Origin of the sequence: Citrobacter sp. Cf118, from assembly GCF_030334095.1 — a bacterium.
In the GTDB taxonomy this organism is placed as follows: Bacteria; Pseudomonadota; Gammaproteobacteria; order Enterobacterales; family Enterobacteriaceae; genus Citrobacter; species Citrobacter freundii.
The window spans coordinates 1656-463028 of the sequence record NZ_JAOWES010000087.1 but is presented as its reverse complement, the minus strand read 5'-3'; the positions used below and the strand labels follow the sequence as shown (position 1 = coordinate 463028).

Here is a 461373-nt window from a genome sequence, read left to right as displayed (position 1 = left end):
CCGCTTGAGGGGTTAACCAATAGCCAGTTTGTCAGTCATGTCGCTGAGATAACGTCAGCCCAGTGTGAAGCGTTAGCACCGGCAATTGATGCCATACAACTGGTATTTGTCGACGGGCAATTCTCTCCAACGCTGAGCGACAGAGCGGAAGGTAGTGGTTTTGACATTACCATTGACGATGCGCGCCAGATGCTGCCAGCGGCTATCCAACCGGAAGTGTTTCTGCACCTGACCGAAAGCCTGTCGCGTAGCGTCACTCACATTCAGGTGAAGCGTAACCAGCGCCCAGCGAAACCGCTGCTGCTGCTGCACATTACCCAGGGGCTGGCGGGCGATGAGGTGAACACGGCGCACTATCGCCACCATCTGGAGCTGGCGGAAGGCGCAGAAGCCACCGTTATTGAACACTATGTCAGCCTCAGCGAGCTTCGCCATTTCACCGGCGCACGTTTAACCATGAATGTCGCGGCGAATGCGCATTTGCGCCACATCAAACTGGCGTTTGAGAACTCACAGAGCCACCATTTCGCGCATAATGACATTCAATTGGGGGCGGATGCTACGGCTGCCAGCCACAGTTTTTTACTCGGTGATGCGGTGCTGCGTCATAACACCAGCACCCAGCTTAACGGCGAAAACACGACGCTTCGGCTTAACAGCCTGGCAATGCCGGTGAAAAATGAAGTCTGCGATACCCGCACCTGGCTTGAGCATAACAAAGGATATTGCAACAGCCGCCAGCTGCATAAAACGATCGTCAGCGATAAGGGGCGGGCGGTATTCAATGGCCTGATCAACGTCGCTCAGCACGCTATTAAAACCGATGGCCAGATGACCAATAATAATTTGCTGCTCGGTAAACTGGCGGAAGTGGATACCAAGCCGCAGCTTGAAATCTATGCCGACGACGTGAAATGCAGTCACGGGGCGACGGTAGGGCGGATCGACGACGAGCAGATGTTCTATTTGCGTTCGCGCGGGATCGGCCAGCAAGATGCCCAACAAATGATTCTCTATGCGTTTGCCGCTGAGCTAACGGAAGCCCTGGGCGAGGAAACGCTGAAACAACAGGTACTGGCACGGATCGCCCAACGCTTGCCGGGAGGCGTAGCATGACATTTCCCATTGAAAAAGTGCGGGCCGATTTTCCGGTTCTGACGCGTGAAGTGAATGGTTTACCGTTGGCGTATCTGGATAGCGCGGCCAGCGCGCAAAAGCCGAACCAGGTGATTGATGCCGAAGCCGAGTTCTACCGTCACGGCTATGCGGCGGTCCACCGCGGTATCCATACGCTGAGCGCTCAGGCTACGGAAAAAATGGAGAATGTGCGCAAGCTCGCTTCGCTGTTTATTAACGCCCGCTCCGCCGAAGAGCTGGTGTTTGTTCGCGGTACGACGGAGGGCATCAACCTGGTGGCGAACAGCTGGGGCAGCAGCAATGTGCGGGCGGGCGATAACATTATCATCAGCGAAATGGAGCACCATGCCAATATTGTGCCCTGGCAGATGCTGTGTGCTCGCGTAGGTGCAGAACTGCGCGTTATCCCGCTCAATGACGATGGTACGTTGCAGCTGGAAACGCTGCCGACGCTGTTTGACGATCGCACGAAGCTGTTGGCGATTACCCACGTATCTAACGTGCTGGGCACGGAAAACCCGTTGGGTGAGATGATCGCGCTGGCGCATCAATACGGTGCGAAAGTGCTGGTGGATGGCGCGCAGGCGGTGATGCATCATCAGGTGGATGTGCAGGCGCTGGATTGCGATTTTTATGTTTTCTCCGGGCATAAACTTTACGGGCCAACCGGTATTGGCATTCTGTATGCCAGAGAGTCGCTGCTGCAGGAGATGCCGCCGTGGGAAGGCGGTGGTTCAATGATTGCGACGGTGAGTTTGAGTCAGGGAACGACGTGGGCCAAAGCGCCCTGGCGGTTTGAAGCCGGAACGCCAAACACCGGCGGCATTATCGGACTCGGCGCGGCTATTGAATATATTTCAGCGCTGGGGCTGACTGAAATCAGCGAATATGAACAGTTCATGATGCGCTATGCGTTGGAACAGCTGGCGGATGTGCCGGATTTAACAATCTACGGACCGGATAACCGTCTGGGTGTGATTGCGTTTAACCTCGGCAAGCATCACGCCTATGACGTCGGGAGTTTTCTTGATAACTATGGCATCGCCGTGCGGACGGGGCATCACTGCGCAATGCCGCTGATGGCCTATTATAACGTTCCCGCGATGTGCCGGGCGTCGATTGCAATGTATAACACCCATGAAGAAGTGGATCGCCTGGTAACGGGCCTCAAGCGTATTCACCATTTACTGGGCTAACAGGGAGGCGTTATGGCTGCGCTACCGGATAAAGAAAAGTTGTTGCGTAATTTTCTGCGTTGCGCTAATTGGGAAGAGAAATACCTGTACATTATTGAACTGGGTCAGCGTTTGCCGGAACTAAACGACGACTTACGCTGCCCGGAAAATAGCATTCAGGGATGCCAAAGCCAGGTATGGATTGTTATGCGTCAGAATGGTGAAGGGATTATTGAATTACAGGGCGACAGTGATGCGGCAATTGTGAAAGGGCTTATTGCCGTGGTATTCATTTTGTATGATCGCATGACGGCCCAGGATATTGTGAATTTTGATGTGCGCCCGTGGTTTGAAAAAATGGCGCTCGCACAGCATCTCACACCGTCTCGTTCACAAGGGCTGGAGGCGATGATTCGGGCTATTCGCGCCAAAGCCGCAACTCTTAGCTAAACTGATAAAACACGTCAACTTTCAGACCGACTTGAAAGCGTTCGTGTAAGGCAACGCAGTGACTCGTAGGCCGGATCGGGCGCTCGCCGCCGTCCGGCAAGAACGCCAGGGGGGTGAGTGAGTATGAAACGCGCGTCTGTTATTACGTTAATGCTAATCGGCGCCTACAGCGCTATTCAGGCCGCATGGGCGGTCGATTATCCTTTGCCCCAGGCGAACAGCCGCCTTGTTGGGCAAAACCAAACCTACACCGTGCAGGAAGGCGATAAAAACCTACAGGCGATAGCCCGTAAGTTTGATACCGCTGCAATGCTGATCCTTGAAGCCAACAATACTATTGCCCCCGTACCTAAACCCGGAACGCTGATCACTATTCCCTCACAATTACTGCTACCGGATGCACCACGCGAAGGCATTATTGTGAATCTGGCGGAATTGCGTCTGTATTACTTCCCGCCGGGAGAGAATATTGTTCAGGTATTCCCGATTGGTATCGGTTTGCAGGGGCTGGAAACGCCGGTAATGGAAACCCGGGTTGGGCAGAAAATCCCGAATCCAACCTGGACCCCTACACCAGGCATCCGTAAACGCTCTCTGGAGCGCGGCATCACATTACCGCCTGTTGTACCTGCCGGACCAAATAACCCGTTAGGACGCTTTGCACTGCGTCTGGCGCATGGAAACGGTGAATATCTGATTCATGGCACCAGCGCGCCGGACAGCGTGGGCCTGCGAGTGAGTTCTGGGTGTATTCGCATGAACGCGCCGGATATCAAAGCGTTGTTTGCTCAAGTCCGCACAGGCACGCCGGTCAGGGTGATTAATGAGCCGATAAAATATTCGATAGAGCCGAACGGCATGAGGTATGTCGAAGTGCATCGACCGCTGTCGCCTGAAGAGGAACAAAACGTCCAGACCATGCCGTATGTGTTACCAGCCGGCTTTACCCAGTTTAAAGACAATAAAGCGGTGGATAACAGTCTGGTGGAAAGGGCGTTGTATCGTCGTGCAGGTTATCCGGTCACCGTCACTGCCGGGCAAGCATCGGTCGCGAGCAATGGGCCAGAAGTGAAGTCTGCGCAAAATGGTGTGCCGGGAGAAGATGCTGAGGTGCGCGCTACGCAATAACAGGGAAGGGGAATTCAGAGCAAAAAAAATGGCGCACAATGTGCGCCATTTTTATTACACAGATACTATTACTTGCGGTATTTAGTAGCTGCGTTGTCCAGACGCTGGTTAGCGCGAGCTGCGTCATCTTTAGCAGCCTGAACGTCGGAACGCATTGCGTTCACGTCGTTGCTCAGCTGGTCAACTTTAGCGTTCAGAGTCTGAACGTCAGAAGACAGCTGATCGATTTTAGCGTTGCTGGAGCAACCTGCCAGCAGAGTAGAACCCAGGATTACCGCGCCCAGTACCAGTTTAGTACGATTCATTATTAATACCCTCTAGATTGAGTTAATCTCCATGTAGCGTTACAAGTATTACACAAAGTTTTTTATGTTGAGAATATTTTTTTGATGGGAATGCACTTATTTTTGATCGTTCGCTCAAAGAAGCATCGAATTGTGCAAAAACGGCTAAAAAACCGAGTGAAAACAGAAAGCTTCCATCGGATTCATCTTAGATAATCACGGATTAGATAGTGAAATCCGATTTGATTTTTTATTAATTGTGGCTATCGATTAAATAAAAAAAGCGCCACCAGGGCGCTTTTTTAAGCAAATTAATTCGCGATGGAATTATTACAGCACGTGAACGGATGCGGTGTTGGTGGTGCCGCTCGGAACCAGTGCACCAGAAACCATAACCACAACGTCACCTTTCTGAGCCAGACCGCTTTCCAGAGCGACTTCTTTACCCAGGCGATAGAAATCATCGGTAGAGCTGATTTCTTTAACCACCTGTGCAACAACGCCTTTGCTCAGCACCAGCTGACGCGCGGTAGTTTCGTTGGTGGTCAGCGCCAGGATGGTAGCATCCGGGAAGTATTTACGTACTGCACGAGCAGATTTACCACCCTGGGTTGCGACGACGATCAGCGGCGCGTCCAGTTTTTCAGCAGTTTCAACCGCGCCACGGCAAACGGCTTCGGTGATGCGCAGTTTGCGGCTGTCGTTGTTGAAGTCCAGACGGCTGGTCATCACACGGTCAGTACGCTCACAGATGGTCGCCATGATGGTAACGGCTTCCAGCGGGTATTTACCTTTTGCTGACTCGCCAGACAGCATTACTGCGTCGGTACCGTCGAGGATGGCGTTCGCTACGTCACCGGCTTCTGCACGGGTCGGACGCGGGTTTTTGATCATGGAATCCAGCATCTGGGTCGCAGTGATAACGACTTTACGTGCGCGGATACATTTTTCGATGATCATTTTCTGCGCGAAAATAACTTCTTCAACCGGGATCTCAACGCCCATATCGCCACGCGCAACCATGATGCCGTCAGACGCTTCGAGGATTTCGTCGAAGTTGTTCAGGCCTTCCTGGTTTTCGATTTTGGAGATGATCTGGATGTTTTCGCCGCCGTGCGCTTTCAGGTGCTCACGGATTTCAACGACGTCAGAACGTTTACGGATAAAGGACGCTGCAACGAAGTCAACGCCTTGCTCGCAACCGAAGATCAGGTCTTGTTTGTCTTTTTCAGCCAGTGCTGGCAGTGCGATGGAAACGCCCGGCAGGTTAACACCTTTGTTTTCGCCCAGGTCGCCGTTGTTCAGCACTTTACAGATAACTTTGTTACCTTCGATGGCGGTAACTTCCATGCCGATCAGACCATCGTCAACCAGAACGGTGTTGCCGACGGACAGATCTTTCGTGAAGCCTTCATAAGTAACAGCAACGATTTCGTTGTTGCCTACGACAGATTTGTCGGTGGTGAAGGTGAAGGTCTGGCCTGCTTTCAGGGAAACGTCGTTACCGCCTTCCAGTTTGATGGTACGGATTTCCGGACCTTTGGTGTCGAGCAGGATTGCTGCTTTCTTGCCGGTTTTGCTCATGACGTTGCGCAAATTCTTGATGCGCTGACCGTGTTCTGCATAGTCGCCGTGAGAGAAGTTCAGACGCATGACGTTCATGCCCGCGTCCAGCATTTTGGTTAACATCTCTTCGGATTCGGTTTTCGGACCGATGGTGCAAACAATTTTCGTCTTTTTCATGACAGTCTTAGTCTTTAAGTTGAGAAGGATATGGAAATCTGGCTCCCGCCGCGCACGGACGGGAAGCTAAACCTGAGTTACGAAAGTTGTGATGCCTCGCTCTAAGGATAGGTGACATCGAAAGAGCGTGCAGAGGAATGTGTGCTTGTGTTTCAGCCCAACGGGATGGTGATTTTTGTAGTCGTTGAGTTTTACAGGTCAATGTGCTGAAACCATTCAAGAGACAATTGGCGCGCATTATACGCTGAAAATTATCAAAAAGGAAAATGGAAACAGCGTTTCAAAACACTTCTGTGCACTTTTACAAAGAATGAGCATTAAATTGTTTCGGGTTGGTTAACAAAACACCGCCCAACTTCAGACGGTGTTGCGCAACAAGAAAAAAATAACGTGTTGCAAACTCAGCATTAAGCCTTAGTCGAGCAGCTTTCGCCCCTCAAGATCGATATGGATGTCCTGCTTATGCGCTTTCCGATACCACAGAACCGCCAGACCGATTACAGACCAGATAACCCCGAGCGTCAGCGCGTGAATGTTCATATTCATACAGACATAACCAATGACGACCATCCCCAGCACAGGAGAAATCACATGAGGGACAAAACGACGATGCTCTTTCATCTTTACGTTGTAGAGCACGAAGACACTCAGGTTCACCATAAAGAATGCGAAAAGCGCACCGAAGTTGACAAGGGTGGATATGGATTCAATTTTCCCGGAAAACAAGTAACTAAGGAATAGTGTCACAGCCCCGGTGAACAGAATTGCATAGTCAGGTGTTTTTCTTTTACTGTGCACATGCGCCAGAAATGTGGGTAACATTTTATCTCGCCCCATAGAGAACAGGACGCGCGATACGGCGGTTTGCGCCGTAATGATATTCCCGACTGCGCAAACGAACGCTACGATGATAGAAAATGCAACTTTAAGCCAGATGCCGCCAACATCGCCTGCAATCGTGAAAAAGGCCTCGTTAGTTTCTGTACCTTCCGCAAAACTGTCGATTTTACCCGTAGCGAATGCGGCAAAGGTCACCACAATAATAAACAGCACGGTGGCCAGGATAAGGGCGAGAAGGGTTGCCTTACTGACTGCTTTCCCGCCGCCTTCGCTTTCTTCACTTAGGGTACTAATGGCATCAAATCCGAGGAAGTTGAGCGCCGCAACAGAGATCGCGGTAGCAATTAAGCCAGGCGTAAACCACTGAGAATCAAAAAAAGGTTTGAAAGAAAATGACACGTGGCTGCTATCAAGCATCAGCAGTCGCAAAATCAGCACCACAAAAATGGCCAGAATACCGAGTTGAATAAAGACCAGCAGTTTGTCGAATTTAGCCGTTTGTTGTATTCCCAAATAATTTATGCCCGTTCCGATAGCCACATAAATTAACGGCCATACCCAAATCGGTATTTGCGGAAGTATTGCATGAACAGCAACACCGCCCAGGACGGCAACCAGCGTAGGGAATAACAGATAATCCAGCAACAAAATCCATCCGGTGAGAAAACCCACAGCGGGGTTGATGCACACGCCTGCATAGGTATAAGCCGACCCGGAGGATGAGATGTGCTTTGATAATGTTGAATAGCTGTGGGCGGTAAAAAACATCGCGATAGCGCCAATAATATACACGAGCGCGACCATGCCATGAGATAAATTATATACGACGCCATAGAGAGAAACCGGCGCGATCGGCACCATAAATACCAGCCCGTACAGCACCAAATCTGTGAGAGATAACTTTTTTATTTTACTCATAGTAAACACCTCAATTCGTGTTAATCAAGGCCTCGTAAAAACTCACGGACAGCAGTGAGGCAAGGCTCGGTATTTTCTTCATGTGGGTTATGGCTGCTGTCAGGAATCGTGACACCCCGACAGTGGGTTATATGGGTAATAAGCGGTTGAACGACCTGTGATGTCGCCTGATCATACTCACCATGAAGGACTAATCCTGGGCATCGAATCTTGTGCAATGAACGGGTGATGTCCCACTGCGCCAGCAAGCCATTCACCGCAAGTTCATTCGCGCCCCATAGCACATGGTAGGCGGTGGGATCGGCGGCAAATTGCGCATCAGAACGCTGAATATGCAGCGGTTCTTGCGCCAGGGAATAAACATGTTTTTTGTAGTAGGCAATAAGTTGTTCAGGCGGATGCTGATAGATTTTTGCCTGCATAATGGCATCGTCTGACATTGCATCAGCGCCAGTCGTGAGTTCTTTAAACAATCGCAGTACTTCGCTTTGCCAAAGTGGGATGCTGGCGGGAGCGCTGGCATATATCACACCACTTAACCCTTCCGGTTGCGTGCAGGCGTGCTCTGCTGCCAGCATACCTCCCCAGGAATGTCCGAGTAATGAATATCGCTGACCAATATTCAGATGACTGATTAATTGGCGAAGTTGCTGAAGATAACGTTCTATTGTCCAGAATGAGGCATCCGCCAGCGGAAAATGCGTCGAACGACCACAGCCATATTGATCGTAAAATATCACCATGCGTCCATCATCAGACAGCTCATGATAATTTAATAGATAATCAAAACCGCCTGATGGACCGCCGTGTAAGATAATTAATGGCATTAATTGAGATGCCGGGTCGCCATAAATACGATAGCTGGTTAATATGCTATCGCAAAACATTTCACCATATTTGTAGTGACTTTGCATATTTTTAACCGATACGGAAGAAAAAGGGCAGGTGATTCAATAATCACCTGCAGATTGGCATTTATTTTTTAATTGCTTGCAGAACGTTACACCAGAATGACTTGTAATGTTCCCATTGCATAAATTGCGGACTTCCCCAGTGCGGTGCGCAATCACTGGCAAAACAGCCGACTTTGCCTTTATTGTACTCACCGAGAACTAATAGTGGGTCGTCATTTATTTTGACCAACGTGATGCTGTTTACCTTGGCACGCAATTTGTTATAACCGAGCAAGGGGGGCCACTGTGTCAGGTCTTGCGTAATGACATGCTGTTCCTCCGTGTTGATTGGGCAGCATCCTTCCGGAATTTCAACGCGATCATCATGCTCCAGCATTTCGACAGGCAAAACTTCGGCCAGCAGGGTGTTTTTATAATTTGCTTTCGCTTCAATGCCGGTGAAGGAAAGGTATCCACCAATCATTAACAGACCGCCGCCATTTGAGACATATTCTTTAATCAGCGCTAACGCATTCGGGATGATATTCATCTGATAAAAAGTTTTGTTTTGCAACAAAAAGGTATTACTGCCTATATCGCTAATCACGATAGCATCGTATATATCAAGTTCCTCTACCGTCTGCGGGAAGCGGGTTTGTACAATATGCGCAGGCATGTAGTCGATAGTGATATTTTGCTGGCGCAGACAGGATAATAGATAGTCAGCGCCTTCTTCGTATTTACTGGATGTGAAGCTGTCATATCCCTTAGAATGAATCATATGAATATGCCATGACTCACCGATAAATAAAATTTTCATACTGAGATCCTATTATTTGATATTAATAATATCATGCGATTGAGTGCGCATCCGGTGTAGTACCAGCTCATGCTGCGGCATGCTCGATGCGCCTTCTTGTTCAACTGCCAGTGAAGCAAAGGCAGAGGCATACTGAATGGCTGATACAAGGTCTGATTTACGGGCAAGTGAGGCGGCCAGTGCGCCATTAAATGCATCACCCGCGCCCGCAGCATCTTTGACGACGGCACTCCAGGCTGGGATAAACAAAGTACGGTGGCGTTCGCACAGTAATGATCCTTGTGCGCCGAGAGTGATAATGACCTTCTCAACGCCTGATTGCAGAATGATATTCCCTGCTTTTTTGGCATCATCAATATTTAAGATTGTAATACCCGATAAAAATGATGCTTCTGTTTCATTAGGTGTTAAAATATCTATTGAAGGTAATAAACGACTAACATTTTTGGTGTAAGGTGCCGGATTCAAAATAATTGTCTTGTTTGCTAATTTACCTAAGCGAACAAATTCTTCAATAGCATCGATATTAGTCTCCAGTTGCATTAGCAAAACGTTAGCTTCAGATATATGACCCTGCTGTTCATTAATTTCGTGCCTGGTTAGCATCATATTGGCACCAGGATAGATAGCAATGATATTATCACCATCCTGCTCTGAAACATAAATTAATGCACTTCCGGTGGGTGCATCATCAGTCTGATAAGCACAATATGAATTTATACCAGATTGGATAATATGATTGAGGGCAAAAGAGCTAAACTGATCTTTACCTACTTTAAAAATAAAGTGGACGTCGGTGCCAGCATTATTTGCGGCCAATGCCTGGTTAGCACCTTTACCTCCTGGATAAAAACCGAACTGGCTTGCGAGGATTGATTCACCGCTTTGCGGAAGCCAGGGGACGGTAGCCGATACATCAATATTAAATGAACCTAAAATACAAACTTTTCCCGACATTTTCGTGCCTTCTCTATGTAATCGAAAATCTTTGTTTGCCGGAGTTGAAATTGTGCCGGAGATATCAATTTTATTTTCTGTTATCAACTTGCTTAATGCCTGGCGGTTAACAATACCACCACCGTAACAACGCAAAAGCATACCTGTTTTCTGAAAATAACAAAGATCTGAACGAATAGTCTCCTGGCTAACATTAAAAAGAACGGCGAGTTTGCTCACGCTGACACTATGATCTTTGATGAGCAAGTTAAGAATAGATGTACGCCTTTCTTCTTTAAACATTAAAGCCTCCGTGTATTTTGCTGAATTGTATTTATAGTAATGTTGCCATGTGGTGAAATGAATCACAGATCATGCTGTAAACCGGAAGCAAAACCAAATTATTGAGAATAATAAAAAGTGGATTACACGTTCTTTATTTTTATATGTTTACAATTAATGGACGATATCTTGTGAGCGCAGTCATATATTAGTTTTGCAACTTCCTATATCTCATTTAAAAGATGCAGGCTTGCTCGATTCAGTTATAAATTGATATGGGGTGAGACAAAAAAAACAGTGAACAAAAATGTCAGGAGTTTTTCCATCATCGTCGCTGGGATAGAGCGGATATTTGTTCAGTGTTCGCGACATATATATCTAAATGTTATATCAAATACTTTTTAATTCATTTTAAAAGACAATTCCGCTGATTACACTCGTTTGGACATCCATACTGCTAAACAGCCAAAAGCGATAGCAGAAGAACAATAAGCAGCAGCGGATACCCAAACGACATGATTGTCCTGAAAAATATTTCGAAAGTGTTTACGCCAGGCAGGCTTGCCATCACCGCTGTCGATAACGTCAACCTGACGGTTGAACAGGGACAGATTTACGGCATTATTGGTTACAGCGGGGCAGGTAAAAGCACCTTAATTCGTTTGCTCAATGGGCTGGAAAAACCGACTTCCGGCAGCGTGATGATTAACGGCCACGATATCTCTGCCGCCCGTGGGGAATCGTTACGCCAGGCACGACTGAAAATCAGCATGGTGTTTCAACACTTCAATTTGCTGTGGTCACGGACCGTTAGCGAAAATATTGCTTTCTCTATGCAAATCGCTGGCGCGTCCAAAACGTCCATCAAACAGCGGGTTGCTGAACTGATTACGCTGGTTGGGCTGAGCGGTCGTGAAAATGCGTATCCGTCCCAGCTCAGCGGCGGGCAAAAACAGCGTGTAGGAATTGCCCGCGCGCTGGCGAACAATCCGGATGTCCTGCTGTGTGACGAAGCCACCTCGGCGCTGGATCCGCAAACTACCGATCAGATCCTCGATTTACTCCTCGATATTAACCGTCGCTTCAAATTGACCATTGTGCTGATCACTCATGAAATGCACGTGGTACGCAAAATCTGCGATCGCGTGGCGGTAATGGAAAATGGCAAAGTTGTTGAGGAAGGCGACGTACTCAGCGTCTTTACCCATCCACAGCAGCCGATCACCCAACAGTTCGTTCGTCAGGTGAGCCAGTACACCGAGGAAGACGAGTTTAATCCGCAGCTGGCAAGTGAGCTTGGCGGCGTAGTTATCAAGCTTACGTTTACCGGGCAACGCACGCACCGGCCTGTGGTTGGCGAGTTGACCCTGCGCTATGGCCTGCCATTCAATATCTTGCACGGCAAAATGACGCAAACTGCACACGGTGTGTTTGGTCAACTTTGGGTGCACGTGGTGGCCTCTGAGGAACAATTGAACAATATTTTGGCCGACCTGCGCCAGAGCGACATTGAAGGCGAGGTGATTCAACATGGCTGAAGAACTGTTTCCCCATCTGAAGTGGGAGCAACTGTTAGCGGCAACCCAGGAAACGCTGTATATGACAGCCCTTTCGGGTGCTGCGACCTTTATTCTGGGCATCGCGCTTGGTCTGGCATTGTTCCTGACCGCGCGCGGCGGATTGTTCCCCAACCGAGCGGTATATAGCGCTATTTCGCTGGTGGTGAATATCTTTCGTTCAATCCCATTCATCATTTTGATCGTGCTGCTGATCCCGTTTACCAAAGCGATGGTAGGCACCATTCTCGGCGCCAATGCCGCGTTGCCTGCGCTGATCGTCGGTGCTGCGCCGTTTTATGCTCGTCTGGTCGAAATCGCTCTGCGTGAAGTGGATAAAGGCGTTATTGAAGCGACACGTTCGATGGGCGCACGGCTGAGCACGCTTATTTTTCGGGTTTTACTGCCGGAATCCTCTCCTGCTCTGGTGTCCGGGATCACCGTGACGCTAATTGCGCTGGTTAGCTACAGCGCGATGGCAGGGGTAATTGGTGCCGGTGGTTTAGGGAATCTGGCCTATCTGGAAGGATTCCAGCGCAACCACAGCGACGTCACGCTGGTGGCGACGGTGACGATTTTGCTCATTGTCTTCATCATCCAGCTTTGCGGCGATGTGATCACCTCTCTGTTAGATAAACGCTAATAAAATACGGAAACCATTATCATGAAAAAATCACTGACGTTACTCGCCGCAGCAACCTTAAGCGCCCTGAGCTTTGCCTCCTGGGCAGACACTCTGACCGTTGGTGCGTCTAACGTGCCGCACGCGGAGATCCTTGAACAGGCCAAACCGATTCTGGCGAAAAAGGGGATCGATCTGGAGATTAAACCGTTCCAGGATTACATTCTGCCGAACACCGCGCTGGCTGGTCGTGAGATTGACGCTAACTACTTCCAGCATATTCCGTACCTGAACAGTGTGATTAAAGATCATGCGGGCGATAAAACGTATGACTTCGTCAGCGCCGGAGCAATTCACATTGAGCCAATTGGTATCTATTCGAAAAAAGTGAAATCGCTGAAAGATCTACCGGAAGGCGGCAAAGTCATCATGCGCGATGCGGTATCTGAGGAAGGCCGTATTCTGTCGATCTTCGAAAAAGAGGGTGTTATTAAGCTGAAGCCGGGCGTGGATAAAGTAACCGCGCGCATTAGCGATATCGTCGAAAACCCGAAAAAGCTGAAGTTCCTGCCAAACGTGGAAGCCGCGCTGTTACCGCAGATGTATAACAACGACGAAGGCGATGCGGTGGTGATTAACGCCAACTACGCCATCGACGCCGGGCTGGATCCGGTGAAAGATCCGATTGCCGTTGAAAGCGGTGAAAACAACCCGTACGCCAACATCATTACCGTGCATCGTGGCGACGAGAAGAAGAAGGATATCGTCGCATTGGTCGATGTCCTGCACTCCAAAGAAATCCAGGACTGGATCCGTACTAAATATAAAGGCGCGGTGATCCCGGTTAATAACTGATCCGCTTTTTGCTGAGTGGCGGCAGTGCCTTATCCGGCCTACGACGTCTTGTAGGCCGGGTAAAACGCGTTCACGCAGAACTACACTCGCTCAATTCTCGCTGGCAACCCCTGACGCACCGACGCACCCGACACCCAGTCAAGCCAGGTATTGGCAACCTGCCGGGTAGGATCCGCAAAGCCCAAATCATTGAGATTAATCCCTGACTTTATCTGTGCATCAAATGCCATTGGCTTGCCGTCGAGCGTATGCTGAGCTGCGCCCATCTCTTTATGCCCGTAACCGTGTTCAATGGCGATGACACCCGGCATGACGCCATGCAGCAGACTTATCTGCGCTTGCGCCTGACCGCCAGGGGTGGTGATACGCACGATATCGCCGTGTGCTAAACCATACCGCTGACCATCCTGCGGATTGAGCGCCACCAGATTAACCGGTTTCAGATGATGAAGGCGCGGGATAACCGCCGTGGCGCTGGACATGGTATTGGATTTAAAGGAAATCAGTTTCAACGGCCACTCTTGTTCCGGGAACAACTCCTCGACCGCACGTCCATCTGACAGACGTGAAGGATACCAGGCCGGGCAGCCGCTGTAGCGCTCGCCGGTAATTGCATGACGGTGCGCGGCGACGTTCGCATTCCAGATTTGGAGCGGTTTTTCCCAGGCATTGCCGACGCGGTTATCAACTCGCCCGCTGATGTCCGGCGCAAAGCGCCCGCCGCGGGAGTAGATAAACGCAACTCGGCTGATTTCATCGGGTTTCAGCGTTTGGGTCATCACAGGCATGATCCGCTGTACTCCGGTCAGCGCTATGTCTTCCGGCTGTGCCTCTGCAAGCGGGGCTTTGCCCATAAACGCAATATTGGCGGCGAGGCGCAGGTAGTAATCTTCCGCACGATTCAACGGATAGTGATTACCTTGCGGATCGGTAATCGCATTGTCGCCGAATCCGGGTAGCCCAATGCGCTTTGCCACTGCGATACAGAAAGATTCCATCGAGGCCGGTTGACCGTCAGCCGTGAGGCTGGTCGCAGGTCTGACGACAGGCCAACGCGCGGTGGTGGCTTTGCTGGCCACGCCTGCCCACGGAGCGCTAAATCCCCAGCTTTCGAAGTTGTGGGTATCCGGCACGATGTAATCTGCCAGCGCCGTGGTTTCGTTCATAAAGGCGTCAATCGCGATAAACAGCGGCAAACGAGCAGGATCCTTGAGCTTTTCTTCCGCCACGGCGCGCAACCCTGCAATGCCGTAGAACGGATTGGTCATGTTTGAGATCCAGGCTTTCAGCGGATAAGGGTAACCTTCAAGCGCCGAGACGAGGAGTTCGGTAAGCTGACCTGCGACAAACGGATACCACGGGGCCTTAGCCGGGAAGGGGGATTGTCCGGCAGCTACCTTATTGCGGTACTCTTCGGAAGACTCATAAGCGGTTTTACTGCGCGCGATGCTTAACCCTTTCGGTTTTACCTTCCCGGCGAAGCTGTCCATGTTGTATCGCGGACCGTCGGTGGCACCATTGAATTTGCCGCCACCAACAAACACACCGCCTTCAAGACTGAGGTTGCCAATCAGCGCATTGAGCATCATTACCGACCAGGCGTTATAAAATCCATTGCCTGCCATCATTCCGCCGTGCGTAATTACTGCCGCTTTACGTCCGTGGCGGGTGAATGCGTCGGCCAGAGCGCCAATGTCTGCTTCTGACACACCACACTGCTGGCTGTACTGCGTTAGCGACAGTTTCTCTGCGGACTCTCGCAGACACTGGAAGCTGCTTTTTACCGTTACCGTCTGCCCGTCAGCCAGCGTCACCTCGCGGGTAACAAACAGTTGCGCAAGCGGGCAACTGTTGGCGGCGACAATCTCACCGGCCTCGTTGACGACCACCGGCTCCTGGGCGGCGTTTGTGCTCAGATGGGCGAGGGTCAGGTGTTGTCCGGCAAGTGTTGGAATTTCATCGGTAATCACAAGATGAGTGGCGTTAGTCCAGCTTTTTTCTCCTGCCTGCTGCATGGCCTGCACGCCGGGAATGGCGAGATAATCAGCGTTATAGCGTTGTTTATCGATAATCCAGCTTATCATCCCCATCGCCAGCGCGGAGTCGCTTCCCGGTCGTACGGGCTGCCAGTGGCCGCGATCGTCAGCCAGCACCGTGGTTAATGGCAGGGCGGGCGCTACCACAACATAGCGGAAGTCGTCACGTAAACGGGCGCTGGCCAACTGGCGGGCCTGGCGCTTAAACGGGTTGCCGGATTGCGCCGGAGAGGTGCCCATAAACAGCGCGAATTCGACGTTATCCCAGTCTGGTTTCACGTGGGTATTTTTATCCAGATCGCCCATTAACGCACCGGAACCGGCCCGATAGGCCAGACCGCAGTAAGCGCCATGAGCACCGAAATTTTTACTGCCGAAACTGTTCAGTGCGAAGCGACGTAGAAAGGTATCACGTCCTTCATCGCTGGTATTAGTGACCAGCAGTTGATTGGATTTTGGGCCAAAGCCGGGATGTTTCGCATCAAGCGGTGTAGCGGGATCGTGGATGGCTCTCAGACCATCAACGTGGCCTTCACCAAACAGATCTCCGCCTTCCACCACCTCTTTGATCAGCTGTTCGAAGCTGATGCGCTGCCATTTTCCCTCACCGCGCTTACCGACGCGCTTCATGGGCTCCAGAATACGTAACGGGCTGTACAGACCTTCGAGTAAAGTTGCACCACGGGCGCAGGCGGTGGAACGTGCGTCAAGACCTGACTCCCCGGCCAACTGTTCCATTGCCGTGGTAAAGGGGACGGAGGCGTCTATATGGTGCTCGTGCGACAACGGATGATAAGGGTTGCCCGCAATGCGCAGCACCTTGCCTTGCTCAGTGTCAACGCGAACCCGCACGCCACACTGCGTCCAGCAACCAAAACACTGTGTCATGGAGATCACCTGCTGCGGGTTTTGCTGCCAGTGCGGCCGGGCGTTGGCTTCAGGGATGAGCGCGTTTGCAAAGATGCGGTCACGGGTAATTTTGCCCGAGGTTCCATCCAGCAAACCGTCTATCGCGCGCTTTGCCACATCCCGATAACTCAGGCCAAAAGTCACCATGCCACCTACGGCAAGGCCCACTTTAAGCCACTGACGACGGGTTAAATTAGCCATGTTGCATTCTCCTTGCGATCGCGTTCAGGGCTTCACGAACAATAATAATCAGTGCTATCCACAGGCCGAAGGTACCCACAATGGCCAGCCAGCCATCGGTGCCGCTGGGCAGGGTGTAGGGATTAAACTGCGCGTTAAATTTCGGTACGGTCTGCACCTGGATGAGTAACGTCCAGCGCATTAGCCAGCACAGCGCCATGGCGCTAAAAGCGAGTAATATGCGCAGCGGCAGCGACAAGGGGTAACGTACAACCAACCCGCAAAGAACAAGTGAAACAAGCCATAACGCAACCCAACCGATAGCGTAGTGTTGTGCTGAAGAAGCCACATCCAGCCATTGGCGGATAGCCGAACCGGAAAGCGTATTACCGCTCGCCCAGATCAACACCACGATAGCCAGTGTGATCAACGTGACCATTTGCCCCCACGCTAGCTTACGCGGCAGTACGCCTTTGCTATTTGTCGTGGCAATAAGCAGGGCAAGAAACGTTTGCAGCGCGCTGAGGAACATCGCAACCGGAAAGGCGTAACTGAACCAGATGGGCCGCGCCTGCACCACCGACACTTCACGGCCGGTGTAAACCAGCAATCCGATGGCGGACAGTGCGCTACCAAGTGCTAACCATTTTGTGACGTTGTAACTTTTTAGCGTTAGCCGTTTAACGTGCTGCGCCAGAAACCACAGACCTAAAAAACCGGTAAACAGCGGTAAGAACAGTGCGCCCCACGGCATCCAGGACCAAGGCGTCGGATACGCATAGAAATGCCAGACGCGGGCGGTTTGGTGTAGATCAGCGGTCAGCGCCAGCGGTGCGGTAATCGCGCAGGTCAGGGCGATTAACAGCGTCAGATTCTCCAGATCTGCCGTTTCTTTTTTGCGCCAGTGGAGAACGCAGGCAAACAGTGCGGCGCAGGCGGCAATGCCGATGAAAAAGAAATATTGTACGGCCCAGGGTAACCAGCTTACGTCCTGGGGATGGGCCAGAACCTCGTCGATAATTAGTGAATGGTTCATTTAAACCTCCTGCCAGAGAGCGGGTTGAGCACGTCCAATCAATGGGGTGACAAATGCCTCATCCAGTCCCAGATAGAACACGTGAGGAGACGTACCGCTTTCCGGCTTCAGGACTTTGATGGTGTCATGGTGTTCATGCAGCATTTGTGAAATGCGGCTGTGTGGATCTTTAATATCACCAATGATGCGCGCGCCGCCGACGCAGGATTCTACACAGGCCGGAAGCAGCCCCGCTTCGAGGCGGTGAACGCAGAAGGTACATTTATCGGCGGTTTGCGTTTCATGGTTGATGAATCGCGCATCATAAGGGCAGGCCTGCACGCAATAGGCGCAGCCAACGCAGCGTGTGTTGTCGACCACTACGATGCCGTCTTCGCGTTGGAAAGTGGCCTGTACCGGGCAAACGGGCACGCAAGGGGGATTATCACAATGGTTGCACAGTCGTGGCAGCAGGACGTTGGTGACGCTTTGCTGACCTTCAATCTGTACTTGATACTGGTTGACGAGGGTACGAAATTCGCCCTGTGGCGTCTGATTTTCAATGGCGCAACTGACGGTACAGGCCTGGCAGCCAATACAGCGTCGCAGGTCAACCAGCATGGCGTAGCGATGCTGTTGTGAGCCTTCATGGCGTTCAGGCGAAAAGGGAAATTTCGCCTGAGCCAGCGGAACCAGTGATGCGCCAGCGGTCAGGACGCCAAGTTGCTGGAGAAACTGCCGTTTACTGCTGTCCATATTTTCTCCCGTCACGATGCAACAACGAAACATTGGTCACGCCGTTGATTTGCGTGTGATGAATAAAGAATCTCAATGATTTACAGTGTAAAAATCGTGACGGGGTATACTCTATTGTGGTTAACCACATACCCGGCTTGTTGTTGATCTAAAACAACATAATTGACAGGGATAATTGAGTGGGACGCAACGTAGTAAGATGTCTGACGGTGCTGGCGTCGCTGTGGATGCTAAGCGGCGCGGTCAGGGCGCAGACATGGAACATTGGCGTTTTGGCGATGCGTGGGGAAGTCTCCACACGTAATCACTGGCAGCCGCTGGAAACATTGTTGAATCAGCAAATCCCCGGCGAACAGTTTCATATTCAACCTCTGGATCTGCACCAGATGCAGGAGGCGGTGAATCGTGGAACGGTGCAGTTTGTTGTCACTAATCCGGCGCAGTTTGTTCAGCTAAACAGCCGTTCTGCGCTGCGCTGGCTGGCGTCGCTACGCTCCACCCGTGGTGGGAAAGCCACCAGTAACGTGATCGGCAGCGCGATCCTCGTCAGACGCGACAGCGGGATAACCTCCCCACACGATCTAATCGGCAAAACGGTTGGCGCCATTGATGCTCAGGCGTTTGGCGGCTATTTGCTGGGATATAAAGCGCTCAGTGATGCCGGTCTGCGCCCTGAACGCGATTTACGTCTGACGTTTACCGGATTTCCCGCCGATGCCTTACTCTATTTATTACGTGAAAAAGCCGTGCAGGCGGTGATCGTGCCGGTGTGCCTGCTGGAAAAAATGGATGAAGAAGGCCTCATTCGTAAAACCGATTTTATGACCGTGTTGAACCATCCGACCTCAATTCCCTGTCTGACCAGTACACCGCTCTATCCTGACTGGTCATTTGCCGCACTACCTGCAGTGAGTGACGAGCTGGCCGATCGCGTCACGCGGGTGCTGTTCAATGCACCGCAAAACGCGACATTTCGCTGGGGAGCGCCCGCCTCGACCCGCGAGGTGGAAGCGTTGTTGCGCGATGTCCGCCAGCATCCGCAGCAGCGTCAGCTGTGGCTGGATGTCAAAAGCTGGTTTATTCAACATCGGCTGGCGATGGGAGCGGCGGCCATCGTGCTGTTGTTGCTGACGCTCAACTACATCTGGGTAATGCTGTTGGTTCGCCGACGCGGCAGGCAGCTAGAGCGGAACAACGTGTTGTTGCACAAACAGGAACAGGCGCTGGAGACTGCCCGACAAATGAGCGTGCTGGGGGAGATGACCTCCGGTTTTGCCCATGAGCTCAATCAGCCGTTGTCAGCTATCCGCCATTATGCCCAAGGCTGTCTGATTCGCCTGCGCGGTCAGGATGAACAGCATCCGTTGCTGCCCGCGCTTGAGCACATCGACACCCAGGCACAAAGGGGGGCCGATACGCTGCGCAATCTCCGGCAGTGGGTCAGCCAGGCACAGGGCAATCCGGTACTTCCCGATGACTGGCAAGCCATCAACGTTCACGATGCTATCCATCACGTCTGGCAATTACTGCGCATGCCCCAGCAATTCCCGGCGGTAACGCTGCACACACAGGTCAGCAAGGCGTTAACATTGACGCTGCCAAGCGTTCTTCTTGAGCAGGTGCTGGCCAATCTGGTACTCAATGCCGCCCAGGCAGGGGCTACCACAGTATGGTTTAGCGCCCTGCATAAGGATGGTGGTGTGAGTATTCAGGTGCAGGATAATGCCGGAGGCATTGACGAGACTCAGTTGTACCAAGCTTTTCAGCCGTTTATGACCACTCGCAAAGAAGGCATGGGACTAGGACTGGTCATTTGTCAGCGACTGGTGCGCTACGCAAACGGAGATATTGAGATCAACAATCAGCAGGCCCCGGACGGAAAAGCGGGGGCGAGAGTGACATTATATTTTAAACCAAATCGGGAAGGAGGCCGTAGTGGCGATAATTCATCTGCTGGATGACGACATTGCCGTCACCCAGGCCTGTGCGTTTTTATTGGAAAGTCTGGGATATGACGTGTCTTGCTGGGAGCAAGGTGAGAAATTCCTCGCTGAGGCAAATCTGCACCAGGTGGGTGTACTGCTGCTGGATATGCGTATGCCGGTACTGGATGGGCACGCTGTGCATGAAATCATGCGTCAGAAAGCAAGCACGCTGGCGGTGGTCTTTCTCACCGGGCATGGCGATGTGCCGATGGCGGTTGAGCAAATGAAACGTGGCGCGGTCGATTTTTTGCAAAAACCGGTGTCAGCCGTGCCGCTTCAGGCAGCATTAGAACATGCCTTGCAGGTCTCGGCAGCGGCGTTCTCGCGACAAGAGATCATCTGCTGCTATCAACAACTTACGCCAAAAGAACGGGAACTGGCGCATCTGGTAGCAAAAGGATTAATGAATCGGGAAATTGCTGATGCCATGAATATTGCCGTACGTACGGTTGAAGTGCATCGGGCGCGGGTGATGGAAAAAATGCAGGCGGGAAGTCTTGCTGAGCTTGTAAATCGACTTCAGAGAGTTCAGTAGAATGATGACATTTCTTTGATTTTCATTGAATTTTGTCTAAATCCTCAGAGTGATATATGCTGTTGGTTTGAGTTAATGACGAGCGGGCAAAAATGGGAAATCAGACGAAAGACGACGAGTTGTACCGTGAAATGTGCAGAGTAGTCGGTAAAGTAGTGCTGGAAATGCGCGATCTGGGACAAGAGCCTAAGCATATCGTCATTGCGGGAGTACTGAGAACCACCCTTGCTAACCAGCGTGTGAAGCGCAGTGAGTTAGAAAAACAGGCTATTGAGACCGTAATTAAAGCATTGGCCGGATAATCCGCAAAAAGAGGGCGGTAGTTTCTCTCGCCGTCCTCTTATTCTCATTACGTTAATCTATCAATAATTATAATTTAGTGTTGCAATTAACGCTATCCAACTCGCTATATATTTAATTGTATACCGGATGATATATAAAAATATATATGAGAGTGGAGTCACAAATATTTGCAAGACATATGAAGTGCTATTTCAATTTATCTTAATGATAATAAATCTCACTCCGCATTAATTATATCCCTTCCGTTTTTTAATTGATGACGATCAAGACTAAGCATGCTGAATAACCACATTATTTCTGTTCCTAACCCTAAAGGATTAGATTCATTCAGTTTAACCACCGTCATTTATGCGATCAGGTTAGGGCAAAAATTTACGTGTTGTTGGCAACTTTAACCGCCCGATATGGCTTGAGCTGTGCTGGTTTAAATTAGCCTGAAGGTGTTGCTACCACAGCATTTGCGAAGAGGATGCGAAATAAATGAACCAGGTTGATCGTCCATTTTTAGATTGTGGTTTAACGCGACTAGAATTTCTGCGGATATCAGGAAAAGGACTGGCGGGATTAACGATTGCTCCCGCGCTGTTATCCCTTTTTGGTTGTAAGCAGGAAGATGTCGATAGTGGGACTGTTGGGCTTATCAATACGCCTAAAGGGGTTCTGGTGACCCAGCGAGCTCGCTGTACGGGCTGTCACCGCTGCGAAATTTCCTGTACCAATTATAACGATGGTGCGGTGGGTACCTTCTTTTCCCGGATAAAAATCCATCGCAATTTCTTCTTTGGCGATGATGGTGTCGGGTCCGGTGGTGGGCTGTATGGCGATTTAAACTATACCGCTGATACCTGCCGGCAATGCAAAGATCCGCAGTGTATGAAGGTTTGCCCAATAGGTGCAATTACCTGGAAACAGGAAGACGGTTGTATTGCGGTGGACCACAAACGCTGTATTGGCTGTAGCGCGTGTACCACAGCCTGCCCGTGGATGATGGCGACCGTAAATACCGAAACGAAAAAGTCCTCAAAATGTGTGTTATGCGGGGAATGCGCCAATGCTTGTCCGACTGGGGCATTAAAAATTATCGAGTGGAAAGATATTACTGTTTGATAGATAGCAGGCATACCTGATTCGCGCCATTAATTGCCAAAAATACCGCAGTTTTGGATAAAAAAGCTGCCTGAAGAATGGCGGGTATATCTATTAAACCTTCTTGCAAAGGAAAACATGATGGCTAATGGTTGGACAGGTACTATTTTACGGGTCAATCTCACCACGGGTAATATCACCCTTGAAGATTCCAGTAAATTTAAAAAATTTGTCGGTGGGATGGGCTTTGGTTATAAAATTATGTACGACGAAGTCCCGCCAGGCACCATGCCTTTTGATGAAGGGAATAAGTTGGTTTTTGCCACCGGACCATTAACAGGTTCTGGCGCTCCCTGTAGCTCCCGCGTCAATATCACCTCCTTATCGACATTTACAAAAGGCAATTTAGTCGTGGATGCCCATATGGGGGGATTCTTTGCCGCGCAAATGAAATTCGCCGGTTACGACGCCATTATTATTGAAGGCAAGTCCGCATCACCGGTCTGGATCAACATTAAAGACGATAAGGTTAGCATCGAAAAAGCCGATTTCCTGTGGGGTAAGGGGACGCGCGCCACAACTGAAGAAATTTGTCGCATCACCAGCCCGGAAACCTGCGTCGCCGCGATAGGCCAGGCAGGGGAAAATCTGGTGCCGCTCTCCTGCATGATCAACAGTCGCAACCACAGCGGCGGAGCTGGTACCGGCGCAGTAATGGGCTCGAAAAACCTGAAGGCTATTGCGGTAGAAGGGACCAAAGGCGTCAATATTGCCGATCGCAAAGAGATGAAACGGCTCAATGACTACATGATGACCGAGCTCATCGGCGCTAACAACAATCATGTTGTGCCTAGCACCCCGCAGGCCTGGGCAGAATACTCTTCGCCAAACTCGCGCTGGACAGCCCGTAAGGGACTGTTCTGGGGCGCAGCAGAAGGCGGACCAATCGAAACCGGGGAAATCCCGCCGGGCAACCAAAATACGGTAGGTTTCCGTACCTATAAATCGGTGTTCGATCTGGGGCCAGCCGCAGAAAAATACACGGTCAAAATGAGCGGCTGTCATTCATGCCCTATTCGTTGTATGTCACAGCTCAATGTTCCGCGGGTGAAAGATTTTGGCGTGCCGAGTACCGGCGGCAACACTTGCGTGGCGAACTTTGTACACACCACCATTTTCCCCAATGGCCCGAAAGATTTTGACGATAAAGACGATGGGCGCGTGGTGGGAAACCTGATTGGTCTGAACCTGTTTGACGATTACGGTATCTGGTGTAACTACGGCCAGTTGCACCGTGATTTTACTTATTGCTATTCGAAAGGCGTCTTTAAGCGCGTACTGCCGGCTGAAGAGTATGCGGAGATCCGCTGGGATCAGTTGGAAGCGGGTGATCCTAATTTTATTAAAGACTTCTACTATCGGTTGGCGCATCGCGTGGGGGAACTCAGTCACCTTGCGGACGGCTCGTATGCCATTGCTGAACGCTGGGATTTGGGCGAAGAGTACTGGGGTTATGCCAAAAATAAACTGTGGTCGCCGTTCGGTTTTCCTGTTCACCATGCGAACGAGGCTTCAGCGCAGGTGGGGGCGATCACTAACTGTATGTTTAACCGTGACTGCATGGCGCACACCCATATCAACTTCATCGGTTCCGGTTTGCCGTTGAAATTGCAGCGCGAAGTGGCGGGCGAGCTGTTTGGTTCACAGGATGCCTACGATGAAACCAAAAACTACACCCCGATCAATGCAGCCAAGATCAAATATGCCAAATGGACGCTGCTGAAAGTCTGTCTGCATAACGCGGTTACGTTGTGTAACTGGGTTTGGCCGATGACGGTTTCACCACTCAAGAGCCGTAACTATCGCGGAGACTTGGATCTGGAAGCGAAGTTCTTCCAGGCTGTCACCGGTGATGAAACCACGCAGGCGAGTCTGGATCTGGCCGCTGAACGCATCTTTACTTTGCATCGTGCTTATACGGTCAAACTGATGCAAACCCAGGATATGCGCAATGAGCACGATCTCATCTGCTCCTGGGTATTCGATAAAGATCCGAAGATCCCGGTCTTCACTGAAGGAACCGACAAGATGGACAGGGAGGATATGCGTCAGTCATTGACGATGTTCTATCAGGAAATGGGCTGGGATCCAGAGCTGGGTTGCCCAACGCGTGAAACCCTGAACCGACTCGGACTTGAAGACGTGGCAGCTGATTTGGCGGCGCAAGATCTGTTGCCAGCGTAAGGAACGTGAGATGACTAACGTGAGCAACGTTCTGGCACCCGTAGAGGCGCTTCCTGACGAGGTTGATAGTCAAAAGAGACACTGGCTACAGGCCTTTCACTCGCCGGTAGAACAGGTGACTGCGCCGCAGGTTCAGGATCCTGCCAGCCCGGAGTCGATTGTGGCAGATTTTATCCGCCAGCATTCGGCATCCGGGCAATTGGTGGGGCGCAGCGTGTTTCTGCAGCCACCTTATTCGGTCCCTGAAACCGATCTATCCGCGCTGCTGGATGCGCTGTGTCAGGACGCAATTAACGCGGATATCACCCGCGTGCAGGGCGCGGAAGATGTCTATTTCTACTCAACGCAAACCATGACGGCAAACTACGCCGACATGTGTGTGCAGGTGGTGGAAAACGACATCTGCCGTGCGATTGCCGAGGCGGTACGCTTCGACGGCCGCACGTATCCTCGCCCCTATAAGGTCGCCATGTTGACGCAACCGCCGTATAGCTTTGAATCTCAGCAGATTACAGCGGCGCTAACGGCTATGGAAACGCATCCCGATTACGCAGATATACGTACTGTGGAATCGTCAAATGCGGAACCTTATCTGTTTAGCGAACGTTTTATGAGTTATGGCAAAGCGTACGGCCTGTGTGAATGGCTTGAGGTTGAGCAGTATCAGAACCCCTGAATTATTCAGGTTGATGTCATGGAACGTGTGGACGACCACTGTCACAGTTTAGAGGATAACCCGATGTCCTTCACCCGACGAAAATTTGTCATTGGCATGGGGACGGTGATTTTTTTCACCGGCCCAGGTCAAAATCTGTTAGCGAGTACCAGGAGCCCTAAAGCCGTTCGTTACGTCATGATTCACGACGAATCACTGTGTAACGGATGTAATATCTGCGCGCGGGCCTGCAGGAAAACCAACCATGTTCCTGCCCAGGGCAGCCGTTTGTCGATAGCGCATATTCCAGTTTCAGACAACGACAACGAAACGCTGTATCACTACTTTCGTCAATCCTGCCAGCATTGTGATGATGCGCCTTGTATTGAGGTGTGTCCGACTGGTGCCTCCTGGCGAGATGAGAACGGTATTGTGCGAGTAGATACGTCTTCCTGTATCGGCTGCAGTTACTGTATTGGTGCGTGTCCTTATCAGGTTCGTTATCTCAACCCGCATACCAAAGTGGCGGATAAATGCGACTTTTGCGCTGAATCACGCCTGGCGAAAGGTTTTCCACCGATCTGTGTTAACGCTTGCCCGGAACATGCGCTGATTTTTGGCCGTGAAGATAGCCCGGAAATTCAGACCTGGTTGCGAGAAAACAAGTATTACGAATATCAACTTGCAGGCGCCGGGAAACCCCATCTGTATCGTCGGTTCGGTCAACATTTGATTAAAAAGGAAAATGTATGAACGCGTCGCAAAATGCCGAACAGTTTCACGCCCAGCTTGCGCAGTATGTTCCCCTGTTTTCACCGGACTACTGGCCCGTGTGGTTAGTCGTTGCCGGGTTAATGCTGGTGGGAATGTGGCTGGTGCTGGCGCTTCACGCCATGCTGCGCTTTCGGGCGGCACATAAAACGTCGGCAGGGCACGGTGAGAAGGTCTATTTATATTCGAAGGCTGTTCGTTTGTGGCACTGGTCAAATGCGCTGCTGTTTTTGCTACTTCTGGTCAGTGGCCTGGTCAATCACTTCTCTGCCGTCAGCGCACCGGTAATGAAAAGCCTGCTTACCGTTCATGAGGTTTGCGGCTTTTTGCTACTTGCCTGCTGGGTTGGTTTTGTGCTGATCAACCTGATTGGCGGCAACGGACATCACTATATTATTCAACGTCAGGGCTGGATCGCTCGCGCGCAAAGACAAACACGTTTTTACCTGTTTGGCATTATGCAGGGCGAGTCACATCCATTCCCGGCATCGCCGCGTTCTAAATTCAATCCGCTACAGCAGGCGGCCTACGTTGGCGTGATGTATGGGTTGCTGCCACTACTGCTGATTTCTGGGTTGTTATCGCTTTACCCGACGGTCGTCGGAGATCTGTTTCCTGGTGTGCGTTACTGGCTGCTTCAGGCGCACTTTGCGCTGGCAATTGTCAGTCTGTTTTTCATTTTTGGGCATCTTTATCTTTGCACTACGGGCCGCACGCCGGGCGAAACCTTCAAGTGTATGGTGGATGGCTACCACCGGCATTAAGCGATGATGATTACACGAAGTGACTTACGGGCCTGGCGTGTTGGGCCCGTCATGTATCGCTGGTTTCTACGCGCGTTTCCCGCAGGAGGAAGCTATGCCGATGTTCATCGCGCGCTCCAGCGGGAAGGGTATACCGATTGGGCAAATAGCCTGGTGGAATATGGCTGGTCGAAATGGCGGGAAGAGGCGAGTTTTGCTCAGCAGGATATTGACGCAATGGGGAATATTTCCTGTGAGCAAGCCGCGGAGGAAACCAGTCGTCCGTTGGCGAGTGCGGAAGATTATGCCCGATTTAGCAGTGCGGGTGACAACGTTAAAATTGCCAGCACCGGGTATGCCGCACAGATCGCCAGTGCCGGTTACAGCGTACGGATTGGCAGTGTAGGCTATAACACGCATATCGGCAGTTCAGGCGATCGTGGGCGAATAGCGATTGCGGGAAATTCGGCGCGTATCAGCAGTGTGGGCGACGGAACGCGTATCGCCAGTACCGGCATGCGCGTACGCATCAGTTCGCTTGGTGACCGAAACCGGATTGCCAGTAGCGGTGATTTAACCCAGGTAGCCTGTTTTGGCGCAGAGACGAAAATCGCTAACTGCGCGGACAATATCCACATTATTGCCAGCGGAAAGAACGCCGTTGTTGCCAGTACCGGTGCTGTAGATTCGATAACGCTCGGTCCCGGCGGATGTGCGGCGCTGGCTTATCACGATGGCGAGAGAATGCGTTTTGCGCTTGCCGTTGAAGGGGAAAAAAACATTCGGGCGGGCGTGAAATATCGGCTCAACGAAGACCATCAGTTTGTGGAATGTTGAGCCGAGAGGTCATTTTAGTGCGAAGCGGCGCTGGGTGATTTTCTCCAGGCTAAAGCACAGCAGGTAATAGACCAGTCCGGTAAAGATAAAAATGGCTGCCGGGTAGATTTGCACCCGGCTGTTAACCTGACCGGCAACCGTTGTGAGTTCCGGTACGTTAACGATAAATGCCAGTGACGTGTCCTTCAGTAGCCCAATGAAAATCCCCGTCAACGACGGCAGTACGTTACGCAGCACCTGCGGCAGCAAGATAAGCCACAGGGCCTGATCCGGGCGAAACCCCTGAACGACTGCCGCTTCATATTGCCCACCAGGCAGTGCGCTAATTCCAGCATACACCGAGTGCATCACCGAAGCGGCGGTGAACCATGCCAGCGCCAGCGTCACGGTAACGGCACCGGGCAGATCGCTTCCGGTCAGCATGGGTAGCAAATACCACATCCAGAAAATCACAAAGATGAGCGGAATGCCGCGAATAAATTCCGCCCAGATAAACAACCCGTTGCGAACCGCGCCTGGAAATCGCCAGGCGCAGCAGGCAAGAACGATCCCGCCAGGCAGCGCCAGCAAAGCCGCACCGATAGCCATCAGCAAAGTGAGCAGTACACCGCCGGGTTGCCCCTCAGCTACACGTCCCCACAGGAGATAGTCAAGATTGTCGGTAATGACTGAAATATTAGCGATCATGCAGTATGCTCCTGACGCTGAAGATGCGCATTCTTACCTTTGACGATTTACCCGCCGCCGGCCGCGGCCCAAGACGCGTAAGCAACATACCCAGCACGATGCCGGTAAACAGATAGAGTGCGGTGCCAACGGCAAAGGCTTCCAGCGCGTGCGCGTTGTAGCTCTCAATTTGCCGTACCTGGTAGGTGAGCTCAGCAAATCCAATACCGCTGGCAAGCGAGGAAAGCTTCATCAGGTTGAGATATTGCCCAACAATGGGTTGCCAGGCGTTAGCCAGTCCCTGAGGCAGCAGAATGTGACGAAATATCGCCCAGGATGAAAACCCCTGCGCCACGGCAGCCTCGCGTTGTCCGGCAGAAACTGCCTGTAAACCTGAGGCGATCTCTTCGACCAAAAATGCTGAGGTAAATACGCCCAGTCCCCATGCTGAACAGATAAACTCCGGCGTTAACCACCAGACATCACCCGGCAGAATTGACCATGGATGATCAGCATTGATGAAGCTAATGACGTCACGGGGAAGCCAGTTCCATGCGGCAAAATACCAGAACATCAGTTGCACCAGTAAAGGTGTATTGCGAAACACCGAGACCCACACCCCGACCATCGTTTTAGCGAGACGATTGCCCGTCAGTCGCAGGCTGAGCAGTGAGATGGCAATGAGCGTGGCGAGCACGATACCTGCCAGCGTCACCCAAAGCGTGGTAAGAAAACCAGAAATTATCCATTGCAGGGGTTGCCCGCTCAGCACTCCCTGCCAGTCCATTGCATGCATTATGATGATGACTCCTGGTGTAACGGGTCGAGCACTTTTTTCAGGAAACGCTGGGTTCTCGGGTGCTGCGGTTGGACGAAAAAATCCTCCGGCGGGGCCACTTCAAGAATATCGCCACCATCGATGAAAACCACACGATCGGCAATCTCGCGGGCGAAATGCATTTCGTGGGTCACGACGATCATGGTGATACCGCTATGGGCGAGATTTTTCATCACCTGCAATACCTCGCCGATCATCTCCGGATCCAGCGCGGAGGTAGGCTCATCAAACAGAATAATTTGCGGTGATGAAGCCAGTGCGCGGGCGATGGCCACGCGCTGCTGCTGTCCACCGGACAACTGTGCGGCATAGGCATTGGCTTTTTCCGCCAGTCCCACCTTTTCCAGCAACTCAAGTGCCCGACGATCTGCTTCCGTCTTATTCCAGCCGTGAACATATTCCAGCGCCAGCGCGATGTTTTGCAGTGCAGTCAGATGCGAATAGAGATTGAATTGCTGAAATACGAAACCGATACGGCTGCGTAGCTGGCGTAATGCCGCCCCGCGCAACTGGCTAATTGGTTTACCATCAATGAAGATTTCGCCATCGCTGAGCGACTCCAACTGGTTGATAAGACGTATAAGAGTGGACTTTCCAGAACCGGAAGGTCCCAGAATGGTCACCACTTCACCGGGCTCAACTGCTAGGTTGACGCCGTTAAATACAGTTTGAGCGCCATACTCTTTAACCACATTGCGTAGTTCGACGCTCGCCTGACGCAAATGGGTAAAATCCGCAGCCGAAGCTGCGGATCGATGAAAAAGGGCTGAGAGCATATTATTTGGCTTCTATTTTAAAGGCGCGGGCTTGTGGATTTTTGGTTTCAGGACCAAACCAGACATCATAAATTTTGGCCGCCTGCCCGGTAGATTCCAGCTTCAAAAGTTCATCGTTGACGGCTTTTAACAACGCTGGCTCACCTTTTTTCACCCCCACGCCAATCTCTTCTTTGCTCAACAGGTCCGGTAGAATTTTGAAATCTGCTTTATCCGGCGCACCGCCTAATAAACCGGCCAGAATCGTACTGTCCTGGGTGATGGCCTGAACATTGCCGTTGCGCAGTGCGGTTAACGCCAGCGGGATATCGTCATAGGCCAGTACGCGCGACTGCGGGAAGCGCTGATGCAGTGCCTGTTCACCAGTAGTGCCTTTTACCGCGCCAATGCGTGCTTTGCTGTATTGATCGAGCTTATCCGGAGATTTTGCTGGCACAAGGAACTGCTGGCCGGTAACAAAATAGGGGACGGAGAAATCTATTACCTGCGACCGCTCAGGCGTGATCGTGATATCCGCAACGATTAAATCGGCTTTACCAGATTGTAATAACGGAATTCGGTTTGCCGGATTGGTCGCCACCAGTTCCAGTTTTACACCAAGAGATTTAGCCAGCGCTTCGGCAAAATCGACGTCGTAGCCGACAATCTTATGCGTTTTGGCATCGATGGAGCCAAACGGTGGGTTCGCGTCAAATGTTGCGACTTTTACTACGCCTGCGGCTTTGATATCGGCCAGTTGGTCAGCCTGAGCCTGCGAGACGGTAAGTCCAGAGGCCAACAGCACGCCGAATGCCAGCAGTGTTTTTTTAGCGCGGTAAGTTTTCGTAGCCATCATTGTATGAAATCCCTGTAGTTTTTGGTTTGCGCTTTTTACGCTCCCATAACTTACGGTTGGGACAAAATAAGAAAAAATTCTTATCTATATACAAAATGTTATTAGTGAAGGATGTGTTAATAGCGGGTGAAAATAATGCATGAGTGAAAGGTAAAATAGTGCATAAGCCTGATAATAATTTGCATTTTGTTTATGTGTGAGGGCACTCTTGAATAAGATTGAGCTGTGCTAATGTACAGAAGGTTTACTGGAATACCCTCCAGACCTGTACCATATGTCACAACAGGTTTGGATTGGGGATAAGCATGCTGCGTAATAATTTTAACGATCTCTATTATCTCATTATCGTAGCGCGCGAGCGTAGTTTTACCCGGGCAGCGGCAAAACTTGGGGTTTCGCAATCCGCGCTAAGCCATGCGATTCGCGGGCTTGAAGAACGGCTGGATGTACGGCTTCTCACCCGCACCACGCGCAGCGTTGCGCCGACCGCAGCCCGAGAACGGCTTATTCCAGCCGAAAACAGCATACTGCTGCCTTTGCGCAACTGATTGAGGCCTTACGGTATACGGGCTGAAGTGGGGGGGGTAACAGGCAATAAAAAACCGGCATTGCGCCGGTTTGGAAATCAAATTTTGCAGGCGTCGCCGCAGTCATTATCAGCATTAATTTCCTGCGCTTTCTTGTCTGCATCTTCCAGACGTTCAGCGTTACGCTCTTGCGCTTCTTCCAGTCCATCAAAGACCAGATTATCGAGATCAATTTCCATCATTCACCTGCTCAGGTTCGGCGTTTAACATCACGTTATTATATTGCAAAAATGTTGCTTAACAGCAGCGATTCTTGCTACTTAGCATCGTCCCTAAATCAGTTGCGTATATTTTTCCGGCAGCGTGGCCCACAAATGGCGGTTTGCCGCGCTAAGTATAATATCGCGCATGCATTCACGCGCCGTAACGCCCTGGCGTAGGCGTATTGCTTCCAGTAACAGGCGATGCTGCTCAACGGCGTGTTCTGTTTCCCGCACTGATGACTCCTGCGTCTGTTTAAACGACAGCGTCATGGCTGCTGAAAGTGCGTTGCCAATCGACATCAAAAATGGGTTATGACAGGACTTGAGTAGTGCTGTGTGAAAGGCTAGATCGCCTTCCTCGAATAGCGCAATCTGATCCTGCTGCTGTCCGCGTAACATCAGGGTCCAGGCTTCTTCAATGGCAGCTAAATCGCGGGCTGTCGCGTTGGCGGCGGCCAGAAAGGCGGCGTTAGGCTCAAACATCAGGCGCGTGACCACCAGTTGCTCGGCGACATCAGGTGAAATACCCACTTCCTCCATCCAGCCCAGCACGTCGGTATCCAAAAAACTCCAGAGTTCGCGCGGATTGACCGTACTGCGCCGCTTAGCCTGGATAGACAGCAAACCTTTTGCTGACAGGACATGCAGCGCGTTTCGTACAGAGGTCCGAGATGCCGAATATTGCACGGCAAGCTCATTTTCGCCGGGGAGCATCTCCCCATCGCTCAGGGTTCCGCGGATGATTTTCATCGCCAGATCGCGGGTGATCGTTTCAGAGATGGTGGCCAGGGAGGTCGTCATAGTCAGCCTTGAAAATTTGAGAGTTCCTCATTGTACGCACAAAACAAAGCGTTACGAATACAAAACAACAATTCTTGTCTTTTTAGATAGTGAAATAAAACGTTTTGTTTCACTTCACGATCGCGCTCACAGATCGCCCGGGTAAAATTAATTACATTCTTGTCATACAAGATTTGATAATTGAGGTTACAAGATGAAAGGGGAGTGGATCGCAATCGACTGGGGAACGTCGAATTTCCGCGCATGGTTAATGGCAGGAGATGATGTGCTGGACAAACGCAATGCCAGCTACGGCCTTCTCCATGTCGAGCCGGGGCAGTTTGATGCGACGTTAAAAATGTTACTTGGTGAGTGGATTGCTGAGGGAACGCCAATGGTTGCAATGGCTGGGATGGTGGGTTCGCAGCAGGGCTGGTATCAAGTTGACTATTGTTCGGTACCCGCCAGTGCCGATAGCCTGCTTGCGCACAGTAAAAGTTTCACGACTTCTTGGGGCAGCAAAGCATGGATTATTCCTGGATTGCGTAAATCCCCCCGTGGTGGCATGCCTGATGTAATGCGCGGTGAAGAGGTTCAGCTAGTGGGACTGTCTTTACTCGAAGGCATCGATAATTTCCAGGCGATTCTACCCGGCACACACAGTAAACACGCCCGGATGCAGCAGAGACAGATCGTTGATTTTTCGACTTATATGACCGGCGAGCTTTTTCAGGTGATGATTTCGCACTCGCTGCTTGGCCGTGGCCTTCCTGATGCGGCGGCTGATGACAGCGCATTTTTACTCGGGGTGGAAGCATCCCGACGCCACGCGGCGCTAAGCCAACTCCTTTTTTCTACCCGAACGTTGCGTCTATCGGGTGAATTATCTGCTGAATCAGTCAGTGACTATCTCTCCGGTTTGCTGATCGGATTGGAGTTTTCCACTGACAACATCAGTCCTGTCTGGCTGGTGGGAAGTGCGGCATTAACTCGCCGCTATCAGATGGCTGCCAACGCATTTGGTATTCAGACACGCTGCGTCGAGGGCGATCGCTGTTTTATCGCCGGAATGCAGTCTCTTCAACAACGTCTAACAGAGAAACGCTATGGATAGTTTTGACTTTGCCACGATGTGGCAGAAAACGCCGCTTCCGATGATCGCGATTTTACGCGGTCTGAGGCCAGGGGAAGCAGCGGAAATTGGTGATGTATTGCTGGAGGCGGGCTTTACCTGGCTGGAAGTACCGCTAAATTCACCGCGCGCGTTGGATTCAATCTCGCTGCTACGCGAACGCGTCGGCATGCGTGCTATCGTCGGAGCGGGTACGGTACTGACGACAGAGCAGGTTGATAGCGTCGTCGATGCGGGCGGGCAGGTAATTATCTCGCCAAATATGAATCCCTCAGTGATCCGGCGCAGCAGAGATCGAGGGGCTATCAGTTTACCGGGCGTCGCCACGCCGAGCGAAGCGTTTACTGCCCTGGAAGCTGGGGCCAGCGGTCTGAAATTTTATCCTGCGGAAATGATCTCCCCGGACATACTGCAGGCTATGTGCGTGGTATTGCCGCCTCACGTAGTTTGCATGCCGGTCGGTGGTGTTTCTGCCGAGGCACAACAACTACAAAGATGGTGCGAGGCGGGAGCGAAAGGTTTTGGTTGTGGCGGCGGTTTATACCGCGCGGGCACAGAGTGCGAACAGGTTCGGCATAACGCGTTGGCCTATGCTCAGGCATGGCAACAGGTTAATAGCAGAGCGCAGCGCCAATAACAACTTAAGAGGCTGAAAGATGAATACGCGTACCCTCGATATTGAAAATAAAAATGCGGTTTATCGTAAAGTGACCCGACGGCTGATCCCGTTTTTAATCCTGTGTTATTTTTTCGCATATCTCGATCGTGTAAACGTAGGCTTCGCCAAACTCCACATGCAGGATGCGCTTAATCTTAGCGATACAGTGTATGGAATTGGCGCAGGTATCTTTTTTATCGGTTACTTTATTTTTGAAGTACCAAGCAACTTGTTGATGCAGCGTTTTGGTCCCCGTTTCTGGATTGCGCGCATCATGGCCAGTTGGGCAGTGTTGTCGGCACTGACGATGTTCGTTACCACGCCAACACAGTTCTACGTTGTGCGTTTTTTACTTGGTGTAGCAGAGGCCGGTTTCTTCCCTGGTATTGTTTACTATTTAACCCTGTGGTTTCCCTCATGGCGTTCGGCGCGCACGCTCGGGCTGTTTATTCTGGTGACGCCGCTATCCACAATTATCGGTAGTCCGCTCTCAGGCCTGATCCTGAAAATGTTTGAAGGTGTCGGCCATCTGCATAACTGGCAGTGGTTATTCCTGGTAGAGGCAATCCCTTCATTCCTGTTGGCCTTCGTGGTGCTGCGTTATCTTGATAACGACGTGAAATCGGCGAAGTGGTTATCTGATGATGAAAAAGCGTTGATTGAGCAAGATCTGCAAAAAGATCAGCTTGATAAAGTCGCCGCTAACGCGGGAATGCCGCAGCATAGTTTGTCCGCCATGTTCCGTAATCGCTTCGTCTGGCTGCTGGCGCTGATTTTCTTCAGTTTCAACATTGGCTATTACGGTATTAATTTCTGGCTTCCGTCGATTATCAAAAGCTCTGGCGTACAGGATGATTTTGCTATCGGTCTGCTGGCAGCGGTGCCCTATATCTTCGGTGCGGTCTGCATGTTGTGGAATAGCCGTCACTCCGATCTGAAACAAGAACGCCGCTGGCACATTGCGATTCCGGCGATAGTCGGGGCCATTGGTCTGACGTTCAGCGCGCTAAATGAAGGCTCCACGTTCTGGATGATGGCATGGATTTGCGTAGCCATGTCCGGCACGTTATCGCTGATTCCCACCTATATAAGCCTGCCAGGTACATTGCTTTCCGGTACGGCAGCGGCGGCAGGTATCGCGTTAGTGAACTCTATTGGCAATCTGGCTGGCTTCTTTGGCCCAACCGTTCTTGGCTGGCTGAAAGACACTACCGGCAGCACCAGCAGCGGACTGTATATTCTGGCGGGATTTCTGGTGCTTTGCGCACCGCTTATTTTCCTCATTCCGGCACGATTGATTAACCCTCGCGATCGTCAAGCCACGAAACCGGCAGAAAACAACGTATTAACGAAAAGAGGTCATATATGAGCAGTTGTGGCAGCGGGTGTGCAGGTTGCGGTGGCGAACACTTCAATCCGATCCTCAGTGGTGATGACGGTGCTTTAAAGCGCGCCTTGTATAAATCGATGGGTCATACGGACGAGCAGTTGCGTCGTCCCGTAATTGCTGTAGTGAATAGCTATACCAATGCGACGGCAGGACACGCCAATTTGAATGAACTGACCGCACATGTGTTAAAAGGCATTGATGAAGCAGGCGGAGTGGGGATGGTGTTTGGCACCATTGCCCCTTGCGATGGAATTGCCGAAGGACACCTGGGTATGCGCTATATTCTGGCGGCGCGCGAAATCATCGCCAGTTCGATCGAAGTAATGATGCGGGCCCACCGCTTCGATGGCATGGTGTTGCTGGGATCGTGCGACAAAATTGTCCCCGCTATGCTGATGGCTGCTGCGCGCCTTGATATTCCTGCTATTTTGGTGAACGGTGGGCCAATGTATCCCGCCGAATACAAAGGTAAACACTGGGACGGCAATATCGTCACCGAAGCAATTGGCTGGAAACGTCGCGGTGAAATTGATGAGGCCGAGTTCCGTCATATTGAAGATATTGCCGAACCGGGGCACGGCTCCTGCACTATGTACGGTACCGCCAATACGATGTGCTGTATTGCGGAAGTGCTGGGTATGAGCTTGCCTGGTAGTAGTATGCTGCCCGCAATTTCACGCGAACGCCGCGAGTGCGCCTTTGCGACAGGAATGACCGCGGTGGATCTGGTAAAGCGCGGTGTGAATGCGCGACAAATTATTACACGCGAATCAATCCGCAATGCGATGGCCTATCTGTTGGCGACAGGCGGCTCCACCAACGCCATTCTCCATCTGCAGGCTATTTATTATGAAGCCGAGCTGGGTCATCTGCCGCTGGCTGAATTTGATGAGCTGAGTCATCAGGTGCCACTGGTTGCTTCGCTCTATCCGGCATCTGAATACGATATGATCGATTTTTGGGAGGCAGGGGGTGTTGCGGCAGTTGAAAAAGAGATCGCTAATTTACTGGATCTCAATTGCCTGACGGTTAACGGACAGAAAAAAGGGGAATGGCTAATGAATGTTCCCTCTACTCGGCGCCCGGAAGTTATCCATACTCTGGCCATTCCGGTACGTAATGAGTCGGGAGTTGCTGTGCTACACGGCAACCTGTCACCGATGGGATGTGTAGTGAAACCCGCTGCTGTTCCGGACCATTTAATGGTCTTTACCGGGCCTGCGGTGGTGTTCAACAGCGAAGATGAGGCCGTTGAGTCCATTCTCTCCGGTGATATTCAGCCGGGTAGTGTATTGGTTCTGCGCTATGAAGGACCAAAGGGCGGACCGGGTATGCCGGAGATGTACAAACCGATGAAATTCCTTGAAGGAATGAATCTCTCTGACTCCTGTGCGTTGATCACCGATGGGCGTTTTTCCGGTTCGAACCGCGGGTTGTTCGTGGGACATATTTCTCCAGAAGCCAGCGACGGCGGGGTACTGGCATTGGTGGAAACGGGTGACTCAATCAGTATTGATATTCCGCAGCGTACATTAACGTTGAATGTAGCGGATGCTGTGCTGGATGAGCGTCAAAAAAGCTGTCATCTGGTGCATAAAGAGGTACCTCGTGGATTCTTGCGACTTTATCGTCGTTGGGCGCTACCGGCGGCGCAAGGCGCGGTACTGGCGGACAGAGAGGATTTGTCATGACAACGGTTACAAAGATTCAGGGCGTTAATCCCATTGTAGCAATGCCGTTTACGCCACAGGGTGAAGTCGATTTTACGAGTTTTCGCCGTCTGCTGGCCCACCTTTCGGACGTGGGTGTTAACGGACTGACGCTGTTTGGTATTGCCAGTGAGTTTCCAAAGCTCGACGACAGCGAACGGTTGCAGTTGGCGGAAATTTTTATTGCTGAATTAGCGAATAAAAGAGTATTTCGTACGCTGTCGGTCACTGACCACAGCACCGATCTGGCTGTTCGCCGTGCGCGGCGGTATCAGAGTATGGGAGCCGACGCACTGATGCTGCTTCCACCGTTCTTCCTTCAGCCGTCGCTTGCCAGCGTACAGGCGCATATCGCGGCAGTGCTGGAGGCTGTGACCATTCCTGTAATGGTGCAGTACGCGCCGGGAGAAACCGGATTTCCGGTCACCGCAGCTCAACTTGCTGAGATGGCTAAACGCTATCCACATGCAGTGTTTAAGATTGAATGCAATCCACCAGTGGATTACACCCGTGAGTTTCTGCAGCAGGCACCAGAGGCCCATGTGCTAAACGGTTATGCCGGTTTGTATATGCTTCAGATGCTTGAGATAGGGGGCAAAGGTGTAATGCCTGGCTGCTCATTTAGCGAAATTTATGTGCGAATTTATCGTTACTGGCTGTCAGGGGAGCATCAACAGGCGGCGCAATTACATGAGGCACTATTACCGTACATTCAGCGCTGGATGCAGCACTGTGAGTATATTATCCAGGTTGAAAAGACAATATTACAACGACGCGGGATTATCGCTGATGATTATTGCCGAAAGCCGGGTTGGTCATTAACGAATGACGATGTAAACCACATCGATAACTTCATTTCACAGTTCAATTTATCGGCATGAGTAATACGAAATAGAGGTATGAGCAAAACGTTTTAACCATATGCTATGCACCGGATCTAAAATCTTGATCCGGTGCAACTGTACTATGCCTAAAAGCATCATTTCTGTGTCTTCACCACCTCTCACATCAAATCCAATTGTTAAATATATGTTTCTGTTTTATCGCAAGCTCCAGATTTTGTAGCAATGTGATGCGCGATCATTTTTAACAAATCTGCGACAAAATCACTATACATATAACTTAATATCTTTTATACATTAATTGTTCAACCCTGCGACTATTCCACAAAAGAGAAAGCTATATGGAACAGACACCTGATAAGAAAAACGATAATTTTCAAAAAGATGGCAAAGAACAGTTCAATAGATCGATCGGTTTAATTTCAAACTTCGCGTTGGGTTTTACCTACCTGTCGCCGCTTACCGCCGTCTATTCGCTGTTTGCGCTGGCCGTAACGCTGGCGGGGCCGCCTGCAGTATGGTGGATTTTAATCGTCGCATGCGGGCAACTTTTGGTGGCGCTGGTGTTTGGTGAGGTCGCTTCCCAGTATCCGATAACCGGCGGACTTTACCCTTGGGCCAGAAGGTTGTGGGGCAAGAAATATGCGTGGATCGCCGCCTGGATCTACCTGTGGGCACTGGTGGTCACCATTACGTCGATCGCGGAATATACATCAACGTTTGTTGAATCACTCTTCCACTATGGTCAGACTCCAGCCACGATGTTGGTGACTTCCGTTCTGCTGCTGCTGTTGATGATGGCGGTTAATATGTCCGGGACTAAAAATCTGGCCCGGGTGGCGAAAATTGGTTTCTGGTGTGAAATTGTCAGCGTGATCGCGCTGGGGATTTATCTGCTGATTTTCCACCGTTCGCAGCCGTTCTCTGTAATTTTTGACTCGATGGGTGTGCTGGCTCATGACGGCAGCTATTCCACCGCATTTATGTCTGCTGCGCTGATGGGACTGTTTATGTTCTTTGGCTTTGAGGCCTGCGGTAACGTTGCGGAAGAGGTGCAGAATCCCAGTAAAAAGATCCCAGTGGCGATGATTTTAAGCATCGTATTCGGCGCGATTTCCGCCATTATTTCTGTTATGGGTTATCTGCTGGCTTCACCGAATCTGGTCAGCATCGTGAATGGCAAAACGTCCGATCCGATCCCGGCAATCCTTAATGAAGCGCTGGGCGAAACCGGCGCGACTGTCTTTATCGTCGTCGCGATTATCGCCATGTTGTCGTGCATTTTGTCTCTCCAGGCTGCGTTAAGCCGTCTTATCTTTTCTTTCTCCCGCGACAGAATGCTGCCGGGAAGTGAATGGATGGCCAAAATCTCTAAAAATGGTGTTCCGGATAATGCCATGGTCGTCAGTTGCCTTCTGCCAGTGATCATCTGTGTTTGGGTTTATTTCCAGCCAGATAACCTGTCACGTATCACCGCGTTTGCTGTTATCGGGATTTACATCTCGTTCCAGATGGTTGTGCTTGCCGCGCTGCGTCAGCGCCTGAAAGGCTGGAAACCGGCGGGGGAGTGGACCATTGGCGGTTGGGGGGTAATCGTGAATGTGCTGGCGTTAGCTTACGGATTGTGCGGGATCTGGTTACTGGCGCAACCGGCAGACAGCAGCGACTTCATTGACCGTTGGACGGTCCTGTTCGGCCTGGCGATTGTCGTTGGCTCGGGACTTATTTATATGTTCCTGACCCGTCCGTTTGGTCGTTCAGCGGCGCCGGAAAACGACGCCATTGCGTACGCCAGTAAGCTCAATATGGGGCAGGATAACTAAAAACTAAGGGCCTTCGGGCCCTTAGTTTTGATAGTGATAAAGGATAAAATAGTCGCTCTGATACACCACGGTACTATTTGCAGGTGACAGCAATTCACCCACGCGAAAACGTGGCCAACTGGAGAAAATGATCCTGTTTTCCAGATTGGTCAGAATCACATAATCAGGATGAGCGCAGGAGAGCAGTTCGGCTTCTATCTGACTGACCAGCAAATCGACCGCGGCAACACCGAGAAACTGGTCGTTGCAGTAGACCGGGACGGCTGACGTTAGGGTATAGGAGATATTGCAAATATAGTCGACGTAGGGACCGTGGATATAGGCTTTGCCAGCCGGAGGAGAATGCTTAAACCACTCAAAGGTTCTGAAATCCAGTCGTTGTTGCGTGGCCTGATCCAAATCCAGATGCGCCTGGCTCAAACCATTATCTTTCTTATACCACCACTCCAGCAACCAGTACTCTTTTGTGTTTGCGGTGCTCTCAATATGGCTGGCGAATCCCGCCCCTGAACAGTAATGGTTGTCACTGAGCGTGCGCTTGATGTGCTGTTGAACGGTGGATCTTACTGATGGGTCGAGAACGACCTCGGCTGAGGCCTTTTGTACCCCTGAAATCGCCTCATGGATGCTCCTCGCTAGCGCAACGGTAGAATCTACGGTAGAAACAGTAATGTCATCAATTTTACGGATTAATGCGCTTAGGGATGTCGAAGAGCTCATTGTCTGTCCTGCCTTCACTGATTGTCAGTTCGAGTTATATTTCAGCTTTTTTTCAATAAGGTAGTAGGTAAACGTGTCGATGATCCGTGTGGCAAACTGTACTGACTCTGCCTCGTTGTGAGCAGCCAGTGCATCGGCCAGCGCTGAATAAAGCGCGATAATTTCCGCATGAATACTGTCTGTGCGATAAAGTATCGCCACAAGTGATGCCCATTCAGCCTGAACTTGCAGCTCCTGATTGGCCAGTCGCGCTGAATGCGAACTGGCAGCAATCGCCAGCAGACAACGCATATCGGCCTGGGTCATCAGCTCAGGTGAGTTTGCCTTTCTGAGTACCTCGACAAACTCGCGAAATTTGGCGATATCCGCACCGGTCATCCGTCGGGAAGCCAGCCTCGCGCTATGGCTAATAATGGCGCAATGCATTTCACCCAGATCAGACAGATAATCCGTACTGATCGCTTTGAACGGGTGTAGGGCGCTATTTTTGCCATCGATATTTTCGCAGACGAAGCTCCCGCCATTACGACCGCGAACCGTATGGATAAGATTATTAGCCCGAAGCGTGTTTAGCGCTTCTCTGATAGTGATATGTGAGACACCCATCATTTTTGCCAAATCAGTTTCGTTGGGAAGCTGTTCTTTTGGCTCCAGCAACCCCGTGATAATGGCATTTGAAAGGCGCTGGACTATCTGGTCTGAACGACTGACCTGCCCGATAGGCGCAAATATGACCGCGTGAGTAATCATAATCTTTTCTGTACTCAATTCCCTGAAACAACGACCATTTTTAACACATGCCCGTCGGGCAAGGAAGGTAAGAATGGCCGAGTTATTTTACATGCCTGGGCGCAACGTCACTGCACAAGCGGATGTGTGTCCCGATAACCTCATGATGAGCTGAGCATAACGCGTCAGCTGGCAATGAAAAGCCTTACCTTACAAATGTGAAAATTAAGTTAAAAATGCGAGGCTTATCATAGTGTCAATGTTGCGCATTTGAAAAAATTTTACAATATATATATTACATAAGATTATTTATGTATTAATTGGCAGGAGACAAGCATGAAAACCCTGAAGCATTTTATTAATGGGCACTATGTAGCAGGCAGCAGCGAAGATAGCTTCGAACTGGTGAGTCCGGTTGACGGTGAAACATACGCAATTTCTCCTAACGCTAACGAGGCGGAGGTAGAGCAAGCCTACTCAGCAGCGGAAGCGGCGTTTAGCATCTGGAGAAAATCGACGCCAGCACAGCGGCAAAAGGCGTTATTGCTGCTGGCCGATGAGATTGAACGCAACGTTGAGTGGCTGGTAACCGCGCAAAGTCAGGAAACCGGTCAGCTTCGCCATTTTATTGAGAAAGAGGAGATTGCGGCATCCTGCGATGCCATCCGCTTTTTTGCTGGCGCGGCGCGCTGTCTTGAAGGGAAGGCGGCCGGAGAATATTCCGCCGGGTTTACATCGACCATCCGTCGTGAACCGCTGGGTATCGTTGGGCAAGTTACGCCGTGGAACTACCCGTTCATGATGGCGGTGTGGAAGATTGCACCAGCGCTGGCGGCAGGCAACACGGTCGTGTTAAAGCCAAGCGACACCACACCAGTTAGTACGCTGCTGTTGGCTGAACTGGCCGCACCGTTGTTTCCGAGGGGGGCGTTTAACGTTGTGCTGGGCAAAGCCTGCACCGGTTCGCTGGTGGTTTCAAATCCGAAGGCTTCACTGGTTTCGATTACCGGTTCGGTCCGCGCGGGTTTGCAGGTTGCGGCTTCGGCGGCGGCAAACCTGACCAGAGCACACCTGGAATTGGGTGGAAAAGCGCCTGCAGTCGTGTTCGCCGATGCGGATATGGACAAGGCGATAGCGACAATCACTACGGCAGGCTTTTTTAATGCCGGGCAGGATTGCACAGCGGCTACGCGGATCCTGGTAGAGCAATCCATCTATGCTGAGTTTCTGGAAAAACTGATCCAGAAAACAAAAAGTATCAAATTTGGGCCGCCAGAAGATCAGAATGCGCTGTACGGCGCATTGAATAGCCGGAATCAACTGGAGCAGGTGAAAGGTTTTATTGAGCGTTTATCGGCACATGCAAAAATTGAAACCGGTGGGCGCGCCGGGCCAGGTCCGGGCTTCTATTTTGAGCCGACGATTGTCTCCGGATTGCATCAAAATGATGAAGCTATTCAGCATGAAGTATTTGGTCCGGTAATGACCATTCAGTCGTTTTCTACTGACGAAGAGGCACTACACAAAGCGAATGATGTGGAGTATGGTCTTGCCGCCAGCGTCTGGACCCGTAACCATGGTCGCGCGCAGCGCTTCAGCATTGACCTCGATTTTGGCACGGTGTGGATTAACAATCACATTCCTCTGTGTGCCGAAATGCCGCACGGCGGGTTCAAAAAATCGGGTTATGGCAAAGATCTCTCATCCTATTCACTCGAAGAATATACTCGGGTGAAACATATCATGTGTGACATTTCTGAATAGAGAGGATTACGATGAAAACAGTAAAAATTGCGGTGCTTTCATTAGTGATGCTTTCGGGCTATAGCCTGGCAGAAAGCACATCGCTGAATACCGTGAAAGAGTATATGGCGGCGTGGAATGCGCATGATGCTTCGCGAGCCGCTCAATATCTTGCGGATGATGCGGTTTATTATGATGCCGCCGCGGGTGAACCGGTAAACGGGAGAGAAAAAGCGGAAAAAGAGGTTATCGGCGCTTTTATTAAGGCGGTGCCAGATCTGAACTGGAAAATGGTTGGCAAACCCGTCTACGACGAAGACACCGTGGCATTCCGTTGGGAATTTTCAGGCAAAAATAGTGGTGAATGGGCAGGGAGTCCGCCGACAAATAATTCGATCAAATTTGAAGGCGTAAGCTATATTCATGTTAAAGCAGGAAAAATCACCTGGCAGGGTGATTATTATGATTCTAAAAAACTGGATGAAGAGTTAAAGCCAGTGAAGTAGTCGGTTGTGCCCCTTTATAACTAAGAAGGGGTATTTCTCTTATTTTTGTCGTATTAAAGGCAGTGTGTAGCAATAAGGAAAAAAGTTAATGGCAATTACCAGACGTGATTTTCTCAACGGCGTCGCGGTGACTATTGCGGCGGGACTTACCCCGCTGGAGTGGGTCAGGGCGACAGGAAAGGGAAACGCATTTATAGATGGAAATTATTATCCTCCTGCGCTGACAGGGCTGCGGGGTAATCATCCTGGATCATTTGAAATGGCGCATGCGCTAGGCCGCGAGCAGAAGCATTTTGAATTAAACGCTCTGCCCGTCGAGGAAGAGTACGATCTGGTGATTGTTGGGGGCGGGATTAGCGGGTTAGCTGCCGGTTGTTTTTGGCGTCAAGTTGCCGGGCAAAATAGCCGGATCCTGATCCTCGATAACCATGACGATTTTGGCGGACACGCCAAACGTAATGAATTTACCAGCTCGGGCAAGAAATTACTCGGTTATGGCGGCAGCGAAGCATTCCAGTCACCCGCGCATAATTTCAGCCCTGAAGTACAAAAACTGATGGAAACCGTGGGCGTCAGCGTCACGCGGTTAAAAGAGAGTTTTGACGTAAACTTCTACCCCGACTGGCAGCTCAGTCGCGGGGTTTTTTTCGACAAGAAGAATTTTGGCGTAACAAAAATCGTCAGCGGCGATCCGGGCCGCGCGGTATCTGATGATATTCCGCCGGACAGGCTCAATGGCCGTAAAATTGAAGACTTTATCAATGATTTTCCGCTAGGTGAGAACGACAGAAAAGCGCTGATCGATCTGCACGTGCGCCCTGGCGATTACCTTCCGGGTATGACGGTCGATGAGAAAATGGAATGGCTTGATACCCACAGCTACAGTGAATTTTTAGCAACAAAAGTGGGTTTGAGCAAAATGGCGCTGCTCTATTTTCAGCAGCGTTCCAATGACTTCTTTGCCATCGGCATTGAAGGCATCTCCTGCAGCGATGCCAGGGCGTGCGCCTTACCCGGCATGGAAGGGATGGGGTTACCGCCGTTGGACGGAGAGTCGCTGGCCGACCTCGAAGAGCCGTATGTTTACCATTTCCCGGACGGTAACGCCGGTCTGGCCCGACTGTTAGTCAGGTATATGCTGCCGGATGCGCTACCGGGTAACACGATGGAAGACTCTGTTCTCGCCAGATTGCATTATGAAAAGCTGGATCTACCAGAAAACACCACGCGCCTGCGCCTGAACAGTACAGTGATTAATGCGGCCAACGTGCAGGATGGCGTTGTGGTGACCTATCTGCGTGACGGTAAAATGCACCGTGTGCGCGGTAAGAACACCATCATGGCAGGCTATAACATGATGATCCCGTATCTGGTGCCTGAGATGCCGGAACAGCAGCAGGCGGATCTCAAACTGAACGTCAAGGCTCCGCTGGTGTACACCAACGTGGTGGTCAAAAACTGGCAGGCGTTCAAACAGCTTGGCGTACATGAATTTTATTCTCCAGCGGCACCTTACAGCCGGGTTAAGCTCGACTATCCGGTCAGTATTGGTGGGTATCAGCATCCGGCCTCCCCGGACGATCCGATGGTCATTCACATGGTCTATGTGCCGACCTATCCGGGCAGTAACCTATCGGCCAGAGAGCAGTTTCGCCTGGGACGAGCCTATTTGCTGGGGACCACTTTTGCGGCGCATGAGGAGATGATTCGCTCCCAGTTGCAGGAGATGTTTGGCTCAACAGGCTTTGATAATCAACGCGATATCTCCGCCATTACCGTTAACCGCTGGGCGCATGGCTATGCGTACTACGCCAATTCACTGTTCGATGATATGGATAAAATGCCAGAAATTATCGAGCGGGCGCGTCAGCCAGTCGGTCGCATTGCCATCGCTAACTCCGATTCTGACTGGAGTGCTTATGCTCACACGGCAATCGATCAGGCATGGCGTGCGGTTAATGAACTCAAGGATATGGGGTGATCTATGCGTAACGTAACCATTCTCGCCGCCTGTTTATTTACCGCTTCGGTAAGCGCTGCTGAATCTAACGGTGAATACATCGCGCGAATTTCAGACTGCGTCGCCTGTCATACCGCTGAAGGTGGTGCGGCGATGGCGGGGGGCAAAAAATTTCCTACTCCGGTGGGGGATATTTATTCGACCAACATTACCCCGGACAAGGCACAGGGTATTGGTAATTACTCATACGAGGATTTTGAAAAGGCGGTACGCCAGGGAATTGCCAAAGACGGTCACCCGCTCTATCCGGCCATGCCTTATCCCTCTTATGCAAAACTTTCTGACGAGGATGTTCAGGCGCTGTATCGCTATTTTATGCATGATGTCACACCGTCTGCGCAACCCAATAAAGAGAATGCCATTCCGTGGCTACTCTCCGCCCGCTGGCCACTGCATATCTGGAACTGGCTGTTTACCGACGCGCCAGCGACGACAGTAGATAGCGCGAAACCAGATGACAACACAGCTCTGATAAAACGGGGCGCTTATCTGGTGGAAGGTCCCGGACACTGCGGTTCATGCCATACACCGAGAGGTATGGCGATGAATGAAAAAGCTTATACCCATGCTGATGCCGAGTACCTGAGTGGCGCGATGATTGACGGCTGGTATGCACCTTCGCTGCGGGGCAGCGGAATGTCTGAGCAGGCGTTAAAATCGCTGTTGCTGACCGGTAAGAGCAAGCATGCTGCGGTTTCAGGTTCGATGGCTGAAGTCGTCACGCAGAGTACACAGTATCTGACCGACGAAGATGCCACGGCGATCGCCCAATATCTGCTGAGTCTGAAAAGCGCGAAGCCTGAAACGGTGCGTGCTGCTGCGACTACAGCATCCTGGTCGAATTCACCTGAGGCGGGCAAAGTGACCTATAACCGTTACTGTTCAACTTGTCACGGTCTGGAAGGGAAAGGTACGGATGATAACGCACCTTCTTTGGTCAACAATCCGCTGGTCATGGTTGATGATCCGACGCCGCTGTTCAGAGTGATTGCCCACGGCGCAGAAACACCGACAACGCGTGGCAGCGTCTCCTTTAAGATGCCCGCCTACGGAGGCATGTTAAGTGACAACGAAATGCGCGACGTGATTAATTACGTGCGTAAGACCTGGGGTGAAGGGAATGGCGAAGTAAGCCATGAAGATCTGGCTGGGATTAAAAAAGCATCACATTAAACAGTATGCCGGATAAGGTGCTTGCACCACCATCCGGCAGCGCTTACACGGTGTTTGCCCTGATAATATCCGCGAGTCGGGTAAACGCCGCCGCCATTTCATGCTCTTCAATACTTGCAAACCCCAGCAACAGGCCGCTGCGTTTCTCTTCATTCACGTAGTAGCGTGACAGCGGGCGCACCAACAACCCTTGCGCATTCGCCTGTTGGGCAATGACCGCGTCATCGCTCCCTGCGGGTAACTGTAAGATCATATGCAGCCCGGCGTTGCTGCTGAAGGAACCAAGATAATGCTCACCAAGCTGGCGGCTGATAAGCTCTACCAGCATCTGGCGACGACGACTGTATAGTTGGCGTATTTTCCGAATGTGTGCTGCGTAATAACCCTCGCGAATAAACTCCGCCAGCGCGGCCTGAATCAACAGATGTCCACCACGATAGAGGTCGTTATGAACCTTTTTCAGCGGAGCGGCTAACGATTTAGGTAGCACGACATACCCGAGTCGCAGTGCGGGATAGAGTGTCTTACTGAATGTCCCGATGTAGATGACCGGTGTCTCTTCTTCCAGCCCCTGCAAAGAGGGGATCGGCTGGCCGGAAAAGCGGAACTCACTGTCGTAATCATCTTCCACTATCCAACTTCGCGTTTCACGTGCGCGAAAGATAAGTTGCCGGCGGCGACTGAGGCTCATCACCGAACCGAGAGGGTATTGATGTGACGGTGTCACAAAAATCAGTTTTGGCGGTGTTTCGCCTGAATCTGGTGGGATCATACCTTGTTCATCAACCGGGATAGCCGAAAAATTTACCGCATTGATCCGCAGAATATTTTTGATTCCCCAGTAGCCCGGCTCCTCAATCCAGGCGTAATCGCCCGGGTTGCATAACGTTCGGGTCACCAGATCCAGCGCCTGGTGAATACCTTCGGTAATCAGAATTTGCTCCGGCGAACACCGCACGCCGCGAGCGGTGCGCAGATAGTCCGCCAGCGCTTCTTTCAGCTCATTCACACCGCCTGCGGCATCGTAAGTGAGAAACTCCGGGCGCAATCGTCTTGCCAGCCTGTCCTGAATTTTTTTGAGCACCCGGTGCGGGAAATGCTCTACATCAGGTACGCCTGGAATAAACGCGCCCCACTGACGGGGACTGGCGCTGGCATTACCTAACAGCTCAAGGCAGCGGGCAGATAAGCGGGTGTGATCCTCCAGAGCGTCAGCAACAGGTTCTTTATTGGGACGCAGGTTGAGATTGTCCAGCACGCTGTCAGTGACAAATGTGCCGCTACTGGTACGCGCAGAAATATAACCTTCGGCCTGCAACTGTTCGTAAACCCGCAGGACGGTATTGCGCGATAGCGTCAGCTCTCCTGCCAGATCACGTGACGGAGGCATTCGGGTAGCCGGTTTCAGGCTACCTTCGAGGATGCAACTACAAATGGCGGCATACAGGCGGCGATGTAGTTTTTCGTCAGTCTGCTGACTAAATGCCTGCTTGATCACATCTCCGGCAAGTGAACGCATTTGGATCCTTAAAATAAAACGATTTGGCTCTCGATTAAAGTACCAGACGGCGTCTAAATTTAAAGGGTAATTCAACCGAAATGTATTAATGGACAAGGTGTAGAGAATGAACAATAAAAACCTGCAACAACGTCGTCTGGATGCCACCCCGCGTGGCGTGGGTGTTATGTGTGATTTTTATGCCCAGTCGGCAGAAAACAGCACGATTACCGATATCGAAGGCAATCAGTACATTGATTTTGCCGCCGGGATTGCCGTGCTGAACACCGGACACCGCCATCCTCGCCTGGTGCAGGCAGTCGAAGCGCAACTTCAGGCTTTTACCCATACGGCTTATCAGATTGTCCCGTACGAAAGCTATGTGTCTTTGGCTGAGAAAATCAACAACGTCGCGCCAATCGATGGCAAGCGTAAAACCACATTCTTCACCACCGGGGCTGAAGCGGTAGAAAACGCGGTGAAAATTGCACGCGCACATACCGGGCGTCCTGGCGTTATCGCATTTGGCGGTGGTTTTCATGGTCGTACTTACATGACGATGGCGTTAACCGGCAAGGTGGCACCCTATAAAAAAGGTTTCGGTCCGTTCCCTGGTTCTGTTTACCATGCTCCGTATCCTTCTGAATTACAGGGTATTTCCACGGCGGATTCCCTAAAAGCGATTGAGCGTCTGTTTAAAGCCGATATCGATCCAACCCAGGTTGCGGCGATTATCTTCGAACCCGTCCAGGGCGAAGGGGGCTTCGTGGTGGCACCGCCGGAATTTGTGGCTGCCATCCGCCGTATTTGCGACGAGCATGGCATCGTGATGATTGCCGATGAAGTACAAAGCGGGTTTGCCCGTACGGGCCAGCTGTTTGCGATGGATCATTACGCCGATAAAGCAGACCTGATGACCATGGCGAAAAGCCTCGCGGGCGGCATGCCACTGTCTGGCGTTGTGGGCAAAGCCGAAATCATGGATGCACCTGCGCCGGGTGGTCTGGGTGGAACTTACGCCGGGAACCCGCTGTCGATCGCGGCGGCCCATGCAGTACTGGACATTATTCATGATGAACAGCTGTGCCAGCGTGCGGCGGCCCTCGGCGAACAGCTGCGCGCCGCTTTGACAGATGCGCAAGCAGGGTGTCCTGAACTGGCCGAAGTGCGTGGTTTAGGTTCTATGATTGCTGCTGAATTCTGTGATCCAGCGACAGGGGAACCCAACGCTTCCGCCGCACAACGCGTGCAGAAGAAAGCCCTTGAGCAAGGACTGCTGCTGCTGACCTGCGGTCAGTATGGCAACGTTATTCGTTTCCTTTACCCGCTGACAATTCCGCAGGATCAGTTCGCCAAAGCGCTTCAGATCATCAAAGCGGCAACCAAATAATTCGTTAGTTGTCCTTTACCTAAAGCCGACGGTCGTCATTACCGTCGGCTTTTTTGTTGCAGTAAATTTACCAATCACACCTCGTTATATATTTACATATATATCGATTAGATCTATCCTATTCATCATACAAATATAATAACTGTACTCTTCAAGAGAAGGTGCTTGCGTTAGCAGCCTCCAGTCTTTCTATCTAACGAATTGAATTAACGAATGTTAAATAACAAAATTACCCCAGTGGCCTCTGGGTTGTTGACCTTTGCCTGTCTTTCCACCGTCGTAACGGCTCATGCTGAAGATACCGTCATCGTTTCGGCGCCCGCCACGTCACAATCCTCGTTATCGGAACATGAACCTCCTGCGAGCGAAAAAAAAGCAACGTTAGGTAGCCTCGGCGAGCGAGATCTGATAGACGTTCCCTGGTCGGTGCAGACGCTGTCGAAAAAAGTGCTGGATCAGCAACAAATCAAAGATGTGAAAGACGCCTATCGCTACCTACCGTCCGTTCAGGGTGACGGCGTCCGCCCGCAAACCCGGGGCATGCAGGGGAGTGTGGTACAAAACCATATGATTGATGGCCTGAACGCCGTCTCCACGACTGAATATTCGACCGAACAGTTCCAGAACATTGAAGTGTTGAACGGCATCGCCGGGTCGCTGTATGGCCCCGCCAATCCAGCAGGGATGTTTAATCTGGTGTCCAAACGACCCGTCGATACGCCGTTACACCGCGTCACCGTGGGGCAAGGTACAGGGTCGGGTACGCTGACGTCGATGGATTTCAGTGGCCCAATCGATGCGGGAGACCGGGTGAAATATCGTCTCAACTTGCTAAATGATGAGGGCCATAGCTACACCACCGATAGCCATGTCCGTCGACAGTACGCTGGCTTGGGGCTGGACTTTCAACTGACAGATCAAACGGTGCTGGAGAGTAATTTCAGCTATTACCATTATTACGAAAAAGGTATGCCGGGGAGTTTTGCTCTGGCGAAAGGCGTTCACTTCCCCGCGGCATTTGATCCTACGGACAGTAAGTATGGTCAGTCTTATGCGGGTCATGATGACGAAACAACCACCGTCGATATGCATATTAAGCATGATTTTGACGGCAACTGGATGCTGGATCTGGGGGCGCTGCACCAGGTTGCAGACCGAGAATCGACGGCAGTGACCAATACTCTGACGAATAACCAAGGAGATTACACCACCACAACCGCCAATTCGGCGGCCAGTCGCTTTACCATCAACAGCTATTTAGCGAACCTGACTGGTAGCGTTGATACTGGCTGGCTGACGCAGGACATTGCTACCGGAATGCGTGGATTTGTGTGGAAAAACTATAATCCAAGAAACGGTGGCACTTTCACTCTGGGGCATTCTTCTCTCAATCAACATCCCGACTATCCACGACCACCGTATCCAGATTTTAACGATCGCTATCATTCGGCGACCACCACTCAGCATGCATTTTTGCTAAGCGATACGCTGCATTTTTCCCCGCAGTGGAGCTTGCTGCTTTCCGGCAGCGAGAACCTGTTTACCGTCAGTAACTACAACAAAGCTGGGCATGAAAGCAGCCGTCAGAAAGACAATGGCATGAGCGGTTCCACCAGCCTGATGTATAAACCGGTGGAGAACGTCACGCTGTATACCACCTGGGCGGACAGTTTGCAGCAGGGCGATACCGCACCCGCCGGGGCGCGCAATGCCGGGCAGGTGTTAGATCCCTACCGAAGTCGTCAGATCGAAGTGGGCGCAAAATATGCGCCTGTAAAAGACCTGCTGCTTACCGCTGCGCTGTTTGAAGCCAAACGCCCCTTTGCCTATACCAACGACAACGGCGATTTTGCTCAGGACGGTACGCAAAAAAACCGTGGGCTGGAGCTGATGGCTGATGGGCATATTACTCATAATTTACGCGTGTTAGGCGGCGGAGCCTGGCTAGATCCAACGCTTCATAATACCGCGGCCAGCAATGCGGATGGTAAGCAAGTTGTTGGTTTGCCGCGTTTCGCCTCGAATATTCTCGCGATCTACACCATCGAACGGGTTTCGGGACTGGATGTCGACACGAACGTGCATTACGTCGGACGTCGGGCTACCGATAATGCCAATGACAGTTGGGTCGGGAGTTACACCACGGTGGACATCGGCACGCGTTATGCCACCAGACTGTGGAACACGCCAACCACTTTCCGGTTTGATATCACCAATCTCACCGACCGTCACTATTGGACCAATATTGTTCCGGGCGCATTGACCGGCTACACGGGCGCAGGGGCTGCCAGCGCTCAACTTGGTGCACCGCGTCAGGCTCAGGTTTCTGTTCAGGTTGATTTTTAGGGGTTGCTCATGAAAACGTGCCACACATGGCTGCTTTGTGTGTGGCTGGCGTTTCCTGCCCTGGCAACGCGCCAGGTTGTGGATGATGCTGGTCACACAGTTACCGTTCCCACACATGTTGAACGTATTGCGGATGGCTGGTTTGCCCATCATTCGGTGCTGATGACGCTGGGCGCAGGTCGTAACATTGTTGTGACGGTCAACCATGAGGATAACCAGCCATGGATGTTCAAAATCAACCCTTCCCTGAGGCAAGCCTTACAGATACGAGGAACATCATTTAATACTGAGGATTTGTTGGCTCGGCACGTCGATGTGGTGTTCGTGGCAAAAGGAAAAGGGGATGCTCAAAGTTACAGTCAGGCGGGCATCCCGGCCCTTGAAATGGCATTTACTGACTATGCTTCGATGGAAAAATCGGTCACTACAACCGCAGAGGTTCTGGGGACGGGGCAGGCTCGCGCCCGGGCGACGGCTTACAATCAGTATCTCAACCGTGTACTCGCGGATGTGCAGGCTAAAACGGCGAAGTTGTCGGCAGATCAGCGCCCTCGGGTACTTCATATTCAGTCGCTGAATCCGCTTAAAGTTGATGGCAGGAACACGTTGATCGATACCTGGATTACGCTGACGGGGGGACGGAATGCGGCAGGTGAAGTGGACGGCAACATGAAGGAGGTGTCGCCCGAAAGGGTGCTCTACTGGCAACCGCAGGTCATTATTCTCGGTGCGGGTTGCGGTGATATCGCCAGTTCGCCATATGCGGCATTGTTCAAAGAACTTGACGCGGTTAAGCAGGGTAATGTCTGGCGCAATCCGGCGGGCGTGTTCCCCTGGGATCGTTACGGCACTGAAAGCGCGCTACAGCTGCAATGGGCTGCATCAAAACTGCATCCTACGCTGTTTAGCGGCCTGGATATGGTCAGCGTGACGCGCGATTTTTATCGCCAGTTCTTCGATTATTCGCTCACTCCAGCGCAGGCGATGCGAATTTTAAACGCGTTACCTCCACAGGAGTAACACTTGCGTGTAAAGACAGGCGAGATAAGGATCGCACGCCATTTTTACCCCTCTTAAATGTGGGGCTTGGTGCGTTGCATGATGATAATGGGTTGCCAGTCATCACGTTATATAATTTAATGCATATCGTTTTTACTCCTCTATTCAGATGGTATCCCATGTTAACTTTCCGCTCTTTTGTGCTGGTATGCGCCAGCATGTTGTTTGCGTTTTCTGCTCAGGCCGACCGTACGATCACCGATCAGCTTGGTCGTCAGGTCACGATTCCTGACCATGTGGACAAAGTGGTCGTGCTGCAACACCAGACGTTGAATATTCTGGTCCAGCTCAATGCGCAGCAGGACATTGTTGGCGTGATGTCGAGCTGGAAAAAACAGCTCGGGCCTGAATTTGCGCGCTTTATGCCGACGATTACTACATTGCCGACACCGGGCGATCTCACCAGCGTGAACATTGAAAGCCTGCTGGCAATTCATCCACAGGTGGTGTTTGTCGCCAACTATGCGCCCGCGGAGATGATCCAGCAGATTCAGAACGCCGGTATTCCGGTCGTTGCTATCTCATTGCGCAAAGATGCCGACGGGCAACAGAATAAAATGAACCCGACTATGGCCGATGAAGAGCAGGTCTACAACGAAGGGTTAAAGCAGGGTATTCGCCTGATTGCGGATGTCGTGGGGCGCAAACCGCAGGCTGAAACGTTAATCGACTACGTTTTTGCGGCACGAGCAAAATTCAATGCGCCGGTTGCAAACATCCCGGATGCGCAAAAAGTCCGTATTTATATGGCTAACCCCGACCTGATGACTTACGGCTCCGGGAAGTACACCGGACTGATGATGCAGCACGCGGGGGGATTAAACGTGGCGGCTGCCAGTGTGAAAGGGGCCCGTCAGGTTGCGCTGGAGCAGGTATTAGCGTGGAACCCGCAGGTGATTTTTGTCCAGGATCGCTATCCGCAGGTGGTAACTCAGATCCAAAACGATCCGAACTGGCAGGGGATTGATGCGGTGAAAAATCATCGTGTCTGGTTGATGCCTGAATACGCCAAAGCCTGGGGCTATCCGATGCCAGAGGCGTTGGCGATCGGTGAACTGTGGATGGCCAAAAAACTGTATCCGGATGCCTATAAAGATGTGGACGTTGATGCGCAGGCGCAAGATTACTATCAGCGTTTTTATCGTGTGAACTGGCAGTCTGATGCAGCTAAGTAACCGTTTTTTGCCCCAGCAACCGCTCTTAATCGTTGTGGTCCTGTTGCTGGGCGTCAGTTCGCTATGCCTCGGACAATATCCGCTGTCGTTAAGCGAGGTGTTTTACCACCTGACGCACTATAGCGACGCTGAGGAAATAGCCAGCCAGGTGATCTGGACGGTCAGATTACCGCGTATTCTGATGGCGCTGCTGGCGGGGGGCGCGTTGGGGTTATGCGGGACGACGTTGCAAGGAGTATTTCATAATCCGCTGGTCGACCCGCATATTATCGGTGTGACGTCGGGGGCAGCCTTTGGCGGAACGCTGGCCATCCTGCTCGGTCTTTCGCCCTTGCTGATGATGGGGTCAACGTTTTTCTTCGGTCTGACGGCATTGATCCTGGTGTATGCCATTGCTGCGTTACAGGGGCTGGAGAATACGCTGGTGTTGATCCTGTCAGGTATCATTTTGAGCGGCTTTTTTGCCGCGCTGGTGAGCCTGATCCAATATCAGGCTGATACTGAAGAGACGTTACCTAATATTGTGTTCTGGCTGCTGGGGAGCTTCGCGACGGCCAACTGGCATAAAGTACTGCTATTGGCGGTTCCAGTCGGTATCGCCGCGACGGTTTTGTTCCAGCTACGCTGGCGGATAAACCTGTTATCGCTCAATGACAAAGATGCCAGAGCACTGGGGGTGGCGGTGGTTCCTCTGCGACGCAGCGTTTTGGTGTGCTGCGCATTTTTGGTCGCCGCTCAGGTGGCAGTCAGCGGCAGTATTGCCTGGGTTGGGTTGGTTATTCCGCATCTGGCGCGTTTGCTGGTGGGCGTTGATCATCGTCGTCTACTGCCGTGTGCCTTCTGGTTGGGGGGCGGTTTTATGATTGTGGTGGATGATATTGCCCGCACTCTGATGCACGCGGAGATACCGCTGGGGATCATCACCGCATTGTTCGGTGCGCCGTTGTTTGCTTTCTTGCTCATTCGTACCAGCCGTCGGGAGAATTCATGATACCTGCCGCACTGCGCGTAAATCAGCTTTCTTATGGGTATCGCGCGCCGCTATTTGAGCCGCTAACGTTCTGTTGCCAGAAAGGTGATATCTGGGCCGTGCTTGGACGTAACGGTCTGGGTAAAAGTACGCTGCTTGATACGCTAACCGGCACGCTGCCTGCTTTAGGCGGGAGTATTGAAAATAACGGTGGGATAGGAATTGTGGCACAGCATAGCCATCTACCGTTTCCTTATACGGTCAGCGATGTGGTGCTGATGGGGCGAGCACAGCACGTGAAGCTTTTTGCGCAACCCAGCCAGCAGGATCAACAAAGAGCAATGCAGGCATTAGAGCAGTTGAGTATTGCGCATCTTGCCTCCATCTCATTTGGCTCACTTTCTGGCGGGCAGCAACAGTTAGTGATGATTGCCCGGGCTCTGGTGACTGAGTGTCAAACGTTGTTACTTGATGAACCGTGTTCCGCGCTGGATCTCGCCAATCAGCAGGTGGTGCTCCAGCTCATCAGCGATTTGGCCCATCAACAGAGATGCAGCATTCTCTTTTCGACCCACGATCCGCTTCACGCGTTGCAGGTTGCTTCCCATACTTTGCTGCTACTCCCTGAAGGTAAATGGCGGGCAGGGCCAACGGACAGCATTGTGACCGAAGAGAATCTGTTTCTGGCCTATGGCTTACCGCTGCGAAAACTTAGCGTGGAGAATCACCCTACGCCGTTTATCGCACCGTTGTTTTCTATTCGGCGTTAAGCGGTAAGAATCCTGCGGCGGTAAGGAACGCCTGACCGCTGCGGGAAAGTATGAATTCAACCAGCGCCATGACTTCTTTGGATGCATCAAGCACCGCCAGTTGGTATTCGCAAAAAATATTGTGCTCGTCCGGAATAGCCACGTAATGTACGTCGGTCATCGCGTGCAGCGCGTGTGCGTAATGCGCGTAACCGATAAACAGATCGGCCAGCCCCTGGCGCAGGATCCAGGCGCTCGCCAGTTCTCCTTGCGGGATTTTAACCGTATCACGGCCACCAACCAGTGGGATAGCGCGCGCCCGAAGTTGCTGCCCGAGTCCTGGTTCCAGTACATCCATATTGTCGAAAAATGCCCAGGTATAGTCTCCGGAAGGGTCGCAGCCGGGCGTTGATGTCCCTGGTCGCAGCGTTGGGTCGCGGAGTAAATCCAGCCAGGTTCCGATTCGGTTGCTGACAAGGCTCAGTTTGTTCCAGCAAAAGGTGTGCGTTGAGACGGCTTTATTACGTACCAGCAGGTTTTGCGGATGTTCCCGGTTGGCGGAGGCAAAGAGCGCACACGGTTCACCCGCTTCAATACGCTCGCGCAGTAAACCGGCCGGACCATATTCAATCTTGACGTCTATTCCACTCATGCGCGTGAACTGGCTTATCAGCGGGGTACATGCTGGGCGTAAACTGCCCGCGGCGAACAGGAGAATGGAAGAGGGCATGGTATCCGGGCTCTGATGAAAGACATTATACGAAGAAGATGAATGATACGCGTTGAGCATGGAATTTAGAATGATTTAACGCATTGCTATTGTAGCAACGTAGGAAATGATAAAACTGAAGATAAACGATAGTTTTGAGGGGAAATAGCACCAAATCGAAGAGATGATTTGGTGCGTCCGAGTGGACTCGAACCACCGACCCCCACCATGTCAAGGTGGTGCTCTAACCAACTGAGCTACGGACGCAAGATGGTGCGTTCAATTGGACTCGAACCAACGACCCCCACCATGTCAAGGTGGTGCTCTAACCAACTGAGCTATGAACGCAACGTTGTAGGTGACAACGGGGACGAATATTAGCGGCACAGACCGAATGAGGCAAGAGGGAAATGGCATTTTTCTTCCTGATCTCACGCGATTGCAGAGTAATTAAGCAAGTTGATTATATTTTGTTGATTTTGCAGCGTGTTTTTTATTCATGCAGCAGGCAGGGGCATAATGGGAACGGTTTGAATGACATGAGCACTCAGTCTTTTAGCGTTGCAAGGATCGTGGCTTCTATTTTCTCTTGAGTCGTGTAGGGAGCAAAACGCTTAAGCGGCTTACCGTCGCGCCCGATCAGGAATTTAGTGAAGTTCCACTTGATCCACCCAGCACGCCGGGTAATTCATCTTTCAGGAAACGAAACACCGGATGCGTCCTAGCGCCGTTGACGTCCACTTTCTCAAACATCGGGAAGCTCACACCGTAGTCGATGTGACAGGTTTGTGCGATTTCATCGGCTCCACCAGGTTCCTGTTTACCGAACTGGTTGCAGGGGAAACCCAGCACCACCAGACCCTGTGCGGCGTACTTCTTATCGAGCACTTCGAGGCCTGCTATTGTGGCGTGAATCCACAATGACTGGCGGTATTAACCACCAGCACCAGTTTGCCAGCGTAATCGGCCATCGAGATGGGTTGGCCATTGAGACTGGTGGCAGTAAGTTGATGAAAGGTGGTCATACCGGAATCCTCAATTAAGTTCACATTACTCATATTGCCTGCGGGTTATAGGCTTCGCTTAGTGACTTTTTATTATGGTAGCAACCGTAAGATTAATAAAATGACTAAGTTGAGAGGAATTGCTCCGCCATCAAACTCACATTTAATCTGCCGTGGCAGAGTTAAAAAATCCACGCCAGGCGTGGATTTTAAGAGGGCGTGGGAAGCAGGAGTTAGCGCTCGTTTTTTGCCATTAACAGCGCCAGGTCGACGAGCCGATTGGAGAATCCCCATTCGTTATCGTACCAGGCGAGAATTTTGACCATATTGCCACCAATTACCAACGTTGACAGGCCGTCGATAATGGATGAACGCGGGTCACCCTGGTAGTCGCTTGAAACGAGCGGTTCATCGCTATAGCCCAGGATCCCTTTCAGCGGCCCCGTCGCGGCGGCGTTACGAAATGCATTATTGACTTCTTCTTCCGTTACATCCCGCTCAAGCGTGACGGTCAGGTCGACAATTGACACTACCGGAACTGGTACGCGCAGCGAATAACCGGTTAAGCGACCATCCAGCTCAGGGATGACTTTGCCAAGTGCCTTAGCAGCACCGCTTGAGTAGGGCACTATCGACAATGCAGCGGCGCGGGCGCCACGAAGATCTTTTTCCGGTTGGTCGTGCAGCGCCTGGCTGTTGGTGTAGGCATGGGTGGTGTTCATCAGACCATGCTTAATACCGAAATGTTGGTGCAAAACCTGCGCGGCAGGTGCCAGACCGTTGGTGGTGCAACTACCGTTGCTGACGACAAAGTGTTTATCCGCCGAGTAGAGATGATCGTTAACGCCCATCACGATGGTTAAATCATCGTTTTTACCTGGAGCAGAGATAATTACGCGCTTTGCGCCACCGCTGTGGATATGTACTGCCGCCTTGTCTCGTTCAGTGAAGAAGCCGGTTGCTTCAATGACAATATCGACTTCACGTTGACGCCAGGGGATTTTGGCTGGGTCGCGTTCGCTAAAAACAGTAATGGAATTACCGTTAACGACCAGTTGCCCCTCACTGGCGGCGACGTCGGCATCGAGTTTACCCAGCAGCGAATCGTATTTCAGCAGGTGCGCCAATGTTTTACTGTCAGTCAGATCGTTGATTGCCACAATCTGAATATCCGAGTTACCCAGTGCAGCACGCAGTACGTTACGTCCGATACGGCCAAAACCGTTAATACCGACCTTTACCATGATCAACTCCTTATCTGTTGTCTCTGGCATAAATTTAGGCCGATCACTGCTTGGCGTAAACGACAAAAGAGGATCACTTTAGGCCATTTTACGACAATGAAAACGCTGGCGATATTCGCCCGGGGTCAGGTGAAGCTGTTTTTCGAATAGTCGTCGCAGGTTGATGCTGCTGCCGAATCCCGTTTGTTCGGCAATACGCTCCAGCGTCTCGTTGGTCTGCTCCAGACGCTGCCGGGCGGCGGCCAGACGAGCTTCAGCTACATAGCGCGCCGGTGAAGCTCCTGTTTCCCGGGTAAACACGCGGGTGAAGTTACGTGGACTCATGGCGACTTTTTCCGCCAGTTTATCCACGCTGAGGTCGGCGGTGAGGTTCTCAAGCAGCCAGACCAGCAGATCGTTAATCGGGCCCAGAGTACTGGTATGCTGAAGGTTGTAGCGGCTAAACTGCAGCTGGCCCCCAGGACGGCGCAGGTACATGACGAAGTCTTGAGCGACGTCGCGCGCCAGACTGAAACCATAATCCTCTTCAACCAGCGCTAGCGTTAGATCAAAGCCGGAGCTCACGCCACCCGATGTCCAGATGTGTTCGTCCTGAATATAAAGCGGACCGCTTTCGACGCGCACCTGAGGGAATTCTGCCTGCATGGTTTCAAGTAGTTTCCAGTGGGTGGTGGCTCGTCTGCCGTCCAGCAGCCCGGTTTGTGCCAGCAGCATCGCACCGCCGCAAATGGATGCAATGCGGCGGGCATGGGGAGCGGCAAGGCGCAGCCAGTCAACCACAGCAATTCCTTCCTGCGGATTTTGACCTCTGCCAGTGATAATGATGGTATCGAGAGGTTCGCGAGGATCTATCTCATGCAGGCGATGATCTGCCAGTAGGTTCAGGCCGGACTGACCATGGATCACCTGATGTGGTTGCGTTGTGGCTAACTGAACCTGATAACAGGTTTCCGTAGCGCTTTTGGGATGCAGGCGGTTGGCCTGCATCATGATGTCGGCAATACCGGCGGATTCAAACAGCATGCCGCCATCGGGAACAATGATGAGTATCTTCTTCATGTCCTGAAAAGTAGTCTTTTTACAAAATAAGTCAACAGACATGTGTTGCGGGATACTATTCTTGTCCCAATATTACAAATAAATCAGGCTGATTGTGGCCTCGCCCTGTAACTCAGTCTCATCCTGTAAGCTCAGGCCATCGGAGGCAATGGCGGCAGAGATCCTGAGGGGGATTGTCAACTGACGAATTGCCACGGGATTATTTTTCGCATCCACCGGAGTCAGTCTCATGATGCCTGAAATCAGTGTTAGTGCTGTCCCGGCTGATTGCCACATGCTCCGTTCTTGTTCCCCCGTCTGATACCCCCATGACGCGATATCGCCTTCCACGGCGCTCTCCCCGGCTAATGCGGTTATCAGGTAACCACCAATCGGTTTTTGACCTGAGGTAACACCCAGTCCAAAGAGGGTGTCAGATGAATGCCGACCAGATGTCTTATCATCGTGAGAGTCAATTATCAGGTTACGGACCCGGGTTTCCGCTTTTTCATCATTGACCATCCATGCCACCTGTCGCAGGCTCTCGCACTGTATATGCAAGCCGATAACACGTGGCGTCAACAGATAGGGAGATGAAGAACGGATCGATGAGAGACTCAGCGTACCGTAATCCACAGTGCCGCCATTATCCAGCGATACCCGGCATGCGGCCGGGATCATTTCAGCTGAAAAGCTCACATCCACCGTATTTTCCGCATACGCCTTCGTAATCAACAGGCAAAATATCCCCCCGGCACAACAAAGCCACCGATGTATCCGGCTTTTAATAAGCGAAATCAGGCGCATCTTTCCTGTAACACTTGACTGGTGGTATATAACACGCTGAAAAATTTCCTTGAACCAAAATGAAATCATCGAGTTATTCTCTCTCTGGTACGGTCATACGTAATGACAATGTTGACGCCTGCTGATCTGAAACCTGAAAGCTGCGGGCCTGTACACGGGGAATAACCGTAAGCAGGAAAGTGGCCGACATCCCGTTCACGGGCTGATGATGCTGCTGGAGCTCAACTGTGTCTCCGTTGAGAACAGCAACAGGGGTCTGCGACCGTGATTCAGACGATTTATTAAGCTCGTGGTGAACAACGAACTGGCTGCTCTTATTATCGACAAACGCTTCACTGAACATCACCGTTGCCCGTCCCTCCTCACCGAAACTGAAGTCGAGTCCTCGACGGTCATTGTCATCAAACCGGATATGTATGGGTTGAGGAACATCACACCGCACCTGTACCTGTACCTGGCGGGCGGGCAACTGCTGCCATTGTACCTGCCCGGTGGGCTCAGTATCCTGAAACCGGACTTTGCCGTATTCGTGGCGCAACTGGCTGGCAATAATATTGCACTGCGCTTGAACGACCGGACTGACAATAAAATAGATGCCGCAACATAATGATATTAAACGAATCATTCGCATACTCCCGTTAACTCTTCATATAAACCATCCTGAGGTGGTGTTGGGGGCAGGGAATACTGTAGCTGGCACATGGGGCTACCGTTGTCATCCCCCACAAAGAACGACTCACCGGGCTGCAGGTTGCTAAAGAAAACCAGGCCTTTTTCCAGAGAATTCGTCACGTACTGCCCATCGCTGTCTACGATCCCTTTTCCTTTAGACAGAAGCTTTCCGTTAGTACGTCTGACTGTCATGAGTACCCTGCGGGTGTCTGATACCCTGAATTGTGTGAATGCGACGGCTCCTCGCGAAACGGTAAGCTCCGCGGCACCATTGGTTAAGTCGACATGTCTGGGCAACGTTTTAACATCAATATTGAGACGAGAGGGCTGCCACGGTGTTAAGCCGGGAACCAGCGCTTTGCCGCGATAATCAGTCCAGACGGGGCCCTGCGGGGTAGATACTTTGATCCCGGAAAGCGGAGAATTTAATGAAAGGGCGCCGTATGATTCCTGAATCGCATAAGGTGAAAAAAGTATCCCTTCCTGATTAACGGAAATCCCACCGCTTAGCGAACCGCCATACCCCCAATAATTGGCGGTCTGGCTGGCATACCCACTCATCTGGGCATAATGCAAATTCTGCCCAAAACTGCCGCTGATGGTATTTTGGGCATTTTGCCAGTCCCGTCCTGCCGATAGCGAATATGACATATCGTCCCATTGTCCGCTGGTCTGAACATCGTTATAAGTCCGGGAGCCCTGTCGACGAAGGGACAGATTTACGCGATCGTGTCCCAGAGGCAGCCCAAGTCGGATATAAAAGACATCATCGTCACGTTGCGTACTCGTCCGGGAGCCAGAAACACGTTGCCATGTGGCCGAAAGGTTAATCTGACCATGTCCAGCCCTGCGCCAGTTTTTTGACCATGAGGCATACCATGATTTCGGTGTGGCGGCATGGTCACGCGCGGAGGAGGTCGAGTAACTCAGCGAAAACAGACCTAAATGTTCATGAGCCCAGTTACCTCCCACATTGTAGTAACTGTTCGCTGTGGAAGTCGTATGATTTACAGCGTCGCTGAGCTCACGAAATCCCGCAGATGTTGTGGTCCAGGCCGCCTGAATACTGGCGGAAGGGTTAAGCTGGTAGCGGAGACTGAGGCTTTCCTTGCTGCCCGCATGATGCGTGTACTGTTCCTGTGCCATCGTGGTTTGCAGCGACAGTGACCATGCCGGTATCGGAATAAAACTCAGGGATGCCGCCGCGGATTGATACTGTGCTGAGGCCAGAGCGCTACCGCTTAGCGTTGCCTGTCGGGAAATCCGCATTCCCTGACTTCCGGTAATGAGCCAGGGGGCCGATTCATCGCTGGCAACTGTCTCGCGCACTTTACCGAGTGCCACAGAACCATAAAGGGGAGCGTCGGCCGGAGTTTGTAAGGCCGTGACAGGTACTGAAAACGTTGTTAACTGACCATCCTGTTCCGTCACTTTCACATCCAGCGGAAACTGCGTGCTGAGCATGGAAATGTTATCTAATGAAAACGGTCCTTCAGGAACCTGTGTTGCCTCGATTAACTGTCCGTTTTGATAAACCTCAACACGAGCCTGCGCGGAACGCGCTATTCCCTGAACAGAAACGCCGCTACGAGCAGGACGCAGTGCACTATCAGGAAACAGTTGAAGCCCCGTTAATCCAGGAATGGCGAGTAGCGTCTGACGAGCGTATATCTCTCCTGCCTGAAAAGTCTGTTGTAGCGACTGAAACGTCTTCTGGACATAAGTATATAGTCGCTGAGAACGACGTGTTCCGTCACTGTACGATACCGTATGACGACTGCGAAGCAGCCAGTCATTCAGATTCAGTCCTGATTCAAATAGTCCCAGTTGATAAGTTTCGTGCTTTCCGGACTGAACTGTGGTTGACGACTGCAGATTATAATTAAGCAGCCCCGATGTGCCTCCCTGAATAATATCCTTGCGTAATAAGATGCTTTCTGGCGTCAGCGCAGATGTCGGAACTGTAAAACTAATCTGATTTTTATACGGGTCTGCCGTTAACTGTGCTGCGGGATAAAGCGTCTGATAATCCAGACATCCTTGATTAAACTCATACGCAAGTCCGAGATTTCGGGATGTTTCAGGAGTTATACAGGGTTCGCCCTGCGCATTAAATCGCGTCATAAGCTGACGTTTATTGCGCCCGTTAATCACCCAACTAACAGGATATTCGCCTGGTGAAAAACGTGCGGCGTGAGAAAAATAATGACTCAGACCAGCATCCAGTCCACGGTTTTTTAATCTTCCGTCATCAAATAGTAAAGGTTCGGCGGATAACATCATACTGTAACTACCAAGTAGACCGAGAAATAAATAATATGCATACCTGTGAACAGGCAATGTTCTGATTAAATTAAAGGGCATTTATTAACCTTATAGCTATCCTTCCAGGAGCTCGGATATAAATCGTTCTGATGCGAAATAGGTTTTTATAATAAATATTCAGCGTTGAAACCTGACATCCGGTCTGGCGCTAAGGTTTCTTTCAATTTAGCGAAGCAATAAACTCCGACACCTGAACACCGTAACGGCTGACTGGAACAAAACGTACTTCGTTATCAGCCGTAAGCGAGGATGCTGATGATAAGGTTATATGCTGGCCCGGCAGTAAATACGTTCTCCCGAGGTCAAATTGTGTCTTCGACGGTAGTGTGACAAACTGCTGGGCCAGGCGGACGACATAGGGGCCTGGATTAGTAACTTTCAGCTGATTGCCTTCTTTATGCCATGTAAGTAACGTCCAGGGATCTTTTCGTTCCGGTAATCCTTCTGGATGAATAAGTACGGGTAAATTCTGACGTATGGTAATACCAATTTTGTTACTACCGGGGATTTTTGGGGGGATACCTTCGAAAATGACACGTTTAAGATGCTCAGTAATTAGCGGCTTTTCCGTTTTAAGAATAAATCGAACTTGCTGAGTCTTACCTCCTTCAACCCGGACTACCGGCTGAGTCGGCAGGAGTTTAATCGTGTCATCCTCACCGTCAACATTAATGACCTGTGTGTAAAGCAGGGAAGGGATATTGTCCGTATTGGTGACATTCATGCTGCCTCCGCTTTCCTTTGCCTGGATCAGTAAAAGGGAACTGTCAGGCTGCATTCCGGTGGCCATACTAACCTGTGGGACGCATATCAGGAAAAGTGAAAGAATGAAAAGAACTTTCCAGAAGAAAAATGGCTGACGCATTGTAGTTATTCCAGTATATTTACCGGGCCATTAGAACATGGCCCGGTAATAAACAGAGTCGATAAAATTGATTTTATCGTATTAATTTACGGGATATTATTAAAGATAAACCAGAGAAATCGTTGCCTCACCGTCGAGATTCGTTTCATCCGTAATCTTAAGGTCTTCCCCTTTGCGAAGAACTCCTTTAATAGATAATGGAACTTTCAATTCAGAGAAAGCTGCCGGGGTTAATGTATCAGGATTACCTAAGGTGTGTAACCTGGCCGCAACATCCACGCCGTTTACGGTGCTGCCAGAGGCCGTGCGTGACCAGTCGTCGCTGGTAATTTTTTTACTGATAAACACCAGATTGTCAGTGCTACCCGAATAAGTCATATCAGGGAACCAGTTAATAACAGTATATGCCCCCAGTGTTGTTTCACCGTCGTTCGTAAGCCCCAGACCAAATTGATTGCTGCTTGCGGGTATATCGCTGCCATCAACGGTGGCATTTTTAATCACACCATTATAAAGAGAATCTCTACGTTCATCATGAAGGGTATACGCAACAAGTCGTTCGGAATTGCATTTAATACCCATATTAATACGTTTTTCCGGCAGTTGATTGTCTTCAGTTGCAGACAGGTTCGTCATTAACATTGTTCCGTAGTCAACAATACCGGCGTTATCCAGATTGACGGCGCATGCGCCCGGCACTAATTTTCCGGTGACTTTAAGCGTGGCCGTGTCTCCACCTGCCGCAAGGACTGAGCCGGAAATAAAAGTAAGCGATAAAGCAACCAGTAGTTTATTTAATTTCATTTAAGTAATATTCCTAATTATGGATTTAAAAATACAACGCCTGTGCAGCGCCATGTTCACTTTATTCAAGTAAACATGGCGATGCGGAGCATGACTTTCTTCACGTAGCAGGTTTTAGATATTCACACCCGGTAAAAATTAGAGAAATACAAAAGCAATATGTTGTATTTAGTTTCTCTTGAAGAATATTGTCCAGTAGATGCTGTTTTTAAAAAATCAAGCTCGTTAATTAATGGTCTTAGTCATTGAATTGTTTTGGATAATGTTTCTGGCCTTGCTAAATACCTGTGAATCCTCATAGAAAACTTCACTGACAAGATGACTCAGTCTTATGTTAAAAACGTTCAGAATTCGCAGAATAAACTCTAACGTAAAAGCGCACTGCCCCCGTTCAAACCGTGATACATGCTGCTGACATATATTTAACTCAACAGCTAACTCTTCTGCGCTCATATTCATTTTTTGTCGGTTGCTACGAACGAATCGACCGATTCTGGCGTTAACGTTAGATATATTGTATTTCAAGTGCATTAGCGACTCCGTTTACTATTTGTTTATGTTTATTTATTTGTTGACATATATTTCGGCCATAAAAGTATTGCAAACATCCTTTACTCTTAAAACAAGTTAATATAGATCGGTCAGTAAATCATCAATAGAATAAAGCTATCAAAACAGGTTAAACGATTGTTTCAATAAATTAAATGAATTTGAGGTTTGGTTGTATCTTCATGAAAAATAAAGATAATATATGATAACGATCTACTTATCTCACAGTCATGAATACACTAATAGTTTCACGCGCAATCATAATTACTATTATTTGGTTACTCCGTGAAATATATAGTTACACGTTACACCAATAAGGAGTAAATTACAGATGTGTTCTATAAATATCAGCGGGTATCTGGTGCTGAAAATTAGAAATAAAGCCTGTAATGACCATTGTCAGGTCTCAACAATAATATTGATGATTAAAGGGGACTCATAATTTATAGTTCAGAGTAAAAATTGCGGTGATATCTGCCCGTTGCCTGAATTCACTCACACCCACAGCACGATATACTATCCGAAAAGCTTTACGAATGTTTTGTAATGACGCCTTGCGGTTCCATGTCCATATCGCGTGATGCGTAAGGATATCCATTGTTGGCTCCAGTGTACCGCGCCTGAGTGGACACAGGACGGGCTGCTTTTCCGCTTCTTTCCGGATCGTGCCGTTGATTTCATCCCCCACAGATCCCCCGCAGTTGGTCGGAGTCCGTGGCCTTTCCGACACAGTATTGCCGGCGACAAAAGCGATGAATGGCTACAACCCACCTGCAATGAGATGAAATGTGTCCTAAAAACAGACGCACTGATGAACGCATTACGAACTTAGCGCGGTATCAGACCTTGGGGCAGTTCAACTTAGCCATCTACACTTGCTTTGTACTAAGATGCTTATCTAATAGATGCTTTAAGAAATCGTCTCAGGATCATGATGGATTTATCACTATGACTAGAACAGAAAGGCTTCTCGAATTACTACAGATATTAAGGGCACAAAGATATCCGATCACTGCATCCACACTCTCAGAAAGATTAGGGATAAGTGTGCGTTCCCTTTACAGAGATATAAAAACGCTACAGCATCAAGGGGTATGCATTGAAGGTGGTGCTGGAATTGGTTATATCGTTAAATCTGATTTTCATTTGCCACCCTTAAACCTGTCTCATGAAGAAGTCAATGCTATTACGCTTGGATTGAATTGGGTCTCTCATAATACGGACCATGATTTCAAAATTATCGCTAAGAATGCACTTGCCAAAATACATACCGTCATTTCCGGTGAGTTGAAAAATCTTATTGAAAGTCAATCCTATCTGATTGGTCCTTCAGAAAAAAATGAGATGTTTTTTGAAGATATTCGCAATGCTATTAAAAAGCGAAAGAGAATCAAAATAAAGTATTGTGATAAGAAAGACTCTTACTCTTCTCGAGTCATATGGCCCATTGGGTTGGTATACATGGAGTCATGTTGGCTTTTGGTTGCATGGTGTGAGATGAGAAATGATTTTCGCCACTTTAGGACTGACAAAATTAAGGAAATTGAGCAACTGGATTCCTTTTATAGTGAAAGCAGGGCGGTTTTATTGAAAAAATGGAGAGTAAAAGAAGGGATTAGCGAGGAGAAAGAGTACTGACAAAAACTGTCACAGCTCATTTGTATACTAACCCAGATGAAAGGTTCAATTCTACATCTTTGGGGGGAGTATGAATTTCCAAAATAAAATTGCTGTGATAACAGGAAGCACTACAGGAATAGGTGAGGCCGTCGCAAAGCAATTACACATACATGGTGCTAAGGTCATTATTGTCGCCCGTTCGTCAGAGCAGGCTAAACAAAAAGCGAAACAATTATCTTCACAGGGTCAACAAGCGATGGGGATCGGATGTGATGTATCACAGCCCGAACAAGTACGACAAATGATCGATGAGGTTATCGAACGCTTCGGCAGACTTGATTATGCTGTAAATAATGCAGGCTTAACAGGTGATCATGGTAAAAACATAACAGAGCAAACAGTTGAGAACTGGGATAAGGTTATTGCCACCTCATTGAGCGGAGTTTTTTACTGCCTAAAATATGAAATACCTCAGATGATGAAGTTTGGTGGCTCAATAGTGAATTTATCTGCCGTAAATGGCCTGGTTGGCATTCCTGGATTAGCGCCTTACACCGTGGCTAAGCATGGTATAATTGGTTTAACCCAAACCGCAGCGCTAGAATTTGCATGTCAAGGAATTCGAGTAAATGCAGTCGCTCCTGGTTATGTCCAGACCCCGCGAATGAGTGCACTTCCTGAAAATATCGTACATAGCTTCGCCAATAGCCACCCTATGAAAAGGATGGCAAAAATGCAAGAAATAGCAGACTTCATCTTGTTTTTGCTATCAGACAAATCCGCATTCTGTACCGGAGGAGTTTATCCAATTGATGGTGGATATTTAGCCGAGTAAATTTCTCTAACGTTTTAAACTATAAGCATTACCTAACCAAAGCGGTAGGTTCAATAGGAGCGTTATAATATATTTAATGCTCCTATTATAGGGGTAATGATAACAGCATCTCCAGTTTGAACTAATATGAGAATAAATGATCGACTTTCCATTGGTTTAACTCACATTGAAAAACGGGCATCTTTGTCTGTAGATACAGATGAAATGCTTCCTTTTGCCACTCGTTGAGTAGCATAGTCTCTTCGGCGACAATCCATGCCTTTTCTCAGAGGGGCCATCGCCTGAAATGAGGTTTTGATTTCGAAATAAAACATTAGTGCATTTTGCTGATAAAACGTGGGGAAGATTCTGAAAGCTCCCGGCGAAGGTAACTCGTTGGGAGCTGTCTTTATTTATTGGGCCGACTGTAATGGGTCGAGTTCAGAACACCGGCAAACCCAGCCCTTGCTTCACTTCTCTTAATGTCTGCTGCGTGATCTCGTGCGCCTGTTCGCTGCCTTTTTTGAGCATTGCCATCAGCATGCCTTTATCCTGAATGTAGGTTGCCCGCAGCTCGCGCATTGGGGCGATGAGTTCCTGCAAGCATACCTCCAGCTCGTTTTTGCATGTCCGGTCACCCAGTCCACCCCGTTGGTAATGCGCTTTCATTTCCGCCACTTTTGCTTTATCCGGATGAAAAGCGTCGAGGTAAATGAATACCATATTGCTGTCGATTTGCCCCGGGTCGGATACTTTCAGATGATTGGGGTCGGTGTACATTGCACTGACCGCGTGATGAATGGTTTCTTCGCTGGCTGACAGGAGCAATGTGTTACCAAGCGATTTTGACATTTTGGCATTCCCGTCGATCCCTGGTAGGCGGCTGGTTTCACTCAGCAGCGCTTTGCAGTGCGATAAGACGGGGGCCGGTAACAGGCTATTCATCTTGTGCACGATTTCATTAGTCTGATCAATCATTGGCAACTGATCGTCGCCGACGGGAACCACTTCGGCTTTGAAGGCCGTAATATCTGCCGCCTGACTGATGGGATAAACCAGAAAACCAACCGGTAACGAGCGGGCAAACCCTTTCTGCGCAATTTCGTTTTTAACCGTAGGATTACGCTCTACGCGAGCCACGGTGACGATATTCATATAAAGCGCGGTCAGTTCCGCAAGGGCAGGCAGGGCCGATTGCAAACAAATAGTGGTCAGTGAAGGATCTATTCCTGCAGCAAGATAGTCGGCAAGTACCTCGGGAATATTGTTGCGGATCTTTTGCGGTGTGCTGCCGTTATCGGTTAGCCCTTGCAGGTCAGCCACCAATATAAACTGCTGATAATCATGTTGCAGCGCGGCGCGCTGGCGCAATGACCCCACATAATGGCCAAGATGCAGCGGGCCGGTGGGACGATCGCCAGTGAGGATGATGGTTTTATTGTTCATGTAAGACTCCTTAGTCATAAAACCGAAAGGGGTCTCTAAATGCAAATAACCGCCTTTCGGCGGTTATCTAAAAATGGGAGAAACACATTCTGACCGCCTTTAAGAAGGCAGCCACCACAAGTTGTAATTAAAAGCGGTGATATCGTGTTTTGTGTTCATTGAATTAACATATCACCGCCTGGCGTTGAGGTAAAGCCATGTTCAGCTCGCTTCCAGCATGCCAAAGCTCACGATGCGCGAACGTCCCAGCTCTTTAGCGCGATACAGTGCCACGTCTGCAGCACGCAGCAGGTTGTCGCTCTGGGCGTGCTGCGGATAGCTGGCTACGCCAATAGAGACATCGACGTGACCAATTTCAGAGACGCCAAAGCGCAGCGACAGTTCGCGTACGCCGTTATAAATATCCGTCGCAAGGCGGTTGGCGTCCTGTTCATCCGTATTGGCCAGCAGCACCAGAAACTCCTCACCGCCATAGCGGAAGGCCATGCCGCTGTCGTGAACCACGCGCTGAATGGTGGCGGCGATACTTTTTATCACGCTGTCTCCCGCCTCGTGACCAAAGCGATCGTTAATATTTTTAAAATGGTCAATATCGATCATCAGGCAACTGATCGGCTCCTTGTTGCGTACGGCCTGGCTCATCTGAGTGCGTAAGGTATCTTCCAGATGATGACGGTTGCGTAGACCAGTTAGCGGATCGTAGAGCGCTTTCTCCAGCAGGGCGTCACGCAGACGTTGGTTGGCTAATGCGAGGCCGAGTGCTTCTGCCATTAGCTCCAGATACGCACGAGAGGGGGCGGAATCATCGCTAAGGTTCTGGAATGAGAGCAGACCGATGGCTTCTCCCTGGGCAATCAGTGGAACGCACAGGGTATGCTGCTGGCATGAATCCGGCAGATGGTAGCAGGCGATATCGGGTTCACCTTGTACCGGAGGGTGGCTCTGGCCGCGGCGCACAGCCCAGCATTCGTCTGGGTGGAACGCATCCGCTTTACCCTGCGGTGAGAGCCATTGTGCAACGCAGCGCATTTGCCAGGGTTCCCGGTCCAGTATGTAAAGCCGCCCGGCAATACCTGGGGCAATATTCGGTGCAAACAGTTCCGCCACATTGATGACATCGGCAAAATTCTCGCAGCCCTGCAGACGCTGCGTCATACGTGCCAGCAGATCGCGGATTGCCCAGTCGGCATCTCGCTCCTTCTCCAGTCTCTGACGAGCCAGACCGTTCTCGCGGAATATCCGGATCGCCTGTGCCATGTCGCCTATTTCGTCTATCTGGTTAAAGCTGGGCGTCTCAACGGCATAATCCTGCGATGCGAGACGGTTTACGACATCGCTCAAACGCACGACGGGTCGCAGGACACGACGCTTTAAAATGAAACCGAGAACGAATAAAAACAGCAGCGCTGTCAGACCGACCATCACTTCAGAGGCCGTCCGCAGCATGCGGGATGACTGGGTTGCATCTTCAATCGTGTTGCGTACGCGGCTATCGAGTAACTGGCGGAAATGATCTATCCGGTCCTGGGCTCGCTCCAGTTCCTGTTCATAGGCTTTCCCGTACAGCAGGGCGATGGCCTGCGACTCTTCTCCACGCGCGACGCTGGCAAGCGCCTCGGCCTGCTCATCCTGCAGAGCATCCGCAATCCGCAGCCCTTCATGCAATAGCGCCAGCTCTTCATCCGTTGCACCAAGGTCTTTGAGCTTCGAAAGACGATGCTCAACGGCTTTCAGCGACGCTTCTTTCTGACGGTAGGCGTTGAGCACCTCAGGATCTTTTGCAATAACATAGTCGCGCGCCAGGTCGGACAGCGACCAGGCATCGAGTTCGACTTCTTCGGTTAGTTGATCGAACTGATAACGCTGTTCTACCACCTGGCGTTCTGTGTTATCGGCGCTGGATGCCATCAGCATGACAACGCCTGAAGCGATGGTCAGACATACCGTCGCGCTATAGGCCCAGTTGGTGATTGTGGCTATTCGCACTGATTAGTTCCTTCTGCGACGATTAATGAATACGCATGATTGAAATTATAGGAAACGTATGATTTTGCGTGAAAATAAAAAAGGCGGTCCTGAAACCGCCTTCTGTTATCGTCCTGCAATCAAAAATCTGGAGGATTTTTTCCTTCTTCCATAAAGGCTTCGTCGATTCCTTCCACGTTACCTTCATGGTCACGCCCGGAAAACAAGTTCCAGCAGGTTATGAAAAGTGCAGCAACCAGGGGGCCAATCACAAAGCCGTTAATACCGTAGATCTCCATGCCGCCGAGAGTGGTAATCAAAATCAGATAGTCCGGCATTTTGGTGTCTTTACCTACCAGCAGCGGGCGCAGGATATTGTCCACCAGCCCAACGATGATCACAAAGAAGCCAACGATAAACAGCCCTTGCCATAGCTGATGGGTGGCGAACAGAAATATTGCTGCTGGTACCCAGACGATCGCTGAACCGACGGCGGGCACGAGGGAGAGAAACGCCATCAACGCGCCCCACAGAACGCTACCATCGATATCTACAATCGCAAACGCGATGCCGCCAAGAATACCCTGAACCAAAGCGACGACCGCCGTGCCCTTGACAGTTGCCCGCGTCACGCCGACGAATTTTGCAAACAGGTGCTGTTTGGCAAAATCAGAAAGCGGTAATGAGTCCAGAATCTGGCGCACCAGGTACGGTCCGTCCTTCAGTAAGAAGAACAGTAGATACAGCATGATGCCAAAGCTAATAGCAAAGCCGAATGTTCCTTTACCAATCAGGAACGCGCTGCCGGCGAGGTATTGTCCACCCTGCAGCACGACATCGGACAGTTTTTTCTGGATCTGCGCGACATCATCCAGATTGTGTTCTGCCAGAAAACCTCTGGCCCAGTCAGGAAGATACGAAAGAACAGAAGCGACGACCTCCGGGAACTGCGTGTCATTCTGTTGCAGCTTGGTGTACACCACGTTCAGTTCAATGGCCAGCGATGACAGGATTACCATCAGCGGGATAAAGACAATCAGACAGATAATGACGATGGTAATAAACGATGCCAGTCCGTTGCGGTCGCCAAGCGCGCTGCGCAGTCTGTTTTTTACCGGGTTAAAGATAGTCGTTAATATCGCGGCCCACAAAATGGCGGAAAAGTAGGGGGACAGCACATCGAAGAATGCCCAGGTCACGAGGGCAAGTATGAAAATGAAGAAACCTTTAGTCAGTCCGTTAAATCGCATTAGTGAACCCTGTAATGAAAAGCAGTCCAGACTATAGAACCGTTCAGAGGATTTACCAACTTTAGCTGAAGATTGCCGCTTATTTTGGCTAATACGGTGACTTACTGAAGATAAAAATCAATGAATATCCACAGTATTAATGTGATATTCGAATGACAGCAACCATTAGATTTTTAGTGCATCAAAGATGACGGTATCTATTTTTTCTGGAGTGGTGAAGGGGGCAAAACGCTTAAGCGGTTTTCCGTCGCGACCGACCAGAAATTTAGTGAAGTTCCACTTGATCCTCCCACCCAGTATGCCGGGTAATTCATCTTTCAGGTAACGAAATACTGGGTGTGTAGCGGCACCGTTAACCTCCACTTTCTCAAACATTGGAAAACTCACGCCGTAGTTGACGTAGCAGGTCTGCGCGATTTCGTCGACCCCACCGGGTTCCTGCTTACCAAACTGGTTGCAGGGGAAACCAAGCACCACCAGGCCCTGTGTGTCGTATTTCTTATACAGTGCTTCAAGGCCCGCATATTGTGGCGTAAAGCCACAATGGCTGGCGGTATTAACCACCAGTACCAGTTTGCCTGCATAGTCGGCCATTGAAATAAGCTGACCATTCAGGCTGGTGGCGGTAAGTTGATGAAAAGTGAACATTTTTTAAACATCAGGTCAGGGTGAGTTTAGCGTCGACATTGCCACTCAGCGCGTTACGGGCAGTTGAAGCCTGATAGAAAATCTTCATGGCATCGTTTTTCTGTTGTTTATTGGCACAACTTGACCATTTCTGATTTCCTCATTGACACAAGGTTGAGGTTTACCAAACAGATATCCTTGGGCGAAATCGCAGCCCAGCGCCTGAAGGCTTTTTAGTTGCTCCTGAGTTTCAACACCTTCAGCAACAGCCTTCATATTGAGTGATTTCGCCATGCCCGTGATCAGTTTGATGATATTAAGCGCATCTTCATGTGTGGATATTGAATGCACAAAAGACTTGTCTATTTTAATTTTATCGAAGGCAAGCTTGCTCAGGCGCGAAAGAGAAGAATATCCGGTACCAAAATCATCGATGGAGATTTTTACGCCCAGGGCTCTGAGTTTATTAAGCGTATTCATCGGCGTCGTACTCTCAGTGAAGAGAGAGGACTCTGTTACTTCCAGTTCAAGACGATCGGCTGGGAGTCCAGTTTCTTTCAGAATAGACAGTACGATACCGACAAAGGCTTTGCTGCTTAGCTGGACAGGAGAGACATTTACTGAAATTTTAGCAGGAACCGCCCAACAAGCCGCTTCCCTGCAGGCAATTTCAAGCACTGCTTTCCCCATCTCATTAATCATTCCGGTTTTTTCAGCAACAGGAATAAAGCTATCCGGCGACAGGAGGCCCTTCAGAGGATGGAGCCAACGAATTAGGGCTTCATAGCTATAAATTTCCTGGCTGAAGGAGTCAACAATGGGCTGGTAATAAACCACGAATTCTTTGTTCACTATTGCCAATGCCATATCATGCTCAAGCGTTCTGCTTTCTTGTAGCTTTTCTAACATTCGTTGTCGGAAGACTTTTATCTTACCTGAGCCTTCACCTTTGGCTTCATAAAGGGCCAGATCGGCAAATTTATAAAGATAGTCGGAACGACGTTCAGTGTCTGAGATAACAATGCCAACACAGGTGGTTATGTTGATAATCGTGTTATAAATAGTGTAGGGCTGGCTGATAAATTCACATATTTTCTGGGCCCGCGAAACGGCGTGGCTTTCTGTCAGGCCACTTGAGAGAAACGCAAATTCATCTCCACCCAGGCGATACAGCGTATCCGAAGTAAGGCTCATTGAAACCAGTCGGTCTGATATCTGGCGTAGCAACATATCACCGGCATCATGACCATACGTATCATTTACCTCTTTGAATCGATCTAAATCAAACAACATCACAGTCACAGAATCGTGATTTTTTTCAGCTATCTCAATTGTTTTATTTAAATCGCTCCAGAATAGTTGACGATTATTCATCTCGGTAAGAGAGTCATGGTAGACGTCATATTCCAGTTTAGCATTCTGGATTTGCAGCTTTTCTTTAGATTTCTGCAGTTCTTCGGCAAGACTCTTGACTTGCAGGTGCGCCCGCAGAATATTTCTGTTTTGATAGAAAATGAGCACTCCCAGAATCGCACTCAGTATTATCAGCAGCACCGAGGTTGCTGAGTAAATATAGTACAGCGTTTGAATTTTTTGGTTGGCGTTATTGATCGAGTTAACATCTTTGTTTAACGCGCCAGATGAAAGACGCCCCAGTGGCACATCCAGAGTATGCATTTTTTTCAGATAAGCCTGGAGTGCTGAACGGTTCATTTTCTCTAGATTAACATCCAGAAAACTAAGGGTGTTTTCAAGTTTTACCGCCAGCTCACGGTGGGCTATATTGCTTTCTATGTAGCGCCCCAGGTCGCCTTCTTTTATTAAATCACTCTGGCTGAGCATAATGTCGAGGCGCATGCGTACATCATCGAGATTCATCGTGTCATCGATAGTGTAAAGACCCAGCAATGACTCGAATCGGTAATATTGTGATACCAGCTGAGCAGCAGACCAGGAATCGGTGTAGTGAGTCAGTTTCTGTAACTCTTGTTGCCGTTCATGCACGAGGAAAGAGATATATCCGGTAGATATAAAAAGAAAAAAGATGATGCCAGCCAGTATTCTGTTCATGATGTTCCTCTGAACGTTTACTCAATATCCATACTACTGACCTGCCATGCAGACCTTGAATAATAAATCTGATTATTCAGTTCCGGCATGCTGTCATAGGGGTACACAATGAATAAAGGACCTTTATCACGGATGCGCATATATTTTCCGTTGATTTTTAACGCAAGGATGGCATTGTATTTTTTGAAATCACTGAGAGGGATTACGGTGGTGTAGTCATTGAGCGCAGTGACCTTTACAACCGAGCCGCTCGCGCCGACGTAATCCATGAGCTTTTGTAGTGGAATACCCGTAAAAGTAGTGCGTCCATTATACCAGGGGGAGGTGGTCTGGAAACTGACCATGCCCAGCTTCTCAAGGCTGGCGGTATCAAAAACGGCTTTCCCGTCTGCATTTGTATTTTCAATATTACCGGACAGCGTCAAAAGAACTGTACCGGAAGGCTGGGGAAGTTCACCCGCCCAGAGCTGGGTGGTGAGCACAAAGCTTACTAACATGACGATTAACCGCATTCTTACCTCACCAATCAGCCGGATGTAAAAGAATTATAATTTAGATATCACTCTATTTATATATATTGCATAGGTATTATTGACGCAATAAAATCAACTTTATTTTTATCCCTATAAATCAATGGGTTAGATTTTGTTTGTTTTATTATGATGTTTAATCAATGCTGATGGTGTTATTTGAGGAAAACGTAATCTCATTATGTATGTACAAAAATAAATCATTTATTGACTCAGTGCCAATAAATACCTACGAAAATAAAGGTTTATTTTTTTCCCAGTGGCGGGCGTTGTTTACTGGTTGATGGCTATATAGGATACGAAGCGGACCAAAGTATAGCGGGAGCGCTTCGTGTCGGTAATCAAGAACAGACTTTTTATACTGCGGCTGGTGCGGTTCAACAGAACCCGTTTATTCACCCGCCTGAACTGACTGGCGGGCATACAGGTAGGCGGTGGCCCTCGATACGCCCAGATGCTGCGCCACCGTATCCATAGATTTGCGTACGTTCAGCAAACCGTCCTGGCGTAATTGTTGAATCAGCAGCTTACGGTCTTGAGGTTTAAGGGCTCGGGCCGTCGTAGCGCGTTTAGCGGCAAAGTCATCAATACGCTGGCGGATGACTTCGTTACTGCCGGGATCGATATGTTCCTTAATGGGGGAGTTTTCGGTTTCAGTAAAACGCGCAAGAGCACTCTGCATACCACGAAACAGCGTCATATCTACATTCAGACAGAGAGCTGCTACGTATCTGCCTTCTTCGTCCTTGATGCCAATTGAGGTACTTTTCACCGGGCGACCATCGGCAAACTGATTACTGTAGTTCGCAATGATGCTGGGAAAGTCAGGCGATGCGATTCTCGCCAGACCAAGCTCGGTTGCTGGCTGGCCGGGTTGACGTCCGGACAGATTGTTATGGATGGATAAAATGGCATGTTCAGGATTTTTGAGGTCATGAACCACCACTTCGCAAAACGGAGAGAAGGTCTCACTCAATCCCCTGGCGATAGTATCAATTTGGCTGAGAAGCGAGTTATTGTCGGTTTTTGGCATGCCAGTCTCCTGCGGTGATGCCTGTTGCCATGATTGCGAGCAGTTTACAGTGACCTGGGATCGTTTTTCCAGACGGCAATGTACAGACAGTAACATTAGGGTATCTGCATGACAGATACCCTGTTTATCATCCGGCCAGAAATTCACTGTAGCGGCTGATATCCACGTTTCCACCGCTGATGATAATGCCGACTTTCTTGCCGCGAAGTTCAGCTTTGCGCGCTCTGGCGGCAGCAAAACCCAGACACCCGGTCGGTTCTACGACGATTTTCATGCGTTCAGCGATAAATTTCATTGAGGTGATTAATTCAGCGTCTGAAACCGTCAGAATATCGTTCACGTTTTGCTGGATAATCTGAAACGTATAGTTCCCGAGATGTTGGGTCTGAGCACCGTCAGCAATGGTTTTGGGCGTATCGATATGAACAATTTTTCCGCTACGAAACGACTGTTGACCATCGTTACCCGCCTCAGGTTCAACACCATAGACGATGCAGTCAGGAGACAGATGTCTGGCCGCCAGAGCGGATCCTGAGAGCAGGCCGCCACCACCCAGACAAACGAAAAGGGCGTCTAACTGACCCACTTCTTCAATCAGCTCTTTTGTGGCGGTGCCCTGGCCTGCAATCACGTGCGGATGGTCGTAAGGGGGGATCAGCGTTAACCCCTGTTTCTCTGCCAGGTCCCGACCAATTTTTTCACGATCTTCAGTATAGCGATCGTAAGTTACCACCTTTCCGCCATAGCCTTTTGTTGCTGCAACTTTAGCTACCGGAGCATCATGCGGCATGATAATTGTTGCTGGAATCCCCAATAATTTTGCCGACAGTGCAATGGCCTGCGCATGGTTACCGGAAGAAAACGTCACGACGCCCGCAGCGCGTTGTTGCGGTGTGAACTGGCGTAGCGCATTCATAGCGCCGCGAAATTTGAAGGCGCCCATTCTCTGGAAGTTTTCGCACTTAAAGAAGACTTCCGCGCCAAATTCTTCATTAACCGTTCGGGATGTCATCACCGGCGTTTTGTTAGCATAATCTGCGATGCGCTTTGCCGCAGCGGCAACATCGTTATAATCAGGCAGTGTCATTTCAGTCATTGTTGTTCACCTGTGTGTTGTTAAATGTCACGCTTGCGGGGCCAACGCCATAGCTTCAACTTCCAGCGCAAAACCATAATGAAGTTCCGCAACACCGGCTACTGCACGGGATGGACGGAAATCACCGATCCACTCCCCATAGATTTTGTTAAACGTCGGCCACTGATTCATATCCGTCACATATACGCGAACTGACACCAGATGCTGGCGGGAAACTCCAGCACCCGCCAGACAAGCATCAATATTCTGTAGCACCAGCCGGGTTTGATCTTCAAAAGAGGCATCCGCTTTTTTCTCGCCGTCGAAAGTGACCGGCAATTGCCCGGAAACGAAGACGAAACCGCCAGCCGTTGTACTGTGCGAGTAATGACCTGCTGGCGGGAAGCTTCCAGCAGATGAGTTCAGTGTAATGTCCGCGGACATAATAAACCTCCTGTAGCTGATGATTCATTTTGTATAGAATAATACTATTTGTATTATTTTATACGCCTTTATGCCACTTTCGGCTAGAGATAATTTTCGCGGGTGATGATTTTGTGAACTATTGCAAATGTGGCTAACGTAAATAGCTAACCTGGGTAGGAATGAAGAGGGGAAGGCAGGGAGTGAAGAAACGCCCCGGGCGGGGCGTCTAAGGCAAATACTAGCCGATGTGACCGTGGTTAATTTTACTTAATGGTTCATTGATATCGAAGATTTTGAACGTCACGTCTTCCACACCCAGGTGCTTCAGACGGGCGGTATGCTTTTTGATATAGGCCTGAGCGGTGTCTTCGTCCTGGAACAGGTAGATGCCACCCGCTTCGTGATTTGCTTCGTTCTCGGTCCAGATTTTCCAGATGAACCCCGGCTCCTGGTTGATTGATTCGGCCAGTTCAACGAGCTGATTCGACATCTCAGCCCCAAACGGACCATGAAAATCAAAGTGTATCTGCACGAGTTTGCTCGACATAAATCCTCCATGGATTGGTTATTTCGGGTAAGGCTGCTAGCGCAGCAGCACTTTACCGGTCAGATAAGTTATTGCCTGCCCACTGATATAAACACGCGTTCCTGCTAACTGACAGCGTAAATCCCCGCCGCGTTCAGAGACCTGGCGCGCCAGCATCTGTGTTTTATTCAGTTTTGCAGCCCAGTAAGGGATCAGCATGCTATGTGCCGAGCCTGTGACCGGGTCTTCCGCGACGGCTTCACCTGGGCAGAAGAAACGGCTGACAAAATCGTATTCCCCGTCACCCGGCGCGGTGATGCACACCATTTTCCCCAGCGGAAGCATGGCGTGGATGTTTGGGCGAACAGCCTCAACCTGCTGTTGATTTTCCAACACCACCATGTAATCGCGTGCCACGCGCATCTCTTTGTATTCGGTGATGCCTAATGTTTCCAGCAGTAAAGCGGGCGGCATGGCAGATTCGCTTTGCCAGGCTGGAAAATCGAGCGTCAGCCATTCACCGCTGCGCGTGACCGTCAGCGGTCCAACAAAGCGGGTAGCAAAATGGATTTTTGTATCCGGGTAATCCAGATGTTCAAAGATGACATGCGCGGCGGCAAGCGTGGCATGCCCACACAGATTGATTTCACCCTGAGTGGTAAACCAACGCAGCTCAAAACCATTCTCATTGGCGACAAAAAAAGCGGTTTCTGACTGATTATGCTGCTGCGCCATCTTTAATAATGTTTCATCGGGCAACCAGTCCGTGAGCGGACAGACTGCTGCGGCATTACCGCCAAACGTCGTGGTGGTAAAGGCATCTACCATATAGAAATCGATTTGTTGCACGGTGTAACCCTCTCATCGTACTCGGGATAACCCACACTCTATCATGCCTGTACGACTCAAATTCGCCAGTCTGGTGAAAATTGGATATGATCTACTCCCACATTTCATTCTGGCCGCACATGTCTACGATCCTCGATACTTTTATTGCCCCGCCTTGCCATGACGAGATAGAGACCCTCTATCGGGACGAGCATCTGGTGCTAATCAATAAACCCAGCGGGTTGCTTAGCTTGTCGGGCAAAAATCCGCAGAATCTCGATTCGGTACATCACCGGCTGGTACAGATTTACCCCGGTTGCACGCTGGTACATCGGCTTGATTTCGGCACTTCTGGACTGATGGTGGTCGCCCGTAACAAGGCTATCAACGCTGCGCTTTGCCAGCAGTTCAGCCAGCGTACGGTCACTAAGGTGTACAGCGCGCTGTTATGCGGGCATCTGGAAAACGACGAGGGAGTTATCGATGCAGCTATTGCCAAAGACCCAGCGCTGTTTCCATTAATGTCAATTTGTGCTCTCAACGGCAAACCCGCACGCTCGCGCTATCAGGTTGTCGAGCGCTTTTATCATCGTCAGGAAAAAGGGGCATTGCTCCCCTTGACGCGGGTACAACTAATGCCTGAAACCGGGCGGACCCACCAACTGCGGATCCACTGTCAGCTGTTAGGACATCCGATTTTAGGCTGTGATTTGTATGGCGGGCGTCTGCTGCCTGGCACTGAAAGGGTGCCGCGACTGATGCTGCATGCCAGTGAACTGCATTTCAGGCATCCCATTAGTGAAGCGTGGATGAACGCCCAAAACGCCAGTCCGTTCTGAGGATGTAAAAAAAGCCGCCAGACGGCGGCTATTTAGGCATTATCGTGCAGCTCGTTGCAATATAACCGCTGACGGCTGGCGTTGCAGAAAGCGCATCCGCAGCATCATCAGCACCGCCGCAGAGGTCAGGCCGATAATAAAGCCCATCCAGAATCCTGCTGGCCCCATTCGGTCAACTACCAGATCGGTCAGCGCCAGAATATAACCGCTCGGCAGACCCAGCACCCAGTAGGCGGTAAAGGTTATAAAGAAAATGGAACGCGTATCTTTATAACCACGCAGGATCCCGCTGCCAATAACCTGGATAGAGTCCGATATTTGATACACCGCGGCCAGTAACATGAGCTGCGCGGCCAGGGTGACGACTTCCGGATTATTGTTGTAGAGCAGGGCAATATGCTCGCGGAATGTCACGGTGAAAAGCGCCGTTACGACCGCCATGCAGACACCGACACCCAGACCCGTTCTGGCTGCAGTTTGTGCATCCAGCGTGGAGCCCTGGCCCAGACGATAACCGACACGAATGGTGACGGCAGCAGCCAGAGACATCGGCAGGACGAACATTAACGAACTGAAGTTCAGTGCGATCTGGTGTCCGGCCACGTCGACAATCCCCAGCGGGGAAACCAGCAGAGCGACCACTGCAAACAGCGTTACCTCGAAAAATAACGCCAGCGCGATAGGTAAACCCAGTTGCACCAGACGCTTCATTACTGCGGTGTCAGGTTTCTGGAAACCACGCTCATTACGGATATCGCGCATTGAGCGCGCACGTTTGATGTAAGAGAGCATGGCGATAAACATCACCCAGTAAACAGCCGCCGTAGCCACGCCGCAGCCTACGCCACCCAGTTCCGGCATGCCTAAATGTCCATAAATGAAAACGTAGTTAACCGGAATGTTCACCAGCAGGCCGAGAAAACCCATCACCATCGCTGGTTTAGTTTTGGCTAATCCTTCGCACTGGTTACGGGCTACCTGGAAGAACAAATACCCCGGTGCGCCCCACAGCAAAGCACGCAGGTAGCCAACGGCTTTATCCGCCAGCGCCGGGTCAATGTTATGCATGGAGCGAATAATGTACCCTGCGTTCCATAGCACAACCATAATCAGCACGGAGACGCTGCCCGCCAGCCAGAATCCCTGACGTATTTGATGGGCGATACGGTCGCGGCGTCCGGAACCATTGAGTTGCGCAATTACCGGCGTCAATGCCAGCAGTAGTCCGTGACCAAACAGAATGGCCGGCAGCCAAATGGACGTACCAATGGCGACGGCCGCCATATCCGTGGCACTGTATCCGCCCGCCATGACGGTATCAACGAATCCCATTGCGGTTTGAGCGATTTGCGCAAGAATCACCGGAATTGCCAGAGCTAATAACTGACGCGCTTCACTTACATACTTTTGCACGTGTACACCACTATATTGTTGTTATTTGAGAGACTAAAAAAGCCGCCTTATCTGGCAGCAAGGAGAAAATGCAGGGGAAATTTCAGTCTATTGTAGCGAGGAATACGTAATTCTCCAGTGAAAAAACAGGCGCTGGTGGCGCATTGCTGGCAACCTGAATTTCCACCTGCTATTGTGCTGTGCAGAGATGTCTTAATTGAGTTCAGGAGTAGGAAGTATGTTTACGGGTATTGTGCAGGGCACCGCAAAATTGGTGTCCATTGATGAAAAACCAAATTTTCGTACGCATGTTGTGGAGTTGCCTGAATATATGCTGGATGCGCTGGAGACCGGCGCATCGGTTGCCCACAATGGGTGCTGCCTGACGGTCACCGAAATTAACGGGAACCAGATAAGCTTTGACCTGATGAAAGAAACGCTGCGTATCACCAATCTGGGCGAACTGAAGGTCGGTGATTTGGTTAACGTTGAGCGTGCGGCAAAATTCAGTGATGAGATTGGCGGACATTTAATGTCGGGCCATATTATGACCACTGCCGAAGTGTCGAAAATTCTGACCTCGGAGAATAACCGTCAGGTGTGGTTTAAAGTCCAGGACCCGTCGCTGATGAAATATATCCTGTACAAAGGATTTATTGGTATTGACGGTATCAGTCTGACGGTCGGTGAAGTGACGCCGACGCGTTTCTGTGTGCACTTGATCCCGGAAACGCTGGAGCGTACGACGCTTGGCAAGAAAAAGCTGGGCGCAAGGGTTAATATCGAAATCGATCCCCAAACGCAGGCGGTGGTTGATACTGTTGAGCGTGTGCTGGCGGCGCGTGAAAGCGCCATCAGCAACATAACGGGAGAAGCGGGAGCCTAAGCCTGAGAGTTAAGCCCTCGTTGATACGGGGGCGATAACGATTAACGGGGAACGCGCAGGCCGTGTTCAACGCCGCGAGAAAAAACCACCTGCCATAACTGAATATCGCGAGCTCGAAACGCTCCGGCACAAGCGTTCAGATAATAGCTGAACATCCGTTTGAAACGTTCGGTATAGTTATCGGCGATTTCAGGCCAGGAGTTAATGAAACGTTCGTGCCAGGCCATCAGCGTCGTGTCGTAATCCGCGCCAAAATTATGCCAGTCTTCCATTACAAAATGTGGCTCGCTGGCGTTGGCAATCTGGCGAACTGATGGTAAACAGCCGTTCGGGAAGATATATTTATTTATCCACGGATCAACATTATTGTCGGTCTTTTTGGAGCCGATGCTATGCAGTAAAAAGAGACCATCCGGTTTTAAATTGCGATCGACCACGTCAAAATAGGTGGCGTAGTTTTTCGGCCCTACATGCTCAAACATGCCGACGGAAACAATACGATCGAATTTGTCATTCAGGTCACGATAATCCTGCAGCAAAATTGTGACATCAAGCCCCGCACACCGTGACTGCGCCATTTTCTGCTGTTCTGCCGAAATGGTTACACCCACCACGCTGACGCCATATTCTGATGCCATAAACTGGGATAAGCCGCCCCAGCCGCAGCCTATATCGAGCACCCGCATCCCTGGCTTCAATTGCAATTTTTCAGCAATCATTTTTAGCTTCGCCTGCTGGGCAGATTCCAGGGTATCGGCATCTTTCCAGTAGGCGCAGGAATACTGCATATAGGGGTCCAGCATGCGAGTAAAGAGATCGTTGCCTAAATCGTAATGTTCTTTGCCGACAACCCATGCACGCTTTTTGGTCTGCAAATTGAACAAGCGAGCAGCGGCAATTCGTAACGTATCTTTGAAGTGGCGGGGGAGTTGGTTTTCAAGACCGGCGCGTAGGACTTTACTAAAAAACATGTCCAGCCGGTCGCATTCCCACCAGCCATCCATATAACTTTCACCCAACCCTAACGATCCTTCCTGCAATACACGTTTGAAAAAATCGGGGTTCTTTACGCGAATATCCGCCGGTGCCTGGCCATTAATGGTAATGCCTGCACGGCTCAATAATTCATTGGTGATGCGGTACCAGTCATCATCCGGTACTCTGACGTCTTCTATACACGATGAACTCATAGCTTCTCCATCACTGGTCGGTGATCAGAACCTTAAAACAGCGTAGACGCTTTTTTGGGCTTTGTGAGAAATCTCACGGAATTAATCCGTGAATCTATAATCCGACGTAGAACAGAGGAAGGGAGGAACCCTTGCCGAAAAGACCATCCGTGGGAATACGGGAACATTCTTGTTCCCGCTAACACATAAAAATTATCGTTTTTTTAACATCCGGAAATCAGTATAGGCCTGAACTTTTGACGATTCAACCGATAATTCTTAGCGGGCTAATTAATTGCCCGCGACAATTATTAGTGAGACTCTCCATGGGCAATTTGCGCGCGGTCATCTGTTTGCGGGGCGTCAGTTTTCTGCGATTGCATTTTGTAACCTACAGCAGCCAGCAATACCGTGGTCAGCATAACGCTGGTAGTGGTGAGCAGCGGGGTAGCAATCAACCAGGAAACGACAAGGCTTGCCAGGAAGCATAAACCCAGTTGCAGCGTATTCTGCAATGCGGCAGCGCGTCCAGTGGCCTGTGGGAAAGGGCGTAATGCCTGCGCGACAACGATAGGGTAGATTGCGCCGTTCGCAATCGCCATAACGCAGAATGGGATCAGGATTTCAGCCAATGCGACATGATGAATAAAGCCGGTCGCCCAGGTGCCTACAACGCTGAAGGCATACAGAATGAGTAACCAGGGCAGCAGCTGACGACCCTGCCATTTTTGCAGCGCAGCACGACAGCCGTAACCACCGATTAAAAAGGCGATAGTTTGCGGAACATAGCTCAGACCAATTACCGCTGGGCTATAACCCATTTCGCTAAGGATGAACGGGGAACCCGTCAGCCATGCAAAAAAGCTCGCGGAACAGGCGGCATAAATCAGCACGTTTCCACGGTAAGTTTTCGAGCGCAGCAAGGTGGTGAAAGTCAGTTTATCCTGGCTGTCATCGCGTGCTTTAGCTGTAGGCTTTAAACGCAGCGCCGGAAGCATCAGAATCAGAGTAATGGCGAATAGGGTGGCAAAAATGGCCTGCCAGGAAAAATGTACCAGGATCCAACTACCTAATAACGGGGCGAGGGCAGGTGATAACCCGACCAGCGGCATAATGGTGGCAAAGATGCGGTTTACTTTTTGTGAAGGATAATAGTCGGTAACCAGCGCTTGCCAGATAACCGATGCTGCACAGACGCCAACGGCCTGAACAAATCGCAGTACCAGCAGGCCTGTGGCGTTTTCAACCCACAGCATGCCCAGACTGCCCAGTGCGAAAATAGATAAACCCAGCAGCAAAATAGGCTTGCGACCATAGTGGTCAGAGAGCGGTCCCCACAGCAGTTGTGCGACGGCAAAACCGGCTAAGAACAAGCTCAGGCTAGCGCTGACGGCAGATGCGGGCGTTTGCAGATCGGACTGAATTGCGGCGAAGGCGGGCAGATACATATCTGTTGCCAGAAAGCCGAGCACGCTAAGGCCCGCCAGCCAGACTAAAAACCCTTTCCCAGGTTGCATCATTATTTCTCTTTTTTTAGCAGTAGAACAATGCCGCTGAGTGTAGTGAGTGTAATTCACGCTGTGAAACGCTAATATTTGCTTACTGATTTCAAAATTTTTGCAGGCAGAATATGTGGTCGGAATATTCACTTGAAGTGGTTGATGCGGTTGCGCGTAACGGTAGCTTTAGTTCAGCCGCACAGGAGCTACACCGTGTACCTTCGGCGGTAAGCTACACTGTGCGCCAACTGGAAGAGTGGCTGGCGGTACCACTTTTTGAGCGACGCCATCGGGATGTGGAATTAACGCCTGCCGGGGCATGGTTTTTAAAAGAAGGTCGCTCTGTTATCAAAAAAATGCAGATCACGCGCCAGCAATGCCAGCAAATTGCCAACGGCTGGCGCGGGCAGCTGGCGATCGCAGTCGATAACATTGTCCGCCCGGATCGTACCCGACAGATGATCGTGGATTTCTACCGTCACTTTGATGATGTGGAGTTGTTAGTTTTTCAGGAAGTGTTTAACGGCGTATGGGACGCGCTGTCCGATGGACGCGTGGAGCTGGCCATCGGCGCCACACAGGCGATTCCGGTAGGGGGGCGCTATACCTTCCGCGATATGGGAATGCTGAGCTGGAGCTGCGTGGTAGCCAGCCATCATCCACTGGCGTCAATGCCCGGACCGCTAAGTGATGATACGTTGCGCAACTGGCCGTCACTGGTACGCGAAGATACCTCCCGTACGTTGCCAAAGCGTATTACCTGGCTGCTGGATAACCAAAAGCGCGTCGTGGTGCCTGACTGGGAATCATCCGCTACCTGCTTATCAGCAGGGCTGTGTGTTGGCATGGTGCCGACGCATTTTGCCAAGCCGTGGATCGATAGCGGCAAGTGGGTTGCGCTGCAACTGGAGAACCCCTTTCCTGATGCTGCATGCTGTCTGACATGGCAGCAGAACGATACGTCACCGGTATTGAGTTGGCTGCTGGACTATTTAGGGGATAGTGAAACGTTGAACAAGGAATGGCTGCGGGAGCCAGATGAGACTCCCGCACAACAGGCTTAACGGCGGTAATCTCGGAACGGACCGTCGGCAACGGAGCGACGCTCAACCAGACGTGGATGCACCTCGATAGACTGTGACTCTTCACGTTTATTCACGATACGGTCTAACAGCATGTTGAAGGCCGTTTCACCTAGTGAATCCTTCGGCTGGTGAATGGTCGTTAAGGCCGGCGTGAAGAAGCGGGCGTTGCGCACGTTGTCGTAGCCGATGAGTGAGACATCCTGTGGTACGCGCAGACCCATTTCGTCAGCGGCGCACAGCGCACCCATCGCCATAATATCGCCACCGCAGAATACAGCGGTCGGACGATGCGACTGCGACAGAATTTGCTGCATGGCGCGATAGCCGGACTCAGGCTCGAAATCGCCCTGGACAATCCAGTTATCAGGCACTTTAATCAGCGCTTCTTCCATCGCTTTCATAAAGCCCGCCAGACGCCCGGCCCCGGTGTTACGTTCCATTGGACCTGGGATCACGCCAATTTCACGATGACCGCGTTCTACCAGATACCGACCCGCCATGTAACCGCCTTCGAAGGCGTTATCAATGACCGTATCGGTAAAGTCGGCTTTAGCTTCGCCCCAGTCCATGACGACCATCGGAATGTGGCGATACTCTTCGAGCATCGAAAGCAGCGACTCCGGATACTCAGAACACATCACCAGCAGACCATCAACGCGCTTTTGCGCCATCATCGACAGATAGGCCTGCTGCTTTTCGAGACTGTTCCATGCGTTACCCAGAATCAGCGTATAGCCTTTCTGGAAACAGTTTTTCTCCACGGCTTCGATAATTTCTGCGAAATAGGCCGCTTCGCTGCTGGTCGCCAGCAAGCCAATAGACTTGGTGTGATTCACCTTCAGGCTGCGGGCAACTGCACTCGGAGAATAGTGCAGTTCTTTGATCGCTGCCCAGACAGCATTACGCGTTTCTTCCGCGACAAAGCGCGTCTTGTTAATTACGTGTGATACGGTTGTAGTGGAAACGTTTGCTCGCTTCGCTACATCTTTAATTGTTGCCATTACATCTCACTCCAGACCATATCCTAAGCTCCTGAGAATACTCCAGGTAAACGTTTGCCTTTACACACCCTTAGCGCAACGTAAGGGTTGCGGCACGCCGGGAAAACGACACGGAACGTCAGGAAGGGGTCAATGGCCGGTACGCTAATCAAGTAAGCGTGGAATTTTGTCTGATCTTAACGAAAAGGGGAAGAGTTAAAAGCAGTTATCAATATAAATCGTGAGAGATTTTTGCTTTCAAGTGTGTAAAAATGCGCAATATCACTTTTTGTGTGGGAATAAAAAGGAGAAAACTTGATGAGCACCGATCTGAAATTTTCGTTAGTGACTACCATTATTGTTCTGGGTTTGATCGTCGCGGGTGGCCTGACCGCAGCGCTGCATTGATTTCCCCCGAGGGAGTTAGCTCTCCCTCACTCTTTCCGCTCGTCTATCTCTTCTATTGTTTGCGAATTAGCAAAAGTCTTTTGCAATTTTGTTAACTTTATTAATTTTGCGATCAATGTCATGCTTTTGACTCTTATTTTATGTCGCGCCACGGCTCGACGTTACGGAGTCGCAATATGAAACTCAATTATCCTTTACTGGCGCTGGCGATCGGAGCGTTTGGCATTGGCACCACCGAATTTTCGCCAATGGGATTATTGCCCGTCATAGCCAAAGGTGTGGATGTCTCGATTCCGGCGGCTGGCATGCTGATCAGCGCCTATGCGGTAGGTGTGATGGTAGGTGCACCGCTGATGACATTGCTGCTGTCTCATCGCGCGCGACGTAATGCTTTGATATTCCTGATGGCGATTTTCACGCTGGGTAATGTGCTTTCTGCTATCTCGCCGGATTACACCACGCTAATGCTATCGCGTATTTTGACCAGTCTTAACCATGGCGCCTTTTTTGGTCTCGGTTCAGTGGTTGCTGCCAGTGTTGTACCCAAACATAAGCAGGCCAGCGCCGTAGCAACGATGTTTATGGGGTTAACCATCGCCAATATTGGCGGCGTTCCGGCGGCGACATGGCTTGGTGAAACCATCGGTTGGCGCATGTCATTTATGGCCACTGCGGGTCTGGGCGTCATTGCTATGGTCAGCCTGTTCTTCTCCTTACCCAAGGGTGGAGCCGGAGAGCGCCCGGATGTTCGCAGCGAACTGGCGGTACTTATGCGCCCACAGGTGTTGTCGGCGTTACTGACTACCGTACTGGGTGCTGGGGCGATGTTCACGCTTTATACCTACATCTCGCCAGTTCTGCATACTATCACTCATGCCACTCCGGCATTTGTTACCGGGATGCTGGTGTTGATAGGCATTGGTTTCTCGATCGGTAACTACTTTGGTGGCAAGTTTGCTGACCGTTCAGTCAACGGTACGTTGAAAAGCTTTTTACTGCTGCTGATGGTTATTATGCTGGCCATTCCTTTCCTTGCGCGTAATGAGCTGGGTGCGGCAATCAGTATGGTGGTCTGGGGCGCGGCGACGTTCGCGGTCGTTCCACCGTTGCAGATGCGTGTGATGCGCGTTGCCAGTGAAGCGCCTGGATTATCATCGTCAGTCAATATTGGCGCGTTTAATCTGGGGAACGCTCTGGGTGCAGCGGCCGGTGGGGCGGTGATATCAGGCGGCCTGGGCTACAGTTTTGTGCCAGTGATGGGGGCGATTGTGGCGGGTCTTGCGCTGCTGCTGGTGTTTATTTCCGCAAGAAGACAGCCAGAAGAGGCTTTCACGACCGCGAATTAATGCAAAAACGCAGAAGGAAGCCCTTCTGCGTTATCTTTTTATGGTGCGAAGTTCTTCGCAACAAATTCCCAGTTCACCAGCGCCCAGAAATGTTCCAGGTAGCCAGGACGGGCATTGCGATAGTCGATGTAGTAGGCGTGTTCCCATACGTCAACGGTCATCAGCGGCGTCGCGTCGGTGGTCAGCGGAGTACCTGCGTTGGAGGTGGAGACGATAGCCAGTTTGCCATCAGTTCCTTTAACCAGCCAGGTCCAGCCAGAACCGAAGTTTTTGATAGCGGCATCGGTGAACTGCGCTTTGAAATCTGCAAAGCTGCCAAAGGAGGCGGCAATTGCATCGGCCAGTTTACCGGTTGGTTCGCCACCTGCGTTTGGTGCCAGGCAGTTCCAGTAGAACGTGTGGTTCCATACTTGTGCTGCGTTATTGAATACACCGCCTTCAGAGCTACGAACGATCTCTTCCAGTGATTTGCCTTCAAACGCCGTGCCTTTAATCAGATTGTTCAGATTGGTCACGTAGGTTTGATGGTGTTTGCCATAGTGATATTCCAGCGTTTCGGCAGAAATGTGCGGTGCCAGAGCATCTTTGGCATACGGTAATGCAGGTAATTCAAACGACATTGCTTCTCTCCTTATTCTTTATATTGAGTACACACAATAGCCTCATTGTGAGTAAGGATAGGGTAGCAAATTGAAAGGTTATGCAAAAGAAGAACTTACCCTACAGTGTGTTCTGTAGGGTAAGTTTTTAGCGAATTGTTTTTGGCGTCATTACCCGACGAGCGCCCACATAGTGGCGCTGCCAGTAATCTTCGCTCAGAGAGGTGATTTGAATTTCCTGCCCGCTACGCGGTGACTGAATAAACTTACCGTTTCCGACGTAGACGCCGACGTGATCGGCCGTTCCGCGACCCTGGGTACGAAAGAAGACCAGATCGCCATTTTTCAGTTCGCCACGTTCAATCGGTGCGGCATCACGCAGATGATACATTTCGTTCGCGGTACGCGGAATGCGGAACTTCACCAGATCTTTATAGGCGTAATAAACCAGACCGCTGCAGTCAAACCCGGTTCTTGGCGAGGAACCGCCCCAACGATAAGGTTTACCGATTTGGTTCATCAAAGTGGACATAGCGGTTTTAGTCGCTTTCTGCACTTTCACTTTATGGGCGTCAGCAAGCGTAGTTGGTGCAGTGGTTTTCACCTTCACGCAGCGTGGTTTATGACCTTTGCGCGGTGTGCATTTTTCAGTCCAGGTAACAGCTGCGGTTTGTGCTACGGCAGTTTTACCACGACGATTTGCAGTTTTAGTCGACTTTGCCGGAGTGGCAGTGCGTTTTTTAGAAGAGGAAGCGGTTTTGGTGCTGGTTTTACTGGTGGTTTTTGTCGCCGTTTTCTTGCTGGTCTTTGTTGTTTTTTGGCTGGTTGTTGCGCTTTTCTTTTTATCTACCGTTTTGATGGTGTGAGAATTGGTAGGTGTCGTCCTGGCTTGCTTGGAAGCATGAGCCATAGGCGTAAAGGGCAGTGTAGTAAAAAGTAAAGCACAGAGCGTGATCGAGATTCGGTTTATCCGCGCCACTGAGCAGTCCTCTGGTAAGGCAGGTCTATCGTGCCTGCGTGTGATTTTCAAAACTTGACGATTCTAATCTATAGAAAGAGGGAAAGTTAATAGCTTTTTTTGTTTAAAACTATGTTTCGTAACCGACCGCAAAAAAAAACATCAATTAACGTTGGAGTTGGTGAACAGATAATCAAAACCACATGTTTGAAGGGGATAAATGAGATTATGAATGCAACTTTTAGCGTCAGGGGATAAAATAATAACGCGTAATGAAAATGTTATTTTCCGTTGCCTGTCTGACCCGTTACAATGTCAGACTACTGCCGTAAAAGAAGTTTAAGGAAGCAAGATAATGAGCACCACTATCGAAAAAATCCAGCGCCAGATCGCTGAAAACCCGATTCTCCTGTACATGAAAGGTTCTCCTAAACTGCCAAGCTGCGGTTTCTCCGCTCAGGCTGTGCAGGCGCTGTCAGCCTGTGGTGAACGCTTTGCTTACGTTGATATTCTGCAGAACCCGGATATTCGCGCCGAACTGCCGAAATACGCGAACTGGCCAACTTTCCCACAACTGTGGGTTGATGGTGAGCTGGTTGGCGGTTGTGACATTTTGATCGAAATGTACCAGCGCGGTGAGTTGCAGCAGCTGATTAAAGAAACAGCTGCGAAATACAAAACCGAAGAGCCGGACGCTGAGTAATATCAGCAGAAGTAAAAAAGCGACCTGAAATGGTCGCTTTTTTTATGTCGCCGTTACGCTTCTTCAGGCACGGGAAGAGGCCAACCACCGAGACGTTTCCAGCGGTTAACGATTTCGCAAAACAGCACGGCCGTACGTTCGGTGTCATACAGTGCCGAGTGTGCCTGATTCCCGTCAAACTCCATTCCCGCCGCCAGGCACGCTTTTGACAACACCGTTTGCCCCAATGACAGACCGCTTAATGCCGCTGTATCAAAGGTGACAAATGGATGAAACGGATTCCGTTTCAGCGAGGCGCGTTCTGCTGCTGCCATCATGAAACTGTGGTCGAACGTAGCGTTATGCGCCACCATGATTGCCCGATTGCAGCCGCTGTCTTTAATGCCTTTACGCACCATTTTGAAGATGGCATGCAGGGCGTCATATTCGCTGACCGCGCCGCGTAGCGGATTGTTCGGATCAATACCGTTAAAGGCGAGCGCCTCCGGCTGCAGATTCGCGCCTTCAAACGGCTCTACGTGGAAATGCAACGTCGTGTCCGGCATCAGCCAGCCTTGTTCATCCATTTTCAGTGTGATGGCTGCAATCTCAAGCAGCGCATCGGTTTTGGCATTGAACCCTGCGGTTTCGACATCAATGACGACAGGATAAAAACCACGAAAACGGTCACACAGACCGGAAAGTTGAGCGTTATCGGACATCTGGGTCTCTTAATACGGGAAAATTGCAGCGCGTATTATGGCAAAATGATGAGTATAAAACTACGGGCACAGACGATCTGCGCCCGAGGGGGAAGTTAGTCGCCCAGGCCGCGCCCGGCGTCTTTCTCTTCGATCAGCTCAATTTTATAGCCGTCCGGATCTTCAACGAACGCAATCACTGTGGTGCCGCCTTTTACCGGACCCGCTTCACGCGTTACGTTACCGCCATTCTGGCGAATACGTTCACAGGCTTCAGCCGCGTTGTCTACGCTCAGGGCGATATGGCCATAGGCAGTACCCAGCTCATACTTGTCGACACCCCAGTTATAGGTCAGTTCGATTACGGCTTCACTGGTTTCAGGACCGTAGCCGACAAAAGCCAGAGAGTACTTGTATTCAGGGTTTTCGCTGGTACGCAGCAGCTTCATGCCCAGCACGTTGGTATAAAACTCGATGGAACGCTGCAGGTCACCCACGCGCAGCATGGTATGGAGTAAACGCATCTTTTTCCCCTTCGAAAATGGCTAATACATTCAAAATGTTGTTTTAGTATAGCGGCGTTGTTACGCCGCTATCAATGGCAGAACGGAGATTGTGACGTTAGAGGGTAGGATAGTCGGTGTAACCTTCCGCGCCGCCGCCGTAGAAGCTCTCGGCACGTTGCGGATTCAGTTCCGCTTTGCGTTGCAGACGCGCCACCAGATCCGGGTTAGCAATATAGGCGCGACCAAAAGCAACGGCGTCGATCAGACCTTTCTCGATCAGCGCTTCTGCCTTTTCAGGGGTGTAGGCACCAGCACCAATGATAGGACCGTGGAAGCGCGCGCGAACTTTTTCGCGGAACGCATCGGAATACGGCTCACCACCGGCCCAATCCGGCTCAGACATGTGCAGGTAAGCGATTCCACGCTTGCCCAATTGTTCAATCAGATACAGCGCATCGGCTTCTTCGTTCGGACCGTTGTCAACGTTCTGGAATGAGCCAATCGGGGAGACGCGAATACCAATACGATCGGCACCCCATTCTTTAATACCGGCATCAACCACTTCCAGCACAAGACGCGCACGATTTTCGACGCTACCGCCGTATTGATCGGTACGCTGATTAGAGGTTGGCGACAGGAACTGGTGCAGCAGGTAGCCGTGGGCAGAGTGCAGTTCAACCATGTCGAAACCCGCTTCGCGCGCGTTGGCTATCGCCTGACGGAAGTCATTAACGATGCCCGGAATCTCTTCGGTTTCCAGCGCACGTGGCATTGAGGTATCGGCACGCGTTGCCAGACCGTTTTCATCGCGCAGCGAGGTGCGGGTTCCAGCACTAATCGCGGAAGGTGCAACTGGAGCTTGACCATTTGGTTGCAGACTCGCGTGAGAGATGCGTCCGGTGTGCCACAACTGGACAGCAATATGACCTTGCTCAGCGTGTACGGCAGCGGTGATTTTCTTCCATGCGGCAATTTGCGCTTCGCTGTGTAAGCCGGGTGCTCCGGCATAGCCTTTCGCCTGTGCGGAAATCTGCGTCGCTTCGCTGATAATAAGACCCGCGCTGGCGCGTTGACGGTAATACTCGGCCATCAGCGGAGTAGGGATGTCGCCAGGCTCAATACTGCGCAGACGCGTCAGTGGCGCCATGAATACGCGGTTTGCTGCCGTAATGGCACCCACTTTCAGTGGGGAAAACAGTTTTTCAGATGACATGTGGTACTCCTGAATAGACCGGTCGTCTAGTAATAAAGGAAATAAAAACGCCTGTTAAACGGCAGGCGTTGTGATGATGTTTTTAACGTGCGCCAGCGCATTTTCCAGCGGAGTAGCGCTACGAGAAATCTTGGCCTGCAGGTTGGCGCCAAGCCACAGCGCATACAGTACTTGCGCCTGCTGTAACGGCTCGCCAACAAAGGACAGACAATGGCTGGCCTGACCTTTCTCCAGTGCCTGCGCTAACAGCACAATAATGTGCCGCGCGCCTTTATCCATCGCTGTGCGCATATCTTCTGACAGATCGCACACTTCGGCAGACAGTTTTACAGTTAAACAGCCGCTAATAATGCCGTGCTGGCTAAACTGGTTCAGGGTTTCCTGATAGTAGGCCAGAATGCGGTCGCGGTAGTTTCCCGCACCCGTATCAAAGTGCGTAGCCAGTCGCTGATGATAGGCCGCATAGTGGCGTTCCAGCATCGCGACACCGAACGCTTCTTTAGAGCGAAAATAATGATAAAACGAACCTTTGGGCACTTCAGCGGTTTTCAGTAGTTCGCTTAAACCCATGCCGGTGAAGCCGCGCTGCATACAAAGCAGTTCGCCAGTCGCCAGCAGATGTTCGCGTGTATCGTGTTCAGTGATTTTGTTCATGAAAAGGAGTGTAATAGACCAGTCGGTCTAATGCAATAGCGCTTGCGAGAAATTCAGTTAACGTCTTCAATAAGTATATCAATCTTACTAAAGGAGGGGATGTGGCCGAACAGCTGGAGTTTTTCCCCGTCCAGAGCCCATGCCGTGGAATATGTCAGTCTGACGAACGCGGATTTTGCCGTGGCTGTTTTCGCAGTCGGGATGAACGTTTTAACTGGCAAAAGATGAGCGATGCCCAAAAGCAGGAAGTGCTACGGCTTTGTCGTCAGCGCCTGATGCGTAAATTACGAGCGAACAAAGCCAACCCTTCGGAAGAACCGCAACAACCTTCACTCTTTTAAAAGCGTAATTGCGTATACTCGAGGCACATTCACTTAAAAGGAAGCTGCTATGGTTCAGCGTATTACTATTGCGCCGCAAGGCCCGGAATTTTCTCGCTTTGTGATGGGGTACTGGCGCCTGATGGACTGGAATATGTCCGCGCGCCAGCTAGTCAGCTTTATTGAAGAGCATCTGGATCTGGGCGTGACCACCGTCGATCACGCAGATATCTACGGTGGATACCAGTGTGAAGCGGCGTTTGGTGAGGCAATGAAACTGGCTCCGCATTTGCGTGAAAAAATGCAGATTGTGACCAAATGCGGGATCGCGACGACGGCGCGCGCAGAAAATGCGCTGGGCCATTACATCACCGACAGCGCGCATATTATTGCCAGTGCGGAAGAATCGCTGAAGTTGCTGGCGACCGATCATATTGATCTGTTGCTCATCCACCGTCCCGATCCGCTTATGGATGCTGACGATGTCGCCGACGCTTTCAAAAAATTGCACCACAGTGGCAAAGTGCGTCACTTTGGTGTCTCTAATTTCACCCCGGCACAGTTCTCATTGTTGCAATCGCGTCTGCCGTTTACGCTGGCGACCAACCAGGTTGAAATCTCTCCGGTACATCAGCCGCTCCTGCTGGATGGCACTTTAGATCAACTGCAGCAGTTGCGTATTCGTCCAATGGCCTGGTCCTGCCTCGGCGGCGGTCGCTTGTTTAATGACGATGCGTTCCAGCCATTACGAAATGAACTTGCCGCGATCGCAGAAGAGTTAAACGCGCAGTCTATTGAGCAGGTGGTGTACGCCTGGATTTTACGTTTGCCGTCTCAGCCGCTGCCGATTATTGGCTCAGGAAAAATAGAGCGCGTACGCGCCGCCATTGAGTCTGAGACGCTGAACATGTCTCGCCAGCAATGGTTCCGCATTCGTAAAGCTGCACTGGGTTACGACGTACCTTAATCGTGTTTTTGGTGCATCACCGTTCAAAATTGTGTCACTGGTTTACACTTAACAATCAGACACCTTTTGGACGGAGGTCTTATGAAGCGTTTGAGTTTGGCCATCATCACTCTACTCGCCTGTGCAGGTGCGCAGGCTGCCATTGAAGAAAAAGTGACGATGAATCTGGTCACGTCGCAAGGCGTTGGCCAGGCGATTGGTACGGTCACTATTGCTGAAACCGCAAAGGGGCTGGAGTTTTCGCCCGATCTGAAAGCGTTGCCGCCGGGAGAACATGGTTTCCATGTGCATATGAACGGCAGCTGCCAACCGGCGATTAAAGAAGGGAAAGCCTCAGCCGCGGAATCGGCTGGAGGCCATTATGATCCGCACCAAACCGGCAAACACGAAGGCCCGGAAGGCGCAGGTCATATGGGTGACCTGCCGCTGCTGGTGGTGAATAACGACGGAAACGCCACAACACCGATCATTGCGCCGCGCCTCAAAACGCTCGATGAGGTTAAAGGCAAAGCGCTGATGATCCATGTGGGCGGCGATAATATGTCCGATCAACCGAAACCGCTTGGCGGTGGCGGAGCGCGCTACGCCTGTGGTGTTATCAAATAATCAACTACTGAGAGTGCCCGGCGGTGGCGCCTGTTCGAGTTGTGAAAGCGAGCAGTGTAGCCGCCAGACCAATGCCGATAACTCCTGTGCAGCAGGTTGATGATGGTGGGCAAGCGTATCGCAGATGCGTTGTAGCTCACTCAGCGTGGCATTCAGTGGTCGTTGCTGGACGCCACGTTCGCTCATTACATCGCGCAGCAGAGAGATACACACGTCCCTGACGCGAGCCAGCGGATCCGAACGCGCCTCCCAGGTGCGCAGTTGCCACACCACGTGCGAGCAGTTCAGCAATACGACCCCCCAACGTAATAACCAGCGTCGCGCCAGCGCGTCCTGACTGCTGCTGAGCTGGCTGACGTGATGATAGGTCAGCGATTCAAATTCGTTTTCACTGAGTGATGGGTGTCGGCTGAGCTGATCGACAAAATCCCGGCGCAGGGCGCGAATATGACGGCGACTTTTCCGGGCATCCGATCCGGGCCGCAGAATGGCGAAGGCCAGCCATGACAGCGCCACACCAGTGATTTTCGCCATATTGTCATTCAGGAAATCAGCAAAATCATATACCGGCGGATTGGTCACCGCGATAAACGAACCCATAAATACAATCAGTTGCCCCCAAAGACCTGCCAGGGCTGGCATTTGCAGCTTCAACAGTTGCATGGTGGCGAGTAGCGGGAAGAGAAAAAGAATGAATTGCCAGAGGTCGGAAATTTGGACCATTAGGCCAAACTTAACCACAAAGCTAAACAGCGACAGCAGAACCAGTGTGCGCATCAGCAAAGAAAGCGACTTGAACGGCGTGGCAACGGCGGAATACAGCACGCTGCTGATGGCGGCGAGCGTGAGTGCGCCAGAGCCTGATTCCCATTGTGCGCCAATGCTCCATGCGCCGATAAGCATCAAAGTGCAGAACGTACGTAACCCGCTCCAGATAGCTTCCGCATTATCGGTATGACGGGCAAGCCCCGGCGTGCGGACGATATTAATACGCTCGGCGGTAACGCCATTTTCCAGTAAATGCAGATAATGACTGCTGCGCAGATAGAGCCGACAAAAATAACGCAGTCGTTGCCAGAAGGCGACGTGTCGATAGTCGCGTGCATCGACGGGTCGCAGTGGGGCAATAATACGTGCAACGGTGTAGCTATTAGCATTGGATTTTATCAGTTCGCTGAGCAACTGTTCGATAATTTCCCGGGTATTGGACGGGGGATTAGGCCAGTTCAGCAGCATCCTGCGCAGACTGGAAATCACACTGGTCATCCTTAACTGCTGATGCAACAGCGAATTGAGCAAAGCATTTTGTCGGCGAAAACGGTAGTGGCTCCAGAACGCCTGAATACGCAGCAGGTTCATGGTAAGAATCTGACCGATAACACCTTCATGGGCTGTGCGAATGGCGTCCGTGGTTTCTGGTTGCCAGAGTAGGCTGGCATGTTCCAGTAAACGTGAATGCATGTTTTTCAATGCAGTCAGTAACGTGATGCCATCGGAGGTGCTGGGCAGGATCATCATCATCACACCGCCACACAAGATACCGACGATGACTTCACACACGCGTGCCTGCGCGATATCCCATAACTGCGTAATTTCCACGGTATTGACCATGGGAAACGCAATGATCGCCGCCGTATAACCCGCCAGTTGAAAGGCGTAGGCAACGTTATTGGTGAAATGCGCACAGGCCCAGGTACAAAAACCGATCCACACCGACATGCTCAGCAAGAATAACCACGGCTCATTAAGGGTATGACCGGCAATAATCAATGCGGCGGTGGCACCCAGTAAGCTACCTGCCACGCGACCCAGACTTTTGCTGATAACCCCGCCAACGGTGGGAAAACTGACCACCGCCGCTGAGGTCATCGCCCAATAGGGTTCGTCCAGATTCAGATAATAAGCAAAAGTTAACGCCAGACACATCGCAATGGTGTTACGCAGCGCATAACGCCACTGTGCCGCCGTGGCTTTAAACCACGGCAAATTGCCAGGTGTCAGGCGAGGTAGTTTCATTTACGCTGGCCGATGGATACACTGCAGGTTGTACCTGATACCAGCGTGACATCCCGCGGCAGGGCGTCGAATTCGATGCGTACCGGGATACGCTGCGCCAGACGCACCCACGGCACGTTGGGCTTGATATCTGGAATCAGGCCGGAATCACTTTCCACACTTTGATCATAGATAGCACGACCAATACTGGAAACGTGACCCTGTAACTTTATATTGCCGCTGTAGAGCGTGATGAGGGCAGGTGCACCTTCGCGAATGTGGCGCAACTTAGTTTCTTCAAAATACCCCATCACATAAAAAGAGTGACTGTCGACGAGAGCAAACAGAGGCTTCCCGGTTGAAGCGTAGTCTCCGGTACGGGTTGAAAGATTGGTGACCCAGCCCGCTACGGGGGCTTTGACCACCGTTTGCGTCAATTGCCACTGTGCCTGGCGCAGACTGGCCTCTGCTGCTTCAACACTCGCCTGCATGGCTTTCACGTTGAGATTTGCGGTATCCAGATCCTCGGCTGAGATGTAATTTTGCGATAAATGACGGCGGCGGTTGGCTTCGTTACTGGCTTTCGCCAGGTCAGACTGCGCTTTTGCAAGTTGCGCTTGCGCATTCAGTTCAGCAATGTGAAATGGCGTCTTGTCGATAATAAAAAGGACATCGCCTTTATTCACAAACTGGTTATCTTTTATATAGAGTTCGCTAATGCTACCTGACACCTGTGGCGTAATGCTGACCTGCTCAGCTCGCACTTTGCCATCACGTGTCCAGGGCGATTGCATATAGTAATTCCACATCCACCACCCGGCGAAAACTGCGATTGCAGCGACTATAATAGTGGAGAAGTATTTAACGGTTTTAAGCGACATAATCACCACGCTATCAGCATAACAAAGGCCAGACATACGCAAAGCGTAAAGAGTGACAGATCCATTAACAAGGGATGCCAGATTTCGCCAGAGTAAATCCAGTCGCGCAGTAGGCGATGAACAACCAGCCAGAGAATAAATCCTGCTACAATCGCCTTGAAAACAGGAGGGAAGTAGATAGATGCGCCGATCATTAAATCTTGTAGGGGCAATCCTGTTGCATTAAACATAAACTTCACGGGCAAAATCCTTGGCGGAAGAGAGCATTGCTATAGGTTTAGCAAAAAAGAGACAATGAGTCTCCGTAACGCATAATGTCTGAAAAAATGTCAGCCGGTAAGCAAATTTGGCAATACATTTGTTTTGGGAATACAAATGCTGCACACTATTCTAAAATCAGTACAATAACTTAGCAAGCTAATTATAAGGAGATGAAATTGGAATCGCCATTAGGTTCTGATCTGGCACGGTTGGTGCGCATTTGGCGTGCTCTGATTGACCATCGCCTGAAACCTCTGGAGTTGACGCAGACGCATTGGGTTACGCTGCACAACATTCATCAGTTGCCGCCGGATCAATCGCAGATTCAGTTGGCTAAAGCGATTGGCATCGAGCAGCCTTCGTTGGTACGTACGCTTGACCAGTTAGAGGAAAAGGGACTCATTTCACGACAGACTTGCGCCAGCGATCGCCGGGCAAAGAGAATTAAACTGACAGAAAAAGCAGAGCCGCTGATCGCTGATATGGAAGCGGTTATCAACAAGACGCGTGGAGAAATTTTGGAAGGGATTTCAGCTGAGGAAATTGATCTGCTGATTAAACTGGTCGCCAGGCTGGAACACAATATTATTGAGCTGCAGTCACAGGGCTGAAGCAAAAAATGACGTGTGGCCAGGGTCTGACCACACGTGAATTTGATTAGCGTGGAGACACGGTAACCTGGCTGCCGTTGTTAGCCATAACAACGCGCTGGCCGGCTGAAAACTTGGTCGCACCCTGTTTCTGAACCACCATGATGGTATTACCATCATCCTTACGGATTTCCAGTTCCACACCCTGGGTTTTATTCATCGCACCTTGTACGCCTTGACCCGCTACGCCACCGGCAACTGCGCCTGCAGCCGTCGCTAATGAACGACCCGTACCACCGCCGACGGTGTTACCGAGGAACCCGCCGAGTACCGCACCACCAATAGCACCAATCACGTTTGCGTCATCGCCACCCTGGATTTGCACCGGACGAACATGAACAATCGTACCGTAGGTAACGTTCTGAACTTGTTTCGCTTCGGATGCGGTATACACGTCACCTGAAAGGCTATCATTGTTAACGCAACCCGCTAAAGATACGCCCATTAATGAAACAATCAGCACACGTTTAATCATTTACAAATCTCCTTTGTCACCACGAAACGCTAATAAAGCACCCTTCATGGTTAAATTATATGGCATTTGTGAGCCTAAGGTCACATGTTCTACTGGAACAATATGAAAATCTTAACCGAAATCGGATCAACCGAGTATAAACGAATCATTCATGTAATTGATGTAATTAAACGATCATTGTAATGATTAGCCACCAAAAATCATTAAGCAAGCATGGCATTAGTCGACACTTTATGGTTGAGTGTCAAGGCTAATTTGCTTAAAAGGATGACCTATGAAATCGGGCCGTTTTATCGGTGTAATGTCTGGAACCAGCCTTGATGGCGTCGATGTTGTGCTGGCGACAATAGATGAAACGATGGTTGCGCAGCAGGCGAGTCTGACCTGGCCCATCCCCATTCATGTTAAACAAGCGATTCTGGATATCTGCCAGGGGCAGCAGCTTACACTTTCTCAGTTTGGTCAGTTGGACGCACAACTCGGTTATTTATTTGCTGAGGCAGTGAATGCGTTATTGGCGCAAGAAAAATTGAAACCGCAGGATATCGTTGCGATTGGTTGCCACGGGCAAACCGTGTGGCATGAACCTAACGGTGCTGCGCCACACACGCTGCAAATTGGCGATAACAACCAGATTGTTGCGCGTACAGGGATAACCGTAGTCGGCGATTTTCGTCGACGTGATATCGCCCTTGGCGGGCAGGGTGCTCCGCTCGTTCCCGCGTTTCATCAGGCACTGCTGGCACATCCAACGGAACGGCGGATGGTGTTAAACATCGGCGGGATTGCCAATCTGTCTCTGCTTATTCCGCAACAACCCGTTCGCGGATACGACACCGGGCCGGGCAATATGCTGATGGATGCCTGGATCTGGCGGCAATGCGGTCAACCTTACGACAAAGATGCGCAGTGGGCCATTTCGGGAAGGGTTATCCTGCCGTTACTGCAAAATATGCTTAACGACCCTTATTTCTCCGCGCCTGCGCCGAAAAGCACTGGTCGTGAGTATTTCAATTATGGCTGGATAGAACGTCATCTGGTGCAGTTCCCGGGGATTAGTCCACGGGATGTGCAGGCGACGCTTGCCGAACTGACCGCGGTGACCATTTCAGAGCAGGTCTTGCTAAGTGGCGGCTGTGAACGGCTCATGGTCTGCGGTGGAGGAAGCCGTAATCCGCTGCTGATGATGCGTCTGGCGGCACTATTGCCGGGAACAGAGGTCACCTCAACGGATGAAGCCGGGATCAGCGGCGATGATATGGAAGCGTTAGCCTTTGCCTGGCTGGCGTGGCGGACACTGGCCGGATTACCTGGAAATCTGCCTTCCGTGACTGGCGCATCAGAGCCGAGCGTTTTAGGGGCTATTTATCCTGCTAATCCACGAACTCAGAGTTAACTGAAATTATTCAGCACTGTATGCCGGTAAACTAGGGATATTAGGGAGGGTTCCATTACCCTCCGGGACCAGGAAAGTCTTCAGGATATGGCTATGAAAAAACTATTGTTAGTGTGTCTGCCGGTACTGCTTAGCGGGTGTAGCGTATACAACCAATTTGTTGAGCGTATGCAAACGGATACGCTCGAATACCGCTGCGACGAAAAACCGCTTACCGTCAAGCTGAACAATACCCGCCAGACGGCAAGCTTTGTTTATGATAATCAGCTATTGAACCTCAAACAGGGCGTGTCGGCATCAGGTGCGCGCTATACCGATGGGATCTACGTTTTCTGGTCTAAAGGCGACGAGGCAACGGTCTATAAACGAGACAGAATTGTGCTAAATAACTGTCAGTTACAGAACCCGAAGCGTTGAGATTTTCACCTGGGCGGCGCACAATAGCGTCACCCACTGACAATCCGTAGCCCAACATCATGTCTGATAACGACGAATTGCAGCAAATCGCGCATCTGCGCCGTGAATACACGAAAGGCGGTCTTCGCCGCCGCGATCTTCCCGCCGAACCCCTTGCGCTGTTTGAGCGCTGGCTGGGGCAAGCCTGTGACGCCAAACTGGCCGATCCCACCGCGATGGTCGTTGCGACCGTCGATGAAAATGGCCAGCCGTATCAGCGTATCGTGTTACTCAAACATTATGATGACAAAGGGCTGGTGTTCTATACCAACCTTGGCAGCCGTAAGGCGCATCAGATCGAGAAAAATCCACGCATCAGCCTTTTATTTCCCTGGCATACGCTGGAACGGCAGGTGATGGTGATCGGCAAGGCTGAGCGTCTCTCCACGTTAGAAGTAGTGAAATACTTCCACAGTCGCCCACGCGATAGCCAGATTGGCGCCTGGGTCTCTAAGCAATCCAGCCGGATCTCAGCTCGTGGTATTCTTGAAAGTAAATTTCTCGAGTTGAAGCAGAAGTTTCAGCAAGGAGAAGTTCCGCTGCCAAGTTTCTGGGGCGGCTTTCGCGTGAGTATTGAGCAAATGGAGTTCTGGCAAGGTGGTGAAAACCGCTTACACGATCGTTTTTTATACCAACGCGAAGATAACGCGTGGAAAATTGATCGCCTGGCCCCCTAAAGATGCAAATTTCTTGTTTTAAGCGCTGGTGCTGATCAATCCGGCGCTTTATTCTATGTTTCTTTCGCATCAGGCGAAAAGTCGTGTACCGGCAAAGGTGCAGTCGTTTTATACATGGAGATTTTGATGGCAAGCAGTAACTTGATTAAACAATTGCAAGAGCGGGGGCTGGTGGCCCAGGTGACGGACGAGGAAGCGTTAGCAGAGCGACTGGCGCAAGGCCCGATCGCGCTCTATTGCGGCTTCGATCCTACCGCTGACAGCTTGCATTTGGGGCATCTGGTTCCATTGTTATGCCTGAAACGCTTCCAGCAGGCAGGCCATAAGCCTGTCGCACTGGTAGGTGGCGCAACCGGTCTGATTGGTGACCCGAGCTTTAAAGCCGCCGAGCGTAAACTGAATACCGAAGACACTGTGCAGGAGTGGGTGGATAAAATCCGCAAACAGGTTGCACCGTTCCTCGATTTCGACTGTGGCGACAACTCGGCGATTGCTGCGAACAACTACGACTGGTTTGGCGGTATGAACGTACTGACTTTCCTGCGTGATATCGGCAAACACTTCTCCGTTAACCAGATGATCAACAAAGAAGCGGTTAAGCAGCGTCTGAACCGTGACGATCAGGGGATCTCCTTTACCGAGTTTTCTTACAACCTGCTGCAGGGTTATGACTTTGCCTGCCTGAATAAGCTGCACGGCGTGGCACTGCAGATTGGTGGTTCTGACCAGTGGGGTAACATTACTTCGGGTATCGATTTGACCCGTCGTCTGCACCAGAATCAGGTGTTTGGTCTGACCGTACCACTGATTACTAAAGCTGATGGCACCAAATTCGGTAAGACGGAAGGCGGCGCAGTGTGGCTGGATCCGAAGAAAACCAGTCCGTACAAATTCTACCAGTTCTGGATCAACACCGCCGATGCGGACGTTTATCGCTTCCTGAAATTCTTCACTTTCATGGATATTGAAGAGATCAATGCGCTGGAAGAAGAAGATAAAAACAGCGGTAAAGCGCCGCGTGCCCAGTATGTTCTGGCCGAACAGGTTACGCGTCTGGTTCACGGTGAAGAAGGTCTGGTCGCGGCAAAACGCATTACCGAAAGCTTGTTCAATGGCAATCTCAGCGATTTGAGTGAAGCAGATTTCGAACAGTTGGCGCAGGATGGCGTGCCGATGATCGAGATGGACAAAGGTGCCGATTTGATGCAGGCGCTGGTAGACTCCGAGCTGCAACCTTCTCGCGGTCAGGCCCGTAAGACCATTGCGTCTAACGCGGTGACCATCAACGGTGAGAAGCAGTCCGATCCGGAATATTTCTTCCAGGAGAGTGATATCCTGTTCGGGCGCTATACCTTACTGCGCCGTGGCAAGAAGAACTATTGTCTGATTTGCTGGAAGTAAGATTGCGTTAGCAGGGGCGTGGGAAACTACGCCCCTTTATTTTTTCAGGGTTGTGGTAAGTAAAATGAAGAATATCCTCGCCATCCAGTCCCACGTTGTTTTTGGCCATGCGGGCAACAGTGCAGCAGAATTTCCGATGCGTCGTCTTGGCGCAAACGTCTGGCCGTTGAATACCGTCCAGTTTTCAAACCACACGCAGTATGGCAAATGGACCGGTTGTGTTATGCCGCCGAGCCACCTGACTGAAATTGTCCAGGGCATTGCTGATATTGATAAACTCCAGACCTGTGACGCAGTACTGAGCGGCTATCTTGGCTCAGCTGAACAGGGCGAGCATATTCTGGGTATTGTACGTAAAGTAAAAGCGGCCAACCCGCAGGCAAAATACTTTTGCGATCCGGTGATGGGACACCCTGAAAAGGGATGTATCGTAGCTCCGGGTGTGGCGGAATTTCATGTTCGTCATGCGCTTCCAGCTAGTGACATTATTGCCCCGAATTTGGTTGAGCTCGAAATTCTGTGTGAGCATGCGGTGAACAATGTTGATGAGGCTGTTGCGGCGGCGCGTGAACTGATCGCTCAGGGACCCGAAATTGTACTGGTGAAGCATCTGGCACGCGCAGGTATTAGCACCGACCGTTTCGAGATGCTGTTGGTCACCGCTGAACAGGCGTGGCATATCAGTCGCCCGCTGGTCGATTTTGGCGCACGTCAACCGGTTGGTGTGGGTGATGTTACCAGTGGCTTGTTGCTGGTGAAACTGTTGCAGGGCGCGTCTTTACAGCAGGCGCTTGAGCATGTGACTGCGGCAGTGTACGAAGTGATGATCGCCACTAAAGAGATGCACGAGTATGAGCTGCAGGTGGTGGCCGCGCAGGATCGCATCGCGAAGCCTGAGCACTACTTCAGCGCAACGCAGCTGTAATCAATGCCCGATGGCGTTCACGCTTATCGGGCATATTTTTAGCTGTAGGCCGGGCAAGCGCAAGCACCACCCGGCAACAACAATTAATTTAACCCTTCTGCTTTAAGCGCCGCGGCAACCGCCGGGCGTTCAGCCATGCGCGCCATATACGCGTCAATATGGCTTAATCCTGCCATATTCAGCTTAACCGCATAGGCCCAACGCAGTACGGTAAACAGGTAGGCATCGGCGATGCTGAAGCGCGGGCCGCAGATCCATTGGTTATCTTTTAGCGAGTCGTTCACATACTGCATTTTTTTCTCCAGCAGCGCGCGAACGGTTGGCTTGAAGTCTTCCGGCGTATCGGGACGGAAAAGTGGCGTAAAGCCTTTATGCAATTCTGTCGCAATGTAGTTAAGCCATTCGATGGTTTTGTAACGGGAGAGGCTGCTGGTAGGGGCAAGGAGCTGACGGTCTGGCACGCTGTCCGCCAGGTATTGCATGATGGCGACACCTTCGGTAAGTAGCGTACCGTCATCCAGCAGCAGTGCGGGAACTTGCCCTTTTGGGTTTACCGCGAAAAAATCATCGCCATTTTCCAGACGTTTCTTCATCAGATCAACACCATCCAGCGTGAAATCTTTACCGCTCTCACGAAGTGTGATGTGGGAAGCAAGAGAACAAGCGCCCGGTTTGTAGAACAGTTTCATCGGTAACTCCTTTTGGCTGAGGTATATCGTATGGTAGTGCTACCTCATGCAAAAAAAAAGCCGCTAACAACAGTTAGCGGCCTGAAAATGAGTTTCCCTGAGAATTACGCTGTCGCGGCCTTAGCGGCTTTCTCATCGGCTTCGTCATCCTGAGTCATACGGTTCAGTTTCGGAGCCGTCAGCAGCATCAGAACAGCGATAACAGCCGTCGCAACACCAATCTGCAGGAACACACGACCGTAGACTTCAAGGGACATCAGCGGGTCAGTCACATTCTCTGGTACAGCCATCATGTTAGCGACGTAGCCACCGATGATGTTTGCACCGGCAGTGGTCAGGAACCAGCTACCCATGATGAAGCCCATCAGGCGTTGCGGAACCAGCTGTGCCACCATTGCCAGACCCAGACCGGAGATCATCAGCTCACCGATACTTTGCAGGCCATAGCAGATAATCAGCCAGTTAACGGAAACGATGCCCGCATCGGTAGCGAATTTCGCGCCCAGCGGCAGGATCAGGAATGCACCGGAACACAGCACCATACCAATCGCAAACTTGGTCGGCATCGGCAGGGTATCGCCCATCTTGTTATAGATAGCGGCGAGGATTGGGCTACCAATGATGATCCAGAAGGGGTTCAGCGCCTGGTACTGTTCAGGTTCGAAAGCAATGCCAAGAATAGAGTGCTCAACGTTACGAATCGCAAAGAAGTTCAGTGAGGTCGGCATCTGGCTGTACAGCACGAAGAAGATAATCGCTTCCAGCATCAGAATGAAGGCGACGATCATTTTACGACGTGCAGCGCCTTTCATGGTGAAGGCTTCTTTACCGAAGATAAACACGATACCGATAGCAATTACACCCAGAACCATACGTGCGATCTGCTGGTTGTGAAGCAGCCAGGTCGCAATCGCGATCAGAACCACAACGCCAACGATAGTCAGCAGCAGGTTACGGAAGTTGATTGGTTCAAAGTCAGGTTTAGAACCGTATTGTTTAACCCAGCGCTGACAGAATGCGAAGTTAACAACGGTAATCAGCATACCCACGACGCTCAGCGCGAACGCAGTGCTCCAGCCGTAACGCGCAGCTAACCATGGCGTTGCCAGCATAGAGAAGAATGAACCGATGTTGACGGACATGTAGTACATGGTAAATGCACCATCAAGACGCGGGTCATCTTTGGCATAGCAGGTAGAGAGCAGGGAGGATGGGTTTGCTTTAAACAGGCCGTTACCGACCGCGATAGCCGCCATGCCCATATAAACGATACCCGCATCGTGACCGGACCATGCTACCAACGCATAACCGATGGCCAGGACAACGGCACCCAGCATAATGACACGTTTTGTTCCCAGAACTTTATCACCTAACCAGCCGCCAATGGCAACCAGACCGTACACCAGGGCGCTAAAGGACGAGAAAAGGGTGATGGAATCCGCTTCTGACATACCCAGCTGTTTAACCAGGTAGACGGCCATAATCCCTTGCAGGCCGTAATAACCAAAACGTTCCCACAGCTCAATAGAGAAAATGAGATAGAACGCTTTTGGTTGTTTGAAGGCGTTTAAACTTACGCTTTCTGTTGGTTTATTGTTTGCAGTAGACACTTTTACCTCTTTTTTTACATCCCATATCAACGGGGGTGTTCAGGTACGTGATGAGTCAAGTTCATCCGTCCGATTGTTATAGTGGGAGGGGAAACGGCAAGTAATGTTCACTATCTTGACCATTCAGACAAGTGGTTTGTAATAATCTGTTACATATATCATGGCTGGTGAAATCGTCGGGGCTGCGAAATGTTATCTAGCGTTAAATTTCTTCATTTGTAAAATGGCAGATTTTTACACTGTTTAATCACCGCTAAAACAGCAATGTGGCGATATGTTCTGCTAATTAAGGTTGAATCCAGTGATATAGGCCATTATCTGAAAAATAGGCAGTGTAATGTTTTGTTTATAAACTGTGCAGTTAGGTCATCTAATTGTCACCTTAACTAAAAAATAAAAACTTATTAACATTGTGTTGGCTGGATGATCTGGATCACGTATAGATAGAAATTTCTTTTGCTAAAAAAACGATTAACCTGCTCAGGTGTTAATTAACAAGAATATTGCATTAGATTTGAGCAATTGAATGGCATCATTGTCGGGAAAAGAAACATTGGGGAGTGCATAACTAAACGTTATGTATGGGGCAAAGAGGATGCCCCGGCAGCATTAGATATCGACTTTCTCTTTGAATTCGCAGAGATCTTCGATGATACAGGAACCACAACGTGGCTTTCTGGCGATGCAGGTGTAGCGGCCATGAAGAATCAACCAGTGGTGGCAATCGACTTTAAATTCACTGGGTACGACTTTCAGTAGCTTCTCTTCTACCTGCTCGACGTTTTTACCTGGGGCGAATTGTGTCCGGTTACATACCCGGAAAATGTGGGTATCTACGGCAATAGTGGGCCAGCCAAAGGCGGTATTTAACACCACATTTGCTGTCTTTCGCCCAACGCCGGGGAGAGCTTCTAACGCAGCACGGTCTTCAGGCACTTCACCATTATGTTGTTCCAGCAGAATGCGGCAGGTTTTAATTACGTTTTCCGCTTTGCTGTTAAACAAACCGATTGTCTTGATGTAGGACTTAACACCTTCAACTCCGAGCTCCAGCATCGCAGCAGGCGTATTGGCGACGGGGTATAGTTTAGCCGTCGCTTTATTGACGCTGACATCGGTGGCCTGAGCGGATAGCAAGACCGAAATCAGCAGTTCAAACGGCGATGTAAAATTAAGCTCGGTTGTCGGATGCGGGTTGTTATCCCGCAGGCGAGTCAGTATTTCCAGACGTTTTGCTTTGTTCATGAGACATTCCCTGTTTCACCAGCCGGACTATCTGCGACAGCCGCTTCGGCACGACGTTTCTTCATTCTCTCATCAATCAGATACTTAACTGCCAGCATCAAGCCCAGACCAATAAACGCGCCTGGTGGCAGCATGGCCAGCAGAAACGGCGTATCAGTATGGAAGATCTCAACGCGCAATACTTTGGCCCAGCTACCCAACAAACCGTCTGCGCCATCAAACAGTGTACCGTTACCAATTATTTCACGCAGCGAGCCCAGAACAAACATGGCGCCGGTCGCCCCCATACCGATGGAAAAACCATCGAGTGCGGATAATGCAGGGCCTTTTTTGGCGGCGAAGGCTTCTGCGCGGCCAACCACAATACAGTTGGTCACAATCAGCGGGATAAAGATGCCCAGAGACTGATACAGGCCAAAGGCATAGGCATTGATCAGCATCTGCACCGCACTCACCACGGAGGCGATGATCATGACATAAATTGGAATACGGATTTCAGGCGGAGTCCAGCGACGAAGGGCCGAAATCGTAAGGTTGGTCAGCGTCAGAACGAGCGTCGTCGCGAGCCCCAGTCCCAGCGCGTTAGTGGCGGTAGAGGTAACAGCCAACAGCGGACACATCCCGAGTAGCTGCACAAGCGCGGAGTTATTTTTCCATAACCCCTGGACTATAACGTCTTTAATTTCGCTCATGGTTTATTCTCCACAGGCGCTAAGTTGAGGAAGCTGCGCGGGTAGCGTCTGCGCATACAAACCGGCGCGTTTTACTGCGTTCACTACCGCCCGCGGCGTAATGGTTGCACCAGTAAACTGGTCAAAGTCGCCGCCGTCTTTTTTCACAGCCCAGTGGGCATCGTTACCCGTAGCGATCGTTTTGCCGCTAAAGTGGGTGATCCAGTCGGACAGTCGCAGTTCGATTTTATCGCCCAGTCCCGGGGTTTCATGATGTTCGGTTACCCGCGTACCCAACACGGTACCCGTAAAATCGACACCGACCAGCAGTTGAATCGCCCCGGAATACCCATCTGGCGCCGTAGCTTCAAGAATTGCTGCAACGGGACGGTCGTCCTGGCGGGCAATATACACGCGGTGAGTACCTTTGCCCAATGCCTGCGCATTGACCAGATAACAGCTCTCAGACAAGTTATTATTGTAGCGATCGCCAGGTAGCACCTGATCGAACAGTGCTTTTTGCTGCAGCGCGGCCTGTTCATCAATGGTGGACTTGGTTAATTGATTGATTGCCGCGGTTAATCCCGTTGAACCAGCAGCAAACAGTGCCAGCGTAATACCGTGTTTACGAATCGTTTTCAGCATTGGGAGTCCTTAGCGATGTCCGTACACGCGAGGGCGGGTATAATAATCAATCAGGGGAACCGTGATATTTGCCAGTAATACAGAAAAGGCTACACCGTCAGGATAACCGCCAAAACTGCGAATCAACCATACTAACAACCCCGCAAGTGCGCCAAAAATCAGGCGGCCGCGGTTAGTTGTCGAGGCCGTAACGGGGTCGGTAAGAATAAAAAATGCACCCAGCATGGTTGCGCCGGAAAGCAGGTGTAACTGAGGAGACGCGAGTGACTCAGGTGAGAACAACCATCCCAGAGTGGCGCAAACGGCGAGCGACAGCAGGAAGCTAACCGGGATATGCCAGCGAATCGCCCCCTGCCATAACAGAACGATACCACCCGCCAGCCAGGCAAGATTAACCCACTGCCAGCCCGCGCCTGCCAGCACACCGCTGTAAATCGGGTATTGCATCACCTGTTCAACGGTATGCCCGGCATGCAGTGATGTCTTAAAGGTATCGAGAGGCGTTGCCTGGCTGATACCATCAATGCCCATACGCAGTGTATTCATATCCCCACCGCTGACGGTATGGCCGCTAAGGATAACGTTCAGCGCGTCAAAGAACCCAGGCACTGTAGCCGCAATTTCGTGCGGCGGCAGCCAACTGGTCATCTGTACTGGAAATGAGATTAGCAGCACGACGTAACCAATCATGGCAGGGTTAAACGGGTTCTGACCGAGACCGCCATACAGCTGTTTCGCAATGATAACCGCGAATACCGTGCCCAATACCACCATCCACCAGGGGGCGAGCGGGGGAATACTCACGGCCAGCAGCAACCCGGTGAGTAACGCAGAGTTGTCTTTTAAAATCGGCACAATGGGTTGTTTACGCAGTTTAAGCACGCCCGCTTCGGCGGCGATAGCGCTGATGGCGGCCAGAACTATCTGGAACAACGTACCCCAGCCGAAGAACCACAGCTGTGCGGCGATCCCCGGCAATGCCGCAAGTAACACCAACATCATGATACGTGATGTCTGGCGCTGGTTATGGGTATAAGGGGAGCTTGCTATTCTGAATACCATTTATTCCTCGTTAACAACCTGCTGCTGTGCGGCTTTCTTTGCCTGAGCGCGTGCGATAGCGGCCGCGACGGCGGCTTTACGTGGATCAACCGGCTCGGCTGTTTCCGTTACCACTTGCTGCTCGAGCTTGCGGGCCTTGGCGCGGGCAATGGCCGCTTCCACGGCGGCTTTACGTGGATCAACCGGCTCGGCTGTTTCCGTTACCACTTGCTGCTCGAGCTTGCGGGCCTTGGCGCGGGCAATGGCCGCTTCTACGGCGGCTTTACGCGGATCAACCGATTCGGCTGTTTCCGGTACCGCCTGCTGCTCGAGCTTGCGGGCTTTGGCGCGGGCGATGGCCGCTTCCACGGCGGCTTTGCGTGGATCAACCGGCTCGGCTGTTTCCGGTACAGCCTGCTGTTCGAGCTTGCGGGCTTTGGCGCGAGCAATTGCCGCTTCGACGGCAGCTTTACGCGGATCTGTACCCGTGCTGCTGCCTTCACTTTGCGGCGAATTTTCCTTACGGGAAGCACGAGCTTGCGCCTTACGCGCCTCGCGTGCGGCAATCACTGCGCTATTGTCAGGTTTTTCACCTGCCTGAATTACTACCGGCTGCAGCGCCTGAGCCTGTTTTTCTTTTACGCGAGCCAGCGCGGCGGCAATGGCATCATGGTCTTTGGCCGCCGGTTGAGCAGCGGCGCTCTTATGGCGTTCAAGACGCGCTGCTTTTTCACGTTCAAGGCGCGCCTGTCGGGCTTCAAACCGTGCTTTCGCTTCAGCGGCTCGTTTTTCTTCCTGGCTAATGGCGTAAATCTCGGCTTTTTCCTGGCGGAAATACTGCACCAACGGAATATTGCTTGGGCATACCCAGGCGCAGGCACCGCATTCAATGCAGTCGGCGATATTGTGGGCCGTTGCTTTGTCGTGCTGTTGCCCTTTACTGAACCAATAAAGCTGTTGTGGCAGGAGATCCGCCGGACAGGCATCGGCGCATGCGCTACAGCGAATGCAGCCTTTCTCTTCCGGCGTTTCACCCATTTCACTGGCAGAGGGGGCCAGAAGACAGTTGGTAATCTTCACCACCGGGACTTCCAGCCATGGCAACGTAAACCCCATCAGCGGTCCGCCCATAATCACCATCTGGTCGGCGGAAGGGCAGAAGCCCGCGTCGTTGAGCAGATGACGAACCGGCGTGCCCAAACGCGCCCAGACGTTGCCAGGACGGCTGACGGCCTCACCGGTAAGCGTCACGACACGTTCGGTGATCGGCTCACCGTCAATTACTGCACGTTTAATTGCATAGGCGGTTCCGACGTTTTGCATCAATACGCCGATATCTGAGGAGCGTCCACCGTGGGGAACCTGCTTGCCAGTCAGGATTTGTGTTAACTGTTTAGCCCCGCCGGAAGGGTACTTAGTGGGGATCACGCGCAAACTGATGTCGTGTGAATCAGCCAGCACCGCGCGCAGCATAGATATTGCCTGCGGCTTGTTATCTTCTATGCCGAGGAGGATCTCGCGTGGCTGAAGAATGTGCGCCAGGATGCGGATCCCTTCGACGACCTGCGCCGCACAGTCCTGCATCAGGCGGTCATCTGCTGTAATGTACGGCTCGCATTCAGCGGCGTTAATGATCAGCGTTTCAATTTTATCTCCGCCGCCCTGCAGTTTAACGCCGGTGGGAAAACCTGCGCCACCCAGCCCGGCGACGCCGAACTGATGAATACGCGCAATCAGCTCTTCCCGGCTGTGGGAGCGGTAATCGGTCCAGCCGTCTCGCTCAATCCAGCGGTCTTCGCCATCGGCGTCTATGATAACGCTCAACTCAGCCAGTGCCGAAGGATGTGCGGTGGAGTGCTGGGCAATGGCAACCACGGTACCTGATGTTGGCGCATGGACTGGAAGCATTTTGCCACGCCCGCGGGTTAATGCCTGACCACGCAGCACGGTGTCACCCACGTTTACGCACAGTTCACCCTCCGCACCAATATGTTGTTTCAGCGGAATAACAAAACGCGGTGCCAGCGGAACCTGTCGCAACGGTGTTCCGTTTGACTGGGTTTTCATTTCTGGTGGATGAATGCCACCATCAAAGTCCCAGATTTTATTTTTTCTGAATGCAGAGAATAACTTAAACATGTTGTTCCACGGGAATGATGCGCACAGGGATGGTGTTTAAATCCCATTTCCAGCTATCGGGTGTCTCGGCTACCGGGCGTAATTCAATGCATTGCGTCGGGCACGGGTCAACACACAGGTTGCACCCAGTGCAGAGATCGCTCATTACCGTGTGCATGGCGCGGGTCGCGCCCACGATCGCATCGACCGGGCAGGCCTGAATACACTTAGTGCACCCGATACAGTTATTTTCATCAATGACCGCCAGCATACGCACCGGCGTAACGTCTTGTTCATCACCATCAATAGGCTGCGGATCGACGTTCAGCAGGGCGGCAATTTTTAACATCACCGCTTCGCCACCGGGGGCGCAACGGTTAATTTTTTCACCCTGAGAGCCGATCGCTTCAGCGTAAGGATGACAGCCCGGATAGCCGCACTGCCCACACTGGCTTTGCGGGAGAATTTCATCAATTTTCTCCACGACCGGATCATCTTCAACGGCAAAACGTCGTGAGGCGTACCCCAAAATAGCGCCGAACGCCAGACCCAGTACACTCACTGCGGCAACGGCAATCCAGATAGCATTCATTACAACTTCACCAAACCACTAAAGCCCATAAAGGCCAATGACATTAAACCAGCGGTAATCAGCGCAATCGCATTCCCGCGAAACGGCGCTGGGACGTCCGCCACGGCGAGGCGTTCGCGGATCGCGGCGAACAGTACCATCACCAGTGAGAAGCCGACGGCGGCGGAAAAACCGTATAGCGCCGACTGTAAAAAGTTATGGCCGAGGTTGATGTTCAGCAGCGCCACACCTAACACTGCGCAGTTAGTCGTGATCAGCGGTAGGAAGATCCCCAGCAGGCGGTACAGCGCAGGGCTGGTTTTGCGCACAACCATTTCGGTAAACTGCACGACGACGGCGATAACCAGAATAAAAGCCAGCGTGCGCAGATAGATGAGATTGAGCGGGATTAGGATCCAGGTATCAATCAGCCATGCGCAGATGGATGCCAGTGTCATGACAAACGTCGTGGCAAGGCCCATACCCATTGCGGTTTCCAGTTTTTTGGAAACGCCCATAAACGGGCAGAGGCCCAGAAACTTGACCAGTACAAAGTTATTGACCAGTACAGTTCCGACAAACAGCAGCAGGTAATCAGTCATTTTTCGGCCTGAAATAAAAAAGCCGCCTATTATCTGACAATCTACAACAGGCGACAACAGGTTAACTGTAGGGTTATTACGGGTTCACAAACGTCGATTTAACGCGCTGCGATCGCTTGAAGTAGGGCACCAACAGTGCTGCGGCCAGTAATGGGAACAGCAGTTGGCGCACGGCAAAAGCGTCTGGGACGGGTGAAAATGCAAACGCTTTAATCGCCAGCAACACGGAGATCAGCAGCCACAGAATGTAATGCTTGGGCACACAGGCTCTGCGTTTGAAAAACGCAATTGTCAGCCACAGTGTGTAATACCACATGGCGATCGCGGTAACAAAGGAGACGCCCCATAACAGCAAATTTGCTGTACTTTGCTCACCCAGCGTTTTGAAGGTTTGCGGTGTTGCCAGCGCAGTGACATAAAGTAATAACGCCAGCGAAGCGCTCAACAACGCGACTAACAGCCAGGCCAGTGGCCCAAGTAGCCAGCCTCCGATACGTTGTGCCGGTGTGGTAGTCATCTCTTCTCCAGTTTTACGCGCGCAATCAATCATGCCATTCATTTTGGGGCAATTATTATAAAGCTTTTAACGTTGAGCGCTACTTTCTTCTCTATTGCACGTAATGCCAGACTGATTTAGGTACCTGACCAACATCAAACAGACGGCCTCCGGATATAAGCTCCGCACGGCGATGGTCTGCGGCACGGTACATATTGATCATGTCGCTATCGTCGGTGAGCGTGTAGTTTAAATGGTCGAAAAGTTTTTCCAGACTTTCGAGTGAGCTGATTTTGCGGAATTTTAATAAGTAATCCTGAACAGTCATAAATGCAGATCCATATTAATAAAATAATACCAACGGAGTAGAAAATATAAAAATAAACAACGTGCACAGGTAAAAGCGCATTTACGTGCAAATGTAAGAAGAGTGTTCATACCTGTGAAAAAGCAGGCGCTATGCGCGTCTTCGGCAAGGGTAACGCGCATAGCGATCGCTGGCAATATGCAGCGGAACGGGATGCGGCATAATTCACTTTTTTTGACAGAAAGCGATCTTTTACCGGCAAACCCTGCAACTACCAATGTTAATTGCCGGGCAATAAAAGGTTGCGGATGCTTATTTCTTCTGCACTGCCGCAACGGGCTCTGGTGGCTGGTAATTGTCAATATGATTGGCAACACCCAGCAGGATCACGGAGACGGCGAGAACAATCCAACCTGTTAATTCAATAAGACGATTCATTACTGATGACATTTGCTTTGATTTATCCATAAACACAGGCTGCAAATGTTACTAATCTCTCATTAATACAGCAAGATGGTTGGGAACGATTTCTCCCTCTTTTTCGCTGCAAGTTAAGCATAAGTGGCATATGTTTGACTTAAGTTAAAAACAACCTTTGTAGCGCGAAGGTTATTAAACTATTGAGACGTTGCAAGGTATGGTGTGAAATAGGTCAGTCCTGAATTGAGAGGCAATAACATGAGTGACAACATCCGCGTTGGGCTAATTGGCTATGGTTATGCCAGTAAAACCTTCCATGCCCCCCTGATTGTGGGCACGCCGGGCCTGGAACTGGCTGCAGTTTCCAGTAGTGATGAAGCAAAAGTGAAGGCAGACTGGCCTACGGTGGCGGTTGTTGCTGAGCCTAAGCATCTTTTTAACGATCCAAATATCGACCTGATTGTGATCCCCACGCCTAATGACACACACTTTCCATTAGCGAAAGCTGCGCTGGAAGCGGGCAAACATGTGATTGTTGATAAGCCTTTTACTGTGACACTGTCACAAGCTCGTGAGCTGGATACGCTGGCGCGCAGCCTCGGGCGCGTGCTGTCTGTGTTCCATAACCGTCGCTGGGACAGTGATTTTCTGACGCTGAAAGCTCTGCTGGCGGATGGTGTTTTGGGAGAGGTGGCGTATTTCGAATCCCATTTCGATCGTTTCCGCCCGCAGGTTCGTGACCGTTGGCGTGAACAGGGCGGTCCGGGAAGCGGTATCTGGTACGATTTAGCACCGCATCTTTTGGATCAGGCGATTAATCTGTTTGGTTTGCCCGTCAGCCTGACGGTAGACCTGGCCCAGTTGCGTCCGGGCGCGCAGGCGACGGATTACTTCCATGCCATCCTGACGTATCCGCAGCGTCGTGTGATCCTGCATGGCACCATGCTCGCTGCCGCAGAATCGGCCCGTTATATTGTGCACGGATCGCGTGGCAGCTATGTGAAATATGGTCTTGACCCGCAGGAAGAGCGCCTGAAAAATGGCGAGCGACTGCCACAGGAAGACTGGGGTTATGATATGCGCGATGGCGTTTTGACGCGAATAGAAGGCGAAGAGCAGGTTGAAGAAACCTGGCTTACTGTACCAGGCAACTATCCGGCGTACTATGCTGGCATTCGTGATGCGCTAAACGGTAACGGTGAAAACCCGGTACCGGCGAGACAGGCTATCCAAATTATGGAGCTGATTGAGCTGGGTATCGAATCTGCGAAACATCGTTCGACGCTGTGCCTTGCTTGATTGGACTAATGCCGGATGGAGATGCTCAGGCATTTTATCCGGCCTACAATGAAAACCAACGTAGGCCGGATAAGCGTTAGCGCCATTCAGCACTTTACCCGTTACGCTGCGCCGACTTTTTCGCGCAAGGCTCGTTTTTCTTCGTTACTCAGGAATGCCATTTCCAGACCGTTGATTTGCGCCTGGCGGATCTGTTCGCGCGTTAGGCCTGCAGCTGGTGCGGCAATGGTGTACTCGTGAATAATATCCACACCCTGAACAGCCGGGTCGTCCGTATTCAAACTGGCAATAACGCCATGCTCAAGGAACGTTTTCAGCGGATGGTTCGCTAGTGAGGCAACGGTGCTGGTCTGAATGTTTGATGTCAGGCAGGATTCGATGCCGATACGATGCTCGGCGAGGTAATCCATCAACGCACGATCTTCAACGGCTTTAACGCCGTGACCAATACGCTCAGCGCCCAGCTCTTTAATGGCCTGCCAGATGCTTTCTGGTCCCGCGGCTTCGCCCGCATGCACGGTAATATGCCAGCCGGCGTCGCGTGCCTGGTTGAAATGGGACAGGAACAGACTGCCAGGGAATCCCAGTTCGTCACCGGCTAGATCCAGTGCCGTAATATGATCTCGGTGGGCTAACAGCGCATCCAGTTCCTGCAGACAGGCGGCTTCGCCAAAAGTACGGCTCATAATGCCAATTAAGCGTGCTTCGACGCCAAAGGTCTTGCAGCCCTCGCGCACGCCTGCGATGACGGCTTCAACCACACCTGCCACCGGGAGTTGATGCGCCATCGCCATATAGCCTGGTGAAAAACGTAATTCTACATAGTGCAGACCGTTACGTGCTGCATCCTCAATATTTTCAAATGCCACGCGGCGACAGGCATCCAGCGAGGCCAGTACCTTCACGCCCCAGTCGAGCTTGGATAAAAAACTCACTAAATCTGGCTCAGTGGATGTCACTTGCACATGAGGGATCAGCGTTTCCAACGTTTGTGCCGGGAGCGTTAAATTGAACTGACGACCCAGATCCAGAATCGTTTGGGCACGGATGTTACCATCAAGGTGGCGATGGACGTCGGTCAAGGGGAGGGAAGTATCAATCATGGTCGCACTCGTGTATTTAGGTAAAGTGCGTCGTATTATAAGAAAAAATCGGGATAAAAATCTATGTTGCGCAATGAATAATTTCATTGCGCAAACTTTATTAGCGTACAGAACGTATGCCGTTAATCAACCCCTGAACGCCTTTTTCAAGTTTGGAGCTTGGACATCCGGCATTCAGGCGCACAAAACCGCGTCCTTCTTCGCCGTATGTGTATCCGGGCATGATGGCGACTTTCTGCTGGTGGATGAGCGCTTCCTGCAATGCGTGGTCATCAATGTTGAGCGGACGCAGGTCAATCCATGCCAGATAGGTGGATTGCGGAACCTGCCAGTTCAGTTCGGGGAATGCGGCATTAAGCTCGCGGGCGACGTAATGCAAATTGCTGGTAAGGTAATCCCGCAGCGCATCAAGCCAGCTTGCTCCCTGATGATAGGCGGCAATATGTGCGCTCAGCGCGAGCACTGCTGGTGAGGAAAGACCATCGCGACCTTTTAATGCGCTGAGATAATCGTTACGGCTTTGAGCGTCTTCAATAATTCCGTAAGCCCCGGTCAGTGCCGGAATATTAAAACTTTTTGAGCCGGAAGTGAGCAGCGCCCAGCTGTCACGCGCGACATTACTCCACGGGATATGTGGGTGATCCCCCCATACCATATCCATATGGATCTCATCGGAAATAACTTTTACACCATGGCGCTGACACAGTTCTGCCATGGTTTCCAGCTCATCACGCGTCCACACTTTGCCCGTCGGATTTTGTGGGCTACAGAGCAGAAGAATTTTGCTCTCTGGACGAGACAGGGCATTCTCCAGCGCGGCCATGTCGCAGTACCAACCGTCAGTGCGTTTTTCCAGTTCGACAGCGCGCACCACGCGCTGATTACCTTCAATTGCTTTGTAAAACGCGTCGTACGCCGGCGTATGAATCACCACCGCATCACCCGCAGAAGACCACTGGCGGATCAGCTCCGATACCATATAGATGACCGAGGGGCCATAAACCAGCGACTGAGGATCGATTTGGGTATTATGACGCGATAGAAACCAGTGACTAATCGCCGCAAGAAATTCATCATTTTTCCAGCGACTGTAACCCAACACGCCATGTGACAGGCGCTGAGTCAGCGCCTCCAGAATACAGGGTGCGGTGGCAAAATCCATATCGGAGATGGTGAACGGCAGCAGGTCGGCTGAACCAAAACGGTCGGCAACGTAATCCCACTGAGTACACCAGGTACCATGCCTGTCCACAACCTTTGAAAAATCAAACATATCATTGTCCTTAAGCTTGTACGGTGTTCATCAGAACTGCGATCTCGTCTTTCACTGACTGGACCTGTGGGCCAATAACGACCTGAAGATTATGCTGATTGAGTTGCACTACGCCAATGGCGCGATTGTCCTTCAGTGCCTGTACATTCACAAGAGACATATCCTTCACTGACAAACGCAGACGGGTAATGCAGTTATCCAGGCTGACGATGTTTTCCGCACCGCCAAGTGCCGCCAGAATGGCAGGGACGTTGTAACCGGATTTACCCGGCGCTCCAGCCATTACTTTTTCGATATTGCTGGCAATTTCGACGTCCCGACCCGGTGTCTTCAAATTGAAGCGTGTGATGGCGAAACGGAAGATGACGTAGTACACCGCGAACCAGATCGCCGCTACAACAGGGACCAGATACCACTTGGTAGAGAGTCCATGCAGGATACCGAACACCACGAAGTCAATCAGGTTACCGTCGGTGTTACCGATGGTGACGCCAAGCACTGCCATCACAGTGAAGCCAAGACCGGTCAGCAGGGCGTGGATCACATACAGAACTGGGGCAACGAACAGGAATAAGAACTCAAGGGGCTCGGTGGTACCGCCGATCACACAGGCAATAAGACCGGAAATTAATAACCCTTTAATTTTATGACGATTTTCAGGGCGAGCACAGTGGTACATTGCGAGCGCTGCCCCCGGTAAACCACCGAGGAACGCAGGCATTTTGCCCTGCGACAGGAAGCGGGTTGCGCTTTCAGAGAAACCTTGTGTTGTCGGGCAGCTCAGTTGGGCCTGGAAAATAGTCAGTGCGCCGCTCACGCTGTGACCGCAGACTTCTTGCGTGCCGCCAGCCTCGGTGAAGCGAATGAGCGCCACCAGAATATGATGCAGACCAAACGGCAGCAGCAGACGTTCACCGGTACCAAACAGCATTGGGCCAAATTCTCCCGCGCTGTTGATGATGTGGCCGAGCCCGGTAATGCCCATGGCGAAAACCGGCCAGATCAGGGGAATAACCAGCCCGACCAGCCCCATCACCACCGAGGAGATGATAGGCACAAAGCGGGTGCCGCCGAAGAAAGCCAGCGCATCCGGCAGACGAATGTTGTGGAAACGTTCATGCAGCATCCAGACGATGATCCCGGCAATAACAGCACCGAGGATCCCAGTATCGATCGACTGGATCCCCAGGATATTCTGCACGTTGTTGGCCTTCAGGATCGCGGCATCCGTGGTAGGTAAGATACCTTTCGCGGTTAACCAGAAGTTGACGGCAAGGTTCATGACCGCATAACCAACAAAACCGGCAAATGCCGCTACACCTTTGTTCTCGCGAGCAAGGCCGAGAGGTATGGCAATACAGAACATCACCGGTAAGAAACTAAACGCAAATGAGCCTACTTTGCTCATCCAGGTAAAGATGGCCTGCAGTACCGGATTACCCAATGCCGGGATCAGTGTTAAGACATCATGGCTGCTTAACGAGCTGCCGATCCCCAACATGATCCCGCAAAATGAAAGTAGCGCTACGGGGAGCATAAAAGTTTTGCCCAACTGCTGGAAAAATTCCCATAACGTTATTTTTGGTGTGGTTCTCGTCGTCATCAAACGACTCCTCGTAAAAGCTAGCTGACTAATGATGGCGAGAAGATAAAACGTTTTACCTAATTTTAGTGCGGTATAAATCACATTATCGAACGATAATAGGGCGTATAAATATAAGTGATTGATAAAACGTTTTATCCGTCACGTTATCAGGGAGTTTTCCGTTTTTATGGCTATAGCCAAAAAAATAACCATCCATGATGTTGCGCTGGCCGCGGGCGTTTCGGTCAGTACTGTCTCATTGGTGCTTAGTGGAAAAGGTCGTATTTCATCCGCGACAGGCGAACGCGTGAATGCCGCTATTGAGCAACTCGGATTTGTGCGTAATCGCCAGGCATCGGCGCTGCGTGGCGGGCAGAGCGGGGTAATTGGTTTGATTGTGCGCGATCTTTCTACGCCGTTTTACGCCGAGTTGACGGCGGGTCTGACGGAAGCATTAGAAACGCAGGGGCGCATGGTCTTTTTATTACATGGTGGCAAAGATGGCGAACAGCTCGCGCAGCGTTTCGCTATGTTGCTAAATCAAGGGGTTGATGGTGTGGTGATCGCCGGGGCTGCCGGCAGTAGCGACGACCTACAACAACTGGCCGCCGATAAGGGGATACCGGTGGTGTTTGCGTCTCGGGCAAGCTACCTGGATGATGTCGACACCGTCAGACCTGACAACATGCAGGCTTCGCAATTGCTGGTTGAACATCTTATCCGCCACGGGCATCAGCGAATCGCGTGGTTGGGGGGGCAGAGTTCCTCATTGACTCGCGCAGAGCGTGTCGGCGGCTATTGTACGACGTTGCTAAAGTATGGTTTACCGTTTCATAGCGACTGGGTGCTGGAGTGTTCATCCAGCCAGAAGCAGGCCGCAGAGGAGGTAACCGCGCTGTTACGTCGTAACCCAACGATCAGCGCAGTGGTGTGCTACAACGAAACCATTGCCGTTGGCGCCTGGTTTGGCCTGATGAGAGCAGGGCGTCAGAGTGGTGAAATTGGCGTAGATCGCTATTTCGAACAGCAGATCTCCTTAGCGGGATTTGCCGATGTAGCGGAAAATGCACTGGACGATATCCCCATTATTTGGGCCTGTACGCCTGCGCGTGAAATGGGATATACCCTTGCTGAGCGCATGCTGCAGCGCATTGGGCACGATGATGGTCATTCGCGTAACCTGACGCTTTCCGCCCGTCTGGTGGTGTCCAAATAAAAAAGGCCCGATAAACACACGGTTATCGGGCCTGTTGTCACGCGTATTTACTGTTGCGGGATAGCCGGGGCATCCGGTTCGCCGAGAGAAGGCATACCGAACATGCCAACAAACTCATCCAGCGGCATTTTTTGTCCGTTTAACGTAACCTGTCCGTTTGCGTATTGCAGGCTGGAGCCGATGACGTTGTCCTGCATCGTTGTAATACGGAACATCTGACCCATTGCCGCCAGGCCATTCACCTGTTGCTTCGCAAGATCGGCCGCTTGCTCCTGCTGATAGCCTTCAATTTTGGCGATCTGCGTCATGAACTCAGTCGCCATATCGACCGGAATCGTCAGCTTGGCATCCAGTGATTTGACCGAACGATCCACTTCCTGAGCCAGCGTTTGTGGTTCCTCAGTATTTGTTGTCGGATCTTTTAGCAGCAGTGACAGATTAAATGCGGTTTCACCTTTCGCATTTTTCCAGCTCAGCGGGGCAATGGTGATAACCGGCTCGCCTTTCATCAGTATCGGCAGCGCATTGAAGAAAGCTTCGGTGACTTTTTGCTGATAAAGCTCAGGATTTTGTACCACATCGATCTGCGCCATCAGCGCCTTGGTTTGGGCGCTATACTGCTGACTGAACTGATGCAGGGCTTCACCGTCAATCTGGGCAACTTTCAGCGTCAGCTTACCGCTACCCATATCCTGGCCCTGCAATTTAAGGCTGTTCAGCGTGTAATCCAGCTGGCTGTTGACAGTTTTACCGTCGTTAACCAGATCGGATTTGCCATCGATACCCATGCCTTCAAGAACCGCCAACTCTTTACCCTCGACCGAGATCGATAGTTTTTCGAGTGACAATTTCTGGTCGCCGATGCGCTCACCAAAGCTGGCAATACTGCTGGAACCCTCAGTTTTCAGATTATTGAAAGTCATTTGTACTTTCTGGTCATACTCGTTGACCGCATTGACCACGCCGCTTTGCGCATTGCCTGTCAGCGAGACAGCGTTACCTTCTTTGTCTGCTGTAAACTGGAATTCCCCGCCGCTGAAGGCTACTTTTTCGTCGCCTTTCTCGTAGTTCAGTGGTTTAAGGGAAAGATCGGAACGGGTATCGCCGCCGTAGCTGATACGGGAGTTAATGACAAATGGCGACTCACCCTTGGCAATATCAAACAGCGGTTTGGTAACGTCGTTATTCACTAGCGTCGTTTTCACGGAGGCCATAGCCGGAACCAGATTCAGTGACTTCAGTTGGGCCAGTGGGAAGGGACCGTGATCCACCGTTTCATCCAGCACAATACTTTGCCCCGGTTTCAGCCAGGAATCTGCCTGCCCGGCTATTGGTTTCACCACCAATTGCAGTTGGCTATTGAACACCCCGCGCTGGTAGTTTTGATAACTCAGTTCAATACCCGCCTCAGGGGAGAAACGTTTTAACTGATCGTTTGCCTGCGTCACCATCTCGGCGAGATGCGTTTCAAGTTTCTTACCTGTGTACCAGGCGCCGCCCGTCCAGACGATACCCAGCGCAACCACCACACCCGCAGCTACCAGCGATTTTTTCATTTCGATATCCATAAAATAAAACCAGGCGTTTGAAGACGCCTGGAGGAGTGACATGTCTTTAACTTACTACAGCTTAGCAAGAGTTGTTAAAAATATCAGTATCTTGCTAAAGCTTGTTATAAACCCGGGCTAAACGACCTGCGCCACTGATGTTAACCGGCGATTCATTCGCGCCAATAAAGGCCGATTCACCCGGTCGCAGAACCAGACGTTGCTCGCCTTTGCTCAGTACAGCTTCACCTTCGATGCAGAACAAAATGGCCGCACTTTGCTGGCTGATATCTGCGCCACTGGTAGTAAGCTCATGCAGGGAGAACGCAAAATCGTCAACCGGGATCGGGAAATCCAGTTCGCCATCAGACTTAACCGGCGTGGTCAGTAACTGGTTTGCTGGCTTGGCGACAAACTGCACGTTGGCGACCAGTTCGGGGATATCAATATATTTTGGCGTCAGTCCGGCACGCAGCACGTTGTCCGAGTTAGCCATCACCTCAAGCGCCACACCTTGCAGGTAAGCGTGCGGGGTTTCGGCAAATAAGAACATAGCTTCGCCTGGATTGAGTTTCACCACATTGAGCAGCAGCGGGGAGAAGAGCCCACTGTCGTTCGGGTAGACGTCGGCGATCAGACGGATGGTTTGCCAGGGTTCACCCTGCTGGCTGTTCAGCGCTGATTTCAGGATCGCCAACGCATGGGATTTCTCCTCATCCTGCATATTCAGCAAGCTGGCGAAAAGATAGCTCAGACGTTCTGCACTCGGCTCTTCCAGGAAATGCGCAATAGCCGGATGTGCGGCGGAGACGGGTTGTAACAATGCAACAATGTCAGAGAACTCGCGGAATGCGTTCATCGCCAGGAAAGGCGTCAAAGCAAAAACCAGTTCCGGTTTGTGGTTAGGATCTTTGTAGTTGCGCTCAGCCGCATCCATCGGGATCCCTGCGGCGTTTTCTTTGGCAAATCCAATTTCAGAGTTGTGCTTGTTAGGATGAACCTGAATCGAAAGCGGTTGTGCAGCGCAGAGCACTTTAAACAGGAAGGGCAGCTCACCAAAACGCTGCGCAACGGCATCGCCCAGCAGTGCGGATTTATCGTGCTCGATAACGTCGCGCAGAGCAACCGTCTGTCCGTCAGCGCCCAGAACCTTCGAACTGCTTTTCGGATGCGCACCCATCCACAGCTCAGCCATCGGTTGCTGAGTGGGGTTGGCAATGCCATAGAGTTCCGTTAACGCCGTTTTACTTCCCCAGGCGTAGTTTTGCACTGAGTTGATGAGTTTTTGCATTATCAAGCCCTGTTTCAATGTGGAATTTTCTACGGCTATTAAACCAAGAAACCCTGAGGGAAGTAACCTGCACATGTAAAAAGTCGTACTTGTCTCAGTTTTTGTTAAAAAAATGTGTAGGATATGGAGACTCGCTTTTAATACCCTGAGTGATTCCGGTTGCAGACAGCCCTTCCTTCTACAACCGGATCTGCGGCAGGGAAGCAGGGCAACGGAACATCTGCCCAGAGAATAACCAGACCGAGCAGTAAGTGAGAGCACAATGTCAAACAAACCCTTTCATTATCAGCATCCTTTCCCCCTCAAAAAGGATGATACCGAATACTATCTGCTGACCAGCGACTATGTCTCTGTTGCCGAATTTGAAGGGCAGGAGATTGTTAAAGTCGCGCCACAAGCTTTAACCCTGCTGGCTCGTCAGGCCTTTCATGATGCGTCGTTTATGCTGCGTCCCGCACATCAACAGCAGGTAGCCGATATTCTGCGCGACCCGGAGGCCAGCGAAAACGACAAGTATGTGGCCCTGCAATTTCTGCGTAACTCTGACATCGCGGCAAAAGGCATTTTGCCGACCTGTCAGGACACCGGAACCGCGATTATCGTGGGTAAAAAAGGTCAGCGTGTCTGGACCGGTGGTGGCGATGAGGAGGCGCTGGCTCGAGGCGTCTATAACACCTACATCGAAGACAACCTGCGCTATTCACAAAACGCAGCGCTGGATATGTATAAAGAGGTGAACACCGGCACCAACCTGCCAGCACAGATTGATTTGTATACCGTCGACGGCGATGAATACAAATTCCTGTGTATTGCCAAAGGTGGCGGTTCGGCGAACAAAACCTATCTGTACCAGGAAACCAAAGCGCTGCTCACGCCGGGCAAATTAAAAAATTACCTGGTTGAGAAGATGCGTACGCTGGGTACTGCGGCTTGTCCGCCGTATCACATTGCGTTTGTGATCGGCGGAACGTCAGCGGAAGCTACGCTGAAAACGGTAAAACTGGCTTCGGCTAAATACTACGATGAGCTGCCGACCGAAGGTAACGAGCATGGGCAGGCATTCCGTGATGTGGAGCTGGAAAAAGAGCTGCTGATTGAAGCGCAGAATTTGGGGCTGGGCGCGCAGTTTGGCGGGAAGTACTTCGCGCATGATATCCGCGTGATCCGCCTGCCGCGTCACGGCGCGTCGTGTCCGGTTGGTATGGGCGTCTCTTGTTCTGCTGACCGTAATATCAAAGCCAAAATCAACCGTGAAGGTATCTGGATCGAAAAACTGGAACATAATCCAGGTAAGTACATTCCAGAAGAGTTGCGTCAGGCGGGAGAGGGCGAAGCGGTGCGCGTTGATCTCAATCGTCCGATGAAAGAGATCCTGGCCCAGCTGTCGCAGTATCCGGTCTCTACGCGTTTGTCACTCAACGGTACAATTATTGTTGGCCGTGATATTGCGCATGCGAAACTGAAAGAACGTCTGGATAACGGTGAAAGTTTGCCGCAGTATGTTAAAGATCACCCGATCTATTACGCCGGTCCGGCAAAAACGCCGGAAGGCTACGCCTCTGGTTCGCTTGGCCCAACCACGGCCGGACGTATGGACTCGTATGTTGACCAGCTTCAGGCCGCTGGTGGGAGCATGATTATGCTGGCGAAAGGCAACCGTAGCCAGCAGGTGACCGATGCTTGCCATAAACATGGCGGCTTCTATTTAGGCAGTATTGGCGGCCCTGCCGCGGTGCTGGCCCAGGGCAGTATCAAGAGTCTGGAGTGCGTGGAATACCCGGAACTCGGGATGGAAGCCATCTGGAAAATTGAAGTGGAAGATTTCCCGGCGTTTATCCTGGTGGATGACAAAGGCAATGATTTCTTCCAGCAAATTCAGACGTCGCAGTGCGCACGCTGCGTTAAGTAACGTCAACCGCCCTTCGGGGCGGTTTTTTTTACCGCACGAACCACCAAACGACAGTTTTATCCTCGTTAATACTCATAAGACCAACGCAAGTGGGCAATGTCGAAACATAACCTAATCAACTGTTAATGTAAGGAGCAGGTAATGGTAACGGTACGCCGCGAGAATGATTCAATGGGGGCGATTGATGTTCCTGCCGATAAGCTTTGGGGCGCGCAAACCCAACGTTCACTGGAACATTTTCGTATCTCTACGGAGAAAATGCCGGTCTCGTTGATCCATGCGCTGGCGCTGACGAAACGCGCCGCAGCAAAGGTTAATCAGGATCTTGGGCTGCTGGTGGAGGATAAAGCCAGGGCTATTATGCAGGCTGCAGATGAGGTGTTGGCAGATAAACACCGCGATGAGTTCCCGCTGGCCATCTGGCAAACTGGGTCCGGCACGCAAAGCAATATGAACATGAACGAGGTGTTGGCAAACCGGGCCAGCGAGTTGCTGGGCGGCGTGCGGGGGATGGAGCGAAAAGTACACCCCAACGATGATGTCAATAAAAGCCAAAGCTCGAACGATGTCTTCCCGACCGCAATGCACGTTGCCGCACTGCTGGCGCTGCGTAAATCACTGATCCCTCAATTAAATGTGTTGACCAAAACGCTCAGTGATAAGTCCCACGCTTTCGCCGATATCGTTAAAATTGGTCGTACACATCTGCAAGATGCAACTCCACTTACGCTTGGCCAGGAGATTTCCGGCTGGGTAGCAATGCTAGAACATAACCTCAGACACATTGAAAACAGCTTACCGCACGTGGCGGAGCTGGCGTTGGGGGGAACCGCGGTAGGTACCGGACTGAACACTCATCCCGAATACGCCCGCCGGGTTGCGGATGAACTGCGGGTCATCACCTGTGCGCCGTTCGTTACCGCACCGAATAAATTTGAAGCGCTCGCCACCTGCGATGCCCTGGTTCATGCTCACGGCGCGCTAAAAGGACTGGCAGCGTCGCTGATGAAAATCGCCAACGATGTACGCTGGCTGGCATCCGGTCCACGGTGTGGTATTGGCGAAATTTCAATTCCGGAAAATGAACCGGGCAGCTCGATCATGCCGGGCAAGGTCAATCCAACCCAGTGTGAAGCGCTGACTATGCTTTGCTGCCAGGTGATGGGCAACGATGTCGCCATCAACATGGGCGGGGCGTCAGGTAACTTTGAGCTCAACGTTTACCGACCGATGGTCATCCACAACTTCCTGCAGTCGGTACGCCTGCTGGCGGACGGTATGGAAAGCTTCAATGAACATTGCGCGACGGGGATTGAGCCTAATCGTGAACGAATCGATCAACTGCTCAACGAGTCGCTAATGCTGGTGACCGCGCTCAATACCCATATCGGTTACGATAAAGCGGCTGAAATTGCCAAAAAAGCCCATAAAGAAGGGCTGACCTTAAAAGCCTCCGCTCTGGCGCTGGGATATCTAACCGAAGCGGAGTTCGACAGCTGGGTACGCCCGGAGCTGATGGTTGGCAGCATGCGGCCAGGCAGTTAATCCGCAACGTACAGGTGCAGCCGGGGAATAATCAATCTCAACGGCTGCGCCTGAGGTTTAAAACGATGCTGAACGTTTTCGGCATCGTAATTCAGTAACTCGCCGATATCCGGTACGGTCATACCGTTGTCGTTATTAAGCAAAGCAATCAGTGGCGTCGGGCAGGCATATTGCACCTGTTTTTGCTCTCCTTTGTACCAGACGCGGGCAATAGGCTGCACTTTTACCGGCCTTTTAATCTTCAGGCGGGCCTGCTGCGGTAAGGTGGCGATATCCTGATATTCGCGTTCAAGCTTCGCCTGCCATTCTTCACGTGTCCAGGGATGTACGCTGCGCGGTGACGTCAGGCTTTTTTCCAGTTGCTGCAGTACTTCATCGCGTTTCAGGTTTTTTATGATGTGCTTATTAGCCCAGCCAAATCGTAGGGTGGCAGGATCGCGGACTACGGTTAGCGTGCGATAGGCATTCAGAGTAATCAGCCCTGGCAGATGACGATGCACCCATTCGAAACGTGCTGCCGGCGCCAGCCCTGATTCCACTGTAACAATGCGCTCGAAGGTGGTTTTCAACTGGTTTATACGCTGGATTTGTTCTTCCAGAGTACATTGCGCCGCGTTATCAACCTGATAGCACAATACACCCGGTAGGCGGACGGCCGCTTTGCTGCTGCGGTTTTCGGACTGCTGCTGAATAAACAGGTGACGGTAATGGAGCAGTGCCAGCGCTTCAGCCTCTTTGCCTAAATGCTGCTTAACATTAATGCTCTGCAGAGGGGCATGCTCTGCCTCTTTAGCCACTTCCGGTAACGAGAATACGCGCGCAATCAGCAGCGTCTGCTGCAACAGGTTTTCGTTCAAAAGTGCCAGTTCTTGTTCCATCTGGCGAAAGGTGCCGTTCAGGCGGTCAACAAGATCGTAACGGGCCATAGGTTTACCATTTTAGTTACAACATACTTTTTTATAGCACAACCTCCACCGCCTGACCACCGAGCAGAAAAGGTCAGGCAGCTGAGATTTCGGGAATGTTATGCCAGACGGGCCAACGGAAAGTAAACCGGGCGCCGCCAAGTTCACTTTCATCACAGACGACCGTCCCCCCCATAGCCAAAGCAATTGAGTGGACGATGGCTAACCCAAGCCCACAACCCCCGGTTGCCCGGTCACGGCTGGGGTCAAGGCGTACAAACGGTTCAAAAACCTGTTCGCGAGCGTCTGGTGCAATACCGGGACCGTCGTCTTCCACTACCAGCGTGGCTTGATTGCCGTTCAGCAGCAGACTGGCTTGCACTGTAGACTGGCAATAGCGCAGGGCATTGTTCAGCAAATTATCCAGGACCCGCTCCATCAGGCGCATATCCAACGCGCCGTAGTCGCCAGTTTCGAGATGACGTAAGTGCACCGTACGGCCAGGATTCACGCTTTGCACATCCTCCAGATGGGTTGTCAACCAAACAGGCAGGTCAGGTACGCTGAGCTTCAGTTCATTTTGCGGGCGATCCAGGCGGGCGTAGGTCAGTAACTCTTCGATCAACGCTTCCAGTTGGCCGATATCACGATTAAGCGCCTGAGATTCCTGCCCGGTGAGGTTATCACTCATTTCCAGCCGGTAACGTAAACGTACCAGCGGAGTACGAAGCTCATGGGCAATACCATCGATGAGCTGTTTTTTACTGGCGATCAGCGCATTGATATTGTCGGCCATTTGGTTAAACGCTACGCCCAGGCGTTCAAAGCTGGAACCGTTGTCAAAATGAAGGCGTTCACTCAGATGTCCTTCACCAAAACGTTGTGCGGCGGATTCGAGTCTTAGCATTTCTTGCCAGTGTGGACGCATCCAGATCAGTACCGGGAAGGCCAGTGAGATAGCAATAAACGCCATCAGCGCGATGTCCAGCAGGCGCATTTGATGAAGAAAATAGAGGTAAGGAACCGGGCCGACTGCCAGCACATAATGGCTGCGAGGAATGCGTTGAATAAAGGTGTATTGATCGTCAAGAGCCACAATATCGCCTTCGCGCAAACGCTGCATGGTTGGGGCATCCAGTGTGTACTTATTCAGCGGTTCAACACGCAGGTCAAATGAGAGGTTTAAGTCCATCTCCTTCAGCGTCTTACCCCAATCGCGTGGCGGGATTTCGCGTAGTTCACTGCGCATCAGGTACAACGAGCTTTTCATCAAATCGTCGAGCGATTGTCTGCCTGCGCGTTCTGCGGTGAATTTGTATACCAGGCCGACCAACAGGGTCATCACCAAAAAGCAGACAAACAGCAGGAGGTAAAACTGCACAAACAGTTTCTTCATAAAAATCACCGAACGCTCAATAAGTTAGCGAGTTCTCGTGTCCCTCAGGGGAAAAGGGGCACAGCAGTATCCGCCGATGCGTGGGAGCAGAAAGGTTATCTGATCACCATCTGGCGTGTTTATCCAGGCAGAGTACACTGTATAACTCTTTTCTGCATTCTTATGGCCCCTACGGGGGCGAAATGACCTTTCGCTTGATAACGCATTGCTTTGTACGCGGTAAGTTAATCAAAATCGGGATGGTGTTGTTCTGGCGTATGTTACGACCGCACCTAAAAGGTTACTTCGTTTCTCAACATAGATTGTGTTGTTATATTCGTAGTTACCTTCGGGATAGCAAATTCTGATGTTAGTCCCGAGATCCGGATCGTCAACATCAGCCCCCGAACAGCTTTTAGAACTTCCTGTAGAGTAGGTGTATGGAGCGGTATAGGACGAGGGGACACCTGGAATGAACCAGGTTATCGCCATAATTGTGATCACTGAAAACAGCACCATGGCAATGCTGATGCTACCAAATAATTTCAGATAAGTTTGGAAAGGACTTTTTTTCATTATCCCATTACCTACCAGAAATAGGGTGATTAAAAATGACACTGCCAGAGAAATAAGCATGAGGTATTTTGATGTGAGCGGGTAGAGAAAAGTCGCTCTGTATATCGTTACCTTCCACCAGTAAAAAAGAAAAATTGCGCCGAGAGATAATACGGTGACAAAAAACAAATATGGATATGAGTATTTTCTCATCCCTGCGACTCCAGAACAATTTCTCCATTTGGATTTAATAAATTACCATTTGTTCTGAATAATGAAAATGATTCTCTTGTTTGAATTGTTAGGTACGCCGCAGACCAGAGAATTTCCGCTATTTCTGGGGATATAGGCATAAAAATAAAAGGGGTATTCTCACCCATGGCAGGGATGACTGACCTTGCGTATAATGGGTGACGAAACTTCCTGAAAAGTGCTGTGACTGAAAATATGAATCTCAATCGCTGTTGTTATTCGCTACTCATTTTTGCAGCGATCGGCTGCATTTTCACCGCTCACCCTCTTGTCATATGGTTTCTACTCGCCAACATACTGACGTTGCTGTTATACGGCGTGGACAAAATGGCGGCACGCAAGTACTGGCGTAGAGTGCCGGAATCCACATTGCTGGTGTTTGGCGTTGTGGGCGGATGGGGTGGCGCGATAGCGGGTCAACAAATCTTTCGCCATAAAACACAAAAGCAGCCTTTCAAAACCTACTTCATTATCAGTGTGATAGTGAGTATTTCTGTGATGGGCGTGGTTTATCAGTTCTATCCATTTTTACCTTCCTGATCTGGTTGGTGAATAAACTGCCGGTTTATCTGAGGCAGGAAATATACTTTTCACCTGAACGCCGCACAATTTCATCGGCATTTTGCGTAATATCTTTTCCTGCAAATGCGCCGTAAAGTTGCTTAAATTTCACTGTACTCAGTCTCTGGGTAATGTTGCTGACCGTTGCAGCTGGCAACGGTAGCATATTAGGGTAGCTCCACATAAAGGAGACGGCATGCGCACCTGGCGTAACCTGGACGATGTCGCCGGAAAGCACCACGCCTTCGTCACGCGCCCAGTGCAGGACGCAGCCTCCAGCAAAGTGTCCGCCGAGACGTATCACCGTGACGTCACGGGTTAACTCAATGGTGTCGCCATCCCAGAATCTAATCCACGGGCTGTCGCGCATTACCCACCTTCTATCGCTGGCATGAAGGTAAATAGGCGCGTTAAATTCTGCAGCCCAGTCCTGCATGGTGGTGTAGTAATGAGGATGCGATATCGCGATAGCCTTAAGCCCGCCAAGGGACGTTATTAGCGTTTTTGTGGCATCGTCGAGCGAGGCAATGCAGTCCCATAAAATATTGCCTTCAGAGGTACGCAGAATAAACGCGCGCTGATCAATTGCAAAATCAGGAACGGTGCGGATGCTGAGGAGAGTACTGTCGTGTTGCTTCCACTTATTTGTATGCGATGCACACAGGGCGGTAAAATCGACCCATTCCTGTCCGCTCGCAGGGACATACTGGCGTTCATCCTGGCAGATATCGCACTGTTCCGGATGGGCACCAGTTACCTCATAGGATGTTCCACAGGTTTTGCATAACGTGATCATCGTGTCCTCCTTATTTACCGAACACAGTCAGCATGGCACACAGATACACAAGGATGTGCCTGTTAGTGCTCAACCCGTTAAGTCAGTGATGACGGCTATGGGAGGTTGTAGCTCAACCAAAAGAAAACAGGAATAATGCCGACACGGATCCTTTTGGTTACCATCTTCCAGAGAAAAATGAGGATATTGTTTGGAAAATCGCCTGTTCAACACCTGGCTCAACCGTTGGGGACTCACTCCAGATGGTGAACCGGTTGAAACACACACATCACAGCTTTTGCCTGTAGTGGTCATCAGGGACGGTCAGAAAGCCATACTTAAAATCACCGACGATGACAGTGAACGGATCGGCTGTGAACTCATGGTCTGGTGGAACGGAAATGGCGCAGCGAAAGTACTTGCTCATGCAGCAGGGGCGATTCTGCTGGAACGTGCGACAGGGACAGGGTCTTTAGCGGACATGTCCCGGACTGGTAACGATGCGCAGGCTTGTCGCATTATTTGCCATGCTGCCAGTAGACTCCATTTCTCCCGGAATGCGTCTACGCCAGCGTTAACACCTCTACACCATTGGTTTAGCGATCTGGCTCCTGCCGCGAAAAAGCATGGCGGTATCCTGACGCGTTGTGCAGTGGTGGCAAATGTACTGCTATCTTCACCCCATGATGAAGTCGTATTACACGGTGACCTACACCACGGCAATATTCTTGATTTCGGAACGAGAGGATGGCTGGCTATCGATCCCAAAGGGCTGCTGGGCGAGCGTGGCTTTGATTACGCCAATATTTTTACTAACCCTGATCTTGCCGAACCCACCAGACCTGTTGCCATTGAGCCGGAAACATTCACACAACGAGTCAACATTGTGTCTGAAATCGCAAGAATTGAACGGCAACGTTTGCTGATGTGGATTGTTGCCTGGTGTGGGTTGTCGTCCGTCTGGTTTCTGCAAGAGGGGGACAGCGCAACGGTACCTCTGCGTATTGCGGAGCTAGCGATGGCGGAACTTGCTTCAGGTGATAATCAACTTTGATCTACGACACTGGGTTAGTAATTCTTAAGAGTTATCATTAGCCTGATAAACGTTATATTAATTAATCAGTGAGTGGTGGTGTGTTGTTTAGCTCAAATTTAATTGGCGGGAAACAATGAACGCATTGTTTTCATTATTTAAAAAACGCCCGAATATTCTTTTGTTGATGGTCTTACTCATCGGGGCAAACATCGTGGCGTGGCTGTGGGCTTTCACCGCGTTTAGCAACAACACGTCATTGCTTGCACTGAGTCTGATTGCGTGGTGCTACGGTTTACGCCATGCTGTCGATGCCGATCATATCGCCGCGATAGACAGCGCTACACGTAAACTCATGCAGCAGAAAAAACGCGCCCTGACGACGGGAGCCTGGTTTTCTTTGGGGCACTCCACCATTGTGGTACTGGCAAGCATTGGCATTGCACTGACCACCAGCGTGTTTAAGCAACATATGGCATGGTTTCAGAATGTCGGCGGTCTGATAGGAACTTCGGTTTCTGCCGCGTTTTTGCTGATTCTGGCTACCATTAATCTCATTATTTTCTGCCAGGTCTGGAAGGCATTCCGCCATCTTAAACGCACCGGTACTTACGATGGCACCACGGAAGACATTACAGTTTCAGGTCCTCTGAACTGGCTTTTCCGCTCAGCGTTTCGGTTGGTAGGCAAAGACTGGCATATGTATTTTGTCGGTTTTCTTTTTGGTCTGGGTTTTGATACCGCCACTGAAATTTCTTTGCTGGGAATTTCTGCTTCAAGCGCGTCCAGTGGCATGTCTGTTTGGTCAATTCTCGTGTTCCCGGCGCTGTTTACCTGCGGTATGGCGTTAATTGATTGTCTCGACAGTATTCTGATGGTTGAGGCCTACGGATGGGCGTTCAATAAGCCGCAACGCAAGCTCTATTACAATATGACCATTACCGGGACTTCCGTGATTGTAGCGCTATTTATTGGCGGACTGGAGGCGCTGGGGCTTCTCTCTGACGCGTTTTCGCTTCAGGGTGGTTTGTGGGATACCGTCAGCAATTTAAGTGACCATATGGGGAATGTCGGTTTTGCGATTATTGGCGTCTTTATCGGCTGCTGGATTATCTCTGCCGTAAATTACCGTTGGAAAAAATACGACGGGCTGACGTTTAGTTGACACAAAAGAAAGCCTTCCAGCAATAGGAAGGCTTTGATCTTTTTAGGACTGACTAATTCGCGTTCACGGGTTGTGGTTTTTCAGCACTCTTTTTCAGGAGCCTGTTAGCCAGCACGCCAGACATCATCGAACCGTTCACGTTTAATGCCGTTCTGGCCATATCGACGACAGGCTCGATAGCAATGAAAATCCCCACCAGCGCGACCGGGAAGTTCAGTGTTGAAAGGACGATCAGCGCAGCAAATGTTCCGCCACCGCCTACACCCGCCACCCCAATAGAACCCAGCGCAATCGCAGGTAGCATGGCGAGCAAAAAATGTACTGATAGCGGATCAATCCCAATTGTTGGAGCAATCATCGCCACCATAATAGCCGGATAGATCCCGGCACAGCCATTTTGACCCATGCTGGAGCCGAATGAAGCCGCAATATTGGCAATGGTGTTTTGCACGCCAAATTTTTCTTGTGCGGAAATAGCCAGTGGAATAGATGCTGCACTGCTGCGTGAAACAAATGCAAAGGTTAAAACTGGCCAGACAGTTTTAAAATAGTGAACGGGATTATTACCGCTCAGAACCAGTATCAGTGCGTGGACGATAAACATCATCAGAATCGCAAGGTAACAGGCAGCAATAAAGCCTAACAGACTGGCAAATTGTTCAAATCGATACGCGGAAAATACGCCTGCCATTAATGCCATCACACCATAAGGGGTGAGAGCAATAACGATACGCACCATTTTCATCACCCAAATCTGGATAGCGTTAATGCCAGCACTTAATTTTTCACCTTCTTGCGGGGCGTCCTGTTTGACCTTTAATAATGCCACGCCGGCAAGTAGGGTGAAAATAACAATGCCAATGACGGAAACGCTTCTGGCCCCTGTTAGATCGAGGAAGATATTCGTTGGGATCAGAGATGTCACCAGTTTAGGCAGTGAAATGGCGGCTGTTTTATTTACATCGTCTGGCGTCAGCGTGGACTGCATATGAACAAACGCACTGGCGTCCAGGCCTAATACATGCGCAGTCAACAGCCCAATAAAACCGGCAATCATTACCAGACAGAGCATGCATCCGACGATGGTTAACGACATTTTCCCAATGCCTGCGCTGTTTTCGAGCTTATTAATGGCTGAGAGAATAGAGATGAAAATCAGCGGTACCGCAACCAGCTTCAGTAAATTCACATAGCCGTTGCCAATAACATTGTACCAGTCGATAACTGTTTTTCTTTCGTCAGCAGCAATGAGATGCAGGGATAAACCGATAACGGCACCCGTAAAAATAGCGATGAAGACGCTTTTTGAAAGAGAGTGACTTTTTTGGTTGATTCTGAAAATTGCCCATGAACAAACCAAAAAGAACGCGATATACGCGAGCGAAACGAACATATTGTAGCCTCTTGCCTCATTCAGCACCTGAAATGCCGGAAAGAGTTTTGTTAGTGCGAAAAAAAATGATGAACCATACGGGTTCAGGACCGCGACGGATTATAGGGAGGGGGGAGGGTAACAGCCACACAAAAAGTGTGGAACGGCGTCGGATGGCGTTTGTATGCTTGTTCTGTAGACGATTTTAAGTGACAGTGTAACGTATTGTGAATAATCCAACCGATCAATGAGATCGGCCCGATGGCATTACTTCTGTGGCTCGTCGTCCCAGGCGTGAGGTGCAAAGAGATAACCTTTGTTGCGCACTGTTTTGATTCGATAAGGTTCAGTCGCGTTATCGAGCAGTTTTTTGCGTAACCGGGAAATCGCGACATCTACGCTGCGATCCATGCCGTCATAGCTTACGCCGCGCAGGTTCTTCAGCAACGCATCGCGGCCCATAATCTGCCCGGCATGGGTTGCCAACTCCCACAGTAATTCAAAATCAGCGGTGGAAAGAGAAACTTGCTCGCCGCCGAGCAGCACGGAGCGGTTGGTTGGGTCGATAGTGAGTGTGCCGAAGCGCAGCGTTGTGTGCGGTGTGATGGTCGCCGATTGAATGCCTTTAGACTGGGCAGAGTGCTCATTCTGACGCAGGTGCAGACGCAGGCGAGCCAGCAGCACCGCTGGCGGCGTGGTTTTCAGAATATAGTCACAGGCGCCCATTTCCAGTGCCAGGATATGGTTCATGTCGCTGTCCAGCGAGGTGAGCAGGACAATCGGGCCTTGCCAGCGTCCGCGTAAATCTCGGCAGATAGTCATCCCGTCTTTGCCCGGCAGCATGATATCTAATAACACCAGATCGGGTTGAACGTGCAGGATTTTCTCCTCGGCCAAATCACCACGAGGTTCAAGGATAACCTCAATATCATGCCGGGCCAAATAGGCTGCAATCAGTGAGCCAACTTCGGGATCATCTTCAACAAATACGATGGTGTTCATATCATTAATTTTTGAATATAAAACGCCAACATACACCGCCCTGGTTTTTCCTTCCATTAATCTTTTCTAAACAAGAACGCTTCCGTTATGCTAGGGGCTGATGTTATTGATGTGTTAAGGCAGAGTGATGGGACTCGTTATAAAAGCGGCGCTCGGTGCGCTGGTGGTGGTGTTGATTGGCTTGCTGGCGAAAACAAAGAATTACTACATTGCCGGATTAATTCCGTTATTCCCGACGTTTGCGTTGATTGCCCACTATATCGTGGCCAGTGAACGCGGGATCGAGGCGTTACGTACAACCATCATATTCAGCATGTGGTCGATTATTCCCTATTTTGTCTACCTCGTTTCACTGTGGTATTTCACCGGATTTATGCGCTTACCCGTTGCGCTCGGCGGATCAGTGGTGTGCTGGGGCCTGAGCGCGTGGTTGCTGATCTTTTGTTGGATCAAACTGCACTAACGCAGATGACGCCCACCATCAAGGGCAAAACTACGTCCGGTGACAAAACAGCTGGTTAACAGATAGTCAATTAAATCAATGACCTCTTTTTCACCTGGCGCGGTTTTCATCAGTGATTTGTTCAGTGCCTGCTGGCGATACTCTGCATCATCACCCTCGTTAAACAGGATAAGTGAAGGGGCAATCGCGTTCACTTTCACTTCCGGTGCCAGTTTGCGCGCGAACGAGCGGGTCATATTATCCAGCGCCGCTTTGCTGGCAGCATAAGCAATGTGCTTGTCGCTGCCGCGTTCCACAACATAATCAGTAAAATGGATTATATCGCTGGCCGCGTGTCCATGACCGCGTAGCAATCCTTCCAGTGCGTGGTTGAGCAGGTAGGGCGTATTGACATGAATCTGCATCATGGCTGACAGCACATCGGTCAGCGGTGTACCAGGCTTTTCTGCAAGCCAGGCACTGGCATTATGCACAATAGCGCGCAAGCCATCCGTCTGAGCTTTGACCTCATCAGCAAAGGCCAGCACGCCTTCATCCGTGGAAAAGTCAGCAGGGATACAAATCGCGCCCGCTTCTCGCAGGCCGTCAATGGCAGGATAGTGCGTACGGTAGCTGACGATAACTGGCTGTTTTTGGTTCAGAAAGTGCCATGCGACGGCGAGGCCGATACGACGACCACCTCCGGTGATAAGAATTGGCAAAGGGTTTTTTTTACCCATCGTAATCTCCATATGTCGCGAACGATGGGTATAACGTTACCCCATCAGCATCCAGGTAGCCGGCACAGCAGCAACAAGCAGCAGGCCGATCAGCGCCATCTCCTGGCGTTTTAATACGTTTTCATGCGCGTGCGTTTTACGGGCATAAAGAAAAACCAGCAGTCCTGGCGCATACAGCACTACGGACAGCAGCAGGTGCATCGGACCTGACGCATACAATAACCATATGCCATAAATACTCGCCCCGATACCGACAGCCTTATGAATCGGACGGGTAGCAATTTTTAACAGAAATGCGCCGACCAGCAAATAGGGCACCAGAATCATCTCTGAGGCGATAGTCAATAACGTATTGTAGTCGGAACCAGTAAGCCAGATCAGCACCAGGCAGAGCTGTACGCAGATGTTGGTCAGCCATAGCGACGCCGATGGCGCGCCTTGCGCGTTCTGTCGCGCAAAAATGCGCGGAAACGCTTTGTGCGTGGAGGCGAGCAACGGCACTTCCGCCGCCATAATCGTCCAGCTTAGATAGGCACCACACACGGAAACAATCAGACCTGCGGCAATAATAATTTCGCCCCATGGTCCCATCATTTTAACCATCAGACCGGCCATTGATGGGTTACGGATCTCCGCCAGTTCGGGACGTGCGACAACGCCCAGAGACAACAGGGTGACCAGCAGGTAAACGCCCAGTGCGGCAAGTACCGCCAGCAGCGTGGCGCGTCCGACATCGCGTTTGTTTCTGGCACGGGCAGAAACCACCACCGCGCCTTCCACACCGATGAATACCCACAAGGTGATGAGCATGGTGTTTTTGACCTGCTCCCAGACGGGAACGCCCAATGCTACGCCGGTAAAATCGAGAGTAAAGGTGTCGAGCTTAAACAGCATGAACGCCAGCACGATAAACAGACCCAGCGGCAGTAATTTCGCCAGCGTCGCGACCAGGTTAATACTGGCTGCCGTTTGTACACCGCGCAGCACAAGGAAGTGTACGATCCACAGCAGCATCGATGCGCCCACAATCGACTGCCAGGTATTACCGTCGCCAAACAGACGTAACTCAGGCGTGTCGGTAAAGAAGCTGAGTGCAGAGAAGACAATGACCAGATACGAAACGTTAGCGATAACGGCACACAGCCAGTATCCCCACGCGGAGCAGAAGCCAATCAGCTCGCCAAAACCTTCACGCGCATAGGTAAAAATACCGCCATCCAGTTCAGGACGGATACGCGTCAGGATCAGCATGGCAAAGGCGAGCAAAAGAATACCCGCACCGGTAATCGCCCAACCAATCAGTAATGCCGCCGGGCTGGCTACTGCCGCCATGTTTTGTGGCAGGCTGAAAACGCCAGCGCCGAGCATTGAGCTTAAAACCAGCGCGGTCAGTGCGCTCAGACCCAATTTCTTTTCCATTTGTATCCAGTTACAAAAACGAGAGTGAGAGAATAATTATTTTGGCAAACCGCATAAAAATGGTGAAAGCCACTAAGGCGCGGGATTTTACGGAGAGAAGAGAACGCATGCAATGGGGATAGAGAGATTTGTGACTAATAGTGTGAAAAGTCGTCTTAATACTGCTGTTTTTGTTTTGTCTGGGAGCAGAACTGCGCGAAATTATCAGGTCTACAAGGACTGTAGACCTGATAATACATTGGGTATTACTTATACAGATCGGCGCTGATTGTCACGTTGTTACCACGTTCTGACCACTGGCGGGTGATGTGATAATACTTCGCGCCTTTTTTCGCAGCGCGTTTTGCTACCTGATAAGAAACTTCCGTCATGTTGCCGTAGTTACCGGTGAACTTGATGCTGTCGAACGGTACCATCATGGCGGCGGTCGCTTTGTTTAGTTCTTCAACTTTGGTTCCATCCGGTAGCGTGACAGTGTAACGTCCGCCTTTGGTGGATTGCGTTTCGAAGAAGCGACCGACTTCAGCACTCGGAGAAGCGGTAGTCGCAACGCCTGGGATCTCAACTTTCTTCGCGGCTTCGCCACCTGCTGCTAATGCGGCGCGTCCGGCATCAGAATCTGCTGGGATTGCATCAGGGCTTTGCACGACGCGTTTTTTCGCATCAGCTTTGTAGATGAATGCGGTAATACGCTGGTTGCCGCCCTGGTTGGCATCGACCTGGCGCACGATATAGAAGGAATATGCACCTTTCTCTCTCGCAGCTTTGGTGATTGCATCGTTTACTTCAGGCTGGCTACGGTAGAAACCCTGTACCGTAACGGTATCGTAAGGTTCAATCAGAACGGCCTGATCTTTAGGCAATTCCATAACGCCGTTAATGATACGGTTTTTTGACGCTTCCGCTTTTTCAGCGTCAGCTTTATAGACGTCGGCAACAACGCGCCAGTTACCGCCGCTGCCAAAATCTGAAGTATCAACAACATAAAAGGAGGCTGCACCGTCTTTATCTGCACGGCGTGATACGGCAGCAACTGCATCACCGATAGCATTAAAACGACCGGTGACCACAATGCGGTCATAGGGTTTCAGGGCAGCCGCTTGCTCCGGCGTCAATTCTGTCGCTGCATTGACAGAAAAAGCAGTCGCAGAAATAAGTGCGGACGCCAGGAGAGTGTTCTTAAGCTTCATAAAAATAATCCTTCGCCTTGCGCAAACCAGGTACTGGTATTGTTATTGACTAGAAACGTCGCTGATTATTGCATTTAAATTGCGTCAGTGTCTGCGTCATTTTTCACTCATCGTGCCACCTGGCTTAACAACATCGATAACATTTAGTGATATGCCGAAAAATTCGGCGTTTGGTGACCAAAACTGATAAAGCAGTTGAATTTCATAAGTTAATTTAATGTTAATCAATTGTTTTTGGTAGGTACGTAATCATGTTTTGCCGCTTCGCTTAAGCGAATTATCAGCCTTTGTGGGCTATTTTTAGGGCATTTTATCTGTCTGAGGTTCGATTCATCTCTATTTTGCGAATTTCATAATAAATACTGTTTTTTGGCGCTAGATCACAGGCGTCATTTTCAGTAGGTTATACAGAGTTTGTTACTGTTTTATTTTATTGAGGTAACACTGACCTCTCTCGAGAGTGCGCGCATGCCTCGTGCGAACATTGATAAACCATCATCATAATTACAGATGGAAGGGAACATTATGCGAATTGGCATACCAAGAGAACGGTTAACCAATGAAACCCGCGTTGCAGCCACGCCGAAGACGGTTGAGCAGCTGCTTAAGTTAGGTTTCAGCGTCGCGGTTGAAAGCGGTGCAGGTCAACTGGCGAGTTTTGACGATAAGGCGTTTGTACAAGCAGGCGCAGAAATTGTTGATGGAAATGCAGTCTGGCAGTCAGAGATCATCCTGAAGGTCAATGCGCCGGAGGAGGCGGAAATTCCGTTACTCAATCCGGGCACGACGCTGGTGAGCTTTCTTTGGCCCGCGCAAAACCCTGAACTGTTGCAAAAGCTTGCAGAGCGAAACGTGACAGTTATGGCGATGGACTCCGTGCCGCGTATTTCGCGCGCACAGTCGCTGGATGCTTTGAGCTCAATGGCGAACATCGCCGGGTATCGCGCTATTGTTGAAGCTGCACATGAATTCGGTCGCTTCTTCACCGGCCAGATCACCGCCGCAGGCAAGGTTCCACCTGCCAAGGTCATGGTGATTGGTGCGGGTGTGGCAGGTCTTGCGGCGATCGGTGCGGCAAACAGCCTGGGCGCTATCGTGCGTGCTTTTGATACCCGTCCGGAAGTGAAGGAACAAGTGCAGAGCATGGGCGCCGAGTTCCTTGAACTGGACTTTAAAGAAGAAGCGGGCAGCGGTGATGGTTATGCCAAAGTGATGTCCGAGGCGTTCATCAAAGCCGAAATGGAACTCTTCGCTGCGCAGGCGAAAGACGTCGACATTATCGTTACCACTGCGCTGATCCCGGGCAAACCGGCCCCGAAACTGATCACCCGTGAAATGGTCGACTCGATGAAAGCGGGCAGCGTAATTGTCGATCTTGCCGCGCAAAACGGCGGTAACTGCGAATATACCGTGCCTAATCAGGTGACAACCACCGAGAACGGGGTGAAGGTTATCGGCTATACCGACCTGCCTGGCCGTTTGCCAACGCAATCTTCCCAGCTTTACGGCACCAACCTCGTCAACCTGCTCAAACTGTTGTGCAAAGAGAAAGACGGCAATATCACCGTCGATTTTGACGATGTGGTTGTTCGCGGTGTCACGGTGGTTCGCGAGGGTGAAATCACCTGGCCTGCGCCACCTATCCAGGTTTCTGCTCAGCCGCAGGCTGCGCCAAAAGCCGCACCTGCACCGAAAGAAGAGAAAAAACCTGTCTCTCCGTGGCGCAAATATGCACTGATGGCGCTGGTGGTGCTTTTGTTTGGCTGGCTCGCCGACGTTGCGCCGAAAGAGTTCCTTGGTCACTTTACGGTGTTCGCGCTTTCCTGCGTGGTGGGTTACTACGTGGTCTGGAATGTGTCACATGCGTTGCATACTCCGTTGATGTCTGTGACTAACGCCATCTCAGGGATTATCGTGGTTGGGGCGTTATTGCAAATTGGCCAGGGTGGCTGGGTGAGTTTCCTGAGCTTTATCGCGGTGCTTATTGCCAGCATTAATATTTTCGGTGGCTTCACCGTGACTCAGCGCATGCTGAAAATGTTCCGGAAAAACTAAGGGGTAACATATGTCTGGAGGATTAGTTACAGCTGCATACATTGTTGCCGCTATCCTGTTTATTTTTAGTCTGGCGGGGCTTTCGAAACACGAAACCTCTCAGCAGGGTAACAACTACGGTATCGCCGGGATGGCGATTGCGCTGATTGCCACGATTTTTGGTCCGGATACCGGCAACGTTGCGTGGATCCTGGTGGCGATGATCATCGGCGGCGCGATTGGTATTCGTCTGGCGAAGAAAGTTGAGATGACCGAGATGCCGGAGCTGGTGGCAATTCTGCACAGCTTCGTTGGTCTGGCAGCGGTACTGGTGGGCTTCAACAGCTACCTGTATCACGACACGGGCCTGGAGCCGATTCTGGTGAACATTCACCTGACGGAAGTGTTCCTGGGTATCTTCATCGGTGCGGTAACCTTTACCGGTTCTGTGGTGGCCTTTGGCAAACTGCGCGGCAAGATCTCCTCTAAACCGCTGATGCTGCCAAATCGTCACAAAATGAATCTGGCGGCGCTGGTTGTTTCTTTCCTGCTGCTGGTGGTGTTTGTCCGTACCGAAAGCGTGGGCCTGCAGGTTCTGGCGCTGCTGGTGATGACCATAATTGCACTGGCTTTTGGCTGGCATCTGGTGGCCTCCATCGGTGGTGCGGATATGCCAGTGGTCGTTTCAATGCTCAACTCCTATTCAGGATGGGCTGCTGCGGCGGCGGGCTTTATGCTGAGCAACGATCTGCTGATCGTTACCGGTGCGCTGGTCGGTTCTTCTGGTGCGATCCTGTCTTACATTATGTGTAAGGCGATGAACCGTTCATTTTTCAGCGTTATTGCAGGTGGCTTTGGTTCTGACGGTTCTTCTTCTGGATCAGATGAAGAAGTCGGTGAGCACCGTGAGATTACTGCGGAAGACACAGCAGAAATGCTGAAGAACTCGCACTCCGTGATCATCACCCCGGGCTACGGCATGGCAGTGGCTCAGGCACAGTATCCGGTCGCGGAAATCACCGAGAAACTGCGCGCACGCGGCATCAAAGTGCGCTTCGGTATTCACCCGGTAGCAGGGCGTTTGCCCGGTCATATGAACGTACTGCTGGCGGAAGCCAAAGTCCCTTATGACATCGTGCTGGAAATGGACGAGATCAACGATGATTTCGCCGATACCGATACCGTGCTGGTGATTGGTGCCAACGATACGGTAAACCCGGCGGCGCAGGATGACCCAAACAGCCCGATCGCCGGTATGCCGGTGCTTGAAGTATGGAAAGCGCAGAACGTCATCGTGTTCAAACGTTCGATGAACACGGGCTATGCTGGTGTGCAGAACCCGCTGTTCTTTAAAGAAAACACCCATATGCTGTTTGGCGATGCCAAAGCCAGCGTGGATGCGATTCTGAAAGCGTTGTAATCGTCAGTGAAAACTAAGACGGCCTCTGCGGAGGCCGTTTTGCATTTTACTCTTTGTTGAGATCGCTCAGTAACACTGCAATGCTTTGACCGCCATTGGTTTGCTCTAGCGCGATTTTCACAATGATGGTTAGCGGAACAGAAAGCAGCATCCCAACAGGGCCGAGCAGCCAGCCCCAGAAGATTAACGACAAAAAAACCACCAGCGTAGACAGTCCAAGTCCACGCCCCATGATCCGCGGCTCGAGGATATTCCCGAATACCAGGTTGATGACCAGATAGCCTGCCAGAACCACCAGCGCATCGTAAAGGCCGCTAAATACCAGCACCTGAGCAATAGGGGGAATGGCCGCCAATACCGAACCGATATTAGGGATGTAGTTCAGGGCGAAGGCCAGTAATCCCCAGACAAAGGCAAAGCGCACATCCAATGCAGCAAGCATGCCCCAGGCGACCAACCCGGTCACAATGCTGATTGCCGTTTTAAGCACCAGATAGTGAGAGACGCTGTCGATGGCGCGTTGAATCGCCGCCATACCTTCAATGGGGCGACTCATCATTTGTTTTAGTTTGTTGGGCAGTTGCGGTACTTCCAGCAGCATAAAAACTACCGTCAGTAGCAGTAAAAAGATCGATGACATAGCATTCGAAAGCTGCGCCAGCAAATTGGTCACCAGCGTCATTGCCGCGTTTGGATCGATATATTTGACTAGCTCATCCACGGAAACGCCGATCCCTGCGCGTTGTAACCATGGTTCAAGATTTTTTAGTGGAATAACCAGTGAAGAGCGATATTGCGGTAGCGTACGCGCAAGCTCATTTAAGGATGTGCCTAAATACGCTAACAGCAGTACCATTAGCATTACAATAATAACGATGAGCAATGACACCGCAAATACGCGCGGTATGCGAAGCTTGACCATCCGCTGCACCACGGGGTTCAGCACAACGGCTATAAATAACGCCAGAATAAAGGGGACGATGATATCTGCGGCAAAGCGAATGCCGCTCAGAATGATAACCAGCATGCCCAGCATAATGACTATTTTTAGACCGTTAAGCGTGATGATCGGTTTCGCCATATGTATTCCTGCGTTTTTGATTTTTGAATCTGAATAATAGTGTGATTTGCGTCGAGCCGTTATAACAAAAATCAAACGGGGCAGGTAAAGAAGTGAAAAGACTTTGAGTTCGTATTGAAGCTATGATACAAATCATCTGTGTTTAACTACCGAGGACAATTATCATCCGCGATGATGAGAAGCAACACTGCGGATAATTGTAATATTATGGACAATATGTTCAGGATGTTTTTGCGTTTACCTTCACTTCTTCGTACCTCTTCCACTTTCTTGCTTGCGGGTGAGCAACACTGGCGCAACGCGCTTTAGTCCCTTCTTCTGCCTGAGCTGGCGCTGTGCGCTGAGCTAACTAATTTTATTTTTTGGTTTACTGCATGCAGTAGGCCCAAAGGACTATATTCTCAAGCAGGAGAAGCATCATGTTTTACTGGATATTATTAGGTCTGGCCATCGCGGCTGAAATTACTGGTACGCTTTCAATGAAATGGGCAAGCGTCGGCCATGGTAATTCGGGCTTTATTTTAATGCTGGTAATGATCGCCTTATCGTATATTTTTCTCAGTTTTGCCGTTAAAAAAATTGCCCTTGGTGTGGCCTATGCCCTGTGGGAAGGGATCGGTATTTTATTTATTACGCTGTTTAGCGTGCTGTTATTTGACGAAACCTTGTCCACATTGAAGGTGGCAGGACTGGCTTCACTGGTGGTCGGCATTGTGCTGATTAAATCCGGCACCCGAAAGCCTGTTAAACCAGGCAAAGAGGTGACCCATGCAACAGTTTGAATGGGTTCACGGTGCCTGGCTGGGTATGGCTATCGTGCTGGAAATCGTCGCTAACGTCTTTTTGAAATTTTCTGATGGTTTTCGCCGCAAGATTTATGGCGTGCTGTCGTTAGCTGCTGTATTAGCGGCCTTTAGCGCGCTGTCGCAAGCGGTAAAAGGTATTGACCTTTCTGTTGCCTACGCCTTGTGGGGCGGATTCGGTATTGCCGCGACGTTAGCGGCAGGTTGGGTGCTGTTTGGTCAGCGCCTGAATAATAAGGGCTGGATCGGCGTGATACTGCTACTGGCCGGAATGATAATGATAAAACTTGCCTGATATCCATGCTGCCCGTTAATGCGGGCAGCATGTGTTATTCCTGCGCTAACGCTTCCAGCTTCTCGCGAAAACCGGTCACGGATATGGCGCGATTATCTGCCCGCCAGCGATCTTTGGCTGCTGGAGCGGAGCTTTGCACACCAATCAACTGCCAGCCAGACTCTGTCTGCAACATCAATGGCGAACCGCTGTCGCCCGGGAGCGTGTCGCACTGGTGTGACAAGACGGTATTCTGCGCCCAGCCGGTCACCACACAATCCTGATGTGTGTACAGGTCGTCCAGATGATCTTCCGGATAGCCCGACTGCGTGACTTTACGATCTGCAGTTTTTAGCGCCGCGGTTAACGCGTCCTTGTCGCCATCAAACAGTGGCAGCGGTGTGATGCCAGACGGCGGATTACGCAGCACCACCAGACCAAAATCCCACGGGGCTGCGGCAGGCGGCACTATCCAGCCATCACCATCGGCTTTTAAACGTTTGGCAAGTGAGGGCGCAACCCGGCCTTCAATGTCGTGGATTTCATAGCGCCAGAGACCCTTTTTAGACACGAAGCGCAATGCGACGGCTTTGTCCGGCTTACCTTTCGGGGGGGTGAGTAAACAGTGTCCGGCCGTCAGGGCCAGATGTGGCGAAATGAGTGTGGCGGTACACAGGTTACCGCTGGCAGTTTCCAGTTGCCCGATAGCGTCCCACGGCGATTGTGTAGGGTCAGTCACCTTTATGCGATCGTCATGACCAAAAAACAGCGTTTTTATATTTTCTGCTTCGGCGCTGTCCGTTGCAGGCTGGTCCGCATGCGCAACGACAGGAAGTAAACAAAGTGAACCCAGTAATACAGCAATGGTTTTATGCATATCACGCTCTGGTGGGGAATTATGATTATTAACAGCAAACCCTCAGTTAATACTATAGACGGGACGACGTGAAAGTGGGAGTAAAATCAGATGACTACATTCAGGCAAGATAAAAACGCATGGCGATGATGGCGCAAATTATCAACGTAATAAGAATTAACTCAAAGCGGTAATGTGACACCATTTTACCCTCCGAAAGGCGGCGCTACATCAGGTCGATCTAGCGCCGTATGCTATGGCGTGGGGGACGCCATAGTGACTACAAATGCGTTATGCTGCAGGTTGAGCTGCTGGTTTAGCAGCGTCGTGTTTTACTGCTTTTTTGGTGTGTTTTTTAGCGGCCTGAGCTTTCTGCTCTGGCGCTTTTTGTTCTGCAGCTGGTTTGGTTGCAGCTTTTTTGGTGTGTTTTTTAGCAGCCTGAGCTTTCTGCTCTGGTGCTTTCTGTTCTACAGCCGGTTTTGTGGTGGATTTTTTAGCGTGTTTCTTGGCAGCCTGTGCTTTCTGCGGCGCTGCTTTGTGCTGTTTTTTATGATGCGTGGTTTTTGCCGGCGCAGCTTTAGTGGTTGCTGCAGCAGCCGGAGCGGTTGTAGCAGTTGTTTCAGCAGCAAATGCAGCAGAAGACAGACCCATAGCAGCGGCAACAACCAGAGCTAATACTTTTTTCATTCTCATACCCTCGATTTGGTTTTTCATTCAACCCCACTGCGGGGCCGTTGAAATAACTATATCGCTGTAATCACAGGGCTTCCGTGAGTCATTGGTATCGGCGTGTAACGATATGTACAATGACTCACGGTATGAGATTACAAATAGCGGGCTTCCAGGTGGGTGCGGAAATAACGGCTGCTAAGCGGCTCTCCGGTGGCCTGGGTAATAAGCTGTTCAGTGGTGAAACGGCTGCCATGCTGCCAGATGTTCTGACGTAACCAGTCAAACAGGGGACCAAACTCACCTTGCGCAATAGACTGATTCAAATCAGGTAATGCGCGGTTAGCGGCACTGAACAACTGCGCCGCATACATAGCGCCCAAGGTATAGGAAGGGAAGTAGCCAAAGCCGCCGTCGGTCCAGTGAATATCCTGCATACAACCGTTACGATAGTTTCCGATCGTTGACAGCCCCAGCCAGGCCTGCATTTTCTCATTCCACAATGCCGGGATATCATCCACTTCAATATCGCCATTAATGAGCGCACGTTCGATTTCATAACGCAGGATCACGTGAGCGGGATAGCTCACCTCGTCGGCATCAACACGGATAAACCCGGGTTTGACCTGCTGGTTCCAGGCGATGAAATTGCTTTCTTCAAATGCAGCCTGATCGCCAAAGTAGCGCGTTACAGCAGGAATTAACCGTGTCAGAAAGGCTTTACTGCGTCCCAGTTGCATCTCAAAGAACAGACTCTGGGACTCATGAATGGCGGTGGAACGTGCCAGAGCGATAGGTTGCCCTGACCAGTTACGCGGAAGATTTTGCTCATAGCGGGCGTGACCGGTTTCATGGATCACGCCAAACAGCGCGCTGAGCAATTCGTTTTCATCATAGCGGGTGGTAATGCGAACATCTTCTGGTACGCCGCCACAGAAGGGATGTGCACTGATATCCAGCCGACCAGCGGTAAAGTCGAAACCTAGCTGTGCCATTGTTTCAAGACCCAACTCTCGCTGTACAGCTGTTGGGAAGGGGCCTACCGGGGCGATGAGCGACTGTTGAGATTGCTTTGCCACTACCTTGTTTAGCAGGTCGGGTAGCCAGGTTTTAACGTCCGCGAAAAGGTCATCCAACTGCGCGCTGGTCATTCCCGGTTCAAAGATGTCCAGTAACGCGTCATACGGCGAACAGCCTTTAGCTTCTGCGCGCAGTCGGGCTTCTTCGCGGCTATACTTCACAACCTCTTTCAGGTTTTCGGAAAATCCTTCCCAGTCATTTGCCGGTCGCTGGCTACGCCAGGCATGCTCGCAGCGGCTTCCCGCAAGTGATTTTGCTTCTACCAACGATTCCGGCAACAAGGATGCCTGGTGATGCAGTCGCGACATTTCGCGCAGGTTCGCCTGTTCTACATCGTTGAGGTCTTCCTGTTGCGCTGCGGAGATCCACCTTGCCACTTTCGGATCGGTTAACAGTTGGTGTTCAAGCACGCTCAGCTCGGCCAGCGCTTCGCCGCGGGCTTTGCTTCCTCCTGACGGCATCATGGTAAACATGTCCCAACTGGCGATTGCCGAGAGGTGGGAGAAGCGAGAGAGCCGCTGGAACGTGCGGGTGAGCTGATGGTAATTATCATTGTTACTCATTTTTTGTTCTCGTTCTGTTTAGGTGTGGTTAAGAAGTTTACCGTGATTCACTCACTTTTCATAAACACACCTTTATACCTGGTTTTTCGTAAAAGCTTTTTATAGCGAAAAGCCAACAGAACCACAAAACAGATGGCGTAGATAATAGGAAGCGGTGATAACACTTTTACCGACCACAGGTAATGCAGCGGTAGCAAAATGGCGGCCAGGTAGACGTAGTTGTGCAATGTTTGCCAGCGTTTGCCCATTTTACGCTGCGCGGCTTGCGTGGAGGTCAACGTCAACAGGAATAAGATAATCCAGCCGGTCATGCCCAGGGTTAGCCATGGGCGTGAAACCAGTTCACGACCCAACAATCCCAGATTTTGTATACCCAGTTCCAGCAGAGCATAGCTGGCCATATGCAGTGTGGCCCATACAAAGCACCATAAACCTAACAACCTCCGGGTACGAAATAACAAAGGCTGCTTTGCATAGCGTGCAAGCGGGGCTACCAGCAGAGTAGCAAGCAAAAACTTTAGCGCGGTAATGCCCGTAAAGTGCTGGATATCTTTTCCCGGGTCGGCACCCAACCCGCCATGCTGCGCGGCCCAAAAGAGCCATAGCAGGGGTAAAAAACCAGCGAGATGCAGCAGCACTTTCAGGCCGGTTATCTGTTTTGCGGTCAACCTCACTAAAAATACTCCCGAAGATCCATACCCCGATATAACGATGCCACCTCATCGGCATAACCATTAAAAGGTAACGTGGGCTGTCGCTGCACATCAAGAATGCCACCCGAACCGATAAACCGTTCAGTAGCCTGAGACCAACGAGGGTGGTCGACCTGCGGATTTACGTTGGCGTAAAAACCGTATTCATTCGGTGCTGACATATTCCAGGTCGTCGGCGGCTGCTCACGCGTCAGCGTAATACTGACTATCGATTTAATGCCCTTGAAGCCGTACTTCCAGGGTACGGTCAAGCGTATCGGCGCCCCATTTTGCGGCGGCAATGCTTTGCCATATACGCCTACGGTCAGCAGTGTTAGCGGATGCATGGCTTCATCCAAACGCAGACCTTCAACATAGGGATATTTTAACCCACCGCCAATGAAGCGATCTTTCTGGCCGGGCATTTCATCAGGGGCGTAGCGAGTTTCAAAGGCGACGTATTTGGCGTGACTGGTTGGCTCAACCAGCGCCAATAATTTATGCAAAGGAAATCCGATCCACGGCACAACCATCGACCATGCTTCAACGCAACGCATCCGGTAAATACGCTCTTCTAACGGAAAGCGAGTGCTCAGCGCATCATGATCCAAGGTTAAAGGTTTGTTGACCTCTCCGTTGATCGTCAATGTCCAGGGATCGGTTTTCAGACTACCGGCATTGGCGGCAGGATCTGCTTTATCCAGACCAAATTCATAGAAATTGTTGTAGCCCGTCACCTTGTCTTCTGGCGTCAGAGACAGGCTGTTTTGCCAGCGCTCGGGCTTTGTAAATTCGAGCGCTTTGCCTGCGGGTGCTGGTGGACGATCGTTGCCTTTAAACCAATCCAACAAATTAGCCCGTGTAGGGGAAGACAGCGTGGCCGCCGCCGCGCCTATCCCAAGTGCTTTGAGGATTTGTCGTCGTTGCATAAAAAAAACTGATTCGGCTGTAACATCAGCTTCCAGAAGTGGACGTTTTTTCTGCATAACTTTTCCTTTTTATTTTCATGTTAAGGAAAACAAAGCGACGTTTCCCTGTTGATGCCTGGTGTGTCTATAACGACATACTGCGCGTATGCGTATCCCTGGATCCTCACGAAAAGTTAAAAATTTTGTGATAACTTCCGCCCCTTGCCTGAGGTAAGCTTTCAGCACGACGAGAGGGGGATGACACTGATGGCAGGCGCGAAAAAGATATTTTTGGTGGAAGATGACAGCGATATTGCCTCACTTTTGCAGCTTAGCCTGAAGGATGAGGGTTACGAGATAGTTCATGAAGCGGACGGCACGCGAGCGCTTGAACAACTGGAGAAACACGTTTGGGATGCCGTTATCCTCGATTTGATGCTGCCAGGTGTCGACGGGCTGGAGATTTGTCGTCGCATTCGCCAAATGAGTTTTTATTTGCCCGTTATTATTATCAGCGCCCGGACCAGCGAAACGCACCGTGTATTGGGGTTGGAAATGGGGGCCGATGATTATCTGGCCAAGCCTTTCTCGGTGCTGGAGTTGATGGCTCGGGTGAAGGCGTTGTTTCGCCGTCAGGAAGCGATGAGTCAGAACCTGCGTATGGAGGCGGGGATTATCACCGTTCATGGCGTAGAGATTGACCCTTTAGCCCGGGAAGTTCGGCTGCATGGTAAATCCCTCGATTTGACACCGCGAGAATTCGATCTGCTCTATTTTTTCGCCCGTCATCCAGGCGAGGTCTTTTCGCGCCAGGCGCTGTTAGATCAGGTGTGGGGCTACCAGCATGAAGGGTATGAGCATACGGTGAACAGTCATATTAATCGTCTGCGGACCAAAATTGAAAAGGATGCTGCGGAGCCGGAAATTATTCTCACGGTTTGGGGACGAGGCTATAAGCTTGCTGCGGTTAATGCGGAGCATCAGCCATGATTTATCGCCTGTCGCTGAGCCAGCGTCTGACTCTGGTCTTTACCGCCATTATGCTGATTTGTGCGGTTGCCGTCAGTGCTGTCCAGGTTCGCAGTAGCAAACAATATGGCGACGCGATGGTGCAAAGACTCTCGCTGGAGCTGGCGAGCAAGATTGTCAAAAGTGAGTCGCTTATTGATGCCAGCGGGCAGGTTAATCGCCAGACCTTAAAAGGATTGTTTAATCACCTGATGACGCTCAACCCCAGCGTGGAGCTGTATCTGGTTTCACCATCAGGTGAAATACTCGCTGATGCCGCACCGCCGGGGCATATCCAGCGGCAGAAAATTAGCGTGCAGCCGATTCAGGATTTCCTTAACTCAGATGCGTTGCCCGTATATGGCAACGATCCGCGCAGCAGCCAGCAAAAGGTATTCAGCGCCGCGCCGGTTTTATATAACGGTGAGCTGCATGGCTATTTGTACATTATTCTGCAGGGCGAAGATCTGAATATGTTGGCGAATACCGCCTGGCAAAAAACGCTCTGGAATACCGTGGCCTGGACGTTAATACTGGTTTTATTAGCCGGCGGAATTGCAGGTTTTCTGGTGTGGCGATGGGTGACGAATCCAGTGAAAAGGTTGACTGGGCAGGTGGTCAAACTGGAACAGGACAGCATTAGCGTCATCAAACAGCTGGCGCAAAAAAATCCCGATCCGGCCCCGGCAAATGAAATTGCGTTGTTGAACAATGCGTTTATCGAGTTAGCGCAGAAAATTGCGCAGCAGTGGGATCTATTAGCGGACAGCGATCGTCAGCGCAGAGAGTTTATAGCCAATATTTCGCACGATTTACGCACGCCGCTGACTTCATTGCTGGGGTATCTGGAAATGCTGTCGCTGAAAGCCGATACGATGACGCCGGAGGAAAACCGGCATTATCTTAGTATCGCGCTGCGCCAGGGACATAAAGTTCGTCATCTGTCACAACAGCTGTTTGAGCTGGCAAGACTGGAGCATGGCGGTATAAAACCGCAGCGTGAACGTTTTGCTATTGGTGAATTGATCCAGGATGTGGCACAGAAATTTGATCTCCCTGTTGCCACGCGTCATTTGCAGTTGCACCTTGACGTAATGGGGCCGTTACCGCTGGTGAATGCCGATTTATCGATGATAGAAAGAGTTGTGACGAATCTGCTGGATAACGCTATCCGTCATACGCCTGACGGAGGCGAAGTGCGGCTAAAAGTCTGGCGTGATGCAGACCGTTTATTAGCCGAAGTGCAGGACAGCGGGCCTGGGGTAGAAGAAGCTGTGCGAGAAGTATTGTTTCAGCGCCCGACCGCGTTAGTTCCCCGTGAGCAGAGGGCTGAGCGCGGCGGCTTGGGCTTACTGATCGTGCGTAGAATGCTCGAGCTGCATGGAGGGGATATCAGCCTGGTTAGCTCAACGGCAGGGGCCTGCTTCCGTTTTTCGTTGCCGCTGGCGGATTCTCCCCTGAGTAGTTGACGGTGAAGTTCCGGAGTAAAGAGGGTTTTGGCATTGCCCCAATGGGCATTGCGTAAAAGTTGGTAGGTTGTCAGTGATAATGAGAATTTTTATCATGTATCAGTAATTCATCAACTTATCTTCGATGAGCGCAAGGAGATTGTATGTCACAGGATGCCGACAACCTGTATATCGCCAGGACCAAAGCAGTAGCTGGCTGCTTTTCAATGTTTTTACTGATGTTTGGCCTCACGTTTACCCCGTTGTTTTTCCCCGCGAGTCAGGACCTGCTTGCCAAAGGGCTACTTTTCCCGCTGTTGTTTGCATTGGAATTTGTTGTGCTGGTTCCGCTGTATTACTTCTTCTTCAGAAAAAGAGAGGGGCTGGGCAAAGGCATTTTCAACGCCAGGTGGTTTACCATTTTGTTCGCGGCGCTGCTGTTTATTCAGCTTATCCTGCCATTGATTTTGGGTCTCAGACAAACCGAAGCGTGGGTGACCAGCCAAATATCCTTAAGTAGTTACGCATTGTGGTTATCTACGTTGACTCTGATATTTATTGCGCCAGTTTATGAAGAAATTGTTTTCAGAGGCTGTTTATTCAACGCGTTCCAGTACTGGTTCAATAATAAAACCTGGCTGTCGTCAGTGGTGGTATCGGTCATTTTTGCCATCATGCATACGCAGTATGTGGATCTACGTACGTTGCTGATGTTGTTTCTTGTGTCGCAGGTTTTGATCATCGCCAGACTGAAAAGCAACGGCCTGTTGATGCCGATCATGCTGCATATAGTGATGAACGGGACGGTTATTGCTCTGCAAATTGGAGCCCAGACGTTACTGCTTGATTCATAAAGGCGATGCCCGGAATCCGGGCATCGGGGATTATACGTGCAGACGATGGTGCAAACGTGCGCCGACCAGCAACGCCAGCACCAGCATCAGGGCGATAAATCCGCCCACGCCGTTCCAGCCGTAGCTGTGCCAGAATACGCCGCCGAGCGTACCGGCAATACTGGATCCCAGATAATAGCTGAACAGATACAGGGAAGAAGCCTGGCCTTTAGCGCGTTTTGCCCGTGGTCCAATCCAGCTGCTTGCTACGGAGTGCGCGGCAAAAAAACCGGCTGAAAAGAGCAGCATCCCGGCGAAGATCAGCCATAGCGATGTGAACAGGGTCATCAACAGTCCAACCAGCATCACGCCAGTTGAAAAGAGCATTACCGGGCCACGGCCATAACGAGTGGTCATAGAACCTGCTTTTGGCGAACTCCAGGTCCCGGTCAGATACGCCACAGATAACAGACCGACAACCGCCTGGCTGAGCTCCCACGGAGAGAGCATCAGGCGGTAGCCGATGTAATTAAACAGCGTGACAAACGATCCCATCAGTAAAAAACCTTCCGCAAACAGCAGCGGCAAGCCTCTGTCGCGCCAGTGCAAGCGGAAGTTGATAAACAACGTTTTCGGGCGCAGCGACGTTGGTCTGAAATGACGAGATTCTGGCAGGATTTTCCAGAACATCAGCGCAGAGGCAAGGGCAAAACAGCCGATCGCCGCCAGCGCGATACGCCAGTTAAAAAAGTCGGTAAACACGCCGCTGATCAAGCGACCACTCATACCGCCAATCGAGTTACCGCTGATATACAAGCCCATTGAGAAGGCGACGAAACTAGGATGAATCTCTTCACTCAGATAGGTCATCCCTACCGCCGCGACCCCGCTCAGTGAAAGTCCTATCAGCGCCCGCATGATTAAAATACCGTGCCAGCTGGTCATCATTGTTGAAAGGAGCGTACAACAAGAGGCGAGCAGCAGCGCGGTAACCATCACCGGCTTGCGGCCAATAGCATCTGAAAGTGGACCGGTAAACAGTAACCCTATCGCCAGCATCGCCGTTGAAATGGAGAGCGAAATACTACTGCTGGCAGGAGAGACACCAAACTCGTGCGAAAGCACAGGCAGTATGGGTTGTACGCAATAGAGGAGGGCAAAAGTCGCCAGTCCGGCGGAAAACAGCGCCAGCGTGACACGCATAAATGGGGATGTTCCGCGTTTGATAAAACCATCCGGCGGGGTAACTATCTGTTCATCAACATCGCTTGTTGGCGCGGTATCGACAGTTGTTGTACGGCTCACTTGAAATCCTTGCTCATCCAATTACGTCTACAGGACCAGCCTTAAGAGTATGAAAATCACAATATTCTGTCTAATATATTAATAATCTCAAATAATATTTTTAAAATATGAATATCGAACTGCGTCATTTACGTTACTTTGTGGCCGTTGCCGAAGAGTTGCATTTTGGTCGGGCGGCAGCGCGATTAAACATTTCGCAACCGCCGCTAAGCCAGCAGATCCAGATCCTTGAACAGCAGGTTGGCGCCCGGTTACTTGCCCGAACTAACCGTAGCGTGGCGCTGACCTCTGCCGGAAAGCAGTTTCTTGCAGACAGTCGGCAGATCCTCGGGCTGGTTAATGAAGCCGCCGCCAGGGCTGAGCGTTTGCATTTGGGAGAAGCAGGGGAATTGCGTATCGGCTTTACGTCGTCGGCGCCGTTTATCAAAGCCGTTTCAGATACGTTATCTCTGTTTCGTCAAAGCTACCCGGCAGTGCATATGCAAACCCGCGAAATGAACACACGTGAGCAAATTGCCCCGCTCAATGAAGGGACGCTGGATTTGGGACTTCTGCGCAATACGCAGCTTCCGGAAACGCTGGAGCGTGAAATCATTCTGCATGAACCACTGATGGCGATGATCCCACGCGCGCATCCGTTGGCGCAAAAACCCGTGGTCACGTTGGCCGAGCTGGCGAATGAACCATTTGTCTTTTTTGATCCCCATGTGGGGACAGGGTTGTATGACGATATTCTTGGCCTGATGCGTCGCTATGGACTAAAACCGACGATTGCGCAGGAGGTTGGCGAAGCGATGACTATCATCGGGCTGGTGGCTGCAGGATTAGGGGTTTCTATACTTCCTGCTTCTTTTAAACGGGTGCAGCTATATGAAATGTGTTGGATCCCGATAGCGGAAGAAGATGCTGTCTCGGAAATGTGGTTAGTGTGGCCAAAGCATCATGAGCAAAGTCACGCCGCGCAACGCTTTCGTGAGCAGCTGCTGGCGGCCGTTCAGGCGATTAATTTAGTTTAAAAATGAGTGAAAATGTGCAGTAAATCACAAGGCTAAGTAAAAAGTTGACGGGAGCCATTGAAGTGCTTCACCATAGCCCGCAGATTATTTCGGAGCGCGAAAATAAAGGGAGTAAGTGGTGGTTGCTGATAGTCAGCCTGGGCATATCGATCAAATTAAGCAGACCAATGCTGGCGCGGTTTATCGCCTGATTGATCAGCTGGGTCCGGTATCGCGTATTGATCTCTCTCGCCTGGCGCAATTGGCGCCTGCCAGTATTACTAAAATTGTCCGCGAAATGCTCGAAGCGCACCTGGTGCAAGAGCTGGAAATCAAGGAAGCGGGCAGCCGTGGGCGTCCGGCAGTTGGGCTGGTTGTTGAAACGGAAGCCTGGCACTATTTATCCATCCGTATCAGTCGCGGCGAGATCTTTCTGGCACTGCGCGATCTTAGCAGCAAACTGGTGGTAGAAGATTGTCTTGAAATGGAGCTGGTCAGTGAAACACCGCTTCTGGAACGTGTTATTACCCAGGTCGACCAGTTTTTCATCCGCCATCAACAAAAGCTGGAACGCTTAACCTCCATCGCTATCACCTTACCGGGCATTATTGATACTGAAAATGGTATCGTGCATCGCATGCCATTTTACGAAGATGTCAAAGAGATGCCGCTGGGCCAGGCGCTTGAGAACCATACTGGCGTACCGGTCTATATTCAGCATGATATTAGCGCCTGGACCATGGCTGAGGCGCTTTTCGGCGCATCGCGTGGTGCGCGCGACGTCATTCAGGTGGTGATCGATCATAACGTGGGTGCCGGGGTGATCACTGACGGTCATTTACTGCATGCAGGCAGCAGTAGCCTGGTGGAAATTGGCCATACGCAGGTGGATCCGTACGGTAAACGCTGCTACTGCGGTAACCATGGTTGTCTGGAAACGATCGCCAGCGTCGACAGCGTGCTCGAACTGGCGCAGGTGCGCTTGAAGCAGTCAATGAGTTCTTCTTTACACGGACAACCGCTGACGGTAGACGCACTGTGTCTGGCGGCAATGCAGGGTGATTTATTGGCGAAAGATATCATTAGCGGCGTCGGGACCCACGTTGGCAGAATTCTTGCCATCATGGTGAATTTGTTCAACCCGCAAAAGATATTGATTGGGTCTCCGCTCAGTAAAGCGGCAGATATCTTGTTCCCTACCATCGCTGACAGCATTCGTCAGCAGGCGCTTCCGGCTTACAGTCAGCATATAGTCGTTGAAAGTACGCAGTTTACCAATCAGGGGACGATGGCGGGGGCGGCGCTCGTTAAGGACGCGATGTATAACGGTTCTTTGTTGATTCGTCTATTACAGGGTTAACATTTTTTAACTGTTGTACGAAAAATTGCGCTATCTCAAGCTGATCCTGGTCGTCATACCTTAGACTTTCTCCACTGTTTTATTTTCCTGACTTATATTTTCAAAGCATAACGGTGGAGTTAGTGATGCTGAAGCGTTTCTTTATTACAGGTACAGACACTTCTGTTGGGAAGACCGTGGTTTCCCGCGCATTACTACAAGCGTTAGCGTCAGGGGGTAAAAGCGTTGCGGGTTACAAACCTGTAGCCAAAGGCAGCAAAGAGACGCCCGAAGGTCTGCGCAACAAAGATGCGCTGGTGCTGCAAAGCGTGTCCACTATCGAACTGCCTTACGAAGCGGTCAACCCGATTGCGCTCAGCGAAGACGAAAGTAGCGTAGCGCATAGTGGTCCGGTCAATTACACCCGGTTATCCAACGGTCTCGCAAGCCTCAGCGAAAAAGTCGATCACGTTGTCGTGGAAGGCACCGGAGGCTGGCGGAGCTTGATGAACGATCTGCGTCCGTTATCGGAATGGGTGGTGCAGGAACAACTGCCGGTGCTGATGGTGGTGGGTATCCAGGAAGGCTGTATTAATCATGCCATCCTCACCGCACAGGCGATTGCCAGCGACGGACTGCCGCTAATTGGCTGGGTCGCGAACCGAATCAACCCGGGGCTGGCGCATTATGCGGAAATCATTGATGTGCTGGGCAAAAAATTACCTGCCCCGCTTATCGGTGAACTGCCTTATCTGCCTCGTGCAGAGCAGCGTGAGCTGTCGCAGTACATCCGTCTGTCAATGCTCGGCAGCGTGCTGTCGGTAGATAGAGTCGTGGCGTAACGTACGCGACAGCACCGACGCCAGGACACAGGCAATCAGTAATCCGGGGAGCAGGCGATACTCCCCGGTCATTTCACAAACCATCAAGGTCGACATTATTGGTGCATGCGTGGTAGCCGCCAGCAGCGTGGCCATCCCCGTTAAGCCCAGCAAAATGACAATTTCATCCGAGCCCGGAAACCATAATCCCCATACCTGACCCAGCAGCATGCCCACCGACAAGCCGACAAACAGCGTTGGCGTAAACACGCCACCTGGCGCACCGGATCCACTGCTGGCAAGCACCGCCAGTAATTTGCAGATAAAAATCCCGCTAACTACGGCCAGCAGCGGTGGCGAAAGTAAATATGACTGCACCACGCTGTAGCCATTACCCCAGACTGCAGGCGTGAGCAATGAAAGCAGGCCAACGATCAACCCACCAAGCGCCAGTTGCCACGGCGGCGAGAGTTTTAAGCGCAAAAAACCATTATGGCTGGCGGTCATCAGCCACATGAAGAGCGGTCCGCAGATGCCAGTAGCCAGACCGGTGCTGACAATCATAACGTATTCCAGAGTATGCAATTCCCGAGACAGGTGCACGGTATACAGCAGTGCATTGCTGTCGCTAAGCAGATTGGTGGTGAGTAATGCGACTACGGCGGACACCACTACCGGTCCCAGTGATGCGAGGATCAGCGTGCCAAACAACACTTCGGCAATAAATAAACTGCCCGCCAGCGGGGCATGATAGGCTCCGGCCATACCCGCTGCGGCGCCGCAGGCAATCCATAACTTCCATTCTGTACGTGGGGTAAAGCGTTGAGCAAAGCAGGAAGCCGCCAGCGCCGCCAGTAAAATCATGGCACCTTCGCGTCCGATAGCGCTCCCGCTGGCGACAACCAGTAACGAGGCCAGCGATTTCACCAGGCTGGCACTGACGTCAAATTGTCCGTCGGTTTGTAGGGCTTCCATATAATCAGTGGGAGCCTGTGGGCGTAAACGGTTAAATTTTTGCCAGCCCCACAGCAGTAATCCAGCCGCCAGACCGCCGAGTGCAGGTGTCAGCATACGCCTTAAAGGCGAAAGGTTTGTCGCAGCGTTGACCAGACTCCCCGTGTTATTGCTCAGAAACAACCCTTCGAGAAGCAGCATGGCATGACGAAATCCTGCGACGGCCAGCGCAGAAAGGACGCCAATCAACGCGGCGATCAGCAGACGGCGGAACATGGCGCGCAGGTCAGGATAAGCATGTAAATGATGCATGTGTGGCCAGAGAGGAAGTTTCAGACGTTTTATTTTGCGGCTATTTGACAACAGAAGCAAAAGCTCAGCGTGCGCAACAGGATGCACCACAGGCAGTATGCATCCTGCCTGTGACGAAATTAACGAAACAAAGGCTTATCGGCTACCGGGATCAGTAACTGTGATTGCCACTGTGCCAGCGTCAGACGCGCCAGCTCACCCAGCGCCTGGTAGAACGGGTGATCGGCTTTTTCGATAAACACATTAAGGAAGCGCGATGACCATGGGAACAGATGCCAGGCCAGCAGCTGTTCGCACTCGGTGTGGCGTTCGTTTTCAGCAAGCCAGGCCGTCAGCAACAGTAGTGAACCAAAGTGATCTTCTGGCTCATTTTGCTGCATAGCAAACTGGATACCGTTGTCCCGCATCCACTGACGCAGAGCCAGCGTGGAGTCGCCAAACAACACGTTTTCACGATCCAGCCAGACGGATCCCCAGGGCGGAGAAGGGAGCGCATAAGGGCCAACAAACAGACGTTGCCAGGCCTGCGGGAGAGACTCATCGGCCTCAGCCTGAAACTGTGCGACTAACGGCGAAAGCGTTGTCTGTTCAAGCGGCCACTGCGCCTGCCAACCATCGTTGCTTAACGCACTGACCAGTGCCGAAGCTTCGGCACTGTCTGGGGCATAGTAAAACAGCGCGCCGAGCACACGCGCTGCGGTGGAAAAGTTGTCACGTTGTGAAAAATGGGTCATGCAAACAATCCTGAACAGTGCGGGTTGCCCCGCACCCGAAAATTAACCTGCGACAGCCATTCCGACTGTCATATGTAAACCGTAAAACAAGCCGCGGCCAATGATTTCACCGGCGAGGACGGACACTAAGCCCAGCGCCAGTCCGCCGACGGACGGTTCTTTGCGACGGACAAGCGGGCATATCCAGCAGCCCAGCCCCGCAACCAGCAGGAGGATGCGCCAGACCTGCAGGCTTGCGTAGTCGGGCACCAGCGCGCCGGCGTTTTGTACCGAACTGTGGATTTCGCCGAGCGACAGTCCCTGCAGCACAACAACAGCCACGGTCACCAGCAGGGCCAGCACGCTGATACCGGCGAATCTGGCAGGGCTGCAGGAAACACCCGCAGCCCGCAGCAGCAGGGCGGCAAACAGCGGACCGCTCAGCAGCATCGTCATGAAAAACGCCAGTGTAGTATAGCCGTTATACCAGGTTGGGACGGTGTCTATCTGGTAGACGTTGGTCATCGCATAGACAAATACCAGGCCCAGCAACATGCTCAACAGTAGCCAGATTTTACCTAACGTCGCGGGCATTTTACCGAGAAACGCAACCAGCCACCACAGGCCACCGACGGCGAAAAACAGCGAACCGCTGGCAATTTCGTTACTCAGCGCCGATGCGCCAATTCTGTTCAGCGAGTTAAATGCGCGCAGCGGCGAACCTAAATGCATGACCGAGGCGAGAAAGGCGATGCCCATCACCAGCCACAGAAAAAACATACTGCGAACGATACGTTGTTTTACCCGCTCGTCTTTAGCGGTCAGCCAGCCGTAACCACTTACGATCAGCGCCCCGGCCACGCACTGGCCGAGCACCGTAAACAGGACCAGTGGCCATTCATGCCATCCATTGCCCATTTTACACCTCCTTTGGATTAGCCAGAAAACCCGTGGTATCCCCGGTCGGGCGGCAATTGGCGTTGGGTTTGATCACAATACTCGGTCTGGTGAAGTGCGCACTCGGCAGCGGGGCGACGGCTGCCAGATCACCATATTTTTTGCGCAGCTCATCAATGGGACCGAAGTCCAGCGCACGCAGCGGACAGGACTCGACGCAGACAGGCTTTTTGCCGTCTGCCACGCGGTCATGACAGCCATCGCACTTGGTCATATGCCCTTTGGCGGCATTGTACTGCGGTGCGCCGTACGGACAGGCCATGTGGCAGTAACGACAGCCAATACACACATCTTCATCAACGACCACAAAACCATCATCACGTTTATGCATAGCCCCGCTGGGGCAAACCTTGGCACAGGCCGGATCTTCACAGTGGTTACAGGCAATGGAGAGGTAGTAGGCGAAAACGTTCTGTCGCCAGACGCCGTTGTCTTCCTGCCAGTCACCTCCGGCGTATTCGTAAATCCGGCGGAAACTGACGTCGGGCGTGAGATCCTTGTAGTCTTTGCAGGCCAGTTCGCAGGTTTTGCATCCGGTGCAACGACTGGAATCAATAAAAAATCCATACTGAGTTGTCATGGGTTAGTCCTTAAACCTTCTCGATCTCGACCAGATTAGTGTGCTGTGGGTTGCCTTTTGCCAGCGGTGAAGGGCGCTGTGTTGTCAGCGTATTGACGCAGGCGCCATGATCAATTTTGTCGCCGGTCATATCGGCATCGTGCCATGCACCCTGGCCCATTGCGCTGACGCCAGGCAGGATCCGCGGCGTCACTTTGGCCGCAATACGTACTTCACTGCGGTCGTTAAAGACCCGCACCATATCGCCATTTGCAATACCACGCTTTTGGGCATCGACAGGGTTGATCCACACTTCCTGACGGCAGGACGCCTGCAGAACATCGATATTGCCGTAGCTGGAGTGCGTACGGGATTTGTAATGGAAGCCAAACAACTGCAGCGGAAATGCGCTGCGTTTCGGATCATCCCACCCTTCAAACGTAGAGGCGTAGACGGGAAGCGGGCTAATTACTTCGTCCTTTTGCAACTCCCAGGTGCTGGCTATTTTCGCCAGTCGACTGGAATAAATTTCAATCTTTCCGGACGGTGTTTTGAGCGGATTGGCCTGCGGATCGTCGCGGAATTTTTTATAAGCGACAAAATGCCCGTTAGGGTCTTTACGTTTATAGATCCCCATTTTTTTCAGCTCGTCATAGGAAGGCAGCGCGGGGTCTTTGGCCAGCATTTTTGCATATAGATACTGGAGCCACTGTTCCTGAGTACGGCCTTCCGTAAAGCGTTGATAGATATCATTGCCAAGGCGTTTGGCGACTTCGCTCATTATCCAGTAGATCGGTTTACGCTCGAACTTCGGTGATGTCGCGGGTTGAATAAAAATGAGGTATCCCATGTTGCCCGCATAGTCGTTAGGAATAATGTCTTCCTGTTCGACGGTCATTAGGTCCGGCAGCAGAATATCGGCATATTTGGCTGAGGATGTCATGAAGTTTTCTATGACAACTATCATTTCGCATTTCGTATCATCCTGAAGGATCTCATGCGTTTTATTGATATCTGAGTGCTGATTAGTAATGGTGTTGCCCGCGTAGTTCCAGATAAATTTAATCGGTACATCGAGCTTATCTTTCCCGCGCACGCCATCGCGGGTTGCGGTCATTTCCGGGCCACGAGCGATGGCGTCGGTCCAGCTAAAGCAGGATATCTGGGTCTTGATGGGATTCTCCGGCAGCGGCATGCGTTCAATCGTGATGGTGTAGGTTGATTCTCGTGCACCGCTATTGCCGCCGTTGATGCCAACGTTGCCGGTCAGGATAGGCAACATCGCGATCGCGCGTGAGGTCAGTTCGCCGTTAGCCTGACGTTGCGGACCCCAACCCTGACAAATATATGCCGGTTTTGTGCTGCCGATTTCCCGAGCCAGTTTGATAATGCGATCGGCGGGGATCCCGGTGACATGCGAGGCCCATTGGGGCGTTTTAGCGATACCGTCATCGCCGTTGCCAAGTATATAGGCCTTGTAATGTCCGTTAGCGGGGGCGTCGGCGGGTAGGGTTTTCTCGTCATAACCAATGCAATATGTGTCGAGGAACGCCTGGTCGACAAGATTTTCGTTAATCATAACCCAGGCAAGCCCCGCCACGAGTGCGGCATCGGTTCCCGGGCGGATAGGGATCCACTCATCTTCACGACCCGCAGCGGTATCGGTATAGCGCGGATCAATGACGATCATCCGGGCATTAGATCGCTCCCGGGCCTGTTCAAGGAAGTACGTTATTCCGCCGCCGCTCATGCGCGTTTCGGCAGGATTATTGCCAAACATTACTACCAGTTTCGTGTTTTCGATGTCGGATGTGCTGTTGCCGTCATTTGAGCCGTAGGTATAGGGCATTGCTGCTGCGATTTGTGCGGTGCTGTAAGTGCCGTAATGACTCAGAAATCCGCCATAGCAGTTCATCAGGCGAGCGACCAGCGAGGCATAAGGAGAGGAGCGCGTAATGTTGCCGCCTACAATGCCTGAGGTGTAATTAATATAAACAGCTTCATTACCGTATTTCTCCACGGTATTTTTTAAACTGTCACTGATGGTATCCAGCGCTTCCTGCCAGGTTATACGTTCGAATTTTCCCTCACCACGTTTGCCTACGCGCTTCATCGGATAGTTCAGGCGATCCGGATGATTGATCCGTCGGCGGATTGAACGCCCACGCAGACAGGCACGAACCTGGTGCTGACCATAAATATCGTCTCCGGTCGTATCGGACTCCACCCATACGACTTCGTCATCTTTGACGTGGAGTTGCAGGGCACAACGGCTGCCGCAGTTTACGGAGCACGCGCCCCAAACCACTTTCTCTTCAGCCGGTTGTATCGCTTGTTGTACCGCAGCGGCGGCGGTGCGCATTCCGAAAGGTAATGACAGCCCGCCTGCGGCAAGCGCCAGCGAACCGATAGCCGAGGATTTCACTAACATCCTGCGGCTGATGCCTCCATATTGCTCAATATCAGACATAACTCACTCCATTATAGTTATCGCTATATATTAATCTCTATATCGAAATTAATAGCATGCTAATAATGGAGTGAGTTTACCCATTTATGAGTATGTCATCTTAATGCATATCAAACTGGAGTAACCCTCCGCGCACGGAGGGTGAGATTTATTGCGGTTCGGCGACGTGTCCGTCTTGTGCAGATGTGCTATTGGCGGGGGCGTTGCCGCTGTTGGTCCGGGTATAGAGAATTTTGTGCGTATCATTTGCACAATGTCCGACTACCAGAGAGTCAGGTTGATCGGCCTGATCGTTGGGGACAATATTCAGCGTGAAGCTGGATTCAGCAACACCATTATTGATGATGCGCTGTTCGATATCGCTTTTTACGCGCTCGCATGACGCGGGTGCCGCCAGAACCTGCGGGGAAGCGACTACCAATATGATCGCGGCAATTCCTGGTATGTATTTCATCATCAGCTCCTTTATGATCGACTTAAACTAAGATTAGCATTTCTGGTGTAAATAACTGTATTTGCTAATATGATTGAGAATTATCTTCTTATCCCGGTGAAAAATGTGAAGAAACAGACCCTGTTAGGTTTCCTGTGCGTCGTGCTGGTTGGGTGTGATAACGCTAAAGGGCTGGTTTCCTTTACGCCGGAAATGGCCAGTTTTTCCAATGAATTTGATTTCGACCCGCTTCGTGGGCCGGTGAAAGATTTCAGCCAGACGCTGCTTAATGATAAAGGTGAGGTTACTAAGCGTGTCGTTGGTACGCTGTCACAGGAAGGGTGTTTCGATACGCTTGAACTGCACGATATTGAAAACAATACCGGTATGGCGCTGGTCCTGGATGCAAACTACTACCGGGATGCCGAAACGCTGGAAAAACGGATCCGTTTACAGGGCAAATGCCAACTGGCGGAACTGCCTGCGGCAGGAGTGGTGTGGGATACCGACGATAACGGTTTTGTCGTTTCTGCGACGGGGAAAGAGATGAAGGTGGAATATCGCTATGATGCGGAAGGCTACCCGCTGGGTAAAACAACCGTCAATAAGGACAATACCTTACAGGTTGATGCCAAACCGTCGGTCGACCCGTTGAAGAAGCTGGATTACACCGCGGTGAGCCTGCTCAACAATCATCCGGTAGGCAACGTCAAACAAACGTGCAAATACGATGAATACGCAAATCCGGTCAACTGCCAGCTCGTTATCGTTGACGAGAGCGTGAAGCCGGCAGTTGAACACCATTACTCAATTGAAAACACCATCGCGTACTATTAGTCAGGCTTTATTGAGCTGTAGGTTGCAGCAGGTTTGGACCTGACGTTTTATGTTCTGCCAGATACTGCTGCTGGAAGATACACATACGGATAGTGTTGCGGTATTGGCCGTTGATAAAGAATTCATGAATCAGCTCGCCTTCGACCATAAAGCCAAGTTTACGGTAGATGTGGATAGCTTTTTCGTTCTCTTTATCAACGATCAGATACAGCTTATATAAATTGAGTACGGTAAAGCCGTAATCCATCGCCAGCTTAGCAGCCCGGGAAGCCAGACCTTTGCCCTGATAATCAGGGGAAATAATGATCTGGAATTCCGCCCGTCGGTGCACATGGTTAATTTCAACCAGTTCCACGAGTCCGGCTTTTTCACCGTCGCATTCCACCACAAAGCGACGTTCGCTTTGGTCGTGAATGTGTTTGTCATACAGGTCTGACAGCTCAACAAACGCTTCGTAAGGTTCTTCAAACCAGTAACGCATTACGCTGGCGTTATTATCAAGCTGATGGACGAATCGTAAATCTTCACGCTCCAGCGGGCGCAACTTAACACTGAGGGCGCTAGTCATATCGTATCCTTTCAATATCCTTCAAAGTGCAATGATTATGGGGCAACGGTGCGGCCTGTACGGCGGTCAAGGCAGCGCAGTGTGTTAGGTTCCCAGTACGCATTAATATTAGCGCTCTGTTCGCATTTATCACGGCTATCAAAGGCTGCATCGGCTTTGTCCCACTCTTTCTCTGCACGTTTGTTGACTTTCTGGCGAAGCTGACGCGTATCGTTCCATTGTTCCTTTTCCATTGCTGCTTGTTGACGACTTTGCGCACTGTCCCCGGATTCAATGACCAGTTTACTGGTTTCAGCAAATGCGGAAGAGGTGTACACAGCCGCAGCCAGCGTCAGCATAGCCGTCAGGCACAGGCGTTTGGTCAGTGTAATTTTCATGGCGAATTCCTTTTATGGGAAAGGGTAAAAACGATAAAACAGGGTTAAATTCTACACTATTCCGGTTTGCGGGCATACCCACCCGGTGGATATGGATACGCTAACGAGATTCTGTCGTATCATAGCTAAACCGAAGGTAACTGAATAACATCAATGCTTAAGACCACATTCCTTTTTTTCGTCACCGCGTTATGCGAAATCATTGGCTGCTTTTTACCCTGGCTTTGGCTTAAGCGAGGGGCTACAGCCTGGTTGCTGATACCCGCCGGGATGTCACTGGCTTTATTCGTCTGGTTGCTGACACTGCATCCGGCAGCCAGCGGGCGTGTATACGCAGCCTATGGCGGTGTTTACGTGGTGACCGCGCTGCTATGGCTACGCATTGTCGATGGTGTAAAACTCAGTTTGTATGACTGGTCTGGCGCGCTGGTGGCGTTGTGCGGCATGTTGATCATTGTGGCTGGATGGGGGCGCGCATAGCGCCTTTTTTGTGATCAAGCAGAGTTTTTTTGATCTTTATACTTGTATGGTAGTAGCTCAGTTGAGTAAATTTCATGCATCACAAGAACAGATGTAGGGAATAAGAAATGAAGATTGTTGGGGCTGATGTTTTTGTTACCTGTCCTGGGCGTAATTTTGTGACGTTGAAAATTACGACAGAAGATGGGATCACCGGGCTGGGAGATGCCACGTTAAATGGACGCGAGCTGTCCGTGGCGTCGTATCTGAAAGATCACGTGTGCCCGCAGCTTATTGGTCGTGATGCGCATCGTATTGAGGATATCTGGCAGTTTTTCTACAAAGGCGCGTACTGGCGTCGTGGGCCGGTCACCATGTCGGCGATTTCCGCAGTGGATATGGCATTGTGGGACATCAAAGCGAAAGCAGCCAATATGCCGTTGTACCAGTTACTCGGCGGTGCTTCTCGTGAAGGAGTTATGGTTTATTGCCACACCACTGGCCATACCGTGGATGACGTAATCGAAGATTATGCGCGTCATAAAGAAATGGGTTTTAAAGCGATTCGCGTACAGTGTGGCGTACCGGGCATGAAAACCACTTACGGTATGTCTAAAGGCAAAGGACTGGCCTATGAACCTGCCACTAAAGGGCAATGGCCGGAAGAACAGTTATGGTCAACGGAGAAATATCTCGATTTCACGCCAAAACTGTTTGAAGCCGTGCGCGATAAATTCGGTTTCAACGAACATCTCCTGCACGACATGCATCACCGTCTGACGCCAATTGAAGCGGCCCGTTTTGGCAAAAGCATTGAGCAATATCGTCTGTTCTGGATGGAAGACCCAACCCCAGCTGAAAACCAGGAGTGCTTCCGCCTGATCCGCCAGCATACCGTCACGCCGATTGCGGTAGGGGAAGTGTTCAATAGCATCTGGGACTGCAAACAGCTGATCGAAGAACAATTGATCGACTTTATCCGCACCACCATCACCCATGCAGGTGGTATCACCGGTATGCGCCGGATTGCTGATTTCGCGTCGCTGTATCAGGTACGTACCGGTTCACATGGACCTTCCGATCTATCGCCTGTGTGCATGGCCGCCGCGCTGCATTTTGATCTGTGGGTGCCGAACTTCGGCGTACAGGAATATATGGGCTATTCCGAGCAGATGCTGGAAGTGTTCCCACATAACTGGACATTTGATAACGGCTATATGCACCCAGGAGACAAACCCGGCCTTGGGATCGAGTTTGACGAAAAACTGGCGGCGAAATATCCGTATGACCCTGCATATCTGCCTGTTGCTCGCCTGGAAGATGGCACGCTGTGGAACTGGTAAGGAGTGATTTGCTATGAAAAGTATCGTGATTGAAAAACCAAATACGCTGATTATCGCCGAACGACCGGTGCCAGAACCCTCAGCAGGTGAGGTCAGGGTAAAAGTGAAACTGGCGGGAATTTGTGGTTCAGACAGCCATATTTACCGCGGTCATAATCCATTTGCACAATACCCGCGCGTGATTGGCCACGAGTTTTATGGTGTGATCGAGACGGTAGGTGACGGCGTTGACCATTCGCGAATAGGCGAGCGGGTGTCCGTTGATCCGGTCATCAGCTGCGGACATTGTTATCCCTGTTCCATTGGTAAACCTAACGTTTGTACATCGCTGGTGGTGCTGGGCGTGCATCGCGATGGCGGTTTCAGCGAGTACGCTGTCGTGCCGGCGAAAAATGCCTGGACGATCCCCGATACTGTGCCTGAAGAGCATGCCGTTATGGTCGAACCATTTACCATCGCCGCAAACGTAACCGGGCAAATTAATCCGACAGAAAACGATATTGCGCTGATTTATGGCGCAGGGCCTATGGGACTGACCACTGTACAGGCGCTTAAGCGTGTCTATAAGGTTAAAACCGTAGTGATTGCTGACAGAATCGATGAACGCCTGGCCATGGCGAAGCAGTGTGGTGCAGACTGGGCCATCAATAATAGTCAGCACTCGTTGCAAGAGTTTCTGGTAGAAAACGGGCTAAAACCGACCATCATCGTGGATGCAGCTTGCCATCCATCCATTTTACAGGAGGCTATCACGCTGGCATCGCCAGCCGCGCGAATTGTTCTGATGGGCTTCTCCAGCGATCCTTGTCAGATTATTCAACAAGGTATTACCGGTAAAGAACTGTCCATTTATTCCTCAAGATTAAATGCGAACAAATTCCCGGTTGTGATTGACTGGTTGGTCAATGGACTCATCGATCCTAATCAACTTATTACTCACACTTTTGACTATCACCACGTTACAGACGCAATTGAATTGTTTGAGAAAGATCAGCAGCACTGCTGCAAAGTCTTACTCACATTCACTGAATAATATAAAAACTGCGAGTAAGTGGTACGCATCTTACCTCTTAGAGATAGCCAATATGAATCAAGAAAAACACGAAAGGTCCACGAAAGATCTGGTCAGAGCTGCCGTATCCGGATGGTTGGGTACTGCGCTCGAATTTATGGATTTTCAGTTATATTCTCTGGGTGCCGCACTGGTATTCCATGAAATATTTTTCCCGGAACAGTCTGCCGCCATGGCGCTTATTTTAGCGATGGGTACATACGGTGCAGGATATATTGCTCGTATCGTTGGCGCATTTATATTTGGCAAAATGGGTGACAGCATTGGGCGTAAAAAAGTGCTGTTTATTACCATCACCATGATGGGAATTTGTACGACCTTAATTGGCGTGCTGCCAACATATGCACAAATTGGTATCTTTGCGCCTGTTCTGCTGGTGACGCTGCGTATCGTGCAAGGGCTTGGTGCAGGGGCTGAAATCTCCGGCGCAGGCACGATGCTTGCTGAGTACGCGCCAAAAGGTAAACGTGGCATTATTTCCTCACTTGTTGCCATGGGAACCAACTGTGGAACCCTTAGCGCAACGGCCATCTGGGCAGTGATGTTCTTTGTTCTCGACCGTGAGGAGTTATTAGCCTGGGGTTGGCGTATTCCGTTCCTGGCGAGTGTCGTGGTGATGATCTTTGCCATCTGGTTACGTATGAATCTCAAAGAAAGCCCGGTATTTGAGAAAGTGAATGATGAAGAAAACGCTCCGGCATTAAATAATTCGTCAGAAAACACGCTGGGGGCGATGTTTACCAGTAAATCTTTCTGGCTGGCAACTGGCCTACGTTTTGGACAGGCGGGTAACTCAGGGTTAATCCAAACCTTCCTTGCCGGTTATTTAGTGCAAACGCTGTTATTTGATAAATCTATCCCCACTGATGCCTTAATGATCAGTTCGGTACTGGGCTTTATTACAATACCGTTGCTTGGTTGGTTGTCTGATAAATTTGGTCGTCGTTTTCCTTATATTATCCTGAATATCTCGGCAATTATTTTGGCTTACCCGATGTTGTCAATTGTAGTGGATAAAACGTATAGCCCGGGTGTCATTATGACGGCACTGATTGTTATTCATAACTTTGCCGTATTGGGGTTATTTGCTCTCGAAAATATTACTATGGCGGAAATGTTCGGTGCCCGTAACCGGTTTACGCGAATGGCGATTTCAAAAGAGGCGGGCGGGTTAGTTGCCGTTGGTTTTGGTCCGGTTCTGGCGGGTATTTTCTGCAACATGACCAATTCCTGGTGGCCAATTCTGGTGATGGTCATCGCCTACTCACTGATCGGTCTGATTTCCGCGTTGCTGATGCCAGAAGTGAAAGATCGCGACCTGAGCGTGCTTGAGGATGCTGCCGAGGTGAATAAAGCCGAGAAGGTTCGTTGCTCGGTGACTCAGACAAACTGATACCAGACACTATCATGGACGGATGTCTCGTACGTTGTCCATGCTATTACACAGCTTTATATGATGTCATACCAATCATAAAAAGCTTAATGCAAATCAAAACATACAACCATACAGGCGTTACTCTGGAACAGTCCTGATTTCATTTATAAGTAGGCCATACCATGCAAAACAAGCTCTTAGCGGCAAAGGCTGCACTTCCTGACTACGATCGTACAAAACTGGTTCCGCGTATTGTTCATCTGGGGTTTGGCGCGTTTCACCGCGCACATCAGGGGGTTTACGCTGACATTTTGGCTGCAGATCACGGCAGTGACTGGGGCTACTGCGAAGTGAATCTGATTGGCGGCGAGCAGCAGATTTTCGATCTGAAACAGCAAGATAATCTGTATACCGTTGCAGAGATGTCTGCTGATGCCTGGACTGCGAGAGTCGTGGGCGTGGTGAAAAATGCATTGCATGCGCAGGTTGATGGTCTGGAAAGCGTACTGGCAGCGATGTGTGAACCACAGGTCGCGATCGTTTCCCTGACCATAACGGAGAAAGGATACTGCCATTCTCCGGCGACCGGTCAACTGATGTTAGACAATCCAATGATTGCCGCCGATCTGCAAAACCCGAAACAGCCAAAAACTGCGCCAGGCGTAGTGGTTGAGGCTTTGGCACGCCGCAAAGCGGCAGGTTTAGCCGCCTTTACTGTGATGTCCTGCGACAACATGCCTGAAAACGGTCATGTAATGCGTAATGTTGTCACCGCGTATGCCAGAGCGGTGGATGAAGAACTGGCTGCGTGGATCGAACAACATGTGACGTTCCCGTCGACTATGGTTGATCGAATTGTCCCGGCAGTTACCCCAGAGACACTGGACAAAATTGAACACATCACTGGCGTACGCGACCCGGCAGGTGTGGCATGTGAGCCGTTCCGTCAGTGGGTTATCGAAGATAACTTTGTCGCCGGTCGCCCTGAATGGGAGAAGGCAGGAGCGGAGCTGGTGGCAGATGTCATTCCGTTTGAAGAGATGAAACTGCGTATGCTCAACGGCAGCCACTCTTTCCTGGCTTATCTTGGTTATCTGGCCGGTTATCAACATATTAATGATTGTATGGACGATGAAAACTATCGTCTTGCTGCTCGTGCGCTGATGTTGCAGGAACAAGCACCCACACTGAAAGTAAAAGGTGTTGATCTACAGCGTTATGCCGATCTGTTAATTGAGCGTTACAGCAACCCGGCACTGCGTCATCGTACCTGGCAGATCGCTATGGACGGAAGCCAAAAATTGCCGCAGCGTATGCTTGATTCCGTTCGTTGGCACATTGTAAACGGCAGTCACTTTGATTTACTGGCGCTGGGCGTGGCGGGCTGGATGCGCTACGTCGGCGGTGTGGATGAGCAGGGCCAGGCGATTGAAATTAGCGATCCGCTGTTGCCCGTGATCCAGAATGCGGTGCGTAGCAGTAACGAGGGCGAAGAGCGCGTTCAGGCGCTGCTGGCGATCGATGCTATCTTTGGTCGTGAACTGCCACAGGTTGAATTGTTCAAAAACCAGGTTACACAAGCATATCTTGCTTTACTGGCTGAAGGGGCGAAGGCGACGGTTGCGAAGTATGCAGCAAAACTGAAATAACGAAGATTATGTTTTATGTCGCCATCTGGCTTTCAACGGGCCAGATGGCGCTGTGTTTTCTGGCATTCACACCAATTAGTTCATGCCTAAACGAATCAGCTCGAGGGGGGCATATTTGCCTTCACACCCTTCGATTTCCACTGTTTTTCCGCGGCGAATCTGCTCAGCGGTCAGGCCATCGGTATCTATCGCTGTAATGCGGCCTGTGAGCCCGGTGTCGCTGATCATGACGCGGCTGCCAGTGGTGATTGCGTTACGGTTACGATCGTATGTTTTCATGGTGTTTTCTCCTTTCCAACTTACCGTCAAAGCCCGTGGGCTTTTAGTCCCACGTAACGGGCGCAATATAAATACGCTTCTCGTTAAGGATTTTTTTTGTTTTCGATCAAAATCACAGCTTTTTTTATGCAGTTATGCAGGAGAGGGGAAAACGCAGGAGAAACTCACCCCCGGTGTGAGGCGAGCGTAGTATTAATCTTCGCTGAACCAGTCGCTATTTTCCTGACGAATAAGCTGAACGGACTCACCAATTTCCTGGAGATGGAGCATCATTGCGCGCTCGACCGCATCGCCATCATGTTTCTCAAGGGCGGCAAAGATATCGTGATGCTGGCGTAACAGCATTTCAGGCGGGGAAATATGATCCAGGCTCATATAACGAACGCGGTCAATTGTAGCCTTTATATTCTCAACGGTATCCCAGGCGAGTTGGCACTCGGCGATTAAAGCCAGTTTCTGATGAAACTCATCATCAAGCTGGAAGAAATCATTGATCTGTTTTCGGTCAATTGCGATGCGCTGCTGATGCAAATTTTGTTCAAGCTGATAGCACTGTTGGTCGTTGATCAGCGATGCGGCGCGGCGTACCACGGCACATTCAATCGCCTGGCGGACAAAACAACCATTTTGCACCTGCGACAGCGAAATCTTGTTCACATAGCTGCCACGCTGTGGGCGGATCTGAATCAGACCGTTTTCTGCCAGTTTGATGAATGCTTCTCGTACCGGCTGGCGTGACACATTAAAGCGTACGGAAACCTCTTTCTCAGACAGCGGTGTACCGGGTGCTATCAGACAATGCACGATATCACGGCGAAGAATACGGTAAATCTGTTGATTTACTGGCTGTGTAGGGTTGAGCTGCGTTTCTACGGTCATTCATTCTTACTTTTTAGAGAGTTAACCCGGTTATTTTATCACTTCTTTTAGGCTATCTATACCCGGCGCAAGGCCGGGCAGAGAAATTAGCCCCGATGAATACTCAGCCCGGCAAAAGACTGTGTGACAGGCATCATTTCAAGGGTGTTGATATTGACATGAGCCGGTAAAGAAGCCACCCACCATACCGCCTCTGTGACATCTTGCGGGGTCAGCGCCGTGGTATTTTCGTAGGCTTTTTCAGCTTTGGCATCATCACCTTTGAAACGGACATTAGAGAATTCCGTACCGCCAACCAGACCCGGTTCGATGTCGGTAACGCGAATGGCAGTGCCGTGTAAATCAGTACGTAAATTCAGGCTAAACTGGCGAACAAATGCTTTGGTCGCACCGTAGACGTTACCGCCAGCGTATGGCCAACTGCCCGCTGTAGAACCGATATTGATAATATGACCGCGGTTGCGTTCAACCATGCCTGGCAGAACGGCACGGGTCATATAAACCAGCCCCTTGTTGTTGGTGTCGATCATATTTTCCCAGTCTTCAACGCTGGCCTTATGGGCAGGCTCAAGGCCCAGCGCCAGACCTGCGTTGTTGACCAGAACATCAATATTGCGCCATTCAGCAGGGAGGGCGTCCAGCATTTCTTCAATTGATGCACGATTACGTACGTCCAGTTGCGCGGTATAGAGGCGGTCACCCAATTCCTCTTTCAGTTCCTGCAGGCGCTCCTGGCGGCGTCCGGTGGCAATAACTTTATGCCCATTCTCAATAAAACGACGCGTAATGCACTCACCAAAACCTGCGGTTGCTCCGGTTACTAAAACGATCATCTCACTGTTCCTCAACGCTTTTTATGTAGTACTACCATAGCACGTCATTTCCGTTCAGAGCTATTCCTGCGTAACGCAATTGCGGTTGAATCCTGGGAAGTCTACTCTGGTAAACAAATCGTTTTCAGGAGTGAAAGATGTTGTTAACGAATCCTTTTTTAAGTCACAGCACGTTGCCGTATCAGGCCCCGCAGTTTGATCAGATAGAGGTGCAGCACTATCGCCCAGCGTTCGATGAAGGCGTGCGGCAAAAACGTGCAGAGATCGAGGCGATTGTGCAAAACCCGCAAGCCCCTGATTTTGCCAATACGTTGCTGGCGCTTGAGCAAAGCGGCGCTTTGCTGACACGCGTAACCAGCGTTTTCTTCGCGATGACGGCGGCGCACACCAACGATGAACTACAGCACCTTGACGAAGAGTTTTCCGCAGAACTGGCGAGCCTTGCCAATGATATCTATCTCAATGAAGCACTCTTCTTGCGCGTTGACGCTGTCTGGCAACGGAGAGGTTCTCTGAGGCTGGAAAGTGAATCATTACGCTTGCTGGAGGTCATCCACCAGCGTTTTGTACTGGCCAACGCATGTCTGAATGAGACTGATAAAGCGAACCTTAAAGCGCTCAATACAGAGTCCGCCACGCTGACCAGCCAGTTTAACCAACGGCTGTTGGCAGCGAACAAGTCCGGTGCTCTGGTCGTGGATGATGCACGTTATCTGGAGGGACTCAGCGCTGAGGAAATTGCCGTTGCCGCTGAAGCTGCAAGGGAGAAAGGGCTCGATGCGCGTTGGGTTATCCCGTTATTGAACACGACTCAGCAACCAGCGCTTGCGGCGTTACGCGATCGCCATACCCGTGAAAGTCTGTTCACCCGCGCATGGACGAGAGCAGAAAACAATGACGCTAACGATACTCGGGCTATTATTCAGCGACTGGTCGAGATCCGGATGCAGCAGGCGAAACTACTCGGTTTTGCCAATTACGCTGCATGGAAAATTGCCGACCAGATGGCAAAAACACCGGAAGCTGCACTGACTTTCATGCGGGCGATTGTTCCTGCTGCGCGAGCTCGGGCATTAGATGAACAGGCCGAAATCCAGAATGTTATCAATCACGAAAAGGGACAATTTAACGTCGAGGCCTGGGACTGGGCATTTTATGCTGAGCAGGTTCGTCGTGAGAAATATGCTCTGGATGAGGCGCAGCTCAAACCTTACTTTGCCCTTGATACGGTGCTGAACGAAGGCGTTTTCTGGACGGCCAATCAACTCTTTGGCATAAAATTTATAGAACGGTTCGACATTCCTGTTTATCACCCGGATGTTAGGGTATGGGAAATATTTGATCACGATGGTGTAGGTCTGGCGTTATTTTACGGCGATTTCTTTGCCCGGGAATCGAAAAGCGGTGGTGCCTGGATGGGCAATTTTGTTGAGCAATCGCAACTCAATGAAACCCGGCCGGTTATTTACAACGTGTGTAATTATCAAAAACCGGCAAAAGGTCAGCCTGCATTGTTATTATGGGATGATGTTATTACGTTATTTCATGAGTTTGGCCACACGTTGCACGGTCTGTTCGCCACTCAGCGTTACGCCACGCTTTCAGGGACCAACACTCCGCGTGATTTTGTTGAATTTCCTTCGCAGATTAACGAACACTGGGCGAGTCATCCGCAGGTCTTTGCCCGTTTTGCTCGTCATGTTGTTACCGGGGTGCAAATGCCGCAGGCGTTGCGAGATAAAATGCAGCAGGCCAGCCTGTTTAACAAAGGTTACGACATGACCGAACTGCTCAGTGCTGCATTGCTGGATATGCGCTGGCACGGTCTGGAAAATAGCGCGTTATCTCTTTCGGTCGATCAATTTGAACAGCAGGCGCTGGCAGCAGAAGGTTTGGATCTCAAGGCCGTGCCACCACGTTATCGCAGCAGCTATTTTGCCCATATCTTCGGCGGCGGTTATGCCGCGGGTTATTACGCCTATCTGTGGACGCAAATGCTGGCCGATGACGGCTATCAGTGGTTTGTAGAGCAGGGCGGATTAACCCGTGAAAACGGGCAGAAATTCCGCGAAGCGATTTTGTCACGCGGAAATAGCACTGATTTAGCTGAACTCTATCGCCAGTGGAGCGGACGCGAACCACGAATGGAGTCGATGCTGGAACATCGTGGTTTGAGCGCGTAAGACATAATTAGCCAGAATGTTGAACCGGGCGTGATGCCCGGTTTTTCCAGAATCACTCTCCAGAATATCGCCAAAAATAAGCGCGAACGGCAAGGGCGTTATGTTTAAATGTCCAAAAAAGCATATAAAAATAAGTGCTATTTTGTTGCTGTCTGTGTTAAATATTATCCCTTTGATACTAGAGCAGGCTTGGTAAATACTTATTAACTTACTGAAATAAACAATTTTCTTTATTAATTGCGCTGCGCTGACATCTCAATTTATGAAAGATAAAAAAGTCATCAGGATATTTCTGGTAACGCCGAAAATAACCACTTATTTACTTTTGAAATAGAGTGGTAGCTAAAGTTATGCGCAATATTAATATATGTTAATTATGCTTTATTAATCATGTTTTGCTTTTCTGTTGCGGCTTGATGAATAAATAATCTTGCTGGGACAATCTTTTCGCTATTTGCTTTACCTTCCGGGTGGGGCGCAATGATGATAATGGGAATACTATGAATAAGGTTTTAATCTCTCTGGCAGTTTTGGCTACCGTGACTACATCGCCAGCGTATGCGATTAGCGCAAGCTACCGCGCGCAGTTGGAGCGTAGCGGGTGCACACAGGAATCTGAGCTGCGTGGCTGTGATGTAACTAAAACTAAAGCGCAGAACTCCGCCCGTGGTTTTAAACTGGAAACCGCGACCCAGGAAGCAACCAGACGCTATGCGCCTTTTGTTGGTAGTTACGGGGTATTTATGCCAAACGGTCAACGCGTTAATCAGTTGGTTGTTAAAAAAGATGGGGCGGTCTTGTTAAATGGCCATAAGGCTAAAGAGCATTTTGTAACTGCGGAAGACCTGAACGTATTTGAGGACGGATTACATATCATCCTGAAGACGGATAAAAAAGGTAGCTGGAGAAACTCAAATACGAATGAAAGTGGTTCAGTTGGCAAATAAGCATTAATCTGGGCATCAGCATCAGTTGCTACCGTGATAAGAAAAATAAGCCCTCTACGGAGGGCTTTGCATAGAGCGTTCTGTCTCTGACGCATTGATAACTATAAAAAAGATTACATAAATTTTCTTTTTGGTCGTTAAAATATCTGCATCAGAAGTGCTCGCACAGGGAGGGAGACTGCAATGATGAGAAATACGAAGGAAATAGATGCAATTTTGATTGAGTTGAACAAGTCCATTGATGCCCACTACAAATGGTTAGTGACAATGTTCCGCTGCGTGGTGTCTTCAGATGTTACTCAGCCGGATATTATGGGTGAACATTCGCATTGTGTTTGTCGATTTGGACAGTGGCTTAATAATCAATCGCGGTACAATGAGGATGATTGTAGTTACGTAAGCAAGATAAATGCCACCCACGAAAAGATGCATTTATTAGGCAAGGAGTTGCTATTGGCTATAGTGGAGAAACGTAGCCATCCATGGCATTTCGACAGTTTCCAGGACGCGCTGCTGGCATTTACCTCATCTGTAATGGACTACAAAATATATTTATTGAATATCCGCAGTAATATCGATGTATTAACAGGTTTGCCCGGCAGAAGAATGCTCGATGAGTCTTTTGATCGGCAGTTGCTCGATGCCGAACCGCTTAATCTCTATATATTGTTGTTAGATATCGATCGTTTTAAATACGTTAACGATACCTATGGCCATTTGGTTGGTGACTTGGTATTACGGGTTCTGGCATCAAATTTATTGTCATGGACGCGATATGATGAGGTGGCGTACCGCTACGGTGGAGAAGAGTTCATTATCATCATCAGAACAAAAACGGACGAGCAGGCATGCCAGGCGGGTTTTCGACTTTGTCGTCTGATTGGGCAGAAAAAAATTCCCTACACTGATGGAGAGATCGGTATCACGGTGACGGCAGGCATAACCCGAGTCCAGCCGGGTGAAACGCTGGACACCGCGCTTGGTCGGGCTGACAGGGCGATGTATCAGGGGAAACAGACCGGCAGGAATCGCTGCATGTTTATGGATGAAAATGAGCGGATCACGTTGGTGGACACCAATGACGGGACCTCGCATCCCATCAGTGAGTGAGTTTTCGAAAAACGGTTTGAGGTAGTTGCGTTTCGTTTAACTTTCATTGGGGTTGTCGATGATAGGTTAGCTGACTATCCGTTATCTTCGCAGGGAATTGCCTGATAGCGTATAAAAGCAAAACACAAATCTATCCATGCAAGCATTTACCGCTGGTTTAACCGGCGGTTTTTTTTATCTGCTAATCAGGGAAAAGGTGTCGGAAGGGCAATGCAGGTAAAAAAATGGCCCCTTGTGCAGTTACGCAACAAGGGGCCGGGTCGGTTCAGGACTATCTCCGTTCATTAATCATCCCATCTGTGGCTAAAATACGCGGCCAGGAAGCCTGAAAATAAAATAATTCCCAGAACAGCCATAAAAATATTCATATTACCCAGCATAGTAAATGCTCCTTTATCTGTGAGTTTCCTCTCTTACCTTAAGTTCACCTCGCTTATGACTATAGTAGCAATTCAATCTTAAACAAAGACTGAACTGTGTGATTATTTCGGCTGAAAAGTAAATTTTTGACATGATCACGTCGAATAAAATAAATAATAGTGACGAGACACATTTATCTGCGCACAAATAACCCCGTTTTTAAAACCTGAGACGCTGTTATGACAGTGTGCTGCTGACACAAATTGTTGCACGTTTATAATGCAGGGTTGTCTCATGGTGGTTCAATTTTTCGTTTGCTTAACCCGTTTGGCGGGAAAATGTAATACTGATTTTTGTGCGCGAGATGCTAATCTGTTGATTTTATATGATGTTTTAATATCTGGCATCGTTTTTGCCTTATCACTTCTGAACACCTTTAATTTGCACCGTTTTGTCTGCCCGGCTGCACCGGAGCTTTCAGCAAGTTTAATTTCAGGAGTGAAACTATGCAGCGTCGTACATTTTTAAAAGCTTTTGCACTTTCTGCCTCTGTTGTAGCAATGGGCGTGAGTTTTAGCGTTCAGGCAGCCGACACCATCAAGGTTGGCATCATGCATTCTTTATCCGGCACGATGGCCATATCCGAAACGCCGCTAAAAGATGTGGCGTTGATGACCATCGATGAAATTAATGCTCAGGGCGGTGTGTTGGGTAAAAAGCTGGAACCGGTGGTGGTTGACCCGGCCTCGAACTGGCCGTTATTTGCTGAAAAAGCAAGGCAGTTGCTGAGTCAGGATAAGATAGCGGCAGTTTTTGGCTGCTGGACATCGGTTTCGCGTAAATCGGTTCTACCAGTATTTGAAGAATTGAACGGTCTGCTGTTTTACCCAGTGCAATATGAAGGTGAGGAGATGTCGCCTAACGTCTTCTATACCGGCGCAGCCCCCAACCAGCAGGCGATCCCGGCAGTTGAGTATCTGATGAGTGAGGACGGCGGCAGCGCGAAACGCTTCTTCCTGCTGGGCACGGATTATGTTTATCCACGCACGACCAACAAAATTTTACGCGCCTTTTTGCACTCAAAAGGAGTTGCCGATAAAGACATCGAAGAGGTGTACACCCCATTCGGACACAGCGATTACCAGACCATTGTCGCCAGTATTAAAAAATTCGCCGCAGGGGGGAAAACGGCGGTGGTATCAACCATCAACGGCGATTCTAACGTTCCATTCTATAAAGAGTTGGCCAACCAGGGCCTGAAAGCCACCGATGTTCCTGTGGTGGCATTCTCCGTGGGTGAGGAGGAGTTACGCGGTATTGATACCAAACCGCTGGTGGGCAACCTTGCAGCCTGGAACTACTTTGAGTCCGTCGATAACGCTGCCAACAAGAAGTTTGTCGCGGATTACCGGGCGTATGCCAAAGCGCACAAATTACCAAATGCTGAATCGGTGGTGACAAACGACCCCATGGAAGCTACGTATGTTGGCCTCCATATGTGGGCGCAGGCGGTAGAAAAAGCCGGAACGACCGATGTGGATAAAGTTCGCGCTGCAATGGCGGGGCAATCCTTCGCTGCGCCATCAGGCTTTACCCTGACCATGGATGCGACCAACCATCACCTGCATAAACCCGTCATGATTGGCGAGATTGAGGGCAATGGCCAGTTTAACGTGGTATGGCAAACCGATGAGCCGGTCCGCGCCCAGCCGTGGAGTCCGTACATCGCTGGTAATGATAAAAAATCTGAACAGCCTGTGAAAACCGCCAGCAACTGATCGTGTGCCCTCCTGCGGGAGGGTACCGCTTTGGAGAACGCTCATGAAAGCTATGCGCTTTATTCGTGGTGTGTTGTTGCTGACGTGGTTTTTGCCGTGGATAGCGCAGGCATCAGATGCCGATACCTTTACAGCCGCAAATCGAACTCAGCAGGCCGCCTTGCTCGAACAATGGTCGATCAATCCCGACATTCAGCGTTTGCCGATGCTCAGCGCGTTGCGCGAGGAGAGTCTGCTGACTGATAACGCGAAAAATACCTTCATCATGAACGGCTCGCACGCACAACCGTTAGGAACAGCGACAATCCCAAACGGCGAGCTAAAAAAAATTCGCCTGACTAACCGCCTGCGTAATCTGGTGGCAGGAGCGCTGGCTGTCCATCAGCTTTTAAGTGACAGTGTCACGTTAAGGTTAGAGGCAGCTCGTACATTACAGCGTGAGGCACAGCCGGATATGCTGCCGTTTTTACAGCAACGACTGGCTCAGGAGTCAAGTGGTGATGTGAAATCCGCGCTGGCTATTGCACTGGCAAACCTGCAGCTGAACAGTTCCTCGCCGGAAGTCAGACGTCAGGCAATCGAACTATTAGGGGCGTCAAATGATCCTGAAACTCAGGCGCGCCTGCAACCATTCACCCAGGCTGAACATGAACCCGATACCCGCGTGCGTGCTGCCGCTGGCGAAAGCCTGAATTCCATCGCGCATCGTATGAAGGTTGGGGACCTTCTTGGACAGGCCTTTATGGGGCTGTCGCTGGGTTCTATTTTGCTGCTGGCGGCATTGGGTCTGGCTATAACCTATGGATTACTCGGCGTCATTAATATGGCGCATGGCGAGATGTTAATGCTCGGGGCTTACTGTACCTGGATGGTTCAACAGCTGATGGGCCAGTTTTTCCCGCAATGGCTAGCCTGGTATCCGGTTATTGCGCTGCCGGTTGCCTTTTTACTTACCGCGGCGGTGGGAATGCTGCTTGAGCGCGGGGTGATCCGCCATTTATACGGGCGTCCTCTCGAAACGCTGCTGGCGACCTGGGGGATCAGCCTGATGCTCATCCAGTTGGTGCGTATGTCCTTCGGCGCGCAAAACCTGGAAGTCGCCAATCCGGCATGGCTTTCAGGGGGGATTCAGGTTTATGCCAATCTGATTTTACCGTGGAACCGAATTGTGGTGCTTGGCTTTGCCATTCTGGTGCTGTTTTTCACCTGGCTGTTGTTGAATAAAACGCGCCTTGGGCTGCGCGTACGTGCAGTGACGCAGAATCGAAATATGGCGGCATGCTGCGGCGTACCTACTGGACGCGTCGATATGCTGGCCTTTGGCCTTGGTTCAGGCATTGCCGGGCTGGGGGGCGTAGCGCTCTCGCAGTTGGGCAACGTAGGACCCGAATTGGGGCAAAGCTACATTATCGATTCGTTTCTGGTTGTGGTGCTGGGCGGCGTGGGACAACTCGCTGGGAGCGTGGCCGCGGCGTTTGGACTGGGGATCTTCAATAAAATTCTGGAGCCTCAGGTGGGGGCAGTTCTAGGCAAAATCATGATTCTGGTGCTGATTATTCTGTTTATTCAGAAACGTCCGCAGGGGCTGTTCGCGCTAAAAGGGAGGGTTATTGACTGATGACGATGCCAATGACATTAACGCTGGCGCGTAAAGCGCCACGCGCGACGCGCATCCTGGGACTGGGGTTGCTGCTGGCGTTGATTATTCTACCATTTCTTGCGCTGTTACCTGCGGACCATCCGCTGGCTATATCGGTGTGGACGCTAACGCTGGCCGGGAAAATTCTCTGTTATGCCATTGTGGCGGTCGCGCTGGATCTGGTGTGGGGCTATGCCGGCATGCTCTCGCTGGGACACGGTATTTTCTTTGCGCTGGGAGGGTATGCGATGGGAATGTACCTGATGCGCCAGGCCTCTGGCGAAGGATTACCGGCCTTCATGTCATTCCTGTCGTGGAGCGAGCTGCCGTGGTTTTGGTGGGGGACGCAACATTTTATCTGGGCGCTACTGCTGGTCGTTCTGGTTCCTGGCCTGCTGGCACTGGTATTTGGTTGGTTTGCCTTTCGGTCAAAAATCAAAGGGGTCTATTTCTCCATCATGACCCAGGCCCTGACTTTCGCAGGAATGCTGCTGTTTTTTCGCAACGAAACGGGTTTTGGGGGAAATAACGGTTTTACCGGCTTTACCACCATTCTGGGATTCCCGGTAACCGCCACCTCAACCCGTATCGCGCTGTTTCTGGCGACGGTCATGCTGCTGGTGCTGGCATTATGGCTGGGACTGGCGCTGGCCCGCAGTAAGTTCGGCCGTATTCTGACTGCCGTGCGCGATGCAGAGAACCGTCTGATGTTCTGTGGTTACGATCCGAAAGGTTTCAAGTTACTGGTGTGGACGCTTTCCGCTGTACTGTGCGGCCTGGCAGGAGCGCTGTATGTTCCGCAGGTGGGAATCATTAACCCTAGCGAAATGTCGCCGACCAACTCGATTGAAGCGGCGATTTGGGTTGCCCTCGGCGGACGTGGAACCCTGATCGGCCCGGTATTCGGCGCCGTGTTGGTGAATGGCGCGAAAAGCCTGTTTACCGTCATCATGCCGGAATACTGGCAACTGTTTCTTGGCCTGATCTTTATTGGCGTTACGCTGTTTTTACCCCGAGGTGTAATTGGTCTGTTTCGCAAGGGAGACAAATAATGCAGCCAGATGAAGGGCTATTTACTCGCCAGATGCCGGGGGATCGGTTTCGCAACCAGACTGATCCGGTGCTACAGCTGGAAAAAATTAACGTTAACTTCGATGGCTTTCAGGCGCTAACCGATCTCACGCTCAATATTGGGGTTGGGGAACTGCGTTGCATCATCGGGCCCAACGGCGCCGGAAAAACGACGTTAATGGATGTCATTACCGGCAAAACCAGGCCGCAAAGTGGTCGTGCGATATACGATCAGTCATCCGACTTAACGACGCTGGATCCCATTGCCATTGCACGTCAGGGGATTGGACGGAAATTTCAAAAGCCCACGGTATTTGAAGCATTAACGGTGGAAGATAACCTGGAGCTGGCGCTGAAAAATGATAAATCTGTCTGGGGTTCTCTACGGGCACGACTCTCAGGCGAACAGCGGGATCGTATTGATGAAGTACTGGCGCTGTTGCGGCTGGGTAATGAGCGGGCCCGCAGCGCCGGTCTGCTTTCGCATGGGCAAAAACAGTTTCTCGAAATTGGCATGCTGCTGGTACAGGAGCCGCATTTACTGCTACTGGATGAACCCGCGGCGGGGATGACGGATGCGGAAACGGAATACACGGCGGAGCTGTTTCGCCAGCTTGCCGGTAAGCACTCTCTGATGGTTGTTGAGCACGATATGGGATTTGTCGAAACCATTGCCGATCGCGTTACAGTATTACATCAAGGACGTGTCCTGGCTCAGGGGAGCCTTCGTGAAGTGCAGGCCAACGAGCAGGTTATTGAAGTTTATCTCGGGCGTTAAGGAGTGCAGATGCTGCAGGTGAAAGAACTGAATCAATATTATGGCGGCAGTCATATTCTGCGCGGGGTGAACTTTGAAGCGCGTATCGGTGAGGTGACATGTCTGCTGGGGCGTAACGGCGTGGGGAAAACAACGCTACTTAAGTGTCTGATGGGGCTTATTCCGGCCCGCAGCGGAAGCGTGCTCTGGCAGGAGAAAAATGTCACTCAATGGAAGCCGCATCAGCGGGTCAGGGCCGGTGTGGCGTATGTCCCGCAGGGGCGTGATATTTTTCCGCGTTTGACGGTAGAAGAGAATCTGCTGCTCGGCCTTTCCCGTTTTTCAGCACCGGAGGCCCGACATGTGCCGGATGATATTTACGCGCTCTTTCCGGTTTTACAGGAAATGAAGCATCGGCGGGGCGGAGATTTGTCCGGCGGGCAGCAGCAGCAACTGGCGATTGGACGAGCACTGGCAAGTCGCCCACAATTATTGATCCTTGATGAGCCTACCGAGGGGATCCAGCCGTCGGTGATTAAAGAGATTGGTCAGGTGATTTCTCAACTGGCGCATCGCGGTGACATGGCCATTTTACTGGTGGAGCAGTTCTATGATTTTGCCGAACAGCTCGCCGACAAATACCTGTTGATGTCGCGGGGCAGCATTATTCAAAGCGGCGACGGTAAAAATATGGAGTCCGAGGGCGTTCGGGGACTGGTTGCTATCTGAGGTATGCGACAGAGCGACTGTGGCTCTGTCACGAACATAATAACTAGCAGACCGCCGTCTGGCCCCAGGGTTTGGCGCGCATGCCTTTTATCATTAGCGCCCAGGCAAGAACGATCGCCACTATCAGCGCCACAAACAGCGACCATGGTGGCAATGTGGTTAAAATGACGCCGCTGACTAATGGGTTAACCGCTGCGCCAAGCCAGCCTAACGACTGGGCGGAAAAATAGCTGGCTTTCATACCTGCTGGCGCGATGTTGTCGATAAGCATGTATTCACCCGGCGCGTAGATGACTTCGCCGATAGTGAAAAAGGCAGCAGAAATTCCCCATAACAACAGACTGTTGCCGGAGAAAGCGAAACCAACCAGGCCAACGACAAAGAAGACTGTACCCAATGTCATTAACGGGCGGATATTCGTGGCGTTGAGCCTGCGACCAAGTGCGTATTGCAGTGATACTACGATGGCGGCGTTGACGGGCAGGACGACTGCCACCACTTTCTCGGCAAAATCGCCGTTTGCAACCACCATAACGTATTGCGAAATACAGGATGCAAAGGCACCGCCAACGAATGATGCCAAAAATGCTGACAGCGTAAACCAGAATAATGCTCTGTCGCGCAGCAGTACTGAAGGGGACCAAACAGCGGCATTTACACCTTCTGCGGTTGCTGGTGAACGTTTTACCCACGTCTGGATAAACACCAGAGGTAGCGCAGAACAGGCGGCAGCCAGCCAGAACGGCAGGTTAATGCTTTGCATAACCAGCAGCGTACCCAGCGGCGGACCAACGGTCCAGCCGATGTTCAGCACGGTATAGTTAAGTGAGAAAATTTTCGTTTTGTTGGTCGCAGACAAGTTATCGGCAAACCAGGCTTTCAGCACCGTGGCGAAGACGGAGTAGGCGCAGTTGATCAGGGCAAAGAGCAAAACCACTATCACGACGTTATGCACCAGCGGAATAGCAATAAAGCCGGAGGCAAAGCCGCAGATAGCCAGCAACATATAGCGTTTTTTATCGAACTTGTCGGCCAGAATACCAAAGCCAAGGCTGAAGACGACGCCTATGGTCAGTGCAACCGTCATCGCATAACCGATCAGGTCGACGCTCAGTTGATACTGTCGACTGAGGTAAATCGTCATAAATGGCAGCGTGGCGCCACGACCAATGGTTAATAACAAAGATGACGCAAGTAACGCGAGAGTGGACCTTCTCAGAGAGATATTCATTTTCCTGCCCGACAATGCATGTTGTTATGTTTTTTTTAGATATCAGAAACAAATAGCATGCTAAAAGTGTGATGTACACCCAATAAGTTGTCCGAAAATGCCCTGTGTGGCCTACCTGAATTAATGATCTGTTACGGTACAACGATTTCCGTTACTTTAACTTGTTTACAAAAATTTAATATTTGCAGGGGCGGTGGTATGTCGCGTAAAGACGGGTTATTGGCGTTACTGGTCGTTGTGGTTTGGGGACTGAACTTTGTTGTCATTAAAGTGGGTTTGCACAATATGCCGCCGTTGATGTTGGCAGGGTTACGCTTTTTGTTGGTGGCGTTCCCGGCGATTTTTTTTGTTGCCCGCCCGAAAATTCCGCTTTCGCTTTTACTCGGCTACGGCCTGACAATTAGTTTTGGACAGTTCGCGTTTCTCTTCAGCGCCATCAAATTTGGTATGCCTGCCGGGTTAGCTTCTCTGGTATTACAGGCTCAGGCGTTTTTCACCATCATTCTGGGGGCATTCGCCTTTGGCGAACGTCTGCAGGGTAAACAGCTGGTAGGAATTGCGCTGGCGGTATTTGGTGTGCTGGTACTGATTGAAGCCAGTCTGAACGGTCAGCATGTTGGCATGCTCGGTTTTATGCTGACGCTGGCGGCGGCGCTAAGCTGGGCCTGCGGCAATATCTTTAACAAAAAAATCATGCAGCATACATCGCGTCCGGCCGTTATGTCGTTGGTGGTATGGAGCGCGTTAATCCCCATTGTTCCGTTCTTCCTGGCCTCATTACTTCTCGATGGTCCAGCGCAAATTACCCAAAGTCTGGTGGCGATAGATATGACAACCATTTTGTCACTGGTGTATCTGGCGTTCGTGGCGACCATTGTGGGTTATGGCATCTGGGGTTCGTTACTCGGACGCTATGAGACCTGGCGGGTAGCGCCGCTATCGCTGTTGGTGCCGGTTGTCGGTCTGGCGAGTGCGGCCGTACTGCTGGACGAAACGCTTAGCGGATTACAGCTACTTGGCGCGCTACTGATCATGGCTGGACTGTATATCAATGTGTTTGGTTTTCGGTTGCGTAAAGTTGCGTCGGTGAGGGGCTAAAAAAAGCCCCGCAGTGACGGGTGATGCCTGCGTCAGTTAAGCATTATTGAGAACATGTAATTCAGGATCAGGGTTCCGTTCACCTCAGCGGCATAACTTCTCTGAGGCACTGATATCCGTGAACGTGCAAGGGAGGCTCACCGCCGCCTCCCTTGCAACCCAGGCTCCCGGCGGGAAAATCGTCGCTGCGCGATGTATTCGTCTTATTCCGTCTGCCTGTCGGGTCGGGGCCGAGCCTGCGTCCCTGCAGGCCGTCCCCTCTGCCCGCATCCCTGCGGGCAGACCCGGTCAGCCGTCAACGCCTCATCGATTTTCAGCCGGACCGGGGGTATCGCTTCAACTCTCTGACTTCCAGTTAAATCTGTTTTGCTGTTCAAACAAAAAACGCAGGTGGACAGGTGTGGACTGGTCCGGCTGAAAATTGCCGACGTGTTTCCGTAAGGCCGGGAGAGCCAGCATGGATGCTGGCTCAGGGCGCGCTTTACAGGGAAGTTGCCTCGCGCCCGGCCCGAAAGCCTGAAGGAATAATCGGAGGGAACCACGAAGTGGCAATTTTCCCGCCGGGAGCCGGGATTGTTAAGGGTACGGCGATAGTACCCTTAACACGTTCACAGGCAATCTGGTTTCAGATAAGTGAAAAATATAAGGTGAACGTAACAATGCGACAGAGGCAACAGATTTATTACCTCCGGTTCGTTAACTGACAAGTATTACGCAGTAGCGGGGCAATATAATTACAGGTTGCGCATATTGTAATAAGGCACACCTAATTCGTCGGACTTGTCGCTGCCTGCACCCATATGATTAAAATCGAACGGGGACTGATCGTGCGCAGGGGGCATAATCATCGCGTCGCGACTGTTCTGTGTGGCAGGTTGCGCGGTCTGTTCCGCCATGCTCTGACCCGAAACAACAAAAAGCAGGGCCAGCATCGCATAAGACAGAAGTTTCATGATTTCCTCGGTTACGTCGTTAACTGGCGATTAGCAATTACATTGATTGAGTGGAAGCAAATAGCGCGATTCGCCATGCATATTCGTCATACGGTATTTGTGCGGCGGAACATCAAAATAGTTTTTGAATGTCCGGGTCAGCGTCTGCTGAGACTCAAAACCGTAACGCTCTGCCAGATAAAGAATGGGCTCGTTACTCTCTTTTAATTTTTGCGCTATTTCAGTCATTTTACGGCTGCGAATGTATTGACCCAGTGAATGACCGGTTTCTTTTTTAAACATCCGTTGCAGGTGCCATTTGGAGTAACCTGAACGCTCAGACACTTTTTCCAGCGAGAGCGGCGATTCAAGATTATTTTCGATCCAGTCCAAAATGCTATGAATAGTGATTGTGTCAGTATTGCGTCTGGACATCGTCATACCTCTTTCTGTTTACGGCAGGATTCTCTTAAGCAAGTGCTCAAGTGTGGCTACTTCATCCGCCGTTAAGTTTTTTGTTAGTTCCTGGTGCAGGTCTTGCCCTACTAATTGATGACACTGCTCGCAAATTGCTGCGCCATGCTCGGTGAGTTTCACCAGCACGCCACGCTTATCATGTGGATTCGGAAGCCTTTCTATCCAGCCTTTACAGGCCAGTCTGTCCAGCATCCGCGTCAGGGCGCCAAGGTCGACAGACAGCACTTTTTTCAATTCGACAGGGGTGATGCACACCGCGCAACGGATGGAGCAGAGCACCTTGAACTGCGATGCCGTGATATCCAGCGGTGACAGATAGTCGTTTAGCAAACGATCTTTTTTCTGATTAACCATATAGATCAAACGACCCAGTGGGATGATTTCGTTAAACAGATCACTGGTGTTTTTCACAATGGTTGCCCTGGCAAGTAGTTAGTCACGGCTGATATTATTGCTTAGGCAAATATAAGTCAAACGAATGGATCCGCAAATGCCACGTTTTGCTAAATCATCAGACTCAATACCTGGCAAGTGGAATTTTAACGGTTTGATAATTATGGTTTATACGTGCGGATGAAAAATGAATCCTTACATCACGAAAATGGCTTATCTCGCGGATTTCACCGTATACTTGCCGCTGACGATTAACGCACAGGAAAGATGACATTATGATGGACTTGTTTAAAGCAATAGGACTGGGGCTGGTAGTCCTGTTACCGTTGGCAAACCCGTTAACCACCGTGGCGTTGTTCCTTGGCCTCGCCGGCAATATGAACAGCGCAGAGCGTAACCGTCAGTCACTCATGGCATCTGTCTATGTATTTGCCATTATGATGGTGGCGTACTACGCCGGGCAGGTGGTAATGAATACGTTCGGGATTTCGATTCCCGGGTTACGTATTGCGGGTGGGTTAATCGTTGCGTTTATCGGCTTCCGGATGCTGTTTCCACAGCAGAAGGCGCATGATTCTCCGGAAGCGAGAAGCAAGTCTGAAGAGCTGGAAGACGAACCGACGGCCAATATCGCTTTTGTACCGCTGGCTATGCCAAGCACTGCCGGTCCGGGGACGATTGCGATGATCATCAGCTCCGCGTCAACCGTGCGTCATGGCTCCGAATTTCCGGACTGGGTGATAATGATCGCGCCGCCGATTATTTTTGCGGTTGTCGGGATTATCCTGTGGGGCTGTTTGCGCAGTTCCGGGGGGATCATGCGGCTGGTCGGTAAAGGTGGTATCGAAGCGATTTCTCGTTTGATGGGCTTCCTGCTGGTGTGTATGGGCGTGCAGTTTATTATTAACGGCGTGCTGGAAATTATCAAAACCTACGCTTAAAACACTATGCCCGGTAATATTTACCGGGCATATTTTTTATGAATGCTGAGGCTGTTCTTCCAGTGATACCGGCCATTTACGAAAGATAATCACCGACCATATCAACGCGGCAACGGCAGGCACTGCGCCGACGTAACCAATCGTAGACATTGACCAGTGCAAACTCACCTGATTGCCTACCAGCGCGCCAGCGCCAATACCGATATTAAAGATTCCTGAGAACAGCGCCATTGCGACGTCAGTCGCATCCGGAGCAAGCGCCAGCACTTTCACCTGCATACCCAGGCCTATCAGCATGATGGCGACGCCCCAGAAAATACTCAAGATGGCAAGGTGCATTTCGCTGTCAGCGGCGGGAAGTAACAGTACCAGGCATATCGTCAACAGGGCAATGGCACTGCTAATCAGTACGGACGCATGCAGATTACCCAGCTTACCGAAAATGACGCTACCGACAATTCCCGCACCACCCAGAACCAGCAATAAGACAGTAGCAAAATTTGCGCTCAGGCCCGCGACGGTCTGCACGAACGGCTCGATATAGCTGTAGGCCGTATAGTGCGCGGTGACCACAATCACCGTCAGTAGATACAGACTCATCAATGCCGGGCGATGGAATAACACGGGCAGGCTTTTTAAAGAGCCGGAGTGCTCACTGGGTAGTTTGGGCAGGAGCTTAATCAGGCAAAGCAGGGTAACTAACGCCCCCATACCGATGGCGAAGAAGGTTGTGCGCCAGCCAAAATACTGACCGACGATACGCCCGATGGGCAGCCCCAATACCATCGCCAGCGCAGTGCCAGTGGCAATCAGGCTGAGAGCCTGTGCACGTTTCCCGGCAGGAGCCAGGCGAATTGCCAGCGATGCGGTGATCGACCAGAAAATAGCGTGCGCAAAGGCAATACCAATACGGCTAATTACCAACACGGTAAAATTCCATGCCAGGAAAGAGAGCACATGGCTGGCGATAAACACAACAAACAGACAGATCAGAAGTTTTCGGCGCTCCACCTGACTGGTAAGTAACATGAAGGGGAGCGACATCAGGGCAACAACCCAGGCGTAGATCGTCAGCATGATCCCGACCTGAGCGGTCTGCATATTGAAGCTTTGTGCGATGTCGGAAAGCAAACCGACAGGGACAAACTCTGTGGTATTGAAAATAAAACCGGCAATGGCAAGCGTAACTACCCGTAGCCACGCGACCTTGCGGGAAACAGTGTCTGTTGTCATATCAAATAAGAGGATTAGCTGCGAAAAGGTAAGGCCACGATCTTAAAACGTTTGCTGGCGAAAATACAATCATTTTGTGATGCGGATCTCATTTCATTGGTAGGGCGCTATAATTTACTGCCGAACATTCCTCATATTTTTAAGTATTTCAATAATAATGAAATTCCGGGGGTATGACTTCACCCGGATATACAGTTATTCATGTTCTTTGAGGATCGCAAGTTACTCCGGGCTTTGTGATAACTGAGGGTTCAACACCTCAATAAACGCTTCCAGTTGCCGCGTCATTGCACCTCTGCGCCAGACCAGCCATGTATTCAGCCAGCGCCAGTTCTCGCTTAGCGGCCAGGCGTTGACCTGATGATGCCCTGGCATGCTCTCCAGCATCGAACGCGGGATCAGTGCGATACCCGCTCCGGCAATGACGCAGGCCAACATACCGTGATATGACTCCATTTCGTGAATGGTGCCGGGCATGGCGCGATCGGCATGAAACCAGCTTTCAAAATGGCGGCGATAGGAACAGTTGGCGCGAAAGGCGTAAATACTGCAACCGTTGACGTCGCTGGCCCGCTGAATGGGGGGATGACCGTTAGGAGTGACAATCATCATCTCTTCACGGTAGACCGGCATTCCTTCAAGGCCTGGATGGGTAATAGGGCCATCGACAAAGGCAGCGTTCAATGTACCGTCGAGCACGCCGTCCAGCATTGTGCCTGAAGGACCCGTCGCTAACGCGAACTGAATTTTGGGGTAACGCTGGTTATATTCAGCCAGCGTGGCGGGGATGCGTACTGCTGCTGTACTTTCAAGCGAGCCGAGAGAGAAGAGTCCTTGCGGCTCATCCCCGGCGACGACCATCCTGGCTTCCTCAACCAGCGCTAGGATCCGCTGGCTGTAGCGCAAAAAGTTGTGCCCGGATGGGGAAAGCCGCAGACGCTGGTTTTCACGAATAAACAGATCAACGCCCAGGTCGGCTTCAAGCTGACGTATACGGGTGGTGAGATTAGATGGCACGCGATGAACCTTCGCGGCGGCCTGCGTAATACTGCCAGTCTCCGCGACGGCATTAAACATTTCCAGCTGCGTCAGATCCATAATTTTCTCTATTCGTGAATGGTATGGTTAATATTATTCATTTTTCAGAAAGAGTAAATATGCTCATGATATAACCATACCCTGCGATAAAGAGAGGCACTTAATGACTATCACAGCAGCAACACATGCGATTTCCATTGACCCTACCAGCGGTGAAAGACTGACGGCGACGCCGTGGGCCAGTGTGGAAGAGATTGATCATGCGCTGAACCTTGCAGCGAATGGCTATAGCGAATGGAAACAAACTTCCGTTGAGCACCGTGCGCAAATGCTACGCCATATTGGGCAAGCTCTACGCCATCGTGCGGAAGAGATGGCGCAGTGTATCTCACGTGAAATGGGTAAACCCATTAAGCAGGCGCGTGCTGAAGTCGCTAAGTCAGCTGCGTTGTGTGACTGGTACGCCGAGCATGGACCGGCGATGCTCAGTCCGGAACCCACGCTGGTGGAGAACAACCAGGCGGTGATTGAGTATCGTCCGGTAGGAACTATTCTGGCGATCATGCCGTGGAACTTCCCACTCTGGCAGGTAATGCGAGGTGCCGTCCCGATTCTGTTGGCCGGAAATGGTTACCTGTTAAAGCATGCGCCTAACGTAACCGGCTGTGCTGCAATTATTGCGCAGGTTTTCGCTGATGCGGGTGTACCCGCGGGGGTTTATGGTTGGGTGAATGCCGATAACGCAGGGGTCAGTCAGATGATCAATGACCCGCGTATCACTGCGGTAACGGTGACGGGTAGTGTTCGTGCTGGTGCGGCGATTGGCGCCCAGGCGGGGGCCGCGTTGAAAAAATGCGTTCTTGAACTGGGGGGCTCCGATCCGTTTATTGTCCTTAATGATGCAGACCTCGATCTGGCCGTTAAGGCGGCGGTCACCGGGCGTTATCAGAACACCGGGCAGGTTTGTGCGGCAGCCAAACGCTTTATTATCGAAGAAGGGATAGCGGCAGAATTTACTTCACGCTTTGTGGCCGCTGCGAGCGCGCTCAAAATGGGCGATCCGCTGAACGAAGAAAACGATCTGGGGCCAATGGCGCGATTTGATCTGCGTGAAGAGCTGCACCAGCAGGTTGAAGCCACCCTTGCCGAAGGGGCGCGGTTACTTCTCGGCGGGGAAAAAATTGCGGGACATGGTAATTACTATGCCGTGACGGTACTGGGCGATGTTACTCCAGAGATGACGGCGTTCCGCCAGGAGCTGTTTGGTCCGGTTGCGGCAATTACTGTGGCGAAGAATGCGGAACATGCCTTAGCGCTGGCGAATGACAGTGATTTCGGCTTATCTGCCACGGTGTTTACTGCGGATGAAGTGCTGGCGAAGAAGATGGCGTCGCGCCTGGAGTGTGGTGGCGTATTCATCAATGGCTACAGTGCCAGCGATGCCCGCGTTGCGTTTGGCGGTGTGAAGAAAAGTGGTTTTGGCCGAGAGCTTTCGCACTTTGGTCTGCATGAGTTTTGTAACGTGCAGACCGTCTGGAAAAACCGCCTTTGATGGTGTAGGTGTCTCCGCTGGAGGCACCTGTCTTATTTCTGCAATTTTTCTGTCATTTACTCTCCGTACACTCGCGTCTAACGCTTTGATACAGAAGAGTAATATGAACATAACGCAAATTTTCCGTCGTCTTATTCCCCGTCAGTTTGGTCTGTTAACCGGCATTTTTTGCATTATTGCGCTGTTCTCTGTTTTGCAGGTCGCGTCCTCCTTAATGCTTTCGGCCTCAGTCAGCGGCGCACAGCATAATGAAGGACGTAATCAACTCGCGCTTATACAGCAGGCGAAGGTTGATGAAGCGCGGGTGGCGTTATTATCTGCCAGCGATTTACTTAACCGTGCGGGAGTTTATTTTATGCAGGATGCCGCCACCGGTTCGGACGGGAGTTGGCGTCCGTTAATGGAAGAGGCATACCGGGCGCTGGCGCAGTCAAAAAGTGCATGGGATGCCTGGCGGGATATGAAACCGCAGCCGGATCCGGATCTAACGGAGAGCTATCAGCGTTTTTATAGCGGTATTCAGGAGCAGGCGGATGGGCTGATGCAGTCAGGTTCCATTGATGCTTTTTTTGCCGTACCCGTGCAGGCCTTTCAGACGGACTTTAACGCTAATTACGCGCGCTTTCAGCAGAACAGTGGGCGACATGCGGAAGCTGGGCGTCAGCAGCTGTTGACCAGTCTTGAGCGTTTACAGAATCTATTTTTGTTTATTCCTCTCGTGCTGGTGGTTATCGCCTTTCTGGTCTGGCGCAGTATGTCCCGTTGGGTGATTATGCCACTGCGACGGCTGATCGATCATATCGATATTTTAGCAGCGGGTGACCTGTCTCGCCCGGCCCCGCAGGTGAGTCAGTTTAATCGGGAAGTGACGCAATTAAGTTCGCGTATTGCTGCAATGCAGCAAGGTCTCTGCGCGCTGGTGCAGCAGGTGAACGATGCCACCACTGCAATGGTAGAAAATATCAACGAACTTGCGCAGAACAATAAACAGCTATATCAGCAGTCGGCGAAACAAAGTGAAGAGTTAAGCAGCGTGACATCGCATATTTCGTTGCTGGAAATGCATGTTGAGGATAACAGTGGCTTTGCTGAACTGGCGAATCAACGCGCTGTGCAGGCGCGAGATGTTGCGGCAGGCGGGGACCGAATGATGGCGACGGTAAATACGTCAATGCAGGCGATTGTGACACGTTCGTCTGAAATGCGAGGGATTACAACGCTTATCGACAACATTGCATTTCAGACAAATATCCTGGCTCTTAACGCGGCAATCGAGGCAGCACATGCTGGGGAGCAAGGGCGCGGGTTTGCCGTGGTTGCGAAAGAAGTTGGGCTGCTGGCGCGAAAAAGCGGTCAGTCTACGCAAAACATTCAGACACTGATTAAACACTCGTTACAGTGCATTGAAGAGGGCTTTCACGCGGTTAACGGGCTGGATAAGAATTTGCAGCAGGTTATCGCACTGGTTGAGAATCTTGGCGCGTTGCTGAACGACATTTCGACTGCAACTTTAAATCAAGGGAATAATATTCACCAGTTGACTCGAAAGCTGCATGTCCTGAACGGCGAAGCCCGGCAAACCAGCGAACTGGTGAATGCTGCATCTGACTCTTCCTTGCAGCTACACCATGAATCCCGCCAGCTTATGCAGGCCGTGGCCAGATTCCGCCTTCCGGCCTGACGCTGCGTATTCAGCTCTGTTATACTCGCAGGCCTTTCATACCTGCGAGCAAGGAGCATGTTGTGGCCAGGGCCATGGACAATTCAATTTTAGAGACCATTGTGCAGCAGGTTCGTCCGCTGATTGGTCAGGGTAAAGTCGCTGATTATATTCCGGCATTAGCCTCTGTCGACGGTTCAAAACTGGGTATTGCTATCTGTACCGTTGATGGACAGCACTATCAGGCGGGAGATGCGCAAGAACGTTTTTCTATTCAGTCGATTTCAAAGGTGCTCAGCCTGGTCGTAGCAATGCGTCACTATCAGGAAGAGGAGATTTGGCAGCGTGTCGGTAAAGATCCTTCTGGGCATCCTTTTAACTCCCTGGTGCAGTTGGAAATGGAGCAGGGTATCCCTCGCAATCCCTTTATTAACGCCGGGGCGCTGGTGGTTTGCGATATGTTGCAAGGGCGTCTAAGCGCACCGCGTCAACGGATGCTGGAAGTGGTACGGGCGTTAAGCGGTGTTTCGGATATCGCTTATGATGCGGCGGTCGCGCGATCAGAGTTTGAGCACTCGGCGCGTAATGCCGCTATTGCCTGGCTGATGAAATCCTTCGGCAATTTTCACCATGACGTGACCACCGTTTTGCAAAATTACTTTCACTACTGCGCGCTGAAAATGAGCTGTGTGGAGTTGGCGCGAACCTTTGTCTTTTTGGCAAATCAAGGACATGCCTTTCATCTTGCGGAACCCGTGGTGACGCCGATGCAGGCCAGGCAGATCAATGCGCTAATGGCGACCAGCGGCATGTATCAGAACGCAGGGGAGTTTGCCTGGCGAGTCGGGCTTCCGGCGAAATCTGGTGTGGGTGGCGGCATCGTGGCGATCGTGCCTCACGAGATGGCGATTGCTGTCTGGAGTCCGGAACTGGACCCGGCGGGAAATTCACTGGCCGGTATCGCCGTGCTGGAGCAATTAACACAACAGCTGGGGCGTTCGGTTTACTGATGAATACGCTCGATCCTCTTTTTGCCCGGCTGGCGAAATCAACGTTTCGCTCGCGGTTTCGTCTTGGTCAGAAAGAAAGGCAGTATTGTCTGGATAAAGGGGCGCCGGTTATCGAACAACATGCTGCGGATTTTATTGCTAAACGACTGGCTCCTGCGTTTCCCGCCAATGATGGTAAACAAACTCCCATGCGCGGTCACCCGGTATTTATCGCTCAACATGCTACGGCAACGTGCTGTCGAGGGTGTCTGGCGAAATGGCATGATATACCTCAGGGCGTAGCGCTAAACGATGAACAAAAACGTTACGTTGTCACGGTTATTTATCACTGGTTAGTACTTCAGATGAACAAGCCATAGATAACATTATCCTATGATATGACCCCTTGTGTTGTGTAATTGTTAAAAGCAGTATGAAGGGGTCAATCTAAGGAGAAACCATGGCTTCCGGCAAACACTGCTTTGTGCTGAGCGCTGCACAGATTCTGTCGCGAATCGACGAGCTCAGCGATGTTCTTGAACGGTGCGTCAATGACGGCGCCTCCATCAGTTTTATGCTGCCCTTTAATCGCGAAAAATCAGAGCCTTTCTGGATGAACGTCGCGCAAAGTGTTTCTCGCGGAGAACGGATCGTTCTTGGTACGCAGAACGCGCAGGGGACGCTTGTCGGTACCGTCCAACTCATTATCGAACAACCTGAAAATCAACCTCATCGTGCTGATGTTGCCAAACTGCTGGTTCACCCCTCAGCGCGACGCGGTGGCCTGGCTCGTGAATTGATGAACGAACTGGAAAGTTGCGCGCGTCAACAAGGTAAAATGCTGCTGGTGCTTGATACGGCGACGGGCAGTGGCGCGGAGTTGTTCTACCACAATTGCGGGTGGAAAAAGGTCGGGGTGATACCTGACTATGCCCAAATGCCCGATGGGACACTGACCGGGACCACACTTTTCTATAAAACGCTCTAATTTGTCGCCGGGGATTGATCAAAACAGGGTTTCAATGTATTAAAGTTTGCTAACCTATTGGACCAATTCAATTAGGTTGTATGACTAATCATAAAGGGAACCCATTGTGCAAACACTAAATCGTCGCGATTTCCCCGGTGCTCAGTATCCTGAACGCATTATTCAGTTTGGTGAAGGAAACTTCCTGCGCGCCTTTGTAGACTGGCAGGTTGATCTGCTGAACGAACATACCGATCTGAATGCTGGTGTGGTCATTGTTCGTCCTATCGAAAGTACCTTCCCACCATCGCTGAGTACGCAGGATGGCCTCTATACTACTATCATTCGTGGTTTGAATGAGAAGGGCGAGGCTGTCAGCGATGCTCGTCTAATTCGTTCAGTTAACCGTGAAATCAGCGTCTATAGCGAATACGATGAGTTCCTGAAGCTGGCACATAATCCTGATATGCGCTTTGTGTTCTCTAACACCACGGAAGCAGGTATCAGTTACCACGCGGGCGATAAGTTTGACGACGCGCCAGCGGTAAGTTATCCGGCTAAACTGACGCGTCTGCTGTTCGAACGCTTCAGCTATTTTAACGGCGCATTGGATAAAGGCTGGATTATCATCCCTTGCGAACTGATTGATTATAACGGCGATGCGCTGCGTGAACTGGTTCTGCGCTACGCTCAGGAATGGATGCTGCCGGAATCGTTTATTCAGTGGCTGGATCAGGCCAATGCATTTTGCTCTACGCTGGTGGACCGTATTGTTACCGGCTATCCGCGTGATGAGGTAGCTAAGCTCGAAGCTGAACTGGGCTATCATGATGCTTTCCTCGACACGGCAGAACATTTCTATCTTTTTGTCATTCAGGGGCCGAAGTCATTAGCCGCAGAACTACGTCTGGATAAGTATCCGCTGAATGTCCTGATTGTGGATGACATCAAACCGTACAAAGAGCGCAAAGTGGCGATTCTCAACGGTGCTCACACTGCGCTGGTTCCTGTTGCCTGGCAGGCAGGGTTGGACACCGTGGGCGAGGCGATGAATGACGCAGAAATTTGCGCCTTCGTTGAAAAAGCTATTTATGAAGAGATCATTCCGGTACTGGATTTACCTCGTGATGAGCTGGCGTCTTTTGCCAGCGCGGTAACCGGTCGATTCTGTAACCCCTATATAAAACATCAGCTGTTGTCTATTGCCCTGAATGGCATGACCAAATTCCGCACCCGTATATTGCCGCAACTGCTGGCAGGGCAACAGGCCAGCGGTAAACTGCCAGCGCGTTTGACGTTTGCGCTTGCTGCATTGATTGCTTTCTATCGTGGAGAGCGTCACGGTGAGTCTTATCCGGTTCAGGATGATGCGCACTGGATAGAACGTTTTCAACAGCTGTGGTCCCTGCATCGCGATCGCCAGATAAGCACCGAAGCGTTAGTCAAATCTGTACTGGGTGTTAAAGAACACTGGGAGCAAGATCTGACACAAGTTTCTGGACTGGTGGAACAGGTTTCTACCGATCTGGATACCATTCTGGCAAAAGGTATGCGGGAAGCCGTTAAGCCACTGTGCTAAGATGACTACCGACAACCCGGCTCAGGCCGGGTTTTTTCTGGATATAAGTTAGTTACAACATACTGGGTTATATATGTCATTAACCCAGTCTGTGACTTCCGTGCGGCTTCGTTTTAAGCAGGGCAAAAGTTGTTTGGATAATGTTGCGATTAACTTGCAACATTGATCGCTATCGCGTCTAATGTGACGGATTTCACATTTTCCCGAAGATAACCATGATCGTTCGTCCCCAACAACACTGGATGCGCCTGATATTCGTCTGGCACGGTTCCGTATTATCCAAGATTTTTTCACGTCTGCTGCTGAACTTCCTGCTTTCCATCGCCGTTATTATCATGTTGCCCTGGTATACGATGCTGGGCATTAAGTTTACCCTTGCGCCGTTCAGCATTCTCGGCGTGGCGATAGCGATCTTTTTAGGTTTTCGCAATAACGCCTGCTACTCACGTTACGTTGAAGCCCGACACCTGTGGGGGCAGTTGATGATTGCTTCCCGATCGCTTCTGCGTGAGGTAAAAACCACGTTACCTGACGATGCAGAACTGGGACAGCTTGTGCGTCTGCAAATTGCATTTGCTCACTGTTTACGCATGACGTTACGTCGAAACCCACAGGCGAAGCCGTTAGCGAAATATCTTAGCGAGAAAGATTTGCAAACGGTATTTGCCGCACAATCCCCGGCAAACCGTATTTTGTTGTTGATGGGGGAGTGGTTGGCGGTGCGCAGACGTGATGGGCAGCTGTCCGATATATTATTTCATAGTTTAAACAACAGATTAAATGATATGTCGGCAGTATTGGCAGGTTGCGAGCGGATTGCGAATACTCCGGTCCCGTTTGCTTATACTTTGATCCTTCATCGCACGGTGTACCTGTTCTGTATCATGCTGCCATTCGCCCTGGTGGTGGATCTGCACTACATGACACCGTTTATTTCAGTGCTTATTTCCTATACTTTTATCTCGCTCGATACGCTTGCGGAAGAACTTGAAGATCCGTTTGGTACTGAGAACAATGACCTGCCGCTGGATGCGATTTGCAATGCAATCGAAATCGATTTACTGCAAATGAATGATGAAACAAATGTGCCAGCAAAACATATGCCGGATAAGCACTATCAACTCACTTAGCGACGTTCGTTTTGCCACCACGCGGGCTGCATATCGGAAAACGAATGAAACTCCGGCGCAAGGTCTTCATCGTTAGGATCGTCAAAAGCACCGGCTAAAAGCGCAATGACCGGGGCGTCATCAATGGCGCCCACGGAACTGCCGCACTGAGGGCAAAAGGCCCGACTGGTCGTTTCTGATGAGCGCCAGGTTGTCGGTTTTCCGGCTTTTCCCGTCCATTCTACATTTTCTGCATCAAACTCAATCCAGACAACGGTAGGGGCGCCCGTATGTTTCCGGCATATATCGCAGGAGCAGGTATGGGAATTATTAGGACTGCTGGCTGTGAAACGGATCGAGCCACACAGACACCCACCAATGTAGACTTTAGACATAACAACCCCCCGTCAGAAATATGTTGCAAGACACTAGCAGAAGCCAGACATAGCCACTAGATCCTAATGATAAAAAGGCGAGGGTACGCATGGCTGATAGTTTATTCCTGTGATCTGCCAGATGATAAACGCTTAACTAATGCGTCTGGCAACAATAAACAATCGCGGAAATGCGAGCAAAATTTTGCCGTTCTCCTGCAACGGATATTGTTCCTGGAGCAGTTCATGGTAGCGCGCCAGGTAATGACGTTGCTCGCTTTCGCTCAAATCCTGCAACCAGGGGCGCAAGCCCGTTGAGCTTACCCAGTCGATAATTGCCTGATGCGAATCCATAATGTGATAATACGTTGTACGCCAGATATCTACATCACAACCTGCTTCGGTCAAAATATCATAGTAGGCGTGAACGCCAGGAAGCGGAGCACGGCCACGGTCTGGGTAATCTTGTTCATAAGCCACTTCGCGCATCAATACATGCGTTGGCTCCAGCCAGTTATCTGGCATTTGCACGGCCAGAACGCCATTGTGACTCAGTTGTGAGACCAGGTGCGGGAATAATTCATAGTGATCGGGTACCCACTGTAACGACGCATTTGCATAAAGCAGATCCACGGGATGCTCGGGGTGAAACAGGCTAATATCCGCTTCGATAAAATGACAGTCAGGTAACGTGTTGCGCGCTTCATTCAGCATAGCAGGAGAGGAATCGACTCCTGTTGTCTTTGCCGTGGGCCAGCGCTGATGCAGCAATGCCGTACTGTTTCCAGGGCCACAACCAAGATCAACAACTGAGCGGACATTTTCTAACGCCACACGGCTGAGTAATTCCGCTGCGGGTCTTGAACGTTCAGTTTCATATTGCAGATAAAGCGAAGGGTTCCAGTCGGCCATGTATAAATCTCCAGTATGAGAGGAAAAATCGGAAAAGGATGATATAAACCCTTGCCGATGATCCACTTATTTTAGAAGATTATACGAAAATGAATGATAAGGGCAGGAATATGCTGGAAACACCAAGGTTGATATTACGACAGTGGGAAGCTAAAGACCGAGCCCCTTTTGCTGCACTCAATGCCGATTCTGACGTGATGCGCTTTTTCCCGGCACCGCTACAGAAGGCTGAAAGCGATAACCTGGTCGATAGGTTTAGTGAAGGTATTGCAGCGCGCGGCTGGGGATTTTGGGCCGTAGAGTTAAAAGAAACACACCAGTTTGTGGGCTGTGTGGGGTTGCATCCACAACCTGATAAATTTCATTTTTCACCCTGTACTGAAATAGGCTGGCGTCTTGCTAAAGCATACTGGCACCAGGGAGTTGCATTGGAAGCCGCCGAAGCATGCCTGACGTTTGCTTTCGAAGAGCTGGCGTTAAGTGAGGTGGTTTCATTCACTTCAGTGCTGAACACACCGTCAGAGAAACTGATGATACGACTTGGTATGAATAAAGCAGAAGAGTTTGTTCATCCCGCGCTGCCGTCAGATCATCGGTTAGCACAACATGTCCTGTATCGTCTTTGTCGATAATTAACCAGATTATTAGTGCAGATACCTGTTAGTCTTTAAAAGCATGTGCGTTGATCGATGTATTTACCCACCTCAATGACGTTATTCGTTTTAGGATCGATATTAAGCACCACAAAACGCATTTGCGGACAAAACATCTCTGCGCTCTTCTTGCTGCACTCAGTTTGCAGCCATCGATGTTCACCATCGTCAGTTACAACCGTATTCAGGTTGCTATATTCGCTGCATTCAAAACCTTTTTCGGTTGCTCTTTTTCTTGCGGCATCCAGACTCAGACCAACAACATTCAAACTGTCGACCTCTTTGGCATGTGCGCTGTCGGAAACGCGTGTCAATATGCAACCCGTTAGCGTACAGGTAAAGAGTAGTAAGCACACAAAGCGCAGGATGATCTTGTCGTTTTTGTTAGGCATTGTCTGATGATTTAAATTGTGCGTTCTGAAGCATAGCATCATTCAGCACAAGTTAGTGTTAATCAGGCCACTGCGGCCACTATGTCATCGATATTCGTGCCTTTATTGCGTAAGTGAAAGGCTGGTCTATGCTAAAACGATGCTCCGTCTTGCTTTGGCTTTTTGAATAATAACGAGAATTCTCATATTTCCGGTGGTGAATATGAACAGGATTACGCTCGCTTTTTTAACGTGTTTTCTCTCATCTTTGGTTTTTAACGCAAATGCAGCGGAACCTCGTCAGGAGCCGAACGAGAAAGAACGTGCCCGCACGGTCTATATATTCCACCAACCGATTGTCATGTTACAGGCAAAATTTGGCCTTACTACACCGGAAGAGCGGGTGCTACGCATCCGCAATACATTACGCAATTTCACCGAAGCCGATGTGCGTGAGCCTCTAAAAATCGAGTCAGTCACCCGCTATAACCAGTCGGGAAGGCTTATCGTAATGAATCACAAGCCGGTGCTGTTGCTGACTGCAGGCGATCTTGATGAGGGTGATGATCTGACACTCGATCAGGCAGCGCAGCGCGTGTTGGCACGCATGGAACAGCAGCGTTCGGCATTGAATGAGCAGTATAATAGTGCCTGGCTGGCGCTTTCGGTGGTGAAAACAGTAGCAGGACTGACGGGATTGATACTGTTTTGGTACGGTTCATACCGTTCCTGGCGCTGGGTAAAACGTGTTTATCGCCGGCGTATTTTTGAGAATCGAAGCTGGATCCCTCCGCGGTGGCGTAGGCTTGTCGGTGCTATCGAAACACGCCTGTTTGCAGCATTGATGATCCTCTTGGGTATCGTCTCACTGTATGTCTGGCTCAGCTGGACCTTTAGTCTGTTTCCCTGGACGCGCGTTTGGGGAGAGTCATTGGGTGATTGGTTTGTTCGAGTGGTGCGCGATATAGCATTGTCGATTGTCTCGGCTCTTCCTGGGTTAATGATCGTGCTAATCATTTTCGTTATCACCGTAGTAATATTGAAACTACTTAAAGCTGTGCTCAACCAAGTAGAAGCGGGGCGTTTACAATTGCCGGGGATCCATCCAGATACAGTCGGCGCGACCCGTAAGCTGATTTCGGTGGTAGTTTGGCTCTTTGCGTTATCAGCTGCCTATCCGTTTTTACCTGGGGCCAATTCACTTGCGTTTAAAGGCATTAGTGTTTTCTTTGGTCTGATGCTCACGCTTGGTTCGGCCGGGGTGATGAATCATGCGATGAGCGGGTTGGTTTTGATCTACTCACGAGCGCTACGTAAAGGAGATATGATTCGGGTGGCCGATAACGAAGGTTTGGTCAGTGAAATTGGCATGCTTGCGACTAAAATCATCACCCGTGAAAACTATGTAGTCACGGTGCCAAATGCAGTTGTCGTCAGCGGGAAAATTACTAATCTAAGTGCGCAAAGCGCAAACGGCGGCGTCAACCTGACAATTGGCGTCACCATTGGCTATGACACACCGTGGCGGCAAGTGCACGCAATGTTGGAGTTAGCGGCCAAACGGGCGAAAGGAATCGATCTTTCTCAGCCGCCGTTGGTGCGTCAGTTGAGTCTGATGGACTGGTACATTGCATATGAACTGCAGGTATGTTTACTGCCGGAGGTGCCGCTGGCTGATGCGCGTAACGAACTGCACAGTAATATTCAGGACGTCTTCAATGAGTTCAATGTACAGATCATGTCTCCAAACTTTGTGCTGCAACCTGAGAGCAGCGTGATGGTGGCCAAAGAGGACTGGTACACAGCACCTGCAGCGCCGCCTGAAAGCGGGAAGTAATTAAAATTAATGATCCTGTTACTTCAACACCATATGTAACCAGCACAAGAAGGATAAGGATGACCAAAGAATCTTAGATTCTGCCTCATTCCACGTAAGTGCGCATAATGTCATACGCGTTATGTTGAAAAGGTCGCTGCGAAAATCTCTTCCGCAGCGACCTCTTTAGCATAACGTCATTGTGCGCACCATCATTCTGATTTAACGGTGTTTATGCTACCTTTTCTGTATGTCTCTCTATGTACATGCGGCAGGTCAAAAAGTGAACATCATTGAATCTAAAATTGCTGGGTTAGGATTCCTACAGGCGATCATAGCTAGAATGGCTAATAATTCGTTTTATATTAAAGGATGGGACCTAACATTATTTGTTGCAGTTGTGGCGTTAAAAAAGGATGCATCCCAATATTCAGGTTATTTACTTCTTGCGTTAATAGTGAGCACCATAGCGTTCTGTTTATTGGATGCTTATTATCTACAACAAGAAAGGATTTTCAGGAAAATATATAATTACTTGGCTGAATCAAACTCAGAATCTATTAACTATTTCAGCATAAACCCTGCACTATACAAAGATATACTAAAGGGTGAAATGCTTTCATATAGAAGCTCATTAATTTCTACATCTATTCTTCTTTTCCATATACCAATGTTTGTTGCTGTTTTTATCTTTTTCGTGTTATTTTAAATAATGGATATTAATCATGCTACATGCCTTAAACTTTTCAATACCTGATGATTCTTTTCTATTGGATGGTACTTATGCGACTACATTAACGGAGGAGTTAAAACTTCCAGATCCGATAAGTAAAATTAGAGAATCAATAACAAAATCAGATGGTTACAATGATTCTATTGATGATTCTATTAATTATGAAGAATTCAAAAAAATCTGGTTCCCTGATGTAAATGCACATGTTTTCATTTCCCATAGCCATGTAGATAAAGCTAAGGCAATAGCCTTGGCTAACTTTTTATTTTCAAGGTTTGGCATTCGTTCATTTGTTGATTCAGAAGTTTGGGGGTATATGGATGATGCACTCCGTGAGCTAAATAATAAGCACAACAAGTTTCCGGGACAAGAAAATACTTATATTTATGAGCGCTGCAATAAACTTGCAAGCAATTTGAATATGATACTTTCATCTGCATTAATAAAAATGATACATGAATCTGAATGTCTGATATTTATTAATACAATCGACTCATGCGTTCGTGATGGGGATGAGTTTAGAACCCAATCTCCATGGATATTCACTGAGTTATTAATGAGTTCAATGCTTGAAAAGAGCGAACATAAAGATCGTCCAACTGAACTGCGCAAATCACTTGATGATTTTCGTGTAGTAGCTGCGAATGAAGCATTTGACCAGGCTGTGTTTTCATATCCATTATATTTACGACACATGCATAATGTAACCAATGATAAAATCAATAGAATCAATGCGATAAAACCTAGCGGTCTATCTTTCACAACGACTTTTTACAGAGACACTGCACATCACTTTGAAGTCGATGATGTATTCAAAAATTTAGACTCGATCTATAACTTGGTCATTTCTCGTTAATTTTTTCGCTTCTATCCTCTAGGCCATTTTCATGAATGGCCTTTATCTCCAGATACCGCGAAGCGGTTCGGGGTTCTGTGACACCCGAACTTTACCGTGGTTTCCCACGGTATTTTCCTAATCTTACTCGCTGGACTTGGTTGTGTGAATCAGATCCTTTGCCGCATCTTTTGCATAATTATCAATCAGATGATTAACGATGTCAGTCCAGGTGATCGCGCGGCCAGCGGTATGACTGGCATCGATCGCCAGTCGTTCGAGTTTTAGTTTTCGTTCAGCCACGATAGCCATAGTTGTTCGTTTTGGAGTTGCCATTTCACACCTCAGTAGTTTTCTGCTGGCATAAAGCTAAACACTTATGCTCTCCAGTCGTATTCTGCCGTCATTATAGTTAAACACTTATGCGCTCATATCATTATGCTTGTATACATGCGTAAGGCGTGATAGATTTTTGTCATTGCGTAACTGCATACATGTATAGGGTGAGTGTTCAATGTTTTTCGACTGGCTGACTATTGAACAGGATTTTGGCTTTCAGCTACCGATTTTGAGTGATGTAGCCTACCAGCGCATCCACCTCGAAAGCGGGGAAGCGTCAGCTCTGAGTCAGCCAACTTTTCAGCACAAAGGATCCTTTTGTGATGTTGTGTCGATCTCTATTCGAGGCTCATTGCTAAAAGTCTCTGGAAACCCTTCCCGGTGGGGGCGTCTTGATAATTTATTTGGCCTTCCAACTGTGGATTCCTGTGTATCGGTTTTCAATACGATCCTTGCTGAAATAGGTTTACCTCAGTTTACGAAATGCAAGAGGCTGATGCCCGGTCAGGCAAAAGAGAATGAGAAAGCACCTCTTATTGCTGACGGTGCAATTATCAAAGAAGTACATATCACCTCGAACAGAGCGGCAGGTAAGGGGAATGAAGATGACTATATTTCAGGTTTATCTACGCAACCCTACAGGAACAGCGTTCCACGGCTACACTCCAATGGAAAATCCGTTGACTGGCTGTCCAAAAAAGGCAATGTAAACCTCATATATCCAACGGTTTACAACAAAGCACATGAAATGGAACTCCATTCTTTAACAAAGATAAAGAATCGTTTTTCCGAACAATCGCGGGAATACAATTACGTACTCGATATTATCTCTTTCTGTAAAGAGAATGGGGTCGTAAGGTTTGAGCAAAAGCTGAAATCCAGATTTTTGCAAAAGAACGCTCTCAATTACTGGGGGCTTTCTGATTATTCTATTTTAAATAAGTTACATTCTGATTTTCTTGAACTTGATAAAAAGTTATCGGTGAATGCTATGGACTTTGAAACTATCAGTGATCATCTTGTAAGTAGTGGGGTTGTTGAAACCACCCGTGCAGCAAATACTACCGCAATGTATGCAATACAGTGGTTTCACGGTCATGTATTTGACTTCAACAAAAAACAGGTTCAGACACATCGGGCACGGTTACGAAAAATTGGTATCGACATTGCGCAGAAATGCAATGTTTCTAAATTCTCTCCTGTGATTGTGAAACAAACACGAGAAATTAAGGTGCAGGAGTGCGTAGCACCATCATGGTATGTACGTCCGTCACATTTACGTGTTGCATAGTTGATTAATAAAAGGTGTTTATATGAGTGAGTTAGGAAATCTGGAAACCACTGTTACTGGGAAAATCAAACGATTTAATAACGGCGGCGGCTATTATTACACTACAGTGGTTTCTCCTGCCGCTGACGCATATAGTTTCCCTCCAGTTATACGCATTAAGTCCAAGAAATCACTTGGCCGTGTGGGGGATGAGATAGAAGATATTCACTGCCGAATTACAGGTTATGAACGTAGCTTTCCATATACAGATAAGCAAACAGGTGAGCAATCCCGTGGGTTTAATGTAGACATGCTTCTTGAACTTCTGGAATAAACATGTCTGCAACAGACTTCGATTCTCTTTATCAATTAATATTTAATGCCGGTCTTGTTATTTGCTTTGGCCTTGGCGTTATTAGTGGTGGTCAAAGATGAGTGCACTATCTTACTTCTTTGCTGCTTATTGTGTTGGATGGGTTATATCCCATTCTATTCTGGTGTTTAAAAAACTATCTGAGGTTTCAACATGAAAAAATCAGTCGTTGCAAAAATCATTGCTGGCTCAACTCTGGTTATTGGTTCATCTGCCTTTGCAGCAGATGATGCAACCAGTCAGGCTAAAGCTGCCTTTGATTCTTTAACCGCTCAGGCAACCGAAATGTCCGGGTACGCATGGGCGCTTGTTGTTCTTGTTGTTGGTGCTACGGTGGGAATTAAGCTCTTTAAGAAATTTGTAAGCCGCGCATCCTAATTCAACATTATTTCTCTTCAACCATTTATTTGGGTGGCGTCTGCCACCCTTTATTCAGGTAGCATAAATGAAGAAAATAATTATTGCTTTATTTTTTGCTCCTTTCTTTACCCATGCAACTACAGACGCTGAATGTTTAAGTAAACCTGCATTTGATGGCACATTAAGTAATGTCTGGAAAGAAGGAGACTCACGTTATGCAAATTTTGAAAACTGCATTTACGAACTTTCGGGTATTGGTATCGGTTATGATAATGATACTTCGTGGAATGGGCACTGGACGCCTGTTCGTGCTGCTGATGGCTCTGGCAATGGTGGTGATGATAATTCATCTGGCGGGGGTAGTAATGGAGACTCAGGAAACAATTCTACGCCAGATACAGTAACACCCGGGCAGACTGTGAATTTACCGTCTGACTTATCTACTCTGAGCATTCCTTCTAATGTGGTTAAATCTGACTCAATAGGTTCTCAGTTTTCGCTTTATACAAATGCCAATTGCACAATGTGTTCAGGGTATTATCTGTCTAACAATGCTGATTCAATTGTCATTGCTAACATTACGGAAACGGTAAAGTATGATTATAACCAGCCTGATATGTGGTTTGAGCAAACAGATAGTGACGGCAATCATGTTAAAATACTACAGAACAGTTATAAGGCTGTTTCTTATAATGTGGAATCAAAACAATCTGACGTGAATAACCCGACATACATTAACTATTCTTATTCCGTTAATGTAAAGCAGGTTTCCTATGACACATCAAACGTCTGCATAATGAACTGGGAAACTTTTCAGAATAAGTGTGATGCCTCACGTGCTGTTTTGATAACTGATTCGGTTACGCCATCTTATTCCAGAAATATAACAATACAGTCGAATATTAATTATCAGGGTGGCAATGGGGCAGGCGGGTCAGGCGGGTCAGGCGGGTCAGGCGGGTCAGGCGGGTCAGGCGGGTCAGGCGGGTCAGGCGGGTCAGGCGGGTCAGGCAATGATGGTGGCGGAACCGGGAATAATGGCAACGGAACCGGTGATTTTGATTACGTCAAAATGGCAAATGCCAATAAAGATGCACTGACTGAATCATTTGACTTGTCAGCTTTACAGGCCGATACAGGGGCATCTCTTGATGGTTCTGTACAGGGAACGCTGGATTCTTTAAGCGGATTTTCCGACAGCATTGGTGGGCTTGTTGGCAATGGGTCAGCTATTTCTGGTGAGTTTGCAGGTTCATCATCTGCGATGAATGCAATTGGTGAGGGTGATAAATCTCCTCTGCTGGACTCATTTCTGAAAGACGGATTATTTCCGACTTTACCTGAATTTAAACAATGTACGCCATTTGTATTTGCTCCCGGCAAAGAGTACGAGTTTATTATTGAGTGCAAATACATTGATATGTTTAAAGGTATTTTTGCTTTCATATTATATTTCTGGACGTTCGTTACTGTTTACGATTCTTTTTCTGGAGTATTACGTAAGGGAAGGGGGTAACTATGCCAGCTTTTCTTGGGCTTCCTGTTCTGGCAAGATTTATTGGATGGCTTGCAGGTGCTCTTATTGCATATGCTGCAAAGTTTTTTACATTGGGTATTGCCAGAATAGCACTTGCAATTTCGCTATTCCTTGGTCTCATTATCGGTCTGAATGGATTGTTAGTTTCCTATCTCTCAGATCTTACTTCTGTATTACCGCCTGAAATTGCCAGTGCAATTTCTTATGTTGTTCCTGCTAATGCAGCACCATGTTTGTATGCGATTTTTTCGCTTAAAGCAGCAGTTTTTATTTTTGACGTTAAAGACAGAATTATAGGATACCTTGACTGGAATAAATCATAATGGCTGTATATGTCGTAACGGGAAAGCTTGGAGCAGGTAAAACACTGGTCGCTGTCGGTAAAATCCAGGACAAAATTGTTTCTGGTTGCAGGGTGGCAACGAATCTCGACTTGCGCATTCATAAGTTACCGAGAGTGGGAATATTTGCAAAGTCACCGGATGTTATACGGATACCTGATAAACCCTCACTGGAGGATTTACTGGCAATCGGGAGAGGCAATAATTCCTATGATGAAAATAAAAATGGATTATTGGTTCTTGATGAGTGTGGAACATGGTTTAACTCACGCTCATGGGCTGATAAAGAAAGACAGTCCGTAATTAATTGGTTTTTACATGCCAGAAAACTGGGCTGGGATATTATTTTTCTTATTCAGGATTTATCCATCATGGATAAACAAGCTCGTGTGGCACTGGCCGAGCATGTTGTTTATTGCAGACGCCTCGATAAAATCACAATCCCATTCATTGGCTCACTTTATAGTGTAATAACGGGTTCAAAACTTCCGCTGCCAAAAGTACATGTCGGAATTGTTAAATATGGTGACTCTCCTCAGTCAATGACTGTAGAACGCTGGACTTATACGGGGCGAGATCTGTATGCCGCTTATGATACCAAACAGGCATTTTCAGACGCTTATGAGCATTCATCATTCTCATACCTGACACCATATCTTTCACATGGCAGGTATGCCGTAAAGAGGGACGCTACATTTTATATGAGACTTTCCAGAATCTATTTAAAGAAATATTCAAGAGTATTGTGCCTGTTTTGTGGTTTTGTATCAGCATTCGCATACCTCAGTCTGTCCAGACCGGAAGCGACAACTCAGATAAAACCAGCATCGCCGCAGATTATCACATCCCGTTATAAACCATCAGATTTGAAAATAACAACATCGTATCGAATGGGAAATACGGTTGGTTTTGAGTTTATGGATGCTAAGAAGCAAAAAATCGCATCTGACGATCTAATTAAAGACGGTTTCCGCATGGTCTATATAGCACCTTGCGCGGTAGAGCTTATTAAGGATGGGAAACATGAAAAAGTTACTTGCTAGTTTGCTTTGTGCATTGTCATTTCAGAGCTTTGCTATCCCTGTCGAACTGAATAACGCGCCAGTCAGGGAGTTTGTTTCATGGTATTCAAAAACAACCGGAAAGCCTGTGATTATTTCACCGGACGTAAAAGGGGAAATTACAGTTTACTCAGCGGATGTCACCAAGGATGAACTGTCTCAGTTTTTTACGTCGGTTCTCCGGGCGAACGGTTTTGACCTCAGTCCGGGTAATCCTGCTGTGGTTCAAAAGTTTAACCGTGATACGTATGAATATTCCGATTCATTCTCAGAGCCGGTTCCGGCATCCTCTTATGAGGGGGATGTTCCTCCGCCAACTGGAGAATTTTTCACTAAATCTGAGATGCGCGCCAATTTGATTACTCAGACGTATCCGGTCAATAACGTCAGAGCAAAGGATCTCGCACCAGTTATTGATATATTCCTGAAGGGGGAAAATATTGCAGGTACTAAAGTTTATCCTTTTGATGGAGCGAATATTCTTGCCGTAACGGCATCAGCATCACAACATAAAGAACTTGCAGCATTTTTTCCCTCTGTTGATGTGCCAAGAACGCAGGTTCTTGTTGAATCAGTTATTTTTGAAACAACGGCTTCCGATGGTTTTGATTTCTCCTTTGCAGCGGGAGATCCTTCCGGCAGTCCGGTGGCGGGAGGAATCAATACTGACCGCCTCACGTCCGTTTTATCCAGCACTGGCGGCTCCTTTGGTATTTTTAACGGCAACATTCTGGGGCTTAGCCTGAAAGCGCTTGAAACATCGAGCAAATCAACGCTTTTATCAATGCCGCGCATCCTGACTATGTCAGGCCAGCCAGGAACATTTACGGCAGGGCAAAATGTTCCATTTGTGACGGGACGGGTCACGGGAGAAGCTGCAAATGTTAATAATCCATTCCAGACGATCGAGCGTCATGATGTGGGGATCTCATTAAAGGTTGTTCCGGTCGTGACACCCGGAGGATTGTTAATCATGGATGTTTCAACAAATGCGGACAGTATTTCTGATTCGCAAACGGCTTCCGACATCATCACAAATACACGCTCAATTTCGACAACCGTTCAGCTAAAATCCGGCCAGACAGTTCTCCTCGGCGGGATGGTGGATAACAGGGAAAGCGACAGTGATTCATCTGTACCGTGGGTATCGAAAATTCCCTTAATTGGTGCGCTCTTCACGTCCAAAAGCTCAAATGCAAACAAGCGCACGCTGTACATTCTCATTCGCGCCCGCGTCGTTAACCTGCTTTAATCCCGGATCACCGGCGTTCTCCCTGCGCAGCGGGGGGAACGTTGGTGAGAAGGGCGCTCAGACAGGAAAGTCCCCCAGTGCATATCAGGTGGAACAAATCGCCTCTTATCTCTTTTTTAATTATCGGCAGGCGGAACAAATCACCGTGCAACATTCCTGACTCAAAGGTGGGGAGCTATGCCGTTAAGGCATGGCAATAAATCAGTAACCTAATAACCAATTGATAATATTATGTTTTTATAAACTTTTAAACTTGAAAGGTGGGGTGTTATGCCGTGGAACATAAGGAGAGGCAAAAATCAGGGGGGGAACAAATCGCCGCTTTCAGCTAATCAAGTGGATAGTTTTTTGCCTCATACTGCATAATCAGCGTAGACAGTTCATCCAGTTTTCTGGCTTCCTCAGAACCATCCGGCGGGTCGAGATCGTAAAGCGGTGAGACTTCTTTTAGAGCAGCGTAATATTCCTGTTCATTTTTTATCATGACGGAAGCGTTCCTTATGCTGATGGCAAGACGCCAGTTTTTCGCATGCGAAAAAAATTTCTTTTCAGAGCAGTAGTAAACAACCGTGAACCCTGACATGCCCACGAAACCCGGACTCATTTTGCGGCAAGAGACAAGTAAGGTGCATGAGCCATTGCATAACCGCAGAGCTTGTCCGTCCTATAACATCGCAGACGATTTGTCGTGTGTAACTGGTGAGGAAACAGTACGACCATCCGCTTTGCATAATTGCTTACGACTGCATGACGATAATAGGACAGAAGCAATTGTGGCTGCAAAGGCTTTGGCGTTCATGTTTTTAACAGTAACGCCGGGAAGTGACAAAACTTGTTTTGGTGCTGACCGGGGTTGGCCAAGCCGCGCAGTCATTAATTATAGGTTTGGGGCTAATCCGGCGCGGCAGCTTCACCAGAGCCGTCCTGACGGACGATGACCTGATGGCTGGGTTTTCCTGTGCCAGAATGCTGGATTCTCTCTTACGCCTTACTGGTGCGCATAATGTATATTATGTTAAATTGAATTTGAGCTGTATCAGGCTTCTAATCCCATGGACAAGTTCAGTCTTCACCCCTTCTGCTTTCTCTGTCGAATAACCAATCATGAAGGTCTGAGCAACAAAGTTCGCTCCTGCAGTTGAAATGCTTTGAGCACAAGCACTCTGTATGCAAATGCTATACAGAGTGCAATCTCAACGGTTTAACGCTGACAAAACACCGACGGCGAACGGCTGGTATAGAACTGCCATGTACTGCTGTTGAGTCGCAATATGCTGAAATAAAATGGTTCTTTGGGTTTAAGGAAAAAATCTGGCAACGTTCTCGCTAACAATGGATGAATGTTAGTGCCACCGGAACTTGAAGCGACATTTCCGGACTCCATAAAGTAATCATCATCCTTGCGAGTAAAGGTAAACCAGACATTTTGATTTACCGCCAGCTTTTCACCGTTATTATCAGTGATTTTTCCGCGTAAAATAGCCACCCCATTGCTGCCATTAAAAACGTACCTGACTGAAATATCACCACGAATATCTGGATACTCCATTACTAATTCTCCGGAGCAATCAAAATGTGACCGCTGCCAGTTTTGTAACGTCATCGTGACAGCAATTGTTAACGCTACTGCTAAGATGATGCCAACACACCATTTTATATTACGTCCCCACATGTCTGGACTCCGCGAAATAATAATGGGTCACACAATCATTATCCTGCCAGCGGCTAAATTGCTTTCGACAAGTTAATGCGGAGATCCGCGGGAAATTAGGATACAGCGTGAGATAAACCCAGGGATAGCTTTGACAATCCAGCGTACTTGTTTTGATAAACTGCTGGTGCTGATCAAATTTAAGCACATCCTGATTGGCGTACCAGTGGCATCCCTCCCCTACGCCTAAAGACACATAACGACTGAGTCTGGGATCAAACTGTGCCTCCCAGGTCACTATTGCGGCTATAACGCAGCACACAACCCCCGCCAGAATCCAGCACAGTGAGCGCATACGCAGTGATTTTGTCACTGTATTTACCGACGTTACCGATGGCGTGACAGAGAGCTCGCTAAGCGGTTCTTCAATCTTCTGTTCCAGCACTTCCAGTTGTGGCTCCAGGCGGATCCCGACTTTCGGTACGGTTACGATAAGTTCTTCATTCAGGCTAAGTTCTTTAAACGCGCGACGAAGCAAGGAAATATTCTGATAGAACGTATTATTGGTGACCTGCGCACCGTTAATATACCAGACATGCTCAAAGAAATAATCACGTTCAATAACCTGCCCCTGTTGTTGAATTAATAAAAGTAAACAACGGGTTGCCGGATTGCTTAATGTTATACGTTTGGTCTCATCCGATTTCGCGTAGAGTACGTTCCGCTCTGGCCAGAATACAACGGTACTGTTAAGCAAAAACACGTGTGCCATTATGTTCCCTGAATATGGATTTTTGTCAATTTAGCTAGAGCGAGCACTGCCAGCGTTAATTTACGACAGTTGAAAATCCCCAACGATTTCCTTCATCGTTAATCACAGTAAAGTTTATCTTATTATTCAGCATTTCAGGAGGTGCTGACTTAAAAATTACCTGCCGGGAACGCGGTGAAACCACTATTCCAGTTATGGAATAGTCTCCTGAAGCTACATTAGCCAGAGATATGTTCCAGGAACTCTGATTAACAGCGTAAATCCCCCCGTTTTCATGGTGAAAACTCAGAAGATTGATGCTTTTTTCAGTCAACACACCTGTGTTTTTCGGTCTCCATAGGACTTTTAGCTGATTTCTTAACGTTAAGCGCACTTTTTCACCAGTTGAGCTATTTTTCAACTCCGCTGGAACCTGGTACACGTTGAGCCAGAATAACGACTCATAATCGTTGGCAAGCCCCGCCCCAGTCGTCATCACCTTTATCTCGCGTTGTTCACCGGGGAGAATTTTTAGCACCGGGGGAAGCACGATAAAAGGCGAACTGGCCTGTGATGGCCCTTTCTCTGGCGTGCCGTCATCTACCCAACTTTGAACCACCACGGGATAATTACCATCGTTGACTAACATCACCGAGCGTTGAGTCTCTCCGTGGTTGAAAATGACCCGAGTAGTACTGATGTTAACCGCCGCATGTAGGCCAAATGCCAGCATCCAGAGGCTACTGAATACGCAATAAAACTTGTACATGTGACTGGTAGCCCCCCGCCGTTAACGTATCTGCACCAAAACTTGCCAGACGAGCTTCGAAGCTTTCGCTGTAGTAATTGATGCCATCCTGGCTGCCATTTTGCTGCGTATTGCTGCCAATGACTGGCATCCAGCCGCCTTCGCTACCGCTGCCGACAGTTGATACCGCCATAAAATTCACCGGATTACCCGCACGGTAAACACGCACGCCAACGCCGCGAGCCCGCCCGGGAGCGCCATATTGCGTATCTAATAGCCAGGTTACGGTTTTACCAGTAATCAAATTAAAACCCCAGGCGCTGTTGACGCTGCTTTCCGGTGCAAGCAGCCCCATTGCGACATTGCTCTTCCCGGTCGCAACACCGGAAACCACCGTTGATTCGCAGGCAAATCCTATCTGGAAGGGCGCTGATGAATACTCCCCCTGCTTGAGCTGGGCCATGGAAATTGGCGGCAGATGCACAACGGGCGTAAAATCGGTAACCTGACACATTGCTGCACGTTTGACGAAGATCCCGTTATTGTACAGGCTAATCACTGACGGCCAGTCATTCGCCCAGCCAGCCCAGTTTCCTCCACGGTGCGGCTGACCTATCTTGATACCCCACGAAGTTGTACCGGGCCCACGAAAAACCACGTAAGCATTGGGATTCACATAACTATTGTAAGTAGCAGACTGCGCCTGGTTGGCGTAGTAGCGTGTATCCAGTGTTTTAATCAACTCGGCACTTATCGTCGAGAAGTTCTTGGCCTTAATCAGGAAGTTGCCATTGGTGTCAAGATCCAGGTTTTCCAGTGGGCGTTGCTGCCAGCTGTCGGTAAAGACGCTGCCTGTCGCATCGTGCGTCAAGCGTAATGCGACGTTTTTCATGATGGTCAGATACGCGCCAGGTACATCCGTTGCTTCATACCAGCCAGCCACGGTGTCATCGCCGTTAGTTGACCAGGCTTCATAGAGTTGCCCGGCGGTGTCCGGTGTACAACGGAAAAATACCTGCTCAGGATCGTAACCGCCGCCTTTATGAGCATAAGTGGTAAAAGGGATCCCGCCGCTGGAGGTCAGGATCGTCCCTGCCGGCTGAAAACTGCTATTACTGGTGATATCGACAGACTTACTCAATCCCGGCAATAGCCCGTTCCAGGCATCGTTGCCGCCGCCGGAGCGCCAGTCATTGGCAATGCCGTCCGTACTTGCACTAAGCCTGTGCGTACCTTGTGCGCCACTACTTCCTGATTTATATGGATAAATAATGTATTCACAGGCGGCCTGTATCTGACAAGAAAACAGCGCCAGAACCAGAAAAAATAGTCTCATGAGCGCCCTTTTGTTACGCAAGCTACCGTTAATGCAATTAACGGTTCTGTACGTTGTTGTTGGGTAAGTTTCCACGGCAACGAACAATCACTGCTTTCCAGCATCAATAGTCCCTCTTCTTCTTCAACGCGGGCATATACCTGGTTCGCCTGGGCAACCATCCCGACTACACGACCTCGACCGTCGGTCACTGCCGCTCCCATCGGTAACGTCACGTCACTCTTCACAGTGATGAGTAACGGATAGCCAGAGAGCGTTGCAAAACGCAGTTTTACTGCGGCCCCCGCCATTGGCGCAATGCGCCGTTGACTCTCCTGAAGCTCTGCGTTGGTGTTCATTCCGCTACCGTCGAGAGTCACATTGTTAAAGCGATAAGGTGTCAATGAGGGGACCAGCGCATAACCCCCACTGTTCACAGTTGCACCCTGGCCACCCCCGACTCTGGCTCCCGCAGCGCCTGGCGCTTCCACCAGGGCAAATGTGTCGCCAACCCACGGGCCGGCAACAATGCCATGGCGATGTACAACAAGCGCCCCGCGTACCCCTGCAGACCATTGCTGATAGTTTTGTGACTGTGAGACGCTGCCGTTTAGCGTGCCGAAAGCCGTATTTTTTTGCAGTGAACCACCCCAGTCGGTCACGCTGTTTGACTCACCTTGCCCCTGTTGCCAGCCAGTGGACAGCGCGTAATTAAGGGTTTCATCCTGATCAAGCGCACCAGACAATGCCAACTGCGCATTGCGCCCAGCCTGTTGAGCCTGACTCGCCGACAGCGCCAGCGTATGCTCACGTTCACCTATACCCAAAGGCATTGAGAGGGTAAGCGTTGCCATGTTTTCTTTTTGCACTTGTGAACGGTCGCCGTTACGCCACCAGGTGTCCTGTCGGCTGAATGACATACCTAACGTCATTCGTCCAAAGGTGGTGTTATACCCAGCCTGCAACTGAGTGCTGCTGCCACGGTCACTGTAGTAATCCATCATTGATCCCGACAGCCATAGGTTTCCGTAGCTGCTCAACGTTTGGTTCACCGTAACGGTAAACTGGTTTTTTTGACGCAGCGTATCCGAGCGCCATTGCGCATTGCTTCCGCTGACGCTTCGCTCACCCAGAACGTCACCGTAGTCACGATACCCTTCTGTGGAATAGCGATAACCCGCCAGCGCGACGTGAGTTCCTATCGGAGTGAACGTTTTGCTCCAGTTGGTTTGCAGCCGCCAGCCACTCATGGTTTGAGAAGCAATCCGGGCCCGCGAACCGGTAACATCGACACCAAAAGCGCCCATCGACGTTGCCAGAACGCCTCCCATCAGGAGTGCCTGATAGTCGTCGCCGATCCGCAAAGCGCCATTAGCGGTCAGGAGATTCGTCATCCCGCGCTCAAGCGTGAAATCGGTAAACAGACCATCGGCGGCGCTGTAATCCCGGGTCTTACCTGCCACCAGACCGTAGCGCCAGACGCCGGGACGCAGTGATAAAGGTACGCTGGCATATGGCACGGTATAGCTACTCTTTTTGTTATCGGCGCCGGTGATTTCAACTTGTAAATCACCGTCCCAGGCTGTATTCGGCAAATCATCAAGTACAAAAGGGCCTTGTGGTACGCTGGTTTCGTAAAGCGTTCGACCATTCTGCTTGACCACAACGCGTGAAGGTGTAGATGCCGTACCACGAATTTCTGGGGCGTAGCCGCGTCGCGACTGTGGCCACATTCGTTGATCGGTTTCCAGTTTGACACCTGTAAACGCCATACTGCCAAGCAGATTTCCCGAGGTGTAGCTTTCGCCTACCGTCAGTAAACTTTCCAGAGATGCGACAGGGTGTTGAAGCCAGGTTTGCAGCGCATCCCAGCGTTGGCTTTCTCGATCGCCATCGCGCCGCCAGTTGGCAGACGACTGTTGGCGAAATTGCCAACTCCCCATGTTGAAGCCGCTGCTCAGTCCCAGCCAACCGTAATCACTTTGCTGACCGTTATTTTTATTGTGATAGGCGTGCAGATTGTAGTTACTGAACAACACGCTCTCGCCGCTTTGCCACTGCGACGGCGGTACATAATCCATGGGGGGACGTTTTAATGCTGCCTGAGGAACGCTAAGATTCAGACGCAATAAGCTCTGGTCAAAATCCCAGCGTCCACCGCTGATCCGAGCTTCAGGGGCGAAGCAATCCTGCGCTTGTTCCGACGCTGCTGTTACGCCCTGTTCATCCCAGAATTTCGCCGGAAGACAGGGTTCGGTACGCCCTGCTGTATTCTGGCGAAACAACACATCATCCCGCCCTACATACCGTCCATTGAGCCAGATATCCACGCTATAACGTCCCGCGACCACCGCATCCGGATCGTTGAGCATTGCCAGGCTTTTTTCGTAACCACTCCCAAGCAACAATGTTTCGTCAAAGGTGTAATCGCTGGCAAAAACAGGCATCGCAGCGGGCAAAAAAAGCCACCACCAGCGTGGATTAGTTTCGGACATTGTCCTGTTTCTCCAATGCCACGCGCCCGCTTAATGAGGCTCCCTGATCGTTAATCCAGCGCATATGCGCGTCGTTCAATTGCGGAATTTTTGCAGGCCACGACATTGTCGCCCACGGTGCGATCGTTTCGCTCTGAATGCGCTGTTTTTTTCCCGCACCGCTGACGTCAAGTGACGAGAGCGCAAGATAGAAACCACTGTTATTGCGTAAATGCAGCTTGCCATTCTGCAGCCAGACCCGGCTGGTGTTCGCCATCTCCAGCGGCGAACCCACCAGCCCTGTGGGTCTGACCAATACTTTTACGCGACTACGTACCAGCACCAGAAGCTGGTTATCGTTTTGCGCATCCTTACTTATGGGCGGGATCTGAATGAAGTTAAACCACCATAGCGATTCCCTGTCCTGTGCAACGGGTTTGCCGATGTAACGCAGCCGCACAGTTTGCCCCGCGTGGGCCGCCATCCGAAAGACCGGTGGCGTGGTGACAAAAGGAGCGGCCGCAGTTTGTGGTACTGATTGTGCATCGCCATCATCAAGCCAAACCTGAACGACACCAGGGACGTCGCCGCGATTAGTTAATTGCACACTGACTTCCCGGCTGTCTGCCGGATAGATTATCCGGTTGCCAGTCATCACTATGCTTGCCTGCACGCAGAAGCACATCATCATTCCAGCTAAACCAATAGCCAATCCTTTCATCACGCAGATCTCGCTTACAAATAGGAAATGGCGTATTGCACAGTGCCGACAACTGTCCCGGCGGTTGCCCCACCGTTCGGGCTAAAATACTGCACGGCAAAGTCGTGCTCACCGGACGTATTTCCGGCCGCAACGGTGATTCCTGCAACTGGAGTTCCAGTACGCAAATCAATCGGCGTAGTGCCCGCGCTATCGGTCAGCAGTTGTAATTCAACATTTTGCGCTGTACCCGTATTAGCCAGGTTTCCACGCTCGGTCATATTATTTGCAACGAAGACGGTTTTAATATCCAACGCATTAGAATCAACAGTACAACCAGTAACGCCGAGGGTGAATGTTGTCAGGCCTGCTGAAGATGCTGCTGCCGCGAGATCGCTTTTCGCAACCGACGGCAGTAATACTACCGGTCGTGCATTTACACCGTTAACCGTGACCTCGCAAGTTTGTTCGGTCACTTCGCCTTTAAAGGTGATGGTATTTGCTGAATCAGCATACGCTATCTGCGCAAACAATAACGCAAGGCCACCAGCTGCAAATATGTAACTGGTATGAGGATTATTGATTTTCATATTGTCTGTCCTTAATTAATAAATACATCGGTATCGTAATAAATAATTCAATAGTCCCTCTCCGCTGAGAGCGGAGTATTTATTGAGGGATACAGCGACGCCAGTAATGTCTTATGACTCCGTAGGATTAACCCTACGATGATTGCTAGTTTAAGAATAATCCCAGAGATTAAAACCTTTGTTTTCTCAAATCATATCAAGTCAATCTTAAGTAAGAAAAACAAACCATAAAATCTTTATATCTTATTGTTTTTATTGAGCTAATGCGATTGTGGTGTGATTAAGAAAATTTTTCTTAAATGCGTGAAAGCAGATGAATTCACAGATTTTCCTCTTCCCCTACGCACCTAAAGCAACATTTCTGGCTTGACTGAAGAATTTTTTGTCCCTTCTCTCTAATGATTTTGTCGTGGCAGGTATCTATGATTACATCATCACTAACGAAACATTTCAGGACCTAACATGAAAATTAACACCGATGATTTCCCGCGAGTCAGAATGGATTATTCAATAGAGTCAGATGCGTCTTCAAATGACATTCTGATTGCAATTTCAAAACTTTTACAAAAAAAACAGCCCTTTGTTTTTATCTGTAGCGGATTACCGACTGAAAGCAATAAAGAAAATGATGATGTTAATGAACGCCGCAAGATTACTACCTGGATGAAGGACAATAAAGCTGCTATTGGCCAACTGATTAAAGGCCATATTCATATCATTCCAGAGACTACTAAGCGCACAGAACTGGAAAGCTTTTCAGTAACCTTCGAAAGATTCTGGGGGTATCCTATGTTTATTGTTGCCACTGAAAACGAGGCCAGAGAGAAAGCTAACGCCCTTCTCTGCTAAGGAATACTGATGTTTATATTTAAGGTTGAGCCAACGTACGTGGAAGAGTTAGTGCAGCCAGTCGTGGTAATTGGTCTCGGTATGGTGACGGAACAATGGGAATTGCCGTTTCACAGTCATAACAAAGCTGAACTTTTATTTGCTGATACCGGGCTTATCACCTTAGAAACTGAACATGATTTGTGGATCGTCCCGCCTCAGGGGGCCGTATGGATACCTGGCGGACTCAGGCATCGGGCAAAATGTAGCGGAAACCCTCGTGGATTTGTGGTGTTCATAGAGCCTGGTACGGTGGAGAATTTACCTGAAACATGCTGCACAATGTCGGTGTCCCCCTTTCTGCGCGCCTTGCTTGAGCGAACTGCCGCGCTGCCGCAAAATTATTCGCATGAGAGCGCGGCATCGCGTCTGATAGCCGTTCTGTTAGATGAGATCATTGCAGCGCCGTTGGAATGGCTTCATCTTCCTATGCCAACTGACACACGCTTGCTGGCGCTGGCAAATACTATGCTGTCATTACCCTCTGAGCGGATAACGCTTGCGCAATGGGCTTGTCGGTTGAATATGAGCGAAAGGAACTTATCCCGGCTTTTTGCCAAAGAAACGGGATTTAGTATAAATCGCTGGCGCCGTCAGATGCACATTGTGAAAGCATTGCCATTACTGGCGCAAGGGCTATCGATACAGGTGATCGCGGATCAACTGGGTTATGAAAGCTCCGGAGCTTTTGTCACAATGTTTCGTAAAGCAACCGGCACACCTCCTCGTCGATTTATGGCTGAAAGGATGGCTGATATTCATTCACCTTTAAATATTCCTGCAGGTGGTTTTTACGAATACTAACGATGATTATCTGTATTTATACATGATAACCACTCCCTTCATTTTACATTGCTGAATATAAACCCAGCACACATATTATCTATTGCAATAAAAACTCTTCGTTTTAAGTAATGTGAGTTTTTATTGTTATGGTTATTTTTATAAGTCAGGAGGAAAAATGGAGTTGCACAAGAAAGTTATTCGTGGTGGTATTTATATTACAATGGATGCGAATATTGGTGATATTAAGAATGGAGCTGTATTGCTTGAGGGGAATATCATCAAAGAAATTAGCCACTCTGAACATGCTTTTGATCATCATCAGGATGCTGAGTTTATAGACGCACATGGCGCTATCGTTATGCCGGGCATGGTAGATGCACATCGACATAACTGGATGTCGCTTTTCCGTGGTGTTTCTACAGAAGAGTCATTACCTGCCTTTTTAATCAATACATTCTACGCGTTTGGAGGGGTATTTACAGCCTCAAATATGTATGCGGCAGCATTATCAGGAAATATCAATGCTATTAACGCAGGTACCACAACAGTCTATGAAATTAACGATTGTGTGAATACGCCTGACCATGCTTTTAATGCTATTCAGGGGATGAAGGACAGCGGAATTCGTGGCATCTATGCCTATGGTATGCAGGTCTATAACTTTGAACCGTCCGGTTTTAAATCTCAGGAAGATCGTCTCGACATGGCCAGGCACCTATCCTGTACGCAATTCAACAGACAGGATCGTCTTGGCATGGGGATGTTGATTTCCGACCTCGGCACAGTCCCGTTTGCTCATTCGGCCCAGCAAATCAGGCTCACTGATGAGTTGGGAATCAAATGTGTTTCTCATACTGGCGCAGCCAAAACCTCAATTCTGTTACGCGGTTTGAGAGAGTTGGATGATCATGGTTTATTACGCCCCGGCCATCTGCACGCTCACAGTAATGGTTTAACAGGCGAAGACTGGAAACTGATTGCCCAAACCGGCGGATACGTGGTCAGTACGCCATCAAGCGAACTGCAAATGGGCATGGGTTTTTTACCATACCGGGCATGCGTTGAACATGATATCCCCTTCGGTCTTGGCACGGATCTCACGGGCGTTACAACTGATGATCTGTTTACACAAATGAATATTGCACTCCAAATTGAACGTGCTCTGGCGAATGACCAAATTCACCAGCGTGACAGTATGCCTTTTGAGATCACCCCGACCGTTCGTGATGCGCTTTACTGGGCAACGATGGGGGGCGCAAAAGTGATGGGGCTTGCTGATGAGATTGGCTCGCTGAGCGTCGGTAAGAAGGCAGATCTAATTATCATTCGCCATAGGGAAGGTTTTGTTCCGATGATGAATTATGCTGGCGGTGTCGTACAAATGACCCACAGCAACGATGTTGATACTGTCATTGCCGATGGCGTTATTCGTAAACGTCACGGAAAACTATGTGGTTACGACCTGGCTAAAGTTGAAACGCTTGCACAAAGCGCATTTGATAGCCTTGCCAAAAAATCGAAATCTTTTAATACGCTGGCGGCCAGTGATATTGAGAAATTTTTCCGACTGGCTGAGCGTAAAGCATCGTATCATTTCGCACAGGCTTACAGTAAAGAGTATTTTGATCGTACATTGAATTAATAATTCACCCTGCTTTCACGCCATTCGTGTATTCGGATGGCGTTATTTTATATCTATTGATGACTTTCTGAATAAATGTGAAAACAATGAAATTAAGAAGACCAGAAAAAGAAGTGCACTCACCAGTACTGATGTTGAGTACCCTGATGCTTGGCGTATTTACAGGATTATTCAGTGAAACAGCGCTAAACATGGCATTAACCCAATTAATGCATGAATTTTCCGTGGTTGCAGGCGTTGCGGAATGGTTGGTTACAGGGTATTTATTGACGCTGGCCGTATTCATGCCGGCGTCAATCATATTGATGAAGTGGTTCAGTACCCGGTCATTAATCATCATTGCGATTTCACTCTCTTTTCTGGGGTGCCTGATTTCAGGTGTCTCAGAAAACATGATGATGTTAATGACCGGGCGTATTGTTCAGGCTATTGGCACCGCGATACTGCTACCCGTGCTGATGAGCGCGGCCTTACTTATTTTTCCGTTACATCATTGTGGAAAAGTAATGGGAGTAGTCGGTGTTTCTATTACTCTGGCGCCCGCGTTAGGACCAACAATATCAGGATTAATTATTACCGTGCTGAACTGGCGGGCGATATTTTTTATATGTGCTTCAATGTATATCGCAGCATTACTACTGGCCATTGTTGCAGCAGAAAATGTTGGGGATATTACACATCCGCGCATTGATGTGATATCGCTATTATTATCATCCATCGGGTTTGGCGGCATCATCTGCGGGTTGGCTGCGTTGTCTGAAAATCCTGCGTCATCAGTCCACTTCTGGGGCGTTTTCCTGATGGGAATTCTGTGCCTTATCGCATTGTTCTGGCGACAAACCAGAATTCGTTATCCATTGATCAACACAAAAATATTCTCATGCCCGATATTTACAGTCGGCTCGCTTATCATGATGATGAGCATAATGAGCGTACTTGCCACCGCGATTATATTGCCCATCTATTTTATTGATGTCCTGGTAATGCAACCTGCTATGGCCGGTCTGATTTTACTGCCGGGTAACATCGTGAATGTTCTCTTTTCCCCGCTGATTGGTGCCCTCTATAACCGCTATGCGATGAGACCTTTTATTGTCCTTGGTTCTCTGTGCCTCGCATTGAGTGCAACGATATTCCTTATAATTACTCATGGATTCGCAGAAAAATGGGCGATTGCCTCCGCATTTATGCTGTTATGTTTTGGTGTAACGTGCATTATCATGCCGGTACAAACAGCAGCTTTGAGTTCTTTGCCTAAATCTTTATATTCTGATGGTACATCTGTCTGGAATACGTTGTATCAAATCTCCGGTGCTGCCGGAGCCTCGATCGCAATCAGCCTGATGTCATCTTTTACCGCAAGAGCGATGAATGGGAAAGCCGGTACACCTGAGATTTTCGCCTTATCATCAGGAATTCATTCGGTATTTTATTTTATTTTATTCCTGGGGATCGCTTCATTAGTTGTATCATTCTGGTTACGAGAGCCACAACAAAGAACCTCATCCGATACATTAATCAACTGATATTGTTACTGTTTTTATTAAAACAAAATGACATCTTTTGAAATGTAAAGAAATGAAAATACATTCTTATTCATAGAAAAGTATGAGTGAAGTCGGCAAAGGAAAAACCATAGTTATGATCATAACAAAAATGTAATACGAGGTTAAAAAAACGACGCCTGTGACCTTGAGAAGACTCAGTCTTCTCAAAACCGCGTGCCCTTAATATGTACGCGGTCCCACTCCGGGTCGCAAAATCGAATAAATAAGGTCTGACTCTTATTTTCACTAAGTAATACTCTGGAGAACAACGCTAACCCGGTTGTGGATATCTTCAATATTTTAAAACATGGAGTCAAAACATGTAATAACCATCAGGTATCTTATACGACTCATTCTTCTGTCAGTTTTTGTAAGCAGAAGAAAAGAGTGGTGATAGCCAATACAAGTAAAGATAGGGGTAATGACTTATGGCCTCACAATATGACTTTACTGTCACCCTCCACGATCTTGCTTTTATTCTTAAGCAGATCAAAATATCCGAAGCGGCAACGAACCCAGACGGGAGCGTTAATGCTGAAATGCTTCGGGAATTAGTCTCCAGCCCACTCTTGCCCTATGGACTTCGCACGGTAGATGGTTCATGGAATAACCTTTTACCAGGTCAGGAATTATACGGCTCTGCCGATCAGACAATGCCGAGATTAACCGCATTAAACTGGCAGGATGCGGATCAAATGACCAGCTATATCCAGATTGGCGGTACGGTCATTGATGCCGACCCACGAATAATTAGCAATTTAATTTCAGACCAGACGGCCTCAAACCCGGCCGCGCTGGAGGCTTTTAACGCATTAAAAGATGCGCCCGGCGGCGGGACTGTTACTGGGGATGGCAGCTTATCCATCCCCAATCAGTCTCCCGATATTGGGCTCTCCCCTGCGTTTAACGGCTGGATGACCTTCTTTGGCCAGTTTTTCGACCATGGTCTGGATCTGATTCCGAAAGGAGGCAACGGTATCGTTTTCATTCCGCTCCAGCCCGATGACCCTTTATATGTTGAAGGGTCGTCGACAAACTTTATGCTATTAACCCGGGCAACGGTGGATGAAAACCGAGAGACAGTAAACCTGACGACCCCCTTCATCGACCAAAACCAAACCTACACCTCCCATCCTTCACATCAAATTTTCATCCGCGAATACGTCATTATTGATGGGAAACCTGAGCCTACCGGGAATTTATTGGGTGGTGCAAACGGTGGACTGGCGACCTGGGCTGACGTTAAAAACCAGGCTGAAACCCTGCTTGGCATTAAACTCACCGATCAGGACGTGTTTAATGTTCCCCTGCTGGCAACGGATCGCTACGGTAATTTGATTTTAAGTGAAAACGGAAAGGTACAGATTGTTACCACCGGGGGGCTGGTTGAAGCCAACGGAGGCCTGTTACCCGCGGAGACGTTCCGCACCGGTCATGCGTTTCTGGATGACATCGCTCATACTGCCGTGCCAAAAGCTGGTTTGCTGGCAGATGATGACAGCGCCATCGGCGGAGAAGGACCGCAACCGGCAGGAACCTATGATAACGAACTGCTCGATCGCCACTTTATCACCGGTGACGGGCGCGGGAACGAAAATATAGGTTTAACCGCGGTGCACGCCGTTTTTCACAGCGAGCATAACCGCCTGGTTGAGCAGTATAAAACCACTCTGCTGGAAACCGGCGATATCGATCTCATTAACCAGTGGTTGATGCCCAACCACCAAATCACGGAATTACCTGCCGATACCAATACTCTGGTATGGAACGGTGAGTACTTATTCCAGGCAGGCCGCTTCTCCACGGAAATGCAATATCAGCACCTCGTATTCGAGGAGTTTGCCCGTACCGTACAACCTGCCGTCGATCCGTTTGTCTTCTCCAACACGGCGGATATCAACCCGCTGATCTTTGCAGAGTTTGCGCATGTTGTTTACCGTTTTGGGCATTCAATGCTGACAGAAACCGTGGCGCGTACCGACATTGATATGCAAAGCGGTGATATTGACCTGATTTCAGCATTCCTGAATCCGGTAGCATTTAATCAAATCAACGGGGCCACCGTTACGGACGATCAGGCTATTGGCGCAATCGTGCGTGGTATGACGCGTCAGGTGGGTAATGAAATTGATGAATTTATTACCGATGCTCTGCGTAATAATCTCATCGGCCTGCCCCTGGATTTAGGCGCGCTTAATATAGCCCGCGGTCGTGACACCGCAATGCCGACGCTGAACCAGGCCCGCGAGCAGTTTTTTGCTTTAAGCGGCGATAGCCAACTGAAGCCTTATACCAGTTGGGCTGACTTCACTACCTACCTGAAAAATCCCGCTTCAATCATTAACTTTATGGCCGCCTATGGCCAGCACGAACTGATCCTCAACGCTACCAGCCTTGAAGGTAAGCGCGCAGCGGTTAACTTCCTGTTGTTTGGTGATGCTAACAATTCCCCGCCTGCGGATGCGATGGATTTCTTTAACAGTACCGGAGCGTGGGCAACCAAAGAGACCGGTCTGAATATGGTCGATTTCTGGATTGGCGGGCTGGCTGAGCGCAAAAATGAATTTGGCGGCATGCTCGGCTCAACCTTCAACTTCGTCTTTGAAACACAAATGGAAATGCTTCAGGACGGTGATCGTTTCTACTATCTGAGCCGCGTTCAGGGGCTGAACTTACTCAATGAACTGGAGGCCAACTCGTTTTCCGCGCTGGTAATGCGTAACAGCGATCTTGGTGATGAGGGTTCCTCCCACCTGCCCGCTAATCTGTTCCAGACACCGGACCATATTTTTGAAGTGAACCGCGTGCTGCAAACGGAAATCGACCCGAAATGGGGTAATCCGCTGAAGGATCTGCTCTCGCCGTTGTTGGTGCGTCGCGACCCAGGGGTGGATGTTGACGGCGATAGTTTTGCCGATGGTGGGTATCTGAAATATACCGGCGATGGGCATGTGGTGCTTGGTGGGACGGCAGGCAACGATACGTTAATCGGCGGTAAAGGGATTGACAGCCTGTGGGGTGATGGCGGAGATGACCGACTGGACGGCGGTGACGAAGCCGATGTGGTCCATGGCGGTGACGGTGATGACATTATTACCGATACCGGAACGCCTGTTGGTGATGCGGACTTCCTGCATGGCGATGCCGGACATGACGTTATCTTCTCCGGTAACGGAAACGATCTGGTCTTTGGTGGCAGCGGCAGCGACTTCGTGGTGGTCGGCGAAGATGCGCAGGAGGTCTTCTCGGGTCAGGATAACGACTTTGCGCTTGGCGGCTCGGGTGGTGATTTCCTGATGGGCAACGAAGGCGATGACTGGCTGGAAGGCGGCGACGGGTTTGACACGCTGGCGGGTGACAACTCTGAGTTGTTCTTCAACAGTACCATTATCGGTCACGATGTCCTCAACGGTCAGGGTAACGACACCGACTACGATGGCGAAGCCGGTGACGACATCATGGTTCAGGGCGCGGGGATCCAGCGCAATAATGGCATGGCCGGTTTCGACTGGGCTATCCATAAAGGCGACCCAAATGGCGCTAACTCTGACCTTGGGATCCCTATTTTCGTCAACCAGCAGGAGTTTATTCTACGCGACCGTTTTGATCTTGTTGAAGGGCTGTCGGGCTGGAAACACGACGATATCCTGACCGGAACAGAACAGCCGATAGGTACTGCGCCTGTTCAGGGCGTTCCCCTCTCTAACAACCTGACCCAGGAAAGCGCGGACCGGATCAACGGTCTACAGGCTATTCTCGGCGTAGAGCGTTCTACAAATCCGGACGCGGTGCTACTGAATCCTGATGATGGTAGCGATATTTTACTCGGCGGTGGTGGTAGTGACCGCATCATGGGTAAAGCTGGTAACGATATCATTGATGGTGATGCGTGGCTCAATGTTCGTATTGCCGTTACGGGTATGGCGGGACTCACCAGCGCCGAAAGTATGGCCGAACTGAAATCGTACATGCTGGCCGGCACGCTGAAACCGAATCAACTGTCGATTGTGCGCGAAATTCTGCATGAAGGTAACGGCACGGAAACTGACGTCGCGGTGTACCGTGATGTCAGCAGCAACTATGTCTTTACCCGTATGGCGGACGGTAGCCTGCGCGTCGATCACGCTACGCCGGATGCCGCGCTGAACCTGAATGATGGCATCGATCGTCTGTTGAACATCGAAAAACTGGAGTTTGGCGATGGGAAGCAGCTGTGGGTGACGGGGCAACAAGCGACGGGCGATCTGATCATCAGCAATCCTAACCCTTCGGTGGGTGACCTGCTGCGCGTCAACGTGGCGAACTTGCTGGATGGAAACGGGCTGGCGGCGGATGTGGCCATCACTATGACCTGGCAGGCTTTCGTCAACGGCCAATGGCGAGATCAGGCAACAGGCGTTGAGTTCAGAGTGCCTGGCGCTATTCAGGGCGCACCGTTGCGTGTGGTCGCCAGTTTTAACGACCGCATGGGTGACGCTGAAACCCTGATGTCGGCACAAACTCAGGCAATCCTCCCGCGCAATCAGGCCACGACCGGTGTGCCAGTAATTAACGACCTCACCCCAACTGAAAGCCTGACGCTGACAGCGGTGGTTTCAGGCATTTCTGACGCTGATGGTCTGAGCGGCGGTAATTTCACTTATCAATGGAGAATGAGTTCGCCAACCGGATTCGTCAACATTAACGGTGCGACATCCGCTACCTATACGCCGGGCCAGGCTATGGTCGGCAGAACGTTGCAGGTGGTCGTTACCGTCGTCGACGATGAAGGCAACCCCCCTGTTGTCCTGACGTCGACCACCACCCAGCCTGTAGGCGATCTGATTGTTGGTACCAACGGGGCTAACACCCTCGTCGGTACTGCCTGGAGCGATATCCTGCGCGGTGAAGGCGGTAATGACACCTTACTTGGCGGTGCAGGTGACGATCTGCTCATCGGCGGTGCTGGAAACGACAATCTCTCTGGTCAGGCGGGACAAGATATTCTGCAAGGTGATGCCGGTAACGACACGCTTGATGGCGGGCTTGGTGCCGACAGTATGACCGGCGGCGCGGGCGATGATACCTACATCGTTGATGATTTCGGTGATGTGGTTATCGAAGGTGTGAATGGCGGCACGGACGTTGTCCGAACCAGCCTCAGCAGCTACGACCTCACCGATAACGTGGAAGAACTGGTATTTACCGGCAACGGCAGTTTTATCGGTACCGGTAATGCCATTGCAAATACCATTACGGGCGGTTCTGGTAACGACTATCTGTTTGGTATGGGCGGTAACGACCAGTTGTTTGGTGGTATCGGGAATGACTTCCTCGATGGCGGAGATGGCGCTGATAACCTGCAAGGTGGTGTTGGCAACGATGTCATGATTGGCGGTGCGGGCGCGGATACCCTCTCCGGCGGTAGCGGGGACGATATTCTCAATGGTCAGGAAGGTAACGACATTCTGGACGGTGGTACCGGGAGTGACATCTTCGCCTTTGGGGCCAACTTTGGGCAGGACCGAATTACCGGTTTTGACAGTAACCCCAACGGCGGGCAGGACTTCCTTGATCTCGTCTTGTTAGGTATCAATGCGGGTAATTTTGCCAGCAACGTGTCTATCACCGGAAACAATGGCAACACCATTGTGACTATCGGTACAGACACCATCACATTGGTGGGCGTCAATTCGACCACCGTGAATATTGGTGACTTTTATCTGGAAATGCCCACTACCCTTGCCAGCAACAATGGCAATAGTTCATTGATCGTATAAGGAGAAGACTATGTCGCGCCAGCATACGCCAACAGAACTGAATGATGCATTAAAGGGAACGAAACCCACTTTTCTGATGCTGCTGTTTTTTAGTTGTGTGATTAATATGCTTATGCTGGCGCCGGCAATTTATATGCTACAGGTTTACGATCGTGTGCTGGTCAGTAAAAATACCACCACGCTGTTAATGTTAACCTTATTGATTGTCGGCTTGTACATCGTTATTGCCATGATTGAATCTGCCCGCGCGCAGGTTATGGTCAGGCTTGGCAACAGGCTGGATATAAAGCTAAGTCAGTTGGTCTTTAACGCAGCCTTTAAAAGAAAGATGGTTACCGGTGATAACAACCCGGCGCAATCTTTAGCCGAACTGGATCAGATCCGTCAGTTTCTTTCCGGGAATAGTCTGTTCGCCTTACTGGATATTCCCTGGACGCCGATATATCTTTTCATCGCCTTTTTGGTCCATCCCCTGCTGGGATATCTTTCTCTCGGCGGAATAACATTATTATTTATTCTGACGCTGGTATCTGAAATCTCTACCAAGCGCCCGATTCAGCAAGCGCACGCCTTAACCATTAACAATGCCAGCAAACTGAATAAACAGCTGCAAAACGCCGATGCCATTGAAGCGATGGGGATGCTTTCGACCCTGAAGTCCAACTGGCAGGAGCAACATAACAAAGTGCTGGCGCTACAAACGCAGATTGCCGACAAAACGGCCGGGTTAAGCAGTCTCAGCCGCTTTGTGCGGGTATTGCTGCAGTCGATTGCGCTGGGCGCCGGGGCTTTACTGGTGATCGGTGGCCATATTACCCCGGGCTTGATGATTGCCGCCTCGATCATTCTTGGACGCGTCCTCAACCCGGTAGAACAAGTCATTGGCAGTTGGAAGCAGTTCGTGCAGTTTCGTAGCGCGTGGCATCAGCTCTCCACCTTGCTGAAGGAGTATCCGGCGCCGAAAGAGGTACTGACCCTGCCGCGCCCGAATGGCAACATCAGCGTCGAAAGCGTCTTCGCTGCAGCCCCCGGCCAGCCTTCCCCGCTACTGCGTAATATCTCATTCCAGCTGGAGCAAGGTGAAGTGCTGGGGATTATCGGCCCTTCAGCCTCAGGAAAAACCTCGCTGGCAAAGGTTCTGGTTGGCGTCTGGAAACCGTTATCAGGGAAAGTCAGATTAGATGGTGCAGATATATGCCAGTGGGATAAAGCGCTGCTGGGCCCGTCTATTGGCTATCTGCCGCAGGATGTGGAACTGTTTGACGGTACCATCGCACAAAACATTGCCCGCTTCGCGCAGAATGACAGTGAACTTATCGTTGCCGCCGCATTACTGGCAGGCGTTCATGAGATGATCCTGCGCTTGCCGCAAGGTTACGACACACTGCTGGGCGCAGGTGGATACCAGCTCTCCGGTGGGCAGCGGCAGCGCATCGGGCTGGCGCGCGCCGTGTATAACAATCCTGCGTTTATCGTGCTTGATGAACCGAATGCCAATCTTGACGACGCGGGCGAATTTGCACTCGTTAAAGCCATCAATGCCCTGCGTACCCAGGGACAAACCACAGTCATTATCTCACACCGCCCGACGCTGCTCGGCGTGGTCAATAAGGTTTTGTTGCTTAACGATGGCGTTATACAGGAGTTTGGTACCCGCGATCAGGTTTTTGCCCATTTGCGTCAGGCCAACGTATTGAAACCGGTGGCTACGCCTTCTCCATCCACGACTGAACAGCAACGTGAGGCTTGATGATGAAAAAGAATCCCCACAACACGGCCTCTGCTGGCGTAGATACCAATATCTGGTCACCGATTATCCGGGGCGTGATCGTCATTGTGCTTGGTGTCGGTAGTTTTATCCTCTGGGCAGTGCAAGCTCCGTTAGATGCGGGCGTGGTCGCCGATGGTACGGTAACCGTATCGAGTAACCGCAAAACCATTCAGCATCTGAGCGGCGGTCGGGTAACCGATATCTTTATCAAAGAAGGCGACTTCGTGAAGAAAAATCAGGTCCTCGTCCGGTTGGATAAAATGCAGCTTGAAATGCGTTTCAGCGCGTTGAATGCCCAGTATATTTCTGCAAAAAGTATCGAAGATCGTCTGTTAGCAGAACGCGATGACCTGGATGTGATCCGCTTTAATACTACGCTGACGCAGCAATTCTCTGGCAATAAACGGCTATCAGAAGTCAGAAATCTGCAGGCTAAACTTTTCGATACCCGTCGCAAAACGATTCAGGATGAACTGTCGATGATTCAGGAGACGCTCGATGGTCTGGTTGGACAGACGGATAATCTCAATAAAATAAAAGGCTATCGCGACCACCAGTTTTCTCTGATTAACCGGGAGTTAGGGGCTATTCGCGCGCTGAGCGAAAAAAACTATTACCCCAAAGCACAATTACTGGTGCTGGAGCGCGAGGCAGCAGAAATATCTGGCAGCGTTTCAGAAGATATTCTCAACATTGCCAAACTGAAATCGCAGCAGAACGAATTAAAAATTAAAGCCTACCAGGTGCGTCATCAATATTTACGTGAAGTTGAGTCTGAACTGACGGAAAACCAAAAAGAAGTGGCAATGCTGGAGGATGAATTGGTATCAACGCGTCATGAGCTGGATAACACCGAGATCCGCTCACCGATTAACGGTATTGTGCTGGATGTTAAAGTCAGTACCGTGGGCGGCGTCATTCAGCCTGGAGAACATTTGATGGATATCGTCGCCGCCGGACAACCGATGCAAATTGATGCCAAAATACCCGTACATGCCATTGATAAACTGGTCCCCGGTTTAACCGTTGATGTGCTGTTCCCTGCCCTTAACCATGCGCTGTTACCGTCGGTTCCGGCCCAGGTTCTGACTATCTCTGCGGACCGCTTAATTGATGAAGCCACTCAGCAGCCTTACTACCTTGCGGAAGTACAGGTTTCAGCAGAGGGCGCGCGTTTGCTGGGCGATTACAAAATTAAAGCGGGAATGCCCGCCAGCGTGACGATCAAGACCGGTGAACGAACCCTGATGAGTTATCTGTTTAAACCGTTGATTGCCCGTCTGGAACTGGCTTTTAAAGAGTATTGATCCATCCATTGCCGGTATGACGTACGGCTTGTCGCGCCATACCGCTTTCTGCCGTTGCTGGCAGCTTTGCTTTCTTGTAACCTTCTTCCCGTCTCACTACTGACAAAATCTGGAACCACTGAACTGGACTTCATATGAATGCTCATAATTCTAAAGACCCTTTACATGGCGTGACGCTAGAAATGCAGGTCAATGCCCTGGTTGAACGTTATGGTTGGGCTGAGCTGGCGCAACTTATCAATATCAACTGCTTTAAAAATGAACCGAGCGTTAAATCCAGTCTGAAGTTTCTGCGCCGTACGCCGTGGGCACGGGCAGAAGTAGAAGCGCTGTACCTGGACTCTCTACATGACCAGGTCTCAAATCACACTCCCGAACCGGCCTTCGATCCCTGGGCTAACAGCCGCAATAAGAAGAAATAAGAGCAAAATCAGATGGCAGCATCCGGTTTCTTTTCAGGAAATTATCAGAAAAAACTGGCGAAGATTCTCGCCCGTTCTCGTGCCAGACTACCGCTGACCAACATGAAATGGTTTGCTGTACTTGTGGGCAGTATGTTGTTACTTGGCAGCTGCTCTTCACAACCGCCCGGCCCCAAAACCACTTCGCAACCTCCGGTGAGCAAACCCCAGCAGAGCAAGGAACCAGTGCGTGGGATCTGGCTGGCGACGGTTTCACGTCTTGACTGGCCGCCGATCTCATCCGTGAACATCAGTTCACCTGCTGTACGCATCAGCCAGCAGCAAAAAGCGCTGACGGATAAGTTGGACAACCTGAAACGGCTGGGTATTAACACCGTTTTTTTCCAGGTTAAGCCCGATGGGACCGCATTGTGGAAGTCAAAGATTCTACCGTGGTCAGATACCCTGACCGGCACGATTGGCCAGGATCCAGGTTACGATCCGCTGCAGTTTATGCTCGATGAAGCGCATAAGCGCGGAATGAAAGTTCATGCCTGGCTTAACCCCTATCGCGTGTCTGTAAACACCAAACCTTCGACGGTCACTGAATTAAACAGCACGCTGTCACAAACACCGTCCAGCGTATACGTTCTGCATCGGGACTGGATCCGCACCGCGGGCGAGCGTTTTGTGTTAGACCCCGGTATTCCCGAAGTGCGTGACTGGATAACCAGCATCGTGGCGGAAGTGGTTGAGAATTACCCTGTTGACGGTGTGCAGTTTGATGATTACTTCTATACCGAGTCTCCTGGCTCTGCGCTCAATGACAGCCAGACGTTCAGAAGATACGGCCAGGGATTCGCTTCCAAAGCTGACTGGCGCCGCGATAACACGCAACGGCTGATTGCCCAGGTATCGCGGACTATCAAGAAACTCAAGCCTGAGGTTGAATTCGGTGTCAGCCCTGCGGGCGTATGGCGCAACCGTTCGCACGATCCAGCGGGCTCCGACACGCGCGGTGCGGCAGCGTATGATGAGTCTTATGCCGACACCCGCCGTTGGGTGCAACAAGGCTTGCTGGATTACATCGCACCGCAACTCTACTGGCCTTTTGCCCGCGATGCAGCGCGCTACGATGTACTGGCAAAATGGTGGGCAGATGTCGTGAAATCAACCAACACTCGCCTCTACATTGGTGTAGCGCTGTATAAAGTCGGCGAGCCGTCGCGAAAAGAGCCAGACTGGACGGTCAAAGGCGGTGTGCCGGAACTGAAAAAGCAGCTCGATCTAAACGAGACCGAACCGTACATTAACGGCACGATCCTGTTTCGCGAAGATTATCTTAATCAACCGCAAACGCAGGAAGCTGTGACCTATATTCGCAATCGTTGGGGACGTTAATGGTTGTTCTGAGCGGGAAGCCTGAGCCAGACGCTCACGTAGCGGGTAAATTTCCCCACAAAAATTCCGGCGAACATGCCGCCAGTAATGATAGCCAGGGCGCTCATTGCGGGTTGACGTAAAACGTCGGGGGAAATGGCGTTAAGTACGCCAAGTACGTACTTAACGCCGAATGCCAGCAGCATAAATGGCAATGCGGAATAATCTGCCGGACGGTGAATACTCCGTGGTGCGCTACTGCGGCTCAAACGGCCGGGGTTAATTAATATGTAGCCAATGATTGCGCCGCTGATGATACCTATCGCCCACTGAATATACGTAATGAGGGTCGGGTCGCGATAAGTGATTAAATCGTAGATATCCCAGACTAAAAAAATAGCGGGGATCAGCGCCAGCTTTTCCAGCGTGACAGTGGCGGGTGTTCTGGCTCTAATCCCTCGATACAGTAGAAAGGCAAACAGCAGATACACCCAAACTGGCGTGTTTTTCAGCATATTCACGACAAATTCAGCCATAACGTTGCCTCGCTCAGATTTAATTCTTCGCTAAGTGTAGCGGCTGTATCTGCGTTACTGGGACATTAAACGGCGGACATTATCATTAATCTGTTTCTGTATCGTATTCAGCGTAGTTTGTGTTATCTGATCGGCGTATTTGTCTTTGGCTGTAACGCTTAGCGCTGTTGCATGGTGGCAGATCTTGTCGATTATAGCGTTCACATGCTCAGCTGATAGCTCAGCTTCCTGTACGCCAAGCTGCTGCAGGTGCTTTCTTTCGATATCCAGCGCTTCTCCCAGCACGTCCATTTGGTGATACCCGCCGGGTCCTTCGCACCAGGTCACGTCGTAAGCCGGAGCCAAAGTCCAGTTTCCTGCGGCTGACATTAAATAGGCAAAGTTTTTGGGATGGTCATCGCGGTTGTTAAATGCCACGTTGAAAACCACGCGTTCGAACGCTTTCGCTTTTTCTCTGACATCATTGGTACAAATCTGTGTGGCGCGCAGAAAATCCCGGTAATCTAAAGCACCGGGTATCTGGTAATTTGCACCGGTAAATGCCGCCAGACTCTGCATAGGAATACGGACCGACTGGTCACGGTCGAAACGGCGGGTAGCAAATGCCGCCTGCCCGTCAGGCAGATTAAAATACGCGGTATCAGGCGTAGTGATCCCACATTGCCGCAAACATTCAGCATACACCGCTTCGATGGCACATACCTCAGCATGCTCATGCCTGGCAGGAAATTTAATCAACCAGCTTTCGCTCCCCGGGAGAGGCGCAGTGGTGAACTTTGACGTGACACTGTCACGATAAAGTAACGCTTTTGGCCTGGCCCCTTGCGGTGAACCGCCCATCTGGAGCAGTTTTTGCAAGAATTCCCCGCCTTCGCCGCTCAGGACTTCCTGAACCTCAGATGCCAGTTGTTCGAGAGGAACATCCTCTTTTGAAAGCGTCTCGGCATCTGACTGAACGGGCCGGAACGTCATGGCGCCCATTGCGTTATTGCCGACCCAGGTTAATCTCTCCAGAGGTCCTATGCGCGCTGCGTTGAGTCCACGGCGTTTAAATAAACGATCCATCAACAGCATACCCCAACCATCAGGTAACGAATCGTACACGGGTCCTGGTAATCCCAACTGATGAGCCGGGAAATCCCTGCGTAAACGAGGACCGTTCAGTGGTAACCTTAGCCGGGACAGCTCCAGCCCCTTACGTATAGCGTCTTCACTGTATTCAAAGGCGATCAACGGGCGTCCGGTCAGGGCTGAGGAAGACACCAGTTTTCCCCACAACCATTTTTCACCCCAGCCTTCATAAAAGATATCGACTTGCTCAGGCATCAGTATTTTTCCTTTTCACCCGCTGACGTGCCGCGCTCTTCTCGTAACGCAAAATATCATCCAGACTGTCGATCCTGGGTTTGAATAAGCCCTCGAGCGCGTCACCATAACCTAACACCATCGCGACTTTGACCAGATTCTCAAATCCTACATTTTTACCTGCTTCCAGATTCGAAACGGTATTCACACCGACACCTGAACGCGCGGCAACATCTGCCTGCGTCATTTGCTGCGCGAGCCGTTCCTTACGCAATCTGTCGCAAAGTAGTTTGACGATATCGGCTGCTGTATTGAGCGTTAAATCCATAATATTGGCTCTTATTGGAATAAAAACGACTTTACACCCAATATTATAGAGTTAAGTTGGGAATGATTCAAAGTTTTGTAAGGCACAATAAAGAGGAGTTAAATCGATAAATCGTGGTTAAGCGCCATTATACTGGAGTTATCCGGGCACAATGTTTGCACCCGGATATCGTGTCGTTATCAGCCCACTGAAGGCTCAGGCAATCTGAATGACGAGACCAGCAACGCCAACTGCTCCGCCTCCTCTTTCAATGCCTGTGTACGTGCGGCGGCATCATCAATTAATGATGCGTTTTGCTGAACGGTGCTGTCCATTTCGGTAACGGCGAGCGTAACTTCGGAAACACCTTTACGCTGTTCTTCACCAGCAACGCGTATTTCCCCCATCAACTGGCGTACCTGACGCACATTGCTGACCAGTTCTCCCAGACGTTCGCCGGCAGTGTGAATTTGCTGACTTCCGCTACCAACATGAGAAACGGATTCATCAATCAACGCTTTAATTTCCTGGGCAGCGGTGGCACTGCGCTGAGCCAGCGTGCGCACTTCGGAGGCCACGACGGCAAACCCTCTGCCAGCATCACCCGCTCTGGCGGCTTCAACCGCGGCATTCAGGGCGAGAATATTGGTCTGGAACGCAATGCTGTCGATGACAGCGACAATTTCCACCATTCTGCCGGATGAGGCGCTGACGTTATCCATCGTAGAGATAACGCCTTGCATCACATCACCGCAACGGTTGGCCGTTTGCGCTGTGTTATCGGATAGCTCATCCGCCAACTGTGTATTACTGGCGTTTTGATGAACGGTCGCATTTAACTGCTCCATAGCCGCTGAACTCTCTTCCAGCGCAGCGGCCTGCTGCGTTACGCGAGATGAAAGCTCCATATTACTATCAGCCAGGCTAACGGCGTTATTCGCCACCACTGTGCTACTGCTTCTGACGGTGATCAGGATGGCCGAGATTTTATCGACGAACAGGTTAAACGCCTCGGCGATAGCCGAAATTTCATCTTTGCCGCGAACATCCAGACGACGGGTAAGATCGCCTTCTCCCTGCGCGATGTCATCAAGTGCCTGACGGGTATCATCGAGACGTGAAATTAGTCGACGAACCACCAGCCATGATCCCACCAGCAACAGCGTCATGATAGGGATCAATACCTCCAGAACGTCCTGCATCATCACTTTGGCAAGACCGACAATACGTGATTCTGGTGTCACAAGCCCTACGACCCAGCCGGTATCTGGCATCGGGAACAGCATGACCTGTGACGCTGTATTCAGGATGAGATCATTTTCCAGCGTTATGGTCTTCACCCCATCTGTCGGGCGCAAAGATTTCAGACCGTTTTGCACCGGGATAAGCCACTGCGCGCTTTGCGCCAGATCGTTAATGGTTTTATGTTTGGCCAGGTCGGCCTGCGGGAAATAGAGAATTTGTCCCTGCTTGTCTACCACAAACGCGTAACCGCCAGTACTGTTGCCCTGCTGCTGCATGAAAGTAGCGACGTTATCCAGACGGATATCGGTGGTAGCGACACCGGCAAACTTGCCCGCCTGCTGATAAGGCACACTGCATGTCACCATGTTGACGCCTGAACTAGCATCCTGGTAAACATCAGACCATAGGCAGTTGTTTTGTGATTGCCCTTTGGCGTGCTGATACCAGCTTTCATTGTGGTATCCGCTTGATCCTTCGACGTTATAATCGTTGGAATAGACAAGCTTTCCTTCGGCATTACGCGCCCAGAAAAAGCTTCTTTTCTCCACACCTGCGGTGAAGGCGTCTGGTTCTGGCCAGATGCCGCCGCCGGTAATAATCGAGTCTTTACCTTCACCAATCAGATGCGGAACAACGCTTTGATACAGCGATTCATCGTTAGGCAACACTTCAGCCAGTCGCGACAGGCTGACTGTCTCACCTTCAATTCGGGACAATACGGTACTCAACTGACGGGTTAAACCTTGCCCTGTTTCTTCGATCAGGGCGGTGTTGATTTCAACGACGCGCGGCTGACCACGCCAGAGCATAATCACCACGATAACAATCGTCGTTACTGCAAGCAGCAGAATGCCGCCGATGGTTAAACGCGTTGAAATACGAGTAGGATACCAGGCCATACAAACTCCTTCTGCAAAAGGCTAACTTTTATCCAGTATCGGCACAGGTGTTTATATCTTTATAAAGTTTTCTTAAGTATTGCAAAACAAATAAGTGACAGCGTCACAAATAACAAAACCCAGCACTTTGGCTGGGTTTTAATAATGGCTTAATTTTATTTAGATAATTCTTTTTTGATTTCGTCTTTTATTTTACTTAATTCGCTCTGCGGATGTTTCTTACAAAGTTCAACGGTCAGAGGAACTGCAGTCGTAACAGTTTCGTTATAGTCTACGTAATCGCCACCTTTGAAGTCTTCGTCTTCATTGAGCACCCAGAAGGCCACCGGAGCCATAGTCTGTGGGTTCAAATCAATAAACTCCTGACAGCTCATGCCTTTCGGAGTCACTTCAGTTTTAGCGTTATCTGTTGCTGCATTGACGCTGACACTGGTTAACAGCGCTGCGGCCAGAATACCTGCTGTAGAAAGGGAGAATTTATTCATTGTAGTACTCCATGTATAATATAAATAATATCTACACTTGCGCTTAACACCGTTAATGTAGCTCGCAAAAAATAATACCCCTATCGTCATAAGAATAAAGATTGCTGTTATTGATATGGCTGAAATTTATATTTTCAATTACTGATTCTTATGTCTTAGGGAAAAATGTTGCCCACAATGTGATCGTTCCGACGAAATCAGCAGATTCATACCCCGCTTCCTCTGCCGTTGCACCAAAACTGAACTACGCTGCACAAATGTTGATCATTAGTTAACGAATTTGAGCTGAGTTTTAACAAAAGCAGCCAGCATGCTGCTGTTACTGACATGGCACGCGTCCTGCATTGTTAATTCGCTAACAGAGATACGGAATCTGACAGACAACTAACAGCGAGAAGGTAATGACAGCCAAACCAGAGTTATTTACCCGCATAGAGCAAACCTTTAGCCAGCTGACGCCCAGCGAAAAGCGCGTGGCTGGGTGGCTGTTAGCCCATGCTGTGCAGATCCCATTTGAAACCGCGGATGGCATCGCTAAAGCAACCGGAACCAGCGGCATTACCGTTGGACGTTATCTGCGTAAACTGGGCTTTCGTAACCTGGAGGATGCAAAAGCCAGTCTGCGCGAGCTGCCTGTAGTTCCGTATCAGCCCTGGGGAATGAATGAACGACTGGATTCCTGGCACCAGCAACAAAGCCTGCCAGATCGGGCGCACCAGTCGCTGTTACTGGAAATTGACGCCATTACCCACGTCTACCAACTTGCTCAGGGTGAGACGTTTCTACGCATTGCACAGCAGTTGGCGCATGCGGAAGCCGTGTACATCCTCGGGATCCAGTCCACACGCGGGATCGCTAACGCCTTTTTTAGTCACCTGGAATATCTGCGACCTAAAGTCAGCTACTCCGAAGGCCTTTCCGGCAGTTGGGTAGAGTCGCTGAACTCGGGATTCAGCCAGCCTTACGTGGTTATTACCGATATGCGCGCCTACTCCGCTATTTCGCGACAATATTGCCGTGTCGCCACTGAACGCTGCATTCCGCTGGCGCTAATTACCGATGTGTGGTGCCCATGGGCCAGGGATTATTCCATTGATTTGCTTCAGGTAAAAACCGACACTGGACATTTCTGGGACTCACTGGCACCGGTGAGCTGTCTGTTCAACTTATTACTTTCTGCGGTGGTGGCGCAACTGGGTGACGCCCTCGCAGGACGCCTGCAAACTAATCGCCAGTTACAACAACAATTTGGTCAATTCGAACAATAAACAGGAAACGTGCTATGTCAGAACTCCCAGAACTGGTCGATCTGTCGGTGATATTTCCGTCGCTGCATATCGATCTTAAATACGCTACTGCCGACAACATTACCGGCGCACCTATCTACAGGGAAGCGCGTTGCCTGTTGCACACCGAGGCGGTAACCGCGCTGGCAAAAAGCATCAGCATTGCGCAACTGGCGGGCTTGTCGCTGGTAGTGTACGACGCGTATCGCCCCCAGCAGGCGCAGGCGATACTGTGGAATGCCTGTCCCGACCCGCAATATGTTGTCGATGTCGCGATTGGTTCCAATCACAGTCGGGGTACGGCCATTGACGTCACGTTGATGGACGATCGCGGCCATCTCCTTGATATGGGGGCCGGTTTTGATGAAATGCACGACCGTTCCCATGCCTGGCATCCGTCTGTTCCTCCGGCAGCGCAGCGTAACCGCCTGCTGCTCAATGCCATTATGTTTGGTGGTGGTTTTGTCGGTATTAACAGCGAATGGTGGCATTTTGAATTACCTGATGCCGCCCGTTACCCGCTGCTTGACGATCAAATTGATTGTTACACTGTCACGCCTATAACAACACAACATCCCCTTTAATTCTGGAGCCTGGTTATGAAGACTACACCTGCGTTAAACGCTTTTTTCCGCCCCGCTCTGATAGCCGTTGCGTTAGCGGTTGCCCTGCCCGCCGCGCAGGCTGCCGTTCCCAAAGATATGCTAGTGATTGGTAAAGCCGCCGATCCGCAGACGCTCGATCCCGCTGTGACCATAGATAACAATGACTGGACGGTCACCTATCCCTCTTACCAGCGGTTGGTTCAGTACAAAACCGATGGTGGTAAAGGTTCCACGGAAGTTGAAGGCGATTTAGCCAGCGGCTGGAAAGCCTCGGACGACCAGAAAGAGTGGACGTTTACCCTGAAAAACGATGCCAAATTCGCCGACGGAACGCCGGTGACGGCTGATGCGGTAAAGCAATCCTTCGAACGTTTGCTCAAGATTGGTCAGGGACCTGCGGAGGCTTTCCCGAAAGATCTGAAGGTTGAGGCCATCGATAACAACACGGTGAAGTTTACCCTCAGCCAGCCGTTTGCTCCGTTTCTGTATACGCTGGCAAATGACGGTGCCTCAATCATTAACCCGGCCATCTTAAAAGCGCATACCGCAGACGATGCCCGCGGATTCCTGGCACAGAACACGGCAGGCTCTGGTCCCTTCATGCTGAAGAGTTGGCAAAAGGGACAACAACTGGTGCTGGTGCCTAACCCGCATTATGCCGGTACAAAACCGACGTTTAAGCGCGTCTCAGTCAAAATCATTGGTGAAAGCGCCTCCCGTCGCCTGCAACTGTCGCGTGGCGATATCGACATTGCCGATGCGCTTCCTGTTGACCAGCTTGCTGCTTTAAAACAGGAAGGCAAAGTGAACGTGGCGGATTATCCCTCATTGCGCGTGACTTATCTGTATCTCAACAACAGTAAGGCCCCGCTCAATCAGGTGGATTTACGCCGAGCTATCTCGTGGGCCACCGATTATAAAGGGATGGTCAACGGGATCCTGAGCGGCAATGGAAAGCAAATGCGTGGCCCAATCCCCGAAGGCATGTGGGGTTTTGACGATAAGGCCATGCAGTACAGCTTCGATGAAGCCAAAGCCAAAGCCGCGTGGGACAAAGTTGCCACCAAACCTGAAAGCCTGAGCTTCCTGTACTCAGATAATGATCCTAACTGGGAACCTATCGCGCTCGCTACCCAGGCAAGCCTTGGCAAACTGGGCATTAAGGTGAAGCTGGAAAAACTGGCGAACGCCACCATGCGTGACCGCGTGGGCAAAGGCGATTACGACATTGCCATTGGCAACTGGAGTCCGGATTTTGCCGACCCGTACATGTTTATGAACTACTGGTTTGAGTCAGATAAGAAAGGCTTGCCGGGTAACCGTTCGTTCTATGAAAACAGTGAGGTCGATAAGCTGCTGCGTAGCGCGCTGGCTACGACCGATCAGGTGGCCAGAACCAATGACTACCAGCAGGCGCAAACCATCGTGATTGATGAAGCGGCCTACGTCTATTTATTCCAGAAAAACTATCAGTTGGCGATGAACAAAGACGTCAAAGGATTTGTATTCAACCCCATGCTGGAACAGGTCTTCAATATCTCCACCATGAGTAAATAAGCCACGTTTACGCGGAGCCGCTCTGGCTCCGCAAGGGGAAGCTAATGACGTTCTGGAGTATTTTGCGCCAGCGATGCTGGGGACTTATTCTGGTGGTTATCGGTGTTTGCGTAATCACCTTTATTATTTCACATCTGATACCTGGCGACCCCGCAAGGCTGCTGGCGGGCGACCGCGCCAGCAATGAAATTGTCGAAAATATTCGCCAACAGCTGGGGCTGAATCAACCGCTGTATGTCCAGTTTTTTCGCTATGTCAGCGACATTTTTCACGGCGATTTAGGCACCTCCATTCGCACCGGGCGTCCGGTACTGGATGAACTGCGCATTTTCTTCCCCGCTACCCTTGAGCTGGCTTTCTGCTCTTTGTTGCTGGCGCTGGTGATAGGTATCCCGCTGGGTATTTTATCTGCGGTCTGGCGTAACCGCTGGCTTGATCACCTTGTTCGGCTAATGGCAATTACCGGTATCTCCACGCCAGCATTCTGGCTGGGGCTGGGGGTTATCGTGCTGTTTTACGGTCATCTGCAAATTTTACCCGGCGGTGGACGTTTAGACGACTGGCTGGATCCACCGGCTCACGTCACCGGGTTCTACCTGATTGATGCACTGCTGGAAGGCAACGGCGAAGTCTTTTTCAATGCGCTTCAGCACCTGATTTTACCGTCGTTGACACTGGCTTTTGTACATCTTGGGATCGTTGCCCGCCAGATTCGTTCCGCCATGCTGGAGCAACTGAGTGAAGATTACATTCGTACCGCTCGCGCCAGCGGGTTACCGGGCTGGTACATCGTGCTGTGCTATGCATTGCCTAACGCACTCATCCCATCAATCACCGTCCTCGGCCTGGCGCTGGGCGATCTGCTCTACGGTGCGGTATTGACCGAAACGGTCTTTGCCTGGCCAGGTATGGGCGCTTGGGTGGTGACCTCAATTCAGGCGCTCGACTTCCCGGCGGTAATGGGATTTGCCGTGGTGGTCTCGTTCGCCTATGTGCTGGTCAACCTGGTGGTGGATTTGCTCTATTTGTGGGTAGATCCTCGAATTGGACGTGGAGGTGCTGAATGATGCTCACACAAGAAACGCCGACCGCCCCTCAGACAGCACGCCGCCGCACGGACTGGGCCAAACTGTTCTGGATGATGAAAAGTAGCCCGCTGACGCTGGTTGGCGGGGTCATTATCGTATTGATACTGCTGCTGATGGTGCTGTCGCCGTGGATAACGCCACACGATCCTAATGCCATCAATTTGAGTGCGCGCCTGCTGCCCCCGTCAGCCGCTCACTGGTTTGGTACCGATGAAGTCGGTCGCGATCTGTTCAGCCGCGTTCTGGTAGGAAGTCAGCAGTCGGTCGTTGCGGGTCTGGTGGTGGTGGGTATCGCCGGGGGATTGGGATCACTGCTGGGCTGCTTGTCGGGTGTCATGGGCGGGCGCGCCGACGCGATAATTATGCGGATGATGGACATTATGCTGTCCATTCCTTCGCTGGTGCTGACGATGGCGTTGGCCGCCGCGCTGGGCCCCAGCCTGTTTAACGCTATGCTGGCGATTGCCATCGTCCGTATCCCTTTCTATGTGCGCCTCGCCCGCGGTCAGACGTTAGTGGTGCGCCAGTTTAGCTATGTACAGGCTGCCCGGACCTACGGCGCTTCACGCTGGCATCTGATTAGCTGGCACATTTTACGCAATTCTCTGCCACCACTCATTGTGCAGGCATCGCTGGATATCGGCAGTGCGATCCTGATGGCTGCCACGCTCGGGTTTATCGGTCTGGGCGCGCAGCAACCCAGCGCTGAGTGGGGCGCGATGGTCGCAATTGGCCGCAATTACGTGCTTGATCAGTGGTGGTATTGTGCTTTTCCCGGCGCCGCCATTCTGATTACCGCCGTGGGCTTTAATCTCTTTGGCGATGGTATTCGCGATCTGCTTGATCCGAAAGCCGGAGGAAAACAGTCATGACACAACCCGTACTGGAAATCGAAGATTTACATCTGAGTTTCCCCGGCTATAAAGCTGATGTGCATGCGCTGAACCATGTATCACTGCACATCAACCGTGGAGAAATCGTTGGTGTGGTGGGTGAATCCGGTTCCGGTAAGTCCGTGACCGCCATGCTCACCATGCGTCTGCTTCCGGAGGGAAGCTATCGTATTCACCAGGGACGCGTTTCACTGCTGGGTGAAGATGTGCTCAACGCCAGTGAGAAACAAATGCGCCAATGGCGCGGCGCACGCGTCGCGATGATCTTTCAGGAGCCCATGACGGCACTGAATCCGACCCGGCGTATCGGCCAGCAAATGGTGGAGGTAATCCGCCATCACCAGGCGTTAAGCCGCACGGATGCCCGTCATAAAGCCGTCGCTCTACTCGAAGAGATGCAAATCCCGGACGCGCCGGAGGTCATGAAACGATTTCCGTTTGAGCTTTCCGGCGGGATGCGCCAACGCGTGATGATTGCGCTGGCCTTTTCGTGCGAGCCAGAGCTTATTATTGCCGATGAACCGACCACCGCGCTGGACGTCACGGTGCAACTGCAGGTGCTGCGTTTGCTGAAGTTAAAAGCACGGGCCAGCGGAACAGCCGTGCTATTTATCAGTCATGATATGGCGGTGGTTTCACAGTTATGCGACCGGTTGTACGTCATGTATGCCGGGAGCGTGATTGAGAGTGGCCCGACGCAAACCGTTATTCAACGTCCGACGCATCCCTATTCCATCGGCTTGCTGAAATGCGCGCCGGAACACGGCGAGCCGCGCGCATTGTTACCTGCGATCCCCGGCACCGTGCCGAACCTAACCTGCTTACCTGCCGGATGCGCATTTCGTGAGCGCTGCTTTGCCGCTGGTCCTCGTTGTGAAGAAACGCCTGCGTTAAGTAGTCAGGGAGGCGTAGATCAACAATCTGCCTGCTGGTATCCACAACTGGAGACAACACATGTCTGATTTTTTACTGGCGCTGCAGGATGTTCATGTCAACTTTCCTGCGCGTAAAAACTGGCTTGGCAAGGTTACGGAACGGGTGCATGCGCTCAACGGTCTGGATTTACAGATTCGCCAGGGTGAAACTCTTGGGATTGTTGGCGAATCCGGTTGTGGAAAAAGTACGCTGGCGCAACTGCTGATGGGCATGCTGAAACCCAGCCAGGGAAGCTATTCTCGCCGTGGTAATAAACAGCATAACGGTATGCAAATGGTCTTTCAGGACCCTCTTTCATCGCTGGATCCTCGCTTACCGGTGTGGCGCACGATCACTGAGCCGGTATGGATCCAAAAACGAAGTCCGGAACGTGAGCGCCGCATGCTTGCTGAAGATTTGGCCCAACAGGTAGGCATCCGTCCGGAATATCTCGACCGTCTGCCGCTGGCGTTTTCCGGTGGACAACGCCAGCGTATCGCCATCGCCCGGGCACTATCGTCAGAACCGGATGTTATCGTCCTCGATGAGCCCACTTCAGCACTGGATATCTCTGTGCAGGCGCAAATTCTCAATCTTCTGGTGTCACTACAGGCGCGCAGAAATCTGACCTACGTATTGATATCGCATAACGTGTCGGTGGTCCGCCATATGAGCGACCGTGTGGCGGTGATGTACTTAGGGCAAATTGTTGAGCTGGGCGATGCTCAACACGTTCTCACTCACCCCGCCCATCCGTACACACGGTTATTGCTGGACTCTGTCCCTAAAACGGGCGCGCCACTGACGGAAGATTTGGTGTTACGTAAAACCGAGCTACCGGGAAACCGAACGTTGCCCCAGGGATGCTTTTTCCGTGACAGATGTCCATTGGCAACCCACGGTTGTGAGAAAAAACAGGCATTACTGAAAAGTGATACCGGATGTGATGTTCGATGCTGGCGGGCGGTTACATGACCTGAGCCGTTGAGAAAAGTCAGGTGCGATACGCCTTTTTCAGTGAATCCACCAGCACCTCGGAAGCAGTAGATAATTTATGATGTGCTGAACGCAAAACCCCGATCCGACGCTGGATCACCGGCGTATCCAGATCGATACAGGTTGCGCCTAACTCTGTCATTTGCGTGCGGCATAGTGCAGGTACGGCGCTACCGCCCAGACCGTTAGCCACCAGACGGCCAACGGTTACTAATTGATGGCTCTCCAGCGCCACTTCCAGCGTATGTCCGCTTTGCACAAGTTGTTCTTCCAGCATCAGCCGCACGGCTGACGGACGTTGCAAGGTGATGAAATCCAGCGTCAGCAGTTCGCGCCATGCAATACGATCCCTGTCTGCCAGCCGACAGGTTGGCGGCACAATCGCGATAAAACGATCCACGCCGAGCGGCGTGAAATGCAGATGTCCCGAATAGTCCGGCTCGAAGGCTATGCCCATCTCGACCCGCCCTTCACTGACCATTTCAATCACGTGTTCATTGATCACATCATGAACCGTTACGTTGATACCAGAATAAGAGTCACGAAACGTTTTCAGTACCGATGGCAGGACGTTAGCGGCAAATGAGGGCATGGCGGCGATCGAGATTTTACCACGCTGCAGCGTAAAGCGTTGGCGCATGGCTTCTTCCGTATTCTCCCAGTCCGCCAGCAGCTGTCTCCCCATATTCAGCAACGTTTCTCCCTCCTGCGTCAGAGTCACTTTGCGGGTGGTTCTCAACAGTAACGCCCCGCCCAGCGAATCTTCCAGTCCTTTAATCGCCAGGCTTAATGCGGGTTGCGACATGTTCAGTCTTTCACTGGCATGAGCAAAATTCAGAGTGTGAGCTACCGCTAAAAACGCGCGTAACTGTTTGATGCTCATTCCCATTTCGCATTCCTTTAACTTGTTGAATACCTTTAATTAACATTAAATTGATAAAAAAACCCAATGAGTGAGTCACAAATTTAAAATTAACAAATCATTTTTCACCCCCAATGATGTCGGCAAGGACAACTGGGGAGGCAAGTATATGGCTGGACTGGATAAACGTGTTGCCACTTATCAAGAGGCGCTGGAAGGACTGACCGACAACATGACGCTGCTGGCGGGCGGTTTTGGTTTATGTGGGATCCCTGAAAACCTGATTACCGAAGTACGCCGTCGAGAAGTACAGGGACTTACCGTTGTATCAAACAACTGTGGCGTGGATGGCTTTGGCCTCGGCGTACTGCTGGAAACGCGCCAGGTGCGCAAAGTGGTCGCGTCCTATGTAGGGGAAAACGCCCTGTTTGAGAAGCAGGTGCTTAGCGGCGAACTGGAAGCCATCCTGACGCCACAGGGTACGCTGGCAGAGCAGTTGCGCGCGGGCGGCGCGGGGATCCCGGCATTTTTTACCGCGACTGGATATGGAACCCCCGTAGCGGAAGGGAAAGAGGTTCGCGAGTTTGCCGGACGCCCTTACATCCTTGAACAGGCGATAACCGGTGATTTTGCATTGGTTAAAGGCTGGAAAGCCGACTGGTACGGCAACGTCATCTATCGCCACACCGCACAGAACTTTAATCCGCTGATGGCTGCCGCCGGGCGCATTACCGTCGTGGAAGTCGAAGAGATTGTCCCTCCCGGAGAACTGGACCCTGCAGCGATTCACACTCCCGGAATTTTCGTTAACCGCATTATTCAGGGGCAGTTTGAAAAACGTATTGAACAACGCACCCTGCGCCAGAAAGGAGCCTGACCATGTTAACGCGTGAACAAATGGCGATGCGCGTCGCCCGCGAGCTGCGCGACGGTTATTACGTCAACCTTGGGATCGGCATTCCCACTCTGGTGGCAAATTATATCCCTGATGGCATGGACGTGATGCTGCAATCAGAGAATGGTTTGCTGGGTATGGGGCCGTTTCCCACAGAAGACGAAATTGATGCCGACATGATTAACGCCGGGAAACAGACCGTGACGGCGCGCAAAGGCGCGGCGATTTTCGACTCTGCGCAATCCTTCGCCATGATCCGCGGCGGCCACGTTGATCTGACGGTGCTCGGTGCGTTTGAAGTCGATGTTAACGGCAATATCGCCTCATGGATGATCCCCGGGAAAATGGTGAAAGGCATGGGCGGCGCGATGGACCTGGTTGCCGGAGCCGACAACATCATCGTGGTAATGACCCATGCTTCCAAAAGCGGTGAGTCCAAACTGCTTCCCGCCTGCACCCTGCCGTTGACCGGCGTGGCCTGCATCAAACGCGTGCTGACCGACCTGGCTCTGCTGGAAATTGCCGACGGGGCGTTCATTCTGCGTGAACGCGCCCCGGGTATCAGTGTGGATGAAATCGTCGCCAGAACCGCCGGCAAGCTGATCGTGCCCGAAACTGTCCCCGAAATGCAATTTAACTGAGGAGCTGACCATGCAGGATGTTGTAATTGTCGCAGCAACGCGCACCCCGATTGGCAGTTTTCATGGTGCGCTGGCACCACTTTCCGCCGTGGAGTTAGGTACAGCGGTTGTCCGTTCGCTGCTGGAAAAAACGGCTGTGGCGCCTGAACAAATTGATGAAGTGATTTTAGGTCAGGTGCTCACGACAGGCTGTGGCCAGAATCCGGCCAGACAAACGGCGTTACGCGCAGGACTGCCGTCAACCACACCGGCGTTAACTATTAATCTGGTGTGCGGTTCTGGGCTGAAGGCGGTGCATCAGGCGGTACAGGCAATTCGCTGTGGCGATGCGCAAATCGTGATTGCCGGAGGCCAGGAGAGCATGAGCAATGCGCCCTATTTTCTCGACGGCGCGCGGGCCGGTCTGCGTTTGGGTCATGCCAGTATGAAAGACAGCGTGGTCCATGACGGCCTGTGGGATGCGTTCAACGACTATCACATGGGTATTACTGCCGAAAATCTGGCGGATAAGTTCGTAATCAGTCGTGAGCAGCAGGACGCTTTTGCCCTGCGCTCCCAGCAAAAAGCCGCCGCTGCCATTGAAGCGGGTCGTTTTAGCGCGGAAATCACGCCGGTTAGCGTCCCACAAGGCAAAAAGCCGCCACGTGTGGTGGACCGTGACGAACAGCCTCGCCCGGATACTCAGGCCGACAAGCTGGCGCAACTTAAACCAGCATTTCTGCCAGGAAACGGCACGGTGACCGCCGGAAATGCATCATCCATCAATGATGGTGCCGCCGCGGTGATGTTGATGAGCGCCGGCAAAGCCGCAGAACTCAATTTGCCAGTGCTTGCCCGGGTAACAGGCTACGCGGTTTCTGGTGTCGATCCCGCCATTATGGGCCTTGGGCCGGTAGAAGCGTCACTCCAGTGCCTGAAGCGAGCGGGCTGGACGTTGAATGATGTCGATCTCATTGAGGCCAACGAAGCCTTTGCCGCACAAGCGCTGGCGGTTGGCGAATCCCTGAACTGGGACAGCGACCGGGTGAACGTAAATGGCGGCGCGATTGCGCTGGGCCATCCCATCGGTGCATCTGGTTGCCGAATCCTGGTGACACTGTTGCACGAAATGGCCCGCAGTAACGCGACCAAAGGGCTGGCTACGCTGTGCGTAGGCGGCGGTCAGGGCGTAGCGCTGGCGGTAGAGCGTTTGCAGGAGGTCTCTCATGCAAAGTAAGCCTGTCTGCGTTCTGGGGGCGGGGTTAATGGGGGTCGGTATTGCCACCCACTTCGCCCGTTATGGTCACGATGTCTGGCTGTATGACACCGATAGCAGCCGAATTGCAGAAATTAGCGCCGTTGCCAGCGGTATTCTGGATGAGCTGATTACCGCCGAACAGTTTGCCGCAGACGAAAAAGAACAGGTTGTGAGTCGTCTGCACGGTACGACTTCGCTATCGGAGATTGCTGCGTGCGGGTTACTGATTGAAGCGATCCCGGAGCGGCTCGAGCTCAAGCACGCGTTGTATGCGCAACTGGAAGATCTGATCGCGCCTGAGGCCGTCATTGCCAGTAATACCAGCGGCCTGCCGCCGGATGCGCTGGCAGAAAAGCTCGTCCATCCTGAGCGGCTGCTCATCGCCCATTTCTGGCACCCGCCACATTTTATTCCGCTGGTCGAAATTGTCCCCGGCACCGCCACCAAAGCGGAATACCTGCGTGAGCTGCAACAGTTGCTGCTCTCGATGCAACTGGAAGCCGTCGTGCTCGATCGCGCCGCACCAGGGTTTGTCGGCAATCGACTGCAGTTTGCTTTGCTTCGTGAAGCGCTTCATATCGTTAAAAGCGGCATCGCCAGCGCAGAGGTGGTGGATCAGGTCATGCGCGCCTCGCTCGGACGTCGCTATGCGATGGTTGGTCCGCTGGAAGCGGCAGATATGACCGGACTCTCTACGGTGCAGGATATTTGTCGGCATCTGCTCCCGGAACTGGCAACCGGCAGCGAGATGATGTCGCTGGTCGCTGACAAGGTAGCCAACGGTGATACCGGTTTACGCAGCGGTCAGGGATTTTATCGCTGGGATGATTCGCGCAAGGAGTACATCCAGCAACGCAGAGAGCATCAACTGCGTTTTGCCCTGAAACCATAACGTCTCTTTCTGTACCCCAATATAATAATAAGGAGTCATGATGAGTGTATTAATCGCCCTGGCAGCGCTGGGTCTGCTGATGCTTGCAGCCTATCGCGGATACAGCGTCATCCTGTTTGCCCCCATCGCGGCATTAGGTGCTGTATTACTCACTGAACCCAGCGCCGTCGGCCCTGCTTTCACCGGCCTGTTTATGGAAAAAATGGTCGGTTTTGTGAAGCTTTACTTCCCGGTGTTCTTGCTGGGTGCAGTGTTTGGCAAGTTAATCGAGTTATCTGGATTTTCACGTTCCATTGTTGCCGCCGCTATCAACATCCTCGGTCGTCGTCACGCTATTCCGGTGATCGTGCTGGTGTGCGCGCTGTTAACCTACGGCGGGGTTTCGCTGTTCGTCGTGGCGTTTGCGGTGTATCCATTTGCGGCGGAGCTGTTCCGCCAGAGTAATATTCCTAAGCGCCTGATCCCGGCCACCGTTGCGCTGGGCGCATTCTCTTTCACCATGGATGCTCTGCCAGGCACGCCGCAGATCCAGAACATTATTCCGACCAGCTTCTTTGGGACTAACGCCTGGGCTGCGCCGTGGCTGGGGCTGATAGGCTCGCTGTTTATTATTTTCGTCGGTCTGGTTTATCTCGAACGTCAGCGTCGTAAAGCGCAGGCAAAGAATGAAGGCTATGGCACTGAACTGTTAAACGAGCCGGAAACGCCGGATAACATTAATCTGCCGAACCCGATCATCGCGATCTCTCCGCTGATCCTGGTTGGGGTATTTAACCTGCTGTTTACCCGCTGGATCCCACAGTGGTACGGCGCCACGCATCAACTTGAACTTCCGGGGCTTGCCAAACCGATTACCACCGAAGTCGGTAAAATCACCGCTATCTGGGCAGTGGAAGCAGCACTGATTTCTGGGATCCTGCTGGTGGTGCTCTTCGGCTACCGCAACATTAAAGGTCGCCTGGCGGAAGGCAGCAGAACGGCAGTTGGCGGCGCGATCCTCGCGGCGATGAACACCGCGTCAGAGTACGGTTTTGGCGCAGTGATCGCCGCCCTGCCGGGCTTCCTTGTGCTGTCAAAAGCGCTGGCGGCTATTCCTGACCCGCTGCTCAATGAGGCTATCAGCATTACCACGCTTGCCGGGATCACCGGTTCGGCGTCTGGCGGGATGAGTATTGCGCTTGCCGCCATGTCTGACACTTTCATCGCTGCCGCACATGCCGCCAATATCCCACTTGAAGTCTTCCACCGCGTGGCATCTATGGCCAGCGGCGGTATGGACACCCTACCGCATAACGGCGCGGTCATTACCTTATTGGCTATCACCGGCCTTAGTCATCGTCAGGCGTATGGCGGAATTTTCGCTATTACCATCATTAAAAGTCTGGCCGTACTGTTTGTCATCGGCGTCTTCTACACCACCGGAATTGTTTAAGGAGAATCATCATGAACTTAACGGGAAAAACCGCCCTGGTTACCGGCTCGACCAGCGGTATCGGATTAGGTATCGCACAGGTGCTGGCGCAAGCTGGCGCCACCCTGATCCTCAACGGGTTTGGTGATGTTGATGCCGCCAAAGACGCTGTTGCGCAGTATGGCAAAACGCCAGGCTATCATGGCGCGGATCTGAGCGATGAAGCGCAAATTGCCGACATGATGCGCTATGCAGAGAGCGAATTCGGCGGTGCGGATATTCTTATCAATAACGCCGGGATCCAGCATGTTTCACCGATAGAAACCTTCCCGGTTGATAAATGGAACGCGATTATCGCGATTAACCTCTCCTCCGTTTTTCACACCACGCGTCTGGCGCTTCCCGGTATGCGCGCGCGAAACTGGGGGCGCATCATTAATATCGCTTCTGTTCATGGCCTGGTGGCTTCAAAAGAGAAGTCTGCGTACGTAGCAGCGAAGCACGGTGTGGTGGGATTAACCAAGACCATCGCGCTGGAAACCGCGCAGACGGAAATTACCTGCAATGCGCTGTGTCCCGGCTGGGTGCTAACGCCGCTGGTCCAGCAGCAGATCGATAAGCGTATTGCCGAAGGCACAGAGCCTGAGGCTGCCCGTGACGCCCTGCTGGCTGAAAAGCAGCCGTCGCGCGAATTCGTTACCCCAGAGCAGTTAGGGAATCTTGCGTTATTCTTATGTTCAGACGGTGCGGCGCAAGTGCGTGGCGTAGCGTGGAATATGGATGGCGGTTGGGTAGCGCAATAACATCATCAGGTGCCGGATAAGAACTGGTCACATCCGGCACGACTTTATTAAGACTTCAGTTTGTAATCCAGCGTTATTTCCGCTTTCAGAACCTGAGATACCGGGCATCCGGCTTTTGCTTTCTGGATGATGCCGTCAAACGTGGCGGCGTCTATCCCCGGCACGCTCACTTGGCTATGCAACGCGACTTTAGTGATCGCAAACCCGGCATCTACCTTATCCAGAGAAACATCGGCAGTGGTATCAATGGCATCTGGGGTAAACCCTGCTTCACCCAGCATCAGTGAAAGCGCCATCGAAAAGCAGGCCGCATGGGCCGCGCCAATCAACTCTTCAGGATTGGTGCCTTTCTCACCTTCAAATCGTGTATTAAACCCATACGGTTGCTGATTCAACACGCCACTTTCGGTCGACACAGTGCCTTTGCCGCGCTTAATGTCGCCTTCCCAGTGTGCCTGACCTTTCTTATGGATAGTCATTACCGCTCTCCTGTGTTGTCGTCGGAGTTACTAGTATAGGACGCCCGGGAAAAAGCATGTTACATACGGGATAGTTCTCATTTGCCGCTTAAGCATTGACCTTTCAGATAAAATGACCGACCATCCAGAAAGCCGTTATGTTGAACATCGGCTTTATATCAGGTTGTATTTCGTCCGTTCTCATACGGGCTCGCCCTTGAAACCAGTAACAGGATTAAGGAGTTAGAATGAAATCGAACCGTCAGGCCCGTCATATTCTCGGACTGGACCACAAAATCTCAAATCAACGTAAAATCGTGACCGAAGGTGACAAAACCAACGTGGTCAACAATCCTACTGGAAGAAAGCGCCGCGCTGACGGCAAGTAGCCTTTCGCACGTCTGACTGAGTAACGAGATAAACACCATTGCAACCGCAGTGGTGTTTTTGCTTATAAAACCCCTTAACCCATTCACAATGCTTTATACTTCGCCCGTTTCCCTGGCGGACAGGCCACATACGATCATAAAGAGCGCCAGGGACGGTTATTCAAAAAAGAGTGAGTGACATGGAAAACGAAACTAAAAAACTGCGTTCCCTTTACATCCCTTACGCTGGCCCGGTACTGCTGGAATTCCCTTTACTGAATAAAGGGAGCGCCTTCAGTGTGGAAGAACGCCGTAACTTCAACCTGCTGGGGTTACTGCCGGAAGTCGTCGAAACGATTGAAGAACAGGCTGAACGCGCCTGGATCCAATATCAGGGCTTCAAAACCGAAATCGACAAGCATATTTACCTGCGCAACATCCAGGACACCAACGAAACCCTGTTTTACCGACTGGTGCATAATCACCTGGATGAGATGATGCCAGTTATCTATACCCCAACGGTCGGCGCAGCCTGTGAGCGTTTCTCTGAGATTTATCGTCGTGCGCGCGGCGTGTTTATCTCTTATCAGAACCGCCACAATATGGACGATATCCTGCAAAACGTCCCTAACCACAATATCAAGGTCATCGTTGTCACCGATGGCGAACGTATTTTAGGTCTTGGCGATCAGGGGATCGGCGGGATGGGTATTCCAATCGGTAAACTGTCGCTGTATACCGCATGTGGCGGAATTAGCCCGGCCTATACACTTCCGGTGGTACTGGACGTGGGGACCAACAACCAGCAACTGCTGAACGATCCGCTGTATATGGGCTGGCGCAATCCGCGTATCACTGATGATGAATACTACGAATTCGTTGATGAATTCATCCAGGCCGTGAAGCATCGCTGGCCGGACGTGCTGTTGCAGTTTGAAGATTTCGCCCAGAAAAACGCTATGCCACTGCTGACCCGTTATCGCGATGAAATTTGCTCATTTAACGACGATATTCAGGGCACCGCGGCGGTTACCGTCGGTACGCTGATTGCGGCTAGCCGCGCGGCCGGAAGCCAGCTGAGCGAACAAAACATCGTCTTCCTCGGCGCGGGTTCCGCCGGATGCGGGATCGCCGAGCAGATCATTGCGCAAATCCAGCGAGAAGGTTTAAGCGAAGAAGCGGCGCGTCAACGCGTATTCATGGTCGATCGCTTCGGCCTGTTAACCGACAAAATGCCGAACCTGCTCTCCTTCCAGACCAAACTGGTGCAAAAACGCGAAAATCTGCAGCACTGGGATACACAAGAAGATGTCCTGTCGTTGCTCGATGTGGTCCGCAACGTTAAACCTGACATCCTGATCGGGGTTTCCGGACAGGTGGGTCTGTTTACCGAAGAGATCATCCGCGAAATGCACAAGCATTGTCCGCGTCCGATCGTCATGCCGCTGTCTAACCCGACTTCCCGTGTAGAAGCCACGCCGCAGGATATTATCGCCTGGACCGAAGGTAACGCGCTGGTTGCGACCGGTAGCCCGTTTGCACCGGTAGTGTGGAAAGAGAAAACTTACCCGATCGCCCAGTGTAACAACGCCTATATCTTCCCGGGTATTGGCCTTGGCGTGATTGCTTCTGGCGCGTCGCGCATCACTGATGAAATGCTGATGTCGGCCAGTGAAACGCTGGCACAGTATTCACCGCTGGTGCTCAACGGTGAAGGACTGGTGCTACCGGAACTGAAAGATATTCAGACGGTTTCTCGTGCCATTGCCTTTGCCGTCGGTAAAATGGCCCAGCAGCAAGGTGTGGCGGTGAAAACCTCCGCCGAAGCGCTGCAACAGGCTATTGACGATAATTTCTGGCAGGCGGAATATCGCGACTACCGTCGTACTTCTATCTGACGGTTTGCCCGGCGGCACATTGCTGCCGGGCGTGCAAAATTTGCGCGAAAGTGTAATTTGCGATTACACTTTCGCTACCGATCAACACTCTGAAAAACAAAAGGAGGATACTTATGCTGTACTGTGAACGTTTTATCGTTTCACATGCTTTTGGCGATCGCCAGTGCTCAAGCGTTATCGGTATCGTGCTGCGATAACTTCTGCTTGAGCGAAGCTAACTTCTAAATCCCCTTCTCTCGGGCTTACCGGGTTATCGTCAGCGATGTTTGACGAGGCGTTTTCACGCCTGTAACTCTTGAGTAAGCAACAATGAGCACATTACTAACCGCACAATCCTTACACGTTGATACGGCATTCGGCACGCTATTCGACGATCTTTCCTTTACCCTGAAAAAAGGCGACCGCATCGGGCTTATCGGTTACAACGGCTGCGGCAAAAGCACGCTGTTAAAACTGCTCGATGGCACGATTTCGCCCACCAGTGGAGCAATCGCGCAAGCGAATCACTGCCATCTCGCGCGTGTAGAACAACATCTACCTGACGATATATTGCCTCTTACACTGCAGGAAGCCGTTCTCGCTCAACTTCCTGAGCATGAGCGTGCGGCTCAACAATGGCGGGTTGAAGCGCTGCTTGCCGAAATGGGTTTCACACCAGAGAATTTATCTCTGACAGCGCAAACGTTGAGCGGTGGCCAGCACACACGCTTGCTATTAGCGCGGGCGTTGATGCGTAATCCTGACCTGCTGCTGCTGGATGAACCGGGTAACCATTTGGATTTGCCAACATTACTGTGGCTGGAGCAATTCTTACAGAACTGGTCTGGCAGTTTTGTGGTGGTTTCCCACGACCCGCAGTTGCTGGACGCGGTGACTCACGGAACGTGGATCCTACGCGATCGCACTCTCCATGCCTTTGATCTACCCTGTAGCGCGGCACGTCAGGCGCTGGCAGAAAGAGACGTCAGCGATGCTCTGCGCCACAAGGCTGAGCAAAAAGAGATAGACCGGGTTACCGCCAGCGGCAAACGGCTGGCAACCTGGGGGCGGGTCTACGACAACGAAGATCTCTCCCGCAAGGCCAAGCAGATGGAAAAACAGGTGCAGCGCCTGAAAGAGGTGCAGACAGAAGTGACGGCAGGAAGTCAGTGGACACTAACATTGCAGGGTGATTCCCTGCGTGCAGATCGTTTGCTGGAGATGACCAATCTGTTTGTAGCCCCTGCTCCCGACGCAGATACACTGTTTTCCATTGCCGGTATCCGGTTAAAAAGCGGCGATCGCGTGGCAATTGTTGGGCGTAATGGTTGCGGTAAATCATCGCTGTTAAGGCTTATCTGGCAACAGTTTCAGTCACCGCTGGCATCGACTTCACTGGTGTTGCACCCGCGCGTTACGCTGGGCTATTACGATCAGACGCTGCATCAGCTTGCCGATAACGATTCATTGTTTGACGCGCTGGAAGCGTTTGCCCCGCAGCCAGAGATTCGCAAGATGGCGCTGATTAGCGCGGGTTTTCCGTGGATTCGTCATACGCAGAGGGTCAGTACATTAAGCGGCGGTGAGCGCTCCCGGCTGCTGTTTGTGGGGCTGACGCTTGCGCGCTACAGTCTGCTGATGCTCGATGAACCGACCAACCATCTGGATATGGAAGGTAAAGAGGCGCTGGCAGAAACGCTACAAAGCTATAACGGCGGCGTGTTGCTGGTCAGTCACGACCGGCAGCTTATCAGCCAAAGCTGTAACCGGTTCTGGTTAATCGACAATGGCGAACTCAGTGAATGGCACGATCTGGAGGCGGTCAATGCGCGTATTAGGGAAACGTCCGCGGAGATAACCGTTCCCAAAACGGTGGTCGAAACGAAAGCTGAAATAAGCTGTAACAGCGATGGATTGCTGGAACAACTCCTCGATCTGGAACAGCATCTGGCCGACGATCTCGCCCGCAAGCCGAAACATCAAAAACCGCTGTTACAGGCGCAATGGCGTAAAGAGATTGAGCGTTTGAACTCACAACTGGAGTAATCTTTATTGCCGGATGGCGCAAGCTTATCCGGCCTACACCAGCAAAATGCGCGTGTAGGCCTGCCATCCGGCATACCATTTATTGCTGCGGTTTTTTCTCTTTCCAGGCATCCCAGGCCTGTTTGATCTCTTGCTTTGCCGTAGCGGCGTCGTTGAAACCGTTTAATTCGACCTTCTTGCGCCCTTCCGGCAGATCTTTGTACACGCGGAAGAAAGATTCCAGACGTTGAACTTCAATCTTGGGCAGATCGCTCAACTCTTTGATGTTGTCATAAGTGGGGTCAATTTTACTGGCCGGCACGGCAACAATTTTGTCGTCCTTTTCACCGCCGTCGATCATCTTCAGGACGCCTATTGCGCGCAGCTTAATCAACGTTCCCGGAGCCAGCGGCGCACGAGTATAAAAGAAAACATCCAGCGGGTCGCCGTCACCGGCTAAAGACTGGGTTAGTGAACCGTAGTTGGCGGGATAGGCAACTGGCATAGACTGGAAGCGATCGGCAACGATAAACCCGGTTTTGGCGTCGGTTTCATATTTAATCATTCCACCTGCCGGGATTTCGGTTACGGCATAAAACTCTTCCGGGTTATTCTCCGGCTGAGGAAATTCGAGGATGTTCTGCGCCTGAGCTGAAGCACAAAGAAACACGCTGACTGCGAGTAGTTTTTTCACCAGATGCATTGTCTTTTAACTCTTCTATTATTGGAAAGACAACACCTTACGTTCAGCAGATGACAGAAACATGACGTTTTTTTGGCAAAAAAATGGCGCTACCGATGTAGCGCCATTGCGTAGAGGGAACATCAGGGATTAGTTAACCCCTTCCTCGCTCTCTTTTTTCGCTTCTTGTCTTTCAACTTCGCGATACCAACGTGGGTGATGTTTCTTCGCCCAGCGACGGCTCACCTTCCCTTCAACCATGCCTTTAATCGAACCTTTCACCCAGAATGCCATATACATATGGATGAGGATGGCGTGCATCAGGATAATCCCCGCCGCCGCATGGATCAGCAGGCTATAGCGCACGACCTGCATTGGGAAGAACTGTGCAAAGTATGGACGCCAGATAATAATACCGGTAATCAGCAGCACGAAAATCATGCTCATGATCGACCAGAACATCATTTTCTGCCCGGCGTTGTACTTGCCCACATCCGCCACTTTGTGTTCATTGCCTTTCAGCACTTCCACAATGTTTTTCAGCCACGGAATATCTTTTTTATCCGGGATGTTGTGGTGCACAAAGCGCACAAACATGAACATTAGCGCGACGAAGATCAGTATGCCGAAGAACGGGTGCAAAATGCGTCCCATCTGCGGCGTACCGAAGGTTTGCGTCAGCCATTGCAGAGTCGGGAAGAAGAACGAAATCCCCGACAGCGCCACCAGGAAGAAGCAGATCACCACCGTCCAGTGACAGGCGCGGTCGATAAACTTCGTGCGCACAATCATTTTCGACTTACTCATGATGATCCTCCTCGTCGTCGTCCACTTCCTTATTCGGACCGATACCAATGTAGTGGTAAATCAGCCCGGCGAAGGTGGCGATAAATCCGGCAGCGGCCAGCGGTTTCAGCGCCCCTTTCCACAGATTGATAGAGGTATCGATCTGCGGATCTTTCGGCAGGCCGTGATACAGCTCCGGCTGGTTGGCATGATGCAGAACGTACATAACGTGCGTACCACCCACACCTTCCGGGTTGTAGAGACCGGCGTGTTCGAAACCGCGTGCTTTCAGTTTTGCCACACGCTGTTCGCCCATTTCCAGCATTTCCTGCTTGGTACCGAAATGTATTGCCCCGGTCGGACAGGTCTTCACGCAGGCAGGTTCCTGCCCGACGCTGACCCGGTCGACACACAGCGTACATTTATACACGCGGTTATCCTCTTTATTGAGGCGCGGAATATTAAATGGACACCCGGCAATACAGTAGCCGCAGCCAATACAGTGTTCTGACTGGAAATCGACAATCCCGTTGGCGTACTGGATGATTGCCCCGGCAGACGGGCATGCCTTCAGGCAGCCCGGATCTTCACAGTGCATACAGCCGTCTTTACGAATCAGCCATTCCAGCTTGCCGTTCTGTTCGGTTTCGGTAAACCGCATCACCGTCCAGGACTTGGCGCTGAGATCGGCGGGGTTGTCATACACCCCGACGCAGTGGCCAACTTCATCGCGGATATCGTTCCACTCTGAGCATGCCACCTGACAGGCCTTGCAGCCTATACAGGTGGAAACGTCGATCAGCTTCGCGACCTCGGCTTTGTAATCACGGGCCTGAGGTGGCGGCGTGATGGAGTTTGTTGCGGACCGTTTGATGATGTCCTGCGTTTCCATAGACATATGTTCGCCTCCCTTACGCCTTCTCGATGTTAACTAAAAACGCTTTGTATTCCGGCGTTTGCGAGTTTGCATCACCGACATTCGGCGTCAGGGTGTTGGCGATAAAGCCTTTACGCGCGACTCCTTCAAAGCCCCAGTGGATTGGGATCCCAACCGTTTCAACCTGCTGACCGTTGACGTTCAGGGTACGCAGACGACGGGTCACCACGGCAACTGCGCGAATAAATCCACGTTTACTGCTAACTTTCACGTGATCGCCGTTGTTGATCCCTTTCGCTGCCGCCAGCGTTTCGCTGATTTCCACAAACTGCTCTGGCTGGGCAATCGCATTCAGCAATGCGTGCTTGGTCCAGGTATGGAAATGTTCGGTCAGACGGTAGGTCGTCCCGACGTACGGGAAGTCCTGTTTCGTGCCCATACGGAGTTTATCCGCCTCGTACAGACGCGCTGCCGGGTTGGAGATCACATTCGGGTGCAGCGGGTTAGTACCCAGCGGCGTTTCCATCGGCTCGTAGTGTTCCGGGAACGGACCTTCCGCCATCTTATCGATAGCAAACAGACGCCCCAGCCCTTCCGGCTGCATGATAAATGGATTGGTGCCACTGCCCGGTGCCGCGGTATTGAAGTCCGGGATATCGTTACCCGTCCACTTCGTACCGTTCCACTGGATAAGCATGCGTTTTGGATCCCACGGTTTACCCTGTGGATCCGCCGAAGCGCGGTTATACAGCACGCGACGGTTCAGCGGCCATGCCCAGGCCCAGCCCAGCGTATTACCCAGACCTGACGGATCGGCGTTATCGCGATTGGCCATCTGGTTGCCCTGCTCGGTCCAGCTACCGGTATAAATCCAGCAGGATGATGACGTAGAACCATCATCGCGCAGCAACGCAAAGCTGTTGAGCAACTGACCTTTCTTCGCAACCAGTACACCGTTGGCATCATAGAGATCTTCCAGCGCATAGCCGTTGTTCTCTTTCGCCACTTCCTCTGAGTGCGGTTCGTCCGGCTGCTTATAGTTCCAGCTCATTTTCAGAACGGGTTCTACAGCTTTACCGCCTTCAGTGCGATACATTTCTCGCAGGCGGTGGTAAATACCGGCCAGAATTTCGCCGTCGTTGCGAGCTTCGCCTGGTGCGTCCTGACCTTTCCAGTGCCACTGCAGCCAACGGCCGGAGTTGGCGATGGAGCCGTCCTCTTCCGCAAAGCAGGTAGAAGGCAAACGGAAGACTTCGGTCTGAATCGACGCAGGATCAACGTCGTTTGACTCGCCGTGGTTCTGCCAGAACGTTGAGGTTTCGGTCACCAGCGGATCGATAACCACCAGATACTTCAGTTTGCTGAGGCTCTGCACCACTTTGTTTTTGTCCGGGAAGGACGCAACAGGGTTAAAGCCCTGACAGATGTAGCCGGTGACTTTTCCGCTATCCATCATGTTGAAGTATTTGATGACGTCGTAGGACTGATCCCACTTCGGCAGCCACTCAAAGCCCCAGTCGTTTTCTTTCTGTGCAGCATTACCGTAGAAAGATTTCATCAAGCTGACGAAGAACTTCGGATAGTTGCCCCAGTAGTTAACCTGATCGGCCAATGTCGCTTTTGGCGTGTTCGCGGCCAGATAGGTTTGCAGATCTGTCTGTTTCTCTGACGGCAGCGTCAGGTAGCCCGGCAGGCTGGTAGAGAGCAGACCTAAGTCGGTTAACCCTTGAATGTTGGAGTGACCGCGCAAGGCGTTGACACCGCCACCTGCCATCCCCATGTTGCCGAGCAGCAACTGGATCATCGCCATGGTACGGATGTTCTGCGCCCCGACGGTATGCTGAGTCCAACCCAGCGCGTACAGGAAGGTGGTGGTGCGATCGGCTGCGCTGGTGGAAGCCAGCACTTCGCAGACTTTCAGGAAGTCTTCTTTCGGCGTACCACAAATGTTTTCCACCACATCCGGCGTGTAGCGGGAAACGTGCTGTTTTAGCAGGTTCCAGACACAGCGAGGATGGCTTAACGTTTCATCGCGTTTCGCGTAGCCGTTTTCATCGAACTGGTAGTTCCAGGACGATTTATCATATTGGCGTTTGTTTGCGTCATAACCGCTGAACAGACCGTCTTCGAAAGCAAAGTCATCCCGCACCAGCAGGCTGGCGTTGGTGTAATGCTTAACGTATTCAGCGTTGATTTTGTTGTTTTCAATCAGGTACAGCAAGACGCCGGACAGGAACGTAATGTCCGTGCCGGAACGAATTGGCGCATAGATATCCGCCACCGAAGCTGTACGTGTAAAACGAGGGTCAACAACAATCAGCGTGGCATCATTGTTGTTTTTTGCTTCCATCGCCCAGCGGAATCCCACCGGATGTGCTTCAGCGGCGTTACCGCCCATCACCATCACGACGTTAGCATTTTTAATATCAACCCAGTGGTTGGTCATCGCACCGCGACCAAATGTTGGAGCAAGACTTGCTACCGTTGGTCCGTGTCAGACGCGCGCCTGGTTGTCTACTGCCAGCATGCCGAGTGAGCGCACAAATTTTTGCGTCAGCATACCGGTTTCATTACTTGCCGCCGATGCACACAGCATCCCGGTTGAAAGCCAGCGGTTTACCGTTACGCCCTGCTCATTCTTCTCGATAAAGTTGGCGTCACGGTCAGTTTTCATCAGCTTCGCGATACGGGTGAATGCTTCATCCCAGCTGATACGCTGCCATTTGTCGGAACCAGGGGCGCGATATTCCGGGTAACGCAGACGGTTTTCACTGTGCACGTAATCCAGTAATCCTGCGCCCTTAGGACATAATGCCCCGCGGCTCACCGGATGATCCGGATCCCCTTCAATATGGTAAATCGACTCTTTGGCGTTTTTTGCTCCATCTCCCAGGCTATACATTAATAGCCCGCAACCTACGGAACAGTATGTGCAGGTGTTTCGGATCTCTTTGGCGCGTAACAGCTTATAGTTTCGCGCCTGAGCCAGTGCCATTTTGGGTGCAAAACCCAAAGCGGCCACTGTTGTTCCCGCCATACCGCCCGCGCAGATTTTAAAAAATTGTCTGCGGCTGACGTCCATTGCTTTCCTCTTTTTTGCAGGGGTTCGTACATGAAATCTCTCAAATTGCGCCAGCGCAGCAGTCTGAAAGATGCCATGTACAACTTCGCGACGAAACTATCAGCTATATCCATATTTTTTTTGCGTCAAATCAATAACGAAACGGTTCCGCTACTAAATAGTGCACTTTGTTTAACCCTTGTACCCATAAGGGAGTATGGGAAAGGCAATTAATTAGCGCGCTACGGTATAAAAGTGCTATAAATTTCAGCTTAAATTTTTGCCAGTACCATGGACAGACAATCAGAATGACAAAACAAAAGGCAACGTTAATTGGGCTCATTGCCATCGTGCTCTGGAGCACGATGGTCGGACTCATGCGTGGGGTAAGTGAAGGACTGGGGCCTGCGGGCGGCGCAGCAATGATTTTTTCGTTAAGTGGTCTGTTGCTGATTTTTACCGTCGGCTTTCCGAATATCAGAAAAATTCCTGTGCGTTATTTAATCGCTGGTAGCGTGCTTTTTGTTACTTATGAAATATGTTTAGCGCTGGCTCTCGGTTATGCGGCTACTCGTCACCAGGCTATTGAAGTCGGTATGGTCAATTATCTCTGGCCGAGTTTGACGATATTGTTTGCTATTTTATTTAATGGTCAAAAAACAACCTGGCTGGTAATCCCTGGATTAATTATCGCATTGACCGGGGTTTGTTGGGTATTGGGTGGTGAAAACGGTCTTAACCTTGATGAAATTATCAGCAATGTTGCCAGCAGTCCGCTGAGCTATTTTCTCGCCTTTCTCGGCGCTTTTATCTGGGCAACGTATTGCACGGTGACCAATAAATATGCAAAAGGCTTTAACGGCATCACCGTGTTCGTTTTACTAACAGCCGCAAGTTTGTGGATTTACTATTTTATGACTCCGCAACCAGAAATGATTTTCAGCACTTCGGTGACTATTAAAATGTTCTCAGCGGCATTAACGTTAGGATTTGCCTATGCGGCGTGGAATATTGGCATTTTGCATGGCAACGTGACCATCATGGCCGTAGGATCCTATTTTACCCCTGTGCTCTCTTCTGCACTGGCTGCTGTGTTACTCAGTGCACCGCTTTCGCTATCTTTCTGGCAGGGCGCACTGATGGTCTGCGCGGGTTCGCTACTTTGTTGGCTGGCAACGCGCCGCGCCTGAAAAAAAAGCCGGGTTTTATCACAAACAAATAAAACCCGGCTATACTTTAGACAAATTGATGAATAATAATTGTTCATTCCACTTGCGATTTATGTTTGTATTTGTTTAATTAAATGTTAAATATATGGTAATTAGTTAACACACGAAAATATTATGCGGTTATCTATATCCCTTCATATGCATATATTACACATGCGGAACTAACGCCATTTAAATCATAGCCCTGACAATAGTCCCCTACGTAAATATACCCATTCAGATTTGTCACATATAAAGATTAATACAATCAACCATATTATGTAGATCTGGATCACACAACTTCAAATATTTCGCAATATTATGAAACTTATTATTGAACTTATACCACTGCGTCATTTAAAAATAGTTTGCCATTGACGAACCCCTTCGTTTAGCAATGGTTTAGGAAACACACCAAGAAAAAATTATAAGGATTATTTAGAATGAAACTTAAATTAGTTGCAGTGGCAGTGACTAGCCTGTTGGCGGCAGGTGCGGTAAACGCAGCTGAGGTATATAACAAAGACGCAAACAAACTGGATATCTACGGAAAAGTTCACGCTCAGCACTACTTCTCTGACGACAACGGCAGCGATGGCGACAAAACCTACGCGCGTCTGGGCTTCAAAGGTGAAACTCAGATCAATGACCAGCTGGTTGGTTTTGGTCAGTGGGAATATGAATTCAAAGGCAACCGTTCTGAATCCCAGGGCTCTGAAGCAGACAAAACTCGTCTGGCATTCGCTGGTCTGAAATTCGCTGAATACGGTTCTTTCGACTACGGTCGTAACTACGGCGTGGCCTACGACATCGGCGCATGGACCGACGTCCTGCCTGAGTTCGGTGGTGATACCTGGACCCAGACTGACGTATTCATGACTGGCCGTACTACTGGCGTTGCAACCTACCGTAACACCGATTTCTTCGGTCTGGTTGAAGGTCTGAACTTTGCTGCTCAGTACCAGGGCAAAAACGACCGTGACAACCTGAAAGAAGCTAACGGTGACGGCTTCGGTCTGTCTACCACTTATGAGTATGAAGGCTTTGGCGTAGGTGCTACCTATGCGAAATCTGACCGTACCGACAAACAGTCTGTCGGTAACGGCGGTTTCATGGCTTCCGGTAAAAACGCTGAAGTATGGGCCGCTGGTCTGAAATATGATGCGAACAACATCTACCTGGCAACCACCTACTCTGAAACCCGCAACATGACCACCTATGGTGGCTCCGGTGTTACTGGTATTGCAGATAAAGCACAGAACTTTGAAGTAGTTGCTCAGTACCAGTTCGACTTCGGTCTGCGTCCGTCCGTTGCTTACCTGAAATCCAAAGGTAAAGACATCAACGGTTACGGCGACCAGGATCTGGTTGAATACGTAGACCTGGGTGCTACTTACTACTTCAACAAAAACATGTCCACCTTCGTTGATTACAAAATCAACCTGCTGGATGACAACAACTTCACCAATGCAGCGAAAGTGTCAACTGACAACATCGTGGCTGTCGGTCTGAACTACCAGTTCTAATTTTGTTGTAGTCTGAATATAAAGCCAGTCCTTTAAGGGCTGGCTTTTTCTCTTGATGTAGACTCGGTCATAAGGAGTATGCCGTGCAGACATTCACTGGTCGTTGTCTTTGCGGACAGAGTCATTTTACCGTTGACGTTGAAATGCTGGATGTCTATGCCTGCCACTGTACGCTGTGTCAGAAATGGTCAGGCGGCATCGCCATGTATCTGGAAGCCAGCGCTCACCCGCTGATGTCACCAGAATCGGCAGAACCTTCGCACTTTCCTTCCTCAAATCGTGGTGAACGGTTCTTCTGTTCCGGCTGCGGATGCCCACTGTGGTTTACGTTGACGGACAGCGATCGCTACTTTATTCCGTGGACACTTCTGGAACTTAATGAGGTAGATCGCCGCCGCCTGATATTAGCGGCAGAAATCTATACGGAAACACAGCCTGCGTTCTGGAGATTGACGGGGCAATACGCTCGACTGAGTGGGAAAGAAGTCGAAGAGATGGATTACCCCTGTCATTTAGCTCACTAGTTATTAACGTTGTACCTTTGCCAGACTGAACCACATTCCTATCGCTAATACGATAAGCATGCTGCCGGCGCTGCTTAAGGCCACGCTATGTGACCAGGTGAACGCTTCTCTGGCAGCCGTCAGCAATGCCTCACTCAGTGACGACGGGAGCGAGTGTGCCAGTTGTACCGCCTCCCCCATTGACGATGAGGCACGTTCCATTTCCTGCGCATTAAGTCCGGCTGGCGGCAGAATCGATGCAGAAAAGCTACGGCTCAACAGCAAACCAAAGATAGCGATCCCAAGTCCGGCTCCCAGTTCATAAGCCATTGTCTCGATGGCACCCGCGGCCGCGGCTTTTTCCGCAGGTGCTGCTGCCATGATAGCCGCTGTTGAAGCCAGAAGCGCACTGGCGGCGCTGAAGCCGAGCAAAGCCATCAAAATCCAGGCTTGTACCTGTTGACTACTGAAATCCGTCATCGCCAGGCCGTAAAAGCTAACAGCGCTCAGCGCCATACCCGCAGTTGCCACACAACGTAATCCCAGACGTGAAACCAACATACCGGCAATCGGTCCGCTGAAACCACTTGCCAGCATCACCGGCAGCATGAACAACCCTGCCTGATACGGTGTTAAGCCGTGGACAAACTGTAGCTCCTGAGCCATCAGTAACTCGAAACCCACCAGCGTTATCATCGCGGTCATCGCCATCACTACGCCACTTAAAATGATGCGATGCGTGAACAACCTCATATCAATCATCGGGCGGGCTGCCGCAAGCTGGATGCGGACAAACTGCCACAACAGCAAAGCGCCGGTTAACAGCGTCAGGGCGATGGCAACGGTCGCCGTATGCCCTTTCAGCGCGGTTTTGGCGCTGTAAACCAGCAGCAGAATGGCGACAATCAGCATTATCGCATGACCAAAATTTAACGATTGATCGCGACGTCCAGCCTGACGCGGCACTAAGCGTGCGGTTAAGGCCATTACCACCAGGACAATCGGTACATTAATTAAGAATACGGATCCCCAGTAGAAGTGCTCCAGTAGCATCCCGCCAACCAGTGGGCCAAACGCCGCACCGCCGGAACCAACCGCGGCCCAGACACCGAGCGCCATATTACGATGCCGTTGCTCAGCGAACGTGGCGCGAATCCCCGCAAGCGTTGCCGGCACAATCATCGCCGCGCCAATCGCCAACACGGCCCGGGTGACAATCAGCCAACTGGCGCTATGAGCAAAAGCGGCCGCCAGTGATGCCAGACCAAACAAGCCTCCACCTAACAGCAGCAGGCGTTTAAAGCCGATGCGATCGCCCAGCGCGCCCATTGGCAATACCATACCGGCCATTACCAGGGAATAAATATCAATGATCCACAGCAGCTCGTTGCCACTGGCGCCCAGCGTCATACTCAGCGTGGGCGCGGCAACGTGCAGCACCGTTGCATCAATCGCAACAGGGATGTAGACCAGCACAATAATCACTAACGTTAACCACTGACGAAACATAAAACTCCCTTCAAAACTGAAACTGGACACACGTCCAGGTTCGGCGATCCTACGGAAATTTGAACGTATGTCCAACTTTTTGTTAGACTGCGTGCTAAACGGATATGGGAGGAACGATGAGCTATCTAAATCGGGATGAACGTCGGGAAGTGATTCTGCAGGCGGCAATGCGCGTCGCGCTTGAGGAAGGATTTACCGCCATGACGGTGCGGCGTATTGCCACGGAAGCTCAGGTGTCAACCGGCCAGGTGCATCATCACTTTACGTCTGCCGGCGAGTTAAAATCCCTCGCTTTTGTGCAACTGATCCGTACTCTTCTGGATGCCGAACTGGTCAGCGCAAACGCCAGCTTCCGTGAACGGCTGCATGCCATGCTGGGCAGCGAAGATGGCGGGTTCGAACCCTATATAAAACTATGGCGTGAAGCGCAGGTTCTGGCGGATAAAGATCCGGAAATCAAAAGCGCTTACCTGCTGACCATGCGGATGTGGCACGAAGAAACCGCCGCAATCATCTCTCAGGGACAGAAAGCCGGTGAGTTTTCTCCAGGCCCGGATGCTGCCGATGTGGCGTGGCGTTTAATTGCGTTGGTATGCGGTCTGGATGGCATCTATGTATTAGGCATTGAGGAAATGGCCGATCCTGCATTCGAACGCCACCTGGATCGTATGATTACGTTAGAGTTAGTTAATTGATGTTATAGATGAATTAATAATACATCTTTTATATTTACAATTGGTAACACTTAAGCAACGTGTAATTCCCTCATCACGCCGCGTTATTGCGCTTTTTTATCTATTCTTTCAGTCAATATTCCCAAAACTTTTCAATAGTTTCTAAAAGAACTCGCGCGGCGCTGTATGCGTTTATTTCTTTTTCATGAACGGCATGTGCATGGAGAATAATATGTCAGCATCAAATGAGAAAAATAATCGTTATCTTTTAACTGACTGGAAACCCGAAAATCCTGCCTTTTGGGAAAACAAAGGTAAGCACATTGCCCGAAGAAACCTCTGGATATCAGTGAGTTGCTTGCTGCTTGCGTTTTGCGTCTGGATGTTGTTCAGCGCTGTTGCTGTCAATCTGAATAAAATTGGTTTTAATTTTACCACCGATCAACTGTTTTTATTAACGGCATTACCTTCTCTTTCTGGTGCAATATTGCGCGTTCCCTACTCCTTTATGGTACCTATATTTGGGGGGCGCCGCTGGACAATTTTTAGCACCGTCATTCTGGTTATTCCCTGCGTCTGGCTCGGTTTTGCCGTGCAAAATACCGCTACTCCGTTTGGCGTATTTATTATCATTGCGCTGATGTGTGGGTTTGCTGGCGCTAACTTTGCCTCCAGCATGGGCAATATCAGTTTTTTCTTCCCCAAAGCGAAGCAAGGCAGCGCACTAGGCATTAACGGTGGCCTCGGCAACCTCGGTGTCAGCGTGATGCAGTTGATCGCGCCGCTGGTGATCTTTCTCCCCATTTTTACCTTCCTGGGCGTGCAGGGCGTACCACAAGCTGATGGATCGTTACTGTCACTGGCCAATGCCGCATGGATTTGGGTGCCGCTACTGCTGATAGCGACCGTGGCAGCGGGCATAGGAATGAACGACATTGCCAGTTCGAAGGCCTCAATTGCCTCCCAACTACCGGTCCTCAAGCGTTTTCATTTGTGGTTATTAAGTCTGCTGTATCTCGCCACCTTCGGTTCATTTATCGGTTTTTCAGCAGGCTTTGCCATGCTGGCGAAAACACAGTTCCCTGACGTGAATATTCTGCAACTGGCGTTCTTCGGGCCCTTCATCGGTGCGCTTGCGCGATCGGCGGGCGGTGTTATCTCTGACAAGTTTGGTGGTGTGCGGGTCACCTTAATTAACTTCATCTTTATGGCACTGTTCAGCGCCCTGCTGTTTCTCACTTTGCCCGGCTCGGGCGAAGGAAGCTTTATCGCGTTTTACCTGGTGTTTATGGGCTTGTTCCTGACCGCGGGTCTGGGCAGTGGTTCGACCTTCCAGATGATTGCGGTGATCTTTCGCAAAATCACCATTTACCGGGTGAAGCTGCACGGTGGTACTGAAGAACAGGCCCAGCGTGAGGCGGTAACCGATACCGCCGCCGCCCTGGGATTTATCTCCGCAATTGGCGCTGTCGGGGGCTTCTTTATCCCGAAAGCGTTCGGTTCATCGCTGGCGCTGACCAGATCTCCGGTAGGCGCCATGAAAATATTCCTTGTGTTCTACATCGTCTGCGTGCTGGTGACCTGGCTGGTTTACGGCCGTAAATCACAAAAAAAATAGTCATCTTTTGGCCTGTGTAGGCAACGTTATTCGAAGCAGGAGTTATGTCATGAGTAAACTGTTAGACCGCTTTCGCTACTTTAAACAAAAGGGCGATACGTTTGCCGAGGGGCATGGGCAAGTAATGCACACCAACCGGGACTGGGAAGACAGCTATCGTCAGCGCTGGCAGTTCGATAAAATTGTGCGATCTACCCACGGCGTTAACTGTACCGGCTCATGCAGCTGGAAAATCTACGTCAAAAACGGGCTGGTAACCTGGGAAACTCAGCAAACCGACTATCCTCGTACCCGACCTGACCTGCCAAATCATGAGCCCCGTGGCTGCCCACGCGGTGCAAGTTACTCGTGGTATCTCTACAGCGCTAACCGCCTGAAATATCCACTGGTGCGTAAACGCTTAATCGAATTGTGGCGCGACGCCCTGTCCCGCCAGCCCGATCCGGTGCTGGCCTGGGAATCCATTATGAACGACCCGCAAAAATGCCAGAGCTACAAGCAGGTACGCGGGCGCGGTGGGTTTATCCGTTCCAACTGGAAAGAACTTAATCAACTGATTGCTGCTGCCAACGTCTGGACGGTGAAAACTTACGGCCCTGATCGTGTGGCCGGATTCTCTCCCATCCCCGCAATGTCGATGGTCTCCTATGCCGCAGGTACGCGCTATCTCTCGCTACTGGGCGGAACCTGTCTGAGCTTCTATGACTGGTACTGCGACTTACCGCCCGCGTCACCGATGACCTGGGGCGAGCAGACCGACGTTCCTGAATCCGCCGACTGGTATAACTCCAGCTATATCATCGCCTGGGGCTCTAACGTGCCGCAGACCCGTACCCCGGACGCGCACTTTTTTACTGAAGTTCGCTACAAAGGCACCAAGACAATTGCCATTACGCCAGACTACTCGGAAGTCGCCAAACTGTGCGACCAGTGGCTGGCACCGAAACAAGGGACAGACAGCGCGCTGGCAATGGCGATGGGCCACGTCATCCTGAAAGAGTTCCATCTCGACAATCCCAGCGATTATTTCCTCAATTACTGTCGTCGCTATACCGATATGCCGATGCTGGTGCTGCTGGATGCCCGCGAAGATGGCTGCTACGTGCCTGGGCGCATGATGCGCGCCTCAGACCTTGTCGATGGTCTGGGTGAAAGCAACAATCCAGAGTGGAAAACGGTGGCTTTCAACCGCGAGGGCGAACTGGTTGTCCCGAACGGATCTATCGGTTTTCGCTGGGGCGAGAAAGGCAAATGGAACCTGGAACCCCTGGCGGCTGGTGCTGAAACAGAGCTTTCCCTCTCGCTGCTTGGCCAGCATGATGACGTGACCGGCGTGGCATTCCCCTATTTTGGCGGCAACGAAAACCCACATTTCCGCAGTGTAAAACAAGAACCGGTGCTGATCCGTCGACTACCGGTAAAACATCTCACCCTCGCTGACGGTAGCCGTTGCCCGGTGGTGAGCGTCTATGATCTGGTGCTGGCGAATTACGGCCTCGATCGTGGTCTGGATGACGTTCATAGCGCACAAGATTACAGCGAAGTAAAAGCCTACACTCCGGCCTGGGGCGAGCAAATTACCGGTGTGCCACGCCGTCATATCGAACAAATCGCCCGTGAGTTTGCCGATACTGCGCACAAAACGCATGGCCGTTCGATGATCATCCTCGGGGCTGGCGTTAACCACTGGTATCACATGGATATGAACTACCGCGGGATGATTAACATCCTGGTGTTCTGTGGTTGCGTAGGACAAAGCGGCGGCGGCTGGGCGCACTATGTGGGTCAGGAGAAACTGCGTCCGCAAACCGGTTGGTTGCCGCTGGCCTTTGCGCTGGACTGGAACCGCCCACCGCGTCAGATGAACAGCACTTCGTTTTTCTACAATCACTCCAGTCAGTGGCGTTATGAAAAACTCACCGCGCAAGAACTCCTCTCGCCGCTGGCCGATGCGTCGAAGTTTAGCGGACATTTGATTGACTTTAACGTACGTGCTGAACGAATGGGCTGGCTGCCCTCTGCGCCGCAGCTTAACCTTAACCCATTGACCGTCAAAGCGAAGGCAGAACAAGCTGGGTTATCTCCTGCGCAATACACTGCCCAAGCGCTGAAGTCGGGTGATATTCGTTTTGCCTGTGAGCAGCCGGATAGCGGCAAAAACCACCCACGCAACCTCTTCGTCTGGCGCTCTAACCTGCTCGGTTCCTCCGGTAAAGGGCATGAATACATGCTCAAGTATTTACTGGGTACCGAAAGCGGGATCCAGGGGGAAGCGCTCGGTTCAAGTGAGGGTATTAAACCTGAAGAGGTTGAATGGCAATCCGCGGCGATAGAGGGCAAGCTCGATCTGCTGGTCACGCTCGATTTCCGTATGTCCAGCACCTGTTTGTTCTCCGATATCGTTTTGCCAACCGCTACCTGGTATGAAAAAGACGATATGAATACCTCGGATATGCATCCGTTTATTCATCCGTTGTCCGCGGCGGTCGACCCGGCATGGGAATCGAAGAGTGACTGGGAAATTTATAAAGGCATCGCCAAAGTGTTCTCTGAGGTATGTGTGGGACATCTTGGGCAAGAGACGGATGTGGTGTTGCAACCACTGCAACACGACTCTCCGGCAGAGCTGGCGCAGCCGTTTGACATTCTGGACTGGCGCAAAGGCGAATGCGATCTCCTCCCGGGGAAAACGGCACCGAATATCGCCGTTGTGGAACGTGACTACCCCGCTACCTACGAACGCTTTACTTCACTCGGTCCGCTTATGGACAAGCTTGGAAATGGAGGGAAAGGCATTGCGTGGAATACCCAGGCGGAAGTCGATTTCCTCGGCAAGCTGAACTACACCAAACGTGAAGGCCCGGCAAAAGGCCGACCGCTGATTGACACCGCGCTGGATGCCTCTGAGGTGATCCTCGCCCTGGCGCCGGAAACAAACGGTCAGGTGGCGGTGAAAGCCTGGGAAGCGCTGGGGGCGATGACCGGACGCGATCATACGCATCTGGCGTTGAACAAAGAAGACGAAAAGATTCGTTTTCGCGATATCCAGGCGCAGCCGCGCAAAATCATCTCCAGTCCTACCTGGTCCGGCCTTGAAAGCGAACATGTCTCCTATAACGCAGGCTATACCAATGTCCACGAGTTGATCCCATGGCGTACCCTGTCCGGCCGCCAGCAGCTGTATCAGGATCACGCGTGGATGCGAGCGTTCGGTGAAAGTCTGGTGGCGTATCGTCCGCCTATCGATACCCGCAGCGTCAGTGAAATGCGCGAGGTTCCGCCTAACGGCTTCCCGGAAAAAGCCCTCAACTTCCTGACGCCGCACCAGAAATGGGGGATCCACTCTACCTACAGTGAAAACCTGCTGATGCTGACGCTTTCGCGCGGCGGCCCCATTGTCTGGATCAGCGAGACCGATGCCAAAGAGCTGGGCATTGAGGATAACGACTGGATTGAAGCCTTCAACGCCAACGGTGCGCTCACCGCGCGTGCAGTGGTGAGTCAACGCGTGCCGCCGGGAATGACCATGATGTATCACGCTCAGGAGCGAATCATGAATATCCCAGGCTCGGAAGTCACCGGAATGCGTGGCGGGATCCATAACTCGGTCACCCGCGTCTGCCCGAAACCCACGCACATGATCGGCGGCTATGCGCAACTGGCATACAGCTTCAACTATTACGGGACGGTCGGCTCTAACCGCGATGAGTTCATCATGATTAGAAAAATGAAAAACATTAACTGGCTGGATGATGAAGGTCGCGATCAGGTACAGGAGGCGAAAAAATGAAAATACGCTCACAGGTAGGCATGGTTCTTAATCTGGATAAGTGCATCGGCTGCCACACCTGCTCCGTCACCTGTAAAAACGTCTGGACCGGGCGTGAAGGGATGGAATATGCGTGGTTTAACAACGTCGAGACTAAACCGGGGATTGGTTATCCGAAAAACTGGGAAAATCAGGAAGAGTGGCAAGGCGGCTGGGTTCGCGATGTTAACGGCAAGATAAGACCGCGTCTGGGCGGTAAGATGGGCGTAATCACCAAAATTTTCGCCAACCCGGTGATCCCGCAAATCGATGATTACTATGAACCGTTTACCTACGATTATCAGCATCTGCATAGCGCGCCGGAGAGCAAGAATCAGCCCACCGCGCGTCCGCGTTCGCTGATAGATGGTAAACGGATGGACAAGATTATCTGGGGTCCAAACTGGGAAGAACTGCTTGGCGGCGAATTTTCAAAACGTGCCCGCGACCGTAACTTCGAGAAGATGCAAAAGGAGATGTACGGTCAGTTCGAAAACACCTTCATGATGTATTTACCGCGCCTGTGCGAGCACTGTCTGAACCCAAGCTGTGTCGCCACCTGCCCGAGCGGTGCTATCTATAAGCGTGAAGAAGACGGCATTGTGCTGATCGACCAGGACAAATGTCGCGGTTGGCGCTTGTGCATCAGCGGCTGTCCGTACAAAAAAATCTACTTTAACTGGAAGAGCGGTAAGTCAGAGAAGTGCATTTTCTGCTACCCGCGTATTGAGTCCGGCCAGCCGACGGTGTGTTCAGAAACCTGCGTTGGGCGTATCCGTTATCTCGGGGTATTGCTGTACGACGCAGACCGTATCGAGGAAGCAGCGAGCACCGAGCATGAAACCGATCTCTACGAGCGTCAGTGCGATGTGTTCCTCAACCCGAACGATCCGGCGGTGATTGAAGAGGCGCTAAAACAAGGTATTCCACACAACGTCATCGAAGCAGCTCAGCGCTCGCCGGTTTACAAAATGGCGATGGACTGGAAGCTGGCGCTACCGCTGCACCCGGAGTATCGCACCCTGCCGATGGTCTGGTATGTGCCGCCATTGTCACCGATTCAGTCGGTCGCCGACGCGGGCGGACTGCCGCACAATGGCAACATTTTGCCTGCGGTTGAGTCGCTGCGAATTCCGGTTCAGTACCTCGCCAATATGCTCAGTGCGGGTGATACCGGTCCGGTGCTGAGGGCGCTCAAACGGATGATGGCCATGCGCCACTATATGCGTGCGCAAACCGTAGAAGGCGTCACGGACACCCGCGCGATTGAGGAAGTGGGTCTGAGCGTTGAGCAGGTCGAGGAGATGTATCGTTATCTGGCCATCGCCAACTATGAAGACCGCTTTGTGATCCCGACCAGTCACCGCGAAATGGCGCGTGATGCCTTCCCGGAGAAAAACGGCTGCGGCTTTACCTTCGGTGACGGCTGCCATGGCTCAGATACCAAATTCAACCTGTTTAACAGTAGCCGTATTGATGCCATCGACATCACCGAAGTGCGCGATAAAGCGGAGGGTGAATAATGCAAATCCTGAAGGTTATCGGCCTGCTGATGGAGTACCCCGACGAGCTGCTATGGGAGTGTAAAGACGACGCGCTGGCGCTTGTGGCCAGCGATGCCCCCACGCTGAATGATTTTAGCCAGGAGCTGCTCAATGCGCCGTTACTGGATAAACAAGCCGAATGGTGCGAAATCTTTGACCGGGGTCGGGCCACCTCACTGCTGCTGTTTGAGCATGTGCACGCCGAGTCCCGTGACCGGGGCCAGGCGATGGTTGATTTGTTGGCGCAGTATGAAAAGGTCGGGCTGCAGCTAAACTGTCGCGAACTGCCGGATCACCTGCCTTTATATCTTGAGTACTTAAGCGTGTTACCGGAAGCGGAGGCCAAAGAAGGACTGCAGAACGTCGCACCGATTCTGGCGTTGCTTGGCGGGCGCTTAAAACAGCGCGATACGCCGTGGTATCAACTGTTTGATGCCCTGTTGCAGCTTGCCGGAAGTCCTCTTTCGAGTGACAGTGTCACTAAGCAGGTTGGCGCGGAAACGCGCGACGATACCCGACAGGCGCTGGATGCAGTCTGGGAAGAGGAACAGGTGAAGTTTATCGAAGATAATGCCACCGCCTGTGACAGTTCACCGTTACAAAACTATCAACGACGCTTTAGCCAGGACGTGGCACCTCAGTATGTCGACGTCAGCGCGGGAGGCCCGAAATGATACAGTACCTGAACGTCTTTTTTTACGATATCTATCCGTACCTGTGCGGTACGGTGTTTATCCTCGGCAGTTGGCTACGCTACGACTACGGACAATACACCTGGCGCGCGTCTTCCAGCCAGATGCTGGACAAACGCGGTATGGTGTTGTGGTCAAACCTGTTCCACATCGGCATTCTGGGGATCTTTTTCGGGCACCTGTTTGGCATGTTAACGCCGCACTGGATGTATGCCTGGTTCCTGCCGATTGCGGTAAAGCAGCAGATGGCGATGATTGCCGGCGGACTTTGTGGCGTGCTCACACTGGTGGGTGGCGCTGGCCTGCTGGTGCGCCGGTTGACTAACCCGCGCATTCGCGCAACCTCCTCGACCGCCGATATTCTGATCCTCTGCGTTCTGCTGATTCAATGTATTCTCGGTTTAACCACTATCCCGTTCTCTGCACAGCATCCTGACGGCAGTGAAATGCTAAAACTGGTCGGTTGGGCGCAGTCGGTGGTGACCTTCCAGGGCGGTGCGTCTGCGCATCTGGATGGCGTGGCGTGGATTTTCCGTGTGCATCTGGTTCTGGGGATGACCATTTTCCTGCTGTTCCCGTTCACCCGACTGGTCCACGTGTGGAGTGCGCCGTTTGAGTACTTTACCCGCCGTTATCAGATAGTGCGTTCGCGTCGCTAATTTCCTCTGCTGCCCGGTAGCGCTAGCGCTTACCGGGCCTGGATCGCTATCCCGCTTTTTGTACGTTATGATGCTTCTCCATCCCAGGGAGAACACTAATGAAACCACAGGTTTATCACGTCGATGCCTTTACTTCAGTACCCTTTCGCGGCAATTCAGCGGGAGTGGTGTTGCATGCTGACGGATTGAGCGAAGCACAGATGCAACTTATTGCTCGCGAGCTGCGTCATTCGGAAACCGCATTCCTGCTGACCAGTGACGACAGCGATGTTCGCATTCGTTATTTCACGCCGACGGTCGAAGTTCCTATCTGTGGACACGCTACCGTCGCCGCACATTATGTGCGCGCCAAGGTGCTGGGTCTGGGCAACAGCACCGTCTGGCAAACCTCGCTCGCCGGTCGTCATCGGGTCGATATTGAAGCAAGTGACAATGACTATCGCATCAGCCTTGAACAAGGCGTACCTGGATTCGAAGCTCCGCTGGAAGGTGCTGTACGTGCCGCGATAATCGATGCACTGCACCTGAGCGAAGACGATATGCTGCCCGGATTACCCATTCAGGTAGCCACTACCGGACACTCTAAAGTAATGATTGCGCTGAAGCCTGAGGTGGACCTCGACGCCCTTTCCCCGGATTTGCCTGCCCTGACCGCTATCAGCAAGCAAATTGGCTGTAACGGTTTCTTCCCTTTTCAAATTCGCAAGGGCGAAAACGCCACCGATGGCCGCATGTTCTCGCCTGCTATTGGTATTGTGGAAGATCCGGTTACCGGCAATGCCAACGGTCCAATGGGCGCGTGGCTGGTTCAACATGGATTGATGCCGCATGACGGAAAAACGCTACGTGTTCAGGGGCATCAGGGCCGCGCGCTCGGGCGTGACGGTATTGTTGATGTGACGGTGGCTATCCGTGAAAACCTGCCGGAAAAAGTGACTATTACCGGTTCGGCAGTGATCCTGTTTCACGCCGAATGGGCGATAGATTTTTAATGGTTCCCGTAGGCCGGATAAGGCGATAACGCCGCATCCGGCATGACTTCCGATGCCCCTATTTCCCCGCCTCCGGATGCGTATCAAACGCCGCCATGACCGTCGCCAGCTCATCTTCGGTAAACCCATGCTTCACGTCATCTACGCCCAGTCCAAACTGTTCCTGCAGCAAGGCATACAGGCTGGCGACATCGGGCAGATTAATCTGCTCTATCGCCCGACCATCCTGATAACGGGTGAAATGAAAATTGGTCAACGTCAGCTTACCGCCGTCCGGAAGATGACGACACATCAGCAAATGATGACGAAAATGCGATTGTGGCCAGTGCGCGGACCAGAAATTGCCCATCAGATAATCGCTCTGGTGCTGCACGACCAGGTCAAAACGGTACATTGATTGCCAGTGATCGTGATGGCGGAACTGCAGGATCCAATCGTCCCCCTCCTGAACCAGACGATATTCGCCGTGTGGCGTTTGCTGCTCAATGTCGGCCTGCAGACGAATCGGCGCCGTCAGCGTTTGCCCGCCGAAGCCAACGTCGGCGATCCACTGCTCTCCCTGTAATTCAACCAGCAACAGACGATGCGTGCGCGGCGGCAGACTTGACGGATTTGCCAGTACCACACGACCGAGAAGGCTGCGTACGTTAAAACCGATTTCGCGTAACGCGCGCTCAAACACTCCATTCTGTTCAAAGCAATAACCGCCACGATGCGCCGTCACCAGCTTCTCTTCCAGCGACAAATCGTCAAGCTGCATCTCTCTTGGCAGTAATACATCCAGGTTTTCAAACGGAATCGCGCCGTTGTGCAGTAAATGCAGCGCTTTTAAAGTTTCAATGTCGACGCTGGCCGAATCTGACCAGCCAATACGGGCAAAATAAGCGGTTAAAAAAGGCGTCATAGGGAGTTCCTGTTCGATTAATGCAGTACTTATAACTCATTTTTAATTTTACGCCGTCGATTTTGTGCGTTGTTCCTCCAGACGAGGCGACAAAATCGCTAATACCGTTAATATCTATATCTATTGTGGTGTGTTATCTCTCAGCCCAGGAGCATCCATGAGCCATTTTCGTTCAATCGAATTAAAACATGCCAGTCGGCTGCTTAACCACGGCCCTACGATACTGATCACCAGCCGGGATGAGCATACCGAGCGGCGCAATGTGATGGCGGCGGCATGGTCAATGCCGGTGGAATTTGAACCGCCGCGGATTGCAATTGTTGTTGATAAGACTGCCTGGTCGCGTGAACTGATTGAGCGTAGCGGCAAGTTCGGTATTGTTATTCCGGGCGTGGCCGCTACCAACTGGACTTACGCGGTGGGCAGCGTTTCCGGTCGCGTGGAAGATAAATTTAACTGCTACGGTATTCCGGTGGTAAAAGGTCCGGTGCTGGGATTACCGTTAATAGAAGCGAAATGTCTGGCCTGGATGGAGTGTCGTCTGCTGCCTGCAACGGCGGCACAGGAAAAATATGACACCCTGTTTGGGGAAGTGGTCTCGGCTGCCGCTGATGAGCGAGCTTTCGTGGAAGGACGCTGGCAGTTTGATGATGATAAACTCAATACCCTGCATCATCTTGGCGCCGGAACGTTTGTCACCAGCGGGAAACGCATAACAGCGGCTGAATAATACGGGCGCAATAATCGCCCGTTTTCTTTCACATGCTGTAGCCGGGTTTTTTAATCAGCCTCGTCATCTGTGGTGCGATTTCCGCATCCCATACCGCCTGCCAGGCATCCGGCTCAACTTCATTCAGCGCCACGCTCACTGAACTCTCTTTGCTTTGTAAATGACGAATAATGACTTCGGTAATATCCGTCGCCAGTGCGGCCTTCTCTTCTTCGTTCAAATCGCGAGGAAAACATTTGATATCAACGTGCGGCATGACAGGTTCCTTATTGTTTTGGGATGCAGGTAACTTATGCGGACTCTCTTCAACCAGGTGAAATCCGACATCAATAATATCGTCTTCACGTGGAATTTGTTCGATACGATCGGCAAACAGAGAGGCGACGCGTTGTCCAATGGCCCGTCGGAGTTCGCCCGCTGTTCCGGGATTTGCACTCCTGCGGAACAGCGTTTTTTTATTCAAATAATCTTATTGCTTTTCAGTACAGTACGCAGCCTCGGATGCTGACAAACTGCATCAGCGATAGCGCTAATATTCGGCGTGTTGTCCTGAAACCAGTCATGCCCAGGTCCCCAGCTGCGCATAACGGCAATATATACGTCCAGTAGTGTTAGCTGATCCCCGAATGCGTACGGCTCGGCGTTTAGCTGATCGTTCAGCCACATATAGAGGGATTTACGGTACTCAATGCAGTTCTTTTTCAACTGCGCCGGGGCGTCCGGTACCCAACGTTCTGGATAGTCGGCATAGGTAAACGTGGGATAGACATTTGCTACCAGCCATATCAACAGACGCTGAAACTGCTGGCGTTCGGCGTGTCCAACGGGTGGTGAAAGTTCAGGGCGACGATCGAGAATCATCAGCGCGATCGCCGCCGTTTCTGTCATCACACTGCCATTTTCCAGTACCAGCGTGGGCACCTGGCATAGTGGATTCATCGTCTTAAGCAACTCCCGCTGAGGGCCGTCACTGTCAAAACCGTCGACATTAATAAAATGATAAGGGATCTCCGCCAGTGTGAGCATCACTTCACTGATGGCCGATCCCCAGCCCGGTACCCCATAGACCTTAATCATGCTGCAATCCCCAAAGTTAAAACCCTAAGTGTAGAGCAGCATTCGGCAACCTATGCAGACATGATTATTACTTTCATAATAACAATGGTCGAATACCGGGGGAGAATAAGCCATGCGTTCCAGTATGTTTGAATATATGAACATTTTTGTACAGGTTGTTGAGCAAGGTGGATTTGCCAGAGCAGCAGACGTGTTACACCTGCACCGCCCTGCAGTGACCAAAGCTATCCAACATCTTGAAGACGATCTGGGAGCAAAGTTGCTTAACCGCACGACTCGTAAAGTGAGTCTGACAGAAGAAGGTGACGCTTTTTACCAACGCACAAAAATCCTGCTCAGTGACGTTGATGACATCATGGCTTCTTTCTCACCCACTCGCCCTCCGCGCGGAAAACTCAGGGTGAATGCCCCCCTGTCGCTGGCTCACTCGGTATTAGTCCCGGCCCTGAACGATTTCCAGTCGCGCTACCCGGATATTGAGATTGTCCTCACCTCCACCGACCGCAGAATCGATCTGCTTGCCGAAGGTATCGACTGCATGATTCGCATTGGCGAGTTACAAGACTCTTCTCTGATTTCACGGCGGCTTGGTGAGGTAAAAATGGTGACATGCGCGTCCCCGAATTATTTGCAAAAACACGGCGTACCGCAGACGCCAGAGGATTTATCCCGACATCAGGCAATTAACTTTTTCAGTGAACGTCATCGTGAAGCACTGGAATGGTCCTTCGTCCGTGAGGGTGAAACCGTGTCGTTTATCCCTACAGGTCACATCTGCGTTGATAACTCCGACATTCTTTTGACAGGCTGTTTATCCGGACTCGGTATCATCCACGGTGTGCACGCGGTACTGGCCCCCTGGATCCAGTCGGGCCAGCTCGTAGAGGTGCTGGCCGATTATGCCGGGGAATCAAAACCCGTTTCCGTGCTCTACCCGGACAGGCGCCATCTTGCCCCCCGCGTTCGGGTGTTTATTGACTGGCTGTGTGCGCTTTTTACCGAGCAAAAATCGCGCCTACAGGGATTATTATAATCTAAGTAATAGTGAAGTTCCGCAACGGCGGTTTTTCACCCTCATCTGAGCCGTTAAATTGTGCAGACCCAATACAGAACAATTTACAGAGGTTTGCTATGTCTAAGGTCGTGGTTTTTAATCAACCAGGCGACGCTGACGTCCTGACAATACAGGATATGCCAGTTTTGGCTCCGCGTGCGGATGAAGTTCAGATACGCGTACGCGCAATCGGCATTAACCGTGCGGAAATTATGTATCGTACCGGCCAGTATATTTACCAACCCAAATTTCCGGCTCGTCTGGGCTATGAGGCTTCTGGCGTTGTTGAATCCGTGGGAGACAACGTGCGTGAGTTTGCGCCCGGCGATAGCGTCAGCGTCATCCCGGCTTTCAGCTTCCATGAGTATGGTATGTACGGTGAAGTCGTCAATGCTCCAGCCCATGCTGTCGTCAAACATCCTGAGAATCTTAGCTTCGAGGAAGCCGCGGCGAGCTGGATGATGTATGTGACCGCTTTCGGTGCGCTGGTTGAATATGCGGATATTAAGCCTGGTGATAACGTACTGATCAATGCTGCTTCCAGCAGCGTCGGACTGGCGGCAATTCAGATTGCTAACATGCGGGGAGCAAAACCGATTGCGATGACGCGCACCAGTGAGAAACGTGCCCAGCTTCTGCAACTTGGCGCGGCAGAGGTTATCGCCAGCCAGGAGCAGGATCTGGTGGCGGAGATTAACCGGATCACTGACGGCAAAGGTACCCGCGTGGTCTTCGATCCGGTCGGTGGCCCTGGCGTGGCAAAAATTGCCCAGGTGATGCCTGCCGGCGGACTCTTTTTCCAGTATGGCTCTCTTGATGCGCGTGATTTGTCGATTCCGGTAATTGAGATACTCGGTCGCCATCTGACCTTCCGCGGCTATGAGATTTTCGAAATCACCACGAACCCGGAAAAACTGTCACGTGCAAAACGGTTTATCTTTGAAGGACTGCAATCCGGTAAGCTCAAACCGCTGATTGATAAAACCTTTGCCTTTGATGATATCGTTGAAGCACATCAATACATGGAAGCCAACGGTCAGGTGGGCAAAATCGTCGTCACCCTGTAATCCTTGTGCGGCACAGTTTTGTGCCGCAAATTACCCTCAAAGCACTTTCGACAAAAACTGCTGGGTGCGCGTGTGGCGTGGATGATTCAACACCTGCTCGCTGCTGCCCTGCTCGACGATTTTGCCATCAACCATAAACACCACCTGATCCGCCACCTCCCTAGCGAAGCCAATCTCGTGCGTCACCACCACCAGCGTGGTTCCCGACTTCGCCAGCGTTTTAATGACATCCAGGACTTCGCCCACCAGCTCAGGATCCAGTGCAGATGTAGGCTCATCAAACAGCATGACGCGCGGATTTAGCGCCAGTGCACGGGCAATAGCGATACGCTGCTGCTGACCGCCAGATAAGTGACGCGACCAGGCATCGGCTTTATTGCGCAACCCTACCGCATCAAGCAGCGTTAATGCCCGCTCGGTGGCGGCTTTACGCGATGCCAGTCCGTGCGCAATGGGCGCTTCAATCAGGTTCTCCAGCACCGTTAAGTGCGGGAACAGATTAAAGTTCTGGAACACATAGCCGACGTTAACCCGCTGGCGCAAAATTTCCGCCTCTTTCAGCTCATACAGCTTGTCTCCCTGCCGACGATAGCCAATGTAATCGCCATCGATTTGAATAAAACCCTCATCGACGCGTTCCAGATGGTTGATGGTACGCAGGAGTGTGGATTTCCCTGAACCGGACGGCCCGAGAATGACCGTTACCGTTCCGGGAGGGATCTCCAGCGACACATTATCCAATGCTTTGTGGCGACCAAAGTATTTGCTGACGCCGGTAATAGAAATATGGCCTTCAGGCGAGTGGGACATGGACGGCCTCCTGCTGTGGACGTTGACGACTGCATTTTTCTGCACGGCTCACCCGGACTGTGTTGATCGCTGAACGTCGTTCGCTGCGTGCCAGCGTGCGTTCGACCAGATGCTGAATAAGCGACAGAATGCTGGTGATCACCAGATACCACACCGCACCCACCATCAGCAGCGGGATCACTTCCTGCGTGCGGTTGTATATCATCTGGATGGTGTAGAACAGCTCCGGCATTGCCAGCACGTATACCATCGCCGTCCCTTTCGCCAGACTGATGATTTCATTGAAGCCAGCAGGCAAAATGGTGCGCAGCGCCTGCGGCAGAATAATCCGCAGCGTACGTCGCCCTGCTGGTAAGCCCAGTGCTGCCGCTGCCTCGTACTGACCGTGATCGACCCCTAAAAATCCACCCCGAATAATTTCAGCGGTATAGGCGCTTTGTACCAGCGTCAGGCCAACCACCGCAGTGGAAAACTGACCGAGTACATTGATGGTCTCAAAACTTCCCCACTGAATGGGAGTGAACGGAATACCAATCGTCAGCGTGTCGTACAGATAGGAGAAGTTGTACAGAACGATTAGCACCACAATCAGCGGTAACGAACGAAACAGCCAGATGTACCCCCAGGCCAGACAGTTCAACAGCCAGGAAGATGAAAGCCGCGCCAGCGCCAGCAGACCGCCGATGAGAATACTCAACAGCGTCCCGATAAGTGTCAGTAACAGCGTTTGTCCAAGACCAGACAAAATCACCGGATCGAAGAACCAGCGGGCAAACACACTCCATTCCCAGCGCGGATTAAACGCCACAGACTGGAGAATCACCGCCAGGGCAAACAAAGCAATGACCGCGCCAACGGTGCGCATGGGGTAACGCGCCGGTACGACTTTAATGCTATCTGTCGTTTTCATCTTCTCTCCTCAGGCGATTCTGGCCTGACCGGCAATAGTCAGCAGTTTGGTAAAGCGCAGTCGTCCATCAAACGGTGGCTGGCTGTACTCTTCTGGATTGCGCGTCGTATCAAATTGCGGATCGTAGCCCTGGCTTAAATAAAGTCTGACGGCCTCCGGCTGGCGAAATCCTGTGGTCAGATATATCCGGCTGTAGCCCGCGAGTAGCGCCCGACGTTCCAGTTCCTGCACTACACGCGCCGCAAGTCCCTGCTGACGCAGGCTGCTTTTTGTCCAGATACGCTTAATCTCGGCAGTGTCCTTGTCGTAAGGTTTGTAAGCCCCGGTGGCGATAATTTCGCCGCCACGCTCCAGGACCACAAAAAGTCCCTGCGGTGCCAGATACCATTCGGTCAGTTCCACTTCAGCGTCACGAGAAAAATAATCGCCATAGCGGGCAGCATACTCACCGAACAGACCGTTCAAAATGGGCTGTAGCTCGCTGGCTTCAGGTGAGACCACGCGAAATTGATCGCTCACGATGACCTCCTTAGTCGCCTAAACCGGCCGGGTTGATTTCAGATTGCGGAATGCGTTCCACCCCTTCTCCCCAGCGATTCAGCACCTTGTCATAATCGCCGTTGCCAATCACGCCGTTGAGGGCGGTTTGTACCGGCAGAACCAGACCGCTGTCCTTTTTCAGCGTCACAGCAATGTGTGCCGCTTTTGGCCAACCGCCATCAACACTACCCACCAATTGCGTTTTACCGTTGAGTGCAGCTTTCCATGCGCCGATTACATTAGGGCCGAAGTAGGCATCGGCGCGGCCTGACTGTAGGGCCAGGGTTTGCGCGGCATCATCTTTGGTATACACCGGCGTAAACGGCTGTAACCCTTTCTTCACGTTCTCATCGTTCCAGGCCAGCAGGATGGCTTCCTGGTTCGTCCCTGAACCGACGATAATGCGCAGTCCAGCGATATCTTCCGCCTGCTCGATTTTCTTCAGCTTGCTACCGGTTTTGACATAAAAGCCAAGAGAGTCTTTCCGATACGTCGCGAAATCGAATTTTTCTTTGCGTGCTTTGGTGACGGTAATATTGCTGATCGCGGCATCGTATTTGCCGGAAGTGACGCCCAGCGGCCAGTCTTCCCATGACGTAGGTACGACGTTGAGTTCCAGCCCCAAACTGTCAGCCACCAGACGCGCGATGTCCGCCTCGCTGCCGATCAGCGTCTTATTGTCATCGGCAAAGACGGTCAGCGGTGGTTGGCTGAGCCCGGCAATCGCCACGGTGAATTTGCCCGGTACGGCCAGGTGCAGGTTTGCGGGCAATTGCGCAATCGCCTGCGGATTCTTTGCCGTATTGATCGGCGTTTTATTGGCTTCCAGACTTACGCCCGTGCCGTTAATCGTCACATCATTTGCCCAGACAGTTGCGCTGAAAGCCAGCGACAGTACGAGGAATACTGATTTTTTCTGCATAGCGTTTTTCTCTTATTGTGTGAATTGATTTGCAGGTGTCGTTAATCCCAGGCTTGCGCGCAGGGTCGTACCGGGATATTCATGGCGGAACAGGCCCCGCGCCTGAAGCACAGGGACAACCTGTTCGACAAAACGCGGGAAGGTATCCGGCGTTCCGCCCTGGATAATAAAACCGTCTGCGGCTTTCTCGTCGAACCACTGCTGCAGGCCGTCGGCGACCTGTTCCGGCGTGCCGCTGAAACGCGGACGTGGGCTGGCCGCTTCCAGAGCAACCTGGCGGAGTGTTAAGCCACGCTCGCGCGCGTTGCGTTTGATCTCATCAGTCGTACTGCGAAAGCTGTTTTGTCCGAGAGAGCCAAGATCCGGGAACGGTGCGTCCAGCGGATATTGGGCAAAATCATGATGTTCAAAGTAGCGGCCAAGATAGTTCAGCGCGTCGGTAACGGAGACCAGCGCAGCGGTAGTCTGATACTGCTGCTCAACGTCCTCTGCGCTGTCGCCAACAATAATACTGACGCCCTGGAATATATGCAGTTGATCGGGATGTCGTCCGGCGATTTCCAGCTGACTTTTTACATCCTGATAGAACGCCTTAGCCTCTGCCAGAGACTCCTGATGGGTAAAAATGGCATCAGCATGCTGCGCCGCTAATTTCTTGCCATCTGCTGAAGCTCCCGCCTGAAATATAATCGGACGACCTTGTGGCGTACGCCCAATATTTAACGGCCCGGCGACCTGAAAATAATCTCCATGATGGTTTAGCGTGTGCAGTTTATGCGGATTAAAAAATTCCCCGCTTGTTTTATTACGGGTAAAAGCTTCGTCTTCCCAGGAATCCCACAGTCCTTTCACTACCTGTAAATATTCATCGGCAATACGATAACGCTGGGCATGCTCCGGATGCTGAGCGCGAGAATAGTTTTTTGCCGATCCTTCCAGAGGCGACGTAACCACGTTCCAGCCCGCACGCCCGTTGCTGAGATGGTCCAGGCTGGCGAACTGTCGTGCGGTCGTAAACGGCTCGCTGTATGATGTGGACACTGTGCCAACCAGTCCCAGATTCTGGGTGATGCTGGCCAAAGCGGATAATACTGTCAGCGGCTCAAAACGATTTAAAAAGTGCGGGATTGATTTTTCATTAATATACAGACCATCGGCGACAAAAATAAAATCCAGCTTCCCTTTTTCCGCAATAAGCGCCGTCTCTTTGACAAAATCAAAATTAATACTGGCATCGGCCTGAGCCGCCGGGTGGCGCCATGCGGACATATTTCCCGATGCGCCATGCAGAATAGTTCCGAGCCGTAGTTGCCGATTTTCAGCCATAATAACCCCTACCCAACAGGTAAACTTAAAGGTGTGCGAATGCCGTTTTTGCTAACTGCGCAAAGTAATGTGCGGCAGGTTCAATTAAACGTTCGTCTGGATTAAATCCCGGGTGATGTAATCCGTATTCACTGGCGCTGCCAATACTGACAAATGCGCCTGGGGTATTTTGCAGGTAGACGGCAAAATCCTCCCCGCCCATATGCAGGTCAGCATGGTGAGTGGTGTAGCCTGACTTTTTCGCCACCGTGGTGGCGATATCGGCCCAACGCGCATCGTTCACCAACGCGGTCGGCCCCGCATGCCAGATAACGTCTATTTGTGCGCCAAAGGCATGGGCAAATCCGGCAGCGATGTCATTAACCCGTGCTTTAACCTGCTGCTGTACCTGAGTCCGGTGCGTTCTGAGCGTCCCTTCCAGCTCAACGGACTCTGGCAGTACGTTCCATGTATTTCCTCCCTGAATACGGGTCACGCTGAGTACCACCGAATCCAGCGTGTTAACGTCGCGACTGGCAACGCTTTGCAACACGGTTACCAACTGGCTGGCAAGCAGGATGGCATCTTTGCCTTCATGCGGACGCGCCGCATGTGCGCCCTTGCCATTTATGCGCAGCACGAAGCGATCGACATTGGCATAGAACGCACCGCCGCGTGTGGCAAATTCGCCCACCGGCAAACCGGGCTCATTGTGCATACCAAAAATAGCCGCTACGTTTTGCAGCGCACCGGCGCGGATCAACGTTTTTGCGCCGCCGAAACTCTCTTCAGCTGGTTGAAACAAAATACGTACTCGCCCCGGTAAGGTTGTTTCCTGTTGTTTAAGCAGCAGTGCTGCTCCAAGCATGACGCTGGTATGGACGTCATGCCCGCAGGCATGCATCACGCCCGGTGTGAGGGAACGAAACGGAACGTCGGCGCTTTCTTCTATCGGTAGCGCATCGATATCCGCCCGCAGCGCGATGACATCTTCTCCCTTGCCGATTTCCGCGACCAGACCGGTTTTCAGCTCGAACGGCAGAATGTCGACATCCGCAGCGTGCAACCAGGCCTGAATGCGCCTGGTGGTTGCTTCCTCCTGCAGGGAAAGCTCCGGGTGCTGATGTAATTCACGACGCCAGTTGATAAGCGTTGAGCTGAGGGTCATCAGAGCACCTCCACGGCATTATGGACTTGTGCCAACAAACGCAGCGATGTCAGACGCGCGTGGCCCTCCGCCACTGGCGTGTCGATAATGAACTCATCAATACCAAATTGCGTATGCAGAGCATTCAGCTTTACCATCACCTCTTGAGCGGTGCCGTGTAACAACGCCAGTTCACGACGCGCGATTTTGCGTGGCGAACTACCCGCCTGTACGGCGAATGCCAGGGCTTGCTCTTCGCTGGCGACTGTAACGCGTTGACCATTTTCCAGCTCAACGCCCCAGATTTGCACGTTTTCCGCCAGTTGCGCAGCGGTATCGTGACTGTCAGCCACAATCACCTGAACGGCGACTATCGTCGGGCGGTCGCTGTGGGTCTGCCAGAAGGACAAAACCTCACGTAATAACGCTTTGTCACCGTTGAGGTGCGCAGCGAAGATAAAATTCCAGTCGGATTGCGCTGCTAACTGTGCGCTTTGCACACTGGCTCCGAGTACAAATCCTTCTGGCGGTATTGGTGGGATTGGCGTCGGGAATACCGTTTCCCCGCTTTCCGTTCCGTTCAGCGCCAGCCAGCCGTTAAGCTGAGAAAGCTGATCGGCAAAACTGCCTTTTTCTTCCTGATGCAGTCCATGCTGTAACGCCTGAGTCGATAACGGTAAGCCGCCAGGGGCTTTCCCTACACCGAGATCGACACGTCCAGGAGCCAGTGATGCCAGAAGATTGAAGTTTTCCGCCACTTTGTACGGGCTGTAATGTTGCAGCATCACGCCGCCGGAACCAACGCGGATACGCTGGGTTTGCCCGAGGATCCAGGCGATCACCAGCTCCGGCGATGGACTGGCCAGTTGTGGCGTATTATGGTGTTCCGCGATCCAGAAACGATGGTACCCCCACTCTTCCGCCAGTTGCGCCAGGCGCAACGTCCGGGAAAGCGCAGTCGCGGCAGTTTCACCTTCCCCGATGGGGCTTTTATCCAGAACACTCAGGCGATATGACATGTTACGAGCCTATGTTTGTTAACATGTCTTTATTATTAATTTATCAAATAGTCATACTGAAACATTTAATTCACATTTGCTCAGCTAAAAAGTAGATAACAAACCCTACCGCAGCCAGGGTTAAAATTTGGATCGCCCAGTACCGCTAAACTGAAAAACACCCGCAATTAATAGCCTACAAAATATAATAGGGTCGTTGATATCACGGTAATAACATCAAAATCTTTTCATGCCAGTTTTCTTTTTTCGAAATGGTTTTTTAGCGCAATTTACGTTAAGTCAGTTTAAACGACTTGTAACGTTATGCGCTTGTATTAATTGTTTCACTTTTATGACGTGGGATGAATGATTTACATGGAAATTTTTATTTTAACTACTTCCACAGAAATGATGATTAGTAGAGAATGCAACGTTTCTTATTAAAACGGTTTAAAACAGATTTCTAATATCCCCCGATTTCATTGCGGGGATTTTTGTATGGATTATACATAGCATCATGGGACCTCTATGAAAAGTAACATGCCCGTTACACAAATTGAGCACGCACTTAACGATAAAACGACGCTGCTTTCTACGACAGATAAAGAAAGTCATATTACCTACGCCAACTCCGCATTTATTGATGCCAGCGGATTTAACGAACAGCAATTAATGGGCGAACCGCATAATATTATTCGCCATCCTGATATGCCTCCCGCGGCGTTCGCCGATATGTGGTACACGCTACAGCAGGGAGACAGCTGGACGGGGATGGTTAAAAACCGTCGGCAGAATGGCGACCATTACTGGGTTCGCGCCAACGTTACACCGGTCTGGCACAATGAAAAGCTCACTGGCTACATTTCAGTGCGTACCGTTCCTTCGCGCGATGAAATAACTCAAAGCGAAAGTTTATATCAAAAAATTAATAGCCAGCAGTTTAAAGGGTTTCGACTTTTTAAAGGCATTATCATTCGCCGCGGCATATTGTCATGGGCGTCAATGTTTAAATGGCTGAGCATTAGCCAACGCGTCAATTATTCTTTAGGGGTAATCGCCCTGCTCGCTGTGCTATTTCTTTTTGCTCCTGTTAATCCATTTATTCAGGCGGGAGGGTTGCTGTTCTTATTTCTGATGCTTGCTATTTACCTTAAGTATCAAATTTGTCAGCCAGTTAATACGCTACTGACGCAAATGAAGAAAGTGGTATCCGGGAGAAAACCTGATAACTGTCATTTAAATCGGGTGGATGAGATCGGAATGTTGATGCGCCTGGTTAATCAGTCCGGGCTTAATCTGAATTCACTGGTCGATGATGTCAGTACGCAAATATCCGGTATTCGCGCTATCAGTCAGCGAGTATCAAAAGAAGGTACGGCGCTTCATAAGCGTTCCGAAGAAACCTCCGCCGACCTGCAACAAACCGCTGCCGCCATTGAAGAAATTGGTAGCGCGGTACAGCAAACTGCTGAGACTGCGGCACATACTATGACCATGGCCGATAAAACCAGCGCTAATGCGGCAGAAGGCGGCGATATCATGAAACAAACTATCGCCATGATGCAGGCGATATCGCGTGACAACGGGCAGATCGTCGACATCATCGGCGTCATTGATAGTATCGCCTTTCAGACCAATATTCTGGCGCTCAATGCCGCGGTCGAGGCCGCGCGAGCCGGAGACTCAGGACGCGGTTTCGCCGTTGTGGCGGCAGAGGTCCGTAATCTGGCACAGCACTCAGCGTCTGCAGCAAAAGAGATCAAACAGTTGATTGAGAAGAACGTCGCCAACGTGAATAGCGGCGTCAAAATGGTAGAACAAACGGAGACGCATCTTACCGGGATGATTGGCGATGTCCTGCAGATGTCGATGATGATCAAAGATATTAGTCTGGCGACACGTGAGCAAACCCTGGCGCTGGATCTGATTAACGATTCGATTTCACGCGTTGGCACCATGACACACAATAATGCCGAGATGGTGGAGCGTGTCACCGATGCTACCGCCGATCTGACTCAACGTTCATCGCGCTTACAGCAGGCCGTTCAGGTCTTTGGCGTATCAGCATAACCTTACGGCGCTTATCGGGTGAATGTCTCGATAAGCGCACTCCTCTCCAGGTATTTACGCCCTTCTCTTTTATTGGCTGAATCGAGGCCACACCGCGCCAGTGCAGGCTGTACAAAAATGCTGAATTCTTGTTATCGAGGCTTTGCGGAACCGAACAATTGAATGTAGGATGCTCGGCCGGCAGTTTTCCCCCGTAACACAATGAAGGGTAAGGCTGTTTTCGCCGCAGCAGGTGCGGCAAAAAGGATTTGTATTTTTGTCAGGTCAACAGGAAAAGTAATGAACACAAACAACACGCAAGCCGCGGAACAACATGCGGCGAAACGACGCTGGTTGAATGCCCACGAAGAGGGGTATCACAAAGCGATGGGAAATCGACAGGTACAGATGATCGCCATTGGCGGCGCAATTGGTACCGGGTTGTTTTTAGGGGCTGGCGCGCGCTTGCAGATGGCTGGTCCTGCTTTGGCGCTGGTTTATCTGGTGTGCGGTATTTTTTCGTTCTTTATACTGCGCGCGCTTGGCGAACTGGTTTTACATCGCCCTTCCAGCGGCAGCTTTGTCTCCTATGCCCGTGAATTTTTAGGTGAGAAAGCCGCCTATGTGGCTGGCTGGATGTACTTTATCAACTGGGCGATGACCGGCATTGTCGATATCACCGCGGTGGCGTTGTATATGCATTACTGGGGCGCATTTGGTGATGTACCGCAGTGGGTATTCGCCCTCGGCGCGCTGACCATTGTCGGCACCATGAACATGATCGGCGTGAAGTGGTTCGCGGAGATGGAGTTTTGGTTTGCACTGGTCAAAGTGTTGGCGATTGTGATTTTCCTGGTGGTGGGTACCGTCTTTTTAGGCACCGGAAAGCCATTGGATGGTAACGCCACGGGTTTTCACCTGATCACCGACAACGGTGGAGTCTTCCCACATGGCTTGCTGCCGGCGCTGGTACTGGTTCAGGGGGTGGTTTTCGCGTTTGCCTCCATTGAACTGGTGGGCACCGCTGCTGGAGAATGCAAAGATCCACAAACCATGGTGCCGAAAGCGATCAATAGCGTTATCTGGCGTATTGGTCTGTTCTATGTGGGTTCTGTCGTGCTGCTGGTTCTGTTACTGCCGTGGAATGCCTATCAGGCAGGGCAAAGCCCGTTTGTTACCTTCTTCTCCAAACTGGGCGTGCCGTATATCGGCAGTATCATGAATATCGTGGTGCTCACCGCGGCGCTTTCCAGCCTTAACTCTGGGCTGTACTGCACCGGACGTATTTTACGTTCCATGTCGATGGGCGGATCGGCGCCGAAATTCATGGCTAAAATGAGCCGCCAACAGGTACCCTGGGCGGGGATCCTCGCCACGCTGGTCGTCTATGTCGTCGGGGTATTTCTGAACTATCTGGTGCCGTCGCAGGTGTTTGAGATCGTGTTGAACTTCGCGTCGTTGGGCATTATTGCGTCGTGGGGCTTTATCATGGTCTGTCAGATGCGTCTGCGCCGGGCCATAAAAGAAGGTAAAACGGCAGACGTTAGCTTTAAACTGCCGGGCGCTCCGTTTACCTCGTGGCTAACCCTGGTGTTCCTGCTGAGCGTGCTGGTGTTGATGGCGTTTGACTATCCAAACGGCACCTACACTATCGCGTCATTACCGTTGATTGCCATCCTGCTGGTTGCAGGCTGGTTCGGCGTGCGTAAACGCGTCGCGGAAATCCACCGCACCGCGCCGTAATGGCTGAAGGCCTGACAGGTTAACCCTTCAGGCCTTCTTTTTTAGTTCGCTTCAATCAACTGCGCTACATCGTTGCTGTTAATTTCCCGCGCGTTTCCATCCTGATCGGTATAGCTGGTCATTCCCGTATCTTTATCCAGTTTTGGCTTACCCTGGGTGGTAATGGTTTGTCCGCTTTTGGTCGTCATGACGTAATCAGTGGTGCATCCTGCCAGGGTAAACAGCATTACGCCTGCACAAAGACAGATAAATGGCTTTTTCATGGTATTCCCGTGTTATTCAGTTAGCCGTTGAGGGCGTAGTGTAAGTCCCTGAAGTGGGTCGGGCTACTGGCGGGGTGTAACGAGGCGTATCGTGGGGTTTAGAGAAATGACAGGAGGGGTTTCCCCCTCCGGTTTTTTTACAGCGCAATACGAATAACATCGTCCGGCTGGGTAGCTTCCTGCTCGCGGGTAGATTTCTGTTTCACGCTGACGTACAGGGTTTTACCATCGGCAGAGAGCGCCAGGCTATTCGGGAATGTTGGGGTATCAAACGTTTTGACGACTTTATAGCTTTTCGCGTCGATCACACTTACTTTACCGGCCTGGCGATGAGTCACGTAGGCTTCATTACGCGTCGGGTTGAACAGCACGGCAAGGGATTCCGGCGCGGCGACTTTTGCCAGTACGTTGCCGTTACGGGTGTCGATTACCAGCACTTCCGCCGCTTTAGAGTCGGTGACAAATGCACGGTTGCCCGCTGTGTCCAGGCTCAGGTTGATAAAGAAATGCTCTTTCCCATCATCCAGCAGTTTTTTGCGGCTGAGAATTTTGTTGGTGGTGGTATCGATGGTAATGAATTCACCGTCCGCGTTGGCGGTGTACAGGCGCTTAGCCTTGCTGTCGACAGCCAGAGCGGTGCTCATTTTGCCGGTATTTTGGATGGTGTCCTTCAGTTTAATGGCGTCGCCGTCCACCACCCAAATCACGCTCTCTTTACCAATACCGCTAATGTATACCGTGTTAGTGGCGTCATCTGCGGCCAGCTCACGCGGCTGCAGCGGGCGAACATCTTCAGAACGCTTACGCGCATCCAGCACCAGACGTCCTTTCACCGCGCCCGTTTTAGCATCCATCGCCGTTACCGCGCTATTTACCGTGTTGCCGAACCACAGCGTTTGCGTGGCGTTATTGATGGTGGCACCAAACGGTTTGAGATCGTTATGAATCACCTGAGTCACTTCGAGGGTGACCGGGTCAAGGCGGTAAACCACCCCGCCGGTATCCAGTTTGCGGCTCTGTGAGGTCGCCAGCCACAGCGCGTTCTCTTGTTGGCTGTACGCCATTTCATAAGCGCCTTTACCGACGGCTTTGCGCAGCAGTTCTTCCGCAGCCTGCGTAGTAAAAGATGATGCAACGAGCAGTGAACCTAACAGTAAAGAACCACGCAGACGCGGTGAAAACAGATGACGTAAAGACATGACGACTCCCTTTGATAAATTCGTTTGTTACTGCTTCACATAGCTTCAATGAGCAAAATCATGGTTTTGCCTTTTTAAGAATGAGAATAGTAATCATTATTTATCTCAATGTGGAGTATTTATTCGCTTTCGGGTTGTAACCTTCTCATTTTCTCCATGAATAATCGCTTTTCATCCAGATAACGTCATTGGTATTTTACCAGGCCTACATTTCGTACGAAGCAGGCCTGGTTACAGACATTCACAGTCTTCCACTCTTACGCATCAATCCTCAGCAAGACGAATAACTACCTTGCCGAAGTTTTTGCCGGTCAGCAGACCGATAAAGGTTTGTGGCGCATTTTCCAGACCGTCGGTCACCTGCTCGCGGTAGTGGATTTTGTCCTCTTTAAGCCAGCGCCCCATCTCCCGCTGAAACTCCTGAATGCGGTGACCATAATCCTGACCAATGATAAAACCCTGCATCCGGATACGCTTTTTCAGCAGCGTTGCCATTAACAGCGGTAATCTGTCAGGTCCGGCCGGAAGCGACGTTGCGTTATAACCACTGACCAGGCCACAAAGCGGAATCCGCGCTGAAGTATTGAGCAATGGCAGAACGGCATCAAATACTTTTCCGCCGACGTTTTCATAATAAATATCAATTCCTTGCGGGCAAGCTTTTGCCAGTTGTTGCGCAAAATCTTGTGCGTGGTGATCGAGGCAAACATCAAAGCCCAGCACCTCTGTGGCATGTCGGCATTTCTCTGCCCCACCTGCCACACCGATTACCCGGCAGCCTTTAAGCTTACCGATCTGCCCAACCGTTGCGCCAACCGGCCCGGTTGCGGCGGCTACCACCAGCGTTTCTCCCGCTTTCGGCTGACCGATATCCAGCAGACCCATATAAGCGGTAAACCCCGGCATACCCATAACACCCAGCGCCCAGGAGGGATGTTCGGGATGAGCGCCAAGCTTCACTAGTCCGTTACCGTCGGAGATGTCATAGTCCTGCCAACCGCTGTAGCTCAATACCCATTCGCCTGGCTGGTAGTCCGGATGGCGGGATGACACCACGCGACTTACGGTACCACCCACCATAACACCACCAATCTCTACTGGTGGTGAGTAAGATGGCTCATCGCTCATGCGGCCACGCATGTAGGGATCGAGGGAAAGATAAACAGTGCGCAGCAAAACCTGGCCTTCGCCCGGGGATGCCACCTCATCTTCTTCAAGACGGAAGTTCTCTGGGACTGGCGCGCCATGTGGACGGGAAGCCAGTACCCAGCGACGGTTACGATTAGTCTGTTGACCCATGATGTGCTCCTCTGCTTTTGGCATGAATCCATCAATAGTAGCAGTCTGCGCCTGCTATTTAGCTGACGACGTGGTTTAACCGCACAACCAGGTAAACGCAGGGTTTCACGGTTTCATTGATAAACCGACAGTCATTCGGCGGGCCAAGTTCCAGGCAATCACCTGCCTGCATTTCATGGCGTATGTCCCCTTCCACAAAGACTAATTCCCCCTGCTGTAACCAGATAAGTTGTCTGGCCTGCACATAGGAAGAAGCTGGCATCGGGATATCACTTCCGGCGGGTAATTCAATCTGCACCAGATCGATAGGTAGATCGCTGCGCGGTGAAACATGGCGGCGCAGATAGTGGCTTTGCGGATCGTGCCAGACGGGCTGGTCAGCGAAGCGCAGCAGCTTGCCCTCCTGCATTTCAGCCCGCGCAATCAGGGTAGACATGCTGATGCCAAACGCACCGGAAAGTCTACCCAGCAGCGTAGCCGTTGGACTACTCTCGCCGCGTTCTATTTTATGGATCATGGCCCGCGACACGCCCGCGCGCTCGGCAAGTTCCGTGAGTGACCAACCGCGAGATTCCCGCTCAATGCGAATTCTTGCACTGATCCGTTGATTTATACTGTCTTCAATAGTATTCATATTGTAATACTATAGTGAACAAGCCCTGAGGTTCAACATGTCAATTCGATTTGCCAGCAAAGAAGACTGCGCCGCCATTGCAGAAATCTACAACCATGCGGTACTGCATACGGCGGCTATCTGGAATGATCAAACGGTCGATGCCGAAAACCGTATTTCCTGGTATGAATCCCGACAATTGATGGGGTATCCGGTACTGGTGAGTGAAGAGAATGGCGTGGTTACGGGATACGCCTCCTTTGGCGACTGGCGTAACTTTGATGGCTTCCGTCATACCGTTGAACATTCGGTGTATGTCCATCCAGAACATCAGGGAAAAGGACTCGGACGAGCACTACTCAGCAGACTGATAGACGAAGCCCGCGCATGCGGCAAGCATGTAATGGTGGCAGGGATTGAGTCTCAGAATCAGGCATCACTGCATCTGCACAGCTTGCTGGGCTTTAAAACCACCGCGCAAATGCCACAGGTTGGAACCAAATTTGGGCGGTGGCTGGATCTGACTTTCATGCAGTTGCAGTTAGACGATCGTCGTGAACCGGATGCCCTTAGATGAACCAGACGCTGACCCTCTCCTTTCTGATTGCCGCTGGTATTGGTCTGGTGGTGCAAAATACCTTGATGGTACGCATCACGCAGACGTCCTCGACGATCCTTATCGCCATGTTACTTAACTCGCTGGTCGGGATCGTGCTGTTTGTCAGCATATTGTGGTTTAAGCAAGGTTTAGCAGGGTTTGGTGAATTGGTTTCCAGCATACGCTGGTGGACACTCATCCCCGGCTTGTTGGGATCGTTCTTTGTTTTCGCCAGCATTAGTGGATATCAAAATGTAGGCGCTGCCACGACGATTGCGGTACTGGTTGCCAGCCAGCTTATCGGGGGACTGATACTGGATATTCTGCGCAGTCACGGCGTGCCGCTACGGGCGCTAGTGGGCCCAATTTGTGGCGCGGTAATGTTGGTGATCGGGGCATGGCTGGTGGCGAGACGTTCGTTTTAATTGCGCTTATCCGACCTACAGAACGCGCCTGTAGGCCGGATAAGATCCGGCGAGGAAATATCAAAGAATAGTGCCGCCTTTGGTCAACTGTTCGCGACGGGCTTCCATATCTTCTTTATGCTGACGGCCATGATGCGCGATAGCCGTACGCAAACGCTGTTGCTGGGTATAGCGGTCTTCCCGGCTCAACGCGACATCATCGCTGAGCTCAATCAGCAATTCATTCATATGCGTAATGACGCTCTCCTCAATGGCGGCATCAACACGTGCGCTGACCTCATCCAGATGCGACATAACCTCTCCTTAACTCATTAATTTAATTTTGCTTTTGAAAAATCACTGCCCATCAGGCTAACGCTGTATCCGCTGACGTTGCTACGCGTAGCGTAGAACGTTTTACCGTTTGCCAGCGCTATCCACGGAGCCTGCTGGTAGAAAATCTCTTGCGATTGCTGGTAAAGCGCGGCGCGCTCTTTCGGTTTGCTCACCAGTTTCGCCTTTTCAACCAGCGAATTATACTCTTTATCGCACCAGCGCGCGGCGTTAGATCCGGTTTTTATGCTGTCGCAGCCCAGCAGCACATCGGCGAAGTTATCCGGATCGCCGTTGTCTGACATCCAACCAAACAACGCGGTGTCGTGCTCACCTTTACGCATTCCGGAGAGATATTCACCCCACTCGTACGAGACAATTTTCGCCTTCACGCCCACCTTTGCCCAGTCGCTCTGGATCATCTCGGCAATCCGTCGGGAGTTCGGGTTGTATGGGCGCTGGACCGGCATTGACCACAGCGTCGCTTCAAAGCCATTTTCCAGCCCAGCCTGCTTCAGCAGGTCTTTCGCTTTTTGCGGGTCGTAAGCGTAATCCTGCAGATCTTTATTGAACCCCATCATATTCGGTGGAATCGGCGATTTTGCCACCGTACCGGAACCTAAGAAGACGGCGTTAATAATGGCCTTTTTATCAGTCGCGTAGTTTAGCGCCTGACGCACCAGTACGTTATCAAACGGTTTTTTCTCGGTATTAAATGCCAGATACCCGACGTTCAGCGCGTCAACCGAATGCAGCGTCAAATCTTTATTCTTTTTAATCTCGTCAAACTGTACGGGCGCAGGTGCTGGGATTATCTGGCATTCATTGGTTTGTAGTTTTGCCAGCCGCGTCTGGACGTTTGGCGTGATTGAGAAGATCAGGTGCTTCGTTGGAACGGCGCCATCCCAGTAGTTAGGGTTGGCAAGATAGCGGATTTGCGAGTCCTGCTTGTACTGCTGCAGCACGTAAGGCCCGGTGCCAATCGGCCAGTTGTCGACGTTTTCCGGTGTACCTTTTTTTAGCATCGCGTCGGCATATTCCGCAGAGAGAATCGAGGCAAAATCCATTCCCCAGTCGGCAAGAAACGCAGCGTTAGGTTCATTCAGGACAAACTGAACGTGATAATCATCGAGCTTCTTCACTTCTTTAATCAGTTTATCCAGACCGACATCGTTAAAGTATTCATAGCTTCCCTGAGAAACCTTGTGATACGGATGATCGGCATCTTTCTGCCGTAATACCGAGAAAATCACGTCGTCAGCGTTGAAGTCGCGGGTCGGTTTAAAGAATTTATTACTGTTGAATTTCACGCCTTGACGCAGGGTAAAGGTGTAAGTCTTTCCGTCCGGAGAAATCGTCCAGTCCGTTGCCAGAGATGGTACCGGGGTATTCTTTACCGGATCAAAGTTGATGAGTCGGTTGTAGAGTACTTGTGAACTGGCCACAAATGAGGGTCCGGAACTGGCAATTTGCGGGTTAAATGACTCCGGCGATGCTTCCGAGCAATAGATGATGGTGTCAGTATTGACCGCGAACGCAACACCTGACGGAATGACGGTGCTGAGAGCCAGCGCGAGTAACGTTTTCCTTGCAATCATGGTTATAAGCCTTCTTATTTTATTATTAACCGAGATATCAGAGCATAGCTGACAAAAACTGACCAATAACAAATCACTATCAGGTTATTCTAATCCGGTGTATTTCGCTGAATAATTCATCACCCTAAGCGAATTAATTTCCCTTAAGTCTTTTTCAAAACGTCAAGATTTTTCCCGGCACTCTATGCCATGAAAATTAGCCCCTTTTTGCCTCTCTTTCTCCGTTTGCTCGTTTTTATAAAACGTAAAGTAGATACGTGAAGAAGTCTAAGGGGTAACAACGTGGCAAAAACTCTCTTGCGCAGCGGCAATTTGGATGACTATCAGGCCGTGGGCGGCGGTGGTCAGGCCGTGTTTGATTCAGCATTGCAAATTCGTGAAACGCTTCGTCTGCGTAAACAGCAGGCGATGGTGGATTGTTTGGCGATCCCACAAATTAACGACAACGGCGATCGGGTTGACTGGTATTCCCCGATAGAAGGGAAAGCCGTGGCGTGGAAAGCCGCTGATGAAGAAGCACGTTTTCGTGCGCTACGCTATCTGGGAAGCACGCTGGAAAATGCGGCGGCTCTGAGCCGTAAAAGCCTGCAGTCGGGAAAAACCTCCCTACAGCTGTTTGGCTCTCTGCTCGAAAAAGCCATCCAGTTTCCCGGTGAAAACCACGTGTTTCTGGTTGATGGCAAACCCGTTATTACGTTCTGGGGCTTCGTCAATCTGAATGAAAATCCCCGCGACGATGTGCTCGATTGCCTGCGACTTGCCGATATTCCTCCTGTCGTTACCGTAGCAGAGCCGGAACAGGAAGAAGAAATCCCCCCGGAAATCACCTTCGCCGAGGCTGATGCGCCTTTATTGACGCCAGTCGTCGAGCTGGCTAAACCGGCTGAACCTGAGCCACAGCCACCGGTTATAGTTAACGAACCGGAGGTTACACCGCCGCTGGCACAAGAGAAACCTGCGCGCCGCCTGCCGCTGTGGAGCCTGCCCGTTGCCGCAGTCATCATTGCCGCCATCGTTGGGCCGCTGCTGTGGAAACAACAGACCACCCAGCCCGTACCCGCAGCCGCCGCTGTTGAAGTCGCTAAGATTGATATGGCACCGCTGCCAGCACTGGCATCTGCATTGCCCCTGCATCGTGCTGAAGTGACTCCAGCTGCGAAGAAAGAGAAACCTGTAGAAGGACCGGTGGTGATCGCCGCGATTCCAAAAGATGCGCTGGTGATGGATGCCAATCAGATGAAGGCAGGAACGACGCGCTTCCTCAATGGTAACTGGCGCGTCATGGTCGATGTTAAAGATCCGGTGAGCGGCAAAGCGCCGTCGCTGCGCTATCAGATCCAGGCCAATAAAGGCACTGCTCGCGTGGTTCATGGTGACAATATTGTTTGTCGTGCCGAGATTTTCTCCGGTTTGCACCAGTCGGGTGAATTAATGATTAAGAGTCGCGGCAATGCCCGTTGTACAGACGGGTCACGTTATCCGATGCCTGAAATTACCTGCAAAGCGGGAACCAACGACGTCGCCGCCTGTACCGCGCGTTATGATGATCACGCGGAAATCCCTCTGACAATCAAAAAGATAGGTGCCTGATTCTATGTTGGTGAATCTGTGTGATTACAAGCAGAGCGTGACGCTCATCGCCAATAGCGGTGTTCAATTCCTGGATTTTGGCCTGACGCCGCAGGAATCTGCGCACCATGGCCGCTTTGTGCGCAAAACGGCAAACGGTCCCCTGCTACGGCTGGATTTCGATCTGGCAACGGGTCGCTATACCTTGCCTGGCAGCACTGGCGGTCAGCCCGAAGTGGTGAAGCCGGAAAGTACCCAGACGCTGCATTATTCTCTGGATGTCCTCGACGGTGTCTGGCTGCCGCTGCCGTTTCTGCGCTTTAACCCACCGCGCACGTTTGTTGAAGGCCCGGATAACTGGGCGCGCGTGCAGGTACGAAAACTGGCGCAACCCGACAGCGCGGGCAACACCCACCGCGTTACCGTGGCGCTGGATAGCCAGCTCACTGAAAATGCCCCTGCAGCGTTAACGCCCAATGAAAACGACCTGCTCAACGGGACACGATTCGCGCTGGCCTGGCATGACAGCGAAATTGCTGATTTCCTTGACCAGACCTGGATTGACGGCTGGTTGCGCGAATCTTTTATGCACCATGTCACCCAACATGAGAATCGCTCAGAACAAGAGATCCAGCTGGCGCTGCGTAACTTTGAATACCAGGCGCACTGGCTGAATGTGCTGACCCTGTTAGGCGAGCAGCTTTCTGTCCCGGAAGTGAAACTGGTTACACATACCCTTAGCACACCCGCTATTCCCGTCGATCTTATTTTAGATATCGGTAATACCCATACCTGTGGCGTCCTGATTGAAGATCACGGGGATGCCAATGACGGGCTGCGTCAGACCGCTGAATTGCAGGTCCGTTCGTTAAGCGAGCCGCAGTTCCTCAACGATCCGCTGTTCACCAGTCGGCTGGAGTTTTCCGAAGCTCGCTTTGGTAAGCAGCATTTTTCCGTTGAGAGCGGACGTGATGACGCCTTTATCTGGCCGTCGATTGTGCGTGTGGGTGATGAAGCCCGTAAGCTGGCAATGCAGCGTATGGGCACCGAGGGCAATAGTGGGATCTCCAGCCCGCGCCGTTATCTGTGGGATGAAACGCCGGTGTTACATGACTGGCGCTTTAGCCAGATGAATGGAAAAACACAGCGCGAACCGCTGGCTACCGCCTTCCCACTGATGAACCTGATGAACGATGACGGGCAACCGCTGTTCAGCCTGCCGCAGGACGATCGTCTGCCGGTATTCTCACCGCAATACAGCCGCAGTACGCTGATGACGCATATGTTATGCGAAATACTGGCCCAGGCGCTGGGGCAAATTAACAGCGTAGCGACGCGTTTGCGCCTCGGATTCCCGGCATCTCCTCGTCAGTTACGGACGCTGATCCTGACCCTACCGTCGGCGATGCCCAAACAGGAACGCGAGATTTTCCGCCTGCGCATGTTTGAAGCTATTGCCCTGGTCTGGAAAGCAATGGGCTGGCACCCGCAGGATGAAGACTTCACTACCCGTAAACAGCAGGAAAAGAGTGTGGTTCCCGTACCTGAAATTCAGATGGAATGGGATGAAGCCAGTTGCGGGCAACTGGTGTGGCTGTATAACGAGGCTATCTCTCACTACGATGGCCACACCGAATCATTCTTTAACGCCCTTGCCCGCCCGGACCGTTTGCCGGAACCCGGTGAGACTAAAGGTCGGGCGCTGCGCGTGGCATCGATCGACATTGGCGGCGGGACAACGGATATGGCCGTCGTCCATTATCAGCTTGATGACGGCGTCGGCGCGAACGTTAAAATTACCCCGCATTTGCTGTTCCGTGAGGGTTTTAAGGTGGCAGGCGATGACATGCTTCTGGACGTGATTCAGCGTTGCGTGTTGCCTGCGCTGCAAACCCGCTTACAACAAGCTGGCGTGACCGATGCCGCTGCATTGCTGGCCACGCTGTTTGGCGATTCCGGTCGTATCGATACCCAGGCGATTTTGCGTCAACAAACGGCATTGCAGCTCTTTATGCCACTCGGTCATGCGGTACTCAGTGCCTGGGAACAAAGCGATATTAACGATCCGGTCGCTGGTCTGCATGCCACATTCGGAGAACTCCTGAGCCAACGACCAACGCGCAACGTGATGAACTACATCCAGCAGGCTATCGACCATGCGTTGCCAGCAGGTTCGCCAGCATTTGATGTTCTGAGCGTGCCGTTGCAGGTACAGTTCAGGCAGTTACAAGAAGCTCTGTTAGCGGGGCAATTTACCCTGACTTCCCCGCTGCACGCGGTTTGTGAGGCTATTTCACATTATCGCTGCGATATTTTATTAGTGACCGGCAGGCCCGCCTGTTTACCGGGCGTACAGGCGTTGATCCGCCATCTGCAACCTGTTCCGGTTAACCGTATGATCTGGATGGATAACTACCGCGTGCATGAGTGGTATCCGTTCAGCCAACAAGGGCGGATTGGTAATCCCAAATCCACCGCGGCAGTCGGCGCCATGCTGTGCAGCCTGGCGCTGGATTTGCGTTTGCCGCGTTTTAACTTTAAAGCTGCCGATATCGGCGCTTACTCGACCGTACGTTATCTTGGCGTACTGGATAACACGGTCAATACCCTGCGCGATGAGAACATCTGGTATCACGATATTGATCTGGATAAACCCGGTGCGAAGCTGGATGCCCGGTTGCACTTCCCGTTACGTGGCAACGTGACGTTAGGATTCCGGCAACTGGCAAACAGCCGCTGGCCTGCCACGCCGCTGTATACGCTCAGCATAAATTCCGCCGAACTGGCAAAAAACATCGCCGGAGATGGCGTGTTGAATGTACGGCTGCAGCTACGCGGCGGCAGCAAAGAAAGTGGTCCAGAATTCTTCGTCCTGAGCGATGCCTGGTTACAGGATGGCACCCCCGTTGCCGCCAATGCCTTAACGTTAAAACTGAATACGCTGGCAGACCGTCGCCATAGCGGAAGCCATTACTGGATCGATAGCGGGAGCGTGTACCTGAAATGAGTAAGATGTTAAATACCGCGCAGGCCGCCATCGAGTGGGTGGTAGATACCCGTCAACGTGCGGCGCGTCTTGATGATGAAGCAGATGCCCTGCTGGCACAGCTTACGCTAGCCGCAGTGAGTGAATCTGCGCTAGAGACAACCTTTTCATCGCAAGGATGTATAGGGTTATACGGACATTCACAATCGGCAAAAGCACATCTGCTTGCGGCATTGTGCAGCAATGCCACTGGCAAAGTGAATATTGTTACCCCGGATCGCAGCTTTGATTATTTCTCGCATATTAATCCTGGCCATGCGCCAACCAATATGGTGATCCGCTTTACGCGCGATGAAAATCAGCATGATAGCGAATGGCCGTTGCGTCTGCGGTTACTCAGTGAAGCGGAACTGGTACAGCTATTTATCGCCCAGTTCAGCGCGCTCCCGGATAACCGGCAGGTCGAGAAATCGATTATTGAGGCGCGCCTGGAAAAATGGCAAACGCTGCGTCAGCGTCACCCTGTGCCGGGCATTACCGCACATGATGTTGCGGCAATCGGTCGTTTCTGGCGCTCCTGCGTACCGGCCAACCAGCAGCAAATTGACGATGCGCTATGGCACCAGTTTGCCACGTTGCTGCCCGCACTGGATCTGACTACCCGGGCAAACGCCTGGGCACTACTGTGGGGAGAACAACCAGAATTGACGCAGCAGTGGCTGACTCTGGCGCACACGTTGCAACAAACCGGACACGCGCAAGAATTAGCGGCCCCGCTGAGTCTGCTGGTTGATCATTTTGGTTTACCTGCCGAAAGTTTCCTGACCCAGGTGGCATTGACCGGCAATAATGAGGCGCAAAGCGATGTGGTGGTTCATCCGATTGAAAATCATCAGTTGCTCAATGCAGTCAGCCTTTCTTTGTCGTCACTGGCGCTGCTCACGCGCGAACTGGTCCTGACGGTTGAAGACGCGGTGCTGGAGAATGTCGATCTGCTCGATATTCCCCTCGCCCCGGATACTCACCCGCATCCACTGTGGCAGGCAAAATTAGGCTGGATGCTGGAACATTATCGCCAGCACCTACAACCGGATGTGCTCTTAATCTGCAACGCTGTCTCTACCCGCGCCCAGACGCCCACCATCACCCGCAAGCTATTGGGCTGGGTTAACGATACTCAACCCGTCCACGACGCCGCATTGCCAGGCGTGGTCTGGGCCATTACCCCGCAGGATGCGCGTTTTAGTACCCAGCAAAATCTTGACGAATCCGTGCAGCAATTAATGGGCAAACCCGGACTGCACTGGGGCACGCTGCAGGCGCTGGATAAACACAGCTTACAACGCCTCGTCGAATGGTTGACTCAGGCAACCTCACCACAGCAGCGCCAGGCCAGGCTGACCTCCCTGCGTGAACAGCACCAGCAGCGCGTACGCGAAACCCTAATCGGCTGGATTAATCCCGTTGAGACCGAATCAGCAAGCAATGAGTCAGTGATCCGCCAGCTACAGGCTCAGGCGGCAAAGCATGGCGAACTGCTGGATGGTTTGCTCCCGCCGATGCGCATTTTTGAATCGCTGCTGCGTATTCAGCAACCGCGCGAGGAGCAGGTAAGTGGTTTATTTAATGAAGAGATTGACCTGTTTGCCGAGGTGCGTGACACAATGCACTCACTGGAAAGCCAGGAGACCGGATATCAGGCACACAAAATGTGGATTAACCACGTGCGCCAGTGGTGTCGCGATGAAAGTAATGCCCGCCGTTTACGACTCGATCCCCGTACGTTAAGGCAGGTTGCCGACATCCTCGTCACCACCAGCTATCGCCTGGAGATGCCGCAGCGCTTACAGCGCATTATGCAGCGCGAAAACGTCTGTGCCGCGCAGCTATACGCCGATATCGGTGATTTTATTACCTGGCTTGGATTTGCCGACGTTGCTGAGGATCAGCGCCCTGCCAGCAGGATCCAGAAAGGATCGGCTATTTTTAGCGCGCCGAAGCAACAGCCGATGTTACGCCTGACGAAGTTGGATGAACAACCTTCGCACGGCGCAAGCCGCTACGTATACGACTGGCTGGTCGCTTTGTATACCCGTGCGAATGAGAACGTGGGGTATCAGCATCCACAGGATGTCAGCGAAGTCGACAAAAAGCGATTAGATGCCCTGCTTTCCGCCTGAAGCGGCGTTTACGCCGTCATCAGAAGAGAGAGAACATTAACGCGACGGGAAAACTCATCGGCCAGGTCGCACCGACTAATACCGCGCTGAGAAAGCGAATTCGCTTTTTATCGCGGGAAAGAAACCAGGTGATGATTGCCGTGATAACGGCCATCACCGCATAAAAAACCAACATTTTTTGGTACAAAGACATGTAAGGCATCCGGGCCGAAAGGTGAAATCGTGCGCAATATGCTCTTTTTCATGACTTACATCAAGTTTTATTAATTAATTTAAGAAAAGCGGCTGTAAAACAACCCATTTTCATTATGTTCAGAATTCGTACTATTGCGGATAGTTATAACCCGTACTATACCCATATGGGTTAAAACGAAAGGTGGCACAAATGAATGTTTCCAGTAAAACGGTGGTGCTGATAAATATATTTGCTGCTGTAGGACTTTTCAGTCTGATTTCCGCAAGGTTCGGCTGGTTTGCTTGATGTAACTCTTCTTGATTAATTGCAGCGTCCGCTGGCAGAGAGGTTCATCTCTCTGCCATCAGTAAACGATCTTCCCACTCTGCCATCACCAGGTAAATTATCCTTAATATGTAATACCACTAATCCTTCTGCGGCATTATATTGCCTGAATAACGGCCTGGCGTTGTGCCGGTATGCTGATGGAAGAAAGCAATAAAAGCACTGTCGCTGACAAACTCCAGATATTGCGCGACCTGGCTGATATGGCATCCGTCAGCCAACATCTCCATGGCTTTTAACAGCCTAAATTGCTGCCGCCAGTCCTGATAATTCATCCCGGTATCCCGGGTAAATATTCGACCTATTGTCCTTTCACATGCCCCAACCTGTCGGGACAATTGATTCAGTCGTGGTGGCAGTTCGCCCATGCGTAATCCTTCAAGCCACACGTTAAGTCGCGGATCTGAGGGATACTGCAATGTCCAGTTTTCACTGTGGGCGGCACGCATTTCCTCACAAAATACGGTTATGAGACTGGTCTGCTGCGCGGCAGGCATCTCCCATGACCAGAAAGACATACGTTCTATCACCTCAAAAAAGAGAGGGTTAACGTCGACTATCTGCAGCGGTAAATCAGATAACGGCAACGTGGTTGAGAAGTACAAAGAACGATAAGCCATCACGCCGCGCATTATGGCGCGATGTACCGTACCGGCTGGGATCCAGACCGCACGACGTGGCGGTAGCAGACACAACGCCTGTTCCAGCTCAATCGTTATGCTTCCCGCTGCCGAATAAAGTAGCTGATGACGAAGATGGCTGTGCCGTCCTGAATCGTGTACGCCCATCTCGGAAGCAATCCCGATTACCGGTTTATCAAAGCTGTCCGCATCAAAAGCATCATCCGGGGCAATTTTCATCTTCTGTCCGATATTTGACATTTAAAGTCCTTATAATGGTAATGCGACATTTTCCTTTCAGCAATAATGCCCGCCTGTTTTCTGTTTCTCTGGATATTGCTATGAACACACTTCATCGACCGCCGCTGTGGCTTCTCACACTCCTGATTATGTTTCCACAACTGGTGGAAACCATTTACAGCCCGGCATTGCCAGGTATTGCGACGTCTTATCACGTCAGCAGTGAGCGCGCGGCTCAAACACTCTCCGTTTATTTTGTTGCCTTCGCCGTCGGCGTGGCGATGTGGGGATGGCTGAGCGACTGCATCGGACGACGCCGGGCGATGATGGCTGGACTCCTGCGCTACGCCACGGGTTCCCTCATGGCCGTTGTTGCCACTGATTTCAGCGTTCTGCTGCTGGCACGGATGGTCTCGGCCATTGGAGCGGCTGCCGGATCTGTAGTGGTACAGACCATGCTAAGGGACAGCTATGAATCAACTGCGCTATCCCGCGTCTTTTCTGTGATGGGCGCCGCGTTGGCATTGAGTCCGGTTTTCGGTCTGCTAAGCGGAGGATGGTTGGTCAGTTTGTATGGTCATACCGGGGTATTTGTTGCCCTTGTGCTGCTGGCGCTACTACTGCTGATGCTGACCATAACCATGCTGCCAGAAACCCGGCCCGAACATACGCTCAGACCAAGGCTTGCTGCGCTACTCTCCCGCATGGCGCGTGACTATGAGCTGTGGAAAAACGCCATGCTGGTTGCTCTACTGAACACCATGCTGTTTAGCTATTACAGCCTGGCGCCGTTTCTTTTTGGGCAACTGGGATGGAGTTCCAGAGCCTTTGGCTTGACGGGGTTGCTACTTGCGTTTGCTTCTCTGTCGGGTAGCCTGCTGAACCAAAGACTGTTAACGACAGGTCTGACGCCGGAGCAACTGGTACGTTATGCCTGTGCGCTGGCAGCGTTGTCAGGTCTCGTAGCGTGGTGCTTACAGCACTCTGCGTGGATCCTGATTCCGGTATTCGGCGTGGTGATTGCCTATGGTATCGCCATTCCCAATGTGCTGAGTCAGGCGCTGCGTCATTATCGAGAACAGGCCGGAGCCGCGGGGGCATTGTTTGGATTAAGCTATTACCTGTTGCTGGGAATGATGCTGGGATTTGCAGGCATGGTGCAACAACTGGGGCTAGTACTGAGCGTCTGTGCCCTACTCGCCTGGCTTTGCAGCCTGGGCCGCTGATAAACCCGATGGCGCTCCTGAAAGCACAAAGCCCCGGCAATATGCTGGGGCTTTATTTTATCAATTAGCCTGACCTCGCGGATATTTCCAACTTACCGCCGTCCGATGGCGACGAGGCCAGTGGCGCGAATAGTATAGGCACACGTTTGCCGAGATTTAGCTATCCGTGCCCCATTTACCGCTCGCGCTTAAAAGATTACTCATGCTTGATCATGACATGGCGAACAATCGTGTAATCTTCCAGCCCATAAACCGACATATCCTTGCCATACCCAGACTGTTTTTGCCCACCGTGCGGCATCTCGCTAACCAGCGTGAAATGGGTATTGACCCAGGTGCAACCATATTGCAGGCGAGCGCTAAAGCGATGCGCACGCCCAACATCCCGGGTCCAGACGGAAGATGCCAGTCCGTATTTCGAATCATTTGCCCACGCCAGCACCTGGTCTTCATCATCAAATACGGTCACGCTGACCACCGGGCCGAAAACTTCCCGCTGCACGATGGCATCTTCTTGCTTCGCCCCGGCCAGCAGCGTTGGGGCAAAGTAGTAGCCTGCGCCATCCACTTTCTTGCCGCCGGTGATAACTTTGATATGCCCCAGGGCTTTGGCCTCATCGACCGCTTTAGAAACGCGATCAAGATGTGCCTGCGAACTTACCGGTCCCAGTTCCGTCGATTCGTCGTTCGGCGCACCAATTTTCAGGCTGGCAACCGCGGCGCCGAGTTTCTCAACCAACGCGTCATAAATGCCTTTTTGGGCATAGATTCGACAAGCGGCGGTACAGTCTTGCCCGGCATTGTAATAACCAAAGGTCCGCACGCCGCTCACTACCGCATCCAGATCGGCATCATCAAAAATGATCACCGGGGCTTTGCCGCCCAGTTCCATATGTGTGCGCTTAATTGACGGCGCGGTGTGCTGAATAATGTGTTCACCGGTTGCAATGGAGCCAGTCAGAGAAACCATGCGGACTTTTTCATGGCCGGTCAGCGGATCGCCCACCGTTTTACCGCGACCAAACAGGACGTTGATAACGCCAGCCGGGTAAATATCTTTGGCAAATTCGGCCAATTTAAGCGCCGTCAGCGGGGTAATTTCTGATGGTTTAATCACCACACAGTTTCCCGCTGCCAACGCTGGAGCCAGCTTCCACGCCGCCATCATCAACGGATAGTTCCACGGTGCAATAGAGGCCACCACGCCCAGCGGATCACGGCGAATCATCGACGTATGTCCTTCCAGATACTCTCCGGCCGCCTGTCCTTGCAGAGTTCGAGCAGCCCCGGCAAAGAAGCGAAAAACGTCGACAATAGCTGGAATTTCATCGTTGAGGACACAGTGCAGTGGCTTACCGCAGTTAAGTGATTCCAGCTCAGCGAAGGTTTGCGCGTTATCGGCAATAGCGTCCGCCAGTTTCAGCAGCAATTCAGAGCGGACTTTCGGCGTGGTTTGCCCCCAGGTGGCAAACGCGGTGTCTGCCGCACGCACCGCGGCATCAACCTGCATGGCTGACGCCTCGGCAATCTCCAGAATGAGTTCACCAGTGGCAGGGTTATAGACTGGCTGCTTTTCACCTTCACCGTTGACCAGCTCGCCATTAATCAGTAATTGATGTTGCATAGCAATTTCCCATATCGTCGTTTATTTACCGTTTCCGGCGAGAGTGTCGCCTTCACGCGTTAGCCACCAGGCCCCTAAAATTGGCAGTGTTGTCACCAGCATTACCAGCAATGCCACAACGTTGGTGACCGGCACATCCCGTGGACGGCCCAATTGATTGAGCAGCCACAGAGGAAGTGTTCTTTCATGTCCGGCGGTGAACGTTGTCACGATGATTTCATCAAACGACAAGGCAAACGCCAGCATCCCGCCCGCCAGTAGTGCCGATGCCAGATTGGGCAGCACGACGTAACGAAAGGTTTGCCAGCCGTTGGCGCCAAGATCCATAGACGCTTCAACCAGACTCCATGAGGTACGGCGAAAACGCGCCACAACGTTGTTAAACACCACCACCACGCAAAACGTCGCATGGCCCACTACGATCGTGAGAAAACCCGGTTCCAGGTTGATGGTTTTAAACGCCGTCAACAGCGCAAGGCCGGTAATAATGCCAGGCAGCGCGATCGGCAACAGTAGCAACAGCGATATTGCACTTTTGCCAAAAAAGTCCCTACGCCACAGCGCGGCCGCGGCCAGCGTCCCCAGAACAAGAGCAATAGCGGTCGACAACGCAGCGATCTTAAGTGACAACGTCACAGACTCCAGGATATCGCTACGCTGCGCCGCAACGCTAAACCACTTCAGCGTTAATCCCTGCGGTGGGAAACTAAAAGCAGCCTCCTCAGTATTAAAAGCATAGGTGGCGATGATGAGGATGGGAAAGTGCAGGAAAATAACCCCACCCCATGCCGCCAGTTTGAGTAACCAGGGCGCGCGTTCAGAGTGCATCAAAAGCTCCCAGACGCTTCACGAACGCCAGATACAGTGCGATTAACACAATCGGCACCAGAGTAAATGCCGCCGCCATCGGCATATTGCCGATCGCCCCTTGTTGCGAATACACCATGTTGCCGATGAAATAGCCCGGTGGTCCCACCAACTGTGGCACGATAAAGTCGCCCAACGTCAGAGAGAAGGTAAAGATAGATCCCGCAGCGATACCGGGTATTGCCAGCGGAAGAACCACATAGCGGAAGGTTTGACGCGGACGCGCCCCCAAATCAGCGGAGGCCTGTAACAGTGACGGCGGAAGTCTCTCCAGTGCGGCCTGTACCGGCAGGATCATAAACGGCAGCCAGATGTATACGAACACCAGAAAGCGCCCTAAGCCTGAAGTCGACAACGTATTGCCGCCTACCGCAGGCAGCGTCAGGAACGAAAGCAGTAGCGGCTCCAGCCCAAGATGGGTTAAAAACCACTGCGCCACACCGTCTTTAACTAACAGCAGCGTCCACGCATAGGCTTTAACGATGTAACTGGCCCACATTGGCAACATTACGGCAATGTAAAAAAAGGCTTTCATTTTGCCGCTGGTATAGCGAGCCATATACCACGCCATCGGAAACGCCAGAATCGCGCTGGCAATGGTGACCGCCACCGCCATCGTCAGGGTACGCAAAATGATGTCGTAGTTAGCAGGATTAAACAGCGCCTGCAAATTCGCCAGCGTCAGGTCCGGCGTGACCGACATAGTGAAATCGTCGAAGGTATAAAAACCTTGCCACAACAGCGTCAGTAATGAGCCGAAGTAGACAATGCCAAACCACATCAGTGGTCCAAGGAGCAGCAAAAACAGCCCCATCCCCGGATTACGCCAGAAGTAACCTGAGATCCGGTTCAGGCTTGTCGACTGTGGAGGCGAATGTAAGACGTTCATAGCCATTCACCTCTCCTCAACCAGCGGTACCATCACGTCGCGGGACCACGATGCCATCACCTGCTGACCCGGCGACAACGTTGACGGTAGCATTTCTCCCGTCAGGTTCGCCTGGCTAACCAGCAGTTTTTCCCCTCCGGCAAGTTTCAGCTCAAACCGCGTCGCCGCCCCCTGATACTGCACCGCCTGAATAACACCCCGGGCCTGGACTTCTCCTCCGTCATCATTCAAGCGAATATGTTCGGGACGTAGGGAGAACATACCCTGTAGCCCACAAACGTTCGCCGACATCGTCGCATCAAAGACATTTGACGTTCCGACGAAACTTGCCACAAACGGCGTCCGCGGACGCATGTAAAGTTCACGCGGAGAATCCACCTGTTCGATGCGACCGTTATTAAACACCGCCACCCGATCGGACATCGACAGGGCTTCACCCTGATCGTGGGTGACAAAGATGAAGGTGATGCCAAGGGATTGCTGTAATTTTTTCAGCTCCAGCTGCATCTGCTCACGCAGTTTGAGATCCAATGCCCCGAGCGGTTCATCCAACAGCAGGACGCGCGGTTCATTGACCAGCGCCCGGGCAATCGCCACACGCTGACGTTGCCCACCGGAAAGCTGCGACGGTTTACGTTCATAAACAAAACCGAGTGCGACCTTATCCAGTGCTTCACGTGCTTTCGCGTGGCGTTGTTTTTTATCAATGCCTTTAACCATCAGCCCATAGGCGACGTTGTCGAGGATCGACATGTGCGGGAATAACGCGTAATCCTGAAATACCGTATTGACGTCCCGTTCCCAGGGCGGCAATTCGCTGGCCTGTTTACCAAAAATAGTGATTGCACCGCCTGACAGTTGCTCAAACCCGGCAATCAGGCGCAGACAGGTGGTCTTGCCGGAGCCGGATGGCCCCAGCATAGAGAAAAACTCACCGTCGTTAATCGCAATACTCACCCCATCCACTGCACGAACATCCCCATACAAACGCGAGACGTTATGAAACTCCACTGCGTACGTCATAAAACCCCCAGCGGAATTAACGACCACCCATAATGGCGATGTAATCCTGCGTCCAGCGACTGTAAGGAACGAATTTTCCACCTTCGGCAATCGGCGTTTTCCAGAAGGCAATTTTGTCGAAATAGCTATAGCCGTTGGTTTCACAGCCTTTTTCACCCAGTAACGGGCTGGCTTTACAACCTTCAGGCACCACTGGCAGAGAACCAAACCAGGCCGCTACGTCGCCCTGTACTTTCGGGGTTAATGACCAGTTCATCCATTTGTAAGCGCAAACCGGGTGTTTCGCTTCACTGTGCAGCATGGTGGTATCAGCCCATCCGGTAACCCCCTCTTTTGGGAAGACCGTGGCAATTGGCTGACCTTCGCCTTTCAAGGCGTTAGCCTGATAAGGCCAGGCGCTTGACGCCACTACGCCTTCGTTTTTGAAATCGCTCATTTGCACGGTGGTATCGTGCCAATAGCGATGGATCAACGCGTGCTGATCGCTCAGGACTTTGATCACCGCCTGATACTGTTTTTCAGTGAGCTGATAGGGGTCGGTAATACCCAACTGCGGCTGGGTGGCTTTAACGAATAATGCGGCGTCGGCAATATAGATCGGGCCATCGTAAGCCTGAACGCGACCTTTATTGCTTTTCCCGTCAGGCAGATTTTGTTCAACGAATACCACGTTCCAGCTGTCCGGCGGCGTTGGGAAGGTTTTGGTGTTATACATCAGCAGGTTTGGTCCCCACTGGTATGGCGAACCGTAAACTTTACCGCCAACGTTAAACCACTCCCCTTTTACCACTCGCGGATCAAGGGTTTTCCAGTTAGGGATCAGCGCAGTATTAATCGGCTGAACGCGTTTTCCCATTATCAGGCGCAGTGAGGCATCACCAGAAGCGGTTACCAGATCGTAACCGCCTTTAGCCATCAGGCTGACCATCTCATCAGAGGTGGCCGCCGTTTTTACATTGACCGCACAGCCGGTATCTTTCTCAAACTGCGAGACCCAGTCATATTGTTTATCGGTTTGCCCACGTTCGATATAACCCGGCCAGGCAATAATATCCAGGCGGCCTTCCGGTTTATCTAATGATGTGGGGGGTTCGGCTGCCTGCGCAGTCATCAGCGTCATGCTGAAGGCACACAGGCTACTGAGGGCAAGTTGCTTGCTCATAACGTCTTACTCCTGTCGAAAAAATATTGAGCGGCAGCCTTGCCGTAAATATATGTCCTTTTCTAAAAATAGTCGGGGTGTGGTAAGCGTTCCTGCTGGTGCAAGGAAATTTAATCAGGTTGTGAGCTAACGCTCATTACGCTACAGACTCTGACCTGGGGGTAATCTTCTGGAGTATAGACAAGGAGTTAGACGCAGAGGTGGCAATAGTATTAACTATTGATATTTTGTATGGCCGCACCCGATATAAATAATACCGTGGTTCAGCATTCACTATTTCGAAAATAAGAATGCGCTATTCATTTATATTGAATAGCGCGTTATGGTTTATTTCATCATTTCACGAATTAATTTGCCAAGCTGTTTTACGGCCTGCTCTTCGCGCTCTCCCCAGTGCCATGCAGTATTAAAACGAAAAAAACGTGTCCAGCTTCCCGAGGTCGAGAACATTTTCCCCGGCGCAATGCTGATGTGGTGTGCCAGCGCATGGGTACTGAGCACACCAGCATCAAGCGGTTCCGGCAGCTCCAGCCACAGAAAATAACCACTGTCGTTGTGGTGAATTTTGACTTCCGCCGGAAGATGACGCAGCAGCGTTTGCCAGGCCTGTTGTTTACGTTCCGCCAGTTGCCGACGCAAGCGTCGCAAATGCGCGTCATAGCGCCGGGTTGAAAGATAATCAACAAGTGCAAGCTGCATGGGCGAACTGGTAGATAAAGTACTCATTAGCTGGAGTCGCTGAATACGCCGGGCATGTTTCCCTGCTGCCACCCAGCCAATACGAAATCCTGGCACCAGACACTTCGAGAAAGACGAACAATGCAGAACGCTGTCGGCGCGATCCCAGGCTTTGGCTGGTAGCGGTTTTTCGCGGCCAAAGTACAGCTCGCTGTAAACATCATCTTCAATCAGCATTACGTGGTATTTTTCCAGCAAGGCAACCAGACGCGCCTTTTTCTCTGCGCTGAGCGTAAAACCCAGCGGATTTTGGCTGTTGGTCATTAGCCAGCAGGCTTTTACCGGATATTCCTGCAACGCCTGCTCCAACGCGGCAAGATCGATCCCCTCGTTAACGTCGGTGGCTACCGACAGCGCCTTCAGACGTAATCGCTCCAGGGCCTGCAACGCCCCATAAAAACAGGGGTTTTCGACAATCACCCAGTCACCCGGTTCAGTGACTGCTTGCAGGCTCAGGTTGAGGGCTTCCAGCGCGCCGGTGGTGATGACGATTTCGTCCGGTGAAATGGTCATCCCCTGTTGAGCATAGCGACGGGCAATGGCATGACGCAGCTCAGCATTCCCCGGGGGCAGGTTTTCAATCACACTCATGGCGGTGGCGGTTTTACTCACCTGCGCCAACGAGCGGTTCAACTGTTGAAGTGGAAACAGACGCGGGTCGGGGAATGCGGAGGCAAAGGGCATCACTGACGCATCCCGGCTGGCCTGCAACATATCAAAAATATAGGTATTGATATCCACCGCTTCGTCGCGCGTGACCTGCACCTGCGGCGCTGCCAGTTCACGTTCGGGGCGCGCGGCGACATAATAACCAGACTGCGGCCGGGCGATAATCCGCCCCTGGCTTTCCAGCAACTGGTATGCGTGTCCGACGGTCATAAAACTCATTCCGCTGCTGACCACTTGCTCACGCAAGGAAGGCAAGCGATCGCCTGGCTGCCATACGCCAGACGCAATTTGATCGCGAATTTGCTCTGCCAGTCGCTGGTACTTTTTCATTTTTGATCCTGATTACCGGTGTCGGTGACAATCACTGTGTATATCAGTTTACATAATCAGGGTGTTTTTTATAACTGTTATAGTTAACAGTTTTACAACATCGTTAACGCCAGCTCTTTGCCTAAGGCGCGCGCAGCAATCTGCACGGCATCAATTTTTGTCGTGTGCTTTAAATCAAATAAACGGGTGATCTCCTGCTTAGGTCTGCCGATCCTGTTCGCCAGCTCCTGCTGGGTGATTTTTGATTCAAGGAAGGCATTCAGCAGAAGAACCTTAGACGCAACGCTCAGCGGTATTTCTACGTAGTCATCTTCAGCGCTAACCGCCGAAGGGAGTGGAATCGCCTCGTTGTCGTCGAAATAGAATTCAAAAGCGGTAATCAATGCCGCCCGCGCGGCCTGCAAAGCGTCATGGCGAGTATTTCCCTGAGTTAATGCTTCCGGAATATCCGGGAAAGAAACCACAAACCCACCTTCCACTGCCGGAGTTAGAGTAACAGGATAACGCATAGGATTTTCAAAATCTCTCATATAATCAACCTTGTAGTGATGATGATTACTGTAAGTCAAGCTGCTTAATAATCGCTTTTCGCAAGGCTTCTTTTATTTCATCACCTGGATGTCTGGGCATAACGCTACGCCTTCCCTGGTATCTCAGTTTCAGATGATTTGAGCCGTTTGTAACAGCAACTCCCTGAGATTCAAGCCAGCGTCTAAACTCACTTTGCTTCACTGCGCCTCCCTGTCGTCTATTATACACACAAAGTAAACATTTATGATTACCTTTTAATTACCTTGCTATTAATATCGCAAAATCACTAACGTGGGGAGGACGCTATTTAATAACAGGAATCCAGCTTCCAGATTTCATATCAGCGTGTACAACCTATAACAGCACTGCAACTGTTATGGTTAAAAAGAACTGTTCTGTTTCTGCCCCGCATTGCTTCTCAGGCTTAGAATTGCGCCAAATCAATTTTGCCTGCGGAGTTAAGCATGTTCGGTCTTGACGCGTTTCACCTGGCGAGGATCCAGTTCGCGTTTACGGTATCCTTTCACATCATCTTTCCGGCCATTACCATCGGCCTCGCCAGTTATCTGGCAGTACTTGAGGGGTTATGGCTAAAGACGAAAAATCCCACCTGGCGTTCGCTATACCATTTCTGGTCGAAAATATTCGCCGTAAACTTTGGTATGGGTATAGTTTCCGGGCTGGTGATGGCTTATCAGTTCGGTACCAACTGGAGTGGTTTTTCCGAGTTCGCCGGTAGCATCACCGGGCCGCTTCTGACCTATGAAGTGCTCACCGCCTTCTTCCTTGAAGCAGGTTTTCTCGGGGTAATGCTGTTTGGCTGGAACCGGGTTGGCCCAGGGCTTCACTTCTTTGCCACCTGCATGGTCGCACTGGGTACCATTATTTCAACCTTCTGGATCCTCGCCTCTAACAGCTGGATGCAGACACCGCAAGGCTATGAAATAGTTAACGGCCAGGTCGTTCCCGTTGACTGGTTCGCCGTTATTTTCAATCCTTCATTCCCTTATCGTTTACTGCATATGTCCGTTGCCGCTTTCCTCAGCAGCGCGTTGTTTGTTGCAGCGTCAGGTGCATGGCATTTATTGCGCGGGAATAACACCCCGGCTATTCGCGCAATGTTCTCAATGGCGCTATGGATGACGTTAATCGTCGCCCCGCTGCAGGCTTTGATTGGCGATATGCACGGTTTGAATACGCTGAAGCATCAGCCGGCAAAAATTGCTGCGATTGAAGGGCACTGGGAAAATCCGCCCGGCGAACCAACCCCGCTACTACTCTTCGGCTGGCCGGATATGGAGCAAGAGCGCACTCGCTATGGGCTGGAAATCCCGGCGCTGGGCAGTCTGATTCTGACCCATAGTCTGGATAAACAGGTCCCGGCACTAAAAGAGTTTCCTAAAGAAGACAGGCCTAACTCAACTATGGTGTTCTGGTCGTTTCGCATAATGGCCGGGCTAGGCATGCTGATGATCCTGCTGGGCGCTTTTGCCCTGTGGCTGCGCTATAAGCAGCGTTTATACACCTCTCGCCCTTTCCTGCGCTTTGCCTTGTGGATGGGCCCCTCAGGTCTGATTGCCATCCTTGCCGGTTGGGTGACCACTGAAGTTGGCCGTCAACCGTGGGTGGTTTACGGTCTGCAACGTACGGCGGATGCGGTTTCCGCACATGGTGATTTACATATGAGCATCAGCCTGCTGTCCTTCTTTGTGGTGTACAGCTCAGTGTTTGGTGTGGGTTACAGCTACATGATACGCCTGATCCGCAAGGGGCCACATGAAGATGACTCAACAATTCCGCCAACCGGCACGCCTGCCCGGCCGCTTTCGGCTGCCGTCCTTGATTCTCAACCGGAGGCTCATCGCTAATGGGTATCGATTTATCAGTTATCTGGTTTGTGATTATCGTATTCGCCACGCTGATGTATATCGTGATGGACGGTTTTGATCTCGGGATTGGCATTTTATTCCCCGCGATTCAGGACGCTGATGACCGCGATGTGATGGTTAACAGCGTCGCTCCCGTATGGGATGGGAATGAAACCTGGCTGGTGTTGGGCGGGGCCGGGTTATTTGGCGCGTTCCCGCTGGCCTATGCGGTGATTGTCGATGCGCTGACGATCCCGTTGACCCTGATGCTAATCGGCCTGATTTTTCGCGGCGTCGCGTTTGAGTTTCGCTTCAAGGCCACGCCGGCGCATCGACCATTCTGGGATAAAGCCTTTCTCAGCGGTTCAATCCTGGCGACATTCACCCAGGGCGTGGTGGTGGGTGCCGTACTCAACGGATTTTCCGTTACCGGACGCAGCTACAGCGGCGGTCCTTTCGACTGGTTGACCCCGTTCACGTTGTTCTGCGGCGTTGGCCTGGTTGTAGCCTATGCCCTGCTGGGGGCGACATGGCTGGTGATGAAAAGTGAAAATCCGTTGCAGGATAACATGCGTTGCGTGGCCAAAAAACTGCTGCTGGCAATGTTGATTGTGATTGCCATTATCAGCCTGTGGACACCACTGGCGCATAGCGCGATTGCCGAGCGTTGGTTTAGTCTGCCCAACCTGTGGTTCCTGATGCCGGTTCCGCTGCTGGTTGCGCTTATCAGTATCTGGCTGTGGCGTTCACTGGGGCAACATAACTGCCATACGCTGCCTTTTGTATTGACACTGGGGCTGATTTTCCTCGGGTTTAGCGGACTGGGGATCAGTATCTGGCCACACATCATTCCGCCGTCCATTACGCTCTGGCAAGCGGCGGCTCCGGCACAAAGTCAGGGCTTTATGTTGGTTGGCGCACTGCTGATTATCCCGATAATCCTGGTGTACACCTTCTGGAGCTACTACGTTTTCCGCGGCAAAGTTCAACATGGTGAGGGGTATCATTGATGCAACAAACAATCTGGAAACGCCTGATGTGGCTGGTGATCCTCTGGGGCGGCAGCGTGCTGGCCCTCGCCGCTGTTGGCATGTTCTTTCGTCTCCTGATGACGGCCGCCGGATTTAAGTCCTGAATCTCTCCGTGATAACACCCGGGCAGCGCTGCACTGCCCGGGTGTTACAAAACCCAACATCGACTAAACAAAAATGTAAAAAACATCGAAATGACAAAACAGAGATTGTCATTATCCCGATTAAAATATTGAATAGTCACCAGGCGAAATTATCGCCAATTCCGCAGCTAACGTACCAGAGGGTGCATGATGTTTAAGAAAGGGTTAACAGTGTTATTGCTGGCCAGCGCGCTTTTTTCCGGTCAACTTTTCGCTACTAATCAGGGACATGAATATCTTCAGGTGCAGGATGCCGATCATTTACTACGACACACGGCCGACAGCGATGAGCTGCGAGTGACGGCGGAAGAATCCGCCGCCGATCTTCGTGAACACCATCACTGGCAAAAATCACGCAAACCCGATACGCATCTGAGCTAACGATTAACCTTTACGCTTCGGCAGTGTCTTCATCAGTTCTTCCGGACTGACCGAAGCCACAACGCTACCCGGCAACGGCATCTTCAGAATGTGATGTTTCATCTTGCCGATCACGTGCATTTCGCACGGTCGGCAATCAAATTTCAGCGTCAGGACTTCATCGCCGTTAACCAGTTGCATCGGTGTCGCTTTCCAGCTCTTGATGTTCCCTTTCGCCTGTTTCGGACAGAGGTTAAAGGCGAAACGCAGGCAATGTTTAGTGATCATCACCGGTACTTCGCCCTTTTCTTCATGCGCTTCATAGGCTGCATCAATCAACTGAACGCCATAACGGTGATAAAACTCACGCGCTTTTTGGTTGTAGACGTTAGCCAGGAAACTCAAGTGCGTTTGCGGATAAACCGGCGCAGGCTGGGATACTGGTTTGCGGCTACCGCGCTTATAGCTTTGCAGGCGCGCTGCATCCAGCATATCAACGGCTTCACGTCGTAACTGATTTAGTTGACCGTTTGGCACGAACAGCGCGCCCGGCAGATTCACCTGAATATTGCGGGCGTAGTACATCGTCTGCCCAAGTTTTGCCAGTCCGTCCTGTAGGTTACTCAACGCTTTTTCCGCATTGTTCGCTTCCTCAAACTGGCCATCCAGCGTATGGGTAATGCTCACGCCCTCTTCACTGGTGAGCGTCAGAATCAACTGCTCCTGCCAGCCGCCGAGCTCAATATCGATCGCAACACGGCGTTCGCTGGAGGTTTTGGTTAACGCTTGCTGCCAGTTATGATCGAGGTTGCGATTCAGCGGATGATGCGGACGCACTTTGTGCAGATCGGCAGGCATTTCATTCGGCCATACCCGATAACGATTGTTCCCCGTTTTTTCCACGGTGTTGGCGCGGAATCCAACAACCTCACGTTTGATTAACACGTTCAGGCCATCCCCGTTAGCCAGCGGTTCTGCCACCTCAACATCGAGATGATCTTTCGCCACCTTCAGGACTTCGCCGACCGGCAAACCGATAAACTTTGGTGAGTCGAATGCGCCGATATCCCCTTTACGGGCATTCACAAAATAATCGGTGCTGCCACGATGGAAGGTTTTCTCCGTGGATGGGGTAAAGAAATGTTCGGTACGTCCCGCTGATGAACGGGCCAGGTCGCCGCGCTCTTCAATGATGGCATCGAGCATCTGGCGATAATGCGCGGTAATATTCTTTACATAACTCATGTCCTTATAGCGCCCTTCAATTTTGAAGGAACGCACACCTGCGTCAATCAATGCGCCGAGGTTGGCGGTCTGATCGTTGTCTTTCATCGACAGCAGGTGTTTTTCATAGGACACCACGCGTCCCTGATCGTCTTTCAGGGTATACGGCAGACGGCAAGCCTGGGAACAGTCGCCACGGTTAGCACTGCGTCCGGTTTGCGCATGTGAAATATAACACTGACCTGAATAGGCAACGCACAGCGCGCCGTGAATGAAAAACTCAATGGTCGCATCGGTAGCCTGATGGATGGCGTTAATTTGCTCAAGGCTCAGTTCGCGCGCAAGGACAATCTGGCTGAATCCGACATCAGCAAGAAATTTCGCCTTCTCAACGCTGCGAATATCACATTGGGTGCTGGCATGCAGTTCAATCGGGGGAATATCCAGTTCCAGAATCCCCATATCCTGTACGATCAGAGCATCAACACCGGTCTGATACAAATCGGTAATTAACCGCTGCGCGGGTTCCAGTTCATCATCGTGCAAGATAGTATTTAGCGTCACAAAGATTTTCGCCCCATAGCGATGGGCGAAAGGCACCAGTTCGGCGATATCTTTCAGGCTATTACTGGCGTTATGGCGCGCGCCAAAACCCGGTCCACCAATGTAAACGGCGTCTGCGCCGTGCAAAATGGCTTCGCGCGCAATGGCGGTATCCCGAGCCGGGCTTAACAATTCAAGGTGATGAGGCTGCTGGCGCATACAGTTGTTACCATCCACAAGCGGTAAAAATGGCGGCTATTGTAGTCACAAGCGCAGCTTTTCGGAATAGTTTTCCCGATTAACTGCGCGGGTAATGGATCAGCGAATGAAAGTGCACCGTTTGTTCGCTGCTGTTACGGTAACTGTGTGCCATATCTCCGGCGAAACGGACACCCTCACCAGATTTAAGGGTGCGCCACTGCCCCTCAATACACATATCCAACAGACCATTAATCACCACCACGTGCTCTATTACGCCGGTCTCATGCGGAGTAGATTCACTGAGCGCGCCGGGCGCCAATAGTATCGAAAAATGATCGAAGCACAGTTGAGGATCCCACGGGAACAACGGCGTGACGATCATTGCCTGCTGCTGGGGATCGAATGTTAGCGTGCCGTCTGACTCTGGTGGTGAAATAAACGTTGAAAACGGGACGTTCAGCCCAGTGGCAATTTTCCACAATGTCGCCACCGTTGGACTGGATTCATTACGTTCAATCTGCCCCAGCATCGCTTTTGAGACGCCAGTTTCCTCCGCCAGACGCGAAAGACTCCATTCCCGCTGGTGACGTAATGTCCTGAGCGTTGTGGCCAGATAGTGGGTTAAGTTGTCCATTTTCTCCTTCGTCGCTCTCCTTACTCGGGGCTACAGTTTAGCACTTGTACGCTATAACGCACAGTGCTACAGTGATTGACCGTTATAACGCACACGGAGTGAATATGCGTGCATTCTCCATCCCCCTGCCCACTGTATTATCGGGTTTTGTGGCGGTCCTGGTTGGCTATGCCAGTTCGGCGGCCATTATCTGGCAAGCGGCACTCGCCGCAGGTGCGACTACCGGGCAAATTGCAGGTTGGATGACCGCACTGGGGTTAGCAATGGGGGTCAGTACGCTGGTGCTGACATTGTGGTATCGCGCTCCTGTACTTACCGCATGGTCAACGCCCGGTGCCGCGCTGCTGGTGACGGGCCTGCACGGGGTATCTATTCAGGATGCCATCGGCGTTTTTATCGTGGCTAACGCGCTGATTGTGCTGTGCGGCGTAACCGGACTGTTTGCCCGCCTGATGAAAATCATTCCCCACTCGCTGGCATCAGCCATGTTGGCTGGGATCTTACTGCGTTTTGGTTTGCAGGCATTTAATAGCCTGAACAGTGAGCTTATTTTGTGCGGTAGTATGCTGGTGGCATGGCTGGTGCTAAAAGTTATTGCCCCAAGATATGCCGTTATCGCTGCGATGTTAGTGGGTATTGCCATCGCCTTGATGAAAGGTGACATTGTCACTAATGATGTTAATCTGTCACCGGTTATCCCAGCGTTTATTACCCCGCACTTTTCATTAGCCCACAGTATCAGCATTGCACTACCGTTATTTCTGGTCACTATGGCTTCGCAAAATGCCCCCGGTATTGCGACCATGAAAGCATCAGGATATTCGTTACCCGTTTCCCCTCTGATTGTTTTTACGGGTCTACTGGCGCTGCTATTTTCACCTTTTGGCGTCTATTCCATCTGCATCGCCGCCATAACCGCCGCAATTTGCCAAAGTCCTGAAGCGCATCCGGATGCAAATCGGCGCTGGCTCGCCGCAGCGGCAGCAGGCGTCTTCTATCTTCTGGCTGGGGTGTTTGGCGGTTCGGTTACAGGAGTGATGGCAGCCCTGCCCGTAAGCTGGATCCAGATGCTGGCTGGTCTTGCATTACTCGGCACGATTAGCGGTAGTTTATATCAAGCCTTACATAATGAAGCTGAACGCGATGCCGCCATCGTGACTTTTCTGGTTACGGCCAGTGGTCTGACGGTATTTGGCATTGGGTCTGCATTCTGGGGGCTGGTTGTCGGCGGTATTTGCTACGCAGTGTTGACGTTATTTCGCCGCGCGTAGCTGCGTTGGTGTTTTACCTGTCACTTGTTTAAACCGGTTACTGAAATGACTCGCCGAGCTAAATCCGCAGGCCATTGCAATATCCGACAGGCTGCGTGATGAATAACAGACCAGTTGCTGCGCCAGCGCCATACGGCGTTGCATGACGTACTGATGCGGCGCCATATTCATCGACTGGCGAAACATTCTGGCAAAATGGAATTCGCTTAGCGCTGCCTCACCAGCCAGATCGCTCAACGTTATGGGATACGCCAGATGTGCTTCAATATAGGCCAGCACGTTGCGCAAGGTGGCAGGCGCAAGCCCTCCGGTGACAACGGGAAGTCGCCATTGAACGTTGCTGTAATGCTGGATCAGATGCGTTAACAGTAGTGAAGATGCCGCGCTAAGCGTGAGGTGATTAGCGGGTTGCAGCCAGTCGTTACCAAGCAAAAACTGACGGTAAACCGCCGTGATCCCCGGGTCGCTGCCAAAAGTATGCTCGTCCAGCGTGAAGCTATAGGGGCTTTTGTCCCAGACTTTTTCACCCACTTCGCGCAGGTGAGCGTCGGTACAATAGAGATGAACAAAGGAAAGATCGTCACGAATATCCCAACTGGACTCACTCTCTTTTGGCATCAGGCAAAAACGATCCGGTCCGCCGCCATTCTTCCAGCCTCCCGCCGTTTTGTGATAACTCTCGTAGCCATCCGCGATGTATAAACTTAGCGTGTGGTGATCGCAATACTGGGTAATGGTGTCGCGCTTGTTTGACCAGGCAGCCAGTTGGATCCCCGAATGTAACGCAACCGACTCGTGCAGCACGGCATTGTGTTTGCGTAAGTTTTCAAAGGCACCGTAGGGCTGAGACATACCATCACATTCAAAATAAGTTAGCAGGCTTTCAGTCTATATCAGCTACATATCGTTAACAGCTTCCTTTTCACCTTTACACTAAAAAAAGCGCAAGATTTTGCAAGTCCACCGCAAGCCGATGAAAGCCCCCTGCTACCCGACGTGGCACAGTGTGCGCCTGAAGACCAAAAAGAGAGAGTTGTATGAACGGACTGTTGTACTGCCTGGTGGTGGTGATTTGGGGAACGACATGGATTGCGATTTACCTGCAACAAGGCCCGGTTGCGGCGCCAGTTTCCATCTTCTGGCGCTTTGCCATCGCCAGCACCGTGATGATAGCCATCCTGCTGATCAGCGGGAAATTGCGTAAGCTTTCCGGACGCGATCATCTGTTTTGTCTGTTACAAGGTGGATGCGTTTTTTGCTTTAACTTCTGGTGTTTTTACACTGCCGCTGCGTGGATCAATACTGGTCTCGAATCCGTCATTTTCTCGATGGCGGTCCTGTTCAATGCGGTTAATAGCTACCTGTTTTTTGGTCAAAAACCACCAGGACGCTTTTATATTGCCGCCGGGCTGGGGCTGACAGGTATCGTCACCTTGTTCTGGCAGGATTTGGTCAACAGCGGGTTGAATCACTCGCTGCTGCTGGGGATTAGTTTAAGCGCCCTCGGCACTTTTGGTTTCTCACTGGGCAATATGATAAGTCTGCGTCATCAGAAAAAAGGTCTCGAGGTGATGACCACCAACAGTTGGGCGATGCTGTACGGCACTGTGTTGATTGCTACCATTGCGCTGGTGCGCGGCGACAGCTTCACGCCACAGTGGACCTTCAGTTATCTCAGTGCGCTGTTGTATCTGGCTATTTTTGGTTCGGTAATCGCCTTCGGCGCCTATTTCACGCTGGTCGGACGCATTGGTCCCAGTAAAGCGGCATACAGTACACTGCTTTTTCCACTGGTGGCGCTAACGCTGTCTACGTTGTATGAAGGGTATGTCTGGCAGGTTAATGCGATTGTGGGATTAGTATTGATTTTGCTGGGGAATCTGGTGATGTTTGCCCGACCAGAAACGCTGATGGGTAAACTCGTATATCGTCGCCGGGCGGCATAAAAAAACGCACCATCCAGGGATGGTGCGTTCTTCGTTATTATTGTTTTTTATTTACGTCAAACATGGAAGCATCAGTCGCCATGTCATCAACAACTTTCTTCAACGTTTCGAACGCCATCGGCGTACTTTCGTTGTTCAGGTCTTTACCTTCACCCTGACGTACAACTTTAATGACAGGTTTATTGGTTGCCGCATCAATCAACTCACCTTCGAAAAAGAGGTGCGTGTCCATGGTACGGTGCCCCGTCGCCATTTGCGTACCCGCAACGAGCAGTGCAACCGGGACCACTTCATAGAACTGCAGCCCTTCTTTGCTGGTAGCAACACCGGTGATTGCCCCGCGGAAAATCAGACTGCGCGAGCCTGGCGTCGTAACCAGCGGTTTACGTTTTGCCAGGGCAGTTTTCATTTGGGTATTGGTATAGCTCAACAGCTTATCAAGAACCTGCTGACCGACCTGGGTGGTTGGTTTAGGAACCGGATAATACGTGATCGGGTTATAAACGATGTTATCGTATTTAGACTCATTAAAGTTGGGATCAACCCAACGCAGCACCGGCTGTCCGGTTGCAGATTTTGTTTCCTTCAGGCCGGAGTAATCTTTTAAAAAACCTGAATATTTATCAGGCTGCGTAATTTTTGAAGCACAGCCTGATAACGCCAGTAAACCCGTAAGCACTGCAACTTTAAATAAAGTTTGAGCACGCATGGAACGATCCCTTAGTATTTGCAGATATGCATCTGAAATAATAGCAAAAGGAAATCATTTTGGATGAACTAAAAATGGTAAGGCCCGCACAATTTTATCTTAACGTTTTCTTAATATTCAGCACGAAAAAAATGCTGAACGTAGAAAGAGTTATCACAAATGGGCAGGTCAGACCGTTTTACGCGCCAGCATTGTTGCAAAGCGTAGTTTAATTCGGTTGCCGTGCTCATCCGTACGATGAAGTTCACCTACGTCTTCGTTATATTTCAGCAGACCCCAACCTGTGTAGTAGCGGCGTAACTCCCCTGTTTTAAACGCAAACGGGAACCCAACGGTGCACGGAAAATCATCGGTATCCATTGCCGCGACGATCAGGTTATACCCACCTGGGTTGGTGCAGCGCTGCATATTTTCAATCAGGCCCGGGATGGTTTTCGCGTCCAGGAACATCATCACCACGGTAGAAAGAATAAAATCGTATTCACCGTCAAAGTTTAGCGCATTGAGATCCGCCACCTCAGCGTGCAGATTAGTCAGCCCTTCCGCGTTTTTAATGCGTTCCAGATTGGCGATGCTCATCGGATTCTTGTCCCATGCGGTAACGTCATAACCGTTGGCCGCCAGGTACAGACTGTTACGGCCATTCCCGCAGCCCAGATCTAACGTTTTGCCCGGGGCAACAATTTTTGCCGCGTCGACGACATCGGAATGCGTGCGGGTCAAATCATATTTCTCAGTAAAGTAGTTTTCGTCACAACGGATCATTATTTATCCTCAGATTTCAGTAATGCAGCACGTTCGGTGCGAATAAGCAGTTTTCCCTGCATCAGCAATGCAAACGTACGTATCAGTAATAGCGCAATGATAAAATTGGTAAAAATAAACAGCGGGATCGCCAGCGTATGAAAAAAACCTGACTCGCTGCCGTGCCCTAAATGCAGCCCCGTAGTCGCCAGTGCCGATACGCCGAACGAGAAGCTCCAGAAAGACGCATTAAACGGCTGTGACAAATACCACGGCATCAGGCGTAGCATAAACAGAAGTTGCAGCAGACCATAGCCGAACAGCATTTTGGCTAACGTATCTCCCTCGCCACCGTTCACACTAAGCCACGCGCTACAGGCGACCAGCGCAGGCGCCAGTTGTATACCAAGTGAAGTCCGTAAAACCGTCGGCAGCTCGCCGCAGCTTCGTAAACGCTGCAGAATAACCGGCTCGAGGCTGAGCCAGGAAAATACCCCTGCGCCCAAAAACACCAACCCGGCATCGTTGAAGCCAAGCGCACCACAGGCCATGGCGCTGATAAAGTTATTGGCAACGGTTGGCAGATACAGACCCGGTGTGGTGGCCTCTTCCGGGTGCTCGCCACGCCATAATCCAGCCGTTTGCCAGGCTGCATACGCCAGCTGTATCACCACGCCGATGCTGAACAACACAATCGCCAGCGGTCGATACCACGGGACAAAACCAATCGCGACCAGCATCGTTGTAGCCGGAAACAGACTGACAAAACTGCTCATCACCGGATGACGAATTTCCACCAGTACGCTATGAGGAAAACGCAGTAAACGACTAATAAAGGCCAGCGTCAACAATCCCCATATGACCATCGCGAGGATCACTAAACCGTCGCCAATCCAGTGGCTTACAGGCCATACCTGGCTGGCATATCGCCACGCGAACCCCATCCCGATGATGCCCAGTACCATGCCAAAATAACCGGCCGGAAGATTGAGGACTCGCTCACTTTGCTTGCTCTTACTCATTTTGTTTATTTTTTAAAGTATATTTGAAATGCATTTTATGGAATTTCCACGAATTTAGCCAGTGCGGAAAACTTTGCTACGTTTAACTAAGGTGCGCAACATGGAAATGAGCTATGACCAAATATCGTCTGGGCGATGAACCTCGCGCCTTTAGTTACCAGGATAATGGCAATAAAAAGAGCGTATTACTACGCCAGATAATTGCGCTCATTGATTTTAATGATGTTAAAGCCGGTACGCTCGGTGGCTGGATTGATGATGAAAGCGTGCTTTCGCAAAGTGGCGATTGCTGGATTTACGATGAGAATGCGCTCGCGTTTTCCGGCGCGACGATATCCGGAAATGCCCGTATTACACAGGCAAGCGTGGTCAGAGATGGCGCGCAGATTGGTGATGCAGCCTGGATTGACCGAGCAGAAATCAGCCATAACGCGCAAATACGTGACAACGTCACCATTCGGGATTCTGTTGTTCGCGGTGAGTGCCTTCTCTGCGGTGATGCGCGCATTGTGTGTGACTCTGAAATTATCGCCGCCAAAGGACTAACTCGTGAAAACGACCAGCTCCTGCAAATTTACGATCGGGCGACAGTCAGCAATTCACGCGTGGTGCATCAGGTGCAGATCTATGGTGATGCGATGATTAACTATGCCTTTATAGAACATCGGGCTGAAGTTTTTGATTTTGCACGGGTAGAAGGTAACGAAGAGAATAATGTCTGGATCTGCGATTGCGCTAAAGTCTATGGACATGCGCGTGTCATCGCCGGAACTGATGAAGACGCCATTCCTACCCTGCGCTATAGCTCGCAGGTGGCGGAACACGCGGAGGTTGAAGGTAACTGTGTGCTGAAGCACCATGTGCTGGTCGGGGGGCATGCAAAATTACGCGGCGGCCCAATTCTGCTGGATGGGCACATCCTGATTGAAGGCCACGCCTGTATTCTGGGTGAAGTGCTGATCGAGCATCATATTGAGATAACCGGTCAGGCCCAAGTTGAAGCCTTTGATGGCGATGCGATCCATCTGCGCGGGCCAAAAGTGATCAACGGCGAACAACGTATTACGCGCACCCCTATCGCCGGTTTATTCTGAAGAGTCATCAATGATGCGGGCATAGAGATTCACATCATAGTAATCGCCATTGAGGAACTCCGCTTGTCGTAAGCATCCTTCCAGTTGGAAGCCATTGCGCAACGCCACCTGGTTGCTCTTGACGTTATCTACACGACATTTAATCACGAAGCGGCGAATCTCCTGGCGCTGCGCATAATGCTGAATCAATGCCTGTAGCGCCTGAGACAGAATACCTTTGCCCTGGTGATCTTCGTCCAGCCAATAACCAATATAAGCGGCTCTGTTCAGCGGTTCTATCTGGTTAAACGAGATAACGCCAGCCACCTCCCCTTGTTCGAAAATAAGGAACATTTTGGCGTAGCCGCGCTGGTGCAACATCATATTGCCCTGCACATTCTTGCGGGTGTCCTCCACAGAAGTCACAAACTGCGGCCAGTTCAGCGACTGCTGGAGCCAGACTTTATTTTTAAGAACCAACTGATGCAGAGGGGTGACGTGTTGTTCTTCGACGGCACGCAGTTCCAGCGCGTCACTAACGATTATTATTTCTGACATGTTTATCTCCTTTGCAATCGTAAACGGGGCATTTCTGACTGGCAGTAGCCGATATTACTCTGTTTAGAGTCGGGGAAGTCTTATTTTTATGCTGTAACAGCAATCACTTAGAAAGAATCTCTGGCGTGGAACCCGTTACTCTGGTGATTCGGGTATCCCCTCATGGATAGACCGTAATGATGACAATAACACTTTCACTTTATTGCTAAGGAGCAAGCATGGCAGCACCTTTGGGTCGTTTAGCACTTATTCCGCTTTTACTGATTACCGCCTGTCACCAACCCGTTTCCTCCACTCAAGCAGGCCCCGTTCCCTTTGCAGTCAATCAGCAACAGGTCGTGGATAATACCACGCTGGAAATTTCCCGTAGCGCACTGGAATATAACATTCATAAAGTTCAGCAACTGCTGGCAGATAAAACCCGGATGTGCGCCATTCTTAAAGGAGACGCGTATGGCCACGATCTCTCACTGGTAACACCGGTGATGATGCAAAACGGCGTGCAATGTATTGGCATCGCCAGCAATGAGGAGATTAGAACCGTTCGCCAGTCAGGCTATACATCACAGCTCATGCGCGTTCGCAACGCGACGGAAAAAGAGATGCGCCAGGCAGCGGACTTCGATACCGAAGAGCTGATCGGTAATCTGGATATGGCTAAGCGTCTGAGTGCCATTGCTCAGGAGAAAGGTAAAATCATTCGTATTCATCTGGCACTGAACTCTGGCGGTATGTCGCGTAACGGTCTGGAAGTCAGTACCGCTGCAGGTCTGGAAGAAGCCCGCGCCATTTCCGCATTACCCGGCCTGAAAATTGTTGGCATCATGTCGCATTTCCCGGAAGAAGATGCTGCGGTGGTTAGACGCGATCTGGCCCGTTTCAATAAGCAATCGGCCCAGGTACTGAAAATTACCGGGCTTAAACGCGAAGATGTCACCCTGCATGTCGCGAATACGTTCGCCACCCTGACCGTTCCTGAATCCTGGCTCGACATGGTCCGTGTTGGCGGTATTTTTTATGGCGATACCATCGCCAGCACCGAATACAAACGCGTCATGACATTTAAATCCGCCATCGCGTCGGTAAACCATTACCCCAAAGGAAACACCGTCGGATATGACAGAACCTATACCCTTAAACGTGATTCCGTTCTGGCCAATATCCCGACAGGTTATGCTGATGGTTATCGCCGTGTATTCAGTAACGCGGGACACGTGCTGATCCGCGGCCAGCGGGTTCCGGTACTGGGTAAAACATCCATGAATACCGTGATCGTCGATGTGACCGATTTACCGCAGGTTGCATCTGGCGATGAAGTGGTGCTGTTCGGTAAACAGGGAAATGCGCAGGTTAGCGCAGAAGAAGTCGAAGAAATTAGCGGCGCGCTGTTCACTGAAATGTCGATCCTCTGGGGGGCGACGAACAAACGCGTGATAGTCGATTAACACCTAAAACAGGAAGGGCTTCCTTTTCTCGCTGGAAGCCCTTTTACACAGCAAGCGCCATTCTACTTAGCTCTCACTGACACTCTCTCTTTGCAAAATTTTGAGCAAATCTTCCTTCAGGTGGAGTTTCTGTTTCTTAAGACGAACAATGTCCAAGCTATACCCCCGACCATCCGAACCTTCCAGTCTGGAGATCTCATGATCAAGGCTGTTGTGTTTTTCGAATAAGGACAGAAAGCGAGGGTTCTCGGATTTCAGTCGGGAAATAAGGTCTCTGTATTCTGGAAACATACTTTCTCCCTGTTAGTGGACAAGAACGTGTATAAGAAATACACACTCACAGAGTACCCATTTGCCATACAGAAAAATGCGAACAGGATCGAGTAAATAGTGTACAGAGTCGTTATGAGGATGAATGCAGATACGGCTCCCCATCAGGAGAGCCGTAAAGAGAGTGATTAACGCATCTCGCGGTCGTCAACGTACTGACGTTTATCCGGCGCTGGTGGGAAGTACTGATACAGCCAGGTTTCGCTGATGGCGTCACCCTGACAACGCAGGAACATACGCATATCTACCGGATCGGTTGAGTCAGAGGTCGGATACCAGTCAAACTGAATGCGATAACCGTCGATTGGTTCCACGTAGAGGATCTCAATCTGTTTCGCTTCACCGCTTGAGAGCGTAATCACCGGTTCAATGCCTTTCGGCGCAGCAGCTTTTAGATCGCCACCAACAAAATCAACGGCAAAACGGCGCGCCCATTTTTCCGGGTAGTGCTCGCCCGGCGCCCATCCTTCCGGAAAACCGCCCATGCCTGTCCGGGTCGCCATCACGCGAGCCAGCGGTGAACGCACCGGCGGCTGAGCACTCCAGTACAGGCGATATTTGAATTCCAGCTCATCGCCGGCTTTGATCTTCTTCTCAGGCTGCCAGAAGCAGACAACGTTATCCAGCGTTTCGCCGGTCGTCGGGATCTCCATCAGGCCGATGGTCCCCTTGCCCCACTGGTTTCGCGGTTCGACCCACAGGCTTGGACGCTTGTTATACCAGCCCATGATGTCCTGGTAATGGGAGAAGTCGCGATCGAGTTGCAGCAAGCCAAACCCTTTCGGGTTGTTATCGGTATAGGCGTTGAACTGCAGCTTTTGCGGGTTATTCAGCGGGCGGCAGATCCACTCGCCATTGCCCCGCCACATCGCCAGACGATCGGAGTCATGAATTTGCGGGTGAATAGTGTCGCACATCCGACGCTCATTGTTGCCGCAGCTGAACATGCTGGTCATCGGCGCAATGCCGAGCTGTTTGATGTCTTTGCGCGCATAGATGTGGTTTTGTACATCCATAATCACCTGCGTTTTCTCGCAGTGGATCACGAACTTGAATGCACCGGTTACGCTTGGGCTGTCGAGAAGTGCATACACGGTAAAGGAGGTTGCGCCCGGTTTAACCGTCTCGAACCAGAAAGAGGTGAAATCAGGAAACTCTTCTTTGCTGTCGGTGTAGGTATCTACCGCCAGACCGCGGGCCGATAAACCGTACTGATAGGTGTCATCCACGGCGCGGAAATAGCTGGCCCCCAGGAAAGAAACGACATCGCGGCGGGCCAGTTCTGGCGCTTTAAAAACACGGAACCCGGCGAATCCGAGGTCAGTCTGCCCTTCCAGCTGTTTGGTATCCACGCCCGCATCGTTATATTTAAACAGTTCCGGACGGAAGTGAATTTCACGCGCCATATGCGTACTGCCATCAACCGAGAACATACGTACACGGCGACGAAAACCCATTCCCACGTGGAAGAACTGCGCATCAAGCTGACGATTTTCAACGTTGTTCCACAGAGACTGCTCTGCGTCATATTGAATGCTGTTGTAGGCCTGCGGCGTCAGTTTCGCCAGCGTGTCCGGTAACGCGCGCGGTGCGCCGCCCCAGGGTTTCTGTGCTAAGTCATGGGCCATCGATTGCAGAACGGAAAAATCAAAACGTACGGTTTTTCCGTCTGCAATGTCAGACTCTGCCGCAAAGGCGGCGCGGGAAAAGAGTGATGCAATACCACTGGTTCCGCACACGGCGGCCATTGCCATTGAACCTTTAATAAATCGTCTGCGATTCATGCCTGAAAGTGAGTCCTTCTGGTCGTGTAAATGGTCCCGCGCCGGTCAAAATCAGCGGCAAGAGAGTGCACATTTCTGACCGCTCACTCTAGACAAAATTCATTAATAATCCAATTGTTGGTCGCCGATTATCTGTACAAAATCGAAAATATTTTATGTCGATGGGAACAGACCGAATCCCATGTAAATTCCATTAAAGTAAACCACACCGACGTTTACTTCGCTCTTGCGCCTCCTGATACAGCGCAAACTCATCATAAACCGCGCAACCCAGCGCCTGTTCAAACGCGTCGCGGCTGGAATTCCCGTGGCTGCGAGCCTGCGTTTCATTCCCCAGATTGGACTGGAAAATCCCTGCGGCGCTCACCGGTAAAAAATCTTCGTAAGTGATGGGTTGCGCAACCAGCCACCCTCGCTCAATGAGCGGTTGCGGGTCGTCATCCGGACGGATTGCCTGGCGATGCGCTTCGCCTGATGGCGTCAGTCGATAACGAAACCAGGCGAGTCCCTGCTGGCGCAGCAGAAACTCACTGTCCGGAAACGCCTTGAACACCTCCTGAAGATGTAACTGGTGCGTCAGATTGTCTTTCCCCGTTCCCGCTTTATTCAGCAATTCGTCGTATAACGCTCTGCCTTTCGGCGTCAGGGCCACACCGCGCTGTTCGATTTCACCGAAACGTGCCGTGTGAGTGCCGCGCATTTCACCGGCAAACAACACCGGTTCTTCCAGCGCTTTGAAACTCGTCTGACGTAATAAAATGGGCACCTCGCGGCGTGGCGGCCCTTCAATCAGTATTTTCGGTTCAATGCCGCATTCCGGCATCATCGACTGCACCCGGTCGATATCCAGCGTACGCGGCGTCAGGTGGTTGATATGGCAACCGGGGAAACACACTACATCAGCAATCAGCCGGTGTTCGTTATGCAATGCATGATAGGTCTCTTCATCGACCGTGGCGTGCTGATGCCAGCGGAATGTTTCCAGCGCTTCATGCACAAACTCTTGCGCCTGTTCAGATGTAAAACTGCCCTGCGCATCAAATTCATCCAGCAGCTCGTGACAACGGCGAGTGAAAATATCGCGTTTCGCGAGGATCTCAGCGGCTTTTTGCCGCAGCGCGGCGTTTTCGATTAGTTCGAGCCGTAATAACGAGGTGAATACCCGAAACGGGTTGCGCGATAGCGAGGCATCGTCGATGGGACGAAAGGCTGTGGAATGTACGGGGACGCCTGCCTGGGAGAGATCGTAATAACTCACCGGATACATGCCCATAACGGCAAACATTCGGCGCAGCGTAGAAAGCTCCTGCGCGGTACCCACTCGAATAGCGCCATGGCGCTCAACGTTTAGCCGGGCCAGTTCATCCGCATTCGCCAGTTTTTCATGCAGCGTCGGATTATTTTCCAGTACCGCCAGATTCACATCAGCGACAAGTTCCAGCAACGTGCCGTATTGCGGGACTTCCTGCTGGTACATTGCTGACATTGCCTGCGAAAATTGTTCCCGAATCTCATCTGCCGTGATGGTGTTCGCCATAATGTCATGCCTCCAGTGAATATTACCTGGAGTGTAGAAAACACCGCTGACTCCGGTGGGAAGAATTTACAAAGTGTGACCCCGCGTAAACTTCCCACCCATATAAACGATGAACAGTACCTACTGACGGGGTTTCAAATGACTTTCCAGCCAGGGGAGCATCTGTTTTTTACGGCTAAGCATACCTTCTACCTTGCAGGGTTGCGGAATGTCTGAAAGTTCTGCTCCAGCAAACCACAGGCTGGTGTCACCCAGATTGATGTCGGTAAGCATCAGCACGACCAACGCAGCATTCTTTTCCTCTGCATAGCGCGCCATTTCCTGACGGAGATCGTCCAGCACCGCATCCACCTGTTGCAGCGCATACAGTTCAAGCTGCGCTACACATACTGAATGTCCATGGATGGTGAAGGTTTTAATGTCTTTCTGCAAAAGTTCGCGGGCGCTCATCCCTTCCACGCTTGTTTTGGCTGACTGCAGGTCGCGACTGAAAGCGTCAAGATCCACTCCGGTTTTTTGGGCCAGCGCATCAACCGCCAGGCGATCGTCAGTGGTGGTCGTTGGTGAACGAAGCGTGACAGTGTCACTCAATACGGCGCCGAGCAGTAAAATAGCCTCAGCGGAAGATAACTGGTTACGTTCATCTTCCGTCATCAGTTGCCACAGCAGGGTTGCGCTACTGCCGACGGGCTTCACCCACACTTCCGGTGGCAGACGGGTGACTAACCCACCAAGTCGGTGATGATCGATAATTCCCACCACGTTACTTTCTGTCAACGATTCCGGCCCCTGGGCAGGCTCGGTGAAATCGACCAGCCAGACGTCACGATCGGTCAGTTCAAACGTCAACCGTTCAGGCATCGTCAGCCCCGCATGCTCAAAGATAAACTGCGTTTCGCGGTTAGGCTCGCCCAAACGCCATGCCGTCGCCTGCTGGCCACGTAAACTAAGCCAACGAGCCGTCATTGCGGCGGTGCAGATGGCATCGCTATCGGGATTAAGGTGCCCTATTACATGTATCATTCATCAGTGCCTTGTGAAGAGAAATCGTTCAAAAGTAAACAATAACCAAAGTATAACGACTGAACATACTCCCTTCCATGATCCCACCACCCAGCAACGCTGTACAAAACACAAGCAAAATAAATCAGTTGTAAGTAAAACATGATAAATGTTAATAATATTTTGCTATCAGGTTATCAAAAACAAACAACTTTACTTGTCACCGATACGGCTCTGTTTTTAACATCGCTTATGGAAAAAAATGTTCTGTTCAATCAGCGCATTCGCTTGCGCCATCTTCATACTTTTGTCGCCGTTGCACAGCAGGGAACGTTGGGGCGCGCGGCTGAGACCCTTAACCTGAGTCAACCGGCTCTCTCCAAAACGCTAAATGAACTGGAGCAACTGACCGGGACCCGGCTCTTTGAGCGTGGCCGCCTTGGCGCGCAGTTAACGCTGCCAGGAGAGCAGTTTCTTACCCACGCGGTAAGAGTGCTGGATGCGCTCAACACTGCCGGGCAAGCGTTAAATCAGCGCGAAGAATCGCAGACTGATGTCGTACGGATTGGGGCCTTACCCACCGCGGCACTGGGCATTCTGCCTGCGGTAATTGGTCCTTTCCACAAGCAGCAAATGGAGACCACGCTGCAGGTTGCCACCATGAGTAACCCAATGATCCTGGCGGGTTTAAAGTCCGGAGAAATTGATCTCGGCATTGGTCGCATGGCCGATCCGGAATTAATGGTCGGTCTGAATTATGAATTGTTGTTTCTGGAATCACTTAAACTGGTCGTGCGCCCTAACCACCCGTTGTTGCAGGAAACCATCACATTAAGTCGGGTAATGGAGTGGCCGGTGGTGGTTTCGCCAAAAGGAACCGCGCCTCGCCAGCACGCAGAAGCATTGTTGCAAAGTCAGGGTTGTAAAATGCCGCCAGGCTGCATTGAAACACTTTCAGCATCGCTCTCCCGCCAACTGACGGTTGATTACGACTATGTATGGTTTGTCCCTTCAGGTGCGGTTAGAGAGGATTTACGCCAGGCGACGCTGGTATCGTTGCCGATACCTACCCACGGGGCGGGTGAACCCATCGGGATTCTTACTCGTGTCGATGTGCAACTCTCTCAGGCCGCGCAGACCCTTATCGCCGCAATACGCAAAACCGTACCATTTTGATGCCAAAAATAAAGGGACCAGATGGTCCCTTTATTGATGATTAAAACGTTTCCCAATTATCGCCGCTGGCCGTTGCCGCCTGCGGACGTGAATGACCCGGCGTAGTAGTTACCGGAACGCGTTTTATTGCGCTTGTCCCGGTTAAACGGAATGTGCCGACGGCTTCCGTTAAGCGTGCGGCCTGCTCTTCAAGAGAGGCCGCAGCAGCCGATGCTTCTTCAACCAATGAGGCGTTTTGCTGCGTGACCTTATCCATCTCTGAAATCGCCTGGCTTACCTGGACGATGCCCCGGCTTTGTTCATCAGAGGCCGCCGCAATTTCCAGCATAATGTCGGTCACGCGTTTTACCGCATCGACAATATCCGTCATCGTATTGCCCGCCGCGACGACTTCTCCAGAGCCCTGGTCAATCAATCGGACTGATTCGCTGATCAATCCTTCTATCTCTTTTGCCGCCTGAGCGCTGCGGCTTGCCAGCGTACGGACCTCACTAGCCACCACTGCAAACCCACGCCCCTGCTCTCCTGCCCGCGCCGCCTCAACCGCCGCGTTCAGCGCCAGGATATTGGTCTGGAAGGCAATGCTGTTAATAACGGCGGTAATTTCAGAGATTTTCTTCGAGCTCGTTGAGATATTGCCCATGGTTTTCACCACACCAGAGACCATCTGACCGCCCCGGCTGGCCTTGCCGGATGCATCTTCCGCCAGCGTACTCGCATGATGCGCGTTGTCGGCGTTTTGCTTCACCGTAGCCGTCAGCTCTTCCATGCTGGCCGCCGTTTGTTCAATCGCCGCGGCCTGTTGTTCGGTACGTGAAGACAGATCGGTATTACCCGCCGAAATCTCACTGGTACCGCGGTAGATTTCTTCCGCGCCCTGACGTACCGTGCCCACTGTTTTCGCCAACGACCGTTGCATTGTCTGCAGATGACGGCTCAGGCGCCCAATTTCGCTGCGTCCGGTGGGTTCCTCTGGCATTGTCAGGTCCCCTTCTGAAATTTGCTCAATGCGCTGGGCCGCACGTAACAGAGGATGAATAACGGTACGGCGCAGAACAATAAACGTCATCACGGTCAGTGCCAGCGCAAGAACGAATGCCCCCAGCATAAAGGCCATGCCAAGCTGTGTACGTTGGTGCGCCTGTTCGCTTAACTGATTCGCCCTGGCGGTACGAATATCGATCGCCTTTAACAATACCTTGTTGTAAGCAGAGTCCAGCGGTCTGGCCTGTTCATTTTCATGGTTGATGATCGCTTCGAACATGCCGTTTTTAGCGTACTTGAGCATAGGCTGTAAGCCATCGATATAGGCTTTGAAATTGGCGCTCAGTTCAGCGTCTAACGCCTCTCCGGCAGTAGTTTTCACCGCACGAGCCATATAAGTATTGAAACCGTCCTGCGATTGCTTAATACGTTTTTCTGCCTCGGCAATATTGGCCTTCATGTCATCCATTTCAGCAATACGGCTCGCCGCACCAGCATGGATCATGTTGATACGCGCGGTGCGTAAGTGGTTAGAGCTGTTAGATAACCCCATCCTGACCTGAATCTCATCGGTTACATCGCGCTGATCGCGATCGGCCTGCATAAGAAAATAACCTGCCAGCCCGGAACTTAAGGCGAATAGCAGAAGGATGCCACCGAGAATGGAGGAAAACAGCGGAACCAGTCGGATTTGATGCAGAAAGCCCAGTTTATGCAGGGCTTGCATCGATGTAGTGTTGTCCATGACCGTCGACTCTCTTGTAGGGTTTATGCGTGAAAACACGCCCGTTAGATAGTCATCGGCAATCCGGGAAGTTTACTTACCGTGAAAAGCGCCGGATTCGTCACACTTTCACAACATAATTCTAAAAAATTCAGGAAAGTGCCAGCGGTGAAATCCGCTGGCCAATGAATCAGTTATCACCAAAATGGATAACAGTACGGATGGATTTACCCTGATGCATTAAATCGAACGCTTCGTTAATCTGCTCCAGAGGCAGGCGATGCGTAATAAACGGATCTAACTGAATTTTTCCGCTCATTGCTTCTTCGACCATACCCGGCAACTGAGTGCGCCCTTTTACGCCGCCAAACGCGGAACCGCGCCACACGCGACCGGTTACTAACTGGAACGGACGTGTTTTGATCTCCTGACCGGCACCCGCCACCCCAATGATGATGCTTTCGCCCCACCCTTTATGGCAACACTCCAGCGCCGCACGCATCACGTTAACGTTGCCGATACACTCAAAGCTAAAGTCCACGCCACCGTCGGTGAGCTCAACAATCACGTCCTGCACAGGCTTATCGTAATCGTTCGGGTTGATGAAATCGGTCGCGCCCATTTCACCAGCCAATTTGAATTTCTCCGGATTGGTATCAACAGCCAGAATACGCCCGGCTTTTGCCTGCACCGCGCCCTGAATCACCGCCAGGCCAATACCGCCCAGACCAAATACGGCTACGGTATCGCCTTCCTTCACTTTCGCGGTGTTATGGACCGCTCCGATACCGGTGGTCACGCCACATCCCAGCAGACACACTTTATCCAGCGGAGCCTGCGGGTTAACCTTCGCCAGCGAGATCTCTGCGCAAACGGTATATTCGCTGAAGGTACTGGTGCCCATATAGTGATAAATCGGCTCGCCGTTATACGAGAAGCGCGTTGTGCCATCAGGCATCAGACCTTTGCCCTGTGTCGCCCGCACGGCCTGACACAAGTTAGTTTTACCCGATTTACAGAACTTGCACTCGCCGCACTCTGCGGTGTACAGCGGGATCACATGATCGCCCGGTTTCAGGCTGGTGACGCCTTCCCCCACTTCAACCACAATGCCGCCGCCTTCATGGCCCAGTACCGCCGGGAACACGCCTTCCGGATCGTCGCCTGAGAGGGTAAAAGCATCAGTATGGCACACGCCGGTGTGGGTAATTTTAACCAGCACTTCACCTTTCTTTGGTGGTGCGACGTCGATTTCAACAATTTTTAACGGTTGGCCGGGGCCAAATGCAACTGCTGCACGTGATTTCATTTGTCTCTTCCCATTATTGCAAGGTGATGGTGTTATTTTAGATAAGCACGCAGAAGATGGCCGATCTCAGCCATGCGCACAGCTCGCTGGTCTGGTGTTGTCTCCCCACTGACCAGTTCATCTTTCAGGTGGATCTCAACCATTTCGCCCATCAGACCATTGGATGCGCCGCGTACGGCGGCAATTTGTTGCAGGATCGCCAGGCATGGTTCGCCAGATTCCAGTGCGCGCTCAAGCGCATCAACCTGACCGCGAATACGGCGTACACGGGTGAGAATGCGTTTTTTATCTCCAGGTGAATGCGGCATACGCCCTCCTTATACTATAGGGGGGTATACTATCAGAATTTTTATGTAATTGTAAAAAACTAACATCTATTTAATGAGGGGTGACGACCAGGCCTCGTCAGATGAGCCCTGGTCGCCAGGTCACTGAATGGCTTTCTGAACTAATTTTTCCAGATTTTTTAAGGGTTGAATTGCCGCAGTATCTGGTCCATAAGTCTGTAATATCTCAACCGGATGATATCCAACGACTACACGTCCATCCGACTCTTCCCGAATCAATACTCTAAAGGGAAGATCGAGCGCCATATCAGGATATGCCTGCATTAATGGTGTGCCACCTTTAGGATTGCCAAAAATAATGACTGTTGTGGGTAACATGGTTAGTCCAGCATTTTTAGCCTCTTTCGCATGATCAAATTCGCCAAAAAAAACAAGATTATTACTCTCAATGGCAGCAATGAGATGCTCTCTGGTCTGCTGGTAATTATAAGTACTATACGTTTTGATCATGGTATTCCCGGTGTTGGCAGCATGACTGGTTACCGTCATAAGCAGATACAGTGCAACTGTGATAAATATATTTTTTAGAGACCGAAGCATCACAACATCCTTAATTTAACGATAGTCTGGAAAGCTATCTAAGACCAGCGGATACTTTGCCGGTATAATCTCTCTCGTGCTGATTCTGTGCAAGGATACACTTGGCAGAATGCACCATCGCAATAAGACCCGCAGCCATCATTATCGTGTCTTTTAAGACCAATCGCCCGGCGCCAGAAAGATAGGGAAATCCGGTGTGATAATCCTGGCCACTTACCCATGTTTCTGGTGTAAATATCAGGAATGTCAGAGTGACAAAAGGAGTTAAGAAGGCAAGTGTTGCCCCCCAAAAACCGATTTTTGGTGATACATAATGAGCAAGAATTAATAATGAAAAAATGACTTCAACAATACCAAGTCCGGTAGAGTACCCATAAGTATTATTCGCATGATGCCATGCGCGGTTAGCCTCTATTAATTCGCCTTCATGGTTCATGAACTGAGTATAATTACTCGGATCGTTATAAAAGAAAGACATAAATGGGCTATTAGCTACAAAAGGAACGATGCTATCTGCTTCATAGGGAATGAACTTCAACAATCCTATCCACATAAATACAATGGCAATAGAAATGCGACAAAGATTTATTCCCACGTTTTCTTTCGTTGAAACATATTGGTATAGTTTATCCATCATATCCAGAGGTCCTGTGTTGTAGAAATCACGACCTTTATAACCTTGTTATTTATATGCCTATATATTCAGGAATCTATAATTTTTGTTTGATCGTCTGTAAAGGTCAAAATATAGACTATGGATAAGTTCGGTTGAGTGGAATGAACTCCTTGTTTTCGGTTTGGCTATCAAACTACTCGTAGCAAATCGTTGTATAACGTGGTGAAAGCATGTCTCTCTTCATCGCCCACGGTTGCTGTATCCCTTGTCCGACAAAGTAGAGCGTTCCTTTACCCTTTTCCCAGATACCTCCATCAGTTTATCGCTGTTACGCCACAGCGTTAGGTTGTCGTCAAAAAGATTCAGTTCGCCGTACGTATCGGCAACCAACCTGACATGATCAATTTTTACCAATCCATAACCCAGGCTTACAGCATTAATATTCTCTCACGTCAATAACCACTAAAAGTTAATGGTTTATAAAACAATTTAACCTTACAATAACCATACTTTTTCATGTCTTAAGTTTAAGCTGGAGAAAAAAATGGAGCTCAGCCGGAGGCAGTTCTTTCGAATCTGCGCGGGCGGTATGGCAGGAACAACTGTTGCATCTCTCGGATTCTTATCATCTTTTTCCGTTCACGCGGAAACCCGTCAATACAAACTCTTAAAAGCAAAAGAGACACGTAATAACTGTACGTACTGCTCAGTAGGCTGCGGCATGCTGATGTACAGCCTTGGCGATACAGCCAAAAACGTCAAAGAAAGTATCTACCATATTGAGGGCGATCCGGATCATCCGGTGAGCCGTGGATCGTTGTGCCCTAAAGGCGCTGGCGTGCTGGATTATATTCATAGTGAAACCCGTCTGCAGTATCCCGAATATCGCGCACCGGGTTCGGATAAATGGCAGCGCATTAGCTGGGATGATGCGATTAATCGTATTGCCCGACTCATGAAAGATGACCGCGATGCCAACTTTATAGAGAAAAATGCCCAGGGCGTTACCGTCAACCGATGGTCCACCACGGGCATGCTATGCTCCTCAGCGGCAAGTAATGAAACCGGGATCCTCGACGGTAAATTTGCTCGCGGACTAGGTATGGTCGCTATCGACTGTCAGGCACGGTTATGTCATGGTCCCACCGTTGCTGCTCTTGCACCAACGTTTGGACGTGGTGCGATGACCAACAACTGGGTCGACATTAAAAATGCCAACGTAGTGCTTATTATGGGCGGCAATGCCGCTGAGGCACATCCGGTAGGCTTTAAATGGGTAGTCGAAGCGCAAACTAAAAATGACGCCACCGTGGTGGTAGTCGACCCGCGTTTTAACCGTAGCGCCGCCGTCGCCGATCTGTATGCGCCAATACGCGCTGGTTCCGACACCGCATTCCTGCTCGGTGTAATCCGTTATCTGCTGGAAAACGACCAGGTGCAGCACGACTATGTGCGCCATTACACCAACGCCAGCCTGATTATCCGTGATGACTATCAGTTCGACGACGGCTTGTTCAGCGGCTATGACGACAAAAAACGCCAGTACGATAAATCGAGCTGGTTCTATCAGCTTGACGAACAGGGTAATGCCCTGCGTGATGAAACATTGTCTCACCCACGCTGCGTGTGGAATTTGCTGAAAGCCCACGTCGACCGCTATACGCCAGAAATGGTTAACCGGTTGTGTGGGACCTCAGTGGCAGATTTCAATCGTATCTGCGAAATTCTCGCCAGCACCAGCGTGCCTGACCGCACCGCTACTATTCTGTATGCGCTGGGTTGGACACACCACTCCGCCGGGGCACAGATTATCCGCGCCGCCGCTATGCTCCAGTTGCTACTGGGCAATATAGGCATGGCGGGCGGTGGCGTTAACGCCTTACGTGGCCACTCCAATATTCAGGGCTATACCGATCTTGGCTTGTTGTCGACGAACCTGCCAGGCTATATGCCGCTACCGTCGGAAAAACAGCCTGACTACCAGACCTATATTTCGCAAATCACGCCGCCTGCGCTAGGCGTGAATGAGGTCAATTACTGGCAAAATACGCCGAAGTTCTTTGTTAGCATGATGAAAAGTTTCTGGGGCGACAATGCAACAGTGGAAAATAACTGGGGCTACGACTGGCTACCTAAATGGGATCGCCTGTATGACGTAATGACCCAGGCTGAATTGATGCTCGAAGGGAAGATTAATGGTTACATCGTTCAGGGCTTCAATCCGCTGGCGGCGTTTCCGGATAAAAACAAATCAACTCGCGCGCTTTCAAAACTGAAATATATGGTGGTTATCGATCCGCTGGTCACTGAGTCGTCCAATTTTTGGCAAAATCATGGCGAGATGAACGATGTAAACCCGGCAGATATTCAGACCGAAGTTTTCCGTCTGCCCTCTTCCTGCTTTGCTGAAGAAAATGGTTCAATCGCTAACTCCGGGCGTTGGTTGCAATGGCACTGGGCTGCGGCAGAACCACCAGGTGAAGCCTTACATGACGGGAAGATCCTCGGTCGCCTGTTTATGCGGCTGCGCGAGTTGTATCAACAGGAAGGTGGAGCGAATCCGCAACCCTTGTTGAATATTGCCTGGAATTATAAAGATCCATACGACCCACACCCAGAAGAGATTGCGCGTGAAGCAAATGGCCAGGCGCTTGAAGACCTTTATGATGACAAAGGCCAGCTTATAGCCAAAAAAGGCCAGCAGCTCAGCAGCTTTGCACAGTTGCGCGATGACGGCTCGACCAGCAGTTTCTGCTGGGTCTACTGCGGAAGCTGGACAGAACAAGGCAACCAGATGGCCAATCGCGACAACAGCGATCCGTATGGTCTGGGCTGCACACCGGGCTGGGCGTGGTCATGGCCTGCCAACCGCCGTATTCTCTACAATCGCGCTTCGGCCGATCCATCAGGAAAACCGTGGGATCCCAAACGAACCCTGCTGCATTGGAATGGCAAAAAATGGGTCGGTATGGACGTAGCCGACTACGGCCAGGCCGCACCGGGCAGCAACGTTGGTCCGTTTATCATGAATCCGGAAGGCGTAGCGCGTCTGTTCTCCATCGACAAAATGAACGACGGGCCATTCCCGGAACATTACGAACCCATTGAGTCGCCTATTGGTACCAACCCGCTGCACCCGGATGTCGTATCCAGCCCGGTTGCGCGTATCTACCATGACGATATCGCCAATATGGGTAAAGCGGATGCCTTCCCGTACGTCGCCACAACTTACTCCATTACCGAACTGTTCCGCCACTGGACCAAACATGCGCTGCTCAACGCCATTGCTCAACCCGATCAATTCATCGAAATCGGTGAGGCGCTGGCGAGCAAAAAAGGCATTGCGGCAGGTGATACGGTGAAAGTGATGTCGAAACGCGGCTTTATCAAAGCGAAGGCGGTGGTCACCAAACGTCTGCAAACGCTGACGATCGATGGTAAGCCGGTCGATACTATCGGTATCCCTTGTCACTGGGGCTTTGAAGGCGCCACACGCAAAGGGTTCCTTGCCAATACGTTAACGCCATCGGTGGGTGACGCGAACTCGCAAACACCGGAGTATAAAGCGTTTCTGGTCAACATCGAGCGAGCGTAAGGAAGGGAACTCATGGCTATGCAATCACAAGATATTATTAAACGCTCGGCGACGAACAGCATCACGCCACCGCCCCAGGCGCGGGATTACCGTGCAGAAGTGGCAAAATTAATTGATGTCACTACCTGTATTGGCTGTAAAGGCTGTCAGGTCGCCTGCTCAGAGTGGAACGATATTCGCGATGAAGTGGGCTACTGCAACGGCGTCTACGACAACCCGACCGATCTCAGCGCTAAGTCCTGGACGGTGATGCGCTTTAGCGAAACCACCCAGAACGACAAGCTGGAATGGCTGATCCGCAAAGACGGCTGCATGCACTGCGCCGATCCCGGCTGTTTGAAAGCCTGTCCATCCGCTGGAGCAATCATTCAGTATGCCAACGGGATTGTCGACTTTCAGTCCGAGCACTGTATTGGCTGTGGCTACTGCATTGCTGGCTGCCCGTTCAATATTCCCCGGCTTAATCCCGAAGATAACCGGGTCTACAAATGTACGCTGTGCGTTGACCGGGTCAGCGTGGGCCAGGAACCGGCCTGCGTGAAAACTTGTCCGACCGGCGCTATCCAGTTTGGCACCAAAAAAGAGATGCTCAATGTAGCGGAAACTCGCGTGGCGCAGTTGAAAAAACGCGGCTATGCCAATGCGGGCATCTACAACCCGCAAGGGGTCGGCGGCACCCACGTGATGTATGTACTTCATCACGCGGATCAACCATCGCTGTACCACAATCTGCCGGATGAGCCAAAAATCGCCGCACCAGTGAACCTCTGGAAGGGGATTTTAAAACCACTCTCCGCCGCCGGATTTATCGCCACCTTTGCCGGGCTGATTTACCACTACGTGGGAGTCGGCCCAAACAAAGAGACGGATGATGATGAAGAGGAGAACGGTCATGAGTAAAAGCAAAATGATTCTGCGCACCAAATTCATCGACCGTGCTTGTCACTGGACGGTGGTAATAAGCTTCTTCCTGGTGTCGCTTTCCGGTATTGCGCTGTTCTTCCCGACGTTGCAATGGCTCACCGAAACTTTCGGTACACCGCAAATGGGACGAATTTTACATCCGTTTTTCGGGGTGATGATTTTCATCGTGCTGATGTTTATGTTCGTCCGTTTTGTACACCACAACATTCCCGATAAACAGGACCTTCCCTGGATTAAAGGGATCGTTGAGGTACTTAAAGGCAATGAGCATAAAGTCGCTGATGTGGGGAAATACAACGCTGGGCAGAAAATGATGTTCTGGAGCATCATGAGTCTAATTCTGGTATTACTGATTACCGGCGTTATTATCTGGAGGCCCTACTTTGCCCATTATTTCTCAATTAACATTGTTCGTTGGAGTTTGTTAATCCACGCGACAGCAGCCATTGTGCTGATCCACGCCATTCTGATCCATATGTACATGGCGTTTTGGGTAAAAGGTTCAATTAAAGGTATGATCGAAGGGAAAGTGAGTCGACGCTGGGCGAAGAAACACCATCCTCGCTGGTATCGTGAGGTTGAACTTACTGAAGAAAAAGCACCGGAATTAGAGTCTAAATAAAATCAATAAGACCGCTGTTATTCAGCGGTCTTATTCTCTCAATGACCCAGTGATATACTGCGGCGCTGCGAGACCTGATTATCAGGCGAATAAAAGGCCCTCCATTCAATGATGAACAAACCCTACCCAACCCGCAGCAAATCACTGTATCTCGTGGTATAACGCGGAGAGAGCATATCTCGCTTCATCGCCCACGGTTGTTGTATACCTTGTCCGGCAAAATAGAGCGTTCCTTTACCCTTTTCAGCATTGAGCGTATCCAGAACGGCCATCAGCTTATCGCTGTTATGCCGTGGAGCGTTGTTATCAAAAAGATTCAACTGTGCAACACCTGAGCTAAAAAAATCGCCCAGCATGACCCCTGCTTTTTGATAACGTAGCCCCTCTCGCCATATTGCGTCCAGGCTACATGTGGCCGCCCTTATAATTTCCCGACTATCCTGGGTTGGTGTCAGCAGTTTTATCGATGCGCTGTTACCGTAATACGGTTCATTCAGGGAAAATGGGCTGGTTTTGATAAACGTAGAGATAAACCGGCAGAACTGGTGCTCTCTGCGCAGCTTTTCCGCAGCACGTGAAGCATAGGTACAAATTGCCTCTCGCATCGCGTTGTAATCCGTGAGTTTTTCACCAAACGATCTTGAGCAGATAATTTCCTGCTTAACTGGCGCAAACTCCTCCAGCTCCAGGCAAGGTTCACCGCGCAATTCCCGCACAGTGCGCTCAAGCACAACGTTGAAATGTTTGCGGATAAAGCGAATATCGGTATCTGCCAGGTCGCAGACCGTTTTAATGCCCATAGCGTCAAGTTTTTTACTGATACGGCGTCCAACACCCCAGACTTCATCAACCGGGAGCGCAGTCATCAGCTTACGCTGGCGCTCAATATTCGAGAGATCCACCACCCCGCCAGTCTGTTCCTGCCACTTTTTGGCAGCATGGTTAGCCAGCTTGGCCAGGGTTTTGGTCTGGGCGATACCGACCCCAACCTTGAGGCGTGTTTTTTGTAAAATGGTTGCTCTGATTTCCCGACCAAAATCCGTCAGATCCCGGCAGTTTCGCACGCCCGTTAAATCGCAAAAGGCTTCATCAATACTGTACATCTCCACGCGCGGCGACAGCTCCTCCAGAATCGACATCACCCTGCTGCTCATATCCGCATACAATTCGTAGTTCGAACTAAAACAGAACACGCCATAGCGCCTGAACAGATCTTTCTGTTTGAAATATGGTGCGCCCATATTAACGCCAAGCGCTTTTGCCTCCGCACTACAGGCAATGACACAGCCATCGTTATTTGAAAGAACGACAACGGGTTTACCCTTCAGATCGGGCCGGAATGCCAACTCACAGCTGGCATAAAATGAATTAACATCCACCAGCGCAAACATAATCAGCCCGCAGATTTAATGATGAATGTCACTACGCCAAATATATCCAGCGTGTCCTCGCTGCCGATCATGATCGGCGCGTAGGCGCTGTTCTCTGGCTTCAACATCACCACCGGATGCAATTGCAGGCGCTTAACGGTGAATTCGCCTTCAATAGCAGCAACCACAATGTCTCCGTGGGCCGCTTTTCTGGCACTGTCGACTACCAGCAAGTCGCCAGCACCGATCCCTGCCCCCATCATGGAGTCGCCAGACGATTTAACAAAATAGGTTGCACTGGGATGCTGCACCAACAGATCGTTGAGATCGATACGTTTCTCAACGTAATCCTGCGCAGGAGAGGGAAAACCGCAGGGCACGAGATCGCTAAATAGCGGGAAGTGTTTGATTTCGCGGTGTTCAACTGGCTGGAAAAACAACATAATAATCTGCCTCTCATATAACTGTATTTATATACAGTAGTTTTAATGAAGACAGTGATCAAGTGACAAGTGTGGCGAATTGAGCGTTGTTTAACCATCTTGCCGATAAGCTTTTATGATGTCTGGAAAAATAATCGGCTAAAAAAATGCCCCACATTTGCGGGGCATTACCTCAGGAGCGTTTTCGCGGCATCATGCGCAACAACGTATTGTCCTTCCAGAAATAGTGATGCATCAGGGCAGCAGCAGCATGCAGAGCAATAACAAAATAACCCAGGTTTGCCAGCGTCACGTGCCAGGACTTCAGCATATCCACTAAATCAAAGTTGGCCTCTGCCGCATGCGGCATAACGATGCCGAATGCAATCCACGGGTTACCCCGGTTGTACATCATCACCAGCCCAATAATCGGCAGGACAATAAACAACAGATAGATAACCAGATGCCCCAGATGCGCCATTCCGGTCATCATCGGCTTCGGTTTTGGCACAATCGGCGGAGCCGGGTATTTCAGCCTGACCAGCAGACGCGCCACCATCAGCGTTAAAATAGTGATACCGCAGGAGACGTGCACCATGTTGAACAAGGGGCGATAGCTGCGCGGGAAAAATCCGCGAAACTCCATGGCGCTGTACGCCACAATAACCAACAAAAAGACCAGCCAGTGAATACCGATTTGCAGGCCAGAATACTTATTCCCCATAACACTTCCTGAATAAAAACAATAATGCGTCAACATAACGGGCTTTTGTTAAAAATTCATTAACTTTTGTTCACCCATTTTCAGTCGCTTACGCTTAACCGCAAGAACCGCTATTGCCGAGGATGCCTGTCTGGACTAAGCCTGGTAGGGAAAATATGTCGTACCGCCTCATCCTGACAGGAGAAAACCATGAGTAAAATTGGCATTAACGGTTTTGGTCGTATCGGTCGTCTGGTATTGCGTCGACTACTGGAAGTCAAAAGCAACGTGGAGGTTGTGGCCATTAATGACCTCACCTCGCCCAAAATTCTCGCCTATCTGTTAAAGCACGATTCAAACTACGGCCCGTTTCCCTGGAGCATCGACTTTACCGAAGACGCGCTGATTGTCGACGGTAAAAAAATCGCGGTTTACGCAGAAAAAGAGGCCAAAAATATTCCGTGGAAAACGACTGGCGCTGAGATAATCATCGAATGCACCGGTTTTTATACCTCGACAGAAAAAGCCAACGCGCACCTGGATGCAGGGGCCAAAAAAGTGCTGATATCCGCCCCGGCTGGCGATATGAAAACCATCGTCTTTAACGTCAACGACGATACAATGGATGCGAACGATCGGATTATCTCGGTCGCATCGTGCACCACTAACTGCCTCGCACCGATGGCGAAAGCCCTGCACGACAGCTTCGGTATTCAGCTTGGCACCATGACCACCATTCACGCCTACACGGGAACGCAGTCGCTGGTTGATGGACCTCGCGGGAAAGATCTGCGCGCCTCACGGGCAGCAGCGGAGAATATCATTCCCCATACCACCGGAGCCGCCAAAGCCATTGGTCTGGTCATTCCGGCATTGAGCGGAAAATTAAAAGGCCACGCCCAGCGTGTTCCGGTGAAAACAGGATCCGTCACGGAACTGGTATCGGTATTGGGGAAAAAAGTCACTGCTGAAGAGGTCAACAACGCGCTGAAAAAAGCCACGCAAGACAATGAGTCATTTGGTTATACCGATGAGGAAATCGTCTCGTCAGATGTCATTGGCTCGCATTTCGGTTCGGTATTTGATGCGACACAAACCGAAATTACCGAAGTGGGCGATCTGCAACTGGTAAAAACAGTCGCCTGGTACGATAACGAATACGGTTTTGTCACCCAACTTATTCGTACGCTGGATAAATTTATCAAGCTCTAATGTTCTGGCGGAGGCTCGCCTCCGCCCTCTTTCATTTCCCGCGAATTCAATACGTTGTGAGTCTCTCCCCGTTTTCGATTCACTGACTGTGCTATAGCTAACCTTTGCCACTGAGGGAGCATAGTAATGGAAGCACTGAGTCGTGAAACGTTAGAAAACATGATGGAGCAAGCCGTTGCTAAGGCCACCACCGTCTCATTCTGGCCGCAGGGTGAAGCCCCCGGAGCAAAAAACAGCGATGCGGTGTTTACGCCTGAACCCCGACATACAGGAACATCTCAGTATGATCGTGCGGTCACCGGTATTCGCGCCCCGGAAATTACCGTTTATGCCCCCGTAAAACCTAACGGCATAGGGATCCTTGTCACGCCAGGCGGCTCTTATCGTCGCGTGGTGATGGATAAAGAAGGCAGCGTACTGGCACCGTTCTTTAACGCTCGCGGTTATACCCTGTTTGTGATGACCTACCGCATGCCGGGTGATGGCCATGAGGAAGGCGCAAACGCGCCGCTGGCCGATGCCCAGCGCGCCATGCGCTACATTCGCGCCAACGCCCATGAATGGAAAATTAACCCTGATCGTATCGGTGTGTTGGGCTTCTCTTCCGGTGGTCACGTGGCCGCCAGTCTGGGAACCCGGTTTGCCGAAACGGTTTATACGCCGATAGATAACGTAGACGAGCAACCTGCGCGCCCTGCGTTTATGGCACTGGTGTACCCGGTTGTCACTCTGCGCGAAGACATCGGTCACCCGGGATCTCGTCTTGAGCTGGTTGGCGCTAAGCCCGAAAAGGAAGATCTGCGCTACTATTCTCTGGAAGAACGCGTGGATAGCACAACGCCGCCGACATTCCTGCTACACGCCATTGACGATCCGGCGGTGAAGGTAGAAAACAGCCTGGTCTTCTTTAATGCGCTACGTGAGCAGGGCGTTCCGGTCGAAATGCATCTGTTTGAACGCGGTAAGCACGGATTTGGTATTCGTGATGCGCAAGGGTTACCGCTGGCAATCTGGCCGGAAATGATGATGAACTGGGTAGCCACTAAAGTGTGAAGATTGCGCCGGGTGGCGTACAGACTCACCCGGCGAAAAACTTAGGACTGCAGATACACCACTTGCGTTTGCAGGTATTCGTTCAGACCATGTTTACCATCAGCCCCCCCAATCCCGGACTTACGCCAGCCAGCGTGGAAGCCCTGCATCGCCTCGAAGTTTTCACGATTAATATAGGTTTCGCCAAACTTCAGCCCCTTAATCGCCTTCATTGCCGTATTCAGATTCTGCGTATAGATCGATGAGGTCAGACCGTAGTCGCTGTCATTGGCCATTGTCAACGCCTGTTCCAGCGTATCAAACGCTACCACCGGCAGCACCGGACCAAACGTCTCCTCGTGCATAATCGCCATCTCCTGGCGCACGTCTAGCAGTAACGTCGGCGGGTAGTAATAACCTTTGCCGACAACAGCCTTACCGCCCAGCACCACTCTGGCCCCTTCCTGCACCGCTCGTGCGACTTTCTGCCCCACACGATCCAGCGCAGCGGCGTTAATCAGCGGCCCCATCGCAATGTCATTGCGTTCGGCCGGATTGCCAAACTGCACGGCTTTCATCGCCTCACCCAAACGATTAACGAACTGGTCATAGATACCTTTCTGAACGTATACGCGCTCAGCACAGTTGCATACCTGTCCGGTATTGATCACCCGCGAGTCAACAATGGCCTTCACCGCCAGCTCAAGGTCAGCATCGTCCATCACGATAGCCGGAGCTTTACCACCCAACTCCAGACAAACTTTAGTGATGTTTTTGGCCGCTGCGGCCATAATTTTTTCGCCCGCGCCGACGCTGCCGGTCATACTCACCATCGCCACCTTCGGGTTTCCGGCCAGCTCCTGACCGACCGTTTCACCGCGTCCCAGCACCAGATTAAAGACCCCGCGCGGTAAACCAATGTCATCAACAATTTTGGCAAAGGCGATGGCGTTATTCGGTGTGAATTCACTCGGCTTAATGACAATGGTATTCCCCGTCAGCAAGGCGGGAGCCAGTTTGCGGGCAATCAGGAAAAACGGGAAGTTCCACGGCAGAATACCCGTCGTCACGCCCAGTGCACGCTTAAACAGCAGGATATTCTCACCCGGGCGATCGCTTTGCAGGATCTCGCCTTCATAGCGACGCGCCCACTCCGCCATGTAATCGATATAGTCGGCGGTAAACGCGACTTCAACGTCAGCCAGTTGTCGAATTTTTCCACCTTCCGCCACAATCAACGCGCTGATTTCATCGGCTCGCTGGCGGATACCCGCAGAAATTTTGCGTAACCAGTTTGCCCGTTCAATGGCAGGCAACGCTTCCCATTGCGGCTGAGCGCGATCCGCGGCATCGATCGCTTTACGTGCGTCTTCGGCACGCCCATCGGGAATACGCGAGATAATCTCTTCCGTGGCCGGATTGACGACATCAATCCAGGCGTCATCGTGCCAGGTCACAAACTGCCCATCGATATACATAGGATGTTGTACGGGTACTGACATGCGGCTCTCCTGTGATTGATTTGTTTTTAACAAGTAAAATCATTGTTAATTAATATCAATCATGCATGGCGCATTATCGCTGGAGTGGCAGTTCTGTGAACTGCTTCATAAAAGCGTCTGGAAAAGTGATGATGAAGAGAAAAAACAGGTGGGCTTTCTGCCCGTTTGCCGTAAAACGCCGACAAACGGGCAGAAGGGATTACAGAGAACGGCTCTCAAGTAAGTCGGTCAGCGCGGTATCATTTTTTAGCTGCTGCCAGGCTTGCTCAACCCCCTGAGGAATATCAACATGGGCGATAAAATCGCGGCCGCAAGGCCCGTAGCCGGTTGCATCATCACGCAGGCGCGGAAGCTCACCGGTAATGAGAGACAGGTAACGATCCACCGACCACAGACCTTCGGTGGTCGGGGCAAAATCCACGCCGTCGCCCTGCTCAGTCAACTCGGGGACAAAACCGGGGAAACTGATCCAGCGTGGAGCCTGCGGATCGTCACGCGTGACGCGTTCAAATGTCGCCATGGTGCGGCGCTGCATAGTAGGGTCCTGCACCACAATGACGGTCTCCATGGTTTGGGCCGCCTGACGCAGTAACGCACAACTGAACCGGGCGTTTTCCCCACTGTTGGTGGACTGATCCTCCACCCAAATTTTCTCACCGGGAATGTGCCAGAACTGGTGCGCGATATCGGCAAGGATCGCCGCTTCCGCGCGACCGGTGGTACGAATCGTGTGGTAGCGTGGATGCTCTGCGATGGCAGCATACAGAAAGGTCGTTGAGTGACCGATACCACCGCTAATCAGTAAGGGAACCTGTTGCTCTTTCGCTACCCGACAGGCTGCATCGATGGTCGGGATCACTGCGTTCCCGGCCAGAATCACGCAATCTGTCTGCACCGTGATATTTTCAGCGAAATCATTTTGCGCCAGCCATTGCCCCACGGTGTTAATCGCCGCAAGGGTGGTGGCGGAAAGTGGCGGAAACTGTCTCATGTTCATGACTCCTGGAGTTTGTTCTTTACCGGATACAGATGCCGGATGGCGGCTACGCCTTATCCAGTCTACGGTCCAGCACTGCGTTAACCCGTAATCTGATCCATTGCCTGCAGGATACGCTTATCCGAAATCGGATACGGCGTGCCAAGCTGCTGGGCAAAGTAGCTGACGCGCAGCTCTTCTATCATCCAGCGGATCTCTTTGACATCGTCATCTTCGCGGCGCGCGGGCGGCAATTTATTGAACCACTGCTGCCAGGACTGCTGCACGGTGTCCACTTTCAGCATCTGCGCGCGATCGCGGTGCGGATCGATGGCCAGTTTCTCCAGCCGTTTTTCAATCGCCTGCAAATAACGCAACGTATCGCCCAGACGTTTGAAACCGTTGCCGGTAACAAATCCGCGATACACCAGTCCGCCCATTTGCGCTTTGATATCCGCAAGCCCCAGCGCCATGGTCATATCCACGCGCCCTTTCAGACGTTTGTTGATATTAAACACTGCGGTCAGGATCTGTTCGACCTGCTTCGCAATCTCCACCACCGTATCGTTCAGTTCAGCCCGCACTTTTTCATGCAACGCCGCAAAGCCTTCTTCGGTCCACACCGGACCACCGTTGGCGTCAATTAACTGATCCACACCGCAGGAGATACAGTCGTCTATCAAATCCAGAACTTTACCGTACGGGTTAAAGTACAGTCCCAGCTTGGCTTTATTGGGCAGCTTCTCGTGCAAATATTTGATTGGCGAAGGAATATTCAGCAGCAACAGGCGGCGTAAACCGCACCACATCGCCTGCTGTTGTTCCAGCGGATTATCAAACAACTTGATGGCCACGCTGTCGCGTTCATCCACCAGCGCTGGCCACGCTTTGACTTTATAGTTGCCGCGTTTTTGTTCGTAACTTTCCGGAAGCCGGCCGAAGCTCCAGATGTGCAATCCACTCTGTTCGATACCGTCATCGGCCACCGCCGACAGCGTTTCCTGAACTTTGCCCTTCAGCAGGTCTTTCAGCGCCTGTAACGAACGCCCTTCCTGCAGCTTCTTGTTCTTATCATCCACCACCCGGAAGGTGATTTTTAGGTGATCGGGCACCTGATCCCAGTGCCAGTCTTCACGGTCAACGGTGACGCCGGTCATGCGGCGCAGTTCACGCTCCAGCGAGTCCAGCAGCGGCAGTTCCAGCGGCGTGACGCGGCCTAAAAACGCTTCCGCATAGTTCGGTGCGGGTACAAAGTTGCGTCGTACCGGTTTTGGTAACGACTTAATCAGGGCGATCACCAGTTCGCGGCGCAGCCCTGGAATTTGCCATTCAAAACCGCTCTCGTCGATCTGGTTGAGCAGCGGGAGTGGAATATGTACGGTCACACCGTCCGCATCGGCTCCGGGTTCAAACTGGTAGCTCAGGCGCAGCTTAAGGTTACCCTGATGCCAGAAGTTCGGATAATCCAGCTTACTGATTTTCTCCGCGCCCTCTTTGATGAGCATGCTCTTTTCAAAGTTGAGCAGATCCGGTGTTTCACGGCTGACCTTTTTCCACCAGCTATCAAAGTGACGAGCAGAAACCACCTCATGGCTGATACGTTGGTCGTAGAACTCAAACATCGTTTCGTCATCGACGAGAATGTCACGGCGGCGTGATTTGTGCTCTAACTCTTCCACCTCCGCTCGTAGTTTCAGGTTATCGCGGAAAAACGCATGACGCGTTTGCCAGTCACCTTCCACCAGCGCATGACGAATGAACAGTTCACGCGATAACGCAGGGTCAATCTGGCTGTAATTCACCTTACGGGCGGCGACAATCGGCAAACCGTAGACGGTGACTTTTTCTGTCGCCATCACCGCGCCCTGCGCACGCTCCCAGTGCGGTTCACTGTATGAACGTTTGATCAGATGTTGGGCTACCGGCTCCACCCACTCAGGATCGATGCGCGCGGCAATACGTCCCCACAAGCGGCTGGTTTCCACCAACTCCGCTACCATCGTCCACTTCGGCGGTTTTTTGAATAAACCTGACCCCGGGAAGATCGAGAAGCGAGCGTTACGCGCCCCGGTAAACTCCTGTTTATCGGTATCTTTCATCCCGATATGAGACAGTAAACCGGTCAGCAACGCGACGTGGATCTCCCGATATTCAGCAGGTTCGCTGTTAACCGGAATACCCAACTCTTTCACCACCTGGCGCAGTTGCGTGTAGATATCCTGCCACTCTCGCACGCGCAGATAGTTCAGAAAGTCGACTTTGCACTGGCGACGAAACTGGTTTGACGACAACGCTTTTTGCTGCTCGCCGAGATAGTTCCACAGGTTCACAAACGCGAGGAAATCAGACTCTTTATCGTGGAAACGGCGGTGCTTCTCGTCGGAAGCCTGCTGCTTGTCCATTGGACGCTCGCGCGGATCCTGAATGGACAATGCCGAGGTAATGATCATCGCCTCACGTACGCAGCCATGTTTTTGCGCTTCCAGCACCATGCGCGCCAGACGCGGATCCACCGGCAGTTGCGACAGTTGACGGCCCAACGGCGTTAACTTGTAAGCGGTTGCCTGTTCGTCGGTGGTTATCGCCCCCAGCTCTTCGAGCAGGCGTACACCGTCCTGAATATTGCGCTTATCCGGCGCTTCAACAAACGGGAACGCCGCGATATCGCCCAGCCCCAACGCGGTCATCTGCAAAATAACGGATGCCAGGTTGGTACGCAGGATCTCCGGGTCGGTAAACTCCGGACGCGACAGGAAATCGTCTTCGGAATACAGACGAATACAGATCCCTTCCGACACACGACCGCAGCGGCCTTTACGCTGGTTGGCAGAAGCCTGCGACACCGGTTCAATCGGCAAGCGCTGAACTTTGGTGCGGTAACTGTAGCGACTGATACGCGCGGTGCCCGGATCAATTACGTATTTGATTCCCGGAACGGTCAGCGACGTTTCTGCCACGTTGGTCGCCAGCACGATACGGCGACCACTGTGCGACTGGAATACACGGTTCTGCTCACTGTTTGAAAGACGCGCATACAGCGGCAACACTTCGGTGTGGCGTAAATCCAGTTTATTCAGGGCATCGGCGGTATCACGGATTTCACGTTCGCCGCTCATGAAGATCAGAATGTCGCCCTGACTTTCACGGCCTAACTCATCTACGGCATCAAAAATCGCCTGCAGTTGGTCACGCTCGGTGTCATCTGCATCTTCAACAATCGGGCGATAGCGCACTTCCACCGGATACGTTCGGCCGGAGACTTCGATAATCGGCGCGTTATTGAAATGCTTTGAAAAGCGTTCAGGATCGATGGTCGCCGAAGTGATGATAATTTTTAGATCCGGGCGACGCGGCAGAAGTTCTTTCAGATAGCCGAGCAGAAAGTCGATATTCAGACTGCGTTCATGCGCTTCATCGATGATGATAGTGTCGTACTGCATTAGCAGCCGATCCTGTTGGATTTCCGCCAGCAGGATACCATCCGTCATCAGCTTGACCATGGTGTTATCACTGACATGATCGCTGAAACGAACTTTATAACCAATACAGCCGCCCGGCTCGGTCTGCAACTCTTCCGCAATACGGTTCGCCACGGTGCGCGCCGCCAGACGACGCGGCTGGGTATGGCCGATCAGCCCTTTTACCCCTCGCCCCAGTTCCATACAGATTTTGGGTAACTGGGTGGTTTTCCCCGAGCCGGTCTCGCCAGCAACAATCACCACCTGATGATCGCGAATTGCGTCCAGAATATCCTGTTTTTTCTGGCTGACGGGCAGGTTTTCCGGATAGCTGATTTCCGGACGCGCCGCTTCACGCAGCACAACTTTACCGGCTGCCTGCTCAATCTCTTTCGCCATCTCCTGGTAAATGGCCTGTTGTGCATCAGGATTTTTAACCTTCTTCACACCGTGCAGGCGGCGGGCAAAACGCTGTCTGTCACGCAGCATCAATGAATCCAGCTGTTGCTGCAACATGTTGAAGGTTAATTTTTGTTGTTCTGTCATAGCGTTAAAAGGCAGTGCTCTGCCGGGTTAAATCTCTTTTAGATGATGGGTATAGAGTACCACATCGGCGCTTTTCATGTGTTGTTCAATAATTTCGAACATAGGATTCGATATATTGCGCTATCACTGCGACAGGATTGTGAATAAAGTGTCAACAAGCAACGGGGCTCTCCCCCTTCAAACACATAAAAGGAAACACCCATGAGCAAGGTATTAGTTCTTAAATCCAGTATTCTGGCAGGGTACTCTCAGTCTGGTCAGTTGTCTGATTATTTTGTTGAACAGTGGCGTGAAAAGCACTCTGCTGATGAAATCACTGTCCGTGACCTGGCTGCAAACCCTGTACCGGTACTGGATGGCGAACTGGTGGGTGCGATGCGCCCGAGCGATACACCGCTGACGCCGCGTCAGCAGGAAGCGCTGGCGCTGTCCGATGAGCTGATTGCTGAGCTGAAAGCGCATGATGTGATTGTTATCGCCGCGCCGATGTACAACTTCAACATCCCAACGCAGTTGAAAAACTACTTTGACCTGATTGCCCGCGCTGGTGTGACTTTCCGTTATACCGAGAAAGGCCCGGAAGGTCTGGTGACGGGTAAACGCGCTGTGGTGCTGACCAGCCGTGGTGGTATCCATAAAGATACACCAACCGACCTGATCACGCCGTACCTGAACGTATTCCTGGGCTTTATCGGCATCACCGACGTGAATGTCGTCTTTGCTGAAGGTATTGCTTACGGCCCGGAAGTGGCGTCTAAAGCACAATCCGACGCGAAAGCCGCTATCGACAGCGTAGTCGCTGCCTGATAATTTCCCCTCTCACCGTCCGGTGAGAGGGTTTCTCCGGCCGGCACTTACTTCTTTACCTGTACCCGTATCTGTTTGCCGTGAATGCGATTAATATCACGCCAGATGGTTGCATAATCCCTGCATTTCGCCAGATTCTCTTCCCAGCAATGAAGCAAAAATTGTTCAGGCTCCGCGACATCCCGGCTTAACAGTTTGAATACCCAACGATTCCAGACATACCACTTGAGAAGCCACATGATTTCACCCCACAACGCGACCGGTGTTGGACTATATCAGCATCCATTTTATGCCGTGTGGCAACTATTGCGATGTCGATGAGTAAGTCAGCGTCGTGACCAGGGGTTGTGTACAAAGAGATTTATTCTTTCCGCAACCACTTACCATTTATACCCTGGACGTATTCACCCGGTTTAGCGCGAGCAACCAGCTTTTGCCCGGCCATTTTTGCTACTTCATCTGGCGGAATATTATTGCTCTCTGCCAGTTGCTGATAGCTGGCGTTACGCGCTTTATTAATCTCACTCACCAGTGCCTGCGTTTCGGCATCGGTTTGCAATGCAACCAGATAGCCATTGAGCGTTTCTCCTACTCGACCCTGAGTTCTGGCTTCATTCAGGGTCAATGCCCACGCATTGCTACTGAGTAAACTCAGGACGACCAGCGCCACTGCAAACTGTTTTCTCATCATGACCTCAGAACAAATCGCTGCGCGATTTCAATAAGCTTTCGACGTCTTTATCAACTTTGATATGGATCTCATGCTCGATTTTGACGTTCATATTAATAGTGATGGGCTCTTTTGGCGCAGCCACTTCGATTCTGGGAGTGCACCCTACCAGCAGAGATGAAGCCAGCAGACCCAGCATGGCAGCTATCGTTTTCATTGTTGTTCCTCACATTCCTTGCCTTCCGGGCAATGGGTTTCCGGCAGCGCTGCATTTTGTTCAAGCCATGCCTGTAAATTGTCGCCAAAACGCAAGCTGCGCCATAGCGTAAAGACGTTTTCCTCGTGGGTATAATTCAAATTAACTGTACCTACTTTGCCATCCACCCGACTATTGCCAGTCACGGTTGACTGCATGGTTAAGACACCGAGGTTATCCAGATTTATTTTCGTCCACGAATGGCTTATTTCCATATAACGCAGCCAGTTAATGGCCGCCCCCGCCGCCATGTTATCTTTGACGACCGCATCCGCGGTGTCCTTATCAATACGCAACGTCATCGGCCCCGGATTAGTCAACCAGCCGTCTTTGATGATCCATTTTTCGTTATCCAGCCATAATGGCAACGCGCCACTGACCGGGCCAGACATGGCGAACTGTTTGGGGTTAACCGCACTGATAAGCTCGCTGGAAGAGATATTCTGCACTCGCAATAAGGCCGGATCGTGCTGCGGCATCCGCAGTTGCTGCATGATGATTTTACCCCCCAGCAGATCAGCGCTGACATCGCTCAACAATAACGGGTTGTTTTCACTCCAGGGGTACGCCCCCTGCAGATCGGCGGCGATATTTTTCACCGTCACCTGATTCACCACTTCCGCAATACGCAGTGAAATAGGTCCACGCGTACCCAGTTGCCATGCACCTTCACTAAACCGGAAAGGCAATACAAAATCGACACCGTTGATTTGGTTATCGGGCATCCAGGCGCTACCGCCTTTTAACACTCCATGACCGCCCGCTTCAAAGCCCTGCTCAGGGGCTGCCGAAAACGCGACCTGCGCATACAGCTCACCTTCTCGTAGCTTCATTTTCCAGTCAGGTGGGATCAGAGGTTGGAATACAGTGAGCGATTGTTTTGGCCACCAGGCCTGTCCGCGCAGGCGGATACCGTCCCAACGACCATTCAGCTGTACGGGCCCAATCGCCCCAGCGTGAAGCTGGCCTTTGAACTGGAAGATTGTCGGATCGCTACCATCGACGCTAAACTTCAGCGTCGATGGTGGTAACACGCTTCCCCCGGTGAAGGTGGTGTTCCCTGCGTCCAGCGACAGCGCGCCGCTAAATGTCGGCTTGGTTGCATCCCGCACCCAGACTATCGGTTCGTCCATCACCAGGCGTGGGTTTTCCACCTTCATCGTGCCGTATTGCAGATGATCAAATCCGGTGGAAAGATCAAATAGCTTCAGGGTATTGTCATGCCATTCCCCCTTACCCGCAACGTCCCAACGGGCATGCATCGGCGTAAAGCTGCCTTCACCCCAATATCGCCACTGCCAACGACCAGCATCAGGAAGAAAATCATTTGCCAGGCCATCCAGATGCAGTTCAAAACCCCCCATCTGGTTTTCATGCGCACGTAAAATAGCCTGCAGACGCCCATCCACACCGCGTTGCGTGACTTTTACCCCTGCCAGCGGCCAGCGAATCTCGTCAATATCCAGCGAATCAATCACCCGCCCACGTGAGCGCAGCAGCGCCCCTGGCTCGAAAGCCAATTGTGGATCGTTCAGACTTCCGGTGAGTCTCGCGGGTAATTTCGCGTAGAAGATCAGATCGCCCTGTTTCGCTTCACCGGTCAACTGTAGCGGCATCTCGCTACTATCCATGCCAAGCTTACCCGGCCCCAGAGTTAATACGGCATTTCCTTTACCGGCGTCGCCATGCGTCAGAACGTTCAGACGCCCACTCACCACCGCGTTTTCCAGTCCTCCCTGCCAGTTTTCAACTTTCATGCCCAGCCGGCCACTTAACGGGAATCCCTGATAAGGCCAGTTCCAACGTCCGTCGCTGATGGTCAGTTGCTGGCGTGTTATTTCCCAAGGAAGGTCAAGCAGCGGATCGGCATTATCCCGCGCCATGACGATCAGTTGTCCGCTGTTTTGTTGCCACTCCAGTTCGGCGTCCACAAGCGTAGGTTCTTGCGGCAAACTTAACGTCGCAACCGCATGACCGCTTACCGGCAGTCCATCGGGCACCAGTGGCATAGTAAATTCACCGACCAGTCTTACCGGCGGCTGGCCTTCAAATGCCGCAACATCCAGCTCAGTTACTGTGAGGTTTTGCCCGTGCAAACGCCCCTGGAATTTAACTTTTTCCCCCTGGTAACGCAGCTGTTGAGTGGAGGGAGTGAGCGAGAGTGACAGTTTTCCCTGCCATTCCTGCCATGGAGAGAGAATAAGTTTGTCGATGTTAATCCAGGTATTAGGCAGCATTGACTGCCATTCAGCCAGCGTTTTGGGCGCTACTGGCGACGGCTCTGTCTGTGGCAATTTGGCCAGGCAAGCTGAGTCCAGCTCGATGGTCCCGACATTCAGCAACCAGCGACTGGGGTGAGACAGATCCGCCTGAGTAATACGCGCTAGCGGACAATCTTCAACCAGATAGCGGAGTTCAGGTATATGTAACCCATGCCGTGTCAGCCGCGGGCTCTCGTCCAGCGCGATGCGTGTTCCAACGGGTAACCAGATACCCACCAACGTAGGCACCCACAGGCCAAGCGTCATCACTAGCGTCAGCGGCACGAGAATCAATAATAAGAGGAGTGCCAGAACGGCTTTATATTTACCCTTCATGGGTAGTTAATATCCTGATTTAGTAAAAATTTAAGCCGGTTTAGGCCCGTATTGTGGCATGTTTAACTGGATATGCCCACATTAAGGATAGATAACCGTTTTATAGGCACGCTGTTACACGTGCCGTCGGGGATATTAAGATTCAGACTCAATGGGGCCTCAGTTGTCCATCGCTATGTTTAGGTCCTATACGACCTGCTTCTATCAGAATTTCTTCAATGAGTTCTTCGAGGCACTCCCTACCATGATGATCGCAGACCAGATGTACCTGCCGGGAAATCTCATCAGGTTTCATACCATCGCATAATGCCGCCTTCAGCATTAAGGTGGCCCATCGTTTTGCTTCAGAGTGAGTTAACATGACTCCTCCCGATATTTGCTACCTGTATAAGCGTAGCTGTCAGGATGTGATTCGGCTGGCTTTTTATCTGCGTTAAATGCGACATCCCATGATGGCAAACAGCGTTTCGCCTCCTTGTGCCCCAGCAGCCAGATACCCCTCCGCGGTCAACATCAGCGGGCGTCGAGTGACTGAATTCCCAACATTTCCGCCAATGATCTCAATCTGATCGGTACTCACTGAAACAACCAGGTCGGTGTGGCTGCTGTAGTTGCCCAGATGCTGATGATCGTAATCAACGACCTTATCAGGATCTCTGTCCCAGCAGACTAAATCCCCCACCTGCGGTTTGCGCTCATTCAGTCTGTATCCCCAATACAACGCATTGGCGTTACCCTGATTTCTGTCGCGAATCGACTTGCTGATGTAAGTTGCATGCGAAGCAGAATAGGAAAAACGATCCCCGGCCCCCGCCTCGCGCATCACCCATGAAATAAACGCCGCCGACCACGGCCAGTCATGATCGCGGCCATCAAGATCGTTTCGCCCGATCTTTGCCCAATACAAACCCACACGTTGCCACCAGCCATCCTCGCCTTCTTTGCGCCCGGAATGAATAATGTCGCCGCTGGGGTTATAACGTTGTTCACCGAAAAAACGCCATTCGTCGATAGCGATGGATGCGGCATTTGCGGTAAAACCGGCGGCAGACGCAGGCATGAGCGGTACTGCCTCATTACCGTTAGCCATCTCATCAAGAAACGGAACAACCGGTTGCTCTGTCGGTAAAGTGGTTATCGGATGCCTGGAAATTTCAGGTGACGGTCCGACAAGTATGCCGTTGGCGTTGATGGGGATCAGTGCGAGATCCCAATTGCCGCGATCGATTTCAAACCGCAAACACTTTGTTCGGTATACGGTAGGATGAAGTTCGGGGTTGCTGTGATTGGTCAACCACTCCTGTCGTACGTTCACATATTGGGAAATCCAGGTGCGCTCGTCGCCACCGCTGGCCGGAGGCTTCTCAGGAAATCTGGCGCGTAAAAAAGATAAAATACGGTTGCTGTGAACAAAAGAGTCATAAATTACCAACATGGAAAGCGCATCTTTGAAGCCAAACGCCTGTGCCCAGTTCTGCGCAGGAACGTAATATCGCTCATCGAAAAACCGATCCTGAACTGTCTTCATTGTTGGATCATCTCGCCCCGCCCGTCGCAGTAAAGTTTTAAACTGTTCGTTGTCAACCAGCGGTTTATTCCCAACCAGTGGTGCAAACGGGGCAAGCTCCGCGCTGAACGTCCCATTTGCATTCACGTATCGGGTAACCAGATCCCGTAATTTTCCATACTCCGTGGTTTGCGAGCGACCATAGGTTACCTGTCGAATCCCGTGCGGGCCGTCATGATATATCGAGATTGCCGAGTAGTCCCCCTCAGCCGAACCGGTTTCAAATGCATTCAGGACCCGCTCACAAAGGCTCTTATTTGCTGGAGTCAGTATCATAAAACCACCCTCTATCGATATTAATGGCTGTTCTTACCGTTATTTTTTTGTACTGTCCGGTTCCGCTGGCTTTGGCCCAGTGGAACGGACCTGCATGACGCGTTGAAGAATGTCGAACCAGAAAGGTCCGCCGAGAGAGACAGCGAAAACAGTGATCAGTAAACCCACGACTTTCGCAAGCCAGGCCTTCCAACCCTCCGGCCACATTTTCCATCCCAGTTCGAGTCCAGCCGACTTCAAATCTGCAACGGCATCTTTATATTGTTCATTGGCTGAATGGAGTTCTTCGTTTACCGGTTGGGTGCAGTTATCCGTCTTACTGTGATTCACGCATTGAGTCTGTTTTTTTGCTTCATCGACTTTTTGTTGTGCGATTGTCACTAACTTTTCTCGTACTGCAGAATCGGAGGCCAGCACCATCGAAAGATTCAGGCTGTCAATATTTCCACCGACCACGAGGAGTACAGCGATGATGAATGTCATGAATTGCGTTCTGCGTTTGTACCAACCGGAGGCACGGTCCATTACCGCATCGAACTGTTTTGCAACCGCATCGCGAAAGCTGACTGCATCATTACCTGCCTGAGCCACCAATGTTTCGAGGATGCCTTTAATGCGATTACTTTCCGCAGTACCCGGCAGTGAATTGACTCCAGCTGGAATCGTTGCCATTACGCTTTTCCCCACCACGAGTGCTTCCACAACTCGGGCAACTATTTCAGAGGGAATATAGGAGGGGCGTCCATATTTGCCTTTGCTAAGCGATTGAACCAATGGATGCTCAAAAAATTGGGTAATAAATTGCTCGTCAGGCGCTAACTCTCCTGAAAATAATTCATCCAGTGCCGTGACAAGGTTTTTACTACGCAGCCGGGTCCAGGCTGAAATCGCTTCAACAATAGCGGTGCATGCTATTGCAAAGACGAAATAAATGGTCATCAAACCAATCAAAACATCGAGTGTCTCAAGCCCAAACATACCGTTTTCCTCACAACCAGAAGTGTCAGGTCAACCGGAAGCTGAAAGTTACGCAGATTCCTCCCTAAGAATATGGTTCTCATGCGGTGAATGATCGGTAAGAGGTTCGTCGTAGAAGAAGGTGAAAAATCAATCAGAAGTCGCACGCCGTCTGGGGAAAGTAAAAACAGTTGTTGAAATTGAGTAACCTGCCCACACTAACAACAGATACGCTGAAATTATTCATTACGTCCATGACTATCAATAACTTTTTATATTTTGTAAAATAATTTGAATTGGATTAATGTGACGTCAAAATCACTGGAGAAAGTCTTATGAAACTCGCCATCTATAGTACAAAACAGTACGACAAGAAGTATCTGCAGCAGGTTAACGAGGCTTTTGGTTTTGAACTTGAATTCTTTGACTTTCTGTTGACGGAAAAAACAGCCAAAACCGCCCATGGCTGCGAAGCCGTGTGCATTTTCGTCAACGACGATGGTAGCCGCCCTGTTCTGGAAGAGCTGAAAAAGCATGGCGTGAAATATATCGCGCTACGTTGCGCCGGGTTCAACAACGTCGATCTCGACGCTGCAAAAGAGCTGGGTATGCAGGTCGTACGTGTGCCAGCCTATTCACCGGAAGCCGTCGCTGAGCATGCGATTGGCATGATGATGACGCTGAATCGCCGCATTCACCGCGCTTATCAGCGTACCCGTGATGCCAACTTCTCTCTTGAAGGGCTGACCGGCTTTACCATGTATGGCAAAACAGCTGGGGTGATCGGTACCGGTAAAATCGGTATTGCGGCCCTGCGGATCCTGAAAGGTTTTGGTATGCGCCTGCTGGCGTTTGATCCCTACCCAAGCGCTGCTGCGCTGGAGTTAGGTGTTGAATATGTCGATCTTAAAACGCTATTTGCCGAGTCCGATGTCATCTCTCTGCACTGCCCGTTAACACCGGAGAATTATCATCTGCTCAATCACGAAGCCTTTGAGCAAATGAAAAACGGCGTGATGGTGATTAACACCAGCCGCGGGGCGTTGATCGATTCACAAGCCGCTATCGATGCGCTGAAAAACCAGAAAATTGGTTCTCTGGGTATGGACGTGTATGAAAACGAACGCGATCTGTTCTTTGAAGATAAATCCAATGACGTGATTCAGGATGATGTGTTCCGTCGCCTGTCGGCCTGTCATAACGTGCTGTTTACCGGGCATCAGGCGTTCCTGACCGCCGAAGCGTTAACCAGCATTTCTGAGACTACGCTACAGAATCTGGCACAAATCTCCAAAGGCGAAACCTGTCCAAACGCCCTCTTCTGATTTCCGTGCTCCCCTGGATTCAGGGGAGCATTTTCAGACAATCACCGATGATAAAACACTCAGTATCATTATTATATTGAATGTATTCCCGTCACAAACCCAGAGAAATAGAATGAAGAAAGTTGTCACGTTGATTGCGCTCAGCATGCTGATGGCTGGCTGTGTGAGCAATGGAAAAGTGTCCGTCAATCGCGAACAGTTGCAGCATCACCGCTTCGTTTTGCAGAGCGTCAATGGCAAGCCGGTAACCGTCGCCAATAACCCACCTGAATTAAGTTTCGGTGAAAATATGACAGTGTCGGGAAAAATGTGTAATCAGTTCCATGGTCAGGGCAACCTGTCCGACGGTGAATTAAAAGTGAAAGACATGGCAATGACGCGCATGATGTGCGCCGATCCACAGCTTAACGCGCTCGACGGCATCGTCAGCGAGATGTTTAAGCAAGGCGCACAGGTTGATCTGACTGCTGACCAGTTAACACTGGCTACGGCAGAACAAACGTTGACGTTTAAACTGGCAGATTTAATGTAGTAAAAGCAGTGGCTCAATAATTCCCACAGCTTCCGGCGGCAAGCGACTGCTCACTACAGCGTTTGCCGTTAGGTAATGCACACATGCCGATGGCAGAACCATCCAGTTGGCGTGCCACGGAGAGCGAACCTCCAATCATGGCGCAATTTGCCTCTCCAGAACTGGACATTGCGGCCTTCATCCCCGGTGCGACATGAGCGGCGGTTGCCTGCTGAACAGGTTCACTGCTGCACGCCGATAATAATAACGCGGCACACCCTACCCAAAACGCTGCGCGCATCTTACTCCCCTCTGAATATTAACCAAACGACACAGCCATAAATAATAGGCAGCGGAAACATTGCCGTCGAGAGGCAAAATGCGCATTTATGCGTGCTGTTTACATTTTCTGGCAATTTTTTGGCTACTCCTTTGATCAAACCATTCATTCTGATTATTCCCAGGACACAAAAGCGAAAATCTGTCTTTAGCGCTTTTGCTAAAATAGAAAGATAACTACAGGATCCGCCGCGGTTACGCGGGTCCCTCTTTTTGCGCAATGTAAGGGTGTCAGCATGATCACAATTGACGGTAATGGTGCGGTTGCTTCAGTCGCATTTCGTACCAGCGAAGTTATCGCCATCTACCCGATTACGCCCAGTTCGACGATGGCTGAACAGGCAGATGCCTGGGCCGGAAACGGGCTTAAAAACGTCTGGGGAGATACCCCTCGCGTCGTAGAAATGCAGTCAGAAGGCGGCGCAATCGCGACCGTTCACGGTGCATTGCAGACCGGTGCGCTCTCGACGTCGTTTACCTCATCGCAGGGCCTGTTGCTGATGATCCCAACGCTGTACAAACTGGCCGGTCAGTTGACGCCATTTGTGCTGCACGTTGCCGCGCGTACCATTGCTACTCATGCGCTGTCTATCTTCGGTGACCATTCCGACGTAATGGCAGTGCGCCAGACAGGGTGCGCGATGCTGTGTGCCAGCAGCGTGCAGGAAGCACAGGACTTTGCGCTCATTTCACAAATGGCCACTCTGAAAAGTCGGGTTCCGTTTATTCATTTCTTTGATGGTTTCCGCACATCGCATGAAATCAATAAAATTGTGCCGCTGGCCGATGACACGATCCTCAGCCTGATGCCGCAAGCTGAAATTGATGCGCATCGTGCCCGCGCGCTGAACCCTGAACATCCCGTTATTCGCGGGACATCTGCGAACCCGGATACCTACTTCCAGTCGCGTGAAGCGACAAACCCATGGTACAACGCGGTTTACGAAAACGTCGAACAGGCGATGAACGACTTCGCCGCGGCGACGGGCCGCCAGTATCAACCCTTTGAGTATTACGGTCATCCACAGGCGGAACGTGTCATTATCTTGATGGGTTCTGCAATTGGTACCTGCGAAGAAGTCGTCGAAGAGTTACTTGCTCGTGGAGAGAAAGTTGGCGTCCTGAAAGTTCGGCTGTTCCGCCCATTCTCTGCCAAACATTTACTGCGCGCCCTGCCGGAAACCGTACGCAGCATCGCCGTTCTGGATCGCACTAAAGAGCCGGGTGCCCAGGCAGAACCGCTGTATCTGGATGTAATGACCGCGCTGGCGGAAGCCTTTAACTGCGGCGAGCGGGAAACCCTACCACGCGTAATTGGCGGGCGTTATGGCCTTTCTTCCAAAGAGTTTGGCCCGGACTGCGTCATGGCGGTCTTTACTGAGCTGAGTAGCGCGAAGCCGAAACCTCGCTTTACGGTTGGTATCTATGATGATGTCACCAACCTGTCACTACCGCTACCGGAAAACACCCTGCCCGGTACCGCGAAGCTCGAAGCGCTGTTCTACGGTCTGGGCAGTGACGGCAGCGTGTCGGCCACCAAAAATAATATCAAGATTATCGGTAACTCGACGCCGTGGTATGCGCAGGGTTATTTCGTGTATGACTCGAAAAAAGCAGGCGGTCTGACGGTTTCTCACCTGCGCGTCAGCGAGCAGCCTATTCGATCAGCGTATCTGGTTTCACAAGCCGATTTTGTTGGCTGTCACCAACTGCAATTTATCGATAAGTATCAGATGGCCGAGCGCCTGAAACCAGGCGGGATCTTCCTGCTTAATACGCCTTACAACGTGGATGAAGTCTGGGCGCGTTTGCCGCAGGAGGTTCAGGCAGTACTGAATCAGAAGAAGGCCCGTTTCTACGTGATTAATGCGGCCAAAATCGCTCGCGAATGCGGTCTGGCAGCGCGTATTAACACCGTTATGCAAATGGCATTCTTCCATTTGACGCAAATCTTACCCGGCGACAGCGCGATGGTTGAATTGCAGGGAGCGATTGCGAAAAGCTATAGCAGTAAAGGTCAGGATCTGGTTGAACGTAACTGGCAGGCGTTGGCTCTGGCGCGTGAATCCGTCGCCGAAGTGGCACTCCAGCCAGTTGACCCGCACAGCGCTAACCGCCCACCGGTGGTTTCTGATGCCGCGCCGGATTTCGTGAAAACCGTTACCGCGGCAATGCTCGCCGGTCTGGGTGATGCTCTTCCCGTATCCGCGCTGCCGCCAGACGGCACCTGGCCAATGGGCACCACGCGTTGGGAAAAACGCAATATCGCCGAAGAGATCCCCATCTGGAAGGAAGAGCTGTGTACCCAGTGTAACCACTGCGTTGCCGCTTGCCCGCACTCGGCAATCCGCGCCAAAGTGGTTTCACCAGAAGCGATGGAAAACGCCCCTGCCAGCCTGCATTCTCTGGATGTGAAATCACGCGATATGCGCGGTCAGAAATATGTCCTGCAGGTTGCGCCTGAGGATTGCACCGGTTGTAATCTGTGCGTCGAAGTGTGTCCGGCGAAAGACAGGCTGAACCCGGAGATCAAGGCCATCAATATGATGTCGCGCCTTGAGCATGTTGAAGAAGAAAAAGTTAACTATGACTTCTTCCTCAATCTGCCGGAAATAGACCGCACTAAACTGGAACGCATTGATATTCGTACTTCACAGTTGATAACGCCGCTGTTTGAATATTCCGGCGCCTGCTCGGGCTGTGGTGAAACGCCGTATATCAAGCTGCTTACGCAACTGTACGGCGACCGCATGCTGATCGCCAATGCGACCGGCTGTTCATCAATTTATGGCGGTAACCTGCCCTCAACACCGTATACCACCGACGCTAACGGTCGTGGGCCCGCGTGGGCAAACTCACTGTTTGAGGATAACGCCGAGTTCGGTCTGGGCTTCCGTCTGACGGTAGATCAGCACCGTGTGCGCGTTATGCGTTTATTGGAACAGTTTGCCGATAACATTCCGGCTGAACTGAATGACGCCCTGCACGCTGAAGCGACGCCAGAAGTACGCCGTGAACAAGTTGCCGCGTTGCGCCAGCACCTGAAAGATGTCGAAGGCGCACAGCAACTGTTAACCGATGCCGACGCGCTGGTCGAGAAATCCATCTGGCTGATTGGCGGCGATGGCTGGGCTTACGATATTGGCTTTGGCGGCCTGGATCACGTCCTGAGTCTGACCGAGAACGTCAATATTCTGGTGCTGGATACTCAATGTTACTCCAACACGGGTGGACAAGCGTCGAAAGCCACGCCGCTCGGGGCTGTCACCAAATTTGGCGAACACGGCAAGCGCAAGGCGCGTAAAGATCTTGGCGTCAGTATGATGATGTACGGGCATGTTTATGTCGCGCAGATCTCTCTGGGCGCACAGTTGAACCAGACGGTGAAAGCGATTCAGGAAGCGGAAGCCTATCCGGGTCCGTCGCTGATTATCGCCTATAGCCCATGTGAGGAGCACGGTTACGATCTCGCGCTAAGCCACGATCAGATGCGCCAGCTGACGGCGACCGGATTCTGGCCGCTGTACCGCTTTGAGCCGCGTCGTGCAGATGAAGGTAAATTGCCGCTGGCGCTGGACTCTCGCCCACCGTCAGACGCGCTGGCTGAAACATTGCTTAACGAGCAGCGCTTCCGCCGCCTGAATGCCCAACAGCCAGAAGTTGCTGAGCAACTGTGGAAAGACGCCGCCGCCGATCTGCAAAAACGCTACGACTTCCTGGCCCAACTGGCAGGTAAAGCAGAAAAGAGCGGTGCCGAGTAATACATTTATCTCAGTATTTGCCTAGAACCAAAAAAAAGCCCGAACAGTTGTTCGGGCTTGTCAATTTATTCGCTGGCTAATTAATAATTACCATCAATATACCAACGAAAAATAAAACGTGACAATAAAAGCATATAACACGCGCAGAATAACCCAACAAAATTCAATTGTATAATTTTTATTTTATATATATTTCAACCAATTCATTCATGATATCTATTACCATTTCCGTAGAATTATTTGTTTAAGGTTTTACTTAAGGCGTAACAATTCATATTTATCTCTTTACGGAACTTCTCCTTTAGCATGCTTTTACTCCCTACATGGGTAGTCACAGGTTAATAAAAAAACTAAAGGATTATTTCAATGAACAGAAAAGTATTGGCTCTCATAATTCCTGCCCTGCTGGCTGCAGGCGCTACTCACGCTGCTGAAGTTTATAATAAAGACGGCAACAAATTAGATCTCTACGGTAAAGTAGACGGCCTGCGTTATTTCTCTGATGATGCCAACAAAGATGGCGATCAGACTTATGTTCGTGGCGGCTTCAAAGGCGAAACTCAGATCAACGATATGCTCACCGGTTACGGTCAGTGGGAATATCAGGTCAATGCCAACACCACTGAAGGCAACCGCAACAATAATTTCACTCGTCTGGCCTTTGCCGGTCTGAAATTCGGCGACTACGGCTCATTTGACTACGGCCGTAACTACGGCGTACTGTACGACGTAGAAGGCTGGACCGATATGCTGCCTGAGTTCGGCGGTGACTCCTACACCTATGCTGATAACTTTATGACCGGCCGTGCTAACGGCGTAGCGACCTACCGTAACACTGACTTCTTCGGTCTGGTGAACGGTCTGAACTTTGCACTGCAGTATCAGGGCGCGAACGAGCAAGCGGGTGATGAGCAGGAAGGTACCGGTAACGGCAGCGATCGTAACGTGCAGAACTCTAACGGCGACGGTTTCGGTATCTCCTCTACCTACGATCTGGGTATGGGCGTAAGCTTCGGTGCGGCTTACTCGACTTCTGACCGTACTAACGATCAGGTTAACGCTGGTAAAGCTGGCGGCAACGTTGCCGGCGGTGATACAGCTGACGCATGGACTACCGGCCTGAAATACGATGCAAACAACATCTACCTGGCAACCATGTACTCCGAAACCCGTAACATGACTCCGTACGGCGACAGCGGCGTGGCGAACAAAACTCAGAACTTCGAAGTCACTGCACAGTACCAGTTCGACTTCGGTCTGCGTCCGGCTGTGTCTTTCCTGATGTCTAAAGGTAAAGACCTGAACGCTACCGACGGTGACAAAGACCTGGTTAAATATGCTGATATCGGCGCTACCTACTACTTCAACAAAAACATGTCCACCTATGTTGATTACAAAATCAACCTGCTGGACGAAGACGACAGCTTCTACACTCGTAACAACATCTCTACTGATGACGTAGTTGCATTAGGTCTGGTTTACCAGTTCTAATCCGTCAGCCCGCTGGCAACAGCGGGCTATCCTTTCTTTGATAACCAATCTGTTTTATCCAGATCGAAATATTATATCTATTGTATTAAAACACGCCTTTGATAGATGATATCTTGCATTAAGACCTGTAGTAGAGGATACCTGCAATGAATCATCATCCTGTAAAATCATCCCGTATTGCATCCGTCGGCTATGACGAATCCTCTCACACGCTGGAAATTCGCTTTCACCAATTGGCTACCCTGCAATATCAGCCTGTCCCTGCCCGTATTTTTCGTGATTTCCTGAGCGTGGTCTCGAAAGGTCGATTTTACGACGGCGTAATAAAAGGCAAGTTTCCTGAAATCAAAATAAAGTGATGCCAAAATGTGATCTTTGTCATTGTACATAAAGTGCCATTACGCGGTAAGCTTTAGGTGGATACTTAAACAGGAGGTTTTATGAACAGAACGATTCTTGTACCCATCGATATTTCAGACTCAGAATTAACTCAACGCGTTATTGCCCATGTTGAAGCAGAGGCCAAAATTGACGATGCGCAGGTCCATTTTCTGACCGTAATTCCGTCACTGCCCTATTACGCTTCTCTGGGACTGGCCTACTCGGCAGAGTTACCGGCCATGGACGATCTGAAAGCCGAAGCAAAATCTCAACTGGAAGAGATTATCAAGAAGTTCAATATCCCAACGGACAGAGTGCACATTCATGTCGCAGAAGGTGCGCCGAAAGATAAGATTCTGGAGATCGCCAAAAAATTACCGGCTGATATGGTCATTATTGCCTCACACCGACCTGACATCACCACCTACCTGCTGGGCTCTAACGCCGCAGCAGTAGTGCGTCATGCGGAGTGTTCGGTACTGGTAGTCCGCTAAGCTTTCAGGCCCGCACATCGCTGCGGGCTTTTTGTTTCTACCACTTATACCCCACGATTCCTGTCCTAAATGTGCTGACATTTTTCCCGCTTATCCGTACCATACACGCCACAGTTTTTATATCAGACTTCTTTTGCCGGACTATCCGGCGTGATGCATACTCTTCTGATGCCACACTATGAATTGAGCCTCTATTAAATGTCGCAAAATCAAGATATTAGCAAGAAAGAACAATACAACCTGAACAAATTGCAAAAACGTCTGCGTCGTAACGTGGGCGAAGCCATTGCCGACTTCAATATGATCGAAGACGGCGATCGCATTATGGTGTGTCTTTCCGGCGGGAAAGACAGCTATACCATGCTGGAGATCCTGCGTAATTTGCAGCAAAGCGCCCCGATCAGTTTTTCCTTGGTTGCGGTTAACCTCGATCAAAAACAACCCGGCTTCCCAGAGCACATTCTGCCGGAGTATCTGGAACAGCTGGGCGTTGAGTACAAGATTGTCGAAGAAAACACTTACGGGATCGTCAAAGACAAAATCCCTGAAGGCAAAACGACCTGCTCGCTCTGCTCTCGCCTGCGTCGCGGCATTCTGTACCGTACGGCAACCGAGTTAGGTGCCACCAAGATTGCGCTCGGCCACCATCGCGACGACATCCTGCAAACGCTGTTTTTAAACATGTTCTACGGCGGAAAAATGAAAGGTATGCCGCCGAAGCTGATGAGTGATGACGGTAAGCACATCGTGATCCGCCCGCTGGCTTACTGCCGTGAGAAAGATATCGAGCGCTTCTCCGAAGCGAAAGGTTTCCCGATTATTCCGTGCAATCTGTGCGGCTCACAGCCTAACCTGCAGCGTCAGGTCATTGCTGACATGCTGCGTGACTGGGACAAACGCTATCCAGGTCGGATTGAAACCATGTTCAGTGCGATGCAGAACGTTGTGCCTTCACATCTGAGCGATATCAATCTGTTCGATTTTAAAGGCATTAAGCACGGTTCAGAGGTTGTGGACGGCGGTGATTTAGCGTTCGATCGTGAAGAGATCCCGCTGCAGCCTGCGGGTTGGCAGCCAGAAGAAGATGATGCTCAACTGGATGAGTTACGCCTGAACGTGGTGGAAGTGAAGTAAGTCGATTATGTAAACGCCCTATCAGGCCTACAACGAGCATATACCCGTTGTAGGCCTGATAAGCGGAGCGCCATCAGGCACTCCAATGGGTATTTATTTCAATAAACGAACTCGACAAGTCTTGCCTTTAATCTTACCGTTTTGCAATTGTTTCCACGCCTTGTGCGCTATGTTCTGGCGAACGGCGACATAGACGTGTGCCGGATGAACGGCAATTTTGCCGATATCGGCGCCATCCAGGCCAATATCACCGGTCAGAGCCCCCAGAACATCACCAGGACGCATTTTAGCCTTTTTGCCACCATCAATGCATAATGTCGCCATCTCTGCTTCCAGCGGCAGGATTGACACGTTAGCTGGCGCTGGCAGCCAGTTCAGCTTCAATTGCAGCATTTCAGAAAGAATATTGGCACGCTGTGCTTCTTCCGGCGCACAGAAACTAATCGCCAGACCGCTGTTACCGGCTCGCGCGGTACGTCCGATACGATGGACATGAACCTCCGGATCCCACGCCAGTTCGAAGTTAACTACCAGTTCGAGTGATTTAATATCCAGGCCACGTGCGGCCACATCGGTGGCAACCAGAACGCGTGCGCTGCCGTTGGCAAAACGCACCAGCGTCTGGTCGCGATCGCGCTGTTCAAGATCGCCATGCAGTGAAAGTGCGCTTTGCCCCGCCGCATTCAATGCGTCACACACGGCCTGACAGTCTTTTTTGGTGTTGCAAAAAACGACGCATGAAGCAGGCTGATGCTGGCTGAGCAATTTTTGCAGCAGCGGAATTTTTCCGTGGCTGGAGGTTTCGAAAAACTGCTGTTCAATCGCCGGTAACGCATCGACCGTATCAATTTCAATGGTTAATGGATTTTGTTGCACCCGGCCACTGATGGCGGCAATGGCTTCCGGCCAGGTCGCAGAAAACAGCAAGGTCTGGCGAGAAGCTGGTGCAAAGCGAATGACATCTTCAATTGCATCGCTAAAGCCCATATCCAGCATGCGGTCGGCTTCATCCATAACCAGCGTATTCAAGGCTTCCAGAGAAACGGTGCCTTTTTGCAGGTGGTCGAGTAAACGCCCCGGCGTGGCGACAATAATATGAGGTGCATGCTGCAGAGAGTCACGCTGTGCACCAAAAGGCTGCCCACCGCACAGCGTTAAGATCTTGGTGTTTGGCAGAAAGCGCGCTAAACGACGCAGTTCACCCGCCACCTGGTCGGCAAGCTCTCGGGTTGGGCACAGCACCAGAGACTGCGTCTGAAACAGCGCGGCATCAATATGCTGTAATAGCCCAAGACCAAAAGCAGCCGTTTTGCCACTGCCGGTTTTAGCCTGCACGCGAACATCTTTCCCCGCCAGGATTGCCGGTAATGCAGCAGCCTGAACAGGCGTCATTTCAAGATAACCCAGCTCGTTAAGGTTCTCGAGTTGAGCAGCAGGTAAAACATTCAGGGTTGAAAAAGCGGTCACAATTTAATCTCGCGGTAAAAACTCACATTCAGCAGGCGCGTATCCTCGCAGATCTACGCCTACGATGCGACAATTTAATAGGTTCTTCATCCGGCGGCGGATCCGGCATTGGCTGCGGACGAGGAATGGGATCGGGAATGGGAACCGGGTCAGTCGGGAGCGAATCCGTGTGCGCAGTTGCAATCAGACAGGTCATATACTCCTCCAGTCATTCAGGTTGACTCTTTTAGGGTAGACGCTGATTTCCTGCAGGCAAAAAAAAGCCGACTAATCTAAGTCGGCGTCGTACGAATCAATTGTGCTATGCAGTAATTCAAAAAAGGAAGTAAGACAATATGGAGCGCAACGCCCATCGCTTGACGTTGCATTCACCTGCGAGAGAGATATTGCCCCGAATAGGTAGATGGTTTATTGACCTCGCTCAAAATTCAGGACGTTTTCATGCGCAAAAGTCACTAAAAAACGTTGTTGTTACAACCATTTACTACGATGCAACCATAAAGTAACACCACCAATCAGGACCACTAACAGAATACAAAAAAGTGAGAAACCGAACTGCCAACCACCGCCAGGGATACCGCCGAGGTTAACGCCGAAAAGCCCGGTTAAGAATGTGCTGGGAAGAAAAACCATTGCCATCAATGACATTGTATACGTTCGGCGAGCCAGAGACTCCTGCATCACCTGCGCAATTTCATCCGCCATGATACCGGTCCTGGCAATACAGGCATCGATTTCATCCAGTCCTCTCCCCAATCTGTCAGCGATATCCTGCATCCGTCGCCGATGGTCGTCAGTCATCCAGGACAACCGTTCGCTCGCCAGGCGGGCATAGACATCACGCTGTGGCGCCATATAACGGCGCATCACAATTAACTGCTTACGCAGTAATGCCAGGAAGCCACGCGGCGGGATCTGCTGATCGAGCAGGTTATCTTCCAGATCGATAATTTTGTCGTGCAACTGTTCGATAAATTCGCTGGCATGATCGGTCAGCGCATCACAAACATCCACCAGCCAACCGCCACAATCAGCCGGCCCTGTACCTTCCTGGAGGTCGCTGACCACGTCATCCAGTGCCAGCACTTTGCGCTGACGCGTTGAGACAATCAGACGCTCATCCATATATAAACGCATCGCTACCAGTTGGTCAGGCCGCTCGTCGGTGCTACCGTTGATACAGCGCAGCGTAATTAACGTACCTTCTCCTACCCTGCTGACACGCGGGCGCGTGCTTTCACCCGCCAGCGCATCACGCACGTTATTGGGGAGTAAGGGCGTTGTCGCCAGCCATTGCGCACTTTCAGGATGAGTATAATTAAGATGCAGCCAGCAGGGATGCTGAGTGTCGATAACATCGTTATCTTCCAGTGGTTTCACCCCACCACGCCCATCCAACAGCCAGGCAAACACGGCATCCGGCACATTAACATCCGTTCCCTTAATGGCTTCCACAGCGCCTCCACAAACATTCAGCTTTTTTCGTTAGTCTAGCCGTCAGAATATGTTAAGCAATATCTCATTGTCCCATTGTGCTGAAATGACTCATAAAAGTATCTGATAACAAAAAAGCGCCGACAAATGTGGCGCTTGTTACGAGGCACCCTGTTAAGCCCGCTGGCGTCTCTCAGATTCAAAAGCGTGACTTAAACGAAACTTGTGCGTTCGCGACTGGAGGTCAGTCACTTGATTTTTCAGAATATCCGAAGAGTCAGACAGTTCATCCACCATAATGGCGTTACTCTGGGTAACGTTTTCCAGTTCCGCGAGCGCATGAGTAATACTGATGATCCCTTTCTCCTGCTCCTGCGTAGTGGTTAATATCTCGCCCATCAGTTGGTTTAATTGCCCGGCGCCACCAACAATATCCTGCATATTTTTTTCAGCTTCACGCACAATAGCCGCGCCTTGCTGAACGTTTTCATGAGTTTGGGCAATCAGATGTTTAATATTCTTAGCGGCATCTGCGCTACGGTGCGCGAGCATTCGTACCTCTCCGGCCACCACGGAAAAACCTTTGCCATGTTCTCCCGCTCTCGCCGCTTCTACGGCGGCATTCAATGCCAGAATATTTGTCTGGAATGCTATACCATCTATCAGGGTAATAATTTCTGTCATCTGCTGGGCGCACTCGGTGATCGACTGCATATTGGTTGCGACCTGCACCATTAAATCACCGCCCTGCCGGGCAGATAGTGTTGCAATATTGGCCTTAGCACTCGCCATTTGCGTATTCTCTGCATTGTTACGCGTGCTGACCGCTATTTCATCCATGTTGGCAGCCGTTTGCATTAATGCTCCGGATTGCTGCTCTGTTTTTACTGATAACTCAGCGCTGCGTTCCGCGAGCTGTTCAGAGAGCGCCATCGCCGTTTGCGAAGATGTTCTGATCTCATTAACGAGTGTTGAAATATTACTTGATAAACTATTAATACCCGGTATTAATCTCCCCGCACAGTTATTGCCAAACTCTGGAATACTAATCGCCAGATTCCCGGAGGTTACCTCCTCAATGCTTCTTTTAACCGTATTAATTGACACGACCAAATATTTCGTCATGTACCACCACAAACATAATATAGAAGTAAAACTGACCAAATTAGTTCCAATGATAATTACCGGGGGAGCAGAAAATATCATTTCAAAAACATTCAGAGCGACCGCCGTAATGAGCAGAAATAAAATAATAAAGGTTCTGACGCTAATATCATTTAACATTTTAGTCCTGTGCGCTAAGAAATAACGTGGATATTATTTTTTATAGCATCTGCAATGCAGATTTCCATAACGCGGAGACGAAAGACGAACTTTCAATGAGAGTCTGCAATCCTTTCACTTAAGACAGGCAATCACACTATTAATTTACATTAACCAGGTGTTTTATCCTACAAAGGATGATACTGGCGCTTGTCGCTAGATTATTGTGATGGCAAGCACGCTGTGTGCATAAAATGCACAGAATTATAAATCTGATGAATATTTGTATAAGTAAAAGTCTATCATTTTCGATGTTTGCCCCTTCCCTCTAATAGTCATTGTAAAAACACAAGAACATCCCAGGTTTTATCAGGTTAACTGGACAAAACCTGCTAAATTTATCATCACGTCTTTTTTTTGATAGGTAGTAAGATGTTGCACGTGTCGTGGGACCCTGTATTGATTGGGATTTCCTTTATTGTCGCGTTTATTGCCTCCTTTATTGCTCTCGACAGCGCGGGCAAAGTGGCAATTTCCAGCAGACGTGAATCTACCTTCTGGCGACTCTCTGGCGGTGCTACGCTGGGTATGGGGATCTGGTCGATGCATTTTATCGGTATGCTGGCCATGAAAATGAGTATGCCAATAAATTACCATTTATCCCTCACCGCGTTTTCGTTCTTTATTGCGCTCATTTCTGCGACAGTCGCCATCAATATCGCCATTTCTGGTAATACGCTATCAACAAAACGCCTGCTCATTGCTACCAGCATATTAAGTGCCGGTGTTGTTACAATGCACTACGTTGGTATGTATGCCGTTATCGAACATGTGGCTATAACCTGGGATCGCTCGCTGATCCTGCTCTCCGTGATTATTGCCGTCGCTGCGTCTGGCGTGGGTTTGTGGCTGGCCTTTCACTTACGCCAAAATAGCCGTCGAGCGCTAATAAATCGGCTTATTGCTGCCTTTATTATGGCGCTGGCAATAGCATCTATGCATTACACCGGTATGGGAGCCGCTACGTTCACCCATTTTGGACACACTGCGCACGATGGTCTCAGCACGCTGGAACTTTCTATCTGGGTCTGCGCCGTCACGCTTGTTATTTTGGGGATCATGCTGGTGGTTTCGATGGTGGATTCGCAACTCCGTACCTCCCGACTGGCTGACAATCTGCATCAGTTGAACTGCCAGCTTGAGCATCAGGTTCACTTCGACGCGCTGACCGGTCTCGCTAATCGTACGCAAATAGACACCTGCTTACTGGCCTGCCTGCGGCATTCTAAACTGCATCAGCAGCATTTCGCGTTGGTATTTATCGACCTCGATCGTTTTAAAGTCGTTAACGATACCTGGGGACATCACATTGGCGATCAGCTACTGATAGCCAGTACACAGCGAATCTTCACTTGCCTTGATGACTCAATGACGCTGGCAAGACTGGGGGGCGATGAATTTATCCTACTGGTTCCAGACTGCAACCAGCAGGATATCTCCGCCCTGCTGACGCGGATTGCCGATGTGATCGGTGAACCCTTTACCTTGTTCGAACATACCATTCGGGTTTCGTTAAGTGCGGGGAGCAGTATTTACCCTGAGCATGGCTCAACGCTGCATGAGCTAAAAGTGAAGGCCGATATGGCGATGTATCATGTCAAACAGGCGGGCAGAAACGGCTGGGCTATTTATCATCCGGAAATGGAAGCTATCGCGGATACACCGCCGACATTTTTACAAGAATTGTCGCAAGCGCTTGAACGCAACCAGTTTGAGCTATGGTATCAGCCTAAATATACCGCTGGAGATCATTCCCTGACCGGTTTTGAAGCATTATTACGCTGGCATCATCCAGAACGCGGCATGCTGCTGCCAGCCGAATTTCTTTCTGCGTTGGAAGATACGGGCCTGATTATTCCCGTTGGGAAATGGGTTATCCAGCAGGCATGCCTGCAGTTGCATCAATGGAAATTACAGGGAAATACAGAATGGACGCTCGCCGTTAACCTCTCACCCGCCCAGTTTGAACAGCATGATATTATTGATGTTGTTTGTAATGCCCTGGCGCAGTATCAACTGTCACCTGCCTGCCTCACGCTGGAACTCACTGAAAGCACCGCCCTTAAAAATTTGAAACGCAGTGTGGAAGTCCTGAATGCTTTTTCTGCTTTGGGGATCACCGTATCTATTGATGATTTCGGTACAGGTTATTCAAATATATTGATGCTGAAGTCTCTTCCGGCGCGCGAATTAAAAATTGACAGGATATTTGTCAAAGATATCAGCGAGAACAGCAAAAACACAAAAATTGTGTCTACCATTATTGACATAGCTCACTCCATGAATATGCGTGTGGTGGCAGAAGGAATAGAAACCCAGGAACAGGAAATACTCCTTACTCAGATGGGGTGTAGCATGCTGCAAGGTTTCTTGTTTGCAAAACCGCTGCCAGCACATAAGATTCATGAATTGATACAACAAGAAAACAGCATCAAGCAAAAGCCAGTTGTACCCCCCTTGTCTCACCGACAATCAATAACATTGTGAGACGTAATATCTAAAAATATTCGCCATTTAACAGGCAACACAGCAGATAAAAATAACGGGATTATCGATGAGCACAACCGAGCTGCATTCACTGGATTTATTAACCATTCCGGTGTGGATTGTTTTGCCACATACCGAAGAGCTGGTGTTCGCTAATAACGTTGCACGGGAGCTAATGCAGGGTCTCTGTTTTTCCCCGCTCCGCAAGGGAACATTTTCAACGCATGCTCAAAATGATTTAACTATGTATCTCAGCGACTTGAGAAATCATCACCATGTAGTGGAAATTCTCACGGTTTACCGCGACGGTGAAGAGATTGCGATGGCAAGTCGCCTTTCCATTAAACCCCTGCCAGGCATGGGTGAAGTCATCCTTTTCGAAGGCATTGAGACGCCTACTGCACAGGGTCTGAAAGCGAGCCGTTCAGCAACCTATCAGCGGAAAAAGCAGGGATTTTATGCACGCTTCTTCCAGACTAATTCCGCGCCAATGTTACTTATTGATCCGTCACGCGATGGGTTGATCGTGGATGCAAACCTCAGTGCGCTCAATTTTTATGGATACACTCATGATGTGATGTGTCAGAAACATACATGGGAAATCAATATGCTGGGCCGCCATATACTTCCGGTGATGCATGAAATCGCCCATCTGCCCGGCGGCCATAAACCTTTACATTTTGTCCATAAACTGGCTGATGGGACTTCCCGTCACGTGCAAACCTACGCCGGACCGATCGAAATTTACGGTAATAAACTGATGTTGTGCATTATTCATGACATTACCGAACAAAAGCGGCTGGAACAGGAGCTGGAGCGTGCGGCCCTGCGAGATGTTTTAACGGGATTACTTAACCGCCGACATTTTTATCAGGTAACCGAGCCGGAGCAGACGCAAGCGATATCATTGACGCAGGACTACAGCCTGTTGTTGATCGATACGGATCGCTTTAAAAGCATTAACGATCTGTTTGGCCATTTAAAAGGCGACGAAGTGCTTTGTGCTCTGGCACGCACCCTGGAATCCTGTGCGCGAAAAGACGATCTTATTTTTCGCTGGGGTGGTGAAGAATTTGTGCTGCTCCTGCCGCGAACGTCGCTGGATGTCGCTCTCAACCTCGCAGAAGTGATCCGTGCGACGGTGGCAAAGGTGACTCTCCCTGGCCTTCCCCGCTTTACCGTCAGCATTGGTGTAGCACGGCACGAAACAAATGAAAGTATCGATGAGTTATTCAAACGTGTTGACGACGCGTTGTACAAAGCCAAGAACGAAGGCAGGAACAGAGTGCTGGCCGCCTGATGTTTACGTCGTTCAGCGACTACGTTTAGCGTGACGCTCCCAGTTATCCTGTTTTGCCTGCGCGGTTTTACGCAATGCCACATAGCATGCCCCGCTGCCGCCGTGATGCGGCAGTGCGGCGCAGTATGCTTGCACGTCGTCAAATTCCGTCAACCAGCGCGCTACGTAGCTGCGAATAATATTGGCATGAGAATTATCGTCACGTCCCTTGCCGTGTATCACCAGCACATTACGCAACCCTTCTTGCTGCGCCTGCAGAATAAAGCTAAAGAGCATCTGACGACATGTTTCAACAGGTTGGCGAATAAGATTAAGACTCGCCTGCTGCGGATATTTTCCGTTTCGCAGCTTGTCAGTCACACCGTTCTGTAAACCTTCGCGACGAAACTCGAGCGGCACACTTAACGGGACAATATCGAGAAATCCCGTCGAGAGAAAATTATCCAGTTGAAGCGTATCGATACGCGCCGGAGTGCGAAGATTACGCATGGGCTGCCAGTGTACATCGGTATGGCTTTTCAGCGGTTGAACATCCCCCATAGCGTCAAGAAACAACGATGCATCATCAAGGTTCATGTTTCATCCTCCAGCGTATTGCGACGGGCATTATCATAACCGCGCACTATTATACCGACAACTATACCGGTAACGGTTTACGGTTATTTCCAATAATTAACCGGATCCGTCGCGCTGAACCGATCTACTCACAACAAGTTGATATCCATTTTTAGAGGTATAGCTGCGACGGTCACTGGCGTGATAATGTGTAGCCTCCCCTGAATGCTGTAATGAGAGAAACGGATGCTTAACTTACTGGAAGACACCATCGACACGCCGCTGGGCCCGCTGTGGGTTATTTGTGATGAGCAATTTCGCCTGCGCGCAGTGGAATGGGATCAGCACAGCGATCGCATGGAACAATTGCTGGATATTCATTACCGCACAGAAGGTTACCAGCGCATTACCGCCAAAAACCCAGGTGGATTAAGCGACAAACTCGCTGAGTATTTTGCCGGAAACCTCAGCATCATTGACACGCTGGAAACGGCAACCGCTGGGACGCCTTTCCAGCGTGAAGTCTGGCAAGCGTTACGCACTATCCCCTGCGGGCAGGTCATGCATTATGGTCAACTGGCCGAACAGTTGGGACGCCCCGGTGCTGCAAGAGCCGTCGGCGCAGCTAATGGCTCCAATCCAGTAAGCATTGTGGTCCCCTGTCATCGCGTCATTGGACGTAACGGCACCATGACCGGATATGCCGGTGGCGTACAACGAAAAGAGTGGTTATTGCGCCACGAAGGTTATTTGCTACTCTAGATTCCAGGCAATTAATGCCTTATCCATCACACTTCCGCATAATGTGACCCCAAATTAATTGTGGTTAATCAAGCAGATACAAACATTCACTCCAGTTATGCCTGAATTATTCTCTATTGGGAGTAGCTCAGGCTTACGTGCTCACCAAAAAGATGTTAAAATTGACAAATATCAATTACGGCTTGAGCAGACCTATGATCCCGGAAAAGCGAATTATACGGCGCATTCAGTCTGGCGGTTGTGCTATCCATTGCCAGGATTGCAGCATCAGCCAGCTTTGCATCCCGTTCACACTTAACGAGCATGAGCTTGACCAGCTCGATAACATCATCGAGCGCAAAAAGCCTATCCAAAAGGGGCAGACGCTCTTTAAAGCAGGTGATGAGCTTAAATCACTCTATGCTATCCGCTCCGGAACGATTAAAAGCTATACCATTACCGAACAAGGCGATGAGCAGATTACTGGCTTCCATCTGGCGGGCGATCTGGTCGGTTTTGACGCGATTGGCAGCGGACATCACCCGAGCTTTGCTCAGGCGCTGGAAACCTCAATGGTATGCGAAATTCCTTTCGAAACCCTTGATGACCTGTCCGGCAAAATGCCAAATCTGCGTCAGCAGATGATGCGTCTGATGAGTGGCGAAATCAAAGGCGACCAGGATATGATCCTGTTGTTGTCGAAGAAAAACGCTGAAGAGCGCCTGGCGGCCTTTATCTACAATTTGTCTCGTCGCTTTGCCCAGCGTGGATTCTCGCCTCGTGAATTCCGCCTGACCATGACCCGTGGTGACATCGGTAACTACCTCGGTCTGACGGTTGAAACCATCAGCCGCCTGCTGGGTCGTTTCCAGAAAAGCGGTATGCTGGCGGTGAAAGGCAAATACATCACTATTGAGAATAGCGACGCGCTGGCGGTTCTTGCTGGCCATACGCGTAACGTAGCGTAATCTTTCCGCAAGCATCTCTGTTATCCTTCTGTCAAATCGCTAAATTATCCCGATTTATTGATCTGGCAGGAGGTTATTCCCTGTTTCAAACCACATTATTGGGTTACTCTTTTAGTTACAAACTGCGATGACAGTTGTAAGGAGACCCTGTATGGCTATGTATAAAAATATGCTGGTCGTCATCGACCCGAACCAGGACGATCAACCAGCATTACGGCGAGCTGTTTATTTGCATCAACGGATTGGTGGCAAAATTAAAGCCTTTTTGCCGATCTATGACTTTTCCTATGAGATGACTACCCTGCTGTCGCCCGATGAGCGTACGGCAATGCGTCAGGGGGTTATCAGCCAGCGAACTGCATGGATACGTGAACAAGCGAAATACTATATCGAAGCAGGGATCCCTCTGGAGATTAAAGTGGTCTGGCATAACCGACCCTTTGAAGCCATCATTCAGGAAGTCATCAGTGCCAAGCATGACCTGGTCCTCAAGATGGCGCACCAACACGACCGCCTCGAAGCCGTAATATTTACGCCAACCGACTGGCATTTATTGCGTAAATGTCCAAGTCCGGTATGGATGGTGAAAGACCAGCCATGGCCTGAAGGGGGTAAAGCACTGGTTGCAGTAAACCTCGCCAGTGAAGAGGCTTATCACAACGCGCTCAATGAAAAACTGGTCAAAGAGACGCTACAGCTTGCAGAACAGGTTAACCATACCGAAGTGCATCTGGTAGGCGCCTACCCTGTTACGCCAATCAACATCGCGATTGAACTGCCTGAATTTGATCCCAGCGTTTATAACGACGCAATCCGTGGACAGCATCTGCTGGCCATGAAGGCGCTACGCCAGAAATTCAGTATTGATGAGAAAGTGACGCACGTTGAAAAAGGCTTACCTGAAGAGGTCATTCCTGATTTAGCCGAGCACCTACAGGCAGGTATTGTGGTATTGGGGACCGTCGGACGTACCGGTATTTCTGCCGCGTTCCTTGGTAATACCGCGGAACAGGTTATCGATCATCTACGCTGTGACCTGCTGGTCATCAAGCCAGATGAATATCAGACGCCAGTTGAACTGGACGACGAAGAAGACGATTAACCACATAATAAAATGCCGGATGGCGATATCATCCGGCATTTTAAACGCCTATTGTTGCTCCTCGCCGCCGAGGAAATAGATACCAAGCGGGATAGCCAACAGAATCGTAAACACCATGCTGTAGACACAAATCATTGCAGATTGAATGGCATACATTGAAGCGGTCCAGTCGGATAGCGGAATGTCATACTGTTCAATAACGCCGCCGATCGTCGCGCGCGTCACGACCGACGCTGCGATAATAAACACTCCAAGCAGGCACAACAGAAACTTCCGTCCCTTCGCTGTTTTCAGCTTAGCCATGATCATAGTACTGTCCTTTTGCAGATGAAAACCTTGTTACTTTGCGCTAACAATACCATGACATCAACTGACTGTCTGCTACATAAACCGCATACAGGGTTGACGTCAGCATTATTTCGCTGAAAATAACGCTGATTGCATTATTTATCTCTCCTTTTGATTAATGATCTGACCACCCTAACTGAGTAAAATATCCGGGGATTAAGATGTCAGATGATATTTAGATAACATGGAGTTGCCAGGAAGAATCATGATCGCTGAACTGTTTATGAATAATGCGTTTAATTTGACGGTAATTCTCAGTTGCTGTGCCGCGCTGGTCCTGATGAGCGTCTGGTATCATCGTGAAGAGCGTCGCTGCAAAGGATTCATATTTCATGCCGCACAATTTTTTGTCTATGCCATTATCATTGGGACGTTTGGCAGCATTGCTAATAACGTTATCGAAAGTTACAGCCTGAAATTTATCTCCCCCAGCGTGGTCGACTTTATCTGCACCTCATTGATTGCGTTAATCCTGACCATCAAACTTTTTCTGGTGATTAATCAGTTTGAAAAGACGCAGATTAATAAAGGTAGAGATATCACCAGCGCGAGGATCCTGTCGCGTATCATCAAGATTACCATCGTGGTTGCCATCATTTTACTGTATGGCGAACACTTCGGTATGAGCTTATCCGGCCTGTTAACCTTTGGCGGCATCGGCGGTATCGCTGTGGGTATGGCGGGGAAAGATATTCTGAGCAACTTCTTCTCAGGCATTATGCTCTATTTCGACAGACCGTTTAGCATCGGCGACTGGATCCGCTCCCCGGACCGCAATATTGAAGGCACTGTGGCCGAAATTGGCTGGCGAATGACTAAAATAAACACCTTCGACCATCGTCCGTTGTATGTGCCAAACTCGATTTTCTCCTCCATCAGCGTAGAAAATCCAGGGCGCATGACCAACCGGCGTATTAAAACGGTGATCGGGTTACGATATGAGGATGCCGATAAAGTCGGTGCTGTTGTCGAGTCGGTCAGAGAAATGCTGCAAAACCACCCAGGAATAGACCAGAAACAAACTCTGTTGGTCTATTTTAATGAATTTGCCGATTCATCGTTGAATATCATGGTGTATTGCTTCACGAAAACCACCGTCTGGAAGGAATGGCTCGCGGTACAGCAAGACGTTTATTTAAAGATTATCACGATAGTCCAGGCAAATGGCGCCGACTTTGCGTTCCCCAGCCAGACGCTGTATATGGATAATCCTGAAGCATCGCCGTCGACACACTAACAAAAAAAGACGCGGAAGTCCGCGTCTTTTTTGTACTTATTTCAATGAGGCAATATCAATTACAAAGCGGTATTTCACATCGCTTTTCAACATCCGCTGCCAGGCATGATTAATATCCTGAATATTGATCACTTCGACATCGGCGGTAATACCATGCTGACCGCAAAAATCGAGCATCTCTTGCGTTTCGGCAATACCGCCAATAACTGAACCCGCCACAGACCTACGTCCAAGGATCAGGGGAACCGTATTCAGAAACGGATCCAACGCACCGAGATAACCAACCAGCACCAGCGTACCGCTTAGTGCCAGGGTTGGGATATACGGGTTCAGGTCATGAACGTAGGGCACAGTATCGATAATCAGATCAAACTGATTCGCTGTCGCTTTCATCTGCTCACTGTCAGTGGAAAGCACAACATGACTGGCACCCAAACGTCTGGCATCAGCTTCTTTGCCCGGTGAACGCGTAAACAGCGTAACTTCCGCGCCCAGCGCATTTGCAAGTTTGATTGCCATATGCCCAAGTCCCCCCAGACCAACAACCGCGACTTTACTGCCCTCGCCTACCTGCCAGTGGCGCAGAGGCGACCATGTCGTGATCCCGGCGCAGAGCAGCGGTGCCGCACCGCGTAAATCGATCCCTTCAGGAACCTTCACCACAAACTTTTCAGTAACGACAATTTTGTCAGAATAGCCGCCGAAAGTGGGCAGACCGTCATGACGGTCGATATCGTTATACGTTAGCGTGTTGCCTTCTTCGCAATATTGTTCCTGCCCTTGTTCACAGGCGCTACAGTGTTGACATGAATCAACCATGCAGCCTACCCCTGCGAGATCGCCCACGTTGAATTTCGTTACCGATTTACCAACATGCACCACGCGGCCAATGATTTCATGCCCTGGTACCATCGGATATTTAGCACCGCCCCAATCGTTGTAGGCGTTGTGGATATCCGAGTGGCAAACACCGCTGTATAAAATATCGATAACCACATCATCTTCACGCGGGTCACGACGAACAAAACTATGGGGGACTAAATCTTCTTTCACCGCCAGAGCAGCATAACCCTTCACGTTCATGACCATTGAGATCTCCTCAGGGATTAGGTGTTACCAGAACCAGCATAGTTCAAGGCAGCAGGTTGTACTCAGCGTCGCTAACCGGTTCCAGCCATTCGTTCGACGCGCCAGGGGCCGGGATTTCCACGGCGATATGGGCAAACCAACTATCACGCGCAGCGCCATGCCAATGTTTCATTCCCGCCGGAATATGCACGACATCACCGGTTTCCAGCTCGCGCGCCGGTTGATTCCATTCCTGATACCAGCCTCTACCACCGGTCACCAGCAATATTTGTCCGCCCTCATGATGAACATGCCAGAAGTTACGACAACCCGGTTCAAATGCGACATTGCCAATTACCACACCTTCCATGGAGAGCATGGTCAGATAGCTATCACCAGTGAAATACTTCGCATAAGCATCATTTTTCTCGCCTCGCGGAAAGACGCTGTTACCATCAAATTGTTGATTCATAATCTCCGCGCTGGCGCTGGGCGCGGTATTCAGTTGATTTTGCATTTCGATTCTCCAAAACGGTGGCGGCATGCGCCACCGGATGCTGAAAACTATAAAAATTATAGAGACTCGACAGGCTGGTGATTAGAGGTGGAAAGAAGGACAAACTTATGAATCATGTTCATTAATAATAAGCGTACGATTTATCCCATGGCGCTTGCTTTAAGCCCTACGCCACAATTTCAATCAGGTTACCGTCCGGATCGCGTATCACCGCTTCGTAATAACCATCGCCCGTAGTGCGCGGACCTGAGACTAATATCCCCTGTTCCTGCGCTTGCATTGCAACGGCATCAACATTTTCATTGCCGCCAACAGAAATGGCGAGGTGTACCCATCCGCAACGATTATTGTCAGGTTGCTGCCCGACAAGACCCGGTTTGTTCATTAACTCAATTGCAATATCCTCGCCAATTTTGACAAAATAAGATTCAAACCCAGGGTTGGTTTTACTGCAGTATTTCTCGTTGATCTTACCGTCAAAAAATGAAACCCAGAAGCGAGCTTGCTGCTCGAGATCCTGTGTCCATAACGCCATATGCGCAATCTTCATAGCGAACCTCTTCCCGTTGTATCCAGAATAGTACGATCCCTGTAAGGGATGTTGACATCGTTAATCATAATGCACGATCATGCACTTTATTGCTCGATGTTTATTTTACCTGGAGTATCTATGCCCGATTACGCCGCATTCCCGGAACAGCGCCAGGCGCTTATCTATCAGATCCTGCAAGAAAACGGCAGAGTCATTTGTTCTGAACTCGCGAACCGATTAGGCGTTTCTGAACATACAATTCGTCGTGACTTGCATGAATTGAGCAAAGATGGCGTATGCAAGAAGGTCTATGGTGGCGCGGTAATTGCACTCCCTGAATCCGAAGACATTGCCGTGCGCAAGGGTATTAATGTGGCCAAAAAGAGCAACATCGCGCAGCGATGTGCCAGACTGGTCAAATCCGGAAGCTGTATTTTTATCGACACGGGTAGCACCAATCTGGCGATGGCAGAAGCTCTGCCCGCCGAACTGGCGTTAACCGTGGTGACAAATTCACCGGAGATTGCCGCCGTTTTGCTAAAAAAACCGCTGTTTGAGGTCATTATGCTGGGCGGCGCGGTACAGAGATCTTCAGGCGGGTGTGTGGGAGCTTCCGCCATCGCACAAGTGCAGGACATTTTATTCGATCAGGGATTTATTGGCGGCTGTGCGATGTCGCCTGAATCCGGCTTAACGGGGTTTGATTACGCGGATTGTGAGTTCAAAAAAGCGGTGATCAAACAATGTAATGAAACTATCGTCGCGCTAACCGCTGAAAAAATCCCAGCCATCGCCCGATATGTCGTTACCGAAAGCAGCAATATTGATGTAATTGTTGTAGAGGACAACATCAGCAAAGAGTACGCCACAGCATTCCAGGCGCACGACATTCGGATTTATACCGTCTAACCGCGGCAGGCTCTCTGAAAACTTACTGTGCTAAACGTCGCTCCTGGCGTCAGCGCGGTGATAGCTGACAGACAATCCAGACGGATTTTTTGCTGATTTTCAGATTGCCCCACTACCAGAAATTCTTCTTTTTCCACGGTGGTACACGTCGTCAACGCTTTAGCATCAAAACATGTGCCATCCGTTAGTTCAATGCGCAACCAATAGTGGTACATGCAGGCGATTTCCAGATAATCATGAAGATCGCAATCTATCGGGTGATACTCTTCGGTCGTGTTCATCGCGTTACCTTCCCCAACGTCTTGTATATTCGGGAAATCACCAACGCAACTTCCCGAACTATCCAGCTATTTCAACGCTTCAATGGGAGCGCCAAAATTAATATGCAGCACATTGCCGTCAATCACCAGCGCCGGAACAGATTTCACGCCAGCCACTTCAGCCTCGGCAACCCGATCAGGATGCTCTCCCAGATGAACCACATCGATTTCAACATCCGCAGACAAGTGCTGCAGAAGAGTTTGTTCTGCGGAAACACAAACCGGGCAACCTGCATGATAGAAACGAGCTTTAGTCATGATACATCTCCTATAAATTATAGTATCGATTCGATACTATAATTTATAGTACGTTGCTTTTATTCTTTGTCAATATAGTTTTTAATCGATACTATATGCCGAGGAGGATTTGTTATGCCCGACATGTCACTTTTCGACGTACTTGACCGGCTTTCCAGCCTGACACGGATGTGGTTTCGCCAGCATCCTTTACTGGTGGATCTTCAGCCAGTACAACTTAGTGCGTTAATGTATCTGGCCCGTTGTAACCGTTATTCCAATACGCCGCTTGGCGTGACAGACTACCTTGGTCTCACCAAAGGTACCGTGTCGCAATCGCTGAAGCTGTTGGAAAACAAAGGGTTGATTGTTCGCAAGCCGGATGACCGTGATAAACGTAGCGTCCATCTCCACTTAAGTGAGTCGGCCAATACCTTACTGGAAGCCCTGCTGCCCCCCACGTTTTTAGTGGAGGGTGAATCGGCAATGGGTGAACGGGCGAGCGTACTCAGAGAGCTGCTGTTAGAACTGTTACGCGGGATCCAGAGGACCAACAATGTGCCTGGCTTTGGTCTTTGCCATAGCTGTCGGTTCCACCAAAAAATCGATGGTCAGGGATTTTGTAATCTGACGAAAGAGAGATTAAGTGAAGAAGATTCGTTGCTGATTTGCCGTGAGCATCAACCGCCGGAAACGTAGAATGGCTGATGCAAAATCACACCAGCCATTATCTCTGTCAGTGCTTAACGATATACATTGTGCGGCTATAGGCCACATCTTCAGGGTTAGTAATCGGATACCCTTTCAGCCATGGTTTAATTAAACGCCCATTAGTGTACTGATAGATCGGCGCAATAGGTGCCTGTTCCATCAGAATCTTCTCCGCAGCGTTATAATCAGCATTGCGCGCTTTTTCTGTATTCTCCAGAGTAGCCTGGGTCAACACTTTATCGTATGCCGGATTATTAAAGCGGGAGATATTGCCCGTATGGGTCGATGTTAATAATGACAGGAACGTAGAAGGCTCATTGTAGTCGCCCACCCAGGAGGCACGGATCACATCAAAATTACCGGTATTACGGCTGTCGATATACGTTTTCCATTCCTGGTTCTGCAGTTTCACGTCAACACCGAGGTTTTTCTTCCACATAGAAGCCACTGCGATAGCAATCTTCTGATGATTTTCTGAGGTGTTGTACAGCAGCGTCAATTTAAGCGGTTTCTGTGGGCCATAACCCGCCGCACGCAGCAGCGTTTTCGCCTGCGCATTCAATTCTTCCTGACTCATTTGCTCAAACGGTGAAGGTTCCGGCACAAATCCTGCCGTTACATCCGGCGTAAAATGCCATGCAGGCTTCTCACCGGTACCCAGCACCTTCTCCGCCATCAGGCGACGGTCGATAGTCATGCTGAGCGCCAGACGCACGCGTGAATCGGCAGTCGGTCCCTTCTGGGTATTAAAGGCATAATAATAAGTACCAAGCTGCGGCGGGGTGTAAACCTGACCCGGGATATCCTTCAACAGTTTCTGGTACATATTTTTCGGGAAGGATTCCGTGATATCAATATCACCAGCAAGATAGCGCTTGGTCGCTGCCGATTCCTGGTTAATTGGCAGGAATGTGACTTTTTGCAGCACTGTTTTGGCGTTGTCCCAATAATGCGTGTTCGGGACAACTTCCAGTTTTTCGTTCACGACGCGATTTTTTAGCACATAGGCGCCGTTACCAATCAGGTTGCCCGGTTTGGTCCACTCTTTGCCGCTCTCAACGTTGGCTTTTTGTACCGGATAAAATGCAAAACTCGCCGTCAGATTGGCAAACCAGGGCAGCGGTTTATCCAGTTGAACTTTCAATGTCCGTGCATCGACAGCACTAACGCCAAGTTTATCAGGCGTGGCTTTGCCATCGATAATAGCCTGAGCATTATTAATGCCCGCCAGCGCAGCAAACCAGGCAAACGGCGACAGCGTTTTTGGATCAACCAGACGCTGCCAGCTGTAGACAAAATCCTGCGCCGTTACGGGCGTACCATCCGCCCATTGCGCATTGTCGCGCAGCGTAAACGTCCAGATGCGGTTATCGTTACTCTTCCACTGGGTAGCGACGCCAGGTACGATCTCACCCTTCTCATTCTGGTTGACCAGCCCTTCAAATAAATCACGAATTACCTGAATCTCAGGGAGCCCGACGGCCTTTGCCGGATCAAGCGACGCCGGTTCGTCTTTTATATGACGCACCAGTTCTTGTTTCTCTGCCAGTACCGTTCCGCTGGGAACATCAGCAGCCCAGGATAAAGAAATGCTGCTAACCAACAACGCACAACAGGTTACTGAAACAGAATGCTGCATAAGATACCCTCGATTCCGGCTACTAAGTGAATGTGTAATTATTTGTATCGCCAGCAGGAAATGCAATTAACTTCCGACAAGAAAGTGATATTACACCTGAAAAGATAAGTGTGTGAAAACGATTTGATTATCCATACATTTTGCACAACACTGCGAGTAACAATCCAAGCATTCAGAGATGACTATGACCGTTACCCGTCCCCGTGCCGAGCGCGGCGCATTCCCACCTGGAACCGAACATTACGGACGTTCATTGTTAGGCGCACCGCTAATCTGGTTTCCTGCACTGGCAGCCGATCGTGAAAGCGGCCTGATACTGGCGGGAACGCACGGCGACGAAAACTCCTCAGTCGTTACCCTTTCCTGCGCATTGCGTACGCTTAACCCTTCCTTGCGTCGCCATCATGTGGTGCTAGCCGTAAACCCTGACGGTTGCCAGCTTGGGCTGCGCGCAAATGCGAACGGCATCGATCTTAATCGTAACTTTCCCGCCGCAAACTGGAAAGCAGGCGAAACGGTGTATCGCTGGAACAGTAGCGCAGAAGAGCGTGATGTGGTGTTGTTGACCGGCGATCATCCGGGCTCGGAACCAGAAACCCAGGCATTGTGTCAGCTTATTCACCGAATTCATCCCGCCTGGGTAGTCTCTTTTCACGATCCACTGGCCTGTATTGAAGATCCCAGAAGCAGCGAGCTGGGCGCGTGGCTGGCACAATCGTTTGAATTGCCTCTGGTCACCAGTGTAGGTTATGAAACGCCCGGCTCTTTTGGTAGCTGGTGCGCAGACTTAAACTTACACTGTATAACCGCCGAATTTCCGCCCATTTCATCGGATGAAGCGAGCGAAAAATACCTGCTGGCCATGTCCAATCTCCTGCGCTGGCACCCTAGAGATGGAGCAGCCCGGTCGTAAAATGCAGGGCTGGCGCCGCATCGGTGGCAAGCCACGTTGGGCCATCAAGATCGGCAAAGCTAACCAGTGGCGTAAGGGGTAACGCCGCGCCGATCGCCCGGGAGGTACACAGCATGCAGCCCAGCATCAGCGCAAATCCCTGCTCGCGTGCTTCGGTTGCCAGCGCGAGCGCTTCCGTCAGACCGCCTGTTTTGTCCAGTTTGATATTGACCATTTCATAGCGTCCGTGCAGCGCTTTCAGACTGCTACGGGTGTGGCAGCTTTCATCTGCGCAGATGGGTAGCGGATGTACAAAATTCTCCAGCGCGGCATCATCCTGCGCCGGCAGCGGCTGCTCCAGCATCGCAACCCCTAAATCAGCCAGCAGCTGACAGCGTGCCGCAAGGCCTTCTGCCCGCCAGGATTCGTTGGCGTCGACAATAATCGTGGCGTCAGGAACAGCCGCACGAATGGCAACCATTCGCTCACTAATCAAGCGAGCATCCAGTTTAACTTTCAGCAATTTCGCGCCATTTTCCCACAGCGCAGCCGCGCTCGCAGCCATTTGTTCCGGCGAGCCAATCACTACGGTTTGCGCCGTAGTCACCACTTCCGCCAGTTCACTTCCCACTAATTCCGCCAGCGACTGCTGCTGTTGACGCGCGCTTAGATCCCACAACGCGCAATCCACGGCATTACGCGCTGCCCCCGCTGGCAGCTGCTTTTGCAGCTCTTCACGCGTCATTCCGTTTTCCAGTTGTGGCGCAATGCTCATAATTTGCGCCAGCACTGAGGCATCGCTTTCACCGTAGCGCGGGTACGGTGTGCACTCGCCTATACCTGTGACGCCGTTTTCTTCAACTTCGACAACCACCACATGCGCTTCGGTCCGGCTCCCACGGGCAATGACAAAGGGAGTGTGCAGCGGCCAGGCTTCCTCATATACCTTAACTGTTCTCATTTGTTTTCCTTAATGCAGTCCCTGAAGCGGATATCCGCAAATAGCGTTTGCCGTGTTAACTGCTGATGGCATAAACTAGCCTCGACGTTAACTATATGTAAACAGGAAGATAACCATGTCACAAACCGTTCATTTCCAGGGCAACCCGGTTGCAGTTGCCGGCTCTATTCCTCAGGCTGGAAGCAAAGCTCAGGCTTTTACCCTTGTGGCTAAAGACCTGTCTGACGTTACGCTGGGCCAGTTCGCAGGCAAGCGCAAAGTGCTGAATATTTTCCCAAGCATCGATACCGGCGTTTGCGCGGCATCGGTACGTAAGTTTAACCAACTGGCGACAGAAATCGACAATACCGTCGTACTGTGCATCTCAGCCGACCTGCCATTCGCCCACTCTCGTTTTTGCGGCGCGGAAGGTCTGAGCAACGTTATCACGCTGTCCACCCTGCGCAACGCAGAATTCCTGAAAAACTACGGTGTTGAAATCGCTGAAGGCCCGCTGAAAGGCCTGGCCGCACGTGCCGTGGTCGTTATTGACGAAAATGATAACGTTGTTTTCAGCCAGCTGGTCAATGAAATCACCAACGAACCAGACTACACTGCTGCGCTGGACGTACTGAAAGCGTAAGCTGCGTCTGCATACAAAAATGCCTCCGCATGGAGGCATTTTCATTTACGGCATTACTCTTCGCTTTTTTTCTGCTGGCTCAGTCCATACTCACGCAATTTGTTAGCAATCGCAGTATGCGAAACGCCGAGGCGCTTGGCCAGCTTGCGCGTGCTGGGATAATTCATATACAGCTGCGTCAACACGGAGCGTTCAAAGCGGCTGGTGATTTCATCCAGCGACCCTTCCATCACCTCTTCTCCGACAGCAACCGTTGCCGCATCGTAATCCGGCAGCAAAATATCCTGTGGTCGTAGCTCATAGCCTTCTAGCTGGGTCAGCGCCCGGTAGATCGCATTTTTAAGCTGACGCACGTTGCCCGGCCAACCATAACGAGTTAGTACCGTGCTGAGATCTGCAGACAGTTTCGGACGCGGCACGCCCTGCTCGTCGGCAAAACGCGCCACAAACAGTTCGGTAAGCGGCATAATATCTTGTGGGCAATCGCGCAGCGGCGGCAGGTTTAGCGTTAGTACATTAAGACGATAATAGAGGTCTTCACGGAAAAGTCCTTTCTGCACCAGTTCCACAAGGTTCTTTTGCGTTGCGCAAATCACGCGAACATCAACATGAACTTCGTGATCTTCTCCCACGCGACGGAATGTGCCGTCATTGAGAAAACGCAGCAATTTGGTCTGCATACGTGGCGACATTTCGCCAATTTCATCTAACAGAACCGAACCGCCATTCGCCTGCTCAAAGAAGCCTTTTTTACCTTCCGGCGCATGGCCAAACAGCTCGCTTTCAACCGCATCTTCAGGAATTGACGCGCAGTTCAGCGCCAGATACGGTTTTGACGCACGCGGACTTGCCAGGTGGCAGGCATGAGCAAAGAGATCTTTGCCGGTGCCGGTATTACCGGTAATCAGCAGCGGCGCGCTCAACGTCGCCAGCTTGCGCGCCTGTTCCACCACGTGTTTCATTTTGGCGCTGACGGCAATAATCTGGCTAAACGCGCTGAGATCCTGCGTAGTCATATTTTGCAGCTGGCGTCCCATTCGGATAGTGGAGCGCAACATCACCACCGCACCGGTCAGCATCTGCTCCTGATTTTCGCCCTGCAAATGGACAGGCGTAATTTCCATCAGGAAATTCTGTCCGTTAATTACGACATGTTCGCTCTGGGAATCCTGCGGATTGCTTTCCAGCCAGCGCTGGAAGTTAAACCCATTGATTAACTGGGCGGCGGTATGATTGCGCATCCGATCCTGCGTATGCGCGAAAAGCTGACAGCTCGCAGGGTTCGCCATCTCGACTTTGCTTTTCATATCCAGAGAAAGGACCGGTTCTGGCAACGCTTCAAGCAGCGCACTAAGCGCCAGATGTTCACGTTCGGAAGGCATCCAGGGTACGGTACGCACATCCGTAACCCCTGAAATACGGCGGATTTCAGCCATCAGACTGCTGAAGTTGGTGAACTCCAGCTCCGCAAAATTAAGGTAAATTCGCCCGATGGGGTCAATCTCGATACCGCGTAAATCAATGCTTCTCAGCACCAGTAAATCGAGCAGTTCGCGGGTCAGACCAAGACGGTCTTCACAAAAGACTTCCAAACGCATAGGAACCTTCACCTGGACAAGGGATTATGTGTTAAATGATAAGCCAGTATTTGGTTTGCAGGAAGAACTCTGTCAACAAATATTGACAGCGAGCTGGAAAATTGGGCGCCGGGGCGTAAAGTTAAACGATCGGCGCCTGTTTATAGCTAACTTTCGCGCGGAGATTTATTCTTTTGTAAGGTCTCTTTCACCTGACCAATCAGTTGGCGGCGGAAATCACCCAGCCGAGGCTTATCATCATCAATCCACGGTAGCGGTCGGCATAGTTCCATGGCTTTGATCCCCAGACGCGCCGTTAATAACCCCGCGCCAATGCCCTGAGCTGCACGTGTCGATAAGCGGGCGGCTAAATCCTGCGACATCCAGTCCATCCCTACTTCCCGCACCAGTTCACTGGCCCCGGCAAAAGCGATATTCAACAGCACCAGACGGAACAAACGCAGGCGGCTGTAATAACCCAGCTCAATGCCATACAGCGAAGCAATACGATTAATCAGCCGCAGATTGCGCCAGGCGATAAACGCCATATCCACCAGCGCCAGCGGGCTGACGGCAATCATCAGCGTGGACTCTGCCGCTGAACGACTAATCTCACGTCGGGCCTGCGCATCCAGTACCGGCTGCACCAGATGAGCATACAGGCTAACCACTTCACGAGCGTTCTGCGTTTCATGAATTGAGGCATACCAGCGCTGCAATGCGGGATGAGACTGATCGATGCCCGCCTGCTGCGCCAGCTTTTCACAAAATGCACGACCTTTTCCGGTTCCATGGCTGTGGAGCAGATCTCGCGCTTCATCGCGCTCGTGCGCGCGCTGACGCAATCGCCATAGCCGGCGCCATTCGGTCGCCACCGATCCAACCCCTGCACCGATAATCAATGCGCCTGCGGCACATCCTCCCAGCGCGACCCAGTCCTGAGTCTGCCAGGCATTCATGGTCCACTGCACCCCCTGAGCGACAACGCTCACGCCAAACAGCGCCAGGCCACCCATCACCATCTTACGCCACAGACTGCGTTTAGGGCGAAGGGCCGCATCAATAACGGCTTCTGCCTGACCTTCGTCTTCCAGTGGTTCATCCACTGTCGCCGGAGAAAAAGTCTGCGCCTCCGTTTCGTTAAACATCTGCTGCGCTTTAAACGCCGCATTTTGTTCCACATCCAGCGGACCTGAGAAATCGATACGCGGTTTTAACGGCTCGCTCATCGCAATTTATCTCCTATCAAAAACTCCAGCGCGGCATCAAGACGGATATGCGGTAAGGGCTTATCGACATCCATCACCTGCGGGCGAAACGCCTCAAACTGAAAGCCCTGGTTGTCCCAAAATGCCTGTCCAGGTAAACGCGCGGGCACTTCCCCCGGATAAACGGTTAGCGGTTCGCCATCGCTCAGACGATTACCACGCAGCGCGGGGATCTTTTCACCTTTCACATCGATCAGGCCGCTGGTGGTTGCCTGCACCGATGCCAGCCCCAGACAATCCATGCTGATACCTTCGAACGCAGCGTTTTGCCAGGCATCCTGAATTAACTGCTGCAATAGCGACACCATATTGGCGTGCTGATCGACGGTGACGTGGTCGGCTTTGGTGGCGGCAAACAGCAGTTTGTCGATCACCGGAGAAAACAGCCGACGAAACAGCGTGCGCTGTCCATAATGGAAACTTTGCATCAGTTGGGTCAGCGCCAGACGCATGTCGTTAAACGCCTGTGGCCCGCTGTTGAGCGGTTGCAGGCAATCGACCAGCACAATCTGACGATCAAAGCGCAGGAAGTGATTCTTATAAAATCCCTTTACGACTTTTTCACAGTAGTAATTAAACCTGTCGCGCAGCATGCCCGCATTGGTGTGTTTATCTGCCTGCGCCAGCTTCGATTCTCCCCAGGCATCAACGTCCGGCCACGGGAAGAATTGCAACGCAGGCGCGCCCGCCATATCTCCTGGCAGAACAAAACGGCCCGGCTGAATAAAGTGCAGTCCCTGCTGCTTGCATTGATGCAGATACTCCGTCCAGGCAGCAGCGATTTCCGCCAGACGGTTTTCGTCAGCAGGTGCCAGTGGATCGAGCCCGTGGCTTAACTGCCGCCATTTTGCCGACCATTCGCCACGCTGACCCTGTAATAATCCGGTCATTTGCCGCGACCAGCTCAAATAATCCTGGGCCAGCATCGGTAAATCGAGCAGCCACTCCCCCGGATAATCGACGATTTCCAGGTACAGCGTGGAGGTGTCTTTAAAGTGGCGCAGTAATGAGTCATTAGACTTGTAACGCAGCGCCAGACGAATTTCACTCACACCGCGCGTTGGTGTCGGCCAGGTCGGCGGAGAGCCATACAGCTGCGCCAGTCCTTCATCATAGGTAAAGCGCGGAATACCAAAATCGCGTTGTGGAACCCGTTTCACGCCAAGCAGACGCTCTTCGCGCACGCAACTGAGCAACGGCAAACGCGCCCCGGCATGAATATTGAGTAACTGATTTACCATTGCGGTGATAAACGCCGTCTTACCGCTCCGGCTAAGTCCGGTGACAGCCAGGCGTAAATGCCGGTCTACGCCACGATTAACCAGCGAATTGAATTCATTTTTAAGTCGCTTCATCGCCATCCCGTTTTGCTGAAGGAACCGAAGAAATTATAACAAACAGGAAGTAAAGATAGGGGTCAATTCTTACTTATCAACTACCTGAGCTGTATCAGGCGGTATAATTCTTACCGCCTGTAGCAGAAGGAATGCGAGCGGTTTATTTATTCTCTACTTTAGGAAGCGCTATCTGATTGATGCCACCTTCGTTGGTCACCTGCGTGTAGCCCATTTCAGTCAGCATATCTTTCGCCTGCCCTGATTGACGCCCGGAGTTGCAATAGAGCTTCACGGTATCGTTCTTATCTGGAACTTCAGTTACGATACGCGCCTTGATCTCTTTTAACGGGATGTTGACAGCCCCCTGAATATGCTGTTGTTGGTACTGTTCAGGAACGCGAACATCAATCCAGTGCTCGGCAGCATAAACCGGCATGCCAATAACCAGTGCCAACGCTAATACGCTTTTCTTCAACATAATATCTTCCTGACTGATAGTTGGATTTAACCCCTACACTATACGCCAGTTCTTAAGAAAATATTGCGACCGCATTATCATCGTCCGCACCCGTGGACGATTGTTCCTCAGCACGCACATAGTGCGGTTAGCCTTTTGATTTTTCTACTCGCATTCCGAGATTGTTGTCATTCGCCACTTAACTCCATAATATGTCCGCCATTGACTCTCGGACGGAGCTTGGGATCTATGTCTCCTACCATTTATGATATTGCACGAGCCGCAGGTGTATCAAAATCCACGGTATCGCGCGTGCTTAATAAGCAAACCAACATCTCGCCGGAGGCGCTTGAAAAGGTGCTGCGCGCAATTGATGAGTTACAGTATCAGCCGAATAAACTTGCTCGCGCGCTTACCTCTTCCGGGTTTGATGCAATAATGGTGATATCCACCCGTTCTGCAAAAACAACTGCCGGTAATCCGTTTTTCTCTGAAGTATTGCATGCAATTACTGCCAAGGCTGAAGAAGTCGGTTTTGATGTCATATTGCAGACGTCGCGAAGCACCGAAGATGATTTACAAAAATGTGAGAGCAAAATTAAGCAGAAGTTGATCAAAGGGATCATTATGCTGAGCTCTCCTGCCGATGAATCATTTTTTGCTCGGTTGGATAAATACAACGTCCCGGTTGTGGTTATCGGGAAGGTTGAAGGTGACTACACTAATGTCTATTCTGTAGACACCGATAATTATCGCGACAGTATTACGCTGACAAATGCGCTGATTGAGAGTGGCCACCGTAATATAGCCTGTTTGCATGCACCGCTTGACGTTCATGTTTCTATCGATCGCGTTAACGGTTATAAATCCAGCCTTCAGGCACATAACATTAAAATGCGCGATGAGTGGGTTATTGACGGGGGGTATACTCATGAAACCGCCCTACTTGCTTCTCGAAAATTACTTAGTCAGCAACCGTTACCCGATGCCGTATTTGCGACAGACAGCTTGAAGTTAATGAGTTTATATCGCGTAGCGGCCGAGAAAAATATTTCCATCCCAAAACAACTTGCCGTTGTAGGCTATAGTAATGAGCTACTTTCTTTTATGCTCACACCAGTTCCTGGTGGAATTGATGTACCTACTCAGCAGTTAGGTGAACAAAGTTGTAATTTATTATTTAATCTGATTGCAGGTGAAAAAGGATTACAGAATATCACGGTGAGCACGCAAATATCATTGGCGGACTCACTGGTGTAAAAACAGGGGCATAATAATGCCCCTGTTCATTTTTAGAATGCGTAGTTCACGCCTATGCCAGCATAATGGAACCTGTCGCTTTCACCTTCGTCATGATCTTCCCATTCATAAGCATACTCCAGAGACATTGATAAACCGTTCTGGAAATCATACGCATACAATAAACCGAGGCGATTGAAATCATGGCCTTCGCGTTCAGGATCATCCTGCCAGTCCCAGTTTGACCAGCGATCAAGCCCGATACGGGTATACGGCGTCAGGGTTGTATTGCCGAAGGACAGAGGCAGATAAGCCCGAATTTCCTGGGTTGAGAACTCACCATTATTACGCGAGTCCGCCAGATTAAAGCCGCGTTCAAGGTAATAGTTGACCGTTAATCCTACTGTTTCGTTAAACGTATAATTCAACCCGCTCTCACTTTCGACGCGGCTATCAGAGTAGCCGGTGGTGCTCAAATCATTAACGAATTGATACATCGCAAACCAGCCGCTAAAGCGCAGGTCATCAGTAAGTTTAACATCCCAATCTGGCTGCACTTTCCAGCGCTGCATATTAGCAGTGTCTTTTCCGGGTTCATTGACATAGTGATAACCGTAATTACGGAAGCCACCGGTCAGACCGAAATTAACATTTTCGCTTTCAAGGAATTGATAGCGGACTTCCAGTTCAGGGCGGTCAAACCATGTACCGCGCTTGCCCTCGCTGTAATCAACCGGTCCTTCCTGGTAATAGGCCAGCGATATTTTCCACGGCCCATTGGACGCATTAAAATAGACGGACGGCTCAGCCAGTCCATCCATATCTTCGCCCTGACCTTCAACGTTTTCTATTTCGTACATAGCACCGATATTAAAGTGCCAGTCATTCTTTTCAGCAGCCTGCGCGCAGGCCATTCCTGCGCTCATAATCAGCGCAGTCGCGGACAGTAGGGTTTTCATTATTATTCCTTGTTAAAATACTCGCAAAATGCCCCAAGGCTTGGGGGGGGATCCCCCCGAAATTTTATTGAATAGCAACTTCAGTTTCAGCATCAAAGAAATGGCATTTCGCCATATCAAAATGAATAGTGATATTTTCTCCTGAGTGATAATCATTCACTGCACCGGCATGGACCACCAACTCATGCCCCCCAACAATGGTATAAAGCATAAATTCAGCGCCAGTGAGTTCTGCAACGCTAATTTTTGCTGATACACTATTTTCATTATTAAGCTGCGGATGGATATCCTCAGGGCGAATACCCAGCGTGATCGCCTGATGTTCATAACCCTGCGTTTTTAATTGTGCTAATTTATTTTCTGGAATCGTTAATTTTAGTGTTTCAGTAACAAACTTATCACCGTCAATCGCGCCACGAATAAAGTTCATGGCCGGTGAGCCAATAAATCCTGCGACAAACATATTTGCTGGGTGGTTATAAACTGTTTTCGGCGCACCAACCTGCTGAACAATACCATCCTTCATAATCACAATACGCGTCGCCATCGTCATGGCTTCTGTTTGATCGTGGGTAACATATATCATGGTGGTATTGAGTTTCTGATGCAGCTTGCTGATTTCTGCCCGCATCTGTACGCGAAGTTTGGCATCGAGATTCGATAAGGGTTCATCCATCAGGAAGACCCCTGCCTCACGAACAATCGCACGCCCCAGTGCCACACGTTGACGCTGACCACCGGATAACGCACCCGGTTTACGTTGCAGATAATCGCGCAGGCCAAGGATTTGCGCCGCCCAGTTGACACGTTCCTCAATCACGGCAGGGGCAATTTTCTGCATTTTCAGGCCAAACGCCATGTTGTCATAGACTGTCATGTGCGGGTACAACGCGTAGTTCTGAAAGACCATCGCAATGTTGCGCGATTTCGCCGGCACATCGTTCATCCGTTTACCGTCAATCAGCAGATCGCCACCGCTGATCTCCTCCAGACCGGCGATCATGCGCAACGTCGTTGACTTCCCACAGCCTGAAGGGCCAACAAAAACAATAAACTCTTTGTCTTCAATTTCCAGATTGAAGTCTTTAACGACGTGTACCTGGTTGTCGTAAATTTTTTGAATGTGTTGCAACGAAAGCTGTGCCATGTTGAATCCTTTACTTGTCGTGTTGCCAGAGAGCCGATAAGCACGGCCACGTCAGAAATTCGGTTGAAGGAAGTTGCAAGCTTGCTCCGTTCAGCCCCGTACCAATGCCAACAGAGAGCATGCCGCAGGCGTTGATCGCATCAATACCCGCCTGAGCATCTTCTATGCCAATACACTGCCGCGGGTCAGCGCCAAGGCCCGCACAGGCTGCCAGAAAAATCTCCGGATCCGGTTTCGAGCGAGAAATTAGCGCGGCATCCGCACAGAAATCAAAATAAGATTTAAGATCAAGCGCTTGTAAAATCGCAGGGGCATTGAGCGACACAGAGGCCAGCCCCACCGGAATCCGCTCTTCCCGCAACGTCATCAGCAGCTCACGTATTCCCGGCAATACCGAGTTCACCGTCAACTGGCGCAAAAAATGGACATACAGTCTGTTTTTTCTCTCGGCCAATTGTGCGCAAACCTCAGGTGTAAACTCCCCCGCTTTCCCGCCATATTGCAAAATACGCTGTAGCGATTCGCCGCGACTAATCCCTTTCAGGCTGTCATTAAATGCCTCGTCAATCGCAATCCCTATTTCACCGGCTACCTGCCGCCAGGCGAGAAAATGCAGATGTGCAGTGTCGGTAATCACGCCATCTAAATCAAAAATGATGGCCTGTGGTTTGAGGATCATTCATCATCCCCTTCCGTGGAAGCGGTCCCATAAATGGGCGAAATAATGGCGTCATTGCAGATAACTATCTCCCCCTGAACAGAGATCTTTTCCCCTTTTACCCAAAGAGTAATCTGCTCGGCGCTGTTAATGCGGATTTCAGTTGCATTGATGGTTACCTGCAAATCGATACCCTGCCAGCGCAGTGGGAAAGACAGTTTTTGCCAATGTTCCGGTAATGCAGGGGCAAGATGTAACTCCCCATGGCGAACATTCACTCCGGCAAATCCCTGGATAGCCCCCAACCAGATTGCGCCCGTTGCCGCCGCATGAATACCATCATCGCAGCTGTGCGGGTCATCCCCGAGATCGATTAGCGAACCTTCGCGCCAAAACCGATACCCCTGGGCCGAATCACCACAACGCGCAGCCACAATCCCGTGAATCGCCTTACTCAAAGAGGAGTCGTGAATCGTACGTGGCTCGTAATAACGCAGATTAGCCAGACAGGTTTGCGGGCTAAATTGCTCCGGCAACATGTAGGTCAGCATCACGACATCAGCCTGTTTGAGAATTTGCATCTCATTGACTTCTGCACGGGAGTAATCGAGCAAAATGGTCTGCTTGCCCGCTTTGGCTTTGTACTGCGACAGATCGATAACCGGTTTGTTCAGGAAGGTATCATCCTGAGGAAGCACGCCATCGGGCTGCACTTCCGGTCGCCAAAGATACTGTAAAAAATGCTCTGCGCGATGAATAAACGTGCCATCGCCACAGCCCAACCGACGGGCAAAACCCAGCGCCTGCTCTACGTTGTACCAGGCCATGTAGTTGGTGAACGCATTGTTGTTCACATGCTCAGTGTATTCATCCGGGCCAATCACATCGTGGATCTCTAAACGATCGTTGACCATGACAGCCCTGCTAATCCAGAACTTCGCCGTTTCCAGCAGCAGCGTCATGCCCTCACGGGTCATGAAGTTTAGATCCCCTGTGGCATGCCAGTAATTGATTACCGCCCAGGCAACATCCGCCACGAGGTGATGTTCAGCCTGTGCGGAGGCCACTTTTTGTCGCAGCCCGGTACGGATGTTGATCGCCGCGAATTCAGGCGTTTCCTCATCACCGCTGCGAGCGCTTTCCCACGGGAACAGCGCGCCCTGCCAACCGTTACGGCGGGCTTTCTCACGCGCGCCCGGCAAATTATGCCAGCGGTAACGCAATAGACTTCTCGCGGTTTTCGGTTCGGTAAACAAGTGAAACGGTAACAAAAAGACCTCAGTATCCCAGAAGATGTGGCCTTTATACCCTTCACCCGTCAGACCTTTGGCCGCAATACTGCTGCGCTCATCATGGTCTGGGGTCATCACACGCAGATGATAAAGCGCATAGTCCAGCGCGCGCTGATCGCTAATATCAGAGCTGGTAACCTGAACGCGACGAGTTTGCCACCAGGCATGCCAGTTGGCGCTCGACTCAGCCAACAGAGCGTCATATCCCTGTTGCGAGCATGCTTCAATGTTACGCAGCGACTGGCGTCCCCAGGTCTCAAGCGACAGATTGCGTTCGCTCGTCCAGTCAACCCAACTCATTTTCGTCAGCGTGACACGCTGCCCGGCTTGCGCCTGCACGGTGTTGTGTTGTAACAACCGACGTTCTTTCGCGGTGAAGCAGCGCTGCGCTGCGCCGTCGACGTCACAATATGAAGTGATCGCGATATCGTTGCGATTGTCCTGGGTTGTGTAAATGCCCTGCAGAAGATGTTGACCAAATACTCTAATCTGTGTTTCATCCAGATGCTGACGACCATGATTGGTGATCGTGGCATCAATACCGGTTGAGATACCAATGCTGGCATCGGCATCCAGCGGCGTTACGACCACTTCCATAGCAAACAGCAGCAGCTTCTGTGCCGAGACAAATCGCCGACTCTCAATAGCGAAACGTGCCCCGCCAGGTGCACGCCAGATAAGCGCACGACGCAATTCCCCGCTGGCAAAATCCAGCTCGCGATGCCAGCTTTCAATCACGCCGCTGGTTAGCGAGAAAATCTCGCCATTAAGCGTGATCTCCACTCCGACTACATCAGGTAGATTAACCAGTTCATTAATTTCGCCTTTACCCGCACGGTGATACAACCCAGCCAGATACATGCCGCGAGTCTGTAAGGTGTAAGCTTCCTCGTGGCTGGCGCGAATTCCCATATACCCGTTACCGGTCGTCATGAGTGACGCATATTTATTCAGGCTATGTGGGCAAAAAGCCGGTTCAGTTAGCATTACTGGCTTCGTCATAAGTCTACGTAGGTCCCTGTTTCAGCCGATTGGTACAGTGCGGCAACCAGTTGTTGAATAACGACGCCCTGCTCTGCGTCAGCAATAGTGACAGGCTCGCCCTGGACATGGTTAACGAAGGCTTCCATGCTACGATAATGACGGTTGTCATCAGCCATCTCGCGCGCAAGCAGCACGTCAAGCGTACCATCACGGTCGGTGTAAACCTGGGCCGGGAATAACGTCGCCCCCGCCAAATCGCCGCAGAAATTAACGTTCATAATCGATTGTTCAGGAATATTCAGCGCGAAAGAGGTTTCCAGGCGCAGGATACCGCCGTTATGAAATTCAATCGTGCCGAACAAAGAATCCTCCACGGTATATGTGGTGGGATCCCATTTCCCAAACTGACCGCTGTTTTTAAGCGTGCCAATGCGCTGATAGCTGTGCGCGTTAACACGCTTTACCGCCGGGAACCCCAGCACATACATGGCGGCATCAAGCATATGAATACCAAGATCAATCAGCGGCCCGCCGCCCTGCAGTTCTTTGTTGGTAAACACTCCCCAGCCGGGCACGCCGCAGCGCCGCAAAGCGCGGACATTGGTGACATAGATTTCACCCAAAATACCGGCCATCACCTGCTCACGAAGCAGTTGCGTATCCAGTGCAAAACGATGATGAAAATCATAAGCCAGTACTTTTCCCACCCGACGCGCCGTTTTACACATCTCCAACGCCTCGCCTGGCGTCATTGCCGGAGGTTTCTCGCACATCACATGGCATCCAGCGTTCAATGCCAACATGGTGTGTTCATAATGAAAGCGATTGGGCGAGCAGATGCTGACGATATCTGGCTTAGCTTCGCGTAACATCGTTTGCGGATCGTCCCAAACCTGCGGATTACCGTATTTTTCTGCAAACAACCGCGCCTGTGACAGGCGGCTGTCGCAGACAGCCACCAGTTCCAGATCGTTGCGGGTGCAGTAGTACGAAGCATGAACTTTATCCGCCACCTGCCCGGCGCCAATAATGGCGACACGTAACGGAGCGCTTGTCAGTGCACTTTTCACGGAAATCCTCTTAGCAAGTACGCAGCCAGGTCAGTGACTGACGATACGCTTCCGGCAGATTCTCTGCTCGTACGCGCCCTTCGTACACAACGTAGCCCTGATAATTATCTTCACGTAACTGGTCAAACAGTGCAGCGAAATCCAGCGTACCGCTTCCCGGCTGATAACGATGGTTATCCGCAATATGGACGTGACCCAGCAGATCGCGATTGTCGTGCAGCGCCTGTGCCATATCGTCTTCTTCGATATTCATATGGTAAAAATCACCAATGATTTGCACATGCTTCAGATTATTTTCCACGATATAGCGACGGGCATCCGCCAGGGTGTTGATCATATGATCCTGATAGCGGTTGAGCGGTTCCAGATACACCACCGTACCCGTACGCTGGGCAACTTTATCAAGATAAATCAATGAATCACTGATAGCTTTACGATCGCCTTCCTGGCTACGCGGAGAGGTCATCGGCGGTAGGCGGAAGGTAAACATGCCCCATGCAGCAGGTACAATAATGCCTTGTCCACCAACTTCGGCCAGCGCTTCGAGAATGCGGGTAATCTGCCGCAACCCGTTTAAACGACGCTCTTCGATAAAATCACCGATCCAACCGTCATATCCTCCACAGGCAGTGGTAACAGGCAAACCTGTTTCTTTGATCGCCGCTTTTACTTCATCAAGGTTATTGACCAGCAACTTACCGTCAATTTCAAAACCGTCGAATCCCATCTCTTTGATATAACGGAATTTCTCGAGAATATTTTCCGGGAAAAAAGCCTGATTCTGTGTTCCAATTTTCATCTTCTGCATTCCTTAATTAAAACGTCACGCCCATTTTGATGCTTTTTTCCGGATGGCGATCGACATACTGCATATAGCTTTCCGGGCTGTTGGCGAAAGTCACTACCGGGTCAATGAGTTCTTCACAGTCCAGGTAACCGTTCATCAACAGTTCCCAGCAGGTCTCCTCAATACGCTTGCGGCTCCAGCGCGGATAATCTGGATTAGGTTCACTACCAGCACGTGAGAAGACAATTTTGGCATTGTTGAAGTGCGCTTCACGCCCCAGGTTGAAACCTTCAGCAAAAGGTTTCGCGAAAGCGACATAGGAAATGGTTCCACCATAGGCCAGACCGCGTAACGCCGACTGCAGCGCATCTGCATAGCCGCTGGTTTCGATGATCACATCTGCGCCCTGCTTACCGGTCAGCTTCTTAATTTCCATGCCTACATCGGTGCCAATCGGATTCAGGCAGAAATCCGCGCCATGGCGACGCGCGATATCGCAGCGATGGGCAATAGGATCGACGCCGATGACCACTGAGGCTCCCGCTTTCTTAGCCAGTTGCACGGCAATCTGGCCAATTGCGCCTAAGCCCACGACGACCACAAAGTCACCGACGCGCACATTGGCGTCGCGCACACCGCTCATGGCGAACTGTGCCGGGTCATAGCACACGGCATTTTTCCACGAACTGCCTTCAGGCATTTTGCGTAGTTTGTAGTTGTTCACCGCATTAAAAATAACCGTTTCTGCCAGAGGACCGTATCCGCAAACTGAATCGCCAACGGCGTATTCGGTCACATCGCTGCCACACTCAATAACATCGCCCACCACCATATTGCCAAGCTGGAATTTACCGAATTCGATCCCGCGCGGTGCCCCTTCCGGACGCGGCATGAACATTTGCCATTCGCCGTTAAAATCTTCGTCAATAAACGGGCTGGCCGCGCGAAAATCGACGACTTCCGTGCCATGTTTCGGCGCACCAAAGCGAACGCGAACTTTAACTTCATTGGCCGATACCGCTCTGTCTTCATATTCCACCAACGCCGCAACGCGCGGTTCTGTGGCAACTAACTTCTTCATTTACAACTCCTTAATTAAACTAGCCGCTTAGCCTTTCACGCCGCCTGCGGTCAAACCACTTTTAATAAAACGTTCGGAAAGCGCATACATAATGACCACCGGCAATGCAGTGACTAACGATGCAGCCATCATGCGTCCCCAGATGTAGTCAGGCGTACTGAACAGCGCGTTCAGACCGACCGGTAAGGTAAAATTGCTGGCGCTGGAAAGGAAAATCGAGGCAAACAGATAGTCATTCCACGCCACCATAAAGCAGTACACAAAGACCGAAACCAGACCAGACATTGCCAACGGCACGGTAATACGAAAGATGATCTGCAGACGGTTCAACCCATCCATCATCGCGGCTTCTTCGATCTCATCCGGAATGGTGTCGAAATAGCTTTTCAACATGAACACTGCGGTCGGCAGCGTCTGGGTGACCATAGTGATAATCAACGCCATTTCGGTGTCGTAGATGCCGAGTGCCGTAATGATCTTGAATAACGGCACCACCAGCAGGATCCCCGAAAACATATACACCGTGTAAAAACTGGCATTGATGGTCATTCGTCCCTTAAAACGCAGGCGGGAAAGCGCATACGCCCCGAGCACGCCCAGAAATACCGCCACCACCGAAGAAGTCACCGATACCACCAGGCTATTACGGAAGTAGTCAACAAACGGGAAAATCATCGGGTTGAAGATGTCGATGTAATGTTCCAGCGTCCATTGCTGCGGTAACAGCGTCGGATGCAGCGAAATCGCCTCTTTTGCGCTTTTAAATGAGGTCATCAGCATCACAAAAAATGGAAATAGCGTGATGCCCAGGAAAACAATTAATCCACAGTAAAAGCCAATGCGGCCAAGCGTGCGCTTATTTGTTGCCATTGAGGTTCACCCGTTTTCTGGTCAGCAGGATAACAGCGAAAATGATGACGAAGAGGACGACAGAGATCGCGGCCGCTTTGCCTAAGTCATTAAATGCAAACGCTGTTTTATAGAGATAGACCCCGAGAATATCGACTTTAGTGGTCAGCAGATAAACATCGGCGAACATATAAAACATCCAGATCGTACGCAGTGTGACTACGGTCGCCAGTACCGGCATGATCGCTGGCAGCGTGACGATGCGAAACCGTTGCCAGGCGTTCGCGCCATCCATTTCTGCAGCCTCATACAACGATTTATCAATAGTCTGTAAAATCGCCAGAAACGAGATAAAGGCATACGGGAAGTAGCGCCAGATGGCGAACAACACGACCAGCGCGAAGCTGCTACCGGGATTGTCGAACCACAGCGGAGCCTGATCGTAGAGATGCAACAGATCCACGCCGAGGTAGTTCACAATGCCGTAGCCGTTGTTGAACATGTATTTCCAGGCAAACACCAGCGAAATTGATGGCGTTACGTAAGAGAGGATGACCAGTGAGCGCGCCGTTTTCCGCAGACGAAACTCACGGTTAAAAAACATCGCCACTCCCAGCCCCAGCACCGTGCTCCCTGCCACAACCAGCGCGGTATACCAGACCGTCATCCACAGCGAATGCCAGAATCCGGGATCGGATAAGATACGGATATAGTTGCTCAGCCCGACAAACGTAGACTCAATTTGCGGATTAAGCGGCAAACGCATAAAGCTGATTTCGATGTTAGATATCATCGGCCACGCCACTAAACCGCCCAATAACAGCAAGCTGGGCGCCAGCAGCAGCATGGCAAATGGCATATCAGATCGACCTGAAAAGAACTTATTCATCACGGCTTTCCATTTCCCCATTAGCGCTGTTCAACGAGGTCATCCAGTTTTGTCTGGCTTGCCTTGATGGTCGATGAAAGGTCAGCTTTTCCTACCGTGACGTTGTGCACCATGGTACTCACGATGCCGGAGCCGGTTACGTCGCCCATGCGGGTAAAGTTCTTATCACCGACGGCGCCAAAGACCTGAATATTTGGCAGTTCGGCAATCAGTTGATCGGGTAATTCACCCAGCGCTTTGATAACAGCGTTATCTTTCCACGTCGAAGTATTCACCACCGCTTTGTTGACCGGCAGCGCCGCCCCTGGCGACATCATGACCCAGTCCGCAATGTTGTCTGCCTGCTCCATAAAGGTGACAAATTTCTCTGCCGCTTCTGTTTCTTCGGTTTTTTGACCTGCGGTAATGGTCAGCGACGTCAGCATGCCGTAAACAGCGGAATTTTTTTCCGTCGGCACCATAAAGCCAACATTATTAGGATCGCCCTCTTTGATCACCGCCGGGAGGATATAGGTGGAATAAATCGCCATTGGCGCCGTGCCGTTCATGAAAGCATCTTTGACTTCCATGATGTCGTTCGAGCCAGGCATAGTGTTCATGGCAAGTTGGCGGTAATACTGCAACGCCTGCGCCATTTCAGGTGTGTCGAGCGTAATCTTTCCCTGCGCATCAAAAACATTGGCCTGGTTAGAGAGCGCAAACTGGGAGAATGACTGTTCGGTCAAAACGCTTTCTGCCGTCGGCAGCGCAATGCCGTATTTCTTACTGCCAGGATTGTTGAGCTTCTGCGCCACGTTTAGCAATTGCTGCCAGTCTTTTGGCTCTTCCAGTCCGGCTTTTGCCAGCACATCTTTGCGGTACCAGATCCCGCCAATCCAGGCGCTGACCGGAACCCCGGTCCATGCACTACCGTCTTCAGTGCGTACAATACGCAGGACGCCATCATAAAAAGTACTCTCACCTACGCCGTTGATGACCTGCGCTACCGCTTTACGGTCAATGAGGGATTCTTTATCCATAACTTTCGCGTAGTCATGGCTGGTTTCGATAACTTCAGGTAGTGAACCGCTTCGCGCCAGAGTGATGACCTTGGTGTTGTAAGCATCTTCTTCCACAGGAACCTGTTTGACGCTGATGCCCGGGTTTTCTTTTTCAAAACGCTCAATCAGTTTTGCAATGACCGCCTGCCGCTCCTGCTCAACAGAAGAGTGCATAAATTCAATCGCGACAGAGGACTTTTTATCATCCTTACACCCAGAAACCAGGGCGCAGGAAACCAGTGCTGAAATCAGCACAATTTTAGCTTTAAGCATGAAATGTTCCTTTTTATTACTTAACCCACATAACCTGCCAGGCGTACAACGTTAATTCCTTACCGGAAATAGCTTTACCGCCAATCAAATCAACTCCATTTTCAATATCAATACGAATGGTTTGAGTATGACCGCTGACATTAAATAACCCGGTAATTTTCTCACCTGTTTCCGCCGTACGTTTAATTTGCATTACGGCCGGTGTAATACTGTTAATTTGAAAATCACTATCAGGATGAAATGCTTTATTATTACGACGTATTACAATTAGTCGGGATAACTCATGATAAATAGCGTGACGTAAACTGGTTTCATCTGCCAGCTCCGCTTCTATTTGTCTCACCTGATATTTTTTGCGGTTGATCGCGCGGTTATAACCGAACGTCTCAACACCTTTATAATCATTGCGTGAGCCAAGTATGCTTTGAATGTAAACCGCCGGCACGCCTGGAAAACTCAGCAAAATGGCATGTGCGAGAATAAAGCGAGAAAACCGTTCGGCATCGCTACAATTACCAGGGGTTAGCGCATCCATATATGTCACGTTAATTTCATACGGACTGCGACTGCCATCAGGGTTATTTTTCCAGTTAACCAGCGCACCTTCCTGTTGTAGTTCTGTCACCAGCCGCATGATCTCGTCTTCAGGCAACAAACCGCGTAATGGGTTGAGACCAATGCCATCATGCGATGCGAGAAAATTAAACCAGGTCGTCTCACCAGACGGCAGCTCCAGTGATTGCGCCCACTGGCACAATATCGACGTGTCCTGGCGTTGTACCGCATGCAGCACCAGCGGCGGCAGCGAGAACTGGTACACCATATGCGCTTCATCATGGCCATTACCGTAGTAGGACACGTTATCCTTATGCGGGACGTTGGTTTCGGTAATAATCGCCGTACCAGGCGCCACGCAGTCCGCAATAGCGCGGAATAGTTTGATAAGCTGATGCGTTTTTTCCAGATGAATACAGCTCGTTCCAAGCTCTTTCCACATAAAGCCAACCGCATCCAGGCGAACATAATCTGCGCCCTGCTCAAGATAGCTCAGCAGCACATCGACCATCGCCAGTAATACCACCGGGTTGGCATAGTTGAGATCGATCTGGTCATCGCTGAACGTCGTCCATAAATGGCGCACGGTGTTATCTTTTAGCGTAAATGGTGTCAGTAACGGTAATGCGCGTGGACGTGTGACGTTGCTCAGGTCCGTATCAGGATCCATTGCAATAAAGAAATTTTCATAACCGTCAAGCTGTTGCAAATAATTATTAAACCACTCGCTTTTAGCTGACATATGGTTACAAACAAAATCAAACATCAGTCGACTGGACTCACCTAATTCCTTAATATCATTCCAGTCACCGGTTTCTTCGGCAACCTGATGGTAATTAATCACGGAAAAACCATCATCCGATGACCACGGATAAAATGGCAGAAGATGCACATGAGAAAATGTCGACTTAAACCATTCATTATAAAACTGATTAAACGTCGGCAACGGTTTTTTACCAACCCCGTGGAATTGATCGGCGTAGGTAATAAGCACCACATCGCCCTCATCCCAATGCGCTTTACGGATTTTTTTAATTAATCCCTGTGATTTCTCTAAACGTGCAAACAGCGCTTCATAGTGGCATGAAGTAAATGTATGACCATAAACTTCTGTCAGGCATTTTTGGATTTTTTGGTTCACCTTCGATTCTCGTGGTAGCGGTCCCATGAACCAAGAGACTACTCTGCGTAAAATAAGCTGTCAATTAGCTGAGGTGGTCTGAAGGGGGGTAAAAAAAGAATTTTGGCAGCCAAAAAATCGTATTTGTGAGCTGCCGCAAATTAACTGAGGGAATGTTGATTAATTGTTGCTTGCTTTTACTGATTCAAATATCAGGTTCGATTACCGGAATATCGTTTCGACAATTTTGCCGCAGCCCGACTCAACACAGGTTCAAGAACCAACGCCAGCAGCATTTTTAGCGGGCGTCGGGCGACGGATTTCACCGCCCACCCTGCTACCCCCGCCGGGCCGTAGCGAAGCGCCGTTAAAAGCACCAGCTTACCTGCTATTTTAAAGCCCGGCTTAACCCTTTGCCCGGCACGTTGCCAGCGATTGTTCATTTCTAACCTCACAATTGGCGGAAACGACTACGTAAGGAAAAAGTATCGGACGTCACATAACGTTCCATTTCACGCAAACGCTTTTCACTAGCCGCCAGCTCGCGATCGACGGCATCCAACAGCTCACCGCTTGATGGCTGCTGCTCGCCGGAAACCACATTATCCGGCATCGGATCCAATACAAACGTCAGCACGATGTAAGCGACGAAGGTGAAAAAGGCCAGACCAAAAAAGACTGACAGCACCACCAGGATCCGTACCAGCTTCACAGGCACATCGAGATAATGCGCAATACCCGCACAAACCCCCTTAACCATGCCCTGCTGCGGAATACGCCACAGTTTTTTGTTCAGATTAACGCCTCCCATTAGCGGTCCCTCCAGTTTGGATGTTCAGCATCAAGGATGTCTTCCAGCGCCTGAATGCGCTCACGCATCCGCTGTGCGTCATCGTTGAGTTCGACCAGACGTTGCTGTTCACTTTGCGACAGTTCGCCACGACTGGAACGGTTGCTGTAATGCAGCCAGAGCCAAATCGGTAAAACAAACAGCACAAAGATGGTTAACGGGATAGCCAGAAATAGCGCGCTCATGAGTACTCCTTACAGGTGATGAGCGGCGGCGCGTTCGGGCGCCGCCAGATGTTATTATTGCTTGTCTTGCTGCATTTTGGCTTTAAGTTGCGCCAGCTGCTCGCTGATTTCATCATCTGCTTTCAGGTCAGCAAATTGCTGATCCAGGGACTTCTGTTTACCGAAATTATGGCTTTCAGCCTCAGCTTCCATCTGATCGATACGACGCTCGAAAGATTCAAAGCGCGCCATCGCTTCATCAAGTTTACCGCTGTCCAGCTGACGACGAACATCACGTGAAGAACTCGCTGCCTGATGACGTAGCATCAGCGCCTGCTGACGAGCACGGGTTTCACTGAGTTTATTTTCCAGCTCACCAATCTCTTTTTTCATACGCGCCAGCGTATCGTCAACCAGCGTGACCTCATGCTCCAGAGAGGCAATCAGGTCAGTCAATTTCTGTTTTTCGATTAACGCAGAACGCGCCAAATCTTCTTTCTCTTTGCGCAGCGCCAGCTCAGCTTTTTCTTGCCACTCTGCCTGTTGCGCGCTGGCCTGTTCGATACGACGAGATAATTGTTTCTTTTCTGCCAGAGCGCGTGCGGAGTTTGAACGCACCTCAACCAGCGTATCTTCCATTTCCTGGATCATTAACCGCACCAGCTTCTGCGGATCTTCAGCCTTTTCCAGCAACGCATTAATGTTGGCGTTCACGATGTCGGCAAAACGAGAAAAAATACCCATAATGTAATCCTCACTTACTGTTCTGATATCGGGCTAAGCCCTGCTGATTTCGTAATGCACTTGGCGTGCCAACTTTTTATCTCATTGATTTTAATAATTATATCTAATTTTACCTGGCGAGAGAATTAGGGTAAATTGGTGAATAACACTAACAAATGGTGAATTTCATCATGGCAGGATACAAAGATAATCTTCTGGGTGAAGCAAACAGCTTTATTGAAGTGCTGGAGCAGGTTTCTCATCTGGCGCCGCTGGATAAGCCTGTCCTGGTTATCGGTGAGCGAGGTACTGGGAAAGAGCTTATTGCCAACCGCCTGCACTATCTCTCCACCCGTTGGCAAGGCCCGTTTATTTCGCTTAACTGCGCAGCGCTCAACGAGAACTTGCTTGATTCCGAACTGTTTGGTCACGAAGCAGGTGCCTTTACCGGCGCTCAAAAACGCCATCCTGGACGTTTCGAACGCGCCGACGGCGGTACGCTGTTTCTCGATGAACTGGCAACCGCCCCGATGCTGGTGCAGGAAAAACTGCTGCGCGTTATTGAATATGGAGAGCTGGAACGTGTTGGCGGCAGCCAGCCATTGCAGGTTAACGTACGACTTGTTTGTGCAACCAATGCCGACTTACCTCGCATGGTCAACGAAGGTACTTTTCGCGCGGACCTGCTGGATCGTCTGGCCTTTGACGTAGTGCAACTCCCACCGTTACGCGAACGCCAAAGCGACATAATGTTAATGGCCGAGCATTTTGCCATTCAGATGTGTCGCGAGATCGGGTTACCACTGTTTCCAGGGTTTAGTGCCGAAGCCAGAGAAACGCTCCTCCACTACCGTTGGCCGGGCAATATTCGTGAACTGAAAAACGTCGTGGAGCGATCCGTTTATCGACATGGGACCAGTGATTACCCGCTGGATGAGATAATCATTGACCCCTTCCGCCGCCATGTCGTGGAATCTCAGGTGCAGGAAGCAAAACCAACATCTGTAGCATTACCGCTGGATCTGCGTGAATTCCAACAACAACAAGAGAAAGACTTTCTACAAACCAGCTTACAGCAGGCAAAATTTAATCAGAAAAAAGCCGCTGAATTACTGGGTCTGACTTATCATCAGCTACGCGCGTTGCTCAAAAAGCATCAAATTTAATGGCTTATCCGGATTGAACAACATGACTTCCATTTACTCAATCTAACCTTGAGAAGTTGCCCCATATGAGATTATTTTATTGATGAGTGTATCGCAGCCATCATCACGTACGGTAATTTTTGTCTGCGCCTCTTTGACGGTCTTGCGTATATGAGCCGATTCCACATTATCTGCACTTGCAAGCCTCTCATAGAGAGCACTTGCCGCAAGATAAGCAGGAAAGCGTTTTTCTAAGTAGAGTCGTTGGGCAAGCCAATCTATATAGGATGACTGGAAGTTCATTTGCAAAATGCAAATTGCCGCTAACCGTTCACCCTCCTTATTGCTCACCGTCAATTGAGGAAGTAAAAAAATAGCGGCTTGACCAAACTGTCTTATACGACTGGCAATTCCAGACATCCATTTTGTTCGTTGAATACTTGTCGGCATTTCAGTACGTACTCTGTCATAAGATGAGGCAAGATTTGCTATTGAATCCAGAACTATATCGGGTTTATCTTTTGGCACAAGAGTCGAAATAAGTTGTGCATTTTTTATTTCAGTGATTGTTGGTCGAACGGGTTCACCGCTTACAGGCAAATCAGGTATTGGATTGCTGGCAATGGCATTTAATACTTGATTTAAATTATTTAACTTACTATCTGAGTCAACAAATGCTTTTTGTAGAAATAAGCGCGTATAAAAGTAGCCATATAAAAAACCAACGGTCAAAAAACCCGTTAACAGCGCTAAGCCCACTGTTGGCGTCGTCATTGAATTACTTATTTTATGGCTAATTTCGCCGATTATATTCATAATTGATTCTGTATTGACCAAAGTTAATCCGACTATTATTTTTGTCAGCCAATCGGATATTTCTTCAAGGTTAGTATTTGGTCGAGAACTGCCCCCATTAGCAATGGCTTTCGGTTCACCCCCCATCGGGTTGCTAAAGCCACTTTTAGGTACGCCAAAGAGAAAGCCGACCGCAGTACCAAATGACATCGCCGCCATTGACCATAGCAGCATAGCGCCCACTTCATCCAGGTGAATAATTTTCAGCGCTTGCCCCAACATGCCAAGAAACCCCATCCAGAAAAAAGGCTTTAGCATTTTGAGTGACACCCGCAAATCTTCGCCAGAAAGCTTGCTGCTCCAGAATCCTGTGATGATGATTCTGTTGATATACTGTGTGAGTTTGTTAATCATATCTTTCTCAACATACAACGGTTATCGTCATTTGAGGATTAATGATATCGCACAAAAACAAACTAATGATAAAGTGGTAATTTCACACAATCTATTTGTTATTTCATATTAAACTTCTACACTATCAATATAAAAACAATCTAATCCTGTATGTTGTTGGAGGAATGATGTTTACTCATAAAACACATCAATTACCTGTTATTATCTTTATAATTAGCATTATAACAGGATGTTCAATAAAACTAGTATCTGATTACGACCAAAATATAGATAAAGGAATCAGTGACACACAAATAATGTTAACCAATATTATTTCAAAAATGCGTAGTTGCGCTCGAAATGATACGCGCAATCGTTTTACTGGCGTATCTCTACCAAAAGATCCGGCGCTCATTATTTGCAACAACCCTACCAGCACTTATTCTCCCGATGATTATGAGAAAATCCAGACGCAGATAGATACATTGATTATCAGATCTGAATCGATAGCACATAATAAAATCACAACAAACGCCTTAATAAATTTAAGCGAAGCTATTTTACAATACCCTTATCAATATACGTCAACATACGAGTCAAAACCAAATAAGCCGATAATGTCCATACAGGAACGTCAACAATTGTCCTCCCCCATTAGTCTGGCCGACTTGAATGCCTTAAAGATAACAACTGATAGCCTTGTAAAATCAATTTTAGTACCCGAACTGGCAAAAAAATCTGATGAAAAATCCTCTAGTGAATAGGTAGGTATATTATGGATTGGGGTAAAGTAGTACAAGACATGCTGAACGCGGCGAAAAAATCTGCAGGCAAAGACTGGGGAAAGCTACGTGACTACGCAGAAAATGAGTTCAAAAATCTCGCGACGGTTGCCAGTCAAATTGATGATCGTAAAAAGAAAGGAACCATTACAGAAATCAATGCAAGTTTTCTCATGGGTCAATATCAGGCTGCTTCGCGAGGGGTCATGTTCGCAATCGAATCACTCACTAATTTGGTCATCCAAAATGCCTGGAATGCAGCAATGTTAGTACTTTCTTCAGCCATCAATACAGCGATTGGTTGGGCTCTTTTGTAGCACAAATTTTTGCTGTAGTACGTTAAGTCAGACTGCTACCAGCCATCGTTGATAATGCAGCGTGCTGGCGTCGATAGTATTCAGGGAGCGGTGAATTTCCGCCCCCTGCACTCCTCTTTACCCCTCAGGCATGGCCGACGAATGGTGCGTCGAAATTTTCCACTCTTTCCCATCCCATGCGTAAGTGAACGTGTAGCGAGCCGAAACAGTAGATTTATCCGCGAAGGTAAACGTGTAGGTGCCGGTATCTATCGCTTTATTGCAGCCAAGACGAATGGTACGGGAATCAATTTTCCCGGTCGGCTTCTTCGCAAGGAAATGCTCAAAATAATCCACACGTTCAGCATCCGTTAAACGGGCTTTATTGGATACTGTGGGCAACAATACCGCATCGCTAAGATAGTTTTCAGAAACCGTCTGCGCGTTACCTGTTTTCAGCGACGCATTCCACTTATCAAAAAGCGCTTCAATTTGCGCTTTATTTACCTTCACGCAGTCTGGCGTCGACGCCGCGAAAACGGCCCCCGGCAGAAAGGTCAGTGGAACAACAAAGAACAGTAATTTATTCATATAAATCATTCCATTAGCGGTTATCTGGTAGCAGGAAAACCATTCATAACCAGGATAAAAGCCAAACTACATGTCATAACCAATGAAAATCATTACCATCTACCCAGTGCGAATAATAAAACCCCATGAATAAGGAAGACACTTAATATACTGAAATAATTATAGATTCCTTGGCTTTCACCACGTTTAAAACCTGTACAGTGTGCTGAATAATTATAGTTCAGCATCGCCTGGGTTACTGTAAAGGTCGCACCTCTGTTTCCGCGCCCCCTTCTGCACACTGGCATAATGTTGATCCTGCGTTTAAGCGAGTCAGATGGGTGATGAAAATGCTAAGATAGTTAATAGAGTATCTTCAAAGTGGATAGCAGGTATGAATTTTGACCATGCCGCGATATTGAATTCGCGGTTATCACTCTTGCAACCCCCAACACAAACGGTAATGGCAAATGTCATTAAGTATTAGTAAGATAGCCACTTTATATATAACCCTTTAAAATTATGCGCCTGGTTTTATCATCTCTGATCGTGATGGCTGGATTTCTGAGTGGTCAGGCTGCTGCTGCGCCTGAGCAAGCTTCGCACGCTGATATCCGTGACAGTGGGTTTGTCTATTGCGTCAGCGGGCAGGTCAATACGTTCAACCCGCAAAAAACGAGCAGTGGTCTCATTGTCGACACGTTAGCGGCCCAATTGTATGACCGACTGCTTGATGTAGATCCCTACACCTATCGACTGGTGCCTGAGCTGGCTGAAAGCTGGGAGGTGCTGGATAACGGCGCAACCTACCGCTTCCATCTGCGTCGTGACGTACAGTTTCAGAAGACTGCCTGGTTCACTCCCACCCGCAAACTGAATGCAGACGATGTGGTGTTTACCTTCGAGCGCATCTTTGATCGCCACCATCCGTGGCACAATGTGAACGGCAGCAATTTCCCCTACTTCGACAGCCTGCAGTTCGCCGATAACGTCCAAAGTGTGCGCAAAATGGACAACAACACCGTTGAATTCCGCTTAACTCAACCTGATGCCTCTTTTATGTGGCATCTTGCCACACACTATGCCTCCGTAATGTCGGCGGAATATGCGGCTAACCTGGCAAAACAGGATCGTCAGGAACTGCTCGACAGACAACCTGTCGGCACAGGACCGTACCAACTTTCGGAGAATCGTGCCGGCCAATATATTCGGTTGCAGCGGCATGAAAAATTCTGGCGTGGCACTCCTCTGATGCCGCAGGTGGTAGTGGACCTCGGTTCTGGCGGAACCGGACGGTTATCAAAGTTACTGACCGGCGAATGTGACGTTTTAGCCTGGCCTGCCGCCAGCCAGCTCAGCATATTGCGTGATGACCCTCGCCTGCGTCTGACGCTGCGCCCGGGGATGAACATTGCCTATCTGGCGTTCAACACCAATAAACCGCCGTTGAATAACCCTGCCGTGCGGCATGCGCTGGCGCTAGCGATCAACAACCAACGGTTAATGCAGTCTATCTACTACGGGACGGCAGAAACCGCGGCATCTATTTTGCCTCGCGCCTCGTGGGCTTATGATAACGAAGCTAAAATTACAGAGTACAACCCGGCAAAATCGCGCGAGCAGTTAAAAGCACTGGGGCTGGAGAATCTGACGTTACAACTTTGGGTCCCTACCAGCTCTCAGGCCTGGAACCCCAGTCCCCTGAAAACCGCAGAGCTGATTCAGGCAGATATGGCTCAGGTGGGTGTGAAAGTGAAGATCATCCCGGTAGAAGGCCGTTTTCAGGAGGCAAGATTAATGGATATGAACCATGATCTGACGTTATCCGGCTGGGCGACGGACAGTAACGATCCTGACAGTTTTTTCCGGCCGTTGCTCAGCTGTGCCGCCATCAATTCACAGACCAACTTTGCCCACTGGTGTAATCCGCAGTTTGACAGCATTCTGCGCAAAGCCCTCTCTTCGCAGCAGCTTTCATCGCGAATTGATGCCTATGACGAAGCGCAAAATATTCTTGCGCAAGAGTTACCGATCCTGCCGCTGGCCTCTTCACTGCGTCTACAGGCTTACCGCTACGACATCAAAGGGCTGGTGCTCAGTCCGTTCGGCAATTCCTCTTTTGCCGGGGTGTTCAGGGAAAAGAAAGATGAGGTGAAAAAACCATGATTATCTTCACCCTGCGTCGATTTTTGCTGCTACTGGTCACCCTGTTCTTCCTGACTTTTATTGGATTCAGCCTGAGCTATTTCACACCTCATGCGCCGTTACAGGGAGCATCGTTGTGGAACGCCTGGGTATTCTGGTTCAATGGTCTCATTCACTGGGATTTCGGCGTATCCAGTATCAACGGTCAGTTGATCTCAGAACAGCTGAAAGAGGTGTTCCCGGCCACAATGGAACTATGCATTCTTGCCTTTGGTTTTGCACTAATGGTCGGGATCCCCGTTGGTATGCTGGCAGGTATCACGCGCAACAAATGGCAGGATCGTTGCATCAGCGCATTGGCTCTGATGGGGTTTTCTATCCCCGTTTTTTGGCTGGCTCTGCTGCTGACATTACTCTTCTCACTGACCCTCGGCTGGTTACCCGTTTCCGGGCGTTTTGATCTTCTCTACGAGGTGAAACCCGTTACCGGTTTTGCCATTATTGATGCGTGGATCTCCGACTCACCCTGGCGCGATGAAATGCTGGTCAGCGCTATCCGTCATATGGTGCTTCCGGTGCTAACGCTCTCCGTTGCGCCCACCACCGAAGTCATCCGCCTGATGCGTATCAGCACCATTGAGGTCTTTGATCAGAACTACGTCAAAGCGGCGGCCACACGCGGTTTGTCACGCTTAACGATTCTGCGCCGTCACGTTCTGCACAACGCCCTCCCGCCGGTGATCCCACGCCTGGGCTTACAGTTTTCCACCATGCTGACGCTGGCGATGATCACCGAGATGGTCTTTAGCTGGCCTGGTCTTGGCCGTTGGTTGATTAACGCGATTCGCCAGCAGGATTACGCGGCGATTTCAGCGGGCGTTATGGTGATTGGCTCACTGGTTATCATCGTCAACGTTATCTCTGATATTTTGGGTGCTATGGCTAACCCTCTGAAACATAAGGAATGGTATGCCTTACGATAGCGTCTATAGCGAAAAACGCCCGCCAGGTACGTTGCGCACCGCATGGCGCAATTTCTATGGTGATGCAACTGCGATGATCGGCCTGTACGGCTGCGCGGGATTGGCTGTTTTGTGTATTTTTGGTGGTTGGTTTGCCCCTTACGGCATCGATCAGCAATTTCTCGGCTATCAGCTTTTACCGCCGTCATGGTCACGCTATGGCGAAGTCTCTTTCTTCCTCGGAACTGACGATCTGGGACGAGACGTTTTAAGTCGTCTGCTCAGCGGCGCGGCCCCGACCGTTGGAGGCGCGTTTGTCGTCACTCTTGCCGCCACACTGTGTGGCCTTGTATTGGGCGTAGTTGCCGGTGCGACGCACGGCTTGCGCTCCGCAGTGCTGAACCACATTCTGGACACCCTGCTGTCGATCCCTTCTCTGCTGCTGGCGATTATTGTGGTGGCCTTTGCCGGACCGCATCTGACACACGCCATGTTTGCGGTCTGGCTGGCGTTGCTGCCGCGCATGGTGCGCTCCGTTTACAGCATGGTGCATGACGAGCTGGAGAAAGAATACGTCATTGCCGCTCGCCTGGATGGTGCAACCACACTGAATATTCTGTGGTTTGCCGTTCTGCCGAATATTACCGCCGGTCTGATTACTGAAATCACCCGCGCACTGTCGATGGCGATTCTGGATATCGCCGCGCTGGGTTTTCTCGACCTTGGCGCACAGCTGCCATCCCCGGAATGGGGGGCCATGCTCGGTGACGCGCTGGAGCTGATTTATGTCGCACCGTGGACGGTCATGCTGCCAGGCGCAGCAATTATGATAAGCGTGCTGCTGGTTAACCTACTGGGTGACGGCGTGCGCCGCGCAATTATTGCGGGGGTGGAATAATGCCATTACTGGATATCCGCAACCTGACGATTGAATTCAGAACCGGTGACGACTGGGTTAAGGCAGTTGATCGCGTCAGCATGACCCTCAACGAGGGTGAAATCCGCGGGCTGGTCGGCGAGTCGGGTTCCGGCAAAAGTCTGATCGCTAAGGCCATTTGCGGCGTCGCTAAAGATAACTGGCGCGTAACCGCAGACCGTATGCGTTTTGATGATATCGATCTGCTACGCCTTTCCGCGCGTGAACGACGCAAACTGGTCGGTCATAACGTCTCCATGATCTTTCAGGAGCCACAGTCATGTCTCGATCCGTCTGAGCGGATCGGACGGCAGCTAATGCAAAATATTCCAGCCTGGACTTACAAGGGCCGCTGGTGGCAGCGCATCGGCTGGCGCAAACGCCGTGCGATTGAACTCTTACACCGCGTCGGGATAAAAGACCATAAAGATGCCATGCGCAGCTTCCCGTATGAGCTAACCGACGGCGAATGCCAAAAGGTCATGATCGCTATCGCATTGGCGAATCAGCCGCGTTTGCTGATTGCCGATGAACCGACGAACGCGATGGAGCCAACCACCCAGGCGCAAATTTTCCGTCTGCTAACCCGTCTGAATCAAAACAGCAATACCACCATTTTGTTGATAAGCCATGACCTGCAAATGCTCAGCCAGTGGGCTGACAAAATCAACGTGATGTACTGCGGACAAACGGTGGAAACCGCGCCAAGTAAAGATTTGGTGACCATTCCGCATCATCCTTATACTCAAGCGTTGATTCGCGCTATTCCTGATTTTGGTAGCGCAATGCCGCACAAAAGCCGCCTGAATACCATGCCAGGAGCAATTCCATTGCTGGAACAATTACCCATCGGCTGTCGTCTGGGGCCGCGCTGCCCTTATGCACAACGCGAATGTATTGAAACCCCAAGACTGACCGGAGCAAAGAATCATCTCTACGCCTGTCATTTCCCGCTGAACATGGAGAGAGAGTGAGATGGTAGAAACCCTGCTCGAAGTTCGTAATCTGAGCAAAACCTTTCGCTACCGGACAGGTTTATTTCGCCGCCAGACCGTTGAGGCCGTCAAGCCTCTGAGTTTCACCCTGCGCGAACGTCAGACTCTCGCCGTCATTGGTGAAAACGGTTCAGGGAAATCTACGCTGGCAAAAATGTTGGCGGGTATGATTGAACCTACCAGCGGTGAGCTGCTGATTGACGATCATCCGTTAAAATATGGTGATTATTCATTTCGTAGTCAGCGGATCCGTATGATTTTCCAGGATCCGTCAACATCGCTTAATCCTCGGCAACGTATCTCGCAGATCCTCGATTTTCCGCTACGTCTGAATACCGACCTCGAGCCTGAGCAGCGTCGTAAACAGATCGTGGAGACCATGCGTATGGTCGGACTGCTGCCGGATCACGTAAGCTATTACCCGCATATGTTAGCGCCGGGACAAAAACAGCGTCTGGGCCTTGCCCGTGCGCTCATTTTACGACCCAAAGTCATTATCGCCGACGAAGCCCTGGCTTCTCTGGACATGTCGATGCGTTCGCAGCTCATCAATCTGATGCTGGAATTACAGGAAAAACAAGGGATTTCATATATCTATGTGACTCAGCATATTGGCATGATGAAGCACATCAGCGACCAGGTATTAGTCATGCATCAGGGCGAAGTTGTTGAGCGCGGCAGTACAGCGGACGTTCTGGCCTCCCCGTTGCATGAACTTACCCGTCGCCTGATTGCAGGTCATTTCGGCGAAGCGCTTACCGCCGACGCCTGGCGGAAAGATCGCTAACAAACGACTGCCCCCTCAACCGGGGGGCATTCTGCCATCAGTGACACAACGTAGGTAAGAGCAGCGTATCAACTTCGGTAAACGTGACTGACGGATAAAGGGCACCCTGCATTGCCCAGACACCTGCAGCACTGGCCTCGTCGACAAGTTGTGCTGTTTCGACTCCCTTCACTACAACACGGTCGCAATATTCCCTGATATTTTTGATCAGCACCGGAAACATCGGTTTTTCTACCTGTTCCAGGAAAAAACCGCGATCCAGTTTAACAACGTCAAAATGACCGCAAACCAGCGGGCTGGCCCCTACGCTGCCGGAGCCAAGATCGCCTAACCACAATGCGTTTGGGCCGTCGCGAAGTGAATTAATCAACAGACTATTCAGGCACACTGTATTCGTCAGAAAACGTTCTGAAAGTTCCAGTGCAATAAATGGTAGTGCCTGTAAGGCCGACTTGATGGCTGGATCACCAATCGCCAGCAGCGCCATCTCGTCAATGAGTTTCAGAGTACAAATAAGGCTGTTGCGCTCAAACCAGTCACGCTTTTCGGCAATTAATCGAATTTGCTCGAGCATGAAATTACGCTTTTGTTCGCTATCCCACGCTGAAATGATGAAATCTGGATGCAACGGTTGAACCGTATCTGAAGTAAACCGGGCGTTCATCTCTACGCCCAGTAATTTATCTGTTGTGTCTCTCATCGTTTCCGCGATGAAATGGTAGTGCATAAGACCACTCCAATTGATCATAACATCCTGATAATGCACTTCTAATCACAATCAATCAATAATATCGATCAATGCATCGATATTGATCGATAAAAACAATATATCATAACAAGCTGAATATTGTCATATTTTTTGTTTTAAGAAAGTTCCTACCTTGCTATGTTTATTAACATCAGCTAGCAATGAAATAATACCATTTCAATGCCTTTGAAACCTTGCATTTTCTCTGCTTCACCGACGTTAAATGCCTGAACGAAGCATAACCTGTGGGGGATGATATACTCCCCACATGCAATGAAGTGACAGGTCACGTGAGGTTGATAACAATTCCTCAGGGAAAAGGCGTGGGATATAATTTCAGACCAATTTCGAGTGAGCTTAACGCGTCAATCATAATTCATTGATTGGTAAAAGATAAGTGTTAACAAAAAGGATTAAAGCCATGGGTTTTTTATCAGGTAAGCGTATTCTGGTGACAGGCCTTGCCAGTAAATTGTCTATCGCATGGGGAATCGCTCAGGCGATGCATCGCGAAGGTGCTGAACTGGCGTTCACCTACCAGAACGACAAGCTGAAAGGTCGTGTGGAAGAATTTGCAGCGCAATTAGGCTCCAACATTGTTTTGCAGTGTGATGTGGCTGAAGATGCCAGCATTGACGCCATGTTTGCTGAACTGAGCAAAACCTGGCCGAAATTCGACGGTTTCGTACACTCAATCGGCTTCGCACCTGCTGACCAACTGGATGGCGATTATGTGAACGCAGTTACCCGCGAAGGATTTAAAATTGCGCATGACATTAGCGCTTACAGCTTTGTTGCGATGGCAAAAGCATGTCGTTCCATGCTAAACCCTGGCTCTGCGCTACTGACGTTATCCTATCTGGGCGCAGAGCGTGCAATCCCTAACTATAACGTGATGGGCCTGGCGAAAGCCTCCCTGGAAGCGAACGTCCGTTATATGGCTAATGCGATGGGGCCTGAAGGCGTGCGTGTGAATGCCATTTCCGCAGGTCCAATCCGTACACTCGCCGCTTCTGGCATTAAAGATTTCCGTAAAATGCTGGCGCACTGTGAAGCAGTTACACCGATTCGCCGCACCGTTACCATTGAAGATGTGGGTAACTCCGCAGCATTTCTGTGCTCCGATCTCTCTGCCGGTATCTCTGGTGAAGTCGTACACGTTGACGGTGGCTTCAGCATCGCCGCAATGAACGAGCTGGAACTTAAATAATCCTAAGACCTAGATGGGCGGTCTTGCGCCGCCCATGACACTCCTCTCAGCTACCACATATGCCTTTCTGATATTTATTATCACGTAACAATCTTTCATCCCCTCATCTGCTTACGTCAGGATATTGCAGCGCAAACGATCCGGCGTAGTAGTATGACGACGAGTCCGGGTCGCCACTTTTAGACCAAGGAACGCCCATGGAACAACGCCGAATTGAAGGCAAAAGCCACTGGTATCATGAGACGCAATCCAGCACGTATCCGCAAGATGTTCTGCCGCTGGTCCCGGAAGCCGCTCATGTCGACGACAGTTTTTTACTGGATCTGACATTACCTGATGACGCTCTTTCGCCCTTTCAATCCTGGTTAACCCCTGCCCGTAAACTTGCCCAGACGCTCTTCCCGGCTCATGTAAACCTGAATCAGATGCATACGTTCAGCGCTTATGAACGGATGAGTACAGCCCTGACCGTCGCTCAGGTGTATGGTGTGCAGCGATTATGTAATCACTATGCCGCGCGTTTAACACCGCTTCCCGGTCCGGACTCCTCGCGGGAAAGTAACCATCGACTGGCACAAATCACCCAATATGCTCGCCAACTTGCCAGCTCTCCTGCCGTGATAGGCGAACGCGACCGTCAGCATCTGGAGGCGGTCGGACTGACCACCAGCGATAATATTCTGATGAATCAAATCATCGGCTTCGTCGGTTTTCAGGCCCGAACCGTGGCCCTGTTTCAGGCCTGGTCTGGTCATCCGGTACGCCGAATACCGGGGCTGGATATTCAGCAATTTGCTCACGCTTCGTTATTTAACGCCACAAAGACAACCTGGCATGCTGCACCATTCCCGATCGAAAAATATCCCCCCCATGATGAGAACGCTGCCAGAGGATATCCCGATGAACTGCAAGCGTTGGTGCCATTATTGATACATTCACCGGTCATTTTAGATTTACTCACGACGCTGATTTCCAGTGCCCGGCGCAGCGCTGTATCAGTACAGGCATTTTCACTGGCAGCGCTGATGACGTCACGAATTAACGGCAGCGTGGCCTGCTTTAACGAGCAGGCGTATACAGCAAATGAATTAGTCGACGTTATCGCCCTGCTTCGCCTGGATGAACGTGAATTACAACGTTGGGAACAACGACATCCGGTTGAGCGCGTTACCCTACAGGCGGTACAATGGCTGACCCGGGCGCCCGACCGCTTTAGCACCGCACTGTTAACGTCTTTGTTCGATCAGGGAATCTCTTCAGAGCAGGCCATTAACCTGCTAGCCTGGAGTGGATTGTGCGGATGGTTGAATCGCTTGAAAATCGCGCTGGGCGACACTGATTAACCGATCCACTTACTGAAAGAGCGCTTGCTGCCACTGGCAGAATCGCGTAAAACTGTCAGCCGCTCTTTTAGCCACGAAAATAGACAATTATGCTTCAGGACAACCCGCTGCTAGCGCAGCTTAAACAGCAACTACATTCCCAGACGCCACGTGCTGAAGGGGTGGTAAAAGCCACGGAAAAAGGCTTTGGCTTCCTGGAAGTCGATGCACAAAAAAGCTATTTCATTCCACCGCCGCAGATGAAAAAAGTGATGCATGGCGACCGCATTGTTGCGGTTATCCATACAGAAAAAGATCGTGAGTCTGCAGAGCCGGAAGAACTGATCGAACCCTTCCTGACGCGCTTCGTGGGTAAAGTTCAGGGCAAAAATGATCGTCTGTCCATCGTGCCGGATCATCCGTTACTGAAAGATGCTATTCCATGTCGTGCCACCCGCGGCGTTGAACATGAATTTAAAGAAGGCGACTGGGCGGTTGCAGAAATGCGCCGTCATCCGCTGAAAGGCGATCGCACCTTCTACGCCGAGTTAACCCAATTTATCACTTTTGCTGATGACCACTTTGTCCCGTGGTGGGTCACACTGGCACGCCATAATCTGGAAAAAGAAGCACCGGACGGCGTAGCAACCGAAATGCTGGACGAAGGCCTGGTTCGTGAAGATTTAACCGCCCTCAATTTCGTCACCATCGACAGCGCCAGCACCGAAGATATGGACGATGCGCTGTATGCTGAAGAACAAGCTGACGGCACGCTACAATTAACCGTCGCCATTGCCGACCCAACAGCCTGGATTGCAGAAGGCAGTAAGCTGGATAAAACGGCAAAAATTCGCGCGTTCACCAATTATTTACCGGGGTTCAATATCCCGATGTTGCCACGTGAATTGTCTGACGATCTCTGCTCTCTGCGCGCGAACGAAGTGCGCCCGGTTTTAGCTTGTCGTATGAGCATTACCGCCGATGGCACGATTGAAGACAACATCACTTTCTTCGCTGCGACAATTGAGTCAAAAGCGAAGCTGGCCTATGACAATGTTTCCGACTGGCTGGAAGGTACAGGCGAGTGGCAACCAGAAAACGACGCGATTGCGGAACAGATCCGTCTGCTGCATCGTATTTGCCTGAGCCGAGGAGAGTGGCGTCATAACCACGCGCTGGTCTTTAAAGATCGCCCGGATTACCGTTTCGTTCTCGGTGAAAAAGGTGAAGTACTGGACATCGTCGCTGAGCCACGCCGCATCGCAAACCGTATCGTGGAAGAATCCATGATTGCGGCAAATATTTGCGCCGCTCGTGTGCTTCGCGACAAACTGGGTTTCGGTATTTATAACGTCCATATGGGATTCGACCCGGCCAACGCCGACGCTCTGGCCGCGCTGCTGAAAACCCACGGTATGCACGTCGATGCCGAAGAAGTCCTGACTCTGGAAGGTTTCTGCAAACTGCGCCGCGAACTGGATGCTCAGCCATCCGGCTTCCTCGACAGCCGAATTCGCCGCTTCCAGTCTTACGCTGAAATAAGTATTGAGCCAGGTCCACACTTTGGGCTGGGTCTGGAGGCATATGCCACCTGGACTTCCCCAATCCGTAAGTATGGCGATATGATCAACCACCGTCTGCTTAAGGCCGTCATCAAAGGCGAAACCATCGCCCGACCTCAGGATGATACCACCGTGCAAATGGCAGAACGTCGTCGCCTGAACCGGATGGCTGAGCGTGACGTGGGTGACTGGCTATACGCCCGTTTCCTGAGTGATAAAGCCGGTACCGATACCCGCTTTGCGGCCGAGATCATTGACGTCAGCCGCGGTGGCATGCGCGTGCGCTTAGTTGATAATGGCGCTGTTGCATTTATTCCAGCACCGTTCCTGCACGCCGTTCGTGATGAACTGGTATGCAGCCAGGAAAGCGGCACCGTGCAAATTAAAGGTGAAGTTGTTTACAAAGTCACGGATGTGATTGACGTAACTATCGCTGAAGTACGGATGGAAACCCGCAGCGTTATCGCGCGTCCAGCCGCGTAACACGCATAAATCAAGCGACCTTTCTCATTTTTGAAAGGTCGTTTTCTTTTTACCTCCCAAATTTCAACCGCGCACTACACTTCTTTCATCCAGTCAAAAAATTTATTTACTATTTTTCAGTTCCGTTGGCTTTGCTTTTTACGGATTCTGGATTACACATAAATATATAAAAAAAACAATACGTTCAGCCATAATCACCCTGAATGAATCATGGCTACCCATACTTTTGAGGCTCTATGCGCTTTAAACGGGATAGTACACATCATGAAAGACGTCCGGGAGCTGATTACGTTGTATAGCTATGTGGGCACTAATAACCCTTACTGGCGTTTGTCAGAGGATTGCAACATCCTGCATTTCTCTGTCGAAGAAACGTCAGAGGCCGATCAGACCATCGAATTATCCCCGGAACAAGCCGAACGCATTCGCGAGATGACGGTAATTACGTCAAGTTTATTAATGACGTTACCGATTGAAGATGACAACATTCCCGTGCATCTGGTCGGCCGAAAAATCAATAAGCGTGAATGGGCCGGTAGCGCATCCGCCTGGGATGACACCCCTTCCGTCGCCCGTGACCTGGCTCACGGCCTCTCTTTTGCCGAACAGGTGGTTTCTGAAGCCAATTCAGTCATTGTCATTCTTGATCGCATGGGCAACATTCAGCGGTTTAATCGACTGTGCGAAGAGTATACCGGACTAAAAGAACGTGAAGTCATTGGCCAAAGTGTATTTACATTATTTATGAGTCGACGTGAAGCTGCCGCGTCACGACGCAATATCGAGGTCTTTTTTCGCGAAGGTAACTCATATGAAGTTGAACGCTGGGTGAAGACCTGCAAAGGACAGCGTCTGTTTTTATTTCGTAATAAATTTGTGCATAACGGTAGCGGCAAGAACGAAATATTTCTGATCTGTTCCGGGACCGATATCACTGAAGAACGCCGCGCCCAGGAGCGTTTGCGGGTGTTGGCGAATACCGACTCTATCACTGGATTACCCAATCGCAACGCTATTCATGATCTGATCAGCAATGCGATTGAGAACGCGGGCGATACTCAGGTCGGGATTGTGTACCTCGATCTGGATAACTTCAAAAAGGTAAACGATGCCTACGGGCATATGTTTGGCGATCAGCTTTTGCAAAGCGTATCGCTGGCAATACTCAGTTGCCTTAGCGAAAACCAGTTACTGGCACGGTTTGGCGGCGATGAGTTTATTGTCCTTGCCACCGAAACATCCCAGGGTTCACTGGAAGCCACCGCGTCGCGTATTCTGACACGCCTGCGTCAACCTTTTCGCATCGGCCTGATTGAAATCTATACCGGATGCTCTATTGGTATTTCCCTCGCTCCACAACATGGTCAGGACTGCGAGAGCGTCATTCGTAACGCCGATACGGCCATGTACACCGCGAAAGAAGGTGGCCGCGGACAGTTTTGTGTTTTCTCTCCGGAAATGAATCAGCGGGTATTTGAATATCTGTGGCTGGATACTAATCTGCGCAAGGCGCTGGAAAACGATCAACTGGTCATCCATTATCAGCCAAAGATAACCTGGCGAGGCGAAGTGCGCAGCCTGGAGGCGCTGGTTCGCTGGCAGTCTCCGGAACGTGGCCTCATTCCACCACTGGAATTTATCTCCTACGCCGAAGAATCAGGGCTTATCGTTCCTCTGGGTCGCTGGGTTATTCTGGACGTTGTGCGTCAGATAGCAAAATGGCGCGCAAAGGGAATCAATCTGCGCGTGGCGGTAAACGTTTCTGCCCGGCAGCTCGCCGATCAGACGCTATTTACCGATCTCAAGCAGGTGCTTCATGAACTCGACTTTGAATATTGCCCCATCGATGTCGAGTTAACGGAAAGCAGTTTAATTGAAAATGAGCAACTGGCACTGTCCGTCATTCAGCAGTTTAGCCAGATGGGGGCGCAAATCCATTTGGATGATTTTGGTACCGGTTATTCGTCACTGTCTCAACTGGCCCGGTTCCCACTTGATGCAATTAAACTGGATCAAACCTTTGTCAGGGATGTACACAAACAACCTGTTTCGCAGTCGCTGGTACGTGCCATTGTTGCGGTCGCACAGGCACTCAACCTACAGGTCATCGCCGAAGGTGTTGAAAGCGCGAAAGAGGATGCGTTTTTAACCAAAAATGGCGTCAACGAGCGTCAGGGTTTTTTGTTTGCCAAGCCAATGCCAGCAGTTGCATTTGAACGTTGGTATCGACGGCACCTGAATAAAAAAACACGCTAATGCAGTAGGATCAAACGTTGAGAATAGCCATAAATGGACATTACGTAACGATCCTATCTGCATGTAATCACAGAATATATAATATTCTTCTATCGTTGAAGTTAATACTATTTTTCCCTTCTCTTTTGCCATGAAATTCTGCATCATGAAATTCAAACTCTATTGCCATTAGGATGATAACCATGTCTGATATCGACGCTCAGCGTCTGGCCGAACGCATTGATACTGTGCTGGATATCCTCGTTGCAGGTGATTACCACTCAGCTATCCATAATCTCGAAATTCTGAAGGCTGAGCTGCTAAACATGACCAAAGAAGATGCCGAATCTTTGCCCAAAAAGCACAAGGCTCCCTGGGAGATCTGATGGCATTAACCCTTTAATGTCGCTGCTGTAAGCAAACTGCACGTGAGGCAGTTTCCGTTTAATTTCCGATACGATATCGCAATAAAATTAATATTATGAATTCCCGACAACAATCTATTTTGCAGATGGTGACTGATAAAGGTCAGATGAGCGTTGCCGAACTGGCAAAAATCACCGGTGTCTCAGAAGTGACGATTCGACAGGATCTGAACACACTGGAAAAACAGAGTTATTTACGCCGAGCGCACGGTTTTGCTGTTTCATTGAACAGCGATGATGTGGAAACGCGCATGATGACTAATTTTACGCTGAAGCGTGAGCTGGCTGAATTCGCCGCATCGCTGGTAAGCCCAGGCGAGTCCGTATTCATTGAAAACGGCAGTAGCAATGCGCTCTTAGCCAGAACGCTCGCGGAGCAAAAAGATGTCACCATCATTACCGTCAGCAGCTATATAGCCCATCTGCTGAAAGAAACCCCTTGCGAAGTGATTCTCCTTGGCGGCATCTATCAGAAAAAAAGCGAAAGTATGGTTGGGCCCTTAACTCGCCAGTTTATCCAGCAGGTACACTTCAGCAAGGCCTTTATCGGCATTGATGGCTGGCAGGCTGACACCGGCTTCACCGGACGCGACATGATGCGTTCTGATGTGGTTAACGCGGTGCTGGAAAAAGGTGCAGAAGTTATTGTGCTTACTGACAGCTCAAAATTCGAAGCCATTCACCCGTACACGCTGGGTCCATTAGAGCGATTCAGCCGCGTAGTCACGGACTCCAGACTTAGCGCCAGCGTACAAATGCAGCTTGAGCACTCCGGATTAACCGTCAATATCATTGATGCCCACGCGTAACATCTTCAGCAGATGATTTGTCAGTTGGCAAATCATCTCCTCTCTGAGAGTTATCTGACAGCCCAATTAAGACTTTTTACCTGTCGTTAACAGGATTAAGTCGTAAAATTAATGTTAGCGATATAACAGGAACGAACCTCCAACTTCAGGATAGTGTTTGTAATGCCTTCGCTAAACGGTTTCACGGAAATATCTTCGTTAGCCTAAATTTAGCGCTATTCTTAAAGAACACTGGATTCCGTGAATCAATAATTCAGGAGAAAGTATTATGTTAGTAACGAGCAAAAAAATGACCGCTGCCATTCTGGCGATTACTCTGGCAATGTCGCTGAGCGCTTGCTCTAACTGGTCCAAACGCGATCGTAACACCGCAATCGGTGCTGGTGCAGGTGCAATAGGTGGTGCAGTCCTGACTGACGGTAGCACGCTGGGTACGCTGGGTGGTGCTGCAGTAGGTGGTATCATTGGCCACCAGGTGGGTAAATAATCTACGGTTGAACGGCTCGATATAATAATACGTTTACTTTTTCAGGTCTGTATTATTAAAAAGCCACGGAAAAATTCCGTGGCTTTTTTTATTAACCGCCAGCCAGTTTAACTTTCATTCCTTTGGCTTCCAGCAGCGATTTAATCAGGTCGCGTTTATCACCCTGTATCTCAATCACGCCATCCTTCACTGCCCCGCCGCAACCACATTTTTTCTTCAGTTCCGCAGCTAATTTGGTCAGTTCGGCATCATTTTGATCAATACCGGTAATCAAACACACGCCCTTGCCTTTGCGGCCACTGGTCTGGCGCTGGATACGGACAATGCCATCGCCTTGTGGACGCACAGGAGCAGCTTTTGGTTCATCAATGCGCCCGGAGTCGGTTGAGTAGACCAGGCGAGAGTTTGAGTCGTTCATTTACGCACCTCGTTTCAGTGAGGCATTAATCATCTTCAGCGTCTGAGCCGGATCTGCCGACTGCGTGACCGGACGACCAATAACCATATAATCCACACCAGCTGACTGTGCTTGTTCCGGCGTCATAATGCGACGCTGGTCGCCCGCCTCGCTGCCTTCAGGACGAATACCCGGCGTAACCAATTTAAATGCCTGGCCAAACGCCTGCTTGAATCGCACCGCTTCCTGCGCGGAGCATACAACGCCATCCAAACCACAATGCTGGGTTAAGCGCGCCAGCCTTTCAGCATGTTCTGCAGGTGACAACGTCACGCCAAGATCAGCGAGGTCGCTGGCTTCCATACTGGTCAGAACCGTTACCGCAATCAGCAGCGGTGCGTCCTTGCCAAAAGATAATAAGGCTTCACGTGCGGCGGTCATCATACGCACCCCACCAGAAGCATGAACGTTAACCATCCACACGCCAAGCTCAGCCGCTGCCGCAACGGCATGCGCGGTAGTGTTGGGAATATCATGAAATTTCAAATCAAGAAAAACGTCAAAGCCACGCTGTTGTAAATCGCGAACCAACTGAGGTCCAAAAAGCGTGAACATCTCTTTGCCCACTTTCAAACGGCAATCACGAGGATCGATTCTGTCGACAAAAGCTAATGCTTTATCACGATTGGAATAATCGAGGGCGACAACGACAGGAGAATCAGTAACAGCACGAGAAGAAGATGAAGCAGTAAACGTCATGACCAGACCTTCTTGAGGATGGGCGCCGACAGTAGCGCGAAATGGGTAAACGGCGTGCATTCTACCTGCGGTAATAGAAAATTAACAGGCGCGATTCCATTTCTGCCAGGCGAATTTGGCCACGGCGGCTGAGGATGGCTTTGTTACTCATCATTAGTATGTTGTAACTAAAGTAAGATTTTTTTAAAAATTACAGCCCATCAAGTCCGCGAATAGGCTTAATGGTTGACCATGAGCGACAAGATGGGCAGTGCCAGTACAGTGTATATGCGGTAAATCCGCACTTCTGGCAACGATAGCGCGGCTTGCTGCGCACCTGCTCCCCGACCATATCGCGCAGAACCATCAGGCTCTCTTTCGCGCGCCCTTCTTCTGCTTCGTTAAGATGGTAATCCATTAATTTGTGGAACACGCGCATCGTAGGATGGCGTTGTAGTTGGCGGGTAATATAAACCTGAGCGGTATCAGTCCCCTCACGCGCTTCAAGAATATCGGCCAGCATCAGCTCGGCGGCGGCGCCAGTATTCTCTTCAACGGCCCGACGTAAAAACTCTGCCCACTCATCGGTTTTCCCCAGATGCTGGTAGCAGCTTTGCAGCATTTCCAGCGTTTCGCTGACCAGTTCTTTATCCTGAGAAATCACGCGTTGCAGACTTTCAACGGCCTTCGCGTACTCGCCTTTCACCATGTACACACGGCCCATCATGATGGAAACCCGGGCACTGTTTTTGTCTGCCGCAGCCCCTTTTTTCAACAGCGCCATGGCACGATCCATATCGTCGCTGCCCATCTGCTGTAAGGCCAGTTCGCAGTAGAAGTGGGCTATCTCAATACGCTGTTTATCTTTGCCTAGCTTCACCAGACGTTCTGCGACATCAATGGCTTTCTGCCAATCGCTGGTCGCCTGATAAATTTGCAGCAGTTGCTGTAATGCACCGACGCGAAAATCTGTTTCATCGGTAAGCTGATTGAACATGTCTTCCGCGCGGTCGTACAGACCTGCGGCCATGTAATCGCGCCCCAGCTGTTGTACGGCCAACAAACGCTGCTCGTAGGTCAGCGAAGCACTTTCCATTAACGTTTGATGGATGCGGATTGCGCGGTCGACTTCACCGCGCGAGCGAAACAGGTTTCCGAGAGTGAGATGAGCCTCAACGGTGCCCGTATCCTCTTTTAGCATATCGAGGAACAGATCCACCGCTTTGTCTTGTTGGTTGCTCAGGAGGAAGTTAACCCCGGCGACATAGTCACGGGAAAGACGGTTAGCTTCATCCTGCTTGGTTTGTTGCGCACTTCTGCGACCCATATACCACCCATAGGCAGCGGCTACAGGTAAAAGCAGAAACAACAACTCCAACATAAATAATTATTCCTTCACAACCGACGAATCGGCAGAAACCGCAACGTCGGTCGCAGGCGTAAGCTGGTTTTCCAGTCGTTTGATTTTACGTTCGGCGCGCGCAAGAGACACACGAACCTTCAGCCAGAAAAGGCCGCAAATTAACCAACCAATCGCAAAACCTGCGGCAAACAATACAGCAAGCAGCGTAGAGATACGATACTCACCCTGAGCCAGCAGGTAATTAAACGTAACCTGTTGATCGTTTTGCGCACCTAATGTCACCGAAATAACAAAAATCGCCAACACCAGTAAGAAAATGAGTAAATATTTCACATTACTTCCCGTTATGTGGTTTAAGCGAATAAATCGTGTACAACTTACCGCGTTGAGCCCTTTAAATTACCATTTTCACAACGAGTGCGAAATGGAAAAGCGCTTTCCGCTTTCTGATTTAAGGGCAAAATTTGAAAAATCAATCATAGCTAGCTTTCTTGCTCGCGTTGCGCGATTTCTTTTGCCTCCTGCACAGGCGGCGTAAGTGGTCCGCATACTCGCTGCGCGAGCCAGGTCGCCAGCGTTACCAGCAGCCATGAAATCAGCGTTGCAACGACCAAATCACGCGGCCAGTGCATGCCCAACAGCAAGCGGCTACCCATAACACTTGTCGCCCAGATAAGCAAAAACACAATCGTCAGCGTACGTCTGCGTGGCCATAACAGCCCTACTGCCAGTAAAGCCCAACTGGCAGCAAACATCGTATGTCCTGACGGAAAGGCAAAACCCGTTTCTTTTTGCCAGTGCTTACGTAGAAACGTCGGAATATCCTGTTGTTCGGCCAATTGCTCTTTAACTAAGTTGCCACGATCTTTACGTTTTAAAGTGTAGAACTCATCAACCGGGATATGGTGCGTTTTTTCCAGCCATACGACAAAGGGCCTAGGTTCCTGCACCCTGTCTTTAACCCAGGACTTCACACCCTGACCGACTAAAATTGCCGCGGCCAGGATCGCAAACAGCATTACCGCAGCTTTCAGACGAAAACGCAGACACCACAGAAACCATGCGCAGAGCACAACGTGAGTGATAATCCCCCACGGCTGCGTCACTGTTTCCGTTACCCAGTACAGAGATTTTAGCCACCAAACGTTGTGTCCCGGCTGCCAACTCCAGCCCGATACCCATACAGCAACCGGCATAATAAGTAGCAGCCCGGCCCCGACCGCAGTGCGCTTTGCAATTGACAGCATTGCCTCTCCTTTCGTCGATAAGTCTCACAATCATAACTGAAAAAAGTGCATGCCGGGAAAATTGACATTTTTGTGCCATTCCAAAGGCGAATCCGTTGTCGCGATTAGGTGAACATCGTTGCCTTATGGCAAAATAGTGCAATACAGAACAAGAAGCCAACAGGCGACGGCACGACAGTGCCAGCATAATCTGGAGAATTACATGCAGCTTAAACGTGTGGCAGAAGCCAAACTGCCAACCCCCTGGGGTGATTTCCTGATGGTGGGATTTGAAGAACTGGCAACCGGACACGATCACGTCGCACTGGTTTTTGGCGATATCACTGGTCAAACGCCTGTTCTGGCGCGTGTCCACTCCGAATGTCTGACTGGCGATGCATTGTTTAGCCTGCGTTGCGATTGCGGCTTCCAGCTCGAAGCGGCTCTCACCCACATTGCTGAAGAAGGGCGCGGTATCCTGCTTTATCATCGTCAGGAAGGACGCAATATCGGCCTGCTCAATAAAATCCGCGCCTACGCGTTGCAGGACCAGGGTTATGATACCGTTGAGGCTAACCATCAGTTGGGCTTTGCGGCAGATGAGCGTGATTTCACGCTGTGTGCGGATATGTTCAAGCTGCTGGGCGTGGACGAAGTTCGTTTGCTGACCAATAACCCGAAAAAAGTGGAAATTCTGACCGAAGCGGGAATCAATATTGTTGAACGCGTGCCGCTGATTGTGGGTCGTAACCCGAACAATGAACATTACCTGGACACCAAAGCCGCCAAGATGGGGCATTTGCTGGGCAAGTAATGGTTGTTACCGCCGATAAAAAAGCCTGCTCTCGCAGGCTTTATACATTTTAATTCAACATATTACGAATCACGTAGTGCAGAATACCATCGTTTTGGTAGTAAGTTAGCTCCGTCGCGGTATCGATACGGCAGCGGCATAAAATCACCTCTTTACGTCCATCTGAGCGAACCATATTCACCGGTACTGTTGCGCCCGGCTTGATGTTTTGCAGGTCCGTAATATCGATCGCTTCCTCACCTGTTAGCCCCAGCGTTTTGCGCGTGACGCCCTGCGGAAATTCCAGCGGCAAAATCCCCATACCAATCAGGTTAGAACGGTGAATTCGCTCAAAGGACTCAGCGATAACTACGCGAATCCCCAGCAAGCGCGGGCCTTTTGCCGCCCAGTCGCGACTGGAGCCAGAGCCATACTCTTTCCCGGCAATAACCGCCAGGGGGATATTCTCCTGTTGATATTGCATAGCCGCATCATAGATAGCCACTACCTCGGTTCCCGGCAAATGACGCGTCATCCCACCTTCCACGCCGGGTACCATCTCATTACGAATACGAATATTGGCAAAGGTACCGCGCATCATCACTTCATGATTCCCGCGGCGTGAACCATAGGAGTTAAAATCTTTACGCTCAACGCCGTGGCTTTGCAGATAACGACCTGCCGGGCTATCCGGCTTAATACTGCCGGCAGGAGAAATATGGTCGGTGGTGACGGAATCCCCAAGCATCGCGAGGATACGCGCACCATGAATGTCCTGGACCGGATCCGGCGTAGCCTGCATTCCATCGAAGAACGGCGACAAGCGGATATAAGTTGAGTCAGACTGCCAACCATAGGTATCAGCCCGATCAACCTGGATAGCTTTCCATTCTGGCGTGCCTTCAAAGACTTCAGCGTACTCTTTATGGAACATGGCGGTAGAAACCTGCTCCACGGCACGGGCAATTTCCTGAGCCGTCGGCCAGATATCTTTCAGATAAACGGGATCGCCCTTTTTGTCATGGCCTAACGGATCTTTCGTCAGATTGATATTCATATTCCCTGCTAGCGCATATGCCACCACCAGCGGCGGAGACGCCAACCAGTTGGTCTTCACGAGCGGATGGATACGCCCCTCAAAGTTTCGGTTGCCGGAAAGTACGGCGCCAACGGTGAGATCGCCTTTTTTGATGGCTGTCTCGATAGGATCGGGTAACGGACCCGAGTTACCAATACAGGTGGTACAGCCATAACCTACAAGGTTAAATCCCAGCTCATCAAGGTACGGCGTGAACCCAGCCTGCGCCAGATAATCAGACACCACCTTCGAACCTGGCGCCAGCGAGGCTTTCACCCAAGGCTGACGTTTCAGACCAAGTGTCACTGCTTTTTTCGCCAGCAGTCCCGCCGCCATTAATACGCTTGGGTTAGAGGTGTTGGTACAGGAAGTTATAGCTGCTATCACCACCGCACCGTCCGGCAGCTTATACTGCTGGCCGCTCATGGTGTAGTCCACGGGCTGACGGTCTTTCAGCGAGCTATTTACTTCGAGTTCATTGCTCGCCGAAAACGCTTTCGGAACATCAGCCAGTGCCACCCGATCCTGCGGGCGCTTCGGTCCGGCAAGGCTAGCTTCCACACTGCCCATATCCAGCTCCAGTGAACTGGTAAATACGGGTTCATCCCCTGGATTACGCCACATTCCCTGCGCTTTGGCATAGGCGCTGACCAACTCAACCTGCTCCTCACTGCGTCCACTCAGACGCATATATTCAAGAGTGATGCCATCGATCGGGAAGAAACCGCAGGTTGCGCCGTATTCCGGTGACATGTTCGCAATGGTTGCCCGATCGGCCAGCGGTAAGGTGTCGAGGCCATCACCATAGAATTCAACAAATTTACCGACCACGCCGTGCTTACGCAGCATCTGGGTAACGGTTAAAACCAGGTCGGTAGCGGTGATACCTTCCCGCAGTTTGCCCACTAGTTTAAAGCCTACGACATCCGGGATAAGCATAGAGACCGGTTGACCCAGCATTGCTGCTTCAGCCTCAATGCCTCCAACGCCCCATCCCAGCACACCGAGACCATTAATCATTGTCGTATGGGAATCGGTACCGACCAGCGTATCGGGATAAGCCACCCACTCACCGTCCTGTAACTCGCTCCAGACGGCTTTGCCAAGATATTCAAGGTTTACCTGGTGGCAAATCCCCGTTCCCGGCGGTACAACGCTGAAGCGACTAAATGCCTGCTGTCCCCATTTCAGGAACACATAACGTTCATGGTTACGTTCCATTTCCAGGCGAACGTTTTCTTCGAAAGCATCATCATCACCAAAACGGTCCACCGTTACCGAGTGGTCAATGACAAGGTCCACTGGCGAAAGCGGATTCACTTTTGCCGTATCTCCCCCCAGACGTTTCACAGCTTCGCGCATGGCGGCAAGATCGACCACCGCCGGCACGCCGGTAAAATCCTGCATCAGAACACGAGCGGGTCGATAGGCAATTTCACGATCGGCATGGGCGGTCTTCAGCCAATGCGCGAGAGCATGAATATCATCTTCGGTAACGGAATTGCCATCCTGCCAACGAAGCAGGTTTTCCAGCAACACTTTTAGCGATTTGGGTAGTCGGGTGATATCACCCAGTGATTTAGCAGCCAGAGGCAAACTGTAGTAGCGGTAGGTTTTATCTTTAACCTGCAATGTGTCCTTACTGGCTTCTCGTAGGGTCGACGACATAGCTCCTCCTTAAATGACAGGGTTGGATCCCCTGATTTTCCTCAGGGTTAGTATTAAAGATAACACAAACAAAATGTAACGCTTTGATAACAACTCAAAATGATAAAAGTAGCGGGCGATATAAAAGCGCGAACTGAGGTCGATGGTAAGGAGGAAGGTCTAGCCGTGTAGATTAATAGGATGAATATTCAGCAGGCAATAGAGCAATGGATAATACGTTGATTAGGTTGTTGATGACGATTACATGGATAAATGATTCGATATTCAAGGGCACAAGGTAATCGTTATTATTATAAAATACGTACGAATTATTGTTTCTGTTCATCATCATCAGTTAACAGATCAATAAACGCCCGTTGTTCAGGAGAAAGGTTCCAGGATTCGGGTACCTTCTGCCCCTTCTCTGCGACGGTTTTGCTCTCTTGTTCATGGTCATGAGGCGATAGCGTTTCGGTAGAGTGCTGCTCTGGTGCGGACATATTTACCCCCACACATTCCAGGCCACGAGTGCGACAATAATCCAGAATATCGCAGAACCAAGAAATACGGCGAACCAGGCTTTACGTTTCATCACCGGATCCCTGCGTGCTGGCTGGTTTCCTGAAGGCATCGCTAACCTCATACTATCGAAATCACTTATCATTTAGGCACCAAACAATCGGTACAATTAATCATCAGATAGGAGGAATCCTAATAAAAAAGGCGAAAAAAAGCCAGTTAATTTTCAGACTCGTCCTGATAAATAAATCGATTGTTTGATCGGTTATAAATATTTGAAAGGAATTTTTGGCAAGCTGACTAATTTGAAACTACTTTAGAGAACTTTTTCCATAAACTATATATGGTTAATTTATTCACGGTAAATTATCAATTAATTCAGTGTTTCCCGTCGGTATCGCTTTATGCTTATGGATACCGACGAGGTTACAGCCGTTATTATTTCTCAGGCAATTTAATATCTTTAAACATGGCTTCAATATCATCGTTGGAACGCAGCGCCACCGCCGTGTCCACCACATCACGCGTCAAATGCGGCGCGAAACGTTGAATGAAATCATACATGTAACTGCGTAAGAAGGTGCTGCGACGAAAACCAATTTTGGTGGTGCTATGGCTGAAGATATCGTGAGCATCCACGCGTACCAGGTCAGGATCGGAAACAGGATCAACCGCCATACTGGCAATTACACCCACGCCAAGGCCCAGACGAACATAGGTTTTAATGACATCAGCATCGGTCGCGGTAAAGACAATACGTGGCTCCAGACCCGCGCGGTTGAACGCGGTGTCCAGCTCCGAGCGTCCGGTAAAACCAAACGTGTAGGTCACCAGCGGATACTGTGCCAGTTCCTCAATAGAAACCGAAGATTTTCCCGCCAACGGATGATCCGGCGTGACGACGATTGAGCGGTTCCAGTGGTAGCAAGGTAACATCACTAGGTCGTCATACAGGTGCAAAGCTTCCGTCGCGATAGCAAAATCTGCATTTCCTTTCGAAACGGCTTCGGCGATTTGCGTCGGCGATCCCTGGTGCATATGCAATGAGACGCGAGGATAGCGCTCAATAAAACCTTTAATCACGTTCGGTAAAGCGTAACGCGCCTGAGTATGCGTAGTGGCGATATATAACGAGCCTTTGTCCGGCCAGGTATGTTCGCCAGCAACGGACTTAATGGCATCCACCTTCGACAGAACTTCTCGCGCAATACGAATAACTTCCTGCCCTGCTGGCGTAACCTGCGTCAGGTGCTTACCGCTACGGGCGAAAATCTGGATGCCAAGTTCATCTTCCAGCATACGAACTTGCTTACTGATACCGGGCTGCGAGGTATAAAGCCCTTCCGCTGTTGAGGAGACATTAAGGTTGTGGTTCACCACCTCAACAATGTAGCGAAGCTGCTGTAATTTCATGTTATGCCATCCCGATTCGCGCCATCAAATCATCGTTTCAGTGCAGGCTCGCGGGCGCTGCTAATACGATTTAATAATAAAAAGTCTGTTAACTATAACCACTATATCATTTCTATGTACGCTGTATAGGTATGACAAAAAATAATATGCGAGAAACAAAAAGGGCCGCTTACGCGACCCTTGAGGAGAAATTCAGCCGAAACGCTGTTATTTCTTCCCTTCTACCCATTTGCCGTCAACGAAGAACGCGGACCAGCCAGTCGCCTTACCGTCTTTCTCAGCGGCAACGTATTGCTGCTTGGTTTTACGGCTGAAACGAACCATGGACTTGTTACCATCCGGATCAGTTTGCGGCGCATCTGCCAGATAACGCAGTTTTTCCGGCAGGCGATCGCGGAAGCGGTACAACTCTTCCACCAACGGCGCACGAGTCTCACGTGATTTCGGGAACGTATTTGCAGCCAGGAAGATACCTGCAGCACCATCACGTAACACGAAATACGCGTCAGATTTTTCACACGGCAGTTCCGGCAACGGAACTGGGTCTTCTTTCGGCGGAGCGACCTCACCGTTACGCAGGATCTTACGGGTGTTTTTGCACTCGTCGTTAGTACACGCCATGTACTTGCCGAAACGTCCCATTTTCAGGTGCATTTCAGAACCACATTTTTCGCACTCGACGATAGGACCGTCATATCCCTTGATACGGAACTCGCCCTCTTCGATCTCGTAGCCGTCGCAGGTTGGGTTATTACCACACACATGCAATTTACGCTTAGGATCGATAAGATAACTGTCCATTGCCGTACCGCACTTCTGGCAGCGGCGTTTGGCGCGCAATGCGTTCGTTTCCGCGTCGTCGCCTTCCAGCACGTTCAATACTTCGTTTTCCGGCACCAGGTTAATGGTGGTTTTGCAACGCTCTTTCGGGGAAAGTGCGTAGCCGGAGCAACCAAGGAAAACGCCGGTACTGGCGGTACGAATACCCATTTTGCGTCCGCAGGTCGGGCAATCAATGCTGGTCAGCACCATCTGGTTCGGACGCATACCGCCTTCTTCAGGATCTTTCTCGGCTTTATCCAGTTGCTGAGTAAAATCAGTGAAGAAGTTGTCGAGTACGCCCTTCCATTCGGCTTCTTTATTCGCCACCTGGTCGAGGCTATCTTCCATCTGCGCGGTAAAATCGTAGTTCATCAGTTCGCGGAAGTTTTCTTCCAGCCGATCGGTGACGATTTCACCCATTTTTTCAGCGTAAAAGCGACGATTTTCAACGCGAACATAACCGCGATCCTGAATCGTAGAAATGATCGACGCATAGGTAGATGGGCGACCAATGCCACGCTTTTCAAGCTCTTTAACCAGCGAAGCTTCACTGAAGCGCGCAGGCGGTTTAGTAAAGTGCTGTGCTGGCGTCAGTTCGATAAGCGTCAGCGTATCGCCTTTGTCCACCGCCGGTAAGATGCGATCTTCATCGCCTTTACGCAACGCTGGCATCACTTTCGTCCAGCCATCGAAGCGCAGAATACGACCGCGCGCCTTCAGGCGGAAATCACCCGCACCCACGGTGAGCGTGGTGGAATCATATTTAGCTGGGGTCATCTGACAGGCAACAAACTGGCGCCAGATCAGCTGATACAGTTTTTGCGCATCAGCTTCCATATCTTTCAGCGATTCCGCCTGTACGGCGACATCAGAAGGACGGATAGCTTCGTGCGCTTCCTGCGAGTTCTCTTTGCTGGCGTACTGGTTCGCGCTCTCCGGCAGATATTTTTTACCAAAATTATCGCTGATGTAATCGCGAACCATGGTCACTGCATCCTGGCTCAGGTTGGTTGAGTCAGTACGCATGTAAGTGATGTAACCCGCTTCATACAAACGCTGCGCCATCATCATGGTTTTCTTCACACCGAAGCCGAGACGCGTGCTCGCAGCCTGCTGTAGCGTGGAGGTAATGAACGGTGCGCCCGGCTTGCTGCTGGTCGGTTTATCTTCACGTTCCAATACGCTATAGCGCGCTTTTTCCAACAGGCTAACAGCGGCAAGCGTTTGTTCCCGATTTACGGGACGGAACGGCTTATCATTTTGATGCGTCACCTCAAGCGGCAACGCGTCGCCGCCCGGCGTGGTCGTGTTAGCATCAATTTCCCAGAACTCTTCTGGAACAAATGCTTTGATTTCGCGTTCACGCTCAACCACCAGACGCACAGCCACAGACTGTACGCGACCAGCTGACAGACCGCGTGCAATTTTTTTCCACAGCAGTGGCGACACCATATAGCCCACAACACGGTCCATAAAGCGGCGCGCCTGTTGCGCATTAACACGATCGATGTTCAACTCGCCCGGTTTTTCAAACGCCTGGCGAATAGCATTTTTGGTAATTTCATTAAACACCACGCGGCTGTAGCGGGTGTCGTCGCCACCGATGACTTCCCGCAGGTGCCATGCAATGGCTTCCCCTTCGCGGTCAAGGTCAGTTGCGAGATAGATGTGGTCGGCTTTTTCAGCCAGTTGCTTCAGTTCAGAAACAACTTTCTCTTTACCAGGCAGCACTTCATAGCGCGCATCCCAGTTGTGCCACGGGTCAACACCCATACGGTTGACGAGAGCGCCACGTTCATCCTTTTTGGGCTTTTTAGCCGTTTTGGTGGAGGTTGAGTCGGCGCTCTTTTTAGTTGCTGAGCCACTGGTCGGCAAATCACGGATATGACCGACGCTGGATTTCACCACGTAGTCATTACCCAGATACTTGTTGATCGTTTTGGCTTTTGCCGGGGACTCAACGATGACAAGAGCTTTACCCATATTCACCTTTACCTAATTTGATTCTTCCAGAATGCGTCGCACGTTGATTCACCTTCCACTGGCGACGAGACATCGATATGGTCTCTGCGTCGGCGGATATCAACCCTTTAAACTGATTCGCGCTTGTAATGTAACTCTCATGTAACTGAGTTAACAGGATTTTTTTCTCACAAACGCTCTAGCACGACGAAGTATTGGTCGAATGTCAAGCAAATCTGTTGCCAGATTGACGAAAGCGTCACACTGTACCTGATAAAATGCGTTACGCAACTTTATTAGCATGCAAAAACAAATCTCGCCAGTTGTAACACTGTCGTAAAACCTTCATTTATGTCAGGGAATATTTGCCCATAAGACGGGCTCAGCGTAGACTAATGTCCTTGTTTAAGGAGTAAATCATGCATAAAGACACTCAACCCATCGATCGCGAAACACTGCTGATTGAAGCCAACAAAATCATTCGTGAGCATGAGGACACGCTGGCGGGGATTGTCGCCACCGGCGTTACGCAGCGAAACGGCGTGCTGGTTTTCAGCGGAGATTACTTTTTAGACGAGCAAGGGCTACCAACGCCCAAAAGTACGGCGGTGTTTAATATGTTTAAACACCTGGCGCACGTACTTTCCGAAAAGTATCACTTGATCGATTAACACGAGTAATAATTTGCCGGATGGCGGCATCGGCTTATCCAGCCTATATTGATGCATATTTGTAGGCCGGATAGGAGATATGTGAGCATCGCTATCCGGCAATGACAATTTTACATCAGTGGCTTCTGCCCCCGCTGCCACCAGCGCATCAGCAAACGATCGGCGCTCTCCGCCGCACTACCGGTGAAACGATCCATCAGCTTTTTACGCTGCAGATAGCGAACGTTCAACACTTCACGACCTTCCATCAGCCCGAGGATCACCTCATCGCTGGTATTGATCTCATCCACCAGCCCATTTGCCAGCGCCTGTTGACCAAACCAGTGTTCACCGGTGGCAACCTGCTCAATGTCCAGAGTCGGACGCATGCGCTGCACAAAATCTTTAAACAGATGATGCGTTTCGTTCAGATCTTCGCGGAATTTCTGCCGCCCTTCTTCCGTGTTTTCACCGAGTAAGGTCAACGTACGCTTATACTGTCCGGCGGTGTGCAGTTCGATATCAATATCTTTCCCTTTCAGGAAGCGGTTAAAGTTCGGGATCTGCGCCACCACGCCAATTGAGCCGACGATAGCAAACGGCGCCGAGACAATTTTATCCGCCACGCAGGCCATCATATATCCGCCGCTCGCAGCGACTTTATCTACCGTAACGGTCAGCGGGATCTGCTTATCGCGCAGACGTTGTAACTGGGACGCAGCCAGGCCATAACCATGTACCACACCACCCGGACTTTCCAGACGAACCACCACTTGATCCTGAGGTTTAACAACCGCCAGCACAGCCGTCACCTCTTCGCGTAATGCGCTGACCTCATGGGCATCCATACTGCCTTTAAAATCAAGCACCCATACACGAGGTTTATCTGATGACGTACTGTCACCCAGTTTCGCTTTTGCCTTAGCCGCTTTCGCCTCCAGCTTTTGTTTCTTTTTCTGCGCCTTATGCCAGAATTTTTGCTGATGCCCATCCAATAAGGCTAGCGACAGGTCTTCCTTCATCTCTTTATATTGATCGCTGAGGTTAATAACCCGCAATTCCCCACGCTGACGTTTGCGTTGTGTCGCGTTTACGATCAGCATCACCACCACTGCAATAGCCACCACGACAGTGACAATTTTTGCCAAAAACAACCCATATTCAGACAACAATTCCACGAGATCCACCTTGGTTAAACAACGCGACTTCCGCTCAGTGTACAACAGGCGTGTCACCTCGTCTTGCTTCATACATCCAGTGCTGAATCAGTAAAAAGCATGACAAAGCGTTCATTTTGCGGTGTTATTGCCTTTGGCTGATTGAAAAAGTACAGGGTTTAAGGCATAAAGCCCAAAAGTTATCGCGAACGAGATATCCAGGACGTCGCCGAGGAGTTGCCGTGCATTACCAACCTAAACAAGACCTTCTACAGGGCCGCATTATTCTTATCACCGGTGCCAGCGATGGTATCGGACGCGAGGCCGCGCAGACCTATGCACGCTATGGCGCGACAGTTATCCTGCATGGGCGTAACGAAGAAAAACTGCGTCAGGTTGCCCGCACTATCGCCGATGAAAACGGAACACAACCACAGTGGTTTACACTGGATCTACTGACCTGTACCTCTGAAGAATGTCACCAGCTTGCGCAGCGCATTGCTGCACATTTCCCGCGTCTGGATGGCGTACTGCATAACGCCGGATTACTCGGCGATATTTGTCCAATGAGTGAACAAAACCCGCAGATCTGGCAGGATGTGATGCAGGTAAATGTAAATGCCACTTTTATGCTGACTCAGGCATTGCTGCCGTTGTTACTCAAATCCGATGCCGGATCGCTGGTCTTTACCTCTTCCAGTGTCGGTCGCCAGGGACGCGCCAATTGGGGAGCATATGCCACCTCAAAATTTGCGACCGAAGGGATGATGCAGGTTCTGGCTGATGAGTATCAAAACCGTCATCTGCGCGTAAACTGTATCAATCCTGGTGGGACGCGAACTGGCATGCGAGCCAGCGCATTCCCAACGGAAGATCCGCAAAAATTGAAAACTCCCGCCGATATTATGCCGCTCTACCTGTGGCTGATGGGCGATGACAGCCGCCGTAAAACCGGTATGACTTTTGATGCCCAACCGGGCCGTAAACCAGGAATTGCCCAATGAGTGAAGAACGCTATCAGCAACGTCAACAGCGCGTAAAAGATCGGGTTGATGCACGCGTTGCCGCAGCGAAAGATGAGCGCGGAATTATCATCGTGTTCACCGGAAATGGTAAGGGTAAAACCACCGCCGCATTCGGTACCGCCACGCGCGCGGTGGGCCATGGTAAAAAAGTCGGCGTCGTACAATTTATTAAAGGTACGTGGCCAAACGGAGAACGTAACTTACTTGAACCCCACGGCGTAGAGTTTCAGGTTATGGCGACAGGATTTACCTGGGAAACGCAGAACCGCGAGTCTGACACCGCAGCCTGTATGGCCGTGTGGGAACATGGCAAGCGGATGCTGGCCGACGATGAACTGGATATGGTGATACTGGATGAGCTGACCTACATGGTGGCATACGACTATCTGCCGCTTGAAGAGGTCATCAATGCCCTGAACGCGCGCCCAGCCCATCAAACGGTCATTATCACCGGCCGTGGATGTCATCGCGATATTCTGGAGTTAGCAGATACAGTCAGCGAGCTGCGCCCGGTCAAGCATGCGTTTGAAGCGGGCGTGAAAGCCCAACCAGGGATCGATTATTGAGTGTAGGCCGGATAAGGCGTTTGCGCTGTATCCGGCTCCACGCTAACGCCTGATGGCGCTTTGTTTATCAGGTGGGGTTATGATTAACCGTTGTTGCTGCGACCACCCGGACGACGGCTGCTGCCAACCTGAGAGTGGCGCTTCACCGCACGACGGATCTGATTCGCCTTCATGCGACGGCGATCTTTCTCGACGGCCACTTTAGAAGTCGTTTCCGGCTTCAGCTCCACCAGTTCACGCAGATAGTTGGTCTGAGCAAGATCAAGCTCTGTCCAGCCACCACGCGGCAGGCCTTTCGGCAGCGGGATATCACCGTAACGGACACGAATCAGACGGCTTACCTGTACACCTACAGCTTCCCACAGGCGGCGGACTTCACGGTTACGCCCTTCGGTCAGCGTGACGTTATACCACTGGTTGATCCCTTCACCACCGCTGAACTTGATCGTTTTAAATGCCGCCGGACCATCTTCCAGCTGCACGCCACGACTCAGATCGCGCAGTTTTGCATCATCAACCTGACCAAACACACGTACCGCATATTCACGCTCAACTTCGCGGCTTGGGTGCATCAGACGGTTAGCCAATTCACCATCGGTGGTAAACAGCAGTAAACCGCAGGTATTCACGTCCAGACGCCCTACGGCAATCCAGCGCGCATCACGCAGTTTTGGTAAACGATCAAACACGGTCGGACGACCTTCTGGGTCGTTTCGGGTACACAGTTCGCCTTCTGGCTTGTAATAGGCCAGAACACGGCAGATTTGCTCCGCAGACTCTTTAACCGAAATCAGATGACCGTCGATACGGATTTTCAGACCCGGAGTGACTTCAACGCGATCGCCGAGCGTGGCAATTTTGCCATCAACGCTCACGCGACCCGCGGCAATAATAGATTCGATTTCACGGCGAGAACCGTGGCCAGCACGCGCCAGCACTTTTTGTAACTTTTCGCTCATAGAGCTTCCTTTAGGTGTCGCCTTCACAGGCGTCGATATATGATCAGCAAATCTTTATAAATCAATACATTAGCATGTTTAGATGAAAGCCATTATACGCGATGTTTACCACATTGTAACCTACTTTGTTGTACACCATGTGCATCACTTTAACCGTAGATGTTGATCATATTTTACGCAAAGAAAAAGGAGCGGAAGCTCCTTTGATATATCAACCACCAGTGCTACTTTGACCACTCATCATTGAAAGCGTAAGCGATTGCATGAAACTGGCTTGCGAACTTCTCGCCGTAAAATCCACATACTCACTCAAGCGACCTGTGTCAGATTGAATCGTTAGCGGTACTTCCGGCGCTACCGTTAGATTGAATACAGGGGAAAGGTTATAAGCTGGCGCATTACCGCTGCCAAGTAGCATTGCACTTTCACGTAGCGACTCACCAGACATGCTATATTGATTAACTGCTGTTCCTGCTTGCTGACTTCCAATACCCAGCCAATCCATAACCACTGGACCCACTGCACGGGTATCAAACCCAGTTCTATCAGCGATCCACTGTGCAGCATCATTGGCAGATCCAGTAACAGCGCCATCGTATAGAGCCTGGGCTGCTGGCTTTTGTGTATCAAAAAACCATTCAGGGAAGCGCTGGCGTAGAGCACTATTCAGATCAGCCACTACACCTGCGATCTCAGAAACAAACCCCGTCACCTGAGATGCCAGATTGCCCAGCCCCTCACCTAACAGCCCTGCATTCTGGTTAATCACCTGTGTATTTTTCACAAGTTCATCACCACTATCAGCAAAACCACGCATGAAGCCCGTAAACATCTGATTATCTACACCGTTGAGCAAATTCCCCATAGCCACAGATAAATCACCAAACTTGTAAGTAAGGGCTATCTGATCATCTGATAGTGTTTGCCCTGAATCGACAAGCCCTTTCAGGGTGGCATTAAACTGCTCGCCGTTGTTCTTGAAGAGGTCTATATAGTGCGCCCCATCGTCGAAGATGTTTTCCAGAAGGTGGGCTAACTCCCCGTCTTTCATTCCACGACGCTGACCTTCATTTACTACTGCCTGTAAAAAATCGAGTGGGTTCTCTTCATATTGGACAATATTGGACTTACTCCAACCAAACTTGTTAAGGATTTCTTCAGTGTTTGTGTTGCCGCCCTTCCATTTCCCAGACTTCTGATCAAATTGGCTATTCATAAGGGTTTCACTGATTTTCTCTCGGGTATCTTTCCCAAAACCATCGGTGATCTTGTCAACAGACGCACTGTCCACGCCATTTTGCTTCCCCCAGGTTACAATCGTTTTAACAGCATTCGGGTTTAGCCTGGTACGCTCAGACATTCGGATAAGTTCAAGATTTTCATTCCCTTTATCAATAATGCGTTGTCCCACGCCCAGAGATCCTGCTGTCAATACAACACTACCCAATATATTTCCCATTCCTAGGGAATGACTTGCTTTAGAATGTTTAAGCTTATCTGTTGCCGCTGCATACTGTGTACGCTGTGCTTGAACAACTTTAGCCTGTTGTGCAGCTTCTCTACGTAAAAGCGTAGTACGCTCGCGGATCAGAGCATTCATACGCTGTGAGCTAATATTGCCTTTTGCATACTCTTCTGTTTGCTTCTGGATGAAACGTAACGCTTCATAATGCTGTTTAGTGTTAAGTCCATATTTACCTTTAATACCGGACACCTGAAGACCTGCATGGCGTAGCTTGAGTTCTGCTGTCTCCTGACGCTTTTGTAGCTGTTGCTGTGCTCTCAGATTTGCTTTTTCATCCTTTGCTCTCTGCTTCTCTGCTGCACGTTGTGCTTTCAGTTCGGCAGTGTCACGGGGTTTATCATTAAAGCGTGCATCATCGACCTGCTGTCGGGCTTTCTGTCTGCGTTGTTTCTGAGTCTTGAGGCGAATTTTGGGATCTTTGATCTTAGAGAAATGACGTTGCAAGTTGTCTGCTGCTTTCTTTGCTTCGGCAATACTTTGCTTGTCAACGGTGAATGTCACCGTATTACGGATTTGGCTGACGTTCAGCTCAAGCATTATTCACCGCCTTACTTTTCTAAAAAATGATGGATAGCCTGTTCGACCGTTTCACCACGGAATATCCGTGATCTAACACCTGTATATGAAATATCAAGCAGATCGCAAAAAGATTTTAGTTTTAATAATCCTTCTGCATCATCAGCGCTGACTCGTACATGTAACCCACGATTGGATTTAATAATCATTTCCACTTAAATATCCTCATTATGATCTGGAAATAAAAAAGGGATGCCACCAGAGTCACATTAGCACTGTGGGTTAGTAAGCATCCCTCATTAAAAAGCCTGAATATTAAGCAGTGATAGTGATCTTCACCTGCATACCTAAACAGTGGTTAACAGGTAATGCGCTGTTTTCGTGCATAACGTGGTAAGCATCACCGCGCTCACTCAGGTAGCCCCAAGAGTAATATTCAGCAGGTGCAGCATCTATCAACGCGAAATTGCCAGAGGCAGCGCCGTAGATGTTCTGATATGCGTTTGTGCCTTTGCTGAATACAGGAACCGCCACCATATCGGCATCATCTGGCATCTGTGCGAGGATCAGCGGATCTGTGGTTTTAACTACATCGATAGGCGCACCAGGCAGGCTAAAAGTTGAAACGCCAGGTAGAAGCTCATGACGCTGGTAGAACAGATTACGCTCATCGTATGGTGCTACATACTGGAACACCTTAGACATACTGTCAGAGAAGCGGATCTGGCTGAATGCAGCAGGTTTGGCGAATACGATCACTCGTTCAATCTGTCCAGCCTGCCCACCTGCGGCAGCCTGAATCTTGTCCAGAATGGCATCAAAATCTTGTGCCGCCGTCGCTGTGCTCACACTGGCTGTCATTGGCACAACGCCAAACAGTTCAGCATAAGAGATCAGCAGGTCATCAGTTGCAGGGGTATACACTTCACCTTTGAACAGTGCACGGGCCAGGTAAGATTCACGGGTACGCAGATAAGCAATCTTATGTTTCCCGGTGTATTCGGTGTACAGGTCGGTAACGGTTTGTTCGTAGTCCGTTCCCTGCACTCTGCGGCCTTGTACATCTACAGGTTTAAACTCATCTTCCCTTGCAAACCAAGGGATCTCGATAAGGTATTCTTTGCCATTCTGACGGGCTGTAGTGTCGTGGTTTGAGGAATAACGGCTCTGTGGCATGTTAAACAGGCTGTAGTTATCATCAAGAAGCTGTGTTACTACCACTTTCGGACTCTGAACGCCTACCCCGTCGAAGAGGTCGAGGGCATTCATAAGGTAGTTCCGTTCTGGTAGAGCCTGGAAGATTGGCGCTAAGTCCACCATCTCACGCCCAATTGCGATTTTAGTCATTAGTGATCATCCTTGATTAAGAAGTGAAGAATGGACGGCATACGAACCCTTTGGATTCGAGCGCGGTGATAGCTGCGACGTGATTCGCAGCGTTCAGATTGTCGGCTTTCAGTGCTACGAAACTGCCAACGTTTGGCGCACGTAGGACATTCACGGTTTTACCGCCGCCAGCGCTGACGAAATCGGACACCACCACAAAGGCATCAGCGCCAGAGGTGTACAGAGCACCATCAGCGCCGATAACGTCACCACACTGAATATCCGCTGGCAGGTCGAAAACATGACCTTCGACGGCTGCAAAAGAATCCGTGGCGTAACTCACTACGTCGGTAAAACTTTTACGAATGAGGAAAAGTTCGGTTAGGTCTACAATCATTGTTGTTTTATTTCCTTTGATTTGATTGCGATCCGTTCCTGCATACTTATTTGAGTTGTATCCTCAGAAGGAAAACACTGTTCTACAGCTTTTTCTATTTCTTCTACGGTGCATCCTGCTATTTCAGCCACTTTAGCTATTAGTTCAGGATTAACTTGAATCACTTCAGATTTGTATTTCAGGACTCGGTCGCGATTATTTAATAGAAACATTATTGTTCCTTCGCATTTTTTCATACAACATTATTGCTGCACGATGAATAATAAAAAGAGGCGATTAACCCCATGGAGAGAATGATTTTGCTAGAAATCATTATTAACATCATTACCAATGAAGGAACGAGGTTAAGAATAAAATATAAAAAAGAACCCCCGTTTATTTATCTTAGGAGATTTAAAAGATCGGGGGTACTTTGCGTCTGTTAAACGTGAAGCCCTCACGCTGGCAATAACAGATCATTTATTTCATCATCTATATATTCTTTTAACAGATAATATAAAAAGTTATAAAAGCTTTAGTTGAAAACATCTGCTTTATTATCTGAAAGCGGAGATACGGCGGTGATTGTTCATAGCGCCAACACAAAGACGATATGACCGCTGTATTCCTTTGATAATAATAACAAAGAAAATAGCCAGAAAGTTTTCAGGGAGGGATCCCACAGTTCGGGAGAACAAAGCCCCACTTATTGGAGAATGGTGCTCCGAAAGAAGTTGCAACAACTTACACTATTTATCATTTTTTATTATACAACATTTTTGCTTTATTGTCAATATTTTTATTTATTAGATATGCATTTTTATGCAATAGGCTTCGTAAGTACCTCATTCCCAATCTCAAGCGAAAGATCCATAAGTTCCTGAGTTATCCACTGAAAGGAATAAGAAAGTTCCTTAAGATCGTTTTCTACACACCAGGCCTCTTCCTGTGTGATTGTGCTACCGTCATACTCCACCAGAAGCACTGTAACCCTCAGGAGATGCACCAGAGCGATTATCCCCTTCTCTGCCTGAGAAACAGCTCTCAGGAGCACCTGTGGCGTTCTTTCACGGTGTGTATCATTAACAAGCTGGAGAACAGGCATATGCCACGCATCGTGGAATGAGTTTAGCAATGCGGTAACAGTGCTCATTGTATTAGTCATTACTGATTATTTCCTTATTATCAAATAAAATATCAACGTCTTGAATATGACGGAATAAAGAATTTATGGTGATATAACCGACATAATCTGTGTAATGTTCAGCGAATAGTTGCCACCGTTTTAAATGGCTGCTATCGACAAGGTATTCTTTCCTACTGCGTGGTTTATAGAAGACATTCTCAGAAGAGGCTAAAATATCCTGCAATAGTTCAAACTCTGATCCGGTTGGAACCGTTGGAGGGTGTTCTATTACTTCTGTTATCCATTCACCTGGAATAGACTCTCGTGATTGTTCTTTCAGCTTATGACTGTATTTAGGGCTAACGCGTACTGTTTTTTCAATACGTATTAAGTTGTTTCTTCTTTTACCCATTATTCCTCTCAGGAGGAAATACCCATTTTCTTGTTAATATCCAGGTGGCATAGAATGCAAAGAACCAGTAGAAAGCAATAATCATATGTTATTTCCCGATTGTGTTATTTAGATTCGTGTTGCTGATCATTCATTTGAATAGATGATCTCATAATCCGAAACTATAGATTTTATAGTTACGTCGAAATACCCTGTTTCTTTAAAATCAATCATACCGAAAGATTTAAGGGAATGTAGCCAGAACATTACACCACCTTGCGAACATCCAGCGCGTTCGATAATGTCATCGTATCGGATTTTGGTTGGTTTGGATTTGTAGAAGTATTGCAATGTTTCTAATACACGCTTTCCAGCGTCGTTAATCTGAATACGGGTGATTCCGTTTTTTACTAAGGAAGGTGCGAATAAGCGGGGAAATTCTTCTCGGCTGACTCAGTCATTTCATTTCTTCATGTTTGAGCCGATTTT

438 protein-coding genes, 2 tRNA genes and 7 pseudogenes (1 of these 447 cut by a window edge) are annotated in these 461373 nt (G+C 50.7%); 204 read left to right on the top strand and 243 right to left on the bottom strand.

Annotated elements, in window-relative coordinates; translation table 11 throughout:
• The 4 genes from sufD to ldtE form a co-directional block, all read left to right on the top strand.
• On the top strand, positions 1 to 1116 hold the 3' portion of the coding sequence (gene sufD, locus OGX67_RS17485; protein ID WP_257651434.1) for a Fe-S cluster assembly protein SufD. The gene continues 156 nt to the left of window position 1, outside the view; the window shows 1116 of its 1272 coding nt (coding positions 157-1272); its start codon lies beyond the left edge, outside the window; the stop codon is at positions 1114 to 1116.
• Complete coding sequence (gene sufS, locus OGX67_RS17480) at positions 1113 to 2333, top strand: cysteine desulfurase SufS (RefSeq protein ID WP_268044020.1); 1221 nt, start codon at positions 1113 to 1115, stop codon at positions 2331 to 2333. Before sufD ends, sufS begins: the two co-directional genes overlap by 4 nt.
• A gap of 12 nt (positions 2334 to 2345) precedes the next feature.
• Complete coding sequence (sufE, locus tag OGX67_RS17475; RefSeq protein WP_003029378.1) at positions 2346 to 2762, top strand: cysteine desulfuration protein SufE; 417 nt, start codon at positions 2346 to 2348, stop codon at positions 2760 to 2762.
• Positions 2763 to 2885: 123 nt separating this feature from the next.
• Positions 2886 to 3890, top strand: coding sequence for a L,D-transpeptidase LdtE (gene ldtE / locus OGX67_RS17470; protein WP_003029376.1), 1005 nt, complete (start codon positions 2886 to 2888; stop codon positions 3888 to 3890).
• 68 nt (positions 3891 to 3958) lie between these two features.
• Here ldtE and lpp read toward each other — a convergent pair whose 3' ends face one another.
• The 7 genes from lpp to OGX67_RS17440 form a co-directional block, all read right to left on the bottom strand.
• Positions 3959 to 4195 (bottom strand): murein lipoprotein Lpp, encoded by a 237-nt coding sequence (gene lpp / locus OGX67_RS17465; RefSeq protein WP_003029373.1) that lies wholly within the window; start codon positions 4193 to 4195, stop codon positions 3959 to 3961.
• A 309-nt stretch (positions 4196 to 4504) separates the two neighbouring features.
• Positions 4505 to 5917, bottom strand: a complete 1413-nt coding sequence (gene pykF / locus OGX67_RS17460) for a pyruvate kinase PykF (protein ID WP_003029366.1) — start codon at positions 5915 to 5917, stop codon at positions 4505 to 4507.
• A gap of 7 nt (positions 5918 to 5924) precedes the next feature.
• The gene (ynhH, locus tag OGX67_RS27005; protein ID WP_418219450.1) at positions 5925 to 6155 is read right to left on the bottom strand and encodes a protein YnhH; all 231 of its coding nucleotides are present in this window, start codon (positions 6153 to 6155) and stop codon (positions 5925 to 5927) included.
• 176 nt (positions 6156 to 6331) lie between these two features.
• Positions 6332 to 7675, bottom strand: coding sequence for an APC family permease (locus OGX67_RS17455; RefSeq protein ID WP_003836577.1), 1344 nt, complete (start codon positions 7673 to 7675; stop codon positions 6332 to 6334).
• A gap of 20 nt (positions 7676 to 7695) precedes the next feature.
• Positions 7696 to 8589 (bottom strand): proline iminopeptidase-family hydrolase, encoded by an 894-nt coding sequence (locus tag OGX67_RS17450; RefSeq protein ID WP_003836575.1) that lies wholly within the window; start codon positions 8587 to 8589, stop codon positions 7696 to 7698.
• A gap of 61 nt (positions 8590 to 8650) precedes the next feature.
• A complete protein-coding gene (locus OGX67_RS17445; protein ID WP_003836572.1) occupies positions 8651 to 9388 on the bottom strand; it encodes a glutamine amidotransferase in 738 nt (245 codons plus the stop codon).
• Between the two features lie 12 nt (positions 9389 to 9400).
• Positions 9401 to 10627, bottom strand: a complete 1227-nt coding sequence (locus tag OGX67_RS17440) for a PfkB family carbohydrate kinase (RefSeq protein WP_257651437.1) — start codon at positions 10625 to 10627, stop codon at positions 9401 to 9403.
• 494 nt (positions 10628 to 11121) lie between these two features.
• On the opposite strand from OGX67_RS17440, the gene OGX67_RS17435 reads away from it, so the two are divergent.
• From OGX67_RS17435 to OGX67_RS17425, 3 genes are read left to right on the top strand one after another with little or no spacing between them, the layout of a single operon-like run.
• The gene (locus OGX67_RS17435; RefSeq protein ID WP_032949163.1) at positions 11122 to 12144 is read left to right on the top strand and encodes a methionine ABC transporter ATP-binding protein; all 1023 of its coding nucleotides are present in this window, start codon (positions 11122 to 11124) and stop codon (positions 12142 to 12144) included.
• Positions 12137 to 12805, top strand: a complete 669-nt coding sequence (locus OGX67_RS17430; RefSeq protein WP_003029361.1) for a methionine ABC transporter permease — start codon at positions 12137 to 12139, stop codon at positions 12803 to 12805. Before OGX67_RS17435 ends, OGX67_RS17430 begins: the two co-directional genes overlap by 8 nt.
• A gap of 21 nt (positions 12806 to 12826) precedes the next feature.
• Entirely contained in the window at positions 12827 to 13639 is an 813-nt protein-coding gene (locus OGX67_RS17425) for a MetQ/NlpA family ABC transporter substrate-binding protein (protein ID WP_071697207.1), read from the top strand.
• Between the two features lie 80 nt (positions 13640 to 13719).
• On the opposite strand, the gene ttrA is transcribed toward OGX67_RS17425, so the two are convergent.
• The 3 genes from ttrA to ttrB are packed head-to-tail and all read right to left on the bottom strand — an operon-like array spanning position 13720 to position 18535.
• On the bottom strand, positions 13720 to 16785 hold the full coding sequence (gene ttrA, locus OGX67_RS17420) for a tetrathionate reductase subunit TtrA (RefSeq protein WP_257651438.1): 3066 nt from the start codon (positions 16783 to 16785) through the stop codon (positions 13720 to 13722).
• Complete coding sequence (gene ttrC / locus OGX67_RS17415) at positions 16778 to 17800, bottom strand: tetrathionate reductase subunit TtrC (RefSeq protein ID WP_086504227.1); 1023 nt, start codon at positions 17798 to 17800, stop codon at positions 16778 to 16780. Before ttrC ends, ttrA begins: the two co-directional genes overlap by 8 nt.
• On the bottom strand, positions 17801 to 18535 hold the full coding sequence (ttrB, locus tag OGX67_RS17410) for a tetrathionate reductase subunit TtrB (RefSeq protein ID WP_016150151.1): 735 nt from the start codon (positions 18533 to 18535) through the stop codon (positions 17801 to 17803).
• A gap of 227 nt (positions 18536 to 18762) precedes the next feature.
• Between ttrB and ttrS the strand changes: the two genes are divergently transcribed.
• The 9 genes from ttrS (at position 18763) to ydhT (ending at position 27694) form a co-directional block, all read left to right on the top strand.
• Entirely contained in the window at positions 18763 to 20496 is a 1734-nt protein-coding gene (ttrS, locus tag OGX67_RS17405) for a tetrathionate respiration histidine kinase TtrS (RefSeq protein WP_115454673.1), read from the top strand.
• Positions 20471 to 21055: a tetrathionate respiration response regulator TtrR gene (gene ttrR, locus OGX67_RS17400; RefSeq protein ID WP_016150153.1), complete on the top strand. Its 585-nt coding sequence runs from the start codon at positions 20471 to 20473 to the stop codon at positions 21053 to 21055. Before ttrS ends, ttrR begins: the two co-directional genes overlap by 26 nt.
• A gap of 92 nt (positions 21056 to 21147) precedes the next feature.
• Complete coding sequence (gene fumD, locus OGX67_RS17395) at positions 21148 to 21357, top strand: fumarate hydratase FumD (protein ID WP_003029345.1); 210 nt, start codon at positions 21148 to 21150, stop codon at positions 21355 to 21357.
• Positions 21358 to 21838: 481 nt separating this feature from the next.
• Positions 21839 to 22465 carry a ferredoxin-like protein gene (locus OGX67_RS17390; RefSeq protein ID WP_003029338.1) on the top strand — a complete coding sequence of 209 codons (627 nt, stop codon included), beginning with the start codon at positions 21839 to 21841 and terminating at the stop codon, positions 22463 to 22465.
• Positions 22466 to 22585: 120 nt separating this feature from the next.
• On the top strand, positions 22586 to 24688 hold the full coding sequence (locus OGX67_RS17380) for an aldehyde ferredoxin oxidoreductase (RefSeq protein ID WP_177712983.1): 2103 nt from the start codon (positions 22586 to 22588) through the stop codon (positions 24686 to 24688).
• 10 nt (positions 24689 to 24698) lie between these two features.
• Entirely contained in the window at positions 24699 to 25364 is a 666-nt protein-coding gene (locus OGX67_RS17375; protein WP_086504224.1) for a YdhW family putative oxidoreductase system protein, read from the top strand.
• 63 nt (positions 25365 to 25427) lie between these two features.
• Positions 25428 to 26096 (top strand): 4Fe-4S dicluster domain-containing protein, encoded by a 669-nt coding sequence (locus OGX67_RS17370; protein ID WP_003029332.1) that lies wholly within the window; start codon positions 25428 to 25430, stop codon positions 26094 to 26096.
• Complete coding sequence (gene phsC / locus OGX67_RS17365; protein ID WP_003029330.1) at positions 26093 to 26878, top strand: thiosulfate reductase cytochrome B subunit; 786 nt, start codon at positions 26093 to 26095, stop codon at positions 26876 to 26878. Before OGX67_RS17370 ends, phsC begins: the two co-directional genes overlap by 4 nt.
• A 3-nt stretch (positions 26879 to 26881) precedes the next feature.
• Entirely contained in the window at positions 26882 to 27694 is an 813-nt protein-coding gene (gene ydhT, locus OGX67_RS17360) for a protein YdhT (protein WP_086504223.1), read from the top strand.
• A 9-nt stretch (positions 27695 to 27703) separates the two neighbouring features.
• Here ydhT and OGX67_RS17355 read toward each other — a convergent pair whose 3' ends face one another.
• From OGX67_RS17355 to OGX67_RS17340, 4 genes are read right to left on the bottom strand one after another with little or no spacing between them, the layout of a single operon-like run.
• The gene (locus OGX67_RS17355) at positions 27704 to 28381 is read right to left on the bottom strand and encodes an amino acid ABC transporter permease (protein WP_003029326.1); all 678 of its coding nucleotides are present in this window, start codon (positions 28379 to 28381) and stop codon (positions 27704 to 27706) included.
• The gene (locus tag OGX67_RS17350) at positions 28371 to 29156 is read right to left on the bottom strand and encodes an amino acid ABC transporter permease (protein ID WP_003029324.1); all 786 of its coding nucleotides are present in this window, start codon (positions 29154 to 29156) and stop codon (positions 28371 to 28373) included. The genes OGX67_RS17355 and OGX67_RS17350 overlap by 11 nt, the downstream gene beginning before the upstream one ends.
• Positions 29156 to 29974 (bottom strand): amino acid ABC transporter ATP-binding protein, encoded by an 819-nt coding sequence (locus OGX67_RS17345; RefSeq protein WP_257651439.1) that lies wholly within the window; start codon positions 29972 to 29974, stop codon positions 29156 to 29158. The genes OGX67_RS17350 and OGX67_RS17345 overlap by 1 nt, the downstream gene beginning before the upstream one ends.
• Position 29975: 1 nt before the next feature.
• Positions 29976 to 30809: an ABC transporter substrate-binding protein gene (locus tag OGX67_RS17340; protein WP_003029319.1), complete on the bottom strand. Its 834-nt coding sequence runs from the start codon at positions 30807 to 30809 to the stop codon at positions 29976 to 29978.
• Between the two features lie 305 nt (positions 30810 to 31114).
• Between OGX67_RS17340 and OGX67_RS17335 the strand changes: the two are divergent.
• Positions 31115 to 31318: pseudogene (locus OGX67_RS17335) on the top strand (helix-turn-helix domain-containing protein); the annotation flags it as partial.
• A 116-nt stretch (positions 31319 to 31434) separates the two neighbouring features.
• Here the strand turns inward: OGX67_RS17335 and OGX67_RS17330 are convergent.
• Positions 31435 to 31575 carry a hypothetical protein gene (locus OGX67_RS17330; RefSeq protein ID WP_257651489.1) on the bottom strand — a complete coding sequence of 47 codons (141 nt, stop codon included), beginning with the start codon at positions 31573 to 31575 and terminating at the stop codon, positions 31435 to 31437.
• Positions 31576 to 31668: 93 nt separating this feature from the next.
• Complete coding sequence (locus tag OGX67_RS17325) at positions 31669 to 32400, bottom strand: FadR/GntR family transcriptional regulator (protein ID WP_257651440.1); 732 nt, start codon at positions 32398 to 32400, stop codon at positions 31669 to 31671.
• 193 nt (positions 32401 to 32593) lie between these two features.
• Between OGX67_RS17325 and OGX67_RS17320 the strand changes: the two genes are divergently transcribed.
• The 6 genes from OGX67_RS17320 (at position 32594) to OGX67_RS17295 (ending at position 39933) form a co-directional block, all read left to right on the top strand.
• The gene (locus OGX67_RS17320) at positions 32594 to 33493 is read left to right on the top strand and encodes a 2-dehydro-3-deoxygalactonokinase (RefSeq protein ID WP_257651441.1); all 900 of its coding nucleotides are present in this window, start codon (positions 32594 to 32596) and stop codon (positions 33491 to 33493) included.
• On the top strand, positions 33486 to 34148 hold the full coding sequence (locus OGX67_RS17315; protein WP_194857758.1) for a 2-dehydro-3-deoxy-6-phosphogalactonate aldolase: 663 nt from the start codon (positions 33486 to 33488) through the stop codon (positions 34146 to 34148). Before OGX67_RS17320 ends, OGX67_RS17315 begins: the two co-directional genes overlap by 8 nt.
• A gap of 19 nt (positions 34149 to 34167) precedes the next feature.
• Positions 34168 to 35538, top strand: a complete 1371-nt coding sequence (locus tag OGX67_RS17310; protein ID WP_130714695.1) for an MFS transporter — start codon at positions 34168 to 34170, stop codon at positions 35536 to 35538.
• The gene (ilvD, locus tag OGX67_RS17305; RefSeq protein WP_138828451.1) at positions 35535 to 37250 is read left to right on the top strand and encodes a dihydroxy-acid dehydratase; all 1716 of its coding nucleotides are present in this window, start codon (positions 35535 to 35537) and stop codon (positions 37248 to 37250) included. The genes OGX67_RS17310 and ilvD overlap by 4 nt, the downstream gene beginning before the upstream one ends.
• Positions 37247 to 38149: a dihydrodipicolinate synthase family protein gene (locus OGX67_RS17300; protein WP_257651442.1), complete on the top strand. Its 903-nt coding sequence runs from the start codon at positions 37247 to 37249 to the stop codon at positions 38147 to 38149. Before ilvD ends, OGX67_RS17300 begins: the two co-directional genes overlap by 4 nt.
• A gap of 302 nt (positions 38150 to 38451) precedes the next feature.
• Positions 38452 to 39933, top strand: coding sequence for an APC family permease (locus tag OGX67_RS17295; protein ID WP_003029313.1), 1482 nt, complete (start codon positions 38452 to 38454; stop codon positions 39931 to 39933).
• A gap of 21 nt (positions 39934 to 39954) precedes the next feature.
• On the opposite strand, the gene OGX67_RS17290 is transcribed toward OGX67_RS17295, so the two are convergent.
• Together OGX67_RS17290 and OGX67_RS17285 are read right to left on the bottom strand one after the other, a co-directional pair.
• On the bottom strand, positions 39955 to 40653 hold the full coding sequence (locus OGX67_RS17290; protein WP_257651443.1) for a cache domain-containing protein: 699 nt from the start codon (positions 40651 to 40653) through the stop codon (positions 39955 to 39957).
• Positions 40654 to 40677: 24 nt separating this feature from the next.
• Positions 40678 to 41403 carry a FadR/GntR family transcriptional regulator gene (locus tag OGX67_RS17285; RefSeq protein WP_003029304.1) on the bottom strand — a complete coding sequence of 242 codons (726 nt, stop codon included), beginning with the start codon at positions 41401 to 41403 and terminating at the stop codon, positions 40678 to 40680.
• A 315-nt stretch (positions 41404 to 41718) separates the two neighbouring features.
• Here OGX67_RS17285 and OGX67_RS17280 point away from each other — a divergent pair, with 315 nt between their 5' ends.
• The 4 genes from OGX67_RS17280 (at position 41719) to OGX67_RS17265 (ending at position 46824) form a co-directional block, all read left to right on the top strand.
• The gene (locus tag OGX67_RS17280) at positions 41719 to 43146 is read left to right on the top strand and encodes a gamma-aminobutyraldehyde dehydrogenase (protein ID WP_257651444.1); all 1428 of its coding nucleotides are present in this window, start codon (positions 41719 to 41721) and stop codon (positions 43144 to 43146) included.
• Between the two features lie 11 nt (positions 43147 to 43157).
• A complete protein-coding gene (locus OGX67_RS17275; protein WP_071697191.1) occupies positions 43158 to 43631 on the top strand; it encodes an ester cyclase in 474 nt (157 codons plus the stop codon).
• Between the two features lie 88 nt (positions 43632 to 43719).
• Complete coding sequence (locus OGX67_RS17270; RefSeq protein ID WP_048218995.1) at positions 43720 to 45612, top strand: NAD(P)-binding protein; 1893 nt, start codon at positions 43720 to 43722, stop codon at positions 45610 to 45612.
• 3 nt (positions 45613 to 45615) lie between these two features.
• Positions 45616 to 46824 carry a c-type cytochrome gene (locus OGX67_RS17265; protein WP_016150165.1) on the top strand — a complete coding sequence of 403 codons (1209 nt, stop codon included), beginning with the start codon at positions 45616 to 45618 and terminating at the stop codon, positions 46822 to 46824.
• Positions 46825 to 46867: 43 nt separating this feature from the next.
• On the opposite strand, the gene pdxR is transcribed toward OGX67_RS17265, so the two are convergent.
• Positions 46868 to 48343 (bottom strand): MocR-like pyridoxine biosynthesis transcription factor PdxR, encoded by a 1476-nt coding sequence (gene pdxR, locus OGX67_RS17260; protein ID WP_257651446.1) that lies wholly within the window; start codon positions 48341 to 48343, stop codon positions 46868 to 46870.
• A 106-nt stretch (positions 48344 to 48449) separates the two neighbouring features.
• On the opposite strand from pdxR, the gene puuE reads away from it, so the two are divergent.
• From puuE to OGX67_RS17230, 6 genes are all read left to right on the top strand, one after another.
• Positions 48450 to 49712, top strand: coding sequence for a 4-aminobutyrate transaminase (gene puuE, locus OGX67_RS17255; protein ID WP_071697190.1), 1263 nt, complete (start codon positions 48450 to 48452; stop codon positions 49710 to 49712).
• Between the two features lie 213 nt (positions 49713 to 49925).
• Positions 49926 to 52058: a TonB-dependent receptor gene (locus tag OGX67_RS17250; RefSeq protein WP_257651447.1), complete on the top strand. Its 2133-nt coding sequence runs from the start codon at positions 49926 to 49928 to the stop codon at positions 52056 to 52058.
• Between the two features lie 9 nt (positions 52059 to 52067).
• Positions 52068 to 53078, top strand: a complete 1011-nt coding sequence (locus tag OGX67_RS17245; RefSeq protein WP_257651448.1) for an ABC transporter substrate-binding protein — start codon at positions 52068 to 52070, stop codon at positions 53076 to 53078.
• Positions 53079 to 53236: 158 nt separating this feature from the next.
• Positions 53237 to 54292 (top strand): ABC transporter substrate-binding protein, encoded by a 1056-nt coding sequence (locus OGX67_RS17240; RefSeq protein ID WP_003029285.1) that lies wholly within the window; start codon positions 53237 to 53239, stop codon positions 54290 to 54292.
• The gene (locus tag OGX67_RS17235; protein WP_257651449.1) at positions 54279 to 55283 is read left to right on the top strand and encodes a FecCD family ABC transporter permease; all 1005 of its coding nucleotides are present in this window, start codon (positions 54279 to 54281) and stop codon (positions 55281 to 55283) included. Before OGX67_RS17240 ends, OGX67_RS17235 begins: the two co-directional genes overlap by 14 nt.
• Positions 55280 to 56032, top strand: a complete 753-nt coding sequence (locus tag OGX67_RS17230; protein WP_204583609.1) for an ABC transporter ATP-binding protein — start codon at positions 55280 to 55282, stop codon at positions 56030 to 56032. Before OGX67_RS17235 ends, OGX67_RS17230 begins: the two co-directional genes overlap by 4 nt.
• Here the strand turns inward: OGX67_RS17230 and OGX67_RS17225 are convergent.
• From OGX67_RS17225 to OGX67_RS17170, 12 genes and pseudogenes are all read right to left on the bottom strand, one after another.
• Positions 56019 to 56741 (bottom strand): substrate-binding domain-containing protein, encoded by a 723-nt coding sequence (locus OGX67_RS17225; protein WP_268044049.1) that lies wholly within the window; start codon positions 56739 to 56741, stop codon positions 56019 to 56021. The genes OGX67_RS17230 and OGX67_RS17225 overlap by 14 nt on opposite strands.
• A gap of 169 nt (positions 56742 to 56910) precedes the next feature.
• A tRNA-Val gene (locus OGX67_RS17220) sits at positions 56911 to 56987 on the bottom strand.
• Between the two features lie 4 nt (positions 56988 to 56991).
• Positions 56992 to 57068: transfer RNA gene (locus OGX67_RS17215), tRNA-Val, on the bottom strand.
• A 199-nt stretch (positions 57069 to 57267) separates the two neighbouring features.
• Positions 57268 to 57745, bottom strand: a pseudogene (locus tag OGX67_RS17210) (glutathione peroxidase).
• A gap of 212 nt (positions 57746 to 57957) precedes the next feature.
• On the bottom strand, positions 57958 to 58968 hold the full coding sequence (gene gap, locus OGX67_RS17205; protein WP_016150174.1) for a type I glyceraldehyde-3-phosphate dehydrogenase: 1011 nt from the start codon (positions 58966 to 58968) through the stop codon (positions 57958 to 57960).
• A 78-nt stretch (positions 58969 to 59046) separates the two neighbouring features.
• Entirely contained in the window at positions 59047 to 60027 is a 981-nt protein-coding gene (locus OGX67_RS17200; RefSeq protein ID WP_003029273.1) for a GlxA family transcriptional regulator, read from the bottom strand.
• Between the two features lie 72 nt (positions 60028 to 60099).
• Complete coding sequence (locus OGX67_RS17195) at positions 60100 to 60882, bottom strand: DUF1120 domain-containing protein (RefSeq protein ID WP_032941311.1); 783 nt, start codon at positions 60880 to 60882, stop codon at positions 60100 to 60102.
• 4 nt (positions 60883 to 60886) lie between these two features.
• A complete protein-coding gene (locus OGX67_RS17190; RefSeq protein ID WP_193339403.1) occupies positions 60887 to 61438 on the bottom strand; it encodes a DUF1120 domain-containing protein in 552 nt (183 codons plus the stop codon).
• Complete coding sequence (locus OGX67_RS17185) at positions 61435 to 63768, bottom strand: fimbria/pilus outer membrane usher protein (protein ID WP_257651452.1); 2334 nt, start codon at positions 63766 to 63768, stop codon at positions 61435 to 61437. The genes OGX67_RS17190 and OGX67_RS17185 overlap by 4 nt, the downstream gene beginning before the upstream one ends.
• Before the next feature lie 202 nt (positions 63769 to 63970).
• The gene (locus OGX67_RS17180; protein WP_257651453.1) at positions 63971 to 64675 is read right to left on the bottom strand and encodes a fimbria/pilus chaperone family protein; all 705 of its coding nucleotides are present in this window, start codon (positions 64673 to 64675) and stop codon (positions 63971 to 63973) included.
• Between the two features lie 99 nt (positions 64676 to 64774).
• Positions 64775 to 65479, bottom strand: coding sequence for a DUF1120 domain-containing protein (locus OGX67_RS17175; protein WP_016150178.1), 705 nt, complete (start codon positions 65477 to 65479; stop codon positions 64775 to 64777).
• A gap of 225 nt (positions 65480 to 65704) precedes the next feature.
• Positions 65705 to 66010 carry a helix-turn-helix domain-containing protein gene (locus OGX67_RS17170; protein WP_003836489.1) on the bottom strand — a complete coding sequence of 102 codons (306 nt, stop codon included), beginning with the start codon at positions 66008 to 66010 and terminating at the stop codon, positions 65705 to 65707.
• Between the two features lie 658 nt (positions 66011 to 66668).
• Here OGX67_RS17170 and OGX67_RS27000 point away from each other — a divergent pair.
• From OGX67_RS27000 to OGX67_RS17155, 3 genes and pseudogenes are all read left to right on the top strand, one after another.
• Positions 66669 to 66842: pseudogene (locus tag OGX67_RS27000) on the top strand (DNA methylase); the annotation flags it as partial.
• 134 nt (positions 66843 to 66976) lie between these two features.
• Positions 66977 to 67666, top strand: a complete 690-nt coding sequence (locus OGX67_RS17160) for a helix-turn-helix transcriptional regulator (RefSeq protein ID WP_003836487.1) — start codon at positions 66977 to 66979, stop codon at positions 67664 to 67666.
• A gap of 70 nt (positions 67667 to 67736) precedes the next feature.
• Positions 67737 to 68483, top strand: a complete 747-nt coding sequence (locus OGX67_RS17155) for an SDR family NAD(P)-dependent oxidoreductase (RefSeq protein ID WP_003029256.1) — start codon at positions 67737 to 67739, stop codon at positions 68481 to 68483.
• A gap of 420 nt (positions 68484 to 68903) precedes the next feature.
• Here OGX67_RS17155 and trpS read toward each other — a convergent pair whose 3' ends face one another.
• The 11 genes from trpS to OGX67_RS17100 form a co-directional block, all read right to left on the bottom strand.
• Positions 68904 to 69908 carry a tryptophan--tRNA ligase gene (trpS, locus tag OGX67_RS17150; RefSeq protein WP_286526888.1) on the bottom strand — a complete coding sequence of 335 codons (1005 nt, stop codon included), beginning with the start codon at positions 69906 to 69908 and terminating at the stop codon, positions 68904 to 68906.
• A 201-nt stretch (positions 69909 to 70109) separates the two neighbouring features.
• Positions 70110 to 71894 carry a diguanylate cyclase gene (locus tag OGX67_RS17145; protein WP_058842639.1) on the bottom strand — a complete coding sequence of 595 codons (1785 nt, stop codon included), beginning with the start codon at positions 71892 to 71894 and terminating at the stop codon, positions 70110 to 70112.
• A 119-nt stretch (positions 71895 to 72013) separates the two neighbouring features.
• Entirely contained in the window at positions 72014 to 73123 is a 1110-nt protein-coding gene (locus OGX67_RS17140; RefSeq protein WP_003029249.1) for an AI-2E family transporter, read from the bottom strand.
• Between the two features lie 165 nt (positions 73124 to 73288).
• Complete coding sequence (locus OGX67_RS17135; protein ID WP_204583597.1) at positions 73289 to 73771, bottom strand: glutathione peroxidase; 483 nt, start codon at positions 73769 to 73771, stop codon at positions 73289 to 73291.
• 84 nt (positions 73772 to 73855) lie between these two features.
• The gene (locus OGX67_RS17130; RefSeq protein ID WP_257651456.1) at positions 73856 to 75820 is read right to left on the bottom strand and encodes a putative bifunctional diguanylate cyclase/phosphodiesterase; all 1965 of its coding nucleotides are present in this window, start codon (positions 75818 to 75820) and stop codon (positions 73856 to 73858) included.
• Positions 75821 to 75837: 17 nt separating this feature from the next.
• The gene (locus OGX67_RS17125) at positions 75838 to 76332 is read right to left on the bottom strand and encodes a putative pterin-binding protein (protein ID WP_003029241.1); all 495 of its coding nucleotides are present in this window, start codon (positions 76330 to 76332) and stop codon (positions 75838 to 75840) included.
• A 409-nt stretch (positions 76333 to 76741) separates the two neighbouring features.
• Positions 76742 to 77383 carry a helix-turn-helix transcriptional regulator gene (locus tag OGX67_RS17120; RefSeq protein WP_003029239.1) on the bottom strand — a complete coding sequence of 214 codons (642 nt, stop codon included), beginning with the start codon at positions 77381 to 77383 and terminating at the stop codon, positions 76742 to 76744.
• Between the two features lie 127 nt (positions 77384 to 77510).
• Positions 77511 to 78479 carry a threo-3-hydroxy-L-aspartate ammonia-lyase gene (locus OGX67_RS17115; RefSeq protein WP_204583593.1) on the bottom strand — a complete coding sequence of 323 codons (969 nt, stop codon included), beginning with the start codon at positions 78477 to 78479 and terminating at the stop codon, positions 77511 to 77513.
• A gap of 27 nt (positions 78480 to 78506) precedes the next feature.
• Positions 78507 to 78902, bottom strand: a complete 396-nt coding sequence (locus tag OGX67_RS17110) for a RidA family protein (protein ID WP_061549066.1) — start codon at positions 78900 to 78902, stop codon at positions 78507 to 78509.
• Between the two features lie 220 nt (positions 78903 to 79122).
• The gene (locus OGX67_RS17105) at positions 79123 to 79431 is read right to left on the bottom strand and encodes a monooxygenase (RefSeq protein ID WP_204583591.1); all 309 of its coding nucleotides are present in this window, start codon (positions 79429 to 79431) and stop codon (positions 79123 to 79125) included.
• A 36-nt stretch (positions 79432 to 79467) separates the two neighbouring features.
• On the bottom strand, positions 79468 to 80259 hold the full coding sequence (locus OGX67_RS17100) for a PhzF family phenazine biosynthesis protein (RefSeq protein WP_044699919.1): 792 nt from the start codon (positions 80257 to 80259) through the stop codon (positions 79468 to 79470).
• A 119-nt stretch (positions 80260 to 80378) separates the two neighbouring features.
• Between OGX67_RS17100 and OGX67_RS17095 the strand changes: the two genes are divergently transcribed.
• Positions 80379 to 81077, top strand: a complete 699-nt coding sequence (locus OGX67_RS17095; RefSeq protein WP_032949212.1) for an RluA family pseudouridine synthase — start codon at positions 80379 to 80381, stop codon at positions 81075 to 81077.
• A 39-nt stretch (positions 81078 to 81116) separates the two neighbouring features.
• On the opposite strand, the gene mdtK is transcribed toward OGX67_RS17095, so the two are convergent.
• Positions 81117 to 82490 carry a multidrug efflux MATE transporter MdtK gene (mdtK, locus tag OGX67_RS17090; protein ID WP_003029224.1) on the bottom strand — a complete coding sequence of 458 codons (1374 nt, stop codon included), beginning with the start codon at positions 82488 to 82490 and terminating at the stop codon, positions 81117 to 81119.
• A 217-nt stretch (positions 82491 to 82707) separates the two neighbouring features.
• Between mdtK and OGX67_RS17085 the strand changes: the two genes are divergently transcribed.
• A complete protein-coding gene (locus tag OGX67_RS17085) occupies positions 82708 to 83355 on the top strand; it encodes a riboflavin synthase (protein ID WP_003029220.1) in 648 nt (215 codons plus the stop codon).
• Positions 83356 to 83396: 41 nt separating this feature from the next.
• Here the strand turns inward: OGX67_RS17085 and cfa are convergent, their stop codons facing one another.
• Together cfa and punC are read right to left on the bottom strand one after the other, a co-directional pair.
• Positions 83397 to 84545: a cyclopropane fatty acyl phospholipid synthase gene (gene cfa, locus OGX67_RS17080; RefSeq protein ID WP_257651457.1), complete on the bottom strand. Its 1149-nt coding sequence runs from the start codon at positions 84543 to 84545 to the stop codon at positions 83397 to 83399.
• A 290-nt stretch (positions 84546 to 84835) separates the two neighbouring features.
• Positions 84836 to 86041, bottom strand: coding sequence for a purine nucleoside transporter PunC (gene punC, locus OGX67_RS17075; RefSeq protein WP_003836456.1), 1206 nt, complete (start codon positions 86039 to 86041; stop codon positions 84836 to 84838).
• A 113-nt stretch (positions 86042 to 86154) separates the two neighbouring features.
• Between punC and punR the strand changes: the two genes are divergently transcribed.
• Positions 86155 to 87087, top strand: coding sequence for a DNA-binding transcriptional activator PunR (punR, locus tag OGX67_RS17070; RefSeq protein ID WP_257651458.1), 933 nt, complete (start codon positions 86155 to 86157; stop codon positions 87085 to 87087).
• On the opposite strand, the gene purR is transcribed toward punR, so the two are convergent.
• Positions 87084 to 88109 (bottom strand): HTH-type transcriptional repressor PurR, encoded by a 1026-nt coding sequence (gene purR, locus OGX67_RS17065; protein WP_003029211.1) that lies wholly within the window; start codon positions 88107 to 88109, stop codon positions 87084 to 87086. The two genes, punR and purR, sit on opposite strands and share 4 nt — an antisense overlap.
• A gap of 297 nt (positions 88110 to 88406) precedes the next feature.
• On the opposite strand from purR, the gene cydH reads away from it, so the two are divergent.
• Positions 88407 to 88496 carry a cytochrome bd-I accessory subunit CydH gene (cydH, locus tag OGX67_RS17060; RefSeq protein ID WP_003029209.1) on the top strand — a complete coding sequence of 30 codons (90 nt, stop codon included), beginning with the start codon at positions 88407 to 88409 and terminating at the stop codon, positions 88494 to 88496.
• 176 nt (positions 88497 to 88672) lie between these two features.
• Positions 88673 to 89842, top strand: coding sequence for an MFS transporter (locus OGX67_RS17055; protein ID WP_049015505.1), 1170 nt, complete (start codon positions 88673 to 88675; stop codon positions 89840 to 89842).
• A gap of 38 nt (positions 89843 to 89880) precedes the next feature.
• On the opposite strand, the gene sodB is transcribed toward OGX67_RS17055, so the two are convergent.
• A complete protein-coding gene (gene sodB / locus OGX67_RS17050; protein WP_286526879.1) occupies positions 89881 to 90462 on the bottom strand; it encodes a superoxide dismutase [Fe] in 582 nt (193 codons plus the stop codon).
• 127 nt (positions 90463 to 90589) lie between these two features.
• Positions 90590 to 91420, bottom strand: coding sequence for a C40 family peptidase (locus OGX67_RS17045; protein ID WP_032935840.1), 831 nt, complete (start codon positions 91418 to 91420; stop codon positions 90590 to 90592).
• A 334-nt stretch (positions 91421 to 91754) separates the two neighbouring features.
• Between OGX67_RS17045 and grxD the strand changes: the two genes are divergently transcribed.
• Positions 91755 to 92102: a monothiol glutaredoxin 4 gene (gene grxD, locus OGX67_RS17040; RefSeq protein WP_003832760.1), complete on the top strand. Its 348-nt coding sequence runs from the start codon at positions 91755 to 91757 to the stop codon at positions 92100 to 92102.
• Positions 92103 to 92155: 53 nt separating this feature from the next.
• On the opposite strand, the gene rnt is transcribed toward grxD, so the two are convergent.
• From rnt to OGX67_RS17020, 4 genes are all read right to left on the bottom strand, one after another.
• Positions 92156 to 92803 carry a ribonuclease T gene (gene rnt / locus OGX67_RS17035; RefSeq protein ID WP_003029200.1) on the bottom strand — a complete coding sequence of 216 codons (648 nt, stop codon included), beginning with the start codon at positions 92801 to 92803 and terminating at the stop codon, positions 92156 to 92158.
• Positions 92804 to 92898: 95 nt separating this feature from the next.
• The gene (gene gloA / locus OGX67_RS17030; RefSeq protein WP_003029198.1) at positions 92899 to 93306 is read right to left on the bottom strand and encodes a lactoylglutathione lyase; all 408 of its coding nucleotides are present in this window, start codon (positions 93304 to 93306) and stop codon (positions 92899 to 92901) included.
• A gap of 97 nt (positions 93307 to 93403) precedes the next feature.
• Positions 93404 to 94501 carry an alkene reductase gene (locus OGX67_RS17025; protein WP_003029197.1) on the bottom strand — a complete coding sequence of 366 codons (1098 nt, stop codon included), beginning with the start codon at positions 94499 to 94501 and terminating at the stop codon, positions 93404 to 93406.
• Positions 94502 to 94555: 54 nt separating this feature from the next.
• Positions 94556 to 95155, bottom strand: coding sequence for a TetR/AcrR family transcriptional regulator (locus OGX67_RS17020; protein ID WP_003836447.1), 600 nt, complete (start codon positions 95153 to 95155; stop codon positions 94556 to 94558).
• 101 nt (positions 95156 to 95256) lie between these two features.
• Here OGX67_RS17020 and OGX67_RS17015 point away from each other — a divergent pair, with 101 nt between their 5' ends.
• The 3 genes from OGX67_RS17015 (at position 95257) to sodC (ending at position 97048) form a co-directional block, all read left to right on the top strand.
• Complete coding sequence (locus OGX67_RS17015; RefSeq protein ID WP_003029191.1) at positions 95257 to 95496, top strand: DUF1289 domain-containing protein; 240 nt, start codon at positions 95257 to 95259, stop codon at positions 95494 to 95496.
• 49 nt (positions 95497 to 95545) lie between these two features.
• The gene (locus OGX67_RS17010) at positions 95546 to 96442 is read left to right on the top strand and encodes an aldo/keto reductase (protein WP_003029189.1); all 897 of its coding nucleotides are present in this window, start codon (positions 95546 to 95548) and stop codon (positions 96440 to 96442) included.
• An 81-nt stretch (positions 96443 to 96523) separates the two neighbouring features.
• Entirely contained in the window at positions 96524 to 97048 is a 525-nt protein-coding gene (gene sodC / locus OGX67_RS17005) for a superoxide dismutase [Cu-Zn] SodC (RefSeq protein WP_257651459.1), read from the top strand.
• Here the strand turns inward: sodC and OGX67_RS17000 are convergent.
• From OGX67_RS17000 to OGX67_RS16990, 3 genes and pseudogenes are all read right to left on the bottom strand, one after another.
• A pseudogene (locus OGX67_RS17000) lies at positions 97024 to 99064 on the bottom strand (FUSC family protein). The gene sodC and the pseudogene OGX67_RS17000 overlap by 25 nt on opposite strands.
• The gene (locus tag OGX67_RS16995) at positions 99061 to 99924 is read right to left on the bottom strand and encodes an efflux RND transporter periplasmic adaptor subunit (protein WP_071697169.1); all 864 of its coding nucleotides are present in this window, start codon (positions 99922 to 99924) and stop codon (positions 99061 to 99063) included. Before OGX67_RS16995 ends, OGX67_RS17000 begins: the two are co-directional and overlap by 4 nt.
• Positions 99925 to 99926: 2 nt before the next feature.
• Complete coding sequence (locus OGX67_RS16990) at positions 99927 to 100163, bottom strand: DUF1656 domain-containing protein (RefSeq protein WP_268044077.1); 237 nt, start codon at positions 100161 to 100163, stop codon at positions 99927 to 99929.
• A gap of 192 nt (positions 100164 to 100355) precedes the next feature.
• Here OGX67_RS16990 and slyA point away from each other — a divergent pair, with 192 nt between their 5' ends.
• Positions 100356 to 100796: a transcriptional regulator SlyA gene (gene slyA / locus OGX67_RS16985; protein WP_019076732.1), complete on the top strand. Its 441-nt coding sequence runs from the start codon at positions 100356 to 100358 to the stop codon at positions 100794 to 100796.
• Positions 100797 to 100842: 46 nt separating this feature from the next.
• Here the strand turns inward: slyA and slyB are convergent, their stop codons facing one another.
• Complete coding sequence (slyB, locus tag OGX67_RS16980) at positions 100843 to 101310, bottom strand: outer membrane lipoprotein SlyB (protein ID WP_003029175.1); 468 nt, start codon at positions 101308 to 101310, stop codon at positions 100843 to 100845.
• A 274-nt stretch (positions 101311 to 101584) separates the two neighbouring features.
• Here slyB and anmK point away from each other — a divergent pair, with 274 nt between their 5' ends.
• The 5 genes from anmK to pdxY all read left to right on the top strand — a co-directional run bounded on the left by anmK (position 101585) and on the right by pdxY (position 106165).
• Positions 101585 to 102706, top strand: coding sequence for an anhydro-N-acetylmuramic acid kinase (gene anmK / locus OGX67_RS16975; protein ID WP_071697168.1), 1122 nt, complete (start codon positions 101585 to 101587; stop codon positions 102704 to 102706).
• An 87-nt stretch (positions 102707 to 102793) separates the two neighbouring features.
• Complete coding sequence (gene mliC, locus OGX67_RS16970) at positions 102794 to 103123, top strand: C-type lysozyme inhibitor (RefSeq protein ID WP_003029170.1); 330 nt, start codon at positions 102794 to 102796, stop codon at positions 103121 to 103123.
• Positions 103124 to 103182: 59 nt separating this feature from the next.
• On the top strand, positions 103183 to 103839 hold the full coding sequence (gene pdxH / locus OGX67_RS16965; protein WP_003029169.1) for a pyridoxamine 5'-phosphate oxidase: 657 nt from the start codon (positions 103183 to 103185) through the stop codon (positions 103837 to 103839).
• Positions 103840 to 103965: 126 nt separating this feature from the next.
• A complete protein-coding gene (gene tyrS, locus OGX67_RS16960) occupies positions 103966 to 105240 on the top strand; it encodes a tyrosine--tRNA ligase (protein WP_003029168.1) in 1275 nt (424 codons plus the stop codon).
• 64 nt (positions 105241 to 105304) lie between these two features.
• The gene (gene pdxY / locus OGX67_RS16955) at positions 105305 to 106165 is read left to right on the top strand and encodes a pyridoxal kinase PdxY (protein WP_003843540.1); all 861 of its coding nucleotides are present in this window, start codon (positions 105305 to 105307) and stop codon (positions 106163 to 106165) included.
• An 83-nt stretch (positions 106166 to 106248) separates the two neighbouring features.
• On the opposite strand, the gene gstA is transcribed toward pdxY, so the two are convergent.
• From gstA to blr, 12 genes are all read right to left on the bottom strand, one after another.
• Complete coding sequence (gene gstA / locus OGX67_RS16950; protein ID WP_003029164.1) at positions 106249 to 106854, bottom strand: glutathione transferase GstA; 606 nt, start codon at positions 106852 to 106854, stop codon at positions 106249 to 106251.
• A 104-nt stretch (positions 106855 to 106958) separates the two neighbouring features.
• Positions 106959 to 108464 (bottom strand): dipeptide/tripeptide permease DtpA, encoded by a 1506-nt coding sequence (gene dtpA / locus OGX67_RS16945; RefSeq protein ID WP_003029162.1) that lies wholly within the window; start codon positions 108462 to 108464, stop codon positions 106959 to 106961.
• 609 nt (positions 108465 to 109073) lie between these two features.
• Positions 109074 to 109709 carry an endonuclease III gene (gene nth, locus OGX67_RS16940; RefSeq protein ID WP_003029161.1) on the bottom strand — a complete coding sequence of 212 codons (636 nt, stop codon included), beginning with the start codon at positions 109707 to 109709 and terminating at the stop codon, positions 109074 to 109076.
• Positions 109706 to 110401 carry an electron transport complex subunit E gene (locus tag OGX67_RS16935; RefSeq protein ID WP_032949225.1) on the bottom strand — a complete coding sequence of 232 codons (696 nt, stop codon included), beginning with the start codon at positions 110399 to 110401 and terminating at the stop codon, positions 109706 to 109708. The genes nth and OGX67_RS16935 overlap by 4 nt, the downstream gene beginning before the upstream one ends.
• Before the next feature lie 3 nt (positions 110402 to 110404).
• Positions 110405 to 111025: an electron transport complex subunit RsxG gene (rsxG, locus tag OGX67_RS16930; protein WP_003029155.1), complete on the bottom strand. Its 621-nt coding sequence runs from the start codon at positions 111023 to 111025 to the stop codon at positions 110405 to 110407.
• A 9-nt stretch (positions 111026 to 111034) separates the two neighbouring features.
• On the bottom strand, positions 111035 to 112087 hold the full coding sequence (gene rsxD / locus OGX67_RS16925; RefSeq protein WP_257651461.1) for an electron transport complex subunit RsxD: 1053 nt from the start codon (positions 112085 to 112087) through the stop codon (positions 111035 to 111037).
• Entirely contained in the window at positions 112088 to 114205 is a 2118-nt protein-coding gene (gene rsxC / locus OGX67_RS16920; RefSeq protein ID WP_268044086.1) for an electron transport complex subunit RsxC, read from the bottom strand.
• Entirely contained in the window at positions 114198 to 114776 is a 579-nt protein-coding gene (gene rsxB / locus OGX67_RS16915) for an electron transport complex subunit RsxB (protein WP_003029148.1), read from the bottom strand. Before rsxB ends, rsxC begins: the two co-directional genes overlap by 8 nt.
• Positions 114776 to 115357, bottom strand: a complete 582-nt coding sequence (gene rsxA / locus OGX67_RS16910; RefSeq protein WP_003029144.1) for an electron transport complex subunit RsxA — start codon at positions 115355 to 115357, stop codon at positions 114776 to 114778. The genes rsxB and rsxA overlap by 1 nt, the downstream gene beginning before the upstream one ends.
• A gap of 76 nt (positions 115358 to 115433) precedes the next feature.
• On the bottom strand, positions 115434 to 115874 hold the full coding sequence (locus OGX67_RS16905) for a DUF2569 domain-containing protein (protein ID WP_003832803.1): 441 nt from the start codon (positions 115872 to 115874) through the stop codon (positions 115434 to 115436).
• Between the two features lie 91 nt (positions 115875 to 115965).
• The gene (gene ydgT, locus OGX67_RS16900) at positions 115966 to 116181 is read right to left on the bottom strand and encodes a transcription modulator YdgT (protein WP_003029138.1); all 216 of its coding nucleotides are present in this window, start codon (positions 116179 to 116181) and stop codon (positions 115966 to 115968) included.
• A 291-nt stretch (positions 116182 to 116472) separates the two neighbouring features.
• On the bottom strand, positions 116473 to 116598 hold the full coding sequence (gene blr, locus OGX67_RS16895; RefSeq protein ID WP_003029134.1) for a division septum protein Blr: 126 nt from the start codon (positions 116596 to 116598) through the stop codon (positions 116473 to 116475).
• Between the two features lie 240 nt (positions 116599 to 116838).
• On the opposite strand from blr, the gene OGX67_RS16890 reads away from it, so the two are divergent.
• The gene (locus tag OGX67_RS16890) at positions 116839 to 117879 is read left to right on the top strand and encodes an oxidoreductase (protein WP_257651463.1); all 1041 of its coding nucleotides are present in this window, start codon (positions 116839 to 116841) and stop codon (positions 117877 to 117879) included.
• A gap of 101 nt (positions 117880 to 117980) precedes the next feature.
• Here the strand turns inward: OGX67_RS16890 and add are convergent, their stop codons facing one another.
• The 3 genes from add to malX all read right to left on the bottom strand — a co-directional run bounded on the left by add (position 117981) and on the right by malX (position 121858).
• Positions 117981 to 118982 carry an adenosine deaminase gene (gene add, locus OGX67_RS16885; RefSeq protein WP_003843551.1) on the bottom strand — a complete coding sequence of 334 codons (1002 nt, stop codon included), beginning with the start codon at positions 118980 to 118982 and terminating at the stop codon, positions 117981 to 117983.
• Between the two features lie 100 nt (positions 118983 to 119082).
• Positions 119083 to 120255: a MalY/PatB family protein gene (locus tag OGX67_RS16880; RefSeq protein ID WP_257651464.1), complete on the bottom strand. Its 1173-nt coding sequence runs from the start codon at positions 120253 to 120255 to the stop codon at positions 119083 to 119085.
• Between the two features lie 10 nt (positions 120256 to 120265).
• Positions 120266 to 121858 (bottom strand): maltose/glucose-specific PTS transporter subunit IIBC, encoded by a 1593-nt coding sequence (gene malX, locus OGX67_RS16875; protein WP_003843555.1) that lies wholly within the window; start codon positions 121856 to 121858, stop codon positions 120266 to 120268.
• Between the two features lie 169 nt (positions 121859 to 122027).
• Between malX and OGX67_RS16870 the strand changes: the two genes are divergently transcribed.
• The gene (locus OGX67_RS16870; protein ID WP_257651465.1) at positions 122028 to 123056 is read left to right on the top strand and encodes a Mal regulon transcriptional regulator MalI; all 1029 of its coding nucleotides are present in this window, start codon (positions 122028 to 122030) and stop codon (positions 123054 to 123056) included.
• A gap of 47 nt (positions 123057 to 123103) precedes the next feature.
• On the opposite strand, the gene OGX67_RS16865 is transcribed toward OGX67_RS16870, so the two are convergent.
• Both OGX67_RS16865 and manA read right to left on the bottom strand, forming a co-directional pair.
• Entirely contained in the window at positions 123104 to 124612 is a 1509-nt protein-coding gene (locus OGX67_RS16865; RefSeq protein WP_257651466.1) for a YdgA family protein, read from the bottom strand.
• 106 nt (positions 124613 to 124718) lie between these two features.
• The gene (gene manA, locus OGX67_RS16860) at positions 124719 to 125894 is read right to left on the bottom strand and encodes a mannose-6-phosphate isomerase (protein ID WP_071697162.1); all 1176 of its coding nucleotides are present in this window, start codon (positions 125892 to 125894) and stop codon (positions 124719 to 124721) included.
• 262 nt (positions 125895 to 126156) lie between these two features.
• Between manA and fumB the strand changes: the two genes are divergently transcribed.
• Positions 126157 to 127803, top strand: coding sequence for a class I fumarate hydratase (gene fumB, locus OGX67_RS16855; protein ID WP_003028969.1), 1647 nt, complete (start codon positions 126157 to 126159; stop codon positions 127801 to 127803).
• Positions 127804 to 127944: 141 nt separating this feature from the next.
• Positions 127945 to 129348, top strand: a complete 1404-nt coding sequence (gene fumC / locus OGX67_RS16850; protein WP_071685531.1) for a class II fumarate hydratase — start codon at positions 127945 to 127947, stop codon at positions 129346 to 129348.
• Here fumC and tus read toward each other — a convergent pair.
• The 3 genes from tus to OGX67_RS16835 form a co-directional block, all read right to left on the bottom strand.
• Positions 129345 to 130274 (bottom strand): DNA replication terminus site-binding protein, encoded by a 930-nt coding sequence (tus, locus tag OGX67_RS16845; RefSeq protein WP_204583575.1) that lies wholly within the window; start codon positions 130272 to 130274, stop codon positions 129345 to 129347. The two genes, fumC and tus, sit on opposite strands and share 4 nt — an antisense overlap.
• Positions 130275 to 130347: 73 nt before the next feature.
• Positions 130348 to 131649 (bottom strand): two-component system sensor histidine kinase RstB, encoded by a 1302-nt coding sequence (gene rstB, locus OGX67_RS16840; protein ID WP_003028962.1) that lies wholly within the window; start codon positions 131647 to 131649, stop codon positions 130348 to 130350.
• Positions 131650 to 131877: 228 nt separating this feature from the next.
• Entirely contained in the window at positions 131878 to 132396 is a 519-nt protein-coding gene (locus OGX67_RS16835; RefSeq protein WP_003028960.1) for a membrane protein, read from the bottom strand.
• 234 nt (positions 132397 to 132630) lie between these two features.
• Between OGX67_RS16835 and OGX67_RS16830 the strand changes: the two genes are divergently transcribed.
• The gene (locus tag OGX67_RS16830) at positions 132631 to 132975 is read left to right on the top strand and encodes a DUF1294 domain-containing protein (protein ID WP_257651490.1); all 345 of its coding nucleotides are present in this window, start codon (positions 132631 to 132633) and stop codon (positions 132973 to 132975) included.
• Between the two features lie 25 nt (positions 132976 to 133000).
• Here OGX67_RS16830 and OGX67_RS16825 read toward each other — a convergent pair whose 3' ends face one another.
• Entirely contained in the window at positions 133001 to 133792 is a 792-nt protein-coding gene (locus OGX67_RS16825; protein ID WP_003028958.1) for an MBL fold metallo-hydrolase, read from the bottom strand.
• A gap of 190 nt (positions 133793 to 133982) precedes the next feature.
• On the opposite strand from OGX67_RS16825, the gene OGX67_RS16820 reads away from it, so the two are divergent.
• Positions 133983 to 134825 carry an aminoglycoside phosphotransferase family protein gene (locus tag OGX67_RS16820; protein ID WP_086551179.1) on the top strand — a complete coding sequence of 281 codons (843 nt, stop codon included), beginning with the start codon at positions 133983 to 133985 and terminating at the stop codon, positions 134823 to 134825.
• Between the two features lie 115 nt (positions 134826 to 134940).
• The gene (locus OGX67_RS16815; RefSeq protein ID WP_032935803.1) at positions 134941 to 135969 is read left to right on the top strand and encodes a HoxN/HupN/NixA family nickel/cobalt transporter; all 1029 of its coding nucleotides are present in this window, start codon (positions 134941 to 134943) and stop codon (positions 135967 to 135969) included.
• 52 nt (positions 135970 to 136021) lie between these two features.
• Here the strand turns inward: OGX67_RS16815 and OGX67_RS16810 are convergent, their stop codons facing one another.
• Positions 136022 to 137362, bottom strand: a complete 1341-nt coding sequence (locus OGX67_RS16810) for an L-cystine transporter (RefSeq protein ID WP_071667562.1) — start codon at positions 137360 to 137362, stop codon at positions 136022 to 136024.
• Positions 137363 to 137608: 246 nt separating this feature from the next.
• The gene (gene rstA, locus OGX67_RS16805; protein WP_286526869.1) at positions 137609 to 138343 is read right to left on the bottom strand and encodes a two-component system response regulator RstA; all 735 of its coding nucleotides are present in this window, start codon (positions 138341 to 138343) and stop codon (positions 137609 to 137611) included.
• 127 nt (positions 138344 to 138470) lie between these two features.
• Between rstA and OGX67_RS16800 the strand changes: the two genes are divergently transcribed.
• On the top strand, positions 138471 to 138806 hold the full coding sequence (locus tag OGX67_RS16800) for a GlpM family protein (RefSeq protein ID WP_003028950.1): 336 nt from the start codon (positions 138471 to 138473) through the stop codon (positions 138804 to 138806).
• On the opposite strand, the gene folM is transcribed toward OGX67_RS16800, so the two are convergent.
• The 3 genes from folM to ydgH form a co-directional block, all read right to left on the bottom strand.
• Positions 138803 to 139525: a dihydromonapterin reductase gene (gene folM / locus OGX67_RS16795; RefSeq protein ID WP_016150208.1), complete on the bottom strand. Its 723-nt coding sequence runs from the start codon at positions 139523 to 139525 to the stop codon at positions 138803 to 138805. The two genes, OGX67_RS16800 and folM, sit on opposite strands and share 4 nt — an antisense overlap.
• Before the next feature lie 36 nt (positions 139526 to 139561).
• The gene (locus OGX67_RS16790; protein WP_257651467.1) at positions 139562 to 140944 is read right to left on the bottom strand and encodes an amino acid permease; all 1383 of its coding nucleotides are present in this window, start codon (positions 140942 to 140944) and stop codon (positions 139562 to 139564) included.
• 245 nt (positions 140945 to 141189) lie between these two features.
• Positions 141190 to 142134 carry a DUF1471 family protein YdgH gene (gene ydgH / locus OGX67_RS16785; RefSeq protein WP_003028946.1) on the bottom strand — a complete coding sequence of 315 codons (945 nt, stop codon included), beginning with the start codon at positions 142132 to 142134 and terminating at the stop codon, positions 141190 to 141192.
• 525 nt (positions 142135 to 142659) lie between these two features.
• On the opposite strand from ydgH, the gene pntA reads away from it, so the two are divergent.
• On the top strand, positions 142660 to 144189 hold the full coding sequence (gene pntA / locus OGX67_RS16780) for a Re/Si-specific NAD(P)(+) transhydrogenase subunit alpha (RefSeq protein ID WP_257651468.1): 1530 nt from the start codon (positions 142660 to 142662) through the stop codon (positions 144187 to 144189).
• Between the two features lie 10 nt (positions 144190 to 144199).
• Entirely contained in the window at positions 144200 to 145588 is a 1389-nt protein-coding gene (pntB, locus tag OGX67_RS16775) for a Re/Si-specific NAD(P)(+) transhydrogenase subunit beta (RefSeq protein WP_257651469.1), read from the top strand.
• A gap of 46 nt (positions 145589 to 145634) precedes the next feature.
• Here the strand turns inward: pntB and OGX67_RS16770 are convergent, their stop codons facing one another.
• Positions 145635 to 146669 carry an AI-2E family transporter gene (locus tag OGX67_RS16770; protein ID WP_003028941.1) on the bottom strand — a complete coding sequence of 345 codons (1035 nt, stop codon included), beginning with the start codon at positions 146667 to 146669 and terminating at the stop codon, positions 145635 to 145637.
• Between the two features lie 138 nt (positions 146670 to 146807).
• Here OGX67_RS16770 and OGX67_RS26995 point away from each other — a divergent pair, with 138 nt between their 5' ends.
• The 3 genes from OGX67_RS26995 (at position 146808) to mdtI (ending at position 147767) form a co-directional block, all read left to right on the top strand.
• Positions 146808 to 146978: a protein YdgV gene (locus OGX67_RS26995; protein ID WP_085951052.1), complete on the top strand. Its 171-nt coding sequence runs from the start codon at positions 146808 to 146810 to the stop codon at positions 146976 to 146978.
• A gap of 107 nt (positions 146979 to 147085) precedes the next feature.
• Entirely contained in the window at positions 147086 to 147451 is a 366-nt protein-coding gene (gene mdtJ / locus OGX67_RS16765) for a multidrug/spermidine efflux SMR transporter subunit MdtJ (RefSeq protein WP_161799268.1), read from the top strand.
• On the top strand, positions 147438 to 147767 hold the full coding sequence (gene mdtI, locus OGX67_RS16760) for a multidrug/spermidine efflux SMR transporter subunit MdtI (protein WP_003028939.1): 330 nt from the start codon (positions 147438 to 147440) through the stop codon (positions 147765 to 147767). The genes mdtJ and mdtI overlap by 14 nt, the downstream gene beginning before the upstream one ends.
• Before the next feature lie 34 nt (positions 147768 to 147801).
• On the opposite strand, the gene OGX67_RS16755 is transcribed toward mdtI, so the two are convergent.
• From OGX67_RS16755 to msrP, 6 genes are all read right to left on the bottom strand, one after another.
• Positions 147802 to 148623, bottom strand: coding sequence for a trypsin-like serine peptidase (locus tag OGX67_RS16755; protein ID WP_003028938.1), 822 nt, complete (start codon positions 148621 to 148623; stop codon positions 147802 to 147804).
• A gap of 100 nt (positions 148624 to 148723) precedes the next feature.
• Complete coding sequence (ydgU, locus tag OGX67_RS26990; protein WP_085954017.1) at positions 148724 to 148807, bottom strand: small membrane protein YdgU; 84 nt, start codon at positions 148805 to 148807, stop codon at positions 148724 to 148726.
• A gap of 86 nt (positions 148808 to 148893) precedes the next feature.
• Positions 148894 to 149289 (bottom strand): acid resistance repetitive basic protein Asr, encoded by a 396-nt coding sequence (asr, locus tag OGX67_RS16750; RefSeq protein ID WP_257651470.1) that lies wholly within the window; start codon positions 149287 to 149289, stop codon positions 148894 to 148896.
• Positions 149290 to 149426: 137 nt separating this feature from the next.
• Positions 149427 to 150914 (bottom strand): carboxypeptidase M32, encoded by a 1488-nt coding sequence (locus tag OGX67_RS16745; RefSeq protein ID WP_110248465.1) that lies wholly within the window; start codon positions 150912 to 150914, stop codon positions 149427 to 149429.
• Positions 150915 to 150961: 47 nt separating this feature from the next.
• Positions 150962 to 151588, bottom strand: a complete 627-nt coding sequence (gene msrQ / locus OGX67_RS16740) for a protein-methionine-sulfoxide reductase heme-binding subunit MsrQ (protein ID WP_204583567.1) — start codon at positions 151586 to 151588, stop codon at positions 150962 to 150964.
• A complete protein-coding gene (gene msrP / locus OGX67_RS16735) occupies positions 151588 to 152592 on the bottom strand; it encodes a protein-methionine-sulfoxide reductase catalytic subunit MsrP (protein WP_204583565.1) in 1005 nt (334 codons plus the stop codon). The genes msrQ and msrP overlap by 1 nt, the downstream gene beginning before the upstream one ends.
• Positions 152593 to 152781: 189 nt before the next feature.
• Here msrP and OGX67_RS16730 point away from each other — a divergent pair, with 189 nt between their 5' ends.
• The 3 genes from OGX67_RS16730 (at position 152782) to OGX67_RS16720 (ending at position 155824) form a co-directional block, all read left to right on the top strand.
• Positions 152782 to 153504 (top strand): winged helix-turn-helix domain-containing protein, encoded by a 723-nt coding sequence (locus tag OGX67_RS16730; RefSeq protein WP_003028928.1) that lies wholly within the window; start codon positions 152782 to 152784, stop codon positions 153502 to 153504.
• Complete coding sequence (locus OGX67_RS16725; RefSeq protein WP_003028927.1) at positions 153501 to 154991, top strand: sensor histidine kinase; 1491 nt, start codon at positions 153501 to 153503, stop codon at positions 154989 to 154991. The genes OGX67_RS16730 and OGX67_RS16725 overlap by 4 nt, the downstream gene beginning before the upstream one ends.
• Positions 154992 to 155134: 143 nt before the next feature.
• Positions 155135 to 155824 (top strand): CPBP family intramembrane glutamic endopeptidase, encoded by a 690-nt coding sequence (locus OGX67_RS16720; RefSeq protein WP_086529220.1) that lies wholly within the window; start codon positions 155135 to 155137, stop codon positions 155822 to 155824.
• 30 nt (positions 155825 to 155854) lie between these two features.
• Here the strand turns inward: OGX67_RS16720 and ynfM are convergent, their stop codons facing one another.
• On the bottom strand, positions 155855 to 157108 hold the full coding sequence (gene ynfM / locus OGX67_RS16715; protein WP_003028925.1) for a multidrug efflux MFS transporter YnfM/SxtP(Kp): 1254 nt from the start codon (positions 157106 to 157108) through the stop codon (positions 155855 to 155857).
• 107 nt (positions 157109 to 157215) lie between these two features.
• Between ynfM and ynfL the strand changes: the two genes are divergently transcribed.
• The 3 genes from ynfL (at position 157216) to bioD (ending at position 160284) form a co-directional block, all read left to right on the top strand.
• Positions 157216 to 158124: a multidrug efflux transcriptional activator YnfL/SxtR(Kp) gene (ynfL, locus tag OGX67_RS16710; RefSeq protein WP_003836337.1), complete on the top strand. Its 909-nt coding sequence runs from the start codon at positions 157216 to 157218 to the stop codon at positions 158122 to 158124.
• 118 nt (positions 158125 to 158242) lie between these two features.
• Positions 158243 to 159463 carry a sugar metabolism global transcriptional regulator Mlc gene (mlc, locus tag OGX67_RS16705; RefSeq protein WP_003028923.1) on the top strand — a complete coding sequence of 407 codons (1221 nt, stop codon included), beginning with the start codon at positions 158243 to 158245 and terminating at the stop codon, positions 159461 to 159463.
• A 125-nt stretch (positions 159464 to 159588) separates the two neighbouring features.
• Complete coding sequence (gene bioD / locus OGX67_RS16700; RefSeq protein ID WP_257651471.1) at positions 159589 to 160284, top strand: dethiobiotin synthase; 696 nt, start codon at positions 159589 to 159591, stop codon at positions 160282 to 160284.
• Here bioD and clcB read toward each other — a convergent pair.
• The 6 genes from clcB to OGX67_RS16670 all read right to left on the bottom strand — a co-directional run bounded on the left by clcB (position 160240) and on the right by OGX67_RS16670 (position 166685).
• A complete protein-coding gene (clcB, locus tag OGX67_RS16695; protein ID WP_204583559.1) occupies positions 160240 to 161529 on the bottom strand; it encodes a voltage-gated ClC-type chloride channel ClcB in 1290 nt (429 codons plus the stop codon). The two genes, bioD and clcB, sit on opposite strands and share 45 nt — an antisense overlap.
• Positions 161530 to 161648: 119 nt before the next feature.
• Positions 161649 to 162263 carry a Tat proofreading chaperone DmsD gene (dmsD, locus tag OGX67_RS16690; RefSeq protein WP_204583557.1) on the bottom strand — a complete coding sequence of 205 codons (615 nt, stop codon included), beginning with the start codon at positions 162261 to 162263 and terminating at the stop codon, positions 161649 to 161651.
• Between the two features lie 42 nt (positions 162264 to 162305).
• Positions 162306 to 163160 carry a dimethyl sulfoxide reductase anchor subunit family protein gene (locus OGX67_RS16685; protein ID WP_130714666.1) on the bottom strand — a complete coding sequence of 285 codons (855 nt, stop codon included), beginning with the start codon at positions 163158 to 163160 and terminating at the stop codon, positions 162306 to 162308.
• 1 nt (position 163161) lies between these two features.
• On the bottom strand, positions 163162 to 163779 hold the full coding sequence (locus OGX67_RS16680) for a DMSO/selenate family reductase complex B subunit (RefSeq protein WP_171859342.1): 618 nt from the start codon (positions 163777 to 163779) through the stop codon (positions 163162 to 163164).
• A 10-nt stretch (positions 163780 to 163789) separates the two neighbouring features.
• Positions 163790 to 166228: a selenate/tellurate reductase subunit YnfE gene (ynfE, locus tag OGX67_RS16675; protein WP_286526859.1), complete on the bottom strand. Its 2439-nt coding sequence runs from the start codon at positions 166226 to 166228 to the stop codon at positions 163790 to 163792.
• A 148-nt stretch (positions 166229 to 166376) separates the two neighbouring features.
• Positions 166377 to 166685, bottom strand: coding sequence for a DUF1161 domain-containing protein (locus tag OGX67_RS16670; RefSeq protein ID WP_085951541.1), 309 nt, complete (start codon positions 166683 to 166685; stop codon positions 166377 to 166379).
• Between the two features lie 102 nt (positions 166686 to 166787).
• On the opposite strand from OGX67_RS16670, the gene OGX67_RS16665 reads away from it, so the two are divergent.
• Entirely contained in the window at positions 166788 to 167498 is a 711-nt protein-coding gene (locus OGX67_RS16665; protein WP_003032377.1) for a YnfC family lipoprotein, read from the top strand.
• Between the two features lie 7 nt (positions 167499 to 167505).
• Here OGX67_RS16665 and speG read toward each other — a convergent pair whose 3' ends face one another.
• Positions 167506 to 168066 carry a spermidine N1-acetyltransferase gene (speG, locus tag OGX67_RS16660; RefSeq protein ID WP_003032379.1) on the bottom strand — a complete coding sequence of 187 codons (561 nt, stop codon included), beginning with the start codon at positions 168064 to 168066 and terminating at the stop codon, positions 167506 to 167508.
• A gap of 35 nt (positions 168067 to 168101) precedes the next feature.
• Positions 168102 to 168443 carry a DUF1283 family protein gene (locus tag OGX67_RS16655; protein ID WP_257651472.1) on the bottom strand — a complete coding sequence of 114 codons (342 nt, stop codon included), beginning with the start codon at positions 168441 to 168443 and terminating at the stop codon, positions 168102 to 168104.
• Positions 168444 to 168596: 153 nt separating this feature from the next.
• Between OGX67_RS16655 and OGX67_RS16650 the strand changes: the two genes are divergently transcribed.
• The 5 genes from OGX67_RS16650 to OGX67_RS16630 all read left to right on the top strand — a co-directional run bounded on the left by OGX67_RS16650 (position 168597) and on the right by OGX67_RS16630 (position 174341).
• On the top strand, positions 168597 to 168923 hold the full coding sequence (locus tag OGX67_RS16650) for a YnfA family protein (RefSeq protein ID WP_003032384.1): 327 nt from the start codon (positions 168597 to 168599) through the stop codon (positions 168921 to 168923).
• 107 nt (positions 168924 to 169030) lie between these two features.
• The gene (gene rspA / locus OGX67_RS16645; RefSeq protein WP_257651473.1) at positions 169031 to 170245 is read left to right on the top strand and encodes a starvation-sensing protein RspA; all 1215 of its coding nucleotides are present in this window, start codon (positions 169031 to 169033) and stop codon (positions 170243 to 170245) included.
• A 13-nt stretch (positions 170246 to 170258) separates the two neighbouring features.
• On the top strand, positions 170259 to 171278 hold the full coding sequence (locus tag OGX67_RS16640) for a Zn-dependent oxidoreductase (protein ID WP_257651474.1): 1020 nt from the start codon (positions 170259 to 170261) through the stop codon (positions 171276 to 171278).
• Between the two features lie 52 nt (positions 171279 to 171330).
• On the top strand, positions 171331 to 172710 hold the full coding sequence (locus OGX67_RS16635) for an MFS transporter (protein WP_257651475.1): 1380 nt from the start codon (positions 171331 to 171333) through the stop codon (positions 172708 to 172710).
• Positions 172711 to 172874: 164 nt separating this feature from the next.
• A complete protein-coding gene (locus tag OGX67_RS16630) occupies positions 172875 to 174341 on the top strand; it encodes a mannitol dehydrogenase family protein (protein ID WP_071697137.1) in 1467 nt (488 codons plus the stop codon).
• A 75-nt stretch (positions 174342 to 174416) separates the two neighbouring features.
• On the opposite strand, the gene ydfZ is transcribed toward OGX67_RS16630, so the two are convergent.
• The 3 genes from ydfZ to ydfG all read right to left on the bottom strand — a co-directional run bounded on the left by ydfZ (position 174417) and on the right by ydfG (position 176332).
• Positions 174417 to 174620: a putative selenium delivery protein YdfZ gene (ydfZ, locus tag OGX67_RS16625; protein WP_003032393.1), complete on the bottom strand. Its 204-nt coding sequence runs from the start codon at positions 174618 to 174620 to the stop codon at positions 174417 to 174419.
• A 192-nt stretch (positions 174621 to 174812) separates the two neighbouring features.
• Entirely contained in the window at positions 174813 to 175499 is a 687-nt protein-coding gene (locus OGX67_RS16620; RefSeq protein ID WP_003032396.1) for a GntR family transcriptional regulator, read from the bottom strand.
• An 86-nt stretch (positions 175500 to 175585) separates the two neighbouring features.
• Positions 175586 to 176332, bottom strand: a complete 747-nt coding sequence (gene ydfG / locus OGX67_RS16615) for a bifunctional NADP-dependent 3-hydroxy acid dehydrogenase/3-hydroxypropionate dehydrogenase YdfG (protein ID WP_032949263.1) — start codon at positions 176330 to 176332, stop codon at positions 175586 to 175588.
• Between the two features lie 140 nt (positions 176333 to 176472).
• Here ydfG and dcp point away from each other — a divergent pair, with 140 nt between their 5' ends.
• From dcp to OGX67_RS16600, 3 genes are all read left to right on the top strand, one after another.
• Entirely contained in the window at positions 176473 to 178515 is a 2043-nt protein-coding gene (gene dcp / locus OGX67_RS16610) for a peptidyl-dipeptidase Dcp (protein ID WP_286527085.1), read from the top strand.
• A gap of 500 nt (positions 178516 to 179015) precedes the next feature.
• Positions 179016 to 179462, top strand: a complete 447-nt coding sequence (locus OGX67_RS16605; protein WP_071685552.1) for a hypothetical protein — start codon at positions 179016 to 179018, stop codon at positions 179460 to 179462.
• A 183-nt stretch (positions 179463 to 179645) separates the two neighbouring features.
• Positions 179646 to 180572, top strand: a complete 927-nt coding sequence (locus tag OGX67_RS16600; protein ID WP_071697134.1) for a diguanylate cyclase — start codon at positions 179646 to 179648, stop codon at positions 180570 to 180572.
• 284 nt (positions 180573 to 180856) lie between these two features.
• Here the strand turns inward: OGX67_RS16600 and mgtS are convergent, their stop codons facing one another.
• Positions 180857 to 180952, bottom strand: coding sequence for a protein MgtS (gene mgtS / locus OGX67_RS16595; RefSeq protein ID WP_003032406.1), 96 nt, complete (start codon positions 180950 to 180952; stop codon positions 180857 to 180859).
• A gap of 486 nt (positions 180953 to 181438) precedes the next feature.
• On the opposite strand from mgtS, the gene urtA reads away from it, so the two are divergent.
• Genes urtA through urtE form a run of 5 tightly spaced genes read left to right on the top strand, consistent with a single transcriptional unit; the run spans position 181439 to position 186906 of the window.
• Positions 181439 to 182710, top strand: coding sequence for an urea ABC transporter substrate-binding protein (gene urtA / locus OGX67_RS16590; RefSeq protein ID WP_257651477.1), 1272 nt, complete (start codon positions 181439 to 181441; stop codon positions 182708 to 182710).
• A 43-nt stretch (positions 182711 to 182753) separates the two neighbouring features.
• Complete coding sequence (urtB, locus tag OGX67_RS16585) at positions 182754 to 184328, top strand: urea ABC transporter permease subunit UrtB (protein WP_257651478.1); 1575 nt, start codon at positions 182754 to 182756, stop codon at positions 184326 to 184328.
• Positions 184328 to 185401: an urea ABC transporter permease subunit UrtC gene (gene urtC / locus OGX67_RS16580; protein ID WP_044712398.1), complete on the top strand. Its 1074-nt coding sequence runs from the start codon at positions 184328 to 184330 to the stop codon at positions 185399 to 185401. Before urtB ends, urtC begins: the two co-directional genes overlap by 1 nt.
• Positions 185401 to 186198 (top strand): urea ABC transporter ATP-binding protein UrtD, encoded by a 798-nt coding sequence (gene urtD, locus OGX67_RS16575; protein ID WP_257651479.1) that lies wholly within the window; start codon positions 185401 to 185403, stop codon positions 186196 to 186198. Before urtC ends, urtD begins: the two co-directional genes overlap by 1 nt.
• A 9-nt stretch (positions 186199 to 186207) precedes the next feature.
• Positions 186208 to 186906 (top strand): urea ABC transporter ATP-binding subunit UrtE, encoded by a 699-nt coding sequence (gene urtE, locus OGX67_RS16570; RefSeq protein WP_054528371.1) that lies wholly within the window; start codon positions 186208 to 186210, stop codon positions 186904 to 186906.
• 43 nt (positions 186907 to 186949) lie between these two features.
• Here urtE and ydeE read toward each other — a convergent pair whose 3' ends face one another.
• Positions 186950 to 188137 (bottom strand): efflux MFS transporter YdeE, encoded by a 1188-nt coding sequence (gene ydeE, locus OGX67_RS16565; protein WP_257651480.1) that lies wholly within the window; start codon positions 188135 to 188137, stop codon positions 186950 to 186952.
• 198 nt (positions 188138 to 188335) lie between these two features.
• Between ydeE and eamA the strand changes: the two genes are divergently transcribed.
• Positions 188336 to 189235: an O-acetylserine/cysteine exporter gene (eamA, locus tag OGX67_RS16560; RefSeq protein WP_088902266.1), complete on the top strand. Its 900-nt coding sequence runs from the start codon at positions 188336 to 188338 to the stop codon at positions 189233 to 189235.
• 734 nt (positions 189236 to 189969) lie between these two features.
• Here the strand turns inward: eamA and marB are convergent.
• Genes marB through marR form a run of 3 tightly spaced genes read right to left on the bottom strand, consistent with a single transcriptional unit; the run spans position 189970 to position 191055 of the window.
• Entirely contained in the window at positions 189970 to 190188 is a 219-nt protein-coding gene (gene marB, locus OGX67_RS16555) for a multiple antibiotic resistance protein MarB (RefSeq protein WP_003832934.1), read from the bottom strand.
• Between the two features lie 30 nt (positions 190189 to 190218).
• Complete coding sequence (gene marA, locus OGX67_RS16550; protein WP_003032424.1) at positions 190219 to 190602, bottom strand: MDR efflux pump AcrAB transcriptional activator MarA; 384 nt, start codon at positions 190600 to 190602, stop codon at positions 190219 to 190221.
• Positions 190603 to 190620: 18 nt separating this feature from the next.
• Positions 190621 to 191055, bottom strand: a complete 435-nt coding sequence (marR, locus tag OGX67_RS16545; protein ID WP_003832935.1) for a multiple antibiotic resistance transcriptional regulator MarR — start codon at positions 191053 to 191055, stop codon at positions 190621 to 190623.
• Positions 191056 to 191312: 257 nt separating this feature from the next.
• On the opposite strand from marR, the gene OGX67_RS16540 reads away from it, so the two are divergent.
• Positions 191313 to 191978, top strand: coding sequence for a MarC family NAAT transporter (locus OGX67_RS16540; protein WP_003032428.1), 666 nt, complete (start codon positions 191313 to 191315; stop codon positions 191976 to 191978).
• A 36-nt stretch (positions 191979 to 192014) separates the two neighbouring features.
• On the opposite strand, the gene OGX67_RS16535 is transcribed toward OGX67_RS16540, so the two are convergent.
• Positions 192015 to 193211, bottom strand: coding sequence for a sugar transporter (locus tag OGX67_RS16535; RefSeq protein ID WP_003032430.1), 1197 nt, complete (start codon positions 193209 to 193211; stop codon positions 192015 to 192017).
• A gap of 222 nt (positions 193212 to 193433) precedes the next feature.
• Positions 193434 to 194309, bottom strand: a complete 876-nt coding sequence (gene ptrR, locus OGX67_RS16530) for a putrescine utilization regulator PtrR (RefSeq protein ID WP_003032431.1) — start codon at positions 194307 to 194309, stop codon at positions 193434 to 193436.
• A 103-nt stretch (positions 194310 to 194412) separates the two neighbouring features.
• Here ptrR and sad point away from each other — a divergent pair, with 103 nt between their 5' ends.
• The 7 genes from sad to OGX67_RS16495 all read left to right on the top strand — a co-directional run bounded on the left by sad (position 194413) and on the right by OGX67_RS16495 (position 202126).
• Entirely contained in the window at positions 194413 to 195801 is a 1389-nt protein-coding gene (gene sad / locus OGX67_RS16525) for a succinate-semialdehyde dehydrogenase (protein ID WP_257651481.1), read from the top strand.
• 103 nt (positions 195802 to 195904) lie between these two features.
• Positions 195905 to 197482 carry a methyl-accepting chemotaxis protein gene (locus tag OGX67_RS16520; RefSeq protein WP_257651482.1) on the top strand — a complete coding sequence of 526 codons (1578 nt, stop codon included), beginning with the start codon at positions 195905 to 195907 and terminating at the stop codon, positions 197480 to 197482.
• 62 nt (positions 197483 to 197544) lie between these two features.
• Positions 197545 to 198471, top strand: coding sequence for a glutaminase B (gene glsB, locus OGX67_RS16515; protein ID WP_071696093.1), 927 nt, complete (start codon positions 197545 to 197547; stop codon positions 198469 to 198471).
• Positions 198471 to 198830, top strand: coding sequence for a DUF4186 domain-containing protein (locus OGX67_RS16510; RefSeq protein ID WP_003836300.1), 360 nt, complete (start codon positions 198471 to 198473; stop codon positions 198828 to 198830). The genes glsB and OGX67_RS16510 overlap by 1 nt, the downstream gene beginning before the upstream one ends.
• Positions 198831 to 198910: 80 nt before the next feature.
• Complete coding sequence (locus tag OGX67_RS16505; RefSeq protein WP_257651483.1) at positions 198911 to 199438, top strand: GNAT family N-acetyltransferase; 528 nt, start codon at positions 198911 to 198913, stop codon at positions 199436 to 199438.
• 106 nt (positions 199439 to 199544) lie between these two features.
• Positions 199545 to 200996 carry a tagaturonate reductase gene (locus OGX67_RS16500; protein ID WP_257651484.1) on the top strand — a complete coding sequence of 484 codons (1452 nt, stop codon included), beginning with the start codon at positions 199545 to 199547 and terminating at the stop codon, positions 200994 to 200996.
• Positions 200997 to 201211: 215 nt separating this feature from the next.
• Complete coding sequence (locus tag OGX67_RS16495; RefSeq protein ID WP_257651485.1) at positions 201212 to 202126, top strand: bestrophin family protein; 915 nt, start codon at positions 201212 to 201214, stop codon at positions 202124 to 202126.
• Here OGX67_RS16495 and OGX67_RS16490 read toward each other — a convergent pair.
• Positions 202123 to 202500 (bottom strand): GFA family protein, encoded by a 378-nt coding sequence (locus OGX67_RS16490; protein WP_003032441.1) that lies wholly within the window; start codon positions 202498 to 202500, stop codon positions 202123 to 202125. The two genes, OGX67_RS16495 and OGX67_RS16490, sit on opposite strands and share 4 nt — an antisense overlap.
• Positions 202501 to 202632: 132 nt before the next feature.
• Positions 202633 to 203391, bottom strand: a complete 759-nt coding sequence (gene tam, locus OGX67_RS16485) for a trans-aconitate 2-methyltransferase (RefSeq protein WP_219372166.1) — start codon at positions 203389 to 203391, stop codon at positions 202633 to 202635.
• Positions 203392 to 203501: 110 nt separating this feature from the next.
• Here tam and OGX67_RS16480 point away from each other — a divergent pair, with 110 nt between their 5' ends.
• Positions 203502 to 204023, top strand: coding sequence for a GNAT family N-acetyltransferase (locus OGX67_RS16480; protein ID WP_003032443.1), 522 nt, complete (start codon positions 203502 to 203504; stop codon positions 204021 to 204023).
• A gap of 35 nt (positions 204024 to 204058) precedes the next feature.
• On the opposite strand, the gene OGX67_RS16475 is transcribed toward OGX67_RS16480, so the two are convergent.
• Positions 204059 to 204358 (bottom strand): hypothetical protein, encoded by a 300-nt coding sequence (locus tag OGX67_RS16475; RefSeq protein WP_257651486.1) that lies wholly within the window; start codon positions 204356 to 204358, stop codon positions 204059 to 204061.
• Positions 204359 to 204638: 280 nt separating this feature from the next.
• Here OGX67_RS16475 and OGX67_RS16470 point away from each other — a divergent pair, with 280 nt between their 5' ends.
• The 3 genes from OGX67_RS16470 to OGX67_RS16460 all read left to right on the top strand — a co-directional run bounded on the left by OGX67_RS16470 (position 204639) and on the right by OGX67_RS16460 (position 207820).
• The gene (locus OGX67_RS16470; protein WP_257651487.1) at positions 204639 to 206252 is read left to right on the top strand and encodes a mechanosensitive ion channel family protein; all 1614 of its coding nucleotides are present in this window, start codon (positions 204639 to 204641) and stop codon (positions 206250 to 206252) included.
• A 262-nt stretch (positions 206253 to 206514) separates the two neighbouring features.
• Entirely contained in the window at positions 206515 to 206940 is a 426-nt protein-coding gene (locus OGX67_RS16465) for a hypothetical protein (RefSeq protein ID WP_227440798.1), read from the top strand.
• 16 nt (positions 206941 to 206956) lie between these two features.
• The gene (locus tag OGX67_RS16460) at positions 206957 to 207820 is read left to right on the top strand and encodes a toll/interleukin-1 receptor domain-containing protein (RefSeq protein ID WP_286526846.1); all 864 of its coding nucleotides are present in this window, start codon (positions 206957 to 206959) and stop codon (positions 207818 to 207820) included.
• A 123-nt stretch (positions 207821 to 207943) separates the two neighbouring features.
• On the opposite strand, the gene OGX67_RS16455 is transcribed toward OGX67_RS16460, so the two are convergent.
• On the bottom strand, positions 207944 to 208135 hold the full coding sequence (locus OGX67_RS16455) for a hypothetical protein (RefSeq protein WP_016157959.1): 192 nt from the start codon (positions 208133 to 208135) through the stop codon (positions 207944 to 207946).
• 178 nt (positions 208136 to 208313) lie between these two features.
• Between OGX67_RS16455 and OGX67_RS16450 the strand changes: the two genes are divergently transcribed.
• From OGX67_RS16450 to OGX67_RS16415, 8 genes are all read left to right on the top strand, one after another.
• Positions 208314 to 209429 carry a phage/plasmid replication domain-containing protein gene (locus OGX67_RS16450; RefSeq protein ID WP_098028039.1) on the top strand — a complete coding sequence of 372 codons (1116 nt, stop codon included), beginning with the start codon at positions 208314 to 208316 and terminating at the stop codon, positions 209427 to 209429.
• A gap of 22 nt (positions 209430 to 209451) precedes the next feature.
• The gene (locus OGX67_RS16445) at positions 209452 to 209742 is read left to right on the top strand and encodes a hypothetical protein (RefSeq protein ID WP_049122938.1); all 291 of its coding nucleotides are present in this window, start codon (positions 209452 to 209454) and stop codon (positions 209740 to 209742) included.
• Between the two features lie 2 nt (positions 209743 to 209744).
• Positions 209745 to 209843, top strand: a complete 99-nt coding sequence (locus OGX67_RS16440) for a tail virion protein G7P-2 (RefSeq protein WP_015979771.1) — start codon at positions 209745 to 209747, stop codon at positions 209841 to 209843.
• Positions 209844 to 209934: 91 nt separating this feature from the next.
• Positions 209935 to 210159 carry a major coat protein gene (locus OGX67_RS16435; protein WP_015979773.1) on the top strand — a complete coding sequence of 75 codons (225 nt, stop codon included), beginning with the start codon at positions 209935 to 209937 and terminating at the stop codon, positions 210157 to 210159.
• Between the two features lie 67 nt (positions 210160 to 210226).
• Entirely contained in the window at positions 210227 to 211657 is a 1431-nt protein-coding gene (locus OGX67_RS16430; RefSeq protein WP_286526840.1) for a phage attachment proteinphage attachment protein, G3P family, read from the top strand.
• A gap of 2 nt (positions 211658 to 211659) precedes the next feature.
• Positions 211660 to 212001 carry a minor coat protein gene (locus OGX67_RS16425; protein ID WP_080330447.1) on the top strand — a complete coding sequence of 114 codons (342 nt, stop codon included), beginning with the start codon at positions 211660 to 211662 and terminating at the stop codon, positions 211999 to 212001.
• Entirely contained in the window at positions 212001 to 213062 is a 1062-nt protein-coding gene (locus OGX67_RS16420) for a zonular occludens toxin domain-containing protein (RefSeq protein WP_200013487.1), read from the top strand. The genes OGX67_RS16425 and OGX67_RS16420 overlap by 1 nt, the downstream gene beginning before the upstream one ends.
• Positions 213043 to 214332: a secretin GspD/PilQ domain-containing protein gene (locus OGX67_RS16415; RefSeq protein ID WP_227440782.1), complete on the top strand. Its 1290-nt coding sequence runs from the start codon at positions 213043 to 213045 to the stop codon at positions 214330 to 214332. The genes OGX67_RS16420 and OGX67_RS16415 overlap by 20 nt, the downstream gene beginning before the upstream one ends.
• A 328-nt stretch (positions 214333 to 214660) precedes the next feature.
• Here OGX67_RS16415 and OGX67_RS16410 read toward each other — a convergent pair whose 3' ends face one another.
• The 8 genes from OGX67_RS16410 to OGX67_RS16375 form a co-directional block, all read right to left on the bottom strand.
• On the bottom strand, positions 214661 to 214816 hold the full coding sequence (locus tag OGX67_RS16410) for a hypothetical protein (RefSeq protein WP_157858749.1): 156 nt from the start codon (positions 214814 to 214816) through the stop codon (positions 214661 to 214663).
• 717 nt (positions 214817 to 215533) lie between these two features.
• On the bottom strand, positions 215534 to 216004 hold the full coding sequence (locus OGX67_RS16405; RefSeq protein ID WP_016150237.1) for a YqeJ family protein: 471 nt from the start codon (positions 216002 to 216004) through the stop codon (positions 215534 to 215536).
• On the bottom strand, positions 215991 to 216755 hold the full coding sequence (locus OGX67_RS16400; RefSeq protein WP_061548262.1) for a winged helix-turn-helix domain-containing protein: 765 nt from the start codon (positions 216753 to 216755) through the stop codon (positions 215991 to 215993). The genes OGX67_RS16405 and OGX67_RS16400 overlap by 14 nt, the downstream gene beginning before the upstream one ends.
• 55 nt (positions 216756 to 216810) lie before the next feature.
• Complete coding sequence (locus OGX67_RS16395) at positions 216811 to 217467, bottom strand: fimbrial biogenesis chaperone (protein ID WP_032949285.1); 657 nt, start codon at positions 217465 to 217467, stop codon at positions 216811 to 216813.
• Positions 217468 to 217474: 7 nt separating this feature from the next.
• Positions 217475 to 218818, bottom strand: a complete 1344-nt coding sequence (locus OGX67_RS16390) for a fimbrial protein (RefSeq protein WP_286526833.1) — start codon at positions 218816 to 218818, stop codon at positions 217475 to 217477.
• A complete protein-coding gene (locus OGX67_RS16385; protein WP_286526831.1) occupies positions 218815 to 221292 on the bottom strand; it encodes a fimbria/pilus outer membrane usher protein in 2478 nt (825 codons plus the stop codon). The genes OGX67_RS16390 and OGX67_RS16385 overlap by 4 nt, the downstream gene beginning before the upstream one ends.
• Positions 221279 to 221956, bottom strand: a complete 678-nt coding sequence (locus OGX67_RS16380; RefSeq protein ID WP_502873749.1) for a fimbrial biogenesis chaperone — start codon at positions 221954 to 221956, stop codon at positions 221279 to 221281. Before OGX67_RS16380 ends, OGX67_RS16385 begins: the two co-directional genes overlap by 14 nt.
• A 50-nt stretch (positions 221957 to 222006) precedes the next feature.
• Positions 222007 to 222561: a fimbrial protein gene (locus OGX67_RS16375; protein ID WP_003019947.1), complete on the bottom strand. Its 555-nt coding sequence runs from the start codon at positions 222559 to 222561 to the stop codon at positions 222007 to 222009.
• Between the two features lie 462 nt (positions 222562 to 223023).
• Here OGX67_RS16375 and OGX67_RS16370 point away from each other — a divergent pair, with 462 nt between their 5' ends.
• The 9 genes from OGX67_RS16370 to OGX67_RS16330 all read left to right on the top strand — a co-directional run bounded on the left by OGX67_RS16370 (position 223024) and on the right by OGX67_RS16330 (position 238063).
• Entirely contained in the window at positions 223024 to 223410 is a 387-nt protein-coding gene (locus OGX67_RS16370) for a hypothetical protein (protein ID WP_003019950.1), read from the top strand.
• A gap of 9 nt (positions 223411 to 223419) precedes the next feature.
• Positions 223420 to 224253 (top strand): AraC family transcriptional regulator, encoded by an 834-nt coding sequence (locus OGX67_RS16365; protein ID WP_003019952.1) that lies wholly within the window; start codon positions 223420 to 223422, stop codon positions 224251 to 224253.
• Between the two features lie 157 nt (positions 224254 to 224410).
• The gene (locus OGX67_RS16360; RefSeq protein ID WP_257652050.1) at positions 224411 to 225877 is read left to right on the top strand and encodes an amidohydrolase family protein; all 1467 of its coding nucleotides are present in this window, start codon (positions 224411 to 224413) and stop codon (positions 225875 to 225877) included.
• Positions 225878 to 225963: 86 nt separating this feature from the next.
• Positions 225964 to 227403, top strand: coding sequence for a DHA2 family efflux MFS transporter permease subunit (locus OGX67_RS16355; RefSeq protein ID WP_257652049.1), 1440 nt, complete (start codon positions 225964 to 225966; stop codon positions 227401 to 227403).
• Between the two features lie 449 nt (positions 227404 to 227852).
• Complete coding sequence (locus OGX67_RS16350) at positions 227853 to 233183, top strand: peroxidase family protein (RefSeq protein ID WP_257652048.1); 5331 nt, start codon at positions 227853 to 227855, stop codon at positions 233181 to 233183.
• A gap of 10 nt (positions 233184 to 233193) precedes the next feature.
• Positions 233194 to 234933: a type I secretion system permease/ATPase gene (locus tag OGX67_RS16345; protein WP_016150245.1), complete on the top strand. Its 1740-nt coding sequence runs from the start codon at positions 233194 to 233196 to the stop codon at positions 234931 to 234933.
• Entirely contained in the window at positions 234933 to 236261 is a 1329-nt protein-coding gene (locus OGX67_RS16340; RefSeq protein ID WP_170926215.1) for an HlyD family type I secretion periplasmic adaptor subunit, read from the top strand. Before OGX67_RS16345 ends, OGX67_RS16340 begins: the two co-directional genes overlap by 1 nt.
• A gap of 134 nt (positions 236262 to 236395) precedes the next feature.
• Entirely contained in the window at positions 236396 to 236683 is a 288-nt protein-coding gene (locus tag OGX67_RS16335; RefSeq protein ID WP_110248478.1) for a VF530 family protein, read from the top strand.
• Positions 236684 to 236695: 12 nt separating this feature from the next.
• The gene (locus OGX67_RS16330) at positions 236696 to 238063 is read left to right on the top strand and encodes a glycoside hydrolase family 10-like protein (protein ID WP_257652047.1); all 1368 of its coding nucleotides are present in this window, start codon (positions 236696 to 236698) and stop codon (positions 238061 to 238063) included.
• Here OGX67_RS16330 and OGX67_RS16325 read toward each other — a convergent pair.
• The 5 genes from OGX67_RS16325 to hdeB all read right to left on the bottom strand — a co-directional run bounded on the left by OGX67_RS16325 (position 238060) and on the right by hdeB (position 242819).
• Positions 238060 to 238578 carry a hypothetical protein gene (locus OGX67_RS16325; RefSeq protein WP_086504089.1) on the bottom strand — a complete coding sequence of 173 codons (519 nt, stop codon included), beginning with the start codon at positions 238576 to 238578 and terminating at the stop codon, positions 238060 to 238062. The two genes, OGX67_RS16330 and OGX67_RS16325, sit on opposite strands and share 4 nt — an antisense overlap.
• A gap of 54 nt (positions 238579 to 238632) precedes the next feature.
• On the bottom strand, positions 238633 to 239904 hold the full coding sequence (locus tag OGX67_RS16320; protein ID WP_086504090.1) for a type II toxin-antitoxin system HipA family toxin: 1272 nt from the start codon (positions 239902 to 239904) through the stop codon (positions 238633 to 238635).
• Positions 239897 to 240211: a helix-turn-helix domain-containing protein gene (locus OGX67_RS16315; protein ID WP_003836258.1), complete on the bottom strand. Its 315-nt coding sequence runs from the start codon at positions 240209 to 240211 to the stop codon at positions 239897 to 239899. The genes OGX67_RS16320 and OGX67_RS16315 overlap by 8 nt, the downstream gene beginning before the upstream one ends.
• 179 nt (positions 240212 to 240390) lie before the next feature.
• Entirely contained in the window at positions 240391 to 242334 is a 1944-nt protein-coding gene (locus OGX67_RS16310; protein WP_257652046.1) for a methyl-accepting chemotaxis protein, read from the bottom strand.
• A gap of 155 nt (positions 242335 to 242489) precedes the next feature.
• On the bottom strand, positions 242490 to 242819 hold the full coding sequence (gene hdeB, locus OGX67_RS16305; RefSeq protein ID WP_257652045.1) for an acid-activated periplasmic chaperone HdeB: 330 nt from the start codon (positions 242817 to 242819) through the stop codon (positions 242490 to 242492).
• 401 nt (positions 242820 to 243220) lie between these two features.
• On the opposite strand from hdeB, the gene OGX67_RS16300 reads away from it, so the two are divergent.
• The 7 genes from OGX67_RS16300 to OGX67_RS16270 are packed head-to-tail and all read left to right on the top strand — an operon-like array spanning position 243221 to position 250138.
• Entirely contained in the window at positions 243221 to 244087 is an 867-nt protein-coding gene (locus tag OGX67_RS16300) for a MurR/RpiR family transcriptional regulator (protein ID WP_003020002.1), read from the top strand.
• Positions 244088 to 244101: 14 nt separating this feature from the next.
• Entirely contained in the window at positions 244102 to 244689 is a 588-nt protein-coding gene (gene ddpX, locus OGX67_RS16295; RefSeq protein WP_257652044.1) for a D-alanyl-D-alanine dipeptidase, read from the top strand.
• A 15-nt stretch (positions 244690 to 244704) separates the two neighbouring features.
• Positions 244705 to 246267: an ABC transporter substrate-binding protein gene (locus OGX67_RS16290; RefSeq protein WP_257652043.1), complete on the top strand. Its 1563-nt coding sequence runs from the start codon at positions 244705 to 244707 to the stop codon at positions 246265 to 246267.
• 44 nt (positions 246268 to 246311) lie between these two features.
• On the top strand, positions 246312 to 247334 hold the full coding sequence (locus tag OGX67_RS16285) for an ABC transporter permease (RefSeq protein WP_204583511.1): 1023 nt from the start codon (positions 246312 to 246314) through the stop codon (positions 247332 to 247334).
• Positions 247331 to 248227 (top strand): D,D-dipeptide ABC transporter permease, encoded by an 897-nt coding sequence (gene ddpC, locus OGX67_RS16280; protein ID WP_003020010.1) that lies wholly within the window; start codon positions 247331 to 247333, stop codon positions 248225 to 248227. The genes OGX67_RS16285 and ddpC overlap by 4 nt, the downstream gene beginning before the upstream one ends.
• Positions 248224 to 249210, top strand: a complete 987-nt coding sequence (locus OGX67_RS16275; RefSeq protein WP_003020012.1) for an ABC transporter ATP-binding protein — start codon at positions 248224 to 248226, stop codon at positions 249208 to 249210. The genes ddpC and OGX67_RS16275 overlap by 4 nt, the downstream gene beginning before the upstream one ends.
• Positions 249203 to 250138 (top strand): ABC transporter ATP-binding protein, encoded by a 936-nt coding sequence (locus tag OGX67_RS16270; protein ID WP_257652042.1) that lies wholly within the window; start codon positions 249203 to 249205, stop codon positions 250136 to 250138. Before OGX67_RS16275 ends, OGX67_RS16270 begins: the two co-directional genes overlap by 8 nt.
• A gap of 19 nt (positions 250139 to 250157) precedes the next feature.
• On the opposite strand, the gene OGX67_RS16265 is transcribed toward OGX67_RS16270, so the two are convergent.
• Entirely contained in the window at positions 250158 to 251048 is an 891-nt protein-coding gene (locus OGX67_RS16265; protein ID WP_003020016.1) for a LysR family transcriptional regulator, read from the bottom strand.
• A 142-nt stretch (positions 251049 to 251190) separates the two neighbouring features.
• On the opposite strand from OGX67_RS16265, the gene OGX67_RS16260 reads away from it, so the two are divergent.
• The 6 genes from OGX67_RS16260 to OGX67_RS16235 are packed head-to-tail and all read left to right on the top strand — an operon-like array spanning position 251191 to position 256900.
• Complete coding sequence (locus OGX67_RS16260; RefSeq protein ID WP_003020020.1) at positions 251191 to 251898, top strand: CoA transferase subunit A; 708 nt, start codon at positions 251191 to 251193, stop codon at positions 251896 to 251898.
• A 2-nt stretch (positions 251899 to 251900) separates the two neighbouring features.
• Positions 251901 to 252557, top strand: coding sequence for a CoA transferase subunit B (locus OGX67_RS16255; protein ID WP_003020022.1), 657 nt, complete (start codon positions 251901 to 251903; stop codon positions 252555 to 252557).
• A gap of 10 nt (positions 252558 to 252567) precedes the next feature.
• Entirely contained in the window at positions 252568 to 253773 is a 1206-nt protein-coding gene (locus tag OGX67_RS16250) for an acetyl-CoA C-acetyltransferase (RefSeq protein ID WP_257652041.1), read from the top strand.
• Positions 253763 to 254686, top strand: a complete 924-nt coding sequence (locus tag OGX67_RS16245) for a 3-hydroxyacyl-CoA dehydrogenase family protein (RefSeq protein WP_257652040.1) — start codon at positions 253763 to 253765, stop codon at positions 254684 to 254686. Before OGX67_RS16250 ends, OGX67_RS16245 begins: the two co-directional genes overlap by 11 nt.
• A 37-nt stretch (positions 254687 to 254723) precedes the next feature.
• The gene (locus OGX67_RS16240; RefSeq protein ID WP_196491835.1) at positions 254724 to 256118 is read left to right on the top strand and encodes a GntP family permease; all 1395 of its coding nucleotides are present in this window, start codon (positions 254724 to 254726) and stop codon (positions 256116 to 256118) included.
• An 11-nt stretch (positions 256119 to 256129) separates the two neighbouring features.
• On the top strand, positions 256130 to 256900 hold the full coding sequence (locus OGX67_RS16235) for a 3-hydroxybutyrate dehydrogenase (protein ID WP_286526820.1): 771 nt from the start codon (positions 256130 to 256132) through the stop codon (positions 256898 to 256900).
• Positions 256901 to 256947: 47 nt separating this feature from the next.
• Here the strand turns inward: OGX67_RS16235 and osmC are convergent, their stop codons facing one another.
• Positions 256948 to 257379 carry a peroxiredoxin OsmC gene (gene osmC / locus OGX67_RS16230; RefSeq protein WP_003020036.1) on the bottom strand — a complete coding sequence of 144 codons (432 nt, stop codon included), beginning with the start codon at positions 257377 to 257379 and terminating at the stop codon, positions 256948 to 256950.
• 227 nt (positions 257380 to 257606) lie between these two features.
• On the opposite strand from osmC, the gene sra reads away from it, so the two are divergent.
• From sra to OGX67_RS16215, 3 genes are all read left to right on the top strand, one after another.
• Positions 257607 to 257747 (top strand): stationary-phase-induced ribosome-associated protein, encoded by a 141-nt coding sequence (gene sra / locus OGX67_RS16225; protein WP_003020039.1) that lies wholly within the window; start codon positions 257607 to 257609, stop codon positions 257745 to 257747.
• A gap of 179 nt (positions 257748 to 257926) precedes the next feature.
• Positions 257927 to 259624: a malate dehydrogenase gene (gene maeA, locus OGX67_RS16220; RefSeq protein ID WP_003836239.1), complete on the top strand. Its 1698-nt coding sequence runs from the start codon at positions 257927 to 257929 to the stop codon at positions 259622 to 259624.
• Between the two features lie 309 nt (positions 259625 to 259933).
• Positions 259934 to 261649, top strand: coding sequence for an ABC-F family ATP-binding cassette domain-containing protein (locus OGX67_RS16215; protein WP_257652037.1), 1716 nt, complete (start codon positions 259934 to 259936; stop codon positions 261647 to 261649).
• An 81-nt stretch (positions 261650 to 261730) separates the two neighbouring features.
• Here OGX67_RS16215 and OGX67_RS16210 read toward each other — a convergent pair.
• The 4 genes and pseudogenes from OGX67_RS16210 to fdnG (OGX67_RS16195) all read right to left on the bottom strand — a co-directional run.
• Positions 261731 to 262331: pseudogene (locus tag OGX67_RS16210) on the bottom strand (inorganic diphosphatase); the annotation flags it as partial.
• Positions 262332 to 262460: 129 nt separating this feature from the next.
• Positions 262461 to 263117 (bottom strand): formate dehydrogenase-N subunit gamma, encoded by a 657-nt coding sequence (gene fdnI / locus OGX67_RS16205; RefSeq protein WP_003020054.1) that lies wholly within the window; start codon positions 263115 to 263117, stop codon positions 262461 to 262463.
• Positions 263110 to 263994, bottom strand: a complete 885-nt coding sequence (fdnH, locus tag OGX67_RS16200) for a formate dehydrogenase N subunit beta (protein ID WP_003833024.1) — start codon at positions 263992 to 263994, stop codon at positions 263110 to 263112. The genes fdnI (OGX67_RS16205) and fdnH overlap by 8 nt, the downstream gene beginning before the upstream one ends.
• Before the next feature lie 13 nt (positions 263995 to 264007).
• A complete protein-coding gene (fdnG, locus tag OGX67_RS16195; protein WP_088169047.1) occupies positions 264008 to 267055 on the bottom strand; it encodes a formate dehydrogenase-N subunit alpha in 3048 nt (1015 codons plus the stop codon).
• A 287-nt stretch (positions 267056 to 267342) separates the two neighbouring features.
• Between fdnG (OGX67_RS16195) and yddG the strand changes: the two genes are divergently transcribed.
• From yddG to OGX67_RS16180, 3 genes are all read left to right on the top strand, one after another.
• Entirely contained in the window at positions 267343 to 268224 is an 882-nt protein-coding gene (gene yddG, locus OGX67_RS16190) for an aromatic amino acid efflux DMT transporter YddG (protein ID WP_003020082.1), read from the top strand.
• Between the two features lie 461 nt (positions 268225 to 268685).
• The gene (gene ompD, locus OGX67_RS16185; protein WP_003836220.1) at positions 268686 to 269768 is read left to right on the top strand and encodes a porin OmpD; all 1083 of its coding nucleotides are present in this window, start codon (positions 268686 to 268688) and stop codon (positions 269766 to 269768) included.
• An 83-nt stretch (positions 269769 to 269851) separates the two neighbouring features.
• Positions 269852 to 270292: a GFA family protein gene (locus OGX67_RS16180; RefSeq protein ID WP_003833032.1), complete on the top strand. Its 441-nt coding sequence runs from the start codon at positions 269852 to 269854 to the stop codon at positions 270290 to 270292.
• A gap of 3 nt (positions 270293 to 270295) precedes the next feature.
• Here OGX67_RS16180 and OGX67_RS16175 read toward each other — a convergent pair whose 3' ends face one another.
• A complete protein-coding gene (locus tag OGX67_RS16175) occupies positions 270296 to 271780 on the bottom strand; it encodes an MFS transporter (RefSeq protein WP_003020091.1) in 1485 nt (494 codons plus the stop codon).
• A 116-nt stretch (positions 271781 to 271896) separates the two neighbouring features.
• Here OGX67_RS16175 and OGX67_RS16170 point away from each other — a divergent pair, with 116 nt between their 5' ends.
• The 7 genes from OGX67_RS16170 to OGX67_RS16140 all read left to right on the top strand — a co-directional run bounded on the left by OGX67_RS16170 (position 271897) and on the right by OGX67_RS16140 (position 281767).
• Positions 271897 to 272475 (top strand): TetR family transcriptional regulator, encoded by a 579-nt coding sequence (locus tag OGX67_RS16170; protein ID WP_003843697.1) that lies wholly within the window; start codon positions 271897 to 271899, stop codon positions 272473 to 272475.
• Positions 272476 to 272686: 211 nt separating this feature from the next.
• Positions 272687 to 274072 (top strand): NarK family nitrate/nitrite MFS transporter, encoded by a 1386-nt coding sequence (locus OGX67_RS16165; RefSeq protein ID WP_257652035.1) that lies wholly within the window; start codon positions 272687 to 272689, stop codon positions 274070 to 274072.
• A gap of 49 nt (positions 274073 to 274121) precedes the next feature.
• Entirely contained in the window at positions 274122 to 277862 is a 3741-nt protein-coding gene (locus OGX67_RS16160; protein WP_268044211.1) for a nitrate reductase subunit alpha, read from the top strand.
• Positions 277859 to 279403: a nitrate reductase subunit beta gene (narH, locus tag OGX67_RS16155; protein ID WP_257652033.1), complete on the top strand. Its 1545-nt coding sequence runs from the start codon at positions 277859 to 277861 to the stop codon at positions 279401 to 279403. The genes OGX67_RS16160 and narH overlap by 4 nt, the downstream gene beginning before the upstream one ends.
• Entirely contained in the window at positions 279403 to 280098 is a 696-nt protein-coding gene (narW, locus tag OGX67_RS16150) for a nitrate reductase molybdenum cofactor assembly chaperone (RefSeq protein WP_071696116.1), read from the top strand. Before narH ends, narW begins: the two co-directional genes overlap by 1 nt.
• The gene (gene narI / locus OGX67_RS16145; protein WP_003020109.1) at positions 280095 to 280775 is read left to right on the top strand and encodes a respiratory nitrate reductase subunit gamma; all 681 of its coding nucleotides are present in this window, start codon (positions 280095 to 280097) and stop codon (positions 280773 to 280775) included. The genes narW and narI overlap by 4 nt, the downstream gene beginning before the upstream one ends.
• Positions 280776 to 280873: 98 nt before the next feature.
• Complete coding sequence (locus tag OGX67_RS16140) at positions 280874 to 281767, top strand: PhzF family isomerase (RefSeq protein ID WP_016150259.1); 894 nt, start codon at positions 280874 to 280876, stop codon at positions 281765 to 281767.
• Positions 281768 to 281825: 58 nt separating this feature from the next.
• On the opposite strand, the gene nhoA is transcribed toward OGX67_RS16140, so the two are convergent.
• Positions 281826 to 282671: an N-hydroxyarylamine O-acetyltransferase gene (gene nhoA, locus OGX67_RS16135; RefSeq protein ID WP_048217737.1), complete on the bottom strand. Its 846-nt coding sequence runs from the start codon at positions 282669 to 282671 to the stop codon at positions 281826 to 281828.
• Between the two features lie 157 nt (positions 282672 to 282828).
• On the opposite strand from nhoA, the gene OGX67_RS16130 reads away from it, so the two are divergent.
• A complete protein-coding gene (locus OGX67_RS16130) occupies positions 282829 to 283401 on the top strand; it encodes a flavin reductase family protein (protein WP_003020117.1) in 573 nt (190 codons plus the stop codon).
• A gap of 28 nt (positions 283402 to 283429) precedes the next feature.
• On the opposite strand, the gene pptA is transcribed toward OGX67_RS16130, so the two are convergent.
• From pptA to OGX67_RS16115, 3 genes and pseudogenes are all read right to left on the bottom strand, one after another.
• Positions 283430 to 283657 (bottom strand): tautomerase PptA, encoded by a 228-nt coding sequence (pptA, locus tag OGX67_RS16125; protein WP_003836197.1) that lies wholly within the window; start codon positions 283655 to 283657, stop codon positions 283430 to 283432.
• A 48-nt stretch (positions 283658 to 283705) separates the two neighbouring features.
• Positions 283706 to 283807, bottom strand: a pseudogene (locus OGX67_RS16120) (GntR family transcriptional regulator); the annotation flags it as partial.
• A 53-nt stretch (positions 283808 to 283860) separates the two neighbouring features.
• The gene (locus OGX67_RS16115; RefSeq protein WP_003836190.1) at positions 283861 to 284478 is read right to left on the bottom strand and encodes a glutathione S-transferase family protein; all 618 of its coding nucleotides are present in this window, start codon (positions 284476 to 284478) and stop codon (positions 283861 to 283863) included.
• A 112-nt stretch (positions 284479 to 284590) separates the two neighbouring features.
• Between OGX67_RS16115 and OGX67_RS16110 the strand changes: the two genes are divergently transcribed.
• Both OGX67_RS16110 and OGX67_RS16105 read left to right on the top strand, forming a co-directional pair.
• Entirely contained in the window at positions 284591 to 285511 is a 921-nt protein-coding gene (locus OGX67_RS16110; protein WP_257651203.1) for a LysR family transcriptional regulator, read from the top strand.
• 98 nt (positions 285512 to 285609) lie between these two features.
• Positions 285610 to 286599: a zinc-dependent alcohol dehydrogenase family protein gene (locus OGX67_RS16105; RefSeq protein ID WP_257651202.1), complete on the top strand. Its 990-nt coding sequence runs from the start codon at positions 285610 to 285612 to the stop codon at positions 286597 to 286599.
• Between the two features lie 36 nt (positions 286600 to 286635).
• Here the strand turns inward: OGX67_RS16105 and OGX67_RS16100 are convergent, their stop codons facing one another.
• From OGX67_RS16100 to OGX67_RS16075, 7 genes are read right to left on the bottom strand one after another with little or no spacing between them, the layout of a single operon-like run.
• A complete protein-coding gene (locus tag OGX67_RS16100) occupies positions 286636 to 287409 on the bottom strand; it encodes an amino acid ABC transporter ATP-binding protein (protein WP_071696119.1) in 774 nt (257 codons plus the stop codon).
• Positions 287393 to 288319, bottom strand: coding sequence for an amino acid ABC transporter permease (locus OGX67_RS16095; RefSeq protein WP_286526810.1), 927 nt, complete (start codon positions 288317 to 288319; stop codon positions 287393 to 287395). The genes OGX67_RS16100 and OGX67_RS16095 overlap by 17 nt, the downstream gene beginning before the upstream one ends.
• Before the next feature lie 9 nt (positions 288320 to 288328).
• Positions 288329 to 288838, bottom strand: coding sequence for a GNAT family N-acetyltransferase (locus OGX67_RS16090; RefSeq protein ID WP_048217555.1), 510 nt, complete (start codon positions 288836 to 288838; stop codon positions 288329 to 288331).
• A 10-nt stretch (positions 288839 to 288848) separates the two neighbouring features.
• Entirely contained in the window at positions 288849 to 289781 is a 933-nt protein-coding gene (locus OGX67_RS26985; RefSeq protein WP_502873747.1) for an ABC transporter substrate-binding protein, read from the bottom strand.
• A gap of 12 nt (positions 289782 to 289793) precedes the next feature.
• A complete protein-coding gene (locus OGX67_RS26980) occupies positions 289794 to 291107 on the bottom strand; it encodes an LLM class flavin-dependent oxidoreductase (RefSeq protein WP_502873746.1) in 1314 nt (437 codons plus the stop codon).
• 25 nt (positions 291108 to 291132) lie between these two features.
• Positions 291133 to 292254, bottom strand: coding sequence for an amidohydrolase (locus OGX67_RS16080; RefSeq protein ID WP_257651201.1), 1122 nt, complete (start codon positions 292252 to 292254; stop codon positions 291133 to 291135).
• Positions 292254 to 293252, bottom strand: a complete 999-nt coding sequence (locus OGX67_RS16075) for an MsnO8 family LLM class oxidoreductase (RefSeq protein ID WP_032949336.1) — start codon at positions 293250 to 293252, stop codon at positions 292254 to 292256. Before OGX67_RS16075 ends, OGX67_RS16080 begins: the two co-directional genes overlap by 1 nt.
• Positions 293253 to 293759: 507 nt before the next feature.
• Here OGX67_RS16075 and OGX67_RS16070 point away from each other — a divergent pair.
• Complete coding sequence (locus OGX67_RS16070) at positions 293760 to 295301, top strand: methyl-accepting chemotaxis protein (RefSeq protein ID WP_257651200.1); 1542 nt, start codon at positions 293760 to 293762, stop codon at positions 295299 to 295301.
• A gap of 279 nt (positions 295302 to 295580) precedes the next feature.
• Entirely contained in the window at positions 295581 to 297023 is a 1443-nt protein-coding gene (ansP, locus tag OGX67_RS16065; RefSeq protein ID WP_257651199.1) for an L-asparagine permease, read from the top strand.
• A gap of 41 nt (positions 297024 to 297064) precedes the next feature.
• On the opposite strand, the gene OGX67_RS16060 is transcribed toward ansP, so the two are convergent.
• From OGX67_RS16060 to OGX67_RS16045, 4 genes are all read right to left on the bottom strand, one after another.
• On the bottom strand, positions 297065 to 297286 hold the full coding sequence (locus OGX67_RS16060) for a YgdI/YgdR family lipoprotein (RefSeq protein ID WP_003020157.1): 222 nt from the start codon (positions 297284 to 297286) through the stop codon (positions 297065 to 297067).
• 137 nt (positions 297287 to 297423) lie between these two features.
• Positions 297424 to 298485: a 7-bladed beta-propeller protein YncE gene (gene yncE, locus OGX67_RS16055; RefSeq protein WP_257651198.1), complete on the bottom strand. Its 1062-nt coding sequence runs from the start codon at positions 298483 to 298485 to the stop codon at positions 297424 to 297426.
• A gap of 264 nt (positions 298486 to 298749) precedes the next feature.
• Positions 298750 to 299784, bottom strand: coding sequence for an NADPH-dependent curcumin/dihydrocurcumin reductase (curA, locus tag OGX67_RS16050; protein ID WP_049015567.1), 1035 nt, complete (start codon positions 299782 to 299784; stop codon positions 298750 to 298752).
• Between the two features lie 58 nt (positions 299785 to 299842).
• The gene (locus OGX67_RS16045; protein WP_071696124.1) at positions 299843 to 300418 is read right to left on the bottom strand and encodes a helix-turn-helix domain-containing protein; all 576 of its coding nucleotides are present in this window, start codon (positions 300416 to 300418) and stop codon (positions 299843 to 299845) included.
• 37 nt (positions 300419 to 300455) lie between these two features.
• On the opposite strand from OGX67_RS16045, the gene OGX67_RS16040 reads away from it, so the two are divergent.
• Together OGX67_RS16040 and OGX67_RS16035 are read left to right on the top strand one after the other, a co-directional pair.
• Positions 300456 to 300974 (top strand): GNAT family N-acetyltransferase, encoded by a 519-nt coding sequence (locus OGX67_RS16040; RefSeq protein WP_003836165.1) that lies wholly within the window; start codon positions 300456 to 300458, stop codon positions 300972 to 300974.
• On the top strand, positions 300971 to 301420 hold the full coding sequence (locus OGX67_RS16035; RefSeq protein WP_003836163.1) for a DMT family transporter: 450 nt from the start codon (positions 300971 to 300973) through the stop codon (positions 301418 to 301420). The genes OGX67_RS16040 and OGX67_RS16035 overlap by 4 nt, the downstream gene beginning before the upstream one ends.
• A 60-nt stretch (positions 301421 to 301480) precedes the next feature.
• On the opposite strand, the gene OGX67_RS16030 is transcribed toward OGX67_RS16035, so the two are convergent.
• Positions 301481 to 301714, bottom strand: coding sequence for a YdcY family protein (locus OGX67_RS16030; protein ID WP_003020183.1), 234 nt, complete (start codon positions 301712 to 301714; stop codon positions 301481 to 301483).
• Positions 301715 to 301731: 17 nt separating this feature from the next.
• Entirely contained in the window at positions 301732 to 303330 is a 1599-nt protein-coding gene (locus tag OGX67_RS16025; protein WP_257651197.1) for an ABC transporter substrate-binding protein, read from the bottom strand.
• A gap of 282 nt (positions 303331 to 303612) precedes the next feature.
• Here OGX67_RS16025 and OGX67_RS16020 point away from each other — a divergent pair, with 282 nt between their 5' ends.
• Genes OGX67_RS16020 through OGX67_RS16010 form a run of 3 tightly spaced genes read left to right on the top strand, consistent with a single transcriptional unit; the run spans position 303613 to position 310065 of the window.
• A complete protein-coding gene (locus OGX67_RS16020) occupies positions 303613 to 304920 on the top strand; it encodes an SrfA family protein (protein WP_003020189.1) in 1308 nt (435 codons plus the stop codon).
• A gap of 4 nt (positions 304921 to 304924) precedes the next feature.
• Complete coding sequence (locus OGX67_RS16015; RefSeq protein WP_257651196.1) at positions 304925 to 307906, top strand: virulence factor SrfB; 2982 nt, start codon at positions 304925 to 304927, stop codon at positions 307904 to 307906.
• Positions 307903 to 310065 carry a virulence factor SrfC family protein gene (locus OGX67_RS16010; protein ID WP_257651195.1) on the top strand — a complete coding sequence of 721 codons (2163 nt, stop codon included), beginning with the start codon at positions 307903 to 307905 and terminating at the stop codon, positions 310063 to 310065. Before OGX67_RS16015 ends, OGX67_RS16010 begins: the two co-directional genes overlap by 4 nt.
• 19 nt (positions 310066 to 310084) lie before the next feature.
• On the opposite strand, the gene OGX67_RS16005 is transcribed toward OGX67_RS16010, so the two are convergent.
• Entirely contained in the window at positions 310085 to 310258 is a 174-nt protein-coding gene (locus tag OGX67_RS16005; RefSeq protein ID WP_003020198.1) for a GhoT/OrtT family toxin, read from the bottom strand.
• A gap of 192 nt (positions 310259 to 310450) precedes the next feature.
• Between OGX67_RS16005 and yncL the strand changes: the two genes are divergently transcribed.
• Positions 310451 to 310546 carry a stress response membrane protein YncL gene (yncL, locus tag OGX67_RS16000; RefSeq protein WP_071524268.1) on the top strand — a complete coding sequence of 32 codons (96 nt, stop codon included), beginning with the start codon at positions 310451 to 310453 and terminating at the stop codon, positions 310544 to 310546.
• A 119-nt stretch (positions 310547 to 310665) separates the two neighbouring features.
• On the opposite strand, the gene OGX67_RS15995 is transcribed toward yncL, so the two are convergent.
• A complete protein-coding gene (locus OGX67_RS15995; RefSeq protein WP_071696151.1) occupies positions 310666 to 311445 on the bottom strand; it encodes an AraC family transcriptional regulator in 780 nt (259 codons plus the stop codon).
• A gap of 101 nt (positions 311446 to 311546) precedes the next feature.
• Here OGX67_RS15995 and OGX67_RS15990 point away from each other — a divergent pair, with 101 nt between their 5' ends.
• On the top strand, positions 311547 to 312671 hold the full coding sequence (locus tag OGX67_RS15990) for a multidrug effflux MFS transporter (protein WP_286526806.1): 1125 nt from the start codon (positions 311547 to 311549) through the stop codon (positions 312669 to 312671).
• Between the two features lie 196 nt (positions 312672 to 312867).
• Here the strand turns inward: OGX67_RS15990 and patD are convergent, their stop codons facing one another.
• From patD to OGX67_RS15950, 8 genes are all read right to left on the bottom strand, one after another.
• Positions 312868 to 314295: an aminobutyraldehyde dehydrogenase gene (patD, locus tag OGX67_RS15985; RefSeq protein ID WP_257651193.1), complete on the bottom strand. Its 1428-nt coding sequence runs from the start codon at positions 314293 to 314295 to the stop codon at positions 312868 to 312870.
• Positions 314296 to 314316: 21 nt separating this feature from the next.
• Positions 314317 to 315123, bottom strand: coding sequence for an ABC transporter permease (locus tag OGX67_RS15980; protein WP_003020204.1), 807 nt, complete (start codon positions 315121 to 315123; stop codon positions 314317 to 314319).
• Positions 315113 to 316057, bottom strand: a complete 945-nt coding sequence (locus tag OGX67_RS15975; protein WP_257651192.1) for an ABC transporter permease — start codon at positions 316055 to 316057, stop codon at positions 315113 to 315115. The genes OGX67_RS15980 and OGX67_RS15975 overlap by 11 nt, the downstream gene beginning before the upstream one ends.
• Entirely contained in the window at positions 316058 to 317074 is a 1017-nt protein-coding gene (locus OGX67_RS15970; protein ID WP_071696128.1) for an ABC transporter ATP-binding protein, read from the bottom strand.
• 16 nt (positions 317075 to 317090) lie between these two features.
• Complete coding sequence (gene ydcS, locus OGX67_RS15965; RefSeq protein WP_061548295.1) at positions 317091 to 318236, bottom strand: putative ABC transporter substrate-binding protein YdcS; 1146 nt, start codon at positions 318234 to 318236, stop codon at positions 317091 to 317093.
• Positions 318237 to 318563: 327 nt separating this feature from the next.
• Complete coding sequence (locus tag OGX67_RS15960; protein ID WP_016150280.1) at positions 318564 to 319973, bottom strand: aminotransferase-like domain-containing protein; 1410 nt, start codon at positions 319971 to 319973, stop codon at positions 318564 to 318566.
• 92 nt (positions 319974 to 320065) lie between these two features.
• Complete coding sequence (locus tag OGX67_RS15955; protein ID WP_128298791.1) at positions 320066 to 320482, bottom strand: type II toxin-antitoxin system HicB family antitoxin; 417 nt, start codon at positions 320480 to 320482, stop codon at positions 320066 to 320068.
• A 46-nt stretch (positions 320483 to 320528) separates the two neighbouring features.
• Positions 320529 to 320705, bottom strand: coding sequence for a type II toxin-antitoxin system HicA family toxin (locus OGX67_RS15950; protein WP_003020221.1), 177 nt, complete (start codon positions 320703 to 320705; stop codon positions 320529 to 320531).
• Positions 320706 to 320968: 263 nt separating this feature from the next.
• Between OGX67_RS15950 and OGX67_RS15945 the strand changes: the two genes are divergently transcribed.
• From OGX67_RS15945 to OGX67_RS15930, 4 genes are all read left to right on the top strand, one after another.
• A complete protein-coding gene (locus tag OGX67_RS15945; RefSeq protein ID WP_257651191.1) occupies positions 320969 to 322372 on the top strand; it encodes a cytochrome ubiquinol oxidase subunit I in 1404 nt (467 codons plus the stop codon).
• On the top strand, positions 322372 to 323382 hold the full coding sequence (gene cydB / locus OGX67_RS15940; protein WP_257651190.1) for a cytochrome d ubiquinol oxidase subunit II: 1011 nt from the start codon (positions 322372 to 322374) through the stop codon (positions 323380 to 323382). Before OGX67_RS15945 ends, cydB begins: the two co-directional genes overlap by 1 nt.
• Positions 323382 to 323507: a DUF2474 domain-containing protein gene (locus OGX67_RS15935; RefSeq protein WP_003020230.1), complete on the top strand. Its 126-nt coding sequence runs from the start codon at positions 323382 to 323384 to the stop codon at positions 323505 to 323507. The genes cydB and OGX67_RS15935 overlap by 1 nt, the downstream gene beginning before the upstream one ends.
• Before the next feature lie 189 nt (positions 323508 to 323696).
• Complete coding sequence (locus OGX67_RS15930) at positions 323697 to 323927, top strand: DUF2554 family protein (protein ID WP_003020233.1); 231 nt, start codon at positions 323697 to 323699, stop codon at positions 323925 to 323927.
• A gap of 3 nt (positions 323928 to 323930) precedes the next feature.
• On the opposite strand, the gene OGX67_RS15925 is transcribed toward OGX67_RS15930, so the two are convergent.
• Both OGX67_RS15925 and OGX67_RS15920 read right to left on the bottom strand, forming a co-directional pair.
• Positions 323931 to 325892: a peptidase U32 family protein gene (locus OGX67_RS15925; protein ID WP_257651189.1), complete on the bottom strand. Its 1962-nt coding sequence runs from the start codon at positions 325890 to 325892 to the stop codon at positions 323931 to 323933.
• Positions 325893 to 325971: 79 nt separating this feature from the next.
• On the bottom strand, positions 325972 to 326508 hold the full coding sequence (locus OGX67_RS15920; RefSeq protein ID WP_049015557.1) for a helix-turn-helix domain-containing protein: 537 nt from the start codon (positions 326506 to 326508) through the stop codon (positions 325972 to 325974).
• A 104-nt stretch (positions 326509 to 326612) separates the two neighbouring features.
• Between OGX67_RS15920 and OGX67_RS15915 the strand changes: the two genes are divergently transcribed.
• Positions 326613 to 327779, top strand: a complete 1167-nt coding sequence (locus OGX67_RS15915; protein ID WP_071696132.1) for a benzoate/H(+) symporter BenE family transporter — start codon at positions 326613 to 326615, stop codon at positions 327777 to 327779.
• Here the strand turns inward: OGX67_RS15915 and OGX67_RS15910 are convergent.
• The gene (locus tag OGX67_RS15910; protein ID WP_003836123.1) at positions 327762 to 328631 is read right to left on the bottom strand and encodes an AraC family transcriptional regulator; all 870 of its coding nucleotides are present in this window, start codon (positions 328629 to 328631) and stop codon (positions 327762 to 327764) included. The genes OGX67_RS15915 and OGX67_RS15910 overlap by 18 nt on opposite strands.
• Before the next feature lie 185 nt (positions 328632 to 328816).
• On the opposite strand from OGX67_RS15910, the gene OGX67_RS15905 reads away from it, so the two are divergent.
• A complete protein-coding gene (locus tag OGX67_RS15905) occupies positions 328817 to 329725 on the top strand; it encodes a DMT family transporter (protein ID WP_200054602.1) in 909 nt (302 codons plus the stop codon).
• A gap of 37 nt (positions 329726 to 329762) precedes the next feature.
• Here OGX67_RS15905 and OGX67_RS15900 read toward each other — a convergent pair whose 3' ends face one another.
• From OGX67_RS15900 to tehA, 3 genes are all read right to left on the bottom strand, one after another.
• On the bottom strand, positions 329763 to 330434 hold the full coding sequence (locus tag OGX67_RS15900; RefSeq protein ID WP_003020253.1) for a DUF3313 domain-containing protein: 672 nt from the start codon (positions 330432 to 330434) through the stop codon (positions 329763 to 329765).
• Positions 330435 to 330602: 168 nt separating this feature from the next.
• Positions 330603 to 331199 carry a tellurite resistance methyltransferase TehB gene (gene tehB, locus OGX67_RS15895; RefSeq protein WP_257651188.1) on the bottom strand — a complete coding sequence of 199 codons (597 nt, stop codon included), beginning with the start codon at positions 331197 to 331199 and terminating at the stop codon, positions 330603 to 330605.
• Positions 331199 to 332200: a dicarboxylate transporter/tellurite-resistance protein TehA gene (tehA, locus tag OGX67_RS15890; RefSeq protein WP_071696135.1), complete on the bottom strand. Its 1002-nt coding sequence runs from the start codon at positions 332198 to 332200 to the stop codon at positions 331199 to 331201. The genes tehB and tehA overlap by 1 nt, the downstream gene beginning before the upstream one ends.
• A 113-nt stretch (positions 332201 to 332313) precedes the next feature.
• Between tehA and ydcK the strand changes: the two genes are divergently transcribed.
• Positions 332314 to 333294, top strand: coding sequence for a YdcK family protein (gene ydcK / locus OGX67_RS15885; RefSeq protein ID WP_046670723.1), 981 nt, complete (start codon positions 332314 to 332316; stop codon positions 333292 to 333294).
• Here the strand turns inward: ydcK and rimL are convergent.
• Complete coding sequence (gene rimL, locus OGX67_RS15880) at positions 333286 to 333831, bottom strand: 50S ribosomal protein L7/L12-serine acetyltransferase (RefSeq protein ID WP_003836113.1); 546 nt, start codon at positions 333829 to 333831, stop codon at positions 333286 to 333288. The two genes, ydcK and rimL, sit on opposite strands and share 9 nt — an antisense overlap.
• Positions 333832 to 334049: 218 nt before the next feature.
• Between rimL and alr the strand changes: the two genes are divergently transcribed.
• Entirely contained in the window at positions 334050 to 335276 is a 1227-nt protein-coding gene (gene alr, locus OGX67_RS15875) for an alanine racemase (RefSeq protein ID WP_257651187.1), read from the top strand.
• A 66-nt stretch (positions 335277 to 335342) separates the two neighbouring features.
• Here alr and OGX67_RS15870 read toward each other — a convergent pair whose 3' ends face one another.
• The 4 genes from OGX67_RS15870 to OGX67_RS15855 all read right to left on the bottom strand — a co-directional run bounded on the left by OGX67_RS15870 (position 335343) and on the right by OGX67_RS15855 (position 339950).
• The gene (locus OGX67_RS15870) at positions 335343 to 335567 is read right to left on the bottom strand and encodes an HP1242/YdcH family protein (RefSeq protein WP_003020276.1); all 225 of its coding nucleotides are present in this window, start codon (positions 335565 to 335567) and stop codon (positions 335343 to 335345) included.
• A 167-nt stretch (positions 335568 to 335734) separates the two neighbouring features.
• A complete protein-coding gene (locus OGX67_RS15865; protein ID WP_003836107.1) occupies positions 335735 to 337390 on the bottom strand; it encodes a glucan biosynthesis protein D in 1656 nt (551 codons plus the stop codon).
• A gap of 193 nt (positions 337391 to 337583) precedes the next feature.
• Positions 337584 to 338927 (bottom strand): 2-oxoadipate dioxygenase/decarboxylase HglS, encoded by a 1344-nt coding sequence (gene hglS / locus OGX67_RS15860; protein ID WP_003020282.1) that lies wholly within the window; start codon positions 338925 to 338927, stop codon positions 337584 to 337586.
• A 120-nt stretch (positions 338928 to 339047) separates the two neighbouring features.
• Positions 339048 to 339950: a manganese-dependent inorganic pyrophosphatase gene (locus OGX67_RS15855; protein WP_257651186.1), complete on the bottom strand. Its 903-nt coding sequence runs from the start codon at positions 339948 to 339950 to the stop codon at positions 339048 to 339050.
• 231 nt (positions 339951 to 340181) lie between these two features.
• Here OGX67_RS15855 and pcaQ point away from each other — a divergent pair, with 231 nt between their 5' ends.
• Positions 340182 to 341105 carry a pca operon transcription factor PcaQ gene (pcaQ, locus tag OGX67_RS15850; protein ID WP_257651185.1) on the top strand — a complete coding sequence of 308 codons (924 nt, stop codon included), beginning with the start codon at positions 340182 to 340184 and terminating at the stop codon, positions 341103 to 341105.
• A gap of 40 nt (positions 341106 to 341145) precedes the next feature.
• Here pcaQ and OGX67_RS15845 read toward each other — a convergent pair whose 3' ends face one another.
• The 6 genes and pseudogenes from OGX67_RS15845 to OGX67_RS15820 all read right to left on the bottom strand — a co-directional run.
• A complete protein-coding gene (locus tag OGX67_RS15845) occupies positions 341146 to 342834 on the bottom strand; it encodes a methyl-accepting chemotaxis protein (RefSeq protein ID WP_032949364.1) in 1689 nt (562 codons plus the stop codon).
• Positions 342835 to 343003: 169 nt separating this feature from the next.
• A complete protein-coding gene (locus OGX67_RS15840; RefSeq protein ID WP_003020293.1) occupies positions 343004 to 344122 on the bottom strand; it encodes an S-(hydroxymethyl)glutathione dehydrogenase/class III alcohol dehydrogenase in 1119 nt (372 codons plus the stop codon).
• 32 nt (positions 344123 to 344154) lie between these two features.
• Complete coding sequence (locus OGX67_RS15835) at positions 344155 to 344430, bottom strand: metal/formaldehyde-sensitive transcriptional repressor (protein WP_286526794.1); 276 nt, start codon at positions 344428 to 344430, stop codon at positions 344155 to 344157.
• A 120-nt stretch (positions 344431 to 344550) separates the two neighbouring features.
• Complete coding sequence (locus OGX67_RS15830; protein ID WP_174329896.1) at positions 344551 to 345009, bottom strand: DUF302 domain-containing protein; 459 nt, start codon at positions 345007 to 345009, stop codon at positions 344551 to 344553.
• Positions 345010 to 345043: 34 nt separating this feature from the next.
• Positions 345044 to 345643 (bottom strand): reactive chlorine resistance membrane protein RclC, encoded by a 600-nt coding sequence (rclC, locus tag OGX67_RS15825; RefSeq protein ID WP_071696153.1) that lies wholly within the window; start codon positions 345641 to 345643, stop codon positions 345044 to 345046.
• Between the two features lie 175 nt (positions 345644 to 345818).
• Positions 345819 to 345994: pseudogene (locus tag OGX67_RS15820) on the bottom strand (DUF4113 domain-containing protein); the annotation flags it as partial.
• A 175-nt stretch (positions 345995 to 346169) separates the two neighbouring features.
• Here OGX67_RS15820 and fdnG (OGX67_RS15815) point away from each other — a divergent pair.
• Genes fdnG (OGX67_RS15815) through fdnI (OGX67_RS15805) form a run of 3 tightly spaced genes read left to right on the top strand, consistent with a single transcriptional unit; the run spans position 346170 to position 350766 of the window.
• Positions 346170 to 349220: a formate dehydrogenase-N subunit alpha gene (fdnG, locus tag OGX67_RS15815; protein WP_257651184.1), complete on the top strand. Its 3051-nt coding sequence runs from the start codon at positions 346170 to 346172 to the stop codon at positions 349218 to 349220.
• Between the two features lie 12 nt (positions 349221 to 349232).
• Positions 349233 to 350120 carry a formate dehydrogenase subunit beta gene (gene fdxH, locus OGX67_RS15810; RefSeq protein ID WP_003020306.1) on the top strand — a complete coding sequence of 296 codons (888 nt, stop codon included), beginning with the start codon at positions 349233 to 349235 and terminating at the stop codon, positions 350118 to 350120.
• Positions 350113 to 350766, top strand: coding sequence for a formate dehydrogenase-N subunit gamma (fdnI, locus tag OGX67_RS15805; protein WP_003020312.1), 654 nt, complete (start codon positions 350113 to 350115; stop codon positions 350764 to 350766). The genes fdxH and fdnI (OGX67_RS15805) overlap by 8 nt, the downstream gene beginning before the upstream one ends.
• 122 nt (positions 350767 to 350888) lie before the next feature.
• Here the strand turns inward: fdnI (OGX67_RS15805) and OGX67_RS15800 are convergent, their stop codons facing one another.
• The 3 genes from OGX67_RS15800 to cybB form a co-directional block, all read right to left on the bottom strand.
• Positions 350889 to 352157 carry a Y-family DNA polymerase gene (locus tag OGX67_RS15800; protein ID WP_257651183.1) on the bottom strand — a complete coding sequence of 423 codons (1269 nt, stop codon included), beginning with the start codon at positions 352155 to 352157 and terminating at the stop codon, positions 350889 to 350891.
• A 2-nt stretch (positions 352158 to 352159) separates the two neighbouring features.
• On the bottom strand, positions 352160 to 352579 hold the full coding sequence (locus OGX67_RS15795; RefSeq protein ID WP_003020321.1) for a translesion error-prone DNA polymerase V autoproteolytic subunit: 420 nt from the start codon (positions 352577 to 352579) through the stop codon (positions 352160 to 352162).
• 172 nt (positions 352580 to 352751) lie between these two features.
• Positions 352752 to 353282: a cytochrome b561 gene (gene cybB, locus OGX67_RS15790; protein ID WP_003020322.1), complete on the bottom strand. Its 531-nt coding sequence runs from the start codon at positions 353280 to 353282 to the stop codon at positions 352752 to 352754.
• A gap of 189 nt (positions 353283 to 353471) precedes the next feature.
• Between cybB and gap (OGX67_RS15785) the strand changes: the two genes are divergently transcribed.
• Both gap (OGX67_RS15785) and OGX67_RS15780 read left to right on the top strand, forming a co-directional pair.
• On the top strand, positions 353472 to 354473 hold the full coding sequence (gap, locus tag OGX67_RS15785) for a type I glyceraldehyde-3-phosphate dehydrogenase (protein WP_003020325.1): 1002 nt from the start codon (positions 353472 to 353474) through the stop codon (positions 354471 to 354473).
• Positions 354474 to 354599: 126 nt separating this feature from the next.
• Positions 354600 to 355526, top strand: a complete 927-nt coding sequence (locus OGX67_RS15780) for an alpha/beta hydrolase (protein WP_257651182.1) — start codon at positions 354600 to 354602, stop codon at positions 355524 to 355526.
• Positions 355527 to 355567: 41 nt separating this feature from the next.
• Here the strand turns inward: OGX67_RS15780 and aldA are convergent, their stop codons facing one another.
• The 3 genes from aldA to hrpA form a co-directional block, all read right to left on the bottom strand.
• Positions 355568 to 357007, bottom strand: a complete 1440-nt coding sequence (gene aldA, locus OGX67_RS15775; RefSeq protein ID WP_086551263.1) for an aldehyde dehydrogenase — start codon at positions 357005 to 357007, stop codon at positions 355568 to 355570.
• 199 nt (positions 357008 to 357206) lie between these two features.
• Positions 357207 to 358004, bottom strand: a complete 798-nt coding sequence (locus tag OGX67_RS15770) for a YdcF family protein (RefSeq protein WP_268044259.1) — start codon at positions 358002 to 358004, stop codon at positions 357207 to 357209.
• Between the two features lie 80 nt (positions 358005 to 358084).
• Positions 358085 to 361987, bottom strand: a complete 3903-nt coding sequence (hrpA, locus tag OGX67_RS15765) for an ATP-dependent RNA helicase HrpA (protein ID WP_257651179.1) — start codon at positions 361985 to 361987, stop codon at positions 358085 to 358087.
• Between the two features lie 201 nt (positions 361988 to 362188).
• Here hrpA and azoR point away from each other — a divergent pair, with 201 nt between their 5' ends.
• Positions 362189 to 362794, top strand: coding sequence for an FMN-dependent NADH-azoreductase (azoR, locus tag OGX67_RS15760; protein ID WP_003020341.1), 606 nt, complete (start codon positions 362189 to 362191; stop codon positions 362792 to 362794).
• A 47-nt stretch (positions 362795 to 362841) separates the two neighbouring features.
• Here azoR and OGX67_RS15755 read toward each other — a convergent pair whose 3' ends face one another.
• The 6 genes from OGX67_RS15755 to OGX67_RS15730 all read right to left on the bottom strand — a co-directional run bounded on the left by OGX67_RS15755 (position 362842) and on the right by OGX67_RS15730 (position 369138).
• Positions 362842 to 363033 carry a hypothetical protein gene (locus OGX67_RS15755; RefSeq protein WP_003020344.1) on the bottom strand — a complete coding sequence of 64 codons (192 nt, stop codon included), beginning with the start codon at positions 363031 to 363033 and terminating at the stop codon, positions 362842 to 362844.
• Between the two features lie 122 nt (positions 363034 to 363155).
• Positions 363156 to 363482, bottom strand: a complete 327-nt coding sequence (locus tag OGX67_RS15750; RefSeq protein WP_003020347.1) for a YdbL family probable chaperone protein — start codon at positions 363480 to 363482, stop codon at positions 363156 to 363158.
• Positions 363483 to 363489: 7 nt separating this feature from the next.
• Entirely contained in the window at positions 363490 to 363681 is a 192-nt protein-coding gene (locus OGX67_RS15745; protein ID WP_003020350.1) for a YnbE family lipoprotein, read from the bottom strand.
• Positions 363678 to 366317 carry a YdbH family protein gene (locus OGX67_RS15740; RefSeq protein WP_257651178.1) on the bottom strand — a complete coding sequence of 880 codons (2640 nt, stop codon included), beginning with the start codon at positions 366315 to 366317 and terminating at the stop codon, positions 363678 to 363680. The genes OGX67_RS15745 and OGX67_RS15740 overlap by 4 nt, the downstream gene beginning before the upstream one ends.
• Positions 366318 to 366750: 433 nt before the next feature.
• Positions 366751 to 368160, bottom strand: coding sequence for a DUF2272 domain-containing protein (locus OGX67_RS15735; protein ID WP_071696145.1), 1410 nt, complete (start codon positions 368158 to 368160; stop codon positions 366751 to 366753).
• Positions 368161 to 368199: 39 nt separating this feature from the next.
• Positions 368200 to 369138, bottom strand: a complete 939-nt coding sequence (locus OGX67_RS15730; RefSeq protein ID WP_071696146.1) for a hypothetical protein — start codon at positions 369136 to 369138, stop codon at positions 368200 to 368202.
• Positions 369139 to 369452: 314 nt separating this feature from the next.
• On the opposite strand from OGX67_RS15730, the gene OGX67_RS15725 reads away from it, so the two are divergent.
• Together OGX67_RS15725 and hslJ are read left to right on the top strand one after the other, a co-directional pair.
• Complete coding sequence (locus OGX67_RS15725) at positions 369453 to 370442, top strand: 2-hydroxyacid dehydrogenase (protein ID WP_003020354.1); 990 nt, start codon at positions 369453 to 369455, stop codon at positions 370440 to 370442.
• A 112-nt stretch (positions 370443 to 370554) separates the two neighbouring features.
• A complete protein-coding gene (hslJ, locus tag OGX67_RS15720; RefSeq protein ID WP_257651177.1) occupies positions 370555 to 370974 on the top strand; it encodes a heat shock protein HslJ in 420 nt (139 codons plus the stop codon).
• A gap of 13 nt (positions 370975 to 370987) precedes the next feature.
• Here hslJ and OGX67_RS15715 read toward each other — a convergent pair whose 3' ends face one another.
• Positions 370988 to 371254, bottom strand: coding sequence for a putative hemolysin (locus tag OGX67_RS15715; RefSeq protein ID WP_003020360.1), 267 nt, complete (start codon positions 371252 to 371254; stop codon positions 370988 to 370990).
• 274 nt (positions 371255 to 371528) lie between these two features.
• Here OGX67_RS15715 and nifJ point away from each other — a divergent pair, with 274 nt between their 5' ends.
• From nifJ to ttcA, 5 genes are all read left to right on the top strand, one after another.
• Positions 371529 to 375053, top strand: a complete 3525-nt coding sequence (nifJ, locus tag OGX67_RS15710; RefSeq protein ID WP_257651176.1) for a pyruvate:ferredoxin (flavodoxin) oxidoreductase — start codon at positions 371529 to 371531, stop codon at positions 375051 to 375053.
• A 366-nt stretch (positions 375054 to 375419) separates the two neighbouring features.
• Positions 375420 to 376544 (top strand): porin OmpC, encoded by a 1125-nt coding sequence (gene ompC, locus OGX67_RS15705; protein ID WP_032949379.1) that lies wholly within the window; start codon positions 375420 to 375422, stop codon positions 376542 to 376544.
• Between the two features lie 146 nt (positions 376545 to 376690).
• Positions 376691 to 376903 carry a KTSC domain-containing protein gene (locus OGX67_RS15700; protein WP_003020366.1) on the top strand — a complete coding sequence of 71 codons (213 nt, stop codon included), beginning with the start codon at positions 376691 to 376693 and terminating at the stop codon, positions 376901 to 376903.
• Between the two features lie 81 nt (positions 376904 to 376984).
• The gene (gene uspF / locus OGX67_RS15695; RefSeq protein WP_003020369.1) at positions 376985 to 377419 is read left to right on the top strand and encodes a universal stress protein UspF; all 435 of its coding nucleotides are present in this window, start codon (positions 376985 to 376987) and stop codon (positions 377417 to 377419) included.
• 198 nt (positions 377420 to 377617) lie between these two features.
• Positions 377618 to 378553 (top strand): tRNA 2-thiocytidine(32) synthetase TtcA, encoded by a 936-nt coding sequence (gene ttcA, locus OGX67_RS15690; protein ID WP_003833209.1) that lies wholly within the window; start codon positions 377618 to 377620, stop codon positions 378551 to 378553.
• Between the two features lie 93 nt (positions 378554 to 378646).
• Here the strand turns inward: ttcA and dbpA are convergent, their stop codons facing one another.
• From dbpA to OGX67_RS15670, 4 genes are all read right to left on the bottom strand, one after another.
• Positions 378647 to 380020, bottom strand: coding sequence for an ATP-dependent RNA helicase DbpA (dbpA, locus tag OGX67_RS15685; protein WP_257651174.1), 1374 nt, complete (start codon positions 380018 to 380020; stop codon positions 378647 to 378649).
• 28 nt (positions 380021 to 380048) lie between these two features.
• Positions 380049 to 380216 carry a proline-rich small protein YnaL gene (gene ynaL, locus OGX67_RS15680; RefSeq protein ID WP_008322343.1) on the bottom strand — a complete coding sequence of 56 codons (168 nt, stop codon included), beginning with the start codon at positions 380214 to 380216 and terminating at the stop codon, positions 380049 to 380051.
• 275 nt (positions 380217 to 380491) lie between these two features.
• Positions 380492 to 381475 carry a zinc transporter ZntB gene (gene zntB / locus OGX67_RS15675; protein WP_003020379.1) on the bottom strand — a complete coding sequence of 328 codons (984 nt, stop codon included), beginning with the start codon at positions 381473 to 381475 and terminating at the stop codon, positions 380492 to 380494.
• 153 nt (positions 381476 to 381628) lie between these two features.
• Complete coding sequence (locus OGX67_RS15670; protein ID WP_286526784.1) at positions 381629 to 382738, bottom strand: methyl-accepting chemotaxis protein; 1110 nt, start codon at positions 382736 to 382738, stop codon at positions 381629 to 381631.
• A 411-nt stretch (positions 382739 to 383149) separates the two neighbouring features.
• On the opposite strand from OGX67_RS15670, the gene OGX67_RS15665 reads away from it, so the two are divergent.
• On the top strand, positions 383150 to 385264 hold the full coding sequence (locus tag OGX67_RS15665) for a putative bifunctional diguanylate cyclase/phosphodiesterase (RefSeq protein WP_003840816.1): 2115 nt from the start codon (positions 383150 to 383152) through the stop codon (positions 385262 to 385264).
• Positions 385265 to 385331: 67 nt separating this feature from the next.
• Positions 385332 to 386564 carry a sensor domain-containing diguanylate cyclase gene (locus OGX67_RS15660; RefSeq protein WP_032949385.1) on the top strand — a complete coding sequence of 411 codons (1233 nt, stop codon included), beginning with the start codon at positions 385332 to 385334 and terminating at the stop codon, positions 386562 to 386564.
• Between the two features lie 12 nt (positions 386565 to 386576).
• Here OGX67_RS15660 and smrA read toward each other — a convergent pair whose 3' ends face one another.
• Entirely contained in the window at positions 386577 to 387140 is a 564-nt protein-coding gene (smrA, locus tag OGX67_RS15655) for a DNA endonuclease SmrA (protein ID WP_003843940.1), read from the bottom strand.
• Positions 387141 to 387365: 225 nt separating this feature from the next.
• Here smrA and ogt point away from each other — a divergent pair, with 225 nt between their 5' ends.
• From ogt to uspE, 3 genes are all read left to right on the top strand, one after another.
• On the top strand, positions 387366 to 387881 hold the full coding sequence (ogt, locus tag OGX67_RS15650) for a methylated-DNA--[protein]-cysteine S-methyltransferase (RefSeq protein WP_003020394.1): 516 nt from the start codon (positions 387366 to 387368) through the stop codon (positions 387879 to 387881).
• A 194-nt stretch (positions 387882 to 388075) separates the two neighbouring features.
• The gene (fnr, locus tag OGX67_RS15645) at positions 388076 to 388828 is read left to right on the top strand and encodes a fumarate/nitrate reduction transcriptional regulator Fnr (protein WP_003020397.1); all 753 of its coding nucleotides are present in this window, start codon (positions 388076 to 388078) and stop codon (positions 388826 to 388828) included.
• A 151-nt stretch (positions 388829 to 388979) separates the two neighbouring features.
• Positions 388980 to 389930: a universal stress protein UspE gene (gene uspE, locus OGX67_RS15640; protein WP_003840808.1), complete on the top strand. Its 951-nt coding sequence runs from the start codon at positions 388980 to 388982 to the stop codon at positions 389928 to 389930.
• Positions 389931 to 389978: 48 nt separating this feature from the next.
• Here the strand turns inward: uspE and OGX67_RS15635 are convergent, their stop codons facing one another.
• The gene (locus tag OGX67_RS15635) at positions 389979 to 390239 is read right to left on the bottom strand and encodes a DUF2534 family protein (RefSeq protein ID WP_257651173.1); all 261 of its coding nucleotides are present in this window, start codon (positions 390237 to 390239) and stop codon (positions 389979 to 389981) included.
• Positions 390240 to 390483: 244 nt separating this feature from the next.
• On the opposite strand from OGX67_RS15635, the gene OGX67_RS15630 reads away from it, so the two are divergent.
• Positions 390484 to 391515 carry a mechanosensitive ion channel family protein gene (locus tag OGX67_RS15630; protein ID WP_003020406.1) on the top strand — a complete coding sequence of 344 codons (1032 nt, stop codon included), beginning with the start codon at positions 390484 to 390486 and terminating at the stop codon, positions 391513 to 391515.
• A 36-nt stretch (positions 391516 to 391551) separates the two neighbouring features.
• Here OGX67_RS15630 and OGX67_RS15625 read toward each other — a convergent pair whose 3' ends face one another.
• The 3 genes from OGX67_RS15625 to OGX67_RS15615 form a co-directional block, all read right to left on the bottom strand.
• Positions 391552 to 392604, bottom strand: a complete 1053-nt coding sequence (locus OGX67_RS15625; RefSeq protein ID WP_286526781.1) for an NAD(P)-dependent alcohol dehydrogenase — start codon at positions 392602 to 392604, stop codon at positions 391552 to 391554.
• 43 nt (positions 392605 to 392647) lie between these two features.
• Positions 392648 to 393055 (bottom strand): cupin domain-containing protein, encoded by a 408-nt coding sequence (locus OGX67_RS15620; RefSeq protein ID WP_257651211.1) that lies wholly within the window; start codon positions 393053 to 393055, stop codon positions 392648 to 392650.
• 211 nt (positions 393056 to 393266) lie between these two features.
• Positions 393267 to 393650, bottom strand: coding sequence for a VOC family protein (locus tag OGX67_RS15615; RefSeq protein ID WP_257651172.1), 384 nt, complete (start codon positions 393648 to 393650; stop codon positions 393267 to 393269).
• A 120-nt stretch (positions 393651 to 393770) separates the two neighbouring features.
• On the opposite strand from OGX67_RS15615, the gene OGX67_RS15610 reads away from it, so the two are divergent.
• Positions 393771 to 394541: a DeoR/GlpR family DNA-binding transcription regulator gene (locus tag OGX67_RS15610; RefSeq protein WP_257651171.1), complete on the top strand. Its 771-nt coding sequence runs from the start codon at positions 393771 to 393773 to the stop codon at positions 394539 to 394541.
• On the opposite strand, the gene OGX67_RS15605 is transcribed toward OGX67_RS15610, so the two are convergent.
• Both OGX67_RS15605 and OGX67_RS15600 read right to left on the bottom strand, forming a co-directional pair.
• Positions 394538 to 394822, bottom strand: a complete 285-nt coding sequence (locus OGX67_RS15605; protein ID WP_003843950.1) for a Rho-binding antiterminator — start codon at positions 394820 to 394822, stop codon at positions 394538 to 394540. The two genes, OGX67_RS15610 and OGX67_RS15605, sit on opposite strands and share 4 nt — an antisense overlap.
• Before the next feature lie 66 nt (positions 394823 to 394888).
• Complete coding sequence (locus OGX67_RS15600) at positions 394889 to 395119, bottom strand: glutaredoxin family protein (protein WP_003020425.1); 231 nt, start codon at positions 395117 to 395119, stop codon at positions 394889 to 394891.
• Between the two features lie 114 nt (positions 395120 to 395233).
• On the opposite strand from OGX67_RS15600, the gene OGX67_RS15595 reads away from it, so the two are divergent.
• Positions 395234 to 395797 carry a MarR family winged helix-turn-helix transcriptional regulator gene (locus tag OGX67_RS15595; protein ID WP_044700109.1) on the top strand — a complete coding sequence of 188 codons (564 nt, stop codon included), beginning with the start codon at positions 395234 to 395236 and terminating at the stop codon, positions 395795 to 395797.
• Positions 395798 to 395834: 37 nt separating this feature from the next.
• Here the strand turns inward: OGX67_RS15595 and mppA are convergent, their stop codons facing one another.
• Positions 395835 to 397448: a murein tripeptide ABC transporter substrate-binding protein MppA gene (gene mppA, locus OGX67_RS15590; protein ID WP_003840789.1), complete on the bottom strand. Its 1614-nt coding sequence runs from the start codon at positions 397446 to 397448 to the stop codon at positions 395835 to 395837.
• A 184-nt stretch (positions 397449 to 397632) separates the two neighbouring features.
• Between mppA and mpaA the strand changes: the two genes are divergently transcribed.
• Positions 397633 to 398361 carry a murein tripeptide amidase MpaA gene (mpaA, locus tag OGX67_RS15585; RefSeq protein WP_003840786.1) on the top strand — a complete coding sequence of 243 codons (729 nt, stop codon included), beginning with the start codon at positions 397633 to 397635 and terminating at the stop codon, positions 398359 to 398361.
• Here the strand turns inward: mpaA and ycjG are convergent.
• A complete protein-coding gene (gene ycjG, locus OGX67_RS15580) occupies positions 398336 to 399301 on the bottom strand; it encodes an L-Ala-D/L-Glu epimerase (RefSeq protein ID WP_032949396.1) in 966 nt (321 codons plus the stop codon). The two genes, mpaA and ycjG, sit on opposite strands and share 26 nt — an antisense overlap.
• Positions 399302 to 399416: 115 nt before the next feature.
• Between ycjG and tpx the strand changes: the two genes are divergently transcribed.
• Positions 399417 to 399923, top strand: coding sequence for a thiol peroxidase (gene tpx, locus OGX67_RS15575; RefSeq protein WP_003020437.1), 507 nt, complete (start codon positions 399417 to 399419; stop codon positions 399921 to 399923).
• Positions 399924 to 399976: 53 nt separating this feature from the next.
• Here tpx and tyrR read toward each other — a convergent pair whose 3' ends face one another.
• The 4 genes from tyrR to pspE all read right to left on the bottom strand — a co-directional run bounded on the left by tyrR (position 399977) and on the right by pspE (position 404583).
• A complete protein-coding gene (gene tyrR, locus OGX67_RS15570; protein ID WP_003020438.1) occupies positions 399977 to 401521 on the bottom strand; it encodes a transcriptional regulator TyrR in 1545 nt (514 codons plus the stop codon).
• 146 nt (positions 401522 to 401667) lie between these two features.
• On the bottom strand, positions 401668 to 402729 hold the full coding sequence (locus OGX67_RS15565; protein ID WP_257651170.1) for a YcjF family protein: 1062 nt from the start codon (positions 402727 to 402729) through the stop codon (positions 401668 to 401670).
• On the bottom strand, positions 402726 to 404123 hold the full coding sequence (locus OGX67_RS15560; protein ID WP_003020444.1) for a YcjX family GTP-binding protein: 1398 nt from the start codon (positions 404121 to 404123) through the stop codon (positions 402726 to 402728). Before OGX67_RS15560 ends, OGX67_RS15565 begins: the two co-directional genes overlap by 4 nt.
• 142 nt (positions 404124 to 404265) lie before the next feature.
• Positions 404266 to 404583, bottom strand: a complete 318-nt coding sequence (pspE, locus tag OGX67_RS15555) for a thiosulfate sulfurtransferase PspE (protein ID WP_003020447.1) — start codon at positions 404581 to 404583, stop codon at positions 404266 to 404268.
• 228 nt (positions 404584 to 404811) lie between these two features.
• On the opposite strand from pspE, the gene OGX67_RS15550 reads away from it, so the two are divergent.
• On the top strand, positions 404812 to 405822 hold the full coding sequence (locus OGX67_RS15550; protein ID WP_003840773.1) for a LacI family DNA-binding transcriptional regulator: 1011 nt from the start codon (positions 404812 to 404814) through the stop codon (positions 405820 to 405822).
• Positions 405823 to 405854: 32 nt separating this feature from the next.
• Here the strand turns inward: OGX67_RS15550 and OGX67_RS15545 are convergent, their stop codons facing one another.
• The 15 genes from OGX67_RS15545 to pspA form a co-directional block, all read right to left on the bottom strand.
• Positions 405855 to 406760 carry an OmpG family monomeric porin gene (locus tag OGX67_RS15545; RefSeq protein ID WP_046670756.1) on the bottom strand — a complete coding sequence of 302 codons (906 nt, stop codon included), beginning with the start codon at positions 406758 to 406760 and terminating at the stop codon, positions 405855 to 405857.
• Positions 406761 to 406824: 64 nt separating this feature from the next.
• On the bottom strand, positions 406825 to 407907 hold the full coding sequence (locus OGX67_RS15540; RefSeq protein WP_257651169.1) for an ABC transporter ATP-binding protein: 1083 nt from the start codon (positions 407905 to 407907) through the stop codon (positions 406825 to 406827).
• Positions 407908 to 407917: 10 nt separating this feature from the next.
• A complete protein-coding gene (gene pgmB, locus OGX67_RS15535) occupies positions 407918 to 408586 on the bottom strand; it encodes a beta-phosphoglucomutase (RefSeq protein WP_257651168.1) in 669 nt (222 codons plus the stop codon).
• A complete protein-coding gene (locus OGX67_RS15530; RefSeq protein WP_257651167.1) occupies positions 408583 to 410859 on the bottom strand; it encodes a glycoside hydrolase family 65 protein in 2277 nt (758 codons plus the stop codon). Before OGX67_RS15530 ends, pgmB begins: the two co-directional genes overlap by 4 nt.
• On the bottom strand, positions 410856 to 411911 hold the full coding sequence (gene ycjS, locus OGX67_RS15525) for a D-glucoside 3-dehydrogenase (protein ID WP_257651166.1): 1056 nt from the start codon (positions 411909 to 411911) through the stop codon (positions 410856 to 410858). The genes OGX67_RS15530 and ycjS overlap by 4 nt, the downstream gene beginning before the upstream one ends.
• A 10-nt stretch (positions 411912 to 411921) precedes the next feature.
• Positions 411922 to 412710, bottom strand: a complete 789-nt coding sequence (gene ycjR, locus OGX67_RS15520) for a 3-dehydro-D-guloside 4-epimerase (protein WP_257651165.1) — start codon at positions 412708 to 412710, stop codon at positions 411922 to 411924.
• 16 nt (positions 412711 to 412726) lie between these two features.
• Entirely contained in the window at positions 412727 to 413779 is a 1053-nt protein-coding gene (ycjQ, locus tag OGX67_RS15515) for a D-guloside 3-dehydrogenase (protein WP_257651164.1), read from the bottom strand.
• Between the two features lie 27 nt (positions 413780 to 413806).
• Positions 413807 to 414649, bottom strand: coding sequence for a carbohydrate ABC transporter permease (locus OGX67_RS15510; protein WP_003020474.1), 843 nt, complete (start codon positions 414647 to 414649; stop codon positions 413807 to 413809).
• The gene (locus tag OGX67_RS15505) at positions 414636 to 415517 is read right to left on the bottom strand and encodes a carbohydrate ABC transporter permease (protein ID WP_003840754.1); all 882 of its coding nucleotides are present in this window, start codon (positions 415515 to 415517) and stop codon (positions 414636 to 414638) included. The genes OGX67_RS15510 and OGX67_RS15505 overlap by 14 nt, the downstream gene beginning before the upstream one ends.
• Positions 415518 to 415537: 20 nt before the next feature.
• The gene (locus OGX67_RS15500) at positions 415538 to 416830 is read right to left on the bottom strand and encodes an ABC transporter substrate-binding protein (RefSeq protein ID WP_257651163.1); all 1293 of its coding nucleotides are present in this window, start codon (positions 416828 to 416830) and stop codon (positions 415538 to 415540) included.
• Positions 416831 to 416846: 16 nt separating this feature from the next.
• On the bottom strand, positions 416847 to 418553 hold the full coding sequence (locus OGX67_RS15495; protein ID WP_286526770.1) for a sugar phosphorylase: 1707 nt from the start codon (positions 418551 to 418553) through the stop codon (positions 416847 to 416849).
• A gap of 164 nt (positions 418554 to 418717) precedes the next feature.
• The gene (gene pspD, locus OGX67_RS15490; RefSeq protein ID WP_003020493.1) at positions 418718 to 418948 is read right to left on the bottom strand and encodes a phage shock protein PspD; all 231 of its coding nucleotides are present in this window, start codon (positions 418946 to 418948) and stop codon (positions 418718 to 418720) included.
• Between the two features lie 8 nt (positions 418949 to 418956).
• Positions 418957 to 419316 (bottom strand): envelope stress response membrane protein PspC, encoded by a 360-nt coding sequence (pspC, locus tag OGX67_RS15485; RefSeq protein ID WP_003020497.1) that lies wholly within the window; start codon positions 419314 to 419316, stop codon positions 418957 to 418959.
• Positions 419316 to 419540, bottom strand: a complete 225-nt coding sequence (gene pspB / locus OGX67_RS15480; protein ID WP_003020509.1) for an envelope stress response membrane protein PspB — start codon at positions 419538 to 419540, stop codon at positions 419316 to 419318. Before pspB ends, pspC begins: the two co-directional genes overlap by 1 nt.
• Positions 419541 to 419594: 54 nt before the next feature.
• Positions 419595 to 420263, bottom strand: a complete 669-nt coding sequence (gene pspA, locus OGX67_RS15475) for a phage shock protein PspA (protein WP_003020532.1) — start codon at positions 420261 to 420263, stop codon at positions 419595 to 419597.
• A 155-nt stretch (positions 420264 to 420418) separates the two neighbouring features.
• Here pspA and pspF point away from each other — a divergent pair, with 155 nt between their 5' ends.
• Positions 420419 to 421408: a phage shock protein operon transcriptional activator gene (gene pspF / locus OGX67_RS15470; RefSeq protein ID WP_174329248.1), complete on the top strand. Its 990-nt coding sequence runs from the start codon at positions 420419 to 420421 to the stop codon at positions 421406 to 421408.
• A 42-nt stretch (positions 421409 to 421450) separates the two neighbouring features.
• Here the strand turns inward: pspF and OGX67_RS15465 are convergent, their stop codons facing one another.
• Positions 421451 to 422596: a hypothetical protein gene (locus OGX67_RS15465; RefSeq protein ID WP_257651161.1), complete on the bottom strand. Its 1146-nt coding sequence runs from the start codon at positions 422594 to 422596 to the stop codon at positions 421451 to 421453.
• A 167-nt stretch (positions 422597 to 422763) separates the two neighbouring features.
• Here OGX67_RS15465 and OGX67_RS15460 point away from each other — a divergent pair, with 167 nt between their 5' ends.
• Both OGX67_RS15460 and OGX67_RS15455 read left to right on the top strand, forming a co-directional pair.
• Positions 422764 to 423339: a hypothetical protein gene (locus tag OGX67_RS15460; protein WP_268044294.1), complete on the top strand. Its 576-nt coding sequence runs from the start codon at positions 422764 to 422766 to the stop codon at positions 423337 to 423339.
• An 11-nt stretch (positions 423340 to 423350) separates the two neighbouring features.
• Positions 423351 to 423674 (top strand): hypothetical protein, encoded by a 324-nt coding sequence (locus OGX67_RS15455; protein ID WP_257651159.1) that lies wholly within the window; start codon positions 423351 to 423353, stop codon positions 423672 to 423674.
• A 117-nt stretch (positions 423675 to 423791) separates the two neighbouring features.
• Here the strand turns inward: OGX67_RS15455 and OGX67_RS15450 are convergent, their stop codons facing one another.
• A complete protein-coding gene (locus OGX67_RS15450) occupies positions 423792 to 424244 on the bottom strand; it encodes an SgcJ/EcaC family oxidoreductase (RefSeq protein WP_257651158.1) in 453 nt (150 codons plus the stop codon).
• Between the two features lie 501 nt (positions 424245 to 424745).
• On the opposite strand from OGX67_RS15450, the gene sapA reads away from it, so the two are divergent.
• From sapA to sapF, 5 genes are read left to right on the top strand one after another with little or no spacing between them, the layout of a single operon-like run.
• Positions 424746 to 426389, top strand: coding sequence for an ABC transporter substrate-binding protein SapA (gene sapA / locus OGX67_RS15445; protein ID WP_257651157.1), 1644 nt, complete (start codon positions 424746 to 424748; stop codon positions 426387 to 426389).
• Positions 426386 to 427351 (top strand): peptide ABC transporter permease SapB, encoded by a 966-nt coding sequence (gene sapB, locus OGX67_RS15440; protein WP_003020545.1) that lies wholly within the window; start codon positions 426386 to 426388, stop codon positions 427349 to 427351. The genes sapA and sapB overlap by 4 nt, the downstream gene beginning before the upstream one ends.
• Complete coding sequence (gene sapC / locus OGX67_RS15435) at positions 427338 to 428228, top strand: peptide ABC transporter permease SapC (RefSeq protein WP_003020550.1); 891 nt, start codon at positions 427338 to 427340, stop codon at positions 428226 to 428228. Before sapB ends, sapC begins: the two co-directional genes overlap by 14 nt.
• The gene (gene sapD / locus OGX67_RS15430) at positions 428228 to 429220 is read left to right on the top strand and encodes a peptide ABC transporter ATP-binding protein SapD (protein ID WP_003020556.1); all 993 of its coding nucleotides are present in this window, start codon (positions 428228 to 428230) and stop codon (positions 429218 to 429220) included. The genes sapC and sapD overlap by 1 nt, the downstream gene beginning before the upstream one ends.
• Position 429221: 1 nt before the next feature.
• Entirely contained in the window at positions 429222 to 430028 is an 807-nt protein-coding gene (gene sapF, locus OGX67_RS15425; RefSeq protein WP_003020558.1) for a peptide ABC transporter ATP-binding protein SapF, read from the top strand.
• A 37-nt stretch (positions 430029 to 430065) separates the two neighbouring features.
• Here sapF and OGX67_RS15420 read toward each other — a convergent pair whose 3' ends face one another.
• Positions 430066 to 430755, bottom strand: a complete 690-nt coding sequence (locus OGX67_RS15420) for an EAL domain-containing protein (protein WP_008322387.1) — start codon at positions 430753 to 430755, stop codon at positions 430066 to 430068.
• A gap of 442 nt (positions 430756 to 431197) precedes the next feature.
• Here OGX67_RS15420 and fabI point away from each other — a divergent pair, with 442 nt between their 5' ends.
• The 7 genes from fabI to osmB all read left to right on the top strand — a co-directional run bounded on the left by fabI (position 431198) and on the right by osmB (position 439309).
• Positions 431198 to 431986 carry an enoyl-ACP reductase FabI gene (gene fabI / locus OGX67_RS15415; RefSeq protein ID WP_003020565.1) on the top strand — a complete coding sequence of 263 codons (789 nt, stop codon included), beginning with the start codon at positions 431198 to 431200 and terminating at the stop codon, positions 431984 to 431986.
• Between the two features lie 197 nt (positions 431987 to 432183).
• Entirely contained in the window at positions 432184 to 433329 is a 1146-nt protein-coding gene (locus OGX67_RS15410) for a carboxymuconolactone decarboxylase family protein (RefSeq protein WP_071697413.1), read from the top strand.
• 89 nt (positions 433330 to 433418) lie between these two features.
• Positions 433419 to 435353 carry an exoribonuclease II gene (locus OGX67_RS15405; protein ID WP_003020571.1) on the top strand — a complete coding sequence of 645 codons (1935 nt, stop codon included), beginning with the start codon at positions 433419 to 433421 and terminating at the stop codon, positions 435351 to 435353.
• Positions 435354 to 435617: 264 nt separating this feature from the next.
• Positions 435618 to 437609 carry a cyclic di-GMP phosphodiesterase gene (gene pdeR, locus OGX67_RS15400; protein ID WP_061547990.1) on the top strand — a complete coding sequence of 664 codons (1992 nt, stop codon included), beginning with the start codon at positions 435618 to 435620 and terminating at the stop codon, positions 437607 to 437609.
• Between the two features lie 182 nt (positions 437610 to 437791).
• A complete protein-coding gene (locus OGX67_RS15395) occupies positions 437792 to 437974 on the top strand; it encodes a YciZ family protein (protein WP_003020577.1) in 183 nt (60 codons plus the stop codon).
• Positions 437975 to 438069: 95 nt separating this feature from the next.
• Positions 438070 to 438822: a DNA-binding transcriptional regulator YciT gene (yciT, locus tag OGX67_RS15390; RefSeq protein WP_003020580.1), complete on the top strand. Its 753-nt coding sequence runs from the start codon at positions 438070 to 438072 to the stop codon at positions 438820 to 438822.
• 268 nt (positions 438823 to 439090) lie between these two features.
• Positions 439091 to 439309: an osmotically-inducible lipoprotein OsmB gene (gene osmB, locus OGX67_RS15385; RefSeq protein WP_003020583.1), complete on the top strand. Its 219-nt coding sequence runs from the start codon at positions 439091 to 439093 to the stop codon at positions 439307 to 439309.
• A gap of 91 nt (positions 439310 to 439400) precedes the next feature.
• Here osmB and yciH read toward each other — a convergent pair whose 3' ends face one another.
• From yciH to pgpB, 5 genes are all read right to left on the bottom strand, one after another.
• The gene (yciH, locus tag OGX67_RS15380; RefSeq protein WP_257651155.1) at positions 439401 to 439727 is read right to left on the bottom strand and encodes a stress response translation initiation inhibitor YciH; all 327 of its coding nucleotides are present in this window, start codon (positions 439725 to 439727) and stop codon (positions 439401 to 439403) included.
• Positions 439728 to 440465 (bottom strand): orotidine-5'-phosphate decarboxylase, encoded by a 738-nt coding sequence (gene pyrF / locus OGX67_RS15375; RefSeq protein WP_257651210.1) that lies wholly within the window; start codon positions 440463 to 440465, stop codon positions 439728 to 439730.
• A 190-nt stretch (positions 440466 to 440655) separates the two neighbouring features.
• Positions 440656 to 441825: a lipopolysaccharide assembly protein LapB gene (lapB, locus tag OGX67_RS15370; RefSeq protein ID WP_003020592.1), complete on the bottom strand. Its 1170-nt coding sequence runs from the start codon at positions 441823 to 441825 to the stop codon at positions 440656 to 440658.
• A gap of 6 nt (positions 441826 to 441831) precedes the next feature.
• On the bottom strand, positions 441832 to 442140 hold the full coding sequence (locus OGX67_RS15365; protein WP_003020595.1) for a LapA family protein: 309 nt from the start codon (positions 442138 to 442140) through the stop codon (positions 441832 to 441834).
• A 149-nt stretch (positions 442141 to 442289) separates the two neighbouring features.
• Positions 442290 to 443054: a phosphatidylglycerophosphatase B gene (gene pgpB, locus OGX67_RS15360; RefSeq protein ID WP_003020598.1), complete on the bottom strand. Its 765-nt coding sequence runs from the start codon at positions 443052 to 443054 to the stop codon at positions 442290 to 442292.
• A 202-nt stretch (positions 443055 to 443256) separates the two neighbouring features.
• Here pgpB and ribA point away from each other — a divergent pair, with 202 nt between their 5' ends.
• Positions 443257 to 443847 (top strand): GTP cyclohydrolase II, encoded by a 591-nt coding sequence (gene ribA / locus OGX67_RS15355; RefSeq protein ID WP_003020601.1) that lies wholly within the window; start codon positions 443257 to 443259, stop codon positions 443845 to 443847.
• Positions 443848 to 443896: 49 nt separating this feature from the next.
• Here the strand turns inward: ribA and acnA are convergent, their stop codons facing one another.
• From acnA to topA, 5 genes are all read right to left on the bottom strand, one after another.
• Entirely contained in the window at positions 443897 to 446572 is a 2676-nt protein-coding gene (gene acnA, locus OGX67_RS15350) for an aconitate hydratase AcnA (protein ID WP_003843985.1), read from the bottom strand.
• Between the two features lie 308 nt (positions 446573 to 446880).
• Positions 446881 to 447051: a YciX family protein gene (locus OGX67_RS15345; protein ID WP_008322403.1), complete on the bottom strand. Its 171-nt coding sequence runs from the start codon at positions 447049 to 447051 to the stop codon at positions 446881 to 446883.
• 2 nt (positions 447052 to 447053) lie between these two features.
• On the bottom strand, positions 447054 to 447194 hold the full coding sequence (locus OGX67_RS15340; protein WP_213083937.1) for a YmiA family putative membrane protein: 141 nt from the start codon (positions 447192 to 447194) through the stop codon (positions 447054 to 447056).
• Positions 447195 to 447508: 314 nt separating this feature from the next.
• A complete protein-coding gene (gene cysB / locus OGX67_RS15335) occupies positions 447509 to 448483 on the bottom strand; it encodes an HTH-type transcriptional regulator CysB (protein ID WP_003020610.1) in 975 nt (324 codons plus the stop codon).
• Between the two features lie 207 nt (positions 448484 to 448690).
• On the bottom strand, positions 448691 to 451288 hold the full coding sequence (topA, locus tag OGX67_RS15330) for a type I DNA topoisomerase (protein ID WP_192465158.1): 2598 nt from the start codon (positions 451286 to 451288) through the stop codon (positions 448691 to 448693).
• A 398-nt stretch (positions 451289 to 451686) separates the two neighbouring features.
• Between topA and OGX67_RS15325 the strand changes: the two genes are divergently transcribed.
• Positions 451687 to 451938: a YciN family protein gene (locus OGX67_RS15325; RefSeq protein WP_003020616.1), complete on the top strand. Its 252-nt coding sequence runs from the start codon at positions 451687 to 451689 to the stop codon at positions 451936 to 451938.
• 110 nt (positions 451939 to 452048) lie between these two features.
• On the opposite strand, the gene sohB is transcribed toward OGX67_RS15325, so the two are convergent.
• Entirely contained in the window at positions 452049 to 453095 is a 1047-nt protein-coding gene (gene sohB / locus OGX67_RS15320) for a protease SohB (RefSeq protein ID WP_003843986.1), read from the bottom strand.
• Between the two features lie 221 nt (positions 453096 to 453316).
• On the opposite strand from sohB, the gene OGX67_RS15315 reads away from it, so the two are divergent.
• Together OGX67_RS15315 and cobO are read left to right on the top strand one after the other, a co-directional pair.
• Entirely contained in the window at positions 453317 to 454078 is a 762-nt protein-coding gene (locus OGX67_RS15315; RefSeq protein ID WP_003840709.1) for a YciK family oxidoreductase, read from the top strand.
• Positions 454075 to 454665, top strand: coding sequence for a cob(I)yrinic acid a,c-diamide adenosyltransferase (gene cobO / locus OGX67_RS15310; protein WP_003840707.1), 591 nt, complete (start codon positions 454075 to 454077; stop codon positions 454663 to 454665). The genes OGX67_RS15315 and cobO overlap by 4 nt, the downstream gene beginning before the upstream one ends.
• Positions 454666 to 454748: 83 nt before the next feature.
• Here cobO and rluB read toward each other — a convergent pair whose 3' ends face one another.
• The 8 genes from rluB to OGX67_RS15270 all read right to left on the bottom strand — a co-directional run bounded on the left by rluB (position 454749) and on the right by OGX67_RS15270 (position 460905).
• Positions 454749 to 455624, bottom strand: a complete 876-nt coding sequence (gene rluB, locus OGX67_RS15305) for a 23S rRNA pseudouridine(2605) synthase RluB (RefSeq protein WP_003020625.1) — start codon at positions 455622 to 455624, stop codon at positions 454749 to 454751.
• A 211-nt stretch (positions 455625 to 455835) separates the two neighbouring features.
• A complete protein-coding gene (locus tag OGX67_RS15300; protein ID WP_125363574.1) occupies positions 455836 to 457686 on the bottom strand; it encodes a hypothetical protein in 1851 nt (616 codons plus the stop codon).
• Positions 457687 to 457697: 11 nt separating this feature from the next.
• Positions 457698 to 457880 (bottom strand): hypothetical protein, encoded by a 183-nt coding sequence (locus tag OGX67_RS15295; RefSeq protein ID WP_125363575.1) that lies wholly within the window; start codon positions 457878 to 457880, stop codon positions 457698 to 457700.
• Between the two features lie 100 nt (positions 457881 to 457980).
• A complete protein-coding gene (locus tag OGX67_RS15290) occupies positions 457981 to 459012 on the bottom strand; it encodes a major capsid protein (protein ID WP_060682131.1) in 1032 nt (343 codons plus the stop codon).
• Positions 459013 to 459028: 16 nt separating this feature from the next.
• A complete protein-coding gene (locus tag OGX67_RS15285) occupies positions 459029 to 459388 on the bottom strand; it encodes a hypothetical protein (RefSeq protein ID WP_049015085.1) in 360 nt (119 codons plus the stop codon).
• Positions 459385 to 459600 (bottom strand): hypothetical protein, encoded by a 216-nt coding sequence (locus OGX67_RS15280; protein ID WP_049015081.1) that lies wholly within the window; start codon positions 459598 to 459600, stop codon positions 459385 to 459387. The genes OGX67_RS15285 and OGX67_RS15280 overlap by 4 nt, the downstream gene beginning before the upstream one ends.
• A 587-nt stretch (positions 459601 to 460187) precedes the next feature.
• On the bottom strand, positions 460188 to 460532 hold the full coding sequence (locus OGX67_RS15275; protein WP_049014256.1) for a hypothetical protein: 345 nt from the start codon (positions 460530 to 460532) through the stop codon (positions 460188 to 460190).
• The gene (locus OGX67_RS15270; RefSeq protein WP_049014258.1) at positions 460525 to 460905 is read right to left on the bottom strand and encodes a hypothetical protein; all 381 of its coding nucleotides are present in this window, start codon (positions 460903 to 460905) and stop codon (positions 460525 to 460527) included. The genes OGX67_RS15275 and OGX67_RS15270 overlap by 8 nt, the downstream gene beginning before the upstream one ends.
• Positions 460906 to 461373 lie beyond the last annotated feature (468 nt).

What these genes read in the sequence shown, in the direction of transcription:
- OGX67_RS17125 (WP_003029241.1), bottom strand. Translation starts at nt 76,332, where the DNA reads ATGCGGTTAATCGTCATGTTAGTAAGCTTTGTGCTCACCACCCAGCTC.
- punC (WP_003836456.1), bottom strand. Translation starts at nt 86,041, where the DNA reads ATGCAACCTGGGAAAGGGTTTTTAGTCTGGCTGGCGGGCCTTAGCGTG.
- OGX67_RS15420 (WP_008322387.1), bottom strand. Translation starts at nt 430,755, where the DNA reads ATGCACTACCATTTCATCGCGGAAACGATGAGAGACACAACAGATAAA.
- OGX67_RS16495 (WP_257651485.1), top strand. Translation starts at nt 201,212, where the DNA reads ATGATCGTTCGTCCCCAACAACACTGGATGCGCCTGATATTCGTCTGG.
- acnA (WP_003843985.1), bottom strand. Translation starts at nt 446,572, where the DNA reads ATGTCGTCGACCCTACGAGAAGCCAGTAAGGACACATTGCAGGTTAAA.
- slyB (WP_003029175.1), bottom strand. Translation starts at nt 101,310, where the DNA reads ATGATTAAACGTGTGCTGATTGTTTCATTAATGGGCGTATCTTTAGCG.
- OGX67_RS16160 (WP_268044211.1), top strand. Translation starts at nt 274,122, where the DNA reads ATGAGTAAACTGTTAGACCGCTTTCGCTACTTTAAACAAAAGGGCGAT.
- nifJ (WP_257651176.1), top strand. Translation starts at nt 371,529, where the DNA reads ATGATCACAATTGACGGTAATGGTGCGGTTGCTTCAGTCGCATTTCGT.
- OGX67_RS26980 (WP_502873746.1), bottom strand. Translation starts at nt 291,107, where the DNA reads ATGGCTGAAAATCGGCAACTACGGCTCGGAACTATTCTGCATGGCGCA.
- ribA (WP_003020601.1), top strand. Translation starts at nt 443,257, where the DNA reads ATGCAGCTTAAACGTGTGGCAGAAGCCAAACTGCCAACCCCCTGGGGT.
- add (WP_003843551.1), bottom strand. Translation starts at nt 118,982, where the DNA reads ATGATTGATACTTCCCTCCCCTTGACCGACGTCCATCGCCACCTTGAT.
- OGX67_RS15665 (WP_003840816.1), top strand. Translation starts at nt 383,150, where the DNA reads ATGTTGCACGTGTCGTGGGACCCTGTATTGATTGGGATTTCCTTTATT.
- gloA (WP_003029198.1), bottom strand. Translation starts at nt 93,306, where the DNA reads ATGCGTTTACTCCATACCATGCTGCGCGTGGGTGACCTGCAGCGTTCC.
- OGX67_RS16790 (WP_257651467.1), bottom strand. Translation starts at nt 140,944, where the DNA reads ATGGAAAAGAAATTGGGTCTGAGCGCACTGACCGCGCTGGTTTTAAGC.
- sapB (WP_003020545.1), top strand. Translation starts at nt 426,386, where the DNA reads ATGATTATCTTCACCCTGCGTCGATTTTTGCTGCTACTGGTCACCCTG.
- OGX67_RS16035 (WP_003836163.1), top strand. Translation starts at nt 300,971, where the DNA reads ATGAACCAGACGCTGACCCTCTCCTTTCTGATTGCCGCTGGTATTGGT.
- ompD (WP_003836220.1), top strand. Translation starts at nt 268,686, where the DNA reads ATGAAACTTAAATTAGTTGCAGTGGCAGTGACTAGCCTGTTGGCGGCA.
- OGX67_RS17285 (WP_003029304.1), bottom strand. Translation starts at nt 41,403, where the DNA reads ATGATTACTCACGCGGTCATATTTGCGCCTATCGGGCAGGTCAGTCGT.
- purR (WP_003029211.1), bottom strand. Translation starts at nt 88,109, where the DNA reads ATGGCAACAATTAAAGATGTAGCGAAGCGAGCAAACGTTTCCACTACA.
- OGX67_RS16235 (WP_286526820.1), top strand. Translation starts at nt 256,130, where the DNA reads ATGAACTTAACGGGAAAAACCGCCCTGGTTACCGGCTCGACCAGCGGT.
- OGX67_RS15410 (WP_071697413.1), top strand. Translation starts at nt 432,184, where the DNA reads ATGGAACAACGCCGAATTGAAGGCAAAAGCCACTGGTATCATGAGACG.
- speG (WP_003032379.1), bottom strand. Translation starts at nt 168,066, where the DNA reads ATGACTAGCGCCCTCAGTGTTAAGTTGCGCCCGCTGGAGCGTGAAGAT.
- OGX67_RS17300 (WP_257651442.1), top strand. Translation starts at nt 37,247, where the DNA reads ATGACAACGGTTACAAAGATTCAGGGCGTTAATCCCATTGTAGCAATG.
- OGX67_RS15505 (WP_003840754.1), bottom strand. Translation starts at nt 415,517, where the DNA reads ATGAATAAGTTCTTTTCAGGTCGATCTGATATGCCATTTGCCATGCTG.
- OGX67_RS16370 (WP_003019950.1), top strand. Translation starts at nt 223,024, where the DNA reads ATGAAAATTAACACCGATGATTTCCCGCGAGTCAGAATGGATTATTCA.
- OGX67_RS17280 (WP_257651444.1), top strand. Translation starts at nt 41,719, where the DNA reads ATGAAAACCCTGAAGCATTTTATTAATGGGCACTATGTAGCAGGCAGC.
- OGX67_RS17440 (WP_257651437.1), bottom strand. Translation starts at nt 10,627, where the DNA reads ATGTTTAAAGAAGAAAGGCGTACATCTATTCTTAACTTGCTCATCAAA.
- OGX67_RS16865 (WP_257651466.1), bottom strand. Translation starts at nt 124,612, where the DNA reads ATGAAAAAATCGCTGGTAGCTGCGGGTGTGGTGGTTGCGCTGGGTATC.
- OGX67_RS15550 (WP_003840773.1), top strand. Translation starts at nt 404,812, where the DNA reads ATGTCTCCTACCATTTATGATATTGCACGAGCCGCAGGTGTATCAAAA.
- rsxD (WP_257651461.1), bottom strand. Translation starts at nt 112,087, where the DNA reads ATGGTATTCAGAATAGCAAGCTCCCCTTATACCCATAACCAGCGCCAG.
- OGX67_RS17160 (WP_003836487.1), top strand. Translation starts at nt 66,977, where the DNA reads ATGACTAGAACAGAAAGGCTTCTCGAATTACTACAGATATTAAGGGCA.
- dmsD (WP_204583557.1), bottom strand. Translation starts at nt 162,263, where the DNA reads ATGACCCATTTTTCACAACGTGACAACTTTTCCACCGCAGCGCGTGTG.
- sufE (WP_003029378.1), top strand. Translation starts at nt 2,346, where the DNA reads ATGGCTGCGCTACCGGATAAAGAAAAGTTGTTGCGTAATTTTCTGCGT.
- tus (WP_204583575.1), bottom strand. Translation starts at nt 130,274, where the DNA reads ATGGCCCGTTACGATCTTGTTGACCGCCTGAACGGCACCTTTCGCCAG.
- OGX67_RS17315 (WP_194857758.1), top strand. Translation starts at nt 33,486, where the DNA reads ATGGATAGTTTTGACTTTGCCACGATGTGGCAGAAAACGCCGCTTCCG.
- fumC (WP_071685531.1), top strand. Translation starts at nt 127,945, where the DNA reads ATGGTAACGGTACGCCGCGAGAATGATTCAATGGGGGCGATTGATGTT.
- puuE (WP_071697190.1), top strand. Translation starts at nt 48,450, where the DNA reads ATGAACAATAAAAACCTGCAACAACGTCGTCTGGATGCCACCCCGCGT.
- OGX67_RS16800 (WP_003028950.1), top strand. Translation starts at nt 138,471, where the DNA reads ATGGGACTCGTTATAAAAGCGGCGCTCGGTGCGCTGGTGGTGGTGTTG.
- ldtE (WP_003029376.1), top strand. Translation starts at nt 2,886, where the DNA reads ATGAAACGCGCGTCTGTTATTACGTTAATGCTAATCGGCGCCTACAGC.
- bioD (WP_257651471.1), top strand. Translation starts at nt 159,589, where the DNA reads ATGCTGAAGCGTTTCTTTATTACAGGTACAGACACTTCTGTTGGGAAG.
- OGX67_RS15635 (WP_257651173.1), bottom strand. Translation starts at nt 390,239, where the DNA reads ATGATCATGGCTAAGCTGAAAACAGCGAAGGGACGGAAGTTTCTGTTG.
- gstA (WP_003029164.1), bottom strand. Translation starts at nt 106,854, where the DNA reads ATGAAACTGTTCTACAAACCGGGCGCTTGTTCTCTTGCTTCCCACATC.
- ydhT (WP_086504223.1), top strand. Translation starts at nt 26,882, where the DNA reads ATGATGATTACACGAAGTGACTTACGGGCCTGGCGTGTTGGGCCCGTC.
- pgmB (WP_257651168.1), bottom strand. Translation starts at nt 408,586, where the DNA reads ATGATCCTCAAACCACAGGCCATCATTTTTGATTTAGATGGCGTGATT.
- OGX67_RS15560 (WP_003020444.1), bottom strand. Translation starts at nt 404,123, where the DNA reads ATGAAGCGACTTAAAAATGAATTCAATTCGCTGGTTAATCGTGGCGTA.
- OGX67_RS15600 (WP_003020425.1), bottom strand. Translation starts at nt 395,119, where the DNA reads ATGACTAAAGCTCGTTTCTATCATGCAGGTTGCCCGGTTTGTGTTTCC.
- OGX67_RS15740 (WP_257651178.1), bottom strand. Translation starts at nt 366,317, where the DNA reads ATGAAGGGTAAATATAAAGCCGTTCTGGCACTCCTCTTATTATTGATT.
- OGX67_RS17310 (WP_130714695.1), top strand. Translation starts at nt 34,168, where the DNA reads ATGAATACGCGTACCCTCGATATTGAAAATAAAAATGCGGTTTATCGT.
- yciH (WP_257651155.1), bottom strand. Translation starts at nt 439,727, where the DNA reads ATGAACGACTCAAACTCTCGCCTGGTCTACTCAACCGACTCCGGGCGC.
- pspD (WP_003020493.1), bottom strand. Translation starts at nt 418,948, where the DNA reads ATGAACAATCGCTGGCAACGTGCCGGGCAAAGGGTTAAGCCGGGCTTT.
- OGX67_RS16420 (WP_200013487.1), top strand. Translation starts at nt 212,001, where the DNA reads ATGGCTGTATATGTCGTAACGGGAAAGCTTGGAGCAGGTAAAACACTG.
- OGX67_RS15500 (WP_257651163.1), bottom strand. Translation starts at nt 416,830, where the DNA reads ATGCTTAAAGCTAAAATTGTGCTGATTTCAGCACTGGTTTCCTGCGCC.
- OGX67_RS17140 (WP_003029249.1), bottom strand. Translation starts at nt 73,123, where the DNA reads ATGCGATTTAACGGACTGACTAAAGGTTTCTTCATTTTCATACTTGCC.
- OGX67_RS15925 (WP_257651189.1), bottom strand. Translation starts at nt 325,892, where the DNA reads ATGCGCCAGCAGCCTCATCACCTTGAATTGTTAAGCCCGGCTCGGGAT.
- OGX67_RS17275 (WP_071697191.1), top strand. Translation starts at nt 43,158, where the DNA reads ATGAAAACAGTAAAAATTGCGGTGCTTTCATTAGTGATGCTTTCGGGC.
- asr (WP_257651470.1), bottom strand. Translation starts at nt 149,289, where the DNA reads ATGAAAAAAGTATTAGCTCTGGTTGTTGCCGCTGCTATGGGTCTGTCT.
- OGX67_RS16330 (WP_257652047.1), top strand. Translation starts at nt 236,696, where the DNA reads ATGGCAGCATCCGGTTTCTTTTCAGGAAATTATCAGAAAAAACTGGCG.
- mliC (WP_003029170.1), top strand. Translation starts at nt 102,794, where the DNA reads ATGGCTATGAAAAAACTATTGTTAGTGTGTCTGCCGGTACTGCTTAGC.
- OGX67_RS16905 (WP_003832803.1), bottom strand. Translation starts at nt 115,874, where the DNA reads ATGACTACCACACCGGCACAACGTATCGGAGGCTGGCTACTTGGGCCA.
- ynfL (WP_003836337.1), top strand. Translation starts at nt 157,216, where the DNA reads ATGAATATCGAACTGCGTCATTTACGTTACTTTGTGGCCGTTGCCGAA.
- OGX67_RS17110 (WP_061549066.1), bottom strand. Translation starts at nt 78,902, where the DNA reads ATGTCCGCGGACATTACACTGAACTCATCTGCTGGAAGCTTCCCGCCA.
- OGX67_RS15745 (WP_003020350.1), bottom strand. Translation starts at nt 363,681, where the DNA reads ATGAAAACGATAGCTGCCATGCTGGGTCTGCTGGCTTCATCTCTGCTG.
- OGX67_RS15715 (WP_003020360.1), bottom strand. Translation starts at nt 371,254, where the DNA reads ATGCGCGCAGCGTTTTGGGTAGGGTGTGCCGCGTTATTATTATCGGCG.
- tehA (WP_071696135.1), bottom strand. Translation starts at nt 332,200, where the DNA reads ATGAGTAAGAGCAAGCAAAGTGAGCGAGTCCTCAATCTTCCGGCCGGT.
- OGX67_RS15970 (WP_071696128.1), bottom strand. Translation starts at nt 317,074, where the DNA reads ATGACGTACGCAGTGGAGTTTCATAACGTCTCGCGTTTGTATGGGGAT.
- OGX67_RS15510 (WP_003020474.1), bottom strand. Translation starts at nt 414,649, where the DNA reads ATGGCAACAAATAAGCGCACGCTTGGCCGCATTGGCTTTTACTGTGGA.
- gap (WP_003020325.1), top strand. Translation starts at nt 353,472, where the DNA reads ATGAGTAAAATTGGCATTAACGGTTTTGGTCGTATCGGTCGTCTGGTA.
- lpp (WP_003029373.1), bottom strand. Translation starts at nt 4,195, where the DNA reads ATGAATCGTACTAAACTGGTACTGGGCGCGGTAATCCTGGGTTCTACT.
- OGX67_RS17010 (WP_003029189.1), top strand. Translation starts at nt 95,546, where the DNA reads ATGGTTCAGCGTATTACTATTGCGCCGCAAGGCCCGGAATTTTCTCGC.
- OGX67_RS16095 (WP_286526810.1), bottom strand. Translation starts at nt 288,319, where the DNA reads ATGAAAACGACAGATAGCATTAAAGTCGTACCGGCGCGTTACCCCATG.
- cydH (WP_003029209.1), top strand. Translation starts at nt 88,407, where the DNA reads ATGAGCACCGATCTGAAATTTTCGTTAGTGACTACCATTATTGTTCTG.
- OGX67_RS17175 (WP_016150178.1), bottom strand. Translation starts at nt 65,479, where the DNA reads ATGAAATTAAATAAACTACTGGTTGCTTTATCGCTTACTTTTATTTCC.
- OGX67_RS16140 (WP_016150259.1), top strand. Translation starts at nt 280,874, where the DNA reads ATGAAACCACAGGTTTATCACGTCGATGCCTTTACTTCAGTACCCTTT.
- hglS (WP_003020282.1), bottom strand. Translation starts at nt 338,927, where the DNA reads ATGGCGAACACCATCACGGCAGATGAGATTCGGGAACAATTTTCGCAG.
- lapB (WP_003020592.1), bottom strand. Translation starts at nt 441,825, where the DNA reads ATGTTGGAGTTGTTGTTTCTGCTTTTACCTGTAGCCGCTGCCTATGGG.
- OGX67_RS15275 (WP_049014256.1), bottom strand. Translation starts at nt 460,532, where the DNA reads ATGACTAATACAATGAGCACTGTTACCGCATTGCTAAACTCATTCCAC.
- OGX67_RS16045 (WP_071696124.1), bottom strand. Translation starts at nt 300,418, where the DNA reads ATGAATACTATTGAAGACAGTATAAATCAACGGATCAGTGCAAGAATT.
- OGX67_RS16890 (WP_257651463.1), top strand. Translation starts at nt 116,839, where the DNA reads ATGAGTGACAACATCCGCGTTGGGCTAATTGGCTATGGTTATGCCAGT.
- OGX67_RS15605 (WP_003843950.1), bottom strand. Translation starts at nt 394,822, where the DNA reads ATGAACACGACCGAAGAGTATCACCCGATAGATTGCGATCTTCATGAT.
- OGX67_RS17190 (WP_193339403.1), bottom strand. Translation starts at nt 61,438, where the DNA reads ATGATTCGTTTAATATCATTATGTTGCGGCATCTATTTTATTGTCAGT.
- ydgH (WP_003028946.1), bottom strand. Translation starts at nt 142,134, where the DNA reads ATGAAGCTTAAGAACACTCTCCTGGCGTCCGCACTTATTTCTGCGACT.
- OGX67_RS16470 (WP_257651487.1), top strand. Translation starts at nt 204,639, where the DNA reads ATGAACAGGATTACGCTCGCTTTTTTAACGTGTTTTCTCTCATCTTTG.
- OGX67_RS17380 (WP_177712983.1), top strand. Translation starts at nt 22,586, where the DNA reads ATGGCTAATGGTTGGACAGGTACTATTTTACGGGTCAATCTCACCACG.
- urtD (WP_257651479.1), top strand. Translation starts at nt 185,401, where the DNA reads ATGCAGCCAGATGAAGGGCTATTTACTCGCCAGATGCCGGGGGATCGG.
- ansP (WP_257651199.1), top strand. Translation starts at nt 295,581, where the DNA reads ATGAACACAAACAACACGCAAGCCGCGGAACAACATGCGGCGAAACGA.
- rsxB (WP_003029148.1), bottom strand. Translation starts at nt 114,776, where the DNA reads ATGAATGCTATCTGGATTGCCGTTGCCGCAGTGAGTGTACTGGGTCTG.
- rimL (WP_003836113.1), bottom strand. Translation starts at nt 333,831, where the DNA reads ATGTCAGAAATAATAATCGTTAGTGACGCGCTGGAACTGCGTGCCGTC.
- fumD (WP_003029345.1), top strand. Translation starts at nt 21,148, where the DNA reads ATGGGAAATCAGACGAAAGACGACGAGTTGTACCGTGAAATGTGCAGA.
- OGX67_RS16360 (WP_257652050.1), top strand. Translation starts at nt 224,411, where the DNA reads ATGGAGTTGCACAAGAAAGTTATTCGTGGTGGTATTTATATTACAATG.
- OGX67_RS17435 (WP_032949163.1), top strand. Translation starts at nt 11,122, where the DNA reads ATGATTGTCCTGAAAAATATTTCGAAAGTGTTTACGCCAGGCAGGCTT.
- OGX67_RS16245 (WP_257652040.1), top strand. Translation starts at nt 253,763, where the DNA reads ATGCAAAGTAAGCCTGTCTGCGTTCTGGGGGCGGGGTTAATGGGGGTC.
- OGX67_RS16015 (WP_257651196.1), top strand. Translation starts at nt 304,925, where the DNA reads ATGTTGGTGAATCTGTGTGATTACAAGCAGAGCGTGACGCTCATCGCC.
- OGX67_RS17250 (WP_257651447.1), top strand. Translation starts at nt 49,926, where the DNA reads ATGTTAAATAACAAAATTACCCCAGTGGCCTCTGGGTTGTTGACCTTT.
- OGX67_RS16310 (WP_257652046.1), bottom strand. Translation starts at nt 242,334, where the DNA reads ATGGCCTGGTATCCTACTCGTATTTCAACGCGTTTAACCATCGGCGGC.
- OGX67_RS15910 (WP_003836123.1), bottom strand. Translation starts at nt 328,631, where the DNA reads ATGTCTCAGCCCTACGGTGCCTTTGAAAACTTACGCAAACACAATGCC.
- OGX67_RS16445 (WP_049122938.1), top strand. Translation starts at nt 209,452, where the DNA reads ATGAGTGAGTTAGGAAATCTGGAAACCACTGTTACTGGGAAAATCAAA.
- marB (WP_003832934.1), bottom strand. Translation starts at nt 190,188, where the DNA reads ATGAAACTTCTGTCTTATGCGATGCTGGCCCTGCTTTTTGTTGTTTCG.
- OGX67_RS15395 (WP_003020577.1), top strand. Translation starts at nt 437,792, where the DNA reads ATGTCTGATATCGACGCTCAGCGTCTGGCCGAACGCATTGATACTGTG.
- uspF (WP_003020369.1), top strand. Translation starts at nt 376,985, where the DNA reads ATGAACAGAACGATTCTTGTACCCATCGATATTTCAGACTCAGAATTA.
- ddpX (WP_257652044.1), top strand. Translation starts at nt 244,102, where the DNA reads ATGTCAGAACTCCCAGAACTGGTCGATCTGTCGGTGATATTTCCGTCG.
- rsxC (WP_268044086.1), bottom strand. Translation starts at nt 114,205, where the DNA reads ATGTTTAAGTTATTCTCTGCATTCAGAAAAAATAAAATCTGGGACTTT.
- OGX67_RS16535 (WP_003032430.1), bottom strand. Translation starts at nt 193,211, where the DNA reads ATGACAACAGACACTGTTTCCCGCAAGGTCGCGTGGCTACGGGTAGTT.
- ynhH (WP_418219450.1), bottom strand. Translation starts at nt 6,155, where the DNA reads ATGCGCGCCAATTGTCTCTTGAATGGTTTCAGCACATTGACCTGTAAA.
- mgtS (WP_003032406.1), bottom strand. Translation starts at nt 180,952, where the DNA reads ATGCTGGGTAATATGAATATTTTTATGGCTGTTCTGGGAATTATTTTA.
- OGX67_RS15795 (WP_003020321.1), bottom strand. Translation starts at nt 352,579, where the DNA reads ATGTTGTTTTTCCAGCCAGTTGAACACCGCGAAATCAAACACTTCCCG.
- OGX67_RS16870 (WP_257651465.1), top strand. Translation starts at nt 122,028, where the DNA reads ATGGCTATAGCCAAAAAAATAACCATCCATGATGTTGCGCTGGCCGCG.
- OGX67_RS16170 (WP_003843697.1), top strand. Translation starts at nt 271,897, where the DNA reads ATGAGCTATCTAAATCGGGATGAACGTCGGGAAGTGATTCTGCAGGCG.
- fdnH (WP_003833024.1), bottom strand. Translation starts at nt 263,994, where the DNA reads ATGTCTATGGAAACGCAGGACATCATCAAACGGTCCGCAACAAACTCC.
- fdnG (WP_257651184.1), top strand. Translation starts at nt 346,170, where the DNA reads ATGGAGCTCAGCCGGAGGCAGTTCTTTCGAATCTGCGCGGGCGGTATG.
- OGX67_RS16315 (WP_003836258.1), bottom strand. Translation starts at nt 240,211, where the DNA reads ATGGATTTAACGCTCAATACAGCAGCCGATATCGTCAAACTACTTTGC.
- urtB (WP_257651478.1), top strand. Translation starts at nt 182,754, where the DNA reads ATGAAAGCTATGCGCTTTATTCGTGGTGTGTTGTTGCTGACGTGGTTT.
- rsxG (WP_003029155.1), bottom strand. Translation starts at nt 111,025, where the DNA reads ATGCTGAAAACGATTCGTAAACACGGTATTACGCTGGCACTGTTTGCT.
- ynaL (WP_008322343.1), bottom strand. Translation starts at nt 380,216, where the DNA reads ATGACCTGTCTGATTGCAACTGCGCACACGGATTCGCTCCCGACTGAC.
- rstA (WP_286526869.1), bottom strand. Translation starts at nt 138,343, where the DNA reads ATGAACACCATCGTATTTGTTGAAGATGATCCCGAAGTTGGCTCACTG.
- OGX67_RS15735 (WP_071696145.1), bottom strand. Translation starts at nt 368,160, where the DNA reads ATGATACTGACTCCAGCAAATAAGAGCCTTTGTGAGCGGGTCCTGAAT.
- OGX67_RS16105 (WP_257651202.1), top strand. Translation starts at nt 285,610, where the DNA reads ATGTCTAAGGTCGTGGTTTTTAATCAACCAGGCGACGCTGACGTCCTG.
- yciT (WP_003020580.1), top strand. Translation starts at nt 438,070, where the DNA reads ATGAATTCCCGACAACAATCTATTTTGCAGATGGTGACTGATAAAGGT.
- OGX67_RS15455 (WP_257651159.1), top strand. Translation starts at nt 423,351, where the DNA reads ATGGATTGGGGTAAAGTAGTACAAGACATGCTGAACGCGGCGAAAAAA.
- OGX67_RS17135 (WP_204583597.1), bottom strand. Translation starts at nt 73,771, where the DNA reads ATGTTCACTTTTCATCAACTTACCGCCACCAGCCTGAATGGTCAGCTT.
- cybB (WP_003020322.1), bottom strand. Translation starts at nt 353,282, where the DNA reads ATGGGGAATAAGTATTCTGGCCTGCAAATCGGTATTCACTGGCTGGTC.
- grxD (WP_003832760.1), top strand. Translation starts at nt 91,755, where the DNA reads ATGAGCACCACTATCGAAAAAATCCAGCGCCAGATCGCTGAAAACCCG.
- OGX67_RS17155 (WP_003029256.1), top strand. Translation starts at nt 67,737, where the DNA reads ATGAATTTCCAAAATAAAATTGCTGTGATAACAGGAAGCACTACAGGA.
- pptA (WP_003836197.1), bottom strand. Translation starts at nt 283,657, where the DNA reads ATGCCGCACGTTGATATCAAATGTTTTCCTCGCGATTTGAACGAAGAA.
- OGX67_RS15495 (WP_286526770.1), bottom strand. Translation starts at nt 418,553, where the DNA reads ATGGGACCGCTACCACGAGAATCGAAGGTGAACCAAAAAATCCAAAAA.
- OGX67_RS16455 (WP_016157959.1), bottom strand. Translation starts at nt 208,135, where the DNA reads ATGGCAACTCCAAAACGAACAACTATGGCTATCGTGGCTGAACGAAAA.
- OGX67_RS16815 (WP_032935803.1), top strand. Translation starts at nt 134,941, where the DNA reads ATGAACGCATTGTTTTCATTATTTAAAAAACGCCCGAATATTCTTTTG.
- OGX67_RS16005 (WP_003020198.1), bottom strand. Translation starts at nt 310,258, where the DNA reads ATGTCTTTGTACCAAAAAATGTTGGTTTTTTATGCGGTGATGGCCGTT.
- ompC (WP_032949379.1), top strand. Translation starts at nt 375,420, where the DNA reads ATGAACAGAAAAGTATTGGCTCTCATAATTCCTGCCCTGCTGGCTGCA.
- phsC (WP_003029330.1), top strand. Translation starts at nt 26,093, where the DNA reads ATGAACGCGTCGCAAAATGCCGAACAGTTTCACGCCCAGCTTGCGCAG.
- OGX67_RS16835 (WP_003028960.1), bottom strand. Translation starts at nt 132,396, where the DNA reads ATGAGAAAATACTCATATCCATATTTGTTTTTTGTCACCGTATTATCT.
- ttrB (WP_016150151.1), bottom strand. Translation starts at nt 18,535, where the DNA reads ATGGACAGCAGTAAACGGCAGTTTCTCCAGCAACTTGGCGTCCTGACC.
- pntA (WP_257651468.1), top strand. Translation starts at nt 142,660, where the DNA reads ATGCGAATTGGCATACCAAGAGAACGGTTAACCAATGAAACCCGCGTT.
- rclC (WP_071696153.1), bottom strand. Translation starts at nt 345,643, where the DNA reads ATGGATAAACTATACCAATATGTTTCAACGAAAGAAAACGTGGGAATA.
- OGX67_RS15540 (WP_257651169.1), bottom strand. Translation starts at nt 407,907, where the DNA reads ATGGCACAGCTTTCGTTGCAACACATTCAAAAAATTTACGACAACCAG.
- ydgU (WP_085954017.1), bottom strand. Translation starts at nt 148,807, where the DNA reads ATGGTGTCACATTACCGCTTTGAGTTAATTCTTATTACGTTGATAATT.
- pspC (WP_003020497.1), bottom strand. Translation starts at nt 419,316, where the DNA reads ATGGGAGGCGTTAATCTGAACAAAAAACTGTGGCGTATTCCGCAGCAG.
- OGX67_RS16395 (WP_032949285.1), bottom strand. Translation starts at nt 217,467, where the DNA reads ATGCTGGCATTTGGCCTACATGCGGCGGTTAACATCAGTACTACTCGG.
- OGX67_RS15960 (WP_016150280.1), bottom strand. Translation starts at nt 319,973, where the DNA reads ATGAAAAAGTACCAGCGACTGGCAGAGCAAATTCGCGATCAAATTGCG.
- OGX67_RS15300 (WP_125363574.1), bottom strand. Translation starts at nt 457,686, where the DNA reads ATGCTTGAGCTGAACGTCAGCCAAATCCGTAATACGGTGACATTCACC.
- maeA (WP_003836239.1), top strand. Translation starts at nt 257,927, where the DNA reads ATGGAAAACGAAACTAAAAAACTGCGTTCCCTTTACATCCCTTACGCT.
- fnr (WP_003020397.1), top strand. Translation starts at nt 388,076, where the DNA reads ATGATCCCGGAAAAGCGAATTATACGGCGCATTCAGTCTGGCGGTTGT.
- malX (WP_003843555.1), bottom strand. Translation starts at nt 121,858, where the DNA reads ATGACGACGAGAACCACACCAAAAATAACGTTATGGGAATTTTTCCAG.
- OGX67_RS15975 (WP_257651192.1), bottom strand. Translation starts at nt 316,057, where the DNA reads ATGGCTATGAACGTCTTACATTCGCCTCCACAGTCGACAAGCCTGAAC.
- sodB (WP_286526879.1), bottom strand. Translation starts at nt 90,462, where the DNA reads ATGTCGTTTGAATTACCTGCATTACCGTATGCCAAAGATGCTCTGGCA.
- OGX67_RS15980 (WP_003020204.1), bottom strand. Translation starts at nt 315,123, where the DNA reads ATGCACTCTGAACGCGCGCCCTGGTTACTCAAACTGGCGGCATGGGGT.
- OGX67_RS16510 (WP_003836300.1), top strand. Translation starts at nt 198,471, where the DNA reads ATGAATACGCTCGATCCTCTTTTTGCCCGGCTGGCGAAATCAACGTTT.
- narH (WP_257652033.1), top strand. Translation starts at nt 277,859, where the DNA reads ATGAAAATACGCTCACAGGTAGGCATGGTTCTTAATCTGGATAAGTGC.
- msrP (WP_204583565.1), bottom strand. Translation starts at nt 152,592, where the DNA reads ATGCAGAAAAAACGTCCACTTCTGGAAGCTGATGTTACAGCCGAATCA.
- urtE (WP_054528371.1), top strand. Translation starts at nt 186,208, where the DNA reads ATGCTGCAGGTGAAAGAACTGAATCAATATTATGGCGGCAGTCATATT.
- OGX67_RS16115 (WP_003836190.1), bottom strand. Translation starts at nt 284,478, where the DNA reads ATGATTAAGGTCTATGGGGTACCGGGCTGGGGATCGGCCATCAGTGAA.
- OGX67_RS17325 (WP_257651440.1), bottom strand. Translation starts at nt 32,400, where the DNA reads ATGACGACCTCCCTGGCCACCATCTCTGAAACGATCACCCGCGATCTG.
- OGX67_RS16300 (WP_003020002.1), top strand. Translation starts at nt 243,221, where the DNA reads ATGACAGCCAAACCAGAGTTATTTACCCGCATAGAGCAAACCTTTAGC.
- OGX67_RS17180 (WP_257651453.1), bottom strand. Translation starts at nt 64,675, where the DNA reads ATGCGTCAGCCATTTTTCTTCTGGAAAGTTCTTTTCATTCTTTCACTT.
- OGX67_RS16655 (WP_257651472.1), bottom strand. Translation starts at nt 168,443, where the DNA reads ATGAAAATTACACTGACCAAACGCCTGTGCCTGACGGCTATGCTGACG.
- hdeB (WP_257652045.1), bottom strand. Translation starts at nt 242,819, where the DNA reads ATGAATAAATTCTCCCTTTCTACAGCAGGTATTCTGGCCGCAGCGCTG.
- mdtI (WP_003028939.1), top strand. Translation starts at nt 147,438, where the DNA reads ATGCAACAGTTTGAATGGGTTCACGGTGCCTGGCTGGGTATGGCTATC.
- sapA (WP_257651157.1), top strand. Translation starts at nt 424,746, where the DNA reads ATGCGCCTGGTTTTATCATCTCTGATCGTGATGGCTGGATTTCTGAGT.
- OGX67_RS16040 (WP_003836165.1), top strand. Translation starts at nt 300,456, where the DNA reads ATGTCAATTCGATTTGCCAGCAAAGAAGACTGCGCCGCCATTGCAGAA.
- OGX67_RS16620 (WP_003032396.1), bottom strand. Translation starts at nt 175,499, where the DNA reads ATGACCGTAGAAACGCAGCTCAACCCTACACAGCCAGTAAATCAACAG.
- ynfE (WP_286526859.1), bottom strand. Translation starts at nt 166,228, where the DNA reads ATGTCTGATATTGAGCAATATGGAGGCATCAGCCGCAGGATGTTAGTG.
- sapD (WP_003020556.1), top strand. Translation starts at nt 428,228, where the DNA reads ATGCCATTACTGGATATCCGCAACCTGACGATTGAATTCAGAACCGGT.
- OGX67_RS17340 (WP_003029319.1), bottom strand. Translation starts at nt 30,809, where the DNA reads ATGATGGCTACGAAAACTTACCGCGCTAAAAAAACACTGCTGGCATTC.
- sodC (WP_257651459.1), top strand. Translation starts at nt 96,524, where the DNA reads ATGAAGCGTTTGAGTTTGGCCATCATCACTCTACTCGCCTGTGCAGGT.
- OGX67_RS17025 (WP_003029197.1), bottom strand. Translation starts at nt 94,501, where the DNA reads ATGTCATCTGAAAAACTGTTTTCCCCACTGAAAGTGGGTGCCATTACG.
- OGX67_RS17290 (WP_257651443.1), bottom strand. Translation starts at nt 40,653, where the DNA reads ATGAGCTCTTCGACATCCCTAAGCGCATTAATCCGTAAAATTGATGAC.
- OGX67_RS16165 (WP_257652035.1), top strand. Translation starts at nt 272,687, where the DNA reads ATGTCAGCATCAAATGAGAAAAATAATCGTTATCTTTTAACTGACTGG.
- OGX67_RS17020 (WP_003836447.1), bottom strand. Translation starts at nt 95,155, where the DNA reads ATGAACAAAATCACTGAACACGATACACGCGAACATCTGCTGGCGACT.
- OGX67_RS17055 (WP_049015505.1), top strand. Translation starts at nt 88,673, where the DNA reads ATGAAACTCAATTATCCTTTACTGGCGCTGGCGATCGGAGCGTTTGGC.
- OGX67_RS16250 (WP_257652041.1), top strand. Translation starts at nt 252,568, where the DNA reads ATGCAGGATGTTGTAATTGTCGCAGCAACGCGCACCCCGATTGGCAGT.
- osmB (WP_003020583.1), top strand. Translation starts at nt 439,091, where the DNA reads ATGTTAGTAACGAGCAAAAAAATGACCGCTGCCATTCTGGCGATTACT.
- marA (WP_003032424.1), bottom strand. Translation starts at nt 190,602, where the DNA reads ATGTCCAGACGCAATACTGACACAATCACTATTCATAGCATTTTGGAC.
- OGX67_RS15935 (WP_003020230.1), top strand. Translation starts at nt 323,382, where the DNA reads ATGCAACAAACAATCTGGAAACGCCTGATGTGGCTGGTGATCCTCTGG.
- yncL (WP_071524268.1), top strand. Translation starts at nt 310,451, where the DNA reads ATGAATGTTTCCAGTAAAACGGTGGTGCTGATAAATATATTTGCTGCT.
- OGX67_RS17105 (WP_204583591.1), bottom strand. Translation starts at nt 79,431, where the DNA reads ATGTCGAGCAAACTCGTGCAGATACACTTTGATTTTCATGGTCCGTTT.
- OGX67_RS15750 (WP_003020347.1), bottom strand. Translation starts at nt 363,482, where the DNA reads ATGAGAAAACAGTTTGCAGTGGCGCTGGTCGTCCTGAGTTTACTCAGT.
- OGX67_RS17170 (WP_003836489.1), bottom strand. Translation starts at nt 66,010, where the DNA reads ATGCACTTGAAATACAATATATCTAACGTTAACGCCAGAATCGGTCGA.
- rnt (WP_003029200.1), bottom strand. Translation starts at nt 92,803, where the DNA reads ATGTCCGATAACGCTCAACTTTCCGGTCTGTGTGACCGTTTTCGTGGT.
- aldA (WP_086551263.1), bottom strand. Translation starts at nt 357,007, where the DNA reads ATGTCAGTACCCGTACAACATCCTATGTATATCGATGGGCAGTTTGTG.
- OGX67_RS16520 (WP_257651482.1), top strand. Translation starts at nt 195,905, where the DNA reads ATGAACATAACGCAAATTTTCCGTCGTCTTATTCCCCGTCAGTTTGGT.
- OGX67_RS16755 (WP_003028938.1), bottom strand. Translation starts at nt 148,623, where the DNA reads ATGCATAAAACCATTGCTGTATTACTGGGTTCACTTTGTTTACTTCCT.
- pdxH (WP_003029169.1), top strand. Translation starts at nt 103,183, where the DNA reads ATGTCTGATAACGACGAATTGCAGCAAATCGCGCATCTGCGCCGTGAA.
- OGX67_RS15930 (WP_003020233.1), top strand. Translation starts at nt 323,697, where the DNA reads ATGTTTAAGAAAGGGTTAACAGTGTTATTGCTGGCCAGCGCGCTTTTT.
- OGX67_RS15630 (WP_003020406.1), top strand. Translation starts at nt 390,484, where the DNA reads ATGATCGCTGAACTGTTTATGAATAATGCGTTTAATTTGACGGTAATT.
- OGX67_RS15990 (WP_286526806.1), top strand. Translation starts at nt 311,547, where the DNA reads ATGAACACACTTCATCGACCGCCGCTGTGGCTTCTCACACTCCTGATT.
- ttrA (WP_257651438.1), bottom strand. Translation starts at nt 16,785, where the DNA reads ATGGCTAATTTAACCCGTCGTCAGTGGCTTAAAGTGGGCCTTGCCGTA.
- OGX67_RS16080 (WP_257651201.1), bottom strand. Translation starts at nt 292,254, where the DNA reads ATGACCCTCAGCTCAACGCTTATCAACTGGCGTCGTGAATTACATCAG.
- OGX67_RS16635 (WP_257651475.1), top strand. Translation starts at nt 171,331, where the DNA reads ATGAATCAAGAAAAACACGAAAGGTCCACGAAAGATCTGGTCAGAGCT.
- OGX67_RS15955 (WP_128298791.1), bottom strand. Translation starts at nt 320,482, where the DNA reads ATGCGTTATCCTGTTACTCTAACTCCGGCAGTGGAAGGTGGGTTTGTG.
- OGX67_RS17425 (WP_071697207.1), top strand. Translation starts at nt 12,827, where the DNA reads ATGAAAAAATCACTGACGTTACTCGCCGCAGCAACCTTAAGCGCCCTG.
- OGX67_RS15405 (WP_003020571.1), top strand. Translation starts at nt 433,419, where the DNA reads ATGCTTCAGGACAACCCGCTGCTAGCGCAGCTTAAACAGCAACTACAT.
- OGX67_RS16640 (WP_257651474.1), top strand. Translation starts at nt 170,259, where the DNA reads ATGAAAAGTATCGTGATTGAAAAACCAAATACGCTGATTATCGCCGAA.
- ttcA (WP_003833209.1), top strand. Translation starts at nt 377,618, where the DNA reads ATGTCGCAAAATCAAGATATTAGCAAGAAAGAACAATACAACCTGAAC.
- OGX67_RS16030 (WP_003020183.1), bottom strand. Translation starts at nt 301,714, where the DNA reads ATGTCGCATCTGGATGAGGTCAGCGCACGTGTTGATGCCGCCATTGAG.
- OGX67_RS16450 (WP_098028039.1), top strand. Translation starts at nt 208,314, where the DNA reads ATGTTTTTCGACTGGCTGACTATTGAACAGGATTTTGGCTTTCAGCTA.
- anmK (WP_071697168.1), top strand. Translation starts at nt 101,585, where the DNA reads ATGAAATCGGGCCGTTTTATCGGTGTAATGTCTGGAACCAGCCTTGAT.
- punR (WP_257651458.1), top strand. Translation starts at nt 86,155, where the DNA reads ATGTGGTCGGAATATTCACTTGAAGTGGTTGATGCGGTTGCGCGTAAC.
- fumB (WP_003028969.1), top strand. Translation starts at nt 126,157, where the DNA reads ATGTCAAACAAACCCTTTCATTATCAGCATCCTTTCCCCCTCAAAAAG.
- patD (WP_257651193.1), bottom strand. Translation starts at nt 314,295, where the DNA reads ATGCAACATCAATTACTGATTAATGGCGAGCTGGTCAACGGTGAAGGT.
- OGX67_RS16290 (WP_257652043.1), top strand. Translation starts at nt 244,705, where the DNA reads ATGAAGACTACACCTGCGTTAAACGCTTTTTTCCGCCCCGCTCTGATA.
- OGX67_RS16770 (WP_003028941.1), bottom strand. Translation starts at nt 146,669, where the DNA reads ATGGCGAAACCGATCATCACGCTTAACGGTCTAAAAATAGTCATTATG.
- OGX67_RS15670 (WP_286526784.1), bottom strand. Translation starts at nt 382,738, where the DNA reads ATGTTAAATGATATTAGCGTCAGAACCTTTATTATTTTATTTCTGCTC.
- OGX67_RS16240 (WP_196491835.1), top strand. Translation starts at nt 254,724, where the DNA reads ATGATGAGTGTATTAATCGCCCTGGCAGCGCTGGGTCTGCTGATGCTT.
- hrpA (WP_257651179.1), bottom strand. Translation starts at nt 361,987, where the DNA reads ATGACAGAACAACAAAAATTAACCTTCAACATGTTGCAGCAACAGCTG.
- OGX67_RS16415 (WP_227440782.1), top strand. Translation starts at nt 213,043, where the DNA reads ATGAAAAAGTTACTTGCTAGTTTGCTTTGTGCATTGTCATTTCAGAGC.
- OGX67_RS16435 (WP_015979773.1), top strand. Translation starts at nt 209,935, where the DNA reads ATGAAAAAATCAGTCGTTGCAAAAATCATTGCTGGCTCAACTCTGGTT.
- OGX67_RS16215 (WP_257652037.1), top strand. Translation starts at nt 259,934, where the DNA reads ATGAGCACATTACTAACCGCACAATCCTTACACGTTGATACGGCATTC.
- pspA (WP_003020532.1), bottom strand. Translation starts at nt 420,263, where the DNA reads ATGGGTATTTTTTCTCGTTTTGCCGACATCGTGAACGCCAACATTAAT.
- cobO (WP_003840707.1), top strand. Translation starts at nt 454,075, where the DNA reads ATGAGTGAAGAACGCTATCAGCAACGTCAACAGCGCGTAAAAGATCGG.
- OGX67_RS17445 (WP_003836572.1), bottom strand. Translation starts at nt 9,388, where the DNA reads ATGAAAATTTTATTTATCGGTGAGTCATGGCATATTCATATGATTCAT.
- OGX67_RS15800 (WP_257651183.1), bottom strand. Translation starts at nt 352,157, where the DNA reads ATGTTTGCGCTGGTGGATGTTAATTCATTTTATGCCAGCTGTGAGTTG.
- rluB (WP_003020625.1), bottom strand. Translation starts at nt 455,624, where the DNA reads ATGAGCGAAAAGTTACAAAAAGTGCTGGCGCGTGCTGGCCACGGTTCT.
- ilvD (WP_138828451.1), top strand. Translation starts at nt 35,535, where the DNA reads ATGAGCAGTTGTGGCAGCGGGTGTGCAGGTTGCGGTGGCGAACACTTC.
- tehB (WP_257651188.1), bottom strand. Translation starts at nt 331,199, where the DNA reads ATGATCCGTTGTGACGAAAACTACTTTACTGAGAAATATGATTTGACC.
- OGX67_RS15780 (WP_257651182.1), top strand. Translation starts at nt 354,600, where the DNA reads ATGGAAGCACTGAGTCGTGAAACGTTAGAAAACATGATGGAGCAAGCC.
- rspA (WP_257651473.1), top strand. Translation starts at nt 169,031, where the DNA reads ATGAAGATTGTTGGGGCTGATGTTTTTGTTACCTGTCCTGGGCGTAAT.
- OGX67_RS15460 (WP_268044294.1), top strand. Translation starts at nt 422,764, where the DNA reads ATGTTTACTCATAAAACACATCAATTACCTGTTATTATCTTTATAATT.
- OGX67_RS16680 (WP_171859342.1), bottom strand. Translation starts at nt 163,779, where the DNA reads ATGACAACTCAGTATGGATTTTTTATTGATTCCAGTCGTTGCACCGGA.
- tam (WP_219372166.1), bottom strand. Translation starts at nt 203,391, where the DNA reads ATGGCCGACTGGAACCCTTCGCTTTATCTGCAATATGAAACTGAACGT.
- OGX67_RS15830 (WP_174329896.1), bottom strand. Translation starts at nt 345,009, where the DNA reads ATGCTTCGGTCTCTAAAAAATATATTTATCACAGTTGCACTGTATCTG.
- OGX67_RS15920 (WP_049015557.1), bottom strand. Translation starts at nt 326,508, where the DNA reads ATGGACAACTTAACCCACTATCTGGCCACAACGCTCAGGACATTACGT.
- ycjG (WP_032949396.1), bottom strand. Translation starts at nt 399,301, where the DNA reads ATGAGAACAGTTAAGGTATATGAGGAAGCCTGGCCGCTGCACACTCCC.
- OGX67_RS17085 (WP_003029220.1), top strand. Translation starts at nt 82,708, where the DNA reads ATGTTTACGGGTATTGTGCAGGGCACCGCAAAATTGGTGTCCATTGAT.
- pntB (WP_257651469.1), top strand. Translation starts at nt 144,200, where the DNA reads ATGTCTGGAGGATTAGTTACAGCTGCATACATTGTTGCCGCTATCCTG.
- OGX67_RS15280 (WP_049015081.1), bottom strand. Translation starts at nt 459,600, where the DNA reads ATGTTTCTATTAAATAATCGCGACCGAGTCCTGAAATACAAATCTGAA.
- OGX67_RS15285 (WP_049015085.1), bottom strand. Translation starts at nt 459,388, where the DNA reads ATGATTGTAGACCTAACCGAACTTTTCCTCATTCGTAAAAGTTTTACC.
- OGX67_RS15915 (WP_071696132.1), top strand. Translation starts at nt 326,613, where the DNA reads ATGCGTGCATTCTCCATCCCCCTGCCCACTGTATTATCGGGTTTTGTG.
- sra (WP_003020039.1), top strand. Translation starts at nt 257,607, where the DNA reads ATGAAATCGAACCGTCAGGCCCGTCATATTCTCGGACTGGACCACAAA.
- tyrR (WP_003020438.1), bottom strand. Translation starts at nt 401,521, where the DNA reads ATGCGTTTGGAAGTCTTTTGTGAAGACCGTCTTGGTCTGACCCGCGAA.
- OGX67_RS17355 (WP_003029326.1), bottom strand. Translation starts at nt 28,381, where the DNA reads ATGATCGCTAATATTTCAGTCATTACCGACAATCTTGACTATCTCCTG.
- ogt (WP_003020394.1), top strand. Translation starts at nt 387,366, where the DNA reads ATGCTTAACTTACTGGAAGACACCATCGACACGCCGCTGGGCCCGCTG.
- OGX67_RS16130 (WP_003020117.1), top strand. Translation starts at nt 282,829, where the DNA reads ATGAGCCATTTTCGTTCAATCGAATTAAAACATGCCAGTCGGCTGCTT.
- azoR (WP_003020341.1), top strand. Translation starts at nt 362,189, where the DNA reads ATGAGCAAGGTATTAGTTCTTAAATCCAGTATTCTGGCAGGGTACTCT.
- OGX67_RS15995 (WP_071696151.1), bottom strand. Translation starts at nt 311,445, where the DNA reads ATGAAAATTGCCCCGGATGATGCTTTTGATGCGGACAGCTTTGATAAA.
- nhoA (WP_048217737.1), bottom strand. Translation starts at nt 282,671, where the DNA reads ATGACGCCTTTTTTAACCGCTTATTTTGCCCGTATTGGCTGGTCAGAT.
- hslJ (WP_257651177.1), top strand. Translation starts at nt 370,555, where the DNA reads ATGAAGAAAGTTGTCACGTTGATTGCGCTCAGCATGCTGATGGCTGGC.
- OGX67_RS16340 (WP_170926215.1), top strand. Translation starts at nt 234,933, where the DNA reads ATGATGAAAAAGAATCCCCACAACACGGCCTCTGCTGGCGTAGATACC.
- pdxY (WP_003843540.1), top strand. Translation starts at nt 105,305, where the DNA reads ATGAAGAATATCCTCGCCATCCAGTCCCACGTTGTTTTTGGCCATGCG.
- OGX67_RS15610 (WP_257651171.1), top strand. Translation starts at nt 393,771, where the DNA reads ATGCCCGATTACGCCGCATTCCCGGAACAGCGCCAGGCGCTTATCTAT.
- OGX67_RS16260 (WP_003020020.1), top strand. Translation starts at nt 251,191, where the DNA reads ATGGCTGGACTGGATAAACGTGTTGCCACTTATCAAGAGGCGCTGGAA.
- eamA (WP_088902266.1), top strand. Translation starts at nt 188,336, where the DNA reads ATGTCGCGTAAAGACGGGTTATTGGCGTTACTGGTCGTTGTGGTTTGG.
- OGX67_RS16350 (WP_257652048.1), top strand. Translation starts at nt 227,853, where the DNA reads ATGGCCTCACAATATGACTTTACTGTCACCCTCCACGATCTTGCTTTT.
- OGX67_RS16490 (WP_003032441.1), bottom strand. Translation starts at nt 202,500, where the DNA reads ATGTCTAAAGTCTACATTGGTGGGTGTCTGTGTGGCTCGATCCGTTTC.
- OGX67_RS17235 (WP_257651449.1), top strand. Translation starts at nt 54,279, where the DNA reads ATGCAGCTAAGTAACCGTTTTTTGCCCCAGCAACCGCTCTTAATCGTT.
- blr (WP_003029134.1), bottom strand. Translation starts at nt 116,598, where the DNA reads ATGAATCGTCTTATTGAATTAACAGGTTGGATTGTTCTCGCCGTCTCC.
- OGX67_RS16405 (WP_016150237.1), bottom strand. Translation starts at nt 216,004, where the DNA reads ATGTGGGGACGTAATATAAAATGGTGTGTTGGCATCATCTTAGCAGTA.
- topA (WP_192465158.1), bottom strand. Translation starts at nt 451,288, where the DNA reads ATGGGTAAAGCTCTTGTCATCGTTGAGTCCCCGGCAAAAGCCAAAACG.
- OGX67_RS16110 (WP_257651203.1), top strand. Translation starts at nt 284,591, where the DNA reads ATGCGTTCCAGTATGTTTGAATATATGAACATTTTTGTACAGGTTGTT.
- OGX67_RS17095 (WP_032949212.1), top strand. Translation starts at nt 80,379, where the DNA reads ATGTCTACGATCCTCGATACTTTTATTGCCCCGCCTTGCCATGACGAG.
- nth (WP_003029161.1), bottom strand. Translation starts at nt 109,709, where the DNA reads ATGAACAAAGCAAAACGTCTGGAAATACTGACTCGCCTGCGGGATAAC.
- cydB (WP_257651190.1), top strand. Translation starts at nt 322,372, where the DNA reads ATGGGTATCGATTTATCAGTTATCTGGTTTGTGATTATCGTATTCGCC.
- osmC (WP_003020036.1), bottom strand. Translation starts at nt 257,379, where the DNA reads ATGACTATCCATAAGAAAGGTCAGGCACACTGGGAAGGCGACATTAAG.
- OGX67_RS17245 (WP_257651448.1), top strand. Translation starts at nt 52,068, where the DNA reads ATGAAAACGTGCCACACATGGCTGCTTTGTGTGTGGCTGGCGTTTCCT.
- ydfZ (WP_003032393.1), bottom strand. Translation starts at nt 174,620, where the DNA reads ATGAAAACATACGATCGTAACCGTAACGCAATCACCACTGGCAGCCGC.
- OGX67_RS15450 (WP_257651158.1), bottom strand. Translation starts at nt 424,244, where the DNA reads ATGAATAAATTACTGTTCTTTGTTGTTCCACTGACCTTTCTGCCGGGG.
- OGX67_RS17200 (WP_003029273.1), bottom strand. Translation starts at nt 60,027, where the DNA reads ATGAAGAAGATACTCATCATTGTTCCCGATGGCGGCATGCTGTTTGAA.
- pgpB (WP_003020598.1), bottom strand. Translation starts at nt 443,054, where the DNA reads ATGCTGTCAATTGCAAAGCGCACTGCGGTCGGGGCCGGGCTGCTACTT.
- ddpC (WP_003020010.1), top strand. Translation starts at nt 247,331, where the DNA reads ATGATGCTCACACAAGAAACGCCGACCGCCCCTCAGACAGCACGCCGC.
- OGX67_RS16810 (WP_071667562.1), bottom strand. Translation starts at nt 137,362, where the DNA reads ATGTTCGTTTCGCTCGCGTATATCGCGTTCTTTTTGGTTTGTTCATGG.
- OGX67_RS16400 (WP_061548262.1), bottom strand. Translation starts at nt 216,755, where the DNA reads ATGGCACACGTGTTTTTGCTTAACAGTACCGTTGTATTCTGGCCAGAG.
- OGX67_RS15530 (WP_257651167.1), bottom strand. Translation starts at nt 410,859, where the DNA reads ATGACGAAGCCAGTAATGCTAACTGAACCGGCTTTTTGCCCACATAGC.
- pykF (WP_003029366.1), bottom strand. Translation starts at nt 5,917, where the DNA reads ATGAAAAAGACGAAAATTGTTTGCACCATCGGTCCGAAAACCGAATCC.
- OGX67_RS17225 (WP_268044049.1), bottom strand. Translation starts at nt 56,741, where the DNA reads ATGCCCTCTTCCATTCTCCTGTTCGCCGCGGGCAGTTTACGCCCAGCA.
- OGX67_RS16335 (WP_110248478.1), top strand. Translation starts at nt 236,396, where the DNA reads ATGAATGCTCATAATTCTAAAGACCCTTTACATGGCGTGACGCTAGAA.
- OGX67_RS16830 (WP_257651490.1), top strand. Translation starts at nt 132,631, where the DNA reads ATGAATCTCAATCGCTGTTGTTATTCGCTACTCATTTTTGCAGCGATC.
- OGX67_RS15625 (WP_286526781.1), bottom strand. Translation starts at nt 392,604, where the DNA reads ATGGTCATGAACGTGAAGGGTTATGCTGCTCTGGCGGTGAAAGAAGAT.
- OGX67_RS15725 (WP_003020354.1), top strand. Translation starts at nt 369,453, where the DNA reads ATGAAACTCGCCATCTATAGTACAAAACAGTACGACAAGAAGTATCTG.
- OGX67_RS17230 (WP_204583609.1), top strand. Translation starts at nt 55,280, where the DNA reads ATGATACCTGCCGCACTGCGCGTAAATCAGCTTTCTTATGGGTATCGC.
- urtA (WP_257651477.1), top strand. Translation starts at nt 181,439, where the DNA reads ATGCAGCGTCGTACATTTTTAAAAGCTTTTGCACTTTCTGCCTCTGTT.
- cysB (WP_003020610.1), bottom strand. Translation starts at nt 448,483, where the DNA reads ATGAAATTACAGCAGCTTCGCTACATTGTTGAGGTGGTGAACCACAAC.
- pspE (WP_003020447.1), bottom strand. Translation starts at nt 404,583, where the DNA reads ATGTTGAAGAAAAGCGTATTAGCGTTGGCACTGGTTATTGGCATGCCG.
- OGX67_RS16825 (WP_003028958.1), bottom strand. Translation starts at nt 133,792, where the DNA reads ATGATCACGTTATGCAAAACCTGTGGAACATCCTATGAGGTAACTGGT.
- fdnI (WP_003020054.1), bottom strand. Translation starts at nt 263,117, where the DNA reads ATGAGTAAGTCGAAAATGATTGTGCGCACGAAGTTTATCGACCGCGCC.
- OGX67_RS16430 (WP_286526840.1), top strand. Translation starts at nt 210,227, where the DNA reads ATGAAGAAAATAATTATTGCTTTATTTTTTGCTCCTTTCTTTACCCAT.
- OGX67_RS17330 (WP_257651489.1), bottom strand. Translation starts at nt 31,575, where the DNA reads ATGGAAATTGATCTCGATAATCTGGTCTTTGATGGACTGGAAGAAGCG.
- OGX67_RS16100 (WP_071696119.1), bottom strand. Translation starts at nt 287,409, where the DNA reads ATGTCCCACTCGCCTGAAGGCCATATTTCTATTACCGGCGTCAGCAAA.
- tyrS (WP_003029168.1), top strand. Translation starts at nt 103,966, where the DNA reads ATGGCAAGCAGTAACTTGATTAAACAATTGCAAGAGCGGGGGCTGGTG.
- OGX67_RS17370 (WP_003029332.1), top strand. Translation starts at nt 25,428, where the DNA reads ATGTCCTTCACCCGACGAAAATTTGTCATTGGCATGGGGACGGTGATT.
- OGX67_RS15835 (WP_286526794.1), bottom strand. Translation starts at nt 344,430, where the DNA reads ATGCCGCATTCACCTGGAGATAAAAAACGCATTCTCACCCGTGTACGC.
- ydgT (WP_003029138.1), bottom strand. Translation starts at nt 116,181, where the DNA reads ATGACTGTTCAGGATTACTTATTAAAATTCCGCAAAATCAGCTCACTC.
- slyA (WP_019076732.1), top strand. Translation starts at nt 100,356, where the DNA reads ATGAAATTGGAATCGCCATTAGGTTCTGATCTGGCACGGTTGGTGCGC.
- OGX67_RS16060 (WP_003020157.1), bottom strand. Translation starts at nt 297,286, where the DNA reads ATGAAAAAGCCATTTATCTGTCTTTGTGCAGGCGTAATGCTGTTTACC.
- pyrF (WP_257651210.1), bottom strand. Translation starts at nt 440,465, where the DNA reads ATGACGTTTACTGCTTCATCTTCTTCTCGTGCTGTTACTGATTCTCCT.
- OGX67_RS17350 (WP_003029324.1), bottom strand. Translation starts at nt 29,156, where the DNA reads ATGCATGCAATGGACTGGCAGGGAGTGCTGAGCGGGCAACCCCTGCAA.
- OGX67_RS16075 (WP_032949336.1), bottom strand. Translation starts at nt 293,252, where the DNA reads ATGTCATATCGCCTGAGTGTTCTGGATAAAAGCCCCATCGGGGAAGGT.
- OGX67_RS16935 (WP_032949225.1), bottom strand. Translation starts at nt 110,401, where the DNA reads ATGAGCGAAATTAAAGACGTTATAGTCCAGGGGTTATGGAAAAATAAC.
- ydeE (WP_257651480.1), bottom strand. Translation starts at nt 188,137, where the DNA reads ATGAATATCTCTCTGAGAAGGTCCACTCTCGCGTTACTTGCGTCATCT.
- OGX67_RS16605 (WP_071685552.1), top strand. Translation starts at nt 179,016, where the DNA reads ATGAATAAGGTTTTAATCTCTCTGGCAGTTTTGGCTACCGTGACTACA.
- OGX67_RS16175 (WP_003020091.1), bottom strand. Translation starts at nt 271,780, where the DNA reads ATGTTTCGTCAGTGGTTAACGTTAGTGATTATTGTGCTGGTCTACATC.
- OGX67_RS16600 (WP_071697134.1), top strand. Translation starts at nt 179,646, where the DNA reads ATGATGAGAAATACGAAGGAAATAGATGCAATTTTGATTGAGTTGAAC.
- ptrR (WP_003032431.1), bottom strand. Translation starts at nt 194,309, where the DNA reads ATGGATCTGACGCAGCTGGAAATGTTTAATGCCGTCGCGGAGACTGGC.
- OGX67_RS16880 (WP_257651464.1), bottom strand. Translation starts at nt 120,255, where the DNA reads ATGTTTGATTTTTCAAAGGTTGTGGACAGGCATGGTACCTGGTGTACT.
- OGX67_RS17195 (WP_032941311.1), bottom strand. Translation starts at nt 60,882, where the DNA reads ATGATTTCATTTTGGTTCAAGGAAATTTTTCAGCGTGTTATATACCAC.
- urtC (WP_044712398.1), top strand. Translation starts at nt 184,328, where the DNA reads ATGACGATGCCAATGACATTAACGCTGGCGCGTAAAGCGCCACGCGCG.
- OGX67_RS15755 (WP_003020344.1), bottom strand. Translation starts at nt 363,033, where the DNA reads ATGTGGCTTCTCAAGTGGTATGTCTGGAATCGTTGGGTATTCAAACTG.
- OGX67_RS17295 (WP_003029313.1), top strand. Translation starts at nt 38,452, where the DNA reads ATGGAACAGACACCTGATAAGAAAAACGATAATTTTCAAAAAGATGGC.
- OGX67_RS16670 (WP_085951541.1), bottom strand. Translation starts at nt 166,685, where the DNA reads ATGATGAAATACATACCAGGAATTGCCGCGATCATATTGGTAGTCGCT.
- OGX67_RS16270 (WP_257652042.1), top strand. Translation starts at nt 249,203, where the DNA reads ATGTCTGATTTTTTACTGGCGCTGCAGGATGTTCATGTCAACTTTCCT.
- OGX67_RS17270 (WP_048218995.1), top strand. Translation starts at nt 43,720, where the DNA reads ATGGCAATTACCAGACGTGATTTTCTCAACGGCGTCGCGGTGACTATT.
- OGX67_RS16345 (WP_016150245.1), top strand. Translation starts at nt 233,194, where the DNA reads ATGTCGCGCCAGCATACGCCAACAGAACTGAATGATGCATTAAAGGGA.
- OGX67_RS15565 (WP_257651170.1), bottom strand. Translation starts at nt 402,729, where the DNA reads ATGAGCGAGCCGTTAAAACCGCGTATCGATTTCTCAGGTCCGCTGGAT.
- OGX67_RS15325 (WP_003020616.1), top strand. Translation starts at nt 451,687, where the DNA reads ATGCATAAAGACACTCAACCCATCGATCGCGAAACACTGCTGATTGAA.
- pspB (WP_003020509.1), bottom strand. Translation starts at nt 419,540, where the DNA reads ATGAGCGCGCTATTTCTGGCTATCCCGTTAACCATCTTTGTGCTGTTT.
- trpS (WP_286526888.1), bottom strand. Translation starts at nt 69,908, where the DNA reads ATGAACAATAAAACCATCATCCTCACTGGCGATCGTCCCACCGGCCCG.
- OGX67_RS15855 (WP_257651186.1), bottom strand. Translation starts at nt 339,950, where the DNA reads ATGATACATGTAATAGGGCACCTTAATCCCGATAGCGATGCCATCTGC.
- OGX67_RS16995 (WP_071697169.1), bottom strand. Translation starts at nt 99,924, where the DNA reads ATGTCGCTTAAAACCGTTAAATACTTCTCCACTATTATAGTCGCTGCA.
- OGX67_RS15840 (WP_003020293.1), bottom strand. Translation starts at nt 344,122, where the DNA reads ATGAAATCACGTGCAGCAGTTGCATTTGGCCCCGGCCAACCGTTAAAA.
- yncE (WP_257651198.1), bottom strand. Translation starts at nt 298,485, where the DNA reads ATGTCTTTACGTCATCTGTTTTCACCGCGTCTGCGTGGTTCTTTACTG.
- OGX67_RS16010 (WP_257651195.1), top strand. Translation starts at nt 307,903, where the DNA reads ATGAGTAAGATGTTAAATACCGCGCAGGCCGCCATCGAGTGGGTGGTA.
- OGX67_RS16375 (WP_003019947.1), bottom strand. Translation starts at nt 222,561, where the DNA reads ATGAAAATCAATAATCCTCATACCAGTTACATATTTGCAGCTGGTGGC.
- OGX67_RS15845 (WP_032949364.1), bottom strand. Translation starts at nt 342,834, where the DNA reads ATGGACAACACTACATCGATGCAAGCCCTGCATAAACTGGGCTTTCTG.
- OGX67_RS16275 (WP_003020012.1), top strand. Translation starts at nt 248,224, where the DNA reads ATGACACAACCCGTACTGGAAATCGAAGATTTACATCTGAGTTTCCCC.
- OGX67_RS16265 (WP_003020016.1), bottom strand. Translation starts at nt 251,048, where the DNA reads ATGGGAATGAGCATCAAACAGTTACGCGCGTTTTTAGCGGTAGCTCAC.
- OGX67_RS16720 (WP_086529220.1), top strand. Translation starts at nt 155,135, where the DNA reads ATGTCACAGGATGCCGACAACCTGTATATCGCCAGGACCAAAGCAGTA.
- OGX67_RS15290 (WP_060682131.1), bottom strand. Translation starts at nt 459,012, where the DNA reads ATGACTAAAATCGCAATTGGGCGTGAGATGGTGGACTTAGCGCCAATC.
- fdxH (WP_003020306.1), top strand. Translation starts at nt 349,233, where the DNA reads ATGGCTATGCAATCACAAGATATTATTAAACGCTCGGCGACGAACAGC.
- OGX67_RS16745 (WP_110248465.1), bottom strand. Translation starts at nt 150,914, where the DNA reads ATGAGTAACAATGATAATTACCATCAGCTCACCCGCACGTTCCAGCGG.
- OGX67_RS17115 (WP_204583593.1), bottom strand. Translation starts at nt 78,479, where the DNA reads ATGACTGAAATGACACTGCCTGATTATAACGATGTTGCCGCTGCGGCA.
- OGX67_RS15945 (WP_257651191.1), top strand. Translation starts at nt 320,969, where the DNA reads ATGTTCGGTCTTGACGCGTTTCACCTGGCGAGGATCCAGTTCGCGTTT.
- sapC (WP_003020550.1), top strand. Translation starts at nt 427,338, where the DNA reads ATGCCTTACGATAGCGTCTATAGCGAAAAACGCCCGCCAGGTACGTTG.
- OGX67_RS15870 (WP_003020276.1), bottom strand. Translation starts at nt 335,567, where the DNA reads ATGTTTCCAGAATACAGAGACCTTATTTCCCGACTGAAATCCGAGAAC.
- OGX67_RS15345 (WP_008322403.1), bottom strand. Translation starts at nt 447,051, where the DNA reads ATGTCCGCACCAGAGCAGCACTCTACCGAAACGCTATCGCCTCATGAC.
- mppA (WP_003840789.1), bottom strand. Translation starts at nt 397,448, where the DNA reads ATGCAGCATTCTGTTTCAGTAACCTGTTGTGCGTTGTTGGTTAGCAGC.
- ydfG (WP_032949263.1), bottom strand. Translation starts at nt 176,332, where the DNA reads ATGATCGTTTTAGTAACCGGAGCAACCGCAGGTTTTGGTGAGTGCATT.
- OGX67_RS16070 (WP_257651200.1), top strand. Translation starts at nt 293,760, where the DNA reads ATGAAAAGTAACATGCCCGTTACACAAATTGAGCACGCACTTAACGAT.
- fdnI (WP_003020312.1), top strand. Translation starts at nt 350,113, where the DNA reads ATGAGTAAAAGCAAAATGATTCTGCGCACCAAATTCATCGACCGTGCT.
- OGX67_RS16380 (WP_502873749.1), bottom strand. Translation starts at nt 221,956, where the DNA reads ATGTGCTTCTGCGTGCAGGCAAGCATAGTGATGACTGGCAACCGGATA.
- OGX67_RS16505 (WP_257651483.1), top strand. Translation starts at nt 198,911, where the DNA reads ATGGCTTCCGGCAAACACTGCTTTGTGCTGAGCGCTGCACAGATTCTG.
- OGX67_RS15900 (WP_003020253.1), bottom strand. Translation starts at nt 330,434, where the DNA reads ATGCGTGCTCAAACTTTATTTAAAGTTGCAGTGCTTACGGGTTTACTG.
- OGX67_RS16685 (WP_130714666.1), bottom strand. Translation starts at nt 163,160, where the DNA reads ATGGGCAATGGATGGCATGAATGGCCACTGGTCCTGTTTACGGTGCTC.
- pcaQ (WP_257651185.1), top strand. Translation starts at nt 340,182, where the DNA reads ATGGAAAAAAATGTTCTGTTCAATCAGCGCATTCGCTTGCGCCATCTT.
- OGX67_RS15660 (WP_032949385.1), top strand. Translation starts at nt 385,332, where the DNA reads ATGAGCACAACCGAGCTGCATTCACTGGATTTATTAACCATTCCGGTG.
- OGX67_RS16365 (WP_003019952.1), top strand. Translation starts at nt 223,420, where the DNA reads ATGTTTATATTTAAGGTTGAGCCAACGTACGTGGAAGAGTTAGTGCAG.
- narW (WP_071696116.1), top strand. Translation starts at nt 279,403, where the DNA reads ATGCAAATCCTGAAGGTTATCGGCCTGCTGATGGAGTACCCCGACGAG.
- uspE (WP_003840808.1), top strand. Translation starts at nt 388,980, where the DNA reads ATGGCTATGTATAAAAATATGCTGGTCGTCATCGACCCGAACCAGGAC.
- pdxR (WP_257651446.1), bottom strand. Translation starts at nt 48,343, where the DNA reads ATGCGTTCACTTGCCGGAGATGTGATCAAGCAGGCATTTAGTCAGCAG.
- sufS (WP_268044020.1), top strand. Translation starts at nt 1,113, where the DNA reads ATGACATTTCCCATTGAAAAAGTGCGGGCCGATTTTCCGGTTCTGACG.
- OGX67_RS15340 (WP_213083937.1), bottom strand. Translation starts at nt 447,194, where the DNA reads ATGAGGTTAGCGATGCCTTCAGGAAACCAGCCAGCACGCAGGGATCCG.
- OGX67_RS16255 (WP_003020022.1), top strand. Translation starts at nt 251,901, where the DNA reads ATGTTAACGCGTGAACAAATGGCGATGCGCGTCGCCCGCGAGCTGCGC.
- OGX67_RS16460 (WP_286526846.1), top strand. Translation starts at nt 206,957, where the DNA reads ATGCTACATGCCTTAAACTTTTCAATACCTGATGATTCTTTTCTATTG.
- pspF (WP_174329248.1), top strand. Translation starts at nt 420,419, where the DNA reads ATGGTGAATTTCATCATGGCAGGATACAAAGATAATCTTCTGGGTGAA.
- OGX67_RS15270 (WP_049014258.1), bottom strand. Translation starts at nt 460,905, where the DNA reads ATGGGTAAAAGAAGAAACAACTTAATACGTATTGAAAAAACAGTACGC.
- OGX67_RS16440 (WP_015979771.1), top strand. Translation starts at nt 209,745, where the DNA reads ATGTCTGCAACAGACTTCGATTCTCTTTATCAATTAATATTTAATGCC.
- OGX67_RS17130 (WP_257651456.1), bottom strand. Translation starts at nt 75,820, where the DNA reads ATGAACAGAATACTGGCTGGCATCATCTTTTTTCTTTTTATATCTACC.
- rstB (WP_003028962.1), bottom strand. Translation starts at nt 131,649, where the DNA reads ATGAAGAAACTGTTTGTGCAGTTTTACCTCCTGCTGTTTGTCTGCTTT.
- OGX67_RS15905 (WP_200054602.1), top strand. Translation starts at nt 328,817, where the DNA reads ATGAACGGACTGTTGTACTGCCTGGTGGTGGTGATTTGGGGAACGACA.
- fabI (WP_003020565.1), top strand. Translation starts at nt 431,198, where the DNA reads ATGGGTTTTTTATCAGGTAAGCGTATTCTGGTGACAGGCCTTGCCAGT.
- ttrC (WP_086504227.1), bottom strand. Translation starts at nt 17,800, where the DNA reads ATGAACCATTCACTAATTATCGACGAGGTTCTGGCCCATCCCCAGGAC.
- OGX67_RS17320 (WP_257651441.1), top strand. Translation starts at nt 32,594, where the DNA reads ATGAAAGGGGAGTGGATCGCAATCGACTGGGGAACGTCGAATTTCCGC.
- OGX67_RS15620 (WP_257651211.1), bottom strand. Translation starts at nt 393,055, where the DNA reads ATGAATCAACAATTTGATGGTAACAGCGTCTTTCCGCGAGGCGAGAAA.
- OGX67_RS26985 (WP_502873747.1), bottom strand. Translation starts at nt 289,781, where the DNA reads ATGCAGAAAAAATCAGTATTCCTCGTACTGTCGCTGGCTTTCAGCGCA.
- curA (WP_049015567.1), bottom strand. Translation starts at nt 299,784, where the DNA reads ATGGGTCAACAGACTAATCGTAACCGTCGCTGGGTACTGGCTTCCCGT.
- smrA (WP_003843940.1), bottom strand. Translation starts at nt 387,140, where the DNA reads ATGAACCTTGATGATGCATCGTTGTTTCTTGACGCTATGGGGGATGTT.
- clcB (WP_204583559.1), bottom strand. Translation starts at nt 161,529, where the DNA reads ATGCATCATTTACATGCTTATCCTGACCTGCGCGCCATGTTCCGCCGT.
- folM (WP_016150208.1), bottom strand. Translation starts at nt 139,525, where the DNA reads ATGGGTAAAAAAAACCCTTTGCCAATTCTTATCACCGGAGGTGGTCGT.
- OGX67_RS17430 (WP_003029361.1), top strand. Translation starts at nt 12,137, where the DNA reads ATGGCTGAAGAACTGTTTCCCCATCTGAAGTGGGAGCAACTGTTAGCG.
- OGX67_RS16425 (WP_080330447.1), top strand. Translation starts at nt 211,660, where the DNA reads ATGCCAGCTTTTCTTGGGCTTCCTGTTCTGGCAAGATTTATTGGATGG.
- manA (WP_071697162.1), bottom strand. Translation starts at nt 125,894, where the DNA reads ATGCAAAAACTCATCAACTCAGTGCAAAACTACGCCTGGGGAAGTAAA.
- alr (WP_257651187.1), top strand. Translation starts at nt 334,050, where the DNA reads ATGGCAGCACCTTTGGGTCGTTTAGCACTTATTCCGCTTTTACTGATT.
- OGX67_RS17450 (WP_003836575.1), bottom strand. Translation starts at nt 8,589, where the DNA reads ATGCAAAGTCACTACAAATATGGTGAAATGTTTTGCGATAGCATATTA.
- OGX67_RS15615 (WP_257651172.1), bottom strand. Translation starts at nt 393,650, where the DNA reads ATGAAGATTGCGCATATGGCGTTATGGACACAGGATCTCGAGCAGCAA.
- tpx (WP_003020437.1), top strand. Translation starts at nt 399,417, where the DNA reads ATGTCACAAACCGTTCATTTCCAGGGCAACCCGGTTGCAGTTGCCGGC.
- OGX67_RS16730 (WP_003028928.1), top strand. Translation starts at nt 152,782, where the DNA reads ATGGCAGGCGCGAAAAAGATATTTTTGGTGGAAGATGACAGCGATATT.
- OGX67_RS15465 (WP_257651161.1), bottom strand. Translation starts at nt 422,596, where the DNA reads ATGATTAACAAACTCACACAGTATATCAACAGAATCATCATCACAGGA.
- narI (WP_003020109.1), top strand. Translation starts at nt 280,095, where the DNA reads ATGATACAGTACCTGAACGTCTTTTTTTACGATATCTATCCGTACCTG.
- pdeR (WP_061547990.1), top strand. Translation starts at nt 435,618, where the DNA reads ATGAAAGACGTCCGGGAGCTGATTACGTTGTATAGCTATGTGGGCACT.
- ydcS (WP_061548295.1), bottom strand. Translation starts at nt 318,236, where the DNA reads ATGAGCAAGCAACTTGCCCTCAGTAGCCTGTGTGCCTTCAGCATGACG.
- OGX67_RS15545 (WP_046670756.1), bottom strand. Translation starts at nt 406,760, where the DNA reads ATGAAAACCCTACTGTCCGCGACTGCGCTGATTATGAGCGCAGGAATG.
- OGX67_RS16650 (WP_003032384.1), top strand. Translation starts at nt 168,597, where the DNA reads ATGCTTAAGACCACATTCCTTTTTTTCGTCACCGCGTTATGCGAAATC.
- OGX67_RS17345 (WP_257651439.1), bottom strand. Translation starts at nt 29,974, where the DNA reads ATGCTCTCAGCCCTTTTTCATCGATCCGCAGCTTCGGCTGCGGATTTT.
- OGX67_RS17265 (WP_016150165.1), top strand. Translation starts at nt 45,616, where the DNA reads ATGCGTAACGTAACCATTCTCGCCGCCTGTTTATTTACCGCTTCGGTA.
- OGX67_RS17240 (WP_003029285.1), top strand. Translation starts at nt 53,237, where the DNA reads ATGTTAACTTTCCGCTCTTTTGTGCTGGTATGCGCCAGCATGTTGTTT.
- OGX67_RS15730 (WP_071696146.1), bottom strand. Translation starts at nt 369,138, where the DNA reads ATGTTTGGGCTTGAGACACTCGATGTTTTGATTGGTTTGATGACCATT.
- sad (WP_257651481.1), top strand. Translation starts at nt 194,413, where the DNA reads ATGACTATCACAGCAGCAACACATGCGATTTCCATTGACCCTACCAGC.
- OGX67_RS16025 (WP_257651197.1), bottom strand. Translation starts at nt 303,330, where the DNA reads ATGATTGCAAGGAAAACGTTACTCGCGCTGGCTCTCAGCACCGTCATT.
- OGX67_RS16390 (WP_286526833.1), bottom strand. Translation starts at nt 218,818, where the DNA reads ATGAGACTATTTTTTCTGGTTCTGGCGCTGTTTTCTTGTCAGATACAG.
- OGX67_RS15700 (WP_003020366.1), top strand. Translation starts at nt 376,691, where the DNA reads ATGAATCATCATCCTGTAAAATCATCCCGTATTGCATCCGTCGGCTAT.
- OGX67_RS17390 (WP_003029338.1), top strand. Translation starts at nt 21,839, where the DNA reads ATGAACCAGGTTGATCGTCCATTTTTAGATTGTGGTTTAACGCGACTA.
- OGX67_RS17120 (WP_003029239.1), bottom strand. Translation starts at nt 77,383, where the DNA reads ATGCCAAAAACCGACAATAACTCGCTTCTCAGCCAAATTGATACTATC.
- sapF (WP_003020558.1), top strand. Translation starts at nt 429,222, where the DNA reads ATGGTAGAAACCCTGCTCGAAGTTCGTAATCTGAGCAAAACCTTTCGC.
- OGX67_RS16320 (WP_086504090.1), bottom strand. Translation starts at nt 239,904, where the DNA reads ATGCCTGAGCAAGTCGATATCTTTTATGAAGGCTGGGGTGAAAAATGG.
- OGX67_RS16725 (WP_003028927.1), top strand. Translation starts at nt 153,501, where the DNA reads ATGATTTATCGCCTGTCGCTGAGCCAGCGTCTGACTCTGGTCTTTACC.
- mpaA (WP_003840786.1), top strand. Translation starts at nt 397,633, where the DNA reads ATGACCGTTACCCGTCCCCGTGCCGAGCGCGGCGCATTCCCACCTGGA.
- cfa (WP_257651457.1), bottom strand. Translation starts at nt 84,545, where the DNA reads ATGAGTTCATCGTGTATAGAAGACGTCAGAGTACCGGATGATGACTGG.
- ydcK (WP_046670723.1), top strand. Translation starts at nt 332,314, where the DNA reads ATGACCAAATATCGTCTGGGCGATGAACCTCGCGCCTTTAGTTACCAG.
- OGX67_RS16325 (WP_086504089.1), bottom strand. Translation starts at nt 238,578, where the DNA reads ATGGCTGAATTTGTCGTGAATATGCTGAAAAACACGCCAGTTTGGGTG.
- OGX67_RS15865 (WP_003836107.1), bottom strand. Translation starts at nt 337,390, where the DNA reads ATGAATCGCAGACGATTTATTAAAGGTTCAATGGCAATGGCCGCCGTG.
- OGX67_RS15770 (WP_268044259.1), bottom strand. Translation starts at nt 358,004, where the DNA reads ATGAACATGAGACAGTTTCCGCCACTTTCCGCCACCACCCTTGCGGCG.
- OGX67_RS16355 (WP_257652049.1), top strand. Translation starts at nt 225,964, where the DNA reads ATGAAATTAAGAAGACCAGAAAAAGAAGTGCACTCACCAGTACTGATG.
- OGX67_RS16540 (WP_003032428.1), top strand. Translation starts at nt 191,313, where the DNA reads ATGATGGACTTGTTTAAAGCAATAGGACTGGGGCTGGTAGTCCTGTTA.
- ttrS (WP_115454673.1), top strand. Translation starts at nt 18,763, where the DNA reads ATGCTAAGCGGCGCGGTCAGGGCGCAGACATGGAACATTGGCGTTTTG.
- yddG (WP_003020082.1), top strand. Translation starts at nt 267,343, where the DNA reads ATGACAAAACAAAAGGCAACGTTAATTGGGCTCATTGCCATCGTGCTC.
- OGX67_RS17185 (WP_257651452.1), bottom strand. Translation starts at nt 63,768, where the DNA reads ATGATGTTATCCGCCGAACCTTTACTATTTGATGACGGAAGATTAAAA.
- OGX67_RS15595 (WP_044700109.1), top strand. Translation starts at nt 395,234, where the DNA reads ATGCCCGACATGTCACTTTTCGACGTACTTGACCGGCTTTCCAGCCTG.
- OGX67_RS16410 (WP_157858749.1), bottom strand. Translation starts at nt 214,816, where the DNA reads ATGATAAAAAATGAACAGGAATATTACGCTGCTCTAAAAGAAGTCTCA.
- OGX67_RS16385 (WP_286526831.1), bottom strand. Translation starts at nt 221,292, where the DNA reads ATGTCCGAAACTAATCCACGCTGGTGGTGGCTTTTTTTGCCCGCTGCG.
- rsxA (WP_003029144.1), bottom strand. Translation starts at nt 115,357, where the DNA reads ATGACTGATTACCTGCTGCTGTTTGTCGGAACTGTACTGGTCAATAAC.
- OGX67_RS16285 (WP_204583511.1), top strand. Translation starts at nt 246,312, where the DNA reads ATGACGTTCTGGAGTATTTTGCGCCAGCGATGCTGGGGACTTATTCTG.
- ycjR (WP_257651165.1), bottom strand. Translation starts at nt 412,710, where the DNA reads ATGAAAATTGGAACACAGAATCAGGCTTTTTTCCCGGAAAATATTCTC.
- OGX67_RS16480 (WP_003032443.1), top strand. Translation starts at nt 203,502, where the DNA reads ATGCTGGAAACACCAAGGTTGATATTACGACAGTGGGAAGCTAAAGAC.
- ycjQ (WP_257651164.1), bottom strand. Translation starts at nt 413,779, where the DNA reads ATGAAGAAGTTAGTTGCCACAGAACCGCGCGTTGCGGCGTTGGTGGAA.
- gap (WP_016150174.1), bottom strand. Translation starts at nt 58,968, where the DNA reads ATGGTAAAGGTCGGTATTAACGGTTTTGGCCGTATCGGACGTAACGTA.
- OGX67_RS16630 (WP_071697137.1), top strand. Translation starts at nt 172,875, where the DNA reads ATGCAAAACAAGCTCTTAGCGGCAAAGGCTGCACTTCCTGACTACGAT.
- OGX67_RS17375 (WP_086504224.1), top strand. Translation starts at nt 24,699, where the DNA reads ATGACTAACGTGAGCAACGTTCTGGCACCCGTAGAGGCGCTTCCTGAC.
- OGX67_RS17455 (WP_003836577.1), bottom strand. Translation starts at nt 7,675, where the DNA reads ATGAGTAAAATAAAAAAGTTATCTCTCACAGATTTGGTGCTGTACGGG.